Source organism: Streptomyces sp. FXJ1.172 (assembly GCF_001636945.3).
Lineage (GTDB): Bacteria > Actinomycetota > Actinomycetes > Streptomycetales > Streptomycetaceae > Streptomyces.
In genome coordinates, this window is record NZ_CP119133.2 from 6,241,608 (window position 1) to 6,700,495 (window position 458,888).

At 71.3% G+C, this 458,888-nt stretch carries 393 protein-coding genes, 5 tRNA genes, 1 other RNA gene, 16 pseudogenes and 2 riboswitches (2 of these 417 cut by a window edge); of the genes and pseudogenes, 199 read left to right on the plus strand and 216 right to left on the minus strand.

Going from position 1 to position 458,888, the window contains the following annotated elements:
• On the minus strand, window positions 1-129 hold the 5' portion of the coding sequence (locus tag A6P39_RS27985; protein ID WP_234378703.1) for a hypothetical protein. It extends 1,005 nt beyond the left edge of the window; only the first 129 of its 1,134 coding nucleotides appear in the window; its start codon is at window positions 127-129; its stop codon lies off the left edge, out of view.
• A gap of 171 nt (window positions 130-300) precedes the next feature.
• On the opposite strand from A6P39_RS27985, the gene A6P39_RS27990 reads away from it, so the two are divergent.
• Together A6P39_RS27990 and A6P39_RS27995 are read left to right on the plus strand one after the other, a co-directional pair.
• Window positions 301-1,311: an aldo/keto reductase gene (locus A6P39_RS27990; protein WP_067039337.1), complete on the plus strand. Its 1,011-nt coding sequence runs from the start codon at window positions 301-303 to the stop codon at window positions 1,309-1,311.
• 26 nt (window positions 1,312-1,337) lie between these two features.
• Window positions 1,338-1,934, plus strand: coding sequence for a TetR family transcriptional regulator (locus A6P39_RS27995; RefSeq protein ID WP_067039338.1), 597 nt, complete (start codon window positions 1,338-1,340; stop codon window positions 1,932-1,934).
• Here the strand turns inward: A6P39_RS27995 and A6P39_RS28000 are convergent.
• From A6P39_RS28000 to A6P39_RS28010, 3 genes are all read right to left on the minus strand, one after another.
• On the minus strand, window positions 1,915-2,361 hold the full coding sequence (locus A6P39_RS28000) for a hypothetical protein (protein ID WP_067039339.1): 447 nt from the start codon (window positions 2,359-2,361) through the stop codon (window positions 1,915-1,917). The genes A6P39_RS27995 and A6P39_RS28000 overlap by 20 nt on opposite strands.
• Before the next feature lie 199 nt (window positions 2,362-2,560).
• Complete coding sequence (locus tag A6P39_RS28005) at window positions 2,561-2,785, minus strand: hypothetical protein (RefSeq protein WP_067039340.1); 225 nt, start codon at window positions 2,783-2,785, stop codon at window positions 2,561-2,563.
• Window positions 2,786-2,890: 105 nt separating this feature from the next.
• Window positions 2,891-4,321 carry an MFS transporter gene (locus A6P39_RS28010; protein WP_067039341.1) on the minus strand — a complete coding sequence of 477 codons (1,431 nt, stop codon included), beginning with the start codon at window positions 4,319-4,321 and terminating at the stop codon, window positions 2,891-2,893.
• 101 nt (window positions 4,322-4,422) lie between these two features.
• On the opposite strand from A6P39_RS28010, the gene A6P39_RS28015 reads away from it, so the two are divergent.
• A complete protein-coding gene (locus A6P39_RS28015; protein ID WP_079133105.1) occupies window positions 4,423-5,307 on the plus strand; it encodes a helix-turn-helix transcriptional regulator in 885 nt (294 codons plus the stop codon).
• A gap of 58 nt (window positions 5,308-5,365) precedes the next feature.
• Here A6P39_RS28015 and A6P39_RS28020 read toward each other — a convergent pair whose 3' ends face one another.
• Together A6P39_RS28020 and A6P39_RS28025 are read right to left on the minus strand one after the other, a co-directional pair.
• A complete protein-coding gene (locus A6P39_RS28020; RefSeq protein ID WP_067039342.1) occupies window positions 5,366-6,817 on the minus strand; it encodes an MFS transporter in 1,452 nt (483 codons plus the stop codon).
• Between the two features lie 83 nt (window positions 6,818-6,900).
• Window positions 6,901-8,325: an MFS transporter gene (locus tag A6P39_RS28025; RefSeq protein ID WP_067039343.1), complete on the minus strand. Its 1,425-nt coding sequence runs from the start codon at window positions 8,323-8,325 to the stop codon at window positions 6,901-6,903.
• A gap of 103 nt (window positions 8,326-8,428) precedes the next feature.
• Here A6P39_RS28025 and A6P39_RS28030 point away from each other — a divergent pair, with 103 nt between their 5' ends.
• On the plus strand, window positions 8,429-9,328 hold the full coding sequence (locus tag A6P39_RS28030) for a helix-turn-helix transcriptional regulator (protein WP_067039344.1): 900 nt from the start codon (window positions 8,429-8,431) through the stop codon (window positions 9,326-9,328).
• Window positions 9,329-9,378: 50 nt separating this feature from the next.
• Window positions 9,379-10,509, plus strand: coding sequence for a tRNA dihydrouridine synthase DusB (gene dusB / locus A6P39_RS28035; protein WP_067039345.1), 1,131 nt, complete (start codon window positions 9,379-9,381; stop codon window positions 10,507-10,509).
• On the opposite strand, the gene A6P39_RS28040 is transcribed toward dusB, so the two are convergent.
• The 3 genes from A6P39_RS28040 to A6P39_RS28050 form a co-directional block, all read right to left on the minus strand.
• Complete coding sequence (locus A6P39_RS28040; RefSeq protein ID WP_443052989.1) at window positions 10,510-12,315, minus strand: CDP-alcohol phosphatidyltransferase; 1,806 nt, start codon at window positions 12,313-12,315, stop codon at window positions 10,510-10,512. It abuts the gene before it with no gap.
• 123 nt (window positions 12,316-12,438) lie between these two features.
• On the minus strand, window positions 12,439-14,376 hold the full coding sequence (locus tag A6P39_RS28045; RefSeq protein WP_067039346.1) for an amylo-alpha-1,6-glucosidase: 1,938 nt from the start codon (window positions 14,374-14,376) through the stop codon (window positions 12,439-12,441).
• Window positions 14,373-15,923 (minus strand): MGH1-like glycoside hydrolase domain-containing protein, encoded by a 1,551-nt coding sequence (locus tag A6P39_RS28050; protein ID WP_234378704.1) that lies wholly within the window; start codon window positions 15,921-15,923, stop codon window positions 14,373-14,375. The genes A6P39_RS28045 and A6P39_RS28050 overlap by 4 nt, the downstream gene beginning before the upstream one ends.
• Before the next feature lie 131 nt (window positions 15,924-16,054).
• Between A6P39_RS28050 and A6P39_RS28055 the strand changes: the two genes are divergently transcribed.
• Window positions 16,055-17,275, plus strand: a complete 1,221-nt coding sequence (locus tag A6P39_RS28055) for an ROK family protein (protein WP_199840661.1) — start codon at window positions 16,055-16,057, stop codon at window positions 17,273-17,275.
• A 409-nt stretch (window positions 17,276-17,684) separates the two neighbouring features.
• Window positions 17,685-20,405, plus strand: coding sequence for a pyruvate, phosphate dikinase (gene ppdK / locus A6P39_RS28060; RefSeq protein WP_067039348.1), 2,721 nt, complete (start codon window positions 17,685-17,687; stop codon window positions 20,403-20,405).
• Window positions 20,406-20,564: 159 nt separating this feature from the next.
• Here ppdK and A6P39_RS28065 read toward each other — a convergent pair whose 3' ends face one another.
• Window positions 20,565-21,116 (minus strand): DUF4232 domain-containing protein, encoded by a 552-nt coding sequence (locus tag A6P39_RS28065; protein WP_067039349.1) that lies wholly within the window; start codon window positions 21,114-21,116, stop codon window positions 20,565-20,567.
• 189 nt (window positions 21,117-21,305) lie between these two features.
• Between A6P39_RS28065 and A6P39_RS28070 the strand changes: the two genes are divergently transcribed.
• From A6P39_RS28070 to A6P39_RS28080, 3 genes are read left to right on the plus strand one after another with little or no spacing between them, the layout of a single operon-like run.
• Window positions 21,306-22,559 carry an ABC transporter substrate-binding protein gene (locus tag A6P39_RS28070; protein WP_199840662.1) on the plus strand — a complete coding sequence of 418 codons (1,254 nt, stop codon included), beginning with the start codon at window positions 21,306-21,308 and terminating at the stop codon, window positions 22,557-22,559.
• Window positions 22,556-23,458: a carbohydrate ABC transporter permease gene (locus A6P39_RS28075; protein ID WP_067039350.1), complete on the plus strand. Its 903-nt coding sequence runs from the start codon at window positions 22,556-22,558 to the stop codon at window positions 23,456-23,458. The genes A6P39_RS28070 and A6P39_RS28075 overlap by 4 nt, the downstream gene beginning before the upstream one ends.
• The gene (locus tag A6P39_RS28080; RefSeq protein ID WP_067039351.1) at window positions 23,451-24,284 is read left to right on the plus strand and encodes a carbohydrate ABC transporter permease; all 834 of its coding nucleotides are present in this window, start codon (window positions 23,451-23,453) and stop codon (window positions 24,282-24,284) included. The genes A6P39_RS28075 and A6P39_RS28080 overlap by 8 nt, the downstream gene beginning before the upstream one ends.
• Window positions 24,285-24,332: 48 nt before the next feature.
• On the opposite strand, the gene nirD is transcribed toward A6P39_RS28080, so the two are convergent.
• The 8 genes and pseudogenes from nirD to A6P39_RS28120 form a co-directional block, all read right to left on the minus strand.
• Complete coding sequence (gene nirD / locus A6P39_RS28085) at window positions 24,333-24,698, minus strand: nitrite reductase small subunit NirD (protein WP_067039352.1); 366 nt, start codon at window positions 24,696-24,698, stop codon at window positions 24,333-24,335.
• The gene (gene nirB / locus A6P39_RS28090; RefSeq protein WP_067039353.1) at window positions 24,695-27,313 is read right to left on the minus strand and encodes a nitrite reductase large subunit NirB; all 2,619 of its coding nucleotides are present in this window, start codon (window positions 27,311-27,313) and stop codon (window positions 24,695-24,697) included. Before nirB ends, nirD begins: the two co-directional genes overlap by 4 nt.
• Window positions 27,313-28,524 carry an NAD(P)/FAD-dependent oxidoreductase gene (locus tag A6P39_RS28095; protein ID WP_067039354.1) on the minus strand — a complete coding sequence of 404 codons (1,212 nt, stop codon included), beginning with the start codon at window positions 28,522-28,524 and terminating at the stop codon, window positions 27,313-27,315. Before A6P39_RS28095 ends, nirB begins: the two co-directional genes overlap by 1 nt.
• 627 nt (window positions 28,525-29,151) lie before the next feature.
• A complete protein-coding gene (locus A6P39_RS28100) occupies window positions 29,152-30,879 on the minus strand; it encodes a hypothetical protein (RefSeq protein ID WP_067039355.1) in 1,728 nt (575 codons plus the stop codon).
• Window positions 30,880-30,890: 11 nt separating this feature from the next.
• A complete protein-coding gene (locus tag A6P39_RS28105; RefSeq protein ID WP_159395924.1) occupies window positions 30,891-31,040 on the minus strand; it encodes a hypothetical protein in 150 nt (49 codons plus the stop codon).
• Between the two features lie 136 nt (window positions 31,041-31,176).
• Window positions 31,177-31,827 carry a class F sortase gene (locus A6P39_RS28110; protein ID WP_067039386.1) on the minus strand — a complete coding sequence of 217 codons (651 nt, stop codon included), beginning with the start codon at window positions 31,825-31,827 and terminating at the stop codon, window positions 31,177-31,179.
• A gap of 125 nt (window positions 31,828-31,952) precedes the next feature.
• On the minus strand, window positions 31,953-32,453 hold the full coding sequence (locus A6P39_RS28115; RefSeq protein WP_067039356.1) for a hypothetical protein: 501 nt from the start codon (window positions 32,451-32,453) through the stop codon (window positions 31,953-31,955).
• 281 nt (window positions 32,454-32,734) lie between these two features.
• Window positions 32,735-32,899 (minus strand): annotated as a pseudogene (locus A6P39_RS28120) (M4 family metallopeptidase); the annotation flags it as partial.
• A gap of 116 nt (window positions 32,900-33,015) precedes the next feature.
• Here A6P39_RS28120 and A6P39_RS28125 point away from each other — a divergent pair.
• The gene (locus tag A6P39_RS28125; RefSeq protein ID WP_067039358.1) at window positions 33,016-33,447 is read left to right on the plus strand and encodes a gamma-glutamylcyclotransferase family protein; all 432 of its coding nucleotides are present in this window, start codon (window positions 33,016-33,018) and stop codon (window positions 33,445-33,447) included.
• Window positions 33,448-33,520: 73 nt separating this feature from the next.
• On the opposite strand, the gene A6P39_RS28130 is transcribed toward A6P39_RS28125, so the two are convergent.
• The 5 genes from A6P39_RS28130 to A6P39_RS28150 form a co-directional block, all read right to left on the minus strand.
• Window positions 33,521-34,468, minus strand: a complete 948-nt coding sequence (locus tag A6P39_RS28130; protein WP_067039359.1) for a hypothetical protein — start codon at window positions 34,466-34,468, stop codon at window positions 33,521-33,523.
• Complete coding sequence (locus tag A6P39_RS28135) at window positions 34,465-36,678, minus strand: DUF6571 family protein (protein ID WP_067039360.1); 2,214 nt, start codon at window positions 36,676-36,678, stop codon at window positions 34,465-34,467. The genes A6P39_RS28130 and A6P39_RS28135 overlap by 4 nt, the downstream gene beginning before the upstream one ends.
• Window positions 36,678-37,130, minus strand: coding sequence for a hypothetical protein (locus tag A6P39_RS28140; RefSeq protein WP_067039361.1), 453 nt, complete (start codon window positions 37,128-37,130; stop codon window positions 36,678-36,680). The genes A6P39_RS28135 and A6P39_RS28140 overlap by 1 nt, the downstream gene beginning before the upstream one ends.
• Before the next feature lie 188 nt (window positions 37,131-37,318).
• Entirely contained in the window at window positions 37,319-39,583 is a 2,265-nt protein-coding gene (locus A6P39_RS28145; protein ID WP_067039362.1) for a molybdopterin oxidoreductase family protein, read from the minus strand.
• Window positions 39,584-39,691: 108 nt separating this feature from the next.
• A complete protein-coding gene (locus A6P39_RS28150; RefSeq protein ID WP_079133107.1) occupies window positions 39,692-40,387 on the minus strand; it encodes a SanA/YdcF family protein in 696 nt (231 codons plus the stop codon).
• A 152-nt stretch (window positions 40,388-40,539) separates the two neighbouring features.
• Here A6P39_RS28150 and A6P39_RS28155 point away from each other — a divergent pair, with 152 nt between their 5' ends.
• The 5 genes and pseudogenes from A6P39_RS28155 to A6P39_RS28175 all read left to right on the plus strand — a co-directional run bounded on the left by A6P39_RS28155 (window position 40,540) and on the right by A6P39_RS28175 (window position 47,433).
• Window positions 40,540-41,391, plus strand: coding sequence for a sirohydrochlorin chelatase (locus tag A6P39_RS28155; protein WP_079133108.1), 852 nt, complete (start codon window positions 40,540-40,542; stop codon window positions 41,389-41,391).
• 115 nt (window positions 41,392-41,506) lie between these two features.
• A complete protein-coding gene (locus A6P39_RS28160) occupies window positions 41,507-42,778 on the plus strand; it encodes a deoxyguanosinetriphosphate triphosphohydrolase (protein ID WP_067039363.1) in 1,272 nt (423 codons plus the stop codon).
• A 104-nt stretch (window positions 42,779-42,882) separates the two neighbouring features.
• Window positions 42,883-44,148 carry an NAD(P)/FAD-dependent oxidoreductase gene (locus tag A6P39_RS28165; protein WP_067039364.1) on the plus strand — a complete coding sequence of 422 codons (1,266 nt, stop codon included), beginning with the start codon at window positions 42,883-42,885 and terminating at the stop codon, window positions 44,146-44,148.
• Between the two features lie 38 nt (window positions 44,149-44,186).
• Window positions 44,187-46,082 (plus strand): DNA primase, encoded by a 1,896-nt coding sequence (gene dnaG, locus A6P39_RS28170; RefSeq protein WP_067039365.1) that lies wholly within the window; start codon window positions 44,187-44,189, stop codon window positions 46,080-46,082.
• Between the two features lie 66 nt (window positions 46,083-46,148).
• Window positions 46,149-47,433: pseudogene (locus A6P39_RS28175) on the plus strand (RNA polymerase sigma factor).
• Between the two features lie 35 nt (window positions 47,434-47,468).
• Here A6P39_RS28175 and A6P39_RS28180 read toward each other — a convergent pair.
• The 4 genes from A6P39_RS28180 to A6P39_RS28195 form a co-directional block, all read right to left on the minus strand.
• A complete protein-coding gene (locus tag A6P39_RS28180) occupies window positions 47,469-49,394 on the minus strand; it encodes an ABC transporter ATP-binding protein (RefSeq protein WP_067039367.1) in 1,926 nt (641 codons plus the stop codon).
• On the minus strand, window positions 49,394-51,127 hold the full coding sequence (locus tag A6P39_RS28185; protein ID WP_067039368.1) for an ABC transporter ATP-binding protein: 1,734 nt from the start codon (window positions 51,125-51,127) through the stop codon (window positions 49,394-49,396). Before A6P39_RS28185 ends, A6P39_RS28180 begins: the two co-directional genes overlap by 1 nt.
• A 163-nt stretch (window positions 51,128-51,290) precedes the next feature.
• Entirely contained in the window at window positions 51,291-52,730 is a 1,440-nt protein-coding gene (locus tag A6P39_RS28190; RefSeq protein ID WP_067039369.1) for a xylulokinase, read from the minus strand.
• A gap of 73 nt (window positions 52,731-52,803) precedes the next feature.
• A complete protein-coding gene (locus A6P39_RS28195) occupies window positions 52,804-53,109 on the minus strand; it encodes a hypothetical protein (RefSeq protein WP_067039370.1) in 306 nt (101 codons plus the stop codon).
• Window positions 53,110-53,268: 159 nt separating this feature from the next.
• Between A6P39_RS28195 and A6P39_RS28200 the strand changes: the two genes are divergently transcribed.
• The 3 genes from A6P39_RS28200 (at window position 53,269) to A6P39_RS28210 (ending at window position 53,671) form a co-directional block, all read left to right on the plus strand.
• A tRNA-Asn gene (locus A6P39_RS28200) sits at window positions 53,269-53,341 on the plus strand.
• Between the two features lie 6 nt (window positions 53,342-53,347).
• Window positions 53,348-53,420, plus strand: a tRNA-Asn gene (locus A6P39_RS28205).
• A gap of 177 nt (window positions 53,421-53,597) precedes the next feature.
• Window positions 53,598-53,671 (plus strand) — tRNA-Ile (locus tag A6P39_RS28210).
• Between the two features lie 496 nt (window positions 53,672-54,167).
• On the opposite strand, the gene A6P39_RS28215 is transcribed toward A6P39_RS28210, so the two are convergent.
• On the minus strand, window positions 54,168-54,566 hold the full coding sequence (locus A6P39_RS28215; RefSeq protein WP_067039371.1) for a MerR family transcriptional regulator: 399 nt from the start codon (window positions 54,564-54,566) through the stop codon (window positions 54,168-54,170).
• Window positions 54,567-54,613: 47 nt separating this feature from the next.
• On the opposite strand from A6P39_RS28215, the gene A6P39_RS28220 reads away from it, so the two are divergent.
• From A6P39_RS28220 to A6P39_RS28230, 3 genes are all read left to right on the plus strand, one after another.
• Window positions 54,614-55,894: an MFS transporter gene (locus tag A6P39_RS28220; RefSeq protein WP_199840664.1), complete on the plus strand. Its 1,281-nt coding sequence runs from the start codon at window positions 54,614-54,616 to the stop codon at window positions 55,892-55,894.
• Between the two features lie 72 nt (window positions 55,895-55,966).
• Window positions 55,967-56,911 carry an NAD-dependent epimerase/dehydratase family protein gene (locus A6P39_RS28225; RefSeq protein ID WP_067039372.1) on the plus strand — a complete coding sequence of 315 codons (945 nt, stop codon included), beginning with the start codon at window positions 55,967-55,969 and terminating at the stop codon, window positions 56,909-56,911.
• A 6-nt stretch (window positions 56,912-56,917) separates the two neighbouring features.
• Window positions 56,918-57,841, plus strand: coding sequence for an RNA polymerase sigma-70 factor (locus A6P39_RS28230; RefSeq protein ID WP_067039373.1), 924 nt, complete (start codon window positions 56,918-56,920; stop codon window positions 57,839-57,841).
• Between the two features lie 118 nt (window positions 57,842-57,959).
• On the opposite strand, the gene A6P39_RS28235 is transcribed toward A6P39_RS28230, so the two are convergent.
• Complete coding sequence (locus A6P39_RS28235; protein WP_234378705.1) at window positions 57,960-58,715, minus strand: helix-turn-helix domain-containing protein; 756 nt, start codon at window positions 58,713-58,715, stop codon at window positions 57,960-57,962.
• 3 nt (window positions 58,716-58,718) lie between these two features.
• On the opposite strand from A6P39_RS28235, the gene A6P39_RS28240 reads away from it, so the two are divergent.
• The 3 genes and pseudogenes from A6P39_RS28240 to A6P39_RS28250 form a co-directional block, all read left to right on the plus strand.
• Window positions 58,719-59,090, plus strand: a complete 372-nt coding sequence (locus A6P39_RS28240; protein WP_067039374.1) for a MauE/DoxX family redox-associated membrane protein — start codon at window positions 58,719-58,721, stop codon at window positions 59,088-59,090.
• Window positions 59,091-59,163: 73 nt separating this feature from the next.
• Window positions 59,164-60,312 carry an NAD(P)/FAD-dependent oxidoreductase gene (locus tag A6P39_RS28245; protein WP_067039375.1) on the plus strand — a complete coding sequence of 383 codons (1,149 nt, stop codon included), beginning with the start codon at window positions 59,164-59,166 and terminating at the stop codon, window positions 60,310-60,312.
• A gap of 267 nt (window positions 60,313-60,579) precedes the next feature.
• Window positions 60,580-61,072: pseudogene (locus tag A6P39_RS28250) on the plus strand (transposase); the annotation flags it as partial.
• Between the two features lie 179 nt (window positions 61,073-61,251).
• Here the strand turns inward: A6P39_RS28250 and A6P39_RS28255 are convergent.
• Window positions 61,252-62,082, minus strand: coding sequence for a class I SAM-dependent methyltransferase (locus A6P39_RS28255; RefSeq protein WP_079133109.1), 831 nt, complete (start codon window positions 62,080-62,082; stop codon window positions 61,252-61,254).
• A gap of 73 nt (window positions 62,083-62,155) precedes the next feature.
• On the opposite strand from A6P39_RS28255, the gene A6P39_RS28260 reads away from it, so the two are divergent.
• From A6P39_RS28260 to A6P39_RS28270, 3 genes and pseudogenes are all read left to right on the plus strand, one after another.
• On the plus strand, window positions 62,156-62,764 hold the full coding sequence (locus A6P39_RS28260) for a TetR/AcrR family transcriptional regulator (RefSeq protein WP_067039376.1): 609 nt from the start codon (window positions 62,156-62,158) through the stop codon (window positions 62,762-62,764).
• A 220-nt stretch (window positions 62,765-62,984) separates the two neighbouring features.
• Window positions 62,985-63,058 (plus strand) — tRNA-Met (locus A6P39_RS28265).
• An 83-nt stretch (window positions 63,059-63,141) separates the two neighbouring features.
• Window positions 63,142-63,563 (plus strand): annotated as a pseudogene (locus A6P39_RS28270) (ISAzo13 family transposase); the annotation flags it as partial.
• A gap of 134 nt (window positions 63,564-63,697) precedes the next feature.
• Here the strand turns inward: A6P39_RS28270 and A6P39_RS45565 are convergent.
• Window positions 63,698-63,835: pseudogene (locus tag A6P39_RS45565) on the minus strand (hypothetical protein); the annotation flags it as partial.
• Window positions 63,836-64,247: 412 nt separating this feature from the next.
• On the opposite strand from A6P39_RS45565, the gene A6P39_RS28275 reads away from it, so the two are divergent.
• Together A6P39_RS28275 and A6P39_RS28280 are read left to right on the plus strand one after the other, a co-directional pair.
• Window positions 64,248-64,754, plus strand: coding sequence for a DUF3995 domain-containing protein (locus A6P39_RS28275; RefSeq protein WP_234378707.1), 507 nt, complete (start codon window positions 64,248-64,250; stop codon window positions 64,752-64,754).
• A gap of 43 nt (window positions 64,755-64,797) precedes the next feature.
• A pseudogene (locus tag A6P39_RS28280) lies at window positions 64,798-65,344 on the plus strand (helix-turn-helix domain-containing protein); the annotation flags it as partial.
• Between the two features lie 521 nt (window positions 65,345-65,865).
• Here A6P39_RS28280 and A6P39_RS28285 read toward each other — a convergent pair.
• Window positions 65,866-66,006 carry a hypothetical protein gene (locus A6P39_RS28285; RefSeq protein ID WP_159395925.1) on the minus strand — a complete coding sequence of 47 codons (141 nt, stop codon included), beginning with the start codon at window positions 66,004-66,006 and terminating at the stop codon, window positions 65,866-65,868.
• 211 nt (window positions 66,007-66,217) lie between these two features.
• On the opposite strand from A6P39_RS28285, the pseudogene A6P39_RS45570 reads away from it, so the two are divergent.
• Window positions 66,218-66,655, plus strand: a pseudogene (locus A6P39_RS45570) (hypothetical protein).
• Here the strand turns inward: A6P39_RS45570 and A6P39_RS28295 are convergent.
• The 3 genes from A6P39_RS28295 to A6P39_RS28305 all read right to left on the minus strand — a co-directional run bounded on the left by A6P39_RS28295 (window position 66,610) and on the right by A6P39_RS28305 (window position 68,044).
• Entirely contained in the window at window positions 66,610-67,044 is a 435-nt protein-coding gene (locus A6P39_RS28295; RefSeq protein ID WP_107304206.1) for a DUF2267 domain-containing protein, read from the minus strand. The pseudogene A6P39_RS45570 and the gene A6P39_RS28295 overlap by 46 nt on opposite strands.
• A gap of 70 nt (window positions 67,045-67,114) precedes the next feature.
• On the minus strand, window positions 67,115-67,510 hold the full coding sequence (locus A6P39_RS28300; protein ID WP_275883914.1) for a DUF2267 domain-containing protein: 396 nt from the start codon (window positions 67,508-67,510) through the stop codon (window positions 67,115-67,117).
• Window positions 67,511-67,612: 102 nt separating this feature from the next.
• On the minus strand, window positions 67,613-68,044 hold the full coding sequence (locus A6P39_RS28305; protein WP_067057306.1) for an Hsp20/alpha crystallin family protein: 432 nt from the start codon (window positions 68,042-68,044) through the stop codon (window positions 67,613-67,615).
• Window positions 68,045-68,170: 126 nt separating this feature from the next.
• On the opposite strand from A6P39_RS28305, the gene A6P39_RS28310 reads away from it, so the two are divergent.
• From A6P39_RS28310 to A6P39_RS28325, 4 genes are all read left to right on the plus strand, one after another.
• Window positions 68,171-68,818: a type III effector protein gene (locus tag A6P39_RS28310; RefSeq protein WP_275883915.1), complete on the plus strand. Its 648-nt coding sequence runs from the start codon at window positions 68,171-68,173 to the stop codon at window positions 68,816-68,818.
• 168 nt (window positions 68,819-68,986) lie between these two features.
• Window positions 68,987-69,565: a dihydrofolate reductase family protein gene (locus A6P39_RS28315; RefSeq protein ID WP_067052694.1), complete on the plus strand. Its 579-nt coding sequence runs from the start codon at window positions 68,987-68,989 to the stop codon at window positions 69,563-69,565.
• Window positions 69,565-70,521, plus strand: a complete 957-nt coding sequence (locus tag A6P39_RS28320) for a GNAT family N-acetyltransferase (protein ID WP_067052691.1) — start codon at window positions 69,565-69,567, stop codon at window positions 70,519-70,521. The genes A6P39_RS28315 and A6P39_RS28320 overlap by 1 nt, the downstream gene beginning before the upstream one ends.
• A 101-nt stretch (window positions 70,522-70,622) precedes the next feature.
• Entirely contained in the window at window positions 70,623-73,379 is a 2,757-nt protein-coding gene (locus tag A6P39_RS28325; RefSeq protein WP_067052703.1) for a helix-turn-helix transcriptional regulator, read from the plus strand.
• A 252-nt stretch (window positions 73,380-73,631) separates the two neighbouring features.
• On the opposite strand, the gene A6P39_RS28330 is transcribed toward A6P39_RS28325, so the two are convergent.
• The gene (locus A6P39_RS28330; protein WP_067052689.1) at window positions 73,632-74,552 is read right to left on the minus strand and encodes a LysR family transcriptional regulator; all 921 of its coding nucleotides are present in this window, start codon (window positions 74,550-74,552) and stop codon (window positions 73,632-73,634) included.
• Window positions 74,553-74,644: 92 nt separating this feature from the next.
• Between A6P39_RS28330 and A6P39_RS28335 the strand changes: the two genes are divergently transcribed.
• Complete coding sequence (locus A6P39_RS28335) at window positions 74,645-76,015, plus strand: MFS transporter (protein WP_067052687.1); 1,371 nt, start codon at window positions 74,645-74,647, stop codon at window positions 76,013-76,015.
• A gap of 111 nt (window positions 76,016-76,126) precedes the next feature.
• Here A6P39_RS28335 and A6P39_RS28340 read toward each other — a convergent pair whose 3' ends face one another.
• The 7 genes from A6P39_RS28340 to A6P39_RS28370 form a co-directional block, all read right to left on the minus strand.
• Window positions 76,127-77,164: a rod shape-determining protein gene (locus A6P39_RS28340; protein ID WP_067052686.1), complete on the minus strand. Its 1,038-nt coding sequence runs from the start codon at window positions 77,162-77,164 to the stop codon at window positions 76,127-76,129.
• 265 nt (window positions 77,165-77,429) lie between these two features.
• The gene (locus tag A6P39_RS28345; RefSeq protein WP_107304469.1) at window positions 77,430-82,022 is read right to left on the minus strand and encodes an SAV_2336 N-terminal domain-related protein; all 4,593 of its coding nucleotides are present in this window, start codon (window positions 82,020-82,022) and stop codon (window positions 77,430-77,432) included.
• Window positions 82,012-83,097, minus strand: a complete 1,086-nt coding sequence (locus A6P39_RS28350) for an AAA family ATPase (RefSeq protein WP_067052684.1) — start codon at window positions 83,095-83,097, stop codon at window positions 82,012-82,014. Before A6P39_RS28350 ends, A6P39_RS28345 begins: the two co-directional genes overlap by 11 nt.
• Before the next feature lie 55 nt (window positions 83,098-83,152).
• Entirely contained in the window at window positions 83,153-84,865 is a 1,713-nt protein-coding gene (locus tag A6P39_RS28355; RefSeq protein WP_199840947.1) for a VMAP-C domain-containing protein, read from the minus strand.
• Window positions 84,865-85,287, minus strand: a complete 423-nt coding sequence (locus tag A6P39_RS28360) for a CU044_2847 family protein (RefSeq protein ID WP_067052699.1) — start codon at window positions 85,285-85,287, stop codon at window positions 84,865-84,867. The genes A6P39_RS28355 and A6P39_RS28360 overlap by 1 nt, the downstream gene beginning before the upstream one ends.
• A gap of 178 nt (window positions 85,288-85,465) precedes the next feature.
• Entirely contained in the window at window positions 85,466-86,821 is a 1,356-nt protein-coding gene (locus A6P39_RS28365; RefSeq protein ID WP_199840946.1) for a carboxyl transferase domain-containing protein, read from the minus strand.
• Window positions 86,814-88,262 (minus strand): acyl-CoA synthetase, encoded by a 1,449-nt coding sequence (locus A6P39_RS28370; RefSeq protein ID WP_067052683.1) that lies wholly within the window; start codon window positions 88,260-88,262, stop codon window positions 86,814-86,816. The genes A6P39_RS28365 and A6P39_RS28370 overlap by 8 nt, the downstream gene beginning before the upstream one ends.
• 133 nt (window positions 88,263-88,395) lie before the next feature.
• On the opposite strand from A6P39_RS28370, the gene A6P39_RS28375 reads away from it, so the two are divergent.
• Both A6P39_RS28375 and A6P39_RS28380 read left to right on the plus strand, forming a co-directional pair.
• On the plus strand, window positions 88,396-89,271 hold the full coding sequence (locus A6P39_RS28375) for an ATP-grasp domain-containing protein (RefSeq protein ID WP_067052696.1): 876 nt from the start codon (window positions 88,396-88,398) through the stop codon (window positions 89,269-89,271).
• Between the two features lie 243 nt (window positions 89,272-89,514).
• Window positions 89,515-90,765, plus strand: a complete 1,251-nt coding sequence (locus tag A6P39_RS28380) for an IS701 family transposase (RefSeq protein WP_067051676.1) — start codon at window positions 89,515-89,517, stop codon at window positions 90,763-90,765.
• Between the two features lie 138 nt (window positions 90,766-90,903).
• On the opposite strand, the gene A6P39_RS28385 is transcribed toward A6P39_RS28380, so the two are convergent.
• A complete protein-coding gene (locus A6P39_RS28385) occupies window positions 90,904-91,809 on the minus strand; it encodes a LysR family transcriptional regulator (protein ID WP_067039233.1) in 906 nt (301 codons plus the stop codon).
• 94 nt (window positions 91,810-91,903) lie between these two features.
• On the opposite strand from A6P39_RS28385, the gene A6P39_RS28390 reads away from it, so the two are divergent.
• On the plus strand, window positions 91,904-92,734 hold the full coding sequence (locus tag A6P39_RS28390; protein ID WP_067039232.1) for an oxidoreductase: 831 nt from the start codon (window positions 91,904-91,906) through the stop codon (window positions 92,732-92,734).
• Here A6P39_RS28390 and A6P39_RS28395 read toward each other — a convergent pair.
• Entirely contained in the window at window positions 92,688-93,326 is a 639-nt protein-coding gene (locus tag A6P39_RS28395) for a hypothetical protein (protein ID WP_067039231.1), read from the minus strand. The two genes, A6P39_RS28390 and A6P39_RS28395, sit on opposite strands and share 47 nt — an antisense overlap.
• 98 nt (window positions 93,327-93,424) lie before the next feature.
• Between A6P39_RS28395 and A6P39_RS28400 the strand changes: the two genes are divergently transcribed.
• Entirely contained in the window at window positions 93,425-94,198 is a 774-nt protein-coding gene (locus tag A6P39_RS28400) for an IclR family transcriptional regulator (protein WP_067039230.1), read from the plus strand.
• Window positions 94,195-95,055, plus strand: a complete 861-nt coding sequence (locus tag A6P39_RS28405; RefSeq protein WP_067039229.1) for an SMP-30/gluconolactonase/LRE family protein — start codon at window positions 94,195-94,197, stop codon at window positions 95,053-95,055. Before A6P39_RS28400 ends, A6P39_RS28405 begins: the two co-directional genes overlap by 4 nt.
• A gap of 189 nt (window positions 95,056-95,244) precedes the next feature.
• Here the strand turns inward: A6P39_RS28405 and A6P39_RS28410 are convergent, their stop codons facing one another.
• Together A6P39_RS28410 and A6P39_RS28415 are read right to left on the minus strand one after the other, a co-directional pair.
• Complete coding sequence (locus tag A6P39_RS28410) at window positions 95,245-96,465, minus strand: MAB_1171c family putative transporter (RefSeq protein ID WP_067039228.1); 1,221 nt, start codon at window positions 96,463-96,465, stop codon at window positions 95,245-95,247.
• Window positions 96,462-97,139, minus strand: coding sequence for a toxin-antitoxin system, toxin component family protein (locus A6P39_RS28415; RefSeq protein WP_199840653.1), 678 nt, complete (start codon window positions 97,137-97,139; stop codon window positions 96,462-96,464). Before A6P39_RS28415 ends, A6P39_RS28410 begins: the two co-directional genes overlap by 4 nt.
• Before the next feature lie 323 nt (window positions 97,140-97,462).
• Here A6P39_RS28415 and A6P39_RS28420 point away from each other — a divergent pair, with 323 nt between their 5' ends.
• Window positions 97,463-97,654: a hypothetical protein gene (locus A6P39_RS28420; protein ID WP_067039227.1), complete on the plus strand. Its 192-nt coding sequence runs from the start codon at window positions 97,463-97,465 to the stop codon at window positions 97,652-97,654.
• Window positions 97,655-97,668: 14 nt separating this feature from the next.
• On the plus strand, window positions 97,669-99,189 hold the full coding sequence (gene arfA / locus A6P39_RS28425; protein WP_067039226.1) for an arabinosylfuranosidase ArfA: 1,521 nt from the start codon (window positions 97,669-97,671) through the stop codon (window positions 99,187-99,189).
• A 42-nt stretch (window positions 99,190-99,231) separates the two neighbouring features.
• Here arfA and A6P39_RS28430 read toward each other — a convergent pair whose 3' ends face one another.
• The gene (locus A6P39_RS28430; protein WP_067039225.1) at window positions 99,232-102,192 is read right to left on the minus strand and encodes a glycoside hydrolase family 35 protein; all 2,961 of its coding nucleotides are present in this window, start codon (window positions 102,190-102,192) and stop codon (window positions 99,232-99,234) included.
• Window positions 102,193-102,267: 75 nt separating this feature from the next.
• Between A6P39_RS28430 and A6P39_RS28435 the strand changes: the two genes are divergently transcribed.
• On the plus strand, window positions 102,268-102,726 hold the full coding sequence (locus tag A6P39_RS28435; protein WP_067039224.1) for an RrF2 family transcriptional regulator: 459 nt from the start codon (window positions 102,268-102,270) through the stop codon (window positions 102,724-102,726).
• Window positions 102,727-102,885: 159 nt separating this feature from the next.
• Complete coding sequence (locus A6P39_RS28440) at window positions 102,886-103,533, plus strand: DUF4360 domain-containing protein (RefSeq protein WP_067039223.1); 648 nt, start codon at window positions 102,886-102,888, stop codon at window positions 103,531-103,533.
• A gap of 280 nt (window positions 103,534-103,813) precedes the next feature.
• Here the strand turns inward: A6P39_RS28440 and A6P39_RS28445 are convergent, their stop codons facing one another.
• The 9 genes from A6P39_RS28445 to A6P39_RS28485 form a co-directional block, all read right to left on the minus strand.
• The gene (locus A6P39_RS28445) at window positions 103,814-104,080 is read right to left on the minus strand and encodes a hypothetical protein (RefSeq protein ID WP_067039222.1); all 267 of its coding nucleotides are present in this window, start codon (window positions 104,078-104,080) and stop codon (window positions 103,814-103,816) included.
• 117 nt (window positions 104,081-104,197) lie between these two features.
• Window positions 104,198-105,952 carry a pyridoxal phosphate-dependent aminotransferase gene (locus tag A6P39_RS28450; protein ID WP_067039221.1) on the minus strand — a complete coding sequence of 585 codons (1,755 nt, stop codon included), beginning with the start codon at window positions 105,950-105,952 and terminating at the stop codon, window positions 104,198-104,200.
• Window positions 105,953-106,082: 130 nt separating this feature from the next.
• Window positions 106,083-107,252, minus strand: a complete 1,170-nt coding sequence (locus A6P39_RS28455; RefSeq protein WP_067039220.1) for an aldose epimerase family protein — start codon at window positions 107,250-107,252, stop codon at window positions 106,083-106,085.
• A gap of 26 nt (window positions 107,253-107,278) precedes the next feature.
• Window positions 107,279-108,523 carry a multiple monosaccharide ABC transporter permease gene (gene mmsB, locus A6P39_RS28460; RefSeq protein WP_067039219.1) on the minus strand — a complete coding sequence of 415 codons (1,245 nt, stop codon included), beginning with the start codon at window positions 108,521-108,523 and terminating at the stop codon, window positions 107,279-107,281.
• Window positions 108,520-110,106 carry a multiple monosaccharide ABC transporter ATP-binding protein gene (gene mmsA / locus A6P39_RS28465; RefSeq protein ID WP_067039218.1) on the minus strand — a complete coding sequence of 529 codons (1,587 nt, stop codon included), beginning with the start codon at window positions 110,104-110,106 and terminating at the stop codon, window positions 108,520-108,522. The genes mmsB and mmsA overlap by 4 nt, the downstream gene beginning before the upstream one ends.
• 44 nt (window positions 110,107-110,150) lie before the next feature.
• Window positions 110,151-111,260: a multiple monosaccharide ABC transporter substrate-binding protein gene (chvE, locus tag A6P39_RS28470; RefSeq protein WP_067039217.1), complete on the minus strand. Its 1,110-nt coding sequence runs from the start codon at window positions 111,258-111,260 to the stop codon at window positions 110,151-110,153.
• Window positions 111,261-111,311: 51 nt separating this feature from the next.
• Window positions 111,312-112,280, minus strand: coding sequence for a hypothetical protein (locus A6P39_RS28475; protein WP_067039216.1), 969 nt, complete (start codon window positions 112,278-112,280; stop codon window positions 111,312-111,314).
• A 180-nt stretch (window positions 112,281-112,460) separates the two neighbouring features.
• Window positions 112,461-113,483 (minus strand): zinc-dependent alcohol dehydrogenase, encoded by a 1,023-nt coding sequence (locus A6P39_RS28480; RefSeq protein WP_067039215.1) that lies wholly within the window; start codon window positions 113,481-113,483, stop codon window positions 112,461-112,463.
• Window positions 113,480-114,637 (minus strand): mandelate racemase/muconate lactonizing enzyme family protein, encoded by a 1,158-nt coding sequence (locus A6P39_RS28485; RefSeq protein WP_067039214.1) that lies wholly within the window; start codon window positions 114,635-114,637, stop codon window positions 113,480-113,482. Before A6P39_RS28485 ends, A6P39_RS28480 begins: the two co-directional genes overlap by 4 nt.
• 652 nt (window positions 114,638-115,289) lie before the next feature.
• Here A6P39_RS28485 and A6P39_RS28490 point away from each other — a divergent pair.
• Both A6P39_RS28490 and A6P39_RS28495 read left to right on the plus strand, forming a co-directional pair.
• A complete protein-coding gene (locus A6P39_RS28490; protein ID WP_275883916.1) occupies window positions 115,290-115,745 on the plus strand; it encodes a hypothetical protein in 456 nt (151 codons plus the stop codon).
• Window positions 115,746-115,932: 187 nt separating this feature from the next.
• Window positions 115,933-117,084, plus strand: coding sequence for a serine hydrolase domain-containing protein (locus A6P39_RS28495; RefSeq protein WP_067039212.1), 1,152 nt, complete (start codon window positions 115,933-115,935; stop codon window positions 117,082-117,084).
• A 61-nt stretch (window positions 117,085-117,145) separates the two neighbouring features.
• Here A6P39_RS28495 and A6P39_RS28500 read toward each other — a convergent pair whose 3' ends face one another.
• Together A6P39_RS28500 and A6P39_RS28505 are read right to left on the minus strand one after the other, a co-directional pair.
• Complete coding sequence (locus A6P39_RS28500; protein WP_067039211.1) at window positions 117,146-117,565, minus strand: organic hydroperoxide resistance protein; 420 nt, start codon at window positions 117,563-117,565, stop codon at window positions 117,146-117,148.
• Between the two features lie 108 nt (window positions 117,566-117,673).
• A complete protein-coding gene (locus A6P39_RS28505; RefSeq protein ID WP_067039210.1) occupies window positions 117,674-118,708 on the minus strand; it encodes an NADP-dependent oxidoreductase in 1,035 nt (344 codons plus the stop codon).
• Between the two features lie 104 nt (window positions 118,709-118,812).
• On the opposite strand from A6P39_RS28505, the gene A6P39_RS28510 reads away from it, so the two are divergent.
• Together A6P39_RS28510 and A6P39_RS28515 are read left to right on the plus strand one after the other, a co-directional pair.
• Window positions 118,813-119,259 carry a MarR family winged helix-turn-helix transcriptional regulator gene (locus A6P39_RS28510; RefSeq protein ID WP_067039209.1) on the plus strand — a complete coding sequence of 149 codons (447 nt, stop codon included), beginning with the start codon at window positions 118,813-118,815 and terminating at the stop codon, window positions 119,257-119,259.
• Window positions 119,260-119,281: 22 nt separating this feature from the next.
• Entirely contained in the window at window positions 119,282-120,127 is an 846-nt protein-coding gene (locus tag A6P39_RS28515; protein ID WP_067039208.1) for an EI24 domain-containing protein, read from the plus strand.
• A gap of 39 nt (window positions 120,128-120,166) precedes the next feature.
• Here the strand turns inward: A6P39_RS28515 and A6P39_RS28520 are convergent, their stop codons facing one another.
• The gene (locus tag A6P39_RS28520) at window positions 120,167-120,748 is read right to left on the minus strand and encodes a TetR/AcrR family transcriptional regulator (RefSeq protein ID WP_067039207.1); all 582 of its coding nucleotides are present in this window, start codon (window positions 120,746-120,748) and stop codon (window positions 120,167-120,169) included.
• Window positions 120,749-120,805: 57 nt separating this feature from the next.
• Here A6P39_RS28520 and A6P39_RS28525 point away from each other — a divergent pair, with 57 nt between their 5' ends.
• Both A6P39_RS28525 and A6P39_RS28530 read left to right on the plus strand, forming a co-directional pair.
• Window positions 120,806-123,310, plus strand: a complete 2,505-nt coding sequence (locus tag A6P39_RS28525) for a beta-glucosidase (RefSeq protein ID WP_079133086.1) — start codon at window positions 120,806-120,808, stop codon at window positions 123,308-123,310.
• Window positions 123,311-123,452: 142 nt separating this feature from the next.
• Window positions 123,453-124,403: a hypothetical protein gene (locus A6P39_RS28530; RefSeq protein ID WP_067039206.1), complete on the plus strand. Its 951-nt coding sequence runs from the start codon at window positions 123,453-123,455 to the stop codon at window positions 124,401-124,403.
• A gap of 15 nt (window positions 124,404-124,418) precedes the next feature.
• On the opposite strand, the gene A6P39_RS28535 is transcribed toward A6P39_RS28530, so the two are convergent.
• Together A6P39_RS28535 and A6P39_RS28540 are read right to left on the minus strand one after the other, a co-directional pair.
• Window positions 124,419-125,408: an aldose epimerase family protein gene (locus A6P39_RS28535; RefSeq protein WP_067039205.1), complete on the minus strand. Its 990-nt coding sequence runs from the start codon at window positions 125,406-125,408 to the stop codon at window positions 124,419-124,421.
• A gap of 21 nt (window positions 125,409-125,429) precedes the next feature.
• Entirely contained in the window at window positions 125,430-126,320 is an 891-nt protein-coding gene (locus A6P39_RS28540) for an SGNH/GDSL hydrolase family protein (RefSeq protein ID WP_067039204.1), read from the minus strand.
• Window positions 126,321-126,609: 289 nt separating this feature from the next.
• On the opposite strand from A6P39_RS28540, the gene A6P39_RS28545 reads away from it, so the two are divergent.
• Window positions 126,610-127,104 carry a DUF3145 domain-containing protein gene (locus A6P39_RS28545; protein ID WP_067039203.1) on the plus strand — a complete coding sequence of 165 codons (495 nt, stop codon included), beginning with the start codon at window positions 126,610-126,612 and terminating at the stop codon, window positions 127,102-127,104.
• A 102-nt stretch (window positions 127,105-127,206) separates the two neighbouring features.
• On the opposite strand, the gene fabF is transcribed toward A6P39_RS28545, so the two are convergent.
• From fabF to fasR, 5 genes are all read right to left on the minus strand, one after another.
• Window positions 127,207-128,469 carry a beta-ketoacyl-ACP synthase II gene (gene fabF, locus A6P39_RS28550; protein ID WP_067039202.1) on the minus strand — a complete coding sequence of 421 codons (1,263 nt, stop codon included), beginning with the start codon at window positions 128,467-128,469 and terminating at the stop codon, window positions 127,207-127,209.
• A gap of 85 nt (window positions 128,470-128,554) precedes the next feature.
• Window positions 128,555-128,803 carry an acyl carrier protein gene (locus A6P39_RS28555; protein WP_067039201.1) on the minus strand — a complete coding sequence of 83 codons (249 nt, stop codon included), beginning with the start codon at window positions 128,801-128,803 and terminating at the stop codon, window positions 128,555-128,557.
• Window positions 128,804-128,883: 80 nt separating this feature from the next.
• Entirely contained in the window at window positions 128,884-129,915 is a 1,032-nt protein-coding gene (locus tag A6P39_RS28560) for a ketoacyl-ACP synthase III (RefSeq protein WP_067039200.1), read from the minus strand.
• A gap of 10 nt (window positions 129,916-129,925) precedes the next feature.
• Window positions 129,926-130,858, minus strand: coding sequence for an ACP S-malonyltransferase (locus A6P39_RS28565; RefSeq protein WP_067039199.1), 933 nt, complete (start codon window positions 130,856-130,858; stop codon window positions 129,926-129,928).
• An 89-nt stretch (window positions 130,859-130,947) separates the two neighbouring features.
• Entirely contained in the window at window positions 130,948-132,108 is a 1,161-nt protein-coding gene (fasR, locus tag A6P39_RS28570) for a fatty acid biosynthesis transcriptional regulator FasR (RefSeq protein WP_107304200.1), read from the minus strand.
• A 176-nt stretch (window positions 132,109-132,284) separates the two neighbouring features.
• Between fasR and A6P39_RS28575 the strand changes: the two genes are divergently transcribed.
• Entirely contained in the window at window positions 132,285-132,938 is a 654-nt protein-coding gene (locus A6P39_RS28575; RefSeq protein WP_067039197.1) for a pirin family protein, read from the plus strand.
• Window positions 132,939-132,943: 5 nt separating this feature from the next.
• Here the strand turns inward: A6P39_RS28575 and A6P39_RS28580 are convergent, their stop codons facing one another.
• On the minus strand, window positions 132,944-133,765 hold the full coding sequence (locus A6P39_RS28580; RefSeq protein ID WP_067039196.1) for a serine hydrolase domain-containing protein: 822 nt from the start codon (window positions 133,763-133,765) through the stop codon (window positions 132,944-132,946).
• Window positions 133,766-133,784: 19 nt separating this feature from the next.
• Window positions 133,785-134,261 carry a GNAT family N-acetyltransferase gene (locus A6P39_RS28585; protein ID WP_067039195.1) on the minus strand — a complete coding sequence of 159 codons (477 nt, stop codon included), beginning with the start codon at window positions 134,259-134,261 and terminating at the stop codon, window positions 133,785-133,787.
• A 97-nt stretch (window positions 134,262-134,358) separates the two neighbouring features.
• Here A6P39_RS28585 and A6P39_RS28590 point away from each other — a divergent pair, with 97 nt between their 5' ends.
• Entirely contained in the window at window positions 134,359-134,823 is a 465-nt protein-coding gene (locus A6P39_RS28590; RefSeq protein ID WP_067039194.1) for a MerR family transcriptional regulator, read from the plus strand.
• Here A6P39_RS28590 and A6P39_RS28595 read toward each other — a convergent pair whose 3' ends face one another.
• From A6P39_RS28595 to A6P39_RS28605, 3 genes are all read right to left on the minus strand, one after another.
• Window positions 134,824-135,681, minus strand: a complete 858-nt coding sequence (locus A6P39_RS28595) for a DUF4429 domain-containing protein (protein WP_067039193.1) — start codon at window positions 135,679-135,681, stop codon at window positions 134,824-134,826.
• Between the two features lie 66 nt (window positions 135,682-135,747).
• Window positions 135,748-136,965, minus strand: coding sequence for an alpha/beta hydrolase (locus tag A6P39_RS28600; RefSeq protein ID WP_067039192.1), 1,218 nt, complete (start codon window positions 136,963-136,965; stop codon window positions 135,748-135,750).
• Window positions 136,966-137,057: 92 nt separating this feature from the next.
• On the minus strand, window positions 137,058-137,684 hold the full coding sequence (locus A6P39_RS28605; RefSeq protein WP_067039191.1) for a TetR/AcrR family transcriptional regulator: 627 nt from the start codon (window positions 137,682-137,684) through the stop codon (window positions 137,058-137,060).
• 66 nt (window positions 137,685-137,750) lie between these two features.
• Here A6P39_RS28605 and A6P39_RS28610 point away from each other — a divergent pair, with 66 nt between their 5' ends.
• The gene (locus A6P39_RS28610) at window positions 137,751-139,370 is read left to right on the plus strand and encodes an MFS transporter (protein WP_067039190.1); all 1,620 of its coding nucleotides are present in this window, start codon (window positions 137,751-137,753) and stop codon (window positions 139,368-139,370) included.
• Between the two features lie 190 nt (window positions 139,371-139,560).
• Here A6P39_RS28610 and A6P39_RS28615 read toward each other — a convergent pair whose 3' ends face one another.
• Together A6P39_RS28615 and aceE (A6P39_RS28620) are read right to left on the minus strand one after the other, a co-directional pair.
• Entirely contained in the window at window positions 139,561-140,304 is a 744-nt protein-coding gene (locus A6P39_RS28615) for a potassium channel family protein (RefSeq protein ID WP_067039189.1), read from the minus strand.
• Between the two features lie 100 nt (window positions 140,305-140,404).
• On the minus strand, window positions 140,405-143,152 hold the full coding sequence (aceE, locus tag A6P39_RS28620; RefSeq protein ID WP_067039188.1) for a pyruvate dehydrogenase (acetyl-transferring), homodimeric type: 2,748 nt from the start codon (window positions 143,150-143,152) through the stop codon (window positions 140,405-140,407).
• Window positions 143,153-143,558: 406 nt separating this feature from the next.
• On the opposite strand from aceE (A6P39_RS28620), the gene A6P39_RS28625 reads away from it, so the two are divergent.
• From A6P39_RS28625 to A6P39_RS28650, 6 genes are all read left to right on the plus strand, one after another.
• Window positions 143,559-143,984 carry a DUF3052 domain-containing protein gene (locus tag A6P39_RS28625; RefSeq protein WP_067039187.1) on the plus strand — a complete coding sequence of 142 codons (426 nt, stop codon included), beginning with the start codon at window positions 143,559-143,561 and terminating at the stop codon, window positions 143,982-143,984.
• 112 nt (window positions 143,985-144,096) lie between these two features.
• Complete coding sequence (locus A6P39_RS28630) at window positions 144,097-144,555, plus strand: peroxiredoxin (protein WP_067039186.1); 459 nt, start codon at window positions 144,097-144,099, stop codon at window positions 144,553-144,555.
• 139 nt (window positions 144,556-144,694) lie between these two features.
• The gene (locus tag A6P39_RS28635) at window positions 144,695-145,270 is read left to right on the plus strand and encodes a TerD family protein (protein WP_067039185.1); all 576 of its coding nucleotides are present in this window, start codon (window positions 144,695-144,697) and stop codon (window positions 145,268-145,270) included.
• A 137-nt stretch (window positions 145,271-145,407) separates the two neighbouring features.
• Complete coding sequence (locus A6P39_RS28640; protein WP_067039184.1) at window positions 145,408-145,986, plus strand: TerD family protein; 579 nt, start codon at window positions 145,408-145,410, stop codon at window positions 145,984-145,986.
• A gap of 167 nt (window positions 145,987-146,153) precedes the next feature.
• Window positions 146,154-147,293: a DUF475 domain-containing protein gene (locus A6P39_RS28645; RefSeq protein WP_067039183.1), complete on the plus strand. Its 1,140-nt coding sequence runs from the start codon at window positions 146,154-146,156 to the stop codon at window positions 147,291-147,293.
• Between the two features lie 89 nt (window positions 147,294-147,382).
• A complete protein-coding gene (locus A6P39_RS28650; protein WP_067039182.1) occupies window positions 147,383-148,117 on the plus strand; it encodes a TerD family protein in 735 nt (244 codons plus the stop codon).
• A gap of 12 nt (window positions 148,118-148,129) precedes the next feature.
• On the opposite strand, the gene A6P39_RS28655 is transcribed toward A6P39_RS28650, so the two are convergent.
• On the minus strand, window positions 148,130-148,897 hold the full coding sequence (locus A6P39_RS28655; protein WP_067039181.1) for a TerD family protein: 768 nt from the start codon (window positions 148,895-148,897) through the stop codon (window positions 148,130-148,132).
• A gap of 186 nt (window positions 148,898-149,083) precedes the next feature.
• Here A6P39_RS28655 and A6P39_RS28660 point away from each other — a divergent pair, with 186 nt between their 5' ends.
• The 3 genes from A6P39_RS28660 to A6P39_RS28670 are packed head-to-tail and all read left to right on the plus strand — an operon-like array spanning window position 149,084 to window position 153,574.
• A complete protein-coding gene (locus A6P39_RS28660; RefSeq protein WP_067039180.1) occupies window positions 149,084-150,268 on the plus strand; it encodes an HpcH/HpaI aldolase/citrate lyase family protein in 1,185 nt (394 codons plus the stop codon).
• Window positions 150,269-150,275: 7 nt separating this feature from the next.
• The gene (locus A6P39_RS28665; RefSeq protein WP_067039179.1) at window positions 150,276-152,765 is read left to right on the plus strand and encodes a phosphoribosyltransferase; all 2,490 of its coding nucleotides are present in this window, start codon (window positions 150,276-150,278) and stop codon (window positions 152,763-152,765) included.
• Window positions 152,765-153,574, plus strand: a complete 810-nt coding sequence (locus A6P39_RS28670) for an HAD family hydrolase (protein ID WP_067039178.1) — start codon at window positions 152,765-152,767, stop codon at window positions 153,572-153,574. The genes A6P39_RS28665 and A6P39_RS28670 overlap by 1 nt, the downstream gene beginning before the upstream one ends.
• Before the next feature lie 160 nt (window positions 153,575-153,734).
• Here A6P39_RS28670 and A6P39_RS28675 read toward each other — a convergent pair whose 3' ends face one another.
• On the minus strand, window positions 153,735-153,950 hold the full coding sequence (locus tag A6P39_RS28675) for an FmdB family zinc ribbon protein (protein WP_067039177.1): 216 nt from the start codon (window positions 153,948-153,950) through the stop codon (window positions 153,735-153,737).
• A gap of 292 nt (window positions 153,951-154,242) precedes the next feature.
• On the opposite strand from A6P39_RS28675, the gene A6P39_RS28680 reads away from it, so the two are divergent.
• The 3 genes from A6P39_RS28680 (at window position 154,243) to A6P39_RS28690 (ending at window position 159,022) form a co-directional block, all read left to right on the plus strand.
• Entirely contained in the window at window positions 154,243-156,390 is a 2,148-nt protein-coding gene (locus A6P39_RS28680; RefSeq protein WP_079133090.1) for a transglycosylase domain-containing protein, read from the plus strand.
• Window positions 156,391-156,436: 46 nt separating this feature from the next.
• Window positions 156,437-157,732, plus strand: coding sequence for a hypothetical protein (locus tag A6P39_RS28685; protein ID WP_067039176.1), 1,296 nt, complete (start codon window positions 156,437-156,439; stop codon window positions 157,730-157,732).
• Between the two features lie 174 nt (window positions 157,733-157,906).
• A complete protein-coding gene (locus A6P39_RS28690) occupies window positions 157,907-159,022 on the plus strand; it encodes an amidase domain-containing protein (RefSeq protein WP_234378692.1) in 1,116 nt (371 codons plus the stop codon).
• Here the strand turns inward: A6P39_RS28690 and A6P39_RS28695 are convergent.
• The 3 genes from A6P39_RS28695 to A6P39_RS28705 form a co-directional block, all read right to left on the minus strand.
• On the minus strand, window positions 159,010-159,549 hold the full coding sequence (locus tag A6P39_RS28695; protein WP_067039175.1) for a DUF4383 domain-containing protein: 540 nt from the start codon (window positions 159,547-159,549) through the stop codon (window positions 159,010-159,012). The two genes, A6P39_RS28690 and A6P39_RS28695, sit on opposite strands and share 13 nt — an antisense overlap.
• A gap of 176 nt (window positions 159,550-159,725) precedes the next feature.
• A complete protein-coding gene (locus tag A6P39_RS28700) occupies window positions 159,726-161,117 on the minus strand; it encodes a hypothetical protein (protein ID WP_067039174.1) in 1,392 nt (463 codons plus the stop codon).
• Between the two features lie 74 nt (window positions 161,118-161,191).
• Window positions 161,192-161,962, minus strand: coding sequence for a DUF4097 family beta strand repeat-containing protein (locus A6P39_RS28705; protein ID WP_067039173.1), 771 nt, complete (start codon window positions 161,960-161,962; stop codon window positions 161,192-161,194).
• 236 nt (window positions 161,963-162,198) lie between these two features.
• Here A6P39_RS28705 and A6P39_RS28710 point away from each other — a divergent pair.
• A tRNA-Val gene (locus A6P39_RS28710) sits at window positions 162,199-162,273 on the plus strand.
• A gap of 109 nt (window positions 162,274-162,382) precedes the next feature.
• On the opposite strand, the gene A6P39_RS28715 is transcribed toward A6P39_RS28710, so the two are convergent.
• Window positions 162,383-162,718 carry a hypothetical protein gene (locus A6P39_RS28715; protein WP_067039172.1) on the minus strand — a complete coding sequence of 112 codons (336 nt, stop codon included), beginning with the start codon at window positions 162,716-162,718 and terminating at the stop codon, window positions 162,383-162,385.
• Window positions 162,719-162,842: 124 nt separating this feature from the next.
• Entirely contained in the window at window positions 162,843-163,760 is a 918-nt protein-coding gene (locus A6P39_RS28720) for a ketopantoate reductase family protein (RefSeq protein ID WP_067039171.1), read from the minus strand.
• 93 nt (window positions 163,761-163,853) lie between these two features.
• Here A6P39_RS28720 and A6P39_RS28725 point away from each other — a divergent pair, with 93 nt between their 5' ends.
• Window positions 163,854-164,087 carry a DUF2277 domain-containing protein gene (locus tag A6P39_RS28725; protein WP_079133089.1) on the plus strand — a complete coding sequence of 78 codons (234 nt, stop codon included), beginning with the start codon at window positions 163,854-163,856 and terminating at the stop codon, window positions 164,085-164,087.
• 145 nt (window positions 164,088-164,232) lie between these two features.
• On the plus strand, window positions 164,233-164,670 hold the full coding sequence (locus A6P39_RS28730) for a DoxX family protein (RefSeq protein ID WP_067039169.1): 438 nt from the start codon (window positions 164,233-164,235) through the stop codon (window positions 164,668-164,670).
• An 82-nt stretch (window positions 164,671-164,752) separates the two neighbouring features.
• On the opposite strand, the gene A6P39_RS28735 is transcribed toward A6P39_RS28730, so the two are convergent.
• The gene (locus tag A6P39_RS28735) at window positions 164,753-165,283 is read right to left on the minus strand and encodes a superoxide dismutase family protein (protein WP_067039242.1); all 531 of its coding nucleotides are present in this window, start codon (window positions 165,281-165,283) and stop codon (window positions 164,753-164,755) included.
• Between the two features lie 228 nt (window positions 165,284-165,511).
• Between A6P39_RS28735 and A6P39_RS28740 the strand changes: the two genes are divergently transcribed.
• The 3 genes from A6P39_RS28740 to A6P39_RS28750 all read left to right on the plus strand — a co-directional run bounded on the left by A6P39_RS28740 (window position 165,512) and on the right by A6P39_RS28750 (window position 167,888).
• Window positions 165,512-166,126, plus strand: a complete 615-nt coding sequence (locus A6P39_RS28740; protein ID WP_067039241.1) for a DedA family protein — start codon at window positions 165,512-165,514, stop codon at window positions 166,124-166,126.
• 326 nt (window positions 166,127-166,452) lie between these two features.
• Entirely contained in the window at window positions 166,453-167,034 is a 582-nt protein-coding gene (locus A6P39_RS28745) for a TMEM165/GDT1 family protein (RefSeq protein WP_067039168.1), read from the plus strand.
• A gap of 185 nt (window positions 167,035-167,219) precedes the next feature.
• The gene (locus A6P39_RS28750) at window positions 167,220-167,888 is read left to right on the plus strand and encodes an HAD family hydrolase (RefSeq protein ID WP_067039240.1); all 669 of its coding nucleotides are present in this window, start codon (window positions 167,220-167,222) and stop codon (window positions 167,886-167,888) included.
• 74 nt (window positions 167,889-167,962) lie between these two features.
• Here A6P39_RS28750 and A6P39_RS28755 read toward each other — a convergent pair whose 3' ends face one another.
• Window positions 167,963-168,955, minus strand: coding sequence for a peptidoglycan-binding domain-containing protein (locus A6P39_RS28755; RefSeq protein ID WP_067039167.1), 993 nt, complete (start codon window positions 168,953-168,955; stop codon window positions 167,963-167,965).
• A 121-nt stretch (window positions 168,956-169,076) separates the two neighbouring features.
• Between A6P39_RS28755 and A6P39_RS28760 the strand changes: the two are divergent.
• Window positions 169,077-171,137, plus strand: a pseudogene (locus A6P39_RS28760) (DHA2 family efflux MFS transporter permease subunit); the annotation flags it as partial.
• On the opposite strand, the gene A6P39_RS28765 reads toward A6P39_RS28760, so the two are convergent.
• On the minus strand, window positions 171,130-171,636 hold the full coding sequence (locus A6P39_RS28765; RefSeq protein ID WP_067039165.1) for a GNAT family N-acetyltransferase: 507 nt from the start codon (window positions 171,634-171,636) through the stop codon (window positions 171,130-171,132). The pseudogene A6P39_RS28760 and the gene A6P39_RS28765 sit on opposite strands and share 8 nt — an antisense overlap.
• A gap of 218 nt (window positions 171,637-171,854) precedes the next feature.
• On the opposite strand from A6P39_RS28765, the gene A6P39_RS28770 reads away from it, so the two are divergent.
• Entirely contained in the window at window positions 171,855-172,712 is an 858-nt protein-coding gene (locus A6P39_RS28770) for a hypothetical protein (RefSeq protein WP_234378691.1), read from the plus strand.
• Here A6P39_RS28770 and A6P39_RS28775 read toward each other — a convergent pair.
• Window positions 172,701-173,123 (minus strand): J-domain-containing protein, encoded by a 423-nt coding sequence (locus A6P39_RS28775; RefSeq protein WP_067039164.1) that lies wholly within the window; start codon window positions 173,121-173,123, stop codon window positions 172,701-172,703. The genes A6P39_RS28770 and A6P39_RS28775 overlap by 12 nt on opposite strands.
• Before the next feature lie 108 nt (window positions 173,124-173,231).
• Here A6P39_RS28775 and A6P39_RS28780 point away from each other — a divergent pair, with 108 nt between their 5' ends.
• The gene (locus tag A6P39_RS28780) at window positions 173,232-173,624 is read left to right on the plus strand and encodes an FHA domain-containing protein (protein WP_067039163.1); all 393 of its coding nucleotides are present in this window, start codon (window positions 173,232-173,234) and stop codon (window positions 173,622-173,624) included.
• A 25-nt stretch (window positions 173,625-173,649) separates the two neighbouring features.
• On the opposite strand, the gene A6P39_RS28785 is transcribed toward A6P39_RS28780, so the two are convergent.
• Both A6P39_RS28785 and proP read right to left on the minus strand, forming a co-directional pair.
• Window positions 173,650-174,321 carry an O-methyltransferase gene (locus A6P39_RS28785; RefSeq protein WP_067039162.1) on the minus strand — a complete coding sequence of 224 codons (672 nt, stop codon included), beginning with the start codon at window positions 174,319-174,321 and terminating at the stop codon, window positions 173,650-173,652.
• Window positions 174,322-174,431: 110 nt separating this feature from the next.
• Window positions 174,432-175,832 carry a glycine betaine/L-proline transporter ProP gene (gene proP, locus A6P39_RS28790; protein WP_067039161.1) on the minus strand — a complete coding sequence of 467 codons (1,401 nt, stop codon included), beginning with the start codon at window positions 175,830-175,832 and terminating at the stop codon, window positions 174,432-174,434.
• Between the two features lie 389 nt (window positions 175,833-176,221).
• On the opposite strand from proP, the gene A6P39_RS28795 reads away from it, so the two are divergent.
• Window positions 176,222-178,258, plus strand: coding sequence for a bifunctional glycosyltransferase 87/phosphatase PAP2 family protein (locus A6P39_RS28795; RefSeq protein WP_067039160.1), 2,037 nt, complete (start codon window positions 176,222-176,224; stop codon window positions 178,256-178,258).
• Here A6P39_RS28795 and A6P39_RS28800 read toward each other — a convergent pair.
• The 3 genes from A6P39_RS28800 to A6P39_RS28810 are packed head-to-tail and all read right to left on the minus strand — an operon-like array spanning window position 178,200 to window position 181,216.
• Window positions 178,200-180,329: a hypothetical protein gene (locus A6P39_RS28800; protein WP_159395917.1), complete on the minus strand. Its 2,130-nt coding sequence runs from the start codon at window positions 180,327-180,329 to the stop codon at window positions 178,200-178,202. The two genes, A6P39_RS28795 and A6P39_RS28800, sit on opposite strands and share 59 nt — an antisense overlap.
• Before the next feature lie 10 nt (window positions 180,330-180,339).
• A complete protein-coding gene (locus A6P39_RS28805) occupies window positions 180,340-180,810 on the minus strand; it encodes a hypothetical protein (protein WP_067039158.1) in 471 nt (156 codons plus the stop codon).
• Window positions 180,811-180,850: 40 nt separating this feature from the next.
• Window positions 180,851-181,216 (minus strand): ATP-binding protein, encoded by a 366-nt coding sequence (locus tag A6P39_RS28810; protein WP_067039238.1) that lies wholly within the window; start codon window positions 181,214-181,216, stop codon window positions 180,851-180,853.
• A gap of 108 nt (window positions 181,217-181,324) precedes the next feature.
• On the opposite strand from A6P39_RS28810, the gene A6P39_RS28815 reads away from it, so the two are divergent.
• Complete coding sequence (locus A6P39_RS28815; RefSeq protein ID WP_067039157.1) at window positions 181,325-182,152, plus strand: helix-turn-helix domain-containing protein; 828 nt, start codon at window positions 181,325-181,327, stop codon at window positions 182,150-182,152.
• On the plus strand, window positions 182,133-182,399 hold the full coding sequence (locus tag A6P39_RS28820) for a DUF397 domain-containing protein (RefSeq protein WP_067039156.1): 267 nt from the start codon (window positions 182,133-182,135) through the stop codon (window positions 182,397-182,399). Before A6P39_RS28815 ends, A6P39_RS28820 begins: the two co-directional genes overlap by 20 nt.
• Here the strand turns inward: A6P39_RS28820 and A6P39_RS28825 are convergent.
• Entirely contained in the window at window positions 182,383-183,552 is a 1,170-nt protein-coding gene (locus tag A6P39_RS28825; RefSeq protein WP_067039155.1) for a steroid 3-ketoacyl-CoA thiolase, read from the minus strand. The genes A6P39_RS28820 and A6P39_RS28825 overlap by 17 nt on opposite strands.
• Before the next feature lie 236 nt (window positions 183,553-183,788).
• On the opposite strand from A6P39_RS28825, the gene A6P39_RS28830 reads away from it, so the two are divergent.
• Complete coding sequence (locus A6P39_RS28830) at window positions 183,789-185,024, plus strand: cytochrome P450 (RefSeq protein WP_067039154.1); 1,236 nt, start codon at window positions 183,789-183,791, stop codon at window positions 185,022-185,024.
• A gap of 9 nt (window positions 185,025-185,033) precedes the next feature.
• On the opposite strand, the gene A6P39_RS28835 is transcribed toward A6P39_RS28830, so the two are convergent.
• From A6P39_RS28835 to A6P39_RS28870, 8 genes are all read right to left on the minus strand, one after another.
• Complete coding sequence (locus tag A6P39_RS28835) at window positions 185,034-185,732, minus strand: YoaK family protein (RefSeq protein ID WP_067039153.1); 699 nt, start codon at window positions 185,730-185,732, stop codon at window positions 185,034-185,036.
• 91 nt (window positions 185,733-185,823) lie between these two features.
• Window positions 185,824-186,240, minus strand: a complete 417-nt coding sequence (locus A6P39_RS28840; RefSeq protein ID WP_067039152.1) for a transglycosylase SLT domain-containing protein — start codon at window positions 186,238-186,240, stop codon at window positions 185,824-185,826.
• A 294-nt stretch (window positions 186,241-186,534) separates the two neighbouring features.
• Window positions 186,535-187,413, minus strand: a complete 879-nt coding sequence (locus tag A6P39_RS28845) for an ECF transporter S component (protein ID WP_067039151.1) — start codon at window positions 187,411-187,413, stop codon at window positions 186,535-186,537.
• Entirely contained in the window at window positions 187,410-189,101 is a 1,692-nt protein-coding gene (locus A6P39_RS28850) for an ABC transporter ATP-binding protein (RefSeq protein ID WP_067039150.1), read from the minus strand. The genes A6P39_RS28845 and A6P39_RS28850 overlap by 4 nt, the downstream gene beginning before the upstream one ends.
• Window positions 189,098-190,213 carry a CbiQ family ECF transporter T component gene (locus A6P39_RS28855; protein ID WP_067039149.1) on the minus strand — a complete coding sequence of 372 codons (1,116 nt, stop codon included), beginning with the start codon at window positions 190,211-190,213 and terminating at the stop codon, window positions 189,098-189,100. The genes A6P39_RS28850 and A6P39_RS28855 overlap by 4 nt, the downstream gene beginning before the upstream one ends.
• Window positions 190,206-190,874, minus strand: a complete 669-nt coding sequence (locus tag A6P39_RS28860) for an SCO2322 family protein (protein WP_067039148.1) — start codon at window positions 190,872-190,874, stop codon at window positions 190,206-190,208. Before A6P39_RS28860 ends, A6P39_RS28855 begins: the two co-directional genes overlap by 8 nt.
• Window positions 190,871-192,088 (minus strand): prenyltransferase/squalene oxidase repeat-containing protein, encoded by a 1,218-nt coding sequence (locus tag A6P39_RS28865; protein ID WP_067039237.1) that lies wholly within the window; start codon window positions 192,086-192,088, stop codon window positions 190,871-190,873. The genes A6P39_RS28860 and A6P39_RS28865 overlap by 4 nt, the downstream gene beginning before the upstream one ends.
• A gap of 132 nt (window positions 192,089-192,220) precedes the next feature.
• Window positions 192,221-192,296: riboswitch (cobalamin riboswitch) on the minus strand.
• Between the two features lie 334 nt (window positions 192,297-192,630).
• Window positions 192,631-193,506, minus strand: a complete 876-nt coding sequence (locus tag A6P39_RS28870) for a hypothetical protein (protein ID WP_067039147.1) — start codon at window positions 193,504-193,506, stop codon at window positions 192,631-192,633.
• 251 nt (window positions 193,507-193,757) lie between these two features.
• Between A6P39_RS28870 and A6P39_RS28875 the strand changes: the two genes are divergently transcribed.
• From A6P39_RS28875 to A6P39_RS28885, 3 genes are read left to right on the plus strand one after another with little or no spacing between them, the layout of a single operon-like run.
• Window positions 193,758-194,348 carry a helix-turn-helix domain-containing protein gene (locus A6P39_RS28875; protein WP_067039146.1) on the plus strand — a complete coding sequence of 197 codons (591 nt, stop codon included), beginning with the start codon at window positions 193,758-193,760 and terminating at the stop codon, window positions 194,346-194,348.
• On the plus strand, window positions 194,345-194,944 hold the full coding sequence (locus tag A6P39_RS28880; protein ID WP_234378690.1) for a hypothetical protein: 600 nt from the start codon (window positions 194,345-194,347) through the stop codon (window positions 194,942-194,944). The genes A6P39_RS28875 and A6P39_RS28880 overlap by 4 nt, the downstream gene beginning before the upstream one ends.
• Complete coding sequence (locus A6P39_RS28885) at window positions 194,944-196,185, plus strand: MAB_1171c family putative transporter (protein WP_067039145.1); 1,242 nt, start codon at window positions 194,944-194,946, stop codon at window positions 196,183-196,185. The genes A6P39_RS28880 and A6P39_RS28885 overlap by 1 nt, the downstream gene beginning before the upstream one ends.
• Before the next feature lie 5 nt (window positions 196,186-196,190).
• Here A6P39_RS28885 and A6P39_RS28890 read toward each other — a convergent pair whose 3' ends face one another.
• The 3 genes from A6P39_RS28890 to A6P39_RS28900 form a co-directional block, all read right to left on the minus strand.
• On the minus strand, window positions 196,191-197,210 hold the full coding sequence (locus A6P39_RS28890; RefSeq protein ID WP_067039144.1) for an MBL fold metallo-hydrolase: 1,020 nt from the start codon (window positions 197,208-197,210) through the stop codon (window positions 196,191-196,193).
• Window positions 197,211-197,316: 106 nt separating this feature from the next.
• A complete protein-coding gene (locus A6P39_RS28895) occupies window positions 197,317-197,871 on the minus strand; it encodes an NUDIX hydrolase (RefSeq protein WP_067039143.1) in 555 nt (184 codons plus the stop codon).
• Window positions 197,861-199,231: a hypothetical protein gene (locus A6P39_RS28900; RefSeq protein WP_159395915.1), complete on the minus strand. Its 1,371-nt coding sequence runs from the start codon at window positions 199,229-199,231 to the stop codon at window positions 197,861-197,863. The genes A6P39_RS28895 and A6P39_RS28900 overlap by 11 nt, the downstream gene beginning before the upstream one ends.
• A 202-nt stretch (window positions 199,232-199,433) precedes the next feature.
• On the opposite strand from A6P39_RS28900, the gene A6P39_RS28905 reads away from it, so the two are divergent.
• Window positions 199,434-200,885, plus strand: a complete 1,452-nt coding sequence (locus A6P39_RS28905; protein WP_067039141.1) for an aldehyde dehydrogenase — start codon at window positions 199,434-199,436, stop codon at window positions 200,883-200,885.
• Window positions 200,886-200,888: 3 nt separating this feature from the next.
• The gene (locus A6P39_RS28910) at window positions 200,889-201,122 is read left to right on the plus strand and encodes a ferredoxin (RefSeq protein ID WP_067039140.1); all 234 of its coding nucleotides are present in this window, start codon (window positions 200,889-200,891) and stop codon (window positions 201,120-201,122) included.
• Window positions 201,123-201,197: 75 nt separating this feature from the next.
• Here A6P39_RS28910 and A6P39_RS28915 read toward each other — a convergent pair whose 3' ends face one another.
• Window positions 201,198-201,866 (minus strand): TetR family transcriptional regulator, encoded by a 669-nt coding sequence (locus A6P39_RS28915; RefSeq protein ID WP_067039139.1) that lies wholly within the window; start codon window positions 201,864-201,866, stop codon window positions 201,198-201,200.
• A gap of 219 nt (window positions 201,867-202,085) precedes the next feature.
• Here A6P39_RS28915 and A6P39_RS28920 point away from each other — a divergent pair, with 219 nt between their 5' ends.
• The 4 genes from A6P39_RS28920 (at window position 202,086) to A6P39_RS28935 (ending at window position 205,979) form a co-directional block, all read left to right on the plus strand.
• Entirely contained in the window at window positions 202,086-203,477 is a 1,392-nt protein-coding gene (locus A6P39_RS28920) for a glycosyltransferase family 4 protein (RefSeq protein WP_067039138.1), read from the plus strand.
• Window positions 203,471-204,217: a class I SAM-dependent methyltransferase gene (locus A6P39_RS28925; RefSeq protein WP_067039137.1), complete on the plus strand. Its 747-nt coding sequence runs from the start codon at window positions 203,471-203,473 to the stop codon at window positions 204,215-204,217. Before A6P39_RS28920 ends, A6P39_RS28925 begins: the two co-directional genes overlap by 7 nt.
• Window positions 204,214-205,287, plus strand: coding sequence for a prenyltransferase (locus tag A6P39_RS28930; RefSeq protein WP_067039136.1), 1,074 nt, complete (start codon window positions 204,214-204,216; stop codon window positions 205,285-205,287). The genes A6P39_RS28925 and A6P39_RS28930 overlap by 4 nt, the downstream gene beginning before the upstream one ends.
• 119 nt (window positions 205,288-205,406) lie before the next feature.
• The gene (locus A6P39_RS28935) at window positions 205,407-205,979 is read left to right on the plus strand and encodes a hypothetical protein (RefSeq protein ID WP_067039135.1); all 573 of its coding nucleotides are present in this window, start codon (window positions 205,407-205,409) and stop codon (window positions 205,977-205,979) included.
• Between the two features lie 4 nt (window positions 205,980-205,983).
• On the opposite strand, the gene A6P39_RS28940 is transcribed toward A6P39_RS28935, so the two are convergent.
• The 5 genes from A6P39_RS28940 to A6P39_RS28960 form a co-directional block, all read right to left on the minus strand.
• A complete protein-coding gene (locus tag A6P39_RS28940) occupies window positions 205,984-206,994 on the minus strand; it encodes an LLM class F420-dependent oxidoreductase (RefSeq protein ID WP_067039134.1) in 1,011 nt (336 codons plus the stop codon).
• 127 nt (window positions 206,995-207,121) lie between these two features.
• Window positions 207,122-207,955, minus strand: coding sequence for a hypothetical protein (locus A6P39_RS28945; protein ID WP_067039133.1), 834 nt, complete (start codon window positions 207,953-207,955; stop codon window positions 207,122-207,124).
• A gap of 85 nt (window positions 207,956-208,040) precedes the next feature.
• Window positions 208,041-209,000, minus strand: coding sequence for an N-acetylmuramoyl-L-alanine amidase (locus tag A6P39_RS28950; RefSeq protein WP_199840652.1), 960 nt, complete (start codon window positions 208,998-209,000; stop codon window positions 208,041-208,043).
• Between the two features lie 22 nt (window positions 209,001-209,022).
• Window positions 209,023-209,691, minus strand: a complete 669-nt coding sequence (locus A6P39_RS28955; protein WP_107304198.1) for a class I SAM-dependent methyltransferase — start codon at window positions 209,689-209,691, stop codon at window positions 209,023-209,025.
• 116 nt (window positions 209,692-209,807) lie between these two features.
• On the minus strand, window positions 209,808-211,556 hold the full coding sequence (locus A6P39_RS28960) for an MFS transporter (RefSeq protein ID WP_067039132.1): 1,749 nt from the start codon (window positions 211,554-211,556) through the stop codon (window positions 209,808-209,810).
• A 196-nt stretch (window positions 211,557-211,752) separates the two neighbouring features.
• Here A6P39_RS28960 and A6P39_RS28965 point away from each other — a divergent pair, with 196 nt between their 5' ends.
• A complete protein-coding gene (locus A6P39_RS28965; protein ID WP_067039131.1) occupies window positions 211,753-212,949 on the plus strand; it encodes a lipid-transfer protein in 1,197 nt (398 codons plus the stop codon).
• Window positions 212,950-212,996: 47 nt separating this feature from the next.
• Here A6P39_RS28965 and A6P39_RS28970 read toward each other — a convergent pair whose 3' ends face one another.
• Window positions 212,997-213,638 (minus strand): response regulator transcription factor, encoded by a 642-nt coding sequence (locus tag A6P39_RS28970; protein ID WP_067039130.1) that lies wholly within the window; start codon window positions 213,636-213,638, stop codon window positions 212,997-212,999.
• 102 nt (window positions 213,639-213,740) lie between these two features.
• On the opposite strand from A6P39_RS28970, the gene A6P39_RS28975 reads away from it, so the two are divergent.
• Both A6P39_RS28975 and A6P39_RS28980 read left to right on the plus strand, forming a co-directional pair.
• Window positions 213,741-214,583 (plus strand): class I SAM-dependent methyltransferase, encoded by an 843-nt coding sequence (locus tag A6P39_RS28975; protein ID WP_067039129.1) that lies wholly within the window; start codon window positions 213,741-213,743, stop codon window positions 214,581-214,583.
• A gap of 159 nt (window positions 214,584-214,742) precedes the next feature.
• Window positions 214,743-216,314 (plus strand): alpha-L-arabinofuranosidase B, encoded by a 1,572-nt coding sequence (locus tag A6P39_RS28980; protein ID WP_067039128.1) that lies wholly within the window; start codon window positions 214,743-214,745, stop codon window positions 216,312-216,314.
• Here A6P39_RS28980 and A6P39_RS28985 read toward each other — a convergent pair.
• On the minus strand, window positions 216,292-217,593 hold the full coding sequence (locus A6P39_RS28985) for a sensor histidine kinase (protein ID WP_067039127.1): 1,302 nt from the start codon (window positions 217,591-217,593) through the stop codon (window positions 216,292-216,294). The two genes, A6P39_RS28980 and A6P39_RS28985, sit on opposite strands and share 23 nt — an antisense overlap.
• 443 nt (window positions 217,594-218,036) lie before the next feature.
• Here A6P39_RS28985 and A6P39_RS28990 point away from each other — a divergent pair, with 443 nt between their 5' ends.
• The 3 genes from A6P39_RS28990 to A6P39_RS29000 are packed head-to-tail and all read left to right on the plus strand — an operon-like array spanning window position 218,037 to window position 220,972.
• A complete protein-coding gene (locus A6P39_RS28990) occupies window positions 218,037-218,912 on the plus strand; it encodes a MaoC/PaaZ C-terminal domain-containing protein (protein WP_067039126.1) in 876 nt (291 codons plus the stop codon).
• A gap of 30 nt (window positions 218,913-218,942) precedes the next feature.
• Window positions 218,943-220,019: a Zn-dependent alcohol dehydrogenase gene (locus tag A6P39_RS28995; RefSeq protein ID WP_067039125.1), complete on the plus strand. Its 1,077-nt coding sequence runs from the start codon at window positions 218,943-218,945 to the stop codon at window positions 220,017-220,019.
• An 11-nt stretch (window positions 220,020-220,030) separates the two neighbouring features.
• Window positions 220,031-220,972 carry a 3-oxoacyl-ACP reductase gene (locus tag A6P39_RS29000; protein ID WP_067039124.1) on the plus strand — a complete coding sequence of 314 codons (942 nt, stop codon included), beginning with the start codon at window positions 220,031-220,033 and terminating at the stop codon, window positions 220,970-220,972.
• Window positions 220,973-221,063: 91 nt separating this feature from the next.
• Here the strand turns inward: A6P39_RS29000 and A6P39_RS29005 are convergent, their stop codons facing one another.
• Window positions 221,064-221,222, minus strand: coding sequence for a hypothetical protein (locus tag A6P39_RS29005; RefSeq protein ID WP_199840651.1), 159 nt, complete (start codon window positions 221,220-221,222; stop codon window positions 221,064-221,066).
• A 96-nt stretch (window positions 221,223-221,318) separates the two neighbouring features.
• Entirely contained in the window at window positions 221,319-222,689 is a 1,371-nt protein-coding gene (locus tag A6P39_RS29010) for a hypothetical protein (protein ID WP_067039123.1), read from the minus strand.
• 187 nt (window positions 222,690-222,876) lie between these two features.
• On the opposite strand from A6P39_RS29010, the gene A6P39_RS29015 reads away from it, so the two are divergent.
• From A6P39_RS29015 to A6P39_RS29025, 3 genes are read left to right on the plus strand one after another with little or no spacing between them, the layout of a single operon-like run.
• Window positions 222,877-223,716: a Nif3-like dinuclear metal center hexameric protein gene (locus tag A6P39_RS29015; protein WP_067039122.1), complete on the plus strand. Its 840-nt coding sequence runs from the start codon at window positions 222,877-222,879 to the stop codon at window positions 223,714-223,716.
• Window positions 223,717-223,729: 13 nt separating this feature from the next.
• Window positions 223,730-224,473, plus strand: coding sequence for a zinc ribbon domain-containing protein (locus A6P39_RS29020; RefSeq protein WP_079133088.1), 744 nt, complete (start codon window positions 223,730-223,732; stop codon window positions 224,471-224,473).
• Window positions 224,474-224,489: 16 nt separating this feature from the next.
• The gene (locus A6P39_RS29025) at window positions 224,490-225,860 is read left to right on the plus strand and encodes a bifunctional RNase H/acid phosphatase (protein WP_067039120.1); all 1,371 of its coding nucleotides are present in this window, start codon (window positions 224,490-224,492) and stop codon (window positions 225,858-225,860) included.
• On the opposite strand, the gene eda is transcribed toward A6P39_RS29025, so the two are convergent.
• On the minus strand, window positions 225,832-226,512 hold the full coding sequence (gene eda, locus A6P39_RS29030; protein ID WP_067039119.1) for a bifunctional 4-hydroxy-2-oxoglutarate aldolase/2-dehydro-3-deoxy-phosphogluconate aldolase: 681 nt from the start codon (window positions 226,510-226,512) through the stop codon (window positions 225,832-225,834). The genes A6P39_RS29025 and eda overlap by 29 nt on opposite strands.
• 81 nt (window positions 226,513-226,593) lie before the next feature.
• The gene (yaaA, locus tag A6P39_RS29035; RefSeq protein ID WP_067039118.1) at window positions 226,594-227,385 is read right to left on the minus strand and encodes a peroxide stress protein YaaA; all 792 of its coding nucleotides are present in this window, start codon (window positions 227,383-227,385) and stop codon (window positions 226,594-226,596) included.
• Window positions 227,386-227,459: 74 nt separating this feature from the next.
• On the opposite strand from yaaA, the gene A6P39_RS29040 reads away from it, so the two are divergent.
• Entirely contained in the window at window positions 227,460-228,893 is a 1,434-nt protein-coding gene (locus A6P39_RS29040; protein WP_067039117.1) for an RNB domain-containing ribonuclease, read from the plus strand.
• Window positions 228,894-228,897: 4 nt separating this feature from the next.
• Here A6P39_RS29040 and A6P39_RS29045 read toward each other — a convergent pair whose 3' ends face one another.
• Genes A6P39_RS29045 through A6P39_RS29055 form a run of 3 tightly spaced genes read right to left on the minus strand, consistent with a single transcriptional unit; the run spans window position 228,898 to window position 231,818 of the window.
• On the minus strand, window positions 228,898-229,467 hold the full coding sequence (locus A6P39_RS29045) for a hypothetical protein (RefSeq protein WP_067039116.1): 570 nt from the start codon (window positions 229,465-229,467) through the stop codon (window positions 228,898-228,900).
• A gap of 2 nt (window positions 229,468-229,469) precedes the next feature.
• Window positions 229,470-230,216, minus strand: a complete 747-nt coding sequence (locus tag A6P39_RS29050; RefSeq protein WP_067039115.1) for a MerR family transcriptional regulator — start codon at window positions 230,214-230,216, stop codon at window positions 229,470-229,472.
• Window positions 230,217-230,249: 33 nt separating this feature from the next.
• On the minus strand, window positions 230,250-231,818 hold the full coding sequence (locus A6P39_RS29055; protein WP_067039114.1) for an FAD-dependent monooxygenase: 1,569 nt from the start codon (window positions 231,816-231,818) through the stop codon (window positions 230,250-230,252).
• Between the two features lie 47 nt (window positions 231,819-231,865).
• Here A6P39_RS29055 and A6P39_RS29060 point away from each other — a divergent pair, with 47 nt between their 5' ends.
• From A6P39_RS29060 to rnpB, 4 genes and pseudogenes are all read left to right on the plus strand, one after another.
• Window positions 231,866-232,510 (plus strand): TetR/AcrR family transcriptional regulator, encoded by a 645-nt coding sequence (locus tag A6P39_RS29060; protein ID WP_067039113.1) that lies wholly within the window; start codon window positions 231,866-231,868, stop codon window positions 232,508-232,510.
• A 153-nt stretch (window positions 232,511-232,663) separates the two neighbouring features.
• Complete coding sequence (locus A6P39_RS29065) at window positions 232,664-233,503, plus strand: AraC family transcriptional regulator (RefSeq protein ID WP_067039112.1); 840 nt, start codon at window positions 232,664-232,666, stop codon at window positions 233,501-233,503.
• Window positions 233,504-233,570: 67 nt separating this feature from the next.
• Window positions 233,571-234,287: pseudogene (locus A6P39_RS45575) on the plus strand (DMT family transporter); the annotation flags it as partial.
• A gap of 118 nt (window positions 234,288-234,405) precedes the next feature.
• An RNA gene (gene rnpB, locus A6P39_RS29075) (RNase P RNA component class A) lies at window positions 234,406-234,808 on the plus strand.
• A 479-nt stretch (window positions 234,809-235,287) separates the two neighbouring features.
• Here the strand turns inward: rnpB and A6P39_RS29080 are convergent.
• Window positions 235,288-235,485, minus strand: a complete 198-nt coding sequence (locus tag A6P39_RS29080) for a hypothetical protein (RefSeq protein WP_275883918.1) — start codon at window positions 235,483-235,485, stop codon at window positions 235,288-235,290.
• Between the two features lie 536 nt (window positions 235,486-236,021).
• Between A6P39_RS29080 and A6P39_RS29085 the strand changes: the two genes are divergently transcribed.
• The 3 genes and pseudogenes from A6P39_RS29085 to A6P39_RS45580 all read left to right on the plus strand — a co-directional run bounded on the left by A6P39_RS29085 (window position 236,022) and on the right by A6P39_RS45580 (window position 247,464).
• Window positions 236,022-242,780, plus strand: coding sequence for a DUF3320 domain-containing protein (locus A6P39_RS29085; RefSeq protein WP_067040813.1), 6,759 nt, complete (start codon window positions 236,022-236,024; stop codon window positions 242,778-242,780).
• A gap of 477 nt (window positions 242,781-243,257) precedes the next feature.
• A complete protein-coding gene (locus tag A6P39_RS29090; protein WP_234378760.1) occupies window positions 243,258-245,183 on the plus strand; it encodes a DUF2075 domain-containing protein in 1,926 nt (641 codons plus the stop codon).
• A gap of 866 nt (window positions 245,184-246,049) precedes the next feature.
• A pseudogene (locus A6P39_RS45580) lies at window positions 246,050-247,464 on the plus strand (DUF2075 domain-containing protein).
• A gap of 53 nt (window positions 247,465-247,517) precedes the next feature.
• On the opposite strand, the gene A6P39_RS29105 reads toward A6P39_RS45580, so the two are convergent.
• Both A6P39_RS29105 and A6P39_RS29110 read right to left on the minus strand, forming a co-directional pair.
• Window positions 247,518-247,646, minus strand: a complete 129-nt coding sequence (locus tag A6P39_RS29105) for a DUF6408 family protein (protein WP_234378759.1) — start codon at window positions 247,644-247,646, stop codon at window positions 247,518-247,520.
• Window positions 247,647-247,876: 230 nt separating this feature from the next.
• Window positions 247,877-250,909 (minus strand): AAA domain-containing protein, encoded by a 3,033-nt coding sequence (locus tag A6P39_RS29110; RefSeq protein WP_079133180.1) that lies wholly within the window; start codon window positions 250,907-250,909, stop codon window positions 247,877-247,879.
• Between the two features lie 758 nt (window positions 250,910-251,667).
• Between A6P39_RS29110 and pglW the strand changes: the two genes are divergently transcribed.
• Complete coding sequence (gene pglW / locus A6P39_RS29115; protein ID WP_067040811.1) at window positions 251,668-256,365, plus strand: BREX system serine/threonine kinase PglW; 4,698 nt, start codon at window positions 251,668-251,670, stop codon at window positions 256,363-256,365.
• Window positions 256,362-259,988: a BREX-2 system adenine-specific DNA-methyltransferase PglX gene (pglX, locus tag A6P39_RS29120; protein ID WP_067040809.1), complete on the plus strand. Its 3,627-nt coding sequence runs from the start codon at window positions 256,362-256,364 to the stop codon at window positions 259,986-259,988. Before pglW ends, pglX begins: the two co-directional genes overlap by 4 nt.
• On the opposite strand, the gene A6P39_RS29125 is transcribed toward pglX, so the two are convergent.
• The gene (locus A6P39_RS29125) at window positions 259,915-260,529 is read right to left on the minus strand and encodes an ATP-binding protein (protein ID WP_107304252.1); all 615 of its coding nucleotides are present in this window, start codon (window positions 260,527-260,529) and stop codon (window positions 259,915-259,917) included. The two genes, pglX and A6P39_RS29125, sit on opposite strands and share 74 nt — an antisense overlap.
• A 177-nt stretch (window positions 260,530-260,706) precedes the next feature.
• Here A6P39_RS29125 and A6P39_RS29130 point away from each other — a divergent pair, with 177 nt between their 5' ends.
• Together A6P39_RS29130 and A6P39_RS29135 are read left to right on the plus strand one after the other, a co-directional pair.
• Window positions 260,707-261,537, plus strand: a complete 831-nt coding sequence (locus A6P39_RS29130) for a helix-turn-helix domain-containing protein (protein ID WP_067040807.1) — start codon at window positions 260,707-260,709, stop codon at window positions 261,535-261,537.
• The gene (locus tag A6P39_RS29135) at window positions 261,534-261,737 is read left to right on the plus strand and encodes a DUF397 domain-containing protein (RefSeq protein ID WP_067040805.1); all 204 of its coding nucleotides are present in this window, start codon (window positions 261,534-261,536) and stop codon (window positions 261,735-261,737) included. Before A6P39_RS29130 ends, A6P39_RS29135 begins: the two co-directional genes overlap by 4 nt.
• A gap of 270 nt (window positions 261,738-262,007) precedes the next feature.
• Here the strand turns inward: A6P39_RS29135 and A6P39_RS29140 are convergent, their stop codons facing one another.
• From A6P39_RS29140 to A6P39_RS29160, 5 genes are all read right to left on the minus strand, one after another.
• Complete coding sequence (locus tag A6P39_RS29140; RefSeq protein WP_067040803.1) at window positions 262,008-262,739, minus strand: hypothetical protein; 732 nt, start codon at window positions 262,737-262,739, stop codon at window positions 262,008-262,010.
• Window positions 262,740-263,048: 309 nt separating this feature from the next.
• Window positions 263,049-263,306, minus strand: a complete 258-nt coding sequence (locus A6P39_RS29145; RefSeq protein ID WP_067040802.1) for a Txe/YoeB family addiction module toxin — start codon at window positions 263,304-263,306, stop codon at window positions 263,049-263,051.
• Window positions 263,303-263,575, minus strand: coding sequence for a type II toxin-antitoxin system Phd/YefM family antitoxin (locus tag A6P39_RS29150; RefSeq protein WP_067040800.1), 273 nt, complete (start codon window positions 263,573-263,575; stop codon window positions 263,303-263,305). The genes A6P39_RS29145 and A6P39_RS29150 overlap by 4 nt, the downstream gene beginning before the upstream one ends.
• A gap of 156 nt (window positions 263,576-263,731) precedes the next feature.
• A complete protein-coding gene (locus tag A6P39_RS29155) occupies window positions 263,732-264,370 on the minus strand; it encodes a DUF6879 family protein (RefSeq protein WP_067040797.1) in 639 nt (212 codons plus the stop codon).
• A complete protein-coding gene (locus A6P39_RS29160; protein WP_067040794.1) occupies window positions 264,363-264,632 on the minus strand; it encodes a hypothetical protein in 270 nt (89 codons plus the stop codon). Before A6P39_RS29160 ends, A6P39_RS29155 begins: the two co-directional genes overlap by 8 nt.
• A 227-nt stretch (window positions 264,633-264,859) precedes the next feature.
• Between A6P39_RS29160 and A6P39_RS29165 the strand changes: the two genes are divergently transcribed.
• The 5 genes from A6P39_RS29165 (at window position 264,860) to pglZ (ending at window position 274,581) form a co-directional block, all read left to right on the plus strand.
• Entirely contained in the window at window positions 264,860-265,270 is a 411-nt protein-coding gene (locus A6P39_RS29165; RefSeq protein WP_067040791.1) for a hypothetical protein, read from the plus strand.
• Complete coding sequence (locus A6P39_RS29170; RefSeq protein ID WP_067040788.1) at window positions 265,267-267,420, plus strand: tetratricopeptide repeat protein; 2,154 nt, start codon at window positions 265,267-265,269, stop codon at window positions 267,418-267,420. Before A6P39_RS29165 ends, A6P39_RS29170 begins: the two co-directional genes overlap by 4 nt.
• Window positions 267,421-267,510: 90 nt before the next feature.
• Complete coding sequence (locus A6P39_RS29175) at window positions 267,511-267,708, plus strand: hypothetical protein (protein ID WP_159395970.1); 198 nt, start codon at window positions 267,511-267,513, stop codon at window positions 267,706-267,708.
• 85 nt (window positions 267,709-267,793) lie between these two features.
• A complete protein-coding gene (gene pglY, locus A6P39_RS29180; RefSeq protein ID WP_067040782.1) occupies window positions 267,794-271,681 on the plus strand; it encodes a BREX-2 system ATPase PglY in 3,888 nt (1,295 codons plus the stop codon).
• A complete protein-coding gene (gene pglZ, locus A6P39_RS29185; protein ID WP_067040779.1) occupies window positions 271,678-274,581 on the plus strand; it encodes a BREX-2 system phosphatase PglZ in 2,904 nt (967 codons plus the stop codon). Before pglY ends, pglZ begins: the two co-directional genes overlap by 4 nt.
• A 46-nt stretch (window positions 274,582-274,627) precedes the next feature.
• Here the strand turns inward: pglZ and A6P39_RS29190 are convergent, their stop codons facing one another.
• The 3 genes from A6P39_RS29190 to A6P39_RS29200 form a co-directional block, all read right to left on the minus strand.
• Window positions 274,628-274,843 carry a hypothetical protein gene (locus A6P39_RS29190; RefSeq protein ID WP_067040776.1) on the minus strand — a complete coding sequence of 72 codons (216 nt, stop codon included), beginning with the start codon at window positions 274,841-274,843 and terminating at the stop codon, window positions 274,628-274,630.
• A 265-nt stretch (window positions 274,844-275,108) separates the two neighbouring features.
• Window positions 275,109-276,155: a CBS domain-containing protein gene (locus A6P39_RS29195; RefSeq protein WP_067040773.1), complete on the minus strand. Its 1,047-nt coding sequence runs from the start codon at window positions 276,153-276,155 to the stop codon at window positions 275,109-275,111.
• Window positions 276,152-277,969: a DUF262 domain-containing protein gene (locus tag A6P39_RS29200; protein WP_067040770.1), complete on the minus strand. Its 1,818-nt coding sequence runs from the start codon at window positions 277,967-277,969 to the stop codon at window positions 276,152-276,154. Before A6P39_RS29200 ends, A6P39_RS29195 begins: the two co-directional genes overlap by 4 nt.
• 183 nt (window positions 277,970-278,152) lie before the next feature.
• Here A6P39_RS29200 and brxD point away from each other — a divergent pair, with 183 nt between their 5' ends.
• Window positions 278,153-279,502, plus strand: coding sequence for a BREX system ATP-binding protein BrxD (gene brxD, locus A6P39_RS29205; protein WP_067040766.1), 1,350 nt, complete (start codon window positions 278,153-278,155; stop codon window positions 279,500-279,502).
• Window positions 279,502-281,700, plus strand: coding sequence for a DEAD/DEAH box helicase (locus A6P39_RS29210; RefSeq protein WP_067040763.1), 2,199 nt, complete (start codon window positions 279,502-279,504; stop codon window positions 281,698-281,700). Before brxD ends, A6P39_RS29210 begins: the two co-directional genes overlap by 1 nt.
• A gap of 251 nt (window positions 281,701-281,951) precedes the next feature.
• On the opposite strand, the gene A6P39_RS29215 is transcribed toward A6P39_RS29210, so the two are convergent.
• From A6P39_RS29215 to A6P39_RS29230, 4 genes are all read right to left on the minus strand, one after another.
• On the minus strand, window positions 281,952-282,197 hold the full coding sequence (locus A6P39_RS29215; RefSeq protein ID WP_067040759.1) for a hypothetical protein: 246 nt from the start codon (window positions 282,195-282,197) through the stop codon (window positions 281,952-281,954).
• A gap of 7 nt (window positions 282,198-282,204) precedes the next feature.
• Complete coding sequence (locus A6P39_RS29220; RefSeq protein WP_234378757.1) at window positions 282,205-282,669, minus strand: hypothetical protein; 465 nt, start codon at window positions 282,667-282,669, stop codon at window positions 282,205-282,207.
• A 175-nt stretch (window positions 282,670-282,844) separates the two neighbouring features.
• A complete protein-coding gene (locus A6P39_RS29225) occupies window positions 282,845-283,183 on the minus strand; it encodes a MazG-like family protein (protein WP_067040757.1) in 339 nt (112 codons plus the stop codon).
• Between the two features lie 39 nt (window positions 283,184-283,222).
• Entirely contained in the window at window positions 283,223-283,768 is a 546-nt protein-coding gene (locus tag A6P39_RS29230) for a DoxX family membrane protein (protein WP_067040754.1), read from the minus strand.
• A 135-nt stretch (window positions 283,769-283,903) separates the two neighbouring features.
• Between A6P39_RS29230 and A6P39_RS29235 the strand changes: the two genes are divergently transcribed.
• The 3 genes from A6P39_RS29235 (at window position 283,904) to A6P39_RS29245 (ending at window position 286,834) form a co-directional block, all read left to right on the plus strand.
• A complete protein-coding gene (locus tag A6P39_RS29235; RefSeq protein WP_067040752.1) occupies window positions 283,904-284,230 on the plus strand; it encodes a nuclear transport factor 2 family protein in 327 nt (108 codons plus the stop codon).
• Between the two features lie 158 nt (window positions 284,231-284,388).
• Window positions 284,389-285,378 carry an aldo/keto reductase gene (locus A6P39_RS29240; RefSeq protein WP_199840703.1) on the plus strand — a complete coding sequence of 330 codons (990 nt, stop codon included), beginning with the start codon at window positions 284,389-284,391 and terminating at the stop codon, window positions 285,376-285,378.
• 235 nt (window positions 285,379-285,613) lie between these two features.
• Window positions 285,614-286,834 carry a D-alanyl-D-alanine carboxypeptidase family protein gene (locus A6P39_RS29245; RefSeq protein ID WP_199840702.1) on the plus strand — a complete coding sequence of 407 codons (1,221 nt, stop codon included), beginning with the start codon at window positions 285,614-285,616 and terminating at the stop codon, window positions 286,832-286,834.
• Window positions 286,835-287,161: 327 nt separating this feature from the next.
• Here A6P39_RS29245 and A6P39_RS29250 read toward each other — a convergent pair whose 3' ends face one another.
• Window positions 287,162-287,920 (minus strand): SDR family oxidoreductase, encoded by a 759-nt coding sequence (locus A6P39_RS29250; protein WP_067040745.1) that lies wholly within the window; start codon window positions 287,918-287,920, stop codon window positions 287,162-287,164.
• A gap of 168 nt (window positions 287,921-288,088) precedes the next feature.
• Here A6P39_RS29250 and A6P39_RS29255 point away from each other — a divergent pair, with 168 nt between their 5' ends.
• The 5 genes from A6P39_RS29255 to A6P39_RS29275 all read left to right on the plus strand — a co-directional run bounded on the left by A6P39_RS29255 (window position 288,089) and on the right by A6P39_RS29275 (window position 293,009).
• Window positions 288,089-289,384, plus strand: coding sequence for a multidrug effflux MFS transporter (locus A6P39_RS29255; protein ID WP_067040744.1), 1,296 nt, complete (start codon window positions 288,089-288,091; stop codon window positions 289,382-289,384).
• Window positions 289,324-290,505, plus strand: a complete 1,182-nt coding sequence (locus A6P39_RS29260) for a serine hydrolase domain-containing protein (RefSeq protein WP_199840701.1) — start codon at window positions 289,324-289,326, stop codon at window positions 290,503-290,505. The genes A6P39_RS29255 and A6P39_RS29260 overlap by 61 nt, the downstream gene beginning before the upstream one ends.
• 23 nt (window positions 290,506-290,528) lie before the next feature.
• A complete protein-coding gene (locus tag A6P39_RS29265; RefSeq protein WP_067040742.1) occupies window positions 290,529-291,524 on the plus strand; it encodes a small ribosomal subunit Rsm22 family protein in 996 nt (331 codons plus the stop codon).
• 60 nt (window positions 291,525-291,584) lie between these two features.
• On the plus strand, window positions 291,585-292,214 hold the full coding sequence (locus A6P39_RS29270; protein WP_067040740.1) for a TetR/AcrR family transcriptional regulator: 630 nt from the start codon (window positions 291,585-291,587) through the stop codon (window positions 292,212-292,214).
• Between the two features lie 63 nt (window positions 292,215-292,277).
• Window positions 292,278-293,009, plus strand: coding sequence for a bifunctional DNA primase/polymerase (locus A6P39_RS29275; protein WP_067040737.1), 732 nt, complete (start codon window positions 292,278-292,280; stop codon window positions 293,007-293,009).
• 34 nt (window positions 293,010-293,043) lie between these two features.
• Here A6P39_RS29275 and A6P39_RS29280 read toward each other — a convergent pair whose 3' ends face one another.
• A complete protein-coding gene (locus tag A6P39_RS29280; RefSeq protein ID WP_234378761.1) occupies window positions 293,044-293,970 on the minus strand; it encodes a hypothetical protein in 927 nt (308 codons plus the stop codon).
• Window positions 293,921-294,130: pseudogene (locus tag A6P39_RS29285) on the minus strand (hypothetical protein); the annotation flags it as partial. The pseudogene A6P39_RS29285 and the gene A6P39_RS29280, both read right to left, overlap by 50 nt.
• An 18-nt stretch (window positions 294,131-294,148) precedes the next feature.
• On the opposite strand from A6P39_RS29285, the gene A6P39_RS29290 reads away from it, so the two are divergent.
• A complete protein-coding gene (locus A6P39_RS29290; protein WP_067040732.1) occupies window positions 294,149-294,793 on the plus strand; it encodes a PhzF family phenazine biosynthesis protein in 645 nt (214 codons plus the stop codon).
• Window positions 294,794-294,807: 14 nt separating this feature from the next.
• Here the strand turns inward: A6P39_RS29290 and A6P39_RS29295 are convergent, their stop codons facing one another.
• Together A6P39_RS29295 and map are read right to left on the minus strand one after the other, a co-directional pair.
• Window positions 294,808-295,455, minus strand: coding sequence for a biliverdin-producing heme oxygenase (locus A6P39_RS29295; RefSeq protein WP_067040729.1), 648 nt, complete (start codon window positions 295,453-295,455; stop codon window positions 294,808-294,810).
• A gap of 112 nt (window positions 295,456-295,567) precedes the next feature.
• Window positions 295,568-296,425 (minus strand): type I methionyl aminopeptidase, encoded by an 858-nt coding sequence (map, locus tag A6P39_RS29300; RefSeq protein ID WP_067040726.1) that lies wholly within the window; start codon window positions 296,423-296,425, stop codon window positions 295,568-295,570.
• A 58-nt stretch (window positions 296,426-296,483) separates the two neighbouring features.
• On the opposite strand from map, the gene A6P39_RS29305 reads away from it, so the two are divergent.
• Window positions 296,484-296,717 carry a hypothetical protein gene (locus A6P39_RS29305; RefSeq protein WP_067040723.1) on the plus strand — a complete coding sequence of 78 codons (234 nt, stop codon included), beginning with the start codon at window positions 296,484-296,486 and terminating at the stop codon, window positions 296,715-296,717.
• Here the strand turns inward: A6P39_RS29305 and A6P39_RS29310 are convergent, their stop codons facing one another.
• Window positions 296,718-298,034, minus strand: coding sequence for an MFS transporter (locus tag A6P39_RS29310; protein WP_079133177.1), 1,317 nt, complete (start codon window positions 298,032-298,034; stop codon window positions 296,718-296,720). It lies immediately after the preceding gene.
• Window positions 298,035-298,142: 108 nt separating this feature from the next.
• Window positions 298,143-298,739 (minus strand): hypothetical protein, encoded by a 597-nt coding sequence (locus A6P39_RS29315; RefSeq protein WP_067040720.1) that lies wholly within the window; start codon window positions 298,737-298,739, stop codon window positions 298,143-298,145.
• Between the two features lie 105 nt (window positions 298,740-298,844).
• On the opposite strand from A6P39_RS29315, the pseudogene A6P39_RS29320 reads away from it, so the two are divergent.
• The 4 genes and pseudogenes from A6P39_RS29320 to A6P39_RS29335 form a co-directional block, all read left to right on the plus strand.
• Window positions 298,845-299,069 (plus strand): annotated as a pseudogene (locus tag A6P39_RS29320) (sialidase family protein); the annotation flags it as partial.
• A gap of 190 nt (window positions 299,070-299,259) precedes the next feature.
• Window positions 299,260-300,107: pseudogene (locus A6P39_RS29325) on the plus strand (sialidase family protein); the annotation flags it as partial.
• 38 nt (window positions 300,108-300,145) lie between these two features.
• Window positions 300,146-300,859, plus strand: coding sequence for an NADPH-dependent F420 reductase (npdG, locus tag A6P39_RS29330; protein WP_067040714.1), 714 nt, complete (start codon window positions 300,146-300,148; stop codon window positions 300,857-300,859).
• Between the two features lie 62 nt (window positions 300,860-300,921).
• On the plus strand, window positions 300,922-301,140 hold the full coding sequence (locus tag A6P39_RS29335; protein WP_067040710.1) for a hypothetical protein: 219 nt from the start codon (window positions 300,922-300,924) through the stop codon (window positions 301,138-301,140).
• On the opposite strand, the gene A6P39_RS29340 is transcribed toward A6P39_RS29335, so the two are convergent.
• Complete coding sequence (locus A6P39_RS29340; RefSeq protein ID WP_067040707.1) at window positions 301,130-301,930, minus strand: site-2 protease family protein; 801 nt, start codon at window positions 301,928-301,930, stop codon at window positions 301,130-301,132. The two genes, A6P39_RS29335 and A6P39_RS29340, sit on opposite strands and share 11 nt — an antisense overlap.
• A 107-nt stretch (window positions 301,931-302,037) precedes the next feature.
• Between A6P39_RS29340 and A6P39_RS29345 the strand changes: the two genes are divergently transcribed.
• Entirely contained in the window at window positions 302,038-305,304 is a 3,267-nt protein-coding gene (locus tag A6P39_RS29345; protein WP_067040704.1) for an AfsR/SARP family transcriptional regulator, read from the plus strand.
• A gap of 17 nt (window positions 305,305-305,321) precedes the next feature.
• On the opposite strand, the gene A6P39_RS29350 is transcribed toward A6P39_RS29345, so the two are convergent.
• The 3 genes from A6P39_RS29350 to panB all read right to left on the minus strand — a co-directional run bounded on the left by A6P39_RS29350 (window position 305,322) and on the right by panB (window position 308,238).
• Entirely contained in the window at window positions 305,322-306,137 is an 816-nt protein-coding gene (locus A6P39_RS29350; RefSeq protein WP_275883919.1) for an ABC transporter permease, read from the minus strand.
• The gene (locus A6P39_RS29355) at window positions 306,134-307,159 is read right to left on the minus strand and encodes an ATP-binding cassette domain-containing protein (RefSeq protein ID WP_067052946.1); all 1,026 of its coding nucleotides are present in this window, start codon (window positions 307,157-307,159) and stop codon (window positions 306,134-306,136) included. The genes A6P39_RS29350 and A6P39_RS29355 overlap by 4 nt, the downstream gene beginning before the upstream one ends.
• Window positions 307,160-307,371: 212 nt before the next feature.
• Window positions 307,372-308,238 (minus strand): 3-methyl-2-oxobutanoate hydroxymethyltransferase, encoded by an 867-nt coding sequence (gene panB / locus A6P39_RS29360; protein ID WP_067052949.1) that lies wholly within the window; start codon window positions 308,236-308,238, stop codon window positions 307,372-307,374.
• Between the two features lie 210 nt (window positions 308,239-308,448).
• Here panB and A6P39_RS29365 point away from each other — a divergent pair, with 210 nt between their 5' ends.
• The 4 genes from A6P39_RS29365 (at window position 308,449) to A6P39_RS29380 (ending at window position 313,312) form a co-directional block, all read left to right on the plus strand.
• Complete coding sequence (locus A6P39_RS29365; protein WP_199840957.1) at window positions 308,449-310,035, plus strand: MFS transporter; 1,587 nt, start codon at window positions 308,449-308,451, stop codon at window positions 310,033-310,035.
• An 85-nt stretch (window positions 310,036-310,120) separates the two neighbouring features.
• On the plus strand, window positions 310,121-310,768 hold the full coding sequence (locus tag A6P39_RS29370; protein ID WP_275883920.1) for a TetR/AcrR family transcriptional regulator: 648 nt from the start codon (window positions 310,121-310,123) through the stop codon (window positions 310,766-310,768).
• A gap of 187 nt (window positions 310,769-310,955) precedes the next feature.
• Complete coding sequence (locus A6P39_RS29375) at window positions 310,956-312,005, plus strand: endonuclease/exonuclease/phosphatase family protein (RefSeq protein ID WP_079133696.1); 1,050 nt, start codon at window positions 310,956-310,958, stop codon at window positions 312,003-312,005.
• A 92-nt stretch (window positions 312,006-312,097) separates the two neighbouring features.
• Window positions 312,098-313,312 carry an MFS transporter gene (locus A6P39_RS29380; protein ID WP_067052954.1) on the plus strand — a complete coding sequence of 405 codons (1,215 nt, stop codon included), beginning with the start codon at window positions 312,098-312,100 and terminating at the stop codon, window positions 313,310-313,312.
• A gap of 138 nt (window positions 313,313-313,450) precedes the next feature.
• On the opposite strand, the gene A6P39_RS29385 is transcribed toward A6P39_RS29380, so the two are convergent.
• On the minus strand, window positions 313,451-313,927 hold the full coding sequence (locus A6P39_RS29385; protein WP_067052957.1) for a hypothetical protein: 477 nt from the start codon (window positions 313,925-313,927) through the stop codon (window positions 313,451-313,453).
• Between the two features lie 101 nt (window positions 313,928-314,028).
• Window positions 314,029-314,601: a hypothetical protein gene (locus tag A6P39_RS29390; protein WP_067052960.1), complete on the minus strand. Its 573-nt coding sequence runs from the start codon at window positions 314,599-314,601 to the stop codon at window positions 314,029-314,031.
• Window positions 314,602-314,985: 384 nt separating this feature from the next.
• Between A6P39_RS29390 and A6P39_RS29395 the strand changes: the two genes are divergently transcribed.
• Window positions 314,986-315,360 (plus strand): hypothetical protein, encoded by a 375-nt coding sequence (locus A6P39_RS29395; RefSeq protein ID WP_234379155.1) that lies wholly within the window; start codon window positions 314,986-314,988, stop codon window positions 315,358-315,360.
• Window positions 315,361-315,444: 84 nt separating this feature from the next.
• On the opposite strand, the gene A6P39_RS29400 is transcribed toward A6P39_RS29395, so the two are convergent.
• From A6P39_RS29400 to A6P39_RS29420, 5 genes are all read right to left on the minus strand, one after another.
• The gene (locus tag A6P39_RS29400; protein ID WP_159396164.1) at window positions 315,445-316,092 is read right to left on the minus strand and encodes a hypothetical protein; all 648 of its coding nucleotides are present in this window, start codon (window positions 316,090-316,092) and stop codon (window positions 315,445-315,447) included.
• A gap of 2 nt (window positions 316,093-316,094) precedes the next feature.
• Complete coding sequence (locus A6P39_RS29405; RefSeq protein WP_159396165.1) at window positions 316,095-317,141, minus strand: hypothetical protein; 1,047 nt, start codon at window positions 317,139-317,141, stop codon at window positions 316,095-316,097.
• A gap of 332 nt (window positions 317,142-317,473) precedes the next feature.
• Window positions 317,474-319,411 (minus strand): S53 family peptidase, encoded by a 1,938-nt coding sequence (locus A6P39_RS29410; RefSeq protein ID WP_067052968.1) that lies wholly within the window; start codon window positions 319,409-319,411, stop codon window positions 317,474-317,476.
• 235 nt (window positions 319,412-319,646) lie between these two features.
• Complete coding sequence (locus tag A6P39_RS29415) at window positions 319,647-320,282, minus strand: DUF305 domain-containing protein (protein ID WP_067052971.1); 636 nt, start codon at window positions 320,280-320,282, stop codon at window positions 319,647-319,649.
• Window positions 320,279-320,950 carry a DUF3105 domain-containing protein gene (locus A6P39_RS29420; RefSeq protein WP_067052974.1) on the minus strand — a complete coding sequence of 224 codons (672 nt, stop codon included), beginning with the start codon at window positions 320,948-320,950 and terminating at the stop codon, window positions 320,279-320,281. Before A6P39_RS29420 ends, A6P39_RS29415 begins: the two co-directional genes overlap by 4 nt.
• A gap of 150 nt (window positions 320,951-321,100) precedes the next feature.
• On the opposite strand from A6P39_RS29420, the gene A6P39_RS29425 reads away from it, so the two are divergent.
• A complete protein-coding gene (locus tag A6P39_RS29425; RefSeq protein ID WP_067052977.1) occupies window positions 321,101-321,544 on the plus strand; it encodes an RrF2 family transcriptional regulator in 444 nt (147 codons plus the stop codon).
• Between the two features lie 213 nt (window positions 321,545-321,757).
• On the opposite strand, the gene A6P39_RS29430 is transcribed toward A6P39_RS29425, so the two are convergent.
• Window positions 321,758-322,945 (minus strand): globin domain-containing protein, encoded by a 1,188-nt coding sequence (locus A6P39_RS29430; RefSeq protein WP_067052980.1) that lies wholly within the window; start codon window positions 322,943-322,945, stop codon window positions 321,758-321,760.
• A 328-nt stretch (window positions 322,946-323,273) separates the two neighbouring features.
• On the opposite strand from A6P39_RS29430, the gene glnA (A6P39_RS29435) reads away from it, so the two are divergent.
• Both glnA (A6P39_RS29435) and A6P39_RS29440 read left to right on the plus strand, forming a co-directional pair.
• Window positions 323,274-324,635 (plus strand): type I glutamate--ammonia ligase, encoded by a 1,362-nt coding sequence (glnA, locus tag A6P39_RS29435; protein ID WP_067052983.1) that lies wholly within the window; start codon window positions 323,274-323,276, stop codon window positions 324,633-324,635.
• Between the two features lie 229 nt (window positions 324,636-324,864).
• Window positions 324,865-325,635 (plus strand): hypothetical protein, encoded by a 771-nt coding sequence (locus tag A6P39_RS29440; RefSeq protein ID WP_159396166.1) that lies wholly within the window; start codon window positions 324,865-324,867, stop codon window positions 325,633-325,635.
• A 29-nt stretch (window positions 325,636-325,664) separates the two neighbouring features.
• Here the strand turns inward: A6P39_RS29440 and A6P39_RS29445 are convergent, their stop codons facing one another.
• The 3 genes from A6P39_RS29445 to A6P39_RS29455 are packed head-to-tail and all read right to left on the minus strand — an operon-like array spanning window position 325,665 to window position 328,853.
• Window positions 325,665-326,684 (minus strand): TolB family protein, encoded by a 1,020-nt coding sequence (locus A6P39_RS29445; RefSeq protein WP_067052989.1) that lies wholly within the window; start codon window positions 326,682-326,684, stop codon window positions 325,665-325,667.
• Window positions 326,681-327,964, minus strand: a complete 1,284-nt coding sequence (locus tag A6P39_RS29450; RefSeq protein ID WP_079133697.1) for an MFS transporter — start codon at window positions 327,962-327,964, stop codon at window positions 326,681-326,683. Before A6P39_RS29450 ends, A6P39_RS29445 begins: the two co-directional genes overlap by 4 nt.
• Before the next feature lies 1 nt (window position 327,965).
• Window positions 327,966-328,853, minus strand: coding sequence for an alkaline phosphatase family protein (locus A6P39_RS29455; RefSeq protein ID WP_067052992.1), 888 nt, complete (start codon window positions 328,851-328,853; stop codon window positions 327,966-327,968).
• 902 nt (window positions 328,854-329,755) lie between these two features.
• Between A6P39_RS29455 and A6P39_RS29460 the strand changes: the two genes are divergently transcribed.
• Window positions 329,756-332,767: a bifunctional [glutamine synthetase] adenylyltransferase/[glutamine synthetase]-adenylyl-L-tyrosine phosphorylase gene (locus A6P39_RS29460; RefSeq protein ID WP_067052995.1), complete on the plus strand. Its 3,012-nt coding sequence runs from the start codon at window positions 329,756-329,758 to the stop codon at window positions 332,765-332,767.
• A gap of 63 nt (window positions 332,768-332,830) precedes the next feature.
• On the opposite strand, the gene A6P39_RS29465 is transcribed toward A6P39_RS29460, so the two are convergent.
• Window positions 332,831-333,694, minus strand: a complete 864-nt coding sequence (locus tag A6P39_RS29465; RefSeq protein WP_199840959.1) for a phosphatase PAP2 family protein — start codon at window positions 333,692-333,694, stop codon at window positions 332,831-332,833.
• 68 nt (window positions 333,695-333,762) lie between these two features.
• The gene (locus A6P39_RS29470; RefSeq protein WP_067052998.1) at window positions 333,763-334,797 is read right to left on the minus strand and encodes a LacI family DNA-binding transcriptional regulator; all 1,035 of its coding nucleotides are present in this window, start codon (window positions 334,795-334,797) and stop codon (window positions 333,763-333,765) included.
• Window positions 334,798-335,178: 381 nt separating this feature from the next.
• Here A6P39_RS29470 and A6P39_RS29475 point away from each other — a divergent pair, with 381 nt between their 5' ends.
• From A6P39_RS29475 to A6P39_RS29495, 5 genes are all read left to right on the plus strand, one after another.
• The gene (locus A6P39_RS29475) at window positions 335,179-336,453 is read left to right on the plus strand and encodes an extracellular solute-binding protein (protein ID WP_067053001.1); all 1,275 of its coding nucleotides are present in this window, start codon (window positions 335,179-335,181) and stop codon (window positions 336,451-336,453) included.
• Between the two features lie 106 nt (window positions 336,454-336,559).
• The gene (locus A6P39_RS29480; protein ID WP_067053004.1) at window positions 336,560-337,564 is read left to right on the plus strand and encodes a carbohydrate ABC transporter permease; all 1,005 of its coding nucleotides are present in this window, start codon (window positions 336,560-336,562) and stop codon (window positions 337,562-337,564) included.
• A 19-nt stretch (window positions 337,565-337,583) separates the two neighbouring features.
• Window positions 337,584-338,489 carry a sugar ABC transporter permease gene (locus A6P39_RS29485; RefSeq protein WP_067053007.1) on the plus strand — a complete coding sequence of 302 codons (906 nt, stop codon included), beginning with the start codon at window positions 337,584-337,586 and terminating at the stop codon, window positions 338,487-338,489.
• Window positions 338,490-338,659: 170 nt separating this feature from the next.
• Entirely contained in the window at window positions 338,660-340,342 is a 1,683-nt protein-coding gene (locus A6P39_RS29490; RefSeq protein ID WP_067053010.1) for a glycoside hydrolase family 13 protein, read from the plus strand.
• A gap of 135 nt (window positions 340,343-340,477) precedes the next feature.
• Entirely contained in the window at window positions 340,478-341,854 is a 1,377-nt protein-coding gene (locus tag A6P39_RS29495; protein ID WP_199840960.1) for an alpha-amylase, read from the plus strand.
• A gap of 1 nt (window position 341,855) precedes the next feature.
• Here the strand turns inward: A6P39_RS29495 and A6P39_RS29500 are convergent, their stop codons facing one another.
• Entirely contained in the window at window positions 341,856-343,925 is a 2,070-nt protein-coding gene (locus A6P39_RS29500) for a carbohydrate-binding module family 20 domain-containing protein (protein ID WP_067053016.1), read from the minus strand.
• Window positions 343,926-344,122: 197 nt separating this feature from the next.
• Here A6P39_RS29500 and pulA point away from each other — a divergent pair, with 197 nt between their 5' ends.
• Together pulA and A6P39_RS29510 are read left to right on the plus strand one after the other, a co-directional pair.
• On the plus strand, window positions 344,123-349,501 hold the full coding sequence (gene pulA / locus A6P39_RS29505; protein ID WP_067053019.1) for a pullulanase-type alpha-1,6-glucosidase: 5,379 nt from the start codon (window positions 344,123-344,125) through the stop codon (window positions 349,499-349,501).
• 32 nt (window positions 349,502-349,533) lie between these two features.
• On the plus strand, window positions 349,534-349,896 hold the full coding sequence (locus A6P39_RS29510; RefSeq protein ID WP_067053022.1) for a 5-carboxymethyl-2-hydroxymuconate Delta-isomerase: 363 nt from the start codon (window positions 349,534-349,536) through the stop codon (window positions 349,894-349,896).
• 8 nt (window positions 349,897-349,904) lie between these two features.
• Here A6P39_RS29510 and A6P39_RS29515 read toward each other — a convergent pair whose 3' ends face one another.
• From A6P39_RS29515 to A6P39_RS29535, 5 genes are all read right to left on the minus strand, one after another.
• Window positions 349,905-350,621, minus strand: a complete 717-nt coding sequence (locus A6P39_RS29515; protein ID WP_079133700.1) for a TetR/AcrR family transcriptional regulator — start codon at window positions 350,619-350,621, stop codon at window positions 349,905-349,907.
• Window positions 350,622-350,657: 36 nt separating this feature from the next.
• Entirely contained in the window at window positions 350,658-351,680 is a 1,023-nt protein-coding gene (locus A6P39_RS29520) for a PDR/VanB family oxidoreductase (RefSeq protein WP_067053028.1), read from the minus strand.
• Window positions 351,680-352,558, minus strand: coding sequence for a metal-dependent hydrolase (locus A6P39_RS29525; RefSeq protein ID WP_067053031.1), 879 nt, complete (start codon window positions 352,556-352,558; stop codon window positions 351,680-351,682). Before A6P39_RS29525 ends, A6P39_RS29520 begins: the two co-directional genes overlap by 1 nt.
• Before the next feature lie 97 nt (window positions 352,559-352,655).
• Entirely contained in the window at window positions 352,656-354,575 is a 1,920-nt protein-coding gene (locus A6P39_RS29530; protein WP_067053034.1) for a hypothetical protein, read from the minus strand.
• 71 nt (window positions 354,576-354,646) lie between these two features.
• Window positions 354,647-355,174, minus strand: coding sequence for a tetratricopeptide repeat protein (locus A6P39_RS29535; protein WP_067053037.1), 528 nt, complete (start codon window positions 355,172-355,174; stop codon window positions 354,647-354,649).
• 96 nt (window positions 355,175-355,270) lie between these two features.
• Between A6P39_RS29535 and A6P39_RS29540 the strand changes: the two genes are divergently transcribed.
• Window positions 355,271-355,672 (plus strand): hypothetical protein, encoded by a 402-nt coding sequence (locus A6P39_RS29540; RefSeq protein WP_199840961.1) that lies wholly within the window; start codon window positions 355,271-355,273, stop codon window positions 355,670-355,672.
• A 120-nt stretch (window positions 355,673-355,792) separates the two neighbouring features.
• On the opposite strand, the gene A6P39_RS29545 is transcribed toward A6P39_RS29540, so the two are convergent.
• The 9 genes from A6P39_RS29545 to A6P39_RS29585 all read right to left on the minus strand — a co-directional run bounded on the left by A6P39_RS29545 (window position 355,793) and on the right by A6P39_RS29585 (window position 364,653).
• Entirely contained in the window at window positions 355,793-357,346 is a 1,554-nt protein-coding gene (locus A6P39_RS29545) for a DUF1996 domain-containing protein (RefSeq protein ID WP_067053040.1), read from the minus strand.
• A 177-nt stretch (window positions 357,347-357,523) separates the two neighbouring features.
• A complete protein-coding gene (locus tag A6P39_RS29550) occupies window positions 357,524-358,177 on the minus strand; it encodes a LuxR C-terminal-related transcriptional regulator (protein ID WP_067053043.1) in 654 nt (217 codons plus the stop codon).
• Complete coding sequence (locus A6P39_RS29555) at window positions 358,162-359,436, minus strand: sensor histidine kinase (RefSeq protein ID WP_067053046.1); 1,275 nt, start codon at window positions 359,434-359,436, stop codon at window positions 358,162-358,164. Before A6P39_RS29555 ends, A6P39_RS29550 begins: the two co-directional genes overlap by 16 nt.
• A 31-nt stretch (window positions 359,437-359,467) precedes the next feature.
• Entirely contained in the window at window positions 359,468-360,514 is a 1,047-nt protein-coding gene (locus A6P39_RS29560; protein ID WP_199840962.1) for an NAD-dependent epimerase/dehydratase family protein, read from the minus strand.
• Window positions 360,515-360,590: 76 nt separating this feature from the next.
• Complete coding sequence (locus tag A6P39_RS29565; RefSeq protein WP_067053049.1) at window positions 360,591-361,166, minus strand: winged helix-turn-helix domain-containing protein; 576 nt, start codon at window positions 361,164-361,166, stop codon at window positions 360,591-360,593.
• A 119-nt stretch (window positions 361,167-361,285) separates the two neighbouring features.
• On the minus strand, window positions 361,286-361,408 hold the full coding sequence (locus A6P39_RS29570) for a hypothetical protein (RefSeq protein WP_331454164.1): 123 nt from the start codon (window positions 361,406-361,408) through the stop codon (window positions 361,286-361,288).
• A 287-nt stretch (window positions 361,409-361,695) separates the two neighbouring features.
• Window positions 361,696-362,727 (minus strand): glutamine synthetase, encoded by a 1,032-nt coding sequence (gene glnII / locus A6P39_RS29575; protein WP_067053052.1) that lies wholly within the window; start codon window positions 362,725-362,727, stop codon window positions 361,696-361,698.
• A gap of 664 nt (window positions 362,728-363,391) precedes the next feature.
• On the minus strand, window positions 363,392-364,165 hold the full coding sequence (locus tag A6P39_RS29580; protein ID WP_067053055.1) for a hypothetical protein: 774 nt from the start codon (window positions 364,163-364,165) through the stop codon (window positions 363,392-363,394).
• Window positions 364,166-364,284: 119 nt separating this feature from the next.
• Window positions 364,285-364,653, minus strand: coding sequence for an arsenate reductase family protein (locus A6P39_RS29585; protein WP_067053058.1), 369 nt, complete (start codon window positions 364,651-364,653; stop codon window positions 364,285-364,287).
• Between the two features lie 295 nt (window positions 364,654-364,948).
• Here A6P39_RS29585 and A6P39_RS29590 point away from each other — a divergent pair, with 295 nt between their 5' ends.
• Complete coding sequence (locus A6P39_RS29590) at window positions 364,949-365,263, plus strand: hypothetical protein (RefSeq protein WP_067053061.1); 315 nt, start codon at window positions 364,949-364,951, stop codon at window positions 365,261-365,263.
• 70 nt (window positions 365,264-365,333) lie between these two features.
• Here the strand turns inward: A6P39_RS29590 and A6P39_RS29595 are convergent, their stop codons facing one another.
• Window positions 365,334-366,983 (minus strand): alpha/beta fold hydrolase, encoded by a 1,650-nt coding sequence (locus tag A6P39_RS29595; RefSeq protein WP_067053064.1) that lies wholly within the window; start codon window positions 366,981-366,983, stop codon window positions 365,334-365,336.
• A gap of 137 nt (window positions 366,984-367,120) precedes the next feature.
• Here A6P39_RS29595 and A6P39_RS29600 point away from each other — a divergent pair, with 137 nt between their 5' ends.
• Window positions 367,121-367,396 (plus strand): hypothetical protein, encoded by a 276-nt coding sequence (locus A6P39_RS29600; protein ID WP_067053067.1) that lies wholly within the window; start codon window positions 367,121-367,123, stop codon window positions 367,394-367,396.
• A gap of 28 nt (window positions 367,397-367,424) precedes the next feature.
• On the opposite strand, the gene pspAB is transcribed toward A6P39_RS29600, so the two are convergent.
• The 5 genes from pspAB to A6P39_RS29625 all read right to left on the minus strand — a co-directional run bounded on the left by pspAB (window position 367,425) and on the right by A6P39_RS29625 (window position 370,973).
• Complete coding sequence (gene pspAB, locus A6P39_RS29605; protein ID WP_067053070.1) at window positions 367,425-368,009, minus strand: PspA-associated protein PspAB; 585 nt, start codon at window positions 368,007-368,009, stop codon at window positions 367,425-367,427.
• Between the two features lie 3 nt (window positions 368,010-368,012).
• Window positions 368,013-368,930, minus strand: coding sequence for a zinc metalloprotease HtpX (gene htpX, locus A6P39_RS29610; protein ID WP_079133701.1), 918 nt, complete (start codon window positions 368,928-368,930; stop codon window positions 368,013-368,015).
• A gap of 116 nt (window positions 368,931-369,046) precedes the next feature.
• Entirely contained in the window at window positions 369,047-369,301 is a 255-nt protein-coding gene (locus A6P39_RS29615; RefSeq protein ID WP_067053073.1) for an SCO2583/SCO2584 N-terminal domain-containing protein, read from the minus strand.
• Between the two features lie 84 nt (window positions 369,302-369,385).
• Window positions 369,386-369,565, minus strand: coding sequence for a hypothetical protein (locus tag A6P39_RS29620; protein WP_067053076.1), 180 nt, complete (start codon window positions 369,563-369,565; stop codon window positions 369,386-369,388).
• 16 nt (window positions 369,566-369,581) lie between these two features.
• The gene (locus A6P39_RS29625) at window positions 369,582-370,973 is read right to left on the minus strand and encodes a hypothetical protein (RefSeq protein ID WP_067053079.1); all 1,392 of its coding nucleotides are present in this window, start codon (window positions 370,971-370,973) and stop codon (window positions 369,582-369,584) included.
• Between the two features lie 177 nt (window positions 370,974-371,150).
• On the opposite strand from A6P39_RS29625, the gene A6P39_RS29630 reads away from it, so the two are divergent.
• Window positions 371,151-372,113, plus strand: coding sequence for a hypothetical protein (locus A6P39_RS29630; protein WP_107304476.1), 963 nt, complete (start codon window positions 371,151-371,153; stop codon window positions 372,111-372,113).
• A gap of 4 nt (window positions 372,114-372,117) precedes the next feature.
• Here the strand turns inward: A6P39_RS29630 and A6P39_RS29635 are convergent.
• From A6P39_RS29635 to A6P39_RS29650, 4 genes and pseudogenes are all read right to left on the minus strand, one after another.
• Window positions 372,118-372,297, minus strand: a pseudogene (locus A6P39_RS29635) (cysteine hydrolase); the annotation flags it as partial.
• A gap of 364 nt (window positions 372,298-372,661) precedes the next feature.
• Window positions 372,662-373,210 carry a hypothetical protein gene (locus A6P39_RS29640; RefSeq protein ID WP_159396167.1) on the minus strand — a complete coding sequence of 183 codons (549 nt, stop codon included), beginning with the start codon at window positions 373,208-373,210 and terminating at the stop codon, window positions 372,662-372,664.
• Window positions 373,211-373,571: 361 nt separating this feature from the next.
• Window positions 373,572-374,237, minus strand: coding sequence for a GNAT family N-acetyltransferase (locus A6P39_RS29645; RefSeq protein WP_079133702.1), 666 nt, complete (start codon window positions 374,235-374,237; stop codon window positions 373,572-373,574).
• On the minus strand, window positions 374,218-374,976 hold the full coding sequence (locus A6P39_RS29650) for a GntR family transcriptional regulator (RefSeq protein ID WP_067053085.1): 759 nt from the start codon (window positions 374,974-374,976) through the stop codon (window positions 374,218-374,220). The genes A6P39_RS29645 and A6P39_RS29650 overlap by 20 nt, the downstream gene beginning before the upstream one ends.
• Window positions 374,977-375,550: 574 nt before the next feature.
• On the opposite strand from A6P39_RS29650, the gene A6P39_RS29655 reads away from it, so the two are divergent.
• The 12 genes and pseudogenes from A6P39_RS29655 (at window position 375,551) to A6P39_RS29710 (ending at window position 385,708) form a co-directional block, all read left to right on the plus strand.
• Window positions 375,551-375,814, plus strand: a complete 264-nt coding sequence (locus A6P39_RS29655) for a DUF6284 family protein (RefSeq protein WP_067053088.1) — start codon at window positions 375,551-375,553, stop codon at window positions 375,812-375,814.
• Window positions 375,811-376,860, plus strand: a complete 1,050-nt coding sequence (locus A6P39_RS29660) for a DUF2637 domain-containing protein (protein ID WP_067053091.1) — start codon at window positions 375,811-375,813, stop codon at window positions 376,858-376,860. The genes A6P39_RS29655 and A6P39_RS29660 overlap by 4 nt, the downstream gene beginning before the upstream one ends.
• Entirely contained in the window at window positions 376,860-377,243 is a 384-nt protein-coding gene (locus A6P39_RS29665; RefSeq protein WP_067053095.1) for an RRQRL motif-containing zinc-binding protein, read from the plus strand. The genes A6P39_RS29660 and A6P39_RS29665 overlap by 1 nt, the downstream gene beginning before the upstream one ends.
• Before the next feature lie 27 nt (window positions 377,244-377,270).
• Entirely contained in the window at window positions 377,271-377,771 is a 501-nt protein-coding gene (locus A6P39_RS29670; RefSeq protein ID WP_067053098.1) for a hypothetical protein, read from the plus strand.
• Between the two features lie 17 nt (window positions 377,772-377,788).
• Complete coding sequence (gene traA / locus A6P39_RS29675) at window positions 377,789-378,367, plus strand: plasmid transfer protein TraA (protein ID WP_107304477.1); 579 nt, start codon at window positions 377,789-377,791, stop codon at window positions 378,365-378,367.
• A gap of 13 nt (window positions 378,368-378,380) precedes the next feature.
• Window positions 378,381-380,426 carry a plasmid transfer protein TraB gene (gene traB / locus A6P39_RS29680; RefSeq protein ID WP_199840963.1) on the plus strand — a complete coding sequence of 682 codons (2,046 nt, stop codon included), beginning with the start codon at window positions 378,381-378,383 and terminating at the stop codon, window positions 380,424-380,426.
• Window positions 380,427-380,566: 140 nt separating this feature from the next.
• Window positions 380,567-381,025, plus strand: a complete 459-nt coding sequence (locus A6P39_RS29685) for a hypothetical protein (protein WP_067053101.1) — start codon at window positions 380,567-380,569, stop codon at window positions 381,023-381,025.
• Window positions 381,026-381,176: 151 nt separating this feature from the next.
• Window positions 381,177-381,329 (plus strand): annotated as a pseudogene (locus tag A6P39_RS29690) (DNA methylase); the annotation flags it as partial.
• A complete protein-coding gene (locus A6P39_RS29695; RefSeq protein WP_067053107.1) occupies window positions 381,326-382,165 on the plus strand; it encodes a bifunctional DNA primase/polymerase in 840 nt (279 codons plus the stop codon). The pseudogene A6P39_RS29690 and the gene A6P39_RS29695, both read left to right, overlap by 4 nt.
• A gap of 2 nt (window positions 382,166-382,167) precedes the next feature.
• On the plus strand, window positions 382,168-383,646 hold the full coding sequence (locus tag A6P39_RS29700; protein WP_067053203.1) for an ATP-binding protein: 1,479 nt from the start codon (window positions 382,168-382,170) through the stop codon (window positions 383,644-383,646).
• A 464-nt stretch (window positions 383,647-384,110) separates the two neighbouring features.
• Window positions 384,111-384,350 (plus strand): helix-turn-helix domain-containing protein, encoded by a 240-nt coding sequence (locus A6P39_RS29705; protein ID WP_067053110.1) that lies wholly within the window; start codon window positions 384,111-384,113, stop codon window positions 384,348-384,350.
• Between the two features lie 74 nt (window positions 384,351-384,424).
• Window positions 384,425-385,708: a tyrosine-type recombinase/integrase gene (locus A6P39_RS29710; RefSeq protein ID WP_067053113.1), complete on the plus strand. Its 1,284-nt coding sequence runs from the start codon at window positions 384,425-384,427 to the stop codon at window positions 385,706-385,708.
• A gap of 130 nt (window positions 385,709-385,838) precedes the next feature.
• Here A6P39_RS29710 and glnA (A6P39_RS29715) read toward each other — a convergent pair whose 3' ends face one another.
• Window positions 385,839-387,248, minus strand: coding sequence for a type I glutamate--ammonia ligase (gene glnA, locus A6P39_RS29715; protein ID WP_067053116.1), 1,410 nt, complete (start codon window positions 387,246-387,248; stop codon window positions 385,839-385,841).
• A 210-nt stretch (window positions 387,249-387,458) separates the two neighbouring features.
• Here glnA (A6P39_RS29715) and A6P39_RS29720 point away from each other — a divergent pair, with 210 nt between their 5' ends.
• Window positions 387,459-387,926: an RDD family protein gene (locus A6P39_RS29720; RefSeq protein WP_067053118.1), complete on the plus strand. Its 468-nt coding sequence runs from the start codon at window positions 387,459-387,461 to the stop codon at window positions 387,924-387,926.
• 118 nt (window positions 387,927-388,044) lie between these two features.
• Window positions 388,045-388,545: a flavin reductase family protein gene (locus A6P39_RS29725; RefSeq protein WP_079133705.1), complete on the plus strand. Its 501-nt coding sequence runs from the start codon at window positions 388,045-388,047 to the stop codon at window positions 388,543-388,545.
• Window positions 388,546-388,567: 22 nt separating this feature from the next.
• Here the strand turns inward: A6P39_RS29725 and A6P39_RS29730 are convergent, their stop codons facing one another.
• The 4 genes from A6P39_RS29730 to lipB all read right to left on the minus strand — a co-directional run bounded on the left by A6P39_RS29730 (window position 388,568) and on the right by lipB (window position 391,662).
• Window positions 388,568-389,257, minus strand: coding sequence for a DUF4191 domain-containing protein (locus A6P39_RS29730; protein WP_067053121.1), 690 nt, complete (start codon window positions 389,255-389,257; stop codon window positions 388,568-388,570).
• Window positions 389,258-389,317: 60 nt separating this feature from the next.
• The gene (locus A6P39_RS29735; RefSeq protein WP_067053124.1) at window positions 389,318-389,515 is read right to left on the minus strand and encodes an SCO2195 family GlnR-regulated protein; all 198 of its coding nucleotides are present in this window, start codon (window positions 389,513-389,515) and stop codon (window positions 389,318-389,320) included.
• A gap of 260 nt (window positions 389,516-389,775) precedes the next feature.
• Entirely contained in the window at window positions 389,776-390,741 is a 966-nt protein-coding gene (gene lipA, locus A6P39_RS29740; protein WP_067053127.1) for a lipoyl synthase, read from the minus strand.
• A gap of 123 nt (window positions 390,742-390,864) precedes the next feature.
• Window positions 390,865-391,662 (minus strand): lipoyl(octanoyl) transferase LipB, encoded by a 798-nt coding sequence (gene lipB, locus A6P39_RS29745; protein ID WP_067053130.1) that lies wholly within the window; start codon window positions 391,660-391,662, stop codon window positions 390,865-390,867.
• A 247-nt stretch (window positions 391,663-391,909) separates the two neighbouring features.
• Here lipB and A6P39_RS29750 point away from each other — a divergent pair, with 247 nt between their 5' ends.
• Entirely contained in the window at window positions 391,910-393,367 is a 1,458-nt protein-coding gene (locus A6P39_RS29750) for a regulator (protein WP_067053133.1), read from the plus strand.
• Window positions 393,368-393,406: 39 nt separating this feature from the next.
• Here the strand turns inward: A6P39_RS29750 and A6P39_RS29755 are convergent, their stop codons facing one another.
• Both A6P39_RS29755 and A6P39_RS29760 read right to left on the minus strand, forming a co-directional pair.
• Window positions 393,407-394,771 (minus strand): NAD(P)/FAD-dependent oxidoreductase, encoded by a 1,365-nt coding sequence (locus A6P39_RS29755; protein WP_067053136.1) that lies wholly within the window; start codon window positions 394,769-394,771, stop codon window positions 393,407-393,409.
• A gap of 205 nt (window positions 394,772-394,976) precedes the next feature.
• Window positions 394,977-395,870, minus strand: a complete 894-nt coding sequence (locus tag A6P39_RS29760; RefSeq protein WP_067053139.1) for a TIGR01777 family oxidoreductase — start codon at window positions 395,868-395,870, stop codon at window positions 394,977-394,979.
• A 71-nt stretch (window positions 395,871-395,941) separates the two neighbouring features.
• Here A6P39_RS29760 and A6P39_RS29765 point away from each other — a divergent pair, with 71 nt between their 5' ends.
• Entirely contained in the window at window positions 395,942-396,421 is a 480-nt protein-coding gene (locus A6P39_RS29765; protein ID WP_199840964.1) for a GNAT family N-acetyltransferase, read from the plus strand.
• A gap of 61 nt (window positions 396,422-396,482) precedes the next feature.
• Here the strand turns inward: A6P39_RS29765 and A6P39_RS29770 are convergent, their stop codons facing one another.
• Entirely contained in the window at window positions 396,483-397,667 is a 1,185-nt protein-coding gene (locus A6P39_RS29770) for a MarP family serine protease (protein WP_067053147.1), read from the minus strand.
• Window positions 397,668-398,242: 575 nt separating this feature from the next.
• On the opposite strand from A6P39_RS29770, the pseudogene A6P39_RS29775 reads away from it, so the two are divergent.
• The 4 genes and pseudogenes from A6P39_RS29775 to A6P39_RS29790 all read left to right on the plus strand — a co-directional run.
• Window positions 398,243-398,977, plus strand: a pseudogene (locus A6P39_RS29775) (peptidoglycan recognition protein family protein); the annotation flags it as partial.
• Between the two features lie 261 nt (window positions 398,978-399,238).
• Complete coding sequence (locus A6P39_RS29780) at window positions 399,239-399,469, plus strand: hypothetical protein (protein ID WP_067053149.1); 231 nt, start codon at window positions 399,239-399,241, stop codon at window positions 399,467-399,469.
• Window positions 399,470-399,732: 263 nt separating this feature from the next.
• A complete protein-coding gene (locus A6P39_RS29785) occupies window positions 399,733-399,957 on the plus strand; it encodes a DUF397 domain-containing protein (RefSeq protein ID WP_079133704.1) in 225 nt (74 codons plus the stop codon).
• A gap of 139 nt (window positions 399,958-400,096) precedes the next feature.
• Complete coding sequence (locus A6P39_RS29790) at window positions 400,097-400,390, plus strand: hypothetical protein (RefSeq protein WP_159396168.1); 294 nt, start codon at window positions 400,097-400,099, stop codon at window positions 400,388-400,390.
• On the opposite strand, the gene A6P39_RS29795 is transcribed toward A6P39_RS29790, so the two are convergent.
• The 9 genes from A6P39_RS29795 to A6P39_RS29835 all read right to left on the minus strand — a co-directional run bounded on the left by A6P39_RS29795 (window position 400,332) and on the right by A6P39_RS29835 (window position 413,088).
• Entirely contained in the window at window positions 400,332-401,246 is a 915-nt protein-coding gene (locus A6P39_RS29795) for a hypothetical protein (RefSeq protein ID WP_275883921.1), read from the minus strand. The genes A6P39_RS29790 and A6P39_RS29795 overlap by 59 nt on opposite strands.
• Before the next feature lie 48 nt (window positions 401,247-401,294).
• Entirely contained in the window at window positions 401,295-402,143 is an 849-nt protein-coding gene (locus A6P39_RS29800) for a helix-turn-helix domain-containing protein (RefSeq protein WP_067053157.1), read from the minus strand.
• A 303-nt stretch (window positions 402,144-402,446) separates the two neighbouring features.
• Window positions 402,447-402,965: a DUF4240 domain-containing protein gene (locus tag A6P39_RS29805; protein ID WP_067053159.1), complete on the minus strand. Its 519-nt coding sequence runs from the start codon at window positions 402,963-402,965 to the stop codon at window positions 402,447-402,449.
• Between the two features lie 152 nt (window positions 402,966-403,117).
• Window positions 403,118-404,104: a helix-turn-helix transcriptional regulator gene (locus A6P39_RS29810; protein ID WP_067053162.1), complete on the minus strand. Its 987-nt coding sequence runs from the start codon at window positions 404,102-404,104 to the stop codon at window positions 403,118-403,120.
• 120 nt (window positions 404,105-404,224) lie between these two features.
• Window positions 404,225-406,927 (minus strand): pyruvate dehydrogenase (acetyl-transferring), homodimeric type, encoded by a 2,703-nt coding sequence (gene aceE / locus A6P39_RS29815; RefSeq protein ID WP_067053165.1) that lies wholly within the window; start codon window positions 406,925-406,927, stop codon window positions 404,225-404,227.
• Between the two features lie 280 nt (window positions 406,928-407,207).
• The gene (locus tag A6P39_RS29820; protein WP_067053168.1) at window positions 407,208-407,831 is read right to left on the minus strand and encodes a GntR family transcriptional regulator; all 624 of its coding nucleotides are present in this window, start codon (window positions 407,829-407,831) and stop codon (window positions 407,208-407,210) included.
• 182 nt (window positions 407,832-408,013) lie between these two features.
• Complete coding sequence (gene sucB / locus A6P39_RS29825; protein WP_275883922.1) at window positions 408,014-409,771, minus strand: 2-oxoglutarate dehydrogenase, E2 component, dihydrolipoamide succinyltransferase; 1,758 nt, start codon at window positions 409,769-409,771, stop codon at window positions 408,014-408,016.
• 61 nt (window positions 409,772-409,832) lie between these two features.
• The gene (lpdA, locus tag A6P39_RS29830; RefSeq protein WP_067038961.1) at window positions 409,833-411,221 is read right to left on the minus strand and encodes a dihydrolipoyl dehydrogenase; all 1,389 of its coding nucleotides are present in this window, start codon (window positions 411,219-411,221) and stop codon (window positions 409,833-409,835) included.
• 313 nt (window positions 411,222-411,534) lie between these two features.
• On the minus strand, window positions 411,535-413,088 hold the full coding sequence (locus A6P39_RS29835; RefSeq protein WP_067038960.1) for a leucyl aminopeptidase: 1,554 nt from the start codon (window positions 413,086-413,088) through the stop codon (window positions 411,535-411,537).
• Window positions 413,089-413,393: 305 nt separating this feature from the next.
• On the opposite strand from A6P39_RS29835, the gene A6P39_RS29840 reads away from it, so the two are divergent.
• A complete protein-coding gene (locus tag A6P39_RS29840) occupies window positions 413,394-413,693 on the plus strand; it encodes a hypothetical protein (protein WP_067038959.1) in 300 nt (99 codons plus the stop codon).
• Window positions 413,690-414,340 carry a spherulation-specific family 4 protein gene (locus tag A6P39_RS29845; RefSeq protein ID WP_067038958.1) on the plus strand — a complete coding sequence of 217 codons (651 nt, stop codon included), beginning with the start codon at window positions 413,690-413,692 and terminating at the stop codon, window positions 414,338-414,340. The genes A6P39_RS29840 and A6P39_RS29845 overlap by 4 nt, the downstream gene beginning before the upstream one ends.
• On the opposite strand, the gene A6P39_RS29850 is transcribed toward A6P39_RS29845, so the two are convergent.
• Complete coding sequence (locus tag A6P39_RS29850; RefSeq protein WP_107304190.1) at window positions 414,295-414,903, minus strand: RDD family protein; 609 nt, start codon at window positions 414,901-414,903, stop codon at window positions 414,295-414,297. The two genes, A6P39_RS29845 and A6P39_RS29850, sit on opposite strands and share 46 nt — an antisense overlap.
• Before the next feature lie 48 nt (window positions 414,904-414,951).
• Window positions 414,952-415,746, minus strand: coding sequence for an adenosylcobinamide-GDP ribazoletransferase (locus tag A6P39_RS29855; protein ID WP_067038957.1), 795 nt, complete (start codon window positions 415,744-415,746; stop codon window positions 414,952-414,954).
• A gap of 60 nt (window positions 415,747-415,806) precedes the next feature.
• Between A6P39_RS29855 and A6P39_RS29860 the strand changes: the two genes are divergently transcribed.
• Entirely contained in the window at window positions 415,807-416,571 is a 765-nt protein-coding gene (locus A6P39_RS29860; RefSeq protein ID WP_067038956.1) for a hypothetical protein, read from the plus strand.
• On the opposite strand, the gene A6P39_RS29865 is transcribed toward A6P39_RS29860, so the two are convergent.
• The 3 genes from A6P39_RS29865 to cobT all read right to left on the minus strand — a co-directional run bounded on the left by A6P39_RS29865 (window position 416,511) and on the right by cobT (window position 420,322).
• Window positions 416,511-417,275 carry a hypothetical protein gene (locus A6P39_RS29865; RefSeq protein WP_067038955.1) on the minus strand — a complete coding sequence of 255 codons (765 nt, stop codon included), beginning with the start codon at window positions 417,273-417,275 and terminating at the stop codon, window positions 416,511-416,513. The genes A6P39_RS29860 and A6P39_RS29865 overlap by 61 nt on opposite strands.
• A gap of 24 nt (window positions 417,276-417,299) precedes the next feature.
• Window positions 417,300-419,096 (minus strand): phosphatidylglycerol lysyltransferase domain-containing protein, encoded by a 1,797-nt coding sequence (locus A6P39_RS29870; protein ID WP_067038954.1) that lies wholly within the window; start codon window positions 419,094-419,096, stop codon window positions 417,300-417,302.
• Between the two features lie 149 nt (window positions 419,097-419,245).
• The gene (gene cobT / locus A6P39_RS29875) at window positions 419,246-420,322 is read right to left on the minus strand and encodes a nicotinate-nucleotide--dimethylbenzimidazole phosphoribosyltransferase (protein WP_067038953.1); all 1,077 of its coding nucleotides are present in this window, start codon (window positions 420,320-420,322) and stop codon (window positions 419,246-419,248) included.
• A 133-nt stretch (window positions 420,323-420,455) separates the two neighbouring features.
• On the opposite strand from cobT, the gene A6P39_RS29880 reads away from it, so the two are divergent.
• Complete coding sequence (locus A6P39_RS29880) at window positions 420,456-421,433, plus strand: methyltransferase domain-containing protein (RefSeq protein ID WP_067038952.1); 978 nt, start codon at window positions 420,456-420,458, stop codon at window positions 421,431-421,433.
• Window positions 421,434-421,455: 22 nt separating this feature from the next.
• Here the strand turns inward: A6P39_RS29880 and A6P39_RS29885 are convergent, their stop codons facing one another.
• A complete protein-coding gene (locus tag A6P39_RS29885) occupies window positions 421,456-422,658 on the minus strand; it encodes a bifunctional adenosylcobinamide kinase/adenosylcobinamide-phosphate guanylyltransferase (protein WP_067038951.1) in 1,203 nt (400 codons plus the stop codon).
• An 80-nt stretch (window positions 422,659-422,738) separates the two neighbouring features.
• On the opposite strand from A6P39_RS29885, the gene A6P39_RS29890 reads away from it, so the two are divergent.
• Complete coding sequence (locus A6P39_RS29890; protein ID WP_067038950.1) at window positions 422,739-422,951, plus strand: hypothetical protein; 213 nt, start codon at window positions 422,739-422,741, stop codon at window positions 422,949-422,951.
• A gap of 67 nt (window positions 422,952-423,018) precedes the next feature.
• Here the strand turns inward: A6P39_RS29890 and A6P39_RS29895 are convergent, their stop codons facing one another.
• From A6P39_RS29895 to A6P39_RS29905, 3 genes are all read right to left on the minus strand, one after another.
• Window positions 423,019-424,092: a S1C family serine protease gene (locus tag A6P39_RS29895; protein WP_067038949.1), complete on the minus strand. Its 1,074-nt coding sequence runs from the start codon at window positions 424,090-424,092 to the stop codon at window positions 423,019-423,021.
• Window positions 424,093-424,174: 82 nt separating this feature from the next.
• Window positions 424,175-424,876 carry a class I SAM-dependent methyltransferase gene (locus A6P39_RS29900; protein WP_067038948.1) on the minus strand — a complete coding sequence of 234 codons (702 nt, stop codon included), beginning with the start codon at window positions 424,874-424,876 and terminating at the stop codon, window positions 424,175-424,177.
• 83 nt (window positions 424,877-424,959) lie between these two features.
• Complete coding sequence (locus A6P39_RS29905) at window positions 424,960-425,586, minus strand: DUF3043 domain-containing protein (RefSeq protein ID WP_199840643.1); 627 nt, start codon at window positions 425,584-425,586, stop codon at window positions 424,960-424,962.
• Window positions 425,587-425,822: 236 nt separating this feature from the next.
• Between A6P39_RS29905 and A6P39_RS29910 the strand changes: the two genes are divergently transcribed.
• The 5 genes from A6P39_RS29910 (at window position 425,823) to A6P39_RS29930 (ending at window position 432,188) form a co-directional block, all read left to right on the plus strand.
• A complete protein-coding gene (locus A6P39_RS29910; protein ID WP_079133060.1) occupies window positions 425,823-426,614 on the plus strand; it encodes a PspA/IM30 family protein in 792 nt (263 codons plus the stop codon).
• A gap of 33 nt (window positions 426,615-426,647) precedes the next feature.
• Window positions 426,648-426,926, plus strand: a complete 279-nt coding sequence (pspAA, locus tag A6P39_RS29915) for a PspA-associated protein PspAA (RefSeq protein WP_067038945.1) — start codon at window positions 426,648-426,650, stop codon at window positions 426,924-426,926.
• 87 nt (window positions 426,927-427,013) lie between these two features.
• Window positions 427,014-428,246 carry a sensor histidine kinase gene (locus A6P39_RS29920; protein WP_067038965.1) on the plus strand — a complete coding sequence of 411 codons (1,233 nt, stop codon included), beginning with the start codon at window positions 427,014-427,016 and terminating at the stop codon, window positions 428,244-428,246.
• Window positions 428,243-428,923: a response regulator gene (locus A6P39_RS29925; RefSeq protein ID WP_067038944.1), complete on the plus strand. Its 681-nt coding sequence runs from the start codon at window positions 428,243-428,245 to the stop codon at window positions 428,921-428,923. Before A6P39_RS29920 ends, A6P39_RS29925 begins: the two co-directional genes overlap by 4 nt.
• Before the next feature lie 163 nt (window positions 428,924-429,086).
• Entirely contained in the window at window positions 429,087-432,188 is a 3,102-nt protein-coding gene (locus tag A6P39_RS29930) for an efflux RND transporter permease subunit (RefSeq protein WP_067038943.1), read from the plus strand.
• A 73-nt stretch (window positions 432,189-432,261) separates the two neighbouring features.
• Here A6P39_RS29930 and nadA read toward each other — a convergent pair whose 3' ends face one another.
• Window positions 432,262-433,446 carry a quinolinate synthase NadA gene (nadA, locus tag A6P39_RS29935; protein WP_067038964.1) on the minus strand — a complete coding sequence of 395 codons (1,185 nt, stop codon included), beginning with the start codon at window positions 433,444-433,446 and terminating at the stop codon, window positions 432,262-432,264.
• A 284-nt stretch (window positions 433,447-433,730) separates the two neighbouring features.
• Here nadA and A6P39_RS29940 point away from each other — a divergent pair, with 284 nt between their 5' ends.
• Window positions 433,731-434,087 (plus strand): iron-sulfur cluster assembly accessory protein, encoded by a 357-nt coding sequence (locus A6P39_RS29940; RefSeq protein ID WP_030340884.1) that lies wholly within the window; start codon window positions 433,731-433,733, stop codon window positions 434,085-434,087.
• Window positions 434,088-434,401: 314 nt separating this feature from the next.
• Here the strand turns inward: A6P39_RS29940 and A6P39_RS29945 are convergent, their stop codons facing one another.
• Both A6P39_RS29945 and A6P39_RS29950 read right to left on the minus strand, forming a co-directional pair.
• A complete protein-coding gene (locus A6P39_RS29945) occupies window positions 434,402-435,937 on the minus strand; it encodes a hypothetical protein (RefSeq protein ID WP_234378678.1) in 1,536 nt (511 codons plus the stop codon).
• A gap of 114 nt (window positions 435,938-436,051) precedes the next feature.
• Window positions 436,052-436,261 carry a hypothetical protein gene (locus tag A6P39_RS29950; protein ID WP_067038942.1) on the minus strand — a complete coding sequence of 70 codons (210 nt, stop codon included), beginning with the start codon at window positions 436,259-436,261 and terminating at the stop codon, window positions 436,052-436,054.
• Between the two features lie 130 nt (window positions 436,262-436,391).
• On the opposite strand from A6P39_RS29950, the gene A6P39_RS29955 reads away from it, so the two are divergent.
• The gene (locus tag A6P39_RS29955; RefSeq protein WP_067038941.1) at window positions 436,392-437,366 is read left to right on the plus strand and encodes a carbohydrate kinase family protein; all 975 of its coding nucleotides are present in this window, start codon (window positions 436,392-436,394) and stop codon (window positions 437,364-437,366) included.
• 39 nt (window positions 437,367-437,405) lie between these two features.
• On the opposite strand, the gene A6P39_RS29960 is transcribed toward A6P39_RS29955, so the two are convergent.
• Window positions 437,406-438,782 carry a cysteine desulfurase/sulfurtransferase TusA family protein gene (locus A6P39_RS29960; protein ID WP_067038940.1) on the minus strand — a complete coding sequence of 459 codons (1,377 nt, stop codon included), beginning with the start codon at window positions 438,780-438,782 and terminating at the stop codon, window positions 437,406-437,408.
• Window positions 438,783-439,063: 281 nt separating this feature from the next.
• Between A6P39_RS29960 and ctaC the strand changes: the two genes are divergently transcribed.
• From ctaC to A6P39_RS29980, 4 genes are all read left to right on the plus strand, one after another.
• Window positions 439,064-440,023 (plus strand): aa3-type cytochrome oxidase subunit II, encoded by a 960-nt coding sequence (gene ctaC / locus A6P39_RS29965; RefSeq protein WP_067038939.1) that lies wholly within the window; start codon window positions 439,064-439,066, stop codon window positions 440,021-440,023.
• On the plus strand, window positions 440,020-441,750 hold the full coding sequence (gene ctaD, locus A6P39_RS29970; protein WP_067038938.1) for an aa3-type cytochrome oxidase subunit I: 1,731 nt from the start codon (window positions 440,020-440,022) through the stop codon (window positions 441,748-441,750). Before ctaC ends, ctaD begins: the two co-directional genes overlap by 4 nt.
• The gene (locus A6P39_RS29975; RefSeq protein WP_067038937.1) at window positions 441,747-442,145 is read left to right on the plus strand and encodes a cytochrome c oxidase subunit 4; all 399 of its coding nucleotides are present in this window, start codon (window positions 441,747-441,749) and stop codon (window positions 442,143-442,145) included. The genes ctaD and A6P39_RS29975 overlap by 4 nt, the downstream gene beginning before the upstream one ends.
• 156 nt (window positions 442,146-442,301) lie before the next feature.
• Window positions 442,302-443,564, plus strand: coding sequence for a L,D-transpeptidase (locus A6P39_RS29980; protein ID WP_067038936.1), 1,263 nt, complete (start codon window positions 442,302-442,304; stop codon window positions 443,562-443,564).
• A 53-nt stretch (window positions 443,565-443,617) separates the two neighbouring features.
• On the opposite strand, the gene A6P39_RS29985 is transcribed toward A6P39_RS29980, so the two are convergent.
• Entirely contained in the window at window positions 443,618-444,019 is a 402-nt protein-coding gene (locus A6P39_RS29985; RefSeq protein ID WP_067038935.1) for a response regulator transcription factor, read from the minus strand.
• Between the two features lie 166 nt (window positions 444,020-444,185).
• On the opposite strand from A6P39_RS29985, the gene ctaE reads away from it, so the two are divergent.
• From ctaE to A6P39_RS30015, 6 genes are all read left to right on the plus strand, one after another.
• Window positions 444,186-444,806, plus strand: coding sequence for an aa3-type cytochrome oxidase subunit III (gene ctaE / locus A6P39_RS29990; RefSeq protein WP_067038934.1), 621 nt, complete (start codon window positions 444,186-444,188; stop codon window positions 444,804-444,806).
• Window positions 444,807-444,868: 62 nt separating this feature from the next.
• A complete protein-coding gene (gene qcrC / locus A6P39_RS29995; protein ID WP_067038933.1) occupies window positions 444,869-445,681 on the plus strand; it encodes a cytochrome bc1 complex diheme cytochrome c subunit in 813 nt (270 codons plus the stop codon).
• Window positions 445,678-446,736: a cytochrome bc1 complex Rieske iron-sulfur subunit gene (gene qcrA / locus A6P39_RS30000; protein WP_067038932.1), complete on the plus strand. Its 1,059-nt coding sequence runs from the start codon at window positions 445,678-445,680 to the stop codon at window positions 446,734-446,736. Before qcrC ends, qcrA begins: the two co-directional genes overlap by 4 nt.
• The gene (gene qcrB, locus A6P39_RS30005) at window positions 446,733-448,370 is read left to right on the plus strand and encodes a cytochrome bc1 complex cytochrome b subunit (protein ID WP_067038931.1); all 1,638 of its coding nucleotides are present in this window, start codon (window positions 446,733-446,735) and stop codon (window positions 448,368-448,370) included. The genes qcrA and qcrB overlap by 4 nt, the downstream gene beginning before the upstream one ends.
• A 139-nt stretch (window positions 448,371-448,509) precedes the next feature.
• Complete coding sequence (gene trpD, locus A6P39_RS30010) at window positions 448,510-449,574, plus strand: anthranilate phosphoribosyltransferase (RefSeq protein ID WP_067038930.1); 1,065 nt, start codon at window positions 448,510-448,512, stop codon at window positions 449,572-449,574.
• Between the two features lie 84 nt (window positions 449,575-449,658).
• A riboswitch (SAM riboswitch) is annotated at window positions 449,659-449,775 on the plus strand.
• A 144-nt stretch (window positions 449,776-449,919) separates the two neighbouring features.
• On the plus strand, window positions 449,920-451,281 hold the full coding sequence (locus A6P39_RS30015) for an aminotransferase class V-fold PLP-dependent enzyme (RefSeq protein WP_067038929.1): 1,362 nt from the start codon (window positions 449,920-449,922) through the stop codon (window positions 451,279-451,281).
• A 44-nt stretch (window positions 451,282-451,325) separates the two neighbouring features.
• On the opposite strand, the gene A6P39_RS30020 is transcribed toward A6P39_RS30015, so the two are convergent.
• Window positions 451,326-451,607 carry an Lrp/AsnC family transcriptional regulator gene (locus A6P39_RS30020; protein WP_067038928.1) on the minus strand — a complete coding sequence of 94 codons (282 nt, stop codon included), beginning with the start codon at window positions 451,605-451,607 and terminating at the stop codon, window positions 451,326-451,328.
• Window positions 451,604-452,347, minus strand: a complete 744-nt coding sequence (locus A6P39_RS30025) for a rhomboid family intramembrane serine protease (protein WP_079133062.1) — start codon at window positions 452,345-452,347, stop codon at window positions 451,604-451,606. Before A6P39_RS30025 ends, A6P39_RS30020 begins: the two co-directional genes overlap by 4 nt.
• Window positions 452,348-452,501: 154 nt before the next feature.
• Here A6P39_RS30025 and A6P39_RS30030 point away from each other — a divergent pair, with 154 nt between their 5' ends.
• From A6P39_RS30030 to A6P39_RS30050, 5 genes are all read left to right on the plus strand, one after another.
• Window positions 452,502-452,741 (plus strand): hypothetical protein, encoded by a 240-nt coding sequence (locus A6P39_RS30030; RefSeq protein WP_067038927.1) that lies wholly within the window; start codon window positions 452,502-452,504, stop codon window positions 452,739-452,741.
• Between the two features lie 35 nt (window positions 452,742-452,776).
• Window positions 452,777-454,120: an NYN domain-containing protein gene (locus A6P39_RS30035; RefSeq protein WP_067038926.1), complete on the plus strand. Its 1,344-nt coding sequence runs from the start codon at window positions 452,777-452,779 to the stop codon at window positions 454,118-454,120.
• 220 nt (window positions 454,121-454,340) lie between these two features.
• Entirely contained in the window at window positions 454,341-455,375 is a 1,035-nt protein-coding gene (locus A6P39_RS30040) for a C40 family peptidase (RefSeq protein ID WP_067038925.1), read from the plus strand.
• A gap of 261 nt (window positions 455,376-455,636) precedes the next feature.
• The gene (locus tag A6P39_RS30045; RefSeq protein ID WP_199840642.1) at window positions 455,637-456,647 is read left to right on the plus strand and encodes a C40 family peptidase; all 1,011 of its coding nucleotides are present in this window, start codon (window positions 455,637-455,639) and stop codon (window positions 456,645-456,647) included.
• A gap of 28 nt (window positions 456,648-456,675) precedes the next feature.
• Window positions 456,676-457,863, plus strand: coding sequence for a hypothetical protein (locus A6P39_RS30050; RefSeq protein WP_199840641.1), 1,188 nt, complete (start codon window positions 456,676-456,678; stop codon window positions 457,861-457,863).
• Between the two features lie 28 nt (window positions 457,864-457,891).
• On the opposite strand, the gene A6P39_RS30055 is transcribed toward A6P39_RS30050, so the two are convergent.
• Window positions 457,892-458,888: the 3' portion of a glycosyltransferase 87 family protein gene (locus A6P39_RS30055; RefSeq protein ID WP_067038922.1), read on the minus strand. The gene runs 242 nt beyond the window's last position; only the last 997 of its 1,239 coding nucleotides appear in the window; the start codon falls outside the window, past its right edge; the stop codon is at window positions 457,892-457,894.

Consider the following 458,888-nt stretch of genomic DNA (forward strand, 5'->3'; position numbering starts at 1 on the left):
GGTCACGGCCGAATTCGGCTCGGCCCCGGCCTTGCCGGCCGAGGGGACGCATCCGCACAGCACCAGACCGGCCGCTGCGACGCCCAGGGGTTTGTACCAGTTCATCGTGTTCCCCCACTTGTCGGTCACACGGGGAGATGCCGGAATTGCGCTGCGGGTTGTCCATGGGAGGGCAAGGTTTTCTGTTCCCGCGTCCTGGGGCGCCTTGACGTTGTCGGGAAATGATCGCCCCGAAGGGTGTGTGACAAAGTTGGACTGACAGATATTGAAATCTGTCAGCCGTCATGGCAGGCTGGGGCCATGACGATGCACACCCGAAACCTCGGAACCACCGGTCCTGCCGTCTCCGCCGTCGGCCTCGGCTGCATGGGCATGTCCGCGCTCTACGGCGAAGCCGACCGCGCGGAGTCCATCGCGACCGTCCACGCCGCCCTCGAGGCGGGCGTCACGCTCCTCGACACCGGCGACTTCTACGCCATGGGGCACAACGAGATGCTCATCGGCGAGGCCCTGCGCACCGCCCCGGCCGCCCTGCGTGAGAAGGCCCTGACCAGCGTGAAGTTCGGTGCGCTGCGCGACCCGGAGGGCAACTGGACCGGCTACGACGGCCGCCCGGCCGCCGTGAAGAACTTCGCCGCCTACTCCCTGCAGCGCCTCGGCGTCGACCACATCGACGTCTACCGGATCGCCCGCCTCGACCCGGACGTGCCGATCGAGGAGACCGTCGGCGCGATCGCCGAACTGATCGAGAAGGGGTACGTCCGGCACGTCGGCCTCAGCGAGGTCGGCGCCGAGACCATCCGCCGGGCCGCCGCCACCGCCCCGATCGCCGACCTCCAGATCGAGTACTCGCTGATCAGCCGGGGCATCGAGCGGGAGATCCTGCCGGCCACCCGCGAGCTGGGCATCGCGATCACGGCGTACGGCGTGCTCTCCCGCGGCCTGATCTCCGGCCACTACACCCGGGACCGGCAGCTGGCCCCGACCGACTTCCGCTCCGTCTCGCCCCGCTTCCAGGGCGAGAACCTCCAGCACAACCTGAACCTGGTCGACGCCCTGCGCAAGATCGCCGAGCAGAAGGGCGCCACGGTCGCCCAGATCGCCATCGCCTGGGTGCTCGCGCAGGGTGAGCAGATCGTGCCGCTGATCGGCGCCCGCACCCGCGAGCGGCTCACCGAGTCGCTCGGCGCGCTGGACGTCACCCTGGAGGCGGCCGACCTGGCGGCGATCGAGGAGGCCGTCCCGGCGGACGCGGCGGCCGGCGAGCGCTACCCGTCGGCGCAGATGGCACACCTCGACAGCGAGCGCTGAACCGGGCGCCGGGTACGGTCTATGACATGGCACCGACCAGCGAGATCCTGACCGCCGAGCGCATCCTCGAAGCCACCGAGGAGGTGCTGCGCCGGCACGGCCCGGCCAAGGCCACCGTGGTCGACGTGGCCCGCGCGCTCGGCGTCAGCCACGGCAGTGTCTACCGGCACTTCCGCACCAAGGCGGCGCTGCGCGAGGCGGTCACCAAGCGCTGGCTGGACCGGACCTCGCGGCGGCTCGCCGGGATCGTGGACTTGGGCGGGAGCCCCGAGGAGCAACTGCGGGCGTGGCTCGCGGCGCTGTTCGAGGCCAAGCGGCACAAGGCGGGCGACGATCCCGAGCTGTTCGCGACGTACACGGTGCTGGCCGAGGAGAGCGTCGAGGTGGTCGCCGAGCACATCGCCGACCTGACCGGGCAGCTGACCGCGATCATCACGACGGGAGCCGGGTCGGGTACCTTCCCGGTACCCGACCCGGCCGCCGCGGCCCTTGCTGTGTTCCAGGCCACCGGCCGTTTCCACGACCCCTGTCATGCCCGGGAGTGGACCCGTCCCGGCATCGACGAGGAGTTCACGGCTGTGGTGGACCTACTGGTGAGGGGGCTCAGGTCACCGTCACCGTGACGGTGGGTGAGTACACCTTGCCCGACTTGCTCGCGCTCGCGACCCGCAGTTTCTCGGTGCCCTTGGTGCTGAGCTTCGCGGAGATCGCGTACGAACTGCCCGTCTTCACCTTGCCGGTGGCCATGAGCGGGACCCACTTGCCGTTCTTCTCGTGCTGGAGCACCAGCGGGGAGCCAACCTTGAGGCCCGTGGTGCGTCCGCTGAAGAGTACGGTATTTCCGGCCTTCACCGAAGTCGGCTTGGCCGTGAGGGTGATCGAGGCCATCGGAGCCGTCGGGCTGGCCGTGGCCTTGGTCATGGGCGGCTTGGTCGGGGAGGGAGTGCTACTGGCGGCGAAGGCTCCGGCCGTCCCGCCGGACAGCAGTGCCACGGTCAGTACGCCGGTGCCCAGTGCACGGCCGTAGCGATGGCGGAATACCGAGGTCATGTTCGTCTCCTGTCGCTCGATTGGACCCATCCCAGGCTGAACCCACGGCTGGGACGCGGCCACTCGAGACAGGTCCGGGCAACCCGGCCATCACGCAAGGCCGCAGGTCAACGGCGCGCGGGCGACAGGCTTCTCACCCGGATGGCGGACAACGGGACCCGGCGGGACCCAGGACGGCGCACCCGCCGCGGGGATCGCCTCAGCGGGACGGCTGCCCGCTCCCCGCCGGGTCGACCGTCGCCTGGTGTGCCTCGGCCAGATGCTCCTGCGCCTTCAGCCACGGCAGGAACTGGGCGTTTCTGCGCCAGCCGCAGGTGTCGCACCGGATCATCCGCTGCACCCCCGTGCGCTCCACCCGGACGACGTGCTCCCGGCCGTGCCGGTCCCAGCGGCTGACCTTGCTCGTACTGCTGCCCCGCACCATCACGCCTCCCGCGCGCCACGCACACCTCGACCGGAGGGAGTGTGCAGCAAGACCAACATCAACAGGGAGAGAATCACGGGCAGTTGGCGAAGCCGTGGCCGGGGCTCAGCCGACCTCGCGGGGCAGCCGCAGGCTGAGCAGGCCCGTCACGAGGACCCCGGCCAACTGCACCAGCAGTGCCACGACCAGCGCTTCCCGCATGCCCACGCGCGGGACGAGGGTGAGGAACAGGGTGCCCAGCGTGGCCACGCCCAGAGCCATCGCGGACTGCTGGGTGGTGACCATCACACCGCTGCCGACCCCGGCCCGGGCCGACGGCACCTCGGAGAGCACGATCCGCATCACATTGGGCAGTTGGAGCGCCTGCCCGGCACCGGCGACGGCCGCCCCCGGCAGCAGGGCGGTGAAGCCGAGGTGCGGCCAGTCCCGCCAGGCGGCCAGCACGAACAGCAGGACGCCCACGGCCTGGACGACCGATCCGGCGGTGACCACCCGGGTGCCGTGACGGGCGATCAGCCGGGGTCCGGCGAGGGAGGCGAGGAGGAACGTCACGGCCAGCGGCGCGAGCGCGAGCCCCGCCGACACCGGACCGAGCCGCGCGCCCTGTTGCAGTGCGAGCGCGATGACGAACATGAACCCGCTGAAGCCGAGCACGAACGGCACCAGCAGCACCAGACCGCGCCGCAGCGAGGCCAGCGCCAGCAGGCTCGGCGGCACCAGCGGGGTCCGCCCGGCCCGGTCGGCCCGGCGCTCCACGGCCCAGAACGCGGCGGCGGCGAACGGGAACGCGGCCAGCGACAGCCACGTCCACAGCGGCCAGCCGGCCGCCCGGCCCTCGGTGAGCGGGGCGAGCAGCGTCAGCAGGGACACCGCGAGCAGCACGGTGCCGGGGCCGTCGACCGGTTCGGGGTGCTGCGAGCGCGTCTCGGGCACGACCCGCACGGCGAGCACCAACCCCACCACGACGACAGGCACGTTGACGAGGAACACGGCCCGCCAGCCGGTCCCGGCGACGTCGGCGGCGACGAGCACCCCGCCGAGTATCTGCCCGGCCACCATGGCCAGTCCGCCGGTGGCGCCGTACAGGCTCATGGCCTTCGCCCGGCGCGCCCCGCGCGTGGCGGACTGGATGGTGGCGAGGACCTGCGGCAGCATCGCGGCGGCCGAGGCGCCCTGCGCGATCCGCGCCGCGACCAGACTCCAGGCGCCCGGCGCCAGCCCGCAGGCCAGCGAGGTCAGCCCGAACGCGGCCATCCCGCCGAGGAACAGCCGGCGCCGGCCGAACAGGTCCCCGAGCCGCCCGCCGAGCACGAGCAGTACGGCGTAGGCGACGCCGTACCCGGCGACGACCAGCTCCAGCACGGCCTCGCTCGCGGCGAGATCGTGCTCGATCGTCGGCAGGGCGACGTTGACGATGAAGAAGTCGATCAGCGGGAGTGCCGCGCCCAGCAGCACGGTGAACAGCCCGAGCCCGCCGAGCACGGGCGGCGCGGCCGTCGCGGGGACGGCCCGGGTGGTGACGACGGTTTCACTCATGCCCCCGACTCTGCGCGCCGGCCCAGGGGGGTACCAGAGTGTCTTGATCCTGGTACAAGAACCACCTGGAAACAGGCTGGGCCGGGCGGCACCCTTGAGGCATGACGACCATGGCCGAGCAGACCGCGGCGCAGCCCGTGCGGGGCGCGGAGATCCGGCGGCACGAGCTGGCCGCGTTCCTGCGCAGCCGCCGTGAGCGCATCACCCCCGAGCAGGTGGGCCTGCCGCGCGGGACCCGGCGCCGTACGCCGGGACTGCGCCGGGAGGAGGTCGCCCAGCTCTCCGCGGTCGGCGTCACCTGGTACACCTGGCTCGAGCAGGCCCGCAACATCCAGGTCTCCGTCCAGGTCCTGGACGCCCTGGCCCGCACCCTGCTGCTGGACGCCAGCGAGCGCGCCCACCTGTTCCAGCTGGCCGGTGCCACGGACCCGACCCCCGCCGCGAGCTGCCCGAGCGTCACCGGCGCGCTGCGCGAGATGCTGCGCCGGCTGGAGCCGATGCCGGCCTGCATCCAGAACAGCCGCTACGACATCCTCGCCTACAACCGCCCCTACGGCCGCCTCTTCGGCGACCTGGACGCGATCCCGCCCGAGGACCGCAACTGCATCCTCCTCGTGTACACGAACGAGGAGTGGCAGTCGGCGCTCGTCCACCTGGAGGAGACCCAGCGCATGATGGCGGCCCGGCTGCGCGCCGCCCTCGCCGGCCACCTGGGCGAACCGGCCTGGAAGATGCTCCTCAAACGCCTGAAGTCCGCCTCCCCCGCGTTCCGCGCACACTGGCAGCGCTACGAGGTCGTCGGCCCCCGCACCAAGACCAAGGAGTACGTCAATCCCTACGTCGGCTTCCTCAAACTGGAACACACCGACCTGTGGCTGAGCCCTGAGCTGGGTGCCCGCGTGGTGATGTACACCGCCAAGGACGAACAGTCTCAGGAACGGCTGGAGAAGCTGTACGAGATGGCGCGGACGGGCAGTCCGGCCTGAAGGGGAGCGGCCCGGCCTGAGGGGGAGCGGCCCGGCCCGAAGGGGAAGCGGGCCGCGCTCAGGACCCGGCCGAAACCCCGATGGCGCTCTTGATCTCGGCCGACTCCAGCTGCTCGGCGGTCCGCTCGGCCGTCCCCCGTGCCCACCGCCCGCTGCTGACCAGCCCGAGGACGAGCACGGCCAGTCCGCACGCCGTGAGGATCCACCAGCCGGGGCGGGCCGCCGAGACGAAGGCCTGGTGGTACGAGGACGCGCCGATGCCGGAGGCCAGGACGGCGCCGAGCACCGCGACGCCGAGGGTCTGGCCCAGCTGCCGGCTCGTGGAGGCGACCGCGGCGGCGACGCCGGCCTGGGCGCGGGGCATGCCCGACACCGCCGTGTTGGTGATCGGCGCGTTGACGAAGCCGAAGCCGATGCCGAACAGGGCGTAGCCGAGCAGCAGGGTGACGTTCGACGTCTCCGCCTCGAAGGCCGCGAAGAGGACTCCGCTCGCCGTCATCGCCGTACCGGCGATCAGGAGCGGGAGGCGGGGGCCGCGGGTGCCGACCAGGCGGCCGGAGACGGGCGCGCACAGGAAGGTCGGCACGGCCATCGGGAGCATCCACAGGCCGGCGTGCAGGGCGTTCAGGCCGCGCACGTTCTGCAGGTACAGCGTCGACAGGAACAGGAAACCGCCCAGCGCGGCGAACGCGCTGATCGCGATCACCGTGGCCCCGCTGAACGGCGCCGAGCGGAAGAAACGCAGGTCGATGAGGGGTTCGGCGCGCCGGGGTTCGTACCGCAGGAGGGCCAGCAGGGCGGCCAGGGCGAGCGCCATGAAGGGGGCCACCACGGCCGCGCTCGAGTCCGGTGCCTCGATGATCGCGTACGTCAGCGAGCCGAACAGGGCGATGACCAGGAGCTGGCCGACCGGGTCCGGCCTGCGGGCCTTGGGCGCCCGGGACTCCGGGACGAAGCGGAGGGTGAGCAGGAGGGCCGCGAGGCCGACCGGGAGGTTGATCCAGAAGATCGCGCGCCAGCTCACCGACTGCACCAGCAGGCCGCCGACCAGCGGGCCCGCCGCCATGGATATGCCGACCACCGCGCCCCACGCCCCGATCGCCCGGGCGCGCTCACGGGCGTCGGTGAAGGTGTTGGTGATGATCGACATGGCGACCGGGTTGAGCATCGAGCCGCCGACCGCCTGCACCATCCGGAACACGACCAGCAGGGTCAGGTTCGGCGCCACCGAGCAGAGCACGGAGCCGATGGTGAACACCGTCAGGCCCAGCATGAACACCCGCTTGCGGCCGATCCGGTCGGCCGTCGAGCCGGCCAGCATCAGCAGCGAGGCGAGCACCAGCGTGTAGGCGTCGATCGTCCACTGCAGGCCGGAGGTGGTGGCGTGCAGATCGCGCTGCAGGGAGGGCAGCGCCACGTTCAGCACCGTGTTGTCGAGGCTCACGATCAGCAGGCTCATGCAGCAGATCGCGAGTACGAGCAGACGGCGGCGGTGGCTCAACTCGGGCATGGTCTCATCGTACCCGATTTCAATAGTGCGTCTAACTAATGAATGATACATGATCTCTCGCGCTGCGGGGCCGGGGTCCCGTCTCACCCCAGTACCCGGGGCAGCCTGAGCCCAAGCCGGCCCAGCCCCAGCAGTCCCGCCGCCTGCACAGCCAGCACCGCCGCCAGCGCCTGCCGCATGCCGAGTCCCGCGGTGAGCGACAGGAACAGCGAGCCGAGCGTCGCGACCCCCACGGCCAGGCACGACTGCTGCAGCGTGGCCGCCAGCCCGCTGCCCGCACCCGCCAGCCGTGCCGGGATCGCGGCCAGCAGGATCCGGTAGTAGAGGGGGAGCTGGAGGCCCTGGCCGATGCCGCACAGGACCAGGCCGGGGGAGAGCAGGAGCGGGCTCAGGTGCGGCCAGGGGCCCAGCAGCACCGTCGTCACCACCGTCGTCAGGCCCGCGATGTGCACCGCCGCCGCCAGTGCCACCGCCCGTCCGCCGAACCGCCGTACGGCACGCGGTGCCAGCATCGACGCGGCGAACTGCGCCACCCCCATCGGCACCAGTGTCAGCCCCGCCCGCAACGGCCCGTATCCCAGGCCCTGTTGCAGGGTCACCGCGCTCACGAACATCCAGCCCGCGAAGCCGACGAACACCGGCAGCCCCAGCAGCAGACCCCGGCGGACCTCCGGCGAGGCCAGCAGGGACGGCGGCAGCAGCGGGCTCCCGCCGTCCCGCTCGGCCCGGCGCTCCACCAGGTAGAACGCGACCGCGGGCAGCGGCGCCGCGCACAGCAGCAGCACCGACCACAGCGGCCAGCCCGCCGCCCGGCCCTCGGTCAGCGGCAGCAGCAGCGCGATCAGCGTCGCCGCCAGCAGCGCCGTACCGGCGAGATCCGTGTGCGCCGGGCGCTCCGCCCGGCTGTCCGGCACCGTCCGCAGCGCGCAGACCAGCGCCGCGACGGCCACCGGCACGTTCACGAGGAACACCGCGCGCCAGCCGGTGCCCGCCCAGTCGGCCGCCACCAGTACCCCGCCCAGCACCTGCCCGAGGACGACGGACACCCCGCCGACCGAGCCGTACAGGGCGACCGCGCGGGCCCGCCGCTCGCCGGACGTCGTCGCGTGCAGCGTGGCCAGCACCTGCGGCAGCAGCGCCGCCGACGCGGCCCCCTGCGCCACCCGCGCCGCCACCAGCCACCAGGCGCCCGGCGCCAGCCCGCAGGCCAGTGAGGTCAGCCCGAAGCCGGTCACCCCCCACAGGAACATCCGCCGCCGGCCGAAGCTGTCCCCGAGCCGGCCGCCGAGGACCAGCAGCACCGCGTACGCCACCGCGTACCCGGCCACCACCATCTCCAGCGTGGCCGCGGGAGCGTGCAGATCGTGCTCGATCGTCGGCAGGGCGACATTGACGATGAAGAAGTCGATCATCGGCAGGGCGCACCCGAGCAGCAGGGTGAACAGGCCGAGGGGGGTCAGTGCCCGGGGCGCGGCTTTCACGGTGGGAGAGGTCGTCGTCGTGGTCACGCCCTCGACTCTCGGGCAGCGCCCACCGGGGTACCAGGCGGTATTTATCCGGGTACCGGCACCAACTGGAACCGCGGTACGCGGACACGGCACCCTTGATCCCATGACCGTCGCAGCGCCGGAACACCTCGCGGAGCAGAACCGGGTGCAGGACCGGGAGCAGCCCAGGGAACAGCACGTACGGCGCCGGGAACTGGCCGCCTTCCTGCGCAGCCGGCGCGAGCGCGTCACCCCGGAGCAGGTGGGCCTGCCGCGCGGGACCCGGCGCCGTACGCCGGGACTGCGCCGGGAGGAGGTCGCCCAGCTCTCCGCGGTCGGGGTCACCTGGTACACCTGGATCGAGCAGGCCCGCGCCACCCATGTCTCCGCCCAGGTGCTGGACGCCGTCGCCCGCGCGCTGCTGATGGATCCCGCCGAGCGCGCCCACCTCTTCGCCCTCGCCGGGACCGTCGACCCGCGCACCGAGGCCGAGTGCCCGGTCGTGTCCACGTCCGCACGGAAGATCGTCGAGCGGCTCGCGCCCTACCCCGCCTCCCTGCAGAACGCCCGCTACGACGTCCTCGCCGCCAACCGCCCCTACGCCCAGCTCTTCGGTGACCTCGCCGACCTGCCTCCGGCCGACCGCAACTGTCTGTGGCTGCTGGCCACCAGCGAGCGCTGGAAGCGGGACTTCCTCGACCGGGACGAGATGCTGCGCGACCTGATCGCCAAGTACCGGGCGGCCATGGCCGAGCATGTGGCCGAGCCCGTGTGGAAGCAGCACCGGGACCGGTTGCTGGCGGCCTCCGAGGAGTTCCGCGAGCTGTGGGAACGGCACGAGGTCGCGCCGATGTCCCCGCACGTCAAGCGGTACCGGCACCCGGTGGTCGGCCTGGTGCGCCTCGAACACCGCACCATGTGGCTGGCCCCGCAGTCACCCGCCCACCGGGTGGTCGCGTACGTCCCCGCCGACGAGGAGACCGAGGAGCGGCTGGAGCGGCTGGCGGAGCTGCCGGACGAGTGAGGGACAATGGGTGCTTGCCCTGTGCTGTACGTCCGCCCCGGAGTCGTCTGATGACCTACCCGCTCTCCATCGGCCCGCACGCCGTGACACCGCCCGTCGTGCTCGCACCCATGGCGGGGATCACCAACGCGCCCTTCCGCACCCTGTGCAGGGAGTTCTCCGGCGGCAAGGGCCTGTTCGTCAGCGAGATGATCACGACCCGGGCGCTGGTCGAGCGCAACGCGAAGACCATGCAGCTGATCAGGTTCGACGCGAGCGAGCAGCCGCGCTCGATCCAGCTGTACGGCGTCGACCCGGCGACCGTCGGCAAGGCCGTCCGCATGATCGCGGAGGAGGACCTGGCCGACCACATCGACCTGAACTTCGGCTGCCCGGTGCCCAAGGTCACCAGGAAGGGCGGCGGCTCGGCCCTGCCCTACAAGCGGAACCTGCTGCGCGCGATCCTGCGCGAGGCGGTCAGCGGGGCCGGTGACCTGCCGGTGACGATGAAGATGCGCAAGGGCATCGACGACGACCACATCACCTACCTCGACGCCGGCCGCATCGCCGTCGAGGAGGGTGTGACGGCCATCGCCCTGCACGGCCGTACGGCAGCCCAGCACTACGGCGGCACCGCCGACTGGGAGGCCGTCGCGCGCCTCAAGGAGCACGTCCCGGAGATCCCGGTGCTCGGCAACGGCGACATCTGGTCGGCCGAGGACGCGCTGCGCATGGTCCGGGAGACCGGCTGCGACGGAGTCGTGGTCGGGCGCGGGTGCCTGGGCCGGCCCTGGCTGTTCGCCGACCTGGTCGCGGCCTTCGAGGGGCGGAGCGATTTCCGGCGGCCGACGCTGCGGGAGGTGGCCGACGTCATGGTCCGGCACGCGACCCTGCTGGGCGAGTGGCTCGGCGACGAGTCCAAGGGCGTGATCGACTTCCGCAAGCACGTCGCCTGGTACCTGAAGGGCTTCGCGGTCGGCTCCGAGATGCGCGGGCGCCTCGCGATCACCTCCTCGCTGGCTGAACTTCGCGCCGGACTGGCCGAGCTGGACCTCGACCAGGCCTGGCCGCTCGGTGCCGACGGCCCGCGCGGCCGTACGTCCGGCAACAACCGGGTGGTCCTGCCGGACGGCTGGCTGAAGGACCCGTACGACTGCGCGGGGATCAGCGAGGACGCCGAACTCGACACGTCCGGCGGCTGATCAGTTCCGCTTCGGGTGCGGCGTCGAGCCGAACGCCCTCAGGAAGCGGTCGCGGAAGTCGCTCATCTTCCAGACGGGGGCGGTGTGGGCGGGGCGCAGGCCCTCGGTCCAGTTCCAGCTCGCGAGCTTGTCGAGGACCTTGGGGTCCTTGGCGACGATCGAGACCGGGACGTCACGGCTGGCGTGGTTGCCGCTGACGTGGGCGTTCGGCTGGTGGTCGCCGAGGAAGACCAGCACGGTGTTCTCGTTGCCGTAGCGCTCCAGCCACTGGGTCAGGGCCGTCACCGTGTACTGGACGGACTTGCCGTACTCCTGCTTGGAGTGGGTGTCGTCGGTCAGGGTGTAGGAGGACGGGTGGCCCGCCTTCTCGACGGAGTCGAAGACGGAGCCGTTGCCCAGCTGGTCCCAGGGGACCATCTTGGGGATCGGCGCCCAGGGGGTGTGGCTGGAGGTCAGGATGAGCAGCGACATCCGTGACTTGCCGTCGGCCGGCCGCTTGCTGTGCACCCGGTCCTGGTACTGCTGGAGCGTGTACTGGTCCGGCATCGTCGACCAGCTGAACTTCGGCCCCTCGTAGCCGAGTTGGAAGGCGTTGTAGACCTTGTCCAGGCCGTACCACTTCTGCTCCGGCCACGCCTTCTGCACGCCCGGCATCACCCCGACCGTGTCGAAGGCGCCGGTCTTCTTGAACGCGTCGGTCAGGCTCATGTGGTCGCTCGCCATGACCGTGCGGTAGCGCTGCTGGTTGCTGATCCACAGGCCCGACATGGTGGTGGAGTGGCCGAGCCAGCTGCTGCCGCCGTAGGTCGCCGAGGTCAGCCAGCCGCTCTTGGCGTGGAAGCCCGCCTTGGCCAGCGCCTCGGTACGGGCGTCGAGGGTCGCGTCGACGCCGGGCGCCATGACCGGGTCCTCGACGGCGCTACGGCCGTAGCTCTCGATGAACGTGAAGATCATGTCCTTGCCGCGCAGATCCGGGACCAGCTGGCTGCCCGGCGTGTTCCCGAAGGCGTCGACCTTGGCCACCTTCTGGAACTCGGCCTCGTCCCTGAGCGTGTCCGAGATCCGGTGGGCCTGGTCCTTCAGCGCGGTGGCGGTGGTGTCGGCGGCCAGCGGCACGCCGGACATCTGCAGCCCGAGCGAGGAGCAGGTGATCCACGCGACCCCGGCGACCAGTGTGCCGCGGGTTGCGAGGGCGGTGTGCCGGGCGAGCAGATTGCTCAGCCGGACCATGGACAGCGCCAGCAGCACGAACAGCAGCAGCACGACCGTGATCACACCGGCCACGAGGACCAGGGTCTCCGTACGGCCGACGGAGTCCTCCAGGTACGACTCCGCGTCACCGAACAGGCTCCAGTCGAGCACGACGTTGAACCCGCGGCCGAGGTACTGGTTGAACCCCATGTCCAGCAGGTTCAGCACGGTCATCGCCGCCAGCGCCACACCGGAGACGGCCGCCAGCACGATCCGCGGCCGGCGCGGCAGCGCGATCATCACGGCCGCCCCGATCACCGCCTCCGCCGGTATCCGCAGGAACTGCGAAGGATCCAGCCGGGCCATGGAGTTGGGCATCACGAGCGCGACGACGACAAGGGCCGCGGCCAGCACGGTGACCGTGACGGACAGCACCTGGACGGCGGCCGGATGTCCGGCCCGCCACCGCCGTGTCCACGCGGACACCACGGCCCAGGGCCGGGGGAAGGTCCTCGGCAAGGGCCGGGCAGCGGGAGCGGGCGCGGGAGCTTCATCGGGGATGCCGTCCGGCGCCTCGGTCTCCCCCGCCGTACCCGGTTCCTGGCGCGTACTCATGTCCTGGGACAACCCGAAGGTCCTTCCGTGCGAGACCCGTATCGCCGTCTCGTACGGCCGCTCCCCGCCCCCTGTTCAGGGCGGTGGGCAAACACCGGGCAAATACGGGCCCCGCCCCGTCCGCTACGCCCCGCCCACGGCCGTGAGCAGGGCGAGCGGCGCCGCGGCCGACCGGGACTCCCGCACACAGGCGTGCGGATACGGCACCGGCTCCGGATGCGTGTCCCTCCCGTAGCCCGCCAGGACCTCCGGGAGCCGGTACCCCGCCGCCGTCGCCGCGTCGACCAGCGCGTGCGCCACGGTCCGCGCCTCGTCGTGCAGCCCGTAGCGGGCCAGCCCCAGCGTGATCAGCGCGTTGTCATGGGGCCACACCGAGCCCCGGTGATACGACAGTGGGTGGTACGCGGGCTGACCGGCGGCCACCGTGCGCACACCCCAGCCGGAGAAGAAGTCCGGCTCCAGCAGCCGCCGGCCCACCTGCTCGCCGTACTCCTTGTCCAGCAGCCCCGACCACAGCAGGTGCCCGGCGTCGGAGGCGAGCGCGTCGATCCGGCTGCCCCGGCCGTCGAGCGCGAGGGCCGGGAAGGACCGCTCCGGCATCCAGAAGTCCCGCTGGAAACGGTCCCGGAGATCGGCCGCCGCCTGCTCGAGCAGCGCCGCGTACGTCTCGTCGGCCCACATCGTCCGCGCCACCCAGGCCGTGCGGCGCAGCGCGTCGTACGCATACCCCTGCGCGCCCGCCGCCATCACCGCGCCGCTCGGCCGGGTGCCGTCGGCGCAGCAGATCGCGCCGGGGGAGTCCTTCCAGTTCTGGTTGGCGAGACCGCCCTCGTCGGCGCGGTAGACGAGATAGCCGCGCGAGGTCAGCCCGCCGTGGTCCAGCATCCAGCCGACGGCGGCACGCGCGTGCGGTTCCAGCCGGCGGGCCAGGTCCGCGTCCCCGGTCCGCTCGGCGTACGCGCCGAGCAGGATCAGGAACAGCGGGGTCGCGTCGACCGAGCCGTAGTACCGCCCGAACGGCACCTGCCCGAAGTGCGCCAGTTCGCCGTGCCGTACCTCGTGCACGATCTTGCCGGGCTGGGCGACCGGGGACGGGCCGGAGCCGGTCGCCTGGGCGGCGGCCAGGGCGAGGAGGGTGGCGGCGGCCGGCTGCGGCCGGTACGGCAGCGCGAACAGGGAGGTCAGCAGCGCGTCCCGGCCGAGCAGGGTGAGGTACCAGGGGGCGCCGGCGGCCGGCACGCGCAGCTCCTCGCCGTCCGGTCCGGTGGCCGGCACCTGGAGCACGGCCAGGTCGGCGAGGCCGCGCGCACACGCCTCCGCCAGCTCCGGCCAGCCGGTCGGGAAGGCCACGCCCTCCACGAACTGCCCTTCCAAGGCGAGCCGTTGTTCCTGCACGGCGGCGGGGTCGCGCGGCACCCGCAGGGCCCGCCGCTCGCCGTGCGGGCGGGCGATCACGCGCAGCACCAGCTCGGTCGTGCCGTGCGCCGGGAGGTCGAGGCTCCACACCAGGCGTCGGGCGCCGGTGCCGGTCTCCTCCACGGCGTCGGGCGCCGGGTCGGCCGTGATCGCCGTACGGGACCGCCATTCGGCGCGCCGGTAGGTGAACTCGATGCCGTCGTCCGTGACTTCGCGGGAGCGTACGGCGCCGGGCTTGACGTAGGTGCGGTGGTCGGAGCGCAGTTCGAACTGGTCGGTGAAGTCGGCGTCGGCGGTGATGGCGAGCCGGACCGTGGTGGGCACCGGGCGGTTGCTGGTCACCCGCAGCGACTCCACGAACGAGCTGTCGCCGACGGCCTGGTGACGGAAGACGGTGTGGGCCGGGGGTTCCTGCCGGCCGCCGCGCGGGACGAGCACACAGCGGGCCGCGTCACCGTCGGCGACCGGGGTGAGCACCTCGGGCACGGCGCCGTCGAGGGTGAGCTGCCAGCGGCTGAGGTGCCGGGCGTCCCGGACGAACAGCCCGTCCGGGGAGCCGCTGCCCCGTACCCCGCTGATGTCGCCCCGGTCGCCCACGGCGGCGAACGTCGCCCCGTGCACGAGCAGATGATGCCGGTCCGTCATCGCCGGTCTCCTCCTTTGTCACTCGTGTCGAACGTGCCGGTGGCCGCACTGGACACGCCCTCGCGGGCGCCCTTGAGAAGCTCTTGGTACGGACTTTGTCGGGGCTCTTGGCGCAGGTCGTGATGGAGGCCGTGGTGCAGGTCGAGGGGCAGATCGTGGTGCGGATCGTGGTGCAGGTCGTGGTGCAGGTCGAGGGCGAGCGCGGCGGTCCAGCCGAAGCCGGTCGCGCCGCAGGCCTCGCCGGTGTAAGGGTCGACGTACTCCGCGAAGCCGGTGGCGTCCGCCAGGTGCAGTACGGCCGTGCGCAGGGCGTCGGCCAGCGGCAGCTCCCCGTGCGCGCGCAGCCCGCGCTCCACCAGCCAGCTCGTGTTGAACCAGGCGGGCCCGCGCCAGTAGCGGTGCGGGTCGAAGGCCTCGCCCAGCAGGTCGTAGCTGGGCACCAGCCGGGTGCGGTCGCCGAGCCCGAAGTGCGGCCCGCACAGGGTGCGCACGAGCGCCGCGGCGATGTCCCGGGGCAGCCCGGGAAGCATGAGGGGGATCAGCCCGCTGACGCCCCGCTCGCGGACGAGCCCCCCGTCCCCGCGCAGGTCCCGGCACAGGAACAGGCCGGCCGCCGGGTCCCACAGCCGCTCCACCAGCGCCGCCGTCAGCCGCTCCGCGCGCGTGCGGCGGGCGGTGCCGTCCGCGCCCAGCTCCGCGGCGATCCGGGCGAGCGCGTGCTCGGAGGCGATGAGCAGGGCGTTGAAGGCGGGGTCCTCGACGGCGAACTCGTGGCCCTTATCGGCGTATTCACCATCGCGGTAGTCGGCGGCCAGCCGCACGTACCGCCCGTAGTCCAGGTCCGTCGGCCGGTCCTCGGGCGCCGTGTGGTCGAGGTCGGCGCGGCGGAAGGAACGGGCCGGGGCCGGGGTGATCCGGGCCAGCGGGGCGTCCCAGCAGGGGCTGTTGTCCATGCCCTGCTCCCAGGGGTGGACCACCGACACCAGCCCCGCGCCGCCCAGGTCCCGGCGGTGCAGCAGATAGCGGTGCCAGGCGGCCAGGCGCGGGTGGACCCGGGCCAGGAAGCCGCGGGAGCGCGAGAGCACCGGGTCGGCGCGGTGCACCAGCCAGGCCGCGAGCGCGTGCACCGGTGGCTGCACGATGCCCGACGTCTGTACGGTGCGCGGGGCGCCCGCGGTGCGTCCGGCGGTGGAGGAGCGCCAGAAGTCGGGGCTCGGGAAGTAGGCGTCGAGCGGTACGGAGGGGTTGAAGACGATGTGCGGGACGCGCCCGTCGGCCCACTGCGCGGCCAGCAGCGTCTCCAGCTCGGTCTGCGCCCGCAGCGGCGAGACGTGCCTGAGGCCGATGGCGATGAACGCCGAGTCCCAGGACCACTGGTGCGGGTACAGGCTCCGGGAGGGGACCGTCGAGGCGCCCGTCCAGTTCGCCTCCAGCACCCGGGCCGCCCTGACGTGCAACGACGTCTCGGAGGCCGTCCCTGAGCCGGGGAGATCGTATGCGATCGCGTCCTGTGCGGAACGGGCGGTGAACTGGGCAGAGCGATCCACTCGGGGCTCCCCGAAGACGAAGACGCCCGGCCGGGCCGACCGGGTTTGGTTGTGGCTACCGTGGGGTTACGTCTATTTAACACGCAAAACCCACTATGTAATGCAGGGTTGAGGAACACAAGGGGGTGCGCATGACCGGACGTCCGGGAAGGGCCGTCAGGAGCGGCGGCGGCCAGGCCGGCGCCGGAGAGCTGCTCGAACTGGTGCGCAGCGGCCGGGCGGTGACGCGCGGCGCGCTGCAGCAGGTCACCGGGCTGTCCCGGGCCACCGTCGGCCAGCGCCTGGACCGGCTGTTCAGAGCCGGCTGGCTGCGCGAGGGCGCCGGCGGCCCGGTCGGCTCACCGCTCGGCGGACGGCCCTCCATCACCCTGGAGTTCGACGGCTCCCACGCCGTCGTCCTCGCCGCCGACCTGGACACCCGGCACGCCCGCGCGGCCGTGCTCTCCCTGACCGGCGAGATACTCGCCGAGCACTCGGGCACCCTGGTGGTCGAGGACGGCCCGGAGATCGTCCTCGGTGAACTCGGCGGCTGGTTCGCCGAATTGCTGGAGAAGGCCGGACATCCGGCTCGGGTGTGCGGCATCGGGCTCGCGGTGACCGGGCCGGTGGACAGCGAGAACGGCCGGGTGGTGCAGCCGCCGATGATGCCGGGCTGGGACGGCTACGACATAACGGGCCGCCTCTCGCGGGCCTACACCGAGCACACCGGGGCCCCGGCCGTCCCGGTCCTGGTCGACAACGACGCCAACCTCATGGCGTACGGCGAACAGCGCGCGGCACACCCCGACTGCCGGGCGTTCGTACTGGTCAAGGTGTCCACCGGCATCGGCGCCGGGGTCGTGGTCGACGGCTCGATCTACCGGGGCGTCGACGGCGGCGCCGGGGACATCGGGCACATCCGGGTCGGCGCGGACGCGCTGTGCCGGTGCGGCTCGTACGGCTGCCTCGCCGCCGTCGCGAGCGGGGGCGCGGTGGCCCGGCGCCTCGCGGAGTCCGGGGTGCCGGCCGCCTCCGGCTCGGACGTACGGGACCTGCTGGCGGCCGGGCATCCGCAGGCGGCGGCGCTGGCCCGGGAGGCGGGGCGCCGGGTCGGGGACGTACTGGCGACGGTGGTGACCCTGCTCAACCCCGGCGTGCTGATGATCGCGGGCGATCTGGCCGGCACCCCCTTCCTCACCGGCGTGCGCGAACTGCTCTACCAGCGGGCGCTGCCCCGCTCGACGGCCCACCTGGACGTCGTCACCTCCCGGCTCGGCGAGCGGGCCGCGCTCATCGGAGCGGGGGCGCTGGTCGTGGAACACCTCTACGCGCCGGAGCGGGTGGAGGAGCGACTGCTCGCACTGGGCGTGTGACGAGGGCGTTTCCGGGTACCGGGAAGCGGTCCGCATGGTGAAATCCGGCGGGCTGTGGCAGCGTGATTCTCGCCACCCTTGATAAGGGTTGCGCTCAGATGAGCGGATCATGGGCGACTGCACTTCTCCAAGGGGTGGCACTGGGTGCCACCCCTTGATCGTTCATCGATCGAAATCAGACGTGCAGGATGGGCGCTCATCTGAGCAATAAACCCCAGTTTAAGGAGTGCTTGCGTTCAAGAAGTGAATACATATGGCCGCGTCGGCTTGCCAAGCTTTGACTTTCGATCCGGTGGCGGACGGGTGGTTACAGGCGCATGACGCGCAAGTGGACATACCCATGGACCTTCGATCTGGGTATGTTCCTCGCCGTCAGGGCAGCCACCGCGGCCTCAAGGAGTCGAGACCCGTGTCGGAAAACAAAGAACCCCACGTAGCGAAGTTCGTTTACGACTTCACCGAGGGCAACAAGGACCTCAAGGACCTCCTCGGCGGCAAGGGTGCCAACCTCGCCGAGATGACCAACCTCGGTCTGCCGGTCCCTCCCGGCTTCACCATCACGACGGAGGCCTGCAAGGTCTACCTGGAGAGCGGTGAGGAGCCCGCGGCACTGCGTGACGAGGTGAGTGCGCACCTCGACGCCCTCGAGACCGGCATGGGCAAGAAGCTCGGCCAGGCCGACAACCCGCTCCTCGTGTCGGTCCGCTCGGGCGCCAAGTTCTCCATGCCCGGCATGATGGACACGGTCCTGAACATCGGCCTGTCCGACAAGTCGGTGCAGGGCCTGGCCAAGCAGGCCGGCGACGACCGGTTCGCCTGGGACTCCTACCGCCGCCTCATCCAGATGTTCGGCAAGACCGTCCTCGGTGTCGACGGCGAACTCTTCGAGGAGGCCCTCGAGGCGGCCAAGCGGGCCAAGAAGGTCACGGTCGACACCGACCTGGAGGCCGCCGACCTGAAGAAGCTGGTCACCACCTTCAAGAAGATCGTCAAGAAGGAGGCCGGCCGGGACTTCCCGCAGGACCCGCGCGAGCAGATGGACCTCGCCGTCAAGGCGGTCTTCGACTCGTGGAACGGCGACCGCGCGAAGCTGTACCGCCGCCAGGAGCGCATCCCCGGCGACCTGGGCACGGCCGTGAACATCTGCTCCATGGTCTTCGGCAACCTGGGCCCGGACTCCGGCACGGGCGTGGCGTTCACCCGCGACCCCGCCTCGGGACACCAGGGCGTCTACGGCGACTACCTCCAGAACGCCCAGGGCGAGGACGTGGTCGCGGGCATCCGCAACACGGTCCCGCTCGCGGAGCTGGAGTCGATCGACAAGAAGTCGTACGACCAGCTCATGCAGATCATGGAGACCCTGGAGAACCACTACAAGGACCTCTGCGACATCGAGTTCACCATCGAGCGCGGTCAGCTGTGGATGCTCCAGACCCGGGTCGGCAAGCGCACGGCGGGCGCCGCCTTCCGTATCGCCACCCAGCTGGTCGACCAGGGCCTGATCGACGAGACCGAGGCGCTCCAGCGCGTCACCGGCGCGCAGCTGGCCCAGTTGATGTTCCCGCGCTTCGACGAGCAGGCGAAGGTCGAGCAGGTGGGCCGTGGCATCGCCGCGTCCCCCGGCGCCGCGGTGGGCAAGGCGGTCTTCGACTCGTACACCGCCGTGAAGTGGTCGCGGTCGGGCGAGAAGGTCATCCTGGTCCGCCGTGAGACCAACCCCGACGACCTCGACGGCATGATCGCGGCCGAGGGCATCCTCACCTCGCGCGGCGGCAAGACCTCCCACGCGGCCGTGGTCGCCCGGGGCATGGGCAAGACCTGTGTCTGCGGCGCGGAGGAGCTGGAGGTCGACACCAAGCGCCGCCGGATGACGGTGCCGGGCGGTCACGTCGTGGAAGAGGGCGACCTGATCTCCATCGACGGCTCGAGCGGCAAGGTGTACCTGGGCGAGGTCCCGGTGGTCCCGTCGCCGGTCGTGGAGTACTTCGAGGGCCGCATGCACGCGGGCGCCCACGACGCCGACGAGCTGGTCGAGGCCGTGCACCGCATCATGGCCTTCGCCGACCGCAAGCGCCGGCTGCGGGTGCGCGCCAACGCGGACAACGCCGAGGACGCCCTGCGGGCACGCCGCTTCGGCGCCCAGGGCATCGGCCTGTGCCGCACGGAGCACATGTTCCTCGGCGACCGCCGCGAGCTGGTCGAGCGCCTCATCCTGGCCGACACGGAGGACGAGCGCCAGGAGAGCCTCAAGGCCCTGCTCCCGCTGCAGAAGCAGGACTTCGTGGAGCTGTTCTCGGCGATGGACGGCCTGCCCGTGACCGTCCGGCTGCTGGACCCGCCGTTGCACGAGTTCCTGCCGGACATCACGGAGCTGTCGGTCCGGGTGGCCCTGGCCGAGTCCCGCCAGGAGCCCCACGAGAACGAACTGCGCCTGCTCCAGGCCGTCCACCGCCTGCACGAGCAGAACCCGATGCTCGGCCTGCGCGGCGTACGCCTCGGCCTGGTCATCCCCGGCCTGTTCACGATGCAGGTCCGCGCGATCGCGGAGGCGGCGGCCGAACGCAAGAACGCCAAGGGCGACCCGCGTGCCGAGATCATGATCCCGCTGGTCGGCACGGTCCAGGAGCTGGAGATCGTCCGCGAGGAGGCCGACCAGGTCATCGCGGAGGTCGAGGCGGCGACGGGCACGGAGCTGAAGCTCGCGATCGGCACGATGATCGAGCTGCCGCGGGCCGCGCTGACGGCCGGCCAGATCGCCGAGGCGGCGGAGTTCTTCTCCTTCGGTACGAACGACCTCACCCAGACGGTGTGGGGCTTCAGCCGGGACGACGTGGAGGCCTCGTTCTTCACGGCGTACCTGGAGAAGGGCATCTTCGGCGTCTCCCCCTTCGAGACGATCGACAAGGACGGCGTGGGCTCCCTGGTGAAGGCGGCGGCCGAAGCGGGCCGTCGCACCCGCCCCGACCTCAAGCTCGGCGTCTGCGGCGAGCACGGCGGCGACCCGGAGTCGGTCCACTTCTTCCACGAGGCCGGTCTGGACTACGTCTCCTGCTCCCCGTTCCGCATCCCGGTCGCCCGCCTCGAGGCGGGCCGCGCGGCGACGCAGTCGGCGGGCAGCGACCACCGCTGATCCTCCCCTGACGCCGGAGCCGCCGCCTGTCCCCGACCCTCAACCGATGGGCGGCGGCTCCGGACCACGAGAAGAGAGGCGGCACCCTGTGCGGGGGTGCCGCCTCTCCGGCGTGTTCCGCTCCTTTGCCCTTCCTCTGCCTTCCCTCTGCCTTCTCTCTCAGATGACGCCGTCCACGTTCACCGGACCCACCTGGAAGATCCCGGAGCAGGTCGTCCAGGGGGCCGGTATCAGGACCGCGGCGCGGGACGCCGGCGGGTAGACGCGCAGGTAGGCGCCGGTGCGCAGGCAGGGGCCGCCCACCGGGCCGTTGGCGGTGCGGATGACCGACGCGGCCCAGTGGCCCGGGGCGAGGGTGACCGTGCCGTAGGAACGGCCGCTGCGGGTGGCCGCCGGGCCCAGCCGGCGGTGGGCGGTGTCCAGGACGCTGACGCCCGGGTAGCCGCGCAGGGCGCAGTCGGTGGTGCCGGTGTTGGTGAACCGGATCGGCTGGTACAGCGAGCCGGCCGCGCCCTCCTTGCGGCCCATGGACAGGTGCAGGTCGCTCACCGTGCAGGTACGCACGGAGGCCGGGGTGCGGCCTGCCGCCGACGGTGCGCCCCATGCCGCTCCCGCGGCCGTCAGGCCCAGCAGGGCCGCGGTCAGTACGGTGGCCGCGCCGCGCCTGGGCAGCGGACGGACGGGTTTCAGTGCGTTCGCGTGACGAAGCATGGCGTATTCGCCTCCATCGGGCGAATCGGTGGATGAAGGTCACTGTGTTGGATGCGCCCCGGGCCAAAAAAGTTGTGCGCCGCCGCCCGCCGGCGGCGTGACACATCGCCGAAACAGCCCTTTCGTAATCATCGCGCAAGGTTGATCGTTGGGCCGTGCATCGATGACCGACGTCAGGGGGCACAGACGATGACCATGAGCCGCAGGGCACTGCTGGCCGCGGGAGCCGGGGTCGGGGCCGGACTGCTCACCGCGTGCGGATCCAACACCGGGCGCGGGGGCGGGGGTTCGGGTACGGCGCTGTCGCAGTGGTATCACCAGTACGGCGAGATGGGCACCCAGCAGGCGGTGCAGCGGTACGCCGCCGCCTATCACAAGGCCCGCGTCACGGTGCAGTGGCGGCCGGGGAACTACGACCAGCAGACGGCCGCCGCCCTCCTCACCGGCTCCGGCCCGGATGTGTTCGAGGTCAACGGGCCCACCCTCGACCAGATCCAGGGCGGCCAGGTCGTCGATCTCACCGATCTGGTGGCGGGCGTCAAGGACGACTTCAATCCGGCCGTGCTCACGCCGAAGACGTACGACGGCCGGGTCTGGGGCATCCCGCAGACCATCGACATGCAGATGCTCTACTACCGCAAGAGCCTGCTGAAGGACGCCGGTGTCGCGCCGCCCACCACCCTGGACGCCCTCGTGGACGCGGCCCGAAAGCTGAGCACCAGCAAGGTCAAGGGGCTGTTCCTCGGCAACGACGGGGGAGCCGGCGTCCTCGGCGGAACTCCCCTCTACGCCGCCGGACTCCAGCTCGTCACCCTGGACGGAAAGGTCGGTTTCGACGATCCCGCAGCCGCCCGCACCCTCGGCAAGCTGCACCAGCTGTACGCCGGGAATTCCCTCCTCCTCGGTGCGCCCGCCGACTGGTCCGACCCGTCCGCCTTCCTCCAGGGGCTGACCGCGATGCAGTGGACCGGGCTGTGGGCGCTGCCGCAGATCGAGAAGGAACTCGGCGACGACTTCGGGGTGCTGCCGTTCCCGAAGGACGGCGACCAGGGCAGGCCCAGCGTGCCCGTCGGGGCCTACGGCGCCGCCGTCAGCGCGCGCAGCAGGCACCAGGACGCCGCCAAGGCCTTCGTGAAGTGGCTGTGGGTCGAACGGACCGACTACCAGGAGGACTTCGCGCTGTCGTACGGCTTCCACATCCCGGCCCGTCTCTCCCTGGCCAGGAAGGCCGCCAAACTGAAGTCCGGTGCGGCCGCCGATGCCGTGCGCTTCACCACCGACCACGGCTGTGCCCAGCCCCTGCTGTGGACACCGGCCGCCCAGGTCGCCTACCAGGACGCGCTCAGCCGGATCATCAGGAGCGGGGCGAGTCCGGAGAGCGAACTGCGGGCCGTCGTACGGAAGGTGGCCGCCGAACTCGAGCGTGTGAAGAAGAAGCCGTGAGGCGCCGCCGGGCGCTGTGGTTCTGGGTGTTCGTCGGGCCGTTCGCCGCCGGGCTGGCGCTGTTCACCTACGTTCCGCTGCTGTGGAGCGTGGGACTGAGCTTCTTCGACGCGCACAACACCGTCACGCCCACGCACTTCGCCGGGCTCGGCAACTACCGGGCGATGCTCGAGGACGACGCGTTCACCGGCAGTCTGCGGACCTTTGCCGTCTTCACCGCCTTCATCGTCCCCGTCACGTACCTCCTCTCCCTCTCGCTCGCTCTGATGGTCAACCGGGTCCGGCGGGCGCGCGCCTTCTTCCGGTCCGTCTTCTTCCTGCCGGCCGCGTGCAGCTATGTCGTCGCCGCCCTGGTCTGGAAGATGTCGATCTTCAACGGGGTGCGGTTCGGGCTGGCGAACACCGTGCTGGGCTGGTTCGGGGGCGATCCCGTGGCCTGGCTGTCCACCACGGATCCGCCCTGGTACTGGCTGGTCATCGTCACCGTACGGCTGTGGCTGCAGGCCGGCTTCTACATGGTCCTCTTCCTCGCCGGGCTCCAGCGGATCGACCCGGTGCTCTACGAGGCCGCCGCCGTGGACGGGGCCCGGCCCGGCTGGACGGTGCTGCGGCACATCACCCTGCCGCAGCTGCGGGCCACCTCGGTCGCGGTGGTGCTGCTGCTCGTGATCAACGCCTTCCAGGCCTTCGACGAGTTCTACAACCTGCTGTCCGACGCCCGGGGCTACCCGCCCTACGCCCGGCCACCGCTCGTCTACCTCTACTACACCGCGCTCGGACAGGGGCAGAACCTCGGGCTGGGCAGCGCGGGCGCGGTGATCCTCGCGCTGATCATCGCCGTCGTCACGGTGGGACAGGCGCGCTGGCTGCGGCTGGGAAGGACGGACGCCGATGGATGACGCCCTGGTACGGGCCGGGCGGGCGCTGCGGCTGGTGCTGCTGATCGTGCTCGCCCTGCTCTTCCTCATCCCCTTCTACCTGCTGGTGCGCAACGGGCTGTCCAGCGAGCAGGACATCACCTCGCCCCAATGGACGTTCTTCCCGCGGGAGTTGAGATGGGGGAACGTCCGGGAGCTGTTCGATGATCCGTCCGTGCCCTTCGCGCGGTCCCTGCTCAACTCCGCGCTGATCGCCGTCGCCACCACCCTGGGGACCCTCGTCCTGGCCTCCCTCGCCGGCTACGGCCTCGCGCGCATCCCGTACCGGCACGCGAACAAGGTCTTCTACGGCATCCTCGGCACCCTGCTGGTCCCGGCCGCCGTCACCTTCGTGCCGAGCTTTGTGCTGGTGTCGTCGCTCGGCTGGGTCTCGACCCTGCGCGGACTGATCGTCCCGACGCTGTTCTCGGCGTTCGCCTGTTTCGTCTTCCGGCAGTACTTCCTCGGGTTCCCGCGGGAGCTGGAGGACGCGGCGCAGGTCGACGGGCTCGGGTACTGGCGTACGTACTGGCTGGTGGTCGTGCCGGGCGCGCGGCCGGTGTTCGCCGCCGTCGGGACGATCGTGTTCCTCGGCGCGTGGAACTCCTTCCTGTGGCCGCTGGTGATCGGACAGGACCAGAGCGCCTGGACCGTGCAGGTCGCGCTGTCGTCCTTCACCACGTCCCAGGTGGTCCGGCTGCATGAGCTGTTCGTCGCCGCCGTCGTGTCCGTCCTGCCGCTGCTGCTGGTCTTCCTGTGCTTCCAGCGGTGGATCGTGGCGGGGGCGGAGCGTTCGGGGATCGACTGACCCCCGAACGGTTCACCGGCGGCCGGGACGACCGGTCGAGCCGGGTGGTCAGGCCGGCTCGGGCTGGGCCACGCGCACCGCGTACGCGGCCACCCGTACCGTCTCGTCGTCCAGGCACTGGCCGCTCGCCAGGTCGAAGCGCTGCTTCAGCAGGGGCGAGGCCACGAACGGGCGGCCCTCGTGGGTGCCGGTCAGGCCGCGGGACAGGACGGCCGCGCCGGTGAACGGGTCGCGGTTGTCGATGGCGTAGAGCCGGTCGGCGCGGTCGCGGAACAGGGCCACCTGGCGGCCGTCCGGCAGCAGGGCGGCCGCCCCGCGCCCGGGGAGCAGCGCGTCCAAGTCACAGGCCGTGAACCAGCCGTCGGCCAGCTCGAGTTGGACCTTCAGGGTGGTGGTCTCGACAGCCAGGGTCATCGCTGGGTGCTTCCTTCCAGGACGTCGTCGGCGGGCCGCATGCCGATGGCGAGCAGCGGCAGGTCGGGCTTCATCTGATCGCGCTCGGGCACGAAGGAGACGATCGGGTCGGGGGTGTCCGGGGCGTTCACGAAGGACACGAACCGGGCGAGCTTCTCGGGGTCGTTGATGGTCTCGGCCCACTCGTCGCGGTAGCCCGCGACGTGCGCGCGCATCAGTGCCTCCAGCTCGTCGCAGATGCCGAGCGAGTCGTGCACCACCACGTCGCGTACGTGGTCCAGGCCGCCCGGGATCCGTTCCAGCCACACGCTCGTGCGCTCCAGGCGGTCGGCCGTGCGGATGTAGAACATCAGGAACCGGTCGATCAGGCGGACCAGTTCGGCGTCGGACAGGTCCTGCGCCAGCAGGTCCGCATGGCGCGGGGTCGCGCCGCCGTTGCCGCCGACGTACAGGTTCCAGCCGTTCGCGGTGGCGATCACACCGAAGTCCTTCGACTGGGCCTCGGCGCACTCGCGGGCGCAGCCCGAGACCGCCGACTTCAGCTTGTGCGGGGAACGCAGGCCCCGGTAACGCAGCTCCAGGTCGATCGCCATGCGGACGGAGTCCTGGACGCCGTAGCGGCACCAGGTGGAGCCCACACAGGACTTCACCGTGCGCAGCGCCTTGCCGTAGGCGTGCCCGGACTCGAAGCCGGCGTCCACCAGCCGCGCCCAGATCATGGGGAGTTGTTCGGCGCGGGCGCCGAACATGTCGATCCGCTGGCCACCGGTGATCTTCGTGTAGAGGCCGAAGTCCCGGGCGATCTCACCGATCACGATCAGCTTCTCGGGCGCGATCTCGCCGCCGGGGATCCGCGGCACGACCGAGTACGAGCCGTTCTTCTGGAGGTTGGCGAGGTGGTGGTCGTTGGTGTCCTGCAGGGCGGCCTGCTCGCCGTCGAGGATGTAGCCGCTCGCGCCGATCGACGGGGCGAGGGAGGCGATGATCGAGCCGACGGCCGGCTTGCAGATCTCGCAGCCGTCGCCGCCCCGGGCGCCGTCGCGGCCGTAGCGGTCCAGCAGCTCCCGGTAGGACGTGAGCCGCAGGGTGCGGATGATCTCGTACAGCTCCTCGCGGGTCTGGGCGAAGCAGCCGCACAGACCCTTGTCGATCTCGACGCCGGAGGCCTCCAGCTCGGCGTCGACCAGCTGGCCGAGCACCTTGACACAACTTCCGCAGCCGGTACCGGCCTTGGTGCACTTCTTCACCTCGGGCAGGGTGGTGCACCGGTGCTCCGACACCGCCCCGCGGATGGTGCCCTTGCTGACGTTGTGGCAGGAGCAGATGACCGCGTCGTCCGGCAGTGCGGACGGGCCGAGCTGGGCCCCCGAGTCCGCTCCGGCGGGCAGGACGAGGAACTCGGGGGAGACCGGCGGCACCGAGCCGGTGAGGGCGCGCAGGGTGCCGTACGCGTCCGCGTCGCCGACCAGGATGCCGCCGAGCAGCGTGCCGTCCCGGCCGATGACCAGCTTCTTGTACAGGCCCGCGCGGGAGTCGGAGTAGACGACGTCCAGGCAGTCCTCGGTGGTGCCGTGCGCGTCACCGAAGGACGCCACGTCCACGCCGAGCAGCTTGAGCTTGGTGGACAGGTCGGCGCCGGTGAACGTCAGCTCCTCGGTCTCGTCGGCGGCGATGGCGGCGGCCGCGGTCTGAGCCTGCTCGTAGCCCGGTGCGACCAGGCCGTACACCCGGCCGTCCGCCGCCAGCGCGCACTCGCCGATCGCGAAGACGTGCGGGTCGGTGACCGTGCGGCACCACTCGTCCACGGTGATGCCGCCGCGCTCGCCGACCGCGAGGCCGCAGTCCCGGGCCAGCTGGTCGCGCGGGCGCACCCCGGCGCTGAACACCACCATGTCGACGGGGAGTTCGGAGCCGTCGGACAGCTTCATGCCGGCGACCGAGCCGTCCTCACCGGTGACGATCTCCTGGGTGCCCACGCCCGTGTGCACGCTCAGGCCCATGCCCTCGATGGTCCGCAGCAGCGCCGCGCCACCGCCGTCGTCGACCTGCACAGGCATCAGGCGCGGCGCGAACTCCACGATGTGCGCGTCGAGGCCGAGGCCCTTGAGCGCGCCGGCCGCCTCCAGGCCCAGCAGCCCGCCGCCGACCACGGCACCCACCCGGGCCGTCGACCGTGCGTACGCCTCGATGGCGAGCAGGTCCTCGATCGTGCGGTAGACGAAGCAGCCGGCCGCGTCCTTGCCCGGGACCGGGGGGACGAAGGGGTAGGAGCCGGTGGCCAGGACGAGGGTGTCGTACGCGAAGACCCGGCCGGAGCGGGCCGTGACCTCCCGTGCCGCGCGGTCGATCGTCTCGGCCGGGTCGCCGATGTGCAGCTCGATGCCGTGGCCGTCGATGAACTCCATGTCGGTCATGGAGAGGTCCTCGGCGGTCCTGCCCGAGAAGTACGAGGTGAGCGCGACGCGGTCGTACGCCGGGCGCGGCTCCTCGCAGAGCACGACCACACGGTGCGTGGCGGTCAGGCCGCGCTCGGCGAGCGCTTCGAGGAAGCGCTGGCCGACCATGCCGTGGCCGACGAGCACGATCGTGGGGGTGGCCCCCGGGGCGGTGGTCATCAGGAGCCTCCATCGTTGGTGAGCAGGTGGAGAAGGGGCCCTTCGTCGGGGAGCGGCTCTGCTCCCTCCCAGGCACGGGCGAGCGCGCCGACGGTGCCGAGTTCGCCGACGAGGACCCCGCCGACCAGGCGGTCGTCGCGCACGACGACCTTGCGGTAGGTGCCGCGGGTCGCGTCGGCGAGCCGTATGACGTCGTCGCCCGGCAGCGCCTCGGTCTCGCCGAACGCGGCCAGGTCGAAGGGGGAGTCCGGGCCGGTCAGGGTCAGCCGGGTCAGCGAACGGGTGCCGGTGTAGCGGGCGGTGCCGTTCCCGGCGAGCAACTCGGCGAGCGTGTCGGCCTGTTCGAGGGCCGGTGCGGCCAGGCCGTACACCGTGCCGTCGTGCTGGGCGCAGTCGCCGATGGCGTGGATGTGCGGGTCGCTGGTGCGCAGTTCGTCGTCGACGAGGATGCCCTGGTGGACGGCGAGCCCGGCCTCCGTGGCCAGGCGGGTGCGCGGCCGTACCCCGCACGCGACGACCACGAGGTCGGCGTCCAGGGCGTAGCCGTCGGCCAGTTCCACCGAGCGGACCGCACCGGCCACGCAGCGCACGTCCCGCACCCGGCACTCGGTGTGCACCTCGACGCCCAGGTCCGTCAGGTGCCGCAGCACCAGCCGGGAGGCGTCCGGGTCGAGCTGGCGCTCCATGAGCCGCTCGGCCTGCTGGGCGAGGACCACCTGCGCACCGCGCTCGGCGAGCGCGCGGGCGGCGGAGACGCCGAGCAGCCCGCCCCCGACGACGACCGCGCGCACCCCGGGCCGGACCGCCGCGGCCAGCCCCAGGCAGTCGTCCATCGTGCGGAACGCGTGGACGCCGTCGGGGAGCCGGCCGGTCAGGAACAGGCCGCGCAGCGGGGGCAGGACGGGGTTGGAGCCGGTGGCGAGGACCAGGCTGTCGTAGCCGATCGGCGGGCCGTCGACGCGGCTGACGGTCCGGGCGGCCCGGTCGATGCCGGTGACCCGGGTGCGCAGCAGGTCGCCGGGCGCCGGGAGGGCGATCACTTCCGGGGCGTACCGGCCGGCCAGCACCTCGGCGAGCAGGACCCGGTTGTACGGCGGGTGCTCCTCCTCGCCGATGAGCAGCGCGGGGGTGCCCAGCCGGTCGAGCCGGCGGGCGAGCCGTACGCCCGCGAGGCCGGCGCCGATCACCACCACACGCTTCTTCGAGGTCATGCCCCTGAGCGTGCGGTGCCGACGTTACCCGGCAGCATCACCTCTGTTTCCCTCGCGGAACGCTGCCCTCAGCGGGCCCGGGCCGGGGGTGTGAGGGTCCCGTGCGCGCGCCGCGGCGGCTTGTGAGGCCGGGGCCGCGATGAGCCCCGGCGTATCGCTGACGACGGTAGCCCCGCCGCCTGCAGCCTCACTCGCGGCCGGCTGGACCGGCGCCGCATGGGCCACTGCGTGGGCCGGCGCCGCGTGGGCCGGCGCGCGGTGCCCGCTTGGCTCCGCCCGGCTCTGGCCGCCCTCGCCCGGCTCCGCCCGCCCTCGCCCGGCTCCGCCCGCCCTCGCCCGGCTCCGCCCGCCCTCGCCCGGCTCCGCCCGCCCTCGCCCGCCCTCGCCTGGTCCCGCCCAGCTCCGCCCGGCCCCATCCTTGCCCGGCCCCGCCCGCCCTCGCCCCGCCTCGCCCGGCCCTGCTCGGCCCCGCCCAGCTCCGCCCGGCCCCATCCTTGCCCGGCCCCGCCCGCCCTCGCCCCGCCTCGCCCGCCCTCGCCCCGCCTCGCCCGGCCCCGTCCGGCCCCGTCCGGCTCCGGTCGGGTCCGGTCGGGTCCGCTCGGCTTCGGTCGGTCGGTGGGGCGGGGGTCAGGCTGGGGAGTGGGCGGGGGTGGTGGTGTGGGCGAGTCCGGTGGTGGTGTGGGCGAGTCCGGTGGTGGTGAGGGTGTCCACCAGCTCGGTGGCGCGGCCGGCCGCTTCGGCCGGGGTCGTCCCCGTGGTGGCGATCATGCCCCAGCGGTCCGGTACGCAGGCGACCGCCTGTGCCAGGCCCCCCGCGGGCAGCCGGGCGGCGGCGACGGCTTCGAGCCGGCGCAGGGTGGCCCATGGCGTGGGCCGGAACACCCGGGTGGCGGCGTAACCCTCGGCGACACCCCGGCGCCGGGCCTCGTCCAGAAACGCCCGCAGGCACTCCGCGCCGTTCGAGGAGAGGTTGAAGTCGATGGCGCCGACGGCCGGCCGCTCGCCGAACCGGCCGCCGAGCCGGCCGACCGCGAAGTCGATCCCGCCCGTGACCAGCGCCTGATGGCTGCCGTCCAGCCGGCTCGGCTCGCCGAGGAAGGCCGCGCGGATGGACTCCAGTGCCCCGCGGATCGTCCGGTAGACGGGCTCCGGCAGACCGAGTCCGGTCCAGCCAGCCTCGTCGACGTAGGTGTTTCCCGCCCACGCGTAGCCGTTGAGCGCCTGCAGCGTGATGCCCTCGGCGACCTGTCCGTGGCGGAAGTGGCCGGAGGGCGCCACCGGAACGCTCCTGCCGCCCAGCTCCACCGGCAGGAACTCGACCCAGGCCTCGAGCAGGTAGTCGTCGCCCAGCAGGTGGGCCTCCCGGGCCACCCGCGCCAGGCGGCCGGTGTCGGTGAGGTCGAGGTGGCCGGTGATCCGCGCTCCGTCACCCGCCTCACTCGGCTTCAGCGCGGCGGTGGTCGTTCCGTAGCGGCCGCGCAGCAGCTCGGCGGCCCGCAGGACCCCGGCGGTGAAGGCGTCCCGGTCGGCATGCTCTCGTGCCACCAGGTATCCGGGCAGCACCGGAATGCGCAGGCCGAGGTGTCCGTGTGCCTCGCTGAGCCGCTGTTCGGCGGCCAGCAGCTCCTCGGGGGACAGCCCCGCCGGGTCCAGCCGCTCGGCGGCGTCGACGCAGGGGTGCAGGTGCCGCTTGCGGTTCCACCGGGTGGCGATGACAGGGCCGTTGGCGTCCGTGACCAGCCGGGGCAGGTCGGCCGCACGGCGCAGCCACAGCAGGAAGATCTGCATTTCCAGGTCGAGGGCGTAGACCCGGATCACGGCGTCGCGGTGAGCGCGCAGCCAGCCGATGATCCGGCGCAGCGGGGTGTCCGCGCCCCGGTCGTGCTCGGCGGCCATGACCAGCAGGGCGTGGCTGAGGTAGTAGTGCTCCCGGTCGCCGAGGTCGACGGCGGGAACCCCCCTGATCCCGACGGCCTCGGCCCAGGGGGCGGTGCGGCCGACGGCGAGGTCGTCCGCGGTGGCGAGGAGGACCGAGCGCGCCTCGGTGTAGGTGGTCACGTCGTGGGGGCTGCGCCCCGCCGCCAGGTCGGCCACCTCGCCCTCGAACGCGCGCAGGGTCCCGGTGGTCGAGTGCAGCAGCAGCGCGGGCGGCCGGTGACCGGGCAGCATGTGGAACGGGACCAGTTCCTTCGCGGCCGCCGCGGGCACGGACGAGCAGTCCATCCCGATCAGCCGGTCCGCGAGGGCGGCCACCTCCCGGGCGCCGAGCACCCGGGGCCCGGTGTACAAGCCCTGCCAGGGGACCGTCCGGCCGTCCGGCAGCCGGTGGTCGGAGGGGGGATGCGGGGGGAGCACGGCCCGGCTCGTCACTGGGCCCGGGCGGCCCGGAACGCCACGGCGAGGCCGGGCTCGGGGCCGAGCCGGTGGTGGGCCCGGCCCGTCAGGACCGCGTCCTGGCACGCGGCGGGCTGCGGGACCGGCATTCCACGCTGCCGCCAGGTCTGCGTCTGCGTCATGAGGGAGAACCTCGGCATTCGTGCGGGACAGAGCGTGTCCCGGCGCACACTGATCCATCCTCGAAGAGGCCGCGGGGACGCGCAACCCGGCGAGCGGCCCTTCCCCGGCCGGGGACACCGAGCCGCCCCGGCGCGGTCATCGGGCGGCGCTCCCCGTCAGATGCGCGAACACCACCACGTTGCCCTGGTAGCCCGTCGCCCTGGAGTAGCCGCCGCCGCAGGTGATCACACGGAGTTCGGGGCGGGGGGCGGCGCCGTAGACCTTCTGGTCGGGAAAGTCACGGGCCGCGTACACCTCCACCGCGTCCACCGTGAAGACGGCGACCGTGCCGTCCCGGCGGTCCACCTCGATGCGGGCGCCGCGTTTGAGTGCGCCGAGGTCGTAGAAGACGGCGGGGCCCTCGGTGTTGTCGACGTGGCCGGCGACGATCGCGGTGCCCGTCTCGCCGGGCATGGTGCCGGCCTCGTACCAGCCGGCCAGGTTCTTGTTCTGCGCGGGCGGCACGTCCAGGCTGCCGGAGCGGGTGAGGGACAGGCCCATCAGCGGGGCGTTCACGCGTATCGCGGGTATGCGGATCCGGGTCGGCGGCGAGGGGGCCAGGGCGGGGGCCGCAGGACGCCCGCCGCCCGGATCGAGGCGGCCCTCCCCGACGGTGGGCTGCGGCGGCGTCCGTGTCCCGGTGTCGCCGAGCAGCCACACCCCGGAACCCAGGGCGGCGGCGGTGACCGCGGCTATCGCGGTGTCGCCGAGCCTGGCGCCGCGACCGCGCCTGGCACTCCTGCGCATGGCGATCAATCCCTCTCCCGGGGGCGGACCCCCGAAGATCCCCTCCCCCTCCGGGCCGCGAGGGGCGTCGGACCCGGAGGGGGCGGGATGTGCGGTACCGGCGGACGGACAGCGGAGGGTGTCCGTCAGATCCCGTCGCCTCTCGCCCGGCGATGCAGGAGCCAGGTACCGCCCGCGGCGGCGACGGCCAGCGCCGCCACACCCGCCGCGGTGTGCACGGGGTCGGAGCCGAGTGCGCCGCCGACCCCCGTCTTCAGACTTCCCCGCGGCTGCTGTGCCGCGTTCAGAGCCACCACCAGGTCGCCCTTCACCTGCCGGTTGCCCTCGGCGCACTTCGCGAGGATCTCGTACGTGCCCGGCTGCGCGCTCTCCGGCACGTGGAACTGGCCGACCGCCTCGCCCTCGTGCGCGCTGGGCGCCAGCGCGAAGACGCCGGCGCCGACCGCGCCCGCGTCCCCGGTCGCCGCCCCCGCGTTCCCGCACGCGGAGGTGTTCACGGTGACCTGGCTGCCGGGCACCACGGTGGAGGGAAACACGTCCAGGCTGCCGGTGCTGCCGGCCCAGGCGGGGGCCGCGGCCGCGCCGGCGAGCGCGATACCGGTCAGCAGACGGGCGGTGCGGCGCATGGTGCTCCCCAGAGCTTCGCGATTCGGTTCGCAGGGGGTGGCCCCTGCCCTTCCGAGGTAAGTCGCAGTCCGGGACTTCCGCCTTCTGACGCTGTGTCAGGAATGCGGTGAACGGGTGATGCCGCAAGCCCCCGTACGGCCCAGCCGGCGCGGTGTTCCGGCAGGTCACGGTCGTACGGGAGGCCTAAAGGAGAGACCGGTATGAAAAGAACACGAATGGAGCCCTCTCCTGTTGCCCCTGACCTCAGTTGACGTTGACCGCGCTCCAGGCCGCGGCCACCGTGGTTGGCGACGCCGGAGGAGTAGTGGACGTCGAGGTTTCCGACCGAACTGCTCCAGTAGTCCGCCGAGTTGCCGTCCTTGGACGGCTGGTCCATGTAGCGCAGGACGGTCTTGCCGAAGCCGGAGCGGACGATCTTCTCGCCGATGAGGTAGTCACCGGGGTCAGGCCCAGGCTCGCGGCGTGGGCCAGGAGTGCGGAGGCCGCGCTGTCGACCGAGTCCGCGCGGGTCGGCCTCGGGTCGGCGTGGGCGGCGGGGGAGAGGGGTACAGAATCGCTTCCGTGATCACGTCGGACCCCGGGACCCCGCTGCCCTTCTTCGTCTACGGCACCCTGCGCCTCGGCGAGGCCAACCACGACCTGCTCCTGCGGGGCCGCACCGCGTCCGAGGAACCGGCCCGCCTCCCGGACGCGGTGCTCTACGACGGCCCCGGCTACCCCTACGCCGTGGAGCGGCAAGGCGCCGAAGTGCGCGGCGAGTTGGTCACCGCCCGCCCGGAGTCGTACGACGACCTGCTCGCCGCCCTGGACCGGCTGGAGGAGTACGTCCCGGGCTGCCCCCGCAACCTCTACGAACGCGTCGCCCGGTCCGTCGTACGCGCCGACGGCACCACCGCCGCGGCCTGGGTCTATCTCGCCGCCCCGCGCGTCGCCGCCCGGCTGCGCGCCACCGGCACCCGCATCGAGGGCGGCGACTGGCTGTCCCGCCGCTGAGCCGGCCCGGCAGGGCCGGCCCCCCCCGGGCACGCCGGTCCCGATACCGGCAACCTGCGTCAGCCGGGCGCCCTCACGAGCAGCCGGCCGCACGGGCCAGTGCCGCCCGCAGGCCGCGGGCTAGTTCCCTGTCGTCCGTGCCGGTCTGCACGAGGGTCTGCCTGCCGCCGCACTTCAGGGTGACCGACCCGGCCGCGGGGTCGGTGGCGTTCAGCGCCACCAGGTACGGGTCCTGGGTGACGGTGAGGTGCGCCTGGTCGCCCTCGGCGCCGCCGCCGGTGCCGAGGGTGCAGCTCCAGAGCCGGAAGCCGCCGCCGGTCACATACTGCTCGGTGTACTTCGCGGGCGCGCCGAAGCCGGGCAGGGCGCAGGCCTTCCCGGCGGCCGGGGCCTGCTTCGTGAGCAGCCGCGGAGCCGTGCCCGGAGCCCTGAACGCGGCGTCCGCGCAGCCCAGTTGCCGCGCCAGCCCGGTCGCGGCCGTCATCAGCACGTCGGCCATCCGCCGCTGCAGCGTGCCGTCCTGCCAGGCCTGGTCCTGACCGCCCTCCGCCTCCAGCCGGACGTACGGCGCGCTGCCGGAGCCCAGCTCGCCGGAGCACCGCGCGGGCAGCAGCACCCCCGCCATGGTCCGGTTCACCCAGCCGGGCACCCCCGCGATCGGCGCCCGGACGGCGGAGACGCCGGCCACGGCATCCGCCATGGTCCACACACTCGTCACCGGCGTACCGCCGACGCTCAGCCGGAACTGCGGCTCCTGCATCGCTCCGTGGGAGTCCAGCCCGGCACCCACCTCGCAGTCGGCGCGCCGGCTCCCCTTGAGGTCCCCCTCGTCGGACGCGTACCGCCGCAGCGGGCGCACGCTGAGCGCGGCCACGTCGGTGTGCTTGAGCGTGCCCCAGCAGAAGCTGCTCCGTTGCGCAGCCGTACCGCTGTCCTTGCCGCCGCGCAGGACGGCGACGGTGACGCCGACGGCGGCCACCAGCACCGCCGCCACGATCGCCGTGATGGTGCGTTTCGTCATCCCGCGGGCTTTCCCATGGATCCGACGCCGGTCGTCAGACCGTCGTTGTAGCGCGTCTGGCCGTACTGCTGGAGGTTGGTCTCGAACTGCCCCGGATCCTGGTCCATCTTGGGCCACTGGCTCTGCGGCAGCTTGCTCTGCACGGCCTGTTTGAGCATCGCGTCGACCTGCTGGTGACCGGCGGAGAAGTGGTCGGCGAGATGCTGCCGGGTCTCCTGGTCCACCTGGGAGTTGAGGTTGTTCTGGTACTCGGAGGTGCCCACGTCGACCAGGCGCTGGATCGTGTCGCCGGCCAGCGGGATGCCGGTGATCGGGGCGCCGATGATGTGGTACTGCATCATCTTGTTCCAGGCGTTGATGCTCTTCTGGTCGTCGCCCATCTGGTAGATGACGTCCGCGCGCACGGAGTCCATCTGTCCGAGCGCCGCGTTGGACTGTCCCACGAACGCCTGGAGTTTGTCGGCGCCGGGCGCGTTCTTGTCGATGAAGGCCTGACCGTCGTACTTGTTCAGCTCCTGGGCGACGTACGACGTCTCGGCGTCGTGCACCTGCGCGAACGCGTGCCCGTCCTCGGCCATCGCCCGCATCACCGGGATCAGGTCCTTGTGGTTGATGGTCAGCCCGCTGTAGTCCGTGGGCGTGTCGCGTTCCTGGCCGAGGATCTGGTGCACATCGCCGATGTAGTCGGACATCATGCCGCCCATCGAGTGCCTGAGCCCCGCCGGCATGCCGCCCACCGGGTCGCCGGCGACGTTGTGGCCGTAGCCGTTGATCACGTCCGAGAAGATCGCCGCCTGCGCCGGGTCGTGATGGGCGGGGATCACCGGAGTCCTGACACCGGGCAGGTGGCCGGTGCTGGCCGCCTCCAGGGCGTCACCGAAGGCGTGGCGCGCGGAGGAGTCGATGAGGTCCTGCGGCATCTGGTTCTCGACACCGGCGCCGGGCCAGTGCCGGTCCTTGAGGAAGTAGTGCAGGTTGTCGTTCTGGTGCGGGTCGAAGTAGGACTCGGCCGCCTGCGGGTTGCGGCTCATGGCCTGCATCAGACCCTTCATGGGGTCTTCCTGGGTGCCCTGCCAGTTGTCGGAGATCCCGTCGTACGGGTTCTTGGTGTGCGTCTCGTAGTCGCGGATCTCGTCGCCGGTGGCCGACAGCAGGCTGCCGTCGTAGACCGCGTTCCCCGAGCCCATGAGCTTGGTGAGGATGCCCAGGCCGTCGGCGCCGCCCTTGAGCTGGCCGGGGGCCTGCGGGGGCAGGTCGTTGCCGTTGCGGGCCGCCTTGAGGAGCTGCTTCGCCCAGTCCGAGGGCTCGCCGCCGTTCGGGCCGAGCGGGGAGTCGGGGCGGGTGGCGGTGGCGAGGTTGGCCGACAGGGCCTCGCGCAGCCGTCGGTCGGTGTCCGACGTCGGGTTCGTGCCGTCGCCCTCCAGGTTCTGGGCGAGCAGCAGCAGGCCCTCCTGGCCGTCCCGGCCGTGGTAGTTCATGTCCTTCATCAGCTCGCTCGCGAAGACCGGGGAGTTCTCCCCGTTCTCGGTGAGCTGCAGGAGCCGCTTCTTCTCGGCGCCGGTGAGCCCGTCGAGCCGCGAGTACAGCCCGGCGGCCTCCTTGGCGTCCTTGGCGTCCTGCGCGGCCTTCTTCTCCGCGGCGACGGCCTGGTCGCGGTCCCCGTAGGCGGAGTCCGCGAAGCCCTCCTTGACGCTGTCCACCAGCGACTTGAGCACGCGGGCGGCCGAACTGTCGCTCTCCGTCGCCTTGCTGAGGATCCGCTGCACCTCGTCGCGGAACAGCTCCTCGTCGACGTCGGTGTGCTCGGGCACCGTCGTGCCCTTCGCGGCCCGGTCCGGGTGCACGATCATCTGGACGTGGAACATCCCGCAGCCGTCGTCCACGACCGTCAGGTTCTTCTTCTTGTAGGTGTCGATGGTGTCCTGGAGGTTCTGGCGGTAGCTGACGAGTTCGTCGTGGGTGTCGCGCAGGATGTTGGCGATGCTCTGCGCCTGCGTGTGCGCGTCGGTGAACTCGTCGGCCGTCTTCGTCACGAACTCCCGGGTGACCGTCGCGTTGATCCCCGCCCAGTTCGCCTTCATGGCCTTGGCCTTGAGGTTGTCCCGGGCGTCGCGCTCCAGGGTCTCCAGGCGCTTCGTCATGGTGTCCCAGTCGGTGATCGCCTTGCCGAGGTCACCGAAGTCGCCGTGCAGCAGCACATGCAGGTCCATCAGTACCCCCGGTGTTCGTCGAAGCCCTTGTCCAGGGTGGAGATGCTGCTGAGGGTGGCGTAGACGCGCTCCTCGTCCCCCTTGTGGACGGCCTGGGTGTAGTCGAGGTGCGTGTAGATGTGCACGCACGCGTCGAGCAGGTTCTGCACCTGGTCCACCCACCGGGTCGCCACGTGGTCGAGGGCCTCGCCGAGGACGAACCCCTGGTCCGTCAGCCCGCCGGCGGCCTTGAACGACGAGATGCGCGCGAGATCGCTGTCCTTGTCGAAGTCCGTGTACAGCGCGTAGGCGGCATCGCCCACGGCCTTCAGGTCCTTCTCGCACACCGTCAGGTCGCCGTGGGGCGCGTCCCCGCCGCCCCCTCCCGGATCGGCCAGGTGGTCGATCTGCATCTTCGCCGAACCGCGCTGCCGCGCCTCGGACTTGAGCTGTTCCCACTCGTCCCACGCCATGCGGATCTCCCCCGTGCGAATGCCGTCGCGGCCTGTACCGCGTCGACCTTAGCGATCGTACGGCCCGCGCCGGCGCGAAAGTACCTGTCCCGAACCCATCTCATGACGGAATCCGTACGAACGCACCGTTGCGCCGGCGGGTGCCCGGGACGCACCTCGTACGAACGCACCGTCGCGGGTGTCGGCGCTCATGACGAGGCCGGTACGACCGTCTCCACCCGTACCGCGCACGACTTGAACTCCGGCATCCGGGACGTGGGGTCGAGCGCCGGGTTGGTCAGGGTGTTGGCGCGGCCCTCGCCGGGCCAGTGGAAGGGCATGAACACGGTGTCCGGGCGGATGGCGGAGGTGATCCGGGCGGGGGCGGTGGCCCGGCCCCGGCGCGATATCACGGTCACCGGGTCACCCTCGGCCGCGCCGATCCGGGCCGCGAGCCGGGGGTGCAGCTCCACGAACGGGCCCCGCGCGGCGGCGTTCAGCTCGGCGACCCGCCGGGTCTGGGCGCCCGACTGGTACTGCGCCACCACGCGGCCGGTGGTCAGCAGCAGCGGATACTCGGCGTCCGGCTCCTCCGCCGTGGGCCGGTAGGTCACGGCCGCGAACCGGGCCCGCCCGTCCTCGGTGGCGAACCGGTCCAGGAAGAGGCGGGGGGTGCCGGGGTGGACGGGGCCGGTCTTCGGGGTGGCGCCGGTCGCGTCGCGGTCGGTCTCCGGGGAAGGGGCGGTCGCCTCGCGGCCGGTCTCCGGGGCAGGGGCGGGTGCGGCGGCGCCGGCTTCGGTGGGCGTGCCGGGTGTCTCTACGTCGGTTTCGGTGGGCGTGCCGCGTGTCTCGGTGCCGGCTTCGGTGGGCTCCGGGCACGGCCAGAACACCCCGTCCTCCGCCGCGAGACGCCGGTAGGTGATGCCCGAGTAGTCCGCCGGGCCGCCCGCGCTGGCGCGGCGCAGCTCGGTGAAGACCTCCTCGGGGTCGGTCGGGAAGCCCTTCTCCACGCCGAGCCGTGCGGCCAGCTCGTGCAGGACGTACAGATCGCTGCGGACGCCGGGCGGCGGGGCGAGCGCCCGCCGGCGCAGCAGCACCCGGCCCTCCAGGCTCGTCGTCGTCCCCGTCTCCTCGGCCCACTGCGTCACCGGCAGGACGACATCCGCCAGCGCCGCCGTCTCCGACAGCACCACATCACACACCGCGAGGAAGTCGAGGGACTTGATCCGCTCCTCGACATGGGCGGCGCGCGGTGCCGACACCACCGGGTTGGAGCCCATCAGCAGCAGCGCCCGCACGTCCGTGCCGAGAGCGTCGAGGAGTTCGTACGCGCTGCGTCCGGGCCCGGGCAGGCTGTCCGGGTCCACGCCCCACACCTCGGCGACATGCCGCCGGGCCGGCGGGTCGTCCAGCTTGCGGTAGCCGGGCAACTGGTCGGCCTTCTGGCCGTGTTCCCGCCCGCCCTGCCCGTTGCCCTGCCCGGTCAGACAGCCGTACCCGGACAGTGGACGGCCCGCCCGCCCGGTCGCCAGGCACAGGTCGATCCACGCGCCCACGGTGTCGGTGCCCTTGGACTGCTGCTCCGGCCCGCGCGCGGTGAGCACCATCGCTGCCTTCGGCGCGCAGAACATCCGTACCGCCTCCCGCAGTTGCGGAACGGGGACCCCGGTGATGCGCTCCACGTACTCCGGCCAGTGCGCCATCGCCGCGGCCCGCGCCTCGGCCCAGCCGGTGGTCCGCTCCCGGATGTACGCCTCGTCCGTCCGGCCCTCGGCCACCACCAGGTGCAGCAGGCCGAGGGCCAGGGCGAGATCGGTGCCCGGGCGGGGCGCGAGATGCAGATCGGCCTGCTCCGCGGTGCGCGTCCGGCGCGGGTCCACGACGATCAACGTCCCGCCGTTCTCGCGCAGTTCACGGAAGAAGCGCAGCGACGGCGGCATGGTCTCGGCGAGATTGGAGCCGACCAGGATCACGCACCCGGTCCTCGGGATGTCCTCGAGCGGGAACGGCAGCCCCCGGTCGAGCCCGAACGCCTTCGTGCCCGCCGCCGCGGCCGAGGACATGCAGAAGCGGCCGTTGTAGTCGATCTGCGAGGTGCCGAGCACCACCCGGGCGAACTTGCCGAGCGCGTACGCCTTCTCGTTCGTCAGCCCGCCCCCGCCGAACACCCCCAGCGCGTCGGCGCCGTACCGCGCCCGTGTCCGTCCGAGCCGCTCGGCGATCAGATCCAGTGCCGCGCCCCAGCCCGCCGTCACCAGCCGGCCGCCGGACCGCACGAGCGGCGAGGTCAGCCGCACGCCCGGCGCCAGCACCTCGGCCGCCGTACGCCCCTTGCCGCACAGCGCGCCCCGGTTGACGGGGAAGTCCGCCCGCTCGGACACCTCGACGCCCCCCTCTGCCAGGGGCGTGAGGTTCATTCCGCACTGCAGGGCGCAGTACGGGCAGTGGGTGGGCGTCGAGGCGAGCATCTCCATGGGGCCAGCGTGCTTCGGGCGTGTTACGGCACCGGGCCGCTCCCGGTTACGCACCCGGGAAGCCCGCCTCCCCGCCGGGACCGAGGCGGCGTGAGGTGCCGCTAGTGCTCAGCCCCGCGCCCTCGCCAGCGCGTCCGCGACCCCGTGCTCCCGCGGCCCCAGGAAGGTCGGATCCGGGTGGAACAGCGTGTCCAGCACCGCCTTGCCCGCCGCGAACACCTCGCGGGTGCCGCCGTAGTACCAGGTGATGTCGTGCGTCTCGTCGACCCCGACGCCGTACGAGTCGACCCCCGCCGCCTCGCACAGCGCCACCGCGCGCCGGATGTGGAAGCCCTGGCTGACCAGCACGGCCCGGTTCACCCCGAAGATCTTCCTGGCCCTGACACAGGAGTCCCAGGTGTCGAAGCCGGCGTAGTCGCTCACGATCCGCCGGCCCGGCACCCCGTGCTGCGTCAGATAGGTCCGCATGGCGTCCGGCTCGTCGTAGTCCTTGCGGCTGTTGTCCCCGGTGACGAGCACGACCTCGATCCGCCCCTCCCGGTAGAGCCGCGCCGCCGCGTCCAGCCGGTGCGCCAGGTACGGCGACGGCTCCCCGTTCCACAGCCCCGCCCCGAAGACGACCGCCACGGGCGCCCGCGGCGCGTCCGCCGTCGTGCGCAGCCGGCCCGCCGTGGACAGGAACAGCCAGGCCGCGGGCAGCAGTGCCAGCACGCACCCGGCCACCACGGCCTGTACCAGCCGCCGCCGCCCGGCACGGGTGCGCGGCAGGTGCGGCCGACGGAACTGCGGTCGACGGATCTTCATGCGTCCCCCAGTGATCGATCCCGACCTTGGAGGACGCCGCCGGCGCCGATCCGGTTCGCCTCACATCGCGCAGGTGTACGACGTGAAGCAGCGGAAAACGCTCGTGACGGCCAGGCAACGACAACGCAACGTGGCCCCGTCAGGATCGTGCCATGACGGCGTCGACCCCTCCCCGCTCCGAGTCCCGTATCCACCTCGACAGCACGGCGCACCTCATGAACAGCATCGGCAGCGCGCTCGCCGACCGGCTCCGGCTCGTCCCGCCGCCCGCCCGCCGCCCGGCCCCGCCCGCGCTCGTGCTGGTCGCCCACGGCAGCCGGGACCCGCGCGCGCTCACCACCGTGACGGCGCTCATGGACCGCATCCGCGAGCTGCGTCCCGGTCTGCCGGTCCGCCTCGGCCACATCGAGCTGAACGAGCCGCTCCTGACGGACACCGTCGCGGCCCTCGGCGACACCTCCGCCGTCCTCGTCCCGCTCCTGCTCAGCCGGGGCTACCACGTCAAGCACGACATCCCCGAGATGGCGGCCGAGGCGGGGCTGCGGGCCCGCGTGGCACCCCCGCTGGGCCCGCACCCCCTCCTCGTGGAGGCCCTGTACGACCGCCTGCTGGAGGCCGGCTGGCCCACGGCCCCGGACGCCGCGACGCTCCGCTCGAGCGCTGTGGTCCTCGCGGCGGCGGGCTCCCGCGACCCCGACTCGGCCAAGGACACCCGCCGCACCGCCCGCCTGCTCGCCGCCCGCCTGGGCGTCCCCGTGGTCCCCGCCTACGCCTCGGCGGCCGCCCCTGCGGTCCCGACGGCCCTGCGCGCCCTGGAGGCGAGGGGCCGCCACCGCGTCGCCGTCGCCTCCTGCTTCACGGCGCCGGGCCGCTTCGCGACCCAGTGCGCGGGGGCGGCGCCGTGGCTCGCGTCGGCTCCGCTGGGTGACCATCCGGCGCTGGCCCGCCTGGTCGTGAACCGTTACGAGCAGTGCCTCGCGGCGCCGGCGGCGCGGGCCGCCTGAGGGACGCGGGGCCGCATCCGGCGTGCGGCTCGGCCGCGCGGGCGCGGACAGCCACGTACCTCCCGCGGCCGCGCGACGACGGAGCCCGGCGGACGAGTGGGCTTACTGTCGAGGAATGGAAGGCACCGCATTCAGCTACGACCCGGCTGCGATCGAGCGCTACGCCCCAGAACCCGACAAACGCCCGGGCCGCACCGCCTTCCAGCGCGACCGTGCCCGCATCCTCCACTCGGCCGCCCTCAGACGCCTCGCCGGCAAGACCCAGGTCGTCACGCCGGGCCAGCGCAGCGCCCGGGCCTGGGACGCCAGCCCCCGCACACGGCTCACCCACTCCCTGGAGTGCGCCCAGGTCGGCCGGGAACTGGGCGCGGCCCTCGGCTGTGACCCCGACCTCGTGGAGGCCGCCTGCCTGGCCCACGACCTCGGCCACCCGCCCTTCGGCCACAACGGCGAACAGGCGCTGAACGACTTCGCGGACGACTGCGGCGGCTTCGAGGGCAACGCCCAGTCCCTCAGGCTCCTCACCCGCATCGAGCCCAAACGGTTCACCCCGGAGGGTTCCGTCGGCCTCAACCTCACCCGCGCCACCCTCGACGCCGCCACCAAGTACCCCTGGCCGCGCGGCGCCCACCCCACCGACCCGGCGTCACGGAAGTTCGGCGTCTACGAGGACGACCGCCCGGTGTTCGACTGGGTCAGAGCGCACGCCCCCGGCACCCGCACCTGCTTCGAGGCCCAGGTCATGGACTGGTCGGACGACGTGGCGTACTCGGTGCACGACGTCGAGGACGGCCTGCACGCCGGGCACATCGACCCCAACTGCCTGTACGCCGAGCCCGAGCGGCGGGCGGTCTTCGAGGTCGCCGTCGGCCGCTACGTCCCCGCCCGCACCGACCCGGGCGAACTCGCCGCCGCCCTCGACCGGCTCCAGGACGAGGAGTGGTGGCCGCACGGCTACGACGGCACGGCCGTGGCCCAGGCCCGCCTGAAGGACGCCACGAGCCAGCTGATCGGCCGGTTCTGCCTGGCCGCCGAGGGTGCCACGCGCGCCGCGTACGGCACCGGCCGGCTCACCCGCTACGGCGCCGAACTCGTCGTACCCCGCGAGGCCCGCATGGAGTGCGCGGTGCTCAAGGCGGTCGCGGACCGGTATGTGATGCAGCGGGCCGAGCAGGAGCGGCTGCGCGCGGACCAGCGGGTGATCGTCGCGGAACTGGCGCAGGCACTCACCGCCCGCGCGCCGGACGGGCTTGATCCGCAGTTTCGGGCGCTGTTCGACGGGGCAGGCGACGACCACGCGCGCAAGCGGGTGATCGTCGACCAGATCGCCTCCCTCACCGACGCCTCCGCGCTGTCCCTGCACGCGAGACTGACGGGGCATATGTGAGCGGAACGTGACCGGTCGTGGCCTGATCGGGTCACTCCCTCTTCCCGCAGCCCGCCGGGTGCGGGAGGCTCGCATATGGCGGCACCCTTACGAGGAGGCATCAAGTGGTCGACGCGGATCAGACATTCGTCATCGTCGGGGGCGGTCTCGCCGGCGCGAAGGCGGCCGAGACGCTCCGGGCGGAGGGCTTCACCGGCCGGGTGATACTGATCAGTGACGAGCGCGACCACCCCTATGAGCGGCCTCCGCTGTCCAAGGGCTACCTGCTCGGCAAGGAGGAGCGCGACAGCGTCTTCGTGCACGAGCCCGCCTGGTACGCGCAGAACGACATCGAGCTGCACCTCGGCCAGTTCGTCGACCGCATCGACCGTGCGGCGAAGACGGTCCGCTACGGCGACGACGGCACCCTCGTCCGCTACGACAAGCTGCTGCTGGTCACCGGTGCCGAGCCGCGCCGCCTCGACATCCCCGGCACCGGCCTGGCGGGCGTGCACCACCTGCGCCGGCTCGCGCACGCCGAGCGCCTCAAGGGTGTCCTCGCCGCCCTCGGCCGGGACAACGGGCACCTGGTGATCGCGGGCGCCGGCTGGATCGGCCTGGAGGTCGCGGCGGCGGCCCGCGAGTACGGCGCCGAGGTCACGGTCATCGACCCGGAGCCCACCCCGCTGCACCACGTGCTCGGCCCCGAGCTGGGCGGCGTCTTCGCCGAGCTGCACCGCGAGCACGGCGTCCGCTTCCACTTCGGGCGGCGGCTCACCGAGATCGTCGGCCAGGACGGCATGGTCCTCGCGGCCCGTACCGACGACGGCGAGGAACACCCGGCGCACGACGTCCTCGCGGCGATCGGCGCCGCGCCCCGCACCGGCCTCGCGGAGGCGGCGGGCCTGGAGATCGCCGACCGGGCGCACGGCGGCGGCATCGTCGTGGACGAGCGGCTGCGCACCTCCGACCCCGACATCTACGCCGCCGGCGACGTGGCGAACTTCCCGCTCGCCCTCTTCGGCACCCCGCTGCGCGTGGAGCACTGGGCCAACGCGCTGAACGCCGGCCCGGCGGCGGCGCGGTCGATGCTCGGCCAGGACGTGACCTACGACCGGATCCCGTACTTCTTCACCGACCAGTACGACCTGGGGATGGAGTACAGCGGCTGGGCGCCGCCGGGGTCGTACGACCAGGTGGTGATCCGGGGCGACGCCGGCAAGCGGGAGTTCATCGCGTTCTGGCTGGCGGAGGGACGCGTGCTGGCCGGGATGAACGTGAATGTGTGGGACGTCACAGAGGGGATCCAGAAGCTGATCCGCTCCCGGCAACAGGTGGACCCCGACGCCCTCGCCGACCCGCACGTACCGCTGGACGGCCTCACCTCCTGACCATCAAGGCCGCCGGCCGCCCCACGTAGAATTCACGCGTGGCAGGACGGATCAACGACGAGGACGTGAAGGCGGTACGGGACGCGGTCCCGATCGACGCCGTGGTCTCCGAGTACCTCCAGCTGCGCAACGCGGGCGGCGGCAACCTCAAGGGCCTGTGCCCGTTCCACGACGAGAAGTCGCCGTCCTTCCAGGTCAGTCCGAGCAAGGGACTCTTCCACTGCTTCGGCTGCCAGGAGGGCGGCGACACCATCACCTTCGTGATGAAGGTGGACCACCTCTCCTTCTCGGAGGCGGTGGAGCGCCTCGCCGCCCAGGCGGGCATCACGCTGCGCTACGAGGAGGGCGGGTACAACCCGGCCCACCAGCGTGGCGAGCGGATCCGCCTGGTCGAGGCGCACAAGATCGCCGCGCAGTGGTACGCCGAGCAGCTCGCCACCGGCCCCGAGGCCGAGACCGGCCGGGTCTTCCTCGCCGAGCGCGGCTTCGACCAGTCCGCCGCCGTCCACTTCGGCGTCGGCTACAGCCCCCAGGGCTGGGACCACCTCACCCGCTATCTGCGCGGCAAGGGCTTCACCGACAAGGAGCTGATCCTCTCCGGCCTCTCCCAGGAGGGCCGGCGCGGCCCCATCGACCGCTTCCGGGGCCGCCTGATGTGGCCCATCCGGGACATCGGCGGCGAGGTCGTCGGCTTCGGCGCCCGCAAGCTGTACGAGTCGGACAACGGCCCGAAGTACCTGAACACGCCCGAGACGGCGATCTACCGGAAGTCGCAGGTCCTGTACGGCATCGACCTGGCGAAGAAGGACATCGCCAAGGCCAGCCGGGCGGTCGTGGTCGAGGGCTACACGGACGTCATGGCGTGCCACCTGGCCGGTGTGACGACCGCGATCGCGACCTGCGGTACGGCCTTCGGCAGCGAGCACATCAAGATCCTGCGCCGCCTGCTGATGGACAACGGCTCGGCCCGGGTGATCTTCACCTTCGACGGCGACGCGGCCGGTCAGAAGGCCGCCCTGCGCGCCTTCGAGGACGACCAGAAGTTCGCCGCCGAGACGTACATCGCGATCGCGCCGGACGGCATGGACCCCTGTGAGCTGCGCCTGGCGAAGGGCGACGAGGCGGTGGCGGACCTGACCGAGCCGCGCACCCCGCTCTTCGAGTTCGCCCTGCGCCAGATCGTGAGCCGCTACGACCTGGACACCCCGGCGGGCCGCGCCGCCGCGCTGGACGAGGCGGCGCCCGTCGTCGCCCGGATCAAGAACAGCGGCGCCCAGCACGAGGTCGCCGTCGAACTGGCCGGTCTGCTCGGCATCCTCGACACCCAGTTCGTGGTCAAACGCGTCGCGCAGCTGGCCCGCTGGGCCCGTGAGCGCGGCGGCAGGGCCCCGGCCCCGGCGGGCCCGCAGTCGTACGAGGCCGCCGCCCGGCCCGCCACCGCGGGCCCCGCGCTCCAGCTGCGCAACCCCATCTACGCCACCGAACGCGAACTGCTCAAGCTCGCCCTCCAGCGTCCCGAGCTGGTCTCCCCGGCCTTCGACGCCTACGGCGTGGACGAGTTCACCGCCGCCCCCTACGCCGCCGTGCGCCAGGCCATCCTGGACGCGGGCGGCGCCGAGCTGGGCGTGAAGGACAGCCAGGAGTATCTGGTGCGGGTCCGTGAGGCCGCGCCCGACGACACGGTCCGCGCCATGGTCACGGAGCTGGCCGTGGAGGCGATCATGCGCCGCACCGTGGACGAGAACTACGCGGGCGAGCAGCTCGTGACCGTCCGCCGCCGTGCCGTGGAGCGCCGCGTCCAGGAGATCCAGATCACCGCCCGCCGCCTGGAAGCGGGCGGCGACCCGGCCCAACTGGCCGCCGTGCACAACGAGTTGTGGGTCCTGCAGCAGTACGACCAGTCCCTGAAGACCCGGGGCGCGGAGGCGCTGTAGCGGGCTGAGTATCCGTCCGGTCACGAAGCGAACGCAAAAAGTCACCGCACGCCCCTCGTGGCAGGGATGTGTCGTACCCCACACTGGGGACGGTGCCCGAGTCCTCGGAGCGCAGGCCGTCGACTCTCCGCCCCCGAAGTACCGCTGCCGCACACGTCCGGCAGCGATCATCCTGGAGGTCGCCCCCGTGCAGACCCAGACCCTCACGCAGACCGACAGCGCCACCCGTGCCACCAGCACCACCAGCACCACCGCGGACGAGCCGGACGCCGAGCCGGACGTCCTCGTGGCCGCCGTACCCCCGCAGAGCCGCGGCGCCCTGCACCCGCAGACCGCGGCCGCCGAGCCGGCCGAACCGCCGGCCGAAGCGCTCACGGACGAGTCCGAGGAACCCGACGAACCAGCCGACGCGCCCGCCGCCGCCCGCGCCGACACCAGCGGTCCCTCCGCCGATCTGTTCCGCCAGTACCTGCGCGAGATCGGCCGCATCCCGCTGCTCACCGCCGCCGAGGAGGTCGAACTCGCCCGCCGCGTCGAGGCCGGCCTGTTCGCCGAGGAGAAGCTCGGCAACACCCCGGACCTGGACAGCCAGTTGGCGCTCGACCTGGACCGGCTCGTCGTCATGGGCCGGATGGCCAAGCGGCGGCTGATCGAGGCCAACCTGAGGCTCGTCGTCTCGGTCGCCAAGCGGTACGTCGGGCGCGGGCTGACCATGCTCGACCTCGTCCAGGAGGGCAACCTCGGCCTGATCCGGGCGGTGGAGAAGTTCGACTACGCCCGCGGCTACAAGTTCTCGACGTACGCCACCTGGTGGATCCGCCAGGCCATGTCCCGGGCGCTGGCCGACCAGGCCCGCACCATCCGCGTCCCGGTGCATGTGGTCGAGCTGATCAACCGGGTCGTGCGCGTGCAGCGCCGCATGCTCCAGGAGCGGGGCTACGAGCCCACGTCCGACGAGGTCGCCGCGCACCTCGACCTGCCGCCCGAACGGGTCAGCGAGGTGCTGCGGCTCGCCCAGGAGCCGGTCTCCCTGCACGCCCCGGTCGGCGAGGAGGAGGACGTCGCCCTCGGCGACCTCATCGAGGACGGCGACGCCGCGAGCCCGGTGGAGTCGGCCGCCTTCCTGCTGCTGCGGGAGCACCTGGAGGCCGTCCTGTCCACCCTGGGGGAGCGGGAGCGCAAGGTCGTCCAGCTCCGCTACGGCCTCGCCGACGGCCGCCCCCGCACGCTGGAGGAGATAGGGCGCATCTTCGGCGTGACGAGGGAGCGGATACGGCAGATCGAGTCCAAGACCCTCAACAAGCTGCGCGACCACGCGTTCGCGGACCAGCTGCGGGGATACCTGGACTGAGCGGGGGCCGCCCGGGAGGGGCGGCCCCCGCCCGGTCAGTCCACCTCGGCGACCGCCTGCGCGAACTGCGCCTTGTACAGCCGGGCGTACGCCCCGTCGGCCGCCAGCAGCTCGGCGTGCGCGCCCTGTTCCACGATCGAGCCGTTCTCCATCACCAGGATCGTGTCGGCGTCCCGGATCGTGGAGAGCCGGTGCGCGATGACGAACGAGGTACGGCCGTGGGCCAGTTTGGCCATGGCCTTCTGGATCAGGACCTCCGTGCGGGTGTCCACCGAACTCGTCGCCTCGTCCAGCACCAGGATCACCGGGTCGGACAGGAACGCCCGCGCGATGGTGATGAGCTGCTTCTCGCCCGCGCTGACCCCCGTGCCCTCGTCGTCGATCACGGTGTCGTAGCCGTCGGGGAGGGTGCGGATGAACCGGTCGGCGTGCGCCGCCCGTGCCGCCTCCTCGATCTCGCCACGCGTGACCTCGCGCGGGGCGCCGTACGCGATGTTCTCCGCGATCGTGCCGCCGAACAGCCAGGTGTCCTGCAGCACCATGCCGATCCCGGACCGCAGTTCGTCGCGGGTCATCCTCCGGATGTCGACGCCGTCCAGGGTGATCCGGCCGCCCGAGACGTCGTAGAACCGCATCAGGAGGTTGACCAGCGTGGTCTTGCCCGCGCCGGTCGGGCCGACGATCGCGACCGTGTGACCGGGCTCCACCGTGAGCGAGAGGTCCTCGATCAGCGGCTTCTCCGGGTCGTACCGGAAGGACACGTGCTCCAGGCGCACCCGGCCGCGCAGCTCGGCCGGACGCTCGCCCGGCACCGGGTCGGCCTCCTGCTCCCCGGCGTCGAGGAGTTCGAAGACCCGCTCGGCGGAGGCGACACCGGACTGCACCAGGTTCGCCATCGACGCGACCTGCGTCAGCGGCATCGAGAACTGCCGCGAGTACTGGATGAAGGCCTGGACGTCACCGATGGAGAGCGAGCCGGAGGCGACGCGCAGACCGCCGACCACGGCGACCAGCACGTAGTTCAGGTTGGACACGAACATCATCAGCGGCTGCATCACACCGCTGTTGAACTGCGCCTTGAACCCGGCCTCGTAGAGCGCCTCGTTCTGCTCGGCGAACTGCTGCGCCGACTCCTGCTGCCGGCCGAACACCTTCACCAGGGTGTGCCCGGTGTACATCTCCTCGATGTGGGCGTTCAGCTTGCCGGTGGTGCGCCACTGCTGCACGAAGTGCGGCTGGGAGCGCTTGCCGACCCTCGTCGCCACCAGCGCCGACAGCGGCACGGTGACGAGCGCGACCAGCGCCAGGATCCAGGAGACCCAGAACATCATCGCCAGCACACCGATGATGGTGAGCAGCGAGTTGATCAGCTGGCCCATCGACTGCTGGAGCGTCTGGCCGATGTTGTCGATGTCGTTGGTCGCGCGGGAGAGCACCTCACCGCGCTGGCGCTTGTCGAAGTACGACAGCGGCAGCCGGGACAGCTTGCTCTGCACCTGCTCGCGCAGCCGGAACATCGTGCGGTTCACGGCCCGGTTGACCAGCCGGGTCGCCACCGCGCTCAGCAGACCGGCGACCGTGAAGATGGCGAGCGCGAGCAGCAGGACGTTTCCGACGGCGCCGAAGTCGATGCCCTTGCCGGGCGTGAAGTCGGTGCTCTTGAGCATGTCCGCGACCGAGCCCTGGCCATGGGCGCGCATCCGGTCGAGGACCTGCTGCTTGGTGGCGCCGCCCGGCATCTGCCGGCCGATGATGCCGGAGAAGACCAGGTCGGTGGCCTTACCGAGGATCTTCGGGCCGATCACGTTCAGCCCCACGCTGACGACCACGCACAGCAGCAGGCCGTAGATCGTGAGCCGTTCGGGCCGGAACTGGCCGATGAGCCGTTTGCCCGACCCCTTGAAGTCCATCGAGCGCTGGTCGGGACCCTGCCCGGCCATCATCCGCATGGGCCCGGCCATCAGGCAGCCTCCGCTTCCGTCAGCTGGGAGAGCACGATCTCCCGGTACGTCTCGTTGGTCGCCATCAGCTCGTGGTGCCGGCCGGAGCCGACGACCCGGCCCTCGTCCAGCACGATGATCCGGTCCGCCTCCCGGATGGTCGCCACGCGCTGGGCGACGATGACGACGGTCGCCTCGGCGGTCTCCCGGCCGAGGGCCGCGCGCAGCGCCGCGTCGGTGGCGTAGTCGAGCGCGGAGAAGGAGTCGTCGAAGAGGTAGATCTCCGGGCGCTGCACGAGGGTGCGGGCGATCGCGAGGCGCTGGCGCTGACCGCCGGAGACGTTGGTGCCTCCTTGCGCGATCGGCGCGTCGAGGCCCCCCTCGAGCTTGCTCACGAAGTCCTTGGCCTGCGCCACCTCCAGCGCGTGCCACAGCTCCTCGTCGGTCGCGTCGGGGTTGCCGTAGCGCAGGTTGGTGGCGACGGTGCCGGCGAACAGGTACGGCTTCTGCGGCACCAGCCCGACCGTTCTCGCCAGCAGCTTCGGGTCGATCTGCTGGACGTCCACGCCGTTGACGAGGACCTCGCCCTCGGTGGCGTCGAACAGCCGCGGGACCAGCCCGAGCAGGGTCGACTTGCCGCTGCCGGTGGAGCCGATCACGGCCGTCGTCTCACCCGGCCGGGCCACCAGGCCGACGGACTTCAGCACCGGCTCCTCGGCCCCCGGATAGCGGAAGCCGGCGGCCCGGATCTCCAGGTGGCCGTGTGCGCGCAGCTCGCTGACGGGCGCCCCGGGCGGCACCACGCTCGAGTCGGTCCCGAGTACCTCCTGGACGCGCTCGGCGCACACCTCCGCGCGCGGCACCATCATGAACATGAAGGTGGCCATCATCACGGACATGACGATCTGCATGAGGTAGGCGAGGAACGCCGTCAGGTCGCCGATCCGCATCCCGCCGCTGTCGATGCGGTGCGCGCCGAACCACACGACCGCGATCGACGACAGGTTCACCACGGTCATGACGATCGGGAACATCAGCGCGAGCATGCGGCCGGTGGCCAGCTGCATCTCGGTGAGATCGGTGTTCGCCTTCCCGAACCGGCCGTGCTCATACTCGTCGCGCACGAAGGCGCGGATCACCCGGTTGCCGCTGATCTGCTCGCGCAGCACCCGGTTCACCGTGTCCAGGCGTTCCTGCATCGACCGGAACAGCGGGCGCAGCCGGCGCACGATGAGCGTGACGCAGATCGCGAGCACCGGGACCACGGCCACCAGCACCCCGGACAGCGGTACGTCCAGGCCGAGGGCCATCACGATGCCGCCGACGCACATGATGGGCGCCGACACCATCAGCGTGAACGTCATCAGGACCAGCATCTGGACCTGCTGTACGTCGTTCGTCGTACGGGTGATGAGAGAAGGAGCGCCGAAGTGACCCACCTCACGCGCCGAGAAGGACTGCACCCGGTCGAAGACGGCACCACGCACGTCCCGCCCGAGCGCGGCGGCCGTGCGCGCACCGAAGTACACGGCGCCGATGTTGCACACGACCTGGGCCAGCGAGATGCCGATCATCAGGGCGCCGAAGGACAGGATGTAGTCCGTGTCACCCTTCACGACACCGTTGTCGATGATGTGCGCGTTCAGAGTGGGCAGGTAGAGGGTGGCGCAGGTCTGCAGGAACTGCAGCAGCACCAGCAGGGCGATGGGTTTCTTGTAGGGCCTGAGATAGGCCCGTAGGAGTCGTATGAGCACGCTGCGTCTCTCGGGGTCGGCGACAGGGGCGGTTCGGTTGCCCTTGGCCCCTATCGTCCGACACTCCACCCGCGTTACCTCAACTGATTAACCGGCGGAAGAGCGCGTACGGCCATGCGTGCGGAAGCTCGTACGACCATATGGTTTCGCAGTGTTACGCCCCTTATGAGTGGAATGCACCCGGATGGGTCTGCTCCCGCACGGCCGTGAACTGCTGCCGTACCGCCTGACCCACCGCCAGCTCGTCGCCCGGCTCCAGCACCTGCGCCGCCGCGCCCTGCCAGGCCGGCGGGGTGCGCGGATCGAGTGTGCCCTGCGACACACCGAGCGCCCAGGCGGCCTGCCGGGCCGCGCCGATCGCCGCGTAGTCCGCCGGCTGCGGCACGACGACCTGCGCGCCGAACAGCGAGGGCGCCGAGGCCTGTACGGCGGGCAGCTCGGCGGCCGGGCCCAGCAGGAAGACCCGCCGCACCTCCACGCCCCGCCCGCGCAGCACGTCCAGCGCGTCGCCGAGCCCGCACAGCATGCCCTCGAACGCGGCCCGCGCCAGATGCTCGGGCTTCATCGACTCCCGCCGCAGCCCGGCGAGCGTGCCCGCGGTGTGCGGCAGGTGCGGCGTCCGCTCCCCCTCCAGGTAGGGCAGGAGCACCAGCCCGTGGGCCCCCGGCGTCGACTTCATCGCCAGCTCGGACAGGCCCTCCAGATCCGGCAGCCCGAGCAGCTCGGCGGTGCCGCGCAGGGTCCGTACGGCGTTCAGGGTGGTGACGACCGGCAGGTGCATACCGGTGGCGTCGGCCAGGGAGGTGATCATCCCGGACTGGTCGGCGAGCGCCTCCGGGTGCACGGCCATCACGGACCCGGAGGCCCCGAGCGATACGACGGCGTCCCCGAGCCCGATCCCGAGCCCGAACGCGGCGGCCATGGTCTCGCCGGTCCCGGCCGAGATCAGCAGCCCCTCCGGGGTCGTGCCGGCCGCGTCCGACGGGCCGATCACCTCCGGCAGCATCGCCTGGTGCCCGAGGGCCAGCTCGACCAGGTCGGGCCGGTAGCCGCCGGTGGCGGCCGACCAGTACCCGGTCGAGGACGCCCCGCCGCGATCGGTGGTCCGGCGCACGGGCCGCCCGAGCAGCTGCCACACCAGCCAGTCGTGCGCCTGGAGCAGTACGGCGGTGCGCCGGGCGTTCTCGGGCTCGTTCTTCGCGAGCCAGCGCAGCTTGGTGACGGGCTGGGCGGCCTGCGGCACGCACCCCACGGCCTGCGCCCAGGCCCCGCGCCCGCCGAGCGCGTCGACGAGATCGGCCGCCGCGACCTGCGCCCGCTTGTCGCCGCCGACCAGCGCCGGGCGGACGGTGTTGCCCTGGGCGTCCAGCGGGACGAGGGCGTTCTGCTGCGCGGACACGCCGATGGCCTGCACGCCCTCCAGCAGGCCGCCCCCCGCGGCCTCGCCGAGGGAGAGCAGCCAGGCCTGCGGATCTATGTCGCTGGGGCGACCCTCCGCCGGATGCGGGGCGTACCCCTGCCTGAGCACGGCTCCGGTGTCCGTGTCGCAGACCACGATGCGTGTGAAGTCCGGTGAGCTGTCCAACCCGGCGACTATCCCCATGCCGAGAATTTTGCAGCATTCCTGCGGTTGTTTTGGACCATGGACGCTCAAGGAAGCAGGGGTCTGTGCCCGCCTACGTGTTGCTGGTGCCCCAGTCGTCCTCGGGCGTGCCGTCCAGGTTGCGCTCCCGCAGGGAGCGGACCCGCTGGGTCACCTTCTCCGGGACCCGGTCGCCGACCTTGCCGCTGAACGTGTGGAAGGCCCAGCCCGCGTACTGGCGGCCCTGCTGGGCGGCCGTCTCGGCGGTGTTGCGGACGGCCGGGTTCTGCGAGATCCGCTGAGCGGCCTTCTTCAGCTGCTCGTACCGCTCGCGTCCGGCCCTCGTGCCGAGCACGTAACCGAGGGCCAGTCCGGCGACGAACGTGAGCCGGTAGCGCATGGCTGCCACCCTTCCCTTGTCTGGGTCTGCGGTGCGACGTGGGACGCCGGGGGAACCGATTGGCGGAGCACCCCCCTGCTTGCGCTAATGTATGTGTCGCAGCGAGCGCCCGCCCCCTGGCGAATACCCAGGTAGGTACGTTCGATGCAATCGAGGCGATCCTCCGTAGCTCAATTGGCAGAGCAGCCGGCTGTTAACCGGCAGGTTACTGGTTCGAGTCCAGTCGGGGGAGCTTCGGTCCTCCGTAGCTCAATTGGCAGAGCAGCCGGCTGTTAACCGGCAGGTTACTGGTTCGAGTCCAGTCGGGGGAGCGCGCTGAACGAGGACCCCTCAGGGGTCCTTTTTCATGTCCGCGGGAACCGCCACGGCCCAGGTCGCTGTCCTGAGGGTCGTGGGCAGCGCGGAAGCCGACCATCCGAGGCAGGAGATCGTATGAGCGGCTATGCTGCGGCAGACGGCGCGCACACATGTACGCGACACGCCGCTATGGGGCGGTAGCTCAGCCGGTTAGAGCAGCGGACTCATAATCCGTCGGCCGTGGGTTCGAGTCCCACCCGCCCCACTGCGCAGGTCTCTGACCTGCAGAAACGTCTCTGCGGGCGTGCGGATTCAGGACTTTGGCTCAACGGACTGAATCCGCTGCTCGCGAGTTCGACGATGGTTCCCTGCGCGAGCGTTGACGCTCGCCTGACATGCAGCGATGGAAGGGTCCAGGGGTCCGGGCACACCCTGGCGGGCTGTTGGTCCGGCTGGTGAGTTCCCGAGTTGGGACGCTGATGGGACGCAGGGATCAGGCACAGACAGTGCAAGGGTGATCACTCCGGGGCTGCCACCCTCGGAATCCCCTGACCAACCGGACGAATCGACTACACGCAAAGACCCTGGGTCCCGAACCCGACCGGAACTCCTCACCGTGCACCACGTGCCGGAACTGACGCGGGCGGCTGAAGAAGGACCGTTCGTCCAACGGCTTCACACCCCATCCGACACGACCAGCCTCTCGGCATGGCCCAATCCGTAGATCATCCGACCCCGTCATGGCAACGTGGCAGGGCCTTTCAAGCGTCGTCTTCGGGCGTGCCGGAGGACAGTAGCTGGCAGCTGTCGAAGTTCATGCACCCACAGGCGAGGCAGCCGGCGACAGCGTTCCGCAGGGCTTGCGTCTCCTGGATGAACTGGTCCAGTTCGGGGATCTTGCGCTGTGCGAGAGTGCGCCATTGCTTGGTGGCGCCTCGGTCGGCGTCGGTGTCCAGTAGTTGGCGGATCTCGGCCAGGGCGAATCCGGCCCGCTGCGCCATTTTGATCAAGGCGATCCGTCGCAGGGTGCTGGCCGGATAGACGCGTCGGCCTGTGACTCGCCGGGCGGTCGGCAGCAAGCCGATGCTCTCGTAGTAGCGCAACGCCGAGGGCCGCATCTTGACCTGCCGTGCAAGGTCACGGATGCCCAGCTCTCGCACTGATCCCCCCTTGACTTCAAGCGCGCTTGAACCACAAGTCTGACTCGGTGCCCCTTTCATCGACAACCCGCTTGTTACCGCCGACGTATCGGCCGTTGTTCGCTCATGTTGAGTTCCGTCGGCTCTTGCCGGCCCTGGCGGCCTCCGACGTCGGTGATGGGATGAGTGTGGTCGCCGTGGCGTGGTTAGCCGTTCTGATTGCGCCTCCGGGCCAGTCGGGGCTCGTCGTCGGTGGCGCGGTTGCCGCCTATGCCCTTCCCGGGGCCGCTGGGGTGCTTGTCTGCGGCCGGTGGCTGCGCCGACTGACTCCTCGGCGGTTGCTGGCCGCAGACAGTTGGCTTCGCGCGTTGCTTCTGGGCTGTGTGCCGTTGGCCTGGGCAGCGGGAGTGCTGCACCCGGTTGTTTATGTCGTCCTGCTTGCCGGGTCGTCGGTGCTGCATGCCTGGGGTGGTGCGGGGAAGTACTCCCTGGTTTCCCAGCTGCTTCCCCCGGATCAGCGTTTTGCCGCGAATGCGCTGGTCAGTTCGAGCGCCTCGGCGTCTGTCGTCGTCGGTCCTGCACTTGCCGGAGTCCTGGCGGCAGTCGTCAGCCCGGCCTGGATCATTGGCCTCGACGCCGTGTCCTTCGCCATTCTTGCCGTCCGGGTCGGTCGGCTGGACGGTGTGGCCAAGGCAGGCAAGGTGGCTGAGACGGCTGCGTCGATCGGTACCAGCCGATCGGCCGCCGGTCTGCGTTTGTTGCGCAGGCAGCCTGAGCTTGTCGGGGTTCTCGCGTTGACGTGGTTCTTCAACTTCCTCTATGGACCGGTGGAGGTCGCGCTTCCGCTGCATGTCACCGACGACCTTCACTCGGGTGCGAGCCTGCTCGGGTTGTACTGGACTTTGTTCGGGGCAGGTGCCGTCCTTGGCGGCCTGACGGCTGGCGCGTTGAGCAAGCTTCCGCTGTGGCCGGTCACTCTGGGCATCGTCGCCGGTTGGGGCCTGATGCTTGTGCCCTTCGGCCTGGGCGTGTCAGCCGGTATCTCTCTTGTGTGCTTTGCGCTCGGCGGCATGATCTACGGACCCTTCACGGCGCTGTCCTTCACCTTGTTCCAGAACCGCACCCCGGCAGCCTGGCTGACCACGGTCCTGGCCGCCCGGGGCGCCGCCCTTCTCACCTCCTCCCCGGTGGGCACCGCGCTCGGCGGTCCTCTCAGCACCGCCATGGGGCCTCAGCAGGTGCTGGCTGCTTCGGGGATCGCGACCATCACCCTTGCCGTCGTTGCCACCGCGGTGTGGACCTGGGGGGAAGCATCGAGCGCATTCGCACACCGCCGCACCTCCTTGTGAACTGGATCACAACAGGTCATGAGATGCAGGGGCGCCCCGTCTCCTGTGTGTCAGCACGACGAACGGAGAGCCATGAAGATCCTGATCGCCGGCGCGACCGGCGCCATCGGCAGCCGACTTGTGACCCAACTCGTGGCGCGCGGCCATGAGGTCGTCGGCACCACCCGCTCGGCTGCCAAGACCGATGCCCTGCGGGCGCTCGGCGCCGAGCCGGCCGTCGTTGATGCGCTCGACCCCGACTCGGTGGCCGACACAGTGGCCAAGGCCGAGCCCGAAGTGATCGTCCATCAACTCACCGCGCTGAGCGGACCGGCCGACTTGAAGAGCGTGAAGCAGATGGCGGCCGCCACCAACCGGCTGCGCACCGAAGGTACCGACCATCTGCTCGCCGCCGCACGCGCCGTCGGCGCCCGCAGATTCGTGGCCCAGAGCAACGCCCTGTGGATGGAACGCACCGGCGGCCCGGTCACCGACGAGCGCGGCCGGCTCGAGCCGAACCCGCCGGCCGACGGCGCGGAGGCGGTGAGCGCGCTGCGCCACCTGGAGGACTCGGTGACCGGCATCAACTGGGCCGAGGGCATCGCGCTGCGCTACGGCGGCCTCTACGGCCCGGGGACTGCTATGAGCGCCGCGCCGGACGCCGTCATGGCCGAGCAGATCCGCAAGCGGAAGTTCCCGATCGTCGGCGGCGGTAGCGGAGTGTGGTCGCTGGTGCACATTGACGATGCCGCGTCGGCCACGGTCGCAGCGATCGAACGGGGCAAGCCCGGGATCTACGACGTCGCCGACGACCAGCCGGCACCGGTACACGTGTGGCTGCCGGAACTGGCCCGCGCACTCGGCGCCAGACCACCGCGCCGCATTCCCGCGTGGCTCGTCCGTCCACTGGCCGGCAAGGCCGCAGTGGACACCATGACGCGGGCCCGCGGGATCTCCAGCGAGAAGGCCAAGCGTGAGCTGAACTGGACGCTTCGGTACCCGAGTTGGCGCATTGGCTTCACGCAGGGATTGGGATAGCCCGGTATGCCTGCCTCGGATCTGTACAGCGAGCTGCGCCCTCGCGCCTTCGCCGTCGCCTACCGCATGCTCGGCAGCGTGAGCGAAGCCGAGGACCTCGTGCAGGAGGCGTTCCTGCGGATGCACCAGACGCTGCAGCGGGATGAGCCCATCACCTCGCCGCGGGCGTACATCGCCACGCTGGCCACCCGGCTGGCCATCGACCAGCTCCGCTCGGCACGCGTACGGCGGGAGAGTTATGTCGGCGAGTGGCTCCCGGAACCGCTGGTCACCGGTCCGGCACCGGGCGACCTCGCCGAGATGGCCGACACTCTGTCGCTGGCGTTCTTGGTGCTGCTGGAGAGTCTGACGCCGCGCCAACGGGCCGCGTTCTTGCTGCGCGAGGTGTTCGACTACCCGTACGGGGAGATCGCCGACATCCTGGGGACCGACGTGGACAGCACGCGGCACCTGGTCGCTCGGGCCCGCAACCACCTCGACAAGCGCCGACCGCGCTACCACGTCTCGCAGCGGCAACGAGAAGAACTGGCCCAGAGTTTCTTCGCCGCCGCCCAGAAGGGCGACCTGCGGGCACTGGAGTCGCTCTTGGCTCAAGACGTGGCGCTGCACGGCGACGGCGGCGGCAAGGTGCCGGCACTCGGCCGACCGGTGGGCGGCCGGCAACGTGTGGCCCAAACCGTCCTGCGAGGATTCTCCGTGTACGCACACCACGGCGTACGCATCCGCGTCACCGAAGTCAACGGCCAGGCCGGTGCCTTGGCGTACGACGCGCAGGAGCGGCTGGTAGGCGTCATGGGACTCGGCATCGCCGAAGGCCGGATCCAGACGATCCACTCCATCAACAACCCCGACAAGCTGAACCACCTGGACCAGGTCAGCGACCTCGGCATCCGCGTGCGCGCCAGCCACCGGACCGGTGGTAGCGGCTGAACGGCCGGGCACACTCATTCGACAGGTGTCATGGCTCCTCCGGCACCGGTCGGGGAAGGACGGAGACCCGCACAAGGTAGGTGAATGCCGCGCTCGCATGGCAAGACATGGACCCCCGTCAGGCGGACCTGCTGGGTCGCAGGGAGGCGGGCGTACGGCCGATGAAGTCCCGTGCCGTACGGGTGAGGTGGGCCTGGTCGGCGAAGCCCGCGGTGGCCGCAGCCAGGGCCGCAGCCCCGTCCGGCAGGCTGGCGATCGCGGTACGGAGCCGGCCCCATCGCCGCAAGTGAGCGAGCGCGATGCCCAAGTCCTGCCGGACCAAGGCCCGCAGCCGTGGTGCCGACAGGCCGACCTCGTCGGCGATGGAAGCGAGGGGCATGTCCGGATCGCACATCGTGCACATGTGAACGGCGTGGGCGACTCTCGGATCGAGCGGTGCCGGGTGCCCTACGACTGCGCGCAGCTCGGCGTATACGGCGGCCAGATCCACGTGGGTGCCGGGCCCCTCGGAGCCGGCCACGTCGAGCGCGTCGAGCAGCCGGCGGACCTCGCCTGCCTCGAGTCGTATCGGTCCCGGGCCGGAGGGCAGCAGCCAGGAGTCGATGAACAAGGCGACGTAGGGCGATGTGGCCGCACAGACGTGGGACAGCTGAGGTGGAACGATCAGCCCGGGCGCGGCCACCATGCGCTGTCCCGGCTGCAGGAGTTCGGCGTGGCCGCCGATCGGCAGCACGGTCTTCCACACGGGCATCCGATGTTCGGAGACGCGGAAGGGGCGGGACTCGGCGAACATCGTCGCCTCGGTGCCTGCGGCGAAGACGATGCGGCGATCGTTTTGTTCAAGCTCCCAGGCCCGGGGCGAACGGATCATCATGCCATGCACGCTATCGCTGCCATCGGGTTGGCCGTGTTCATGGCGGTAACGGGCGTCATGCACTTTCTGGCTCCCGAATACTTCCGCACGCTGGTACCCGCATGGCTTGGCAGGGAGCGGCTCCTCGTGGCCGTCACCGGGGCCGCGGAGGTCGTCGTGGGTGTGCTGGTGCTGGTTGCGCGCAGCAGACCGGTCGGAGGCTGGATTGCCGCCTTCCTGATCACCTGCTACCAGGTGTCCCACGTTGACGCGGTGCGACATGCGCGGCCCGACCGGCCCCGGTTGCTGGAGCGGCCGGCCGGCGCCGCGGCTCGACTGGCGGTGAACGTCCTGTACATCGTCTGGGCCGTCGTCGTGGCCAGATCCGCGGCCTGACCCCGATGCCTGGCGCCCCGAATGCCCCGGACGGCGCCGAGACCACCCGTAGTCACAGAGGAAGCTACATTCTATGAGTCACCGCATCGTCGTCCTGGGCGCCGGTTACGCCGGTCTGTCGGCAGCCAAGCGCCTCGCCCGCAACCTGCGCCGCAACGACGTCACCGTCACGCTGGTCAATGCCTCGGACCGGTTCGTGGAACGCGTCCGGCTCCATCAACTCGCCGCAGGGCAGCGACTGGCGGTACTGCCGTTGCGTCAACAGCTCAGCGGCACACCGGTCCGACTGGTCGTCGGTCGTGTGACCGCGATCGATACCACCGCCCGGACCGTGTGCATGGGCGACGAGCAACGAGTGATGGTCTACGACACTCTGGTGTACGCGGCGGGCAGCCAGGCACGGCTCGACGAGGTGCCGGGAGCAGCCGAACACGCCCACGCCGTCGCCAGCCCCGAGCAGGCGACCCGGTTGCGGCACCGGATTGCCGAGATCGAGTCCGGCGGCACGGTCGCCGTGGTCGGCGCAGGACTTACCGGGCTGGAAACCGCCTCGGAACTGGCCGAGAGTCATCCCGGGCTGCACGTCCGGCTGTTCACCGATGCCGATGACGTCGGATCCCGGCTGGCCCCGCGAGGCCGGACCCATCTGCGGCGCGCTCTCGACCGGCTGGGCGTCTCGATTCATCCCAAGACCGTCGTCATGTCCGTACGGGACAACGGCGTGGACACCCTCGATGGCAGGGCGTTCGCCGCCGACGCCGTCGTATGGAGCACCGGGTTCCGTGTGCCGGACCTGGCTCGCGAAGCAGGGTTCGCCACGGATGACGGTGGCCGGATACTCGTTGACGCCACCCTGCGCTCGGTCTCGCATCCCGAGGTGTACGCCGTCGGCGACGCCGCCGCAGGAGCATCGGTGAGCGGAGAACCAAGTCGAATGTCCTGCCAGGCAGCACTGCCCATGGGCCGTGGCGTGGCCGATGTCGTCGCGGCTCGGTTGACGGGCCGGGAATCGGGGCCGGTCCGGATCGGCTACGTCTTCACCAACATCAGCCTGGGCCGGCGCGACGGTGTCGTGCAGTTCACCCGTGCCGACGACCGCCCGCGCAGGTTCGTCCTGACAGGCCGCGCTGCGGCAGCGTTCAAGGAGGCGGTTGTGCGCAGCACGGTACGTTCCGGGCTGCGCGGCGAGAAGCACCGGTCAACACGTGGGGGTCAGCCCTGACGGGAAGAGACGTACCTTCCTGGTGGATCGATCGACAGGTCGTTGAGTAAGACGGAGGTTGCGGTGTCGGTGGCGAAGGCAAACCCGTGCTTGCGGTATGCGACGAGGACGCCGGCACGCCAAGCGGCATCTGACTGCCGGATGAGATCGCCCGAGGGAGCGGGCGGCGGATGTTCGAGTCGTGGGCCGACCCGCTGCGCGACTGTGACCGCCGGGGCATGGAGCCCGCACCCTCGCGGTCTACAACGGAGTCCCGGGCTTCCGAGGGTTCCAGGCCGAGGTCGTGTCCGCCACTCGCGGACAAAGGTGCTGGTTCGCAAAACGGCGCGGCCTGGCTCACGCACCCGGCTGCGCCACCGGCTGCGCACCCATCCCGCGGACAAGGGCATGCGCCGCAGCATGGGCGAGCGAGATTTCATCGCGCTGATCGACGGCGCCCACCAACTCGTCAAGGCGCCGATCGTGCTGGTGTGGGACCGGCTGAACGCCCATGTCTTCCGCGCGATGCGGGACTTGATCGCTGGGCGTGAGTGGCTGACAGTGTTCCTGCTGCCCCCCCTACTCGCCCGACCTCAACCCGGTCGAGGGCGTGTGGGCGCACGTCAAACAGAGTCTGGCCAACCTCGCCGCCGTCGCCCTCGACTGCCTGGAGACGCTCGTCCGCAACCGGCTCAAACGTCTCCAGTACCGGCCCGGCACCCTCGATGGCTTCATCGCTGGAACCGGCCTCGACCTCGGTGAACGGACGGCATCACCTTGATCAGCCGAAGTCAGTAGCAGCGGGCCGATGGGTGATCTTTAGCAATCGCGTGGCTCGCCGGGACGGACCGATGGACTGAGGTCCGGTGTAAGGAGCCGGAGAACCTGCCCCGCCTCTTTGGGGGCGTCGCCGAGCGCATGAGTCTGCTCGTGCCCGGCGACGCCCGACGTTTGCGGCGATCAGGCCGGTTCGGAGCGGGTCGAGGTGATCACGACGGATGTGTAGGGCATGGTGGCGTGGCCGCCGAGCTTGTCGATCGCGGTCCCGGCGCTGTCCAGGACCTCGGCCATTTTGTCTGCGGGGAGTTGGGTGAGGCCGCCGAAGGTGGGGAGCTGGTCGAGCCACTCTTCTCGAGAGTAGGTGCGTTCCCAGGCGAAGCGCCATTGTTCGGGCTCGCTGAAGCTGCCGGCCTGCCGGATCCCGTCGGCGATCTTCGCGAACAGCGGCTGGTATGCGTCCACGGCCGATCCTCTCAGCAGGCCGGGGTTGAACGGGGAGTCGGGGGCGACCCGTTGGAGTGCTTCGGCGAGGGCGTCGATCACCTCGGCCGGGAGCTGGGGGACGTGGTGGAAGGGGGCGAGTCGGCCGCCGGGCCGGAGCACCTGGGCCGCCTTGGCCGCGCCGGCGACGGGGTCCACCCAGTGCCAGGCGGTGCCGGCGATGACCGCGTCGAACTGCCGCCCGGCCGGCTGCCAGTCCTCGAACCTGGCGACCTCGACCTTGACACGGCTGCGTCGCGCGAAGGCGGCCATCCGCTCGTCGGGTTCGACACCGAGCACCGTGCAGCCGGCTGCCTGGAATTGCCGGGCCTCGATGCCGGTCCCGGCTCCGACGTCGAGGACGTGCCGACCGGGGCTTGCCGCGACGATCCTGTCCACCAGGGCCTTAGGGTACGGCGGTCGGGCGCGGTCGTAGCGTTCGGCGTCCGCGCCGAACGACTCGGCCGTCTGCCGGTGGCGGTGGGGCTCGGGCCCGGACTTGTCCGGCTGTCCCTGCGATAAAGTGGGCATGCGCCCACACTAATGGGCGGTTGCCCACTTGTTAAGGCGGGGCAGCGCGGAAAGGGAGACAATGCCGTCAGGGGTGCACATCCACAATGTGCGCGGCCAGTTGTTCGAAGCCGCCGAGCGCGTCCTGCTTCGGGACGGGCCCGACGCGTTGACCAGCCGGGCGGTCACGGAGGAGGCGAGCTGCGCCAAGGGGGTGCTCCACCGGCACTTCACCGACTTCGACGCTTTCCTGGCGGAACTGATCCTCGACCGCGTCCGCGGCATCGAGGACCGGACCACGACTCTGCGCGCGGCCGCCGGCACCGGGAGCGTGGTGGACAACCTCGCTGACGCGCTGCAGGACCTGTTCGGGCCGGTCACGGTGGCAATCGTCGCGCTCATCACCTTCCGCGACGGCCTCCGCGCCCGGCTGCGCGAGGCCGGTCTGACCGGTATCCCCCTGGCCATGCAGGGCACCGCCATGGTCGCCGCATATCTCACTGCCGAGCGGGAGTCGGGGCGCCTGGCCGGTGATGCCGACATCGACACACTCGCCCCCACCCTCGTCGGGGCCGGGCACCTGCTGTTCGCCGACCGGACAAGTGCCCCGCCGCAGACCGCCGCCGTCCGCAAGATGGTGACCACCGTCATCGCCGGCGCCTTGCCACCACCCCAGTCGCAGGTCGGGCCACCGGTCGGGTGACCGGAGGATCGCGCTGCGTCCAAGAGGCGAAGAGGCCGGATGGCGGAGAAGCTCCCGGGACTCACCGCCACCGACCACAGGTGCTGCTAACGCCACCCGGGAGATTGCTAGCCGACTGCTGGAGATCGACCGACGCTGCTAACGCGGACCCGGAACCTACATTGTGAACGGCCCGGAGCGGAAGCGTGCCGGACAGGTGCTGTAGAGTCCACCGTGCCGACGCGGGGTGGAGCAGCTCGGTAGCTCGCTGGGCTCATAACCCAGAGGTCGCAGGTTCAAATCCTGTCCCCGCTACGAGAGCGAAGGCCCGGATCGACTGTCGATTCGGGCCTTCGCTGTTTCCCGAGGTGGTCGGCGGGGGGTGCGTGTAGCGGCTTCCGTACCCTGCCGTCCCAGCACCCCGGACTCCGCAAAAGCCGGCCCCGGAGTGGGACCAGGCTCTGCTGTCCGATCCCTCCCTGACCGGCATAACTCGGCAGCAACTGAGCGAACTCACCGACATCTTGGCCGTCGATGGCGACGTCAAGCGCGCACGCCCGCCCCGACTCGCCTTCCCCGACCAGGTCCTGGTGGCCGTCCTTCACCTGCGGGTCGCCCTGGCCGCGGAACCCCTCGGCGTGCTGTTCGACAGCAGTCGCACCGCCACGCACCGCACCCTGCTCAAGATCAGGACACTGCTGAAGGTGCACAGCATCGTCATCTCACCGGCAGCCACCCCGCCCTCCGCCCTCACAGCCCTTCAGGCTCGGGTTCAAGCCCTGAGTGGGACCCCAGCAGCGTGATCAAAACAACGTGTTAATGATCTGTGTCCGATGCGGCTGGAGCTCGCGCCGCTGGGGCTCGGTGACCAGCGAGACGAAGAGTGTGTCTTCACAGCGCGCGCCGAGGCTGCGAAGACCTACCTTGTGCTTTACCGTCGCCTGTCCTCGCCCCTCAGCGCCTCTGGCGCCGGAAGTCCCACCACTTGTTTCCGCAGTCCTTGCACTGCCAGTAGTCGCCGCGGGCTCCATGCGAACCCGACGTATTCGAACTCCCACACTTAGGACACCTCATCGGCCCTCCCGGATGCCGTGTCCAGCCAAGGTACGCACCTTGCCCTGGAGTTCACGATCCCGCGCAGCCCACCGACATCAAGCCTGCGCCCGACATCAACCCGCAGAAGATTCCGCAAGATACGTCTTCAATCCGCAAGGTTCACCTTCGCAGGACAATCTGGAAGCCCTTTAAGGGCTGTCCCGTAACTGATCTTTGGTGTTGCTAGTTCCGAGTCAGTCGGACCGCTTGCAGCTCGGGTAGCGACAGGTAGCTCTCGTGGGGGAGGCGGGTCCTCCGCGCGGATGACGCACGTCGTCACGGTTCGGACCATGATCGAACCATGCCAACAATGCGTTCCTCGGACGACGCAGTGCGCCCTGTCCCGCGCCAGGCAGTCCGCCTCCACCTGAGCAAATGGCCTGGATGCGCTGCTGCAGCGTGGGGGTTCTTGTTCGCGGTACCCAGTTTCGTCTGGGCGACGGGCGATACCTTCGGCGCGCAGTCGACGGTATCGCCGTCGTTGGTGAAGCTTGCTCGCGATGGAGTGCCATGGTTCCTGACCGTCCTGGTGGTAACTGGCTTCCTGAAGCTCTTCGGGGCACTGGTCGGCATCGGCCTGACGCGACTGCGAGGCTCGCGGATCAGCCGGCTCATGGTGTTCTGCGGCGGTGGTGCGGCGACCCTGCTCACCTGGCATGGCGGCCTCTTCGTCGTCCACGGCGTGCTGGTCGAGGCGGGGGCCGTCTCTGTTGAGCCAGATCTGGCTGGACTGACCGGTTGGTACCTCTACTTGTGGGGGCCGTGGTTCATCGTCGGTGGTCTGGCCTTCGCGGGGGCCACCGCGCAGTACGTCCGCCAACACGATGATCGGCGCAAGATGCGCCTCTACGGCGCCGTGGGCGTACTCGGTGCACTGGTCCTGTCCCTGGCCTCGACGGCTACCGGGATCGGGTGAGAGCTGGAACGTATCTGCTGGTCACGGGTGAGATGATCTCGCAGTGGCTGGTGTGATCACGGCGTCGGAGCCGTCCTGGATAACCCCGTTCACAGGGCTCAGCCCGCGCCAGTTTCGCAAGCTGGTGACCGTGCTGCGGCACGGGGAAGCCGGCAAGGTGCGCCCGGGGCGGCCCTGGGGTCTCTCCGTGGAGGACCGGCTGCTGCTCTTCGCGGCCTACTGGCGGACGAACTTGACGCTGCGCCAGATCGCTCCATTGTTCGGTGTCTCCAAGTCGGCTGCGGACCGCGTCATCAACCACCTCGGCCCACGGCTCGCGCTCCACCCCCGCCGACGGTTCCGGAAGGAACACTGTGCTCATCGTGGAGGGCACCCTGGTGCCCACCCGTGATCACACGGTTGCCGAGCAGTCGAAGAACTACCGCTACTCCACCAACCACCAGGTCGTCAGCGACGCCGACAGCCGTCTCGTCGTCGCCGTCGGCGAGCCAGTCCCTGGCAACCGTAACGACTGTAAGGCGTGGGAGGAATCCGGTGCGAAGGCTGCCGTCGGAAAGACCATGACGATCGCCGACGGCGGTTGTCCGGGTCTTCGAAGTTGAGCGGTGTGCTGGTTCGGGCTTGTTGACATGGCGTCACGCTTCGTGTTGGGTCGGGCGGCTTGGCCCTGGACGCAAGGTGCCCGTGGCCCGCGCCCACCTTGTAGCGCCCTTTCCGAGCAGGGGAGACGGCTGCTGAGCCGGCCGGGCGTGTCCATCCGGGACGGTGTCGGGACGCGGTTGGGACGCAAGGATAGGAACAGACTGACAAGGCTCGGGAAGCCCCGGCACTGCTCACCGGCTCTGAACTGCGAAACGCCCAGGATGAGCGTTGATCGACAAGGGCCGCCAAGATCCCCGAAGGACTCATAATCCGTCGGCCGTGGGTTCGAGTCCCACCCGCCCCACCAGCGCAGGTCTGTGCAGAATCGATATGACCTGCGAGTACACGAGTACGGTGGCCGCCACACCGCAGCGGTGGCCACCGCTCACCCGCTCAGCTCAAGATCCGGCCCCCGGCGAGGCCGGCGGCCCGCACGGTGGCGTCGGGCGAGGCCCTGTCCGACGGGGCGTCAGGCCGCTGACCCCGTGTCGGACTTCTGTCCGGGCAGGGCCGCGCGGATCCCGGACAGGAGCCGCGCCACACCCTCCCGCTCGTTCTCCGGCAGGACGAGACCGGCGACGGCCGGCACCTCGGGGTGGGCGTTCGCCATCGGCCGTGGCAGGCCCCGCGGCCGGCCCCGCGACCCGCAGCATCGGCAGGTCGTCGGGCATATCGCCGGGCATGTCGCCCACGGCGGCGGTGGCCGCGAGCGGTATCCCGTAGCGGCCGGCCAGGCGGCGCAGCGAGGCCTCGCCGGGCCGTACGAGCGCCTCCTCGGGCCGTGCGGCCCGGCAGGCGGGCGTGCACGGCCGGCACCTCGACTGGCGGGTGCTCGGCCAGTACCTCGGCCGGCGGGTCCTCGGGCGGCACCGGCAGCGCGGCGTCCGGCACCGCCCCGTGCGGCCGGCGGCCGGGCGCCGGCTCGGCGAAACCCGGCTCCGGATGCAGGCCCCGCACACAGTCCACGCCGAGCGCCACACCGGGCACCCGCTCTGGCGCGCGCCGCAGCAGCGTCGCGGCCTCGCCGGCACCCGTCCCGTCGGCAATCTCGATGACGACGACTACCCCGCGAACTCGTCGACCAGGGCACTCCCGTCGAGGCCGCCTGCCGCATCGTCATCCTCGAAGACCAGCTCGAAGATGCCCGGGGCATCAACGAGCAACTGCGCGCTCAGAGCGGCGAGTCACGGCATCAAGGCTTCGAGGCGCGTGTTCAGGCTGCCTGGGTGAGTTCGGCGCGGCCGAACAACAGCGCGTAGCCGGTGGGGAGTTGGCGCAGGATGCGGGTGAGTAGTTCGGGGCCGGCCGAGGCGGCGACGGCGGCGAGGACGGAGCCGGTGTCCCAGCGGGTGGTGGCCAGGCTGGCGCCGCTGCGGGCGGCGAGGTCCTTGACGAAGGCCCAGCCGGTCAGCGGCTGGGTGTCGGGGATCTGTTCGGCGAGGATGCGTGCGGCCTCCCGGGGCAGGCGTGCGGCCAGTTCGACGCGTTCCTCGCCGGTCAGCTGGCGTCCGAGTCCGGAAACGACGAGACGTACGGCTTCCTCGGCCTGTTCCCGGGTGGGGTAGGCGCCTTCGTGGCGGACCTTGTCCAGCATCTGCTCGAATGTCATCACGGGCAGGTGCTCAAGCGATGCACGCCGGTCGGACATCACTTCGGTGGTTCCCTTTCTCTTGCCGGGGTGCCGGCCGCATGGGTGTGCGGCCGGCGGGTTGGGGTGGTCAGGTGGGCTGGGGGTGGCCGAAGAGCAGGTCGTAGCCTGCGGGGAGCTGGAGCAGGATGCGCCCCAGGAGGTCGTCACCGGCGGCGTCGGCGACGGTGCTGAGGACGGCGCTGACGTCCCAGGCCGCGGTCTGCTCGGTGGCGCCCTCGATCCAGGCTGCCGTCGCCCGCACGAACCGCTCCGGTGGCAGCGGTTCGGCGCTTTGCAGCGGATTGAGCAGGATCTGGGCGAGGCCCTCCGGCAGGCGTGCCGCCAGCTGGGCGCGTACCTCGCCGACCAGGTGCGCGCCGAGCAGGGCGAGGACCACGCGAGCCGCGCGTTCTGCTTCCTGCTCACTGTTGTACTCGCCGCGTTCCTTGACCTGGTCGAGGAACGTTTCGATGTGCAGGGTCACGTCGGCCGCCGCCCTTCTTCGGCTTTTGTGCTGCGGTGTGTGCGGAGGGCGGGAGTGGGGGATGCCCGCCCTCCGCTGCTGATCGGCCTCTGTCGCCTGCGGTCAGCCGGAGATCTCCTTGCGGCCGGATCCGAGGCCGATGGAGATCTTGCGGGGCTTGGCGCGCTCGGCGATCGGGATGCGCAGGGTGAGCACTCCGGCGTCGTAGTCGGCCGTGATGTGCTCGGTGTCGAGGGTGTCGGCGAGCACGATCTGGCGGGAGAAGACGCCCAGGGGCCGCTCGGAGAGTTCCATCTGCACGTCGTCGCCCTTGGCGACGGGGCGGCGCTCGGCCTTGACGGTCAGCATGTTCCGCTCGACGTCGATGTCGATCGCCTCGGGGCTGACGCCCGGCAGGTCGAAGGCCACCACGTACTGGTCACCTTCGCGGTAGGCGTCCATCGCCATCGCGGACGGCCGTGACCAGGTGCCCGGACCCATCATCTGCTGAGCCAGCCGGTCGAGTTCACGGAAGGGATCGGTGCGCATCAACATCGTGAAACACCTCCAGAAGGTTCGGGCAGTTGCTGCCAATGCGCCTCACTGAACCGTTGTAACATGTCATCCAATGGATGACAAACATGATGTCATCGAACGGACGACACGCTGAAGGGGGTGCCCATGGCAGCAGCCGACCACCCGGCCTCTTCCAGCACCGGCGGCCGCAGCCCGGCCTCGTTCCTCGCCGCCGCCGCGGCCCTGCACGCCATAGACGACGCTCTGCACGCTGCCCGGCAAGAGACCCGCGACGCCCCGGACGCCGGCCCCGACCCGGAGCAGGCCCTGGCCTCACTGCTGCTGCTGCGGCAGATTCGCGAGCAGCTCGCCGGCTGGGAGACCGGCCTGATCGAAACCGCCCGCGACGCGGGAGCCAGCTGGGCCGACCTCGCCCACCCGCTCGGCGTCGCCAGCCGCCAGGCCGCCGAACGCCGCTACCTGCGAGGCCGGCCCGGCCCCATCGGCGCCACCGGCGAACAACGCGTCCAGGCCACCCGCGAACGCCGCGCCGCCGACCGCGCCCTCACCGCCTGGGCCCGGAACAACGCCGCCGACCTGCGCCGCATCGCCGGCCAGATCACCGCCCTCACCCAGCTCCCCGCCGCCGCCCGCGGCCCCGTCAGCCAGCTCGACGCGGCCCTCGCCCAGGACGACCCCGCCGCCCTCGTCCGCCCGCTGAACGCCACTCGCCCCTACCTGACCCACCTCCACCCCGACCTCGCCGCCCGACTCGACGCCCTCACCGAGACCGCCTCCGCCGCCTCCGACTGACCCGGTGCTTCCTCGGCCGGCCGGCTGCGGCACGCCGGCTCCGCACTTCGGGCCGGCACATTGGGTCGCTGTGACCGATGCCCGGGAAGGCGGCCGCGGCCTAGGTTCGGGTCGTCCTCGTCGGTCGTCCAGGGCCCGACGGTCACCCACCGAAACGAAAGGCCGCCCATGCGCCGGCTCACCTACTACATCGGCTGCAGCCTCGACGGTTTCATCGCCGGACCGGACGGGGAGACCGATTCGTCCGGATTCGACGGCGATCTCAAGGACGCGATCCTCAGCGAGTACCCCGAGACGATCCCCACCCACGCCCGCGAGGCCCTCGGGCTCACCGGCGTGCCCAACAAGGTCTTCGACACCATCCTCATGGGCCGCGCCACCTACGAACCCGCCTTGCGGATCGGGGTCACCAGTCCCTATGCGCACCTGCGGCAGTACGTCTTCTCCTCCACACTGTCCCCGACCGATCCCGAGGTGGAGGTGGTGTCGGGGGACCCGGTGGAGTTCGTCCGCGGCCTCAAGCGGCAGCCGGGCGCGGGCATCTGGCTGTGCGGCGGGGCCGGCCTCGCCGGGCAGTTGCTGGGCGAGATCGACGAACTGGTGGTGAAGCGCTACCCGGTGGTGCACGGCAGCGGCATCCCGCTGTTCCGCGCCCCGTTCGCCCCCGCCGACTGGCAGCTCTGCGACTCCAGGGTCTTCCTCACCGGCACCACCTTGACCAGCTACGTCCGGCACCAGGCGCACTGATGCTGTTTCGACCCACGACCGGGGCCGAGGTCGACCGCGTCGCCGCGGTGACAGTCCCCGAGCCCGTCGGCTGGATCGGCGCCGACCGCTACCGGGACGAGTTCGGGAAGGGGATGTACCGGCCGGAGTGGACCTGGATCGCCGAGGACGACGACGGACGGCTGCAGGCCCGTGCCCTGTGGTGGGGCCGGGCGGACAGCGCCCACCCGGTCGCCTTGGACTGCCTGCACGTCGACCCGGCGGCGGGGGACCGGGCCCAGGTGGCGACCGGGCTGCTCACCGCCGGGCTGCGGGCGTTCGCCGCCGCGGGCGCGCCGAAGCCGCCGCTGTACAACCTGACGCTGCCGGTCGGCTGGCGCGACGACCCGGTGGCGGCGGCATCAGTGGCCTGGCGCCGGTCCGCCGCACGGGCCGCCGGCCTCAGTCACGAGGTGGAGCGGCTGCGGCTGGAGTGGGCGGTCGGCGATGTGCCGCCGAGGGGCGGGAACCGGCTCACCTTCGCCCCCGCGTCGGACGAGGAGTTCCTCGCGGTGTTCCGCCGGATCGCGGTCGGCAGCCTGGACGACGAGACCCGCCGGAACGTCGCCGCGCTGGGCGTCGAGGCGGCCGCCCGAGAGGAGCTGAAGTTCTATCTCGGCTGCCCGGGCGAGCGGGAGTGGTGGCGGCTTGCGTACGGTCCCGACGGGCGGCTCGCCGGCCTGGCGATCCCCTCCGCAACGCCGTACGCCCGGAACGTCGGATTCCTCGGCGTACTGCCCGAGTTCCGCGGCCGCGGCTATGTGGACGACCTGCTGGCCGAGGTCACCCGGAGCCACGCGCAGGCGGGCGCCGAACTGATCACCGCCACCACCGACACCGGGAACGCCCCGATGGCGGCCGCATTCGCCCGGGCCGGCTACCGGACCACGGAGATCCGGATGATCTGGTCGGCGCCGGTGGCCGAGCGGGAGCCGTAGACGCAGCGCCGCCGCCCCCGGCTCCGTCCCGCCCGGTCCGCGTACAGTGATGATCAACGAGGCCCGTGGGCGGCCGGGCCGGCGGATCCGGGGGCGCACGGATGCAGGGACGCGACGAGGAGCTGCGGCGGATCGAGCTGCTGCTCGCCGGCGCCCGGTGCGGTGAGAGCGGCGCCTTACTGCTGCACGGCGAGGCCGGCATAGGCAAGACCGCGCTCCTCGAGCACGCCGCCGCCCGTGCGGACGGCCTGCGGGTGCTGCGTGTCGAGGGCATCGAGTCCGAGATGGAGCTGGGCTTCAGCGGGCTGCACCAGTTCTTCCTGCCGGTCCTGCACATGCTCGACCGGCTGCCCGGCCCACAGGCCCAGGCGCTGCGTTCCGTCTTCGGCCTCGTCGACGCGCCGGTGCAGGACCGGCTGACCGTCGCCCTCGCCGCGCTGTCCGTCCTCGCCGAGGCCGCCGCCGACACGCCCCTGCTCTGCCTGGTCGACGACCTGCAGTGGCTCGACCAGCCGTCCGCCGACGTGCTGACGTTCGCCGCGCGCAGGCTGCGCGCCGAGGGCGTCGTGATGCTCTTCGCCGCCCGCGGCGACTCGCCCGGAAGCACGGCGCGGGCGCTACCCCGGCTCCACGTCACCGGCATCGACCGGACGGCGGCCGCGGCGCTGCTGCCCGGGCTCGCGCCCCACGTCGCCGAACGGGTCATCGACCAGGCGCGAGGCAACCCGCTGGCGCTGCGGGAGCTGTCCGCAGCGCTCACCCCGGCACAGCGGTCCGGTCAACTGGGGCCGCTGGCCATGCCGGACGGCCCTCCGGCACTGCCGAGCCGGCTGCAGGAGGCGCTCGCTGAGCAGATCCACCACCTGCCCCACGCCACCCGTCGGATCCTTGCGGTGGCCGCCGCGGACGACACCGGCGACCTGAACACGGTCCTGGCGGCGGCCGCCCGGCTCGGGGGAGCGGTCGAGGATCTGGCGCCCGCCGAGCGGGCCGGGCTGCTGGCCGTGTCCCGCGCGGGGCTGCGCTTCCGGCATCCTCTGGTCCGGTTCGCCGCCTACCGGGGGGCGCCGCTCGCGGAGCGGATCGCGGCGCACCGGGCGTTGGCCAAGACGCTGGACGGCGCCGGGCAGGCGCACCGCCGGGCCTGGCACCTGGCCGCGGCGGCGACCGGGCCGGACGAGCGGGTGGCTGCGGAGCTGGAGCGGGTCGCCGAATGGGCGGGCAGCCGGCAGGCGATGGCGTCGGCCTCCGCCGCCTACGAGCGGGCCGCACAGCTCACCTCGGACCCGGCGCTGCGGGCGAGGCGCCTGATCGGCGCGGCGCAGCGGGCCAGCGAGGCCGGACAGGACGAGCGTTGCGCCGCCCTCGCCGGCCAAGTGCCACAGCCGCTGCGGGATGTCGGCATGGCGGCGGACTTCGCCCGCCTGCGGGCCGTGGTCGAACTCGGCTTCGGCAGCCCGGCGCAGGCCGCCCGGTTACTCGCCGAGAGCGCGGACGCGACCGCGGCGCAGCGCCCCGACAAGATCCCCGTGCTGCTGACAGACGCGCTGCACGCGGCGTTCGCCGCAGGGGACGCGACACTGATCACCCAGATCGCGGCCCGCTCGCCGGACCTGCCGGTCCTCGCGGTGCCGGCGTACCTCTTCGCCGACGCCGCGGCGGCGGGCCCGCGCAAGGACGGCCGGGCGGCCACCGATGGCGTACCCACGGTCCCCGACGTCGGCGCAGTACGCGGCGCGCAGCGGCCGCTGCGCGAGCTGGTGGCCGCCTGCGGCCGCGCCCGAGCCGACCTGATGGACCAGCTGATGACCGGGCACTACTGCCACCTGCTCGCCGACCACGGGGCTGCGCACCAGGTCGCCACCGCCGCCGTGGTGCACTGCCGCGACCGCGGCGTCGGCGGCTGGCTGCCCACCACTTTGCACCTGCTCGCCCAGGTGGAACTCGCGCTCGGCCGGCGCGGCGACGCCCTGGCGCATGCCACCGAGGCGCTCCGGCTCGCCGACTACTACGACCTCGACCACCGGGTCGCCCATCTGCGCGCCCTGCTCGCCGTACTGGCCGCGGCCCGTGGTGAGCAGGACCACACGCGCGAACTCGCCGACCGCGCCCTGGAGTACACCCGCCCGCGCGGCGTCGGCCGGGGCACCTCCGACGCGCTCTGGGCGCTGGGCCTGCTCGACCTCGGTTCTGGGCAGGCCCAGCGGGCGCTGGACCGGCTGGAGGCCGCACGGGAGGCGGCCGGTCACCCGCTGCTGGCCCGTCACCTGCTGCCCGACCTGGTCGAGGCCGCCGTGCGGGCCGGCCACCCGGAGCGGGCGAAGGCGCCCGCGGAGGCTCTCGCGGCCTGCGCGGACGCCCTCGGGCAAGCCGCGGTCAGCGCGCAGTCCCGCCGCTGCACGGCCCTGACCGCACCGACTCCCCGGGCCGAGGAACACTACCTCGCCGCCCTCGGCCTGCATCCGGCCGACGACAGCTTCGAGCGAGCCCGCACCGAACTGCTCTACGGCGAGTGGCTGCGCCGACAGCGCCGCAAACTCGACGCGCGCGACCGGCTGCACGCCGCGCTCGAGCACTTCGACCGGGTGGGCGCGCAGCCATGGTCGCGGCGTGCCCGGACCGAGCTGCGTGCGGCGGGCGAGCACCACGACCCGGCGCTCGCCGCGGACTCGCCGCTCGCACGGCTGAGTCCGCAGGAGCGCGAGGTCGTGCGACTCGCCGCGACCGGTGCGACCAACCGGGAGATCGCCACCCAACTGCTGCTGAGCCCGCGCACGGTGGGGCACCACCTCTACCGGGCCTTCCCCAAGCTCGGCATCGGCTCCCGCACCCAACTCGCCGACCTGCTCGGCGGGTAGTCCGCCCGTCTCTTCCCTGAACCCGCCGACGAGTTGGCCGGATCATGCTTGAAGTACGCGTGTCATGGGCACGCACCTGCTACCGGCATCCACGGCCGGTCGTACGGACACAGCCGTACGGACAGAAGGAGGGCGTCATGGACCGTCGGATCCGGGTACGTGTCAGCCGGCGTCCCGCCGCTCCCCGCCGCGAGCAGGAGATCGACCGCAGGACCCCGTCGGGGCGCATCCTGCCGTACTGATCACCGGGGCTCAGGACGCGCGGGCCGCCCGGGTCACCTCGGGCAGCGGGTCCGCGCGGCGGGCCAGCTCGAGCAGCGCGTGCACGGCGCGTTCGGCGGGGCCCAGGCGCGGGTGCCACTGGGCGATGATGCTGACCGGGCGGATCGCTTCGGCCAGCCGCAGCTCGACCAGGCCGCCCTCCTCCAGCTCCCGTGCGACCGTCAGATGCGGCAGCAGGGTGACGCCGTGCCCGTGGCCGAGCAGGCGCAGAAGAGCCGCCATCGAGCCCTGGAGCAGGGTCTGCTGAGCACCCGCCAGCAGATCCCGGCCGAAGCGGTCCACCAGCATCTGTGAGGTGCAGCCGAGTTCGGCCACCAGGAAGTCGTGGCGCAGCAGGCTTTCGGGCGTCACCGTCGGCTGCCGGGCCAGCGGATGGCTCGGCGCCGCCACCAGCACCGTACGGTCGTGCCCCACGACCGCGTGCGGGCGGACCGAGCGGACGCCGTTGTCGTACTGGAAGACCAGGTCCAACTCGCCCGCCCCGAAAGCCCGGTCCAGCACCGCGCGCGTCGCCACCGTGAGGACGACGTCCGCGCCGGTGTCCGGGCCGCTCGCCCCGTACTCCAGGGCGGCCAGCACCTCGGGCAACCACGCGTGGGCCAGCGACTCCTGCGCGCCGATCCTGAGCCGGGTCCGCTCACCGCGGGCCGCCCGCCGCATCCGCTCCTCCAGCTCCAGTGCCTCGCGCGCGTACGGCAACAGCCGGGTACCGGCCTCGGTGAGCACGGCCCCGGTGCCCGCCCGCACCAGTAGGTTCACGCCCAAGTCGGCTTCCAGGCGCTTGAGTTGGGCGCTCACACTGGACTGGGCGTAGCCGAGGGCCTGGGCCGCGGCGGAGATGCCGCCGTGTTCGACGACGGCGACGAAGGCGCGCAGATAGCGGGAGTCCACGAGGGGCAGGGTATCTCCCCATCGGACTCTCCGATGGGGGCATCGGACTTACGGCGTCGCGGGCCCGCCCGGCTCCGGGACACGCTGCACGCATGACCACAGCCCCTGCCAAGTCCAGACCGTCCGCGCCCCCGGCCGGCCCCGGCCCCCGCGCCGCCGCCCGGCTCGCCTTCGCCGGGATCGCCACCGGGAACCTCCTCGTCCTGATGGACACCTCGATCCTCAACGTCGCCGTACCCGACATCCGGACCTCGCTGCGGCCGGGCGCCGCCGCGCTGCCCTGGACCGTGGACGCCTACACCGTCGTCTTCGCCGGGCTGCTGCTGGCCGGCGGTGTCATCGCCGACCGCTGGGGCGCCCGCCGCGTCTACACCGTGGCCCTCGCACTGTTCGCCGTGCTGTCCGTCGCGTGTGCCCTCGCCCCCGGCGCGGGGGCCCTGATCGCCGGGCGGGCGCTGCTCGGTGCAGCCGGTGCCGGTCTGGTCCCCGCCTCCCTGGCGCTCCTCATCCACCTGCACCCCGACCCCGCCCGCCGTACCCGCGCCATCGGCGCCTGGGCCGCGCTCAGCGGCCTGGGTGCCGCCGCCGGCCCCGTGCTGGGCGGTGCGCTGGTCGAACTCGGCGGCTGGCGGCTGGTGTTCCTCGTCAACCCGCCCCTCGCCCTGGCCGCGCTGCTCCTCGCCGGCCGGCTGCCCGCGCCGCCCGTACGGGCCGTACGGGCCCTGGACCGGCCGGGCCTGGTGCTGTCCACCGCTGGTCTGGGCCTGCTCACCTTCGGGCTGGTCGAGGCCGGCATCGAGGGCTGGAGCGCGCCGCGCGCCCTGCTTCCGCTCGCCGCCGCGCTCGGCTCCTTCGTCGCGCTCGCCGTCGTGGAGCGCCGGGTGGCCGCCCCGGTGCTGCCGCCGACGCTGCTCGCCCTGCCGCGGGTGCGGGCCGCGATGGCCGCCGCCGCTGTGTCCTGCTTCGCCTACTTCGGCGGCATGTACCTGCTCGCCGTATGGCTCCAGCGCACCTACGACCTGACCCCGCTCAAGGCCGGACTGGCCGCGCTGCCGATGGCGTTCCCCGTGTGCGTGATGCCGGTCTTCACCGGCCGGCTCGTGGCCCGCTACGGCCCCCGTCCCGTGCTGCTGACCGGCATGGCCGCCGCGGTCGTCGCGGGCATGCTGCTGGCCTGCGCGGCGGGCCACCACCCGCCGCTGCCGCTGATCGTCGCCGCCGAACTGGCACTCGCCGCGACCGGCACGCTGTCCATCCCGGGCGCCGCCGCCGCGGTCGCCGTCGCCGCGCCGCCGGAGTACGCCGCCACCAGCCAGGGCGCCCTCAACGGCATCCGGCAGGGCGGCTCGGCGCTGGGGGTCGCCGTCCTGGGCACGCTGGGATCCCTGACCGCTTCCGGGTACCTGCTCATGGGCGTGGGGGCGATCGCCGTGCTGCTGGTGGCCGGAACCCGTGACCGGTGACCGGTGACCTGTGGCCGGGCCTCACGGCGGCGGCAGGTGCGGGACGGGATCGCAGCCCGCACGGCCCGCACGGCCCGCACGGGCCACAGGGCCGTACGGGAGCCGCGCGGCTCAGGCGGCCAGGGGGTTGAGGACCAGCGGTTCGATACGGCCCTCCAGCATGTCGCCGATGCCCTGGGCCGCGCAGATGTCGGGCCGCTCGGCGATGTGCACCGGCATCCCGGTGGCCTCCCGCAGCATCTCGTCGAAGCCGGGCAGCAGCGCCGAACCGCCGACCATCATGATCCCGCGGTCGGCGAGGTCGGCCACCAGGTCGGGCGGGCAGCCGCGCAGCACCTTGCCGATGCCGTCCAGGACGGCGGTCAGCGGGGTCTGGATCGCCTCCCGCACGGCGGCGGTGTCGACACGTACGCTGCGCGCCAGCCCGGTCGCCACGTCCCGCCCGTGGATCTCGGTCTGCGCCGGACCGTGCGGGGTCAACCCGTTGCCCGACAGGGCCAGTTGCAGCGGCCGTACCGACTGGCTGGGCAGCATCAGCTCGTGCTCGTGCCGCAGATGCTGCACGATCGCGTGGTCCACGGCCTCACCGCCGACCGGGATCCGCTCGGCGGTGACGATGGAGCCGAGGGAGAGGACGGCCACCTGCGTGGCGGCGGCCCCGCACACCATGATCATGGTGGCCTCCGGGCGCTCGACCGGCAGCCCGCACCCCACGGCGGCGGCGATCAGCGTGTCCACCAGCTCGACCTTGCGCGCCCCCAGCCCGACCAGCGTCTCGATCGTCGCCCGCTGGGCCAGCGGATCGGCGTCGTGCGGGGTGCAGGCCGCCGCGCGCAGCCGCAGATTGCGGCGCAGGGCCCGGCGCATCTTGTCACCGAGCAACTGGCGCAGCATGCGCTGGGCCATCTCGATGTCGACCACCGTGCCGCCGGCGATGGGCCGCGCCACCCGGATGTAGTCCGGCGTCCGCCCCGTCATCTTCTCCGCGAACTCGCCCACGGCGATCAGCGCGCCGGTACGGCTGTTCACGGCGGCGGCCGAGGGCTGGTCCACGACGAGACCGGCGCCCTTCACATAGATCCGGGTGCGGGCCGCGCCCAGGTCGACGGCGAAGTGGCAGCGTCGCAACTGCTCCAGACTGACGGTCACGGCGGGTCCTCCCGAGTGCTCGGGCCATGGCGCCCGCCCGGTCGGCGGGTGTCTTCCTCTGACTGCATCCTGCGCGGGGACGGGAACCGGCGCCCTTTGTGGGCGGCCGGGCGGGGTGCCGCTGAACGGGGGTATTTTCCGGCCGCCCCGGTGTGTCGGCCGGACTTCGGGCGTCCCGGCATGATCGGCCGCGCCGGCCGGACCCCGGGACACCGTCCGGATCGCAGGGAGCGGGATCGGGGGGAGGGAGCGGAGGGGAGCGGGATCAGAGTGAGCGGGCGGCCTCGAGGAGTGGTTCCAGGGACGAGACGGTGATGTCGCTGCCGCCCTCCGCCAGGTGCCGGCGCCCGGCGGAGGTGGGGGCGAAGCCGATGACGGGGAGGCCGAGCTGCTGGGCGGCGGTGAGTTCGGCGACGGACGAGCTGATCAGGACGCCGCCGCGGACCGGGGCGCCGGGGGCGCCGGGGGAGCCGAGGGCGCCGGGGGAGCCGAGGGCGCCGGGGGAGCCGAGGGCGCGGAGCAGGCAGTCGGGATGGGGCATCAGCAGGCCGAGGTCGTCGGGGCGGCCATGCACCCCCACGAGGGGCAGGCGGTAGGGCGACAGGTAGCGGTGGACCGCCTGTGTGCTCACGTCCGTCACCACACTGACGCGACGACCGGACCTGTGCAGGGCGCGGACGAGCGCGAGGGACTGGTGGGTCGTGGGCGCGTCGGGAACGGCGTGCAGCTCCAGGTCGTCCAGGCGGGCCCGCAGCAGGGGACCGAACCGGTCGTGGGCGAAGGCGCGCAGCAGGTCCAGCGGATGCACGAACGCCTCCCGGCCGGCGTCGCCCGCGACGGCCAGGGGCCGGCCCGCCAGCGCGTCCTGCGGATCGCGGTGCTCGGCCAGGACGGACAGCAGCTCGAGAACGGCCGCACGCGCCGTCTGCGCCGAGAACAACCGGGCGAGCGGGCCGTCGAAGCCGACCAGCACGCTCTCGGCGCCGGAGAGCAGGGCCGACAGGCGGCCACGTGACGGAACCGGCGGCTCCGCCACCGGCACGGGTGTTCCTTCCGGGACCAGGTGCACGGTGTACGACACCGCCAGCCCCGGCACCGGCCAGTCGTCCACCTCCGCGTTCACCGCCCGCTGGGCCGCGCCCGCCCGGCGCAGCGGATGCCGGCGGGTGACACGGACCGCCGCGCCGCGCAGGTGCTCCAGCAGGAGCCCGGCGACGTGGCCGGTCTCACCGCGGACGAAGGCGACGGGATCGTCGACGTGCCAGGACAGCTCCACCGCGGCGGCGAACGCGCCCTTGCCGGAGCTGGGCAGGGGCACGGTGTACCGGGCATGGTGCGCGGTGAGGTCGACCGAGTAGTACGTCTCGGGCCGGGGCGCGAGCGTGCCGTACGGCTGGATCGGGTCGAGCAGGGTGAGCGGGCCGTCGGCCCGGGTGTGGACGATCGCCGAGCGGCCCGGCGCGGGGATGCCCAGCTCGCGCAGGTCGCGGGTGATGAAGGGGCCCTGGACCAGGTCGCGTTCGCCGGGTTCGGGGGAGCCCGGCGGCCCGAGGGGGCAGTACCAGGCGGCCGGTGGGGTGTCCGGGGCGCTGTCGGGGTAGAGCGGCCAAAAGCGCCGGGTGCCCTGGGCGGCGGAGCTGGTGGTGAAGTCGTCGTACAGCGCGGGCGGTACGACGACCATGACGTCCGCGGGGGTCTGCGGCGGCCGCACGGGCGGCTGTCCGAAGGTGACCCGCAGGCGCGGGGGATCGGCCAGCCGGCCAAGCGCCAGGGGGAGTTCACGCAGCACGGCGACCAGGACGGGCAGGAGGAAGACGCCGGGTTCGGTGCGCACGAGGTAGCCGTCCGCGCGGACCTCCACCTCGTACTGGCGGGGGGTGAGCGAGCCGCGCTCGAGGATCTCGTGCACGGCGGCTTCCAGGGTGATCCGGGCTTCGGGGTGGCCGGTGAGGGCGTCGGCGGTGAAGAGGATCTCGGGGCGGCCGGAGGCACCCCGGTGCTTTGCCAGGATCGTGTCGAGTGTGCTGCGGAAGGCGTAGAGACTGGTCCGGGTATGCCGAGCGGCTGGTCCCGGAACACCGTACAGAGGTTCTCCTCGCCACAACTCCAGTGCTGCGCCCGCCAGTTCACCCGCGCGTGCCCGGTCGCCGGCGGCATCGGCCTGTTCGGCCTCGGCGCCCAGCCGCCTGAAGCGGTGGACGTCGATGTCGTCGGGGGCGCAGACGTGGTCGAGGTGGAGGGCGTAGCCGTTGTCGGCCGTCAGGACGTCCGGCCCGAGCAGGTGGCGCAGATGGGTGAGATACGTGTCCACAAGCTCGGGTGAGCCGTGGCGGTCCCGGGGACCCCAGAGCCCGTCCGCGAGATCCTCGCGCGTGGCGGGCTCGCCCCGGCGGAGCAGCAGCTGGCACAGGACCCCCTGCTCCTCGGGGCGGTCGATGGCGAGCGGGTCACCGTCCCGCGTGACGCGGAGCGGACCGAGGAGGGAGATTCCGAGGGTTCGCTCCCGGTGCGGCGGGAGGCGGCGGAGCCGGTCGGCGCCGCGCAGTTGTGCCTCCAGGCGGCCGGAGAGGAGGTCGGCCACGGCCGCGTCCAGTTCTTCGCCGAGCGCGTCCGGTCCGTCGCGGTACCGGGCGCGCAGCGCGCGCACCATGCGCCCGAGCGCCGGGAGATCGTCCGGCGGCGGCCGCCCGTCGGCCGCCGGTGCGGCGGCCAGGCAGGTCAGGACCGGTCCGTCCGGGGTGAGGACGACGGAGTCCGCCGTCAGCGGCCCGTGCGGTCCGTACTGCGTGTGCAGGGCGACGACTGCCTCGGCGAGCGGCGGGAGCAGGGCGGTGATCTCGTCGGCCGACAGGCCGCCCGCGGGGTCTTCGAGACGTTGCCGCAGCGTCGGGCCGGCGACGAACTCACCGACCAGGTACGGGGTTCCGTCGCCGAAGCCGTACGGCGTACCGTCGGCGAAGCCGTAGTCCCGGATCCGGGAGATCCTCGGGTGGCGGACCGCGCCGAGGCGTCGGCACAGTTCCGTGAAGCCGGCCGAGGACCATCCCCGCGGATAGCTGTGCACCACGACGAGGGCGTTCCCGTCCTGCGTGTCCTCGGCGAGCCGGCCGGTCCCCCCCGGTTCCGGCTGCCGCAGCAGCGCATACCGACCCGCGAACAGCACCCCGGCCGGCTCGGCGGTACCCGCCTGCGCCGCAAGCCGCCGCACGCTGTCCTCGCTGACCATGGCGAAGGGATCGCTCTCCACGGCCGCGTCCGTCCCGCGCGCGGCCGGGACCGACGCCCGGAACTCGCCCGGTGCCCGGGCGGCCCGGCGGTCGATGAACTCTCCTACCCTGCCGAGGAGTTCGGCGGTGTTCTTGCGGGCGGTGCGCGGCAGGCCGAGCAGGAGCAGCTCGCGCACCCCCTCCCGGAAGGCGTAGGAGCCCGGCGGGCCGCTCGTGACGCTGGTGAGCATGCCGCTGAGGACGACCTCCGCCAGGTGCTGGGGCCGTGGGTCCGGCTCGACGGCGGCCTGGACCAGCCGCATCACCGGCAGATCGGGGCGCCCCACCGCGAGATGGCCGGCCAGCCGGAACGCTTCGGGGGAGGCCTTCGCCCGGAACCGCAGGACCAGTTCCTCGGCGGACAACAGGCCGACGTCCGTGCGGTCTTCGGCGTCGGCGGCCAGCGGACGGCCCAACTCGGCGACCGCGGCGGGGAATTCCACGCCTCCCGGCGTCGTGAGCAGCCCGGCCCAATGCCCCAGCCACCGCGGCTCCGGTTCCAGCACGGGCAACGGGACGGCCCCGTGGGCCCCGTCGGTCACGGAGAACTCGAGCCGCGCGTGCTGCTCGTGCTGCTCGTGCTGCTCGTACGAGGTGAACGTCAGCGTCGCGTTGGGCGCCACCGGGTGCGGGGCCGAGAGGCGGCCGGGGGTGGCGGGCAGAGCCGTGTCCCGCCACAGGTGCTCCGGGAGCGGCTGTACGACGGCCAGGGGCGTCCGGCGTGCCCAGCGGCGCAGTGTGTCGTACCAGAGGGTGCCGGCGCGCCCCTCCCGCCACTGCGGGCCCATGCAGTCGCTGACCAGGAGGGTGACGGTACGGCCGTCGGCGGGGGCGGGCAGGCCGGGGCCGCGTACGGTGCCGTCGGCGGCGGCGCGGTACAGGGCGACCGTGCGGAAGATGCCCGACTGGGCCAGGGCCGTGTGCAGTTCACGGATCAGAGGGCGCCAGACCGGCATGGTGGGGCCGGCGTCGTACACCAGGTTCAGGCGCAGCCAGCGCTCCTGGGCGGGGCGCAGGACCGGCAGCCACCACTGGGGGCCGGCGCCCAGGCGGGCGATGCGGTCGGCGGTCGCCCGCTCCTCCAGCTCGTGGCCCACGGGCGCGTCGACCCGGCGTCCCAGCGGGCGCAGCGCGCGTTGCAGCGCGAGCGGGTGGCGCAGCATCGGGGGCGCCGGGGCCAGGAGCGTGGTGTGGGGCCGGTCGGCCGCGGTGGCAGCGCGGTGGGAGGGCAGGTGCAGAGGGACGCGGGAGGGCGGTTCGCAGGCCCGGCCGGGTCCGGGCACCGCCGGGGCGGGCCCGCGCGCCCGGTCCGCCCGCTCCGCCCGGTCCTCTCGCGGGGAGGGCCGGCGAGGCTCGGCCGACGGCTGCTGCGCCGGTGCGGGCGGGGGCGGCGCTTGCCGCTCCTGGGCCGCGGACCCGGTGGCTCCGGCGTCGGCGACGCTGCGCCCGGTGGCACCGGGTTCCGTGGTGGCGGGCCTCATGTGCCGGGCCAGCCAGAGCAGTTCCGCCAGTTCGAGCGGGGTCGGGCGCACCCCGTGGGCCGCCCCGGCGAGCACGTCGGCCAGGCGGGCCAGGGAGCGCTCAGAAGACATCGGGCTGCGCGGTCCGGCCCAGGTACGGCATCAGCTGTTCGGCCAGCCGGTCGAGGGACTCGGCGTCCAGATCGGCGGAGCGGGCCAGATAGATCGCGTTGAGGAGCTGGTCGGTGGCCAGGTCGCCGACGCCCGCCCGGGACAGGAAGCGGTCGATCAGGGTCTGCGCGTACGCGTCGGGTTCGCCCAGGTGGGCGCGGACGATCTCGGCGAGGTGCCGGTCGTCCGGCTGCCGCAGATGCAGCGTGACACAGCGCCGCAGGAAGGCGGGCGGGAACTCGCGCTCGCCGTTGCTGGTGAGGACGACGAAGGGAAAGGCCCGGCAGCGGACCCGGCCGCGCGCCACCGGGGCCCGCTCGCCGGTGCCGTCGGTCATCACCTCGGCGATGTCGTCCGCGCCGGGCCGGGAGGCGCGCACCAGCTCGGGGATCTCGTACTGGCCTTCCTCCAGCACGTTCAGCAGGTCGTTGGGCAGGTCGAGGTCGCTCTTGTCGATCTCGTCGACGAGCAGGGCGCGGGGGCGGGCGTACGGCAGGAGGGCGGTGCCGAGAGGGCCGAGCCGCAGATGGTGTTCGATACCGGACCCGTCGGCCGTGCCCCGCGTTCCTTCGGCCCGTGTCCCTTCGGCCCATGTCCCTGCGGCCGTGCCCGCCGCGTGGTCCTGCCGGGCGGCCGCCTGCCGGGCCGCGTAGAGCCGGGAGAGCGGGTCGTACTGGTAGAGGCCGTCGTGGAGCGTGCTGCGGCTGGTGATGTTCCAGCGCAGTACCGGGCCGAGCCGCAGCTCCCGGGCGACCGCGTACACGAGCGAGGACTTGCCCGTGCCCGGCGGGCCGGTGACCAGCAGCGGACGGCGCAGATACAGGGCCGCGTTGACCAGCTGGACCGTCTGCTGCGTGGCCTGGTACGTCTCGGCACGGTGCATACGGTCCGGCGATACGGCGGAGGCGTCGGCGGCCGCGTCCGGGGCGTCGAGCACCGGCCCGCCGTCGAAGGCCCGCCAGGGCGGCGGCGGGGGCAGCTTCGTGATGCCGTCGTGCGGCTCGTTCGTACCGGTGTAGACGGGCCACAGGGGCATGGGCTCTTCTTCTCCGTGGGGGCGCGGTCGGTTCAGTGGTCGGTCGTGTGCCGGTTCAGCCGACGGGTGAGTGCAGGCTCGCGGTGGTCTCGGCGAAGCAGCGCGGGTCGTCCCAGAGCAGCTGGAGGTCTCTCGCCCAGTGCGCGTCCGGTTCGTCGGCGGCGTCGGCGGTCAGCCGCAACGACAGGACGTGGCGCGGGAGTTCGGCGGGCGGTACGCCGACGAGCGAGGCGGCGAGCTGGTCGAGGAACGCGCTGCCCGGGCAGGTCGGGTCCCCGTGCGGGCCGCCCTGGCAGTCCGTGTCCCCGTGCGCGGTGCCGGGACAGCCGGTCCGGGGCCACAGCAGGACCGGAACGGGGACCGTGAGGCCGACCTCGAAGTGCTGCCGCGCCTGTGCGGGCGGGGCCGCGAAGGCCGCCAGTCCGGCGTCGCCGTCCCACAGCCGCTTGCGCAGGCTCGGCGGCCGCTCCCGGGTGCCGCACTCCACACGGTGGACCTCGGCTCCGCCTCCCGAGTCAAGCTTCTGCCACTTCTTGCCCAACTGGTGGCGCAGCCTGCCGCTGCGGTGGCGCGCGCGGTCGGTCACCACGAGGGGGTAGGCGCAGCCGAGCGGCGTGCTGTCCTCCGCACTGCACTCCCAGTGCGCCACCGCCTCGTTGAGCCACTCCCGCGACAGGACGAACGTCACCAGCTCGTCGGCGTCCGGGGAGAGGTGGGCGACGGCCTCGTCGATGCGGTTCTGCACATAGGCCCGTACACCGGTGCGCGGCAGCCGGCACGCGCCCACCGGCCGGCGCAGGCCGTCGCGGTACGCGGACACCTCGACGGTGACCTGGTCGGGACCGGCGCCACTGTGATCGATCTCGACGACGACCGGAGACCACGCCGATGCGGCCGGCGGGGGAGGGGACTGCGGGGGACGTGCCGCGGCGCCGTCCAGCAGTTCCCGCAGCCGGTCGGCGAACCGGCTCACCGCGTCCGGGTCCGGGACCTCCCACTGGACATACGCGGCGGCCGCCCACAGGGAGGTGAAACCGCCCGGCGGCAGGGCCGGCCCGAAGGGCCCCACCGCGTCCACGTACAGCCGGTCCGGATCGCACACGGGGTCGGCCGCCGCCCGCCGCAGCAGGGCGTACAGCCGTCGGCGGGCATCGTTCCCGTGACCGGGCGTGGGCACCAGCTCGCCCAGCTCGGGCCAGTAGCGGGCCATGACGTCCAGCGGCAGCATGCGGCCCTTGCGGACCTCCGGCGTGCCCGAGGCCGCGGAGACCATGCCCACCACCCTGCCGTCCGGCAGGGTCGCCGCGGACCCGCTGAATCCGGCCACGAGCGGCTGCCCGTACCCGTTCCACGCGACCAGTTCCAGCCACTCATCGGCAATCAACTGGCCCGAAACGGCCTGGTATTCGGCAAGCGTGCCCTCGTCGTAGCCCTCGGGGAAGCCGTAGGCGATCAGTTTGGGGTACGGCTCGGTGTACGCGGTGTCGGGCGGAGCGAAGCCGGCCGGGGTGAGCGGGACGTCACGGTCCAGTTCGAGTACGGCGACGTCGCCGGGGTCGGTGACCTCCCCGGCCCAGCCGCCGTGGGCGACGACCGACGCGGACAGCTCGCCCAGCTCCCTGGCGTGCGGGAAGGAGACGGTGACCGTCGCCAGGTCGCTCCACCTGACGACATGGGCGCAGGTGAGCACCCGGCGGCCGGCGACCAGGAAGCCGGCACCCACCTCGTCGCCGCACACGATCCGGGCCTGCCAGGCAGCGCGGCTCATCAGCGGTCGGTGGACTCGGGTTCCGCCGCGGCCGGTTCCGCCGTGGCCTGGCCCGGCACGGTCGCTGCCGGCACCGTCGCTCCCGGTGCGGGCTGCTCCAGGGCTCCCTGCCCCGGCGACCAGCTGAGCTTGACGACCAGGTGGCCCTCCGTCGATCCCTTCGCGATGACCGCACCGGCCTCCGCGGACAGCTTGACGCCGAACTCGATCTCCACCGCGTCGGGGCGCAGGCTGCCGTCCCGGAAGACCCGCAGCGCGGACGCGGCCGCCGCCCGGACTCCCTCCAGCGCTCCCTCGAACGTGCGCGCCGCCTGCGCCGGTCCGTCGCCGCGGGAGACGAGGCGGGTGCCCGGCCTGGTGCTGACGCCCTCCACCACCACGAGCGCGCCGTCCTCGGTGCTGAACTCCACCAACCCGTCCATGGCGACGCTCGCTCCCCCGTCGTACTCGTCCGTGACTCGATGCCAACTCCTATGTTACGGACGGTGCGTCACATGTCGCGCCATGGCGGACGGGTGACGGGACATTCTCCGTTGTTGGCGAGAACCCGCCGCACAAGAGGCGTGGATGACCACGCCCCGGGCAGCCCCGCCGGCACCGTCACCTTCGTGGCCAGGACGGGGGGTGGTCCACGATTCCTCGGACCACCCCCAGCTCCACCAGGTCCTGCGGCCGGATCCGCAGCTGCTCGGCGGTCGTCTCCACCTCCTGCTGCGGGCGTTTGAGGATGGCCGCCGCGAGCTCCGGGGCGATCACCGAGAAGTAGCTGTCCGGGGTGGCCCAGGTGTTGCCGGGTGCGGCCAGGGCGAGGGCGCCGCCGGAGCCGCCCTCGCCGATGACCAGCGTGGTGAGGGGGACACGGGCGGCGGCCACCGCCCCGAAGACCTCCGCGATCGCCGGGCCCGCCCCCTGCCGCTCGGCCTCCGCGTCGTTCGCGGCGCCCGGGGTGTCCACCAGTGTCAGTACGGGGATCCCCAGCCGGTCCGCGAGCCGGATCAGCCGGGCGGCGGTGCGGTACCCGGCGGGCCGGGTCGCCGTCCCAGTCTGCGCCGCGTAGGCCACGCTGCGGCCGTCCCGCTCACCGAACCCGCAGAGCATGCCCTCGGGGTCGGTGCCGCCGCACCGGTCACCGCTGATACCGAGGCGGTGGGTGAACCAGGCGTCCAAGTAGGCCTGGGCCCGGGGGCGTTCGGGGGAGCGGGCGCGCTGGACGGCTTCCCAGCCGGTGCAGGGGAGGCCCGCCAGGCCCAGTGCCGGGGGCGGGAGCGCCTCGGCCGCCGGGACGGTGAGCAGCCGCAGCCACAGCCCCAGCGTCCGCTTCAGCCGCTCCGGTGGTACGACCGCGTCCGCCGCCCCCGCCGCCACCTGTGCCTGTGCCGTGTACGCGGCCGGGTCGGCGTCCGGCGGGCGGACCCGGGAGCCGGCGAAGCCCACCTGTGCGCCGGGCAGGGCGAGGACGACGTCCGCGCCCGCGCCGAGGGTGGCCCAGCCGCCGCCGGTCGTCGGGTCCCGCAGGACCGCGATCTGCGGCAGCCCGGCCTCGCGGGTGAGCACCGACTGCCGGGCCACGCGCTGCAGTTGGGTGAGGGCGAGCATGCCCTCCTGCATCCGGCTGCCCCCGGTCGCGACCAACGGCACGACCGGCAGCCGGTGGGCACGGGCGTGCTCGTACGCCGCCTCCAGCCGGTCCCCGGTCCGCTCGCCCAGCGAGCCGCCCAGGAAGCCGAACTCGAAGGCGATCAGCACGGCCGGGGTGCCCTCGACGCGCGCGGTGCCGCAGACGGCCGACTCCTCCTCACCGGTGCGGGCGGCGGCGCGGGCGCGCGAGGCGTCGTAGCCCCGCCAGGCGAGGGGGCCGTCGGGCCGCGACGCCCTTGCCGGATGCGGTAGTTCGCGGAAGGATCCGTCGTCCGCCACCAGCGACAGGATCGCGCGCGCCGAGTGCCGCTCAGGCACCGGCCACCAGGGCCCGCTTCATGATCTTGCCCATGTCGTTGCGGGGGAGCGCCCGCAGGTGGTGGACGACGCGGGGGCGCTTGTGCGGGGCGAGGCGACGGGCCACGTGGTCCGCCAGCTCCTCGGCGGCGGGCGGTGCCTGGGGGTCGGCCGGGACGATCCAGGCCACGATCCGCTCGCCCAGGTCCGGATCCGGCTCCCCGGTGACCGCCGCCTCCCGCACCCCCGGATGCTCCAGCAGCGCGTTCTCGATCTCGCCCGCGCCGATCTTGTAACCGCCGCTCTTGATCAGATCGGTGGCCTTGCGTCCGACGATCCGCACGTACCCGTCCGGCTCGCGCACCGCCATGTCCCCGGTGCGGAACCAGCCGTCGGCGGTGAACGCGGCGGCCGTGGCGTCGGGCCGGTTCAGGTACTCGGTGAACAGGTTCGGCCCGCGCACCTGGATCTCGCCGACGCTCTCCCCGTCGTACGCGGCGATCGGCGTGCCGTCCTCCTCCACCAGCCGCAGGTCCACGCCGGGCAGCGGCACCCCGACGGTCCCGGCCCGGGCCTCGCCGTCCGCCCGCACACTGGTGTTCATCAGGGTCTCGGTCATGCCGTACCGTTCGATCACCCGCCGCCCGGTCGCAGCCGCGATCCGTTCGTGGTCGTGCACGGGCAGCGCGGCCGAGCCCGACACCAGCAGCCGGGCCCGGCCCAGCGCCTCGGCCAGAGCGGGGTCGTCCGGCAGGGCCTCGGCGATGCGGTGGTACATCGTCGGCACGCCGAACAGCATGCTCGCGCCGTCGTTCAGCTCCCGGGCCACGCCCTCGGTGCTGAACCGGCCCAGGTGCCGGACGCCGCCGCCGCGCCGCAGCGGGCCGAGGACGCCCAGCACGAGCCCGTGCACATGGAACAGCGGCAGCCCGTGCACCAGGACGTCCGCCTCCGTCCACTGCCAGGCGTCGGCGAGCGCGTCCAGGGTGGTGGCGAGGGCCCGGCGGGACAGGACGGCGCCCTTGGGCGGGCCGGTGGTGCCGGAGGTGTAGACGATCAGGGCGGGGTCCCCGTCGGCGACGTCCGCCTCGGGGGCGGGCCCCGCGGCGGTCGCGTCGACGTCCAGCCGCGGCAAGTCGCCGAGCCCGGCGGGCAGTTCGGCGCCGGGTGCGGCCAGGACGAGGGTGGGGGCGCTGTCGGCGACGATGTGCGCGAGTTCCTTCTCGCCCGACTTCGGGTTCAGCGGCACGGCGGCCGCCCCGGCGAGCAGGACGCCCGTCACGGCGACGGCGGTCTCCAGCTCCGGGGTGGCCCACACGGCGACCCGGCCGGCGCCGCTCAGCCGCCCGGCGACCGCCCCGGCGGCCCCCGCCAGGGCGCCGTACGTCAGGGACCGCTCACCGAACCGCAGGGCGATCCGGCCGGCCGGGCCGTCCGCCAGGGCGGGGAAGAGGGAGGACACGCGGCGCACTCCTAACTGTCGGCACAATCGACAGACCCTTCCTACACCAGGACCCCTGTCCCGACGAGCGGGCCGTGCGCCGGCGCTTGTTAGCCTCGCCGTGATCGAACCGCCGTACGACAGGGAGTCCGCCGTGCCCCGCATCGCACTCGTGACCTACGACCCCGGCGCCGAGCCGCACCGGGACGCCGATCTGCCGGTGCTGGTGCGCGCGCTCACGGCCGGCGGGGCCGAGGCCGAGGCCCGGCACTGGGACGACCCGGCGGCCGACTGGGCCGGGTACGACCTGGTCGTCATACGCTCCACCTGGGACTACAGCTGGCGGGCCGCGGAGTTCGGGGCCTGGGTGGAGCGGGTCGCCGCGGTGACCCGGCTGGCCAATCCGGCGTCCGTGGTGCGCTGGAACACCGACAAGCGCTACCTCGGTCAGCTGGCGGCGGCCGGAGTGCCCACCGTCCCCACGCGCTACATAGCCCCGGGCGAGCCGGCCGAGCTGCCCGACGGGCACGAGTACGTGATCAAACCGACCTCGGGCGCGGGCGCCCGGTTCGCCGCCCGGTACACGCCCGCCGAGCACGGCACGGCCGTACGGCAACTCGCGCGGATGCACGCCGAGGGGTTCACGGCGATGGTGCAGCCGTACGTCCGGGGCATCGACGTCAGCGGGGAGCGGGCGCTGCAGTACTTCGGCGGCCGGCTGCTGCACGCCAGCCGCAAGGGTGCCGTCCTCGCACCGGGCACGCCGTACGACGCCGACAAGGTGGCCCATCCCGACCTGGTGCGCTGGCAGCCGACCGAGGCCGAACTGGCCGTGGCCGAGCGGGCGTTGGCGGCAGTACCGGACGCGCCCGAGCTGCTGTACGCGCGCGTGGACCTCGTGGACGGCGAGGACGGCGCGCCCCGGCTGATGGAGCTGGAACTGGTGGAGCCGAACCTGTTCCTGTCGCTGCACCCCGGGTCGCTGGAGCGGGTGACGAAGTCGATCCTGACCGCGGCCGAGGCCGGCTAGTGCTGTGGCCGGAAAGGTTTGCCGGAAAGCTCGCGGCGTCCGGTGCGGTGCATCGCAAGGCGGAGCATCGCCCGTGTACTGGATGTACTCGGGTGATGCGACAACGCGGCGAGGTGCCGTGCCGGGCGTCGCGAGCCGGTGAACCTTTCCGGTCGCAGCACTAGTAGGGCTTGGTCAGCTTCATTCGTGAGTGGCGTGTCTGTTGGGCTCGGGTGTCGTTGTGGTGGTGTGACACTTGGGGAGATGGCCGAGGTCCGGGAGGACCTGGAGGCGTTCACGGCGGAGTTGTTCGACGGGTTCTTCCGTGCTGACCAGCGGCGGTGGGGGCAGGTGTATGTGCGCGGGCTGCTGCTGGACGGGCGGCGCAAGTCGGTGGAGCCGATGGCGGCCCGGCTGGGCGAGGACGGCAACCGGCAGGCACTGGCCCACTTCGTGACAACGAGCCCATGGAATCCGGCGCACGTGCGGGCCCGCCTGGCCTGGAAGATGCAGGACGCGATCAGGCCGGAAGCGCTGATCGTCGACGACACCGGTTTCCTCAAGGACGGGGACGCCTCGGCGTGTGTGTCGCGGCAGTACACCGGGACCGCGGGCAAGGTCACCAACTGCCAGGTGGGAGTGTCGCTGCATCTGGCTACCGACCGTGCCTCGGCCGCGATCGACTGGCGGCTGTTTGTGCCCGCTTCCTGGGATCCGGCCTCGCCGGAGGCGGATGCGGCCAAGGTCGCCCGCCGTAAACGGTGCCAGATCCCCGCCGAGGCCGGTCATGTGGAGAAGTGGCAGCTGGCCCTGGACATGATCGACGAGGCCCGCAGCTGGGGCGTCGACGTCCCCTTGGTCGTCGCGGACGCCGGATACGGCGACGCCACCGCCTTCCGCCTGGGGTTGGAGGAACGGAAGCTGGCCTACGCCGTCGGTATCTCCTCCCGGCTCACCGCTCATCCCGGACATGCGCGGCCGATCACCCCCGCCTACCAGGGCATTGGCCGCCCGCCGGTGGCGACGTATCCGGACAAGCCGATGACGGTGAAGGAACTGGTCATCCAGGCCGGCCAGCAGGCGGCCCGGCCGGTGTCCTGGCGCGAGGGCTCCCGGCCGGGAACGGGCCGCAGCGGCTTCAAGCGCATGTACTCGCGTTTCGTCGCCCTGCGCATCCGGCCCGCCGGACGCGAGATCCGCCAGGCCACCAAGGGTGCGGAACTGTCCGAGCGCTGGCTGCTGGCCGAATGGCCCGCCACCGAGCCGGAGCCGGTGCAGTTCTGGCTGTCCAGCCTGCCTTCCGGCATGCCCCTGGCCACACTGGTGCGGCTGGCCAAGCTCCGCTGGCGCATCGAACACGACTACCGCGAGATGAAACAGGCCCTGGGACTTGCCCACTTCGAGGGCCGCACCTGGAACGGCTGGCACCACCATGTCACCCTCGTCTCCGCCGCCCACGCCTTCTGCACCCTCCGACGCCTGGCAGGCGCCCCAAAAGACACGGCGCAGGACTGAGCCTCTACCAAGCAGTCCGCGAGCTGCAGACACTCCTCGCCCTCTGGGCCGGCACCTGCCCCACCTGCCACCGAGACATACCCACCCCAATACGAACCTGACCAAGCCCTACTAGGGCCGGTCCTCCGGCGGCAGGACCTAGCGGACCCCGGCCGTGTCCCTGCACGCCCGCGCGTACGCCCGTACCAGCGGGCGGCTTGCGTCCTGTCTGCGCCAGGCCAGCGCATAGCGGCTCGGGCCGATGCCGCGGACGGGGCGGACGACGACGCCGCCCAGGGTGATCAGCGGGGTGTTGCCCTCGGCCACCAGGCACAGGCCGAGGCCCGCGACGAGTGCCTCGTACGTCTCCTCGGCCCCGGAGATCTCCGCACCGATCCGGGGCGGGCGGCCGGCGCGGGCGTCCAGGGCGAGCCAGTGGTCGCGCAGCCGGCCCGCGCTCTTCGGCAGGGCCAGGAACGGCTCGTCCAGCAGGTCCGCGAAATCCAGCTCGGCGCGCCGGGCCAGCGGGTGCCCCTCGGGCAGGGCGAGCAGCCGGGGCTCCTCGGCGACCACCGTCCAGTCGTAGCGCTCCTCGTCGGGCAGCGGCAGCCAGACGAAGGCGACGTCCGTCTCCCCGTCCGCGAGGCCCGCCGTCGGATCGTCCCAGCTCAGCTGGCGCAGCCGGATCACGGTCTCGGGGTGGGCGGCGGTGAACCGGGAGCGGATGGCCGGCAGCAGTCCGCCCCGGCCGGGGCTGGTGCTCATGCCCACCACCAGCGTGCTGCGCTGGGCCGCCTTGGCCGCCTCCACCGCCGCCGCGCCCGCCTCCCACGCGGCCAGCACGCCGCGCGCGTGCGGCAGCAGCGCCTCGCCCGCCGCCGTCAGCGCCACCCCGTGCTGGTCGCGCCGGAGCAGTTCGGCCCCCAACTGCCGCTCCAGCGCCCGGATCTGCTTGCTCAGTGCGGGCTGTGAGACGAACAGCCGCTCGGCGGCGCGCGTGAAGTGCAGTTCCTCGGCGACCGCGACGAAGTAGCGCAGATCGCGGGCGTGGACGTCGATCGTCATAGCCGTTGGTTATCACCACGGATCTTGGACGGGCAACGGCATCCGGCGGCAGTCTGGTTCGTGTCGAACACGGTGAGAGCGGGCGGGAGTTGTGATGAACAAGGTCTGGCTGGTGACCGGGGCGAGCAGCGGGTTCGGGCGGGCGATCACGGAGGCGGCCGTCGCCGCCGGTGATGTGGTGGTCGGCGCGGCCCGGCGTCCCGAGGCCCTGGGCGACCTGGTGGCCGCCCGTCCCGACCAGGTGGAGGCGCTGCGGCTGGACGTGACCGACACCGCCGCGGCCGAGGCGGCGGTCCGGGACGTCGTGGCCCGGCACGGGCGGATCGACGTGCTGGTCAACAACGCGGGCCGCACGCATGTCGGCGCCGTCGAGGAGACGACGGAGGCGGAGCTGCGGGACCTGTTCGACCTGCATGTCTTCGGTCCCACGGCGCTCGTGCGGGCGGTGCTGCCGCACATGCGGGAGCGCCGCTCGGGGGCGGTCGTGCAGATGAGCAGCGTGGGCGGGCAGATGTCCTTCGCGGGCTTCGGCGCGTACAGCGGGACGAAGTTCGCGCTGGAGGGCATCTCCGAGGCGCTCGCGGACGAGGTCGCCGAGTACGGGATCAAGGTGCTGATCGTGGAGCCGGGCGCGTTCCGGACCTCGCTGTTCGAGGCCGACCGGGCCGGGGCCAGCTCCGACACCGGGACGTACGCCAAGGCGGGCGAGACCCGCGGCCTCGTCACCGGCGGCCACGGCAGCCAGCCCGGCGACCCGGCCAAGGCGGCGGCCCTGATCCTGGCCGCGCTGGAGGCCGAGCACACCCCGCTGCGGCTGCCGCTCGGCGACGACGGGGTGAGCGCCGTCCTCACCCACCTCGACCAGGTCCGCGAGGACGTCACGGCCTGGGAGAAGCGGACCCGGGCGACGGGCTTCGACCACTGACCCACGGGCGTACGGCCGTCCGCTGCAGCAGCCCCCAGGTGAACTCGGCGACCACCTCGTGCCGCACGCCGTCCCGGTCCGGCGCGGTGAACGCCAGACCCCAGCGGGTGGGGGCCGTGCCCTCCAGGGGGCGGGCCGGGGCGAAGGCGCGGGCGGCCTCGTCCACCGTGCACGACCAGGGGGTGAGGTCGTCCAGGGTCTCCAGCTTCGGCGCCGGGGCGCCGGGTGCGCGCACCAGCCACTCGTTCCACACCGCCCCCTGCGGCCCGACCAGCGCTTCGAAGCGCAGGTCGGGCCAGAGGGGCAGGGCCCAGCGCCGGGCCTCGCAGATGGCGTCCCCGAGGCGGCGCGCGAGGACGGACTCCGGCTCGCCGAGGACCGAGTGGTAGCGGGCGGCGGCACTTCGCGACCTGGGCGAGCGGACCATGGCCTGCCAGCGCTTGTTGGCCTCCCGCAGGTCCGCGACCGACGCGCCCAGCGAGCGGCGGGCGTCCTCGGCCAGGTCCGGATTGTGGTCGGCCATACGGCGCAGCAGCACCAGCTGGAAGTCGACGTACATGCCCTTCATGGTGCCCGGCGTGCTCCGGGCCATTGCCCGTACACCTCCCCGTGATTAGCCTGTGTTCGTCATGCCGATCGCCTGTTGAAATATCGAACGCGGGCGCTTAGACCCAAGGGAGGGGGCCGGACGTGGGACGCCTCGTGCCTGCCGTGACCCGGGCTCTCGACATTCTTGAGCTGTTCCTCGACGGGGACGGGACACTCTCCGCCCCCGACATCGTGCGCAAGCTGCAGCTGCCGCGCACCACCGTGCACGAGCTGGTCACCACGCTCGCCGCCCGGTCGTACATCGTGCCCGTGCCCGGTCAGCCCGGACGGTACCGGCTCGGGGTGCGCCCGTACCAGCTCGGCAGCCGGTACGCCGAGCAGCTCGACCTCGCCGCCGAGGGCCAGCAGGTGGCCCGCTCGGTCGCCGAGACCTGCGACGAGACGGTGCACGTGGCGATCCTCGAGGGTACCGACGTCATCTACATCGCCAAGGTCGACTCCACGCACGCGGTGCGCATGGTCTCGGCCGCGGGCCGCCGCCTGCCCGCGCACTGCACCTCCGTCGGCAAGATGCTGCTGGCCTCGCTGCCGCAGCAGGAGCTGACGGCGCGCATCCCCGACGACGCCGAGCTGGCCGCGATGACCCCCAACAGCATCACCGACCCGGCCGCGCTGCGCGAGGCCCTGGCCGGGATCCGGCAGCGGGGCATCGCGGTGGAGAGCCGCGAGTCCAACCCGGACGTCAGCTGTGTGGCGGCCCCGGTGCGCGACCGCGCGGGTCAGGTGGTCGCGGCCCTGTCGATCTCGGTGCCGATGATCCGCTGGAGCGAGGAGCGCCGGGCGGAGCTGGAGCAGCTGGCGGTCAAGGGCGCGGCGGACCTGTCCGAGCGGCTGGGCCACCGGGGCGCGGAATGAGCGCCGGGGCGAGCGGCGCGTACGAGGTCGCGGTCCGGGCGCAGGCGACGCTCGGCGAGGGCCCGACGTGGGACGCGGCCACCGGGCGCCTGATCTGGCTGGACATCCTGGGCATGCGCCTGCACACGTACGACCCGGCGACGGGCCGGCGCACGGCGCGCACGACGGAGCAGCACGTGGGCGCGGCCAAGCCGCGGGCGGGCGGCGGCCTGGTGCTCAACCTGCGGGACGGCGTGGGCCTGCTGGACCCCGCGGGCGGCTTTCGCTGGCTGCACCACGAGCCGGTCCCGGGCCGCCGTGCGAACGACGCCGCGGTGGCGCCCGACGGATCGCTGTGGGCGGGCACGATGCGCTACGACGAGGCGGCGGGCGGCGGCACCCTGTCCCGTCTGACCGGGCAGGGCAGCGCCGAGACGGTGCTGTCCGACGTCACGGTCAGCAACGGCACGGGCTGGAGCCCGGACGGCCGCCTGATGTACTACGTGGACACCCCGACCCGCCGCGTGGACGTGTTCGACCACGACGCCGGGCGGGTGGGCAACCGCCGCCCGCTGGTGGAGATCGAGGAGGGCGCGGGTTTCCCGGACGGCCTGACGGTCGACGCCGAGGGCTGTGTGTGGGTGGCCCTGTGGGACGGCGCAGCGGTACGCCGCTACACGCCTGCCGGCGAGCTGGACCGGGTGATCACGCTGCCGACCCCGCGCACCACGGCGTGCGCGTTCGGCGGCGCGGGACTGACCGACCTATACATCACCACGGCCAGGGTCGGCCTGCCGTCCCCGCACCCCCTGTCGGGTTCGCTGCTGGTGATTCCCGGAGCGGGACAGGGCCTGCCCCAGCCGGCGTTCCAGGGCTAGTGCTGCGACCGGAAAGGTTCACCGGCTCGCGACGCCCGGCACGGCACCTCGCCGCGTTGTCGCATCACCCGAGTACATCCAGTACACGGGCGATGCTCCGCCTTGCGATGCACCGCACCGGACGCCGCGAGCTTTCCGGCAAACCTTTCCGGCCACAGCACTAGCAAGGGGCGGGCGGCGTGCCGTCGCTCACTCCGGTACCGCCACACTCGCCGCCGCCCGCCCCCGTACCGCCTCGATCTCTTCCCGGCTGCGCAGGGCGCGGGAGATCGGGGCGATGTCGCGCAGCAGGTCCGTGGGGTCGGGGCCCGCGGCGGGCTCGGCCGGCTCCGGGTCGTGGCGCTTGCGCTCGATCGCGTCCAGGATGGCGATGGCCGCCGCCAGCGCGCGGGCGTGGTCCGCGGGATGGCCCGCGGCGAGCGCGGCGTCGTACGAGCGGCGCGCCAGGCCGGTGTCGATGTACCGGGCCAGCGGGAGCAGGACGTCGCGGACGAAGGTCTCGCGGCGGGTCAGGCGCAGTTCCGGGGCGGCCCGGAGCGTGAACGGCACGCCGTCGCCGCTCGCGGTGCGCATCAGCAGGTACAGCGGGCGCAGTTCACGGTGGGCGCGGCGGAGCCGCCAGCGCTCGTGCAGGTACTGCCCGGCGTGCGGCAGGATGAAGCCGGCCGCGACCAGGATCGCGGAGAGCGAGGCGGCCGGCGGGGCCAGGTCCGTGCTCAGCCAGTCCAGCTCGTGTCCGGACCACCGCGCGCCGACGGCGGTCAGCTTGGCCGCGTCGAAGACCAGGTTGAACGCGTATCCGGCGCCCAGCAGCCGCAGTCCCCAGCGCAGCCAGGCGTCCAGCTCCTCGGTGTGCGCCCAGTTCCAGATGAGCTGGGAGGCGATCGTGCAGGCCAAGGTGTGCGCGCAGAGGTAGAGCAGGATCTCCTCGCGCATGAACGGCGTACCGGCGTAGTACGTGTCCAGGTCCCGCACCCGCTCCACCGGCGCGTGGGCGAACAGGAACAGCACCCACAGCGCGACGATCACCCCGGAGTACACCAGGACCACCCAGCGAATCGCGCACCGCCGCACGACCGAGTGGTCGGACAGGCCGTTGCGCCAGGTCACGATGAGCAGCAGCCCGGACGCCGATAACGCGGTGATGAGCGAATAGCACAAGGGCGCCGACAGGTTGGGCACCCCGGTCAGCCGGTTGACCCGGTGGATCGTGGACGGCGAGCAGAACACGAACACCGCGCACGCGAGCAGCAGCAGTCCGCCGACCGCGCGCAGCAGCGGGTCCCGCCACAGCCGGATGATCGTGGGCAGCTTGATCACCAGCGCGGCGGTGAGCAGGGCGGTGGGGATCCAGAAGGAGATGTAGAACTCGCTGAGGAATCCCGAGGGATCGAGCGCCAGCAGAGTCACCGGGTGCTTCCTCCTCCCCTTTTCCCGGACGCTCGGTTCGTCTCCCGCTCGCGCCCGCGGTAGCCGAGGGCCCGCTGGACGGGGTCCGCCGGGGCGGCGCGGGCCCCGGCGAGACGGCCGCGGAACAGCGTGGCCAGCCGGTGGCCGAAGTCGTCGGCCTCGGCCTCGTCGGCCTCCCGGGATCCGTTGCGGGCGGCCACCGTGAGCGCGGCCTCCCGCCAGCCGGGCGCGCCGGCGAGCGCGCGGGCCGCCGCGTCACCGGCCAGGGCGTCTCCGGCCAGGGCGTCTTTGGCCAGGTCGTGATGCCGGTGCCCGGCGTGCAGGTGCCACAACTCATGGCCGAGTATGACCAGTTGCTGCACCGACTCGGCCCGTTCCTCGACGATCACCAGGTCGAAGTCGGCGAACTCCACCCACAGCCCGGTGACTTCCAGCTCGTCCGGGAAGCGTTCGAAGCGCAGCTCGAGCGGCCGGCCGCCGCGCAGCGCGCTCATCTCCTCGCACAGCGCCCGGCACAGCTCCCGTACCCCGTGGGGCGCGTCGGGCCGGGCGCGGACGGCGGTGGCGAGGTCGCGGGCCAGGGAGCGCATCGTCGACCCGGGCCGGGAGGGCAGCAGCCGAGCGGTCAGGGGGGCCAGGCGTGCCAGCCGCTCACTCGCGCCCGCGATGCCCATCGCCTCCCCCTTCTCACCGTGCGGCCGGTCATGAGCGTACGCGCTGGATGTGTCCGCGTCATGGGATCCGGCGACCGTGGTTCAAGCCGGAACGGCCCATGAGCTTGTGTCCAACCCATTGACGCGGAAGCGCTTCGAATCTACGGTCCCGTTCGAAGTTGCGAGCGATTGTCGAAATCTCGGACACACTTCTCGGCAAGCCTCTATCACGTCAATGTCGGTCGGGCGCTTGAAAAGTTAGGGCGGGGAATGGGACGACCTGGCCTGAATCAGAGGCGCCCGCCGCGGTCACGGGCCCGTACACGGACAGCACCGGCAAGCCGATGCTCGACGGTGGCGGCGACCTGTTCCTGGCCTCCCACGGCCGGTACATCGGCCCCGGCGGCGAGTCGGCCTTCCGCAGCCACGGCAAGACCTGGCTGGCGTACCACTACTACGGCGCCAACGACAACGGCACCCCGAAGCTGGGGCCGAACCAGCTGGGCTGGCGTGCCGGCCGGCCGGTTCTGAAGTGATTCGAAAGGACCTCATGAGCAAGAGCACCGCCCGCTTCACCCTCGACCCCGCCTTCACCGTCGGCCAGGTCAACCCCCGCATTTTCGGCTCCTTCGTGGAGCACCTGGGCCGCTGCGTCTACACCGGCATCCACGAGCCGGACCACCCGATGGCGGACGAAGCGGGCCTTCGCACCGACGTCCTCGACCTCGTCCGGGAACTCGGCGTCACCGCCGTCCGCTACCCCGGCGGCAACTTCGTCTCGGGCTACAGGTGGGAGGATTCCGTCGGTCCGGTGGCGGACCGCCCCCGCCGCCTCGACCTGGCCTGGCACTCGACGGAGCCGAACCGCTTCGGCCTGTCCGAGTACATCGCGTTCCTGAAGAAGCTCGGCCCGCAGGCCGAACCCATGATGGCCGTGAACCTCGGCACCCGGGGCGTCGCCGAGGCGCTCCAACTCCAGGAGTACGCCAACCACCCCGCCGGCACCGCCCTGTCCGACCTGCGCGCGGCCCACGGCGACAAGGAGCCCTTCGGGATCAGGCTGTGGTGCCTCGGCAACGAGATGGACGGCCCCTGGCAGACCGGGCACAAGACCGCCCACGAGTACGGCCGGCTCGCCGCCGAGACCGCCCGCGCCATGCGCCAGGCGGACCCCGGCGTGGAACTGGTCGCCTGCGGCTCCTCCAGCCAGGCCATGCCCACCTTCGCCGAGTGGGAGGCGACGGTGCTCCAGGAGACGTACGACCTGGTCGACCACATCTCCCTGCACGCCTACTACGAGCCCACCGACGGCGACCTCGACTCCTTCCTCGCCTCGGCCGTCGACATGGAGTCCTTCATCGAGAACGTGGTGGCCACGGCGGACCACGTCGGTGCGCGGCTCAAGTCCAAGAAGAAGATCAACCTCTCCTTCGACGAGTGGAACGTCTGGTACCTGTCCCGCTGGGAGGAGCACGCCAGGACCTTCGGCCAGTCCGACTGGCCCGAGGCCCCCCGCCTGCTGGAGGACAACTACAGCGTCACCGACGCCGTCGTCTTCGGCTCGCTGCTCATCGCGCTGCTGCGGCACGCCGACCGGGTCACCGTCGCCTGTCTCGCCCAGCTGGTCAACGTGATCGCCCCGATCATGACCGAGCCGGGCGGTCCGGCCTGGCGGCAGACGACGTTCTTCCCGTTCGCGCAGGCGTCGAGGTACGGCCGCGGCGAGGTGCTCGACGTGCGCGTGGACTCGCCGACGTACGAGACGAGGAAGTACGGCGAGACGGACCTGCTGCACGCCACGGCCGTCCGCGCGGCCGACGGCACGGTCACCGTGTTCGCCGTCAACCGCGGCCGTACGAATGCCCTGCCCCTCGAAGTCGCCTTGAGCGGGCTGGAGTTGACGACAGTCACCGAGCACAGCGCGCTCGCGGACGCCGACCCCGACGCCCGCAACACCCTGGAGGACCCCGAGCGGGTCGCCCCGCACCGGGTCGAGGGCACCGCCCTCACGGACGGCACCCTCACCGCCGTACTGGAGCCGCTGTCCTGGAACGTGATCCGGCTGGCGTGATCACACGGGCGTGATCACACGGGCGTGATCACACGGGCGTGATCACACGGGTGTGACCGGCAGCCCGCCGGCCGCCCGGCCGAGCAGCGTCAGGCGCACCGCCCCCGGGCCCGACAGCGTGGTGAACTCCGAGAGGGCCGCCAGCGCGAGGGTGTTGGTGCCCCGGGTGCGCAGGATGCCGTTCGGCAGGACGAAGGTGTGCTGGGGGCCGACGTTGTTGATGTACTGGCCCAGGTTCCAGCCGTTGAGGAAGATCTGCGTCCGGTACGCCCGGTACTGGTCGTCCTCGAGGGTCAGGCCGATCGAGGCGTCGATGTCGGCCGGGACCGACAGCCGGAAGGCGGTCCGGTACCAGGTGACGCCCTGGTACCGGGCCGCCCGGGGGAAGGCCACCGGTTCCCAGTCGTGGTCCCGGAAGTCCGGCAGGTGCCAGCCCTTGCGCTCGCCGTACAGGCCGCCGTTGTTCATCGCCCCGCGCACCGGATCGGCGGCGGCCTCGCCCTGGATGCGCCATGTCACCTTCGGGGAGGCCCCCTTGAAGGTGGCCGCCGTCAGGCCGCGCGCGGCCTTGTGCGTGTCGAGGCCCTTGCCGTCCTGGTCGTGCTGCATCCGCCGGACGAGGACCGACAGCACGTGCGGACCCGGCGAGCGCAGCTCCGCGCGCACCGGGAAGGCGGCCGTCGCCGCCCAACTCCCTTGCCGTGCGGTCGTGTTCTTGTCCGGGACGGGCATCCGGTGGGTGCCCAGGGGGTCGCCGTCCAGCCAGGCCATCAGCAGGCCCTGGGTGCCGGCGCCGTAGGCGAGGGAGATCTCCTCCAGGGCGCTCGAGTCGGTGAAGGAGCCCCGGTACCAGACGTCCCCGTAGTGGAAGCCGTAGTCGTCGGCGAACAGGACCGGCTGGCCGCCTGGGACCGGTGTGGTCGAGAAGGACGTCGTACGGTCCGCGACCTTCCAGTCCGAGTCGTCGAAGCCGGGCCCGGCCTCCGGGTTCTCCCTGCGCATCCGCCAGCCGCCCAGCGCGGGCAGCCGCACCTCGGGCACGGCGGGCAGCAGACCGGTGGTCATCAGGCTGCCGGACAGGGTCACCCGGGTGGGCAGGGTGCGCCCGTTCCACACCAGGGTGTCGATGCCGCGCGGCCCCCACACCTCGACGGTCGTCGGGTCGGTGACATCGCCGGTCAAGTGGACCTCGGAGCCGCGGAGTTCGGCGTGGCGCAGCAGCGCCGGGCCGTAGACCAGGAGGGTCCCGGTCGGGGTGTCGTACGGGAAGAGGCGTGCGGAGGTGGCGTCGTCGCCGAAGAGGAGCACCAGCGGGGTGTCGCTGCCGCCCTTCTGCACCAGGACGCGGGTCAGCCCGCCCTCGCCGAGCGGGGAGGTCACCGCCAGCTCGTCGATGTCGTCGTAGACCCAGGCGGCCTCCGGGTCCAGCCGCATGACGGCCGGCTCCTCGGGGCTCTTCAGCACCAGTTCGGCCATGTCGTCGCTGCGCCCCGTGAACAGCGCGATGTCCTGCTGCCCGGCCGTCAGACAGAAGACGGGCTGGGCGGTGGAGTACTTCAGCGTGCGCTCGCCGAGCTTCAGCCCGGTCGCCAGCAGCCGGGCGTCCTTGCCGGGCACCGTGATCCGCAGCCGGCCGGCCTCGGTGGGCAGCTCGCTGGTGACCGGGTCGGCGCCGTCGTTGCGGGCGACGTAGACATGGGCGTCGGTGTCCGGGTTGGCCAGGTGGTAGACCTTCAGGCCCCGGGCGCTCACCTCGGCCGCCCGGTCCAGCTTGGCGAAGTCGGGCACGCGCTGGAAGAGATGGCCGAGCTGGTGCATCGGCGCGATCTTCGCGGTGACGTTGCGGGCCTCGTCGATGGCGGCCCCGTAGTCGTACGACGTGTAGACGACGGGCGCGGGCAGCCAGCCCCACGAGGTGCCGCCGAAGGTCATGTACACGTTGTGGAGGGTGATCCCGTTGGCGAGGTTCGTCAGATGGAAGCGGCGCTCGTAGGCCGCGTCACGGGTGCGCCGCGACTCGGCGTACCCCTTGCCGTCGAACCAGGCCCCGCCCCAGGGGTCGAACCAGCCACCGCCGAACTCGGGCAGGAACCCGGGCGTCGACGGAGAGGCACTGGCCCCGCCCTTCGCGCCGCCCGGCCCGAAGGTCCCCCAGTCCGGCGGGGTGCTGGACGGCGACGGATACCCGTCGAACCCGTACAGCCAGCCGCCCTGCTCGCCACCGGTGTCGAAGGAGCCCGGCACCCAGTAGCCGTTGCGCCCCTTGTCATTGTGGAAGAGCGGTACGTCGATCCCGTCGGCCCGGACCTTCTTGTACAGATGGGACATGTACCGCCGGCCGGTGGCGTCCCCGGCGTGGGCGTCGTACTCGTTCTCGATCTGGTAGAGCAGGACCGTGCCGGTGCCCTGTGTGAAGAGGTGCCGGCGGGCGATCCGGTTGACCTGGGTCAGCCATGCGTCGACGTGCGACAGGTAGGCCGGGTCGTCGGTCCGCGCGGTGCCCCCGGTCGCCGTCAGCCAGCCCGGGAAGCCGCCGCCGTCGACCTCGGCGTTGATGTACGGCCCCGGCCGCAGGATGACGTACAGCCCGGTCTCGGCGGCCGTCCGCAGGAAGAGGCCGAGATCCCGGACACCGGAGAAGTCGTAGGTCCCCGGCGCGGGGGAGTGGTAGTTCCACGCGACGTAGATGCTGACGGCGTTGAACCCGTGCGCCCGCATCTTCTGCAGGACGTCCCGCCACAGCGACGGGCTCGGCAGCCGGAAGGGGTGCATCTCCCCGGACCACACGACCAGCCGTCTGCCGTCCACGATCAGCGAGTACCGGTCGTAGCCGATGGTGTGCGGCTCGTGGTCGACCCGGGGCGGCACGGGCGCGGGACCGGTCGGCACACTGGCCCGGGCCGCGAACGCCGAGGGCGCACCGGGGCCGCCGCTGCCGCCCAGGCCGAGCCCGAGCGCGGCAGAGCCGGCCAGGGCACTGAAAGTACGTCTGCTGAGCGCCAAGGTGGATCCTCCCGGGCGATCTTACGGGGCGCGGGTGCGGCCATTGTCCACGGACCGGCGCCCCACAATGGACCCATGAGGATCTCGGCGCGGGCGGACTACGCGGTACGGGCGGTACTGGAACTGGCCGCACGGCAGGGTAACGGCCCCGTGAAAGCAGAGGAAATCGCCGCCGTGCAGGACATCCCGCACAAGTTCCTGGAGGGCATCCTCGGCGATCTGCGCCGCGCCGGACTCGTGGAGAGCAGGCGCGGCGGTGGCGGCGGCTACCGCCTGGAGAAGGACGCGGCCACGATCACCGTGGCGGACGTCATCCGGGCCGTGGACGGCCCGATCGTCTCGGTGCGTGGCGAACGCCCGACGGGCCTGTCCTACACGGGCACGGCCCAGCCCCTCCTGCCGCTCTGGATCGCCCTGCGCGCGAACGTCCGCCGCATCCTGGAGGGCGTCACGGTGGCCGACCTGGCGGCGGGCGCACTGCCGGAATCCGTCCGGGCGCTGGCAGCGGAACCGGCCGCCTGGGAGAACCCGTGAAAAGCCGGATGTGAATGGCTGGAGTTCGCTCTCCCGGGCCGTGGCGTGGCTTCCTACGATGCTCACGCCTCCCGCCCTTCACAGGTTCCGCACAGTTTCTTCAAGGGTGATCGGGCGGTTCTCAGGCGCAACCCCCCACTCGACTACTCGGGAGAAACCATGGCTGGTGGACTGCTCCTGAGCGGCGCCGTAGCCGCTCTGCTCACCACCGCGCTGCCCGCCCGGACACCCGCCTCGGGTGTCTTCGACAACCCGCCCCCGGACAAGATCGTCATCGACGTGGCGACCGTCAACGGCTCCGGCTGCCCGGAGGGTACGACCGCCGTCGCCGTGTCCCCGGACAACACCGCCTTCACGGTGACCTACAGCTCCTACCTGGCCCAGGCCGGCGGCAACTCCGACCCCACGGCCTTCCGCAAGAACTGCCAGCTCAACCTGGTCGTCCACGTCCCGCAGGGCTTCACCTACGCCATCGCCAGCGCGGACTACCGGGGCTTCCTGGCCCTGCAGCCCGGCGCGAGCGCGACCCAGAAGGCCTCGTACTACTTCCAGGGCTCCCCGCAGACGGTGCCCAAGAGCCACCCCTTCAGTGCTCCCTTCAACGACAACTGGGAGGCCACCGACAGCACGGACTGGGCCCAGCTGGTCTGGGCGCCCTGCGGGGTGCTGCGCAACTTCAACATCAACACCGAGCTGAGAGTGAACGCCGGCAGCCAGTCCCCGGACAAGGTCAGCTTCATGACCATGGACTCGACCGACGGCGACATCAGCACCGTGTACCACATGGCGTGGAAGCAGTGCCCGTAGCGGCACAGCCGGCGAAGTCGCTCCAGGCGGCGGGGGAGGGGCCCGGCACCGGGCCCTCCTTCGCCCCGGGGCGGTTGTTGTGACAACCGTTGACTACAAGAGCGGTGTCGCGATGACGAACAGCGGCCGCACCCCGAAGCTGGGCATCAACCTGCTGAACTGGAGCACGGGTTGGCCGGTGGCTCACTGAACCCGCGCGTACGGGCCGGGCGGAGGAGAGAGTCGCGCCGGCGCGGGCCGGCCCTCTCCTCCGCCCGGCCTCACCGGTGCGGGCTGTCGGTCAGACGCAGAGCAGGACGATCAGGCCGTTGCAGTCCGCCTCATCCCCTTCCTCGTCGTGGTCGCCGCGGCCGTGCTCGTGGTCGTCGCCGTGTTCGTGTCCGTGTTCGTGTCCGTGGTCGGCGGGACTGGACCGGACCGCGGTGGCCTTCATGGCCACGGCGGACGAGGGCGTGGCCGCGGTGGTCGCGAGCGCGACGCCGAGAGCGCCGACCGCGAGTACTCGGGCAATGATCCTGTGCCGGCGGAAAGCCGATATACCGTTCATGACATTCACCTTGGCCGCCTTTGGGGCAAGTTTCACCTTGTGTGGGCCAATCGTGTGAGTCGTCCTTAACCCAAGGCCCCGATCGTCAACTTCCCTTTGGGGCACGGGACTTCGCGCTCAGCCTGCCTGGCCCATGCCCGCCGCGTTCGGCCAGCTCTGGGCGTTCGGCCAGCCCGTCGCCGGGGCCGGCGTCAGTCCGGTGGCCGGGGCCGGGGCGGGCGCCGGGGTGGCCGGGGCCGTCATGCCGCGCACCTGGGCCGCCGTCAGCCCGCCGCGGGCCGGGACGCCGGGCGGGGTGGGGGCCATGGCGGCTGCGGGGACCGGCACCGGCACCGGAGCCGGGAACGGGGTGGGCGGCGGCAGGGGAGCGGGTGCCGGTACCGGAGCCGGCTGGGGGACCGGCACCGGGGCCGCCGGCTGCAGCAGGGGCGCCATCGGCGGCTGGGCCGGCGCCAGGGGCTGCGGTACGGCCACCGGCTGGGGCGCCGCGGGCAACGGCTGAGGTGCCGCCGGCAGCGGAGCGGGGGCCGGCTGGGGCGCCGCCGACATCGGCATCCCGGCGCCGGGTGGGGGTACGGCGGCGGGGAGCGGCATGCCGGTGCCGGCGGCCGGGGCGGGAGCGGCGGTCATGGCCTGGGCCTGGGCGGCCAGGCCCGGTACGCCGCCTCCGTTGGTCTCGCTGACCAGCCGGTCCACGGCCGCCGTACCCGAGCTGTAGCTGGTCCCGGTGCCCAGCTCGGGTACGGCGGCTCCCCTCCTGGTCCCGTAGAGCACCTGTTCCAGGCCGGACACCAGGCGACGCACGTCGACCTGGGGGCGCACCACGAGTCTCAGGAAGCGGCTGGAGGAACCGATCTTGTTTCCGCACTCGCGGACCAGGATCCGGTGCTCGGTGAGCATCCGGTCCCGGACCACCGTGCCCTCGGCTCCCACGGGCAGTCGTACGAAGATGAAGTTCCCCTGGGAGGGGTACACCGTCAGCCCCGGCAGCGCGGAGAGGTGGCTGGCCATCTCCAGGCGGTCCCGGCGCACCTGCTGGAGGCTCTGCGCGTACTCGGCGCCGTGCTCCTTCAGCATGAACACCACGTACTCGGCGAAGGAGTTGAGGTTCCACTTCGGCAGCATCGAGCGGATCCTGCCCGCGAGGGCCGGGTTCGCCACCAGATAGCCGAAGCGGATGCCGTGCAGGCCGAAGTTCTTGCCGAGGCTGCGCAGGACGATGACGTTCGGGCGCAGCATGGCCTCCTGGACGACGCTCGGGTCGGCCTCGGCGTCGGCGAACTCCAGGAAGGACTCGTCCACGACGATCAGGTCCAGGTCCGCCATCGCGTCCATGAACTGCACCACCTGCTGCTTGCGCAGATAGCCGCCGTCGGGGTTGTTCGGGTTGCAGAGCACCGCCACCCGGGTGCGCCGGGCGCGGATGAAGTCCGCGTACTGGGCCAGGTCCAGCGCGAAGTTGCTCGCCTCCTGGAGCGGGAACATGTCGACCCGCTTGCCGGTCTCCATCGGCTGGTCGGTCCAGCGGCCGAAGGTGGGGACCGGGATCGCCAGGGACTCGCGGACCAGGAGGTGGTCGATCCAGGTGATCAGTTCCGTGGAGCCGTTGCCCATCGCCACGCACTGCGGCGGCAGCTGGAGCAGTCCGCACAGCTCACCGGTGATGGTGTCGGCGGTGCTCGGGTAGTACGTGGCGATCTCGGGCAGCCGGGCCGCCAGTTCGTCGAACATGGCCGGAGTGGGAAAGTACGGATTGCACGGGACGCAGAAGTCCACCGGACCCGTCCCGTCGCCGCCCTCCCGTGTCAGCGCCGCCATCGAAGGGCTGTGCGCGGCGGTGCCGCGGAACAGCGAGGTGACGTTGCCGGCCAAAGGAACCTCCGTTCAAGGTGGCCCGTGCGGGGGAGCACGGGCCACCCATGGATACGGAGGGGACGGCAGTGGCGTTCAACTCACCGGTCGTGTGAGCCAGTTCTCACGCGCTCGGTTCACGCGGCCCGGTTCATGCCGAGAACCTGTGGACCGTGGTCGTCCGGTAGGTCCGGCCGGGGCGCAGCACCGTGGAGGGGAACTTCGGCTCGTTCGGGGAGTCCGGGAAGTGCTGCGTCTCCAGGGCCAGTCCGTCGCCCTGCCGGTAGGTGTGGCCGGAGGGGCCGACGAGGGTGCCGTCGAGGAAGTTGCCCGAGTAGAACTGCACACCGGGCTGGTCGGTGAAGATCTTCAGGGTGCGCCCCGAGCCGGGGTCGCGCAGGGTCACCACGTGCTCGGGCTGGGCCGTGACGCCCTTGTCGAGCACGAAGTTGTGGTCGTAGCCCTTGGCCGTGACCAGCTGCGGGTGGCCGGTGCGGATGTCCCGGCCGATCGGCTTGGGGCGCGTGAAGTCGAAGGGGGTGCCCTTGACCTTCGCCAGCTCACCCGTGGGGATCAGACCCGAGTCGGTGGGGGTGAACCGGCCCGCGGCGAGCCAGAGTTCGTGGTCGTAGATGCTGCCGCTGCCCTCGCCCGCGAGGTTGTAGTACGTGTGGTTGGTGAGGTTGACGACCGTCGGCTTGTCGGTGGTGGCCTCGTAGTCGATCCGCCAGTCGCCGTGCCGGGTGAGGGTGAAGGTGACCTTGGTCTTCAGCGTGCCGGGGTAGCCCATCTCGCCGTCGACGCTCGTGTAGTGCAGGTGCAGGCCGACGTCCGGGCCGTCGGTGAACGGCTCGATGTCCCACACCTTGGTGTTGAAGCCCTGCTTGCCGCCGTGCAGGCTGTTCACGCCGTCGTTGACGGACAGCTGGTACTTCTTGCCGTCGAGCGTGAACTGCCCCTTGGCGATGCGGTTTCCGTAGCGGCCGATGGTGGCGCCGAAGAAGGTGGTCCCGGCGACGTACGCGGCGAGGTTGTCGTAGCCGAGCGAGACGTTCGCGTACCGGCCGTGGCGGTCGGGGATCTCCAGGGACTGGATGATGCCGCCGTAGGACAGGACCTTCAGCCGCGTGCCGCCGTTCTCCAGCGACCAGCGGTACACCTTCGTGCCGTCGGCGAGCGTGCCGAAGTACTCCTTCACCGGCTTCCTGCCTCCCGACGAGCCCGCCGCGGCAGCGGCTGATGTCGCCGTGGTGCCGAGGGCGGTGGCCGCGAGGCCCGCCGCGGCGGCGCCGGCGATGACCGTGCGTCTGTTCAGTTCCATGTGGTGCGGCTCCCTTTGAGCGACGCTTACGAACCGGACTTGCGCTTGTTCCACACGTCGAACCCGACCGCCGCCAACAGGGCCAGGCCCTTGATGACCTGCTGCCAGTCGGTGCCGACGCTGAGGAGGTTCATGCCGTTGTTCAGCACACCGAGGACGAGACCGCCGATGATGGCGCCGAGTACGGTGCCGACACCGCCGCTCATGGAGGCGCCGCCGATGAACGAGGAGGCGATGGCCTCCAGTTCGAAGCCGTCGCCCGCCTTCGGCGAGGCCGCGTTCAGGCGGGCGGCGACCACCAGACCCGCCAGGGCCGCGAGCACGCCCATGTTCAGGAACACCTGGAAGGTGATGCGCTTGTCCTTCACGCCGGACAGCTTGGCCGCCGGCAGGTTGCCGCCGATGGCGTAGATGTGGCGGCCGAAGACCGAGTTGCGCATGACGTAGCCGTAGCCGCCCACCAGGGCGCCGAGGATGATCAGGACGATCGGCGCGCCGTCGTAGCTGGCCAGCAGCATCGTGAGGGTGACGATCGCGGCGACCAGGGCGACGAGCTTGAGCAGGAACAGGTTCCTCGGCACGACGTCGAGGGAGAACTCCTGCTGGCGGCGCCGGTCGCGCACCTCCTGCCACACCACGGCGGTGATCAGGACGATGCCGAGGAGCAGGGTGAGGTTGTGGTAGTTGGTGTTCGGGCCGACCTCGGGCAGGAAGCCGTTGCCGATCTTCTGCAGGCCGTTCGGGAACGGGCCGAGGGTCTGGCCCTTGAGCAGGATCTCGGTGAGACCGCGGAAGAGCAGCATGCCCGCCAGGGTGACGATGAATGACGGTATGCCCAGATAGGCGATCAGGAATCCCTGCACGGAGCCGGCCGCCGCGCCCACCAGCAGGCACAGCACCAGGGCGAGGGGCCAGGCCACGCCGTGCTGCACCGTGAGCACGGCCGCGAAGGCGCCCACGAACGCCGTGATGGAGCCGACCGACAGGTCGATGTGCCCGGCGATGATCACCAGCATCATGCCGATCGCGAGGATCAGGATGTAGCTGTTCTGCAGCACCAGGTTGGAGACGTTGCGCGGCAGCAGCAGGTCACCGCCGGTCCAGAACTGGAAGAGGACGACGATCAGACCGAGCGCGATCAGCATGCCGTACTGGCGCATGTTGCGACGCAGGCCGCCGAGCACCAGCTGCAACAGGCTCTCGCCGGCGGCCGATCCGCCCTTGCCCGGCGGCGCGGCGGCCGGGCTCTTGTCGGTGACGTCCGTGCTCATCGCGTTACCTCTTCGTCCTTTGCGTTGTCCGTCGCGTCCGTCGGCGCCTTGTCTTTCGTCATATGGCGCATCAGCTCTTCCTGCGTGGCCTCGGCCCGCGGCACCTCACCGGTCAGCCGCCCGGCGGCCATCGTGTAGATGCGGTCGCACATGCCCAGCAGTTCCGGCAGCTCGGAGGAGATGAAGACGACCGCCTTGCCCTGGGCTGCCAGTTGGTCGATGACCGTGTAGATCTCGTACTTGGCGCCCACGTCGATGCCGCGGGTGGGCTCGTCCAGGATCAGCACGTCCGGGCCCGCGAAGATCCACTTGCTGAGGACGACCTTCTGCTGGTTGCCGCCGGACAGCTTGCCCACCGGCTCGAAGACCGTCGGCGCCTTGATGTTCATCGACTTGCGGAAGCCCTCGGAGACCTGCCGCTCCGCCTGCTCGTCCACCACGCCCCGCCGCGCGACCTTCTTCAGCGCGGTCAGCGAGATGTTCCGGTTGATGGTGTCGATGAGGTTGAGGCCGTAGTGCTTGCGGTCCTCGGTGACGTACGCGATGCCGTGCTCCACCGCCTCGGCGACGGACTTCGTACGGATCTCCGTGCCGTCCTTGAGGACCGTGCCGCCCGCGTACCGGCCGTAGGTACGGCCGAAGACGCTCATCGCGAGCTCGGTGCGGCCGGCGCCCATCAGGCCCGCGATGCCGACGATCTCGCCCCGGCGGACGTTGATCGACACATCGTCCACGACCTTGCGCTGCTGGTCGATCGGGTGCAGCACGGTCCAGTTGCGGATCTCCAGCGCGGGCGCCGCGCCCTCCTCGGCCTCGTGCGGGGTGCGCTCGGGGAAGCGGTGGTCGAGGTCGCGGCCCACCATGCCGCTGATGATCCGGTCCTCGGTCGTCTCCCGCGCCTTCACGTCGAGCGTCTCGATGGACCGCCCGTCGCGGATGATCGTCACCGAGTCGGCGACCTTGCGGATCTCGTTGAGCTTGTGGGAGATGATGATCGAGGTGATGCCCTGGTTCTTCAGCTCCAGGATGAGGTTGAGGAGTTTGTCGCTGTCCTCGTCGTTCAGCGCCGCGGTCGGCTCGTCCAGGATGAGGAGCTTCACCTTCTTCGAGAGCGCCTTCGCGATCTCCACCAGCTGCTGCTTGCCCACGCCGATGTCGGCGACGCGGGTCTCCGGGTGGTCCTTGAGACCGACCCGGCGCAGCAGCTCGGTGGCGTGCCGCAGGGTCTCCCGCCAGTCGATGAACCCGCCCCTGGCGTGCTCGTTGCCGAGGAAGATGTTCTCCGCCAGGGAGAGGTACGGGGAGAGCGCCAGCTCCTGGTGGATGATGACGATGCCGCGCTGCTCGCTCGCCCGGATGTCCTTGAAGGTGCAGACCTCCCCCTCGAAGAGGATCTCGCCTTCGTAGGTGCCGTGCGGATGGACGCCGGAGAGCACCTTCATCAGGGTGGACTTGCCGGCGCCGTTCTCCCCGCAGATGGCGTGGACCTCGCCCTGGCGGACGGTCAGCGTGACGTCCGACAGCGCTTTGACACCGGGAAAGGTCTTGACGATCGAGCGCATTTCCAGGACGGGTCCCGCCATGGTCGTGCCTTCCAATCAGTGTGGGGTCGGGCAGTTGGGCGGGATCACTTGAGCTGGGAGTCGGTGTAGTAGCCGCCCTTGACCAGGACGTCCTCGTAGTTGGTCTTGTCCACGCTCACCGGCTGGAGCAGGAAGGAGGGGACGACCTTGGCGCCGTTGGTGTAGGTCGTGGTGTCGTTGACCTGCGGCTTCTTGCCGTGCAGGACGTCGTCGACCATGGTCACCGCGACCGCCGTCTCCTTGCGGCTGTCCTTGAAGACGGTCTGGGTCTGCTGGCCCGCGATGATCGACTTCACCGAGGCCAGCTCGGCGTCCTGGCCGGTGATGACGGGCAGCGGCTTGCTCGCGGAGCCGTAACCGTCCGACTTCAGGGCGGCGATGATGCCGATGGAGATGCCGTCGTACGGCGAGAGCACCGCGTCGACCTTGCCGCTCGTGTACGTGGAGGTGAGGATGTCCTCCATGCGCTTCTGCGCGGTGGCACCGTCCCAGCGCAGGGTGGTGACCTGGTTGAGCTTGGTCTGCCCGGACTTGACCACCAGCTGCTTCTTGTCGATGTACGGCTTGAACACCTTCATCGCGCCGTCGAAGAAGTACTGGGTGTTGTTGTCGTCGTTCGACCCGGCGAACAGCTCGATGTTGAACGGGCCCGTCTTGCCGCTGTCCAGGCCGAGCTTGTGCACGATGTAGGTGCCCTGGAGGGTGCCGACCTTCTCGTTGTCGAACGAGGCGTAGTAGTCGACGTTCTTGGTGCCGAGGATGAGCCGGTCGTAGGCGATCACCGGGATGTTGGCCTGCTTGGCCTCCTGGAGCACGTTGTTCAGGGACTTGTTGTCGATGGCCGCGATGATCAGGCCCTTGACGCCCTGCGTGATCAGGTTCTCGATCTGCGAGACCTGGGTGCTCGGGTCGTCCTCGCCGTAGACCAGCTTGGTCTTGTAGCCCTTGGCCTGGAGGTTCTTGACCATGTCGTTGCCGTCGTTGATCCACCGCTCGGAGGACTTCGTCGGCATCGCGATGCCGATCGTGGCGCCCTTGACGTCGCCCGTCTTCTCCTTGCTGCCGCCCGAGCCGCTCTGCCCGCAGGCGGTCAGCGTGAGGGCGAGCGAGGCTGCTCCGGCTATCGCGGCGAGTGCCGTTCTGCGGTTGCGCATGATGATCTGTCCTTGGTCGTCTCGTCGTTGAGAGTGGTCGGCGTTGAGGGATCAGGCGTCGACGGGGAAGCGGTTGAGCGGGCCGGGCAGCCGGGAGCCGAGCGGCGCCATGCCGCCGTCCGCGCCGTGCCGGGCGAGCAGGTCCAGGGCGAGCCGGCCACGCCGCACCCGCTCCCGGGCGGTGTCCAGGGTCACGTCCCGCAGGTGGGTGCCCCACGGGTAGATGCCGGGAGCCTTGGACAGACCGAACTTCAGATACAGCGGTGCGCCGCGCCGGATCAGCTCGGCGACCTCGTACATCCGCACATAGCCGCCGAGATCGTCGGGGGCCTCGATGTACATGTCCATGGGAGCGCCGGAGATCCGGCGGATCTCGGTGAGGTGGTCCAGCGTCAGATCGCTGGGCACGTTGACGGAGTCGGCGCCGAGGTGCTCGAAGACGGCGTACGACGCCGGGTTCACGGGGCCGATGAGCGCCGAGACCTTCAGGGTGGTGTCGGCCGGGATGATGCCGTTCACGCGGGCCCGGTGCAGGGTCCACAGCACGCCCTCGTCGGCGACCAGCAGGCACTTGACGCCCAGCTCGGTCGCGCGGACGGCGTCTTCGACACAGCCGGCCACGGCGTCGTGGCCCCGGGCGCGCAGTCCGGCCCCCCGCGAGTCGGAGCGCACCGAGCCGCCGGTGTCCCAGGTGCCGCGCGGGCCGGTGAACAGGCAGAGTTCGATGTCGCGTTCGGCGGTCGCCTCGACCATCTCGGTGATCTCGGCGTCGGTGAGCATCCACACACCGCTGCCCTGGCTGATCCGGTGGATCGGCACGTCGAGGCGCGCGGCCTCCTTCAGTACGACCGCCAGCGCCTCGGGCCCCTCGCACGAGGGGACCTCGGTGCGCCAGCGGCCACCGCCCGGGAAGCTGTGGGCGGAGGCGTCGGCGGGATCGAGCGCGGGCGCGCCGAGGCCGAGAGCGGCGAGCACCTGCTCGCCGGGCCTGCGGGCTGCCGGGGCGGAAGCGTGGGTCACAAGCTGTCCTTCGTGTTCGGTATTTCGGACAAGGTTCGCGGCTCTGGGTGTGGCTGGGCCACGGCGTGGGGCCTTGGTGGTACGCCGGTCAGGGCGCCGTCAGGTCACGCCCTGACCGGCGTACGTCTTAGCGCCTGTCTGACGATTCCCGCCCGCCCTTCGGGCGGACGACGGGAATCGTCAGGCAGGCACTGGGCGGAGCAGCACCTTGCCCACCTTCGGGTCGCCCGCCCCGACCAGCTCGATGGCCTGCGGGAACTCGGTCAGCGGCAGCTCGTGCGTCACCAGCGGCAGCGGGTCGAGCAGCCCGGCACCGAACACCCGCACCGTGTGCGCCCAGGCATCCGGCGGCGCCCCGAAGACGGTGTGCACCTCCAGCTGCCGTACGACGAGGTCGGTCGGGTCGAGCCCGTCCGCGCCCGGCGCCGGGATCCCGGTCAGGACCAGGCGTCCGCCGCGCCGCAGCAGGGAGGCGGCGGTGCGCGCGGCGGACGCGGATCCGGCGGTCTCGACGACGACGTCGAAGTCGTCGGGGAGCGGCTGGTCCTTGGTGCGGAAGCCGGTGGCGCCGAACTGCCGGGACAGGGCCTCGCGGTCGTTCCGGGTCCCGACCACCAGCAGCTCGCTCGGCGAGACCGCCTTCAGGAACTGCACGGCGAACATCCCGAGCGTCCCGGTGCCGACCACCGCGACCCGCTCGCCCGGCCGCGCGTTGCCCTTCAGGGCCGCCGCCGCGATACAGGCGGCGGGCTCCAGCAGGGCGGCGGCCGTGAGGTCGGCGTCGTCCGGCAGGGCGTGCAGCAGCCGGGCCGGCAGGGTGAGCGTGGCGGCCATGGCGCCCGGCTGGGTGAAGCCGGTCTCCTCGTAGCCGTCGGTGCACAGCGTGGTCTCGCCCGCGTGACAGCGGTCGCACACCTGGCAGTTGCGGAAGCCCTCGCCGACGACCTTGCGCCCGACGAGGGACACGGGGACACCGGCGCCCACCGCCGACACCGTTCCCGACCACTCGTGGCCCGGCGTCAGCGGATAACGGACGTACCCTTCGGGCCGGTTGCCCTGGTACACCTCGCGGTCGCTGCCGCAGATGCCGACCGCGTGCACGGCGACCAGCGCCTCGCCGGGACCGGGGGCGCGGGGCGTGTGCTCCTCGACCCGGTGGCTGCCCGGCGCCTCGACGACGACCTGGGAACCGCGGGGGCTCACTTCGTCCCCTTCGGCTTGCGCTGCTCCCAGCCCTCGGCCCACAGGTCGAACCGGGCCTGCTGCTGCGGGAACTCGGCGGCGGCGTCGACGTCCAGCTCGACACCGAGACCGGGTGCGTCGGAGAGGTGGAAGTACCCGTCCACGACCTGCGGTGCCCCCTTGACCACCTTCTTGATCTCCGCGTCCGCGAAGTCGTTGAAGTGCTCCAGGATCTTGAAGTTCGGTGAGGTGAAGCCGACTTGGAGAGAGGCGGCGGTCAGTACCGGCCCGCCCACGTTGTGCGGCGCGACCAGCATGTAGTGCGTCTCGGCGGTGGCGGCGAGCTTGCGCGTCTCCCAGATGCCGCCGATGTGGCCGACGTCCGGCTGGATAATGTCCACCGCCTGGCTGTCGAACAGCTCACGGAACTCGATGCGGTCGTGGATCCGCTCGCCCGTGGCGACGGGGATGTCCACCTTGGCGGCCACCTTCTCCAGCGCCTTGAGGTTCTCCGGCGGCACCGGCTCCTCCAGCCAGGCCGGTTTGAACGGCGCCAGTTCCCGCGCCAGCCGGACGGCGGTGGCGGGGGAGAAGCGGCCGTGCATCTCCAGCATCAGCTCGGCGTCCGGGCCGATCGCGTCGCGCACGGCCTCGATGAGCGAGACGGCGTAGAGGGTCTGCGCGTGGTCCAGCTCGAAGTGCCCGGTGCCGAACGGATCGATTTTCAGCGCCCGGTACCCGCGCTCCATCACCCCCTGGGCGGCCTTGTGATACGCCTCGGGCGTTCGCTCGGTCGTGTACCACCCGTTGGCGTACGCCTTGACCTTGTCGGTCACCTTGCCGCCGAGCAGCTGCCACACCGGCACGCCCAGCGCCTTGCCCTTGATGTCCCAGCACGCCATCTCCACGACCGCGATGCCCGACATGACGATCTCACCGGCGCGCCCGTAGTCGCCGTACTTCATCCGGCGTACGAGATCCTCGACAGCGAACGGGTCCGATCCGAGAATGTGGTTGGCCTCGGCCTCCCGCAGGTAGCCGATCAGCGCGTCGGTGTGACCGAGCATCCGGGTCTCGCCGACACCCGTGATGCCCTCGTCGGTGTGCACCTGGACGTAGGTCAGGTTGCGCCACGGCGTGCCGACCACGTGTGTGCTGATTCCGGTGATGCGCACGGCAGTTGCCCTTCAGCTGTTCGAGATTTCGTCACACGTTCGAAATGCTGGCGTGACAGTAAGGACGGGGCGGTGGGAGTGTCAATGGGTCGAACAGATAACGGTTTCGGCAAGTCTTTCGAGAATTCTTTCGCTGATCTACGAAACCTTCACAGACGCCCCTAGGAACGTTACCGGCGGGGAATCTAGTCTTCCGGCGTCATGGACTACTGCCACCCGTGCCAACGGCACCTCAACGGCGCCCTGGCTTGTCCCGGGTGCGGAGCGCCGGCGCACGCCGCTCCCGCGGAAGCGACGGTCACCTATGCCTACGCGCGCGCGGAGGAGGCGCCGGGGTACGGCGGTCATGTCCCGGCGCAGGGTGGTCACGTCCCCTCCGAGCAGTACGGCCCTCGCGTTCCCGCCCAAGGTGGGCGTGTGCCGCAGGAGGCCGGGGAGCCCGGGCCGCACGCCGAGTTCGGCCCCGAACCGGAATCCGGATCCGCGCCCGGACGGGAACCGGAAGCCGAGCCGGATTCCGCCCCCGAGTCCGGGCCGGGCGGCCGGGCCGCCCGGCGCAAGGGGGGCGGCACCGCGAGGGTGAGCCCGGCCGGGGCGGACGCCAGCCGCCGGGACCGCAAGGCCGCGGCCCACCGGCGCGCGCCGCCGCACCGTGCTGATCGCGGCCGGACTCGTGCTGGCCGCGGGCGGGCTCACCATCGCCGAACTGGGCACGGACGCCCCCTTCTCGCCCTTCACCGGCGGCCCGGCCGCGGGCGGGGGGACCGCGGCGGACGGCGGCGCGGCCTCCGCGACGCCGGGCGGCACGGCCCAGCCGGTGAACGACGCCTCCGGCGCCACCGCGGGAGCCTCCGCCTCCCCGGACGCGTCGGCCTCCGCGTCCGCCGCCAAGTCCCCCAAGGGCAAGGCCGCCAAGCCGAAGCCCACGAGCACGGGCGGCACGGGCCATGCGGCCCCGGCGGGGTCCGGCGCGACCCCGACGGCCCCGGCCGGCACGGCCACCTCCCGTCCCACGACCGCCCCGACCAGCGCCCCTCCGGCCTCCGGCCCGAGCCCCGCGCCGTCGCCGAGCAGCACCTGCAAGCGCTTCCTGTGGTGGTGCACCTGAGCCCTGCCGCGCAACCGCGCACCACTCCGCGCCCTCCGCCGTCCGGGGCATCGACGACACCGACCGGTCACCGCGGCGGTTGAGTCGAACAGGCACATCCCGCCGTACCGGTCTGGGGAACGTCCACAGCGGGAACGGGCGTTGTGCGAGGGGGAGCAGCGAGAGCGGCTCAGGTTGAGGAGAGCGGATGAGTCAGGAGATCACCGTCCACGGCACGGTCGCCGAGGGCTTCGAGGCGGTGCGCGAGGAGTTCTCCGCGTTCGTCGCCGGGGAACGGGACGACTACGAGGGTCAGTTGTGCGCGTATGTGCACGGGCGGCGGGTCGCCGACCTGTGGGCGGGCGGCGAGGCCGACTCCCTGTACGGCGTGTTCTCGTCCACCAAGGGCGCGGCCCACCTGGTGGTCGCGCTCCTCGTGCAGGACGGCACGCTGGAGCTGGACCGCAAAGTGACCTACTACTGGCCGGAGTTCGGCGCCGAGGGCAAGGGCTCGGTGACCCTCAGGGAACTGCTCGCGCACCGGGCGGGCCTGGTCGGGATCGACGCCGGGTTCTCGCCCGAGGAGATGGCCGACGACCGGGCGATGGCCGAACGGCTCGCGGACCAGAAGCCGTTCTGGCGCCCGGGCACGGCCTTCGGCTACCACGCGCTGGTGATCGGCGCGCTCACCGGCGAGGTGGTCCGCAGGGCCACGGGGCGCACGCTCCAGGAGGTCTTCGAGGAGCGGGTGCGGGCGCCGTACGGCACGGACTTCCACCTCGGGCTGCCCGAGGCCGAGGAGCCCCGCTTCCGCACCGTGCAGCCGATGCTGCCGACCCCGGAGCAGCAGGCGCTGATCGCCGCCGAGCCGGCCGGTCCGCACACGCTCCCCGCGATCGCCTTCAACAGGCATGTGCCGGAGCCCGGGACACTGGACGGCTACGTCAACTCCCGCCTCGTACGCGCCAAGGGGCCGGCGTCGGCGGGCGGCGTCGCCTCGGCGCGCGGGCTCGCGAAGATGTACGCGTCGGCGATCAGCGAGGTGGGCGACCGCCCGCCGCTGCTGAAGCCGGACACGGTCGCCGAGGTGGGCCAGATCCACTCGGTCGGGTACGACCTGGTGGCCCGCGCGCACAAGTCCTACGGCCTCGGCTTCCAGGCGACGGCCGACATGTGGCACCCGGTCCTGGGCGCGGGCACCTTCGGCCACAGCGGCGCGGGCGGCTCCCAGGCCTTCGCCGACCCCCGCAGCGGCCTGGCGTACGGCTACACCCGCCGGCGCATGGTGTTCCCGGCCGGGGCGGCGCCGGAGAACGAGGGCTTCGTCAGAGCGGTGCACACGGCGGCGCTGGCGGCCTGAGAACGGCGGCAGCCGCACCCCACGTCCAAGGATGCGGCTGCCGGTAACGCAACGACGACGGTCAGACCAGCGTCACGGTGATGTTGCCGCGGATCGCCTTCGAGTAGGGGCACACCTGGTGCGCCTTCTCGACCAGGTCCCGGGCGGCCTCGGCGGGCACGTTCGGGATGTTCGCGGAGATCTCCACGATGATCCCGAACCCGTCGTCGTTCTTGCCGATGCCGACCTTCGCGGTGACCGTCGAGCCGGAGACGTCGGCGCCCGCCTGCCGGGCGACGACGCCGAGCGCCCCCTGGAAGCAGGCGCTGTAGCCCGCGGCGAACAGCTGCTCCGGGTTGGTGCCGGCGCCGCTGCCGCCCATCTCCTCGGGCGGGTTCACGACGACGTCGAGCTTGCCGTCGTCGGTGGCGACCCGGCCGTCGCGGCCGTTCTCGGCGGTGGCGACGGCGGTGTACAGGACGTCTGACTGCGTGATGGGCATGCGGTTGTCTTCCTCCTCGGTCCGCCGCGACTCGCGCCCACGATCGACGGCAGATTTCGGAAAGAAGTTACCGCATGCCGGAAACGGCAGGGAAGGTCTGCCGGCGTCTCAGAGCTTGACGATCATCTTGCCGATGTTGTCGCCGCGCAGGACCCCGAGGAACGCCTCCAGGTTGTTCTCGATGCCCTCGACCACGGTCTCGCGGTACTTCAGCTCGCCCGAGGCGACCCACGGCCCGACCTTCTGGACGAACTCCGGCTGCAGGTCGTAGTGGTCGCCGACGAGGAAGCCCTCGATCCGGCCCCGGGTCTGGATCAGCCGCGCGAGGTTCTTCGGGCCGGGGGCGGGCTCGGTGTTGTTGTAGACCGAGATCATGCCGCAGATGGCGATCCGGCCGCCCTGGTTGAGCGAGCCGATGGCCGCCTCCAGGTGGTCGCCGCCGACGTTGTCGAAGTAGACGTCGATGCCGTCGGGCGCGGCCTCGCGCAGCTGCTCGGCGACCGGGCCGTTCTTGTAGTTGAAGGCCGCGTCGAAGCCGTACTCCTCGACCAGCAGCTTGACCTTCTCGTCGGAGCCGGCCGAGCCGATCACCCGCGAGGCGCCCAGCAGTTTGGCGAGCTGGCCGACCTCGCTGCCCACGGCACCCGCGGCGCCGGAGACGAAGACGATGTCGCCCTCCTTGAAGGACGCGGTGCGCAGCAGGCCCGCGTAGGCGGTCAGGCCGGTCATGCCGAGGACGCCGAGGTACGCCGACAGCGGCACCTCGTGGGCCTTGTCGTCGACCTTGACGGCCGGGACGGCCGCCGGGCCTACCTTGACGGCGTGCTTCGCGTCCATGACCGCGTACTCGCGCCAGCCGAAGAAGTGCAGGATGTGGTCGCCGGCCGCGATGCCCTCGGCGTTGGACTCGATCACCTCGCCGACTGCGCCGCCCTGCATGACCTTGCCCAGCTCGAAGGGCGCGGCGTAGGACTTCGCGGCACTCATCCGGCCGCGCATGTACGGGTCGACCGAGAGGTACTTGTTCTTCACCAGCACCTGGCCCGGCCCGGGGGCCGGGACCTCGGTCTCCACCAGGGCGAAGTCCTCGGGCTTCGGCCAGCCGACGGGACGGCTGAGCAGGTGCCACTCGCGGTTGATCATGACGGGGCCTTTCTCAGTGCTACCAGTTGCAAATACTTCAGAACCTGAAACAACCATGCTCCTGAATATTTCATGATGTCAAGTAACCGGGTATCCTGGAGCCCATGTCCACTCCGTCCAGTCCATCGAACAACCGCCGGCCCGACGCCCTGACCCTGGAGGTCGTCGAGCTGATCGGCGACGTCGTGGCCCGCTTCTACGCGGACTACGAGAAGGCGGCGGGCGAGCACACCCTGACCGGCCCGCAGGCCAGGCTGCTCAGCCTGCTCTCGCTGGAGCCGCTGCCGATGCGCAAGCTCGCGCAGAAGCTGAAGTGCGAGCCGTCCAACGTGACCGGGATCGTGGACCGCCTGGAGTCCCGGGGACTGGTCGAGCGCCGCCCCGACCCCGCCGACCGCCGCGTGAAGCTGGCCGCCGCCACGGACGAGGGCCGGCGCATGGCCAAGGACCTGCGCGAGGGCCTGCGTTTCGCCCGCGAACCCCTCGCCGGCCTGTCGGAGGAGGAGCGCCGCTCGCTGCGCGATCTGCTGCGGCGGATGCTGGGCGACTGAGCCCGGCGGTAAAGTTTTCGCCATGCGCGATCTCGGGGTGGGGTTCGGATATCTGCTGAGAGGTCAGCGCTGGGTCGGCCGGCACGGCAGGCAGTACGGCTTCGGGCTGCTGCCCGGCCTGATCACCCTGGTCCTGTACGCGGCCGCGCTGGTCGCGCTCGCCGTGTGGGGCGAGGACGCGGTCAGCTGGGCGACGCCGTTCGCGGACCACTGGGCCAGTCCCTGGCAGGGCCTGTTCCGCGGCTTTTTGACCGCTGTCCTGTTCGCCCTCGGCCTGCTGCTGGCCGTGCTCACCTTCACGGCCGTGACCCTGCTCGTCGGCCAGCCCTTCTACGAGAGCCTGTCGGAGCGGGCCGACGCCGACGCCTCGCCGGACGGCACCGCCCCGCGCTCGCAGCTGCCGCTCCGGCGCGAGCTGTGGATCTCGGCCCGCGACAGCCTGCGCGTCCTGGTGCGGGCCGGCCTGTGGGGCGTACTGCTCTTCGCGCTCGGCTTCCTGCCGTTCGTCGGCCAGAGCGTGGTCCCCGTGATCGGCCTCTTCGTCACCGGGTTCTTCCTCACCGAGGAACTGACCGCCGTGGCCCTCCAGCGCCGGGGCGTCGAACTGCGCGCCCGGCTCACCCTGCTCCGCTCCCGCAAGACCCTGGTCTGGGGCTTCGGCACCCCACTCGGCCTCGCCTTCCTGGTCCCGTTCGCCGCGGTGTTCCTGATGCCGGGCGCCGTCGTGGGGGCGACGCTGCTGGCCCGGGAGCTGGTGGGGGAGGACGGCGGGGACGATCTCCCGCCGGCGGCGGTGAGCGAGCCGGACCCCGCCAGGCGGCGCCCGAGCAGACCCGGGGCCTCTTCGTGGCGATCGCCGCCCTGCTGAGGATCGTGGCGGCCGCAGCGCCCGTGTGACCCGGGCCGTTCAGTCGCCCCGCTCGCCCAGCAGCCGCAGGAAGTCCCGGAACGCCGCCGGCATGTCCACCGATTCCGGGTCCAGCAGCCACTGGTACTGCAGGCCGTCCATCACCGCGACCAGCAGCGGGGCGGCCCGTTCGGGGGTGAGGCCGCCCGGCAGGCGGTCGCCGTACTCGGTGCGCAGTACCGCCGCCATGGACTCCCGCACCCGCGCGTAGCGCCGCGTGAAGTACTCCCGTGCCGGATGATCCTCCGTCACGCTCTCGCCGAGCAGCGCCGAGAAGGTCTGGATGATCGCCGGGCGCATCGCGTTGTACTCGACCAGCGAGGCCAGCAGATCCGTCCGCCACTGCGAGTCCGGCACCGCGTCCCACCGGTCCCGCTCCTGGAGCACGGCCACCAACAGGGCGTCCTTGGTGGGGAAGTGGTGCAGCAGACCCTGCTGGGTCAGCCCCACCCGCTCGGCCACCGCGGCCAGGCTCGCCCCCCGGTAACCGCGCTCGGCGATCACCTCCAGCGCCGCCCCGACGATCTCCGCGCGCCGCTCCTCGCTCCTGACCCTCGCGCTCATGACGTCACCGTACGGCATACGGAGGAGCCAAATGTAACGGCAGTATCACGAAACCTACCGGTCAACAGGTAGCGGATGCAGGATGAGGAGGACACCGACGGACGTCAGCGAGGAGGTACCGCCGTGGCGGAGACAGGTGCGCAGCGGGCGGACGCGGCACGCGAGGCGGTCGTGGAAGAGGCGCTGACGCGGCTCAGCCTCGACGCCAAGACCCGGCTGCTGGCCGGCCAGGACATGTGGACCCTGCCCGCCCTGCCCGAGATCGGCCTGGAGCGGCTCGTCATGTCCGACGGACCGGTCGGCGTCCGCGGTGTGCGCTGGAGCGCCGACGACCCCTCCGTCGCCCTGCCCTCGCCGACCGCGCTCGCCGCCGCCTGGGACCCCGCGCTCGCCCACCGCGCGGGCGTGCTGCTCGCCCAGGAGGCCCGCCGCAAGGGCGTCCACGTGCTGCTCGCCCCCACCGTCAACCTGCACCGCTCCCCGCTCGGCGGCCGCCACTTCGAGGCCTACAGCGAGGACCCGTACCTGACCGGCGCGATCGGCACCGGATACGTCACCGGCGTCCAGTCCGGCGGCGTCGGCACCACCGTCAAGCACTTCGTCGCCAACGACGCCGAGACCGACCGCTTCACCGTGGACAACCTGGTCTCCGCACGCGCCCTGCGCGAGCTGTACCTGGCCCCCTTCGAGGCGATCGTCGAGAACGCCCGCCCGTGGGGCATCATGACCGCCTACAACACGGTCAACGGCACCACCATGACCGAGCACCACCACCTGGTCGGCGAAGTCCTGCGCGGCGAATGGGGCTTCGACGGCTTCAACGTCTCCGACTGGACGGCCGCCCGTGACACGGTCGCCTGCATCGAGGGCGGGCTCGACGTGGCGATGCCGGGGCCGCGCACCGTCTACGGCCCCGCCCTCGCCCGGGCCGTCCGGGACGGCGAGGTCGCCGAGGCCACGGTCGACGCGGCCGTACGGCGCGTGCTGCGGCTCGCCGCCCGCGTGGGGATCCTCGAGGGCGCCGAACCCGTCGTACCCGAACCGCCCGCGCCCGTCGACGGCGAGGCCCTCGCCCGCGAGATCGCCCGCCGCTCCTTCGTCCTCGTCCGCAACGAGCGCGCGGCGCTGCCGCTCGAGCCGAACGGCACCGTGGCCCTCATCGGCGCCGCCGCCCGCGACGCCCGCGTCCTCGGCGGCGGCTCCGCCACCGTCTTCCCGGCCCGGACCGTCTCCCCGCTCGACGGCCTCACCGCCGCACTCCCCGAGGGCACCCTCACCTATGCGGTCGGTGCCGACCCCGCCACCGAACTCGCCGTCGCCGGGCAGGGGTTCACCCTGCGAGCCGTCTGCCGGGACTCCGGCGGCACCGTCATCGGCACCCGCTCCGCACCGGGCGGGCTGATCCAGTGGATGGGCTCGGACCTGCCCGAGGGCGTCACGCACGACACACTCCACACCGTCGAGCTGACCGGCACCTTCACCCCGCGCGAGAGCGGCCCGCACACCTTCGGCATCAAGGGCGCGGGCGCCTTCACGCTCACCGTCGACGGCACGACGTACTACGACGACGTCCAGCGCCCCGCCGAGGACGACCCCTTCGAGGCCTTCTTCGGCGCCCCCGTGCCCCGCGCCCGGCCCGAACTCACCGCCGGCGAACCGGTCGACGTCTCCCTCACCCACGTCGTCCGGCTCCCGGACGACATCCCCATGAAGACGGTCACCTTCGCCCTCGCCCACTCCGCCCCGCAGCGCGACGCCGACGAACTGATCGCCGAGGCGGCCCGGGCGGCGCGCGGCGCCGGCACGGCCGTCGTCGTGGTCGCCACCACCGACCGCGTCGAGTCCGAGGGCTTCGACCGCACGGACCTGCGCCTGCCCGGCCGCCAGGACGACCTGGTCCGCGCGGTGGCCGCCGCCAACCCGAACACGGTCGTGGTCGTCAACTCCGGCTCTCCGGTGGAACTGCCCTGGCGCGAGGACGTGGCCGCCGTCCTGCTGACCTGGTTCCCCGGCCAGGAGGGCGGCGCCGCCCTCGCCGACGTCCTCACCGGCGCCCACGAGCCCGGCGGCCGGCTCCCCACCACCTGGGGCTCCCTCGCCGACGCACCGGTCACCCAGGTCGTCCCGGCCGACGGCCGACTCCCCTACGACGAGGGCGTGTTCATCGGCTACCGTGCCTGGGAGAAGGCCGGCTGCACCCCGGCGTACCCCTTCGGACACGGCCTCGGCTACACCGACTGGAGCTACGAGTGCCTGGAGGCCCGCCCGCAGGCCGACGGCACCGCCACGGCCCGCGTCCGGGTGCGCAACACCGGCGAGCGGTCCGGCCGTGAGGTCGTCCAGGTCTATCTCGCCCCGGCCGACCCCGACGCCGGTCGCCCGGCCCGCCGGCTCGCCGGTTTCGCCTCCGTCGAGGCCGGTCCCGGCGAGAGCGCCGAGGTGACCGTCGTACTCCCGCGCCGGGCCTTCGAGGTCTGGGACGAGAAGGCGAACGCGTGGGTGTTTGTGAAGGGTTCGTACGAGATCGCCGCCGGACGCTCGATCGCGGACCGCAGGCTCACCGCGCCGATTAACGTCTGATCCGGGACAAGTCCCCCATCAGCAGCCCCGGTCCGGGACCTGACCCCTGGACCGGGGCTCGCCGTCCGCGGGTACGTATAGACTCCCGGGCCGCGGGAACAGCGGACACACCGGGTACGACCCGGTACGGGGGAGAGACATCGTGTATCCAGGCCAGCAGCAGCCGACGGGTCCGTACGGGCAGCAGCCGCCCCCGGGACCGTACGGGCAGCAGCCGCAGTACCAGCAGCCGTATCAGCAACCCCAGTACCAGCAACCCCAGTATCAACAGCCGCAGTATCAGCAGCCGTACGCACCCCAGCAGCCGTACCCGCCGCACCAGCCGTATCCGCAGCAGGGCTACCCGCCCCAGCAGCACGCCCACCCGGCCGCCCCGTCGCACGACCAGGAGGCCGGCGAGGGCGGGATGCGGCTGGATCCCAGCCTCACGCCCGAACAGTGCGAGCTGGCGCTGAAGATCCAGGCGACGGCCAAGCCCATGGCCTACGGCATGGTGCTCGGCCTGCCGCTCACCTTCGGCGGCGTCCACTACGGCATCACGCAAAATCCCCTCGGTTTCGCCGCCGCGCTCGTCGGCCTCGGCCTGCTGGCCTTCGGTGTCTACTCGCTGCTGCAGATGCAGGGCCTCAAGCGGCAGCTGCGGCTCATCACGGCCGACGCCTGGCGCTCCCCGGCCGCGCACCTGCCCGGCGCCCGCAAGGCCGCCACACAGGCCGCCTATCTCAACGGCGTGCTGGTCCTGCTCTCCCTCGCCGCGACCGGCTACCTGCTCTACAAGGGCGCCGGCTGGGGCGCGTACGGCAACTCCTTCGGCTTCGGCGCGCTGATGACCGCCGCCGCGCTGCCCTTCGGGATGGCGCTGGCCGCCGCGAGCACCATCCCGCAATTGCTCCAGGTGATCCCGGCCGGCGCCAAGGTCGGGCGGAGCCTTTACTCGATCATCTTCGTGCTGGCGACGACCGTGACCGGCGAGGGCATCAAGGGCCACGCCGTCGGGCCCGTCGTGGGCGGCGGCGCGACCCTGCTGATCTGCTGGGGCGCGATGACCCTGCTGGGCAAGGCGGCGAAGCGGATGCGGGGCGAGCGCGACTAGTGCCCTGCCGGGGCACTAGCGGACGGAGAAGGCGTACACCGTCTGCGAGCGGAAGACCTCGCCCGGCCGCACCACCGTGCTCGGGAAGTGCGGCTGGTTCGGGGAGTCCGGGAAGTGCTGGGTCTCCAGGGCGATGCCGTCGGTGGGGGAGAAGGGGGCCGGGAGGTGGTCCGCGGTGTAGAGCTGGAGGCCCGGCTCGGTCGTCGAGATCGTCAGGGTGCGGCCACAGGCCGGGTCGTGCAGCTCGGCGGCCTCCTGCGCAACCGCGGTCACGCCCTTGTCCAGGACGAAGTTGTGGTCGTAGCCCGAGCCGGTCTTGCGGGTCTCGCGGAAGTCGAAACGGGTGCCGCGCACGTCCTGAAGGGCGCCGGTCGGGATCAGGTCCGCGTCGACCGGGGTGAAGCGGGAGGCGGCGATGCGCAGTTCATGGCCGCCCGCGTGGCCCGCGTCCTGGCCGGCCAGGTTGAAGTAGCCGTGGTGGGTGAGGTTGACGACCGTGGGCGCGTCCGTCGTCGCCTCGTACGCGATGCGCAGTGCGCCGGACGCGTCCAGCGTGTACGTGGCCGACACCGCGAGGCGGCCCGGGAAGCCCTCCTCGCCGTGCGGGCTGACCCGGCTCAGCCGCACGCCGTGGCCGGCCGGCTCGGCGTCCCACACCCGCTTGTCGAAGCCGCGGGCGCCACCGTGCAGGGAGTTCGGGCCGCTGTTCGGCTCCAGGGCGTGGACCGCGCCGTCCAGCGGGAAGCGGGCGCCCGCGATCCGGTTGGCGTACCGGCCGACCAGGGCGCCCAAGTACGGCTCCGGATGCGTGAGATAGCCGTCCAGGGAGGGGAAGCCCAGCACCACGTTCGCCGTGCGGCCCTCCCGGTCCGGGACCTGGAGCGAGCGCACGATCCCGCCGTACGTCAGGATCTCCACGCGCGTCCCGGCGCGCTCCAGCGTCCAGCGGTGGACCTCGGAGCCATCGGGAAGTGTGCCGATAAGTTCAGGCGTGTGTTCACTCATGTGGGAAACCATGGGAAAACCCTAGGCGGCCGGATCCGGTGCCGTGATCGTCTTGTACGCGATCGCCGCCAGCCGCGCCTGGCCGTCCCTGCTGGGGTGGAACCAGTCCCAGCGGCTGAGCTGGTCGGTGTCGAACGCGTAGTCGTAGACCGCGCCCCCGTCGAAGCGGCAGCGGCGGTCCTTGGCGCAGACCTCCTTCAGCGCCGCGTTGTACTCCACCACGCGCCGCTGCACCTGGTCCCGGCGCTGGGTGGCCGCGTTCGTCAGGTCGTCCGCGCCGGACAGCATCGACGGGCAGATGCCGAGCTTCCACACCTCCTTGCCCAGCGGGCTGCTCCGGCCCGCGGACCACAGCCGCTTCAGGTTCGGCACACTCGCCACGTACACCTGCGTCTTCGGCGACGCCTTGCGCAGGGTGCGCAGCGCCTCCTCGAAGTCCGCGCGGAAGTCGGCCACCGGGGTCATCGCCGACGCCGAGGCGCGGCAGGCGTCGTTCGCGCCCACCATCACCGTCACCAACTGCGGGCCGTGCGCCGCCGCCTGGCTCATCTGGTCCGGCAGGTCCGCCATCCGGGCCCCGGTCACCGCGTAGTTCCAGCTGCGCCGAGCCGCGCCCGTCACGCCCAGCAGCCGCACCGCCAGGCTGTCCACCTGGGCGTCGCTGCCCGTCGCCCACGACACCTCGGGGCAGTCCGACAGCACCATGCACGCGTCGAAGCCGCGCGTGATGGAATCGCCGACCGCGGCGATCGAGTCCGGGCTGCGGTTCCACACCGGGGCGGGTCTGGGGGTGTGCGCCTTGGTGCCCCCCGACGCGGACGTGCCGCCGCCGGCGTCGCATCCGGCGACCCCCAGCACGCCGGCCGCCACGACGGCGAGGGCGGCTCGCCTACGGCTGCCTGGCTTGCGCATCCTGTGCTGATCCCCTCGTCCGAACCGGCGCTTCCCGGTGGCTGTCGCAACCGGGTCCTCCCGGTGCTCCCTCCCATAACAACGTGCGAGGGTTCCCGGCCGGGCCGCCTGGAACGGACCACCCCCGTACAAGCGTCCCCCTGGGTGAATGGCAGAGGTTTCCTGGCACCGGGACCGACGGTACGTCACACTCCTTGCGCCCCCGCAGGGTAGCCTCGCCATCAACGCGGCCGTCGCGCCACTGCCGCCAGCCAGACCGCAAGATGTCCCGCTCTGTCCGGAGGTTCCGGTGACGACACGTGGAGTTCTGTACGTGCACTCCGCGCCGCGCGCGCTGTGCCCGCACGTCGAGTGGGCCGTCGCCGGGGTGCTCGGCACACGCGTCAGCCTCGACTGGATCCGGCAGCCCGCGGCCCCCGGCACCTGGCGCTCGGAGTTCTCCTGGCAGGGCCAGGCCGGCACGGCCTCCAAGCTCGCCTCCGCGCTGCGCGGCTGGCACCTGCTGCGCTTCGAGGTCACCGCCGAGCCCTGCCCCACCGCCGAGGGCGAGCGCTACAGCTGCACCCCCGACCTCGGCATCTTCCACGCCGTCACCGGCATCCACGGTGACATCCTCATCCCCGAGGACCGGCTGCGCGCGGCCCTGCAGCGCAGCCAGCGGGGCGAGAGCGACCTCGAGGCCGAACTGACCAAGCTGCTCGGCAAGCCGTGGGACGACGAACTGGAGCCGTTCCGCTACGCGGGAGAGGGAGCGCCGGTGCGCTGGCTGCACCAGGTGGTGTGAGCATCGGGGCCTCACCGGCAGGGAGACATGAGGGCATGAGGAAGCGCATGAGGAAGGGCCCCCACCGGCCGGTGGGGGCCCTTCCTCATGCACTCATGCTTTTCAGACGGTGCGGAACGCCAGCACCACGTTGTGGCCGCCGAAGCCGAACGAGTCGTTCAGCACGGCGATACGGCCCTCGGGGAGGGCCTTCGCCTCGCCGCCCACGATGTCCGCGTTGACCTCGGGGTCGAGGTTGTCGAGGTTGATCGTCGGCGGGGCCGTACGGTTCACGAGCGCCAGGATCGACGCGACGGTCTCGATGCCGCCCGCGCCACCGAGCAGGTGCCCGGTCATCGACTTCGTCGCGGAGATCGCCATGTGGTCGACGTCGTCGCCGAACACCTTGCGCAGCGCCTTGATCTCGGCCACGTCGCCCTGCGGCGTCGACGTCGCGTGCGCGTTGACGTGCACGATCTCGGCCGGCTTCAGGTCCGTGCCGTCCAGCAGGTTCTGCAGGGCGTGCGCGATGCCGTCGCCGGAGGGCTCGGGCTGCGTGATGTGGTGGGCGTCGGCGGAGACGCCCTGGCCGACCGCCTCGACGTAGATCCGGGCGCCGCGGGCCTTCGCGTGCTCCTCGGACTCCAGGACGATCACACCGGCGCCCTCGCCGAGCACGAAGCCGTCGCGGCCGGCGTCGTAGGGCCGCGAGGCGCCCTGCGGGTCGTCGTTGTTCTTGGACATCGCCATCATGTTGCCGAACGCGGCGATGGGCAGCGGGTGGATCGCCGCCTCCGTACCGCCCGCGACGACCACGTCGGCGCGGCCCGTGCGGATCATCTCGATCGCGTACCCGATGGCCTCCGCGCCCGAGGCGCAGGCCGAGACCGGGGTGTGCACACCCGCGCGGGCACCCAGCTCGATACCGACGTTGGCCGCCGGGGAGTTGGGCATCAGCATCGGCACCGTGTGCGGGGAGACGCGGCGTACGCCCTTCTCCTTGAGGATGTCGTACTGGTCCAGGAGCGTGGTCACACCGCCGATGCCGGAGGCGATGACCGCACCCAGACGGTCGGGGTTCACGGACGCGTCCTCACCGGCCCTGGCGGTGAAACCGGCGTCCTTCCAGGCCTCCTGAGCGGCGATCAGCGCGAACTGCGCCGACCGGTCCAGCTTGCGGGCCTGCGGCCGGGGAATGATCTCGCCCGGCTCGACGGCGATCTGCGCGGCGATACGGACCGGCAGCTCGGCCGCCCACTCCTGCTCCAGGACACGGACGCCGGACGTGCCGGCGACCAGTGCCTCCCAGAACGATGCTGCGTCGCCACCCAGCGGTGTGGTTGCGCCGATACCGGTGACGACCACGGTGCGATTGGTCGGGCTCACGGGAATTCTTTCTCCAAGCGGATGCGGGAATCTACGGCGAAACACCGCCGGGTGGCGGGGCCTAGCAGCGGGACTGAGGGGTGGCTCAGGCCTGGTGCTTGAGGATGTAGTCGGTCGCGTCACCGACGGTCTTGAGGTTCTTGACGTCCTCGTCCGGGATCTTCACGTCGAAGCGCTCTTCGGCGGCGACGACGACCTCGACCATGGACAGCGAGTCGACGTCCAGGTCGTCGGTGAAGGACTTGTCCAGCTGGACGTCCTCAACCGGGATGCCGGCGATCTCGTTCACGATCTCGGCGAGACCTTCGACGATCTCTGCCTGAGTGGCGGCCATGTTGGCGCTCCTTCTTCAATGTTCCAGACGGTTTGTGGCAGTTGTCCCCCTGCCGGATCACTCGATCCGGCACGGAGTGCCTAGGGGAGGGTAACGACCGTGGCGGCGTAGACGAGACCCGCCCCGAATCCGATGACGAGCGCGGTGTCGCCGCTCTTCGCCTCCCCGGTCGCCAGGAGCCGCTCCATGGCGAGCGGGATCGAGGCGGCCGAGGTGTTGCCGGTGGTGCGGATGTCACGGGCGACCGTGACGTGCTCCGGCAGTTTGAGAGTCTTCACCATCGAGTCGATGATCCGCACATTGGCCTGGTGCGGGATGAAGACGTCCAGGTCGTCCGGGCTGATCCCGGCCGCGTCCAGCGCCTGCTGGGCGACCTTCGCCATCTCGAACACGGCCCAGCGGAACACCGCCTGGCCCTCCTGCGTGATCGCGGGGAACTTGACGTTGCCCTCGCTGTCCAGCGGAAGCTCGGCGACGTCACCGATGCGGAAGCGGTTCCACGGGATGGTCTGCTTGATGGTCTCCGACTTGTCGCCCTCGGAGCCCCACACGGTCGGGCCGATCGCCGGCTCCTGCGAGGGGCCGACCACGACCGCGCCGGCGCCGTCGCCGAACAGGAAGGCCGTGGCCCGGTCCTCCAGGTCGGTCAGGTCGCTCAGCCGCTCCACGCCGATGACGAGCACGTACTCGGCGGAACCTTCCACCACCATGCCCTTGGCGAGCGTGAGGCCGTAGCCGAAGCCCGCGCAGCCGGCCGAGATGTCGAAGGCGGCGGCCTTGGCGGTGCCCAGCTTGTCGGCGATCTCGGTGGCGACGGCCGGGGTCTGGCTGAAGTGCGACACGGTCGAGACGACCACGGCACCGATCTGCTCGGCGGCGATACCGGCGTCCGCGATCGCCTTGCCGGAGGCCTCGATGGACATCGCGGCCACGGTCTCCTCGGGACCGGCCCAGTGCCGGGTCTCGATGCCGGAGCGCGAGCGGATCCACTCGTCGGACGAGTCGATCTTCTCGAGGATCACCTCGTTGGGCACCACCCGGGTCGGCCGGTAGCCGCCGACACCGAGGATGCGCGCATACGGGGCGCCCTTGCTGGGCTTGATCTTCGCCATCTACGGCTCCTTAGGCGCCGGCGCCGGCGTGCTCGGAGATGAGCGCGCGGGCCGCGTCGAGATCGTCGGGGGTCTTCAGGGCCAGCGTCTTGACTCCGGGCAGGGCGCGCTTGGCCAGGCCGGTCAGCGTGCCGCCCGGACATACCTCGACGAGCGCGGTGACGCCCAGTTCCCCGAACGTCTCCATGCACAGGTCCCAGCGCACCGGGTTGGCGACCTGGCCGACCAGCCGCTCGAGCACCTCGGCGCCGGTCGCGACGGCCTTGCCGTCCCGGTTGGAGACGTAGGTGAGCTTCGGGTCGGCCGGCGCCAGGTCCGCGGCGGCCTTCTCCAGCGTCGCGACGGCCGGGGCCATGTGGCTGGTGTGGAAGGCGCCGGCGACCTTCAGCGGCACGACCTTGCGGACGCCCTCGGGCTTGTCCTCGGCCAGCGCGGCCAGCTGCTCCAGCGTGCCGGCGGCGACGATCTGGCCCGCGCCGTTGATGTTCGCCGGGGTCAGGCCCAGCTTCTCCAGGTGCGCGACCGACGTCTCGGGGTCGCCGCCGAGCAGCGCCGACATCCCGGTCTCGGTGATCGCGGCGGCGTCGGCCATCGCCAGACCCCGCTCACGGACCAGGCGCAGGGCGGCGGTGGCGTCCAGCACCCCGGCGAAGGCGGCGGCGGTGAACTCGCCGACGCTGTGGCCCGCGACCGCGCCCGGGGCGATCTCCGCGATGTCACCGAGTGCCGCGGCGGACAGGATCCCGGCGGCGACCAGCAGCGGCTGGGCCACGGCGGTGTCCCGGATGGCGTCGGCGTCGGCCTCGGTGCCGTAGTGGACCAGGTCCAGTCCGATGGCGTCCGACCACGCGGACACGCGGTCCTTGGCACCGGGGAGTTCGAGCCAGGGAGTCAGGAAGCCAGGCGTCTGGGCGCCCTGGCCGGGAGCGACGAGTACGAGCACTCTCACACTCTCTCTTGGGGACGGCCGGGGCCGCCCGTGGGGACAGGGACGAAGAACAAGGAGGGCTTTTGTGGGCCCCCGACAAAACCCTATGTCTGAGGTTCGCCATCGGCCAGACGCCCCAGGATGAGCGCGATCCGCAGCGTAAACGCGGATCGTACATCCGAAGGCGACCAGCCGGTGACGTCAGTCACACGTCGGAGCCGGTAGCGCACGGTGTTCGGGTGAACGAAGAGCATCCGGGCGGCGCCTTCCAGGCTGCTCGCCTGCTCCAGGTAGACACTCAGGGTTTCCAGGAGCGCCGAGCCCGCCTCCTCCAGTGGTCTGTAGATCTCCTCCACCAGTTGCTCGCGGGCGCTCGGATCGCCCGCGATCGCGCGCTCCGGCAGCAGATCGTCCGCCAGCACCGGCCGTGGCGCGTCCTGCCAGGCGGAACACGCCTTCAGCCCGGCCGCGGCGGCCTGCGCGGACCGCGTGGCGGCCAGCAGATCCGGTACGACGGGCCCCGCGACGACCGGCCCGGCGGCGAACGGCCCGATCAGCGACTTGGCGACGGCGAGCGGATTGGCGCTGCCACCGGCGATGACGACGAGCCGGTCCCCGAGCACCCCGGTGAGCACCTGGAGCTTGGCGTGCCGCGCGGCCCGCCGGATCGCCTCGACCGTCAGCTCGCTGTCCCCGTCCGGCGCGGTCCCGAGCACCACGCACACGTGCTCGGGCGAGTTCCAGCCGAGCGCGGCGGCCCGGCTGACGGCCCCCTCGTCGGCCTCCCCGCTGAGCACGGCGTTGACGACCAGCGACTCCAGCCGCGCGTCCCAGGCACCGCGTGCCTCGGCCGCCTGGGCGTACACCTGGGCGGTGGCGAAGGCGATCTCCCGGGCGTACACGAGCAGCGCCTCGCGCAGCACGCTCTCGTCCCCCGGAGCCGCCACCTCGTCGATGGCGGACTCCATGACCTCGATGGTGGTCCGCACCATCTCCACCGTCTGCCGCAGCGTGATGGCCCGCGTCAGCTCGCGCGGCGCGGTGCCGAACACATCGGTCGAGATCGCCTGGGGCGCGTCCGGGTGCCGGAACCACTCGGTGAAGGCGGCGATGCCCGCCTGGGCCACGAGCCCGATCCAGGAACGGTTCTCCGGGGGCATGGCCCGGTACCACGGCAGGCTCTCGTCCATCCGCGCGATGGCCTGCGCGGCGAGGGACCCGGAGGACTTCTCCAGCCGCTTCAGGGTCGCGGCGTGCGGGTGGATGCCGCGCGCGCGGTGATCGGCGTGGAGGTCTGCGTGGGGATCGCTGCTGCGGGATTCGGGTTCGGACACGGGGACAAGACTGCCTTATCCGGACGTGCCCATGCGTCGCCGGGTGGGAGGTGGGGGCGGGGGGCGGGCTCCGCGCGACCGGTGGCGGGGCTACCGTGGAGCCCGTGATGGAGGTACGGCGCGCCGCTGAGCGCTATCGCGGAGGGGAGCCGGAGGCCGGGATCGACTCCTGGCACGCCTTCTCCTTCGGCCCGCACTACGACCCCGGCAACCTGCGCTTCGGCGCGGTGATCGCCTGCAACGAGGAACGGCTCGCCCCCGGCGCCGGCTTCGGCGAACACCCGCACAGCCACACCGAGATCGTCACATGGGTGGTCGAGGGCGAACTGACCCACCGCGACTCCACCGGCCACGAGACACGGGTGCGCCCGGGGGACGTCCAGCGCCTGAGCGCGGCGGCCGGCGTCCGCCACGTGGAACGCAACGACGGCCCCCGCCCGCTGACCTTCATCCAGATGTGGCTGGCACCGCTGACCCCGGGCGGCGACCCGTCGTACGAGATCGTCCCGGGCATCGCCGACTCCACGCCCTACGCCGTCCCGGAGGCCGGCGCGATGCTCCACGTGCGCCGCCTGGCCTCCGGCGAACGCACCGCCGTGCCGGACGCGGCGCATGTGTACGTGCACGTGGTGCACGGGGAGGTCACGCTGGGGGGGACGGCCCTGGGCCCGGGCGACGCGGCACGGATCACCGGGGCGCGGGGCCTGGAGGCGACGGGGACGATGCCGGCGGAACTGCTGATGTGGGAGATGGGGGTGTAGGGGGCTCAGCCGCGCAGCTCCGCCAGCACCGCGTCCGTGAACACCGGCCACGCCTCGGTCGCCCAGGGGCCGAACGCCCGGTCCGTCAGGGCGGCGCACGCCACCCCCGCGTCCGGGTCGATCCACAGGAACGTACCGGACTGGCCGAAGTGCCCGAAGGTCCGCGGGGAGGACGAACTGCCCGTCCAGTGCGGGGACTTGGCGTCCCGGATCTCGAAGCCCAGCCCCCAGTCGTTCGGGTTCTGGTGCCCGTACCCCGGCAGGACGCCCTTCGTCCCGGGGTACTGCACGGTCATCGCGGCGGCCACCGTCCGCGGGTCCAGCAGCCGCGGCGCCTGCACCTCAGCGGCGAACCGCAGCAGGTCCGCGACCGTCGACACCCCGTCCTTCGCGGGCGAGCCCTCGAGCGACGTCGACGTCATCCCCAGCGGCTCCAGCACCGCCTGGCGCAGGTACTCGGCGAACGGGATGTCCGTCGCCTTGGCGATGTGGTCCCCCAGCTGCTCGAACCCCGCGTTGGAGTACAGCCGCCGCTCTCCGGCCGGCGCCGTCACCCGGTGCTCGTCGAAGGCCAGCCCGGAGGTGTGGGCGAGAAGGTGGCGGACGGTCGCACCGGGCGGCCCGGCGGGCTCGTCCAGCTCGATCGCGCCCTCCTCGTAGGCGACGAGCGCCGCGTACGCCGCCAGCGGCTTGGTGACCGAGGCGAGCGCGAAGCGGTGGGCGAGGGGGCCGTGCGTCCCGAGGACGGTCCCGTCCGCTCGTACGACACCCGCCGCGACGGTGGGGACGGGCCAGTTCTCGATCGACGCCAAGCTGTTCAACGACATGGTGCCGAGCCTATGCGGCTCACAGCAGCAGTCGCATCGACGGGTCCGGATCCCGTGTGAAGCCGAGGGAGGCGTACAGCGGCTGGGCCGCGGGGGAGGCGTTGAGCAGCACGTGCCCGGCGCCGCGCGCGCGGAACCAGTGCAGCAGTTCCTCCATGCACGCGCGCGCGTACCCGCGCCGGCGGGCGTCCGGGTCGGTCGCGACGCTGAAGACGTGCCCGACCCGCCCCTGCGGGTTCCCGGCCGCCCCGATGCGGTACTCCAGCGTGCCGACCGCCAGCGCAGCCAGTGTCCCCTGCCGCTCGGGACGGTCCACGACGAAGGCCGCGAAGTTCCCGTCGGCCTCGGTGAGCCGCGCGTGCAGCGTCGGCAGGGACTCGGCGTGCCAGTCGGTCGACGTGTCGTGTCCCAGGACCGGCACCGCGTCGATCATGACCTGGCGCAGCCGCAGCACTTCGGCGGCGTCCTCGGGCAGGGCCCGGCGTGCAAGACTCATGCGACGCACGCTAACCAGCGGTCCCGGCGTGCGTCCCGCGTATTTCTTACCGGGTTCGGCTTGCTTCGAGTGCACTCCAAGGCCATAGCGTGGGTCCATGACGGTGATGCAGACCACGCCGGCGGACACCGCACGCACGGCTCCCGCAGACATCTGCTCCGCCCCGGCCAGACGCCATCCGCGCCCCGACGGCCAGGACCGCTACACGATCAGCGAGGTCGTCGCGTTCACCGGTCTGACCGCGCACACCCTGCGCTGGTACGAGCGCATCGGCCTGATGCCGCACGTCGACCGTTCCCACACCGGCCAGCGCCGCTACAGCAACCGCGACCTGGACTGGCTGGACTTCGTGACCAAACTGCGGCTGACGGGCATGCCGGTGGCGGACATGGTCCGCTACGCGGAGCTGGTGCGGGAGGGCGAGAGCACCTACCTGGAACGCCAGGCCCTGCTGGAGTCGACCCGCCGGGACGTCCTGAACCGCATCGCCGAACTCCAGGACACCCTTTCCGTACTGGACCTCAAGATCGGCTTCTACGCGCGCGAGCAGGCGGCGCGCTGACTACAGCTCCGCCAGCAACTCGGCCTTCTTGGAGGAGAATTCCTCGTCGGTGACCAGGCCGGCCTGGTGCAGTTCGCCGAGGTGCCGGATCCGTTCGGCGATGTCCGCGGGATCCCGCCGGGCCCGGGCGGCCGGCACCGCGGGCACCGGCCCGCGCGTGCGCACGGCGGCCAGGACCGCGGCGGCGAACGGCAGCGACTCGTGCACCGGGCCGTACCCCAGCCCGAAGACGACGGCCGCCGGGTCCTGGTCGGGCTGCGCGGCCGCTCCCGCGCCGGCCGAGCGCCGGATCAGCCGCAGGTGCCCCTCGAACACCTCCGGCGAGCGCCACTCCACCCCGCTGAGGTCGGCGACCGGAAAGCTCTGGTCGCCCGCCTTCCACTTCGCCGAGGACGCACCCGTCCACGACCAGCGGAACTGCACGGACGCCCCGTCGAACGACACCTTCGCGTCGTACGCCTTGAAATGCAGCGGCGCCTCGGGCGCCGGCACCAGGTAGCGCTCGGCCGGCCCGGAGCCGGACTCGGTCAGCAGGCTCCGCAGCTGGTCGGCGTAGTACTCGGCGAGCGTCTCCCGCTCGGCCGGCAGCACCAGCCGGTAGGGATCGGAGCCCTCCCTGAGCTGCCCGTCGGCCGCATCCATCAGCGGATCGGCGCCGGCGCGCGGCAGCAGGCGCAGGACGACGGTGCCGCGCTTGCCCGGCGTGAGGCTCACGTCCTCGACCGCGGACAGCGGGATACGCCGTTCCCCGAGCGCCTGGAGCAGCTTCGGTGTTCGAATCCCCCGTTCGTGACGGATGAGCACGGAGTCGGACTCGAACTCCCAGACGGCATGAAAACCCGCCAGTACGTCACCCATGCGGCTCATCGTATGCGGCACGTGCTCCTCCGTCGCCACCCGCGCAGACCGCACTTCCTGCTGTTTCTACGCGCGTCCGGCCGTCGTCGTGCCGGGCGCATCGGCCTGGCACAGGTCGTTGTCGCGTGCGCACGTCACCGCGTCGTACGCACCGACGCCCACGTCGGCGAGATTGCGCAGGCTGTCCGTGCCCGGCTGGAAGTAGCCGGCGTGGCCCTGCGCGTCCCGCGCGGACAGCACGCGCGCGCCGAACGCCGAGGACACCGGGTCGGCGCCGTGCCCGAGCCCGCCCAGCTCCAGATACGGCACGTCCTGGATCCAGTCGGTGGCGTCCCGCATGGCCCACACCCGGGCGCCGGTGCGCAGGTGGGAGGCCTCGGAGACCCGCATGCCGGGGCTCGCGGCCACGGCTATGTCGGACACCCGGCGGGGCATGCCGTGCGCGGCGACACCGCAGACCACCGAGCCGTAGCTGTGGCAGATCGCCGCCACCGGCGCCTTGCCGGGCAGGGCGTCCAGCAGGGCGTTCAGCCGCAGGGCGCCCTCCGCGGCGCGCAGTCCGGTGGCCGCGTCCATGCCGAGCCCGTCGGGCGAGGTGTAGTCGGCCCAGGCGATCACGGCCGTACGGGTGCCGGGGCTCGCGGCGCGCTCGGCCGCGTACAGGGCCTTGGCCATGCCGACCGGGGCGGTGTACGGCCGGCCGGTCTTCTGGAAGGTGAGCACGTCGGTGTCGACGCCGGGGACGACGACCGAGATCCGCTGGGCCCCGTCCAGGTCCCCGAACACCTCGGCGATCCGGCCCGAGCCCTCGGGGTCGAAGGCCAGGATCTGCCGGCCGGGGGTCAGCAGGGACTCGTAGCGGTGCATACGACGGCCCGCGTCCCGGTGTCCGGCCGCGCTGAGCCGGCTGTCGTGCATGCGCTTCTTCTCGACCTTGCGGGCCTGGTCCAGCGCGATGTGGTTGGCGCGGTAGCGCAACGTGACGGGGGCGCCGTTCATGTTGCCGACCGCGAGGGGGTAGCGGTGGGCGAGGAGGGCGCGGTCCTCGGGGGTGAGCGACGCGAAGAAACGCGTGAGCCGCACCGGGCCGGCCTCGGGGTCCGGCAGACGGTGGCCGTGGAGCAGGCCGTGCGCCCACTTGGTGCGCGAGGCCTGCAGCGCCGTCGACTCCGGGTGGGTCCGCAGGGCGGTCCAGCCGGTGGTCGCGAGCATCACGAACACCACGGCCAGCGCCAGCAGTGCGCGCCAGACGTTCAGTTGCGGGGAGGAGTCGAAGGAAGTCACTGGGAGGACACACTAGGAGAACGGGACGGTCTCGCGGTAACCGAGTGACAGGTATCACGTTTCGCCGAAGATCGAACGACCCGTCAACGATCTCATTTCACACGCCAGTTCCCGGTGAGCGCCGGACCCACCTGATCCAGGTAGGACGCGGTGAGTTGACGGATCGACTCCAGGCTGAAGTCCTCGCCCGTGCACCACTGCCGTTCGGTGACCCTTATCACCCCGCCGAAGACGGCCACCGCCAGCCGCGGCCGCGGGTCGGTCTCCACGTCGACGCCCTCGCGCTCGGCCAGCACGCGCGCGATCGTCTCCTCCACGGCGGCCGAGCGGCGCAGATGGGCGGCGAGCAGCGCGGGCGTCGACTCGATCGTGCGGTACATCCGCAGATACAGCTCGACCGGGACCGCCGACTCCACGGTCTCGCGGATCGCGTCCCAGCCCTCCAGCACCGCCTGGCGCAGCGCCTCCATCGGCGCCTCGTGCGCCGGCCGCGCCCGTACGGCCGCGAGGAAGTGCCGTTCGGTCATGTCCTGCACCGCGAAGGCCACGTCCTCCTTGCCGGCGAAGTGACGGAAGAACGTGCGCTGCGAGACGTCCACGGCCGCGGCGATCTCGTCGACCGTCGTGTGCTCGTACCCGTGGGTCGTGAACAGCTCGAGAGCGGCTCGGAGCAGGGACTCCCGGGTGTGCTGTTTCTTGCGTTCGCGCAGCGTTTCCATAGGTGTCAGTTACTGACTTGTGAAATCGTTTGTCAATTGTCAGCGACTGTCACTAGCCTCGAACGTATGACTAGTCAGACCACCGTCAGCGCCTCGGGGCCGGGGGACAAGGCACCGGCAGCCCCGCTGGAGGCGCCCCCGGCCGCGGGGCTGCGCGGCCATCCGTGGCTCACCCTCATCACCGTCGCCGTCGGCGTCATGATGGCGGCCCTCGACGGCACCATCGTGGCCATCGCCAACCCGGCCATCCAGAAGGACCTCAAGGCGAGCTTCGCCGACGTCCAGTGGATCACCAACGGGTACTTCCTGGCCCTCGCGGTCTCGCTGATCACCGCGGGCAAGCTCGGTGACCGCTTCGGCCACCGCCAGACCTTCCTGATAGGCGTGACCGGCTTCGCCGCCGCCTCGGGCGCCATCGGCCTGTCGAACAGCATCGCCGCGGTCGTCACCTTCCGCGTCTTCCAGGGCGTGTTCGGCGCGCTGCTGATGCCGGCCGCGCTCGGTCTGCTGCGGGCCACCTTCCCGGCCGAGAAGCTCAACATGGCGATCGGCATCTGGGGCATGGTGATCGGCGCGTCCACCGCGGGCGGCCCGATCCTCGGCGGGGTCCTCGTCGAGCGCGTCAGCTGGCAGTCGGTGTTCTTCATCAACGTGCCGGTCGGGGCGCTCGCTCTGGTCCTCGGCCTGCTGATCCTGCGCGACCACCGCGCCGAGAACGCCCCGCGCTCCTTCGACATCCTCGGCATCGCGCTGCTCTCCGGCGCGATGTTCTGCCTGGTCTGGGCGCTCATCAAGGCCCCGACGTGGGGCTGGGGCGACGGGCGGACCTGGTCGTTCATCGCCGCCTCGGTGGTGCTCTTCGCGCTCTTCTCCGTCTGGGAGACCCGGGTCGCCGAGCCGCTGATCCCGCTGAGCCTGTTCCGCTCGGTGCCGCTGTCGGCGGGTGTGGTGCTGATGGTCCTGATGGCGATCGCCTTCATGGGCGGCCTGTTCTTCGTGACCTTCTACCTGCAGAACGTGCACGGCCAGAGCCCGATCAAGGCCGGTCTGCACCTGCTGCCCCTCACCGGCATGATGATCGTCGGCTCGCCGCTGGCCGGCGCCGCGATCACCAAGCTCGGCCCGCGCATCCCGCTGGCCGGCGGCATGGCCGCGACCGCGATCGCCATGTACGGCATGTCGACGCTCAAGGCCGACACCAGCAGCGGTGTGATGTCGATCTGGTTCGCGCTGCTCGGCCTCGGCCTCGCACCGGTCATGGTCGGCGCCACCGAGGTCATCGTCGGCAACGCCCCCATGGAGCTGTCCGGTGTCGCGGGCGGCCTCCAGCAGGCGGCCATGCAGATCGGCGGCAGCCTCGGTACGGCCGTGCTCGGTGCCGTGATGGCCTCCAAGGTCGACAGCGACCTGGCGGGCAACTGGACGGGGGCCGGACTGCCGAAGCTGACCCCGGGCCAGCTGGACCAGGCCTCCGAGGCGGTTCAGGTCGGTGTGGCGCCGGTGGCCAAGGGCACCCCGGAGCCGGTCGCCGCGAAGATCACCGAGGTCGCGCACCACACGTTCATCTCCGGCATGAGCCTCGCCTCCCTGGTCGCGGCGGGCGTGGCGGCGGTCGCCGTCCTGGTCGCGCTGCTCACCAAGCGGGGCGCGAACGCGGAGTCGGGCGCGGGCGTGGGCCACATCTGAGTGTCTCGACCCGGCGGATTTCGCCTATCAGGGTGACTCCGCTAAAGATCCCTCGCCCCGGGCGCGCGCCGCGGGTCACAGTGGGTCAACTCCTCCGCAGGACAGGGGAGGACGGCCCGGCCACGGCGCGCGCTGCGGAGGGGGCAGTGCGCGCCTGCCTGCGGCGCTCCGGCCGAGGGGGGCAGCCCCGTCAACTCCTCAGTTCCTCGCGCTCGGTGGCCAGCCGCGCCACCTCCGCCCGCAACAGCCGTACCTCCTCGGCCAGTGCGGCGATCGCCTCCGTCTGCCGGCGTTCCTCCACGTCGTCCTTCTCGAACCGCGCGATGAACCACGCGGCGATGTTCGCGGTGACCACACCCAGCAGCGCGATCCCGGACAGCATCAGCCCGACCGCGATCATCCGCCCAAGGCCCGTCGTCGGCGCGTGATCCCCGTACCCGACGGTCGTCATCGTCGTGAAGGACCACCACACCGCGTCACCGAGGGTCCGGATGTTCCCGCCCGGCGAGTCCCGCTCCACGGACAGCACCGCCAGCGAACCGAACATCAGCAGCCCGATCACCGACCCGCCGACGTACGTCGTCAGCCGGATCTGCGAGGCCATCCGCGCCCGCCGCCCCACGAGCAGCAGCGTCGCGACCATCCGCAGCAACCGCAGCGGCTGCAACAGCGGCAGCACCACCGCGCACAGGTCCACCCAGTGCACGCGGACGAACCGCCGCCGCTGCCGGCTGAGCGCCAGCCGTATCAGGTAGTCCCCGGCGAACACCGCCCACACCACCCACTCCGTGACGGTGCAGGCCAGGATCAGCGGCCGGCTCGCGGAGCCGGCCACGATCGGCACGGCGTAGGCGACGGCGAACACCACCGCCAGCGCCAGCAGCGGCCGCTGGGTGCGCCGCTCCCAACTCGCCTGCGCGGACTGATCGTTCATGCCTGCATCGTAAAGAAGGCCCGCGCCCCGAAGAGGCGCGGGCAGCTGCGCGACCAGCCCCCACACCCCCGCGGACGACCACGGGCCTTCGCGTGAAGCGCTACGCGTCGCCGCCCGCGGCCCCCGGGTGCGCCGCCGAGACGTCCAGCAACTGGTACCGGTCGATGGCCTGCTTGAGCACCGAGCGGTCCACCTTGCCCTCCCTCGCCAGCTCGGTCAGGACCGCCACGACGATCGACTGGGCGTCGATGTGGAAGAAGCGCCGGGCCGCGCCCCGGGTGTCGGCGAAGCCGAAGCCGTCCGCGCCCAGCGACTGGTACGTGCCCGGCACCCACCGGGCGATCTGGTCCGGAACCGATCGCATCCAGTCGGACACGGCCACGAACGGACCCTCGGCGCCGCTGAGTTTCCGCGTCACGTACGGCACCCGCTGCTCCTCCTCGGGATGCAGCAGGTTGTGCTCCTCGCACGCCACCGCCTCGCGGCGCAGCTCGTTCCAGGAGGTGGCCGACCACACGTCGGCCTTCACGTTCCAGTCCTGGGCGAGGAGCCGCTGTGCCTCCAGCGCCCACGGCACCGCCACGCCCGACGCCATGATCTGCGCCGGGATCGATCCGTTCGTCCCCTCGCTGAGCCTGTGGATGCCCTTGAGGATGCCCTCGACGTCCACGTTCGCCGGCTCGGCCGGGTGCTGGATGGGCTCGTTGTAGACGGTCAGGTAGTAGAAGACGTCCTCGCCGTGCGGGTGCTCGGCGTCGCCGCCGTACATCCGGCGCAGGCCGTCCTGCACGATGTGCGCGATCTCGTACGCGTACGCCGGGTCGTAGGCCACGCACGCCGGGTTGGTCGAGGCGAGCAACTGCGAGTGGCCGTCGGCGTGTTGCAGACCCTCGCCGGTCAGGGTCGTACGGCCCGCGGTCGCGCCCAGGACGAATCCGCGCGCCAGCTGGTCGGCCATCTGCCAGAACTGGTCGCCGGTGCGCTGGAAACCGAACATCGAGTAGAAGACGTAGACCGGGATCAGCGGCTCGCCGTGGGTGGCGTAGGCCGAGCCCGCCGCGATCAGCGACGCCGTGCAGCCCGCCTCGGAGATGCCGTCGTGCAGCATCTGGCCGGTCGGCGACTCTTTGTAGGCGAGCAGCAGTTCGCGGTCCACCGACTCGTACTGCTGGCCCAGCGGGTTGTAGATCTTCGCGCTCGGGAAGAAGGAGTCCATGCCGAACGTGCGGTACTCGTCCGGCGCGATCAGCACGAAGCGCCGGCCGATCTCCTTGTCCCGCATGAGGTCCTTCAGGAGGCGCACAAAGGCCATCGTCGTCGCGATGGACTGCTGGCCCGAGCCCTTCTTCACGCTCGCGTACGCCTTGTCGTCCGGCAGTGCGAGCGGCTCGGAGCGCACGACGCGCGTCGGGACGTACCCGCCGCACTGCTTGCGCATGTCGTGCATGTACTGGATCTCGTCGGTGTCCCGGCCCGGGTGGTAGTACGGCGGCGCGCCGGACTCCAGCTCCTTGTCGGAGATCGGCAGGTGCAGGCGGTCCCGGAAGCGCTTGAGGTCGTCGACCGTCAGCTTCTTCATCTGGTGCGTGGCGTTGCGGCCCTCGAAGTTGGGGCCCAGGGTCCAGCCCTTGATCGTCTTGGCCAGGATGACCGTCGGCTGGCCCTTGTGCTCCTTGGCCGTCTTGAACGCCGCGTAGATCTTGCGGTGGTCGTGACCGCCGCGGCCCAGGTGCAGGATCTGGTCGTCGGTCATGTTCTCGACCATCGCGCGCAGCCGGTGGTCGTCGCCGAAGAAGTGCTCGCGGATGTAGGCGCCCGACTCCGTGGCGTACGTCTGGAACTGCCCGTCCGGGGTCGTGTTCATCTTGTTGACGAGGATGCCGTCCCGGTCCTGCGCGAGCAGCGGGTCCCAGGTGCGGTCCCAGATCAGCTTGATCACGTTCCAGCCGGCACCCCGGAAGATCGATTCCAGCTCCTGGATGATCTTGCCGTTGCCGCGCACCGGGCCGTCGAGCCGCTGCAGGTTGCAGTTGACCACGAAGGTCAGGTTGTCCAGGCCCTCACGGGCGGCGATGGACAGCTGGCCGAGCGACTCCGGCTCGTCCATCTCGCCGTCGCCGAGGAAGGCCCACACGTGCGACCGGGAGGTGTCCGCGATGCCGCGCGCCTCCATGTAGCGGTTCATCCGCGCCTGGAAGATCGCGCCGAGCGGGCCGAGGCCCATGGAGACCGTCGGGAACTCCCAGAAGTCCGGCATCGAGCGCGGGTGCGGGTAGCTGGACAGGCCGTTCGGGTACTTCGACTTCTCCTGGCGGAAGCCGTCGAGCTGCTCCTCGGTGAGCCGGTCGAGCAGGTACGCGCGCGCGTAGATGCCCGGGGAGGCGTGGCCCTGGAAGAAGACCTGGTCGCCGCCGTCGCCCTCGTCCTTGCCGCGGAAGAAGTGGTTGAAGCCGACGTCGTAGAGCGAGGCGGAGGAGGCGAAGGTGGCGATGTGGCCGCCGACGCCGATGCCGGGGCGCTGGGCGCGCGAGACCATCACGGCCGCGTTCCAGCGGGTCGCGTTGAGGATCTTGCGCTCGATCTCCTCGTTGCCCGGGAAGAACGGCTCGCTCTTGGTCGGAATCGTGTTGACGTAGTCCGTGCTGCGCATCTCGGGCACGGCCACGCGCTTCTCGCGGGCCCGCTCGATCAGGCGCAGCATGAGATAGCGGGCCCGCTCCCGGCCGCGCTCGTAGACGGCGGCGTCGAGGGAGTCGAGCCACTCCTGGGTCTCTTCGGGATCGAAGTCAGGAACCTGACTCGGAAGGCCGCCAATGATGATCGGGTTGCGATCGGATCCGGAAGCCACGCTGTTCCTTACCTGTCAGAGGGCCAGTTTTTTACCTGCCTGCACCGTTCCCCATCGTGTACCTCGGGGCGGTGTACGTCATCTCCATCAGTAGCTTCATCGGTCAAAACGCAACGATACGCCCGGGGTGTGACGCGCTTGGCAAAGGTGTTCGAGTCGCCTGGCCGCCGGATGACCAAGGGATGATTCCGGACGACACAAACAGGGCAAACTGGTGTGATGTGGGTCACGCTGGACTGGGAGACGGTGCCGGGAGTTGCGGTGACAAGGCCGGGATCGTCACCGTTTCGGCGGTCCGGAGGGCCGGGTACTTGCGCGATCCGCCCCGCACGTGTGGACTACGGCCAAGCGCCACGCGCACGCGCGTGGCTGAGTTGTTCCCAAAGACATGATCAGGAGGCAGACCGTGAGCGCGACCGCGGACCACGCGGAGACGAGCCTGGCCGTCAGGCTGGGGTTCCAGCCCGACCAGGTGGTCCAGGAGATCGGCTACGACGACGACGTGGACCATGACCTCCGCGAGTCCATCGAGGAAACCACCAGCACCGAGCTGGTGGACGAGGACTACGACGACGTGGCCGACGTCGTGTTGCTGTGGTTCCGTGACGACGACGGCGACCTGACCGATGCGCTGGTCGACGCCATCGGTCTCCTCGAGGAGGAGGGTCACATCCTCCTCCTCACGCCCAAGACCGGCCGGGACGGCTACGTCGAGCCCAGTGACATCCAGGACGCCGCGCAGACGGCCGGCCTGTCGCAGACCAAGAGCGTCAGCGTGGGCAAGGACTGGAACGGCAGCAGGCTGCTGACGCCGAAGGCCGGCAAGCGCTGACGGTCTCCCCTCGGTGAGCGAAGGCGGGGGTGGTGGTCCCTCCGGGCGGCCGCCGCCCCCGTCGCCGTAGGCTGTTCTCCTCCGAACAGCCCACCGAAAGGGAAACATCCCGATGGCGATCCAGGTCGGCGACAAGGCCCCCGACTTCGAGCTCAAGGACAACCACGGCGCCACCGTGAAGCTCTCGGACTTCCGTGGCGAGAAGAACGTGGTCCTGCTCTTCTACCCCTTCGCCTTCACCGGTGTGTGCACCGGCGAGCTGTGCGAGCTGCGCGACAACCTGCCGAAGTTCTCGGACCGCGGCACCCAGGTGCTCGCCGTCTCCAACGACTCCATCCACACCCTGCGCGTCTTCGCCGAGCAGGAGGGCCTGGAGTACCCGCTGCTCAGCGACTTCTGGCCGCACGGCAACGTCTCGCGCGCGTACGGCGTCTTCGACGAGGACAAGGGATGCGCCGTCCGGGGCACCTTCATCATCGACAAGGAGGGCGTCGTGCGCTGGACCGTGGTCAACGGCCTGCCGGACGCCCGTGACCTGAACGAGTACGTGAAGGCGCTCGACACCCTGTAGGCCGACCGTGGGCCGACACCTGTGAGTCTTCGGGTCCAGGGTCTGCGGGGGGCGGGAACCCGTCACTAGGATCGGCACGTTGATCCCATATCCGAAGCACGACGGGGCTCCCCGCCCCTGGACACCACATGGAGGACTCGTGGGAGTCAGCCTCAGCAAGGGCGGCAACGTATCGCTGACGAAGGAGGCCCCGGGCCTGACCGCGGTCCTCGTCGGTCTGGGCTGGGACGCCCGCACCACGACGGGCAGTGACTTCGACCTCGACGCCAGCGCGCTGCTGCTGAACAACTCCGGCAAGGTCGCGAGCGACCAGCACTTCGTCTTCTTCAACAACCTCAAGAGCCCCGACGGCTCCGTCGAGCACACCGGTGACAACCTCACCGGTGAGGGCGAGGGCGACGACGAGGCCATCAAGGTCAACCTGGCCGGCGTCCCGGCCGACATCGAGAAGATCGTCTTCCCGGTGTCGATCTACGACGCCGAGAACCGCCAGCAGTCCTTCGGCCAGGTCCGCAACGCCTACATCCGCGTGCTGAACCAGGCCGGCGGCCAGGAGATCGCCCGCTACGACCTGAGCGAGGACGCCTCCACCGAGACCGCCATGGTCTTCGGCGAGCTGTACCGGCACGGGACGGAGTGGAAGTTCCGCGCCATCGGCCAGGGCTACGCCTCCGGTCTGCGCGGCATCGCCCAGGACTTCGGCGTCAACGTCTGACGCACGACCGCCGGCGTACGGCGACCGACGTCCGGCAGTCCCGCATCCGTCCGGCGCCGCACCGTTCACGTGCGGCGCCGGACGCGCAGGACGAGCCAGGACAAGCAGAGAAGCACCACTAGGGGAGGACCAGCATCATGGGCGTCACACTCGCCAAGGGGGGCAATGTCTCCCTGTCCAAGGCCGCACCGAACCTCACCAACGTCATGATCGGGCTCGGCTGGGACGCGCGGTCCACCACCGGCGCCCCCTTCGACCTCGACGCCAGCGCCCTGCTGTGCGGCGCCACCAACCGGGTGCTGGGCGACGAGTGGTTCGTCTTCTACAACCAGCTGGTGAGCCCCGACGGCTCCGTCGAGCACACCGGTGACAACCTCACCGGTGAGGGCGAGGGCGACGACGAGACGGTCCTGGTGGACCTCACCAGGGTGCCGCCGCAGTGCGAGAAGATCGTCTTCCCGGTCTCGATCCACCTGGCCGACGAGCGCGGCCAGACCTTCGGGCAGGTCTCCAACGCCTTCATCCGCGTGGTCAACCAGGCCGACGGCCAGGAACTCGCGCGCTACGACCTGAGCGAGGACGCCTCCACCGAGACCGCCATGATCTTCGGCGAGCTGTACCGCTACCAGGGCGAGTGGAAGTTCCGCGCGGTGGGCCAGGGCTACGCCTCCGGCCTGCGCGGCATCGCCCTCGACTTCGGCGTGAACGTCTCGTAGCCGAACGTCTCCCACCGGCCTGAGCTGTGGGTTTTGCATGAGGATTGCCCTGGGCGGTACCGCGGGCAGGGCCCCCCTCTACACTCGGGGTCAATGTTTCGCAAAGCCGGGTACGGCACGGGGGAGACCTTCCTCTGGGAGGCCCCCAGAACACGATTGGGTAGCCAGTGCTTCTGAAAACCTTCGGCTGGTCGTTCGCGGTCACCGCGCTCGGTCTCGTCGCCGCCGTCTTCTACGGAGGGTGGGAAGGCTTCGGGGTCGTGGCCATCCTCGCCGTCCTCGAGATCTCCCTGTCGTTCGACAACGCCGTGGTCAACGCCGGGATCCTGAAGAAGATGAACGCCTTCTGGCAGAAGATCTTCCTCACGGTCGGCGTGCTCATCGCCGTCTTCGGCATGCGGCTGGTCTTCCCCGTCGTCATCGTGGCCATCACCGCCAAGCTCAATCCGTACGACGCGGTCCACCTGGCCCTCACCGACAAGGACCGCTACCAGCAGCTGGTCACGGACGCCCACCCGGCGATCGCCGCCTTCGGCGGAATGTTCCTGCTGATGATCTTCCTGGACTTCATCTTCGAGGACCGGGACATCCAGTGGCTGCAGTGGCTCGAGCGGCCGCTGGCCAAGCTCGGCAAGATCGACATGCTGTCGGTCTGCGTCTCGCTGATCGTCCTGCTGATCACGTCCTTCACCTTCGCCACCCAGGCCCACCAGCACGGCGGCGCCCACGCCGACAAGGCGCAGACGGTCCTGATCGCCGGTATCGCCGGGCTGGTCACCTACATGATCGTCGGTGGTCTGTCCGGCTACTTCGAGGACCGGCTCGAGGAAGAGGAGGAGCGCGAGCACGAGGAGGAGGAAGAGGCCGCCCGCACCGGCAAGCAGAAGTCGGCGGTGCTGCTGGCCGGCCAGGCCGCGTTCTTCATGTTCCTCTACCTGGAGGTCCTGGACGCGTCCTTCTCCTTCGACGGCGTGATCGGGGCCTTCGCCATCACCAACGACATCGTGATGATGGCCCTCGGCCTCGGCATCGGCGCGATGTACGTCCGCTCCCTCACGGTCTACCTGGTCCGCCAGGGCACCCTCGACGACTACGTCTTCCTGGAGCACGGCGCCCACTACGCCATCGGAGCCCTGGCCGTGATCCTCATGGTCACCATCCAGTACGAGATCAACGAGGTCATCACCGGCCTGGTCGGTGTCGTCCTGATCGGCCTGTCCTTCTGGTCCTCCGTCCGCCGCAACCGCGCGCTCGCGGCCGAGGGCGAGGACACCGGCGAGAAGGCACAGGTGTCCTCCGGGGTGTGACACCCTGGCGGGTGAGGAACGCTCTCGTCGGGGCGGGCCGGCAGGTCGGCCGCCCCGACGGTGTTCACGACGGTCACCAGGGGGCGGGAATGGGGTTCTTCGACGGGCTGCTGGGTGCGCGGCTCACCGAATTCGACTCGGGCGAGGCCGCGACCGGCTCCATCCAGCTCACCGGGCGGCACCACACCGTGTCGCTCACCAAACAGGGCGCGGCCACGGGCAACCTGCGCGTCAACCTGACCTGGCGGATGCGCACCTCCGACTTCGACGTCAACCAGCGCGCCAGCCTCTTCCGGCACCCCTTCAGGGCCCTCAAGCCGCCGGAGGTGCTCGGACACGGCCAGAGCATGGTCAACGTCGACCTCGACCTCGGCTGCCTGTACGAGCTGACCGACGGCACCAAGGGGGTCGTCCAGCCGCTGGGGAACCTGCTCGGAGACGTCAACGCCCCGCCGTACATCAAGCTCAGCGGCGACGACCGGTTCGGCTCGGCGTCCGGCGAGACCATGTACGTCAACCTCGACCACCGCGACGACATCAAACGTCTGCTGGTCTTCGTCTACATCTACGACCAGACCCCGGCCTTCGACCGGACCCACGCCATCGTCACGCTGTACCCCAGCAACGGCCCCCGCATCGAGATAGGCCTCGACGAACGCCACCCCCAGGCCCGCTCCTGCGCGGTCGTCATGATCGAGAACGTGAAGGGCGAGCTGGTCGTCCGCCGCGAGGTGAAGTTCGTGTACGGCTTCCAGGGGGAGCTGGACCGGCTGTACGGGTGGGGGCTGCAGTGGGGGCGGGGCTACAAGACCATCGACCGCTGAAGCCGGAGGGGTTCAGCGCCCGACGAACTGAGGCCCCTGCGGCGGCAGCCGGAAGTTCGGGTCCGCCGGTCCCACCGGCACCGGCACGGGCTGCGGCGGGGTCTGGGGGTACCCGTAGGCCGACGGAGCCGACGCCGGCTGCGGATAGCCGTACGCGGGCGGCTGCTGAGGTACAGCGGCCGTCGGCTGCTCGGGAGGCAGCGGCTGGGACACCGCGGGCTCCGGCTCCGCCCCCTCCGCCGACTCGTCCACCGAGATGCCGAAGTCGGTCGCGAGCCCCTTCAGCCCGTCCTGGTACCCCTCGCCCAGCGCGCGGAACTTCCAGCCCTCCCCGCGCCGGTACAGCTCACCGCAGATCAGCGCCGTCTCCGCGCCGGTCTCCGGCTTGATCTCGAAATGGGCCAGCGGCTCCCCGTCGGCGAGCGCGTCGTACAGCAGGATGCACAGCGCCGGCACCTGGTCGAAGGTGACGCCGTCGGCGGAGGCGACCAGCAGGATCCGCCCGACGTCCGGCTCGACGCCCGCGAGGTCTGACTGGATCGTGTCGGTCAGCCCCTCGGCGACCCGCTTCTTGCCCAGGCGCCACACCTTTCCCGACGGATGCCGGGGCTGGTTGTAGAAGACGAAGTCCTCGTCGGAGCGCACACGGCCGTCGGGGCCCAGCAGCAGCGCCGAGGCGTCCACGTCCGGAACCCCCTGCCCGGGAGTCCAGCGCAGCACGGCGCGGACCGTGGTGGCTTCCAGCGGGACGTTCGACCCCTTCAGCATGGCGTGCGTCATGCGGTCATCCTGCCTTCTCGGTCCTGGTCACGACAATGCGGGGGTACTGCCGCCGAAGGCCGCCGGCACAAGCGAGTTACCGGAAATTCATGCCCGCCGGGAACTCCGGACATGGATCCCTACGTACTATTACCGGCCACCCTTTACTGAACACAGAGATTCGGGCAAGCGCCCTGGGGGAGTCCTATGCGTCATTTCGGGCACATCGCCCCCGAGGTGCGGCAGCGCCTCTTCCACCGGGAGCCGTGCGTGTTCACCGCCGACTCTCCGGCCCGGCTGCTCGCCGCCGCTCTCGGCGCCACCCTGTACAGTCCGGCCACCCGGCCGCGGCTCGCCGACGACATCGTCAAACAGGCCGGGAACGGCGTGATCTCGATGGTGCTGTGCCTGGAGGACTCGATCGACGACGCGGACGTCGTCGCCGGCGAGGAGAACCTCGTCGGGCAGTTCGCCGACCTCGCCGACCTCGCCGCCCGGCCCGGCACCGAGCCGCCGCTGCTGTTCATCCGGGTCCGCGCCCCCGAGCAGATCCCCGACCTCGTCCGGCGCCTCGGCCCGTCCGCGCGGCTGCTGTCGGGATTCGTGCTGCCCAAGTTCACCGAGGAACGCGGCATCCCGTTCCTGGAGGCCCTGACCGCCGCCGAGGCCGAGAGCGGGCGCCGGCTGTTCGCCATGCCCGTCCTGGAGTCCCCCGAGCTGCTCTACCGCGAGTCCCGCGTGGACACCCTCGAGGGCATCTTCCGCGCGGTCGACAAATACCGCGACCGGGTGCTGGCGCTGCGTCTCGGCGTCACCGACTTCTGCTCCTCCTACGGCCTGCGCCGCGCCCCCGACATGACTGCCTACGACGTCCAGGTCGTCGCCTCCGTGATCGCCGACGTCGTGAACATGCTGGGCCGGGCCGACGGCACCGGATTCACCGTGACCGGGCCCGTGTGGGAGTACTTCCGGGTCTCCGAGCGCATGTTCAAGCCACAGCTGCGGCAGAGCCCCTTCCTGGAGGTGCAGGCCGTCGGGCTGCGCGAGAAGCTGATCGAGCACGCCATGGACGGACTGCTGCGGGAGATCTCCCTCGACCACGCCAACGGCCTGCTCGGCAAGACCTGCATCCACCCCTCCCATGTGCTGCCCGTCCACGCGCTGTCCGTGGTCAGCCACGAGGAGTACAGCGACGCCCAGGACATCCTGCGGCCGGAGCGCGGCGGCGGGGGCGTGCTCAGGTCGGCCTACACGAACAAGATGAACGAGGTGAAGCCCCATCGCGCCTGGGCCGAGCGGACCCTGCAGCGCGCCGAGGCGTTCGGTGTGGCCCACGAGGACGTCGGCTTCGTGGAGCTGCTCGCCGCCGGAATACCGGGAATACCGGAATAAGGGACGCATGAAGAACGCAGTGAACGACGGGGTCTGGTCCGGCAGTTGGGTCGCGCAGCGGCTCGGGGTCGAACTTGCGGGAGACGACGGCCTGCGGGCCATGCTCGGGCTCGCGCTGCGGCGCAACCCCAAGCGGGCCCATCTGCTGGTGTCGAACGTCCTCGGCAAGCATGTGCCGCAGTCGCCGGCGGTGGTGTACGACTACGGCCACCGTCTGGGCCGGCGGGTCTTCGCGCTGCTCGGCGAGGCGCAGGCCGTCGGCGCCGTGGTCCTGGGCTATGCCGAGACCGCGACCGGGCTGGGCCACGCGGTGGCCGACGGTCTCGGTACGGCGCCGTATCTGCACTCCACACGGCGGCCGGTGGCCGGGGTCGCCCGGGCGGGCGGCTTCGAGGAGTCGCATTCGCATGCCACGTCCCACCTGCTGCTGCCGGAGGATCCCGCGCTGCTGGCCGGTGCCGGTCCGCTCGTCCTGGTCGACGACGAGTTCTCCACCGGCAACACCGTGCTGAACACCATCCGTGATCTGCACGAGCGGTATCCGCGGGAGCGGTATGTGGTGGTCGCCCTGGTCGACATGCGGTCGGCCGGGGACGTCGGCCGGATGGAACGGTTCGCCACGGAGATCGGCGCGCGGGTGGACCTGATCGCCGCCGCGTCCGGGGTCGTACGGCTGCCGTCGGACGTGCTGGAGAAGGGGCGGCAACTGGTGGCTCAGCACGAGTCCGCCGGATGCGGGTCCGACGCGGCTGCCCGCGCCCACACGGCGCGGCCGCATGACGTCCCGCCCCGCGCCCCCGAGGTGCTGTCGCTCGACTTGCGCTGGCCGGGGGGCCTTCCCGACGGCGGGCGTCATGGCTTCACGCCCGCCCACCGGGCCCGCCTGGAAGCCGCGCTGCCCGCCATGGCCGCCCGCCTGCGCGATGCCCTGCCCCCCGGTGCCCGGCGCGTCCTCGTCCTCGGCTCCGAGGAGCTGATGTACGCCCCGCTGCGCCTCGCCCGGCAGCTGGAGCAGGAGACCGGCGCGGAGGTGTGTTTCTCGACCACCACCCGCTCTCCCGTCCTCGCGGTGGACGACCCCGGGTACGCGATCCGTACCCGCCTGGTCTTCCCCGCCCACGACGACCCGGCCGACGGCCCCGGCGAGCGCTACGCCTACAACGTCGCGGGCGGCGGCTTCGACTGCGTCGTAGCAGTGGTCGACTCGGCCGGCGACACCCCGGCCCTGCACGCCCCCGGCGGTCTGCTCGCCCGACTCGCCGCCCACACCCCGCACGTCCTGCTCGCGGTCGTCCCGTCCTACGTCCCCGAGCCCCAGCACGCTCCCGAAAGGCCGGCCATGCTGCCCGAGCCCCTCCGCGGCCCCGCATTCTCCTCGTACGCGCCCGAGGAGGTCGGCTGGCTGCTCCAGGACCTCTCCGAGGTGACCCTGGAGGCGCCGACCGAGGAGCGGGAGGAGGCCATCCAGAGCGGCGGGGCGCACTACGCCGAGTCGCTGCCCGTGGAGTACCAGCCCAGCGAGCAGTACCAGCAGCTGTTCCACGCGGCCCTCGACACCTCCGCCGCCCGGATCGCGCAGGCCGTCGGGGTCGTGACGGAGACGGTGCTCGCCGAGCGGTCGCCGCGTCCGGTGCTGGTGTCGCTGGCCCGGGCGGGCACGCCGGTCGGCATCCTGATGCGCCGCTGGGCGCAGTTCCGGCACGGCCTCGACCTGCCGCACTACGCCGTGTCGATCGTGCGCGGCCGGGGCATCGACGCGAACGCGCTGCGCTGGCTGGCCGCCCACCACGACCCCCACGACGTCGTGTTCGTCGACGGCTGGACGGGCAAGGGGGCCATCACTCGCGAACTCGCCCAGGCCGTCGAGGAGTTCGAGAAGGCGGAGGGGGTCAGCGGCTTCGATCCGGAGATCGCCGTCCTCGCCGACCCGGGCTCCTGCGTGCGCACCTACGGCACCCGCGAGGACTTCCTCATCCCCTCCGCCTGCCTCAACTCCACGGTCTCCGGCCTGATCTCACGTACGGTGCTGCGTGCCGACCTGGTCGGACCGGACGACTTCCACGGCGCCAAGTTCTACCGCGACCTGGCCGGCTCCGACGTCTCCGTGGCTTTCCTCGACGCCGTCTGTGCCCGCTTCCCCGAGGTCGCCGACACCGTGGACACGGCGGTCAAGGAGCTGATGGCCGAGGACCGCACCCCCACCTGGGCGGGCTGGCAGGCGGTGGAGCGGATCAGCGAGGAGCACGGCATCCACGACGTGAACCTCGTCAAGCCCGGCGTCGGCGAGACCACCCGGGTGCTGCTGCGCCGGGTGCCCTGGAAGATCCTGGCCCGGAAGGGGGCCGGGGCCGACCTGGACCACGTCCGCCTGCTCGCCGGGCAGCGCGGGGTGCCGGTCGAGGAGGTGGGCGAACTGCCGTACACCTGCGTCGGGTTGATCCACCCCCAGTACACTCGCGGTGCCACGGGTGCCGACGGCAGGGCGGTGAACGTCTGATGCCGGTGCTGGTGGCGAGCGACCTCGACCGTACGCTGATCTACTCCTCGGCGGCCCTCGCGCTGACCATGCCGGATCCCCGGGCGCCCCGGCTGCTGTGCGTGGAGGTGCACGAGGCCAGGCCGCTGTCGTACATGACCGAGACGGCCGCCCGGCTGCTGACCGACCTCGGGGACACGGCCGTCTTCGTGCCGACGACCACCCGGACTCGCAAGCAGTACCAGCGGATCAACCTGCCCGGCCCGCCCCCGAAGTACGCGATCTGCGCCAACGGCGGCCATCTGCTGGTCGACGGGGTCACCGACGCCGGCTGGCACGCGGGCGTGCAGGCGCGGCTGGCCGACGAGTGCGCGCCGCTGGCTCAGGTGCGCGAGCATCTGATGCGGACCGCCGACCCGGCGTGGGTGCGCAAGCACCGGGTCGCCGAGGACCTGTTCGCCTACCTCGTCGTCGAGCGCGACCTGCTGCCCGACGGCTGGGTGAAGGAGCTGGCGGTGTGGGCGGAGCCGCGGGGCTGGACGGTCTCGCTCCAGGGCCGCAAGATCTACGCCGTGCCGAAGCCGCTCACCAAGAGCGCGGCCGTCCACGAGGTCGCCCGCCGCACCGGCGCGGACCTCACCCTGGCGGCCGGCGACTCCCTCCTGGACGCCGACCTCCTCCTGGCCGCCGACAGGGGCTGGCGGCCGGGGCACGGCGAACTGGCGGACACCGGCTGGACGGCCCCGGAGATCAGCGCGCTGCCGGAGCGGGGGGTCCTGGCGGGCGAGCGGATCGTGCGGGAGTTCCTGAGGGCTGCCAGGCAGGCCTAGTGCTGCGACCGGAAAGGTTCACCGGCTCGCGACGCCCGGCACGGCACCTCGTCGCGTTGTCGCATCACCCGAGTACATCCAGTACACGGGCGATGCTCCGCCTTGCGATGCACCGCACCGGACGCCGCGAGCTTTCCGGCAAACCTTTCCGGCCACAGCACTAGCCGCAGCACCCTCCGCCGCAGCAGCCGCCCCCGCCGCCACCGCCGGCCGCGGGGGCCTGTGCGGCCGTGCCTCCCACCGCCACGGCGGACAGCAGCTTCACCGTGTCGTCATGGCCCGCGGGGCACGTCGCGGGGGCGGCGGACTCCGCCATGGGCCGGTTCAGTTCGAACGTGTCGCCGCAGGTCCGGCAGCGGTACTCGTAGCGAGGCATGGGCTCAGGTTAGTCGTCCGAACGAGGTTGCGGACCCTTGGGCCGTGTCGAACGGTCTTCTTCACAGACACATGTGTGAGGGTTTCGAAAATACGCTGATAGCTTGTTTCAGCCCGTTGCGAGAACGTTCGGTTCACCGCGCGAGCATGAGCGAGTGCGGAGGGGAGACGCCGTCGTGGCTGACGCGTCGCGGGGACAGGAACGTCCCCCGGGGGGAGAGCAGGGCGGGGAGCCGTCCGACGTCGAGGCGACCCTGCACCTGAGAGTCGGTGCGACCAGGCCCGACGAGACGATGCAACTGCGCGTGCCCGCCCCGCCGGAACCGCCCGTGCGCAGCAGCCGGTCGGAGCGCCGGCGCAGTGCGCGTACCCCCGCGTGGCGGCGCGCCACGGCCACGGCCGCCGCCACGGCCCGCCGTCTGCTCGCGCCCCTGGCGCCGTACGCTCGCCGCCTCGCGCCCTACGCGCGCCGTCTGAAACCCGTCTATCCCCGACCCGGCCGGACCGGCTGGCGTCGCTGGATACCCTCCTGGCGCCAGTGGATCGGCGCCCTCTTCGCCTCCTTCGGGCTGCTCGGCGCCTTCCTCGTCACGGCGTACGCGATGACGGACATACCCGGCAACCTCAACACGTACGCCACCCAGCAGGACAACGTGTACTTCTGGTCCGACGGGACCCCGATGGCCCGTACGGGCTGGGTGCAGCGGCAGGCGATGCCGCTGAAGGACATACCCCAGGACGTCCGCTGGGCGGTGCTGGCGGCGGAGAACGAGACCTTCTACACGGACCCGGGCGTGTCCCTGCGCGGCCTCACGCGCGCCCTGTGGCAGACCGTGGGCGAGGGGTACACCGCCGGTGGCTCCACCATCACCCAGCAGTACGTCAAGAACGTCTACCTCAACCAGAACCAGACGGTCACCCGCAAGTTCACCGAGGCGATGATCGCCCTCAAGCTCGACAACAAGATGAGCAAGGACCAGATCCTCGAGGGCTATCTCAACACCAGCTGGTTCGGCCGGGGCACGTACGGCATCCAGCGCGCCGCGCAGGCCTACTACGGCAAGGACGTCAGCAAGCTCAACGTGTCCGAGGCGGCCATGCTCGCGGGCCTGCTCAAGGGCGCCGGGCTGTACGACCCCACGCTCGGCCAGGCCAACCACCAACGGGCCGTGGAGCGCTGGAAGTGGATCCTCGACCGCATGGTCAAGATCCACAAGCTGACCCCGCAGGAGCGGGCGAAGTACACGACGTTCCCCGAGCCGCTGAAGAACAACCCGCTGTACAACACCGGTGCGCAGAGCGACTACCTGGTGGAACTGGCCTCGCAGTACGCCAAGAAGGCCGGACACCTGACGGACCAGCAGTTCGACCTGGGCGGCTACCAGATCTACACGACGTTCGACCGCAGGCGCGAGCAGGCCCTCACCGACGCCGTCACCAAGGCCCGCAAGCAGGCGAAGCGGGACCACCCGGCCGTGGCGAAGGACGCCCACTACGGGGCCGCCTCGGTGGCCGCCGACGGCCGGATCCTCGCGGTCTACGGCGGCCCGGACCACCGTACGCAGGGCTACAACGAGTCCAACGCGGCCACCGTCCCGGCCGGCACCGCCTTCCTGCCCTTCGTCTACGCCGCCGGACTGGAGCACGGCGTCCACAAGACGCGCGGCGGGCCCGCCACCCCCGTCACCCCCGAGAGCGTCTACGACGGCGACGACAACATTCCCGTCGTGACCCCCGAGGGGCCGTACTGGGACCGCAGCGGCAAGAAGGTCGCCGCGCACAACGACGGCGGCAGGTCGTACGGGAAGATCACCCTGCGCCAGGCCCTCGCCCAGTCGGTGAACACCCCGTTCATGCAGCTCGGCATGGACACCGGCCTGGACAAGGTGCGCCAGACCGCCGAGGCCTCAGGACTGCTGTCCGACAGCATCGGCCCCCAGGTGCCCGCCCTGTCGCTGGGCAGCTCGACGCCGAGCGCGATCCGGATGGCGAGCGGATACGCCACGTTCGCCGCCGACGGCACCCACACGGAGCCGTACTCGGTGCGCCGGATCACTCGCAACGGCGCCCTGGTCGACCTCAACACCCCGGACGCGACGCGCGCGATCGGCGTGCAGGTGGCCCGGGACATCACCGACGCCCTCGCCGACTCCTACCGGCTCGCCCACCCGGCAACGGCCGCCGCCCGGCCAGGGACGGCCGCAAAGGCCGGCACCGCGACCGCGGGCACCACCGCCGGTACCGCCGCCGGCAAGGACACCGCCGGCAAGGACATCGCCGCCTGGTACGCCGGCACCGCCGACTCCGTCTCCACGGCGGTCGTCGTCTACCGGATGGACCTGGCGAAGTCCCTCGCGCCCCTGCCCCTGGAGGGACTGGCGGGAACCTCCACCGACAACGTGCCGTACAACCTCTGGGCGGCCGCGCTGGGTCTTGGCTGACGACCGGACCCGCACCGCCCGCACCCTCTCGGAGAATGAGCCGCGCATGACCCGCAAGAAGTCACCGACGGGCCGCCGTCGAGCCACCGTCGGCCGCCGTGTGCCCGCCGCCACCCGCCCGCAGGTCCTGACACTGGCCGCCTTCCTCGTCGTGGCCTCACTGGTGGCCGGCTATCTGGCCCTCAACCGCCAGGACCAGACCGCGCCGACCGCCGCCGCCGGCAAGACCCCCCAGTCGGCCGCCCCCAAGGCCGGCCCGACCCCCAAGTGGGACGGCAAGACCCACATCCTCGGTGACGGCTCCACCTCCTACACCGGCCCGCAGAAGGGCACGCTCAAGCCGGTGCCGCTCAAACCCGGCGAGAAGCCGCCGCAGTTCGTGGTCTTCTCCTGGGACGGCGCCCTGGAGGGCGACGACCGTCTCTTCTCGCACTACCGGGAGATGGCCAAGGAGTACGACGCCCACATGACCTTCTTCCTCACCGGCATCTACCTGCTGCCCAAGAGCAAGAAGGACCTGTACCACGGCCCGATGCACAACCCCGGCGACGCCGCCATCGACTACCCCACCGACGACCACATCCGCACCACCCTGGAGCAGCTCCGCCTCGCCTACGAGCAGGGCAACGACATCGGCACCCATTTCAACGGCCACTTCTGCGGCGCCAAGGGCGGCGGCGACTGGAGCGTCGCGCAGTGGAAGAGCGAGATCGACCAGTTCTACTCCTTCGCGGAGAACTGGAAGACCAACACCGGCTACAAGGACATCCCCGCCCTGCCCTTCGACTTCAAGCAGGAGGTCACCGGTGGCCGCGCGCCCTGCCTGGAGGGCCAGCCCAACCTGCTGAAGGCCCTCAAGAGCTACGGCTGGCGCTACGACGCCAGCTCCCCGGGTGACTTCCAGATATGGCCCACCAAGAAGAACGGCGTCTGGGACTTCCCGCTGCAGATGCTGCCGTACGCGGGCAAGGACTTCCAGGGCCTGTCGATGGACTTCAACTTCCTCTACAACCAGTCGGGCGGCAAGACCGACGGCGACCCGGCCAAGTACACCGAGTGGGAACAGCAGACCGTCGGGTCCTACATGGACGGCTTCAACCGGGTCTACTACGGCAGCCGCGCACCGCTGTTCATCGGCAACCACTTCGAGCACTGGAACGGCAGCATCTACATGAAGGCCATCGACAAGGTCATCCCGCAGATCTGCACCAAGAAGGGCGTCAAGTGCGTGTCCTTCAAGGAGCTTTCCGACTGGCTCGACGTGCAGAAGCCCTCGACCCTCGCCGCGCTGCGCAGCCTCGACCCCGCCCAGTCGCCGGACTGGTCGACGGCCGTCAAGTGACCGCCGCAAAGGGCTGGTTCCACTTGTGCAACCCCCTTCACATCTGCCGCACGGGGCATGCAAAGATGCCCCATCCCGGTAGGCGTACCGGCATAGAGGGGAACATCATTGAAATCCAGAAGACTGAGCCGTAAGCGGAGTCGTACGGCCATAGTCACGACCTCGGCCGCCGCCGTGGTCGCCGCGGTGGCCCTGGTGCCCGACTGGAGCGCGGGCGCGGCGGTCACCAACGACCCGACGGTGGACGCGGCCACCAAGGCGACCTTCCAGCGGCTGGCCGACGCGGTCTTCACCGACCGCACCCAGGCCCTCGTGGACGGCGCCGGCAGCGCGGGCACGCGGCACACGTCCGGCTTCCGCGGGTCCGTGCGGCTGTCCGGGGGGCAGACCCACGAACAGAGCACCGCCCTGGGCCGGCTGCGCGCCCGCAAGAGCCTGCTCGCCAAGCTCGGCGAGAAGTACAGCGCGGGCAGCACGAAGGTCACGCTCGACGCGACCGAGGTGCACGGCCGGCGCGCCAAGGTCGCGGTCACCGAGACCACGACCCTGACCTACGAGAAGCCGGCGGCCAAGGGACCGAAGACCACCGGCTTCCAGGCCCACCACGAACTGTCCTTCAAGGCCGGCAGCAGCGGGGACTGGCAGCTGACCGGCATCAAGGACACCGACGACGGCTATCTCGCCGTCAACCAGGTCGCCACGCCGTCGGTCGCCAAGGCGAAGACCACCCCCGCCGACGACAGCCCGCCGGACGCGCCCCGCGCGGCCACCAGCTGGCCCGCACCGGCCAGCCCGAAGAACCTCACCGGTGGCGCCTACGACTACAAGGCCATGGTGGCGTACGCGCAGAAGTACTGGAGCCACTACAACCCGGACTACCCGGACTACAACGGCGAGGCCGACGGCGGTGACTGCACCAACTTCGTCAGCCAGTCACTGAAGGCGGGCGGCTGGAAGCACGTCCCGGGCTACACGAACGACTTCCACAAGTGGTTCGGCACCGCCGACATCCAGTCCGACTCGTTCGTCGGCGTCAACGAGTTCTCCTGGTTCGCCCTGTCCTCCAAGCGCGTCACGCCGCTGGCCGACGTCTACCAGGCGGACCTCGGCGACGTGATCCAGATGGACTTCAACCGGGACGGGTCCAAGGACCACTCGATGATCGTCACCTACCGCGACCGTTACGGCGTGCCGTACGTGACGTACCACTCCACCAACACCTACAACCGGTCGGTGGCGAGCCTCGTCGCGTCCTACCCGAACGCGTACTTCTACGCCTACCGCACCTGATCCGGTGCGTGCCCCTCAGGCCGGCTCCCCTCGGGATGGCGGGCCCGCCAGTAGGGGTTGTCGTGCGGCAGGGTCGAGCCGACCCTGCCGTACATGCCGAAGGTCATCAGCAGCAGGCCCACGATGAAGCTGAAGAACACGTTCTGGATCTTGAACGCCAGGAAGTTGGACGTCGTGTCCAGCAGGCCCAGGAACAGGAAGCCGTTCAGCAGGAACAGCACCCCGAACACCATGTTCAGCGTGGAGGCGACGTTGCCGCCGAGCACCATGCCGACGAGCAGGATCGCCCCGACGACGATCGACAGCACGCTCAGCGTGCCGTTGGTGTTCAGCCCCGCGACCGTCGCGCCGCCGGTGTTGAAGAAGCCGATGTGGTTGATCAGACCCAGGACGCCGAAGACGACGAGGAACGCGCCGATCAGGCCCGCGCCGATCCGGTAGACCGTGTTGAGCCGGTGGTCGACGGGCAGATGCTGATCGAACTGAATCCGCCGACGCGGCTTCGTGTGCACTGCGTGTGTGGCCATGTCCGCCTCCCTCGGGCGTATAGCGGAGGCCATCCGTCCACCCAATATCCGCCCGGCGCCGGGAACCATGCAACCGACGGCATCGGCAGCGCCCCGTCAGGGGCACGGGGAACTGCGCGAGAAACCACGGCGAACCGGTGCCCGGCACATCAAGGCACCCCCACGGCGAGTCCCGCTCAGTGCCCGCCCCCGCGCTCCTCACGAATCCGCGAGACCACCCCCGCCGCAGCCCGCCGCACGGCATCCGTCTCGGTCAGGAAATGCCAGTAGTCAGGGTGCCGCCCCTCCAGCGTGGCAACGGCCCGCTCCAGCCGCGCCACCGCCTCGTCCAGCGGAGCGGCATGCCGGGGATCGGGGGTCGTACGGCCGCTCATGGCGAGCCGCTGGGCGTCCCGGACCGCGAACCGGGTCCGCTCGATCTCCGCCTGCGGATCCTTCTGCACGGCGTTCAGCCTGGTCAGCCGGTCCCCGGCGGCCGACACGGCCTCGTCGGTGGTGTTCAGCAGGGCCCGTACGACCGACAGCAGCGACGTGGCGTCCGGCCAGCGCTGGGCCTCCCGCGCGGACTGCGCCTCGCGGAGCTTGTGCTCGGCCTGCCGTACGTTCTCCACGGCCTGTTCGGGCACATGCTGGAGGTCCTGCCAGCAGGCCGCGGCGAACCGGCGCCGCAGCTCGCTCAGCACCGGGTCCACCTGCCCGGCCCGGGTGGTCAGCGCCTGTGCTCTGGTGCGCAGCGAGACCAGCCGGTGGTCGATCTCGGCCGCCAGCTCCGGCAGCCGCTCGGCCTCGGCCCGGATCGCCCCGGCCTCCCGCTGCACCCGCTCGGCCCGCTCCACCGTCTGCTGCACGCCGTGCTGGCCGGCGCCCTGGTTCAGCTTCGTCAGGTCCGGGGACAGCGCGGCGAGCCGGCCCGCGAGGTCGTCGGCCCGCAGGCCCTTCTCCCGCGCGGCGTCCAGGGCGTTGCTCGCGGCCAGCAGCGCCTGCCGGGCCCGCTCCACGGCGGGCGCCACCCGGGCCAGCTGGGTCTCCGCGTTGCCCAGCAGCGGTGCGAGTGAGCCGCCGAACCGGTCCAGCTCCTGCTGGGCGCGCAGCAGCTCGTCCTTGGCGGCGGTCAGCTCCGAGCGCGCTCGGGACGCGGCCGAGGCCTCCAGGTCGTCCCGGTCGAGATCATGGGCGTCGACCGCCTGGATGTAGCGCTGGCTGACCTCGTCGATCCGCAGGCCCAGTGCCTCGAAGTCGCTCGCGACACGCCGCGCGGCGGGGGAGTCGTCCACGGCCGTGATGGTCTCGACGGAGATCCTCAACTCCCGCTGGGCGGTGTCGAGTTCGTAGAACGCGGCCGCCGCGGCGTCCTTCGCGGCCTGCGCCTCGGCCCGCTGGCTCTCCGCCCGCCCGCCGAACCAGCGCCGGGTGCCGCCGCCGGCGAACGCTGCGGGCAGCGCGAGCGCGGCCAGCAACGGCAGGCTGATCAGGGTGAGGGTGTCGCGCAGAGCCGCGGACCCGCCCCGGGCCCGTGCGGTCGACGGCGGGTACGTCCGCCTCGCTGGCGTGCCCGGTGTCGCCGTCACATCCCTCTCCCGTGCTGTGGTCCGCCCTGGGTGGAGTCATTCTCCCACCCGTAGGAGACGAACACACGGGCCGGTCAGTTCGCCGTACGGACCGTGATCCTGCCGTTGGACGAGCCGGCCGTCACCGTGTGCGGGCTGGTGTCGGACCGCGGCACGGACACCGTGACCTTGCCGTTGGTCGAGTCGGCCCGGACGCGGTAGTCGGCGTGCGGCACGGTGATCGTCACGGCGCCGTTGCTGCTGTGGGCGTCCACCAGGTCGGGTATGCCGCTCAGGTCGAGGTCCACCGCGCCGTTGCTCGTCTCGGCCCGGACCTGGCGGGAGGCGGCCTGTGCGCGCACCGCGCCGTTGCTGGAGTGCAGCTGGAGCGGGCCGGTGGAGTCGGTGACGTGCACGGAGCCGTTGCTGCTGCGGATGCTGACCGGGTCCGCGAATCCCTGTGCCTGCACGCTTCCGTTGCTGTCGGTCACCTTCAGGCCGATGCCGCGCGGCACCTCGATGCGGTACTTGGCCGAGCAGTCGGCGATGAACCCGGAGCACTGCATGCGCAGCTTCAGCCGGTCGTCCTGGAAGGACCAGCTCACCTTGGGGCCGCCGCCGACGACGACCTTCCCCTTGAACCACCGGGTGACCTGGACCGTGCCCGCCTTGTTGCCCTGCGCGGCGACTATCTCCAGGGCCGCGTCGTCCGAGTCGACGGTGAGGGTGCGGCCGCCCAGCGCGAAGGAGCGGTGGTCGGGGTGCTTGTCGTCACTGGCCGAGGCGCCGCAGGCGCTCACTGTCGCGACGAGCGCCGCGGTGACGACGGCCATGGCGGCAGTGCGGACGGCGATGGAACGGGCCATGCGATATCTCCCCCTGAACCGGCCCGCCGGGTGCGGCGGCCGGAGTGTGTCGGTCTGTGACGACCGTAAATGATCAGGACCTGGCCGGGAATCAGGGAGACTCCCGGAGCCGGGGTGGGGATAACCCCCGGAACACCCTGATCACCGCACCTGATTGCCGCCGGAACGGGTTTGCGGCGCACCGGTCCCGGCAAGGTAGGCTGTCGACTCGACCTGGGCGCGAGCCCGGGCGTTCAGGGTGCGTAGCTCAGGGGTAGAGCGCCTGCCTTACAAGCAGGATGTCGGCGGTTCGAAACCGTCCGCGCCCACCAGTGGAAAGCCTCCGGTCGCAGCAGGGCCGGGGGCTTTCCCCTTTCGCACCGCTCCCCTCTTACTGCTCTTACTGCTCTTGCTGCGCGTCCCTGCCTGCTCGTCCTGCGCTCACGGCTCCGCCTGCTCGTGGGCGTGCTTGAGCCGGGTGCGTATCTCCACCCGGTCCGCCGCCGCGACCTCGGCCCAGAAGCGGTGCGTGCTGACGAACACCGCCAGCTCGTGCTCGCGCCGGCGCAGCTTCTCCACCTCGGCCTGCTCGTCCGCCGTCCAGCCCGGTGACGCGGGCCGCTCCACCTTGCGCCAGCCGGTGTCGTCGCTGAACCCGTCCATCGGCTCGACCGACCACGGCAGCCGCTTGAGCAGGGCCGACAGCTCGGCCCGGACCTGATGCAGCTCCTCCTGACCGGCGAGGAGGTCACTGGGGAATTCATAGGTCGTAGCCACGCGGCAATGCTACGCCTGTTCGATTTTGAGAGGCGAGCACGTTCGTGAGGTACGGGGGAGGTTCAGCCGAACGGGTGGCGAGGGGGCGGCGGGGTGACGAGCCGCCCCGCCGCCCCCTCGCAGGTCAGTGGCCGGCGGCCTGGATCTCCCGCACCAGGCGGGCCGTCACCGGCGCCGGTACGCCATGCCGGCCGGCCGCGCGCAGCAGTGCCCCGCCGATGGCGTCCAGCTCCAGCGGGCGGCCCGCCTCGGCGTCGCGCTGCATGGACGACTTGGCCGCGGGCGGGAAGGCGTCGTAGCGGGCCAGGGCCTCGTCCGGATCGGCGCCGGCGCCACAGGCGCGGCTGACCGCGGCGGTCTCGGCGACCAGGGCCTGCAGCTCCTCGCGATGCCGGGTGCGCACCTCGCCGAGCGGGAGGCCGTACCGGGTGGTGAGCAGCGCGAACGGGGCCAGGAACGCCATCTTGGCCCACAGCGCCGCCGTCTCGTCCCCGGCCACACGAGCGGTCGGACCAGCCGCGGTGAGGGCGGCGGCCAGGGCCTCCAGGCGGGCGCGGGGCACACCGTCCCCGGCGAGGTCGATCTCGGTGAACGGGCTGCCGTGCTCGATCACACCGGGAGCGGTGCGGGTGGACTCCACTCGGATCACCGCCGGGGCGACCCGGTCGGGGCGGTAGCGGGCGCGGAGCGCGGCGGGGTGTTCGACACCGTTCAGCAGCGGCACGAGGAGTGCGTCGCCGAGCGCGGCCGGCGGGACGCGGGTGAGGGCGGCCTCGAGCGCGGTGTGCTTGACGGCGACCAGGCAGGCGGCCACCGGTTCGCGCAGCTCGGTGTCCGCCTCGACGGACGCGGTGAACTCGCCGAACTGCGGGCTGCGGACGGTGATTCCCCTGCGCCGCAGGGCGTCGGCCGTGCTGTCCTGTGCCAGGCAGAGGACACGGTGCCCGGCGCGGGCGAGGAGGGCGGCGAGGAGGCCGCCCGTGCCGCCGGGCCCGAGGACGGCCACGGTGTTCCCGGCGCTTGTGCTGTTCTCGGTAGCCATGAGGCTGTTCCTTTCGACGGTCGGCCCCGTAGTTCGGTGGCCGCCTTCGTGGTGATCATCGCAGGGGCGTGCGCCGAGCGCGAGACTGAGGGCATGTGCCGGAGTATCAAGACGCTGCGCCCGCCCGTCCTGCCTGACGAGGCCACGGACGAGGACATCCACGCCGCCGCGCTGCAGTACGTACGCAAGGTCTCGGGCTTCCGTGCCCCCGCCGCCCACAACCGCGAGGTCTTCGACCGGGCGGTGGCGGCCGTGGCCGAGGCGACGGCGGAACTGCTCGGGGGGCTGGAGGTGAGGGGCTCCTCGGCGCGGAGCAGCGCGCCGTAGGGGTGCGGGAGCGGAAGCGGAAGCGGGACCCAGGGCTAATGTTGAACTTGCAAGTAATGGTTAGGTCCGCCTAACCTTGATCTTCCGTTCGGTCCGACCCCCACAGCCGGCCCGTCCCCGGCCGGCGCCGAAGAGGAGACCCCCCATGTCCGCTCGCCTCAATTCCGCTCAGCCATATGTGATCGCGCTGTTCCGCGTCGTCGTCGGCCTGCTCTTCGCCGTGCACGGCGCCGCTTCCCTGTTCGGGGTGCTCGGCGGCGCCGCGGGCAGCAACGGCGGCACGATCCCGGCCGGCACCTGGCCGGGCTGGTACGCGGCCGTGATCCAGCTGGTCGCCGGCGCCCTGGTGGTCCTCGGCCTCGGCACCCGCGCGGCCGCGCTGATCGCCTCGGGCTCGATGGCCTACGCCTACTTCGACGTCCACCAGCGGATCGCGCTGTGGCCCATCCAGAACGGCGGCGAGCTGTCGGTCCTGTTCTGCTGGGCGTTCCTCCTGCTGGTCTTCACCGGCTCCGGCGCCTTCGGGCTCGACCGGCTCTTCGGTGGCCGTACGGCCACCGAGCAGAGGCCGGCGGCGGCCTGAACGGCGGCCCGGCACGAGCGGCGGCCTTCCCCGTCACGTGGGGGGAAGGGCGCCGCTGTGTGTGCGTCCCGCCGGCCGCCGCTTACGACGCGCCGCCGAACGGCACGGTGAAGCAGGCCGCCCGGCTGCCCTTGGTGCCCGGTTCGCTGTGGATCACCACCGAGGCGGCCTGGCCCTTGCGGAAGGCCCAGGCGTGCTGCGCGGTCGCCTGGCCGATGCCGGTCGCGTCGGTCTTGAAGTCCAGCCAGACCTCGTTCTTGTTGTTGACGTGGGCGGGGTCCGTGCCGGCCTTGTCCTGGTAGTGCTTGCCGGCGGCGTCGGGCTTGGCGCCGCACGCCTTCTGGTGGATGTGGGCCCCGTACTGACGGCCGGGCCTGAGGCCCGCCACTCGCAGTTCGACCGTCGTGGCGCCGTTCGGCTTGGTCTGCTGCCGGACGCTGATCATCGCGCCCGTCGGGACGAGCTTCTGGTCGTACGTCACGGCCTTCGACGCGACGATTGTGGCCGGCGGGGTGAACACGCCGGTCGTGTTCAGCGAGAAGCCGGGTGCGCTTCCGCTTCCGGTCGCGAACAGGGCTGCGGCGAGGGCGCCCGTGTATACGGCTGCCACCATGATCTGCACCTTTTCCTGCGCTTACGCGCCGTTTCGTTCCGATACATGCCTTCTGTCCGAAGACACACCTCTCTACGTTGCTAAGGGATGCCGGACTGCCCCGCCGCACGGGGTGCGCCGGAAGGGTGAAAAGACGTCCGGAATCGCCCCATCGGCCCCCCTGAGACCTTCTGTCACAGCCCCGGCGTACGCTGTAGGGCTGTCATCGGGGGAGCAACGGGAGTCGTGGTGTTCGAGAGTGTGGGGTCGCTGGCCGACGGACCTTGGATCTACGCGGTGGTGACCCTGTCCGTGCTGCTCGACGTGTTCGTACCGGTCCTGCCGAGCGGTGTGCTCGTCATCACGGCGGGTACGGCCGCGGCGGCGGGCTCGGGTGCGGCGGCCGCCCCGGTCCCGCACGGCGTGCCGGACACCCTGGCCCTGACCCTCTGCGCGGCCACCGCCTCGGTCCTGGGCGATCTGGTGGCCTATCGCCTCGCCTGGCGGGGCGGGGAGCGGCTGGACCGGGCGATAGCCCGCTCCCGGCGGCTGACCAGCGCGCAGGAACGTCTCGGCGACGCCCTGTCCCGGGGCGGCGGCGCGCTCGTCGTGCTCGCCCGCTTCGCCCCCGCCGGCCGTTCCGTCGTCTCCTTCTGCGCTGGTGCCGCCCATCGCCGCGCCCGCGACTTCGTCCCCTGGTCCGCGCTGGCCGGCCTGTCCTGGGCCGCCTACAGCGTCGCCCTCGGCTACTACGGCGCCCAGTGGCTCGGCGCGACCTGGCTCGCCACGGGAGTCTCCCTGGCCGCCCTCTTCGGCGCGGGCGCGGCGGCGGGCTATCTGATGCGCCGCCGCCCGGCCTCCTGACGCTTCGACGACTCCGGGCCCGCCGGGACCGGCCCCTTTTGTGAGGTGGGGATATCGGGACCGCGGCGGAATTTTCGTGTCCCGTACTATGGGGAGCGCAGAAGGGGAGTAGCTCTTCGCCGGACCGTCGACATACTGCTCAGCGAGCCTGAGCCGGCGCCCGGAGGCGGACCGCCGAGTCTCATCGAGGTCCGCCAGCGAGACCTTCGGCAAGCAGTGCACGCCCGTGCCCCCCGGTGCGGGTGCCGAGTGTGCTGCCGTGCCGAGGTGTCATCGCGTGACGTACCACACACTCTCGGCGGGGCGGCCCGACCGATTGAGGAACCTTGATCAGCATCACCGTGACGGCGCTCGTCTTCGGCGTCATCTTCCTCGCCGAACTGCCGGACAAGACCGCGCTCGCCGGTCTCGTCCTCGGCACCCGCTACCGGGCGAGCCACGTCTTCGTGGGCGTCGCCGCCGCCTTCCTGCTGCACGTCGTGCTGGCCGTCGCGGCCGGCAGTGCGCTGACCCTGCTGCCGCAGCAGATCGTGCACGCGCTCACCGGTGTCCTCTTCCTCGGCGGCGCGGCCATGCTGCTGCTGCAGAAGGCCGAGGACGAGGAGGAGATCAAGAAGCCCGCCGACCAGTCCTTCTGGAAGGTCGCGGGCACGGGCTTCATGCTCATCCTCGTCGCCGAGTTCGGCGACCTGACCCAGATCATGACCGCCAACCTCGCCGCCCGCTACGACGACCCGCTCTCCGTCGGTCTCGGTGCCGTCCTCGGTCTGTGGGCCGTGGCCGGTCTGGGCATCGTCGGCGGAAAGGCCCTGATGAAGAGGGTGCCGCTGCGGCTGATCACGCAGGTCGCGGCGTTGCTGATGCTCGGTCTCGGGGTGTGGAGCCTGTACGAAGCGGTGGCGGCCTGAGCTGAACGGCGGGTGAACCCTCGCCGGAGGTGGTGGCGGGATCCGCCCCGGGTTTTGTACCGTAGAGAAACAAAGTGGCCTCCGCCCGTTTTCCCTGACCGGCGGGCGGGGCTCCTTTGTCCCTGCAGGGCCCGTCCCTCCCGAACCGGGGGGCCTCCCCGTTCCTCTCGTTCCTGGAGCTGCCGATGACGGCCACCGCCGCGCCCACCGTCCTGACCGCCCGCGCCCTCCTGCTCGACATGGACGGCACCCTCGTCAACTCGGACGCCGTGGTCGAGCGCGTCTGGCGGCGCTGGGCCGAGCAGCACGCACTGGACGGGGACGAGGTGATGAAGGTCGTCCACGGCCGCCAGGGGCACGCCTCCATGGCCGTCCTGCTGCCCGGCCGGCCCGTCGAGCAGAACCTCGCCGACAACGCCCGCATGCTCGCCGAGGAGACCGCCGACACCGACGGAGTGGTGGAGATCCCCGGCGCGAGCGCCTTCCTGGCCTCTCTGCGCGCGCTTCCGCACGCCCTGGTGACCTCCGCCGACGTCGCGCTGTCCACCGCCCGCATGAACGCCGCCGGGCTGCCGCTGCCAAAGGTCCGGATCACCGCCGAGTCTGTGGGCGCGAGCAAGCCCGACCCCGAGGGGTTCCTGAAGGGCGCCGCGGAGCTGGGTGTGGACCCGGCCGACTGTGTGGTCTTCGAGGACTCGGGGGCCGGGATCGCCGCCGGGCGCTCGGCGGGTATGACCGTGGTGGGGGTCGGGCCTCGCGCCGGGCTGTACGACCCTGACGTGGTCGTGCCCGATCTGACGCGGGTGCGGGTCGCGGCGGACGCGGACGGGACCGTCCGGCTGCACATCGGCTGACGTGCCCCCAAGGGGCTCCGCCCCGGCCCCGTCCCGTGCCGCTCCCCTGCCGCTCCTTTGGCCGTAGGGCGGACCTACGGCTGCGTCGTCTCCGCTTCCAGGCTCTTCCGGGTCGCCGGGCCGTACTCCCCGTACGGGTCGGCCGTGATGCCCCGGGCCAGTTGGTAGTTGCGTACCGCGTCCTCCACGGGGCGGGTGAAGACGCCGCTGATCTCGTCGCCGTAGAGGTTCAACTGCTGCAGCCGCTGCTGGAGTTCGGTGACCTGGGGGCCGCTGTCGCCGCGTCGCAGGACCGGTTCGGTGCCGGCGGGGGTGGCCCGCGCGGTGGCGGAGGAGGCCGTCGCGGAGGGTGTGGCCGGGGCCGGGCCGGACGCGGTGGGGGCCGGTGTCGTGGGGGCCGGAGACGCGGACGGCGTGGCCGACCGGCTCGGGCTCGGGCTCGCCGGGGCCGTGGGCGGGCGCACGAGGGACCGGGACACGGCGCCGGAGGAGTCCGGTGCCGTCGCGGACGCCGGTGCCGACGGGGTCACGTCCGGGACGCTCGCCCTGACCTCCTGGGCGGCTCCGTCCCTGGTCGGTGCGTCGTACGAGAACAGTCCGCTCGCGAACCCGGCCGCCGCCACGACCGCCGCGCCCGCACCCGCGACGGACAGCAACGCCCCGCGACGGGACCGCCGGCGGGGCGGCCGGGCGCCGCCTGCCGCGTCCGTCCCGCCGTCCTCGGACATCCGCGGGCCGCCCGTGCGAGGCCCCGGCACCGGACGCAGGGGCATCGTGGCCTCGACGGGGCGTACCACCCCGTCCTCCTGGCGCTCGTCGGCCACGGCGTCCCAGGCACCCACGGCACCCACGGCGTTCACGGCATCGACGGCGTCGACGGCACCTTCGACGTACGGCCGTATCCGCAGCGGATCGAAGTCCTCCGCCGCTGCCGCCTCGGCCGTACGCGTCTCGCGCAGGGCCGCGGCCGCCCGCTCGGTGCAGTCGCAGGACGGGCTCCGGTCCGGGCCCCTCGGTGCCCCGCACGCGGGGCAGGTACGGCCCTCGGTACCCTCGGATTCACTCACGTGTTCGCTCCTCCCCTCACGAACTCCAGAGACTATGCGCACCTTCTCCGCATCCGAAGCCGGAAACGCGGGACTCGACAGGCCATATCCGGTCACACCGACGACGATGTAAGAGGCGCAACCCGAGCCCCGGGAGGTCTCCATGACCCTGGACACACACGGTGCGGCGAAGGACGTGGGGGACGGCGAACACGTCGCCGGCAACGTGTTCGTCTCGATCGGCGCCCTGCTCCTCGGGCTGCTGCTCGCCGCCCTCGACCAGACCATCGTGTCGACCGCGCTGCCCACGATCGTCAGCGACCTCGGCGGGCTCGAGCATCTGTCCTGGGTGGTCACCGCCTATCTGCTGGCCTCGACCGCGGCGACCCCGCTGTGGGGCAAGCTCGGCGACCAGTACGGCCGGAAACGGCTGTTCCAGACGGCCATCGTGATCTTTCTCATCGGCTCGGCGCTGTGCGGCATGGCGCAGAACATGGGCGAGCTGATCGGGTTCCGCGCGCTGCAGGGCCTGGGCGGCGGCGGGCTGATGGTGCTCTCGATGGCGATCGTCGGCGACATCGTGCCGCCCCGTGAACGCGGGCGCTACCAGGGGCTGTTCGGGGCCGTCTTCGGCGCCACCAGTGTGCTGGGGCCGCTGCTGGGCGGGGTGTTCACCGAACACCTCAGCTGGCGCTGGGTGTTCTACGTCAACCTGCCCGTCGGGATCGTCGCGCTCGCCGTGATCGCCACCGCCCTGCACATCCCGCGCCGCGCCGCCCGCCACGTCATCGACTACCTCGGCACCTTCCTGATCGCCGCCGTCGCCACCTGCCTGGTCCTCGTCGCCTCCCTCGGCGGTACGACCTGGGCCTGGGGCTCGGCGCAGATCATCGGGCTGGGCGTGCTGGGCGTGCTGCTCGCCGTCGCGTTCGTCGCCGTCGAGCGGCGGGCCGCCGAACCCGTCCTGCCGCTGGAGCTGTTCGGCATCCGCACGTTCACCCTCGCCGCCGTCATCAGCTTCATCGTCGGCTTCGCCATGTTCGGCGCGATGACCTATCTGCCGACCTTCCTCCAGGTGGTGCACGGCGTCTCGCCGACCATGTCCGGGGTGCACATGCTGCCGATGGTGTTCGGCCTGCTGCTGTCGTCCACGGTCTCCGGGCAGATCGTCAGCCGCACCGGCCGCTGGAAGGTGTTCCCCGTCGTCGGCACCGCCGTCACCGCCATCGGCCTGCTCCTGCTGCACCGGCTCACCGAGTACAGCTCGACCGCCCGGATGAGCAGCTGCTTCTTCGTCTTCGGCCTCGGACTCGGCCTGGTCATGCAGGTGCTGATCCTCATCGTGCAGAATGCGGTCTCCTACGAGGACCTGGGCGTGGCCACCTCCGGCGTGACGTTCTTCCGCTCCATCGGCGCCTCCTTCGGCGTGGCCATCTTCGGCACGGTCTTCGCCGGCCGCCTCGGCGACAAACTCGCCGCCGCCTTCCGGGGAGTGAGCCTGCCGCCGGGGGTCAGTGCGACCGCCCTGAAGTCCGACCCCCGGGGCATCGCCGCCCTGCCGCCCGCGCTGCGCCCCGCGGCCCTGCACGCGTACGCCTCTGCCATCACCGACGTCTTCCTCTACGCCGCCCCGGTCGCCGCCCTCGGCTTCCTGCTGGCCTGGTTCCTGAAGGAGGACCGGCTGCGCGGCTCGGTCACCGCGCCGGACGCCTCCGAGACCATCCCGCCCAACCCGGTCCAGCGCTCCTCCTACGACGAGTGCTGCCGGGCCCTGTCCGTGCTCGGCACCCGCGAGGGCCGCCGGGAGATCTACCGGAAGATCACCGAACGGGCCGGCTACGACCTGCTGCCCGCCGCCGGCTGGCTGCTGCTGCGCATCCGCAAGTACGGCTCGGTCGAGCCCGGCGTCCTCGCCGAGCGCGGCCCCGTCCCGCTGGAGGTCGTCCTCGCCGCCGGGCGCCAGATCGAGGAGCGGCGCCTCGCCCGGCGCGAGGGCCTGGACCTGTACTTGACCGACTCCGGCCGCGAGGTCGCCGAACGGCTCGCGACGGCCCGCGAGGAGTCCCTGGCCGAACTCCTCGGCGACTGGTGGCAGCCGGGCCGCTCGACCGACCTGACGCAGCTGGTGCAGGAACTCACCGGGGAGATGTGCGGCTCCGAGCGCGAGCAGCCGCGCGGCGGGGCGGCGGCCAGGGTCAGGTGACCGCCAGCTCCTTGCGGAACCAGTGCCCGGCGTAGGGGGCGTCGTTGTGCGGGCCGGTCTCGGTGTAGCCGAGGCGGGCGTACAGGGCGCGGGCCTCGACCAGGTCGCTGCGGGTGTCCAGGACGATCCGCCGGGCGCCGAGCCCGCGGGCGGCGTCCTCGGCGGCCGCGACGAGGAGCGGGGCACCGCCCCGGCCACGCAGGTGCTCGTGCACGAACACCCGGGTCAGCTCGGCGGTCCGCGGGTCCAGCAGCCGTACGCCCGCCGTACCGCCCGGCTCGCCCGCGTACCACCCGACCAGCAACTGCCCGCCCGGCGGGGTGAGTTCGGACCCCGTGCCGGCCGCGATCTCCCGCTCCAGCTCACCGGGGTCGGTGCGGTGGCCCTCGTGCAGCAGGTACCAGCGGTCGCTGACCTCGGTGTAGTACGCCCGCCACAGGGCCGCGGCGACCGGGGAGTCGTAGGGTTCCGGGGTGATGGTCCATGTCACGCCGGTCATTGTGAGCCGTCGTGGGGGCGCCTGGCCCGTGAATATCGCGCAGACCGTCTGCCGTGCACCGCACCGCCCTGTGGAACGGCGGCTTCAGCGACCCGGAGGCCTTCCTCGCGCCCGGCTTCCGCATCCGCTTCGCCCGCTGACCGCCGTTTGCGGCTCCCCTCGCGGGTCACCCGGCAGGGGAGCCGGCCGGTCGGCCGGTCCGGGTGGAAGGCAAGCTCATGACGGACACGACGAGCGGCTCCGGCGGCGAGCGTCCCGGCGGACGTGTCCCGCCGCCCGACGAGGACTGGACCCCCGCGGACGCCCCTGCGCGCCGCCGCGCACCGGGCCACCACACACCGGGAGACCCCCTGCCGGGGGAGCGGCTTCCCGGCGAACCTCCGCCGTCACCGACGGGGCCGGCCCGCCTGCCCGGCTCGACCGGTCCCGGCAGAGAGGGCCTGACGGCCGACGACCGCGTCCCGGAGGATCTCCGGCACCCTCCCGGCCCGGCGGGCACCGGCCCCCCGCGCGGCGGGCCGGCCACTGAGGGGCCGCACCGGACCGAGGGGCCACGGCCCGCGGCGGAGAACCTGGCGTACGCGAGGGGCGGGCACCCGGTGCCGGGCGGGCGCGGGACGCCGTACGAGAGCCCGATGCCGGACGACGGGCTGGGGACTCCGTCCCCCGGCGAGGAGACCACACGCGAGGCACACGGCAGCGACTCCCCGGGCCCGGACGCCTGGCCGGCGGCACCGGGCCGCGCGACGCCGTCCCCCGGCGACACCGCCCCCGCTCCCTCCGGCGCCGGTGCCCCCCTCCTGCCCCACGAGGACACCGACCGCTGGGAGCGGCGGATGCGGGAGCTGGCCGCCGGATTCGCGGCGGAGCCCCGCCGGGTCGTCGAGGAGGCCGATCACCTGGTGGAGGAGATCGCGGGACGGTTCGATGCGGCGCTGCAGCGGCGGCGCCGTACGCTGCGGCGGTCCTGGGAGGCCTCCGAGGACCGTGGGCCCGGCTCGGACGCCGACACCGAGCAGCTCAGGCTGGTCCTGCGGGACTACCAGGAGCTGGCCGGGCGGCTGCTACACCTGTGACTCCCTCGCGGCGGCCCTGCGCTGCCGCCACTCCCGTACGACCTCTTCGACGTCGTACGGCTTCCTGCCCAGCGGGGGACCGGGCGGGGGCTTGAACATCATGTCCTTGATCTTGACGTTGACGTCCTCGATGATCTTCCGGGCGATGCGCTCCGAAGGGGCCGCGTACGCCGCCGCGAGCGCGTCCTCGGCCTCCTTGCGCAGAGCGAGCGCGGGCGGCAGGACGGACAGGCCCTCGCGCGCCATCTTCCGCTTGACCCACCACAGTTCGTCGTACGTGGAGTCGACCTCGGCGGGCAGCGGCTCGCCCGCCCCCGGCAGCTGCTCGAACTCACCGCGCCCCTGCGCGTCACGGATCTGCTTGTCGACCCACGAGTCGAACGGCACACCCGGTGGCTTTCGCTCGGTCATGACTCCATTGTGCCGGACGGCGCCCGGGCGGGCGTTTTATCATGCGGCGCGGCAGGCCAATCCGGCCGCCGTGCAAGGACGTGCAGGGACGTCACAGGGGGAACGCGCGTGCTCGAACTCACCATGGCCACCGTCTCCGGGGCCGACTCCGCCGCCACGGCCGGCATGACGATGGCCGAGGCGCCGAGCGAGCCGGGCGCCGTGCTCCGGGTCGGCCGGGACGCCGCTTCGTGCCGGCTGGTCACCCCGGAGGACTGGCTGTTCGTCTCCCGCGTCCACCTGGAGTTCCAGTGCGGACCGGACGGCGCCTGGCAGTTGACCTGGCTGCGCGGTTCGCAGGCCGAGCCGTCCTCCGAAGTGCGCCTGACCGCTGGGCAGTTCAGCCAGCCGCTCGGCTACGGCGCGACGGTACGGCTGCCGCACGGCGGGTCCGGCGAGATCGTCGTCCAGGACCGCACCGCGCCGCGCAGCGTCAACGTCGGCTTCTACCACGAGGTGTGAGCCCGCGTCAGGTACCGGATCCGGCTCAGGCCAGCACCCGGGCCAGGGCGAACCCGTCGTAGCCCTTGCTGCCGACCGTCTGCAGCGCCGTACCGTCGAGCCTCGGATGGGCGGCGATCAGCTCGATCGCGGCGCGGGTGCCCACGATGTCCGCCTCGGTGCTGTCGGCGTCCACGACCCGGCCGCCGCGCACCACGTTGTCCAGGACGATCACGCTGCCCGCACGGGTGAGCTTCAGCGCCCACTCCACGTAGTGGGCGTTGTTGGCCTTGTCGGCGTCGATGAAGACCAGGTCGAAGGGGGCCGGGTTCTCGTCGGCGAGCTTGGGCAGCGACTCCAGGGCCGGGCCGACCCGCACCTCGGCGATCCGGTCCAGGCCCGCCCGGGCGATGTTGCGTACGGCCACCTCGGCGTGCCGTGCGCTGTACTCCAGCGAGATCAGCCGGCCGTCCTCGGGCAGCGCCCGGGCCAGCCAGATGGTGCTGTATCCGCCGAGGGTGCCGATCTCGAGGACGGTGCGCGCACCCTGCACCCGCGCGAGCAGCTGAAGGAACTTGCCCTGCGCGGCCGTTACGGCGATGTTCGGCAGCCCTGCGGCCTCGTTCTCCCGCAGGGCTGCCTGCAGCGCCTCGTCGTCGGGCGCGAGATGGTGGATGAAGTAGTCGTCGACGTCGTCCCAGACCTGCGAGCCGGTCATGCCCGTACTGCCTTTCCCGAGTGCCTGCGCTACCCGTGCATGATCTCAGCCGACGGGCGCCGAGGGGGAGAGCGGGGACGGGGACTTCACGGGTGGCGTGGCCGTGGTGCCTACCGCTTCTCCACCGCCGGCGCCGAACCGGGCAACGGCAGCCCGGCCGACTCCGACATCCGCCACACGGCGAACCCGCCCACGACGGCCGCGGCCATCATGTAGTACGCGGGCATCATCATGTTTTCGGTGGCCCCGATCAGCGCGGTCACGACCAGCGGGGTCGTGCCGCCGAACAGGGACACCGACACGTTGAAGCCGATGGACAGGGAGCCGTAGCGGACCCGGGTCGGGAAGAGGGCGGGCAGCGCGGCCGGCATGGCCGCCGTGAAGCAGACCAGGAGCAGACCCAGCGCGCCCATGCCCAGCGCGACGGCGAGCAGGCTCCCCTGGCGGATCAGCAGCACGGCGGGGACGGACAGGAGCAGGAAGCCCGCGCAGCCCGCCGCGATCACCGGACGCCGGCCGACCCGGTCGCTCAGCGCGCCCGCGAACGGCTGGACGATCATCATCAGGACCATCACGCCCAGCACGACCAGCAGGCCGTGCGTCTCGTCGTACTTCAGCTCACTGGTCAGGTAGCTCGGCATGTACGACAGCAGCATGTAGTCGGTGACGTTGAAGACCAGCACCAGGCCCATGCAGATCAGCAGCGCCTTCCACTGGCCCGCCACCATCTCGCGCAGCGGCACCTTCGGGCGCTGCGCCTCGGCCTTGTCCATCTCGGCCGCGAACGCCGGGGTCTCCTCCAGGCGCATCCGCAGGTACAGGCCGATGATGCCCATCGGACCGGCGATCAGGAACGGCACGCGCCAGCCCCAGGTCAGCAGGTCGTGCGACGACAGCAGGGCCGTCATCAGCGTCACCAGGCCCGCGCCGCCGATGTACCCCGCCAGCGTGCCGAACTCCAGCCAGCTGCCGAAGAAGCCGCGCTTCTTGTCGGGCGCGTACTCGGCGATGAAGGTGGACGCGCCCGCGTACTCACCGCCCGTCGAGAAGCCCTGCACCAGGCGGGCGGCGAGCAGCAGCAGCGGGGCGCCCACGCCGATCGAGGCGTACGACGGGATCAGGCCGATGGCGAACGTGCCCGCCGCCATCATGATCATCGTCAGGGCAAGCACCTTCTGGCGGCCCACGCGGTCGCCCAGCGGACCGAAGACCATGCCGCCCAGCGGGCGGACCAGGAAGGCCGCCGCGAACGCCCCGAACGTCGACAGCAGCTGCGCGGTCGGGTTGCCGGACGGGAAGAAGACCTTGCCCAGGGTGACCGCGATGTAGCTGTAGACGCCGAAGTCGAACCATTCCATCGCGTTGCCGAGCGCCGCCGCCTTGACGGCACGCCTGACGAGCGCGGGATCGGTGACGGTGACCTCAGGGGCCTGGGCGGCTTTCGCGGCCCGGCCCGACTGCGGGGTCTTCTGCGGGGCCGGGTACGGGGTGACGGCTGTGGCGGCTGCCAAAACGGGGCTCGCCTACCTTTCGACGGGGACAGGGACGCGGTCCGCGGGCGACGCTGCCGGGTAACGGGCCGAAAAACGACCATAGGGGGGTTTCGACCCCTTACGTCACGTAGGCAACTGGCTGCATAGTGCAGCTAAACGGCGCGTATGCAGGTACGTCTGCCCGTTTCACGCGCGCCACCGCGGCCCCGCACTGTGATCCTTCTCGCGCCCCGCAACCGCAACCGCACAGGCCGCTGGCCATCGTCATCCGGACAAAAGGCGAACGGACGTCAGGTGAAGCGGGGGTTGCCTGCGTCTAGGTCCGGGGGGTCTGCGAGCCTCATAGGGTTCGCAGAGGTACGTGGCGTATACGGCGCCGGACGAACGGGGCGGGAGGCCGACCAGGCGTGGCGAACGTGGAGCACAGCGGGCGACCAGCGGATGCCTTCGGGCAGGCCATCACCGGAACACGACTGCGCGCGGCCCGGCTGGCGCTGTGGGCGGTGGCGGCGATCCTCGCCGTACGGCAGATGACCGTCGTCCTCAGCACCCCGAGCGGCGAGCGGCTGACCGACCTGGAGACCTGGGTCGGCCCGCACGGCGTCCTTCATGTGAACGGCTCGATCTACGACTCGACCCGCTTCACCGGCACTCCCTTCGGCGGCCTGGTCCTCAAACCGCTGACCCGCTCCGCCCAGGCCGCCCTCGGCTGGAGCTGGACCTTCGGCACCCTGCTGCTGGTCGTCGCGCTCGGCCTGGTCGCCGCCCGCGCGCTGCCCCAGCCGGTCGGCCGGCGCACCTCGCTGCTGGCCGCGCCGGTCGCGATCAGCCTGCTGATGCTGTCCCTGCCGGTCCGCAACGCCCTGTGGCTCGGCCAGACCAGCATCATCCCGGTGCTGCTCGTCCTGCTCGGCTGCTTCGCCGTCCGCGGGCAGCGGGCGAGCGGGCTGTGCATAGGCCTGGCCGCCGCGCTCCAGCCGACCCTGCTGCTCTTCGCCCCGCTGCTGTGGTTCACCGGCCGCCGCCGGGCCGCGCTCACCACGGCCGGTGCCTTCGCCGCCTGCACCGCGCTCGCCTGGGCCGCGCTGCCGCACGACTCGTACGCGTACTGGGTGCACCACATGGCCGGGGTCGGCCTCGGCGGCAAGGCGGACGCCCTCGGCAACCAGTCGCTGCACGGCGGCCTGCTCCGGCTCGGCCTGACCGGCCCGCTGGAGATCGCCGTCTTCCTGGTGCTCAGCGCCGCCGTCGCGGCCCTCGCCATGCGGCGCGCGGTGCACTACGCGGCCGACGGCCAGCTCCTGCTCGCCGTCGCCGTCACCGGCTGCGCCATCGTCGCCGTCTCGCCCACCGCCTGGCAGTACCAGCTGCTGTGGGTGCTGCTCGCGGTGGTCGGCCGGGTCGGCAAGCGGGCCTCCGACCGCTGTGTCTGGCCGGTGGCCGTGGTCCTCGTCACCACGCTCCCGGCGAAGATGATGCTGCCGAACATGCCGGCGCTGTACCCGCTGCGCGACAACCTCGTGCTGCTCGCGGCCCTGGCCGCGGCCACCGCCGTGCCGTTCCTGTCCCGGACGTCCCCCTACTACCAGACCCCGGTGCCCACGGAGTACGCCCCGCAGGTCCCGGCCCGCTTCCGGCGCGTCCCCCTCGTCCCGTTCCTGCGCCGGGTGCTGACCCGCCCGAACCTCCTGCTGGAACTGCTGCTCATCCGGGTCGTCTACGCCGCCTACTCACAGGTCCGCCTCGCCGCGACCGGCGGCACCATCTCCGGCGGCCGGGCGCGCGCCGAGCACCACGGGCACATCGTGCTCGACATCGAGCGCTTCCTGCACATCGACATCGAGCACTGGGTCAACCACACCGTGGTGAAGATCGACTGGCTGCGGGAGTTCTTCGGCTTCTACTACGAGTCCTTCCACTTCGTGGTCCCGCTGAGCGTGCTCGGCGTCCTGTACTGGCGCCGCCCCGTCGACTACCGCTGGGCCCGCGCCTCCCTCGGCTTCGCCACCTTCCTCGCCCTGATCGGTTTCTGGCTCTTCCCGCTGGCCCCGCCGCGCCTGATGCCGGGGCTCGGCATGATCGACACCGTCCACGGCGTCCAGGACTTCTCCAAGCCGAACTACGGCACGCTGACGGCGCTGACCAACCAGTACGCGGCCATGCCGTCCCTGCACTTCGGCTGGGCCCTGTGGTGCGGTGTCATCATCGCGGTCATCGCCCCGAAGTGGTGGATGAAGGCCCTCGGCCTGCTGCACCCCTTCTTCACCGTCTCGGCCATCATCGCCACCGGCAACCACTGGGTGCTCGACGCGGTCGGCGGCGCGGCGGTGGTGACGGCTGGTTTCGGGCTGTCGTATCTGTTCCAGGGGCCGCGGGCGCGGGTGGTCAGTACGGCGGTGGCCCGGGAGGAATCCGTCTCCGTCCGGACCCCGGCCCGGAGCTGACCGCCAGCCGCTCCTGGAGCCGGGCGTGCCGGAACTGGTACACGGGGCCCGTCGCCCGCAGCAGATTGCGGCGGCGGGCGTCCTCCAGGAAGGACATCAGGCGCACGGGGGTGCCCAGGCGCACACGCAGTTCCACGGCGGTGAGGGCGGTGGCGACGGCCAGGTTGCCGAGGGGCCCGGACAACAGGGCGGGCAACAAGCCCGCGCACAGCCCGGTCACGACACCGCTGCGCCGGTCGTAGTGCGAGCCGACCGAGACCCCCACGAACAGGCCCACGGACAGGCCGGTCAGCAGTCCAAGGGCGAGCCGCAGCCTGATGTGGTGCCGCCAGACCTCGCGGGGGCCGACCGACCGGCTCTGCGTGACGGGCCGCCACCACCACCGTCGCCGCACCCGGTACCGCTCGTACCCGGCCTCCGGCCCGAGGACGATACCGACCACCAGATCGTGCCCCCGGCCGGCGGCCAGCGCCAGATGGAACGCGGCCGGCACCGCACCCACGGCACACAGCCACAGGGGGAGCGCGGAGCCTCCCCACAGCAGGCTCAGGAGCCGGAAGACAACCCAGCCGGCCGACGTCACGGCGAACCAGTTCCAGGCGGCGTTGAGAAGCGAGCCCCGGGGGAAGATGTCCCGCCATCCGGCGCTCGGCAGCCGCTGCGGAGCGCTGAGGTCCCGGACCCGCATTCCGGCCAGGCCCGCGCACGTGAACGCCGCCCAGACGGACAGCCACGGGCTCCAGCCGGGAAGCGACCGCAGGACGCGGAACCCGAGGGCCAGATACAGCGTGCCGACGAGCAGGCGCGCGCCCACCGCCCTCGTCCGCGGGTCCACCCACGCCGGGAGGTGCCACCAGCGCAGGTCCCGGGTGCCTTCCCGGTCGAGTCGCCGGGCGATGAACCGCAGGGTGCGTTCCGCCGTCTCCGGTGTGTACCGGGGCCGTGGGTAACCGGGTCGCGCCGTGTACGCGGTGGTGACCGCACGGTCGAGCAGATGGTCCTCGACGGCGCGCGGTCCGGGGAAACGGGTGGTGTCCAGCAGCTCGTCGACGGGGCCGTCGTCGGCGTAGGCGTCCCGCAGCAGGGCGACGGCCAGCGGACCGGCGAGTGCGCGGGCGACCGGCTGGTCCGCCGCCCCCTCGTCCAGCAGATGGTCGCTGATCGCGCGCCAGGCCCGCGGCGGCGGATCGGGCAGCGGCCGCAGCAGATAGCCGGCGGCGTCGGCGGGCCGCACCGGCTCCAGTTCCAGCGCGACCGCGCCCCCGAGCCGGGCCTCGCGGGCGGTGGCGACGGCTTCCGCGGTGCGGGAGACCAGCACCAGCCGGGACGGCGCCGACTCCAGGCCGCCGACGATGTCCGCCCGCGCCCGCTCGTCGGCCTCGTCCAGCCCGTCCAGGAACAGCGCGATCCGGCCCGTCGTCACCAGCGCCCTGGCCAGCTCGCGCCCGCCGCGCCCCCGGAACTGGGTGTAGGCGCGGGCCAGTTGCCCCACCACCCAGTCCACGGGTGTCTGCCCGGCAGGGTCCCAGCCCTCCAGGGACAGCAGCACCGGCACCGGCGTGCGCGCCCGGTCCTCCTGCCCGGCCTGCGCCCGGTGGGCGAGCGCCTCCAGCACGAGCAGCACGGCGGCGGCCGTCTTGCCCGCGGCGGGCGGCCCGATCAGCAGCAGCCGGCCGGACGCCAGTCCGCCGTACACCTCGTGCAGTTCGCGCAGCCCGCCGCCCGCGCGCAGCCGTTCGCCGGTGGCCGGCGTCAGTCCGGGCACCGGGGCGAACCGGGACCGGCTGCCCTCGCCGGTCGCCGCGCCCACCGGCCCGGTGACCCCGTGCCCGCCCAGGCGCCACCGCACCGGCAGCGGGGCCGGGTCGAGCAGCCGCCGCAGCCCGGCCTCCTCCTGCCACTGCGCGGCGACCGCACGGGCCAGCTCGTCGGCCGCCAGATCGAGCGGCGCGCCGGCGGTCAGATAAGTCTGGACGAGCATGGTGTTGTGCTCGCCGACCTGGAAGGCGGCGGCGCCGTTGAAGGTGTTGCCCGACACCCCGCCGGGTCTGTCTTCGCCGGAACGAGTCATGCGGAGCGGGTCAGTCGTGCGAGCCGAAGCGGGGGTTCATGCGGTTGTTGTCGCCGATCTGGAAGGCGGTACCCCCGTTGAAGGTGTTGCCGTACACCCCCGGCTGACCGGTTGCGCTGTTCCCCCCGAAGTCGCCGGCCAGAGACCGCAGTTCGGAGACCGCCCGCTCCTGCTCGGCCGCGCTCAGCACCCGGAGCAGGGAGAGGAACTCACCCTGCCACAGCTGCGCGTGCGCGGCCCGCACCCGCTCCCGCTCGTCATCGTCCGCGGCGGCCGCCAGCGCGTCGCGGGTACGGTCCAGTCGGTCCAGCGCCCCCTCCTCCTGGCCCCGGTCGCCCCGGCCCACCACCCGCGCGACACGTGTCCGGAGGAAGTCCCACACGGCCGTTCCGGCCGCCTGCCCGGCCGCCTGCCCGGCGGCCTGTGCGATGACCAGGCCACCGCCCGCCGCCACCGCCGTCATCTCCGCCATGTCCGTCACCGCTCACGCCTCCCGGCTCGTCTGCCGTGTGCGTCCGCCGTCAGGTGATCCCGCACTCGAACCACACCGTCTTGCGGCCCCCCGCCCACGGCGTCACACCCCACTTGTCGACCACGGCGTCCAGCAGCGCGAGCCCGCGACCGCCTTCCCGCTCCAGGTCCATCTCGCATACTAGCGACGGGAGTTGACGGAAACCGTCCGCCACTTCGACCCGTACGCCCGCCGTCCGCCGCGCGAGCAGCACGGTGCAGCGGCGGTCCGGAACATGCCGTACGACATTGGTGACCAGCTCGCTCACGCCCAGCTCCACCGCGGACGTCAGCTCCGTCAGCGTCCATTCGCGGAGCAGCGAGCGGACGATGCGGCGGATGTGGCGTACCGAGTGCTCGCCGACGGTGAGGTTCATGCGGTACTGGGGAGTGTGGGGAATGTTGAGGTTCACAGGGCGAGGCTGACCTGCGGTCACTACGCTGGGCAACTGGACGAACACAACAGGTCCGGGAGGGGACTTGGCATGGTGAACATCAACACCCTCGACCCCAGCGCCTCACCACTCGATTACTACGGCTTCGAGCTGCGCCGGTACCGGGAAGCGGCGGATCTCACGCAGCGGCAGCTCGGGGACGTCATCAACTACACGGGGTCGATGGTTGGCCAGGTGGAGACGGCCCGGAAGCTGCCGACGCTGGACTTCAGCCAGCGGTCGGACGCGGCGCTGTGCACGGGCGGGTTACTGACACGGTTGCATCCGCTGGTGATGCGGAGCCAGCTTCCGGCCTGGTTCCAGCAGGTGGCTGAGCTGGAGGTGCGGGCGGCGGAGATCTGTACGTTCCAGACCCACCTGATCCACGGCCTGCTTCAGTCTCCGTCCTATGTACGGGCGGTGCTCGGAGTGCTGGATCGGGACAAACTAGGGGATCGGGCGGCCGTTCGGCTCGCTCGCCAGCGCATCTTCGAGAAGGAGGAGCCACCGGTCTTCTGGATGGTCCTCAGTGAGGCCGCGCTGCATCAGGAAATCGGCGGCCATGAGGTCATGCGCGAGCAACTGGCCCACCTGCTGACTTTCGAGGACGACCCCCGGATCAACGTGCAGATCCTGCCGTATTCGGTCGGCGAACACCCGGGACTGCAAGGCTCGTTCACCGTCTTTCGCTTTGTCGGTGACCCAAGCATCGTCTACACCGAGGGGTACGGCAGCGGGCATACAACCGCGAACCCGGACACCGTCAGGGACTGCTCGCTCCGTTACGATCATCTTCGAGCCGCCGCGCTCTCTATCAAGGACTCGGCGGGGCTGATCCGACGGGTGATGGAGGACCGCTATGGAGAGCAAGTGGCGTAAGTCCAGCTACAGCGGCGACCAGGGCGGCGAATGCGTCGAGTGCGCGCCCCTCGGCCCGCTCGCCTGGCGCAAGTCGTCGTACAGCAGCGACCAGGGCGGCCAGTGCGTTGAGGTCGCTGAACTGCCGGAGGCAACTGTCGCCGTCCGCGACTCCAAGACCCCGGCGGGGCCGATCCTCACCCTCGACCCCGCCACCTTCACCACCTTCGTGAACTGGGCGTCTGTGTCGGCTACAGCCGCTGAATGATCGTCCCGGTAGCCAGCCCACCGCCCGCACACATCGTGATGAGGGCGAACTCCTTGTCCACGCGCTCCAGTTCGTGCAGGGCGGTGGTGATCAGGCGGGCGCCGGTCGCCCCCACCGGGTGACCGAGGGCGATCGCACCGCCGTTGACGTTGACCTTGTCCAGGTCCTGTTCGAAGACCTGGGCCCAGCTCAACACCACGGATGCGAAAGCCTCGTTGATCTCGACGAGGTCGATGTCCTTCAGGGACATCCCCGCCTTGCCCAGCACCGCGCGCGTGGCGTCGATCGGACCGTCGAGGTGGAAGTGCGGGTCGGCGCCGACCAGCGCCTGGGCGACGATCCGTGCCCGGGGCTTCAGTTTCAGCGCCCGGGCCATCCGCTTGGACGCCCACATGATCGCCGCGGCCCCGTCCGAGATCTGTGACGAGTTGCCCGCCGTGTGGACGGCCGTCGGCATCACCGGCTTCAGCCGGGCCAGCGCCTCCAGGGACGTGTCGCGCAGGCCCTCGTCCTTGTCGACCAGCCGCCACATGCCCTGACCGGCGTACTGCTCCTCCTCGGTCGTCGGCACCTGCACGGCGAAGGTCTCCCGTTTGAAGCGTTCCTCCGCCCAGGCGAGGGCGGCCCGCTCCTGGGAGAGGACGCCCAGCTCGTCCACGTCCTTCCTGCTCAACCCCCGGTGCCGTGCGATCCGTTCGGCCGCCTCGAACTGGTTCGGCAGGTCGACGTTCCACTCGTCCGGGAACGGCTTGCCGGGACCGTGCTTGGAGCCCGACCCGAGCGGGACCCGGCTCATCGCCTCGACGCCGCAGCTGATGCCGACGTCGATGACGCCGCCCGCGACCATGTTGGCCACCATGTGCGAGGCCTGCTGGGAGGAGCCGCACTGGCAGTCGACCGTCGTGGCCGCCGTCTCGTAGGGGAGACCCATGGTCAGCCAGGCGGTGCGCGCGGGGTTCATGGACTGTTCGCCGGCGTGGGTGACGGTGCCGCCGACGATCTGCTCGACCGCGTCGGCGGGGATCCCGGTGCGGCCGAGGAGTTCACGGTAGGTCTCGCCCAGGAGATAGGCGGGGTGCAGGTTGGCGAGCGCGCCGCCGCGCTTGCCGATCGGGGTGCGGACGGCTTCGACGATCACGGGTTCGGCGGCCATGGGTGCGGGTCCTCTCCGAGAGGGCTCTCCTCCAGAACTAGTACGCGTTCTAGTTCTGCCCAGCAGTCTGCTGACGTGATGTCCATCACCGCAAGGGTCTTGCAGGTGCCGGAGTTGCGATCTGCACGAATTCCGCACGGATTGGGGGCGCCGTACCCCTTGCTACTTGTAGAACCCGTTACTACCTTCACGGCACCCGCTGATGGACCGTCAGGACTTAACGACGGGAGCCGCCGATGCACTGCCCCGCGCTGCCCGACGGGTTCGACCTCACCGATCCCGACCTGCTCCACCACCGCGTGCCCCTCCCGGAGTTCGCCGAGCTGCGCCGCGCCGAGCCGGTCCGCTGGATCCCCCAGCCGCACGGCGTCGCGGGCTTCGCCGACGACGGCTACTGGGCCGTCACCCGGCACGCGGACGTCAAGTACGTCTCCACGCACCCGGAGCTGTTCTCCTCCACCCTCAACACCGCGATCATCCGCTTCAACGAGCACATCCAGCGCGACGCGATCGACGCGCAGCGCCTCATCCTGCTCAACATGGATCCCCCGGAACATACGCGCGTCCGGCAGATCGTGCAGCGAGGCTTCACGCCACGTTCCATCCGCGCCCTCGAGGACCGCCTCCGGGCACGGGCCGGGGCCATCGTCACGGCCGCCCGCGCCCGCTCCGGGCCCTTCGACTTCGTCACCGAGGTCGCCTGCGAACTGCCCCTGCAGGCCATCGCCGAGCTGATCGGCGTGCCCCAGGAGGACCGGTCCAAGATCTTCGACTGGTCCAACAAGATGATCGCCTACGACGATCCCGAGTACGCCATCACGGAGGAGGTCGGCGCCGAGTCGGCCGCCGAGATCATCGCCTACGCCATGAACATGGCCGCCGAGCGCAAGCAGTGCCCGGCCCACGACATCGTGACGACCCTGGTGGCGGCGGAGGACGAAGGCAACCTGAACTCCGACGAGTTCGGCTTCTTCGTGCTGATGCTCGCGGTGGCCGGGAACGAGACCACCCGCAATGCCATCACCCACGGGATGCACGCCTTCCTCACCCATCCCGGGCAGTGGGACCTCTTCAAGCGGGAGCGGCCGGGGACGACGGCCGAGGAGATCGTCCGCTGGGCCACCCCGGTCAACGCCTTCCAGCGGACGGCCACCCAGGACACGGAGCTGGGCGGGGTACGGATCGGGAAGGGGGACCGGGTCGGCCTCTTCTACGCCTCCGCCAACCACGACCCCGAGGTCTTCACCGACCCCGACGCCTTCGACATCACCCGCGACCCCAACCCCCACCTGGGCTTCGGCGGTGGCGGCCCGCACTTCTGCCTCGGCAAGTCCCTCGCGGTGCTGGAGATCGAGCTGATCTTCAACGCGATCGCCGACGCCATGCCCGGGCTGCGACTGGCCGACGAGCCCCGGCGGCTGCGCTCAGCCTGGATCAACGGGGTCAAGGAACTGAAGGTCGCGGCCTCCTGAGCGGGCCGGTCACTCCCGGCCCGACGCCACCGCCGCCAGCACGGCCGAGGCCGCCGCCGCGATCGCGAGCGGGATGCCGAGGCCGTGGTGGAGGACCAGCCAGGCGCCCAGGCAGGCGCCGGCGACCATGGCGATCACCGAGGCGGTGCGGCGCGGCGAGCGGTGGCCGGTGGCGTCGCCGAGGCGGGACTCGGAGGCCAGGCCGGTCAGGGTCATCGTCAGGACGGTGGTCGTCAGATCGGCGACGCCCAGCTTGCGGACCGTGGCGTTGCGCAGGCCCATCGCGTATCCGGTGAGGGCGATCAGGGCGTAGACCGTGCCCGTGGCGTGCGGCCAGGCGAAGGCGACCGCCGCCGACACGGCCACCAGGAGCGCCTCACCGGTGAGGGTCAGCCGGGTCCAGCGGCGGCGCGAGTCCTTGCCGGCGCGGGCCGCCAGCCGGCCGCCGGTCACCGCGCCCAGCAGGAAGCAGCCCAGCGAGGTGGCCGTGTGCGGGACGGAGAAGCCGGGCGCGCCGGCCGCCGCGAAGCCCAGGACGACGACATTGCCGGTCATGTTGGCGGTGAAGACCCGGCCGAGGCCCAGGTAACTGACGGCGTCGATCAGCCCGCTGACCACCGTCAGGACCAGCAGCACCACTACGAGCCGCAGCCCGCGCGCCTCGGGGTCGTGGGGCTGCCGGGCCGGTGCTTCCTGCGCTGCGCTCATCGCCTCAGTTGACCACGGGCGGGTGGCAGAACGCCGAAGGCGGCGGCCCGGGGATCGGGGCCGCCGCCTTCAGCGGTCGGTGGGAAACGGCTCAGTACCAGCCGTTGGCCTGCCAGAAGCTCCAGGCCTTGACCGGGCTGCCGTAGCGGGACTTCATGTAGTCCAGGCCCCACTTGATCTGGGTGGCCGGGTTGGTCTTCCAGTCGGCACCGGCGGAGGCCATCTTCGAGCCCGGCAGGGCCTGCACCAGGCCGTAGGCGCCGGAGGAGGAGTTGGTGGCGGACGGGTTCCAGCCACTCTCATGCGAAACGATCTTGCTGAACGCGTTGAACTGCGCGGCGTCCGGGATCATCTTGTGCGCGATCGACTGGGCGGAGGAGGCCGACGCGGGCGTGGCGGCCTGGGCGGGCGCCGCGGTCAGAGCCAGGCCGGCGGTGGCGGCGGCCACGGCGGCGGTCGTGAGGGCCTTCTTCGGGGCGGCGATGCGGCGGATGAAGGAGACGGACACGGAGAACCTCTTGCGTCGGGGACAGGGGGCCGCCCGTATGCCGTGGTCACCGTTCGCGCGATGGCCGGCCGTATACGTCGGCGCCGCGGCCCGGGTGGGCTCGTGGCGCCTGGCGACGTCGTCCAGAGAAGCAGGCCCGCAGACCGTCCGCAATGACCCCTTTTACTAGTTGTGGCCGGAACGGAGGCAAACGTCGGCTCTGTGGCGTGGGTCTCAATGCGCAGGTCGGAGAGGGTGCCCGAAGGGATGTTTCGGACATTTGGTGCTACTGCCCCGGATCGTAGGTGATCTGGGTCATGTGGGGTGCTTCACCGCCGCGGTGCCGCTGGGTGAGGTGCCGTCCGCGTCGGGTGACGGCTTCGGGGCGTCGAATGTGACCGCGGTCTCGAAGGCGGCCCGCCGCGTGGCCCGGCGCAGCGCGCGCAGCACCGCCGGGCCGAGGAACAGGGTCAGCACCACCGTGCACAGGGCCCGGCCCAGGTCCCAGCCGAGCGAGGTGGCCAGGCAGTAGGCGACGAAGCGGGCCAGGTTGGCGGGGACGGAGGCATGGGCGTGGAAGGAGATGTCCGAGGCGGCGGCGCCCATGAACGGCCAGCCCGCCAGATTCATGACCGTGCCGTAGGCGAGGGAGGCGAGGAAGCCGTAGGCGGCGAGGAGCAGCAGCTCCGCCCTCCCGCGCAGGCGCACCGCCCCCGGCAGCAGCCCGGCGCCCGTCGTGAACCAGCCCATCGACAGCATCTGGAACGGCAGCCACGGCCCGACCCCGCCGGTGAGCAGCGCGGACGCGAACATCGTCACCGAGCCCAGCGTGAAGCCGAAGCCGGGGCCGAGGACCCGCCCGCTGAGCACCATCAGGAAGAACATCGGCTCGATCCCGGCCGTCCCGGCGCCGATCGGCCTGAGCGCCGCTCCCGTCGCGGCCAGCACGCCCAGCATCGCCACGGCCTTCGGCCCGAGGTCCGACTCCGCGATCGTCGCCGCCACGACCGCGACCAGCAGCACCAGCAGACCCGCGAAGAGCCAGGGCGCGTCCTGGGCGTGGGCGCTCAGCTGCGAGGCGGGCGGGGCGAGGAAGGGCCAGCCGAAGGCGACCACACCGACCGCGCTGACCAGGCTGAGCGCGGCGAGCGAGCGCGGGCCCAGGCGGACGGCGTGCAACCGGGCGGCCCTCATGACAGGGCCTCGCGCACCTCGGCCACGGTGAGCCACTGCTGCGGGGCGAGGACCTTCGTCACCTGCGGGGCGAAGGACGGCGAGGACACCACGATGTGCGCGGTCGGCCCGTCGGCTATGACCTCCCCCTCGGCGAGCAGCACCACGCGGTGCGCGATCTCGGCCGCGAGTTCCACGTCGTGCGTGGCCAGCACGATCGCGTGACCCTCGGCGGCGAGGCCGCGCAGCACGGTCGCGAGGCGGGCCTTGGCCGCGTAGTCCAGGCCGCGCGTGGGCTCGTCGAGGAGCAGCAGGGGCGGCCGGGCGGTCAGCACGACCGCCAGGGCGAGCGCCAGGCACTGGCCCTCGGACAGGTCCCGCGGGTGCGTGCCGTCCGTGATCCCCGGCAGCAGTTCCGACACCAGCGCCCGGCAGGTCCCGGGCTCGGCCCCGGCGTCCCGGTCGGCCGCCGCGCACTCGTCGGCGACCGTGTCGGCGTACAGCAGGTCGCGCGGCTCCTGGGGGACGAGGCCCACGCGGCGTACGAGGTCGGGGGGCGCGGCGCGATGGGGGACGGCATCGCCGACGCGCACGCTGCCCGTGGTGGGTGCGAGGAGGCCCACGAGGGAGCCGAGCAGGGTGGACTTTCCGGCGCCGTTGCGGCCCATCAGGGCGATGGTCTCGCCGGGGGTGACGGTGAGGTCCACGTTGCGCAGGGCCGTGATGCCGTCCCGGCGCACGCACAGGGACCGGATCTCGGCGACCACGGGGGGCAGGGGCGCCGGGTCGGGACGCCGGAAGAAGCGCCGGCGGGCGGGGCGCGTGGGCCGCCCGGTGCCGGTGCCGGTGCCGGTGCCGGGCGGGGGCGGGGGCGACGGCCGGTGTCTGCCGGGTTCCGACAACTGGTCGCGCAGGCCGGCGGCCCGGCGGCGGGCGTCCCTGACGGTCAGGGGGAGGGGTGACCAGCCGGCCAGGCGGCCCAGTCCGACCACCGGGGGGTACACCGGGGAGACGGCCATCACCTCGGCCGGGGTGCCGACGACCGGCACCCCGCCGGGGGACGGCAGCAGGATGGCGCGGTCGGCATAGTGGATCACCCGCTCCAGGCGGTGTTCGGCCATCAGGATCGTCGTACCGAGGTCGTGCACCAGGCGCTGGAGGACGGCGAGCACCTCCTCCGCCGCGGCCGGGTCCAGCGCCGAGGTCGGTTCGTCCAGGACCAGGACCCGGGGGTGCGGGGTGAGGACCGAGCCGATCGCGACCCGCTGGCGCTGGCCGCCGGAGAGGGTGGCGATCGGGCGGTCGCGCAGGGCCGCGAGGCCGAGCAGGTCGAGGGTCTCCTCGACCCGGCGTCGCATCACCTCCGGGGCGAGGCCCAACGACTCCATGCCGTAGGCGAGTTCGTCCTCCACCGTGTCCGTGACGAAGTGGGCGAGCGGGTCCTGGCCCACCGTGCCGACCACGTCCGCCAGTTCGCGCGGCTTGTGGGTCCGGGTGTCGCGGCCGGCCACCGTGACACGGCCGCTCAGCGTGCCGCCGGTGAAGTGCGGCACCAGTGCGCTGACCGCGCCGAGCACGGTCGACTTGCCGACCCCGGACGGGCCGACGAGCAGCACCAGTTCGCCCTCCGGCACCTCGAAACCGACGCCCCGCACACAGGGTCCGGCCGCGCCCTCGTACGTCACGCTGACATCCTCGAAGCGGATCACGACGGCTCCCTGGGGACGACGAAGGCGGGCAGGAGACAGAGCAGGATCGCCGCCGCGGGCCAGAGCGGGAGCGTGGGCGCGACCAGGGGTACGACACCGGGGTGCAGGGCCTGAGGGTCACGGGTGGCGGCGAGCGTGAGCAGCGCGGCGACGGCGGCGCCGGAACCGGCCACCAGCCAGGCCCGCGCGTCCCACGGGTCCGGGCGGTACCGGGTGCGCAGCGAGCGCCGCCCGCCCAGCCGCAGGCCCGCGAGGGCGGCGGCCACTCCGGCGAGCAGCACCGGCAGCCCGTAACCGGCGCCCTCCGCGGTCAGCAGCCCGTACGTTCCCGCGCACACGCCCAGCAGGCCGCCGAGGGTGAGCACGGCCGTCGTACGGCGGACCCGGACGGGGACCTCGGCGCTGCGGCCGTAGCCGCGGGCCTCCATCGCCGCCGCGAGCGCGACCGAGTGCTCCAACGCGCCCTCCAGAACGGGCAGTCCGACCTGGAGCAGGCCGCGCAGGCCCCGGTCCGGGCGGCCGCGCAGCCGGCGGGCGGCGCGCAGGCGCTGGACGTCGGCGACGAGGTGGGGCGCGAAGGTGAGGGCGACGACCACGGCGACGCCGGTCTCGTACAGCGCCCCCGGCAGCGACTTGAGCAGGCGGCCCGGACTCGCGAGGGCGTTCGCCGCGCCGACGCAGATCAGGAGGGTCGCCAGCTTCAGACCGTCGTACGCCGCGAAGACCAGCGCCTCGGCGGTGACCCTGCCGCCCAGCCGGATGCCCTCGGCCCAGTGCGGGAGCGGGACTTCGGGGAGGGCGAGGAGCGTGTGGGTGCCGGGGATGGGGGAGCCGAGCGCCACCGCGAAGACAAGACGGATGAGGAGGACGGCGACGCCGAGCCTGGCGAAGGCGGTGTAGGAGCGGGCGGCGGGGGCGGGGGTGCGGTGCGTCGCCACGACGTAGGCGGACGCGGATATGAGGAGGGCGAGGAGGAGGGGGTTGGTGGTGCGGGTGGCGGCAGTGCCGAGCGAGAGCGCCCAGAGCCACCAGGCGCCGGGGTGGAGCGCGGTCCGGCGCCCGGCGGGGGCGGGTTCGCCCACGCGCGCTTGCGGGGTGCCGCTGCTACGCATCGCGCCGCCGTCGCGACTGCCACACCGCCGCGCCCGCCAGCAGGGCGACCACGCCCGCGCCGATCGGCAACCCGAGGGAAGGTCCGCCGCCCGAGCCGCCGTTCCCCTCCTTCGCGTCCTTGGCGTCCTTCCCTGCGGCGGACGCCCGCTTCCCCGCCGGCACCTGCTCCCCGCACCCCGTCCGCGGATAACCGGCGATCGCGCACAGCAGGGCGTTGGTGTCGTAGCGCAAGGGCCTCGCGACGGCGGCCAGCGCCTCGGCCGTCGTCGCGTCGCCGGACACACGCGCGCAGGCCGTCCGCCGGGCCGGCGGCGTCTCGCCGGACGGCGCGTCCGCCGGGGTGCCGAAGTCGAGGACGAACGCCACCCGCTTCGTGCCGGACCTGGCCGGGGTGGACGCACAGATCGTGCCGAAGTCCGCCGCGCCGCGCGGCCTGCTGGCGTCCGCCGAGTCCGCGCTGACCGCGAAGCGGAAGCCCTCCACCGCGCCGTCGTCGGGCTGGACACCCGACGGGCCCGTCGTGGCGTAGGTCCACTGCCCGCCCGTGCGCTCCCAGAAGGACCAGTAGCGGTACCCGGTGGCATGCGCCTGTGTCGCCGCGGCCGTGAGCAGGACGAACGCGGTCAGCACCAGGCTCGCGGCGCGGCGGGCCGCGGTCACGGCTGCCGCTTCTTGCGGCCGCTCAGCAGGAAGCCGATGCCGATGCCCGCGACGAGGCAGACGCCGACGAACCACCAGGCACCGAACGACGAGTTGTCGTCGGACTTCTTCTTGGTCCCGGGCGTGGCCGAGGCCATGTGCGGGGCCGGGCCCAGCTCGTTGAGGGACCGGACGAGGCTGGTGCCGCCGAAGTCGCCCGGCTGCGCGCCGACCGCGTGCGCGGCGAGGATCAGCTGGGCGTAGGCCGCCGGGCCGCTCTGCTCGGCCCAGTGAGCGGCGTTGTTCTCCAGCCAGGTGTACGACCGCAGCGCCTGCGCGAGCCGGCCGTCGGCGGCGAGCGCGACGACCGCGTCCGCTGTGTTGCCGAAGTCCGGCTGGTCCGTGGCGCCGGGCAGCGTGGACGTCAGGTGGCCGCTCTTCGCGAGGACCGACGCGAGGTTCGCGCCCGCGTTGTCCGCGACCTGTGCCGGGGTGAGGTGCTTGCTGTCGGCGCACTCGTGGGTGCCGGGGGCCTTGCCGGCCCCGGTGACGAACCCCTTGCCGAGCGCACCGAGCACGCCCGCCGCCGTCGCGTCCGCGTTGGCCAGCAGCTTGCCCTTCTTGTCCGGCTGGTAGGCGAGGCCACCGCCGCCGGGCTGGCCGCAGGGGATGGACCGGGCGGCCAGCAGGTCGTAGGGCGACTCGCCCGCCTTGCGGACGTCCGCCGGGTTGGTGCCGACGGCGGCCAGCGCGCCGATGACGACGGACGTGGAGTTGGTGTCGCTGGCGGCGGCCGGGGAGTAGCCCCAGCCGCCGTCCTCGTTCTGCACGGACTTCAGCCAGGCCATGGCCTTGTCGACCGCGGCCTCGTGCCCGCCGGCCGCCTTCAGGGCCTGGACGGCGGCGGCCGTGCTGTTGGTGTCCACCATGACCTTGCCGTCGCAGGGCTTGGCCGGGGCGGCGCGGAACGCGGCGAAGGCGCCGTTCGCGCACTGCTGGCCGGCGAGCCAGTCCACGGCCTGCGCGGCCGGCTCGTAGCCGAGCGTGTGCTGTGCGACCAGCGTCAGCGACTGGCGCCACACGCCGTCGTACGTGGGGTCCGTCGTGCCGTACAGCCCGGCGGGGAGCACGGCCTTCGGGGACGGGGACGGGGACGGCCCGGCGGCCATGGCGGGCGCGGCGGCGGCCAGCACGCCTGCGACGGCGAGAGCCGCTGCGCTGCGGCGGACGTTCATGGGCGGCGACTGCCTCTCCTGCGGGGAGCCGGGCAGCGCGCGGGACACCCCGGGCGGCTCGGCTCCGTAGACCTCGACGGTGCCGTGCGCGGCGGGCCGCCGACGCACGTGAGCCGGTCAACGTCCCGTCCGGGGCAGTCCGGCTCGCCGTCCGGTGACGAACGGCTCACGGTTGCGGGGTCAGCGCCGGAATTGCACCGGCTTCCCCCTGTACGGGTGTGATGACGACCCCGCCACTTTACCGGCAGCCCCGCGCGACCTGAGGAGTGGCCGTGGGCACAGGGTGGCGGTGACCGGGGTCACTTGTCACGAGCGGCGGGGCGACGCCCTCAAGGGGCGCGGGCCGGGCGGGAGTTCGGCGCCGTGGCCCGGGCGTGCCTAGTGCTGCGACCGGAAAGGTTCACCGGCTCGCGACGCCCGGCACGGCACCTCGCCGCGTTGTCGCATCACCCGAGTACATCCAGTACACGGGCGATGCTCCGCCTTGCGATGCACCGCACCGGACGCCGCGAGCTTTCCGGCAAACCTTTCCGGCCACAGCACTAGGCGGCGTCCAGTGCCCGGTCGCACTCCGCCACGTCCTCCCCCTCCGCCACCCAGTACATCCGCCGCCGGCGCTGCCTGGAATCCGTCGACTCATCGAAGCGGACCGCCGCGGCGCGCTGCCGGCTGGGCGAGACGTCCACCCGCGTCCCGCACGCCAGCGCCAGCGCCACCTCCGCCAGGTCGACCCCGGTCGCCCGCTCCACCAGCGAAGGGATCAGGTCACCCGGCAGATACGGCGCGACCCCTGTCACCCGGGGCCCGCGTTCCGTCACCCGGAGCCCCACATGGGCGACGGCGTGGGTGAGCCCCAGTGCCCGTACCGCCCGCTCGACGGTCTGCCGCAGGAAGCGGTTGTGCAGCAGGCCGTCGTGCGCGTGGACGCAGTGCCGCAGTGGCAGGCGCCCCGGCCCACCCGGCGTCGTACGGGTGAGCGCGGCGATGCGGACCTCGTCGTCCAGGACGACGGTCTCGGCGGACACCAGCGGGCCGTCGGCGTCGCCGGGCCCGTCGGGCGGCACCCGGTGCCGGGCCAGCAGGGCGCGTACCACCACCGGGTCGGCGCAGGCCCTCGCCGTCTCGTGCGACAGGCCCGGCAGTCCCAGGTGCCCGGTGATCCGCGCGGCGGTGACCAGGTGCTCCCGGGTCCAGGTGAGCACCCCCGCGATCCGCTGCCCGTCCGCGTACCGGGCGATCGTCCCGGCCGTCTCCGCCTCCCGCGCCGGGTCGGCGGCGAGGTGGCCGGACAGGAAGGGCCGCGCCCAGCCGGGCGCGGCGGTGTCGACCAGGATCACCGGCCGGATCCCGGCGATCCGCGCCAGCGGGAATCCGTACGCGGCCGGGCCGGCCCCGAGCAGAAGGACGGGCTGAGGCATCGGCGCGTCACCTTCGCGGGGAGGCGGGGCAGAGATGCACCCCGGATGCCGCTCCCCCATAGGCGGCACCCGGGGTGGGTCTGTTGCTTGCTCTCTGTGCCGTGATCCTCACCCGTCGCACCCTCAACTGTCAACTATTACTGCCACATTGGGCAGTGACCGTTGTCGCGTCTGGTCGGCGACCGGACGACCGGGTAGCCTCGCGTCTCGTCCGGCCATCGCACGGACCACACACACTCAGGGGGGCCTCGGTGAGTGACGCCTATACCTCGCTGGCCGAAGTCCTGGCCAGGCTCGGGGAGTTGACCGGCCGGCCGGGCCGGCTGCCGGAGGCACTCGACGTGGCCGACCTGTCCTATCGCACCGGCATACCCGTCGCGGTCGTCGTCGAACTGCTCGGCGGCGGGCGGGCGCCCGAGGCCGATCTGGCCGGACGCGTGCGCCAGCGGCTGGACTTCATCCGCGAGACCCGGCGCCGGCCCGACGGCAAGCGGTACTCGCTCGACGAGCTGGCCAGGATCGCCGGAACCAGCCGGCAGTGGCTGAGCGAGTGGCGCAAGAGCGGGATGCCGAGCCTGGAGCACACCGACCGGCTGCGCCGCTTCTTCGGCCTGCCCGCCGGTTTCTTCACCGCCGACGAGCCGGAGGCGCTGCACGAGGCCCTGCAGCCGGTGCTCCAGGGACTGGAGGCCGAGGCGGATCCGCTGCTCAGACTGCGCGAGAGCGGCCTGGTCCGGCTCGCCGCGCGCGCCCCGCAGATGAACGCCCGCCAGCTCGCCACGCTCGCCGACCTGGCGGAGATGATCATCTCCTCGGAACGGGCGGAGGACACCCGGCGGTGAAGCCCGTCAAGCCCCCGGGCTCCGCCGGCTCCCCCCGGTCGCCCAAGCGCTTCCTCGACCGGCTGGTGCGCGACACGGCCCGCACCCTCACCGCACCGACCGGCGCCGAGGCCTTCCTGCACGCCCTGTGCGCCACGCTCAGCCCGCGGCTGGACCGCCCGGTCCGGCTGAAGTTCGTCACCTTCCCGCCCGGGCTCGACGTCTCCGGGGTCACGCTCGCGCTGGACGAGAAGTACATCGTCGTGGTCGAGGACCGCGCCCCCGACCCGCACAAGTTCGTCATCGCCGGGCACGAGATCGGCCACATCCACTACGGCACCCTGGACGTGCACCATCCGTCCGGGCCGCCCGCCGCCGCGCGCCGCCTGCTGTCCCAGGCCGAGGAGGACATCCCCTGGGACCGCGTCGTCGCCATGGCCGCCCGCTCCCCGGTCGGCGCCGCCGCCGCGGCCGAGTGGGAGGCCGAGGAGTGCGGGCTGCGGCTCGCCGCGAAGTTCTCCAAGGTCGTCGGGCCGGGGGTGGCGGCCGGCCGGCTGACCCAGGACACCCTCACCGACCGCCTGTCGTCCTCGCTGGGCAACATCGGCGGGCCCTGATGCGCTGGGACATCGCCGGATCCTTCGCGGCCTACGCCGTGCCGGCCGCGCTGTTCGCCGTGGCCTTCGTGATCAAACTTCCGCTGCTGCGCCGCGCCTGGCAGGACCCCATCCTGCGGGCCACCGCGCTGCTGCTCGGCATCGGCGCGATCGCCTGCGCCTCGCTGCCGCCCGCCAACCTGCACCGCATCAACGAGATCACCGGGGTCCCCAACTTCGCGGGCGTGTGGGTCTATTCGCTGGTCACCCTCTACAGCGGCGCCTGCGTGTGGCTCATCATCACCTGGCGCGAACCCCCGTCCGCCGTCCGCCGCCGGCGCACCCGTCTGGTGTGGCTGGGGTACTCGGCCATCGTCGCGGGCCTGTGGACGACGTTCTCGCTCGGCGACCACCACGTGGAGCGGCTGCGCGACCTCGACACCTACTACGCCGACACGCCCTGGATGCGCGAGTTCGGGCTGCTGTACCTGGCCGCGCACCTGGCGTCGGCGCTGGTCGCGACCGGTATGCTGTGGGCCTGGTCCAAGGAGGTCAAGGACACCTGGCTGCGCCGCGCCGTGACCTTCCTCCAGGTCGCCTACGCCCTCGGGCTCGTCTTCGACGCCGCCAAACTCGCCGCGATCGGCGCCCGCTGGAGCGGCCGGGACTGGGACTGGCTGTCGACGTACGTCGCCCCGCCGTTCGCCATCGTCGAGGCGCTCCTGGTCGCCGTCGGCTTCATCGCCGGGCAGGCCGGCCCGGTGGTCGACGAGCGCCGGCGGCTGGTGCGCACCCACCGGAGGCTACGGCCGCTGTGGCAGACCATGCTGACGGTCAGCGCCCCGGCGGCCCCCGCGACCGGCCGGGTCAGCGGCGCCGCCCTGCGCCTCGAACTGCGCCGGGCCGCCATCAACGACGGCCTGCTCAAACTGGCCCCGCACCTCAGGCCGGACCGGCGCGAGCGGGTCCGTACCGCGGCCGTGGCGGCGGGCCACCCCGACGCCGAGGCGTGGGGCATCGCCGGGGCGGTGGACATCCTGATCGCGGCCGACGTGCTGCACGGCCCGGCCGGCGGGGACGACCCGCCCGCCACGGGCCGGACGGACGAGGCGGGACGGCCCGTCGCCGCGGCCTGCCTCCCCGACAGCGAGCTGGAGTCCATCGCGCACGCGCTGCGGTTCCACACGCCGGCCATCGACCGGTTCCGCAGGCAGGAGGCCACCGCGGAAGGCCTCACCGCACAGCCCCGCCGCAGCCGCTGACCGGATCACACGGCGACGTACGCCACCGGCTCACGTCCCGCCACCGGCTCCGCCCGCCCCTGTTTCACCAGCCGCCGCAGATGGGCCTCGGCCTCCGAGACGGCGATGTTCCGTGATCCGTAGGGGATGTGGTCCCACGGACGGTTCCACTCCATGCGCTCCGCCAGCTGCCAGGGAGTGCGCGGCTCGGCGAGCAGGGCCAGCAGACCGAGGAGCCGCTCCTCGTGATGGGCGAGCAACTCCCGTACCCGCCCCGGCGCGTCGGTGAAGGCGTGCTGATGGGCGGGGAGGACCTCGGCGGGCGCGAGCCGCCCGATCCGCTCCAGGGAGTCGAGGTAGTCGCCGAGCGGGTCGGTGACCGTCGCGTCGTCGGGATCCTCGTACAGGCCGATGTGCGGGGTGATCCGGGGCAGCAGATGATCTCCGCTGAACAGGCGGCCGCTGCCCGGGAGTTGTGCGGGGTGCCGCTCCTCCAGGTGCAGGCAGACGTGGCCGGGCGTGTGGCCCGGGGTCCAGATCGCGCGCAGCCGGCGGCCGGGCAGGTCGAGGAGTTCACCGGGGACGATCTCCCGGTCCGGGAGAGCGGGGGAGAGTCCGGGCAGGGTGCGGGGGGTGCGCAGCGGGGCGAGGTGTTCCGCCGGGGCGCCGGCGGCCGCGAGCTTGGCGCTCATGTACGTGAACCAGCGCTCCGGCCGGGCCTCCCGGGTGCGCCGTACGACCGCGGTGTCGGCCGCGTGCATCGCCACCCACGCGCCCGAGGCCTCGCGCACCCGCGCCGACAGGCCGTGGTGGTCCGGGTGATGGTGGGTGACGACGACGCCGTACACCTCCGCCACCGCCGTACCGCACACGGCCAGGCCCGCCGTGAGCGTGTCCCAGGACGCGGGGTCGTCCCAGCCGGTGTCGACCAGCACCGGGCCGCGGCCGGTCTCGACCACGTACACCAGCGTGTGGCCGAGGGGGTTGTCAGGGATGGGGACCGCCACGGACCGCACGCCCCCGCCGTGATCGAACGTCGTCGTCATCAGACCCTCCGCCCCGTCGGCCACTCCGCCGCGCGGCCATTGCCCACTATAACCAGAACTGACGGAACGTCAGATCGATGGGTCGCAACGATCCGCAGCGCCTGCTCTAGCCACGGGCCGCGCTGGATGCCGCGAGCGCGGCGAGCGTGAAGCCGTCCCGCAGTTCTCCCGCACGGATCGCCTTTGCGATGTCGTCCGGACTCCACCAGCGCGCCGCGGCGATCTCGCCGTCGCCGGCCGAGTCGGGGCGCAGTGGTGCGTCACTTCGAACCGAGACCTCGACGACGGCGACCTCGTTCTCCAGCATGCCGGAGTCGACGTCCAGGTACGCCACCGCAGCCGCCGCGGAGCCGACCAGCCCCGCCTCCTCGACGAGTTCGCGCAGCGCGTCCGAGACAGGATCGGTCTCGCCGAATCCGCGCGGAAGTTCCCAGGCCCACCGGCCGATCGTCGCTCGCCACTGGCGGACCAGCAGAATGTCGTCACCTCGCCTGGCCAGCACCACGACTCCTGTGCGGCCACCGCCGACACGGACGCGGTGCCGGACGGTCTCGGCGCCGGAGGGCAGGCGGTAGGTGTCGACGTAGACCTCGCACCATCGGCCGCCGTCGGCATCGGCGTACGCCTTGTGGGTGTGCGTGCGTGGCGCCTCAGTGTCCATGAGCTTCTCCTCCCGGCAGCCCTGGAAGCTCTATCACGTCGTACCGCCCCCGGAAGTCGGTCAGGCGGGTCACCCCGGCCGCTACGGCCGCAACGGCGACCGGCGCGAGCGCCCCGCCCGCGCCGGCGGCGAACACTCCGGGCGTCCCCTGGCCGAGCAGGCTGGTCGCCAGGCTCATTCCGCCGCCCGCGACCATCTGGGCGGTAGCGCCCCGTGCGCTGCGCGCGAACCGCTGGAGCCGGGTCACCGGGACCTCGTCCACGCCACGTGCCGGTGGCTCCTTCGTACGGCCCGCGAGCAGGTCCCCCACCTCCTGCAGTGCGGCCAGGTCCTGCTGGTGCCACCAACGGGAGAGGGCGTCGGCCGCGTCATCCGTGTATCGCTGCCACTGCTCACCGCTCATCAGGCCGAGCCGCAGCTCGAACCGGGTCGGATACGTCACGACCGGTGTCCGCTCCACGAGCGTCGCTGCCTCGCGGCGCCGGATGCCGCGTCTCGGCGAGGCCAGCCCGAGCATGCATCCCTCGCTCGCCGCGATGGCTCGGTAGTACGTCTCGTCGAAGGACTCGCGCAGTGTCTGCGCATCCGCCTCGGCCGCGGGGTCACCGGAGTGCAGCAGGCGGTCAAGGCTCTCGTACAGGCGGCTGCGGCTGGGCAGGCCGTTCACATCGAACTCTCCGCCGGTCCAGGCGGCGAGCACCGCCCGGCCCTCGGCACCGGCTATTTCCTCCGGGCGCGGCGGGGGGCGCAGCGCGTACGCGGTCGCGTAGTCGGCGGGCGCCAGGGGGCTGACCTCCAGCAGGCCGCGCTCGGCGGCCTCCAGCCAGTCCCTCCACCGGGTGATCGTGCGCCGCCGCAGCGGGGTGTCGAGGACACCCGTCGCCGCCAGCAACCGGTCTGCCGCGCCGACCGGCCCCTCGGCGCCGACGGCCGCGGCGGCAGCCTCGGCGTCCGCGCGCTCGGCCAGCTCCCGCTGGAGCCGCAGGCACTGTTCGTCGGGGACCGGGAGGGAGGAGAAGAGGAAACCGGTCGAGAGCATCGCGATCAGCTGTCCGGCCAGGTCCGCGTTCCGGGAGTTCACCCGGATCGGCAGTACCGCGCCACCGCCGATCGCGCGGATCGCCAGCTCGTCCAGGAGCGCGGCGGGCCGCAGCACGGCGAAGACGGCACCATCGAGCAGTTGGGGATAGGTCAGGAACAGGGAGCCTCCCTGGATGACCTCCCAGCGCAGCCGCCCGAGCAGCTCCGCCCGCCCGAGCGGGGACAGCCGCTCCAACGGGGCGGTGGCCCCGGGCACTTGGGGGCTGAGCCTGGCCCGCTGCCGTACGCTGTCCCACCCTGTGCTGAGGACCGCGGTCATGTGCCTGCCTTTCTGCGGCGTCCCTACGCGAGCCAGTTCAGCATGTGCGGACGAGCGGAACAACGCAGGGGTCGGCCGCACATGTGGCGGCGCCGGCGCAGTGGGTGAACCCGCTGGTGGGGGCCTATCCGGCCCTGGGTCTGGCCTAGTTCAACTAGAACTGGTATCAGTTCTGAAACAGCGTCAGAAAGGGTGGCGGGGCATGACCGGACTCGTGGAACACGGACAGCTGTTCATCGGCGGCGAGTTGACCGACCCCGTGGGCAAGGACGTCATCGAGGTGATCTCACCGCACACCGAGGAGGTCATCGGCCGGGTGCCGCACGCCTGCCGGGAGGACGTCGATGGGGCCGTGGCCGTCGCGCGCCGCGCCTTCGACGAGGGGCCGTGGCCGCGGGCGACGCTCGAGGAGCGGATCGAGGTCGTCAACCGGATCAAGGACGGCATCGCCGCCCGGCACGAGGAGATCGCCCGGGTGATCTCGTCGGAGAACGGCTCCCCGTACTCCTGGAGCGTCCTCGCCCAGGCGCTCGGCGCGATGATGGTGTGGGACGCGGCGATCAAGGTCGCGCAGGGGTACCCGCACGAGGAACGCCGGGACGGTGTGCTCGGCCCGATCCTCGTCCGGCGCGAGCCGGTCGGTGTCGTCGCGGCCGTGGTCCCGTGGAACGTCCCGCAGTTCGTGGCCGCCGCCAAGCTCGCGCCCGCGCTGCTGGCCGGCTGCACGGTCGTACTGAAGCCGTCCCCGGAGTCACCGCTGGACGCGTACCTGCTCGGTGAGATCGCGCGGGACGCCGGCCTCCCCGAGGGCGTGCTGTCCATCCTCCCCGCCGGCCGGGAGGTCAGTGAGTACCTGGTCGGGCATCCCGGCGTCGACAAGGTCTCCTTCACCGGCTCGGTCGCGGCCGGCAAGCGTGTGATGGAGGTGGCGGCCCGCCACCTGACCCGCGTGACACTGGAGTTGGGCGGGAAGTCGGCGGCCGTCGTCCTGCCGGACGCGGACGTGCAGGCGGCGGTGTCCGGGATCGTCCCGGCGGCCTGGATGAACAACGGGCAGGCGTGCGTGGCCCAGACCCGCATCCTCGTCCCGCGCACCCGTTACGACGAGTACGCCGACGCCTTCGCGGCGGCGGCGAGCGCGCTGAAGGTCGGCGACCCGCTGGACCCGGCGACCCAGGTCGGCCCGCTGGTCGCCCGCCGCCAGCAGCAGCGCAACCTCGACTACATCCGCATCGGCCAGGAGGAGGGCGCCAAGGTCCTCACCGGCGGCGGCCGTCCCGCGGGCCTGGAGCGCGGCTGGTACGTCGAGCCGACCCTCTTCGGCGACGTCCACAACTCCATGCGGATCGCCCGCGAGGAGATCTTCGGCCCGGTGATCTGCCTGCTCCCGTACGGCGACGAGCAGGAGGCGCTGAAGATCGCCAACGACTCCGACTACGGCCTGTCCGGCAGCGTGTGGACCGCCGACGTCGAGCACGGCATCGAGGTGGCCCGGCAGGTCCGCACCGGCACCTACTCGGTCAACACCTTCAGCCTCGACATGCTCGGCCCGTTCGGCGGCTACAAGAACTCCGGTCTGGGCCGGGAGTTCGGCCCCGAGGGCTACGGCGAGTACCTCGAGCACAAGATGATCCACCTGCCGGCGGGGGCGTGAGACATGGGCGACCGCTGGCACGTCGAGGTCGACCGGTCGGTGTGCATCGGCTCGGCCCAGTGCCTCCACCACGCACCCGACGCCTTCCGCCTCGACTCCGCCCGCCAGTCCCACCCGGTGGCCCCGGACACCGATGCCACCGAGTCCGTCCTGGAGGCGGCCGAGAGCTGCCCCGTGGAGGCGATTCTGATCACGCTGGCGGGGAGCGGGGAAGGGGTGTTTCCGCCGGAGGAGTAGCGAACCGGCCGGACCGCCAGGTAGCGACCGCCGCCCCGGTGAATCCCGGGGCGGCGGTCGCGCCGCCCGGCTCGACTACCCCCGGGGCGAGCGGCGGTGGGGCCGTTCGTCCTCCGCGGGCTCCGTCAGATCGATCAGCCGGCACACCGTCTCGATGTCGATCTTGACCTGGGCGATGGAGGCGCGGCCCGAGAGCCAGGTGATGAGCGCCGAGTGCCAGGTGTGTTCGATGACGCGGACCGCCGAGAGCTGCTCGGGGGTGGGGTGCTCCAGGCCCATCGCGTCCAGGATGATCACGGTCGTCTGGCGGGAGACCTGGTCGACCTCGGGGGAGACGCTGCGGTCGGCGAAGGTCAGGGCGCGGACCATCGCGTCCGCCAGGTGCGGCTCGCGCTGCAGGGCGCGGAAGGCGCGCATCAGGGTCTCCGCCACCCGCTCGGCCGCCGTGTCACCCGCCGGGGGCTTCTTGCGCAGGGTGCCGTGCATGTGCTCCAGCTGGTCCTGCATGGTGGCGACCAGCAGGTGGACCTTGGAGGGGAAATAGCGGTAGAGGGTGCCGAGGGCGACCTGGGAGGACTCGGCCACCTCGCGCATCTGTACCGCGTCGAAACCGCCCCGGCTGGCCAGCTGGGCGCTCGCGTGCAGGATCCTGCGGCGGCGGGCCTCCTGCCGCTCGGTGAGCGGAGACGACGGAGACGACGAAGGCCGGACCGTACTCACTTCCACCTTGGATTCCGCAGGCATGGGTCCCGTTCCGTGACAGTCGGTGAGGGCGTCTGTAGGGCACGTGATCAGACAGCAGGCAGGGCGGTCCGCCGTGGCGTGAATCACCTGATCCACTGCTCACAGTGCCCCTACCTGCCGGTAGATTCAGAGCCTCTTGAACGATCAAGTCTGAAACTTGTTCTAGATTAGCGTCCCGTCGTAGTCTCGCGGGACATCGCAGGCAGAAGGGGGCACAGAGTGACCGCTGAGGCCCGGGAAGCGGGCGTCCGGACGGACTCCGCTGCCGACGGCGGGCGACCGCTCGACATCGCGCTCCTCACCTATAAAGGGAACCCGTTCTGCGGCGGCCAGGGCGTCTACGTACGGCACCTCTCGCGCGAGCTGGCCCGGCTCGGGCACCGCGTCGAGGTCATCGGCTCCCAGCCGTACCCCGTGCTTGACGAGGGCTACCCCCGGCTCACCCTCACCGAGCTGCCCAGCCTGGACCTGTACCGCCAGCCCGACCCCTTCCGCACCCCCGGCCTGGGCGAGTACCGGGACTGGGTCGACGGCCTCGAAGTCGCCACGATGTGGACCGGCGGGTTTCCCGAGCCGCTGACCTTCTCGCTGCGCGCCCGCCGTCATCTGCGCGCCCGGCGCGGCGAGTTCGACATCGTCCACGACAACCAGACCCTGGGATACGGGCTGTTGGGGGACATCGGTGCTCCGCTCGTGACCACCGTCCACCATCCCATCACCGTCGACCGGCAGTTGGAGCTGGACGCGGCCGAGGGCTGGAAGCGGCGGTACTCGGTCCGGCGCTGGTACGCCTTCACCCGGATGCAGAAGCGCGTCGCCCGCAGGCTGCCCTCGGTCCTCACCGTCTCCGGCACCTCCCGGCAGGAGATCGTGGACCACCTCGGCGTCCGCGACGACCGCGTCCACGTCGTCCACATCGGCGCCGACACCGACCTTTTCTCGCCTGATCCGGCGGTCCCCGAGGTGCCGGGCCGGATCGTCACCACCTCCAGCGCCGATGTGCCGCTCAAGGGCCTGGTCTTCCTCGTGGAGGCGCTGGCCAAGGTGCGCACCGAGCACTCGGCCGCCCACCTCGTCGTCGTCGGCAAGCGCCCCGAGGAGGGGCCGGTCGCCGCCGCGATCGAGCGCTACGGTCTCGCCGGCGCCGTCGAGTTCGTCAAGGGCATCTCCGACGCCGAACTCGTCGACCTGATCCGCTCCGCCGAGGTCGCCTGCGTGCCCTCGTTGTACGAGGGCTTCTCGCTGCCCGCCGCGGAGGCCATGGCCACCGGCACCCCGCTGATCGCCACGACCGGCGGCGCGATCCCCGAGGTGGCGGGCCGCGACGGCGAGACCTGTCTGGCCGTGACCCCGGCGGACGCGGGCGCGCTGGCGGCCGGGCTGGTACGGCTGCTCGGCGATGCGGAGCTGCGCGCCCGGCTCGGCCGGGCCGGCCGGGAGCGGGTGCTCGCGCACTTCACCTGGGCCCGGGCCGCCGAGGGCACCGTGGCCCACTACCGCGAGGCCATCGCCCGCAGCGGTGGTCCGCGCCCCGCGCTGCCCACCGCGCAGACCGAGGGCCGCCCCGCGGCCGCAACAGGCGTCTACACCGAAAGCAGGGCCACGTGCTGACCGTCGACTTCTCCCGGTTCCCGCTCGCCCCCGGCGACCGTGTCCTGGACCTCGGCTGCGGGGCCGGCCGGCACGCCTTCGAGTGCTACCGGCGCGGCGCCCAGGTCGTGGCCCTGGACCAGAACGGCGAGGAGATCCGCGAGGTCGCCAAGTGGTTCGCGGCGATGAAGGAGGCCGGGGAGGCACCGGCCGGCGCCACCGCCACCGCCATGGAGGGCGACGCGCTGGCCCTGCCTTTCCCGGACGAGTCCTTCGACGTCGTCATCATCTCCGAGGTGATGGAGCACATCCCCGACGACAAGGGGGTGCTGGCGGAGATGGTGCGGGTGCTCAAGCCGGGCGGACGGATCGCGATCACCGTGCCCCGCTACGGCCCCGAGAAGGTCTGCTGGGCGCTGTCCGACGCCTACCACGAGGTCGAGGGCGGCCACATCCGCATCTACAAGGCCCACGAACTGACGGCGAAGGTCCGCGAGGCCGGCCTGAGGCCGTACGGCAGCCACCACGCGCACGCCCTGCACTCGCCGTACTGGTGGCTGAAGTGCGCGTTCGGCGTCGACAACGACAAGGCGCTGCCGGTGCGGGCGTACCACAAGCTCCTGGTCTGGGACATCATGAAGAAGCCGCTGGCCACGCGGGTCGCCGAGCAGGCGCTCAACCCGCTGATCGGCAAGAGTTTCGTGGTCTACGCGACCAAGCCCCACCTGCCTCGCCTGTCCGAAGGGGCGGCCGCCAAGTGACCACCCCCCGGACAGAACACCTCGTCCTGCCCGGGGTCCTCACCGCCGAGCAGGCCGCCGCGACCGTCCGCGGCATCCTCGCCGTGCAGCGGGAGGACGGCGCCATCGCGTGGTTCCGCGGGCACCACCTGGACCCCTGGGACCACACCGAGGCCGCGATGGCCCTGGACGCGGCGGGCGAGCACACGGCCGCCGAGCGGGCGTACACCTGGCTCGCCCGGCACCAGAACGAGGACGGCTCCTGGTACGCCGCCTACGCCGACGGCGCCCACGACGACGTCACCGACCGCGGCCGCGAGTCGAACTTCGTCGCCTACATAGCCGTCGGCGTCTGGCACCACTACCTGTCCACCGGCGACGACACGTTCCTGGACCGCATGTGGCCGACCGTCTACGCGGCCGTGGAATGGGTGCTCACGCTCCAGCAGCCCGGTGGCCAGATCGGCTGGCGGCAGGGCGACGACGGTACGCCCGTCGCGGACGCCCTGCTCACCGGCAGTTCCTCCATCCACCACGCGCTGCGCTGTGCCCTCGCGATCGCCGAACAGCGTGAAGAGGCCCAGCCGGACTGGGAGTTGGCGCTCGGCGCGCTGCGCCACGCGATCCGCCGCCATCCGGAGCGCTTCCTCGACAAGGACCGCTACTCGATGGACTGGTACTACCCGGTCCTCGGCGGCGCCCTGACCGGTGGGGAGGCCAAGGCCCGCATCGCCGAGTCCTGGGACCGGTTCGTCGTACCGGGCGTCGGCGTGCGCTGCGTGGACCCCAACCCGTGGGTGACCGGCGGCGAGTCCAGCGAACTCGCCCTCGCCCTGTGGGCGGTGGGGGAGTCGGACCGCGCGCTGGAGGTCCTCCAGTCCATCCAGCACCTGCGCGATGCGGAGTCCGGTCTGTACTGGACCGGCTACGTCTTCGAGGACGACGCGATCTGGCCGCGCGAGCTGACGTCGTGGACGGCGGGGTCCCTGCTGCTCGCGGTGGCGGCCCTCGGCGGCCATGAGGCGACGTGCGCGGTCTTCGGCGGCGAACACCTGCCGGCGGGCCTGGACCCGGACTGCTGCGGCCGGTAGCGCCCCGGAACACACCCGCGGACGGAACTCGACCGGACTACCCCAAGTGGCGCACCCGAGCGGATCAGGAGAGGCTGCCGTAGGAAACAGCCGCTCGGGGACAACGTCCGGAGGACCCCGTGCCCGTACCGATACGGCGCCTCTTCGTGGCGCTCACGCTCAGTACCGCCCTGCTGGCCGGGACCACGGCCTGCGGCACAGGCGAGAAGACCAGCACGGAGGACACCGCGGCGGTGCGGACCGCCCCCGCCGCCGCCACTCCCAGCCCGACCGCCTCGGCGCAGCGGCAGAAGCTCGCCAAGACCCGGTTCGTGGCCAACGCCGGTCTCGCGGCCGGCGCGACCTACCAGTGGATCGTGAAGCCCTGGAAGGCGGGCGAGTTCAAGAAGGGCGCCCACGGCCGCAAGTCGGCCCTGGTGAAGGCCGCCCTGGCCGGTACCTTCACCTACAACCGGCTCAAGGCCGCCGAGCGCAACGCCCAGGGCGACCCCAAGCTGGCCAAGGCACTCGCACCGCTCAGCTCGGGCATCGAGGCGCTGAAGAACCTGCCGGCCAAGCTCAAGAACGGTGACGACAGCGCCGCCGGCTCCTTCAACGACACCGTCAACAAGGTCAAGAGCGCGGGCGCCGGCGCCGGTGCCCCGGTCCAGAACAAAGTGCCCTCGGCCGCCCAGCTCACCAAGGGCAGCTAGCGGGCTAGGAGTTCAGCTCGGCCAGCACCCTGAGGGTGTGCGGGTCCGGTGACACGGCCAGCAGGTCGGTCACCGGCCCCGCACGCCACGCCACGAGCCGCTCGGCGATGCGCTCACGCGGCCCGACCAGCGAGATCTCGTCGGCGAAGTCGTCCGGCACGGCCAGTACGGCCTCCTCGCGCCGCCCGGCCCGGAACAGCTCCTGGATCCGCCGGGCCTGCTCCTCGTAGCCCATGCGGGCCATCAGGTCGGCGTGGAAGTTGCGGGCCGCGTGCCCCATTCCGCCGATGTAGAAGCCGAGCATGGCCTTGACCGGCAGCAGTCCCTCGGCCACGTCGTCGCACACCCGCACCTGGGCCAGTGGAGCCACCATGAACCCCTCGGGCAGTTTCCGCACGGCCTCCCCGTACACCTCGGGCCGGCTGGGCGCCCAGTACAGCGGCAGCCAGCCGTCGGCGATCCGGACCGTCTGCGCCACGTTCTTCGGGCCCTCGGCGCCGAGCAGCACGGGCAGGTCGGGCCGCAGCGGGTGGGTGATGGACTTCAGCGGCCGGCCGAGCCCGGTGCCCTCCGGCCCCCGGTAGGGCAGCGGATGGAAGCGTCCGGCCGCCTCGACGGGCCCTTCCCGGCGCAGCACCTGCCGTACGACGTCCACGTACTCGCGGGTCGCGGTCAGCGGCGACTTGGGGAACGGGCGGCCGTACCAGCCCTCCACCACCTGCGGTCCGGACAGGCCCAGGCCGAGCAGCACCCGCCCGCCGGAGAGGTGGTCCAGGGTGAGCGCGTGCATCGCGGTGGCGGCCGGTGTGCGGGCGGCCATCTGGGCGACGCCCGTGCCCAGCCTGATCGTTGACGTGCGCGCCGCGATCCAGGTGAGCGGGGTGAAGGCGTCCGAGCCCCAGGACTCCGCCGTCCACACCGAGTCGTAGCCGAGCCGCTCCGCGGCGACGGCCAGCGGCACATGACCGGCGTCCGGACCGCGTCCCCAGTACCCGAGTGCGAGACCGAGCCGCATGCCCCTGCCCTCCCTGTCTCCCGGCGCGTCTGCTGACGAGTCGTCAGATCGCTGCCGGGAGGCGAGAGTACGGCAACGGCCCCCCGCCCGGAAGGGCGGGGGGCCGTTGCCGTGGCGGTGTGCGGGATCAGCCGCGCTGGATGCCGGAGGTGTCCTGCAGGACACCGCGGCGGCCGTCCTGGGTCTGCGCGACCAGCGTGGCACCGCGCTGCTCGACGGCCAAGTACCAGGTCCCCGGCGCCAGTTCGGCGATCGGGGTCGGCGCGCCGTCCTCGCCGAACAGCGGACGGGCCACCGGCACGGCGAACCAGAACGGCGAGAAGTCCGCGGCGGCGGGCTGCGGCGCAGCCGGCGGGGCACCCTGCGCGGCCGGCTGCTGCTGCCCGAACGGCTGCCCCGGCTGCGGCTGGGCACCGTACGGCTGCTGCGGGGCCGGGGCACCCGGGTAGCCGTAACCACCGGGCGGCTGCGCGCCGTAGGGCTGCGGGGCAGCCGGCTTGGCGGCCGGGAGCAGCGTGCCCTGCAGGGCCGGGACCAGCGGGGTGGCGACGGCCGCGCCGGCCAGGACCAGCGTGGCGACGAGGGCCAGGATCAGGCCGCTGCCGGCGCTGAAGCCGCCGTTCGAGCCGCCGCCCATGTTGTCGAAGGCGCCCGCCGGGTCGAAGATGTTGCCGAGCGCGCTCCACGCGGCGAAGACGGTGAACGCGATGCCGAACGTGCCGAGGTCGAGACCGGCGACCTTGGGCGCCTGCGGCAGCCCGCGAGCGACGACGATCAGTGCGGCGCCGATGACACCCGCCAGGACGACACCCATCAGCACCGGGCCGCTGCTCCAGGCGTTGGGGATCTCCGAGCTGCTGACTCCGTCGATCGAGTAGAGGCTGAGGAACGACGCGATCAACAGCACCACCGCTGCTCCGATCACCACGCCGTCGCCTCTAGTGAGGGAGCGGATATTCACTTCAGGTCCTTCGTAGGTCGTCTCTCGTCGTCGGTAGACACTACCGTCCGCAAGATCCGGCCGTCCGGCCGTATCCACCCGCCGGTCACGACTCGCGCAGGAAACTCACGATTCCGTCAGACATCCCTTGCGCCGCCTTCTGCCGCCAGGCTCCGCTGGTCAGCAGTGCCGCGTCCTTGCTATCGCGCATGTTGCCGCACTCGATGAACACCTTCGGAACTGTTGACAGATTGAGACCACCGAGGTCCGTACGCGTAACGAGACCGGTACCTTTGCCGACGTAGTTGGACGGCGGCTCACCGGTGTCACGGAGGAAGTTCCCCGCGATGCGCTTGCCCAGGTCGGTCGAGGGTCCGACGATCTTCCGGGTGTCCGCCGCACCCGCGTGCACGGACCCCGGCAGGATCACGTGGAAGCCGCGGTCGCCCTCCGCGGAGCCGTCGGCGTGGATGGAGATCGCGGCGTCGGCACGGGCGTTGTTCCCGAACCGGGCCCGCTCGTCCACGCACGGCCCCCACGCCGGAGTGTTCCCGTCACGGGTCAGCTTCACCGTGGCGCCCTGCTTCTCCAGCAGCGTGCGCAGCCGGTGGGCGACGTCGAGGGTGAACCGGGCCTCGGTGTAACCGTCGTTGGTGGACGTACCAGTGGTGTCGCACTCCTTCTTGTTCGTCCCGATGTCGACCTGGCGGTTGATCTCGGCCGTGTGCTGGAAGTTGCCCTGGTTGTGGCCCGGGTCGATGACCACGACCTTGCCCGCGAGCGACCCGGGGGCGCCGTCCCCCTTGGCGTCCTGGGCGGACGACGAAGCGGCGGAGGATCCGGTGGGCGAGGCGGAGCTGCCCGAGGCGCCGAAGGGCGCGGCGGACGTACGGGAGGCCGGTGCGGCGGAAGCCGCGCGGTCCGCGCCGCCGCCACCCCCCACGGCCTCGTACACCACCCAGCCGAGCAGTGCGCCGGGAACCAGCGCGGCCAGCGCCACGGTCAGGGGGCCGCGCCGGGGCCGGCGCGGCTGCGGGGGTTCGAATTCCGGGCCTGTGTACGACACGTCTGCGACTCTAACCGGGGTCTCAGATCCCCGCGCGCGTTCGCCGCAGGACTCGGAGCGAACCGGTGACGGAGGCCTCCTCGAACGCGCCGGACGCAAGGGCCCGCAGGTACACGCGGTACGGCGCCTGCCCGGTGAACTCGTCCTCCGGATGGGGGAAGACGTCGTGGATCACCAGCAGACCGCCCTCGGCCACATGCGGCGCCCAGCCCTCGTAGTCGGCGCCGGCGTGCTCGTCGGTGTGGCCGCCGTCGACGAAGACGAGGCCGAGCGGGGAGTTCCAGAGCGCGGCGATCCGCGGGGAGCGGCCGACCAGCGCGATCACGTGCTCCTCGAGCCCGGCCCTGAACAGCGTGCGGCGGAACGCCGGCAGCGTGTCCATCAGCCCGACCTCGGGGTCCACGGTCTCGGGGTCGTGGTACTCCCAGCCGGGCTGCTGCTCCTCGCTGCCCCGGTGGTGGTCGACGGTCACCGCGCTGACCCCGGCCGCGCGGGCCGCGTCGGCGAGCAGCACGGTGGAGCGCCCGCAGTACGTCCCGACCTCCAGCAACGGCAGCCCCAGCCGCCCGGCCTCCACCGCGGCCGCGTACAGCGCCAGCCCCTCGTCCACGGGCATGAACCCCTTGGCCGCCTCGAACGCGGCCAGGATCTCGGGCTTGGGGGCGGGCACAGCGGCGGAGGCGGCGGACATGGGGGGCCTTCCGGTTCGTACGACGTTTCCGGCCGCCCATGCTGCCGTACCCCCTGTCACGTGCGGACAGGGGGTACGGAGGGAAAGCCGCGAACCTGGAGGAAACCGCCCGGATTCTAGGCGCTCACGGCCTCCCCGGGCAGGGAGAGGTCCAGATCGACAGCCCGCTCCTCACCGGAATGCGTGGCGGAAGAGGCGAGCGGCCCATGGCCGGAGGCCATCGCGGCCAGCACGTACGCCCCCTGGGCCGGCACGGCCAGCGCATACGTGCCGTCCTCGCCGGAGACGGTCGCCCCGGCCTGCCGCCCGCGCCGGTCGATCAGCGTGACCTTGGCCCGGGCGACGGGGACACCGGTGGCGTCCAGGACCCGGCCGCGAAAGCCCCGCAGCGCCTCCTCGGCCAGCTCCAGGACGGCGTCCTCCTCGCTGCTGGCCCGCAGTTGAGTGTGCTGCTGCTGAGCCGGGCGGCCGGCCTTCGGCAGGAACAGCGCGAGCAGCAGACCCAGCGCGACGGCCGCCGTGGCGATCAGGAAGGAGACCCGGAAGCCGTGCATGGTCGGGATGGCGACGCCGCCCGCCTTGTTCGCGGTGTTGGCCAGCACCATGCCGATGACGGCGCTCGACACCGACGTGCCGATGGAACGCATCAGCGTGTTCAGGCCGTTGGCCGCGCCGGTCTCCGAGGCGGGGACCGCGCCGACGATCAGCGCGGGCAGCGAGGAGTAGGCGAGGCCGATGCCGGCGCCGAGGATCACGGACGTGACGATCGTCTGCCAGGCCGCGTCCATCAGGCCGAGGCCGCCGCCGTAGCCGATCGCGATGATCAGCAGACCCATGATCAGGGTGACCTTGGGGCCGAAGCGGGCGGACAGGCGGGCGTAGACCGGGGCGGTGAACATCATGGTCAGGCCCAGCGGAGCCACGCACAGGCCCGCGACGACCATGGACTGGCCGAGGCCGTAGCCGGTGGCCTTCGGCAGCTGGAGCAGCTGGGGCAGGACCAGCGAGACGACGTAGAACGCGACGCCGACCATGATCGACGCGAGGTTGGTGAAGAGCACGGCGGGGCGTGCGGTGGTGCGCAGGTCGACCAGGGGCGCCTTGATCCGCAGTTCGAACAGGCCCCACAGGACGAGGACGACGACGGAAGCGGCGAACAGGCCGAGCGTGGTGCCGGAGGACCAGCCCCAGTCGCTGCCCTTGGTGATCGGCAGCAGGAGCAGCACCAGGCCGGTGGACAGGCCGAGCGCGCCCGCGAGGTCGAAGGAGCCCTCCGCGCGCATCGGGGACTCGGGCACGGCGAGCAGGGTGAGGGCGATGGCGAGCGCGCCGAGGCCGGCGGCGCCGTAGAACAGGACGTGCCAGTTGGTGTGCTCCGCGACCAGGGCGGCGGCGGGCAGGGCGAGGCCGCCGCCGACGCCTATGGAGGAACTCATCAGGGCCATGGCCGAGCCGAGCTTCTCGCGGGGGAGCATGTCGCGCATGAGGCCGATGCCGAGCGGGATCGCGCCCATGGCGAAGCCCTGCAGAGTACGGCCGACGATCATGGTGAGCAGCTGGCTGGTGAGCGCGCTGACCAGGGCGCCGACCACCATGACGGCGAGGCTGACGATCAGCATCCGCCGCTTGCCGTACAGGTCGCCGAGGCGGCCCATGATCGGGGTGGCGACGGCGCCGGAGAGCAGGGTCGAGGTCAGTACCCAGGTGGCGTTGCTGGGGGCGGTGCTCAGCAGCTGCGGCAGGTCCTTGATGACCGGCACGAGCAGGGTCTGCATCACCGCGACCACGATGCCCGCGAAGGCGAGCACCGGGACCACGGCCCCGCTTGCCTGCCGCGCCGGCTGGTCGGTCGTCGTGTGGGTCATTGAGTGAGGCCTCCCGTGAACATAAGTGCTCGGTAAACCTCGTATGCACAGGCAACTATTCCGTTGCTTCGGGCCCCTAATCAAACCTGGCCAATCCTTGACCTGTTCATGGGTTCCTGGCGCACTGTCAGGAAACCGGCGCGCTTGCCGCCAGGGGGCTGGCATGTTGATGGAACACGTTCTACTCTGACGCGCCATGAAGGCCTATGTCGCCGGGGTCGGGATGACCAGGTTCGAGAAGCCCGAGACCCGTTCATGGCAGTACTGGGACATGGTGCGGGAAGCGGGCGAGGCGGCCCTGGCGGATGCCGGGATCGCCTACGAGGATGTGGAACAGGTTCCCATCGGCTACTGCTTCCAGCCCTCCACCGCCGGCCAGCGGGCCGTGTACGAGCTGGGGCTCACCGGTGTCCCCGTCTACAACGTCAACAACAACTGCGCGACCGGCTCGACCGCGCTGATGCTGGCCCGGCAGCTCGTCGAGGGCGGCGCGGCCGACTGCGTGCTCGCGCTCGGCTTCGAGAAGATGAAGAAGGGCGCGCTGGGCGGCGGGGCCGACGGCGCGGCCGCCGATGGATGGGGGACGTCCCCCGTGGCCCGGCACTACGGCGTCATGGCCGCCCGGCACGGCTTCGAGCCGGCCCCGCCGACCGCGCAGATCTTCGGCGACGCGGCCCGCGAGCACATGGAGCGGTACGGCACCACCGAGGCCCAGCTCGCCGCCGTCGCCGCCAAGAACCACCGGCACTCCGCACACAATCCGTACGCGCAGTTCCGGGACGTGTACGAGGTGGCCGACATCCTGTCCGCGCGGATGGTGCACCGGCCGCTGACCAAGCTCCAGTGCTCGCCGACGTCGGACGGGGCGGCGGCGGCCGTGGTCGTGTCGCAGCGGTTCGCCTCGCGGCGCGGGCTCGGCGGGCTGGTGGAGATCGCCGGGCAGGCCATGGCCACGGACACCGAGGAGTCCTTCGCCTCCGGCTCCTGCATCGACGTCGTCGGACAGCCCATGTCCCGCGAGGCGGCCCGCCAGGCGTACGAGCGCTCCGGGCTCGGCATCGAGGACGTCGACGTGATCGAGCTGCACGACTGCTTCTCGGTCAACGAACTGCTCACGTACGAGGCGCTCGGCATGTGCGCACCGGGGGAGTCCGGGAAGCTGGTCGAGTCGGGCGCGACGACGTATGGCGGCCGATGGGTGGTGAACCCGTCCGGCGGGCTGATCTCCAAGGGCCACCCGCTGGGCGCGACCGGCCTCGCCCAGGCCGCCGAACTGGTCTGGCAGTTGCGCGGTGCGGCGGGGGAGCGCCAGGTGCCCGGGGCGCGGGTGGGACTCGCGCACAACATCGGGCTGGGCGGGGCGGCGGTGGTGACGGTGCTGCGGGGGGCGTAGGAAAGGGTCAGCCGCGGCCGGCCGCCGGGCCACGGCTGATGCGGGGTTCACAGCCACCCCTGCTGCCGGGCCTCCCGTACCGCCTCGGTCCGGTTCCGGGTGCCCGTCTTGCCGATGGCGGAGGACAGGTAGTTCCGGACGGTGGACTCGGACAGATGCAGCCGGCCGGCGATGTCGGCGACCGTCGCCCCGTCCACCGACGCCTTCAGCACGTCGCACTCGCGGGCCGTCAGCGGATTCGGCCCGGCGCTGAGCGCGGCGGCGGCCAGCGCCGGATCGACCACGGTCTCACCGGTGAGCACGCGCCGGATCGCCACGGCCAGTTCCTCCACGGGCCCGTCCTTGACGAGGAACCCGGCCGCCCCGGCCTCCATGGCCCGGCGCAGATAGCCGGGCCTGCCGAAGGTGGTGAGGATCAGCACCCGGCAGCCCGGCGCCTGCTCGCGCAGCTCGGCCGCCGCGTCCAGCCCGCTGGCGCCCGGCAGTTCGATGTCCAGCAGGGCCACGTCCGGCCGGTGCAGCAGCGCCGCCTCGACGATCGCGTCACCTCGGGAGACCTGGGCGACGACCTCGATGTCGTCCTCCATGCCGAGCAGCAGCGCGAGGGCCCCCCGCATCATCCCCTGGTCCTCTGCGAGCAGAACCCGGATGCACGTGGCGGGCCTGCCGTCCCGGGGCATCTCGTTCATGGGCTCAGCCTACGGCCGTGGAGCCCGGCCGCATCCGCTCACCGTGACCGGGGGATTCCCCCGCGCCGGACCCGGGGCCCGGGCCCGCACTAGGCTTCCGGCATGCCTGACGCTGCGTCGACGTCCCGTTTCTACGACGAACTGGCCGAGGACTACCACCTGATCTACCCGGACTGGGAGGCGTCCGTGCGCCGGCAGGGCGCCGCCCTGGACGCCCTGATCGGGCGGGCGGGTGCGGCCGTGCTGGACTGTGCCTGCGGGATCGGGACGCAGGCGCTCGGGCTCGCCCTGCGCGGTCATCGGGTCGTCGGGACCGATCTCAGCGCCGGGGCCGTGGCGCGAGCCCGGCGGGAGGCCGGCCGGCTCGGGGCGGGGCTGGTCACCGCGGTGGCGGACATGCGGCAACTGCCGTTGGCCGACGGCCGGTTCGACGCCGTCGTCTGCGCCGACAACGGGCTGCCCCACCTCCTCACGGAGGGGGACGTGCGGGCCGCGCTGGCCGAGATGCGCCGGGTGCTGCGGCCCGGCGGGCGGCTGCTCGTCAGCACCCGCCGCTACGACGACCTGCTGCGCGACCGTCCGGCCTCGACGCCCCCGCAGGTGCACGAGCCCGCCGACGGCACCGGACGCACCGTCACCTTCCAGCTCTGGCACTGGCACGAGGACGGCGAGCACTACGACCTGGAGCACTTCCAACTGCTCCCGGGGCAAGGGGAGCAGGGGGAGCAAGGGGAACAGCAGGAGTGGCGCGTCCGGGTCCGGCGGTGCGTCTACTGGGCGCTCGGGCGGGACCGGCTCGCCGGATTCGCCGCCGCCGAGGGATTCGCGGACATCGTCTGGCTGATGCCTGAAGAGACGGGTTTCTTCCAGCCGCTGCTCATGGCGCGGCGGCCGGCGATTAAAGAATCACCATTTTCCGGTGCAGCGGGTCTTGACGCCGTCTGAGTCCGCCCAAACAATCGCCCCTGCATTTCAAGAAATCCCCGCTAATTCAACAGTCGAATAGGTTCGGTATTTCGATCGAACGTCGTTCGGGATATCGGACAGGCGCTGTCAGGCGTCACCCCCAACCCGCACCGCCCTACGACGAACCCGAGGTGCACCGTGCTCCTGAGTTCCCCCCACGTCCGTCCCCGGCGCCTGAGAAGCGCCGTCCTGTCCGTGCTCGCCGTCTGTGCCACCCTCGTCGCGCTGCTGCTCGGCACCGGTGCGCCGCAGGCGGCCGCGGCGAGTTCGCTGCCCTGCGACATCTACGCCGCGGCGGGCACTCCCTGTGTCGCCGCGCACAGCCTGGTCCGGGCGCTGTACTCCTCGTACAACGGCTCGCTGTACCAGGTGCGGCGAGCCTCGGACAGCGCCACGAAGGACATCGGGCTGCTGTCCGCCGGCGGGTACGCCGACGCGGCCGCCCAGGACTCCTTCTGCTCCGGCACGACCTGCATCATCACCAAGATCTACGACCAGTCCTCCCGCCACAACAACCTCACGGTCGAGGGCGCGGGCGGGGCCGGTGCCGCCGATGTGGGGGCGCCCGCGGACGCGCTGCCGGTGACCGTCGGCGGCCACCAGGTCTACGGCCTGGAGATCTCCGCCGGCATGGGCTACCGCAACGACTCCACCTCGGGCGTCGCCACCAACGGTGCCGCCGAGGGGATGTACATGGTGACCTCAGGCACCCACGTCAACGGCTCCTGCTGCTTCGACTACGGCAACGCCGAGACGAACAACAAGGACACCGGCAACGGGCACATGGACGCCATCAACTTCGGCACCGAGTGCTGGTTCTCGCCCTGCTACGGCTCCGGCCCCTGGGTGCAGGCCGACCTGGAGAACGGGCTGTTCCAGTCCAACCTCGGCTACAGCACGAACTCGTCCAACACCGGCACGGGCGCGATGCCGTTCGTGACCGCGCTGCTCAAGAACAACGGGCAGAACCATTTCGCGCTGAAATACGGAAATGCGCAATCGGGTGGGCTCACCACCACCTATTCCGGCAGTGAACCCACCACCAGCAGTGGCTACTCGCCCATGCACCAGGAGGGCGCCATCGTCCTCGGCACCGGCGGTGACAACAGCAACGGCTCCATCGGCTCCTTCTTCGAGGGCGTGATGACCTCGGGCATCCCGACCGACGCCGCCGACGCCGCCGTCCAGTCCGACATCGTCTCCGTCGGCTACGGCGGCTCGACCGGCAGCACCGGCACGCTGAGCGCGGGCTCGGAGATCTCGCTGCGCGCGACCACGTCCTGCTGCACCGGCGACTACGTCCGGCACCAGAACAACGCGGGCGTGCTGTCCTCCGTCACCTCGAGCAGCTCGGCCCTCGACAAGAACGACGCCACCTGGATCGTCCGCAAGGGCCTCGCCGACAGCTCCTGCGTCTCCTTCGAGTCGCGCAACTACCCCGGTGACTACCTGCGGCACTTCAACTTCAAGCTCTACCGGCAGCCCATGGACGGCACCGCCCAGTTCCGGGCCGACGCCACCTTCTGCCCGCAGACCGGCAAGAGCGGCACCGGCACCTCGTTCGCGTCGTACAACTACCCGACGAGATACCTGCGCCACTACGACTACAACCTCTACATAGCGAGCGACGGCGGGTCCAACGACTTCGACAGCAGTACGTCGTGGACCGACGACGTCAGCTGGGCGGTCAGCTCGCCCTGGGCGCCGTAGTCACCGCCTCCTTCGTCAACCGATCCGACTCCACCGGGAGTTCGGCGGTGACCGTGAAGCCGCCGCGCAGCGACGGGCCGGCCGTGAGCGAGCCGCCCGCCGCCGCGAGGCGCTCGGTCAGCCCCTTCAGCCCCGTACCGCCGATGCCCTGCTGGGGCCGGCCGGCCGGCTTGCCGGTGCCGGTGCCGTTGTCGGTGACGGTGAGCCGCGCCTGCTCGGCGCCGCTCTCGACCGTGATCTCGCAGCGGCTCGCGTCACTGTGCCGGACCACGTTGGTGACCGCCTCGCGCACCACCCAGCCGAGCAGCGCCTCGGTCTGCGGGTCGAGCGGCTCGCCGGACTGGCGTACCACCGGCTTCACGCTCGCGGCGGACAGTGCCGAGCGGGCCCGGGTCAGCTCGGTGGCGAGGCTGCCCTCCCGGTAGCCGGTCACGGCCTCGCGGATCTCGGTGAGCGCCTGCCGGCCCACCGACTCGATGTCCGCGATCTGGCCCAGCGCCGCGTCCATGTTCCGCGGGGCCAGCCGCCGGGCCGCCTCCGACTTCACCACGATCACGGACAGCGTGTGCCCGAGCAGGTCGTGCAGATCGCGCGAGAAGCGCAGCCGCTCCTTCTCCACCGCGCGCCGGGCCAGCTCCTCGCGCGCGGTCCGCAGCTCCCGTACCGCCTCGGACAGGCCGAGGATCGCGGCGGTCACCATGCTGGACAGGAAGGTGCCGTAGGCGATGTTCACCGCGTCCGAGCCGTCGCGGACGCCCGAGATCGCACCGGCGTACGCGGCCAGCAGCACCCCCGTCCGGCCCAGCCACGGCCCGCGCAGCGCGGCGCCCGTCGCGAGCCCCAGCAGTGGGAAGAAGAACAGCCAGCTGCCGCCGTAACCGAGGGCCAGGCCCGTGGTCACCAGGCCCATCAGCAGCAGTGCCACCCGGGTGGAGACGGCCTCGCGCTTCTCCCGCTCGAAGGAGCGGAACGTGACGTAGATGTACAGGGAGTTGAAGGCCAGCAGGCCCAGACCGCCGATCAGCGGGTTCGGGGTCTTGCCCTGGAGCAGGTTGGAGAAGGCCCCCATCCCCATCAGCAGCCAGGGCAGCAGCGCGAAGCCGGTGGGCGGCGGGCCCGGACGGTCGACGTCCGGGACCCCGCCCTTCTTGCCGGCGGCCCGCTGCGCGGCCTTGAAACGCTCGTGCTCCGCCTTCCAGCGCTCGTGCTCCGCCTTCCACTCGATCCGAGCCGTCCGCCACTCCCGCGCCCGGCTCCGGACTCTCCGCGTCCACGTCATATCCGTGTTTCCCCCGATCACATGGTCTCCGCCCCACGGCGGTGCGACAGCACAGCGTACGAACCGAACAGTCTCAGCCACACCGTCAGCACGATGATGGCACCGGCACCGGGGGCGCGCCCGTCCACCGCGGCCGCGCCCGGCCGTGCCCGGCCGTGCCCCGCAGGGCGGACCGGTGCGGGGACGTCATACCTACGACGCTACGGCGCCGGGCCCGCCCCGGGCAGATGCGCATGTACGGACTCGGGCAGTACAAATGTCACCGACCGCGAACCTGACACTGACCTGACACTGCGTCAGGAGCCTTCACAACTGCGGAGCGCTCGGCTATACAGAGGGCGCCGGATTGGAACGCGTTCTAGATCCGCCCGTGGACGACCTCGGTGCGGCCGACGGTGCGGACGACCGCGCCGGGGTCTTGAACCGCCAGTGTCAGGAGCCGTATGCCCATCGACGCAGCAAAGGCCCTCGCGGCCGAACCCCGTACCGGTGAGATCTCCTGGACCGCCAAGGACGTCCAGCTCTACCACCTCGGCATCGGCGCGGGCACGAATCCCGACCGACACAGCCCCGCCACCGACCCCGACGAGCTGCGCTACACCCTGGAGTCACGGCTGCACGTCCTGCCGAGCTTCGCCACCGTCGCGGGCTCCGGCGCGCCCGGAGTGATCAGCGGGCTGTCCATGCCCGGTGTCGAGGTCGAACTCGCCAAGGTCCTGCACGGCGGGCAGACGCTGGAGATCCACCGTCCCCTCCCGGCCGAGGGCACCGCGACCGCGACCAACCGGCTCGCCGCCGTGTACGACAAGGGCAAGGCCGCCATCCTGGTCCTGCGCACCGAGGTCGCCGACGCCGACGGCCCGCTGTGGACGAACGACGCCGAGATCTTCGTACGCGGGGAAGGCGGCTGGGGCGGCGACCGCGGCCCGTCCGTCCGGCTGGACCCGCCGGCCGGCGAGCCCGACCGGATCGTCGAGCGGCCGATCCGCCCGGAGCAGGCCCTCCTCTACCGCCTCAGCGGTGACTGGAATCCGCTGCATGCCGACCCCGAGTTCGCGGGGCGGGCCGGCTTCGACAGGCCGATCCTGCACGGACTGTGCACCTACGGCATCACGCTCAAGGCGGTCGTGGACACGCTGCTCGGCGGGGACGTGAGCCGGGTGCGGTCGTACACCACCCGGTTCGCCGGGGTCGTGTTCCCCGGGGAGACCCTGCGCATCCGGATGTGGCAGGGGGAGGGGAGCGTGCGGGTGGCCGTGAGCGCGGTCGAACGGGACGACGCGCCGGTCCTCTCCGACACCATCGTCCGACACTCCTGAGCAGTCCACTCTCGAGGGGAGAGCCGCACCATGCGCGCAGCCGTACTGCACGAGACCGGCCAGGAAAAGCTCGAGGTCCACGACGACGTCGAGGCCGTGGGCGCCGGGCCCGGGAAGGTCAGGGTCCGGGTGCGCGCCACCGGGCTGTGCCACTCCGACCTGTCCGCGATGAGCGGGGTGCTGCCGCAGCCCGCGCCGTTCGTGCCGGGTCACGAAGGGGCCGGGGAGATCCTCGAAGTCGGCGAGAACGTCCGGCACTTGAAGCCGGGCGACCGGGTCGTGATCTGCTGGCTGCCCGCCTGCGGCGCCTGCCCGGCCTGCAAACGCGGCCAGACCCAGCTGTGCCTGGCCGGGTTCATGAACGCCGGCACCCCGAACTTCAAGCGCGCCGGCGGTGACGTCTTCGGCTTCGCGGGCACCGGCACCTTCGCCGAGGAGGTCGTGGTCGACGCGGGCTGCGCCGTGCCCATCCCCGAGGACGTGCCCTTCGACGTCGCCGCGCTGATCGGCTGCGGGGTGACCACCGGACTCGGTGCCGCCCTCAACACCGCCGACGTGGCGGCCGGTTCGTCGGTCGCCGTCATCGGCTGCGGAGGCGTCGGCATCTCGGCGATCCAGGGCGCACGGCTGAAGGGCGCCGCGGAGATCGTCGCCGTGGACCCGGTGGCCTCCCGCCGCGAGTCCGCGCTGAAGTTCGGCGCCACGAAGGCCGTCCCGCCCGACGAACTGGCCGGCGCCAAGGCGCAGGTCACCGGCGGCGAGGGCTTCGACTACGTCTTCGAGGTCGTCGGCAGGTCCGCCACCGCCCGCACCGCCTACGAGAACACCCGGCGCGGCGGCACCCTCGTGGTGGTCGGCGCGGGCGCCATGGACGACTTCCTCCAGCTGAACATGTTCGAGCTGTTCTTCGACGAGAAGCGCATCCTGCCGTCCATGTACGGCGGCGGGGACGTGCTGCGCTCCTACGAACGGGCGATCGCCCTGTGGCGGGCCGGCCGTATCGACCTGGCGGGCCTGATCACCCACCGGGTGCCGCTGGCGGAGATCAACGAGGCACTGGACCAGATGCGTACCGGGACCGCCCTGCGTACGTGCATCGAGATCTGAGGACGCGGCGCATGTCACTGCCACTGCAGGGGATGGCGGCGGTCGTCACCGGCGCCGGGCGCGGGCTCGGCCGGGCCGAGGCGCTGGAACTCGCCCGGCTCGGCGCGGCCGTCGTCGTCAACGACCACGGCCGCTCGGGCCGGGACGGCTCGGGCGCGGCCTCGGCGGGTCCCGCGGAAGAGGTCGTCGCCGAAATACGCGCACAAGGCGGCGAAGCGGTCGCCCACTGCGGAGACGTCGCCGACTTCGCACAGGCCCGCGAGCTGGTCGAGCTGGCGGTCGCCGAATTCGGCAAGCTCGACATCCTCGTCAACAACGCGGGCATCCTGCGCGACCGCATGGTCTTCTCCATGACCGAGGACGAGTGGGACTCGGTGATCCGGGTCCACCTCAAGGGCCACTTCAACACCACCCACTTCGCCGCCGCGCACTGGCGGCAGCGGTCCAAGGCGGCCGGGGGGGAGAAGGTCTACGGGCGGATCGTGAACACCTCCTCGGAGGCGTTCCTCGCCGGTTCCGCGGGCCAGCCCAACTACGCCGCCGCGAAGGGCGGAATCGTCGGCCTGACCACCTCCACCGCCCTCGCCCTCGCCCGCTACGGCGTCACGGTCAACGCGATCTGCCCGCGCGCCCGGACCCGGATGACCGAGGACGTCTTCGCGGGCTTCGCCGCACCGGACGAGGGCCTGGACCCGCTGGCCCCCGAGCATGTCGCCCCGCTCGTCGGCTACTTGGCGGCACCGGCCGCCGCCCGGATCACGGGCCAGCTCCTCGTCGTCCACGGCGGCATGGTCGCGATCGTCGAACGGCCGCGGGTGCAGGCGAAGTTCGACAGCAAGCAGGAGACGTTCACCCACGAGGAACTCGACGCGCTGCTCACCCCGCACTACGCGGACCGGCCGCCGGGGGAGACCTTCGCGGCGGCGGAGGTGCTCGGCCTCAAACGCGGGTGAGCAAAAGGCGACGCGGGTGAGCAAGAAGCGACGCGGGTGAGCAAAGGGAGGAGGGGGTGCCCATGCGGGCACCCCCTCTGTCCTACGACCGTCAGGCAGCTGCCTCGGTGGTCTCCGCGGCCGGCTTGCGGTGCCGCCCGTGCGGAGCCGTCTCATTGTCCTGGGCCGCGATCGGGCCCCGGTGCCGGCCGTGGCCGGACGCGTCCTGAGAGTCGGCAGACAGCTTCTCGGTGGTGCTGGTGTCGCTCATCGGAAGAATTCACCCCGTCAACATGATCTTTCGTACAGCCCGGCGAGTTTAACCGGCGCACCACGGGCCGAATCCAGGCGCACACGCCAACCGGCACTAGTTCGTTACAAGACGCCCCAGGGGTGCTTGCTGCAACGGCACAGGACGTGCCACCACAGGTTCCGGAGGGTCCGGTTCCGTCGGCTGCCGTGACGCCTCGGGCGCCCCGGCTGCCGTGCCGTCCCGGACCGTTCCCTCCGGACCCGCGTCCCCCCGCACCGCGGCGGTACAGCTCACCGCGGTCGCTTCCTCCGGCGCTACGACGGTTCTGCCCGCCGCGGCCGTCTCCCCCTGCACCGTGGCGGTTCTGCTCGCCGCAGCTGTTTCCTGCGGCCCTGCGGCTGTGCCGCCTGCCGCAGCCGTCTCCCCCCGTGCTGCGGCCATGCCGCCCGCCCCGGCCGCCTCCCCCCTGGGTGCCGTCAGGTCCGCCACCCCGCAGGGGGTCTCCTGTGTGGTGTACGGCAGCCGCAGTACCCCGTCTTGTGTCCACCACCCGGTGCCGGTCAGCCACCCCCCGGGCGCCGGAAGGTGGCTCATCCGCCGCCCGTTCGGCCGCCAGGTGCCCACCCAGCTGGTGAGCGGCCCGTCGACGCGCAGCGCCACCGCGCAGCTCTCCGGCGTCAGCACCTGCCCCGGCTGGATCGCGAACGGTGTCACCACGCAGCCGGGCACCCGCAGGGACTCCGGGAAGCGCACCGGCAGCGTGCTGCCGAGCACCCCCCAGCCCAATCGTTCCTGCCCGGGTGAGGGCGCGTCGGAGGAGATGAGCAGCAACCCGCTGTCGGGGTCCGCGAGCAGCAGCCGGTCCTCGCTGTCGGCCGTGATCTGCAGCAGGGGCGAGACCTCGGCGCGTTCCAGGTCCACCACGACCGCCTTGACCGGCCCGCCCAGCTCCCGGTCCAGTGCCAGCATCCGCCCGGCGCGGTCCAGCCACACCCCGCCCGAGCAGCTCCCCGGCACCTCGGCGAGCCGCTCCGGACCGAAGGCGCCGCCCGCCACCAGCCAGACCGTGCTGGAGCGCGGCCCGACGGCGAGGGCGTACGCCCGCGTGCCCCCCGGTGCGGGCGGCAGCAGCGTCAGCCGGCTGCCGGGCTCGGGGCACTCCACCGCGCCCAGCGGCAGCTCACCGGTGCCGGGCCCGGTCGGATACAGCAGCGAGAAGGCGTGCCGGCGCTCGATCAGCCGGTGGATCAGCACCCGGCCGTCGGCCAGGGGCTGCACCTCGGTGCCGGGCTCCTCCGGCTGGTTGCCGGGCAGCGGCACCGCGTACGGCTCCGGGCCGTCCAGCGTCCAGCGCTCCGGGAACCAGCAGTCGCCGTCCAGCGCGAGCCGGGCGGCGTACGCCCCGTCCGCCGTGAGGGCGCAGACCGTCCCCGCCTTCTCGTCCGCACCGTCCGTGGACGGGGGCACGATCGCACAGACCGTCATCGTTCGGTCACCTCCAGCGACGAAGCTAGTTTTCGTACGCGCGGGCGTGGGACCGGCCGAAGCCTGCTTCACACATACGGGTGGCGCAGAAGCGATTCACCTGAGGAAACCGGGGCGTTTGTGCTGAGCGGGACAAGACCATGCGGATGCGGTACGGCCGCGCCGAACAGCCAGGTAGCCTTTTCCCGTGCCCCGTCTGTCTGAAGTCATCGCCGCGCTGGAGAGCCTGTGGCCCGCCGAGCGGGCCGAGTCCTGGGACGCGGTCGGCACGGTGGCGGGCGACCCCGGCCAGGAGGTCGCCCGCGTCCTGTTCGCCGTCGACCCCGTGCAGGAGATCGTCGACGAGGCGGTCGAGCTGGGTGCCGATCTGCTGGTCACCCACCACCCGCTCTACCTGCGCGGTACGACGACGGTGGCGGCGACCCACTTCAAGGGCCGCGTCGTGCACACGCTGATCAAGAACGACATCGCCCTGCACGTCGCCCACACCAACGCCGACACGGCGGACCCGGGTGTCTCGGACGCACTGGCGGGCGCGCTGGACCTGCGCGTCGTCGGCCCCCTGGTCCCGGACCCCACCGACCCGGCGGGCCGCCGGGGCCTCGGCCGGATCTGCGAGCTGGACCACCCGCTGACCGTGCGCGAGCTGGCCGCCCGGGCCGCCGAGCGGCTGCCCGCCACCGTGCAGGGCATCCGGGTGGCGGGCGACCCCGAGGCCGTCGTCCGCACGGTCGCCGTCAGCGGCGGCTCCGGTGACAGCCTCTTCGACCAGGTCCGCGCGGCGGGCGTCGACGCCTTCCTCACCGCCGACCTGCGCCACCACCCGGCCTCCGAGGCTGTCGCGCACAGCCCGCTCGCGCTGCTGGACGCGGCGCACTGGGCCACCGAGTGGCCCTGGTGCGAGCTGGCCGCGAGCCAGCTCGACGAGATCTCCGACCGCCACGGCTGGGACCTGCGCGTCCATGTCTCCAAGACGGTCACCGACCCCTGGACCGCCCACGCGGCGTCCACCCCTTCGAGTAGCTAACAGGAGCCCCCAACTGAACGCCGCGCCCGCCGACCAGATCCGACTCCTCGACGTCCAGGCCCTCGACGTCCGCCTCCAGCAGCTCGCGCACAAGCGCAGGTCGCTGCCGGAGCACGCCGAGATCGACACGCTGAACAAGGACCTCACGCAGCTGCGCGACCTGCTGGTGGCCGCGCAGACCGAGGAGAGCGACACCGCCCGCGAGCAGACCAAGGCCGAGCAGGACGTGGACCAGGTGCGCCAGCGCGCCGCCCGCGACCAGCAGCGCCTGGACTCCGGCGCGGTCACCTCGCCGAAGGACCTGTCCAACCTGCAGCACGAGATCGCCTCCCTCGCCAAGCGCCAGGGCGACCTGGAGGACGTGGTCCTCGAGGTCATGGAGCGCCGTGAGGCCGCGCAGGAGCGGGTGGGCGAGCTGACCGAGCGGGTCGCCTCCGTGCAGTCGAGGATCGACGACGCGACCGCGCGCCGGGACGCGGCCTTCGAGGAGATCGACGGCGAGGCCGGCACGGTGACGAAGGAGCGCGAGGTCGTGGCCGCGTCCGTCCCGGCGGACCTCCTCAAGCTCTACGACAAGCTGCGCGAGCAGCAGGGCGGCATCGGCGCTGCCAAGCTGTACGCCCGTACCTGCCAGGGCTGCCGCCAGGAGCTGGCGATCACCGAGCTGAGCGAGATCCGCGCGGCGGCACCGGACACCGTCGTGCGCTGTGAGAACTGCCGCCGCATCCTGGTGCGTACGGCCGAGTCGGGTCTGTAGACAAGGGGCTTGTCGGGTGCGGGAGTTCATCGTCGAGGCGGACGGCGGCTCGCGGGGCAACCCCGGGCCGGCCGGATACGGCGCCGTGGTCACCGACGCGGCGACGGGCGAGATCCTCGCGGAGGAGGCCGAGTACCTCGGGGTCGTCACCAACAACGTGGCCGAGTACCGGGGGCTGGTGGCGGGCCTGCGCGCCGCCCACGCCCTCGACCCGGCCGCCGTGGTGCACGTCCGCATGGACTCCAAGCTGGTCATCGAGCAGATGTCGGGCCGGTGGAAGATCAAGCACCCCGACATGAAGCCCCTGGCCGCACAGGCCCGTTCGGTCTTCCCGCCGGACCAGGTCACGTACGAGTGGATCCCGAGGGAGCGGAACAAGCACGCGGACCGCTTGGCGAACGAGGCGATGGACGCGGGGGCGAAGGGCGAGGCCTGGTCGCCGGCGACGTCCCGGGCCGCGCTGGACGCCCCGCCGGCCGTTCCGGAACCGTCGGGCCCGCCCGGGGACGCGGCCGCGGGCGCGGCGAAGGCGCGGGCGGCGCTGGCGGGTGCGGCCGCCACGGCCGCGGTCGGCGGCGAGTCCGCCGCGGCCGCGGGCAGCCGTGCCGCCGGGGCGGCGCCCGTCCCGCAGGAAGCCGCGCCTCAGGGCGAGCAGAGCCGGTCCGCCCTCGACGACCGGCACCCGGCCGGCACCGGCGGGCAGGCCGCTCCCGGCGAGCCGCGGGTCTCGGCGCCGGGCTGGAGCAGCGCCCCCGACCTCGGCGCCCCCGCAACGTTCGTGCTGCTGCGCCACGGCGAAACCCACCTGACCCCGCAGAAGCGCTTCTCCGGCAGCGGCGGGACCGACCCCGCCCTCTCCGAAGCCGGCCGCGAACAGGCCCGCCGGGTCGGCGAGGCACTCGCCCGGCGCGGCACGGTCCAGGCCGTCGTCGCCTCCCCCCTCGCCCGCACCCGCGAGACCGCCGGCATCGTCGCCGCCCGCCTCGGCCTGGAGGTGACGGTCGAGGACGGCCTGCGCGAGACGGACTTCGGCGCCTGGGAGGGCCTCACCTTCGGCGAGGTCCGCGAGCGCCATCCGGATGACCTGAACGCCTGGCTCGCCGACCCGGAGGCCCACCCCACCGGCGGCGGCGAGAGCTTCGCCGAGACGGCCACCCGGGTCGCCGCCACCCGGGACAAGCTGGTCGCCGCCTACGCGGGCCGTACGGTCCTGCTGGTCAGCCATGTGACCCCGATCAAGACGTTCGTCCGCCTCGCCCTTGGTGCCCCGCCCGAGTCCCTGTTCCGCATGGAACTCTCGGCGGCCTCGCTGTCGGCGGTGGCGTACTACGCCGACGGCAACGCCAGCGTCCGGCTCTTCAACGACACGTCCCACCTGCGTCCCTGAGCCGGGCGGGCCGGGCGAGCCGCGCCGCGTCCCGCGCCAGCTCCTCGATCCGCGCCCAGTCCCCGGCGGCCACCGCGTCCGCCGGGACCATCCAACTCCCGCCCACACAGCCGACGTTGGGCAGGGCGAGGTACTCGGGCGCGGTCGCCGGGCCGATCCCGCCGGTCGGGCAGAACCGGGCCTGCGGCAACGGCCCGGCCAGCGACCTCAGATACGCCGTGCCGCCCGCCGCCTGCGCCGGGAAGAACTTCATCTCCCGCACCCCGCGCTCCAGCAGCGCGACGACCTCCGAGGTGGTCGACACCCCGGGCAGGAACGGCACTCCCGACCCGTGCATCGCCGCCAGCAGCGTGTCCGTCCACCCGGGGCTGACCAGGAACCGCGCCCCCGCCGCCCCGCACTCGCGCACCTGCTCCGGCGTGAGCACCGTGCCCGCGCCGACCACCGCCGACGGCACCTCGGCGGCGATCGCACGGATCGCGTCCAGCGCCGCCGGCGTCCGCAGCGTCACCTCGATCGCGGGCAGCCCGCCCGCCACCAGCGCCCGCGCCATCGGTACGGCGTCGGCGGCGGCGGAGACGACCACGACGGGGACCACGGGAGCGAGATCCAGCACGGAGGCAGCCGAGGACGGGGGCAGCGGAGAGGTCATGCCCTCATCGTGCCCAGCGGCTGCATCACACGCAATGAGCGTTGCACATGTTGCAATGCATTCAGTTCATTCGTTCGAAGATCAGTGGATCTCCTCCACCAGCACGTCCAGCGACCACGCCTTGCCCGCCTTCCCCGGCGCCTGCGCCTCCACGACGTACCCCAGCTCCCGCAGCGCCTCCACCAGCCCGGCGGGGTCCTTCGGGGCCGCGCCGGCCGTCAGCAGGCTGCGCACCATCCGGCCCTTGGTCGCCTTGTTGAAGTGGCTGACCACCTTCCGCGTCGGCGCGTGCAGCACCCGTACGGTCGCCGTCCGCCCGGCGACCTCGCCCTTCGGCTTCCAGGCCGCCGCGTACGCCGAGGAGCGCAGGTCCAGGACCAGGCCGTCCCCGGCCGCCGCCGGCAGCACCTCGGCCATCGGCGTCCGCCAGTACGCGCCCAGCGCGCCGAGCCCCGGCAGCCGCACGCCCATCGAGCAGCGGTAGGAGGGAATGCGGTCCGTGACCCGTACCGCGCCCCACAGGCCCGAGAAGACCAGCAGCGAGCCCGCCGCGCGCCGCTTGGCCGCCGCGTCCAGCGTGGCCAGCCCGAGGGCGTCGTAGAGGACGCCGGTGTAGATCTCCCCGGCGGGGCGGGCGGCGGCCGTGTGGAGCCCGGCGTTCTTCGCGACCTCGCCGCGCAGCCCCTCGCTCAGCCCGAGCACCTCGCGGGCCTTGTCGTTCTGCCCGGGGTCCCCGGCGCACAGCTCGACCAGCTCGGCGAGCACGGCCCGGCGGGCGGCGGTCAGCCCCGGCAGGGACAGCGACTCCAGCTCCAGCGGGGCGCCCTCGCCCGGGCTCGCCTTGCCTTCGGAGGGCGGCAGCAGGACCAGCAACACGTACTCCTTACGTAGACCTCCGCGCCAGAGTACGGCGTGCCACCCACCCGGCCTCGACCTACGCTCGCTGTATGCCCCGCCGCAGGATCCGCGTGACCGGTGCCCCCGAGGCCCCCCTCAGGGCCGCCCTCGCCGCGCTGCGCAGCGAACTCGGCATCCCCGGGGACTTCCCGCCCGAGGTCCGCGAGGAGGCCGAGCGCGCGGCGAAGGCGCCCGCCCTGCCGTCGTACGACGCCACGGACATCCCCTTCTTCACCCTCGACCCGCCCGCCTCCATGGACCTCGACCAGGCCGCCCATCTGTCCCGGCGGCGCACCGGCTACCGGGTCCGGTACGCCATCGCCGACGTCGCCTCCTTCGTCGCGCCCGGCGGCCCGCTGGACGTGGAGGCCCACCGGCGGGTCAACACCCTGTACTTCCCGGACGGGAAGGTCCCGCTGCACCCCGTCGTGCTCAGCGAGGGCGCCGCCAGCCTGCTGCCGGGCCAGGTGCGCCTGGCCGCGCTGTGGACGCTCGACCTCGACACGGACGGCCGGACCATCGCCGTCGATGTGCGCCGCGCCCTGGTCCGCAGCCGCGCCAGGCTCGACTACGCCGGGGTGCAGAAGCAGATCGACACCAAGGCCGCCGAGGAACCCGTCGCGCTGCTCAAAGAGATCGGCGAGCTTCGCGAGCGGCTGGAGGTGGCGCGCGGCGGTATCTCCCTCAACGTGCCCGAGCAGGAGATCACCGCACAGGACCACACCTACGTCCTGCGCTACCGCGCCCCGCTGCCCGCCGACAGCTGGAACGCCCAGCTCTCGCTGCTCACCGGCATGGCCGCCGCCGAGGTGATGACCGCCCAGGGCACCGGCATCCTGCGCACCCTGCCGGCCGCCCCCGACGGTGCCGTGGCCCGGCTGCGCCGTACCGCGACCGCGCTGCGCATCGACTGGCCGCACCATGTGTCCTACGCCGCGCTGATCCGCTCCCTCGATCCCGGCGACCCGCGCCACGCGGCCTTCCTCCAGGAGTGCACGACCTTGCTGCGCGGCGCCGGTTACACCGTCTTCCGGGACGGCGTCCTGCCCGCGATCACCACGCACGCCGCCGTCGCCGCCCCCTACACCCACTGCACCGCCCCGCTGCGCCGCCTCGCCGACCGCTACGCCGCCGAGATCTGCCTCGCGGCCGTCGCCGGCCAGGCCCCGCCCGACTGGGTGCTCGCCGCTCTCGCCGCGCTGCCCCGGCGGATGGCCGACGGCGCCCGCGTCGCCGGGACGGCGGAGCGGGAGTGCATCGACCTGGTGGAGGCGGCGCTGCTCAAGGACCGGATCGGCGACGTCTTCGAGGCCTGCGTGGTGGACGTCGAGGAGCACCAACCGACCCTCGGTACAGTGCAGTTGACGTCCCCGGCGGTCATCGGCCGGATCGAGGGCGACCACCTCCCGCTCGGCGAACGGGTGCGGGTACGCCTCGTCCGGGCCGCCCCGGGCGCCTCGAAGATCCTGTTCACGGCCGCGTGAGCGGTCACGGCCGGGTGAGCGCCCGGACCAGGCCGCCGGGGTCGTCGGCGTGCAGCCGTACGACGCTGACGTCCCTGCGCCGGCCGAGCAGCGTCACGTGGGTGACGGGCTCGGTGAGTTCGAGCGTGACGGAGGTCTGGGAACCGACGGCGAGATCGAGCGCGTCCTCGGCCGGCGTGTGCGTCATCCGCGTCTCGCGGCGTACGGCACCGATCGCGGACAGCGGGATCCGCAGGTCCACATGCGCCCCGTACCGCACCCGCACCGCGTCCGGCGTCAGCACGTGCGGGCGGACCACGCAGGCCGCGTGCAGGCCGACGACGAACAGCACGGTGTAGACGTCCAGCACCAGCAGGACGTCGTGCGCGGTCGGCATGTCGCGCAGCATCACCGAGACGCCGACCGTCTCGACCACGCACACGAACGCCAGCCCCAGATGCGTCGCACCCTGCCCGCGCGCGTACCCGAACACCCGCCCGCCGGCCGTCCCCTGGGTGCGCCGGGCCAGCCACAGGGCCACGCCGGCGTAGAGCCGCACCTCGTGCCGGGCCAGCCGCCGCAGTGTCTCCAGCATGCTCAACTCCCCTCCCCGTAAAGCATGTTCAAGGTACGTCGGATCGCCTCGGCCTGGGCGGGGGTGAAGTCGGCGTACAGGGCCTGCAGGAACGCGTGGCCGGTGCCGGGCAGTTCGGCGGGCAGCAGCTCGCGGGGCACGCACGCGGCGATGGTCCGCGCGGCCTCGGCCACGCGCGGGTCGTCCGGCGCGGCGTCCGCGAGCGCGTCGAGCAGCGCGTACGCCTCCCGGGTGCGGGCCAGGGTTTCCGGGTCGTCCAGGACGCCGCGCAGCGCGGACATCATCCGCTCCCGGTCCTCGGGCGCCGCCCCGGTGTCGATGAGCGCGAGCACCTCGCGGTCCTTGGCGGCGGCGGGGGAGTCACCGAGGGGCAACGAGCCGAACAGGTCCGCCAGTTGGGGCGAGACCGGCCCCTCGGCGGGCAGCTCGCCGGCGTCCAGCAGCGTCCGCAGCCGCTGCCGCCGCTCCCGGATCTCCGCCTCCTGCCGGGCCAGGTCCTCGTCGAGTTCGCCGAGCACCTCGACCAGGTCCTTCCCGGCGTCGTCCGCGAGGACGTCCCGGACCTCGGCGAGCCCCAGCCCCAGCTCGGTCAGCCGCCGGATCCGGGCGAGGACGACGGCATGCCGGAGCGTGTACCGCCGGTAGCCGTTCGACAGGCGCTCGGGCTCGGGCAGCAGGCCCAGGTGGTGGTAGTGCCGCACCGTGCGCGTCGTGACGCCGACGGTGGCGGCGAGTTCTCCGATCCGCATGGGACCAGTACAGACGTTGACGCCACGGCAAGGTCAAGCGGCGCCGGCCGGGCTGCCGAGCCAGCGCTCCAGGACCTCCGGCAGCCCCTTGGCGTCCGCGGCGTCCTGCGTGTCGGCGGCCCAGGCCACGAAGCCGTCCGGGCGCACGAACAGCGCCTTCAGACCGGGCCGGCCCGGACAGGCGAGGGTGCGGACCGCCAGCCGGTCCACGTAGCCCTCGGCGGTGGCGCGCACCTCGGGGTCGTCGGCGAGGTCGAGCAGCAGGGCGCGGCCGGTGTGCAGGTGGTCGCCGAGCCGGGTGCCGTCGGACAGCTCCAGGTCGGGCGCGCTCGCGCCGGTCAGCGGGTGCTCGCCGGGCAGGTCGTAGCGCTGCCAGACGCCGGAGATCTTCGTGACGAGGTACGTCGTGCCGGTGGTGGTCAGCGCCAGGTCGGTGACCACCCGGCGCAGGGCGCGGGCATGCCGGTCCGGACGCATCACCGCGATCTGGGCCCGGGTCCAGTCGAGCACCCAGGCGCCGAGCGGATGCCGTTCGGCGGTGTAGGTGTCCAGCAGGGACTCGTGCGCCCGGCCGCGTACGACGGCGGCGAGCTTCCACCCCAGGTTCATCGCGTCCCCGAGGCCGAGGTTCAGCCCCTGCCCGCCGAACGGCGAGTGCACGTGTGCCGCGTCGCCCGCGAGCAGCACCCGGCCCTTGCGGTAGTCGGTGGCCTGGCGGGCGTTGTCCGTGAACCGGGTGACGCTGTGCACCTCGGTGATGGTGACCTCGGGCACCTGCGCCACCCGGCGCAGGCTGGCCTGCAGTTCCTCCGCGGTGATGGGCGCCGAGCGGTCGGCCGGGGGGCCGTCGAACTCCACGGTGAGGATGCGGCCCGGGAACGGCCCGTGGACGTACGTCCCCGTGTCCGTCGTGTTCCACCCTTCGCGCAGCCGCTCGCCGCCGGTCAGCTCCACGATCGCCTGATAGCCGGTGATCTCCGGGTCCGTGCCCGGGAAGTCGAACCCGGCGGTCTTGCGGACCGTGCTGCGGCCGCCGTCGCAGCCGACCAGCCAGCCGGCCCGGATGCTCGGCGAGCCGCTCACGTGCACGGTCACGCCGTCCGCGGCCGGGTCCGCGTCGAAGCCGGTCAGCTCCACGCCCCGGCGCACCTCCACCCCGAGCCGCTCGGCATGCCGGGCCAGGATCCGCTCCAGCGCGGCCTGCGGCACACCGAGCCCGGTGTCGCCGGCCGGGCCGACCTCGGCCCAGGCGGGGTCGGAGCCGTCGAACAGCTCCTTGGTCATCGTGATCCCGGCGAAGTGCCCGGCGAACTTGGGCGGGAGCTTCGACTCGGCGTCCTCGCCCCGGAAGGCGCGGATCCGCTCCCGCGCCGCCTCCCACACCGCCGCCAGCTCGGGCAGCAGTCCGCGCCGGTAGAGGGCGACCGCGCTCGGGATGTTGATCGCGCCCGCCTTGATCGTCTCGTCCACCTCGGTCAGCCGCTCCAGGACCAGTACCCGCGTCCCGCCGAGCCGCAGCTCGCAGGCGAGGAGCAGACCCAGGGGCCCGGCGCCCGCCACCACCACGTCGTAGTCCGCCACATTGCGCTCCAGCGTCGTCATGCTGCTGACTATAGTCACTAAAAGTTTTGAGCAGCTATAGTTTTGATATGAACGACGAGCGTGCGAATGCCGAGCGTGCGAACGACGAGCTGTCGCTGCGGGAGCGCAAGAAGCGGGAGACCCGACAGCGGATCTCGGACATCGCGACCGGGCTCTTCGCCGAGCGCGGCTTCGACGCGGTGACGGTCGCCGAGGTCGCGCGGGCGGCGGGCGTCTCCGCGATGACGGTCTTCAACTACTTCCCGCGCAAGGAGGACCTGTTCCTCGACCGCATCCCGCAGGCCGCCGAACTCTTCGCCGGGGCGGTGCACGACCGTGCCCCCGACGAGTCCCCGCTCGCCGCCCTGCGCCGCCTCGCGCTCCGCCTGCTCGACGAGAGGCACCCGCTGAGCGGCGTGGGGGAGCGCTACCCGCGCTTCTACCGGATCGTCCTCGCCTCCCCGGCCCTGCGCTCCCGCGCCCGCGAGGGCGTGGAGGAGGTGGAGCGGACGCTCGCCGCCGCCCTCGCCGAGGCGGGCGCGGCCGACCCGCAGCTCCTCGCGGCCCTGACCGTGGCCGCCTACCGCACGGTCTACCTCACCTCCGCGCGCCGCCTGCTGGCCGGCGACCCGGTGGCCGAGGTGGCCCGAGACCACCGGGCACGGCTGGAGTCCGCGTTCGCGTCCCTGGAGCGGGCGAGCATCGAGGGCTGAGCCCGCAAATCTGAGACTGTCCGCGACGATCTTGGCTCGTCGGCCCCGGCATGAAGCGCGCCCCGCGGGCGTTGCACCCATGCGCGGTCGGATGCGTCGGACGAGTCGGACGAGTCGGACGGGTGGGCGGGCGAGTGGACGTGGGGGCGGCGGATGGCGGAACAGGCGCTGTGGACCAGGGCACGGCTGGGCCGGTGCGGGCCCCCGCTCGACCTCCTGACCGCGAACTTCCGGCAGCACGTCTACGCCCCGCACGCCCACGAGGAGTACACCGTCGGTGTCTGCGTCGGCGGCTCCGAGGTGATCGACTACCGGGGCGGTCACATCCGCACCGGACCGGGCACGATCGTCGTCCTCGATCCCGGCGAGATGCACACCGGCGGGCCCGGCAACGCCACCGACGGCTATGCCTACCGCGCCCTGTACGCCGAGCCGGCACTGCTGACCGACGGCATCATCGGCGGCCTGCCGTACTTCCGCGAACCGATCCTGCAGGACCCCGAACTCGCCGCCGCGCTCCGCCTCGCCCACACCGAACTCAGCCGCTGCCCCGACCCGCTGGAGGCGGAGTCCCGCGTGCCCTGGCTGCTGACGGCCCTGGCCCGCCGCCACTCCACGGCCCGGCCCGCGCCGGACCTGGTCCCGGGCGCGGCCATGATCGCCCTGACGGTCCGCGACCGCCTGGCCGACGAGCTGACCGCCCCGCCGCCCCTCGCCACCCTCGCCGCCGACCTGGGCCTGTCCCGCTACCAGCTCCTGCGGGCCTTCCGTACGACGATGGGCATACCCCCGTACGCCTGGCTCGCCCAGTACCGGGTGACCCGGGCCCGCGCCCTGCTCAGCGCCGGACTGCGCCCGGCTCAAGTGGCGGGGCTGGTGGGCTTCGCCGACCAGGCGCATCTGACCCGCTGGTTCCGCCGGGTGCTGGGGGTGACCCCCGCGGCCTACCGCAACAGCGTTCAAGACGCGCCCTGGGACAGTGGCCGAAACTGACCGCATGACTGCACGCGGCTGGTTCCTGTTCTCCCTGATGGGAGTGGTCTGGGGCATCCCCTATCTGATGATCAAGGTGGCGGTGGACGAGGTGGCCCCGCCGGTGGTGGTGTTCACGCGCTGCGCGCTGGGCGCGCTCCTGCTCCTGCCGGCCGCCCTGCGCCAGGGCGGCCTGCCCGGGACCGTACGGGCCCACTGGCGCCCCATGCTGGCCTTCGCGTGCCTGGAGATCATCGTCCCGTGGTTCACGCTCACCGACGCCGAGCGGCACCTGTCCAGCTCGACGGCCGGTCTGCTGATCGCGGGCGTGCCGATCGTGGGTGTCGTCGTGGCCCGTGTGCTGGGCAGCGCCGAACACCTGGGAGTCCGGCGACTCGCGGGACTCGCCCTGGGCCTGGCCGGCGTGACGGTCCTGACCCTGCCCCACCTGACCGGCGGCGACGGACGCTCCCTGGCCGAGGTGCTGGTGACGGTCATCGGCTACTCGACCGCCCCGGTGATAGCCGCACGCCGCCTGAAGGACGTCCCCTCCCTGCACCTGACAGCGGCCTGCCTCTCGCTGGCGGCCGTGGTCTACGCCCCGGTGGCGGCCACGACCCGCCCGTCCTCCGTCCCCTCCGCCTCCGTCCTGGCCGCGCTGGCGGGCCTCGGCGTGATCTGCACGGCCGTGGCCTTCGTGGCGTTCCTCGAGCTGATCAAGGAGGCGGGCCCGACCCGGGCGACGGTGATCACGTACGTCAACCCGGCGGTCGCGGTGGCGGCGGGAGCGGTCTTCCTGAGCGAGCCGCTGACCGCGACGGTCGGGGCGGCCTTCGCCCTGATCCTGACGGGTTCGGTCCTGGCGACGGCGACCGCCGGTCCGCGCCGCTCCCGGCTCCCGGTACCATGGTCGACACGGCAGACGAGCCGGGCGGACGGCCGCGTGGAGTCCCCCTAGGGGGCTTCCCGAGGAACGTCCGGGCTCCACAGGGCAGGGTGATGGCTAACGGCCACCCGGGGTGACCCGCGGGACAGTGCCACAGAAAGCAGACCGCCCGGCGCTCAGGCGCCGGGTAAGGGTGAAACGGTGGTGTAAGAGACCACCAGTGCCCAGGGCGACCTGGGCAGCTAGGTAAACCCCACCCGGAGCAAGGTCAAAAGGAAACACCCCGGTGTTTCTGCGCGGACGACCGAGGGCTGCCCGCCCGAGTCCGCGGGTAGACCGCACGAGGCCGGCGGCAACGCCGGCCCTAGATGGATGGCCGTCGCCCCGGCGCCCGCGAGGACACCGGGGAACAGAACCCGGCGTACAGCCCGACTCGTCTGCCGCTCAGGGCTTCTGGCCAGCTAAATCGCAGGTCAGGGGCCTTTTTGGAAGGATCGGGAGCATGGCCGAACCCCGGTTCGTACCGGTTTGAACCGGACCTCACGGCTACCAACGTAGCCACGAAGGTAGCCACGCATGCGGCCACTGCGGGCGCTCGTCTGATTATTGGGCTGCAGTGATTCTCCGCGTATGACAGTCCGGCTTGCCCGAACGCAAGACGCCCTCCACCAGTGGAAGGCTGGTGAAGGGTGTCAGGGATTCAATATGGGAAGCCTGGGAGGCATCATGCGGCGATGAGGGCGGTGGCTGGCTTCGGCCGCGCTGTCAGGCTGGCGGCAGCTCCATGAGTCTCGCCGTGGTTCTTGAGGAGGCGGCTGTTACGTACGCCGGATCTCCTCAATGGTGTCACCCGCTCACGCGGCCACTGCGTGCTCCGGGATTCCGTTCTGGAGGCAGGTGGAGATGAAGGTGTTGCGGTTCAGCAGGTTGTGCGCGGAGTCGAGAAGCAGGCGCGTGCTCTCACAGCGCGGGAGTCGAGCCGGACGGTGCGCCCGGTGCTCCACCACTTCAGCTCCACAATCCGGGCGGCGTCACCGCTGGTGATCCTGGGCGCGATGCCCTCGTCCGCCTCGGCCCGCTTGACCCACCCCCGCAGGGCCTCAGGGTGCACGTCCAACTGGTCGGCGATGCGGTTGATCGCCCCGGCCCGGCCCGGCCAACCCGGATCCTTGCGGGCCGTAGCCGTTGCAGGCGTAGCGCGTTCACGCAGTTCGGGGGGTACGTATGGGGAGCAGCCAAGCACTCGGCTCCACCCAACTCGGGACAGTCCGATATCTCCATCAAACCGGGGCGGTTCATCCTGTAGTGACTGTGCCTGATGGAGGACACGAAGCAGACGCACGCCGCTGGACGGGCGGAGCGTCGGAGTCGTGGACAGGGCAACGGGGTGGGTGGTACTTCCTCCGCTGTTTCTGAAGCAGATGCGGGCCGGGCGCACCGGGGTTTCGTTAGCGCCGGGAAAACCGTTCGTAGTTGGCGCTTCACGCATTGGTGCGCTGACCGTAGAATCCGCGTCCAGGGGGGATCAGCGGGACTTGTGCGGCCACCAGGACAGTACGGACGTCTGTGGCCGCGCTTTGCGTTGGTAGCAGTGGGGACTGCCGCCGACGCCGGTGCTCCGTTGGCCCGGAAGCGACAACCTCAGGGACCAGCGTGACGAACTCGGGTGACTTCGGGGACAGCCAGGGACTCGACCGCCTCAGGGCGATGCTTGAGAGCTGGCGCACGTCTCTGGTGGACCTGAGCGGCCGCAACCGGCTGCTCAATTTCCGCCACACCAAGTCGGCGACGCTGGAGATCACGGCCCCATCCGCGCAGGAACTCGTCGAAGGCCTGGCCCGCGGCTGGGACTTCGCGCCGCTCCCGGACGAGGAGCCGGAGTCCGGCGAGGGTATGCAACCTGGCGATGTGGTCCTCGCGAAGAAGGGCGATCGCATTGACGGAATCGTCACCCAGAAGACCACCGGGCCTTCCCTTTTGCGCGCGTTGAACAGCCTGCGCGCCAAAGCTACTCAGGTCTTCAACGACTACGGCCTATGGACCCTCAATCTTGGCGTCGGCATGCTCCGCTGGCGAGAGGACGGAGCTGAGACGGCCAGCGACGCCCCCATGATCCTGATGCCGGTGGTCATCGAGCGCGCGCGCAACGGCCGGATCCGCCTCAGGGCGAGCGACGACGAGGAACCTCGTCTCAACCCGGCCCTCAAAGTGAAGTTGCAGCAATTCCATATCGACTGGACGTCGGTTGCCGAACAGGACCCTTCGGACCTGCAGGCGGTTCTCTCCGCCGCGGCTCGCGCGGTGGCGGGCAAGGCCGGATGGCAGATCTCCGACCGCGTGGTGCTCGCACTCTTCGCCTCCCACAAGGAGTCGATGTACCAGGACCTGCTGGACAACGAGGACCATGTCCTCAGCAGTGACCTCGTACGGGCGATGGCGCTCGGCCCGAATTCCGGACTTGTCTCCGACCGTTTCGACTTCGCGGAGATCGAACTCGACCGGATCGACGAACTGAGCCCGCCCGAGGACAACCCGCTGGTGCTTGACGCCGACGCCTCGCAGCGGCAGGCCGTCGCCGCGGCCGTGGCCGGACAGTCGTTCGTCCTGGACGGCCCGCCCGGCACCGGCAAGAGCCAGACGATCACGAACATGATCGCCGGTCTCATGCACGCGGGCCGGAGTGTGCTGTTCGTCAGTGAGAAAGCGGCGGCCCTTGACGTCGTCCTCGACCGGCTGAAGTCGGTCGGGCTCGACTCGTATGCCCTGGCGCTCCACAGCCACAACACCAGCCGTAAAGCGGTGGCCCACGAGCTGGGCCGGGCTCTCGTCGAGGAGCCGCGCGCACCGCAACTGTCACAGCAGACCCTGGCTCAGGCCAGGGAACTGCGCCTCGCGCTCAGCGCCTACGCCGAAGCGATGAACGAGGTCCGCGACCCGCTGGGACGGACCCTGCACGACGTGCTCGGTCGAGTCGGCCAGCTGTCCGAGGCGCCGGTGGCCTATCTGAGCCATGGTGACGACACCCCCACGGGGGCAGGGTCCACATTTCGCGCTGAGACGCTCAGTGAGGAGGACCTGCGCCTGATCGTCGAGGCGACGAGAGCCATCTCCGAGTCCTGGGAGGCGGTCGCGGATCCGTCGTTCCCCTGGCGTGACCTGCGAGCGGGCCTGCCGCACCCACGTCCTGTGCTGGAGCAGGCGCAGGCGGCGTGGGACGCACTCACGACGTCGGTCGACCGGTACCAAGATCTCGCGCCCGGGGGAGTGCCCATCACGGACCAGGGCGGAATCGACCGTTTGATCGCGCTCCTGCGGCTGCTCGACGTGCGGAGCCCTGTGCCGGAAGGGTGGCTGACCACGGATGCCTTCGCCGATGAGGTGGACGACCGGGCCGACGCCTTCCTGGCGGAACTGCGCAAGGTGCAGCGTACGAGCAATACCGTCCGCGCGGCGGTGGGCGAGCGTTGGCAGGAACTGTCCACCAGGCTGACAGCTGAGCGGGGGGAAGCCGAGGAGGAACTCTCGGCGTTGGTGCCGCGCGGCCTCGACCCCGCCGGACTCACGGAGGAGCGAGCGCGTCAGCTCGCCAGGGAGTTCGACGCGACCGCTGATGTCCTGGAGCGGACGCTGCACAGCCTCACCGGTGTCAGCAACCTCACCGGGCTCACGAAGCCCGGTAGCCCCGGAGAAGCACGCCATCTGTGTGACGTGATCGCCGTCGCCGGCACCGAGCACCGGCCTCTCGAGCAGTGGTTGGTCCCTGACGGCCCCGCGCGGGCGGAGGAGGCGGCGGTCGGGGCCGCCGCCGACGCCCTGAGGGACTTCTTCACACGGCGGGACCAGGTACTTTCCGCCCAGGCCCTCGCGACGGACCACGCGGGCCCGGGGTGGGCCGAACTGCATCGGGAACTGAGCGCCGAGCGACCAGCCAACGAGCTCGCCCTCGCCGCACTCGAACCACCTGGCGCCGACATCGCGTCGTTGACCGGCCGCCAGGCCGCGGAGCTGGCGAAGCGGTTCGACATGCTTGCCGACGCCCTCGAGGCGGCCGCCGGGCACGCAGACTCGGTGGCCGAGAGCCTCGGGTGTGACCGGCCGAAGGCGACGTCCGAGGCGGAGGATCTGGCGACGCTCGTGGAGCTGGCCACAGCCTCGGACCGCACGCTCGAAGCATGGCTCGATCCCCGGGCACTTTCCGATGTCCAGGCAGCCGTCGCGGAGATCTTCTCGGCCGCCGAAGACCTGGCTGCCGCGGAGGAGGCGGCGCGCGACACCTTCCTGCCCGAAGTCGTCTCCACGCCCGAACTGCCTGAAGCGGTCCACCGGCTCATGGAGGGCCGTCAGGGACTTGTCGGCATGATGTCCAGCGGTATCCGGGCCGACCGGAAGCTCGTGGCCCGGTTGACGCACGGCGGTTCGTGGCGCGGCGAGCTGTACGACAAGCTGCCACTCGCCGACGCCTGGTGCGCCGCTCATCGGAAGCTGTGGTCACTAGCCACGACCCACGCCGAGCTGATCGGCCGCTATCGGGGCACGGCGTTGCCCGACGTCATGGCACTGCGCAAGGCACTCGCGCATGCTGAGGCGGTCCACGCACTCGCGCCGGAAACCGTCGCCGACCCGTACCGCCGGAATCGGCTCGCCACTCACCTGGCCGACGGTCGAGAGCCGCAACCCGCGCTCGTCGAGCAGGGCACGGCGCTGCGCAGCGATCTCGCCACGTGGCGAAGGGCTTTGGATGGCCCGTCGCTGGCACCACATGCGGCCGACCTCATCAAGCAGCCGCTCGACGACGCCGCCCGCTGGCTGAGCGCCCATCTCGTCCCCTTGCGACAAGCCGTCGCCCTGCTGGACACCGTGGCCTCGGTCGGTCGCCGGGACAGTGGCCACGTTTCCGAGCACACGCTCGCCTCCGCGCGCACAGCGGTCACGGTCGCGCACGCGGCACAGAAGGAGGCCGCCGCGTTCGCCGCTCAGGCCGTAACGGACCGCACCCTTCTCGGCCCCTGGTACCGCGGCCTCGACACACAGGCGGACGCTCTGCGCGACGCCGCGCCCAACGGCGTGACGGGCTACGAGCCCATGGGGCAGCTCCTGCGCCGCGGCCTTGAACTGACGCGACAGCAACCGGGCCCGTATGCCACAGAGCAACAGCGAAAGTTCCTCGGCCGGTACGCCCCGGAAGGGCACCTCCGCAGCGAGGCTCTGCGGGCTGCTCTGGACTCCGCCCAGCTGATCGCCCGTCTCGCACTCGACGCACTCACGGAACCGGCGCGCCGGACCACCCTCGTCGAGGTGCTGGCCGACGGCCGGCCCGAACCGCGTGAACTCCTCGCGCAGACGGACCAGATTCGTCGTGACCTGGATCTTTGGCAGGGGTTCACGGGGCAGCCGCACGTCGCGACGGTAGGCACAGCGCTTGCCGTCCGCCCCCTCGAACTGGCGGCGAGCTGGCTCCGCGCGCACGTGGAGCCCTTCGAGGACGCGGCCGACCTCATCCGCTCAACCACCCGCGTCATGGACAAGGAGCCGGGCCTCACCCTGTCGCGGGCCAGGGAAGCGGTGGCCGCCGTCGTCTCCGCCCGTACCGCCGAGTCCTCCTTCGCGGAGAACGACGGCGCGTACCGAAGCCTTCTCGGTTCCCTCTACCAGGGCACCGAGACGGACCGTGACGCGATCTTGAATGCCCTGGACTGGGCCCAGAAGGTCCGTCGTACCGCACATGGCGGCCACTCCGCGCCCCTGTCGCAAACGGCGGCCCGGCTGATGCTGGCCGCGTCAGCGGATCCGTCCGTCGCGGCCTGCGCCGACGACTGGAGAGGACAGCGCGACGCACTTGCCGGGTTCTTCGAGCCTGAGCGGGCCGAGGAGCTGCGCCGCGAACTCGCCGAATCGCTCACCTCGGCCCAGTCCGTCCTGTGCCGCCTCGACCGGGACCCCTTCGGCCCGGAAGCGTGGTCCAGCTGCGCCGACGCACTGACCCTGCTGCGCCGCTACCACCTTGACGGGCTGCCCGGCCAGCTCGCACGCCGCGAGGTTCTCGCCGAGGACTTCCCCGCCTCCATGGAACGTGCGGTGCTCACCGCGTGGGTCGAGCACCAGCTCGCCACAGACCAGAGGCTGAAGCCGATGCGGGCCGGGGAACGCGACCAGCTCGTGGAGCGCTTCAAGAGAGCGGACCAGGATCTGGTGGCGGCGGCACACGCCGAGGTCATCGCCGCGTGCAACTCCCGCCGTCCTCGCCGGACATCGGTGGGGCAGGCCGCCGTGCTCCGCCGCGAAGCCGAGAAGCAACGTCGCCACATGCCTGTACGGCACCTGCTGAAGCAGACACGCGACGTTGCACGGCTCGTCAAGCCCTGCTTCATGATGAGCCCGCTGACTGTCAGTCAGTTCCTGCCGCCGGACTTCGAGTTCGACGTCGTCATCTTCGACGAGGCGTCGCAGGTGCTGCCCCAGGACGCGGTGAACTCCGTCTACCGGGGCAAGGCCCTTATCGTGGCGGGTGACCAGAAGCAGCTGCCGCCGACCTCGTTCTTCAGTGCGGCCGGGGACGGCGACGACGGCGACGAGTGGGACGAGGACGCCACCGACGGCTTCGAGTCCATTCTCGACATGTGCAAGGCCAGTGGAGTCCTGCGCGGGCTGCCCCTGCGCTGGCACTACCGCAGTCGGCACGAGAACCTGATCGCCTTCAGTAACCACGAGTTCTACGACAACTCCATGGTTACGTTCCCGGGCGCGCTGGAACAGGGACCGGACATCGGCGTGGAGTTCATCAAGGCGGACGGTGTGTACGACCGTGGCGGGAGCAGCGCCAACCCCCGTGAGGCCGCGAGGGTTGCCCAGCGCGTCATCCACCACTTCGACACTCGCCCCGAGCACACCCTCGGGGTGGTCGCGCTGTCGAAGGCGCAGGCGGACGCGATCGAGGAGGCGGTGCAGAAGGCCAGGGTGGCCCGTCCTGACCTCGACCACCACTTCACGGAGGGCCGACTCGACGGTTTCTTCATCAAGAACCTCGAAACCGTCCAGGGCGACGAGCGCGATGCCATCATCCTCTCCATCGGCTACGGTCCCGACCACCGGGGCAAGCTGCTGTCGACATTCGGGCCCATCAACAGGGAGGGCGGCTGGCGACGCCTCAACGTGGCAGTGACCCGCGCCCGGCGCCGCATGGAGGTTGTCGCCTCCTTCCACGGAGGCGATCTACCGGACAGCGCCAACAAGAGTGTCCAGCACCTCAAGCGGTACCTGCAGTACGCCCAGCACGGTCCTGCGATCCTCCGGACGGAGGCCGCCGATCCGGACGCTGCTCCGGAGAGCCCCTTCGAGGAAGAGGTCATCGGAGTCCTGCGCGGCTGGGGATATGAGGTCCAGCCGCAGGTGGGGGTCGCCGGTTTCCGCATCGACATGGCGGTACGGCACCCGGGCGCGCCTGGCACGTACGCGCTGGGCATCGAGTGCGACGGCGCCATGTATCACTCTTCGCGGGCGGCTCGGGACCGCGACCGGCTCAGGGAAGCGGTTTTGCGCGACCTGGGCTGGAGGCTGCACCGAATCTGGGGTACGGACTGGTATCGGAACCGGCGGGATGCGATGGCGCGGCTGCGGGCCGCGGTGGAGGCGGCGTGTGCGGAGGATCCGCATGCAGTGCGAGTAGCGCCCCCCGTGGGGGTGGCAGGCAGCGGCGGCAACGATGACGGTACCGCCGAGGTCGTGGACGGCCCCATGAGCGCAGGGGGTGGAGAGCCTGTAGCAGCGGTGGGTGGCCCGGCAGGCCCGCGCGTGGAGTTCGTGACGGTGGACTCCGGCCCTGCGCTTTGGAGCCGTCCTTACCAGGAGGTCGACGTTCACCGGTTGGCGGAGGTACGTGACCGATCGAGCAGCCAGCGAGGCACGTGGGGCCTGGAGTTGCAGGACCCCGATGCCCTCGATGTGGTGGCGGACGTGGCGCTGTGTGTGGTCGAGGTGGAAGGACCCGTCGAGAAGGAGGTGATCTACACCCGGGTCCGTCTCGCGTGGGGCCTTGGACGAGCCGGCCAGGTGGTTCGCGACCGCATCGATCGAGCTCTTCACCGCCTGCTCAGGCAGGGCAAGGTTGTCAACGTCGGCACGGCCTACGACAGGCCCGGCCGCGAGACGGAATTCGCCCGCACGCCGACGGAGCGGTGCGCCCGACGAGTGGCGGAGGTTCCCGCGGTGGAGCGGCAGCTCGTGCTCGGAAACGTGGTCGGCGAAGGACCGGGCGTGCACCGCGAGGACCTGCTGCGGGAAGCCGCTCGCTTCTTCGGGTGGGCGCGGCTCGGAGCTGATATCCGGGACGCGCTGACCGGCGACATCGACGCGTTGATCTCCGCCGGGGGCTTGATCGAGTCGGAGGGCGGCCTGATGCCCGCGGAGGGATCTTGAAGCACTCGTGGACAAGGCCGTTGCTGGAGGATCTGTGCGGTCCCCGGGCCCGGACCTGCCGCCCGCCGGCGCCGTCCTTGCCGTCAGCCACGTAGAGCAGCCGGTCCGATGTCCAGGTCGGCCGCTGCAGGGAGACGGCGGAGTCGTGGTCGCGCTGTTACGTGGGCCAGGTTCCCTTGCGGCTCGTAAGCCCCCACACCGGCCGCTTCCGCTGGGCTGACATGGACGTCATCGAGGTCGACCGCGCCGACTCCGGAGGGCAGAGGCCCTGCACTCCGGTGTCCGGACGTCGGTAGGGGAGACCGGGCACGACATCCGCTGCCGCGATTGGCGACCACCGGTACGACTGCGAGTACCGCCAGGTACCCTCAAACACATCGTCAACGCGGCCCGACGGGCTTCCGCTCCACCACGGTGGAGTCTTGAAGGACATGCCCCCACCCGCACGAGTCTTTTCGTGCTGCCTGGGGGAAGTCCTTGCTGTTCCGCGCGTCCGCGAAAACGGTCGCCGTCATGGCACTCGACGGTTCGCTGTTCCTGCACCTCACCGACCAGTTCGTCCACATGCACGGCTATCGACCCGGCGCCTCGGAGGCGCGCTCCTGGGAGCGCAGCATCCCCGTCCTGGCCGCCGCACTCAACGACGCCGGCCTGGGCGGCGTGGAGGTCATGCTGGAGTATTCGCTGCCGCTGAACAGCAAGCGGGCTGACGTCGTCCTCGCCGGAGTGCACCCGGTCACGGGAGAGCCGTCCTACGTCGTGGTGGAACTGAAGCAGTGGAGCCAGGCACTGCCACACGAGGACGACCCCACCCTGTGCCATGTCGACGCCTATGCCCATCCGGTCCTCAACCCCATCGAGCAGGTCCGCCGTTACTGCGATTACCTCGTCAATTTCAACGGCGCGGTGGCCGAGCACAGGCACCGGGTGGCCGGAGTGGCATACCTGCACAACGCCACCGAGTTCGGCGTGACCGGGCTTCGGGAGATCGAGCGTGACGGCCACGGACTGCTCTTCACCGCGGAACGCCGCGGCGGCTTCATCGACCACCTTCGCACGAGGCTGAGCGACGAGCACCCAGGGGCCCAGGCAGCGGACGAACTTCACGCGGGCGCCACGGTGCCGTCGAAGCAGCTCATGGCCGTGGCCGCTGAGGAGGTGCGCGAGCGCACCCAGTTCGTTCTCCTCGACGAGCAGCAGGTCGCGTACCGCATGGTGCTCAACGCGGTGGAGAAGGCGAAACATGCCGATCGCAAGGAGGTCGTCATCGTCACGGGCGGCCCCGGCACCGGCAAGAGCGTGATCGCTCTCCAACTGCTCGGCGAGCTGTACCGGCGCGGCGTTCCGGCACTGCACGCCACCGGCTCGCAGTCGTTCACGAAGACGATGAGGAAGGTCGCCGGAGCCCGCAAGCGGGAAGTCCAGGACCTGTTCAAGTACTTCAACAGCTTCATGACGGCCGAGAAGAACAGCCTGGGTGCCCTGATCTGCGACGAGGCACACCGCATCCGGGAGACCTCGGCCAACCGCTACACGCGCGCCGAGAACCGTACCGGCAGGGCGCAGATCGACGAACTCATCGACGTCGCCTACGTGCCCGTCTTCTTCCTTGACGAGCACCAGGTCGTCCGCCCCGGTGAGATGGGCACCGTGGCCGAGATCAAGGCGGCAGCGGCGAAGCGGGGCATCCCCTGCAGTGTCGTCCCGCTGGACAGCCAGTTCCGCTGCGGCGGCAGCGACGCCTACCTGCGCTGGGTGGTCCGCCTCCTCGGCCTGGAGCCGGGCGGGCCGGTCGCCTGGGAGCCCGACGGCCGCATGCAGTTGCTGGTGGCCGACAGTCCGCAGGAGATGGAGTCCTTCCTCGAAGCTCGTCGTTCCCACGGCTACGGCGCCCGTATGTCCGCGGGCTACTGCTGGCGCTGGTCCCCGGAACCCAAGCCCGGCGAGCCGCTCGCAGCCGACGTCGCCATCGGCGGCTGGGCCCGCCCGTGGAACCTGCGCGGCGACCGCTCAGTCTCCGGCGCACCCCCGGCCGCCCTGTGGGCCACCGACCCGGCGGGTTTCGGACAGGTCGGCTGCGTCTACACCGCCCAGGGCTTCGAGTACGACTGGTCCGGCGTGATCATCGGCCCCGATCTGGTCTGGCGCGGCGACCGCTGGATCACGGACCGCACGGCGTCGAAGGACCCGGTCTTCAAGAAGTCCACCCCCGACACCGACGTGGACCGCCTGATCCGGAATACCTACAAGGTCCTGCTGACTCGGGGCATGGTCGGCACCATCGTGTACTCGACGGACCCGGAGACACGGGAGAAGCTGCGGGAACTCGGGGGGACAGCCGACGCGGAAACTGGCCGCGACATGGAATCGGCACCCACGGCCAGACAACGGAGCCTGCCGTGAATCGGCCAGCCACCCGGTCAAGCAGGCCGAAAGAGGTTCGTCGTTCCCTGAGCGAGCCGCTTTCTGACTAAGATCACCGAACCGGTCGCGGCCCGACGGGCTTCCTACGTGGACACGCCCCCACCCGCACGAGTCACTCGTGCCCTTGGGGGAATCTCCTCGTGTCCATGCTCCTGCTGCGGTTGGCGGCGCGGGACCTGCTGGCCCTGCATGCACGGCGTCGCCTGGTCCCGCATCTGGCTGCCCGCTGGGTGCACTTCGGGCGAGGTGAGTCCTCTGACGGCGAGCGCTCCGCCTGGGCCAGAAGCCTTGTCTCCCTCGCCGAGGACCTGGTGGCCGCCGAGCGGGGCAACGTCGAGATGATCGTCGAATGCTCGCCGACCGTGGAGGAATCCGAAGGCCCTGGTGCGGACGGGCAGATCGACGTGGTTCTCGTTGGCAGGCATCCCGCGGAAGGCACCCTTTCCGTCCAGCTCGTCGAGTTGAAACAGTGGTCGGCGGTGACGAGGGTGGAGGCTGCTACAGCTGATCTCGTGTACGTCGACGGGATCGACGACCCCGTCAAACACCCCGCCCTCCAGCTCAGTGAATACCACGCGTTGTTCACCGGCCCCGCAGGTCCGCTGAACGGGCTGCAGTTCGAGTGCGGTGGTTTCGCCTATCTGCACAACGCCACGAATGAATCCGTCCGGCCATTGCTCGGCGTCGACGCGCCTACAGGCCCCTACGCACACACGTACACGAGTGATACCCGGGCCAGGCTTCTCAGCGACTTGCAGCGCCATTTCACAGCCGAGGACGACTACTCCGCGGCCGAGTACATACTGCACCGGATGAATCTCCGGAACACGCCGTTGCTCGACGCCATGGTCAACTCGTGCGGAGAGGACACTGTCTTCACCTTGCGGGGACGTCAGAGGAAGGTCGCCGATGACGTACTCGAGGCTTCGGAGCTGATTCTGGACAGTCCGGACCGAGCGGCAATCGTGCCCCGTCCGCAGCATGCCGTCTTCCTGGTCAGCGGAGGGCCGGGCACCGGGAAAAGCGCCGTCGGGCTGCAACTACGAGCCGATCTGGAAGCCGCAGGTCGAACGGTGAAGTACGCGAGTGGTTCGCGGGCCTTCAACGCTGCGATCAAGGAGAACGTCGGATACACCGCGGCCGAGTTCCGGGAGCGCTTCGCGTACTTCAGCAGTTTCGTGCAAGCGCCGAGTCCGCCGCTGGATGTGTTGATCTGCGACGAGGCGCACCGGCTGAGGGACAAGACCACCAACTACCGCCTCCCTGCGGAGAAGCAGGGCACGAAGCCGCAGGTGGACGAACTGCTCGACGCGTCTCGTATGACGGTCTTCTTTCTCGACGCCGGCCAGACCGTGCGCCCGCATGACGTCGGCACCGTGGAACACATCGAGGACGCTGCACGACGCCGTGATGCGGTTGTCCGTCGCTATCATCTGACGGAGCAGTACCGATGCGGAGGCAGTGACGCCTACCTCCGCTGGGTTCGGGCATTGCTCGGCGTTTCGACGCAGAAGCCGCACGATTGGGTCCCGGATGGACTCATGCACATCGAAGTCGTCGATACACCCGACGAGATGGAGCACATCGTCCGCACCGAGTTCGAGGCAGGAGCGACCGCCCGGATGGTGGCCGGCTACTGCTGGCCTTGGAGCAAGCCGGACGAGAACAAGAACCTCGAGAAGGACGTACGCATCGGTGTGGCTGGCACCGTCCGTGGAACGCGTCCAGTGAGTCCTTCTGTGCCAACGGCGAGCCACCGTCGAGAATCTGGCCGGTACACGACGCCGGAATCGGGCAGATCGGCTGTGTCTACACCGCGCAAGGTCTCGAGTGGGACTGGTGCGGGGTGATCATGGGCGAGGACATGGTCTGGCGCACCGACCGCTGGGTTTTTCGGCGAGGAAAGCAGCGAAAGGACTCGAAGGCCGGTGTCATGCGGGTCGCGAAGCCGGGCTCGCTCGATCCGAAGGTTCGGACCAGCACCCTCGGCGACGACGAATTCGCGCGCTGCGTCCGCCATGCCTACCACGTGCTTCTGACCAGAGCGAGCCGGGCGACCGTCCTCTACTCCACCGACGAGGAGACTCGGATGCACCTCAGGAGACTGGTCGGGGAGACCGACGTGCAGGGGCTCCGGCCGACTCAGGCGACCATCCCGCCCGAGCTGAGGATCGCGCCGCGTAGCGGGGCTGCGCGGAGCCGCAGGGCCCGACGGGCACAGAGCAAGGCCAAGCGGAAGAACGAAATGATGCTGTTCTGAGCCCTGCGCTCGAGGTGGAGTGGCGGGCTCCCGGTGCCCGCCACTTGCCTGCTTCAGAAAAGCAGGTGCGCTGCCGACGTCAGCGCCGCCACCAACACGTTGGCGACGACACTGATGGCGACGTCCACCAGGACCTTACGGAGCCGGGTGAAACGCGCAGGCTTGTACTCGGCAGGGTTCACAGATGACCACTCCTTGGCGGTGAGCAGGAATGGTGGGGGGACGGCCCACCGGGCATCCGCTCACACACCGCGTGAGTCCGCGCGGCGATTCACCACCACTGCTCACATGCCGCCGACTGGCACATGAACTCCGCGCTCGTACCCCTCCGGGAGGATGCGCAGCATAAGCAACCCTACTGCAAACGGAGTTGTGCAGGAGTGTGAGCGAGGCGCCGTGTCCGGCGCGGACGTCATGATGAAGGCGGCAGCCAGCGGGCCGCCTCCTCCCGGCTCACCTTGGCGGCGTCCACGTACCACTTCCGGCGGCCGGGATCCCACCGCGCGCCGAGCCGCTTCTTCGCCTCGTCCTTGTCCGCGTAGGGGACTTCCAGATAGAGGCGCTCTCCTTCGGCACGGCCCGCTCCGCCCGCCTTGCCCGCGTTCGTCGTCCGCGGGTTCCACGCGGCCCGCTCCTTGCGGGCCCGCTCGATGACCCGTCCCACCCGCTCGCACGCCACCGGGTCCGTGAGCCGCATCATCAGGTCGGTGGGACCCTTGTTGGCCAGCAGATTGAGCGAGCCGTGCCACAGCACACTCCCGTCCAGGATCAGCACCTTCTCGTGCATCCGCTCGCGGAACTCGACCCGGCAGCCCACCGAACGCAGTTCGTCGACCAGTTCCTGGACGCGTTCAGCCGCCGCATCGGTCGTCTGCTCCTGCGGGTCCCGGGTCCTGACCGTCACCTGAACACCGTCCACCACCCGCTTCGCAAGATGGGCCGACCAGGTGCGGACCGGCTGGCGGTCGAGGAACGGTGAGTACAACTCGATCGTGCGGGTGGCCCTCGCGATGTCCCACTGAACGGCCGCAGGCACCTCGTCCGCGGGGAAGAACGCGGGCCGGGCAAGCTCCTCGTCGGACAGGGCCGACAACTGGGCGGCGTCACGGACCGGGATGAGCTGGTCCACGGACATGCACTGCGCGTTCGCCTCCAGGTGATCGAGCATGCGTAGCGCCTCGCTCCCGACGGGCAGGTGCTCACGCAGATGCTCGACGTCCGCAAGGACGACGAGGTGGTCCTGAGCGCGGCTCAGCGCGACGTTGAGGAGCCGGCAGGTGTGCGAGGACAGGCCGCTGCCGTTGAAGAAGTACCCTGGCGACCTGCCTGATCCGGCCGTGGTGTCGAGGACGACGATTGGCCGCTGGCTCCCTTGGAACCGGTGGACAGTGTCCACTAGACCCTCGTACGAAGTTCCGAAACGGTACGTCAGGCTGTTCTTGAGGGCCTGTACCTGAGCGCGGTACGGGGCGATCACCGCCAGCCGGTCCGTGGCCTGCTCCCCGGCGGGTACGTCCTCCGCCTTGCGGCCGGGCAGGACGCCCTCGTACTGCAGGCCGCGCACGAGTTCGTGGATAGCCGCCTCGTGCACCGTGTTGGTGAGGTGGTCGCGCCCGGCGATCCGCTGCTTCGACGTGTCGATGAGGATCACCGGCGCGTCGACCAGCGGGTTGAACGGAATGCGAGAGCCGTCTGCCCGTCCTGTGGACAAGGGCGCGTCCGGATAGGCGACGGTGTTGACCACGTCGCAGATCGGACCGCGCATCCGGTACTGGGTGTTCAGCGCCACGAGCCGATTGTCCGGCCGGACGGATCCGGACTCCCCGACCAGGCCCGCCGCGTGGAAGACGTCCCGTGCGCACCACTGCAGGGCGTGGTCGCGTTCCTCCGGCGTCGCCTTGCGGTCACCGCTGCCCTTGGTCACCGCCGGAAGCTGGCGGAAGTCGCCCGCCACGACGACCCGCTTCCCGGCGAGACCTGCTGCGTACCAGGCGGAGGGAAGATCGACCATCCCCGCCTCGTCGATGACGACCACGTCGACCCGGTCGAGCAGCTTGTGTGACTGGACGGCCTTGGCGACGGTCGCACCGAGGACCCGACACTTCGAACGGACCGTGTCCTTGATTGCCCGTCGCTGCTCTTCCAGCGTGTTGATCTCCTGCTGCAACTTGTCGGCCTGCGACACCAGCGATGCCCGGCTCGGTAGCCCGGATATCCTTGCCTCCTCGGCCGACAGGACGGACCGCAGCCGGGTCACTTCCGCCATGGCATGCCGCCCGGCACGTTCGGCAGCGGCGAGGTTCGACGCGATCGACTCCAGGCGGGTACGGGCTCCGGTGACGGCCACCCGTGCGTCGTCCAACTGCTTCTGCTTCCGGTCGGCGAACAGGCCGCGTGGAGCGCCGATCTTCTCTATCCGGGCGGTCTGCTCGGCGATCTCCCTGCGGGCGCCGGCCTGGGCTGAGTTCGCCGCGTCGCGGCTCTGCGTGGACTGCGTGTATTGCTGCTGGGCCGTCGCGAGGTCGGCACGGACGACGCCCACCTTGTCGTGCGCGGCGATGCCCGCCTGCGCGGTGCGCAGGTCGGCGGCGCGTTCGGTGAGTGCGGCGTCCAGCGTCGCGGAGAGCCGCGCGGCGATCCGGTCGGGATCCACCTGCTCGCCGTACCTGTCCCGCAGCGACGGGACCGTGATGTCTCCGGCGCGCTGCACGAGCCCGTCGGGGAAGCCGGTCTCCGCGGCGAGTAGGTCGCAGACCCGTTCCAGAGCCTGGTCGACGGCGACCTTGGTGGGCGCCAGGAAGAGAACCGTGAGGTCCTGTCGGTAACTTCCCTCGATGATGTGTCCGACGACATCGGTCTTGCCGGTGCCGGGCGGCCCCCACAGGAAGGTGACCTCGCTGGCGAGAGCCTGGGAGACCGCCTGACGTTGTCCGGAATTCAGCTGCAAGGAAGCCCAGTTGGCCACCCACCGGGCCATCGAGCGGTCACTGCCGAGCCGCGGGCTGCCCCGGCCGACCATCCACCCGGCGCTCTCCACACGCACGGGGTGTTCCGGCTGCCCCACTGTTTCCAGGCGTTCGGCGAGCGTGCGCCAACCGGCCGCATCGTCCTCGCGGATCTGCACGTTCGCAGGCGAGTCGCCCAGATCCACGGCGGTAGTCAGGCGCACACCGCCGTCCGGAAGCCGCTTGGCCTCGGCCGGCGCCCAGTCACCGGTAGAGCGGGACGGCCGGACCAGCACGGGCTTGCCGTCGAGGCCGTCCTGCCACTTGCGGCACTGGAACAGGTACTCGTGCCGCGCCTCGGAGTGCGAAGTACGGCGGCCCTTCGACAGGGGCACCTTCTGCTCGTCCTTGCCGTCGCTCCGCAGCTCGGCGGCGACCTCCAGCTGGACCGCGGCCAGCAGCTCGCCCACCGGATACGGACGGGTCGACTCCTGTGCCATCTCCACCCCCGAGGTGATCGGCTCATCGTCATGGCATGTGCCGAACCGAGGCACATGCGGAAGAGCGAGCCTATGTACGCCGAGGCGGAGCGAAAGTGTTTCCGGTCAGTGCTGCTTCGGCGGGAAGAATTGCCTCTTCACCAGGCGCACTCGACCCATACCGTCTGGAACACGAGCGTGGGCGACCACTGCGGAACTGCCGTGGATCAGGAGTCCGGAGCATCGGAACTCGGCTGCGGCGAGGCGGGCGGGGAGTAGGAGTTCGACCCCGACAACGTGGCGGGAGGGCGATCCGCTCGACTACACGGGCTACCTCCGGCTCCGCCGCAACGGCAGCCAGTACGGCGGCTTCGCCTATGCCTTCGCGTCGACGGGCGTGATCAACCTTCGTCTGCGGCACAGCGACGAGACTGCGGAACTCGCACCGGACGCCTAGCCGCTCACCAAGGGGAGCGACCGATATCTGGTGAACATCCAGATTTAGGAAGAAAGTACCCTGAAGCAGGCGCTCGCCCTGACGAAGTGCGCTTACGCCGCCACATGGCAGGTCATTTATCCCGGTATGCCTATTTCTTAATAGTTCATGCTGTCGGACGAATGTGCTGCAGAAAAGGCCATTCTTCTTGTGCGGGCTGAATGCGCTTCAGTCCGTGCTACATGGCCTCCTCTCATGTCGTAGCCAGCCATTAGGATCTGCACCCTGGGCCTGACCATGGGGCACGGCGGCCCTAGTGGGTCACGAGAAGCGGGGAACAGGCATGCGGAAAGGCCGGTGGGTCACGGTCACCGAGTCCGAGTTCGATCACGAACGCCGTGGCCTGGAGGCGATCCGGGAGAAGCTGCCGGACTCCGACCCCTGGCGCGCCTGGTCGAACTTCACCTTCACCGCGAACACCGGCCACGTCCGTGAGGTGGACCTGCTGGTCGTCGCCCCCGGCGGCGTCTGCATGATCGAGCTGAAGGACTGGCACGGCTCGGTCGCCTCCGAGAACGGCACCTGGGTGCAGACCACACCCGGCGGCCACCGCCGTACGCACGGCAACCCGCTGCACCTGGTCAACCGCAAGGCCAAGGAACTGGCCGGCCTGCTCGCGCTGCCCGGCGGCAGGAGGGTCTGGGTCGCCGAGGCCGTCTGCTTCACGGACAACAGCCTCCGCGTACGGCTGCCCGCCCACGACCAGAACGGCGTCTACACCGTCCACCAGCTGGTCGAGATGCTCAAGCAGCCCCCGCGCGACGAGCGGCGCCGCATCACGGCGATCGGCTCGCGCGAGATCGAGACGGCCCTCAAGAACGTCGGCATCCGCAAGAGCGACGCGCAGTACAAGGTCGGCCCGTACGAGCTGGAGCGGAAGTCCTTCGACTCCGGGCCCACCTGGGCGGACTACCTCGCCCGCCACAGCGACCTGCCCGAAGCCGCCCGCGTCCGCATCTACCTCAGCGAGCGCGGCTCGGACGCTTCCCTGAGACAGTCCGTCGAGAACGCCGCCCGGCGCGAGGCCGCGGTGCTGGGCCGCTTCAAGCACCCGGGCGTGGTCGAGCTCAAGCAGTACTTCCCCTCCGGGCACGCGGCCGGCCCCGCGCTGATCTTCGACTATCACCCGGCCACGCTGAAGCTGGACGAGTACCTGGTCCAGTACGGCGAGAAGCTGGACATCCTCGGCCGGATGGCACTCGTCCGCCAGCTCGCCGAGACCATGCGCTCCGCGCACTCCAGCCGCATCCACCACCGGGCGCTCGCCGCCCGCTCCGTGCACGTCGTCCCCCGGCCGCGCGGCGGGAAGGGCCGGGCCGTGGGGGAGGAGGCCGCCTGGCTCACCCCGCAGCTCCAGATCTCCGACTGGCAGATCGCCACCCAGCGCAGCGGCGACTCCTCCCAGGGCCAGGGCATGACCCGCTTCGCGCCGACCGCCCTGTCCGTGACGCACCTGGCCGACGACGCCGACGCCTACCTCGCGCCGGAACTCACCGCCCTCAACCCCGACCCCGTCTACCTCGACGTGTACGGCCTCGGCGTCCTCACCTACCTGCTGGTCACCGGCAAGGCCCCGGCCGCCAGCCAGGCCGAGCTGCTGGCCCGCCTGGAGGCGGGGGAGGGCCTGCGCCCCAGCTCTCTGGTGGACGGGCTGTCGGAAGACGTGGACGACCTGGTTCAGGCCGCCACCGCCTACCGTCCGGGCCAGCGCCTCTCCAGCGTGGACGAGTTCCTGGAGCTGCTGGAGGTCGTCGAGGACTCCCTGACCGCCCCGGCCCCGGCAGCCACCGGCACAGAAGGGCCGGGCGAGGAGGACGGGACCGCCGCCGACAAGGACCCGCTGGAGGCCGTCGCCGGTGACGTGCTGGCCGGCCGCTGGGAGATCCGCCGCCGCCTCGGAACCGGCTCCACCAGCCGCGCCTTCCTCGTCCGCGACCTCCAGGCCGAGGCCCGCAAGACCCGCCCGCTGGCCGTGCTGAAGGTCGCCCTCTCCGACAACCGGGGCGAGATCCTGGCCCGCGAGGCCGAGGCCATGGGCCGCCTGCGCCCCCACTCCGGCATCATCCGCCTCGCCGAACCCGAGCCGCTGCACATCGGCGGCCGTACGGTCCTGGCCCTGGAGTACGTCGGCGACGAGCGCGACGACACCGGGCAGGGCACCGAGGCCGGGACACGCCCGCGCCGCCGTGAGGAGACCGTCGCTCGCCAGCTCCGCGAGAACGGCCGCCTCCAGGTGGACCAGCTGGAGGCGTACGGCGACTACCTCTTCGGAGCCGTCGACTTCCTGGAGGGCGAGGGCGTCTGGCACCGCGACATCAAGCCGGACAACATCGCCATCCGCATCCGCCCCAACCGCACCCGCGAACTCGTCCTCATCGACTTCTCCCTCGCCGGCTACCCGGCGAAGAACACCGACGCGGGCACCGACGGCTACCTCGACCCCTTCGTCGACGTCATCACCCGCGGCTCGTACGACTCGCACGCCGAGCGGTACGCCGTCGCCGTCACCCTGCACCAGATGGCCTCCGGCGAGCTGCCCAAGTGGGGCGACGGCAGCGTCCTGCCCCGCATGACCGACGCGAAGGAGTGGCCGTACCCGACCATCGCGGCCGAGGCCTTCGACCCGGCCGTACGGGACGGTCTCGTCGCCTTCTTCCAGAAGGCCCTGCACCGCGACGCGGGCAAGCGGTTCCCCGAGCTGAAGCCGATGCGGGACGCCTGGCGCAAGGTCTTCCTCGACGCCTCCCAGACCGTCCCCTCCAGCCACCGCACACGCTCCCCGGCCCCGGCGGCTACGACCACGGGGGAGGGGCAGCCCGCCGAGGGCGCCGCCGCCGGGGCGATCGCGGACGCCGAGCCGGAGAGCGCCGAGCAGCAGCGCGACCGGCTCGCCGCCGAGGTCACGCGGGATACTCCGCTGACTGTCTCCGGGCTTACGCCCGCCGCCCAGTCGTTCCTGTACGGCCTGGGCATCACGACGGTCGGCGAGCTGCTCGACTACAGCCGCCGCAAGCTCGTCAACGCCCCCGGCCTCGGCGCCAAGACCCGCAACGAGGTTCAGCAGCGGCAGCGCGAGTGGGGTGAGCGGCTGCGCGAGATCCCCGTCTCGCCGCTCACGCCGAAGGGCCGGGCCGAGGCCAAGGAGGAGCTGGAGCAGCTCACGGCCGCCGAGTCGGCCTTGGTGGGCCAGCTCGCGACGGGCGAGTCGGCGGGCACGCTGCCTGCCCGCACGCTGCGCTCGGTCAGCCTCGACACCCTCGCCACCGTCTTCGTACCCGCCGTCAACAACAACGGCTCCAACCGCAACAAGGCGGAGATGGTACGGCTGTTGCTGCGCCTGCCCGACGAACACGGGGTCCTGCCGGACATCGGTGTCTGGCCGAAGCAGAAGGATGTCGCGGAGGGCCTTGGGCTGAGCCACGGCCGTATCCCGCAGATGCTCAAGGAGGAGCGCAAGCGCTGGAAGGCCGAGCCCGCCGTCCAGGCACTGCGCGAGGAGATCATCGACCTGCTGGAGAGCATGGGGCGGGTCGCCTCGGCGGTGGAGATCGCGGACGCCTTGGCGGTCCGGCGCGGCACGCATCTCGCGGGGCGTGAGCAGCGGCGCGCGATGGCGCTGGCGGCCGTGCGGGCTGTGGTCGAGGTAGAGCAACTTGTGCCACAGGAGGCCGAGTTCCAGCACCAGCCGAACCGCAAGGCGACGGACGAGTCCCTGGGCGCCGGCCTGCTGGCCCTGGACGTGCGGGAGGACGACGGTCCGGACACCCCGACTGCGCCTGGTCTGCTGGAGTACGCGACTCGTCTTGGCCGTACGGCGGACCGGCTGGCCAAGCTGGACACCCTGCCGACGGCCGCGACCGTGCTGGCCGAGCTGGGTGCGCTGACGGTGCCGCCGGGTGCGGTGGAGTGGGACGAGCGGCGGATGGTGGAGCTGGCGGCTGCGGCGTCGGTGAATGCTGCGGCTACTCCGCGTCTGGAGATTTATCCGCGTGACTTGTCGCTGGTCCGGGCGTTGCGGCTCACGCAGGCGGGGCTCGTCCGCTGGATTCCGGGCGTACCGGAGGGCCGGCAGCCCGGTCTGACGGGCGAGGACGTGCACGAACGGGTCCGCGCTCGCTTCCCTGAGCTGGTCGTGGTGGACGGGCGGGGTGGCGCCTCCCACGAACTGCCGACGGACGGTCCGCTGACCAAGGCCCTGCGCGACGCGGGCTTCGAGCTGTCGCTGAGTATGCGCGAGGACACAGGCACGCTGCGGTACCTGCCGACGCGGGTGGACGACGCGTCCAGCTACCTCACGACGGGCGCGTGGCGGCAGTCGACGCGTACGGGTGCGGTGACGCGGTACGCGGACGATCCGCAGCTCGCGGGTGCGGTACGCGCGGAGGAACGGCTGCTCGCGTCGGCGCGCCGGGACGGGTACCGGGTGCTGACGGTGAGGCAGCAGCTGGTGCGGGACGCAGTGAGGGAGCTGAGCGCCGAGCGGCTGGGCGCGGATGCGGTGTCGGTGACGGAGCTGTTCCTGGAGGCCCTGCACGCTCAGGTGACGCCGGGCACCAAGCCGACCTGGGAGACCCTGCTCAAGGCGGACGCTGCCGAGCCGGGCTCGAAGGGTGCGGTGCGGTTCGCGGAGTACGTGCGGACGGCGTGGGGTTCGGTGGAGCCCCGGGTTGCGGAGCTGCTGGGCGGCGGTGGCGGGGCTGGTCCTGTGCTGCTGACGGAGGCCGGGGTGTTCGCGCGGTACGACGCGATGGGCGTCCTTGACCGGCTGGCGTCGGCGGCCCGGCAGGGCGGGCGGGGCCTGTGGCTCCTGGTCCCGCAGAGCGACCCTTCGCGTGAGCCTCGGCTCGGGCAGGTGGCCGTGCCGTACCAGGCCGGCCTGGGGGAGTGGATTCAGCTTCCGGACACGTGGGTGGGCAACGCCCATCGTGGGTCCGGCGAGGTTGTGGCTAGTGCCAGTGGTGTCGAGGGAGACGCGAAGTGATCGACCGCAAGGCTCTATTGGACGACCTGAAGCAGCAGGTCAAGGCGGTCGAGACCGACCTCGGGCGTCAGGTGAAGGCGCTGGGGGATGTCGGTGCGCGGCTGAGGGCCGAGTACGACCAGGCGCGCAAGCTGGGGCGTACGGCGGCGACGTGGAACTCGTGGCTGGATGAGCGGGTCACGCAGGTCGCGGTGGCGTGGGTGCTGGGGACTGTGTTTGTGCGGTTCTGCGAGGACAACCGGCTGATTCCGGAGCCGTACCTGACGGGGCCGGACGGGGACCGGCGGGAGCTGGCGGAGTCTCGGTACGACGCGTATGTGGAAGAAGACGAGGATCCGACGTACCGCGGGTGGTTGCGGCGAGCGTTTGCTGAGATGGGTGACGAGCAGGCGGGTGACTTGCTGTTCGACAGCAACCACAACCCGCTGTATCAGATCCCACTTTCGCACGACGGTGCACGGGAACTGGTCGACTTCTGGCGGCAGCGAGACGAGGCAGGAGTCCTTATCCACGACTTCACCGACCCATTGAACGAGGATGGTACGGAGGGCTGGGACACGCGGTTCCTGGGGGATCTTTACCAGGACCTGAGCGAGGCTGCCCGGAAGACGTATGCGTTGCTGCAGACGCCGGAGTTCGTGGAGGAGTTCATTCTCGACCGGACGATGAACCCGGCTGTGCGGGAGTTCGGGTACGAGGAACTGAAGATGATCGACCCCACGTGCGGGTCGGGGCACTTTGTGCTGGGGGCGTTTCGGCGGTTGGTGCGTCTGTGGGCTGAGGGGCAGCCTGGCAAGGACGTGCACGAGCGCGTGTCGGCCGCGCTGAAGTCGGTGCACGGTGTGGACGTCAATCCATTCGCGGTGGCCATTGCGCGATTCAGGTTGCTGGTTGCGGCGATGGCGGCGGGCGGAGTGCGGACACTGGCGAACGCTGCGAAGTTCGAGTGGCCGATCAACCTGGCAGTGGGCGACTCACTCATCAAGGCGCGGCAGTTGGAGCTGACGTTGGGAGGTGAAGAGGATGATCTGGACGATTCGCTGGCCTCGTTTGCCTACGCCACGGAGGACGTTCACGAGTACCCGGAGATTTTGCAGCAGGGGCGCTATCACGTGGTGGTCGGCAACCCCCCGTACATCACAGTGAAAGACAAGAAGCTGAACGCGCTTTACCGAGAGCTGTACGACGCGTGTGGTGGATCATATGCGCTCTCAGTGCCATTTGCGCAAAGGTTCTTCGAACTCGCTAAGCGCGGTGATTCCGAGGGCCGAGGGTACGGCACGGTCGGGCAGATCACCGCGAACTCGTTCATGAAGCGTGAGTTTGGAACGAAGCTCATCGAGAGCTATTTCCGTGACCGGGTTGAACTGACGGAGGTCATCGATACGTCGGGTGCCTATGTCCCAGGTCATGGAACCCCCACTGTCATCCTCGTCGGTAAGTGCCGCGACGGCATGGGACGCTCACAGACCATTCGCACCGTGCGGAGTATCCAGGGCGAGCCTACCGTGCCGGAGAAGGGTGAGGACGGCTTGGTCTGGAACGCGATCGTTGAGCAGATCGACAAGCCTGGTTCCGTCAGTCGGTGGGTATCAGTTGATGACCTAGCGCGTGAGCGGTACTTCGGGAAGCAGCCCTGGGTTCTGGCTGATGGTGGTCTGGAGATGCTTGAGCAGATCACCGAAGCGCGACAGGGAATTGTGAAGCATGAGATTTCGCGTGTGGGGTTCTATGGCATTACAGGTGCTGCTGACGCAATGACGGCACCGCCAGGCGCATTCCAGCGGGCCGGCGCAGAAAGCCATTTCGTGAAGCGGTTCGTAGTGGGTGACGAGGTCCGTGACTTTAGATTCCTGGATGGTGAGAACGTTTTCCATCCATACGACGGTAAGCGTAGCCTGCAAGAATTGAAGACCTTTCCCAACTTGAGCCGATGGCTCTGGCCTTGCCGGACGGAACTTGGCAATCGGGCAACGTTCTCCGGTGGAACCTACTTCGGCGATGGACGGCCTTGGTGGGAGTGGCACCAAATCCCCAAGGACTTTGGCGCCCATCCTTGGGCGATCTCATTTGCGTTTGTAGCTACGCACAACCACTTTGTGCTGGACCGAGGTGAGAATGCATTTAAGCAGACAGCGCCCTTGATTAAAATGAAGGAAGGCGCGACCGAGGAAGAACATCTGCGGCTAGTCGGGTTGCTTAACAGTTCCACTGCCTGTTTCTGGTTTAAGCAGGTGAGTCACAATAAAGGAAGCACAGTTGACGCCAAGGGGGCTCGCCAGTCTACGATCCCATTCGAGGACTTCTATGAGTTCACCAGCACTAAGCTCCTGGATTTCCCTCTCCCTGTCGATTATCCTACTGCCCTTGCCGCTGGCTTGGACGCGCTCACCCGGCGCGTGTCTGTGGCCACCCCCTCTGTTCTTGTGACGGAGGCAGCCCCAACCGGCGCGATCCTTCGGGATGCCAGAGCCCGCTGGCACGCGACTCGCTGTCGAATGATCGCTCTCCAGGAAGAGCTGGACTGGCAGGTCTATTCCCTATATAACCTCCACTCCGAAGACCTCCGCGTCTCTGAGGCTCCCGACGACCCCAACATCCCCGAAATCGCCCTCGGTGAGCGCGCCTTCGAGATCGTCCTCGCTCGGCGCGTAGCCGCAGGCGAGGCTAGCGACGAGTGGTTCAAGCGGCACAACTCCACCCCCGTCACGGAGATCCCCGCTCACTGGCCTGCCCCCTACCAGGAGATCGTTCAGAAGCGGATCGATGCCATCGAGTCGAACCGTGCTATTGGCATGGTCGAGCGCCCTGAGTACAAGCGTCGTTGGGCCACCGAAGGCTGGGACGCTCTTCAGGAGAAGGCGCTCCGCTCGTGGCTGGTCGACCGTATGGAGAACCGCGAGCACTGGTTCGATGAGAACGGTCAGCCCACCATCCTCACCCTGGCGCGACTCACCGACGCCCTCTCCCGCGACGAGGACTTCGTCTCCGTCGTCAAGCTCTACGCGCCACGCAAGGATCTTGCAAAGGTCGTCGCCGAGCTGATCACCGACGAGCACCTTCCGTTCCTCTCCTCGCTGCGCTACAAGCCCTCTGGCCTGAAGAAGCGCGCCGACTGGGAAGAGGTGTGGGACCTCCAGCGCAAGGAGGATGCCGCTCCCGACGAGCACTCCAAGCGGAAGATCCGGGACTCCATCCCCGTGCCGCCGAAGTACACCTCGGCCGACTTCCTCCGCCCCTCCTACTGGAAGGCTCGCGGCAAACTCGACGTGCCCAAGGAGCGGTTCATCTCGTACGGGCAGACCAACGCCGCCACCCCCGAGCTGTACGGGTGGGCCGGCTGGGACCACCGGGAGCAGGCGCAGGCCCTCGCCACATACTTCACCAACACCGCGTTGTCCACAGAGGAGATCACGCCGTTCCTCGCCGGCCTGCTGGAACTCCAGCCGTGGCTGTACCAGTGGCACAACGAGTTCGACATGCTCTACAGCGGTTCCCCGGCGGACTTCTTCGCCGGATACCGCCAGCAGAAGCAGGGCGAGCACGGACTCACCGACGACGACCTCCGTAACTGGCGTCCCCAGGCTGCAACCCGAGGCCGTCGCGCTGCCGTGAAGAAGTAGCCGCAAGTGACTCGGTGTTGTGCCCGTACGCCGATGCCGAGTCTGCCGGACAAGGGGCTGCCAGGTGCGTGTGCTGGTGGCCTCCGGTCGGTACGCGCAGTTCGGCCCATACTGTCTTGCCAGGGGCTGCCGGGCGAGGAATGACGCCCCAGTCGTCCGCGAGGGCGGCGACAAGGTGGAGGCCGCGGCCGGACTCAGACAGGGAGCCGGGAGCCCAGGGAACGGGCGAGGGCTGTTTCTCGGCGCGGGTGTCGGTCACCTCGATGCGGAAGGCGTCCTCGTCCAGGGTGAGTTTGAGGCGGAAGTCCCTGCCCGGGACGTGGCCGTGGCATACGGCGTTGGCGGTGAGTTCAGCCGTGATGAGGGTGAGCGTCTCGTTGGCGGGGGTCGCGTAGGGGTGGCCCCAGTCGTTCAAGCGGTGCGAGACGAGTCGGCGGGCCAGGCGTGCACCGCGTGGGGTTGAGGTGAACCGCATGGTGAACTCGCGTGCGGGTGCGGGGTGCTGTGGCATATGCCCGTTCGGGGGAGTTGCTGACTTCATGCGGTCAACGGTTGCGGACTGTGCGTAGCGTTGAACAGGAGCAACGTGCTGACGGGTGCGGGCTGTACGCGTGAGCAATGCGCTTGTACGTGGTGTTGGGCGTCACCGGTCCCCGGGGCCTTGCGTTGGGCGGGCGGAGTCCGGTGGCCGGGATGGTCGTACGGGAGGAGCTGCGGCGTGGACGACGAGGTTCAGCAGCCGGAGTACGAGTTCGGGGCGGGCATTCTGTGTGTGTTCGGGCGGCAGCTGAAGCTGTTCCGGGAACGGGCGGGGATGGACCGCGCGAAACTCGGGTCGCTGACCGGGTACTCGGCCTCGACGATGGCGTCGTTCGAGCAGGGGAGACGTATTCCGCCGCCGAAGTTCATCGACCAGGCGGATGAAGTGCTGGGGGCGGGTGGGGTGTTGAGCGCGAGCAAGGAGGAGGTGGCTCGGGCTCAGTATCCGGCGTTCTTTCGAGATGCAGCCAAGTTGGAAGCCGAGGCGGTTGAACTTCATGTGTATGACACTCAGTTGGTCAACGGCCTATTGCAGACTGAGGACTACGCGCGAGCGGTGTTTGCCATGTGGCAGCCACTGCTGGACGAAGCGCTCATCGAGCAGCGAGTGGCCGCACGACTGGCACGGCAGGAGATCTTCTCCCGACGCCCCGCGCCGCATCTGAGCTTCGTGATCGAGGAGGCTGTCCTGCTCCGGCCGCTCGGCGGGGAGGCCGTCTGGCGAGGCCAGTTGGAGCACCTCATGCTGATCGCGGAGAAGCGCAACGTGGTGATCCAGGTGATGCCGTTGTCCCGCCAGGAACATGCGGGGCTCGCTGGCCCGTTCACCTTGATGGAGACCAAGGATGGGCGCAGGATCGCGTACACGGAGGTACAAGGCGACAGCCGTGTGCACACGGAGCGTGTGAAGGTGCGAGCACTTGAGCGTACGTACGGGATCCTTCGCGCGCAGGCCCACACTCCGACAGAATCGCTGGCGTTGATCGAGAAGTTGCTGGGAGAGAGATGAGCGGGGAAAAGGGCGGGCCGGACTCCGATGGCCTGGCGTGGTTCAAGAGCAGTTACAGCGCTGGTGACGGGGGCCAGTGCGTTGAGGTTGCGGCTGGGATAGGCACCGTTCACGTCCGCGACTCGAAGGACACGACCCGCGCCGCACTGGCCGTAGCCCCCACGGCGTGGACCGCGTTCGTCGAGTTCGCGGCACTCTGACAGGGGCAGGGCCCTCGGCGGGCGAGACGGGCCTGTCTCTGTATTGGAGTCGGACGGGTAGGCCGGCTTCAACCGTGGCGTGATCGAGTGGTGGCTCCGCGCAGTCCATCACGCGTCGGCGCCCCGCTCCAACCTCGGAACGGGGCACCGAACGCGGTAAAGGCCTCGGGCTCCTTAGCGCGCGCATCGAATCGCGCTCATACGGCGCAGGTGCCGTAGCCGACTCTGGGGCGGAGGCGGGGTGCTCAATGCCTTTTAGCGCACCAAGGGTCAGCCCTGCGAGCCCTCGGGCGTCGGCGGTGTACCGCACATCAGCCCTGGCCACGACGTCGGGGCCGGGCCAAACGCGCGACGAGCGGCCCTCACCGCCAGAGTGGCGACGGCGGCGTTGGCGCCACAACCGATCACAGCGCCGATACCGAACGGTGCCACTCGGCCGAGAACGATGATTCCCTGCTTGGTCCCGTACTTCGTGACGAAGTTCTTCCCCAGGATCTTGTTGATCTGGCGCAACGTCTCGACCGGTACCTTGGCGACCACCTGGCGTCCCCAGTGTTGGCCCGTGCGCTCGGCGACCTTGGTAATCGTGGTGGAGCCGCTGCCGCCGAGCATGATTCCCATCACGATCGTTCGGCGGCGCTCGACCTCCTCGATGGGGACTCCGTGGACTTCGGCGATCGACAGCGCGAAGAGGGCGCTCAGCTCAAGAGACGAGAGAGTCTCGCCTGCCGACAGTGCAAGGGCGAGGCCCGTGCCGACGCCGGGCGCTGCTGCGGTTCCTCCCACCGCGGCACCCGTTCCGGTCAAGGCGCTGACGTACATCCGCTCCAGGCTGCGGATCACCTGTGCCGGTGTTGCCTCTGCGTTCCGCTGGCGGGCACGGGCGATGTTCTTGCGCACCAGCGGGGTCTGGAGGTCGATCGCCTTGTCCAGGAGGTCGAGGACTCGCTGCCCACGTACGGCTGCTTCCGGATCCGGTGCGTCGTGGGTATCTGTTGCCATGCCTTGGCCCCCCAGGTCGTCACCTGCCAACTGAAGCTGTCACTCAATCAGCCGAACAGACCTTGCGTCAGCCTTGCCCCGGAAGGGCCGGGCCATCTCGAAGGGGAGGCCGGCGGGCGCCGATGGTCTCCGCGATGCGGCAAGCGCAGGCTTCGACGTCTCGCTCGACCTGCGTCCCTGGTATCCCTTCACGGCGCGAGCCTCGGCTGCCGGAGAAACACCCGTCGGGTCGACGGCGTGACGGCGTGCGCCGCAACCCGCCTGGCCGATGACACGGCAGGGTGTTCGGTGAAAGGGCGAGCGGTGGCCTCAGTAGTGGTAGCGGGCCTTGAGGATCTTGACTTCCTTCTCGTTCACCCGGTACACGAGCCGGTGCTCGTCGTCGATCCGGCGTGACCAGTAGCCGGACAGGTCGCTCTTCAGGGGTTCCGGCTTGCCGATGCCGGTGAAGGGGGTGCGCTGGACCTCAGCGATCAGCCGTGTGATCCTGCGGGCCATGCCGCGGTCCGAGCCGAGCCGGAACAGGAAGTCCTCCCATGCGGCCGGGTCGAAGTGGACGCTCCTCACCCGTCACCCGCCAGCTCTTCCAGCTCTGCCATGGTCCTGGTGACCACGGCCTCGCCGGCCCTGTCCCGTGCGACGGCTTCCATGAGGCTGCGCGCGTTGGCGGGAGAGCGCAGCAGGTAGACGGTCTCCTGCCAGGAGTCGTAGTCCTCGGCGGACATCAGTACCGCGTCGCCGCTCTTGGAGCTGATACGCACGGGAGTGTGGTCGTCGTTGACGCGCTTGATGAGCGGGAAGAGGTCCTTGCGGGCCTCGCTGGCGCTTATGGTCATCTGGCGGCACCTCTTTCCTGGTGGTACTGGAAAGCGGTACCGCACTGGTACGTGATTCTGGTACGAGTGGATACCGCGAACCTCGCCTCCGGACGGTTCGAGCGTGAGGCGCGGACCGAGCCCCCTACCTCGCTTCAGGCTCTCCCGTCCTGCCGATCACCACGAACCGGGAGAACCCGTCCGAGTGCCGGACCCATGGGGCGGGGCAAGCGGAACGATCTCCCGCTCGAAGAAGTCGTAGAAACCCTCACCCCGCTCGTAGAGCGTGTCGAATCCGAGCGACGTTTCCCGGATCAGCGCTCGCTCGGTGAAGCGGTTGGCGCCGGCCGCGTTCCCGTCGTCGTCGTACACCACCTCATACATCGCCACGTCCCCGAGAATCACCACCTCCGGTACCGGACGGTCCTTCTCGATGTCCGAGATCTTGCGAGCATCGAGCACTTTGATGTCGTCGCCCAGGTCCACGCGCACCCGCAGCACGAAAAACTCCCACTGCACGTACGGTGTGATCGGGAACTCCACGACGCGAAGGCGGCGATGCCGGATGCCCAGTTGCGCCGCCTTCTGGAGTTCCCGCGCGTAGTCGTCGCGCCTCTCGTCGGCTAGGGACAGTGCCCTCGTCCAGTCACCGGCGGCGAAAGCCTCCCAGCTGGCGAAGCCCCGCTCCTTGAAATGCTGCCCGCGTTCGAGCTTGTTCAGGAAACCGATACCGGTTTTGTAGACCCGGCCGAAGTCCGCGTGGTACGTGGGGCGATCCATACGCTCGGAAACACCGCTGGGGAAAGAATCAAACACTGGGGATATCCGGTTTCGCCGCGACGAGCATGTTCCTCGGGATGACCACGAGTCGTTCGTCGGCCCCGATCGAGACTCCGTCGGGCAGGTTCTTGCCGAGCGACTGGGTGAGGTCCCGGCCGATGACGGCGATGTCTCCGTTGGCGAGTTCCCAGATGTCGGGGCAGTCGGGGGTACCGGTCGTGTTCCCCAGCTCTTGGGGTGATTTTCCCAGACGCCGTTTGAAAGTCGTGGCCGGATCCGCTTCCCATGGCCTGCTCACTGCCGTCGCCCCCTCGATCCGTTGGGTGGCGCCACTGTAGCGCTCGCCCTGCTCGCCTGACCATGTGTTAAGGCCGGCCCGCGGTCAAAATGCTGCCGGGGGATGCCTCCTTGTCTCATCTCGCTCAAGAGTGGAACGATATTGACCGGGAGAGGGAATCGCGCCAGCGCCTGAGAGGCGCCATTTTTCCGCCATGCTGTCGGAAAACGAGTGAATGGAGGGGCGCTGTGGATCCGGAGGTGACCTCGCTCGCACAAAGCGCAGGAGCCACCTTGGTCACGCTGATGGCGACCGATGCCTGGCACCGCACTCGCGAGGGGCTCACACAGCTCTGGCGCCGTATGCAACCCGAGCGTGCAGAGATCGTGGCAGCCGAGTTGGAGGCCGGCCGTGAGGACGTTCTGGCCGCCATGGCGGCGAATGACCAGGAGACGTTGAACGAGCTGCGTCTTCAGTGGCAGGGGCTGGTGCGACGCCTGATCGGCGCCCGACCTGCCGCCGCGGCGGAGCTGCGCGCGCTGCTGGCCGAACTCGATCCCGACGGCACGGCTGCCCGGCCGGTCACGCAGCGCGCCACAGCATCCGGTCATGCCCGGGTCTACCAGGCGGGACGAGACCAGCACATCACCGAGCGATGAGGGGCGGGATGGACGGTCACGCCGAGGACCGGGGGCGTGTCTATCAGGCGTCGGGCGACCAGCACATCAACGAACACCACCATTACGGCGGCGACACGTCCGGGCCGCTCGGCCCGGACTCGGTCCGCCGCCCGGCGGTCGGGCGGCCTCCGGTCGTACTGCGCGACCGCACCGAGGTGATGGAACGCCTGCGGGCAAGCGTCGATGCAGGGCGCGGCGGCGAGGTCTACGTGCTCTACGGCATGGGCGGCTCCGGCAAGACAGCGGTCGCCTGTGCCTTCTTCCAGGTGGCCACCGGCGAATACGGCCGGGCGGGCCTGTGGGTCAACGCCTCCGATCGTGCGAGCCTGCGCGCCGGCATGCTGGCTGTCGCCGCGGACCGGGGGGCGGGCGACGGCGAACTGCTGGCTGCCCGCAACGGCCTCCGTCCTGCAGCCGATCTCGTCTGGCAGCATCTCGACCACTCCGCCGAGCCCTGGCTGCTGGTCCTCGACAACGCCGACGAGCCGGAGATCCTGCGGGACGGCAGCTGGCTGCGCACCAGCCCACGCGGCACCGTCGTGGTGACCACCCGCCGGGCAGCCGCTCGCTGGTGGCCAGGGGCCGAACTGCAGCACATCGGCGTACTGCCGCGGGAGGACGCCGCACTCGTCCTGTGCGACCTCGCCCCGGACAGCGGTACGGCGGAGCAGGCGGCGCAGATCGCGGACCGCCTCGGGCGGCTGCCCCTCGCCCTCACCCTGGCCGGCGGCTTCCTCTCCCATCAGGTGCTCGACCCGTGGACGATGGATGCCTACGGGCACCATCTCGACGAAGACGAACGGGTCCAGCTCATCGACCAAGGTGCTGACGCGTTGTCCGAGGCGGACCCGCGGCACCTGGTCGGCATGACCTGGCAGCTGACACTCGACACGTTCGAGGCGCGCGGGCTGCCCGAAGCGGCGGCACTGCTCAGACTGCTGGCCCGGTTCGCTCCGGAGCCACTGCCGCTGTCCCTGCTCAACCGCGCCGACATCAGCGGCGTCCTCCCCCGCGCCCGTACCGAAACAGCGCTGAGGGCCCTGCTCGACCAGTCGCTGACCGAACTGGTCGACGTCGGCGTGCGCTGCGTACAGAGCCATGGAGTGCTGCTCGACAGCGTCTCGGCGGCGACACCCGCGGAACGGCTACCCGCTCTCGACACGACGGCCGTCCGGCTGCTCGACGCGGCCATTCCCGCCGTACCCGACGCGGGCCCCCATGATCCGCGGCTGCGGCTGCTGGTCCCTCATGCGCTCGCCCTGCTGCGACGCATCGGCGAACCGTCGACGCTGGCCGCTGCCCTGGCCGTCGCGACCCGGCTGTCGGTCGCCCTGCACCGCACCGGGGACTACCTCTCGGCCTGGGACACCTCCCGTACCGCGGCGGACCTCGCACAGCCGCTGCTCGGCGAGGATCACCGTCTGGTCCTGGCCACCCGTTCCCGGGCCGGCCGGGCGCTGTTCCGACTGGGCAGGTACGCCGAAGCCGAGTCGTCGCTCCGCAGTGTCCGTGCCGCCCAGGAGAGACTGTTCGGGGCCGACGACCCCGACACCCTGGACAGCGGCTACGGCCTCCAGCTCGTGCTGGCGAACCTGGGCAGACGCGAGGAATCGCTCGCCCTTCTGCAGGCCGTCGTCACCGGTCGGCGCACGACACTGGGCCGTGCGCACCCACTGACCCTGCGCGCCCGCGCCAGTCTGCTGGAGATGCTGCCCGCCTCCGAGGTGGTCACCGAAGAAGGCGGCGCACTGCTTTCGCTGCCGTCGGAATGCGCCCGGCTCCTCGGCCCCGATCACACGGTGACGCTGGGCGCCGGACACAACCACGCCTGGGCGCTGTACCTCCTGGGCCGTTTCGAGGAGGCCGACGAGGAGATCCGGCCGGTCGCCGAAGCGTATGTGCGGCGCTTCGGGCCCGAGTACCCGATCGTGCTCGCGGCCCGGCAGCTCTTCTCCCGGACCCGGTCCGCGCTCGGTCACGTGGATGCGGGGATCGAGCTGATGACCGATGTCGTCGCGCGGCGCGAACGCGGCCTGGGCCCCGAGCACCCCTTCACGGTCGCGAGCCGTCGGCTGCTGGACGAATACCGATCGGGTCGCTGGCGCCCGCCGCAGCCGCCTGGCGCATGAGAGGGGGATATGCGGACGGTGCACGGGGGTATACGGCGCGGGGTCGGCTGGAGTACCGATGTAGGGTGCTATGCGCAGGCCGTACGGGTGATGGTTCAGTACGAGGGGGACAAAGAGTGCAAGCGCCGCGAGCCCGCCTCCCTTGACCTGGCCGATGCCGTGAACGCCGTTCTCGCCCGGCGGCACGTGACCGGTCTTCTCCCCGCCACCGGCCAGGACCACCGGCACGTCGCACCGCCCACCGGTCACCCGTACTTCCGGGTCCTCCCCTGCGACCTGGACCGGTAGCCGGCTTCGGGGCGAGGCGGCACACCCGCACCACATCGAGTACGAGCAGCAGCACCGAACACTGTCAGGGAGAGCGAGACCCGCAATGGCCCAGCCGCCCCTCCTCCGCGATGTCATCGACATCAAGGAGTCCATCTCCACCTCGGACTTCGTGCTGTCCCTCGCCGAGGCGACGACACCCGAGGGCGCCGAGCACGCGCTCAAGGACTACGTCGTCACCGAGCGGCTGCTGGAGAACTTCGACGAGGCGCTGAAGCTCATCAAGTCCTCGCTCGACGGGCACCGCTCCAAGGCGGCCTACCTGCACGGCTCGTTCGGTTCCGGTAAGTCGCACTTCATGGCCGTGCTGTACGCGCTGCTCAGCGGCGACCCGGCTGCCCGAGCTCGTACCGAGTTCGACCCGGTGCTGACCAAACACGAGTGGCTGACCACGGACGGCAAGAAGTTCCTGCTCGTGCCGTACCACATGCTCGGTGCGAAGGCCCTCGAACAGCGGGTGCTCGGCGGGTACGTCACGCACGTCAAGAAGCTGCACCCGGAGGCCCCGACCCCGCAGGTGTACCGGACGGACTCCCTCTTCGCCGACATCCGTGCCATGCGCGCCAACATGGGCGACGAGGCCGTCATCCGCGGTCTGGGAACCAGCGACGCGGACGACGGGGAAGAGGACGAGTGGGGCGAAGGCTTCGCCTGGACCCCGCAGCTCCTCGACACCGCGCTCGCGGCCGAGGAGAACCACGAGGCCGGCACCCCGCTCAACCTCCGCAACCCCTCCACCCCGGCCGAACTCCGCGCCAAGCTGGTCAACGACGCCAGCACCAACCTCCTCCCCGGCTTCGCCAAGAACGCCGTCGAGGACGAGCACGGCTTCATCTCCCTGGACGCCGGTCTGTCCGTCATCGCCGAGCACGCCAAGTCGATCGGCTACGACGGACTCATCCTGTTCATGGACGAACTGATCCTCTGGCTCGCCACCCTCATCCACGACCAGAAGTTCGTGGCGCGCGAGGCCAGCAAGATCACGAATTTCGTCGAGGGTGGGGATGCCCGCCGTGCCATTCCCGTCGTGTCGTTCATCGCCCGCCAGCGCGACCTGCGCGAACTCGTCGGTGAAGAGGTCTCCGGTGCTGCCGAGTCCTCCATCCAGGACACCTTGAACCTTGCCTCCGGTCGCTTCGACAAGATCACTCTGGAGGACCGCAACCTCCCGCAGATCGCCCACGCCCGCCTCCTCAAGCCCAAGGACGCCGAGGCGGAACGGCTCGTCGACGCGGCCTTCGAGCAGACCAAGCGGGTCGGGTCGCAGGTCTGGGACACCCTCCTCGGCTCGGAGAAGGGCACGACCGGCGCGGACGCCGAGTCGTTCCGGCTGACGTACCCCTTCTCGCCGGCCTTCATGGACACCCTCGTCCACATCTCGTCCGCGCTGCAGCGCTCCCGCACCGGTCTGAAGCTGATGGGCCAGCTCCTCGCCGACCATCGCAACGAGATCCGGCTCGGGCAGCTCGTCCCCGTCGGTGACCTCTACCCGGTGATCGCGGAGGGCGGTGACAAGCCGTTCACCGACAGCCTGAAGGTCGTCTTCGAGGCGGCCGACAAGCTGTACAAGACCAAGCTGCGGCCGTACCTGCTCAGCTCGTACGACATCACCGAGGACGACGTCGAGCAGTACGTCAACCGGCCCGAGACCGTCTCCGACCCGCAGCGCGCCAACCGCTGCCGGATGTTCGTCGGTGACAACCGCCTCGTCTGCACGCTCCTGCTGTCCGCGCTCGCGCCCAGCGTGCCCGCCCTGGCCGAGCTGACCATCCGGCGGCTCGGCGCGCTCAACCACGGGTCGGTCCTCGCGCCGATCCCGGGCGCCGAGGTCGGCATCATCAAGAACAAGGTCGCGGAGTGGGCGGCCAGGTTCCCCGAGATCAAGGAGACCGGCACCGACGCCAACCCGGGCGTACGGCTGGAGCTGTCCGGCGTCGACGTGGACTCCGTCATCGCCAACGCCCAGGTCAACGACAACCCCGGCAACCGGGTCGCGCTCGCCCGCCGCCTGCTGTCGGAGGAACTGGGCGTCGAGCACGGTCAGTTGAGCGATCAGTTGAGCTTCACCTGGCGCGGCACCGCCCGCACCGCCGAGATCGTCTTCGGCAACGTCGCCGACGAGGACGAGCTGCCCGACCACGACCTGATGCCGCAGGAGGAGGGCCACTGGCGCCTCGCCATAGACCTCCCCTTCGACGAGGGGGAGTGGGGTCCGGTCGAGGACGTCAACCGGATCCGGCGGCTGCGTGAGCGCCAGCAGGGCGAGCGGTCCCGTATCGTCGCCTGGCTGCCCGCCCACCTGTCCGCGCAGCGCTTCGCCGACTTCCGGCGTCTCGTCGTCATCGACAAGGCCCTGGCCGACGAGCACCGCTTCGACACCCAGTACGCCGGCCACCTCAACGCCGACAACCGCAGCCGCGCCAAGGGGCTCCTCGAAACCCAGCGCGAGGCCCTGCTCAAGCAGGTCAAGGGCGCCTTCAAGCAGGCGTACGGGCTCGCCCAGAAGCAGGCCGCCGACGTCGTACCCGACTTCGACGACCACCTCGTCGCGCTCCCGGACGTGGACGGCCTCACCCTGTCCTTCGGGCAGAGCCTGCACGACGGCATCCGGCATGTCGCGGGCAAGCTGCTCGCCCATCAGTATCCGGCGCACCCCGACCTCGACCCCGATGCCACCGGCATCGCAGTCAAGTCCATCGACACGAAAAAGGTGTTCACGCACGTCCGGGCCGCCGCAGAAGCGCGCGATGGGCGGGTGGAGGTCCCCGCCGCGGACCGCAAGCTCATGCAGCGGATCGCCGGGCCCCTGCGCCTCGGGCAGCAGAAGGAGGCGTACTTCGAGCTGTCCCGCTATTGGGCCGACCACTTCCGCCAGCTCGCCAGCGCCCAGGGCGTCACCGGGGACCTGTCTCTGATCACCCTGACCGACTGGACCGACAAGCCCGACCCGCGCGGCCTGCCCGACTTCCTCGCCCGGCTCGTCGTCGCCGCCTTCGCCGAGATGGACGACCGGGTGTGGGTGCGCGGCGGTACCGTACTCGATCCCGCACCCGAACTGTCCGCGATCAAGGACCATGACGCGCTGCGCAGCCAGCCGCTGCCCGCCGAGTCCGACTGGGACACGGCACGGCAACGCTTCGAGACGGTCTTCGGGCAGAAGGCGCCCGCCCTCCGGCGCGGCCGGATGGTCAACCAGTTCGCCCGCCAGATCATCGAGGCCGCCCGCGCCCACCGGGACCACGCGGCCGACCTGGTACACCAGTTGGAGGCCCATGCCTCCTTCCTCGGCCTCGACCAGACCGCCGACACGGGTCGGCTCGCCCTCGCCCGCCGCTCCCTGCAACTGCTGGACGCGCTCACGGCGGAGGCGGGCAAGGGTGCCGCCGGGGCGAAGAGGACCGTGGAGGCCCTCGCCTCCTTCGACCTGGGCGAGACCAGCGCCGACCGGTACGGCACCTCCATCAAGCAGGCTCGCAGCGTCGCGGAGGCAGTCGCCTCCGCGCCCTGGAGCACCCTCGAACTCGCCGCCGGACTCGGCCCCGAGGGCGCGGCACTGCTCGACTCCCTGCGCAACGTGGCCCGCGACGACCAGCGCACCGCGGACCTGCGCGACGCCCTGACCCGCACCCAGCGCGAGGTCGTCGCCCTGGTCAAGCGCAGCCAGGCCGCCGCCACCCCGCCGCCCCCTCCCATCGCGCCCCAGCCCACGGCCGACGACCTGTCCCTGAACACGCCGACCAGCGACCCACGCATCCCCTACACCCCGCAGGAGGCACCCACACCGGCCTCCTCGGGCAGCGGCACCGCGCGGACGTCCGGTGGACGCCGTACGACCGTGTCACGCGCCGCCGCCGACCTCCAGGCGGAACTGTCCGAACTGGCCGCCCGCCACCCCGACGCGACCATCGAGATCAGCTGGAAGGTCGTGGAATGACGGACACCGTCGCTGCCGCCCCCGGCGCCGTCCGGCTGAACACCGCGACCGTCACCCAGTACCTGTCCTCGCAGTCCTCCCTCGCCGCCTCCCTGACGGGGGACGGCCGGGGCAGGCGCCGAGTCGTGCTGCTGCGGTCCGCGCCCCAGTGGGAAGGTCCCGCCGAACCCGTCTGGGGCGAGGGCCGGACGGCCGGCGTCGTGGCGGCGCCCTCGCCGCTCGCCGTCCACGAACTCGTCCTCGACCACCTCACGGGCCGACGCCCCGGCCCCGCCGTCCTGGTCGTCCTCACGGACCGCGAGCAGAACGAACTCGACCCGGCGATCCTCGCCCGCGTCCACAAGCTGCGCATCGACACGGTCGACAGCTGGGACGTCGTGCGGGAGGCGTTCGGCGCCCGGCAGATCGACCCGCGCCTCAAGGACGTCAACTGGGCGGCCGAAGCCCTGCTCGACGCCACTCCGCCCGGCGGCTGGCCGCCCGTGCCCGGCGGTTGGCTGTCCCGGCAGTACGCCCTCACCGCGCTCGCCCAGCGCCGCCTGCGCCTCGGCCGCTACGACACCGAGGGCGGCACACGGCGCCCGGGTGACGACCGGCTCGACGCGCAGACCCTGCTGCACTGGTCGACCCGGCCCGGCGCCCCCGAGCGGCTGCTGGGGCTGCGCGGACCCGAGCGCGCAGGGCTGACCGCCTTCCTCGGCGAGGAGGATCAGGCCGGTCTGGCCGGACGTGCCCTGCTCGCCCTCGTCGACGCCGAGCGCGGCGCGGACGCCACCGCCTTCGGCCTTGTGTGCGCGGCGCTGTGGCAGCACGCCGAGCCTGCCCCGGAGACGTACCAGGCGCGGGGCCGTGCTGAACGTTACTTCGGTGACCAACCGCCTGCGGTCGCTGAACAACTCGACGCCCTGGTGACCGTCTTCGGCCGGTCCGCCGAGGAGTACGTGACCACGCTGCTGACAGCCGGACACCGGGGTGGCGGCGCCGACGCCGACCAGGCCCGCGAGGCGCGCCGCACCACGGGCACTGTGCTCGACCGGGCGGCCGTGCTGGCGCGCCAGTTCGGCGCGGAGGCAGCCGTCGCGGCGAGCCCCGTCCTGCGCGGCGGACTGAACGCCCGGTTCGCTGCCGTCGGGCAGGCCCTCGCAGCGGGTGACACGGCCGCGGTGGCCCAGGCCGTCCACCGCCTGGCGGACCACCGGCTTGCCACCGATCCGGAGGAGTCCGCCCGCATCGAGCGTGCCCGCATGGCACAGCGACTCGCCCGCTGGCTGGCCACCGACCCGCCCGCCGACGCCCCCACCGTCGCCGACGCCATACAGCGGCACATCGCCGAGACCGGCTGGGCCGACCTCGCCCTGGAGCACATCGAGGCCGGCGGCGATCCGGACCCGGTCCTCAAGGCCGCCTACGACACCCTCGGCACGCGCGTCAGGGATCGTCGACGGCAGATCGACGCGTCCTTCGCGCGCTTGCTGGCTGACTGGACGGTGGACGGCAAGCCCGGCGGCATGCTCACCGTCGAGACCTTCCTCGACCGCGTGGTCGGACCGGTCGTCCGGCGCAGGGAGGAACGGCGGGTGCTGCTGCTCGTGCTCGACGGCATGAGCGCGGCCATAGCGAACGAACTCGGCGAGGAACTGCGCCGCTCCTGGGCGGAGTTCGACCCGCTGGCCGAGGGCGAGCCGCTCCGGCGGGCGATGGCTGCCGCCCTGCCCACCGTGACAGCAGTGTCCCGAACATCGCTCTTCGCAGGCACCTTGATGAAGGGCACCCAGGCCGACGAGAAGCGGCTCTTCCCCTTGCTGAAGCTGTGGGGCGGGGCCCCGGCCGCCGTCTTCCACAAGGACGACCTGCGCACCGAGACCGCGGGCGACACCTTCGGTCCGGCGCTCACGGAAGCGCTCGCCGACGGCAGAACCCACGTCGCCGTGGTCCTCAACGCCATCGACGACCGCCTTGCCAAGGAACAGAAGCTGGGCGACGGAGCCTGGCAGGTCGACGACGTACCCGGTCTGCGCGAGCTGCTCCGGGTGGCGGCGGCCCAGGGCATGGCCGTCGTCGTCACCAGCGACCACGGCCACGTCGTCGACCGGCACGGCACGAAGGCCGACGCAGCCACCGAGCCCGCGTCCGCCCGGCACCGCCTGCCCGGCAGCGGCCCGCTCGGCGAACGGGAGATCGCCCTTTCCGGGCCGCGTGTGGTGTGGCCCGAACCTGGCGCGTCCATCGTCGCGCTCTGGGACGCGGACTCCCGCTACACCGCGCTCAAGGCCGGCTACCACGGCGGGGCTTCCCTTGCCGAGTTCACCATTCCGGTGCTCGCCTTTCTGCCGTTCGGGGCGGAACCGCCCAAGGACTGGCGGGAGTTGGGTGACCAGCGGCCGGCCTGGTGGGCTCCGGAGGAGGCGGGGAGGCCGGTCCCGGACGAGCGTGCGGCTCAGACGGTCGGCGCGGCTCCGAAGAAGGGGACTGCGAAGCCCCGGAAGAAACAACCCGAACCCGGGACGCTGCCCGACGCCCTCTTCGATGTGGCGCTGACAGCCGGGGGAGACGACGCCCTCCTCACACCTACCGTGGTCTCGCGGACCGAGGCGCTCGTGACGGCGCTGCTCGGCTCGGAGACGTATCAAGGGCAGCTCGACGGTCTGGCCCGCAAGCCGCAACAGGAGCAGGTCCACAAGGCTCTCGCCGCCCTGCTCGACGCGGGAGGCACCCTGCCGGTCACGGCGCTCGCCCAGCGTGCGGGCATGGCCACAAACCGCGGCGACGGCTTCGCGGCGGTCCTGCGGCAGCTCCTCAACTACGACGGCGTGCAGGTGCTGGAGACTCTGCCGGACGGACGCACCCTACGGCTCCACGAGGGCTTGCTGCGCGAACAGTTCGCCCTCGGAAGCGGCTGACATCCGGGGCGGCCCCTTGTTTCGAAGTGGGGCCGCCCTGAGATCCCTACGAGTCGCGCTTGACGTGCTTGAGCACGTTCATGCCCGCCGTGAGGACGGCCATGAAAGCGGCGCCGCTGGTCGTGAGAGTCGCGAAGGGGCTCGCGTGAAGCGACATTGCCACGACTGCAGTGCCGAGGGAAGCCACACCGGACACAAGCGTGACGATGGTGATGTCACGCGCCGGGTGGTGACAGGTCTGCTGGGTCGAGTGGATCGACACCGTTCCTCCTGGAGATACTCGCTCGTTGGAAACGGGCATGGCTGACTGGGGTCAGTCATGCCTCCAACGCTGCGCCCTGCGGGTCCTACGGAGCCCGCAACCAGCTGGTTGCTGATAGGAGCGCGTGCAGCGAGTCGGTCAAGGAGGCCTCCGGGAGCCCAGAAACACAGGGGGCGAAAGAATATCCTTCAACTCGCTTCCCCGGCAACACAGTTCTGCGCTCCTCCGTCGAAGCGCCAGCCCGGTGACGGCACCTCACGTACTCCTACGACACGAACGCCCGCAGCAGCTTCGCGAAGGTCGTCAGTTCGTCGATCATCTCCTGCGGCAGCGGCTTCTCGTCGAAGTGGGCGATCCGGTTACGGATGTCCTTCACTCTCTTCAGGCGGCCAATGAACTGCTCCCTGGGCATGTTGGGCCACTTCAGGGCTTCCCAGTTGGCGTCGGCGGCTTCGGCCAGCGAGGTCTTCGTCTGGTCGCCGTCCAGGAGTCTCAGATAGTCGCCGAACATGAGGTCGGAGACCTGGCCGGTGCGGTGCTCGGGCTTCTTGTTCGTCTGGACAGCCTTGATGGTCTCCTCGTCCAGTGCCGCGCCCAGGCAGCGGCGCAGCAGGGACTCGATCTCCCCGACGATGAAGAAGGGCCGAGCCGCGCCCTCGAAGCGGTCCGTGACGTCCGCGGCGGTGACGATGCCCGAGAGGCAGCCGTCGTCGCCGCGGACCAGCAGGTAGCCGTGTTCGCGGATGACCGGCAGGGCGGAGAAGAACTCCTGGCGGGTGTCGGCGACCGGGAGGGAGTCCTTCTCCATCGCGTTGTCCAGTGTCGGCTGCCTGCCCGCCTCGTACATCTTGGCGACCGAGCCCCAGGTGACCACCCCATGGATCTGTGCCATGCCGGTGGTCACCGGGACCTGCGCGATGCCCTTCGTGCGCATCAGGAACGTGGTCTGCGCCAGGGGCGTACCGGGACCGACGGACACCAGGCCGCGCCGCGCCGACGGGATGTCCCCGAGCAGCAGACGCTGCGGGAGGGCGGCCGACGGCAGTGCCTCGTCCGTCTCGTCCTCCTCCGTGTCGGCGGGGGCGGCCTGTGCGGGGACGGACGCGAGCGGCACCACGTCGACATTGCTGCGCAGGCCGCAGACGGCGAAGTCCGGCAGCGTCGTCAGCCCGGCGTCCGTGAGCGCCTGCGAGATGCGGTGCACCGTCCGGTGGTCCCGGACCCTGACCTGAAACAGGTCGAGGATGTCCTGGACGGGCACGGTCCTGCCCTTGAGCGCGGTCAGGTCCTGCCCGCCCGGTGTGGTCGTCATCGGGCGTCGCCCTCCGTGAGGTCACGGAGCATGGTCCTCTTGCCCATGGCGGCGTGCACGAGGTCCTGCAACTGCTTGGAACGGTCGTTGTAGAACCGTTCGTAGTCGTTGTCGCGGAGCGCTTCCGGATCGATGAGGTGAGTGGCGAGGACGTCGTCGAACCACTCGGGACGCATGTCGGAGGCGGCGACCATCGTGGACAGATAGGACGCCGGGGCCCCGGTCATGTCCATCGCCGCGCGGTAGGACAGAGGGGTCTTGTTCACGATGGAGTTCGTCGGCAGTCCCTGGCTGTTGCCCCGCCGGAACCAGGTCTTGGGGAAGATCTGCCGGACGTCCACGCCGTACTCATCCAGCCTGCCGGGGCTGAGCGGGCTGTCCGTGTAGTGCCAGTCCACCGCGCCCTGCTTGATCAGCAGGGCGTAAATGCCCTTGTAGGCGGCGCTGTTGCGGGTGGTGAGGCTGTCGAGGCGGTCGGCGAAGAAGAACGCGTCCGTGACGGTGTCGGGCGCACGGTCGTCCTGTGAGATCCAGGGGACGAGCTGCTCGACGTCACGGGTGAAGCGGGTCTCCGTGGAGCCGCCGTACATCTCGCCGAGGACCCCGCACCAGTACCACTGCTCGGCCTTCTCCTCCGCTCCCAGGCCGTCCATCGCCGTGTCGAGGATGGCGCGGACGGCCGCGAGCGGGACGAGTTGCGTCTTGTACGGCAGGTCGTTCGGACGGACGATGCACTGCCGCTCCAGGAAGTCGCCCACCCAAGCGAAGGCGTCGGCGAGTCTCGGCGCCAGGCGGACGAAGTCGGACAGCGGGAGGTCCAGCAGATCCCGGCGCTTGCACGACACCGTCGCCCCGGTGCCCGCCTGCTTCCGTTCCCAGGTCCGTACCAGGGCGATGGCCTGCAGGAAGTCGATACTGCTCAGCCCGTTCTCGATGCCGCTGTCCAGACGGCCGAAGACCGGGTACTTGGCCGCCAGCCCCTGCTTGATCTCCCGCCACACCTCGGGGAGTTGGTAGTAGTCCCCGGTCAGTTCCACGTACTCGCGGTCCCCGGCGTAGGTCGCGGTGAGCAGTTCGAAGACGTTCAGCGGCACCCCACCCGTGTTGACCCGCTCGAACACCGCGCAGACGGCGTCCATGGAGGTGGAGGCGGCCAGGCGGATCATCGGCACCTGAAAGGCGCGGATCTGTTGGAGGACGGACTCGTCGAACCGGCCCCACAGGTCCCAGTTCCGGTCCTCGTCCGCCTTGATGTACGACATCATCCACTGGTTCACACGCTGGGCGTCGAAGACGAGATGCAGCGGGAAGAGACCGGCCGCGCACTCGTTCTCCGTGCTGCTCAGATCCAGCACCACCGTGCGGTTGAAGTCGGTGCGGAGCACCTTGTCCGCCGGAACGGACAGGATGGCCTCGTCACGGTCCGCGGCCGGGCCGACGGCCTTCGCGATGTCGACGTAGTACCACCGCTCGATGGGCTTGCCACGGGCGTCCGCGGTCTCCACGGGGGCGTCCAGCCAGAGGGCCTGGAAGAGGGAGGTGAGGCGCTGCTGTCCGTCCAGCAGGAGGAGGTCCGCGGCCGGATCCCCGTCCGGGCGTGCCCCGGTGAGCGTCCGGGAGCGGAACCGGGTGGCGCCGCCGGTCTGCAGCGTCATCACCACGCCGAGCGGATAGTCCAGCGTCACCGTGGCGATGATCGCGCGGATCCGGTCGTCGTCCCACTTCCAGTTCCGCTGGAAGTCGGGCAACTGTAAGGAGCCCGAGGCCACGTCCGCGAGTACGTCCCTCAGCTTCACATTGTCGAGTGCCGCCACGTTCGTCCCACTCCCCACCCTGGCGTATGTACGGAGAGTGATTCCAGCAGCGTCTCCAGGTGACCGTCAACCGATTCAACGAAGTGGGCGGCTCGCCGCCTTGCCGTGTGAAGCGCGGGTCGGCCGGCGGTCCGCTTCCGGCCCCCGTACGGGGGTGCCCGTAGGAATGGAAGACTGGTTCCTGTGAGCACCACCGGATCCCAGCGCCCCGCCCAGGTGAGCGCCGCCCGCCGCCGTACCGTCATTGACGCACTGCGGCGCGGTGCCGTGCCCGAGAGCGGGCTCGACCTGCTGGCCACGGGACTCGACCGGTTCGAAGCGGCCCTGGACGCGGAACTGGACGCCGTGGCGTCCGGCGGCTCCGTGTTCAAGGCCGTGCGGGGCGAGTACGGGTCCGGCAAGACGTTCTTCACCCGCTGGCTGGGGGAGCGGGCCAAGCGCCGCAACTTCGCCGTGGCCGAGATCCAGGTCTCGGAGAACGAGACCCCGCTGCACCGGCTGGAGACGGTCTACCGGCGGCTCACCGAACGGCTCACCACCTCCAGTTTCCCGCCCAGCGCGCTGCGGCCTGTGGCCGACGCCTGGTTCTACGCCCTGGAGGAGGACGCCCTCGCGGCCGGCGCGACCGAGGACGAGCTTCCGGGTGAGGTGGAGAAGCTGCTTGTCGCCCGGCTCGCCGAGGTCTCCCGGCACGCCCCGTCCTTTGCCACCGCTCTGCGCGGCTACCGGGCCGCCCTTGCGGACGGCGACGAGGCGACCGCCGCAGCCGTCCTGGCGTGGCTCGGTGGCCAGCCGCATGTCGCTGCCTCCGCCCGCCGGGCCGCCGGGGTGCGCGGCGACCTCGACCACTTCGGTGCGCTCGGGTTCCTGCAGGGGCTCCTCACCGTGCTGCGCGACTCCGGGCACACCGGGCTGTTCGTCGTCCTCGACGAGGTGGAGACGCTGCAGCGGGTCCGGTCGGACGCCCGTGACAAGGCACTCAACGCGCTGCGGCAGCTCATCGACGAGGTGCACTCCGGCCGCTTCCCCGGTCTCTATCTGGTCATCACGGGCACCCCGGCCTTCTACGACGGACAGCAGGGCGTGCAGCGCCTGGCCCCGCTCGCTCAGCGGCTGGCCACCGACTTCACCACCGACCCGCGCTTCGACAATCCTCGCGCCGTGCAGATCAGGCTTCCCGGCTTCAACCAGGAGTCTCTGGTCGGACTCGGTCTCACCATCCGTGACCTGTACGCCGATGCCGCAGAATCGCCCGAGCGTGTGCGGAAGGTCGTCGACGACGCGTATGTCGCGGACCTCGCGCAGGCCGTCGGCGGAGCGCTGGGCGGGAAGGCCGGGGTGGCTCCCCGGCTGTTCCTGAAGAAACTCGTCGGGGACGTGCTCGACCGCGTGGACCAGTTCGATGACTTCGACCCCCGGCAGCACTACCGGCTCACCGTCGCCGGCAGCGAACTCACCGACGTCGAGCGGAACCTGGCCGCCACGGTCTCCGGGGGCTCCGCGTCGGCTGACGACATCGACCTGGAGCTGTGATGCCGGACGCGGGACTCCCGGCCGGGAAAGACCCTGGTGACGAAGGCGTTGACGTGCTCGACCGGCTCGATCCCGTCATCCTGCATCACATCGTCAACACCCTCGGCTGGCCCGACCTGCGACCCCTGCAGCGTGCGGCGATCACCCCACTCATGGAGGGACAGGACGCCGTACTGCTGGCTCCGACGGCGGGAGGCAAGACCGAGGCGGCCTGCTTCCCCCTGCTGTCGGCGATGACCGAGCAGAAATGGACCGGCACATCCGTGCTGTACCTGTGCCCGCTCAAGGCACTCCTCAACAACCTGGTCGGCCGTGTCGACGCCTACGCTCAGTGGCTGGGACGGCGTGCCGCGCTCTGGCACGGCGACACCAAGGAATCACAACGGCAGCGCATCCGGGCCGAGGCGCCGGACATCCTGCTGACTACACCCGAGTCGCTCGAAGCGATGCTGATCGGCGTCAAGACCGACCACGCCCGCCTGCTGGGAAGCGTGCGGGCCGTCGTCGTCGACGAAGTGCACGCGTTCGCAGGGGACGACCGGGGATGGCACCTGCTCGCCGTGCTCGAACGGTTGGAACGGGTCACAGGACGGCCCATCCAGCGCGTCGGGCTCTCGGCGACGGTCGGCAACCCCGCCGAGTTGATGCGCTGGCTGCAAGGCGCGGGCGCCGGCAGCCGCACCGGTCAGGTCGTCGCCCCTGGAGTGCACCTGCTGGCTACCGACGGCAGCGGACACGGTGACAAGGCGGTCACCGAACCGTCTCGCAGGCCGGCGGGCGAAGTGGAACTCGACTACGTTGGCTCCCTGGACAACGCGGCCAAACTCATCGCGGCGCTGCACAGGGGGGAGAAGCGGCTCGTCTTCTGCGACTCGCGCCGCCAGGTCGAGGAACTGGGCGCCGCGCTCCGGGCGCGCGAGGTGACCGTCTTTCTGTCCCACGCCTCCCTCTCGGTCGACGAACGGACCCGTTCAGAGCAGGCGTTCGCCGAGGCACGCGACTGCGTGATCGTCTCCACGTCCACCCTCGAACTCGGCATTGACGTCGGTGACCTGGACCGGGTCATCCAGATCGATTCACCGACCACCGTCGCCTCGTTCCTGCAGCGCATCGGACGCACCGGTCGGCGCTCGGGCACGGTACGCAACTGCCTGTTCCTCACCACGCGGAAGGACACGTTGCTGCAGGCGGCGGGTCTGCTGCTGCTGTGGTCGCGAGGCTGGGTGGAGCCGGTCGTCGCGCCGCCCGAGCCGCGCCACCTGGTGGCCCAGCAACTGCTCGCCGTCACCCTGCAACAGCACAAGCTCGGCGACCAGTTGTGGGACCGGGAATGGAACGGGCTCGCCCCCTTCGACAGGTCGGCCGCCCCGATCCTGCGCTTCCTCACAGAGGAGGGCTTCCTCGACACCGACGGCGGCATGCTGTTCGTCGGACCCGAGGCAGAACGCCGTTTCGGCAAGCGACACTTCATCGAACTCACCGCGTCCTTCACCGCACCACCGCAGTTCACCGTCCTATCCGGGCGCACGGAGATCGGACGCACCGACCCGAGTGTGCTCACTGAGGAGCGTCCCGGCCCACGGCGCCTGCTGCTCGGCGGACGCAGTTGGCAGGTCACCTACATCGACTGGCTGCGCAAACGCGTCTTCGTCGAACCCGCCGACGGCGGGGGAATCGCCAAGTGGATGAACGGGGGCATTGCGGGACTCTCCTATGCATTGACACGCGCCATGCGCGAGGTGCTGCTGGGCTCGGACCCACCGGTCTCACTCACCCGGCGGGCGGACGCCTGCCTGGTGGAACAACGTGAGGCCGACGCCCCGGACACCGTCCACCAGGGCGGGACGCTTGTGACACGCTCCGGCCGCGATGTGCGCTGGTGGACGTGGGCCGGCTACCGAGCGAACGCCACGCTCGCCGCCACGTTGCGGTCGGTCACCGATCCGCTGCAGCGGCCTACCGACAGCTGGCTGCGCCTGCGAGAGGATCTCACCGCGGCCGACTGGCGCACGGCCCGCGAGGACATCGGCGAGAACCTCGTTCTGCCCGACGTGGACCGCCGCGCCGTACGTGGCCTGAAGTTCTCCGCCGCCCTCCCGGAACGTCTGGCGGTCGCCACGGTCGCGGCCCGTCTGGCCGACTTCGAGAGTGCCCGCGCGGTAATTGGCGAGCCGGTGCGCTTTCAGTACGGCAACTGAATCGGAATCGAAGGAGCCGCTGCGGCGGTCGCTCTCAGCCGGGCCCCGCTGTGTCGTCGCCTTACGACTTGCTCTGCGGGTCATCTCTCTCTGCTGAAATTCGCGTAGCGGGCTTCGGCGCCTGCTGGGACTGGCACCCGCGCCCCGGCGGTCAGGGCAAGACGGTATGGGACAGAACCCGGCGTACAGCCCGACTCGTCTGCCGCCTAGGTGCTTTGGCCTGTTCAAGAGGCCGGGCCCCATCAAGGTGATCACAGACGGCCAGCCTTCCTGCCCGCCGTCCTCGTCATCCAGGACTGCCAGGACCATCGGGCAAGACCGCCCACGGCAATGGCGGCGAGCACGGCTCCTCCGTCGATGACGTGCGGTAGTCCGGGGCCGAAGGCGAAGAAGGCCAGCGTGGCGACGAGCCCCACGAAGAACGCGACGATACCGGCCCGGCGTCGCCGCACTTCCCAGCCCTTGTCCCCGTCGTTCCGCTGTTGCTGCTCGACCATGAAGGACTCACTTCGTGACGTGGTGACACTGGCTCACGCGGCGCACTCCGTTGACGTAGAGGTGGGCACACGCCTTTCCATAACGAGGCAGAGTCTGGGGAGAGTTGTTCCGCATCGGGTCGATCTTGCACTCGGTGTGCGTCCTCCCGCGGGATGTGCGGTATGTCCGGTTGTTTGTGTCGGCGTAGGTGAAGTCGATGCGCCAGTTGCAGAATCCGCTGCTGAGAGCCGCGACGAAGGCGCAGTCGACGCCCGCGTTCTGGTAGGTGATGCTCCTGCCCTCGCCGCGGACGATGTGGGTGAACATGCATCCTGTCGGGATCTTCATGTTCACACCGCCGACGCTGTACTCGAAGGTGCGCACGGGAGTTGTCCCGATCGCGGTGGCATGCGCGCCGGTGGGCGCGGCGAGGACAAGGGCTCCCGTGGCGGCCAGAGTCGTGGTGAGGCGCGTGAAGTACTGCAGGCGCAAGGCGGTCCCTCCCGGTGATCTCCTGATGAGCACCTGGGACAACCGGATCTTGTGACCGGCGGTTGCAGGGTTCTGCCTGATTCACCGCGATTGAGTGATCAAGAAACAAGCGGACTGACATGCAGAAACGTTCATAGGTGTGCGGGCGATCAAGGGCCGGCGCGATCGGTGCCCGTCATGCCGACGGTGCGAGTGGGCGCTCTTGCACCCTCTTCAGGTGCCGCTCGAACACCTCACGCGCGTCCGGGGTCAGTGAGCGCAGGGCCACCAGGGCCGAGATGGTCACGTCGCACAACTCCCGCTGCACGTCCTCCCAGGTGTGGGAGAAGCCCTTGCGGGGGTTGTCGCCGGTCGCGCCGATGACGGCCTCGGCCACCTCGCCGACCTCCTCCGACAGCTTGAGGACGCGCAGCAGTGCGCCCTCCGTGCCGGCGCGGTCGCGGCCCGACTCCAGCCGGGTGAACAGTTCGTCGATGGTCGGCCAGAGCGCGGGGGTGGTGTTCTGATCGGTCATGCCCCGCAGCCTGCCACGCGGGGGAAGAGGAATCCTCGGCTACTCCTCGAACAACGTCTCCTGCTCGCCCTGCGCCTTCGCCCGGACCCGGCAGCTGCGTGCCCCCACCACCAGGGCCGTGGCCGCTGCCGTGACGCCGAGGGCCGTCGGTACCATCCAGCCGCGGTCGAGGACATGGCCGAAGGCGTGGTCGAGGGAGAGGCGGCCGGGACCCGTGATCGCGAGGCCGGCTGCCGCCAGGCCCAGGCTCGCCGCGTACTCGTAGCCACCCGACTGGGCGAAGAAGCCGTTGGGCAGGTGCACGGTCGCCGCCCCCGCCATCGCGCCGGCCGCCGCCGCGCCCGCCGCCGGGGTCGCGAGGCCCAGGGCGAGGAGGGTGCCGCCGCCCGCTTCCGCGAGGCCCGCCGCCGTCGCGCTCATCTTGCCCGGCGCGTAGCCGACGGACTCCATGAACTGACCGGTGCCCTCCAGGCCGTGCCCGCCGAACCAGCCGAACAGCTTCTGCGCGCCGTGCGCGGCGAGCACCCCGCCGGTCCCCAGCCGGAGCAGCAGCAGGCCCAGATCACGTCGGTCGAAACAGCTCACGGTGACTCCCCTGCAGATATGTGGACACGCGGACGGGTCCTCCCGCCTGCCCACCGTCGCAGGTTTCACCCTCACGGGCGCGCCGAGGGGTGCGTTCGGGTGGCGGGCCCGGGGGAGCGGTGTGAGCCTGGCGCCATGACGATCAAACCGGCCAACCTCAGCGACCCGGCCGTCCGGGCGTTCGTCAACGCTGTCAACTCCCATGACCGCGAGGGCTTCATGCGGCTCCTCGCGCCCGGTGCGACCATGGCCGACGACGGCCGCGACCGCGACCTCGCCGACTGGATCGACCGGGAGATCTTCTCCTCCAACGGCCACCTGGAGGTCGACAAGGAGTCCGACGGCGGCCGGGCCCTGCGCGCCCACTACCGCAACGACACCTACGGCGAGATGGAGACCCTGTGGCGCTTCACCGTCGAGGACGACGGGCGGATCTCCCGGTTCGAGACCGGACAGGCGTAGTCGGGCCTACGTGAACCGGTCCCGCGTGAACCGGTCCCGCGTCAACCGAGCCCGCGTGAACCGGGCTTGCGTGAACCGGGCCCGCGAGGGCTCATTCGCAACCGGGGGTGTGACAGCCCTTGTCCTCGTGTGCGCTTCAACTCCTAGCGTTCCCCGGCATGGAGACCATGACGACCAGGACACTGGGACGCAGCGGGATCGACGTGAGTGCGCTCGGCTTCGGGTGCTGGGCCATCGGCGGTGAATGGCAGGCCGCCGACGGGCAGCCGCTCGGCTGGGGGAAGGTCGACGACGAGGAGTCCGTACGGGCGATCCACCGCGCCCTCGACCTCGGCGTCACCTTCTTCGACACCGCCGACTGCTACGGCACCGGGCACAGCGAGGAGATCCTCGGCCGGGCCCTGGGCGGGCGACGGGACGACGTCGTGCTCGCCACCAAGTGGGGCAACGTCGTCGACCGGGACACCCGCACCCTCACCGGCAGCGACGACACCCCCGAATACGCCCGTCGAGCCCTGACCGCCTCCCTGCGCCGGCTCGGCACGGACCACATCGACCTGTACCAGTTCCACCTCTCCGACGCCGACCCCGGCCGGGCCGCCGAACTCCGCGACGTCTGCGAGGAGTTCGTGCAGGAGGGCCTCATCCGGGCCTACGGCTGGAGCACCGACGACCCCGGGCGTGCCGCCGTCTTCGCCGAGGGCGCGCACTGCACGGCCGTACAGCACGCGCTGAACGTCCTCGACGACGCGCCCCGGCTCATCGCACTGTGCGAGCAGTCGGAGCTGGCCAGCGTCAACCGCAGTCCGCTGGCCATGGGGCTGCTGGCCGGGCGGCGCAAGGAGACGCTGCAGGCCGGGGACATCCGCAGCAGGCCGCCGGCCTGGCTCCAGGGGTACGACGCCGACGGGTCCGGCGCCGACACCGCGTGGCTGGACCGGATCGACGCGCTGCGGTCCATCCTCACCAGCGACGGCCGCACCCTCGCCCAGGGCGCCCTGGCCTGGTTGTGGGCGCGCAGCCCGCGCACCGTGCCGATCCCCGGCTTCCGGACCGTCGCCCAGGCCGAGGAGAACGCCGGCGCCATGCAGAAGGGGCCGCTCACCGCCGGGCAGTTGACCGAGGTCGAGCGCCTGCTGGGGCGGTGAGCGGCCCCTGCGGGCCGCACCGCGGGTGCAGCGGCCGTAGCCGCCGTACTGCTACGGCTGCGCGTACTGGGCGCGGCCACAAGCTAGGGAGGAACCTTTGAGCCGCCCTGAGTAAAGGATGTGTAAGGCCTAGGAAACGCGAGTAACTCATCGGATTTTCATAACGCGGCAAATTCCGGGCCGCGGCGTGCCTGCGTCACCGAATCCGCTGCTGGGCGCGGTGTACGGTCCCGGAGTGCGTGAATGTTCCCGGATCAGCCGGCGTGCCGCTCTCGGTCTGACGGCCGCCGCCCTTTCTCTGTCCACGGCCACCGAGGCCGCCGCAGCCGAGCCCGCCGTCATCGGGGGCGAGCAACTGGCCCGCGCCGGCGTCCAGGTGAGCGGTGCCTCCGGACTGCCCGCGAAGCTCACCGCCCGCTCGTGGCTGATCGCCGACTGCGACAGCGGGGAGGTGCTCGCCTCCTTCAACGCCCACCAGCGTCTCGCGCCCGCGTCGACGCTGAAGATGCTGTTCGCGGACACCGTGCTGAAGAAGTTCGACCGCACCGAGCGGTACACGGTCAAGGACAGCGACATCTCCGACGTGCCGGCCGGCTCCAGCCTGGTCGGGATCAAGGCCGGTATCACCTACACCGTCGAGCAGTTGTGGCAGGGCGTGTTCCTGCGCTCCGGCAACGACGCCGTGCACGTGCTGGCCCACATGAACGGCGGCGTCGCCAAGACGGTCGCCGAGATGCAGGCCAAGGCCGAGGACCTGCAGGCCATGGACACGCATGTGGTCAGCCCCGACGGCTTCGACCACCCGGGCCAGATCTCCTCGGCGTACGACCTCACGCTCTTCGCCCGCCACGGCCTGAAGAACGCGGACTTCCGCGGCTACTGCGGCACGCGCACCGCGAACTTCCCCGCGGGCGGCAAGAAGACCTTCCAGATCCAGAACACCGACCGCCTGCTGACCGGGGCATGGGGTCTGAAGACATACGACGGCCTGATCGGTGTCAAGAACGGCTACACCAGCAACGCCGGCAACACCTTCACCGGCGCCGCCACCCGCGGCGGGCGCACCCTGCTGGTGACGGTCATGCACCCGGCCGAGGGCAGCAACGCCGTCTACGAGCAGACGGCCGCGCTGCTCGACTGGGGCTTCGGACAGGGGCGTGCGGCGCAGGCCGTGGGCACGCTGGTCGAACCACTCAGCGAGGGCGGTGCGAAGGCGGGTCCGGCATCGGGCGGCAAGGGGGCCCAGGCGGCGGCCGGCGGCCCCGGCTCGTCGTCCGGCGGCCCGTCCACCGGCCGGCTGGTCGAGGGCGCCGGAGGCACGGTGCTGCTGCTGGCGGCGGCGGGTGCCTGGGTGGTCAAGCGGCGGCGCAGGGCGACCGCCGCGGCGACGGTGGCGACGGCCGAGGCCGAGACGGCCGGGGGACCGGCGGAGTCCGGCGGACGCCACCGCCGCTGAAGCGCTGCGCGGGCGTGAACGGCGATCCTGCGGGCGCCGCCGCGCTGAACGGCGGGCCGGTGAACTCCACCATGTCGCCGACGCCGTGATGGCGTGAATGGTGCGGCGGCCGTTCCAGCGGCCGGAGTGTGCCTCGCGTCCCGCGCGAGGTCCCCCCCAACTCCGGTCCGGTGGAACGGCCGCCGCCTCCCCCCTCGGTATGGCTTGTGGAGTCCACGGTCTCCAAGTGTGAAGCTCTCGTGGAGGAGAGTTGAACACAGGTGCTCGACCGGCCGCAATACCGCGGATGTTCGAACTCCGTTTGTGGAACCGGGTCCAGAAGCGGGCTCAGCCCCGCCCGATGTACGGCATCGCCGTCGCCAGTACTGTCGCGAACTGCACGTTCGCCTCCAGCGGCAGCTCGGCCATGTGCCGCACGGTCCGCGCCACGTCGGCCACGTCCATCACCGGCTCCGGCGCCACCTCGCCGTTCGCCTGGAGCGCGCCGGCCTGCATCCGGGCCGTCATGTCGGTCGCCGCGTTGCCGATGTCGATCTGCCCGACCGCGATGCGGTGCGGCCGCCCGTCCAGCGACAGCGACTTGGTCAGGCCGGTCAGCGCGTGCTTGGTCGTGGTGTAGGCCACCGAGAGCGGGCGGGGCGTGTGGGCCGAGACGGAGCCGTTGTTGATGATCCGGCCGCCTTGCGGATCCTGTTCCTTCATCCGCCGGTACGCCGCCCGCGCGCACAGGAACGCCCCGTTGAGGTTGACGTCCACCACCTGCCGCCAGTCGTCGTACGACAACTCCTCGACCGGGACCTCGCGGGGCCCGTTGATCCCCGCGTTGTTGAACAGCAGGTCCACCCGCCCGAACCTGTCCACCGTGGCCGCGAACAGCGCGTCCACGTCCTCGGGGCGGGAGACGTCGGTGCGTACGGCGAGGGTGGCGCCCCCGGGGACCAGTGCCGCCGTCGCCTCCAGCGTCCCGGTGCGCCGGCCGGCCAGCGCGACCGACCAGCCGGCCCGCAGCAGCTCCACGGCGACGGCCCGCCCGATGCCGGAGCCGGCCCCCGTCACCACCGCGATCTTCGATTCCCTGTCAGTCATGGCTCCGCAGCGTAGGCGGGAAGTCCGCCATGCGGAATGGCATGTCCGCCATACGGTTATCCGCCGATGCGCCCCCCCGCGCCTCGTTCATCCGTGCATCGGCAGTGTGTGCGAGCTGAGAGCATGGGTGCCGGTTCTGTACGAGAGGGATACGAGAGGGAGGGACACATGCCCGAGCACGCGGCGCCGGCCACGGCGCGGACCGGGCACACCGCACCGCCCCCGGCCGCCGCCCGCCGCGCCGGACTGCTCGTCACCCTCGTCCTCGGCGGCCTCACCGCCACGCCCCCGCTCGCGATGGACATGTACCTGCCGTCGCTGCCCGAGGTCACCCGCGCCCTGCACGCCCCCGCCGCCACCGTCCAGCTCACCCTCACCGCCTGCCTGGCCGGCATGGCACTCGGTCAGCTGGTCGTCGGCCCGCTGAGCGACCGCTGGGGACGGCGCCGGCCGCTGCTCGCCGGCCTCGCCGTCTACGTCCTCGCGACCGCCCTGTGCGCGTTCGCGCCGAACGTCGAGACCCTGGTCGCCTTCCGTCTGGCCCAGGGCCTCGCGGGCGCGGCCGGCATCGTCATCGCCCGGGCCGTCGTACGCGACCTGTACGACGGCGTCGCCATGGCCCGCTTCTTCTCCACCCTGATGCTGATCTCCGGGGCCGCGCCCATCGTGGCCCCGCTGATCGGCGGACAGATCCTGCGGGTGACCGACTGGCGCGGCGTGTTCGTCGTCCTCACGGCGGTCGGCGCCCTGCTGGCCGTGCTCGTCCGGCTGCGCCTGCCGGAGACCCTGCCGCCCGCCGAGCGGCACCGCGGGGGAGCGGCCGAGGCCCTGCGCACCATGCGCACCCTGCTGGCCGACCTGCCCTTCACCGGCTACATGCTGGCCGGCGGCTTCGCCTTCGCCGCGCTGTTCGCCTACATATCCGCCTCCCCCTTCGTCGTCCAGGAGATCTACGGCGCCTCCCCGCAGACCTTCAGCCTGCTGTTCGGCCTCAACTCGGTCGGTCTGGTGATCGCCGGACAGGTCAACGGCAAGGTGCTGGCCGGCCGGGTGAGCCTCGTGAAGGTGCTGGCCTGCGGCCTCGCGGTGATCGTGCTCGCGGCCACGGCGCTGCTGCTGACGGCCACCGGGGCCCTCGGAGAGGTGGGCCTGACCCCGATCGCGGCCGCGCTCTTCGTCCTGATGTCGGCGATGGGCATCACACTCCCCAACGCCCAGTCCCTCGCCCTGCTGCGCACCCGGCACGCCGCCGGCTCCGCCTCCGCGCTGCTCGGCACCACCTCCTTCCTCGTCGGCGCGGTCGCCTCGCCGCTCGTCGGCATCGCCGGCGAGCGGACCGCCGTACCCATGGCGCTCGTCCAACTGGCGGGAGCACTGGTCGCGGCGGCCTGCTTCGTGGGAATGTGCCGTCCCTGGAACACACGGGGGAACACCCGTGCGGGGCCGGAGGGAGACGAGAACTGAGCGCACCGAGACTGCGCGCCGACACACCGGAGCGGGCCGGGCTCGACCCGGTGGCCATCGAGCACCTGGTCGGCGACGTGCACGCCCTCACCGCCGGAGACCACCCCTGGGCGGCCGGCGCCGTCGTCCTGGCCGGCCGGGGACCCGTGATCGCCGTGGCCGAGGCCGCGGGCTGGGCGGTGCGCTACGCCGCCTGCGACCCCGAGACCGGCACCGGCGTCGAACTGCCGCCCGAGGCCCGGGTCCCGGTCACCGTCGGCACACCCTTCGACCTGGCCTCCCTCACCAAACTGTTCACGTCCGTCGCCGCCGTGCAGCAGATCGAGCGCGGCACCCTCGGCATGGACGCCCGGGTCGGCGACTACCTGCCCGACTTCCACGCGGCGGCCGCCCACGGCATCACCGTCCGCCAGCTGCTCACCCACACCTCCGGGCTGCGCCCCGAACTCCCGCTGTACGACTGCCCCGACGACGCCACGAGGCTGTCCCTGCTCAGAGCGGAGACCCCGGCGATGGGGCCGGGCACCTACGTCTACTCCGACCTGAACATGCTCCTGCTCCAGTTCGTGCTGGAACGCATCACCGGGCGGGCCCTCGACGTCCTGATCGAGGACGGCATCACCCGCCCGCTCGCCATGACGGCGACCCGCTTCGGCCCCTGCCCCGGCGCGGCGGCCACCGAGGACCAGCGGCGGCCGTGGGCCAAAGCGGACCGGGGGATGCTGCGGGGTGTGGTCCACGACGAGAACGCCTGGGCGCTCGGCGGGGTGGCCGGACACGCGGGCCTCTTCTCGACCGCCCCCGACCTGGCGGTCTTCTGCCGCACCCTGCTCGCCGGCGGCTCCTACGGCCCCGCCCGCATCCTCGGCCCCGACTTCGTCGAACTGCTCCTGACGCCACCGGGCCTGGGCTTCACCGTCGACCAGCCCTGGTTCATGGGCGCCCTGTCGGGAGGCGGCGCGGCGGGCCACACCGGATTCACCGGCACCTCCCTCGTCCTCGACCCGGCGACGGACACCTTCCTGGTCCTGCTGGCGAACAGGGTCCACCCGAGAAGACGCCCGCCGGACAGCGGTCCACGGGCGGCGCTGGCGACGCTGCTGGCAAGGGCGGTGGTCTGAAAACAGCACCGTAGAATCACCGGGTGGACGACCCCGTGACCCCGGCCCAGGCCCTGCGTGCCGCTCTGGACGACATCCTCGACGGACTCCCGCCCAGGCAAGCCGCCGCAGCCGTGGAACGGCTGATCGCCAACTACCGCGGGGACACCCCGACGCACGCGCCGATCCTCCGCGACCGCGCGGACGTCGCCGCCTACGCCGCCTACCGCATGCCCGCCACCTTCGAGGCCGTCCGCTCGGCGCTGGAGGCGTTCGCGGCGGCCGTGCCCGGCTGGACGCCCGGCAGCCATGCCGACGTCGGCGGCGGCACCGGCGCCGCGACCTGGGCCGTCACGGCGACCTGGCCCGGCGAGCGCGGCGTCACCGTGCTGGACTGGGCCGAGCCCGCCCTCGCCCTCGGCCGGGAGATCGCCGCCGCCAACCCGGCCCTCACCGGCGCCCGCTGGCAGCGCGCCCGGATCGGCGCCGACCTCGCCCTGGAGGACACCGACCTCGTCACGGTGTCGTACGTCCTCAACGAACTCGCCGAACCCGACCGCGCCGCCCTCGTCGACGCCGCGGCCGCCGCCGCGCAGGCAGTGGTGATCGTGGAGGCCGGCACCCCGGCCGGCTACGCCCGCGTCATCGAGGCCCGCGACCGCCTGATCCGCGCCGGACTGCACGTCGTCGCCCCCTGCCCGCACAGCGCCGCCTGCCCCATCGAGCCCGGCCGGGACTGGTGTCACTTCTCCGCCCGGGTGAGCCGCTCCTCCCTGCACCGCCAGGTCAAGGGCGGCACCCTGGCCTACGAGGACGAGAAGTTCTCCTACGTCGCCGCGAGCCGCCTGCCGGCGGAGCCTGCCGCTTCCCGGATCGTCCGGCGCCCCCAGATCCGCAAGGGCCAGGTGCTGCTCGATCTCTGCGAGGCCGAGGGGCGGTTGGGTCGCACGACGGTGACCAAGCGCCACGGTGACGTGTACAGGGCGGCGAGGGACGCGGAGTGGGGGGACGCCTGGCCGCCCGGGGACCCGGACGCGTAGCGGCGCCGCATGCCGAGCACGTCACCGCCCCCTCACGGGGCTCTTGTTAGCGTCGGTCCCATGGTCAAGAACCCCGCCCCCGATGCCAGGCGCCGCAGCGAGAAGTCCCGCCGGGCGATCTACGACGCCGCCCTCGCCCTGGTCGGCGAGGTCGGGTACCCGAAGACCACCGTCGAGGGGATCGCGGCCCGCGCCGGGGTCGGCAAGCAGACGATCTACCGCTGGTGGCCGTCCAAGGCGGCCGTCCTGCTGGAGGCGTTCTTCGACCTCTCCACGCAGGCCGCGCAGGAGGCGGGTCAGGAGCCGTACGCCATCCCGGACACCGGCGATCTGGCCGCCGATCTCAAGACGGTGCTGCGGATCACCGTGGACCAGCTCCTCGACCCGCGCTTCGAGGTCCCCTCCCGGGCGCTGGCCGCCGAGGGCGTGGTCAACGAACCGGTCGGCCGCGAGTTCGTCACCAAGCTCCTCGAACCCCAGCTCCAGCTGTACGTCGACCGGCTGCGCTCCGCCCAGGACGCCGGGGACGTACGGCCCGGCATCGATCCGCGCATCGCCCTGGAGCTGTTCGTCTCCCCCCTCGCGCAGCGCTGGCTGCAACGGACGGGACCGATCACATACGACTACACGGACACTCTGGTCGACTACGCCCTGCACGGAATCGGACCCCAGACACCCCGAAGCACATGAAGATGGGACGATAAGGCATGCTGTCCGCACACCAGCGCGGCGACCTGCGAGGCGAGGGGATAGATGAGCGCGACGTTCGGCGGCCGGTCCGGCCGGCGGGGCAAACTCTCCCAGTGGCTGCTCGGACGCCGCCCGAAGGAGGCCGCCGCCGACACCGGCGGCCGCGAGGCCCTGCTGCTCGGCGCCGCCGCGGCGGGCCTGCCACTCGCCCCCGCGGCGCACCCCGCCCCCGGCTACCGCTGCTCCTGCGACCGGGTCGGCTGTCCCACCCCGGCCCGGCACCCGGTGTCGTTCGCCTGGCAGACGCAGTCCACCACCGACCGCGCCCAGATCGAGCACTGGGCCCGGCACCAGCCGCAGGCCAACTTCATCACCGCCACCGGCATGGTGCACGACGTCCTCGACGTGCCCTTGGCGGCCGGGCGTGAGGCCCTGGACCGGCTGCTCGGCGAGGGCGTCGAGATCGGTCCGGTCGCCGAGAGCGACGACGGCCGCATGCTGTTCTTCACCCTCACCCGCGGCACCCCCGAGGACGAGGACGAGTGGTGGCCCTGCGAGCTGGACTGCCACCCCGAGACCATGGACGAGCACCCCGGCCTGCGCTGGCACTGCCGGGGCTCCTACGTCCTCGTACCGCCCGCCCGGCTCCCGGGCGACGACCAGCAGGTGCGCTGGGTACGCGGCCCGGAGCACGCCCTGCCGGACCCGCTGACCCTGCTGGAGACCCTCACCGACGCCTGCGCCCGCCACGCCGGCACCGGACAGCAGGGCGCCGCCTGGCCGCTGCGGCACTAGACACCAGGCACTGCCCGCGCCCCTTCGGGGCGCACTACGCGCCCTGCGCCGACGTCAGCCCCGGCACCCGGCCCAGCATGGACACCGCGCCGCTGCCCGCCGGGTCCAGGACGACCTCGTTGGACATCAGCTCCAGCGTCAGGGACTGCTTCACCTCGCCCTCCGTCAGGGCCTGCACGTCCTTGTTCTGGGCCGGCATCGTGGTGCCCGCGGCGACGGTCCGCTTCTCGTAGTGGTGCGTGGTGAAGAACACCAGCGCCCCGCCGTCCGCCGTGCGCAGCGCCAGCGGCCGGTAGTCGCCGCTGGTCAGCGGCTTGTCGATGAACTGGGTGACCAGACCGGGCTTGTTGGCCCGCTTGGCGCGGTCCGCGCGCTCCGCGCTGGTGTACGCGCCGTCGGCGAAGGTCCCGCCGCCCTTTTGCAGGTACGTCGCGTAGGCCTGGCTCAGCCGGCCGGGCGCGACGGCGAGCTGCGCCGAGCGGGCCGGTACGGCCTCCGCCCAGCCGTCCTCGTCGGTCTTGAACTGCGGTACGGCGCCGGGCGCGACGAGCGTCAGATACGCCACCTGCCAGCGCTCGCCGAGGCCATTGCGGGTGAACACCAGCAGCCAGCGCGCGCCCGATGCCTTGTTGCCCTTGGCGTCGGCGACGAACCAGCGCGGCCAGCCGGCCTTCTTGGGGATCGTGATCTTCACGTCCGTGAGCTTCAGCGGCACGTGGTCCGCGTTGCCCGACGGGCTGTTGGCGTGCCCGGCCTTCAGACGCGCGGCGTCGATGTCACCGAACGGGCCGGTGACGTAGGGCGCGTCGAGGGAGCTGTCGAAGGCCTTGTCGGCCTTGTTGTACGCGGTCGTGAACGCGGTGAGCGCCTTGGCGGCCTCGGCGCGCGTGGCGGTGGGGAGCACCTCCCGCTCACCGTGCACCACCACGCATCCGCTCGCCGTCAGCGACAAAGCGGTCAACGAGGCCGCTATGAGTGCGTTCCGGGCACGCCTGCGGAGCCTGCGCGGGCTGTGATCCCTGCTCATCGGGTCCTTTCACCTTCCCCTTCCCGGAGGCGAACCCTACCGGGGCGAGGAACGCCGCGAGTGCCGGGACCAGGTACAGCGGCCAGACCGTGACCGATGTTTCAATTCCCGGGTGACTGACTACGACGTACTCCGCGTCTTCTGCGGACCGGACGGCGGCTACGGCAACGAACTCGGTGTCGTCCGCGAGGGCTCGGTCCTGCCCGAGCGGAGCGACCGGCAGGCGCTGGCGGCCAAACTCGGCTTCAGCGAGACCGTGTTCGTGGACGACCCCGAGCGCGGCGTGATCGACATCTACACCCCCACCCTGCGGCTGCCCTTCGCCGGTCATCCCTGCGTCGGCACCGCCTGGCTGCTCGACGTGCCCGAACTCGTCACGCCCGCGGGAGTCGTCGGGGCCCGGCTGGACGGCGAGTTCAGCTGGATCGAGGCCCGCGCCGAGTGGGCCCCGCCCCGCACCCTGCGCCAGTACGCCACCCCCGCCGAGGTCGACGCCCTCGATGAACCCCCTCCCGGGGAGTGGATCTACGCCTGGGCCTGGGAGGACGAGGCGGCCGGCCGGGTCCGCGCCCGCGCGTTCCCCGGCCGTGACGACGGCATCGACGAGGACGAGGCCACCGGCGCGGCGGCGATCCTCCTCACCGACCGGCTGGGCCGCGCCCTGAACATCACCCAGGGCAAGGGCTCCCAGATCCTCACGGCCCCGCAGCCGCACGGCTGGGTGGAGGTAGGGGGACGGGTGTTCCTCGAGCGTTGACCAGTGCCGGGGCACTAGGCGCTCAGCGGGAACTCCTCACCCAGCGCCCTGAACACGGCCGTGTTCAGGGCGAACGCCTGCTTGCACTCGGACACGATCCGCTGCTTCTCGAGGTCGTCCACGGCCATCCCGTCCAGCAGCTCCCGGTAACTCCGCTTGAACGCGGCCGGGTTGGCGACGTCCTCGAAGACGTAGAAGCGGACCCCGTCGCCCTTCTTCGTGAAGCCCCAGGTCTTCTCGGCCCTGTCGCGGATGATCTGGCCGCCGGACAGGTCGCCCAGATAGCGGGTGTAGTGGTGGGCGACATAGCCGCCGGGCCAGTGCTCGGCACACGCGCGGACCCGGTCCGCGTACGCCCGCGTTTCGGGCAGCGCCGACAGGGTCGTCCGCCACCCGGCGCCCCGCAGATGCGCCAGGTCCCGCTCCAGCGCCGGCAGCCGCAGCAGCTCCGGCCGGACGAACGGCCCCGCCACCGGGTCCGCGGCCAGCCGCCCGGCATCGCTCTCCAGTGCCTCGTACACGAACCACAGCTGTTCGGTGTAGCGACCGTACGCGGCCACGCCCAGCCTGCCGCCGAGCAGGTCGCTCATGAAGGTCGAGGTCTCCGCCTCCATGTGCTGCTCGTGGGAGGCGGTGCGGATGAGTGCCGAGAAGGAGTCCATGAACCCGTCCCTGGATGGTCTGCGGAGCTTTGCCGACACCTTGTCGGTAAAAGTCTACAAGACAAAGCCCACCCCGGCACGGAGTGGGCCCGTCGTCGCTGGAAGACGCCGGTCAGGGAAGAGTCAGGATCTCCGCCCCCGTCTCCGTCACCACCAGCGTGTGCTCGAACTGCGCCGTCCGCTTGCGGTCCTTCGTCACGACCGTCCAGCCGTCGTCCCACATGTCGTACTCGTGGGTGCCCAGCGTCAGCATCGGCTCGATCGTGAACGTCATGCCCGGCTGCATGACCGTCGTCGCGTGCGGGCTGTCGTAGTGCGGGATGATCAGGCCGGAGTGGAACGAGGAGCTGATCCCGTGGCCGGTGAAGTCACGGACGACGCCGTAGCCGAAGCGCTTGGCGTACGACTCGATGACCCGGCCGATGATGTTGATCTGCCGGCCCGGCTTGACCGCCTTGATCGCGCGGTTCAGGGACTCCCGGGTCCGCTCCACCAGCAGCCGCGACTCCTCGTCCACGTCCCCGACCAGGTAGGTGGCGTTGTTGTCGCCGTGCACCCCGCCGATGTACGCCGTCACGTCCAGGTTGACGATGTCGCCGTCCTTCAGGACCGTCGAGTCCGGGATGCCGTGGCAGATGACCTCGTTGACCGACGTGCACAGTGACTTGGGGAAGCCGCGGTAGCCCAGCGTGGAGGGGTAGGCGCCATGGTCGCACATGTACGTGTGGGCGACCTTGTCCAAATGGTCCGTGGTGACCCCGGGCGCGATGGCCTTCGCGGCCTCCGCCATCGCCTGCGCGGCGATACGGCCGGCGATCCGCATCGCCTCGATGGTCTCCGGGGTCTGCACCTCGGGCCCGGTGTACGGCGCCGGCGCGGGTTTGCCGACGTACTCGGGGCGGCGGATGTTTCCGGGGACCGAACGGGTGGGGGACAGCTCCCCTGGTACGAGCAGCGACTGGCCAGACATGCCAGCGAGTCTATCCAGCGGAGATGGGGGAACATGTCCGTGGCGAGAGGAGCTGTTCATGGCCCTGTTCAAGAAGCGCACCGTCGGCAAGCCGGGCGAGTGGTTCTACTGCCTGGAGCACAAGAAGGTCGAGGAGGGCCCGGAGTGCCCGGGCAAGGACCGCTTCGGGCCGTACGCCTCGCCCGAGGAGGCCCGGCGCGCGATGGAGACAGCCGCCGAGCGCAACCTCGAGTGGGAGAACGACCCGCGCTGGCACGACGCGTCGGCCCGCCCGGACGCCGACGGCGAGTGATCAGTCCACGGCCGGCCCGCTCGCAGCCGGTTCGGCGGCGGCGCGCCGCTCGCGCATCCGTACCGCGTGCTCGTTGGTCCGGGCGTCGTACGTCATGAGCCCCGGCAGCCACAGCGCGAGCAGGCCCATCGCGCCCGCGCACGCCAGGCCGCCGAGGGCGACGGAGGTCCGTACGCCCGCCCAGGCGGCCAGACCGCCCGCCCGGACCTGGCCGAGCTGCGGGCCGACCGAATAGGACAGCAGCTCGATCCCGGCGAGCCGGCCGCGCAGCTCGTCCGGGATCGTCTGGTTCCACATCGCGGCCCGGAAGATCCCGGAGACCATGTCGAAGCCGCCGCCGACGGTCAGGAACACAAGGACCAGCCACACGTTCCCGCACCCGCCGGCCGCCGCGACCGCCAGGCCCCAGCCGGTGGCCGACAGCACCACCAGCAGCCCGTGCCGGTGCACCCGGGAGGCCCAGCCGCCGGTCAGGCTCACCAGCATCGCCCCGGCCGGGACGGAGGCGTACATCAGGCCGAGCGCCCAGCGGGCGTGCAACTCGTCGGCGAGGAACGGCAGGACGGCCAGCGGCATGGCCAGGAACATCGCCGCGAGGTCGACGACGTAGGTGCCGAGGAGTTCCTTACGGCTCCACGCGTACCGGGCGCCTTCCAGGACGGCGTGCAGCGAGGGCTTCGACGCCTCGTGGGCGGCGGGGGAGGGGGCGATCCGCACGATGTAGGCCACCGACACGGCGAAGGTCAGCAGGTCGGCGGCGTAGGCCCAGCCAAGGCCCGCGTAGGCGACGACCACGCCCGCGACCGCCGGGCCGGCCACTCCGCCGACGGTCCAGCGCAGCGAGTTCAGCGAGGCCGCCGCGGGCATGTCGTCGTGGGCGACGATCCGGGGCCACAGCGAGTCCAGCGCCGGGCGCTGGACGGAGCCCAGGGCCGAGGAGAGCGCGGCGATGGCGTACAGCGGCCAGACCGCGGGGCGCGGGAGCAGGGCGTTGAGCAGCAGGACCGCGCTGAGCAGGCCCTGACCGGCCTCCGTCCGCACGATGAGCTTCCGCTTGTCGAGGGCGTCGGCGAGGGCGCCGCCGTACAGGCCGCAGACGATGAGCGGCAGCAGCTCCACGGCACCGATCGCGCCGACCGCCGCCGCGGAGCCGGTGAGGTCCTTCAACTGGACGGGGAGCGCGACGAAGGTCAGAAAGCTGCCGAAGTTGCTGATCAGCCCTGACGTCCAGAGCCGCCGGAAGTCCTGGGAGGCCCGCCAGGGGGAGAGGTCGGGGAGGAAACCGCGGAGGAAACCGCGCAGGAGGTCGCGGGGCACAAGGGATCATGCTCGGCCGGGCGGGATCGGCGGGCAACCGGATTTCGCGGCAGGCAACCGGATTTCAGCGGGCCGTCCCGGGCGCTCCACCCCGGGCGGGCGGGCGAGTCACCACGGGGCGGGCGGCGGTGCCGTCACGATCTCCGCCAGCCTCGACAGCCGGTCCCGGAAGCCCCGGCGCCCCGTCAAAGGCCCCCCGTTCTCGCCCGCCGCCGCGCTGACCAGGTGCTGGACCGTGTCCAGGTCCAGCTCCGCCCCTTTCGGAACCGCCAGCGACTCGTGCGCCATCGCGTCGAGGCCGCCCCCGTCGGCACCGAGTGCCAGCACGGTCACCCCGGCCCGCCGGGCCGCATGCACCCGCTCCAGCAGCGGCGCCGGCTCCTCGGGCGCCACGACCAGCAGGGTCTCACCCCGCCGCGCCGCCTCGATCCGGCCCGGTCCGACGGTCAGGTGGGGCGGGTCACCGGGGCGCGCCCGGTGCCGTACGAGTGTCGGCGCCAGCTCCGGCGTACCCGACCACGCGGCCTCGTCCACCAGATGCGCCGCCAGGTGCCACGGCTCGTACTCCGGCGTGCCGACCAGCAGCAGCCCGCCCCCGTGCGCCACCACCGACCCGCGCAGCACCCCCGCGAACCTCCGGGTGGCCCCGAGCCACTCCGTCCCGGCGAGCACTTCGCGCAGCAACGCGACCCGTACGGCGTCCATGCGACCGCATCCTGCCGCAACCGGCCACTCGTGACGCGCAGTTCACCCGGAATTCGCCCGTCCCGGGGACATACACCCCTCCCACTCCAGCCGAGGAGCCGCCCCATGACCGAGGTCACCGTCCCCTTCCACGCCGGACACCAGGGCTACGCCGCCTTCCGGATCCCCGCGATCGTGGTCACCGGCGCCGGCACGCTGCTCGCCTTCTGCGAGGGCCGCCACGACTCCGCCGCCGACCACGGTCACATCGACATCGTGCTCAGGCGGTCCACCGACGGCGGACGCACCTGGGGCCCGCTCACGGTCGCCGCGAGCAACGGCACCGGCCTAGTGCCCCAACAGGCAACGTTCGCCCCGTCGCGACGCCCGGCACGCTCCCCCAGCCTTCGGCCGGGAGGTGCCCCCACTCGCCGCACCGCCCGGAAGCCCAAGTACGTCCAGTACGAGGGCATCCGGCCGGCACACCGAGAGCACGCACCGGACGCCGCTCCTTGACGGGCAGACGTTGCCTGCCGGGGCACTGGCCGGCAACCCCGCCCCCGTCGTCCTCGACACCGGCCGCGTCCTGCTCGTGCATGTCCGGGCCGCGGCCGGGGCCACCGAGGACGCCGTCCGGCGCGGCCGGGTCGAGGACGCCGACGGGCGCCGGGTGTGGGTGCAGCACAGCGACGACGACGGCCTGACCTGGTCCGCGTCGCGGGAGATCACCGCTCAGGTGAAGCGGCCCGGCCGGCGCTGGTACGCCACCACCCCCGGGCACGCCCTCCAGCTCGCCTCGGGACGTGTGCTCGTCCCCACACCCTCCCGCCCGCCGGCACCGACACCGGCGCCGAGGCGAAGTACCACAGCGGCCACTGCCTGCTCAGCGACGACCGCGGCGAGAACTGGTACCTCGGGTACGCCGACGAGAACACCGACGGCTCCGTCCAGGTGAACGAGACCACCGCGGCCCAGCTCCCCGACGGGCGCGTCTACTTCAACACCCGCAACGAGTCGGGCAGTTCCCCCGCCAACCGCGCCGACGCCCACTCCGCCGACGGCGGCCGCACCCTCGTCACCCCCTTCCGCCCGCAGGCCTCACTCGTCGCCCCCGTCTGCGAGGCCTCCGTCCTCCAGCTCCGCGACCCCGACCTGCTCCTGTGCTCCGGCCCGGCCGACCCCGCCCGCCGCGCGCTGATGACCCTCCGCGCCTCCGCCGACGGCGGCACCACCTGGCGCCCGGTGTTCACGGCCGACGCGCTGCCCGCCGCCTACTCCGACCTGGTCCGCGTCGACCCCCGCACCGTCGGACTCCTCTACGAGAGGGGCGACTTCGGCGCCTACGAGACGATCACCTTCCGCCGGGTCCCGCTGCACCGGCTCACCTGACCCGCTGCCGCCCCCGGCACGGACGTAGAGTCGGGCCCATGACCTCTACCGACAGCGCACAGACCCCTGCGAAGGCCCCCGCCAAGGACCCCTGGGACCTGCCCGATGTGTCCGGGTACGTCGTCGGCGTCCTCGGCGGTACCGGCCCGCAGGGCAAGGGCCTCGCCTACCGGCTCGCCCGGGCCGGCCAGAAGGTGATCATCGGCTCCCGCGCCGCCGAGCGTGCCCAGGCCGCCGCCCGGGAACTCGGCCACGGCGTCGAGGGCGCCGACAACGCCGAGACCGCGCGCCGCAGCGACATCGTGATCGTCGCCGTACCGTGGGAGGGGCACGGCGACACCCTGGCCGCCCTGCGCGAGGAGCTGTCCGGCAAGCTCGTCGTGGACTGCGTCAACCCGCTCGGCTTCGACAAGAAGGGCGCCTACGCCCTCAAGCCGGAGGAGGGCAGCGCCGCCGAGCAGGCCGCCGCCCTGCTGCCGGACTCCCGGGTCACCGCCGCCTTCCACCACCTGTCGGCCGTCCTGCTGCAGGACCCGCAGATCGAGCAGATCGACACCGATGTGATGGTGCTCGGCGAGGAGCGGGCCGACGTGGAGGCCGTGCAGGCCCTCGCCGGGCGCATCCCCGGCATGCGGGGCGTCTTCGCCGGGCGGCTGCGCAACGCCCACCAGGTGGAGTCGCTGGTCGCGAACCTGATCTCCGTCAACCGCCGCTACAAGGCCCACGCCGGGCTCCGCGTCACGGACGTGTGAGCGGATGGGGGACACTGGTGGGCGCCAGCAGTGTCCCCCACAGCACCCGAAAGCGGACTCCCATGCCCCCCGTGCCCCCGCCCGCCCAGACCCGGCGACTCGCCCTCTACGCCCTGGCCGTGTGCGTCCTCGCCGTGGCCGCCGCCGTCGTCTCCTTCGTCCAGGGCAGCTGGCTGGGGATCGTCTGGGTGCTGCTGGCGGGTCTGTCGTCCAACATGGCCTGGTACTACCTCAGGCGCGGCCGGCAGGCGGCGGGGCAGGGCAAGTCCGTCACGAGCTGACCGTGCAGATCTCCGGGGTGCCGCGCCAGAAGCGGTACATCTCCTGGCCGCAGTAGCGGGAGTAGTCGTCGACGCCGAGGCCCCGCAGGATCGCGTCGATCGCGTCGAAGAACATGGTGTTGACCGATGGCACCCACAGCAGCGCGAACACGAACAGCAGCCCGTACGGTGCGTACGGCGCCAGCTGGCGCTTGACCTGGTGCGACAGCCACGGCTCGAGGACGCCGTAGCCGTCCAGGCCGGGCACCGGCAGGGAGTTCAGGACCGCCGCCGTCACCTGGAGCAGGACCAGGAACGCCAGCGCGAAGCGGAAGCCGGCGGGCACCCCGTCCAGCGCGTGCAGCCAGAACGGCGCGCTGCACACGGCCGCGAACAGCACGTTCGTCAGCGGGCCCGCCGCCGAGACCAGGCTGTGCCGCCAGCGGCCCCGGATCCGGCCCCGCTCGATGAACACCGCACCGCCGGGCAGGCCGATCCCGCCCATGATCAGGAAGAACACCGGCAGCGCGATGCTCAGCAGGGCGTGCGTGTACTTCAAGGGGTTCAGCGTGAGGTAGCCCTTGGCGCCGACCGTGATGTCCCCGCCGTGCAGGGCCGTGCGGGCGTGCGCGTACTCGTGCAGGCACAGCGAGACGATCCAGGCCGCCGTCACGAACAGGAACACCGCGACGCCCGGCCGTGCCGCGTACCCCGTCCAGGTGGCCCAGCCCGTCACCGCCGTCACGGCCAGGATCCCGAGGAACACGGGAGAGACCCGGCGCTCGCCGCGGCGCGTGGTGGCGGTGGTCATCAGCGGGCTCCTGTGTGGTGGGGGCCGTCGGGAATGCGACCGTACCGGCAGCGCGGCCGTGGGGGAAACGTCTGGGCCTCGCAGACGACGTCCGGGCCTCGGAGACAATGGACCCCGTGCGCTATCGGCTTCTCGGCACCACCCAGGTACTCCGCCCCGACGGCACGCCCGTCCCGGTCGGCGGGGCGCGGCTGCGCACCCTGCTGAGTGTGCTCGCGCTCAGGGCCGGGCGGACCGTGCCCGTGGGCGTGCTCGTGGACGAGGTGTGGGGCGCCGACCCGCCCGCCGACGCGGCAGGCGCACTGCAGGCGCTCGTGGGACGGCTGCGCCGGACCCTCGGCGCGGACGCCGTCGCCTCCGCCGACGGCGGCTACCGGCTCACCACCGCCTCCGACGACCTCGACCTCACCCGCTTCGAGCGGCTGACCGGCGACGGCCTCGCCGCGCTCGCCGACGGCGACGCGGCCAGGGCCGCCGCCGTCCTGGACGACGCGCTCGCCCTGTGGCGCGGCCCCGCCCTCGCCGACCTGCCCGGCCACACCGCCGAGGCGGCCCGCTGGGAGACGCGCCGGCTGGACGCGCTGCGCGCCCGGCACACCGCCGCCCTCGCCCTCGGCCACGCCGAGCAGGTGCTCCCCGAGCTGACCGCGCTGTGCGACGGCCATCCGCTGGACGAGCCGCTGCAGGCACTGCGGCTGCGCGCCCTGCGCGACGCCGGCCGCCCCGCCCAGGCGCTCGCCGCCTACGAGGACGTACGGCAGCTGCTCATGGAGCGGCTCGGTGCCGACCCGGGGCCCGAACTGCGCGCCCTGCACGCCGAGTTGCTGACAGCCGAGGCGCGGGAACCCGCGAAGCCGCGGCAGGCCCGGACCGCCGTGGGCAACCTGCCCGCCCGGCTCACCTCGTTCGTGGGCCGGGAAGCCGACATCGACGCCATCGGCGCCGATCTGGCACGGGCCCGGCTGGTCACCCTGCTCGGGCCCGGCGGCGCAGGCAAGACCCGGCTGTCCCAGGAGGCCGCGGAGGCGGTACGGCACACCGTCCCGGACGGCGTGTGGCTGGCCGAGCTGGCTCCCGTGGACGACCCCGAGGCCGTACCGCAGGCCGTGCTCACCGCGATCGGCGCCCGCGAGACCGTGCTGCACGGCGCCGGTGTCGAGAACATGCGCGCGGTCACCGACCGGCACGACGCACCCCTCGAACGGCTCCTGGAGCACTGCGCCCGGCGCCGGATGCTGATCGTCCTCGACAACTGCGAGCACGTCGTGGAGGCCGCGGCCGAGCTGGTCGCCCGGCTGCTGGCCCGCTGCCCGCACCTGGTCGTCCTCGCCACCAGCCGCGAACCCCTCGGTGTGCCGGGGGAGTTGGTGCGGCCGGTGGAGCCGCTGCCGGAACCGGTCGCGCTCAGGCTGCTCGCCGAGCGGGGTGCGGCAGCCCGGCCCGGGTTCTGCACCGAGGACGATCCGCAGGCCTGCGCCGAGATCTGCCGGCGGCTCGACGGGCTGCCCCTCGCGATCGAGCTGGCCGCGGCCCGGCTGCGCATGCTCACCCCCCGGCAGATAGCCGCCCGGCTGGACGACCGCTTCCGGCTGCTCACCTCGGGCAGCCGCACCGTGCTGCCGCGCCAGCAGACCCTGCGGGCCGTGGTGGACTGGTCCTGGGAACTGCTGGACGCGGACGAACGCGACGTCCTCGCCCGGCTGTCGGTCTTCGCCGGCGGCTGCGACCTGGCCGCCGCCGAGGCCGTGTGCGGCCCGGTCGCGCTCGACGCGCTCGGCTCGCTGGTGGACAAGTCCCTGGTGGTCGCGGCCCCTTCGAGCGACGGCGGGATGCGCTACCGCCTCCTGGAGACCGTCGCCGAGTACGCCGCCGAACGGCTGGACGAGAGGGGCGGCCGCGGCGACGCCGAACGCGCGCACCTGACGTACTACCGCGAACTCGCCCGCACCACCGACCCGTTGCTGCGCGGCCCCGAGCAGCGCACCGCCATCGACCGGTTCCAGCTGGAGTACGAGAACCTGCGCACCGCCCTGCGGCACGCCGTCACCCTCGGCGACGAGCAGGAGGCGCTGTGCCTGGTGCTGTCCCTGCTGTGGTTCTGGCAGATGCGCGACCAGCGCCTGGAGACCCGCACCTGGTGCCGGGAGGTCATGGCGCTCGGCCCCGACCCGTTCGCCGCACCCCTGCGCCCGGCCCGCCCGGTCCGGCAGCGCTGCACCGATGCCCCGCCGCCGTACACCGGCGAACTCCTCGCCGAGGCCCGGCGCGGTGTCCATCTGGCCCATCTCGCCTGCATGGAGACCGAGTTGGACGCCTGGCAGACCCCCGAGGCGCGGGCCAAGCTGCGGGCCGTCACCGAGGTGTACGAGCCCGGCCTGCCGCAGACCTGCCGGGCCCCGGGCATGCTGTGGATCTTCGCCGAGATGCTGACCGGCGGCATGGACCGGCTGCGCAGGATCATGGACGCCACCGTGGAGACCTGCCGGAACATCCCCGGCTACGACTGGGAGCTGGCCGGCGCCCTCCAGCTGCGCGCAGGCCTGCTCGCCAACCGCACCGCCTGGGCGGGCGACGCCTCCCGCGACGCCGACGAGGCGCTGGAGATCTACCGCCGCCTCGGCGACGCGTGGGGCACGGCCGAGGCGCTGTCCGCGCGCGGCGAGGCCCATGAGCGCAAGGGCGCCTACGAGGCCGCCGCCGTCGACTACCAGGCCGCCATCGAGTACGCCGAACGCCTCGGCGCCCGCGCCCAGATGGCCATCCTGGGCGCCCGGTTCGGCAGCGTGCTCATGGAGCAGGGCGAGCTGGAGCGCGGCGAGCGGATACTCCGCGATGTCATCGCCAGCCAGGACGGCTCCTTCAACGAGGCGATGCCCGCCGCCCGGCTCTTCCTCGCCTGCTGGCTCGGTGTGTACGGCCGCACGGGCGAGGCGCGCCAGCAACTCCGGCTGCTGCGCGAGGAGTTCAAGATCGCGCACTTTGTCGTCTTCGATGCGATGATCCTCCTCCAGGAGGCCTGGCTGGACGCCATCGACCGGCTGCCGGAGCAGGCCCTGGGCCGGGTCCGCGAGGCGCTGCGGCTGGCCGGTGACCCGCTGTCCGAGGCCATCAGCCCGCAGCTGCCCTCCGTCTGCCTCGCCGTCGCCGCGATGGCCCTGGCCGAGCGGGGCGAGGCGGGTGCCATGGCCGGTGCCCGCTGTCTGGGCGCCGCCGAGGCCCTGCTGCCGCCCGGCCATGTCGCCTCCGGCATGGAGCGCAGGGCGCACGACATGACCGAGGCCCGGCTCAGGGAGAAGCTGGACGCGGCCGTGTACGCGGCCGCGTACGCCGAGGGCGGTGGCCTCTCCCTCGCGGAGGCCACCGCCCTGCTGTGACGTCCGGCGTGCGAACGTCAGGTCTTCGTACGGAACTTGTGCATCGCGATCGGGCCCATGACCGCCGTGATCGCGACCGACCAGATCACGGTCACCCACAGATCGTGGGCCACCGGGCCGCCGTTCATCAGTCCGCGGGCCGCGTCGGCGAGCGCGGACAGCGGGTTGTAGTCGGTGAAGTGCCGCAGCCAGCCGGGCATCGATTTGGTGGGCGCGAAGATCGAGGAGCCGAACTGCAGCGGGAAGAGCACCAGGAAGCCGACCCCCTGCACCGACTGCGCGTTCTTCAGCATCACGCCGAGGGTGAGGAACACCCACATGATCGAGGAGGCGAACAGCGCGGACAGTCCCACGGCGGCGAACAGGCCCGCCCAGTGGTGGATGTGGAAGCCGACCAGGACGGCGACGACCATCAGGATGGCGGTGGCGAACAGCATCCGCCCCAGCTCGACGGCGATCTTCGCGAAGAGCACGGACCCGCGCCCGATCGGCAGCGACCGGAAGCGGTCCATGACCCCGCTGTTGAAGTCCTGGCTGAACCCGGTGCCGACGCCCTGCGAGAGGGTCATGCTCATCATCGCCAGCATGCCGGGGATGACGTACTGCACGTACCTGTCCTGGCCGCCGCCCAGCGCCTGGCCGATCGAGCCGCCGAAGACGTACACGAACAGCAGGGTGAAGACGATCGGCATGAACAGCGCGTCGAACATCGACTCCGGGTCCTGGCGGATCCAGAGCAGATTGCGCCGGACGAGCGCGCCGGTGTGCCGCAGGTGCCCGCGCAGCGGGATCCGGACGTCGCCGTCGGTGGTGGTCATGGTCGTGGCGCTCATACGGCGACCTCCTCGCGGGTCTCGGCGGGCGCGGCGTCCTGCGGGGCACCGGCGCGGTGGCCGGTGAGGGACAGGAACACCTCGTCCAGGCTGGGCAGTTCGGTGGTGATGGCGGAGATGGTGATGCCGCGCGCGGTGACCGCGCCGACCGCCGCCGTCAGCTGCTCGTCGCTGAGGACGGGCACCAGCAGCGTCCCGCTCTCGGGGTCCACGGTGGTGGTCGCGAGCCCGGTGATGCCCAGCTCGTCCAGCATGCCCGCGAGCGGGCGCAGCTGCGCCGGGTCCACGGGCCGTACGCGCAGGGTACGGCCGCCGACCTTGGCCTTCAGCTCCTCGATCCCGCCGGTGGCGATGACCTTGCCCCGGTCCACCACGGTCAGCTCGGAGGCGAGCTGCTCGGCCTCCTCCATGTACTGGGTGGTGAGCAGCACGGTGACGCCGTCCCCGACCATGGCCTTCACCTCGTCCCACACCTCGTTGCGGGTCCGGGGGTCGAGGCCGGTGGTCGGCTCGTCCAGGTACAGCACGTGCGGCCGCCCGATCATGGAGGCGGCGAGGTCCAGCCGCCGGCGCATACCGCCGGAGTACGTGCTCGCCGGCCGCTTGGCCGCCTCCGTCAGGGAGAACCGCTCCAGCAGCTCGTCGGCGCGGGCGCGGGCGTCCTTGCGGGACAGGTCCAGCAGCCGGCCGATCATGTACAGGTTCTCCCAGCCGGGCAGCTTCTCGTCGACGGAGGCGTACTGCCCGGTGAGTCCTATGACCCGGCGCAGCTGCCGGGGCTGTCGCACGACGTCGTAGCCGGCCACGGTGGCCTGTCCGGCGTCGGGGGTGATCAGGGTCGACAGGATCCGTACGAGGGTGGTCTTGCCGGCGCCGTTCGGCCCGAGCACGCCCATCACGGTGCCCTCGCGCACGTCCAGGTCGACGCCGTCCAGCGCCTTGGTCTCGCCGTAGTGCTTGACCAGTCCCCGCACCGTCACTGCGTGGCTCGCGCCGACGGGGTCGTCATCGATTCGCGTCATGCAGAAGACGGTGCCAGCGCCTGCCGACAAACCACCGACATCCCACCGACAGCCACCGACAACGTGCCGACGACTACCGCAACCATCAATTGAGGAACCACGACGGCGAGCAACCACCTCCGCGAGAGCGGCGCCGGTTTAGGCGCAAAAAAGGGGGGCAGCCCCGCTGACGGGGGAAGATCAGCGGGGCTGCCGGGGTGTTGCCGCAGTGGCTAGTGGACGGAGTGCTCCTCCAGCGGGAACGCACCGCCGACGACGTCCTCGGCGAATTCCTTGACCGCGTCGCCCATGACCTCACGCAGGTTCGCGTACTTCTTGACGAACTTCGGGACCCGGCCGGAGGTCAGGCCCAGCATGTCCGTCCAGACCAGGACCTGCGCGTCGCACTCCGGTCCCGCGCCGATACCGACCGTCGGGATGTGCAGCACCCGCGTGACCTCGGCCGCCAGCTCCGCCGGAACCAGCTCGAGCACGACGGCGAAGGCGCCCGCGTCCTGCACGGCCTTGGCGTCGCGCAGCAGCTGCTGGGCGGCCTCCTCGCCGCGCCCCTGCACGCGGTAGCCCATGGCGTTCACGGACTGCGGGGTCAGTCCGATGTGGGCCATCACCGGGATGCCGGACTCCACCAGCAGCCGGATCTGCTCGTGCGAGCGCTCGCCGCCCTCCAGCTTGACCGCGCCGGCCCCGGCCTCCTTCACCAGCCGGGTCGCCGAGCGCAGCGCCTGCACCGGGCCCTCCTGGTAGGAGCCGAAGGGCAGGTCGGCGACGATCAGGGCGCGCTGCGTGCCGCGCACCACGGCGGCCGACAGCATGGTCATCTCGTCCAGCGTGACGGGCACGGTCGTGTCGTACCCGAGGTGGCAGTTGCCCGCCGAGTCGCCGACCAGGATCACCGGGATCCCGGACTCGTCGAAGACGGAGGCGGTCATCGCGTCGTAGGCGGTGAGCATGGGCCACTTCTCGCCGCGTTCCTTGGCGAGGGCGATGTCGCGAACAGTGATACGGCGTGTGCCCTTCCCCCCGTACAGCGCCTTGCTGCCGTCGGCGGGCTTCGTCTGGGCAGCCGAAAGCTGCGTCATTGCAACGGCTCCTTCAGTCATCTCGAGGCGCCCTGACGGCGTCCCCGGATCGTCTCCATGGTGGCACTTCGTGCCGACCAGGGCCAGGGGGACCCCCTGTGATCCCGTCGAGTGCGCCTGCACGCCCGCTCGACGCCCGCTATGTAAGGTCTCGGTAAAGGCCTTAGATACGAGACCGTTCCGTATCGAAATGGTCGTAGGCTCGAACACATGACAAGTCCCGTCCCTGCCTCCCGGATACCGGAAGCGGTGCACCGGCGCCGATGGGCCATCCTCGGTGTGCTGATGCTGAGCCTGCTCATCGTGGTGCTCGACAACTCGATCCTGAACGTCGCCATCAAGACCATCTCCACCCCGGCGCCCACCGGCCTCGGTGCCAGCCAGGGGCAGATCGAGTGGGCGATCAACGCCTACACCCTCGTCTTCGCCGGCCTGCTGTTCACCGCGGGCCTCGTCGGCGACCGCCTCGGCCGCAAGAAGGTGCTGATCGGCGGCATCGCCGTGTTCGGCATCGGCTCGATGCTGGCCGCCGAGTCCGGCTCGCCGGACCAGCTGATCGCCTACCGCGCCCTGATGGCCCTCGGTGCCGCCTTCGTCATGCCCGCCACCCTGGCCGTGCTGATGAACGTCTTCGAGCGCGAGGAACAGCCCAAGGCCATCGGCATCTGGGCCGGCGGCGTCGGCCTCGCCATCGCCATCGGCCCGATCACCGGCGGCGCTCTCCTCGACCACTTCTGGTGGGGCTCGGTCTTCTTCGTCAACGTGCCGATCGTGATCGTCGCGCTGATCCTGATGACCTGGCTGGTGCCCGACTCCCGCGACCCGCTGCCCGGCCGCCTCGACCCGATCGGCGTCGTCCTGTCCGTCGTTGGCCTGGTCCTGCTCGTCTACGGCATCATCAAGGGCGGCGAACTGGCCGACTTCACCGACACGAGGGTGCTGGCCACCAGCATCGCCGGGCTCGTCGTGCTCGCCGCCTTCGTCGTCTTCGAGAAGCGCAGCGACCACCCGTCCCTCGACGTCACCTACTTCAAGAACAAGGTCTTCTCGGCCGCCATGAGTGCCATCGCGCTCGTGTTCTTCGCGCTCATGGGCGTCACGTTCTTCGGCGTCTTCTACACCCAGAGCGTGCGCGGCTACTCGCCGCTGGAGGCCGGCGTGCTGATGCTGCCGCTCGCCGCCGCGCAGATGATCTTCGCACCGCGTGCCCGGCTGCTCGTCGACCGGTTCGGCAACAAGGCCACCACCACCGCGGGCCTGCTGCTGATCGCCGCGACGCTGGCCGCCTTCGCCACCTTCGAGGCCGACACCCCGATCTGGCTGCTCGAGGTCGTGTTCTTCCTCATGGGCACCGGCATGGCCCACATCATGACGCCGACCTCGGTCGTCATCATGCAGGCCCTGCCGCGCGAGAAGGCCGGCTCCGCCTCCGCGCTCAGCAACACCTTCCGCCAGGTCGGCGGCGCCCTCGGCATCGCCGTACTCGGCTCGGTGCTCGCCACCTCCTACCGCAACGGCATCGAGGGCAAGCTCGGCCCGCTGCCGCCCGCCCTGCGCGAGAAGGCCGGCGAGTCCATCGAGGCCACCCTCGGCATCGCCGGCCGGCTCGGCCCGCAGGGCAAGGCCCTCATCACCCCCGCCAACGACGCGTTCCTGCACGCCATGCACGTCACCGCCCTGTGCGGTACGGGCGTCGCGCTCATCGGCGCGGTGGTGACCGGCCTGTTCCTGCCGGGCAGGCCGACGTCGGGTCACAAGGGCGAGAAGGAGACGGAATTGGTCGCGGCCGCGGACTGACGCGCATCACGGGGCAGTGGTTCGTACGGGGGAGGGAGGCCGCTGCGGGACAATTCCCGCAGCCCAGTGAGAGGACGGAAACGACGTGAGCGTTGCCGACACCGGCCCCGGCACCGAAGGCCGGACGCGACCCTGCGGTCCCGTGCGGGGCAGGCCCCGCAGCGAGGCCGTGGAACGCGCCATCATCGAGGGCGTGATGAAGCTCCTGGAGGACGGCGTGCCCCTCGCCGAACTCTCCATCGAGCGCGTCGCCCGCACGGCCGGGGTCGGCAAGGCCACGATCTACCGCCGCTGGAGCGGCAAGGACGAGCTGTTCATCGACGTCGTCCGCGCCGCCGAACCCCCCGACCCCGAACTGCCCGGCACCAGCCTGCGCGACGACCTCGTCGTCCTGCTGGAGTCCCTGCGCCGACGCGGTCTGGCCACCCGCTCCTCGGCGATCCTGCACAACGTCTACGCCCAGATGAAGTCCAGCCCCAAGGTCTGGTCGGCGTACCACGCCGGCGTCATCGCCCCCCGCCGCCACCTCGTCATGCAGGTGCTGCGCCGGGGGCGGGACAACGGCGAACTCAGGCCGGACATCGACCTGGAACTGGCCAACGACCTGTTCGTCGGCCCCATGCTCCTGCGCAGCACCCTGCGTCCCGACGGCGACCTGCCCGAGGGCCTCGCGGAGGAGATCGTCGACACGGTCCTCGCAGGCCTACGGCCCGTCAGCTCGACAGCCTCGTAGCATCCATGTGCGCGTTTCGTCACAGACCCCAGGCGTGCGGGGGTGAACGGAACTCGCGGCCCCGCACCGTTCGTCCTCGACTTCCGTAGGGCCGTCACAGGACGGCGGGAACGGAGTCGGTCATCCCCTAGGGTCGGAACGGCACGGGGGGACGACGGTGTGCACGGCAGGCAGTGAGGCAGACGGTATGGCGCAGCAGGCGTACGTTTCGGAGACGATGGGCGGCGGCTCGGGGCCGAAGCGACCTGGATCCCGGCTCCGACGCCTGGCGCACCGCCTGTTCGCCGGCTGGCGCGGCGACCCGCGCATCTGGCGCCGCGGCATCGTCCTCGCGGTCCTCGCCCTCCTCCTGGCCCTGGTGATGCTGCTGCACTCGCGCATCCCGAACCAGGTGGGCAACCTCGGCAGCCTCACGGAGACCTTCCTGCCCTGGCTGGGCCTGGCCGTCCCGCTGCTCGCGCTGTGCGCCCTGCTCCGCAAGTCGGCCACCGCCCTGCTCGCGATCCTCCTCCCGGTGATCGTGTGGCTGAACCTCTTCGGCGGGCTGCTCATCGACCGCACGGGCGCGGGCGGCGACCTGATGGTGGCGACCCACAACGTCAACGCCGAGAACCCCGACCCCGCCGGGACCGCCCGCGCCGTCGCCTCCTCCGGCGCCGACCTGCTCGCCCTGGAGGAGATCCCGGGCACCTCCGTCTCCGTCTACGAGACGGCGCTCGCGCCGACGTACAAGTACCACGCGGTCGTCGGCACGGTCGGACTGTGGAGCAAGTACCCGATGAGCGACGTCCAGGCCGTCGACATCAGGCTCGGCTGGGAGAGGGCGATGCGTGCCACCGTCACGACCCCCAAGGGCCCGGTCGCGGTCTACGTCGCGCACCTGCCCTCGGTCCGGGTGAAGATGGCGGCCGGGTTCACCGCACGGCAGCGCGACAAGAGCGCCGACGCGCTCGGCGAGGCCATCGCCGACGAGACCCTGAAGCGCGTCGTCCTGCTCGGCGACCTGAACGGTACGATGAACGACCGCTCGCTCAACGCCGTCACCTCCCAGATGCGTTCCACACAGGGTGCGGCGGGCAGCGGCTTCGGGTTCAGCTGGCCGGCGTCGTTCCCGATGGCGCGGATCGACCAGATCATGGTCAAGGGCGTCGAGCCCGAGAGTTCCTGGACACTGCCGCGCACGGGCAGCGATCACCTTCCGGTGGCCGCTCGTGTGAAGCTGGACACGTCGTCGTAACCCCTTGGAATACCGGGCCTGAGAGACTTTGTTCCGTTGCTGAACTTAGACTGGACGGAACTCCCCTCTCCCCTGAAAGGCAAAGGCCCTTCATGCCCCTGGCCCTGCTCGCTCTGGCCGTCGGCGCTTTCGGTATCGGTACGACCGAGTTCGTGATGATGGGCCTGCTGCCCGACGTCGCGGACGACCTGCACATCTCCATCCCCACCGCCGGGCACCTGGTCTCGGCGTACGCGCTGGGCGTCGTCATCGGCGCCCCGCTGCTGGCCGCCGTGACGGCGCGCATGTCGCGCCGCACGGTCCTGATCGCCCTGATGGCACTGTTCGTCGTCGGCAACGCGCTGTCGGCGTTCGCCCCCGGCAACGACTCCCTGCTGGCCGCCCGATTCCTCAGCGGCCTGCCGCACGGCGCCTTCTTCGGCGTGGGCGCCGTCGTCGCGACGTCGATGGTCGCGCCCGAGCGCAAGGCCCGCTCGGTGTCGCTGATGTTCCTCGGCCTGACCGTCGCCAACATCGCGGGCGTCCCCGCGGCCACGCTGATGGGCCAGCACCTCGGCTGGCGGGCGACCTTCCTCGGCGTGAGCGTGATCGGCCTCGCGGCGATCGCCTCGCTGGCGCTGCTGATCCCGCACGACCACGCACACGCGCCGTCCACGGGCCTGCGCGGCGAGCTGGCCGCGCTGAAGTCGCTGCCGGTCTGGCTGGCCCTCGGTACGACGGTGGCGGGCTTCGGCGCGCTCTTCGCGGCCTACAGCTACGTCACCCCGATGCTGACCGGCCCGGCCGGTTTCGCCGAGGGGAGCGTGACCCTGCTCCTGGCCCTCTTCGGTGTGGGCGCGACCGCGGGCAACCTGCTGGGCGGCCGGCTCGCGGACCACTCCCTGCGCGGCACACTCTTCGGCGGCCTGGCCTTCCTCTGCGCCGTGCTGCTGCTGTTCCCCGCCTTGATGCGGGCGCAGTGGAGCGCGGCGGTGGCCGTGACCCTGCTGGGCATGGCCGCGTTCATCACCGGCTCCCCGCTCCAGCTGATGGTCATGGAGAAGGCCTCGGCGGCCCCCTCGCTCGCCTCCTCGGCCAACCAGGCGGCCTTCAACCTGGCCAACGCCGGCGGCGCCTGGATCGGCGGACTGGCGCTCGCGGCCGGTTTCGGGGCCACGTCCCCCGCGCTGGCCGGCGCGGTTCTGGCGGTCCTCGGCCTGGGCGTGGCGAGCGTGGCGTACGCGGTGGACCGGCGCCGGTCGGTCGCCCACCTGGGCCGGGTGGTCGCCTCCCACGTGCCCGAGCAGCAGGGCGCGCTGCACCACTGATCCCCCCGGTGCGCCCGCCCGTCCCGGACCGCCGGCAGGCGAGCGGGACGGGTCGCCGTGCCCCGATCCGCTCGGGGACGGGTCGCCGTGCTCCGCTCCTCTCCCGGCGGACGGCCGGTGGACCCACCGGTGTCGCGGTCAGCCGCAGCGCGTCGTGTACAGCACGCCGGGGCCCGGGACGCCGCTCGGCATGGCCGGACGGAATGTGCGGCTGAAGTTCAGGGGGATGTCGAGCGCGAAGAAGTTCTTCCCGCCCGCCGTCCGTGCGCGCAGGCGGATCCGGTGCTGTGCCGCCACCGGTACCGTCTCGGGAAGCTGGAGGTTCCACGACTGCTTCCACGGTCCGGCGGGCGGCCTCGGGTCACCCGACAGTCTCGCGCCGACGCGCGCCAGCAGGTCGGGCAGCCGGTAGCTCCTGTCGAACATCTTCAGCACACCGAACTTCATGGTCACGTTGCAGATGACCTGGGTCAGATCGACGGACTCCTTGAGGTAGCCGTTCATCTCCCAGCGGACCTGGTGCCCCAGCCACGGCAGTGCGGGGGTCAACGTGATGTCGAGGATGTCCAGGACATAGGTGTCGTCGCTGGTGTCCTCCACCAGACGCATACTCATCTCGCTCACCCCGCAGTGTCACGGATCGGACAATGGCCGGGAATGGGGTCCCCGGCCCGATTCCGGTGGGCCGGGGACCCCTGTCATCGGTCGGTTTCGGGTCAGTCCTCGTCGTTGTCGTGGTGGTGGCGGTGGACCACGCGGAAGCTGGCCAGCACGCCGTGCTTGACGTGGATGCCCTCGGGCGGGCACGCGTGCACGCCGAAGGTGGAGCTGTGGGGGCCGACGGTGGCGATGGGGGCGCCGTTGTCGCAGACCGCTCCGCGGAAGACCTCGACGGTCTTGTGGCTGTCGTTGCGGACGTTGATGCTGTTGGCGCCGAGGCCGCTGACCACGGTGATGCAGTCACCCGGGTGAGTCGAGTACGACCGCTCGTTGATCAGGATCCGGCCCTCCTCGTGGCCTCTGCCCTCGTTGCCCCTGCCTTCGTTGCCCCTGCCTTCGTTGCCCTTGCCCTCGTTGCCCTTGCCCTGTCCGGAGTTGTTGCCCTGCCCGGAGTCGCCGCCGAAGGGGGCGGCGGCGGGGGCCGGGGCGGCAGCGATCGGGGCGGCGGCGGCCGGGGCCGCCTGGGGAGCCGGAGCGGAGGCGGCCGAGGCGTAGGTGATGCCGGTCGCGGCCAGGGCTGCGGCGGCCGAAACAGCGGCGGTGACCATGGTGGAACGTGCGACCTTCATGTCGCTTCTCCTGTCTTGATGTCTCGGAGATGCCGACCCGTCGGCCGGCCTCGAGATCAAAAGTAACGAGATCTGACATGTCGGCAATTTCAGATGATCAGCCGTATAGCGCCATTCAGGGTATTTCTGGCCTCGGATGCCGTGTCCTCAGGCGACTGACGAGACGTCAAATAAACGAAGAAACTGTCGTATTGACATATTATTAGGCCTTTAGGGTGATCTTCTGACGCCTTCTCACCCTCCGGTGGGGCGTGTCGCTGCGGAGGTGGTGAGGTGAGCCGTGTTAAAAGGCTCCTGAAACCTCGGCGAGCGCACCGCAGGTCGTACGATCGGCTCGGGGGCGTCGCGCTGTCTCCGAAGGCGTCCCCGACCCGGGGAGGCGCCGTGCAACGCAGTTCACAGTGGGGTTGGTTCCTGGCGTGGCTCGCTGTCGGGGGGTGTGCCGGCCTCGGTCTGGTCGCGCTGTTGACGGTCGGGGCGGCGCTGATCGCCGTGGGCGGGGCGGCCGCCGTGCTGCTGCTGCGCAAGGGGCACCAGGACACCGTCGTCGGGGGCCTGTCCGGGCTGGGGCTGCCCCTCTTCTATCTCGCCTATCTCAACCGGGGCGGCCCCGGGAACGTGTGCCAGGCGACGGCGAGCGGGAGCACCTGCACCGACGAGTACGCGCCGGTGCCGTTCCTGATCGCCGGTGCGGTGCTGGTCGCGGCCGGGTTCGTCATCTTCCTCATGCGCGAGCACCGGCACCGCGGGACCAGCTGACCCGAGGCCCGCCCTTTCCGGCTTTCCGTCCGCTTTACCGCTCTTTACGGGACGGAAAACCGGAAAAGGGCGGAATCACATCTGTCACTTCTTGCCGCTCGGGGACGCCGAAACAGAAGCCGCAGAACCGGCAGTGTCCTGAGATCCCGCAGAGCCTTCCGCGGATCCTTGCGAACCCTGGGAACCCCGCTGTATCGCCTCCTCGAACATCGGGAAGCATACGTACCATTTCCCGGAATTATTGCAGACCGCCACCTTGAAGGCGGGGTCATCGGAATCGCGCCGGCGGTTCTCGACACACTTCTCGTGCTTTCGCGGATCGACGGTGGCCCCCTTCGGGACCACGGGGGCGCTGCACATCCTGCCGGTCAGGACCACGGTCGCGGAGTCGGCCTTCGTGGCGACGGAGCCGACGCCCAGGTTCTCGGCCCGGACCGAGGAACCGGTCATGCCGGTGAACAGCACCTTCAGCACGCCGCGCTCCCGGGGCAGGACATAGGCGGAGGCGCGGTCGAACTGCGCGGAGAACAGCGCCGTCGAGTACCGCACGGCCACCGTGCCCGGATCCGTCAGCTTCACGTCGGCCGCCGCGGCGGGCGTACCGGGGGTGGCGGTGGTGCCGGACGAGCAGCCGGTGGCCGTCAGGGCCAGGGCAGCGAGGAGCAGGGCGGCGCCCCACGCGCCCGTCCGCCGAGGACGGGGCGCGTGGGACGGCCCGTTGAGCGGGCTCATCGTCAGGAGGTCCATCCCCAGCCGTTCGAGGTCCGGTGGTGCACCAGGTTCGAGCAGCCACCCGCCTTGCTGTCGCTCCAGGTGTGGGACCGGGAGCCGTCGCGGTGGCCGTAGACGTGCACGTTGTGCTTGAAGACGGCCGTTGCCGTGCTGAAGCCGCAGGCGGCCCAGCCGGACGGGCCGAGCAGCAGGAGCACGATGTTCTCGAAGTCGTTGTTCTTGAAGGTCTCGGCGCCGCCGGTGCCCCAGCCGTCGCTGATGGTGCTGAACGACGGCTTCGGGGTGCCGGACGTCGACCAGCCGTCGTACTTGAACTTGTACGCGTTGTTGCGGGCGTTCAGCGTGCCCCCGGCGCCGTACAGAGGCCAGCGCAGGTTGGTGGTGAGCGACGTGATGGTGATGTTCACCGGGTCGATCCACGCCGTCTTCGTGTGGGCGTTGCTGTACGAGGTGCTTGCGGCGGCCGTCTCGGCCGCGCCGGTCTCGCTGTAGGGGCTGTTGGCGGCGTTGACGGTGGCGGCGGTGTCACCGGTGCTGTCGGTGCTCTGCGGCGTCTCCGGCACGGCGTTGGTGTCCGCCGGCGAGGCCAGGGAGGCCTCCTGGGCCGTCGTGATGGTCCCGGTCAGGACCCGCTCCTGGCAGGTGGTCGGGTTGTACCCGACCTCCTGCTCGTAGGTCGTGGCCGACGACGAGTCGCTGCTGGAGTCGTCGAACTGGCAGGTGCCGTCGCTCTGGACCGTGCCGTTGATGGTCTTGGTGGTGCCCGTGACGCCGAACTGGGTGGTGGCGTCGTCGGAGTAGGTGATCCAGCCGTCGGTGCCGATGGCCACACCGGGGATGCCGGTGGAGGAGGGGCTCGGCGAGTCGGTCGCGGTCGGCGTGGGCGTCGGGGAGCCGCAGCCGGGGCTCACCGTCTCCGCGGAAAACGTTCCGACCGCGTCCGTGCACGCGTCGGGCGCCGCCTGTGCGATACCCGCGGGAAGTCCGACGGAGAACAGGGCGGCGGACAGGACGAGCGTGACCACGGGGCGTGGTCTGAATCGGGACATGAGGTTCCTTTGGTCGTGGATGAAAAGAACAATCCGGAACCGTGCGAATGATTCAGAGCGGAAATCGGCGCCCCGCTGTGCGGCGTAGACCCCCCCTGAGCCGGATTAACCGTAGGGCGCGATAAATATGAAGATCAAGTGCGGATTCCTTCATTCCTGCAAAGGAAACTTTTACATTCAACGAGGGAGTCTTTTGCTTTCTTGGGTTGCTGTTGGTGTGACCTGCAGCGTTGCTTTGCATCCCCATCAGGGCCGCAATAGGTGCCGTAAACGGAAAAAGGGGGCGTGGGGTCCAGGACCCCACGCCCCCTCAGCCGGAGCGGATCGGCGTGTCAGTGCTTGCGGTACGACTGCACGTAGCCGTCCGCGGGAGAGCCCACGCCCGTCACGTCGTCGTAGCCCTTCACCGCGGACAGCGAGCTGTCCTTGCCGAGGCTGCGGACCGAGTACAGCAGGCCGCCGGCCTTGTCGTAGCCGTTGGCGAAGTCCACGCGAGCGACGGCCAGGTCGGTGCCGGTCGGGTGGTCCGTGACGTCGTGGAAGACGCCCTTCTTGCCGTAGTCGGCGTAGATCAGCGGGTTGGCGAAGCCGATCGCCTTGCCGCGGGCCTCCTCGGCCAGCGCCTGGATGGCGGCGATGGTCGGCGCGGCCAGCGAGGTGCCGCCGATGCGGTACTCGCTGTACTGCTCGGTGCCGTCCGGGAAGGTCTGGGTCTGGCCGACCAGGAAGCCGGTGTTCGGGTCGGCGATCGCCGCGATGTCCGGGACGACGCGGTTGCCGTCGGCGTTGTTGGCCGTGGCCAGCGCCTTCGGCACGATGCCCTTCTGGTAGTACGGCTGCGGCACGGTCTTGCTGGTGCCGCCGCCCGCACCGCCGGTGTAGGCGCCGGGGAAGTTCGTCCAGCTCTTGCCGTCCGCCGCCAGGACCGCCTTCTCGGTGCCCCAGCCGGTCTCCCACTCGTAGGAGTTGTCCTTGCCGACGGCCAGCGACGTACCGCCTACCGCGGTCACCCAGGCCGAGTTGGCCGGCGAGTCGACCTGCTTGGTACCGGTGTTGGCGACCTCGTCGCCGTTGTCACCGGAGGAGAAGTAGAAGCCGATGCCCTGGACCGCGCCCAGCTGGAAGACCTGGTCGTAGGCGGCGGCGAGGTCCGGCGTCTGGCTGGCCTCGGTGTCGCCCCAGGAGTTGGAGACGATGTCGGCCAGGTGGTTGTCGACGACCTTGGCGAGCGAGTCGAGCAGGTCGTCGTCGTAGCAGGAGGCCGAACCGACGTACGTGACATCGGCGTTGGGCGCGACCGCGTGCACGGCCTCGACGTCGAGGGTCTCCTCGCCGTACCAGCCGGCCGCCTTGCACTCCTTGATCCTGGAGTACTTGTCCGGCAGCACCTGGTGCAGCTGGCCGGTCGTCCAGGCCTGGTCGCCGTTCGTCACCGCGTACTTGCCCGCGTCGAAGGCGATGGTCGGCGAGGCATAGGCGTCCGTGATGGCGACGCGGACACCCTTGCCGGTGTAGCTGCCGGCGCCGTAGGCGGCACGCAGCTGCTTGCCGGTGTAGCCCTTGATCGCGTACGGGATCTTCTGGCCGTACGCGTCCGGCAGCGTGCTCGCGATGTTCGAGCCGAAGTACGAGGAGAACGGCCCGGAGTTCTTGAACACGGCGTCCGGCGGCGGCAGTTGGTCGTCGTGGTTCGCCTTGTGCGGCGCGTTGTCCAGGCCGGTGACGGTCAGGACGGCGCTCTGCAGCGCGGCCGGCACGGAGGCGGCCTGCGCCGGGGCGCGGTAAGTGGCCGAGCCCTTGGCGTAGTTGTGCAGCTTGGTGCCGAACGCCTTCTCGGCGGCGGCCGCGTCACCGGAGACGGCGACGTAGTGCTGGGTGACCGAGGTGACCGTCAGGCCGGCCGACGTCAGCCAGGACTTGACGGCCGCCACCTGGGCCTTGGTGGCCCCGAAGCGGGCCTGCGCCTTCTTGGCGCTGAGGTACTTGCCGTACGACGGCGAGGCGGGGTCGGACACCGCCTTGGCGTACGCGGCGAGTCCGGCCGCGTCCCGGCCGGCCAGGTACACCCTGGCGTTCACCTGGGCGCTGTTCGCTGTTGCGCCCTTGTCCGCCTTGGCCGTGGCCCATGCGGGCTTGGTGCCCTTCAGTGCTTGACGAGCGGGGCTGTCCGCAGCGTGTGCCGCGGGTATGCCCAGCGCCAGCGCGCCGGCGACCATGGGCAGTGTCGCTGCCATGCTCATGGCGCGCAGCTTGGCGCGGTTGGATCTCATAGAACCCCCTGCGATGCGGTTCGCATGCATGTAGTGGTCGGTACTTCATGCGTCCGCGCGCCGGCCCGCGGCGGTGTCGGCCGGCGGCGCTGGATCACACGATGGGGGCCACTCTTTCGATGAACCGTTCATGCCAGGGGAACGCAAAGGTCAAGAGAAGACCAAGTAACCGTTAAGTGAGGCGATTTGCGACGTTCGTCCTTACGGCGGTGTTACGAAACCGCTTGCCCGTTGTTCACGAACGCGGCTTCGCGCCCCGCTCCTTGAGCATCCCCGCCATCACCTGAAGCTCCGACTGCTGGGCGTCGACCATGCCCTGCGCGAGCCGCTTCTCCACGTCGACGGTGCATTTGGCCACACACCCCTCGGCCATGTGGATACCGCCCTTGTGATGGTCCGTCATCAGCTGGAGGTAGAGGATCTCGGCCTGCTTGCCGTTCAGCGACTGGAGCTTCCTCAGCTCCGTGTCGGTCGCCATGCCGGGCATCAGCGAGCCGTCCCCGCGTTCGGGCATGTCGCCCATGCCCATCCAGGACATCGGCGGCTTCGCCGACACCTTCGGCAGTCCCCACAGGTCCAGCCAGCCGAGCAGCATGCCGCGCTGGTTGGCCTGCGTCTGCGCGATGTCGTAGGCGAGCCGGCGCACCTCTTGGTCGCTCGTCCGGTCGCGCACGATGTACGACATCTCGACGGCCTGCTGGTGGTGCACGGCCATGTCCCGCGCGAACCCGGCGTCCGCCGACTCCGCGCCCGGCACCGTCGCCCGCGTGGAGCCGCCGGAGTCCTCCGCGACCGCGTAGGTGACGGCGCCGGCCGCGACGAGCACCGCCGCCGCGGCCCCGGCGACCCAGCCGACGCGCTGCCGGGTCACTTCATGACTCCGCCGGTGCACGAGGCGCCCGGCTCGGGCGTCTGCTGGCCCTGGACGTAGGTCGCGAAGAACTTCTCCACTTCCGGATCGCCCGCGCTCTTCACGGTCACCTGGTGGCCCCAGGCCGACAGGATCAGCGGCGCGGCCTGGTTCTCGTACGGGCTCATCAGCGAGTACGGCGTCTTCTTCACCTTTGCCGCGAGCGCGTCGACGTCCGCCTTGTTCGCCTTGCTGGTGTACGTCACCCAGACGGCGCCGTGCTCCAGCGCGTGCACGGCGTTCTCGTCCTGCACCGGCTTGGTGTAGACGTCACCGTTGCAGTCCAGCCAGACCGGGTTGTGGTTGCCGCCGACCGGCGGGTGCATCGGGTACGCCACCTTGGTCGTCACGTGCGTGCGCGACAGCTTGCCGGTCCAGGCCATCACCCCGTCCTTGCCCTTGACGAAGTGCCCGGAGTCCCCCGAGCCTTTGCCGTCGCTCGCGCTGTCCGACTTCTTGTCCGACCGGGAGTTGACGAGGACCACACCGCCGGCCACGAGACCGGCGACGACCACCACGCTGGCGGCGATGGTGAGCACCCGGTTGCGGCGCTCGCGTGCGCGCTCGGCGCGTCGCATCTCCTCTATGCGCGCCTTGCGCGCCGCGCTGCTGTTCTTGGCGGAACCCATGAGGTGTCCTTCTGGGGAAAGGGACGGCTGCGGGAAGGGTGGGGCCCGCTGATCGTAGTGGGGAAGGAGCCGTCTTCCGTAGACAGGGCGCGGCAATGGAGTGGCAACGGATAATTTGAATCGCGGATGCGTATTACCTACCCTCGCTGTATGCGGCTCCTGCGCTCCACCGACCTGGCCCTGCGGGTCCTGATGCGACTCGCCGTCCCGTCCGACGCCACGCCCACCACGCGTCAGGTCGCGGCGGACATGGACGTGCCCTACACGCACGCGGCCAAGGTCGTCGCCGAGCTGCAGCACCTGGGCCTGGTGGACGCCCGGCGCGGCCGGGGCGGGGGCCTGAGCCTCACCGAGAAGGGCCGTGCGGCCTCCGTAGGCGCGGTGGTGCGTGTCTTCGAGGGGGGCGGCGACGTGGTCGAGTGCGAGGGGGCCACGCCGTGTCCGCTGCGGTCCGGCTGCCGCCTGCGGGGTGCCCTGCGGCGGGCCCAGGAGGCGTTCTTCGCCGCGCTGGACCCGATCACGGTGGCCGAGATCGTCGCCGAGCCGACCGGCCCCTTGCTCCTGGGCATCTCGCGAGGGCCGGAGCCGGCTTAGGGCCTGTCCGGCGGGTCCTGTCACGGACGCGGGGGCCGGCGCGCCCGTCTGTGGCGTTGTTGTCGGTCGCCGACGCTCCCCGTCGACGCCCTCCTCCGCCTTCCAACTGGACGCACCAGCCCCCGCTCACCTGCGCTGATGAGGCTTCGTCGCTCGCGCTCACCCGGCGGCAGTCGCGTGCCGGGCGCGGCCCCGCGTGGGCATCTTGCCCTTTCAGGACGCTGTCAGCCACAGGTCCGGACCGAACACCTCGTAGTGGATGTCGGCCGGGGCCACGCCCTTGTCGATCAGCTGGGTGCGGACCGCGCGCATGAAGGGCAGCGGGCCGCACAGGTACGCGCGCGTGCCGGGGGCCACGGGGACGTCGGCGAGATCGACCAGGCCGGTGCGGGTGCGGGGCTCGGCGTCGCGCTCGTAGAAGAGGTGGACCGAGGCGTCCGGGAGCTTCGCGGCGTAGGCCTCGTGGTCGTTGCGCAGCGCGTGGTCGGCGGGGGAGCGGTCGCCGTGCACGACCGTGACCGGGGCGCGGTGGGCGTCGTCGGCCAGCGCGGCGAGCATCGCGACCATCGGAGTCACCCCGATGCCCGCGGAGGCGAGCAGCAGGGGGCGGTCCTCGGTGTCGCCGAGGACGAGGTCGCCGTAGGGCTCGGACAGGTGCACGACGTCACCGGCCCGCACGCGCGCGTGGAGGTGGTTCGAGACCTCGCCTTCGGGTGCCGTGTCGTCGCCCGGTACGCGCTTGACGCTGAACTGGCGCAGGTTCTCGCCGGGCGCCCCGGACAGGCTGTACTGGCGTATCTGCCGGGCGCCGTCGGGCAGTTCGACCTGGACGGAGACGTACTGGCCGGCCCGGAAGTCGCGCACCGGGCCGCCGTCGGCCGGGCGCAGCCGGAAGGTGACGACGTCCGCCGTCTCCTCGACGCGCTCCACGACCTCCCACGGCCGCCGCTCGGTGCTCCCGCTCTCCTCGTACAGCCGCTTCTCGATGGCGATGAGCGCGTTGGCCATCAGCCAGTAGACCTCGTCCCAGGCGGCGGCCACCTCGGGCGTGACGGCGTCGCCGAGGACCTCGGCGATCGCGGCGAAGAGGTGCTCGTGGACGATCGGGTAGTGCTCGGGGGCGACACCCAGGGAGGCGTGCTTGTGCGCGATCCGGCTGAGCATGGCGTCGGGCCGCTGGTCCGGGTTCCGGACGAGATGCGTGGCGAACGCGGCGATGGAACCGGCGAGGGCCTGCTTCTGGGCGCCGGAGGCCTGGTTGCCCCGGTTGAACAGGTCGCGCAGCAGCTCGGGGTGGGCGGCGAAGAGGCGGGCGTAGAAGCGCTCGGTGATCTCGCCGATGGCCGCACCGACGGCGGGAAGCGTGGCGCGGACGGTGCTCGCGGACTGCTCGGACAGCATCGGATCTCCTCGGATCTCGTCGGATCTCTTCACATCTCGACTGATCACCACGCTATGAAAACTTGCATTTGAGATGCAAATTATGTGGGCGTGGTCTGCCTCACGTCCGGCGTGGATCCGGCCATGACGGATGCCGGTCCGAGCAGGCAAGATGGGCAGGAGACGGCAGTACACCTGTCGTACGAGAGCCGTTCAGGCCGAGGACGCTCGGGCGATCAAGGTCCGCAACGCGCTTGAAATGCTGTTGTGGTGGGATGCTCAGGTGCCCGACCGCCTCCCACGCGCGCGTGGGAAGGCGGCCTGACCAGCAAGGATGGGGAAGCGGAAGATGGACAAGCAGCAGGAGTTCGTGCTCCGGACCTTGGAGGAGCGCGACATCCGGTTCGTACGCCTGTGGTTCACGGACGTGCTGGGCTTCCTCAAGTCCGTCGCCGTGGCCCCCGCCGAGCTGGAGCAGGCCTTCGACGAGGGCATCGGCTTCGACGGCTCCGCCATCGAGGGCTTCGCCCGGGTCTACGAGTCCGACATGATCGCCAAGCCGGACCCGTCCACCTTCCAGGTCCTGCCGTGGCGCGCCGAGGCCCCCGGCACCGCCCGCATGTTCTGCGACATCCTGATGCCGGACGGCTCCCCGTCCTTCGCCGACCCCCGGTACGTGCTCAAGCGCGCCCTGGCCCGCACCTCCGACCTGGGCTTCACCTTCTACACCCACCCGGAGATCGAGTTCTTCCTGCTGAAGGACCGCCCGATGGACGGCACGCGCCCCACCCCGGCCGACAACTCGGGCTACTTCGACCACACCCCGACCAACGTCGGCATGGACTTCCGCCGCCAGGCGATCACCATGCTGGAGTCGATGGGCATCTCGGTGGAGTTCTCGCACCACGAGGGCGCGCCGGGCCAGCAGGAGATCGACCTGCGCTACGCCGACGCGCTCTCCACGGCCGACAACATCATGACGTTCCGCCTGGTCATGAAGCAGGTGGCCCTGGAGCAGGGCGTGCAGGCGACGTTCATGCCGAAGCCTTTCTCCGAGCACCCGGGCTCCGGCATGCACACCCACCTGTCCCTCTTCGAGGGCGACCGCAACGCCTTCTACGAGTCAGGCGCCGAGTACCAGCTCTCCAAGGTCGGCCGCTCCTTCATCGCGGGCCTGCTCAGGCACGCGGCGGAGACCTCCGCGGTCACGAACCAGTGGGTGAACTCCTACAAGCGCATCTGGGGCGGCTCCGAACGCACGGCGGGCGCCGGCGGCGAGGCCCCGTCGTACATCTGCTGGGGCCACAACAACCGCAGCGCCCTGGTTCGCGTGCCCATGTACAAGCCCGGCAAGACCGGCTCCGCGCGCGTGGAGGTCCGCTCCCTGGACTCCGGCGCGAACCCGTACCTGGCCTACGCCGTGCTGCTGGCCGCCGGCCTGAAGGGCATCGAGGAGGGCTACGAGCTTCCCCCCGGCGCCGAGGACGACGTCTGGGCCCTGTCCGACGCCGAGCGCCGCGCGATGGGCATCGAGCCCCTGCCCCAGAACCTGGGCGAGGCCCTGACCCTCATGGAACGCAGCGACCTGGTCGCCGAGACCCTCGGCGAGCACGTCTTCGACTTCTTCCTGCGCAACAAGCGCGCCGAGTGGCACGAGTACCGCAGCGAGGTCACGGCGTTCGAGCTGAAGAAGAACCTGCCGGTGCTGTAGGCGCAGGTCGGCGCGGGTTTCCGCGGAGACGATCCCTCGGGGCCGACGGTCGTGGACCGTCGGCCCCGGTGCGTCTCGCGGGCGCGGGGCCGTGTCCGGTCCGTCGGCTTCGGCCACCTTCTCGGCCCGGGTCCCGCCGATCCGCCGAATTCCGCGATCCTCGTGTGCCCCGTCCCGGTTCATGGTAAATATCATCCATATCTACGGCGGCCATGGGTGAAGGAAGCACGTGCGAACCGAGATCAGGCACAAGAGAATCCCCTTCAGAGCGTGCAAATACAGCACGGTAGACAAGGCAATACAAACATTGTGTGCCGCTTTTCCCGGTATGGCGGTGAACGTCACTGGAATGGGGAAGACCAGGGAAGGGAACGTGCGGCTGACCGGATCCAGCGTTGAGGACCTCAGGAACCAGGCGCCTGATGTGAAGGAGCTTCACTACCTGCTCATAGAAGCGACGGCGGGTTCACACCCCCAGCCTGACCTGATTACGCTCGAATTCGGGAACCCTGAAGAACCGTCGCGCTCTCGAGCCTTCCGAGGGTGGTTCCGGCGGGTGCGGGAATGGGATGTGAGGATCAGAGCAGAGAGCTTGGACGCTCAAAAGGCCGAGAGTGTTCTTGCTGCGGCGGTCTCCGCCCTGCGCGGCGAACGGATAACCATGCTCCATGTGGGTGCCATTTCCCTGGCCCCGGCGATCGCGGAAATTCTTGGGCTTGCCCTGTTTGTGACCGCGATGATTCTCAATGGGCGCCACAGTGGCAGCGGCGCCATGTACGCCCTCGGGCTCGTGCTCATCTTCTACTGGAGACTGGCGACCGTCGCCTATCCGGGCGGGGCAGGGGCAGCTGTGTACCTGCAGGACCGCCCTGCATGGCTGGGCATTCCCAACTGGAGTCCTTCACCGCGGGCGCAGGCGCTGTGGACCGTTATCGGGGGGCTCGCCGGCCTGGCGGCGCTGATAGTCGCGATCCTCGCGTGGCTCGCGCCGCAGGCGTGAATTCCGCACGGCTGCTGCCCCGATGCCCCTCAGCCCACGTACGCGGGCGACACCGCGGCCGTACTGATCCGCTGGGCCGCCCCCGACCCGTCGGCCGGAACCTGATACAGATCGGCGCCGTAGTCACCGGGCAGCGCGTACACGATCGTACGGGCGTCACGCCACACCACCTGGTCGTCCACGCTCCTCCGCTCGGCCAGCGGTGTCTCCCTCATCGTCCGCAGATCGAGGACGTAGAGATGCCAAGGAGCGTCCTTGGGCAGCCCGTTGACCCGCTTCTTGTAGGCGATGCGGGTGCCGTCGGGCGAGAGCGAGGGGCACTCGACGTTCGCGTGCAGAGTCGTCACCGTACGGGCCCGCAGGTCGCCCCGGACCAGATAGGTGCTCCCGCCCGTGGCGAGCGTGGCGTAGAACGTACGGTCGTCCGCCGCGAAGGTGACTCCCCAGAAGTTGACGTCCGAGGCCCGGTACGGATGCCCGTCCTTGACGATCCGGAAGGTCTCCAACGACGGGATCAGGCCGCCGCTCCTCGTGTCCACGATCTCCGCGCGCGTGGAGAAGCTGGTCCCGGCATACGAGTCACCGCCCACGAACGCCGTCCAGGCCGCGTAGTGCCCGGTGGGGGAGACCCGGGCCCTCGACGGGATGCCCGGGACGTCGTACCGCCGCAGGATCCGCAGCCGGGCATCCAGAACGAGCGCGCGATACGTGTCCGAAACCGGCCCGTGCACCGCCTGAAGACACACCCCCACCCCTGAAGCGGCGTAGAACCGGAGGCACTTGACACCGGACGCGGTACGGTCCCCGCCCGGATCGCCCGCCGGAACGGACGTCAGCTCGTCCCGGTGCGGCCCCCACGCCATGTTCCGGAAGACCATCCGCCCGTGCCCGGCCAGGGTCACGGTGCCCGGCGTGACGCGCGGACCGCCCGCCTGCACCTGATTACGGCGGTCGGCCCGGGCCGAGGCGTGCAGGACGGACGCCAGCCCGATCGCGGCCAGCACGGCGACGGCCGAGACCAGGATCAGAACGCGACGACGGCTGGTCATACGACGACAGAACCTTTCGTACCGTTGACACTCTTCGCACTCTTCGGGCGGACGACGAGCGAGAAGACCGCACAGGCGACCAGCGCCCCCGCCGCCCCGGCCAGCGCCGCCCGGTCGCCCCACACGGTCCAGGCCGCGCCGAACAGCAGCGAGCAGGCGAACCGGGCCAGCGCCTGCCCGGTCTGCACGAGAGCCAGCCCGGAGGAGCGCAGCGCCTCCGGCACCCCCTCCGAGGCCGCCGCCATCAGCACCCCGTCCGTGGCCGCGTAGAAGGCACCGTGCAGGGCGAGGACGACGTACGGCAGACCGCCTCCGTGCCACGAGGTCAGCAGCAGCCCGTACGCGACGAACAACGCCCCGTGACCGGCCAGGAAGACGGCCCACCGGCCCACCCGGTCCGCGAGCCGGCCGAGCGGGATCGCCAGCAGCAGGAACGAGGCGGCCGTACCGAGCGGGAGCAGCGCGAACCAGCGGTCCGGGACCCCCAGACGCCGCTGGAGCAGCAGATACACGAACGAGTCACTGACCGTGGCGAGACCGAGCAGCAGAGCGCACACCGTGATCCGGCGCAGATCACGGCGCCCCAGCAGCCGTACGGCGGCCAGCAGGGTGGGCCGCTCGGCCGAAACCGCCTCGCCGCGCCCACCCGGCACGAACAGGACCAGCACCAGCACGCCCAGCACGGCGACGCAGAAGCTGACCGTGAACACGGCGTCGTACCCGTCGACCGTCGCCCGCAGAATCAGGAACGCCGCCAGCGGCCCGAGCAGGGCACCGGCCGTGTCCATGGCCCGGTGCACCCCGAAGGCCCGCCCGCGCGCCTCCGGCGCACTGGACAGTGAGATGAGGGCGTCGCGCGGAGCCGTCCGCAGTCCTTTGCCCGTCCGGTCGGCGGCGAGAACCAGCCCGATCGGGGTCAGCGAATGGGCGACCAGCAGCAGCGGCTTGCACACGGCCGACACGGCGTACCCGAACCCGGCGACCCACTTGTGCCGCCCGCCGCCCCGGTCCGCCAGATGCCCGCCCACGAGCCGCACGAGCGCCGAGAACCCGTTGTAGATGCCGTCGAGCAGCCCGAACCCCAGCGGGGACAGGCCGAGCCCCGTCACGAGGTACAACGGCAGCACGGCCGTGACCATCTCGGACGACACGTCCGTCACCAGACTGACCGTCCCGAGGGCGAGGACGGCGGGCGCGACCGCGGCACGGCGCCGCCCGGCCGGAGGCCGGACGGCACCGTCAGCGGACGACTGCGTCGCGCGGCTGTCCGCTACGTACACGTCAGGACGCCCAGACGCCGGTGATGTCCTGCGCGGAGGCCGCGTTGCCCGCGTGCGTGGTCAGACCCTGCATGTCCTCCAGGGTGCGCAGCAGGTCGTAGTGGTTGTACGTGGTCGAGCTGCTGGACCCGGCCGCAACCGGCTGCCCGTACAGAACAGTCGGAATCCGGTTGCCGCTCAGCCGGTTGTCCTCGTCGAAGGTGACGACGAGCAGGCTGTTGTGGGTCTTGGCCCACGTGGCGTAGGCGCCCAGGTTGTTCTTCAGCCAGGTGTCACCGGTGGACACCGAACAGTCGTGCATGTCGCTGCACAGGTTGGGGACCACGTACGACATCTGGGGCAGCGTCGAGTAGTCCGTCGGGAACTGGTCGAACGTCATGGCGCTCGACGCCGGCACGTTGCTGAACCCGAACCACGGGTTGTGCTTCTGGGCGTAGTCGCCGCTGCTGCACGTGGTGTCGCCCTGGCTGGGCAGATCCTCGTTGTAGCTGGCCCACGTCCTGCCCGCGGCGATCACCTCGGACGCGAGGTTCGCGGCCGACGAGAACCCCGGCGTGACACAGCTGTCGTCGGTGATCCCCTGCGTCGAGCCGGAGAACATGGCGTAGTAGTTCGGCTGGCTCGGGTGGGTCTCGGCGTGGGACTGCGTCAGGTTGGCACCACCGGACTTCAGCGAGTTGATGTACGGCGCGCTGGAGGAGCCGATGACCTGGCTGTACGCATGGTTCTCGAAGACCACGACGACCACGTGGTCCGGGCTGGGCACGGCGCTCGCGGCGTGCGCGGACTCGCCGCCGAGTCCGGTCCACAGCCCTACCGCTGCCGCGGCGAAGGCGGTTGCCGACGCCACGGCGGTACGGGCACGGCGATACGCGGAACTGCCGGACACATCAACCTCCGGGTGTGGGGGGGGAGTACGGGGTTGGCGGTGCGGACAGAGCATGCACACGCCAATATGCCCGTGCCCCACGGAAGCGAACCCCGCGGGTGAAGACCGGATGAACGGCGGGTGCCCGCGCGTCCCGCGGCCGCGTACGGCGGGAAGGGGACGTGCCGGGTGGTGTCCGCCCGCAGCGGCCGGCGCAAACGCGTCGAAGCCTTGGAAGAAACAGCCCGCCGGACCGAGGACGGACACCACCCGGCGCGGCCCCGAGAAACCACCCCCGCAGGCGCAACACAAGCCCCGAAGCACAGCAACGGGCCGCCGCAGGCCTTCACCACGCACCGCAGGCGCGCACCACTACCCACGACGCACCCGCACGGGCGCCGCAGGCGGTCACCACGTACCGGCACGGGCGCCGCAGGCGCGCACCGGCCGGCCCGTACCTACGACGCACCCGCACGGGCACCGCAGGCGCGCACCACTACCCACGACGCACCCGCACGGCCGCCGCAGGCGGTCACCACGTACTGGCACGGGCGCCGCAGGCGCGCACCGGCCGGCCCGTACCTACGACGCACCCGCACGGGCACCGCAGGCGCTCACCACGTACCGGCACAGGCGCCGCAGGCACCCGGCACCGCAAAGCCGACCGCAGGCACTCACCACGTAACCAGCGCAGGCAGCCGCAGGCACCCAGCACCGCATAGCCCGGCTGCAGGCACCCGGCACCGCATAGCCCGGCTGCAGGCACCCGGCGCCGTAAAGCCCGCCGCAGGCATCCGGCGCCGTAAAGCCCGCCGCAGGCATCCGGCGCCGTAAGCCCGCCGCAGGCATCCGGCGCCGCAAAGCCCGCCGCAGGCGGATACGCTCGGGCCAGGACGACCTTGATCCGAGGGGAGGCCACGGAGATGACGCCGGGGCGCAGAAGCAGCACCTTCACCCGCCTGCTCCGACACGGCTTCACCGACCCCTCCGCAGCCGAGCGCCTCCTCGACGGCCCCGAGCTGACCCCCGTCCGCAACGACCCCTTCCTCCTGGAAGCCCTGGGCGCCACGGCCGACCCCGACCTGGCCCTGCACGGCCTGGTCCGCCTCCTGGAGGCCCAGCCCACCCCCACCGACCACCGCGAACTGCTCGACACCCTCATCGCGGCCAAACCCCTGCGCGACCGCCTCCTGGGCGTCCTGGGCGCCTCCGCCGCCCTGGCCGACCACCTGGCCCGCCACCCGGCCGACTGGCAGGCCCTGGTCACGTACGAGCCCCAGGACCTGCACCCGGGCCTGGCGGAGTTCGAGCACGGCCTGGCCGGGGCCGCCGACCCCGTCGCGCTCCGCGTGGCCTACCGCCGCTGCCTGCTCTCGATCGCCGCCCGCGACGTCTGCGGCACCACGGACCTGGCCGAGACCGCCGCCGAACTGGCGGACCTGGCCACCGCCACCCTCCGCACGGCCCTGGCCATAGCCCAGGCGCACGCTCCGGAGGACACCGCGGCCTGCCGCCTGGCGGTGATCGCGATGGGAAAGTGCGGCGGCCACGAACTGAACTACGTCTCCGACGTGGACGTGATCTTCGTGGCGGAAGCCGCCGAGGGCACCACGGAGGCCAGAGCCCTCACCGCGGCCACCCGCCTCGCCTCGCACCTCATGCGGATCTGCTCGGAGACCACCGTGGAGGGCTCCATCTGGCCGGTGGACGCCAACCTCCGCCCCGAGGGCCGCAACGGCCCCCTGGTCCGCACCCTCTCCTCCCACCTCGCCTACTACCAACGCTGGGCGAAGACCTGGGAGTTCCAGGCCCTGCTCAAGGCCCGCCCGGTGGCGGGCGACGCGGACCTCGGCCAGGCGTACATCGACGCACTGGAACCCCTGGTCTGGAAGGCGGCCGACCGCGAGAACTTCGTGGCGGACGTCCAGAAGATGCGCCGCCGCGTGGTGGAGAACATCCCGGCATCCGAGATCGAACGGGAACTCAAGCTGGGCCCCGGCGGCCTCAGGGACGTCGAATTCGCGGTCCAGCTCCTGCAGTTGGTCCACGGCCGCACCGACCAGACCCTGCGCAGCGGCACCACCCTGGACGCCCTCCAGGCCCTGGCCGCCGGCGGCTACGTGGGCCGCGAGGACGCCGCCCGCCTGGACGAGGCGTACCGCTTCCTGCGCATGTTGGAGCACCGCATCCAGCTCTACCGCCTGCGCCGCACCCACCTGGTCCCGGTGGCCGAGGAGGACCAGCGCCGCCTCGGCCGCTCGCTGGGCCTGCGCACGGACCCCGCGGCGGAGCTGATCCGCGAATGGAAGCGCCACACCGGCGTCGTACGACGCCTCCACGAGAAGCTCTTCTACCGCCCGCTCCTCGACGCGGTGGCCCAACTCGCCCCGGGCGAGGCCCGCCTGAGCCCCGAGGCGGCCCGCGAACGCCTGGTCGCCCTCGGCTACGCCGACCCCGCGGCCGCGCTGCGCCACCTCGAGGCCCTGGCCTCCGGCGTCACCCGCAAGGCAGCCATCCAGCGCACCCTCCTGCCCGTCCTCCTCGGCTGGTTCGCCGACTCGGCGGACCCGGACGCGGGCCTGCTGAACTTCCGCAAGGTCTCGGACGCGCTGGGCAAGACCCCCTGGTACCTGCGCCTGCTGCGCGACGAGGGCGCGGCGGCGGAGAACCTGGCCCGGGTCCTCTCCGCGGGCCGCCTCGCTCCCGATCTCCTCATGCGCGCCCCCGAAGCGGTGGCTCTGCTGGGCGACGGCGACGGCACCGGCACGCGCGGCGGCGGCCTCGAGTCCCGCGAGCGCGCACCGCTGGAACAGGAGATCCTGGCCGCCGTGGGCCGCGCGGAGAACGCCGAGCAGGGTGTCACGGCGGCCCGTGGCGTACGCCGCCGCGAGCTGTTCCGCACGGCGGCGGCCGACATCGTCGGCTCGTACGGCACCGAGACCAGCCCCGCCGAGGCCGACCAGGGCGCCCTGGTGGACCGGGTCGGCGCGGCGGTCTCCGACCTCACCGCCGCCACCCTCGCCGGCACCCTGCGCGCGGTGGTCCGCGACGGCTGGGGCGACATGCTCCCCACCCGGTTCGCGATCATAGGGATGGGCCGCTTCGGCGGTCACGAACTGGGCTACGGCTCCGACGCGGACGTCCTGTTCGTGCACGAACCGCAGGACGGCGTGGACGAGCACGAGGCGGCAGCGGCGGCGAACAAGGTGGTCGCCGAGATGCGCCGGCTGCTCCAGCTGCCCAGCTCGGACCCGCCGCTGCTCATCGACGCCGACCTGCGCCCGGAGGGCAAGTCGGGCCCGCTGGTGCGCACCCTGAAGGCGTACGGGGCCTACTACCGCCGCTGGTCCCTGATCTGGGAGTCCCAGGCGCTGCTGCGGGCGGAGCCGGTGGCGGGCGACGAGGACCTGGGCCGCCGCTTCAGGGACCTGATCGACCCACTGCGCTACCCGGCCCACGGCCTGACCGAGGACGCGGTGCGCGAGATCCGCCGCCTGAAGGCCCGCATGGAGTCCGAACGCCTCCCGCGCGGCGCCGACCCCAAGCTGCACACCAAGCTGGGCCCGGGCGGCCTGTCGGACGTCGAGTGGACGGTCCAGCTGCTCCAGCTCCGGCACGGCTGGGAGCTGCCCGGCCTGCGCACCACCCGCACGCGGGAGGCCCTGTCCGCCGCCCGCGAGGCCGGGCTGCTGTCCGCCGAGGACGCGGAGACCCTGGACGAGGCCTGGGTGCTGGCCACGCGGGTGCGCAACGCGGTGATGCTGGTACGCGGCCGGGCCGGGGACACCTTCCCGACCGAGCCGAGGGAGCTGGCCGCGGTGGGCCGCTACCTGGGCTACGGCGCAGGTCACGCGGGAGACATGCTGGACGCGTACCGCCGTACGACCCGCAGGGCGCGCACGACGGTGGAGGAACTGTTCTACGCCGACACGTGACCCGGCGACGCAACGCAAGCCCTCCACGACGGGCCCGCCCCACAACGCGCCCCCCAGCACCCCCTACGGCGCCGAAGCCGAAGCTGATGCCGAAGCCGGAGCAGGCCGCGTCGCCCGGGGCAACCGGTAGGGCAGCGCCCTGTACCACGCCCGGGCCACCGTGAACCCGAAGCTCAGGCACAGCACACCCCCCACCGCGTCCAGCCAGAAATGGTTGGCGGTGGAGACGATGACCAGGAGCGTGGCCGCCGGGTAGAGCAGCCCCAGCACCCGCACCCAGGACACCGAGGCCAGCGCGAAGATCGTCAGCCCGCACCACAGGGACCACCCGATGTGCATGGAGGGCATCGCCGCGTACTGGTTCGACATGTGCTTCAGGTCGCCGGAGGCCATCGAGCCCCAGGTGTGGTGCACCATCACGGTGTCCACGAAGTGCCCGCCGCGCATCAACCGAGGCGGTGCGAGCGGAAACAGGTAGTAACCGACCAGCGCCACACCGGTGGTCGCGAACAGCACCATCCGGGCCGCCGCGTACCGCCCCGGATGCCATCGGTACAGCCACACCAGGACGCCCAGCGTCATGATGAAGTGCAGTGTGGCGTAGTAGTAGTTCATGCCGATGATCAGCCAATTCACCGAGTTCACGGCGTGATTGACCGACTGTTCGGCGGCGATGCCCAGATAGTGCTCGGTGCGCCAGATCCAGTCCGCGTTGCGCAGCGCCTCGGCCTTCTGCTCCGGTACGGCGTTGCGGATCAGTGAGTACGTCCAGTAACTCACCGCGATCAGAAGGATCTCGAACCACAGCCGGGGCCGCCGGGGCCTGCGCAGCCGGCCGGGCAGACCCGGTGTGTCCTCGCCCGTGACCGCCCCCGGAACGGCCACGTCCTCGCGACCTTCCGACTGCGTCACGGTCGAGTCACTCATAGGCATCAAGTCTGCCAGAAAAGGCTTCTCCGACAGATCATCCCAAGGTCGGGTCCGCGGCGCACCTTCTACGACGTACGGACGACATGGGGCGCCGAAGCCGTCGAACCACGCACCACCAGCTCCGGCATGAACACGAACTCACTGTGGGGCGCGGGCGTTCCGCCGATCTCCTCCAGCAGCGTGCGTACCGCGGCCTGCCCCATCGCCGGCACCGGCTTGCGCACGGTGGTCAGCGGTGGATCGGTGAACGCGATGAGCGGGGAGTCGTCGAAGCCGACCACCGAGACGTCCCGGGGCACTTCCAGATCCCGTTGCCGCGCTGCCCGTATCGCGCCGAGCGCCATCATGTCGCTCGCGCACACCACCGCCGTGCAGTTGCGGTCGATGAGCGCGCTCGCCGCCGCCTGGCCGCCCTCCAGCGTGTACAGCGAGTGCTGGATCAGCTCTGTCTCGACGACTGAGGCATCCAGCCCCAGCTGGTCCTGCACGGCGCGCACGAAACCCTCGATCTTGCGCTGCACCGGCACGAACCGTTTCGGCCCGAGGGCGAGCCCGATCCGGGTGTGGCCCAGCGACACCAGGTGCGTCACCGCGAGCGTCATCGCGGCCCGGTCGTCGGGGGAGATGAACGGCGCCTGCACCTTCGGCGAGAACCCGTCCACGAGCACGAACGGCACGCCCTGCGCCCGCAGCCGCTCGTAGCGCTGCATGTCGGCGGTGGTGTCCGCGTGCAGCCCGGAGACGTAGATGATCCCGGCGACCCCGCGGTCCACGAGCATCTCGGTCAGCTCGTCCTCGGTCGACCCGCCCGGGGTCTGGGTGGCGAGCACCGGCGTATAGCCCTGGCGGGTCAGCGCCTGGCCGATGACCTGGGCCAGGGCCGGGAATATCGGATTCTCCAGCTCGGGCGTGATCAGGCCGACCAGACCCTCGCTGCGCTGCCGCAGCCGTACCGGGCGCTCGTAGCCGAGGACGTCCAGCGCGGCGAGCACGGACTGGCGGGTGGTGGCGGCGACGCCCGGCTTCCCGTTGAGGACCCTGCTGACGGTCGCTTCGCTCACCCCCGCCTGCGCAGCGATGTCGGCAAGCCGTGTGGTCACGGCACTGGACTGTACCGGTCGCATGTCGCCTTGCCCACCGGCCGGACGCCGGGCACGGTGCGCCGGACGGCCCGCCCTGGGTTGCTGCCTCATCGCGCTCCCTCGAAGTCATGGTGGCAAGAGCTTGCAGAGTCTTGCACAAGTACCGCCGAAACCGCCCCACAGGCCCCAATGCGCGGTTGCGCCGGGGTCGAGGACCGGTCACGAGCAGGTAACCATCGTGTTCCCTTGCACTTTTTTTCTGCAAGGTCTTTCGCAACGCTTACATCGCTGTTACGTTCCGTGTCGCCCGGCGGCCGCAACGGCGCAGTCGGCAAGACGGCGGGACAGCGGACGGGGCTGCTCCCGCATCACACGGGCTTGAACCTTCAAGGAGAACTCATGCGGCGTGGCATAGCGGCCTCCGCGCTGGTGGCGTCCTTCGCCCTCGCGGCGACGGCCTGCGGCGGCGGGAGCAGCGACAGCGGCAAGTCGAGCGGTCCGGTGACCATCACCTGGTGGGACACCTCCAACGCCACCAATGAGGCACCGACGTATCAGGCCCTGATCAAGCAGTTCGAGGCCGCCAACAAAAACATCAAGGTCAAGTACGTCAACGTGCCCTTCGACCAGGCGCAGAACAAGTTCGACACCGCGGCCGGCTCCAAGGGCGCCCCGGACATCCTGCGCTCCGAGGTCGGCTGGACCCCCGCCTTCGCGAAGAAGGGCTACTTCCTGCCGCTGGACGGCACCGAGGCACTCGCCGACCAGGCCAAGTTCCAGCCCAACCTGATCAAGCAGGCCCAGTACCAGGGCAAGACCTACGGCGTGCCGCTGGTCACCGACACGCTGGCGCTGGTCTACAACAAGGCGCTGTTCAAGAAGGCCGGCATCACCGAGGCCCCCAAGACCTGGGACGAGCTGAAGGCCGACGCAGCCAAGATCGACACCAAGGACAAGGTGTACGGCTACTGGGGCTCCACCCAGGCCTACTACGCCCAGACCTTCCTCTACGGCGAGGGCACCGACACCGTCGACGCCGCGGCCAAGAAGATCACCGTCGACTCGGCCGCCGCCAAGAAGGCCTACGGCACCTGGCTGAGCCTCTTCTCCGGGCAGGGCCTGCACAAGGCCGACGCCACCGCCGACGCCTACGCCCACATCCAGGACGCGTTCGTCAACGGCCAGGTCGCCGCGATCATCCAGGGCCCCTGGGAGATCACGAACATCTACAAGGGCAGCGCCTTCAAGGACAAGTCCAACCTCGGCATCGCCACCGTCCCGGCCGGCTCCACCGGCAAGGCGGGCGCCCCGACCGGCGGCCACAACCTCGCGGTCTACGCCGGCTCGGACAAGGCCCACCAGGAAGCGGCCCTGAAGTTCGTGAACTTCATGACCTCGGCCTCCTCCCAGGAGACCATCGCCCTGAAGAACTCCACCCTGCCCACCCGCTCCGACGCCTTCACCGCCCAGGTCAAGGCCGACCCCGGCATCGCCGGCTTCCAGAGCGTCCTGTCCGCCTCCCAGCCCCGCCCTGAGCTGCCCGAGTACAGCTCCCTGTGGGGTCCGCTCGACACCGAGCTGCCCAAGGTCGCCGGCGGCAAGGAGTCGCTGGACACGGGCCTGAGCAACGCCGAGGTGGCCATCGCCAAGCTGGTGCCCGACTTCAGCAAGTGAGTCCGTGTGGCCGTCGGATCCTCCGTGACGAGAAGCGGGGGGAAGGATCCGGCGGCCACCGCCCTGTGCCCGGCCCAACTCCTGATCGTTTTGAAGGTGTCGAACCATGACAGTCGCCATCGACCGCGCGACCGGCAAGCGCCGCGGTGACCGCGCGCCTCGGCCCGGGCTGGGCCAGCGCATCAAGAACGGCTACCAGAGGTACTGGTACGCCTACGCGATGATCGCCCCGGTGGTCGTCGTACTCGCCGTCATCGTGGGCTATCCGCTGATCCGCGGTGTCTACCTGACCCTCACCGACGCCAACAGCCTCAACTCGGCCCGCACCATCGGCGTCAACCACATCGCGGCCACCTACAAGTTCATCGGGTTCGGCAACTACAAGGACATCCTGTTCGGCCCGCTGTCGTACGACCGGTTCTGGTCCCACTTCCTGTGGACCGTCGTCTGGACGGTCGCCTGCGTGGCCCTGCACTACACCTTCGGCCTGGGTCTCGCGCTCATGCTCAACGAGAAGCTGCGCGGACGCACCCTCTACCGGCTGCTGCTGGTCGTGCCCTGGGCCGTGCCGACCTTCGTCACCGTCTTCTCCTGGCGGATCATGCTCTCCGACTCGGGAGTGATGAACCAGGTCCTGCACGCGCTGCACCTGCCCCAGCCGCAGTGGCTGGAGGACACCTTCTGGCAGCGGTTCGCCGCGATCATGGTCAACACCTGGTGCGGTGTGCCGTTCATGATGCTCTCGCTGCTCGGCGGCCTGCAGTCCATCGACTCCTCGCTCTACGAGGCGGCCGAGATGGACGGTGCGAGCGCCTGGCAGCGCTTCAGGCACGTCACCCTGCCGGGCCTGAGGTCCGTCAGCTCCACCGTCGTGCTCCTCGGCATCATCTGGACCTTCAACCAGTTCGCCATCATCTTCCTGCTGTTCGGCCCGACCAGCGCCCCGGACGCCCAGATCCTCGTGACCTGGGCCTACTTCCTGGGCTTCGGCCAGCAACCGCGCGACTTCGCCCAGTCCGCCGCGTACGGCGTACTGCTGCTGTCGATCATCACCGTCTTCACGTCCTTCTACTTCCGCTGGCTGAAGCGCAATGACCAGCTCGCCGTCTGACGCCGCAGGAGCCGCCGCCATGAGCACCACGACCCTTGAGCCGACCGGGACCGCACCCGTGCCTCCCCTCGAGTCCCCGCGCCCTGCGAGGCGGCGCGGCAAGCGCGGCCCGCTCGGCACCGCCCTGCTGCACGGCGGCCTCGCCGTCGCGAGCCTGATCGCGCTCGCCCCGGTGGCCTGGCTGGTCTTCCTCTCGCTCGGTCCCGAGAAGGACGACTATCTGCACCCGGGCAAGATCCTGGGCAAGATGACCTTCTCCAACTACAGCTTCGTGCTGCAGCACACCGGATTCTTCGACTGGTTCAAGTCGACGATGATCGTGGCCGGCGGCACCACCCTGATCGGTGTCTTCGTCGCCGCCACCACCGGCTACGCGGTCTCCCGGATGCGCTTTCCCGGCTACAAGCAGCTCATGTGGGTCCTGCTGCTCACCCAGGCCTTCCCGATCGCCATCCTGATCGTGCCGATGTACGAGATCTTCAGCCAGCTCGATCTCATCGACACCTACTGGGCGCTGATCATCATCAACTGCACCACGGCCGTGCCGTACAGCGCCTGGCTGCTCAAGGGGTACTTCGACACCATCCCCTTCGAGATAGACGAGGCCGGACGCGTCGACGGGCTCAGCCCGTTCGGCACCTTCTTCCGGCTGATCCTGCCGCTGGCCCGCCCGGGCCTGGCCGTGGCCGCCTTCTACAACTTCATCACCGCCGTCGGCGAGGTCGCCTTCGCGACGACCTTCATGCTGGACGACTCGAAGTACACCTTCGCCGTGGGCCTGCAGACCTTCGTCAGCGAGCACGACGCCCAGTGGAACTACATGGCCGCCACCGCGGTGCTGATCGCGATACCCGTGTCGGTGTTCTTCTACCTCGTGCAGAAGAACCTCGTCACCGGCCTGACCGCGGGCGGCACGAAGGGCTGACGGCCCCTGAAAAGAGGCTCCCGCGCCCGCAGCGGGCGCGGGTAGGCGGCCGCGATCTCCATCCGACCCCGCTGTGATCGCGGCCGCCTCGCACCCCCGGTCCCGGCATCCGCCGCCGTACCAACGCCCACGCGCCCATGACCCGAACTCTCTTACCGATCAAGGACGCCATGAGCCAGCAGCACCCTGCCGCACCGGCCCCCCATTCCGCAGCCGCCGTCGCCGACCGCCGTGACTGGTGGCGGGACGCGGTCATCTACCAGGTCTATCCGCGCAGCTTCGCCGACAGCAACGGCGACGGCATGGGCGACCTGGCAGGCATCCGCGCCCGCCTGCCGTACCTGCGCGACCTCGGCGTCGACGCCGTGTGGCTCAGCCCCTTCTACGCCTCCCCGCAGGCCGACGCCGGCTACGACGTCGCCGACTACCGTGCCGTCGACCCGATGTTCGGCAACCTGCTCGACGCCGACGCGCTGATCCGCGACGCCCACGAGCTGGGGCTCAGGATCATCGTCGACCTCGTCCCGAACCACTCCTCCGACCAGCACGAGTGGTTCAAGCGGGCCCTCGCCGAGGGCCCGGGCTCCCCGCTCCGCGACCGCTACCACTTCCGCCCCGGCAAGGGGGAGAACGGCGAACTCCCGCCCAACGACTGGGAGTCCATCTTCGGCGGCCCGGCCTGGACCCGGGTCACCGAACCCGACGGCTCGGCCGGGCGAGAGTGGTACCTGCACCTCTTCGCCCCCGAGCAGCCCGACTTCAACTGGGAACACCCGGCCGTCGGCGACGAGTTCCGCTCCATCCTGCGCTTCTGGCTGGACATGGGCGTCGACGGCTTCCGCATCGACGTGGCCCACGGCCTGGTGAAGGCCGACGGCCTGCCGGACCTCGGCTCGCACGACCAGCTCAAGCTGCTGGGCAACGATGTCATGCCGTTCTTCGACCAGGACGGCGTGCACGCGATCTACCGGCAGTGGCGGCGGATCCTGGACGAGTACTCCGGCGAGCGCATCTTCGTGGCCGAGGCCTGGACGCCGACGGTCGAGCGCACCGCCAACTACGTCCGCCCCGACGAGCTGCACCAGGCGTTCAACTTCCAGTACCTGAGCACGGCCTGGGACGCGGCGGAGCTGCGCGAGGTCATCGACCGCACGCTGGAGGCGATGCGCCCGGTGGGTGCCCCCGCCACCTGGGTCCTGTCCAACCACGACGTCACCCGGCACGCCACCCGCTTCGCCAACCCGCCCGGTCTCGGCACCCAGATCCGCACGGCGGGCGACCGGGAGCTGGGCCTGCGCCGGGCCCGGGCCGCCACCCTCCTCATGCTGGCGCTCCCCGGCTCGGCGTACGTCTACCAGGGCGAGGAGCTGGGTCTGCCGGACGTCGTGGACCTGCCCGACGAGGTGCGCCAGGACCCGGCGTACTTCCGGGGCGCCGGCCAGGACGGCTTCCGCGACGGCTGCCGGGTGCCGATCCCGTGGACCCGCAAGGGCTCGTCGTACGGCTTCGGCAGTGGCGGCAGCTGGCTCCCGCAGCCGGAGAGCTGGGCCGAGCTGAGCGTGGAGGCGCAGACGGGCGTCCCCGGCTCGACGCTGGAGCTGTACCGCGCCGCCCTGTCCGTCCGCCGCACGCACCCCGACCTCGGCGCGGGCGACGCGGTGGAGTGGCTCGGCGCACCCGAGGGCGTCCTGGTCCTGCGGCGCGGGGAGTTCGTGTGCGTCGCGAACACCACGGGGGAGCCGGTGACGACCCCGGCGTACGGGCGTGTGCTGCTGGCCAGCGGTGAGGTGGCCGAGGCGGCCGGCGAGACGAAGGTGCCCGCCGACACGACCGTGTGGTTCACCACGGCCTGACGGCCCGTCGACAAGTTCTTGCATCAACTTCACAACGGCCCGCTGCCTTTCAGGCAGCGGGCCTTTAACATCTGCGTCACCGCAAGTTTGCTGAAACATTGCAGCAAGCGCCTTCAAGGACGAAGGAACCCCCACATGGCACGCAGAACCCTCCCCACGGTGTGCGCCCTCGCAGCCGCCGTTACGGTTGGCATGTACCCGACTACAGTGCAGGCCTCCCCGCCCGGCACCAAGGACGTCACCGCCGTCCTCTTCGAGTGGAACTACGCCTCGGTGGCCCGCGAGTGCACCACCACCCTCGGCCCGGCCGGCTACGGATACGTCCAGGTCTCCCCGCCCGCCGAGCACATACAGGGCTCGCAGTGGTGGACGTCGTACCAGCCGGTGTCGTACAAGATCGCGGGCCGGCTCGGCGACCGCGCCACCTTCAAGAACATGATCGGCACCTGTCATGCGGCCGGCCTGAAGGTCGTCGTCGACACCGTCGTCAACCACATGTCGGCGGGCAGCGGCACCGGCACGGGCGGTTCGGCGTACACGAAGTACGACTACCCGGGCCTGTACTCGTACCCCGACTTCGACGACTGCACCTCGCCGGTCACCAACTACCAGGACCGCTGGAACGTCCAGCACTGCGAACTCGTCGGCCTGGCCGACCTGGACACCGGCGAGGAGTACGTCCGCAAGACCATCGCCGGCTACATGAACGACCTGCTCTCGCTGGGCGCCGACGGCTTCCGCATCGACGCGGCCAAGCACATCCCGGCGGAGGACCTGGCGAACATCAAGTCCCGCCTGACGAACCCGTCCGTGTACTGGAAGCAGGAGGTCATCTACGGCGCGAACGAGGCCGTCCAGCCCTCCGAGTACACCGGCAACGGGGACGTCCAGGAGTTCCGCTACGCCTACGACCTCAAGCGCGTCTTCAACTCCGAGAAGCTGGCGTACCTGAACAACTTCGGCGAGGGCTGGGGCTACCTCGGCAGCTCGGTGGCCGGCGTCTTCGTCGACAACCACGACACGGAGCGCAACGGCTCGACCCTGAACTACAAGGACGGCGCCGACTACACCCTGGCCAACGTCTTCATGCTCGCCTGGCCGTACGGGGCCCCCGACATCAACTCCGGCTACGAGTGGTCCGACGCGGACGCGGGCCCGCCCAACGGCGGCCAGGTGAACGCCTGCTGGCAGGACGGCTGGAAGTGCCAGCACGCCTGGCCGGAGATCAAGTCGATGGTGGCCTTCCGCAACGCGACCCACGGCCAGGCCGTCTCGAACTGGTGGGACGACGGCAACAACGCGATCGCCTTCGGGCGGGGCGACAAGGGCTATGTGGCGATCAACCACGAGTCCTCGGCACTGACCCGTACCTACCAGACGTCCCTGCCCGCCGGGACGTACTGCGACGTGCAGAACAGCACGACGGTGGCGGTGAACTCCAGCGGACAGTTCACCGCCACCCTGGGTGCCAACACGGCACTGGCGATCTACGCGGGCAAGAGCACCTGCTGAGCTACTTCCAGGTGTCGCTCGTCGTGTAGCCGGACGACGTACCCGTCGTGTACGACCGGTTCGCCCCGGACTCCCAGGTCACGTTCCCGGAGCCGTCCTTCTTCAGGTACTTGTACGTGAAGGACGTGCTCCTGGGGACGATGACCAGCTTGCTCCAGTCCGGGTACGACGCCGAGGACAGCGGGATGGCGTCGGACGTGTTCCAGGAGCCGAGCGAGGGGACCGAGCCGACGACGTAGACGTTGGTGCCCCAGTCGGTCGTCGCGTTCTCGTGGAAGGTGACGTCGGTGGCGTCCGTGTCCGCCACGTTCCAGGAGTTGTTCAGGGACAGGGCCGATGTGGTCGTCGCCGTCGACCTGTTGGCGTTGGACTCCCAGGTCACGTTGCCCGAACTGTCCTTCTTCACATACTTGTAGGTGAAGGACGTGTTCACCGGCACGCTCACCTCGCCCGACCAGACGGGGTAGCCGGTGGACGACAGCTGGATCGCCTTGGAGGTGTCCCAGCTGCCGAGGGCCGGTATGGAGCCGACCACGTACACGTGGGTGCCGGACGTGGTCGACGCGTACTCGTTGAAGGTCGCGTCGACCGTGTCGCCGGAGCTGCCGCCCGCGTCGCCGCATCCCACCGTGCAGGTGTAGGACGAGTTGTAGAAGGCGACCGCGCCCTTCGCCGGGACGGTGATCGACGCGCTGCCGCCGGAGACGGTCACGGTCGTCTTGCCGCCGTCGATCACGTTGGTGTACGTGCCGTCCGCCATGCCCGTGGTGAAGGTGTAGGTCACCGCCGACGTCCCGTTGTTGAGGGCGAAGAAGCCCTTGCCGCTGCGGCCGAAGCCGATCACGTTGGACGACATGGTCTGCCCGTTGGAGACCGCGGCGGTGTCGGTCGCGTTGTGCCAGGCCACCATGCCGACCACCGCGGTGTCCCGGTCCAGGCAGTACCAGGCGCCGCTGGAGCAGTCGGTGTCCGTCACGAACCCCGCGGAGTTCGGCGGGGCCTGGTCGCTCTGGGTCCACTCCCAGCTGGCGTACACCGTCGGCGTCGACCACTTGTAGGCGAGCTGGAAGAGGTTGGCGAGCTTGTAGGTGTCGCCGTCCTTGTACGACATGTGCAGGCCGTTGCGCTCGGTGTCGTGGTTCGTCACGAACGACACCGAGTTCGCGGCTGGCAGGATGCCGCTGCTCTCGATCGAGGACAGGTCGGAGACGTTGCCCTGGAAGGCCGACTTCATCTTGCTCGCGTAGGTGAAGTCCAGGACGTCACCGGTGCCGTAGTAGTCGCTCGGCTGCGGGGTCGCACCCGGGTAGATCTCCTGGAAGACGTACGGCGCCGAGCCCGACGTGGTGTTCGTCAGCTTGCCCTCGATCGCCGCGATGTCGGCCTCGGGGATGTGCTTGGCCGCGTCGATCCGGAAGCCGTCCACACCCAGCGCGAGCTGGGAGTTGAGATAGTTCGCGAGACCCGCCCGGACCGTGTCCGAGCCGGTCTTCAGGTCGGGCAGGCCCAGCAGCTCGCAGTTCTGGACCTGGGTCAGGTTCGAGTAGTCCTGGATGGTCAGGTCCGAGGTCGGGCACTCGCTGGAGTCGTGGTAGTCGGTGCGGGACCAGTTGGGTGTGGCGTACTTGTTCGTGATGGTCGTGCCGTCGTAGCCGGTGCCGGTCTGGGCGGCGGTGTGGTTGATCACCGCGTCCGTGTAGACCTTCACGCCCGCCTTGTGGCAGGCCGTGATCATGGCGGCGAACTTCGCCTGCGAGCCGAAGCGGCTGTTCAGGGAGTAGGAGTAGGGCTGGTAGACGTCCCACCAGTAGTAGTTCGTCTGCTTCAGGGACTCCTCGGGGGGCGCGACCTGGACCGCGCCGTAGCCCGCCGGGCCCAGCACATTGGTGCACTCCGAGGAGATCGAGTCCCAGTTCCACTCCCACAGGTTGGCGATCACATCGCCCTTGGCGGTGGTGTGCGCCTGTGCGGCCGGCGCGGGAAGTGCGATGGCTCCGGCCAGTGCGAGGGCGCCTGCGGCAGCGGCGGTCACGCTGCGGCGGAGGACACCCGGGGGTCGGTGTCTGCTCATGTGCGGCTCCGAACGGAAGGTTGCAGAGGGATCGGGTTTCAACAACCGGTGAGCGTGCGGCAGTTGAGAGGGGCACGTCAAGGTTGACGTTGAAACTTCTTGCTATGAGTTTCAAGACTCTTGCTGTAAAGCTTTCGTTGGGGATACGGTCACGCGGGGTCGGACCCAAGAGAGCCGCATTCGCTAGGAGTTACCGCGTGATACGCAGAGCGAGACGGGTTGCGGCCGTCACCGCCGCAGCCCTCGCAGCCGCCCTGATCCAGCCACTGGCGGCACACGCCGCCCCCGCGCCGCCCGCACCCCCGTCGGACGCGGCCCTCGCCGCCCAGCCGGCCCGGCACGGCGACACCCGCGAGCAGTTCTACTTCGTCATGCCGGACCGTTTCGCCAACGGGGACACCGGCAACGACAAGGGCGGCCTCACCGGCTCCCGCCTCTCCACCGGCTACGACCCCACCGACAAGGGCTTCTACCAGGGCGGCGACCTCAAGGGCCTGACGAAGCGGCTCGAGTACATCAAGGGGCTCGGGACCACCGCCATCTGGATGGCCCCGATCTTCAAGAACAAGCCCGTGCAGGGCACGGGTGCGGGTGCCTCCGCCGGCTATCACGGCTACTGGATCACCGACTTCACCCAGGTCGACCCGCACTTCGGCACGAACCAGGACCTCAAGACCCTCATCTCCAAGGCCCACGCCAAGGGCATGAAGGTCTTCTTCGACGTCATCACCAACCACACCGCCGACGTCGTCGCCTACAAGGAGAAGTCCTCCGACTACCTCTCCAAGGGCGCCTTCCCGTACCTGACGAAGGACGGCCGGCCGTTCGACGACGCCGACTACGCCGACGGCACCAAGAAGTTCCCGGCCCTCGACACCGGCTCCTTCCCGTACACCCCGCAGGTCACGAGCCGCAGCAAGGTGCCGGCCTGGCTCAACGACCCGACGATGTACCACAACCGGGGCGACTCGACGTTCGCCGGCGAGTCCGCCACGTACGGCGACTTCTCCGGCCTGGACGACCTGTGGACCGAACGTCCCGAGGTCGTCCACGGCATGGAGAAGATCTACGAGCGGTGGGTGAAGGACTTCGCCGTCGACGGCTTCCGGATCGACACCGTCAAGAACGTCAACATGGAGTTCTGGACCCAGTGGGCCACCGCGCTCGGCCAGTACGCGGCCGCGCACGGGCGGAAGAACTTCTTCATGTTCGGCGAGACCTACGACGCCAACACCTCGGTCACCTCCCCGTACGTCACCCAGGGCCGCCTCGACGCCACCCTCGACTTCCCCTTCCAGGACGCGGCCCGCGCCTACGCCTCCCAGGGCGGCAGCGCGCAGAAGCTCGCGAACGTCTTCGGTGACGACTGGAAGTACACGACCGACAAGGCCAACGCCTACGAGCAGGTCACCTTCCTCGGCAACCACGACATGGGCCGCATCGGCCACTTCCTCGAGCAGGACAACCCGAAGGCGACGGATGCCGAGATCCTGCGCAAGGACAAGCTCGCCAACGAGGTGATGTTCCTCAGCCGGGGCAACCCGGTCGTCTACTACGGCGACGAGCAGGGCTTCACCGGCTCCGGCGGCGACAAGGACGCCCGCCAGACCATGTTCGCCTCCAAGGTCCCCGACTATCTCGCCGACGACGAGATCGGCACCACCCGCACCCACGCCAGCGACTCCTACGACACCGGCGCCCCCCTCTACCGGGACATCGCCGCCCTCTCGAAGCTCCGCACGGCGAACCCGGCCCTGACCGACGGCGTCCAGACCGAGCGGTACGCGGCCGACGGCGCCGGGATCTACGCCTTCACCCGCACGGACGTGAAGAGTGGCCAGGAGTACGTCGTCGCCCTCAACAACGCGGACACGGCGAGGACGGCCACGTTCGCGACCGGGTCCGCGGGCATGGCGTACCGGGGGATCTACGGCGCCACGGACTCCGTGACCACCGGCGCCGACGCCAAGGTCACGGTCACCGTCCCGGCCGAGTCCGCCGTCGTCTACAAGGCCGCCGGCCGTCTCGCCCAGCCCGCCGCCAAGCCGGTGATCACTCTCGAGGCCCCGGCCGCCGGAGCCACCGGCACGGTCACGCTCAGCGCCGGCGTCGACGGCGGTCAGCTCGACCGGGTCGTGTTCGCCGCCCAGGTCGGCAACGCCAAGTGGCAGGTGCTCGGCTCCGCCGACCACGCCCCGTACAAGATCACCCAGACCCTCGGCAAGGCCGTACCCGCCGGAACCCCGCTGCGCTACAAGGCCGTCGTGATCGACTCGGCCGGGCACACCGCGAGCGCCACGGCGAGCAGCACCTCCGGCACCCCGCCCGCGCCCGAGGTCCCCACGGCCTCCGCCCGGGGCTACGCGATCGTCCACTACAAGCGCACCGACGGCGACTACGGCAACTGGGGCCTGTACGCCTGGGGCGACATCGCCGACGGCGAGGCCACCACCTGGCCGGCCGGGCACCCCTTCACCGGCCGGGACGCCTGGGGCGCCTTCGCGTACGTCAAGCTCAGGCCCGGCGCCTCGAACGTCGGCTTCCTGGTCGTCGACAAGAACGGCGACAAGGACGTCTCCACCGACCGGAGCATCGACGTCACCAAGACGGGTGAGGTCTGGGTCGAGCAGGGCAAGGCGGACGTCCTCACCCAGCGGCCCGCCGGATATCCCGCCCAGGACACCACCAAGGCGGTCATCCACTACCACCGCGCCGACGGGAACTACGACGGCTGGGGCCTGCACGTCTGGACGGGCGCCGCGAACCCCACCGACTGGTCGAAGCCGCTCGAGCCGGTCAAGACTGATGCCTATGGCGCTGTCTTCGAGGTGCCCCTCACCGCGGGTGCCACCAGCCTCAGCTACATCATCCACAAGGGTGACGAGAAGGACCTCGCCGCCGACCAGTCGCTCGACCTCAAGGCCGGCGGCTACGAGGTGTGGCTGTTGAACGGCCAGGAGAAGCACCTGCTCCCGCAGCCGGCCGGCAGCGCGGCCGCGCTCGACCTGACCACGTCCAAGGCGGTCTGGATCGACCGGGACACCGTCGCCTGGGACGGCGTCGACGGCGCCGCCTCCACCCAGCTGCTCTCCTCCCCGAACGGCTCGATCACCGTCAAGGACGGGACGCTGACCAGCGACGACGAGCGCTGGATCCGGCTGGAGAAGACCACCCTGACCGACGCCCAGAAGGCGAAGTTCCCCTACCTGAAGGACTACACCGCCTGGTCGGTCGACCCACGTGACCGAGGCCGCGTGCGCACGGCGCTCACCGGCCAGCTCGTCGCCTCGCAGCGCGCCGCGAACGGCGCCGTCCTCGCCGCGACCGGCGTGCAGATCGCGGGCGTGCTGGACGACCTCTACCCGGCTGCCACCAAGGCCGCGCTCGGGCCGGTCTTCCACGGCGGCAGGCCCACCCTGTCCGTGTGGGCGCCGACGGCACAGAGCGTCTCACTGGAACTGGACGGCTCGGTCAAGGCCATGCACCGCGACGACACGACCGGCGTCTGGTCCGTCACCGGGCCCGTGTCCTGGAAGGGCAAGCCCTACCGGTACGTCGTGAAGGTCTGGGCGCCCAGCGTCCGGGCGCTGGTCGTCAACAAGGTCACCGACCCCTACTCGGTGGCCCTCACCGCGAACTCCGAGCGCAGCCTCGTCGTCGACCTGAACGACAGGTCCCTCGCCCCGAGCGGCTGGGCGGGCCTGCACAAGCCCAGGGCCGTCCCGATGAAGGACGCGCAGATCCAGGAGCTGCACATCCGGGACTTCTCGGTCGCCGACAAGACCGTCCCGGCCGAGGACCAGGGCACCTACCTGGCCTTCACCGACAAGAACAGCGACGGCTCGAAGCATCTGCGGGCCCTGGCCAGGGCGGGCACGTCGTACGTGCACCTGCTGCCCGCCTTCGACTTCGCCACCGTTCCCGAGAAGAAGTCCGACCAGGCGAGCCCCGCCTGTGACCTCGCCTCCTACCCGGCCGACTCCGACCAGCAGCAGGCGTGCGTGGCGAAGACCGCCGCGAAGGACGCCTACAACTGGGGCTACGACCCGTACCACTTCACGGTCCCCGAGGGCTCGTACGCCACCGACCCCGACGGCACCGCGCGCACGGTCCAGTTCCGCAAGATGGTCCAGGCCCTGAACGGGGACGGCCTCAGGGTCGTCATGGACGTCGTCTACAACCACACCGCCGCGAGCGGCCAGGCGGACACGTCCGTGCTCGACAAGGTCGTGCCCGGCTACTACCAGCGGCTGCTCGCCGACGGCTCCGTGGCCAACAGCACCTGCTGTGCGAACACCGCGCCCGAGAACGCCATGATGGGCAAGCTGGTGGTGGACTCGATCGTCACCTGGGCCAAGGAGTACAAGGTCGACGGATTCCGCTTCGACCTCATGGGCCACCACCCGAAGGCCAACATCCTCGCGGTCAGGAAGGCCCTGGACGCGCTGACCCCGGAGAAGGACGGCGTCGACGGCAAGAAGATCATCCTGTACGGCGAGGGCTGGAACTTCGGCGAGGTCGCGAACGACGCCCGGTTCGTGCAGGCCACCCAGGCGAACATGGCCGGCACCGGCATCGCCACCTTCTCCGACCGGGCCCGGGACGCGGTGCGCGGCGGCAGCCCCTTCGACTCCGACCCCGGCGTCCAGGGCTTCGCGTCCGGTCTGTACACCGACCCCAACTCGTCCTCCGCCAACGGCACTGCGGCCGAACAGAAGGCCCGCCTGCTGCACTACCAGGATCTGATCAAGGTCGGCCTCACCGGCAACCTCGCGAAGTACCGCTTCACGGACACCGGCGGCAAGGACGTCACCGGCGCCGAGATCGACTACAACGGCTCGCCCGCCGGCTACGCCGACGCACCCGGCGACGCCCTCGCCTATGTGGACGCGCACGACAACGAGTCGCTGTTCGACGCGCTGACCTACAAGCTGCCCGCGAAGACCGGCGCCGCCGACCGGGCCCGGACGCAGGTCCTCGCCATGGCCACGGCCGCCCTCTCCCAGGGCCCGTCGCTCTCCCAGGCGGGCACCGACCTGCTGCGCTCGAAGTCGCTGGACCGCAACTCCTTCGACAGCGGCGACTGGTTCAACGCCGTCCACTGGAACTGCGCCGACGGCAACGGCTTCGGCCGCGGGCTGCCGATGGCGGCCGACAACGCGTCCAAGTGGCCGTACGCCAAGCCGCTGCTGAGCACCGTCGAGGTCGGCTGCTCCGACATCACCGGCGCCTCGGCCGCCTACCAGGACCTGCTGAAGATCCGTACGACGGAGAAGGCGTTCTCCCTCGGTACGACCGCCCAGGTGCAGGGCGAGCTGTCCTTCCCGCTGTCCGGCAAGGACGAGACGCCCGGCGTGATCACCATGCGCCTCGGCGACCTGGTCGTCGTCTTCAACGCCACCCCGCAGCGGCAGGAGCAGACGATCGGCGCCCTGGCCGGGACGCCGTACCGGCTGCACCCGGTACAGGCCCATGGCGCCGACCCGGTGGTGCGGACCTCCTCCTACGCGGCCGGCTCGGGCACCTTCGGCGTCCCGGCGCGGACGGTGGCGGTGTTCACCCGGGCGGAGAAGTAGGGTCGAGGGATCGTCGTAGAACAGGAGTGCTGATGCCGCAGATCACCATCGACTACTCGAACCTCGTCGCGGACGCCTTCGACCGCGAGGGCTTCGCCCGGGAACTGCACGAGGCGACCGTGGCGATCGCGGCGGCGAAGCCGGAGGCCTGCAAGACGCAGTTCCGGCCGAGCGCCTGCACGGTGTTCGGGTACGAGGACCCCGGGGCGCACGGGCACGCCATCGTGCACGTGACGATCGGGCTCCTCGCCGGACGCAGTGACGAGACGAAGGCGAAGCTCACGGAGACGACCCTGGAGCTGCTGCGCAGGCATGTGGCGGACGAGGGCATCACCCTGCACGCCTCCGCCGAGGTCCGTGACCTGGACGCGTCCTACCGGAAGTTCGACCGGTAGGACCGTCCTCAGGGCGCGAGGGAGACGATCCGGCCGACCAGCTCCGCGAAGGGGCCGTCGGCCGGCTCGTCCTTCACCATCTGCTTCAGCAGGGTCGCCATCTCCTCGTCGTGGGCGGCGCTCACCGCCGCCAGCGCGGCGAAGTCGTGCACGAGCTGAAGCTCCAGTTCGGCGCGCGGGACGCGGCGGCCGTCGAGCCAGAGCAGTGCCGTCGACTCGGCGAGCGAGATCCACGAGCGCACGACCAGCTCCAGACGCGGGGAGGCCTCGGCGACGCCGAGGTGCGCGAGCATCTGCTCGTACGCGGCCTGGCGCACGGAGTCGATGAGCGCGTTGGTCGTGGAGACGTGCTCCTTCGAGCCGATCCCGTCCGCGGACACGGCCGGGCCGCCGCGCATCAACGCCGAGAAGCCCGGACCGTGTTCGTCCACGAAGTCGAAGTAGCGGCGCATCACGCGCAGCAGCCGGGCGCCGAGCGAGCCCTCGTGCGGCTCGCCGAAGCGGGCCGCGAGATCCTCCGAGGCGCGCTTCAGCGCGGCCTCGTACAGGCTGAGTTTGCCGGGGAAGTAGTGGTACACGAGCGGGCGCGAGATGCCCGCGGCCGCCGCTATCTCGTCGATGGAGACCTCGTCGGGCGAGCGTCGGCTGAACAGGTCGAGGGCCACGCCGATCAGCTGCTGCCGCCGCTCCTCGACGCCCATCCTGCGGCGAACCCCGGTACTCATGCGCACACCTTACCGATCGGTTCCGGCCGCATGCGTTCACATGTCGAGCACCAAACGATCGCCACGGGCCCGGGATACGCAGATCAGCATCGAGTCGGCACGCTCCGTGTCCGTCAGCAACTCGTCCCGGTGGTCGATCTCCCCCTCCAGTACCCGCTGTTGGCACGTCCCGCAGAATCCCTGCTCGCAGGAGTAGGCCGTGTCGGGCAGCTCCCGGCGCACGGCGGCGAGGACGGTGGAGCCGGCCGGGACGGTCAACGTGCGCCCGCTGCGCCGCAGTTCCACCTCGAACTCGGCGTTGCCGTCGGACGACGTCCGGGGCGCGAACCGCTCGAGCCGGACGTCCGGGAAGCGTGCCTCGACGGCCGCCATGAGCCCCTCGGGGCCGCAGCAGTAGACGGCCGTCCCCTCGCTCACCTCCAGCGCGTCGAGGTCGGGCCGCCCCTCCACGACGGTCACCCGGTCCCGGCCGAGCTTCTCGATCTCCACCAGGAACGGCATCGAGGCCCTCTCGCGCCCGGCGTACAGCAGCCGCCACTCGGCGCTGTCCGGGAGCGCCCGCAGCATCGGCAGCAGCGGGGTGATCCCGATCCCGCCGGCGACGAAGACGTACGACTCCGCCTCGACCAGCGGAAACCGGTTCCGCGGCCCCCGCACCTCCAGTTCGATGCCCTCCGTCACCTGCTCGTGCACCTCCCGCGAGCCGCCCCGCCCGCCGGCGACCAGCCGGGTCGCGACGGTGTACGAGGAGGTGTCCTCGGGGTCGCCGCACAGCGAGTACTGCCGGACGAGCCCTGACGGCAGGACCAGGTCGACATGTGCGCCGGGCTCCCAGCGCGGCAGGTCCGGCCCCTCGAGGCGGAGCTGGACGACCCCGTCGGCCACCCTCTCGCGCGAGGCCACCAGCAGCCTGAGGGCCCGCGAACGCGGCCGGCCCGAGATGGGCTCCTCCAGCGCGGGCAGCGGCCACAGCGGCGAGACCTGGATCCGGCGGCGCAGGGCACCCCGGGTGAGCAGGGCGGCGCCCGCGACGAGCGCGACGGTACGCAGCTTCGGCATCAGGCCGCCCTCTTCTGCGCCGCCACGGCCGCCGGGGAGGACGCCAGGTAGGCGATGGCCTGCTCGGTGTCGCCCTCCTGCGAGGGGTGGTAGTCACGGCTCAGATAGCGGGGGATGGACCTGAGCATGTCCGGGGTCGAGGGGAGCAGGCCGCGCCTGCCGCGGACGTAGAAGTCCTTGAAGCCGGCCTTGCCGTCGATGAGGGTCGGGTCGTTCTCCATGAAGAAGCGCGTCCCGCGCTGCCACAGGAACACCAGCGCCGAGAAGGCCGTCGCCCAGGTCCGTACGCGCCGGCCGTAGCTGCCGTCGACGTGCATGAACAGGTCGAAGGCGACGGAGCGGTGCTCGACCTCCTCGGCGCCGTGCCAGCGCAGCAGGTCCAGCATGGTCGGGTCGGCGCCGCGCCGGTCGAGTTCCCCGGCGCCCAGCACCCAGTTGCCGAGGAACGCGGTGTAGTGCTCGATCGCCGCGATGAGTGCGACCCGCTCCATCAGCCACCACCTGCGCGGCCTGCCCGGCGGCAGCGTCCGGTCGCCGAGCAGCTTCTCGAAGAACCAGTCGACCTGCGCGGTGTACGGCGTCGGGTCGAGGCCCTGCTCACGCAGGTGCGGCAGCACCTCGTCATGGGCCTGGGAGTGCATGGCCTCCTGTCCGATGAACCCGATCACGTCCTCGCGCAGCCGCTCGTCGCGGATGTACGGCAGCACCTGCTTGTACACGTGCACGAACCACCGCTCACCCGCGGGAAGCAACAGGTGCAGCACGTTGATGGTGTGGGTGGTGAAGGGGTCCCCCGGCACCCAGTGCAACGGCGTGCCGTCCCAGGAGAAGGACACTTTGCGTGCCTTGAGCGGCACCCGAGCCTGCGTGTTAGACATGGCGTCAATGTACTGATGGGTAGGCTCGCTGAGAACCCCTGCGACGCACCTTGTTTACGTCGGTGTCAACAACGTTTCCGGCCGTGCCCCGCCGGGGCTACCGCAGTCCGCTGATCGGCCGCCCGTCGTCCAGCGTGCCCTTCAAGGTGGCCCGTGCCCCCTGCTTGGCCCGGGCCATGAGCAGTGGCCCCTGCCCGGCCGCGGTGATCCCGCCGCCCGCCTGGATCGTCGCCGTGTCCTGGCTGCCGGCCGCCAGCAGGTACCAGTGCCCGGCCGCCGACTTCCACAGCACCCCGGCCAGCGCATGAGGATCACGCGGCCCGCAGGCCCGCACGTTCGTGCCCTTCGCGACGATCGCGCCGACCGGGCTGCCCGGCGTGCGGAACCCGGCCAGCGCGGCCGTGCCGTCACCGCGCCAGGTCTCGGCCCGGGTGCACACCCACTGCCCGGACCCGCTGCCGTCGGGCAGCGGCTGCTCGGCGTAGGCCCAGGCGTTGACGCTGCGGACGCCCGCCGAGCGCTCGGCCGCCAGCGAGCAGGCGAACGGCGCCCAGGCGTGCAGCCCGGCACTGCCGGACGCCTCGCCGGGCGCGCCGGGCTCGCCCGCGGTCAGGTGGGCCGGGACCAACTCGCCGAGGTCGGTGGCGAGTTCGGTACCGGAGGCACCGGTCAGCTGCAGCACGGTCCACGAGGTGCAGCTGCCGGACTGGAACGCGGGGCTGGTCAGCGGGGCGGTGACACCGTCGGCGAGGGTCAGCAGGGTCGTGGGCGAGGCCGGCTTCATCAGGTCCCGGGCCACCGCCTTCTTCACCCAGGGTGCGGTCAGGTACTGCACGTTGTCGTCGGAGCGGCCCAGCACCAGTGCGCTCGCCTCGGCGCCGGTCGCGCCGTCGACGCGGGCGAGGTCGAGGGCCGCGCCCGCGGTGCCGCTCACCGGCTCGGCGTAGCGGGCGACGCGCAGGCCGTCGTAGAGGATCACCACCCGGGCGTTGTCCACCTGGCCCGCGTACAGCAGCTGGGGCGGGCCGGCCGGGCCGCCGGTCTGGGTGCCGGGCGTCGCCGAGACGCGGACGGTGTCGCCGGGGCGGGCCCACACGGCGAGGGCGCGGCGCAGCAGGTCCTGGTCGCCGGTGAGCGGGCCGCGCGCGGGCCACACGGAGAAGTCGGTGCGCGCGGAGGTCTTCCAGGCGATGGGGGAGACGCGGGTGAGGCGGGCCGGGTCGAGGGCGGCCTGGCTGGCCGGGTTCCCGGCGTAGACGGGCGCGGCGGCGCCGTCCGGGCCCCAGCCGCCGCCCGGCATCAGCACCAGCGCCCCGCACACGGCGAGCGCGGCCGCCGCGGCGAGGGCGGCCTTGGTGTGCTGGCGGCGGCGCATCAGGTCGGTGGGGCGGGCCTGCAGCGAGCACGGGTCGAACTCGGGCGAGGAGAGCAGCCCGGGCTGGCTGGGCACGCCGTTCGCCGAGGCCAGCGCGCCGCCCGGGTCGGCCACCCCGGCGGAGCCGAGGATCCTGCGGATGTCGGCGTCGGACAGCTTCTCCAGGCCGCGCAGGACATAGGCGGCGCGGGCCGGGCCGGACAGGGCGGCGAGCCGCTGGTCCAGGGCGAGTTCGTCGGCGCCGCCCGAGCGCGGGAACAGCCGCAGGCCCCAGACCTGGGGGAGCAGCGGCGGCAGCTGGGAGAGCCGGGGCAGGCCCTTGCGGGGGAGGGCCGCCTCCAGGGCCGTACGCAGGACGCGCTCGCGCAGGAACGCGTACCCGGGGTCGCCCTCCCGGCCCGAGGCCTGGGCCGGGAGCGCGGACGGCTGCCTGCGGCCCCGGGGCAGGGCGCGCTGGACCAGGGCGTGTGCGGTCAGCACCCGGCGGCCCCGGCCGAGGCCGGGCGGCAGCACCAGATAGGCGATCCGGACCAGCCGTGGATAGTGCTCGACGAGCGCGGCCTCGGCCTGCTCGACGTCGACCGGGCCGGGATCCCCGGCGGAGGCGGCTGCGTGACGCTGGGCTACATCCTGTGACTGCACGTCATGGAGAACGAACGAGCCGGGGGTTGGTCACCGCCGGATGGGTGATTCGTCCCGGCCTCGTCCCGGCCTCATTCCTCCGGCTCGACCAGCAGGCGGGCGTAGTTGGCCATCGACCGCTGGTAGCGCGGCAGGTGGGGGGCGAGTGCGCCGAGGACCAGGGAGAGGCCCTCGCGGTCCCGGCCGAGGCTGGACAGGCACAGCGCCAGACAGGCCCGTACCGCGTCGTCCAGCTCGTCGGAGGGCGCGTCCAGTTCGGGCGTGAGCAGCTTGACGCCCTCCTCCGGCTCGCCCAAGTTCCGGAGCGAGCTGGACAGCTGGATCTTGGCCCGGCGGCCCTTGTACCGGCTCGCCCCGCTCAGCCCGCGCGCCAGCGCCTCCCGGTACAGCGGCACCGCCTTGTCCGGGTGCCCGGTCGAGTCCCAGGCACTGGCCTGCTCGAACAGGCCCAGCGGGCTGCCGTCCGGCAGTTCGGCGACCAGCGTGTCGATCAGCGCGCGGAACTCGTGCGCGCGCTCTTGCGGACAGTCGTCGAGAGTGGCCCAGGCGGCAGCCACGCGCGTTTCCCAGTTCTCGTTCACCGGGGCACTTTCGCACACCCGTGCCCGTCCGGCACCGGATTTGAGCGTACGGCGGCCCGGGTCCGTATCCGAAGGAGCCGAGGCATGCTCGGGCCGCGAGGACCGGAGGAACAGATGAGGGTGACACGACTGCTGCTGGGCGCCGCCGCCGCACTGGCGCTGGCGGGCTGCGGCGCGGGCACGGAGACCAAGGCGGTACCACCCGCCGCGACCGGCAGCCTGGAGAGCCTGGCCGCCGAGGTGAAGTGCAAGCCGGACATGCAGACCGACGCCGACACGATCCGCCAGGCCATCTGCACGAACACCGACGGGAAGTTCATTCTCGCCACCTTCTCCACCGACCGCGGCCAGCGCGAGTGGATCAACGACGCGAAGGACTACGGCGGTTACTACCTCGTCGGCCGCAAGTGGGTCGCCGTCGGCGGCGACGGCACCGTCAAGGCGCTGCGCGGCACGCTCGGCGGGGACGTGGAGATCGGCACGAACCACTCCGCCCACTCCGGACACGGCGGCTGAGCCGGCCGTATCGGCACGGCTGCCGGGGCGGCCGTGCCGCAGCGGGCGCGGACACGGAGAAGGCCGGTGACGGGAGGGGGGCTCCGTCACCGGCCTCGTCCATCGGCCCGGATCAGATGATCAGGCGCAGTTCCGTCCGCTGTTGATGCAGTTGGCGATCCTGTTGGCCAGACCGCCGGTCGTGACGCTGATGAAGTCGTCGTGGTCGGTGATCGGCTTGTGCAGCTCCTCCGGGAAGCCGTCGACCGCGTAGGCGTTCTTCACCGTGCCGTCCGCCTGGACGACGGGCTGCGGCACGTTGTACACCAGGCGCATCGTCAGCTGTGGGATCGCCTTGAAGCCGTTCGGGCAGACACCGCTCGCGGGGTCGGCGAAGGCCACGTGCGTGCGGTGGTTGGCACTGTCGATGTTCTGGCCGTCCCAGCAGCTCTGGAAGGCGAACGAGCGCACCACGTTGCTGCCCTGCGGGCAGATCGGGTACTTGTCGGTCAGCTGCACCTTGTTCTCGAAGCCGGTGCAGCTCCAGTGCGCGTTGGCGTTGGCCGGGCCGTTGACGAAGGCCTTGGCGTCACCGGTGATGATCCGCAGGAACTGCGGCATCGCCACGACCTTGCTCGCCGGGCTGCCCACGTACTTGATCTGGGCCTGCTGGGCGACCAGGATCTTGCCGACGTTGAGGTCCTTGCCACCGCCGTCCGCGTTCGCGTCCTTCTCCTGGGTGCCGTCCTGCTCGCGGATGACCGGCCAGTAGTACGCCGACAGGTCGTTGCGGTTCTGGCAGCTGGTGCCGCCCTGCAGGAAGGTCTGGTTGCTGGAGAAGGCGTTGACCTTCTGGTTGCCGACGTAGTCGTGCACGTGGTGGGCGCCGTTGGTCACGCCGGGCGCGACGATCACGTTGTCGCTGTTGTGGTTCTGGTTCGCGTTCACACCGCAGCGCGTGACGAACGTGCCCGTCGAGGCGTTCTGCTGCTTGGCCGGCTTGCCCTGGACGTTGGGCGCGACCTTCGTGATGTCGACGAAGTCCGCCGCGGCCGGGCCGTCACCGCCCTGACCGCCGTTGTTGCCCTGCTGCTGGCCGCCCTGCTGCTGCCCGCCGTTGTTGCCCTGCTGCTGGCCACCGTTGTTCTGCTGCTGGCCGCCGTTGTTCTGCTGGCCCCCGGCCTGGCCGTTGTTCTGGCCGCCCGCGGTGGTCTGGTTGGCGCTCTGCGTCGTACAGGCGGCGAGCTGGGACAGCGAGCTGTCGAAGGTGCCGCCGACGCGCTGGACGTCGATCCTGATCCGGTCGATCGTCGCCGCGCGCTTGTCCTTGAGCGGACCGACGATCGCGTTCTGCACGAAGCTCGGGTCGCCTGCCTGCGCGCTGCGGGTGGAGGCGAGCCGGTTGTAGGCCTCGGTGATCTGCTTGTCGAGGTTCGACAGCTCCATCGCCACGCCCTGACGGGCCCGCGAGGGCACGTTCGTCAGCTTCTGGCCGACGTCCGGGCAGGAGATCGTCGCGACCTGCGCCGACGCGGCCTTGGTGGTGTTGCCTCCCCACGCCTGGTTGTGGGACTCGTGCGCCGAGGCGTAGTAGTTCGCCCAGAGCAGCCCGCCCCCACCGAGCGCTAGGGCCGCCGATGCGGCTATGGCCTTGGTGGCCAGCGGCGTACGGCGTTTGCGTGTGTTGCGTCCCATGGAACTCCTCTGACTTCCTTGCGAGCGGGGCAGCATCGGGGCGCCCGACAGGAGTGAAGCGGCGTCCTTCCATACGGACGCCGCCTCGGAGGTGTTCAGGGGTCTCACGAATTAGTCAGAGGTTTCCCGCGCCACAGGCACCTCAACCACCGCCTGAGCAGCGGAACTTCACAGAAATCAGCGGTCGCGGTCGAGGTGCGCGAGGACGGCCAGTACGCGCCGGTTGTCGTCGTCCGACACCTCGAGTCCCAGTTTGGCGAAGATGCTGGAGGTGTGTTTGGCGATGGCCCGTTCCGTCACCACGAGCTGGGCCGCGATGCCCGCGTTGGACCGGCCCTGCGCCATCAGCTCCAGCACCTCCCGCTCGCGCGGGGTGAGCCGGCCGAGCGGCCGGTCGTCGGCGGTCCGCCGGGACAGCAGCTGCTGGATCACCTGCGGGTCCATCGCCGTACCGCCCGCGGCGACCCGGCGTACGGCGTCCACGAACTGCTCGGCGTCGAACACCCGGTCCTTCAGCAGATAGCCGACCCCGCCGCTGCCGTCGGCGAGCAGTTCGCGCGCGTACAGCTGCTCCACGTGCTGGGACAGGACCAGCACCGGCAGTCCGGGCCGCTCCCGGCGGGCCGCGAGCGCGCACTGCAGCCCCTCGTCGGTGTGCGTGGGCGGCAGCCGGACGTCGACCACGGCGACGTCCGGCCGCAACTCGGCCAGCGCACGGGTGAGTTCGGGGCCGGACTCGACGGCTGCCGCGATCTCGAAGCCGAAGGCCTGGAACATCCGGACCAGCCCGTCACGCAGCAGGAAGAGGTCTTCGGCTAGGACAACGCGCACGGGATCTCCATGGTCACCATGGTGGGGCCGCCGTCGGGACTGCTGACGGCCAGGACGCCGTCGAATGTACCGAGCCGGCGCTCGACCCCGGTCAGACCCGAACCGGCGCCGACCGCCGCGCCGCCCCTGCCGTTGTCGGTCACCGTGATCCGCAGCCGGCCGTCGGTGTGGTGGACGTCGGCCCAGATCCGGTCGGCGCCGGAGTGCTTGACGGCGTTGGTGAGCACCTCGCTGACCGCGAAGTAGGCCGCCGACTCGACCGGGGCGTCCGCGCGGCCCGGCAGCTCCACGCTCACCTCCGTGGGCAGCGGCAGCCGCAGCGCCAACGCCCGTACCGCATCGCCGAGTCCGCGTTCGGCGAGGACCGGCGGGTGGATGCCGCGCACCAGGTCGCGCAGTTCCTCCAGGGCCTCGGCGGAGTTCTTGCGGGCCTGGGCGAGCAGTCGCTTGGCCTGCTGCGGGTCCCGCTCCACCAGCATCTCGATGGTGCCGAGGTCCATGCCCATGGCGACCAGCCGGGCCTGCGCCCCGTCGTGCAGGTCCCGCTCGATGCGGCGCAGCTCGGCGGCGGAGGTGTCCACGGCGTCCTGCCGGGTCTCGGTCAGCACCCGCACCCGCTCGGCGAGTTCGGCGTCACCGCCGAGCACGGCCCGGGTCAGCCGGAAGTGCGCGGTCAGTGCCCGCGGGACGAGACGGTGGGTGACGAGGAGGAGCACCGCGGCGAGCCCGGCCGCGCCGAAGGCGGTCGTCTGGTCGGAGACCGGCACGAAGGCGTACCAGTAGGTGTCACCGCCGCCCGACACGTAGGGCCGCCACAGCCCGGCCCCCAGCAGGAACCCCTCGACGGGGTAGCACACCAGCAGGGCCGGCAGCAGCGCGGTGACGAAGCCCGCCGTGAAGTCCACGGGCAGCCACAGCACGTCACGCCGGACCTGCGGGTCCCGGAGCAGCGCGAAGGTGCGCGTCCAGGGGTTGGCGGTCCCGGGCGGCGGCTGGTACACCGCCGGGATCCGCACCCCGCACCACTCGGCCGCGAGCCTCCTGCGCACGTCCGCGAGGGCCCGTACCCCGGTCAGGATCGCCGGAGTCGTGAACAGCCCGACGCCGAGCGGGATGAGCGCGACGGAGACCAGGGTCAGGCAGAAGAACGCCACACCGCAGGGCAGTACGGCCACGGCCAGCGTCAGGCCCTGTACGGCGGCCAGCAGGACCTTGCGCGCGCGGGTCCGGAAGGCGCCGCGCTCGATGTCGGTGGTCATGGCACAAGTCTCGCCGCCCGGCACCGGCGCGTCAGTCGCCCGAGGCCCCCTTCCGGGGGGTGGTGCCAGGTACACCCCCCGTACCGGCCAGGACCCGCGCCTCCACCTCGGGGTCGAGCCCCACGGGCGCCCGGTCGCCGCGCTGCGGTGCCGTGCCCCCGATCGCGGTCAGCCACCGCCAGGTGTCCGCCACGGTCTCGCCGGCCGGCCGGCACACCAGGCCGGCGGCCACCGCCCGCGACACGTCCGCGCCGTGCAGGGCGCGGTACACCGGATCGCCCGGCGGCACCCACACCGGCAGCTGGGTCCAGGGCTCGATGCCGGCGGCGAGGATCGTCTCCGGGTCGGTCCAGCGCAGCTCGGCGTCCGAGCCGGTGACGTCGGCGCAGTGCCCGAGCAGCTCGCCCATGGTGGTGTGCCCGGGCGGGCTCACCAGGTTGTACGGCCCGCTCAGGCCCTGTTCCACGGCGCCCAGGAGCCAGTCGGCGAGGTCGCGTACGTCGACGTACTGCAGCGGCAGACCGGCCGGCCCCGGGGCCAGCACCGGGCCGCCGCGGGCGATCCGGGTCAGCCACCAGGGCAGCCGGCCCACGTTCTCGTACGGGCCGAGGATCAACCCGGCCCGGACCAGCAGCGAGCCCTCGGTGCCGAAGGACTCGAGGGCGGCCAGTTCACCGCCCCGCTTGTCTCGGCCGTAGTCGGCCGGTTCGGCGCCGGCGGCGGCGCCCTCGACCAGCGGGGCGTCCTCCGCGCCCCCGGCGGGCGCGGGCCAGGCGTACACCGACCGGCTGGAGACGTAGACGTACCGCCCGGCACGGCCCCGCAGCAGCCGTGCCGACCCCCGTACGGCACGGGGCCCGAAGGACCAGGTGTCCACCACGGCGTCCCAGCCGCCGCCGTCCCCGTCGAGGGCGGCGAGGCCGCCCGGGGCGGTTCGGTCCCCGAGCAACGACCGTGCCCCGGGCGGGGGTTCGTGCCGTCCCCGGTGGAAGACGGTCACCTCCCAGCCCCGCGCGAGCGCGGCCTCGGCGACCGCCCGGCCCACGAACTGCGTTCCGCCCAGCAGAAGGAGTCTCATGCCGCCGATCATGCCGGGGGCGGGCGCGGGGCGGCACGGCGCTCTGCCGAGGGCAGAGCGCCGCCCGCCGTACCGCTCAACGGCCCGTCGGCGGAGTGTACTTGTAGCCGACCCGGCGCACCGTCTGGATCGTGTGGCGGTGCTGCGCGCCCAGCTTGCGGCGCAGCCGGGCGATGTGCACGTCGACGGTGCGGCCGTCGCCGACGTGGCCGTAGCCCCAGACCGTGGTGACCAGCTGGTCGCGGGTGTGCACCCGGTGCGGGTGCGCCACCAGGTGGGCGAGCAGCTCGAACTCCAGGTAGGTCAGGTCGAGTTCGCGGCCGTCGATGCCGGCGGTGCGCCGCACGGGGTCGATCCGCAGCAGCGGGTCGGTGTCCGCCGCGGGCTCGGTCGCGGTCGTCCCGGCCGGGTCCGGCACCGCGACCGGCAGGAACGGCGGCCGCTGGTCGGCCGGGACCAGCACCAGGTAGCCGACCATCGGTGGCTGGCCGGGCAGGCTGGGCAGGGTGTGCTGCGGCGCGGGCAGCCAGGTGGCGCCGGGCGGCAGGAAGTCCGTGACGTCGATCACCTCGTCCCGGTCGACGGCGCGCAGCCGGTGCCGGGCGGGTGCGGCGAGGGTGGAGGCGGGAGAGAGGGAACGAGTGGTCGCCATGAGAGGTCAGCTCTTTCGCGCGAGAGGTTCGTCGGGAGGTGCGACGGCCGCGATTCGTGGTCGGGGGCGCCGGAGGGACGTACGTCGTTTCGCGCTGGCCGGAGGCCGGGGGTTACGGCTTACTGGGCCCGCGCGTCGGTCGCGCGACAACACACCCGGTCGAAGTCGTGGTGCTGACGGGAAGGCCAGAAGGGCTCGAGGTCATGGCGACCCGTCGCGGTGTACTTCTGGAAGCTGGCCATGCGCCCATTGAAGCAGACGGTGGCGGCGGACAGGACCCTTCTCTCACTGCTTGGACGCCTGTCTGACGGGAAGTTGACCGCGCATGCCGTCCGCGGCCGGGCTTCCGCCCCTGATCAGCGGCTTTCCATCGGCCTGCAGGGGCGGGCCGATCGTCTCACCATCCGGACCAGGGTGGCGAGCCGAGCACCGTGGCCGAGGCCGGCCGGGCGCCGTCCGCGTCCAGCGCACCGCACACAAAAGGGGCGCCCGCCAAGACGGCGGGCGCCCCTTGCGGGAAACGGGGGGATCAGACCTGGCCGGCCTTCTCCAGCGCGGCGCAGCAGGTGTCCACCAGCAGGCGGGTCACCACGTACGGGTCGACGTTGGCGTTCGGGCGGCGGTCCTCGATGTAGCCCTTGCCGTCCTTCTCGACCTGCCACGGGATACGGACCGAGGCACCGCGGTCGGAGACGCCGTAGGAGTACTTGTCCCACGGGGCGGTCTCGTGCAGGCCGGTCAGGCGCTCGTCGATGCCGGCGCCGTAGTTCTTGACGTGGTCCAGCGGCTTGGAGCCCTCGCCGAGCGACTCGCACGCGGTGATGATCGCGTCGTAGCCCTCACGCATCGCCTTGGTGGAGAAGTTGGTGTGCGCGCCCGCGCCGTTCCAGTCGCCCTTGACCGGCTTCGGGTCGAGGGTCGCGGAGACGCCGAAGTCCTCGGCGGTGCGGTAGAGCAGCCAACGGGCCACCCACAGCTGGTCGGAGACCTCCAGCGGGGCGAGCGGGCCGACCTGGAACTCCCACTGGCCCGGCATGACCTCGGCGTTGATGCCGGAGATGCCGAGACCGGCCTTCAGGCAGTTCTCCAGGTGGGCCTCGACGATGTCACGGCCGAAGATCTCGTCGGCGCCGACACCGCAGTAGTAGCCGCCCTGCGGGGCGGGGAAGCCGCCCTCGGGGAAGCCGAGCGGGCGGGAGCCGTCGAAGAAGGTGTATTCCTGCTCGATGCCGAAGATCGGCTCCTGCGCGGCGAACCGCTCGGCGACCTCGGCCAGCGCGGCACGGGTGTTGGAGGTGTGCGGGGTCATGTCCGTGTTGAGGACCTCGCACAGCACCAGGATGTCGTCGCCGCCGCGGATCGGGTCCGGGCAGCTGAAGACCGGCTTGAGCACGCGGTCCGAGGCGTGGCCCTCGGCCTGGTTGGTGGAGGAGCCGTCGAAGCCCCAGATCGGCAGCGCGTCGAGACCGGCCGGGGCACCCGTGATGATCTTCGTCTTGGAACGGAGCTTGGCCGTCGGAGCGGTGCCGTCGATCCAGATGTACTCGGCCTTGAAGGTCACGGGGCCACTTCCTTCGGGGTGTGTCGGGCGCACGTCGGTGCGGGTGCTGCGGCGCTACGGCACCGGGGCGCCGCGTCGATCTGCCCGGCAGCCTGTCAACAGGCGATTTCCCGGCCGTTGCCCGTATGTGAACCCCGTGTTTCCTGGTGTTTCTGTGGCGCCTCTCACGTGGCGAGGGGACGGCCGCCAGCCGTCGCGGCCTCGCGGACGCCGTTCAGGGAAGCCCCGGACCGCGACCGGTTCCCGCTCGCCGCGCACCCGCCGCCCCCGGCCCGCCCCCGTGAAGCGCCCCGGCTGCTCCTGCTCCCGGCCGCCGACCGCCACCCCCGTGCGGTCGCCGGCCCGGGCGGGCGCTCGTACGGCGGCCGGGTCGCCCCGCACCGCACCCCGTGGGCGTCCGCCCAGGTGCGCCGCCTGTTCCTCCTGGACCCGGCACGGTGTTTCGCCGGGTTCAAGGCGGCGTACCTGCTGCACGCCCTGCCGGTGTCCCGGCACCGGACGCGCTGGGGGCGCCGGAGAGGAGGGTCCTGCCGCTCGTGGCCGCGAGCGGCAGGACCCATGACTGCGGGGAGGCGGCAGCCGGGGCGGGCGCCCCGATGCCGCGCGCGGGGACGGCGCTCCTGCCGTCACCGGGCTCCTGTCCGCAGTGCGGACCTGTTGCGCCTCACCCCACCTTCTCGATCCGAGCGTGCCGGATGAGGAACTTGCCCGGTTCCCGGACCTGTTCGAAGGCCGCGTTGTTGAGCAGGACGCAGCTGCCGGAGACCGAGGTGACCTTCACCGTCGTGGACTTGTTGTTGTCCAGGTTGGTGACCTTCAGGGTCGTCCCCGCCGGGAACTGGTTGCTGGACGCCGCCGGGGCACCGGCCTCGCCGGAGAGCGTGACGGTCGAGCCGTTGCACACCTGCTGGCCGGAGGCCGCGGCGGCGCCTGCGCCGTTGTTCCCCGCGGCGCCGCCCTGCGCGCCCTGCTGGCCCGCCTGCTGGTTGTTGCCCTGCTGACCTGCCTGCTGGTTGTTGCCCTGCTGACCTGCCTGCTGCCCGTTGCCCTGCTGGCCCGCCTGCTGCCCGTTGCCCTGCTGGCCGTTGCCGTTCTGCGCCGCCTGGGAGCCCTGAGCCGACTCCCCAACCGTGCAGCCGGCCGCCTTCTGCTGGACCTCGATCTGCTTGATGACCGCCTCGCGGTTGGCGATCCGGGCCGCCGACTGCGCGTCCGGGTGCGCCTTCTGGTCCGCGATGAACTTGTCGTTGTTGCCGTGGGCCGTGGCCAGCCCCTGGCAGACGTTCGAGTTCCCGGCGGACAGCGTCTTGGCGTTCTGCGGGCTCTGTGCGGCGTTCGAGGTCGACGCCAGCGCGAAGGCCCCGCCGCCCGCCACCGCCGCGGCACTGACGAGCAGCGCGATCTTCTTCTTCGTGCCGAGAGTTCTCCTGCGCGACATGCGCGCCTCCTGAAGAGGTAGGGGAGCGTACGCCGCTATGTACGAGATACCGAACGGGCTGACTCAGCGGTCACGGGAGTCACTGAAGTGACCTGCACCACAGGAGAGTTGGGCCGGGCTCAGCCCTTGCCGTGGGAGAGGGCCTCCCGGACGGCCTCCTCGGTGCGGGCCACCAGGGCCGTTCCGTCGTCGGCCGTGATGATCGGGCGCTGGATGAGCCTCGGGTGCTCGGCGAGCGCGGTGATCCACCGCTCGCGCGTACCCGCGTCCCGCGCCCAGTCCTTGAGCCCGAGTTCCTTGGCGTCGGCCTCCTGGGTGCGGGTGATGTCCCACGGCTCGAGGCTCAGCCGCTCGAGGACCGCCCTGATCTCGTCCGCGCTCGGCACGTCCTCCAGGTAGCGGCGGACGGTGTACTCGGCCCCCTCGGCATCGAGCAGGCTGATGGCGCTGCGGCACTTGGAGCAGGCCGGATTGATCCAGATTTCCATGCCGGACACGGTACGCCAAGGCCTGCCGGCGCCAGGTGATGCCGGTCCCTGCCGTGCGGGGGCTCATCGGCTGCCGCGCTGCGGTGTGTTCGAGCTGCGGTGTGTTCGAATTGGTGCCGGCTCATCCGCCACTTCGGAAACTGGCGTGACGCGACGGCAGTTTCCTTGCTGAGCTGGGGATTTGCCAGACCTTGCGGCCCTGCCGTTGTCAGTGCCCGGCAGTAGACTGGAAGCAGTGTTCGAGGGCGTCGCCGGGCTGTCCGGCCGGTGCCCTGACCGCGACAGGAGGATGCCCGTGCCCGCTGCCGCCCTGAAGCCGAAGCCGTTGCCCACCCAGTCCACCGCCCGGCACCCCGTGCTGTTCGACTCGCCCTACGAGCCCGTGGCGAAGCGGCCCCTGCCGGCCGGCCGGCCGCGCGAGTGGTACGTCACCCACAACCGCCGCCTGAAGGCCATGCGCCTCGCCATAGCCCTGCTCGACTCGGGCATCTATCTCCCGGCCCAGGCCCGCGACGACAAGATCCGCAGCACGGCGGCGGAGATCGGCATGCGCCCGCCGTCCGACACCACCTGCCACATGGTCCGGGCGTTCATGCGCTACAGCCGCTGACACCCGGGACCGGCGCCGGGTGCCCCGCCCCGCACGGGGGCGCCCGGCGCCGCAGGGCCTGCGGGATCGCTCAGCCGTAGCGCTCCAGCAGTGCGCGCACATACGCCTCCATGCGCGCGCCCAGCACCTCGGGGGTCAGGTCAGTACGGCCGAGACCGCGCCACGGTCCGGCCAGTTTCTCCGCGCCGCAGGCGTAGTGGAGGGCGTCCAGCAGTCGCCAGTACAGATGGTCCCGGCCGTCGGCGAGGCCGTGGCCACCCCGCCGCTGGTACCGGTCCCGGAAGGCCAGCCCGTGCTCCGGGCCGTGCAGCAGGGCCAGCGCGGTCGAGCAGTGTGCCACGTCCAGGTCCGCCGGACCCCAGGAGGTCTCCACCCAGTCCACGACCCCGCTGATCCGCACGTCCTCGCCCGTGCCCGTGAAGAGCACGTTCCCGGGGTGGTAGTCCCGGTGCAGAAAGCACCCCCGGTACGGCGGCGGGTCCCGGCGGATCACGTCCACGGCGCGCTCCCACAACGCCCCCGCAGGAGTGCGCACGCTCTCGGGTGAGGTCCACGCCTGGTAGGTGCGGGGTCGCTCCGGCGGAACCACCGCGTGGATCGCGGCCAGTTGGGCCGCGAGCAGATCGAGCCGACGGTCCAGTGCCACACCGCCCTGCCCGTCCTCCTCGTCCACCCGGATCCGGCCCGGCAGCCCGGTCATCAGCAGGGACGGGTGGCCGCAGTGCTCGGCCGTGGCGTCCACGGCGACCAGGGCCGGGGCCGGGACGCCCTCCTCGGCGGCGAGCAGCCCGAGGACCGCGGCTTCCCGGGACAGCAGCCCGGGCGCGTGCCGGCGGAAGAAGGGCTTCACGAAGGTGCGCAGCACCAGCTCCTCGCCGTTGTCGAGGGTGAGCCCGCGCATCTGCGACGACCAGCCGCCCTGGAGCATCCGGGCGTCCGTGACGGTACGGCCGGCGGGCAGCTGCTTGGCCACCCAGGCCCGGGTCGCCGCCCAGCCCTGCTCTCCGTCGAGCCCGCTCACCAGCTCCGCCACCAACTCGCGCCGGTCCTCGGCGTGGTCGCGGAACCACAGCCCCAACCGGTGCTCCGCCTCGGGGAGTTCGAGCCGGGTGTACTGGGCCCGCTGGGACAGGGCGTCCTGTACGGCCTCGGTCACGGCCGGCGGAATGACCGCGTCGGTGCCCGGGACCGCCAGCACCGCCCGGCCCTCGTACGTCCGGAACGCCTCCAGCGCGGGCGAGGTCCGCCAGCGGTCCGGTGTGCGGATGATCTCGCTGAAGCGGCCCTGGCCGTTCCCGAACGGCACCTCCCAGGCCTCGGCGGCGTAGACGGCGGGCGCGCACAGCCCGACGGCCGCCACCCGCGGACCGTAGTGCCGCACGAGATCGGCGACCGTCTGGCCGCTCATGCTGAAGCCGACCAGGACCAGCGGATCGTCCGCCGGTACGTGTGCGTCGAGCACCGCCACCGCCTGCTCGAACCGCCGGCGCAGGTTCAGCTCGGCGAGGCGGCCCGTGCTCTCACCATGGCCCGAGAAGTCGAACGCCAGGGCGTGGCAGCCGTGTCCGGCGAACTCCGTGAGCAGGGGCAGGAGGCGCTGCTTGCTGCCGTTGCCCGCCCCGTGCAGCAGTACCGCCGTGGCCCGGCCCGGTGGCCCGGCGCTCACCCCGCTCAGCCGTTCGCCCTCGAAGTCGTAAGTGAAACCGGCCAGTTCGCTCATGGGGCCATTCACTCACGGCGGGCCCACGCCGGAGCGGAAAACGGGATGCGGCCGATGTCCCGGCCTCCCTACGCTGAACAAACGGCACGAAGCCGACACACTCCACCCCCGCCCCACTCACCCCACGGAGGTCCGTCATGCGTGGCATCGTCGCGTCCGGGACCGTCGTCCTGGTGATCCTCGGAATCGGAAACCACCTGTGGTGGCTCGCCGCCGTCGCGCTGCTGTACGTGTACGCGACGCACGGACGTGGTTCCCCCGGCACGCCACCCCCCGGCCCGGGCACCCCGCCCTCGCCGGACACCTACCGTGCCTACCGTGAGCGCCGCGACCGGCAGGCGAAGTGGGAGCGCCGCTACCGCCGGGAACGGCCCTTCGAGACCCGCCGGCAGGAGCGGCAGAAGAGCAGGTGAAGGACGTGGTGCGGTGGAGCGTCCCCGGTCAGAGTCCGGGGGCGCCCCACACCGGGAACCAGCGGCTCAGGTCCTGCTCGATCCGCAGGTCGTTCGCCAGCGTCACCTTCACCTGGAGTTCCAGCGCGCTGTCCCGCCGCTCCCCGGCACCGGGCAGGGGAGCGAAGGGGTAGAAGGTGCCCCTCTTGTAGAGGTAGACCAGGGCCAGCTTGCGGCCGCCGTCGTCCTGGAAGGCCGCCAGCGAGCACAGCAGCTGGGGGCCGAAGCCGTTGACCTCCATCGCGCTGTTCACCGCGTGCAGATCGTTGACCAGCTGCACCAGCTGGTCCGGCGTCCGCTCGGAGACCAGCCACGAGTACCCGTAGTCGTCCCGCCGCAGCTCCACCGGCGGACCGGTCCGGTCGGTGTCCGCGTCCAGCAGCGCCTGCACCTCCCGGTGCGTCTGCTCGAACGCGGCCCCCTCGACCGTGGCGAAGCACACCGCCCCGCCCCCGGTGGGCGCGAAACCGGCCGCGGCCTGAAGGGTCACGGCCGCCGAGGGCAGCGCGAAGAGCTGGTCGAGATCGGGTGCGACCGGTTTCGTACGGCCCAGCAGGATATCCAGCAGCCCCAATGCTCAGCCCGCCTTCCCCGGGGTGGCCGCCTCGCCCAGCTCCGCCGAGATCCGGCCCAGCTGCTCCAGGCGCTGCTCCAGGGTCGGGTGGGTGGAGAAGAACCGCTCCAGGCCCGGCTCCTTGCCCTCCGCCGGGGTGAAGAAGAAGGCGTTGAAGGCCTGGGCCGTGCGCAGGTCCTTGGTCGGGATCCGGGCGATGTCCCCGGAGACCTTGGTGAGCGCCGAGGCGAGGGCCGACGGGCGGCCGGTGAGATGCGCGGCCGCGCGGTCCGCCGCCAGCTCCCGGTACCGGGACAGCGCCCGGATCAGCATGAAGCTGATCGCGTACACGGCCACCGAGACGGCCAGTACGGCGGCCATGACGGCGGCCGTGTTCTGGTCCCTGCGGCCCCCGAAGACCTGGGAGTAGAAGGCGAACCGGACGATCAGGCCCGCCAGCACCCCGAGGAAGGACGCGATCGTGATCACGGCGACGTCCTTGTGCGCTACGTGCGACAGCTCGTGCGCCAGCACGCCCTCCAGCTCGGCGGGCTCCAGCCGCCGTAGCAGCCCCGTGGTCACACAGACCACGGCGTGGTCGGGGTTGCGCCCGGTCGCGAACGCGTTCGGCATGTCCAGCTCGGACACGGCGACGACCGGCTTGGGCATGTCCGCGATCGCGCACAGCCGGTCGACCACCGCGTGCAGCTCGGGATACTCCTCGCGTTCCACGACCCGACCGCGCATCGCGAACATGGCGATCTTGTCGGAGAACCAGAACTGGGCCACGAACATCGCCCCGACCACGACGACGACCAGCACCCAGGACCTCAGCAGCACGATCAACGCCCCGACGAAGCCCACGTAGAGCAGACCGAGCAGGAACATCGTGAGTCCCATGCGCATGGTCAGCCGTCGATCGCTCCGGAACCGGCTCTGCATCTTGCATCACCCCGCAGTCAGGCACTCGTCCCGCTGTCCAGTGTGCACCTGCCGATGGCCATGGAGTGGTTCCGAATGGCCCTAGGAGCAGCAAAAGCTACCTGTGAGCGCCGTGGCTAGTACGAAGAGTGAAACTGTACGAACCCGATCAGCACCATCACCGCCAGCACGCAGCCGACCACCACGGCCGTCGACGCCCATGACGCCCGGCGCGGCACCGGACCGGCGTCGGCGCGGAAGGGCGCCGGGTCCGGCGGGCTCTCCTTCCAGCGGGCGGCGAGCATCCGGGCCCGGGCGGAGGGCTCCTTGTGCTCGGCCGATTCCGCCCAGCGATGATCGAACTCCCGCTCCCAGTCGTCCTGTTCCGTCATCCCCGTTCAACCTCTCTCGTCCGGCAGGGTCAGATGGGATGATCTCCCGAAGATAGGAAGTCTGGGAAGCGCAAAAGGTTGCCCTCACCCCGCGTCAGGACCGCCCGGAGGCCCCTCACCGGTGTCGTCCAGCTCCCGTCGTACCCGGCGCCAGGCCCGGATGATTCGCGGCAGCCTGCCGAGTACGTCGTCGATCTGCGCGAGCAGCAGCGTGACGCACCCGAACGTGGCGAGGACCGTCAGCGTGATGTCGTCCCAGCTCACCGTCGCGCCCCCGCGGTCACACGCCGAGCAGGCCGCGGCCGGCCAGCCAGTCGAGGGCGGCCACGCCCAGCCGGTCCGGCGCCGCGAGCAGCGCGGCCTCGACGGCGGGGAGGTCGGCGAGGGCGGCGGGCGCGTCCGAGCGGTCCAGGGCGGCGAGCCGCTCCATGACAGAGGCCACCACGGCGGCCCAGCCCGGCATGCCGAAGCAGGCGGCACCCAGGGGCGCCGCTGAGGCGGCCGAGAGCAGCACGCCCGCCCGCCAGCCCTGCTCGCGCATCACCTTCGCCATGTACCGGACCCAGTCGCCGGTCTTCCGCACGAACTCCTCGGTCTGGGCGCCACTGCCCCGCAGCGTGAAGCGCGAACCCCCGGCCCACGGCAGATCCACGTCCGAGGCGACGGCCTGGAAGGCGAGCAGTGCCTCGGGCCCCTCCTCCCGGGCGGCGAGCAGGGCGGCCCGGGCCCGGCGGTGCAGGTCGGCGCCCTGCGCGAGGATCTCGCCGTCACTCGGCCCGCCGTCCGCCTCGCGGATCTCCTCCAGCGGCCCGTACCGCCAGGCCATGTCGACGAGCCCGGCCGCCCCCGCACCGACCAGAACTTCCGGGTCGTCCGCGGCGACACCGGCTCCCGTCAGTACGGTGATCAGACCCTCGCTGTCCACCGTGCGCACCGGCCGGTCCGGCACCGACACCGGCACGGGGCCGTGCTGCGGGCGCTCGATCCGGACCCCGTGCTCCGCGAGGTCCTCGAAGATCGCGTCGGGTCCGCAGTCGAGGTGTTCGGTGTCGTGCCGTCCGGAGCAGTCCTCGGGGCATTCCAGCTCCGCGCAGGATTCCGGATCGGCGGGCGCGCCCTCGTTGATCACGTGGTAGGCGAGCCGGTGCGCGACCGACTCGCGTGCGCAGATCATCTCCAGACCCAGGCGGAAGTCCTCGTCCTTCAGAGCCGGGTCGTCCGGGCCGACGGACTCCGGCGGCTCGGGGGTGTCCTCGGCGGCCCAGGCGTACGCCGACTCCAGGGACACGTAGAGCCAGGCGATCCGCAGCGGCTCCACGGTCCCCTCGTCCGCGAGCCGGGCGACGGCCTCGGCGGCCTCGCGCACCCTCGTGAGACCGGTCAGATACCGCTCGCGCCTCGCCTCCCACAGGGCCGCCTCGGTCCTCACCCGTTCGGCGTCCCGGACCAGCCGGGCATCGCGTGACCGACGTGCCCGTGCCACCAGCCGGGGCAGACAGGGACGGCATCCGAACAGCCCGGACGTCGGTGTCGGGCCGAGCGGTATCGGTGCCAGGTCCTCGTGGAACGGCTCGTCGCACAGACAGCAGTGGAGGCCGCCGGCCTGGCGGGAGGTGGGCCGGCCTGGCAGCGCGGCACGGATCGTGGCATGGGCGTACGCAGGGATGTGCATGCGCGCAACTCCTCGGCGAAGGCGCTCCGTCGGCGCCCTGTTCATGCTCACCTCGCCGCTGGGCCGCGAGTCACGGTTTGGCGGGCGGGACGGCGAACTTGACGAAAGTTGACTCCGTCCTGGCCTGCGGCTTCTACGGTGTTGGCGAACATGACACCCCCAAGGGGAGGAGTTCAGGTGTCTGCCTCCACCGACTCGCCCCAACCGGCGGGCCCGCACCAGGAGTTGGTCGAAGCGCTGCAGGAACTGCACCGCGCTGCGGGCTGGCTGGGCTTCCGGAAGGTGAGCACGCTCATCCGGGGCCGCGAGGACCGGTTGTCGAACGCCAGCCATGAGAGCGTGCGGTCCGCCGTCAACGGGATACGCGTGCCGCGCTGGGAAACCGTCCACGACATCGTCATGGTCCTGGCCGGGCGGTGCAGCCCGTCCCGGGACGAGCGCTCCGAGACCGCCCGGTTCCTGCCGCTGTGGCGCGCGATCCACGAAGGGGAGTCGGGCGCGCTGAAGTCGTTCCAGGAGCTGCTCAACGGCGGCTGGGGCGGCGAGGACGGCAGGTGGACCCCGGAGCTGGTCATGGGAGCGTTGATCAATCCCTTCAGCGCCATCGAGATCCATCCCTCGCTCGCCGCTCCGCACGAGCCGCTCGTGTCGGAGGACCAGTGGGTCCGCGCGATGGCGAGGTTCATCGAGGAGCAGGGAGCCGAACACGCGCTGCGGGTGCTGCTGCACACGCTCAAGGGCGACTATGTGGGGGCCGAGGAGGGCGCGCCCTACGGCTACCGGAATCCTGACCGGGAGGCCATGGAGGCGTACGCGGCGTTCCGGTACGGCTGCCGGGAGATCCTCCGGCGCCTCGGCCGCGAGCCCAACCTCCTCGCGGAGTCGATCCTCGCCATGCGTGCCGACGAGACGATGGACCGGGACGACCGGGCGGAGATGCTGGAGAACGAGTCGGACCTGAGCCTCATGCGCGAGGTGATGATCGTGACTCCGGACACCTGGGACGAGGTCTCGGAGGACGCGCATCACATGGTCTTCGGCTATCTGATCAAGCAGATCAGCCCGGTGGGCCCGTTCGGCCTGCCCGAGGCCGAGCGGTTCCGGATCGTCTGGCGCGTGCCGGAGACGCCGGACGAGTGAGCGGTCAGCCGAGCGACTCGACCGACGGGACGACGATGCTGTAGAGGTCCGCGATCGTCGCGAGCGCGCTGTGGTGGAGGTGCTCGGCGGACACCTCGGCGACGGCGGTGTGCAGTGGCCGGGTCGCGCAGGCGTTGGCGACGACGGTCGGCCGGTTGCCGCGCAGGAAGGCGCCCTGGGCGGTGGTCGATGAGGATCAGGGTCGAATCGGCGAGCGAGGCCGGGGTCTGATCGAAGCCGTTGAGGCCACGCAGAGTCGTCGTAGCCATGGACGACGCAAGCCCCCCGGCACGAGCCGAGGGGCCTGCTGATCCCAGGGGATCCGTCTGTCACACGTCGAAGAAGTGATGTTGTGGCGCCGCTACCTCGGAGCCTTGCTCGCGGAGCCGTTCTGACCAGCGCTAACACTGTCGTTGTCTGTCGTTGTTGGCAGTCGTTGGCCGTCCCCGGACGGCCCAGAGACGGCCCAGAAGGTGCGCCCGTGGGCTACACCGCGGCCGAGTCGTGTACGGCTTGGCGGTCGAGCATTGTGCCGCCCCCCTAGTGGCTTACCTCAGCGCCAAAGTGTCGTGGACGCTTCCAAGGGCCGTTTCGCACCTCAGGATCGAGAAATAGTTCGTGTCTGGCACCCTGAGTGCATCCGTGAGGGCTGCGACATCTGTGTTGTCGGCTCCAAGGATGACTTCGGCTGATTTGTGAGCGGAAGCAATAAGGGGTAGGACCTCCGATCTAAACGCCGCCCGCATCTGCCACATGTGCTTCACGGTCCTTTGTGTAAATGCTTCGAATGCTGCTTCGAGGGCAGGTTTATCTGATTTATCGACGCCTTGCCAGTGCGGCACGTTGACAGGATCGCTGGTCTGCCAGATCTCTACGAATCGAATGATCTCCAGCCGTACAGCCTTGATGTAGACGAGAAGGGCACCGATGTGATCGCCTGTGACCTTGGAATCTCGGGTCGCGGCTATCTCTGCGTGCCGTTTCCAGGCGAGAAGTCCATCCACAGTAAATGCGTCGGGCGATGAGTCGATTACTTTAGAGCAGCTCAGGCAGAGCCAGATGGCGTTCTCTGCAGACTTCCGCTCCGCTGTCGACATGCTGCCGTCATAGCGGGGACCTCCGGGGCTGGCTGCGCGGATGTGGGAAGCCACGCCGAGGTTGAGTGACTTGTCGACGTTAGAAGGGTCGGGGCGATTCGTGAGCAGTCTGCACGTAGGATTACTGCATCTGTTTCCTGCTCGCGCTGCGGTTTCTCTCTTGACTGGCGCTGAGAAGTCATCTCGATTAGATCCTGCCATTCGATGCTCCTATCCAAATCTCCTGCCAGACGCGCCGCCTGGACGCTCAACGGATGGCCGGTGGTCGGTCACCACTGGCAGAACGCCACCGTTGCGTCGTCGCCGGATTTGTACCGGGGCCTGCGACGGCCGGTTGGGTCCGTCGCCTCGACCTGGCGGATCAGGGCGTCGTCCCATTTCCGCTGGTCACGTCGTCATTTGCCCCTGCGTCTGCCCTCTGGTGCGGCACGTCGGGGAGGATTGTCCCGTCCCCGTGGCATCCCTCGCCGGGCCCAACAGGCAACAGGTCATGCGGCAGGGCTACCTCTCCGGCCCGACGCTGAGCGAGCCACCCGGAGCGCCTGTGGGACGGTGCCTCGGTGCGTACGTACTGGAACCCCAACCGTTCGTAGTAGGCATGCAGCCCGGTGTTCGTACGCCACGTGTCGATGCGAACCCAGGCTCGTCCTTCCAGGGCGGCAAGGCGCGACATCCAGTCGATGACCCGTGTTCCGAGCTGCCGGCCGGACGCCTCTCGGGCAACGATCAGCTTGTAGAGGTACAGCGCCGTTTCGGGACGGTCGGCATCGGTCCAGAAGTCACGGTCGACAGGGCCACGGCTGACGGTGGCAAGCACCTCGTCATGCTCGCCGACGACGACCCATGCGCGCCCCTCATCTATGCTCGCGCGCCACTTCGAGATAGCGCGCTCGCCGGTCTCTGGGTCGCTCCATTGATCGGTTCCCTTGGTACGCAGCCACCCTTCGGCCTCTGCACGTAGAGCCAAGAGGGCGGGTACGTCCTCCGCCGCTGCAGGGCGAAGGTACTCAGTCCGTGCTGACTTCATAGAGGATCTTGTGCCTGTCTCCGGGGAGGATGGTGACCATGCAGCGGAGGGGGCGATCGTCCGCGTCATAGCCCGTTCGGGTGTGCTCTGCGACTGGAGTAGCTGCGGGAAGACCAAGTTGCTCTGCTTCCTGGTGAGTCGGCATACGGACTGAGATTTCGTCCACGTACTTGGCTTGCACGAGTCCTACGGACGCGAGGATGCCGCCGGGCGCGGAGACGTCTCGGGGCTCCATCAGGGGCGTGCCGGACACGAGTTCCTGAGGGAAGTACGAGTCGGCGAGTGCATACGGCCGGTTGTCTATGAACCGGACGCGCTTCCGCGCCACAGCCAATCCGTCTTCGGGGAGCCCAAGACGCTCTCGGACGTGGGGCGGTGGCACAACGATCGACACCGTGATCTCTTGGCGGGGCGCGTTCCCGTTCTCCGCGATCACGCTCGCCCACTGGTCGCCGGCGGTACGCCCTTCGACCGCGTTGGCATGGCGAGACCGACTCTCCAGAGTCGTCCAGTTCCAAACGACAGGGGGGTAGTCCTCCCGGACGTATTTCCCCTGTCCCTGTCCCGCGACGACCAAGCCCTCTTCAATCAAGAGGCGTACGCCGGCGCGGATGGTCTCGCGGCTGTAGCCGTAGTGGCTCATCATCTTGGATTCGCTGGGCAGGGCCTCACCTGGCGCCAATCTGCCGGACTGGATCTGTTCGCGCAGCTCATAGGCGATTTCCTGAGCCTTCGTCATGCCTCGTCGTACGGCCACGGCGTCCCCTCTGCTCCGACTCCTCCGTACAAGTTAGACCAGGGGGCTTGACTCTCCAAGCACCGCTCGTGCAATCTCTTGCCCAGGGCACTCCTCCAGACAAGTCGGATGAGGTGTCACGTACGGTTCTGCCATACAGGTACGCCCGGAGGAAAGCCCAGCTCAGGCGGGGTGAGTACGAAGGAAGCGCAGTTGGTTGAGAACTCAACAGAGGGCGCACCGCAACCTGCACACGGGAAGAGCGGCCGTCAGAAGCATCAGGCAACAGCGACAAGCCGCAGGCCCTGCCGCACGAGCAGCAAGCACCTTCTCCCATGCCGCCCCTACAGGGCGGACAAGTGACCCATGCGTGCGGTGAGACAAGGGCAAAGATCGCGGGCCCCGTAGGCAGCCTGACCGGTTCGAGTCCGGTCCGGGGCACTCTGGCCGCCGCTTGAGCGGCCGTGCCGCGCATGGTGCGCGGCTAATCACCACACCAACGGCACGCACCCCCCGGAGGGCCAACTCCGAGGGGTGCTGTTCGGGCCGTTCCACCTGCAAGGGAGACCACGACCCAATGGAGCACATCGTCACTGTTCAGGACGCTGTTACCGCCTTCGCCGACTGGATGGAGCCGACGGACGCGGAGCTGGATGCGATCGACACGGAGATGCCGGTCATCCTCGCGGACATCGAGCTGCTGGACGCGCACATCACCACCCTCGACCGCACGCCGACCGAGCTGGACGAGCGCCGGCTGCGCCGGGCCCGCCGTCGGGCGCTGGCCGCGCGGCTTGAACTCACCAACCGGGGCATCGCCGTAACGGGGGTCGGCGCGTGAAGGAGGCGCTGACCCCGGCGCAGGTCCAGTCCGCAGAGAAGACGCTCGCTGCCGGAACCTGGGCCATCACCGCCGGCGCCGTGCTGTTCTCCGTCCTCACCGTCACGCCGCTGGTGGAACGGGTCACCCCGGCCGACTGGGCCTGGACGGCCCCAATCCTGCCGTTGGTCGTGGACGCGGCCGTGGTGATCGTGGTCCGCCTGGATGCGACCGTGGCCCGCCTGGGCGGACAGTCGGGGGCGTGGCCGGCGGTGCTGCGGTGGATGACCGGGCTGATGACCCTGCTACTCAACACCGGCGACAGTGTCCTCAAGCGCGATCTGGTCGGCGGGGCCGTTCATTCGGTGGCGCCGCTGCTGCTGATCGTCACCGCCGAGGCTGGGCTTGCTTACCGGCGGGCCATCGGGCGGGCGCTGGAGCGGATCGAGCGTTCACGGGCCGCCGAGCAGGAGGCGCGTGAACAGTGTGAGCGTGAGGAGCGTGAACGCGAGCGCCGTGAGCGTGAACGCCGTGAACAGTCGGTGCGTGAGCACGCCGAGCGGCTGGAGCGGGAGCGGGCCGAGCGGGAGGCCGCCGAGCGGGCCGCGCAGCGCGAGCATGAGGCGCGTCTGGAGCGTGAACGCCTTGACCGTGAGGCGGAGATGCGGCGTGAGCAGCGCGAATACGAAGAGCGTGTGCGCCGCGAGGAGCAGCAAGGGGCTGAGGCGCTGCACGGTGAACGGCAGGAGCAGCAGGAGCGTTCACCGCGCGCACAGCGGGCCGTTACGCAGGCCACGCCGAAGCCTGAGACCGCCGACGGGCGACCGAGCGTGGCGTCGGTCGAGCGGGCCGTGAACGCGAGCGTGAACAGTCCGGCGCACTCGTTCACGGGCAAGATGCCCGAGGAGCAGGCGCGGGCGTACATCGCGCTGCGGTTCGGGCAGTTCTCGGTGCGGCAGCTCGCCGAGGACACCGGCTGGTCCGTCGGCTGGGTGGCCGAGCGGATCAAGGAAGCCCGCGCCCAGAGTGCGGCCCGCGAGGGTGAACCGGCCGGGGCGGTGGTCTGATGCCGACCGCCTACGCCCGCTGTTTCGACCCGACCGGGGCCCGTTATGGGGTGCCTACCTACCCGTGGCGGATGGCCCCGGACGGCTACGCCACCCGCCGGCAACTGCGGGCCCGTGGCTTACGGCCGGGCGGTCAGCCGGTCGCCGCACAGCTCATGCGCGTCAACCGGCGCTGCGGCACGGTCCGGGTCGCCTACCTCTACCGGGAGGAGCTGGCCAAGCCGGTCCGGCCGATGACGTCGCGCAAGTGGGGTGCGCTGGCGCTGGCGATGCTCGCCCGCCGCACCTGCCCGCGCTGCCGCATCACCTACAGCTACTGCCTGTCGACCCGACACGGCATCTGCGGCCTTTGCATGGCCGCCGAAGAACAGCGCGCCGCCTGATCCCTTCACCTTCCTGGGAGTACTGCTGTGTCCAGTCGTACCCGAACTCGCGGCGCGAAGACGGCCGCGGGCATCCACACCGTCCGTATCCCGCGCCAGCGCGGTCGCCGCGCCACGCAGCCGTTCGTGGTCGTCGTCCCCGAAAGCCCGTCCCTTACCCGCGAGGCACTCGGCTTCGCCGGGCGGATGCTGTGGCGCTTCCGCGTCGCTCTCGCCCCCACCGCTCTGGGTCTGCTGGCCCTCGTCGTGACCGCGATCCTGCACTCGATCGCCTGGTGGTCCGGCCTGCTGCTCGCCCCGCTGGCCGCTCTGCCGGTGCTGTGGCTGCTCGTCATGCAGCGCCGCCGCCCCGCCCGCACCTCGGTGCTCGCCTGGCGCGCCGGGCTGACTGTCCTGGCCACCGTCGCCCTCGCCTGGGCGGCGCTCGCCGCAGGGTTCGGCCCGCTGGCCGGCCCGCTGGAGCTGATCTGGCTCCTGATCTGGCTGACCGCGCAGACCGCCTGGCTCATCGTCCGCCGCTCACACTGACCTGAGGAGATCGCCAGATGGCAGACAACGGATCCGCCAATCGGGCCGCGAACCGGCGCTACCGGGAGGCTCAGCACGCGGGCCGGCCGCTCATCGACGGAGCCAACGGCTCGTTCGCCAAGGGCTCGGTGAACAGCAAGCACTTCGGCGCATCGTTCGCGCCGGGCTTCACCGTCAACATCAACGCCAACAAGACCAGCAACGGCGTCCCCGCCGCCACGAGCGGCGCAGGTGGCGGCGGGCAGGTGCTGCTGCCGGCCCCGGAGTTCACCTCTCCGGCCCAGGTCCGGGAGTACTGCAACAGCCTGCGCGCCTCGGCGGTGACGCTGTCCATTGAGGTGGCCATGGCTTCCGAGATCCTCAAGGGCGTCCTGGCGGCCGTGCCGGACCCGGAGGGGCGGCCGTTCGGCTCGCGGGCCCGTGCGTCGAAGGTGGCCCGCAAGATGCAGAAGTCCGCCGACGCCCTGCGGGACGCCGCGAAGAACGCCGCCGCCTGCTACTCGACCTTCCAGCAGGAATACGAGGAAGAGATCAACCGCGTCCGTCACCGTGCCCGCCGGCCGCAGCAGCCGGTCATCAACTGGGCCCAGCAGTAAAGGGAGGTTCGTGATGGTCGAGCGCAGCGCACAGCGGCAGGTGGCCGAGCTGCTCGAACTCCAGCTGCAGGGCGGCTCGGACGCGGGCGGGGTCGGCAGGTACCTGCTGCACCGTGCCAAGCCCCACCTGCCCCCGTGGCTGGGCTGGGTCGGCACTGGTGTGGCCGGGGCTCTTGGCAACTGGCGGTGGGCCGACAGTGCCGCCGCCGGCGTCGGCCTCACCCTCGCCTCCGTGGCTCTCACGGGGGCGACGTGGTGGGCGGGGAAGTCGACCAGCCAGCAGCGGCGCCTGCACTCGGCCATCACCGTGGCCGCAGGCTCCGCCTGGCTGACCGCCGCCTGCCTCGCCGGACCCACGGCCAGTCCGGTCGGTGACCTGTACCTGATGGGCGGGCCCGCACTCGCCCTGTCGTGGAACATCCGCATGGTCCTGCGGCACACCCCCGACAACACCAGTGGGGAAGGCTCCGACAAGGGCCTGCTGGAGAAGGTCGGTCTGGCCCGCGCGCAGCTCGGTGCGGCGAAGGTCGAGCCGAACCGGGTTACCGCCCCGCTCGCGGTGGAGGCCGGGGAGCAGACCAACGACGATGTGGCCAAGAGCCTGGGCCGGATCGCGTCCGCCCTGGACCTGCCCACGTCCGCCGTCCGCTACAACCCCGACCCCGGCTCTTCGCGTCGTGGAGAGCTGGTCATCGTCCCTGAGGACATGCTCGCTGAGGTGGTGGAGTGGCAGGGGCCGTCGAACCTGGGCGGCTCGATCGCCGAACCGCTGGTCATCGGCCGCTACGACGACGGCTCCCCGCTCGTGATGTGGTTGCCCGGTGACCCGGAGACGGGGCGCAACTCCACCCACGGCCTGATCGCGGGTGGTACCGGGTCCGGCAAGGGCGAGACCGCCCTGAACCTGCTCACGGAGATCCTGTCCCGGCGGGACGTGATCGTGTGGTTCTCCGACCCCAAGGCCTTCCAGGACTTCGCCCCGCTGCGGCCGGGCCTGGACTGGGCCGCCGAGGGTGGGACCCCGACAGAGGTCATGGTGGCCGCCGTCGAGGCGGTCATCCCCGCCCGGACGCGGTGGCTGGGCGCCCACGGCTATCGGCAGTGGGTACCCCAGGCCGCCGAGCAGCAGACCAGCAGCCAGCACACCTGCCGCCCCGACGGCCGGTCGTGCGGATGCGCGGGGATGCCGTTCCTGGTCACCTGGTTCGAGGAAGCCGCCAACACGCTGCGCAAGATGGGCGACGACGCGTTCACTGGCATCGCCCAGGAAGCCCGGTCGGCGGGCGTCTCCCTGGTCGTCTCGCTCCAGCGGCCCTCCTACGACCAGATGTCCACCTCCACCCGCGCCTCCCTCCCCTCCGTGATCGCACTCGGCTGCGACCCACGCGACGAGGGATTCGTCCTGCCGGACGAGGTACTGGCTGCTGGCGCACATCCGGGGGCGTGGGGCAACCGGCGGCCCGGCTACTGCTACGTCGTCTCACCCGGCATCCCCGAGGACCGCTACGCCTCCCCGGCCCGCACTTTCCGCTTCAGCCACCGGGCCACGAACGTCATGGAGCTGCTGGCCCAGTGGGCCCAGCGCAACGGCGCCAGCGCCGACCCGATCACCTCCGGCTCTGCCTCCAGCGTGGCCGGCCGCGCCTACACCGGTCGGGCCGTGCCCGGCGTCGAGCAGCCCGCGCCGCTGCGCGCGGTCAGGGAGGACGACATGGACGACACCGGGCGGCTGGTGGACCCCGAGGACACCGACATCGACCCCGAAGCCGACCTCCCCGGCTCCGAGCAGGGCGACGACACCCCGATCTTCGGACAGGACACCGGCCACAAGCCCTCCCCCGAGGAAGCCCGACGCCTGTTCGCACAAGCGCTGGAGGAGTTCGAGTCCAACGGGCAGATGATCGTGGGCCCGAAGGACTTCATGGACTGGTGCGACCGGCACAACCTCTCCCGCCCGTGGGTCTCCGCCCGGCTGAAGGAAGCCGCGCAGGACGGCCGTCTGGAGCCGACGAACACCACCGGCCGGTGGCGCATCGTCCCCGCCCTGACGGCCGCCTGACACCTAACACCGTCACACCCCGCCTGACACCCAAACCCCTAGGCAAACCCGCTGTCAGAACCGCGTGACGCCCCCGCCTGACACCCCTAACACCCGCCTGACACTCGCGCGGGCCCGCGCCTCACCCGGAGGAACGTGTCATGTCCCACCCCGAGCAGCCCACCGCCCTCACAACCCACCACCCCGCAGCCCTCACCCCGTACGAGCCGACCATGACCGCGATCGAGCTGTCCCAAGACCGCGGGCCGGTGGTGTGGGTGCCCGACGCCTACGGCCGCATGGTCCCCATGCCCAAGCACCTCGCCCCGCCCCCGATGCCCATGCCGGAACCGCGCGACCTGACCCCGCTGCCCCTGCTGGACCCCATCGCGCAGCGCCTCCTCGCCGCAGGCATCGGCGGCGGTGCCCTCGCGGCCGGCGTCGGCTACGGCGCTGCCGAAGTCATCGATGCCGCGACCGGTTTCGGCTCCGGCGTCGTGTTCTGGCTCGCCGTGATCCTCCTCGCCCTCCGTGCCCCCAGCCGCGCCGTCACTCAGGGGGCCGGGACCACGGTCAACATCCGTAAGGCCGTGATCAAGCGCAGCCACTTCTACGGCTAACTACGCCAAGGGCGGCCCCCGTCTCGCCAAAGTCCGGGGCCGCCCCTGTCTCCAGTCCTCAACAGACCATTGGAGGTCTCCCAGCATGACGCAACCGACCGACATTCGGCGAGACAGCGACCGGCTGTTACTGCTGGATCTGTTCTCGTGCGGAGGCAAGCCCACCGTGCCCGAGCTGCAAGCGGCTCTCGGCATCGACTGGACCGACGTGCGCGAGGAACTGACCGAGGCCATCCCGCCCACCTACACCGAGCACATCGGCCGCGCCTTCCTCACACAGGCCGCGCTGGAGGTGGCGGCATGAACGAGCGCCTGCGCACCGCGCTCGAACTGGCCGCCTCGCGGATTCCCGTTCTGCCGCTGCGGGCGGGCAAGGTCCCATTCGGCAACTGCCGCCGCTGCGCGGACAACGCCTGCGGCGGCCGGCCCAACATGAAGAACCCCGGACCGTGCAACTGCCCCGGCCCCTGCCACGCGTGGGCCGCCGCGACCACCGCCCCGCACGTCATCAGCTCCGGGCTCTGGCGCCGTGCATGGCTGCAAGCCGAAGCGGTCGCCTACCACCCCGGCGGGGCCGGGCTGACGGTCGTCGACCTGGACAACGCCGACGCGATCGCGTGGGCCCGCGAGAATCTACCGACCACACAAGTCGTGCCCACCAGCCGGGGTGAGCACTGGCTCTACCTCGGTGCGATGCAGTCCGCGAACGCCGTACGCCCCGGCGTGGACATCAAATCCACCATGGCCTACGCCCGCTGGCTCGGGTTCGGCACCGGCACCATGGCCTACCTGCCGGATGCCGTGCGCACGCTGGTCGTCAGCAGGCCCGCCACGGTTCGGCCCGCATCGCCAACCATCACCGCGACCGCACCGGCCGGAAGCGCGGAGTGCCCTCACCGCACGCCCACCTACCTCGAACGCGGCATCGCCATGGCGGAGCAGGGCATCACCGAGGCCACCAGCGGCGTGCACAACACGGTCTACCGCACCTTCCTGGCCGTGCTGTCCACGCACGGCCGGTGCGGCTGCCTCACCGACGCCCACGTCGCCCGGCTGTTCGCAGCCGCGCAGGCCAAAGGCGAGTCGCCCCGGCACTGCACCGACGCATGGACCAACGCCCGTACAAGTTTGGGACTGTGACCGTGGCTGACGACGACAAGACCCCGGCCCGCGAGATCATCACCGACTACGCGCAAGCGCACTTCCGGTACTTCCGCACCGCCGACGGCACCGTGTACGCGCAGAAGAACGGCCACCCCGTGGCCCGTCCGATGCGCTCGCAGGGCACCACGGGCAGCCACCGACAGGAACTCATGGTCGGCCTGTTCAAGGACGGGCTCGGCGTGTTCACCGGCACCGCGCTGAAGGAGGCCTTGGACTTGATCGAAGCGCTCGCGCTGACCGAGGACGTTCAGCCCGTGCACATCCGGGTCGCTCCCGGATTCGACGGGGCGACCTGGCTGGACCTTGGGCGTAGCGACGGGCAGTCCGTCCGCATCCACCCCGCCGGCTGGGACATCGCCGTCCCCGACCCGCGCGAGGTGTGCTGGCGGCGCACCCAGCTCACCGGAGAGCTGCCCCTGCCAGCCAAGGAAACCGACGGCAAGGGCATCGACCTCCTGCTGAGGCTGTGCAACTTCGCCAACGCGGAGACCGAGTGCCTGGCCATCGCGTGGCTCATCGGCTGCCTCGGTCCCTCCGTCCCTGTGCCTGCACCGTTCCTCACCGGGCCGCAGGGCGCGGGCAAGTCCACTGGCGGGCGGATGCTCGTTCGGGTGATTGAGGGCATGAGCGGGGACCTGCGCCGCGCCCCGAAGGACGAAGAGAACCTGACCACGACCGTAGCGGCTGGATGGGTCACTGCCCTGGACAACCTCTCCCACATGCCCCCGGACCTGTCCGACGCCATGTGCCGCATCGTCACCGGAGCGGAGGACGTCAAACGCGCCCTGTTCACCGACGGGGACGTTTTCCGCGTGTGCTACCGCCGCCCCCTGCTCCTGACCGGCATCGACGTGGGTGTCATCAAGCCCGACCTCGCGGAGCGGCTCCTGCCGCTCCGGTTGGAGCGGCCCAAGGTCCGGCGCACGGAAGCGGAACTGTGGGCCGAGTACGCCGAGGCGCTGCCGGTCATCCTCGGGTCCCTGCTCGACCTCACGGTCAAGGTTCGCGCAGCCGAGGCAGACATCCCGACCGACCTGCGCATGGCCGACTTCGCCCACCTGTGCGCCCAGCTCGACGCTGCCACCGGGTTCGGCGCGCTCGCCGCCTACCGGGCCAGCCTGGACGACCTCAACGACGACGTGATCGAGGGCGACCTGTTGGCGCAGACGGTGCTCAAGCACGCCGCCGGCCTGGAGCCGGGGGCAGAGCAGCGGATGACCTCTTCCGAGTGGCTGCACGGCCTCTCCGGGCTCTACAGCGGCGAGGAGTGCCGCCCCCTACCCAAAGGGTGGCCGACCACCGGAAAGGTGCTCTCTGACCGTCTCAAGCGTCTCCAACCCACCCTCGCCGCCCGAGGCGTCCTGATCGACTGGGGCCGCACCCGAGAAGCCCGGTACATCCAAATGACCCGGTCCTCGGCCACGCTGTCCCCGCACGAGCAGCAACCGGCGTTCTGACCAGCCGCCGGACGCCGCACAAGCAAGAAGAGCACCCGGCGCCGCGTGCTCTTCTTGCTATTCGGCGGCAACGCCGCCGCCAATAGGCGTGCCGCAACGCGGCTCCTCTTCACGCTCTGAGCCGCACCGCACCACAACAGACACCACCCTCTCTTGTCCGAAGTAGAGAGACGCTGCGTCACCTGCGTCACGCAAGGACGGCAAACGGCCCGTGACCAGCCGATAGAGCGGTGACGCAACCAGGCGTCACCTGCGTCACCCCGCGTCACACGCGTCACCGGGGACGAAAGCCTGCGTCACCGGATGACGCGCCCCCGCCCCTTGCGTCACGGATATTGGCAGGTCAGAGCCGCGTACGACGCAGATGACGCGGTGACGCAGAAATCGCCACTTCGGACAGAAGCGGGCGGCTGAGCACCGAAGCCAAGTCAATTCGCAGGCTCCGCCTCTCAGGAGGTCTCAACGTGCCAACCGTTGCCGCGAGCGACCCCCGCGCGACCCTTCGCGGCGGTCTCCCAGACCGGTACCTCACCCCGGACGACATCGCCGACATGTTCGGCGTGCCGCTCGAAACCGTCTACCAGTGGCGCAGGAAGCGCACAGGTCCGCCCGGCTTCCGTATCGGCAAGCACCTCCGTTACGACCCGGCTGACGTGCGCGCCTACGTCATACAGCGCAAGAGCGTCGGCCAGGGCGCCGCTTAGCCAATCCATCCCACAGAGCAGGGAGAGCCGCCGCGGGCGGCTCTCCCTGCTGCATGTCGAGAGGACGTCGCCATATGGCTGGCCACATCCAGGATCGTTGGTACAAGACCGAGACGGCATCCAACGGCAGGACGATCAGGGTAAAGACCGACCGATACGGGACGGGCTTGCGCTACCGGGCCCGCTACGTCGCCCCGGACGGGAGCGAACGCAGCAAGTCCTTCCCCGACAAACAGAAGCGACTTGCAGAGGCGTGGCTGACGCAGATCGCGGCCGACATGAACCGTGGCCAGTACGTAGATCCGTCGGCCGGCAGGGTGACGTTCAAGGACTTTGCCACTCAGTGGCTGGCATCCCAGACCACGGACCCCTCCACCATCGTGAACATGGAGCTGAGGTTCCGGCTGCACGCCTTCCCCTACATCGGCTCTCGCTCGCTCAGCGCGTTCCAGCCCGCCCATATCCGTACCTGGGCACGGGCCCTAGCAGACTCCGGGATGGCAGCTTCGTATCAGCGGACGGTCTTCGCGAACGTCTCCGCCGTGTTCGGCGCCGCCGTGGACGACGGCATCCTGGCCCGGAACCCCTGCCGAGCAGGCTCCGTGCGGGCACCCAAGCTGGATCGGCGGAAGATCAAGCCGTGGACACGTGACCGGGTGATCGTTGTTCGGGATGGGCTGCCGAGCCAGTACGCCACGGTCGTCGACGTCGGTGCCGGGTGCGGTCTACGACAGGGCGAGATCTTTGGGCTTGCCCTCGACGAAGTCGACTTCGTGGAGGGAGTTGTGCACGTCGTGCGCCAGGTCAAGCTGGTTGGCCGGCACATGGTTTTCGCCCCGCCCAAGGGCGGCAAGCTTCGAGACGTGCCGCTGCCCGGCGTGGTCTCGGATGCCCTTGCGGCCCACATCACCCGCCGGCCACCTATCGACGTCACGTTGCCGTGGAAGACCCCGGACGGCCCGCCCGTCACAGCAAAATTGCTGTTCTATTCGCGGGAGCGTAAGGCGCTGAACAGGAACTACTTCAACATGTATCTGTGGAAGCCCGCCCTGATTGCTGCCGGCGTCATCCCGGAGCGGGCACCGGGGGAGCGGTTCAAGCCGTCACGTGAGCATGGCATGCACGCATTGCGGCACTACTACGCGTCGGTGCTGCTGGACTCGGGGGAGAACATCAAGGCCCTGGCCGAGTACCTCGGTCACTCCGATCCGGGTTTCACCCTCCGGACGTACACGCATCTGATGCCGAACAGCCAGGACCGTGCCCGTAGGGCCATCGATGCCGCGTTCGGAGCATCGGACGCGGACACCGACCTCGGCGAAGCCGATGCATTGACGGGAGCGGCGGCGGGGTCGTAGTCCTCGACAGCCGTTCGCGGCGCAGGGTCTGAAACGGGCCGTCGGCCGTGTCCTTCCAGCGAGGAAGGACACGGCCGACGGCCCACAGACGGCCCAGGGGAGCGGTTACCCGCTCTCACCTGGGGCGATATCACACGTCGAAGTACAGCTCGAACTCGTGCGGGTGCGGACGCAGCTGGAGCGGCGCGATCTCGTTGGTGCGCTTGAAGTCGATCCACGTCTCGATCAGGTCCGGGGTGAACACGTCGCCCTGGAGCAGGAACTCGTGGTCGGCCTCGAGCGAGTCGAGGACGGCCGGGAGCGAGGTCGGGACCTGGGCGACGTTCGCGTGCTCCTCGGGAGCCAGCTCGTACAGGTCCTTGTCGATCGGCTCGGCCGGCTCGATCTTGTTCTTGATGCCGTCCAGACCCGCGAGGAGCAGGGCCGAGAAGGCCAGGTACGGGTTGCCGGAGGAGTCCGGGGCGCGGAACTCGACGCGCTTGGCCTTCGGGTTGGAGCCCGTGATCGGGATACGCATGGCCGCGGAGCGGTTGCGCTGCGAGTACACCAGGTTGATCGGCGCCTCGAAGCCCGGCACCAGACGGTGGTACGAGTTCACCGTCGGGTTGGTGAAGGCCAGCAGCGACGGGGCGTGCTTGAGGATGCCGCCGATGTAGTAGCGGGCGGTGTCCGACAGGCCCGCGTAACCGGCCTCGTCGTAGAACAGCGGGTCGCCGTTGCTCCACAGCGACTGGTGCACGTGCATGCCCGAGCCGTTGTCGCCGAAGATCGGCTTCGGCATGAAGGTCGCGGTCTTGCCGTTGCGCCAGGCCACGTTCTTCACGATGTACTTGAAGAGCTGCAGGTCGTCGGCGGCCGCGAGCAGCGTGTTGAACTTGTAGTTGATCTCGGCCTGGCCGGCGGTGCCCACCTCGTGGTGCTGGCGCTCGACCTTCAGGCCGTTCTTCTCCAGCTCCAGGGAGATCTCGGCGCGCAGGTCGGCGAAGTGGTCGACCGGCGGGACCGGGAAGTAGCCGCCCTTGTAGCGGACCTTGTAACCACGGTTGTCCTCGAGGGCGCCGGTGTTCCAGGCACCCGCCTCGGAGTCGATGTGGTAGAAGGACTCGTTCGCCGAGGTGGCGAAACGCACGCTGTCGAAGACGTAGAACTCGGCCTCGGGACCGAAGTACGCGGTGTCCGCGATACCGGTCGACGCGAGGTAGGCCTCGGCCTTCTTCGCCACGTTGCGGGGGTCACGGGAGTACTGCTCGCCCGTGATCGGGTCGTGGATGAAGAAGTTGATGTTGAGGGTCTTGTCCCGGCGGAACGGGTCCACACGGGCGGTGGACAGGTCGGCACGCAGAGCCATGTCGGACTCGTGGATGGCCTGGAAACCACGGATCGACGATCCGTCGAAGGCCAGCTCCTCGTCCGGGTCGAACGCCTCAACGGGCACCGTGAAGTGCTGCATGACGCCCGGCAGGTCGCAGAAGCGGACGTCGACGAACTTGACGTCCTCGTCCGCGATGAACTTCTTGGCCTCGTCGGCGTTCTGGAACATCCAGCTCCTCCTACTCCCGACCGTCCTCGCCGGGGTGGTAGATCGTTCGTGCGGCCAGTGCGGTGGCACACGCTGGTCTCGACCCTAGGGACGGGTGATTTCTCGGGCGTGACCCGTTTGTTTCGCAGAAGTTAACCGGCCACGTGTCCACCGTAGCCCCGACACACCCCTCCGCGAAGAGGCCACGGCCGGGCACAGTACCTTTGACGGGTGGACAACAGGCGTGTAATCGGATCATGGCTCTCCGGGCCCCGCGAGGCTCTGGAAGAGGCCGGTGCCGACTTCGGTTACCGGGGCCAGCAGCTCGGTCTGCCGGAGCAGGGGCCGAATTCGATCGCACGGCCCGGCCGGCGGCTCGGCGCACTCGCCGTGGACTGGGCCCTGTGCGTCTTGATCGCATACGGCCTGATCACCCACGGCTACAGCCAGGCGACGAGCAACTGGGCCCTCGGTGTCTTCTTCGCCCTGAGCGCCCTGACCGTCGGCACGATCGGCTTCACCCCGGGCAAGCGACTGTTCGGTATCCGGGTCGTGGCCCTGCGGACCGGCATGGTCCACCCGGTGCGCGCCCTGGTGCGCACGGTCCTGCTGTGCCTCGCCATCCCGGCGCTGGTCTGGGACCGGGACGGCCGTGGCCTGCACGACCGGCTGGCGCAGACCGTCGAAGTACGGATCTGAACGGCGCCGGTCCGGTTGCCCGGCACCGCCACCGGCGGCATAGTCATGATCGGTGGCCGTGACCGTCCGGACACGGACGGTCGTCGGGCCCGACGTCGCGGGACAGGTGGTGCGCGCTATGACCGATGCTCAGGACGTGATGGCGGCCGAGGTGTCTCCTGAGGAGTTCCGGGACGCCATGGCGCGCTTTCCGTCGGGCGTGGTGGTGGTGACCGCCCACTGTGAGGACGGCACCCCGCGCGGCTTCACGGCCAGCTCCTTCTGCTCGGTCTCGCTGGAACCGCCGCTGGTCCTCGTGTGCCTGTCGGACCTGGCCGACTCGGCGCTGGTCTTCGCGCGCTGCGACCACTTCGCGGTGAGCGTGCTGGCCCCGGAGCACCAGCACCTGGCGCTGCGGTTCGCCACCAAGGGCGCGGACAAGTTCGCCGACGGCCTGCTGCAGCCGAGCCCGGCCGGGCTGCCGACGGTGGTGCAGGCGCCGGTGCAGCTGGACTGTGCCGCATACGCGCGTTACCCGGCCGGGGATCACACGATCCTGATCGGCCGGGTAACGGGAGTGCGGCTGGGCGAGGGGTCGCCGATGGTCTACTGCGAGCGGGAGTTCCGGTCGCTGAACTGACCGGCGGCCGCCGGCACGGGGCTCAGCGGCCCTTCGGCATGCGCATGCCCTTGGGCATGGGGCCCTTCGGCAGCGGCATGTTGCTCATCAGGTCGCCCATGGCCCGCAGCCGGTCGTTGGTGGCCGTGACCTGGGGGCCGGTGAGCACGCGCGGGAACTTCAGCATGGTCGTACGCAGCTTCTTCAGCTCGACCAGGCCCTCGCCGTTGCCCACGATGACGTCGTGCACCGGGACGTCGGCCACGATGCGGTTCATCTTCTTCTTCTCGGCGGCCAGCAGGCCCTTGACCCGGTTCGGGTTGCCCTCGGCGACCAGCACGATGCCGGCCTTGCCGACCGCCCGGTGCACCACGTCCTGGCTGCGGTTCATGGCCACCGCCGGCGTGGTCGTCCAGCCCCGGCCGACGTTGTCCAGCACTGCGGCCGCGGCGCCCGGCTGACCCTCCATCTGGCCGAAGGCGGCGCGCTCGGCCCGGCGGCCGAACACGATCGCGGTCGCCAGCAGGGCGATCAGCAGGCCGAAGATGCCCAGGTAGACCGGGTGGCCGATCAGGAAGCCGATCGCGAGGAAGACAGCGAGGGTGCCGATGCCGACGGCTCCGAGTACAAGACCGATCTTCTTGTCGGCCTTACGGGTCATCTTGTACGTGAGAGCGATCTGCTTCAGTCGCCCTGCGTTCGCGGCGTCCGCCGCGGTTTCCTTCCTCGCCATGGCACGAAGTCTACGTGGCCCCGGGAGTGCCGACGACGGCAGTGCCCGCGGCGGAATGCGTCAGGAGCGGTGCGCGGCCTGCTCCAGCACGCGCTGCGCCTCGACCCGGTCCTTGGCCCGGCGGCGGTCCTCCAGCACGGAGGTCCAGGCGTTGCGGCGGGCGGTGCGCTGACCGCTGCTCATGAGCAGCGACTCGACGGCGCGCAGAGCGTCGGTGAAGGACGGAATGGCGGTGGCGCGTACGGGCGCGGCCTGCATGTTCGAGGTCCCCCCTCGGGGCGGCGGCGGGTGGTGTACGAGGCGTGATACCAGAGTCACTGTTTGGTGTTACCAGGGCGTGACCGACCGGTCAAACACCGATGAAACCTTGACGGGGAGCGCCCAAACACTGACGCGGCCCTGATGGGCGCCCTCATCAGCGAGGACGGTCAGGACCGCGTCGTACCGGCCATTACTGGCCGGTAACAGCTTGTGCGCGAATTCACACACGCCCTGTCACGGGCGCCGCCGGCCGGCTGTCACACCGCCTGCGAGGCGATGTACGCGCCACGCTTCTCGACGGCCATCCGGTACAGCCGCCCGGCCCGGTACGAGGATCGCACGAGCGGGCCGGACATCACGCCGGAGAAGCCGATCTGCTCGGCCTCCTCCTTCAGCTCCACGAACTCCTGCGGCTTGACCCAGCGCTCGACGGGGTGGTGCCGGACGGAGGGGCGCAGGTACTGGGTGATGGTGACCAGCTCGCAGCCCGCGTCGTGCAGCTGCTTCAGTGCCTCGCTGACCTCCTCGCGGGTCTCGCCCATGCCGAGGATCAGGTTCGACTTGGTCACGAGGCCGAAGTCGCGGGCCTCGGTGATGACCTTCAGGGAACGCTCGTAGCGGAAGCCGGGGCGGATGCGCTTGAAGATCCGCGGGACCGTCTCGACGTTGTGCGCGAAGACCTCGGGGCGGGCGGCGAAGACCTCGGCCAGCTGCTCCGGGACGGCGTTGAAGTCGGGAGCCAGCAGCTCGACCTTCGTGCGGCCGCCCTCGCGCTGCGCCGTCTGCTGGTGGATCTGGCGCACCGTCTCGGCGTACAGCCAGGCGCCGCCGTCCTCCAGGTCGTCGCGGGCGACGCCGGTGATGGTGGCGTAGTTCAGGTCCATCGTGACCACGGACTCACCGACGCGGCGCGGCTCGTCGCGGTCCAGGGCCTCGGGCTTGCCGGTGTCGATCTGGCAGAAGTCGCAGCGCCGGGTGCACTGGTCGCCGCCGATGAGGAAGGTCGCCTCGCGGTCCTCCCAGCACTCGTAGATGTTCGGGCAGCCGGCTTCCTGGCAGACCGTGTGCAGGCCCTCGCCCTTCACCAGGTTCTGCATCTTCGTGTACTCGGGACCCATTTTCGCCCGGGTCTTGATCCACTCGGGCTTGCGCTCGATGGGGGTCTGGCTGTTGCGGACCTCCAGGCGCAGCATCTTGCGTCCGTCGGGTGCGACTGCGGACACGACCGGCTCCCTGCTGTTCGACTTCGCGTAATCTTCGATTCTTCGGCGCACACCAGCCTACGCCCGTGCTAAATGCGCCCTCCCGCTGAGGCCAACCTCGCGGATGCAGGCCTCATTCCCGATTCAGGCGGGGGCCTTCTCGATCAGCCGCGGCTTCGGCTCCGCGTTCCCGAGGACGTCTTGCAGGTGTTTCTCGGCGATCGGCAGCACCTCGTCGATGGTCACCTCGCGGCCGAGTTCGTACGAGAGGGAGGTGACGCCCGCGTCGCGGATGCCACACGGGATGATCTTGTCGAAGTTCGAGGTGTCCGGATTCACGTTCAGGGCGAAGCCGTGCATCGTGACGCCCTTGGCGACGCGGATGCCCATGGCGCAGATCTTGCGGTCCTCGCGACGCTGGCCCGCGTTCGAGGGCGCGTACTCGGGGCCGTTGAGCCGGGGGTCGAACTCGGGGTCGTTGGCGCGCGGGTCGAAGTCGAGCGTGAGTCCTCCGAATGCCGGGCGCTGCTCGACCGGGTCGCCGAGCACCCAGACGCCGGCGCGGCCCTCGACCCGGGAGGTCTCGATGCCGAACTCGGCGCACACCCGGATCATCGCGTCCTCGAGGCGGCGCAGGTGCGCGACCACGTCCACCGGGCGGGGCAGCTTCTGGATCGGGTAGCCCACCAGCTGGCCCGGGCCGTGCCAGGTGATCTTGCCGCCGCGGTCCACGTCGATCACGGGGGTGCCGTCCAGCGGGCGCTCTTCGGGCGCGGTACGCCGGCCCGCCGTGTACACGGGAGGGTGCTCGAGGAACAGCACGGTGTCCGGGACCTCGTCGGTGAACCGGGCCGCGTGCACCCGGCGCTGCTCGTCCCAGGCCTCCTGGTAATCGACGGCATCCGCACCGAACCCCATGCGGACGAACCGCAACTCACTCACGGCAAGCGCCTCCCTCAGCGACCGAGCCATCGGTGTGTCAGGCACGTAACGCGCCCACGCCACTGTACGTCCGACCGGAGTACGTCAGCCCTACGGGCGTTTCTCACACGATCGGATGAATACACGGCGGAATGTGTGATCGTGCACTCACTCTCCGCTACATTCGCGCCGTTCGTGAGGCCATAAGGGCTGCTCAAAGGCAAACCGGGCACTTCAGAGGCCCGGAAGGCAGGAGACCGCACCGCAGATGACGGACCGACCCGCGCAGCGCACCCCCAACCGCCAGCTCGCCGCGCTCATCGCAGAGGCGGGGTTCTCCAACGCGGGTCTGGCCCGTCGCGTCGACCAGCTCGGCCTGGAGCACGGACTGGACCTCAGATACGACAAGACCTCGGTCACCCGCTGGCTGCGCGGCCAGCAGCCCCGGGGTACCACACCCGCCCTGATCGCCGAGGTGTTCACGCGCCGCCTCGGGCGCCGGCTCACCGCCCAGGACCTCGGCCTGGACGCGTGCGCGCCGGTCTATGCCGGGCTGGAGTTCGCGGCCACCCCGGAGGAGGCCGTCGACATCGTCAGCGGGCTGTGGCGCAAGGACTCCGGCAGCCACGCCGAGCTGCGCAAGATCGCCTTCACCCCGGCGGGGCTGGTCGTGCCCAGCCGGGACTGGCTGATCGGCAAGCCAGACGACAAGGTGGCCCGGGACCCGGTGCCCCGGGTGCCCACGCAGGGCCGCCCGGGCCCGGTGAAGCCCCTGCCGCTCGCCCCGCCCCGGGCGCGCGGGAACGGCGAGCGCGCCCCCGGGCACAAGGTCTCCAGCGGTGACATCGCGGCGCTCCGCTCGGTGGGCGAGCTGTTCCGCACCCTCGACGACCGCTTCGGCGGCGGCCACGCCCGCCAGGCCCTCGTGCGCTACCTGGAGCACGAGTGCGAGCCGATGCTGCGCGGCAGCTACGACGAGCAGACCGGCCGCCGCCTGTTCGGCGCCGCCGCCGACCTGACCCGGCTGGCCGGCTGGACGTCGTACGACATCGCCGCGCACGGGCTCGCCCAGCGCTACTTCGTGCAGGCCCTGCGGCTCGCCCAGGCGGCCGGCGACCGGGCGTACGGCTCCTACGTCCTGGTCACCATGAGCCGCCAGGCCGTCTACCTCGGGCACGGCAGGGAGGCCGTGCAGCTGGCCCGGGTGGCCCAGCAGGGGGTGGGCACCGGTGCCACGCCGGTCGTCCAGGCGCTGCTGCACGCGTCCGAGGCGCGGGCGCACGGGGTGCTGGGCGAGGTGCGGGCGTGCACCGCGGCGCTGGTCCGGGCCGAGCGCGCCCTGGAGGCGGCCCGGCCCGGGGACGACGTGCCGTACTGGGCCAAGTTCTTCGACGAGGCGCAGCTCGCCGACGAGTTCGGGCACTGCCACCGGGATCTGCAGCAGTTCCGGGCCGCCGCCCAGCACGCCGAGCGCTCCCTCCAGCTCCGCGCGCCCTCCTTCGCCCGCAGCCGTCTCTTCTGCCGGGTCGTCCTCGCCACGGCCCGCCTCGGCCTCGGCGAACTCGACCAGGCCTGCACGCTGGCCGCGGAGGCCGCCGGCCAGGCCGCGGAGATGCGCAGCGCCCGCGCGATCGAGTACGTGAAGGACTTCGAGCGCCGCCTGGAGCCGTACAAGGACGCGGCGCCGGCCAGGGGTTACCGGGAGAAGGTGGCGGCGTTGGGTTAGCTCACCGTGCCCACCTCTCCCGCGCCTTCCCGGGGCGCCTCACGCCGCCCTCGGCAGCGTCGGTGCCGGATCCGCGCCGTGCATCGACCCCGCCGCGCCCAGGTCCGCCAGGATCGCGGCCGCGGCCCTGTGGGCCGAGTGCAGCGCGCCCTGGACCGTGCTGGTGTCGCGGTGGTCGCCGCAGACGTACAGGCCCGCCAGGAGGCGCACCGGGCGGCGCAGGTCGTGCGGTGGGCGCATGGCCGGCACCGCCTCCGGCGTGTGGTGCACGGCCAGCGTCTCCCAGCGGCGCGTCGAGGTGCCGTACAGCCGGGAGAGGTGGATGCGGACGGCGGTGTCCACGCCCTGCGGCGGCGGCCCCAGCACCGTCGAGGAGATCAGCACCCGGCCGACCGGCGCCCGGCTCGGGTCCACGTTGCTGAGCACCGCCGTGTGCGCCACCGGTCCGCCCCGGTCGGCGTCCAGCAGCAGCGAGGTGCCCGTGGCGAACGTGGCCGAGGCGTCGTCGGTGGTGTGGTGGACCACGGTCACCGGATGGAAGTCCGGGACCCTGAGGCCCGGCAGCAGTTCCGCCGCGGCCCGCGCGTCCGTCGCCAGCAGCACCGCCCGGCAGCGGATCTCCCCGTGCTCGGCGGTGTTCACCGAGGTGGTGCACACCGACGTCACGCGCACCCCGGTGTGCACGGTGCCGGGCGGCAGCGCCCGCGCCAGCAGCTCCGGCAGCACGTCCGCGCCGCCCTCCGGCACGCACAGCCGGCCGCTCGCGAAGGCGCGCAGCGCGAGGTCGGCGCACCGGCTGGAGGTGGTCAGCTCCGGGTCGCACAGCAGCGTGGCGAGCAGCGGGCGCAGAAAGCCCTCGACGGTGCGGGCCGGCACCCCGCGCTGGGTGAGGGCCTGGGCGGCGGGCATCTCCGGGCGGGACAGGAGGCGCTCGAGCGGGGTGGCGGCGATCCGGCCGAGCGCGGCGCCCAGCCGGGCCTGGTCCATCGCGCCGCCCACCGGCGTGCCGACCCGGCCGGGAGCCGCCGCCGCGCCCCTGGGGGCGCTTGCAAGGGCGCGCACCGCATGGAGTGCGCCCCGTGCGCTCCCTCCGGCTGCCGGCGCGCCCGCGCGCTGGGTCCGTCCGTCGCGGTGCAGCAGGACGCCCGGCGCGAAGCGGCGCAGGGCCAGCGAGTCCAGGCCCGGGGTGAGCCGGAGTTCGGGGTAGGACGAGGACAGCAGTTGTCCGATGCGGTCGAGCCGGAAGCCGTCGACCTTCTCGGTCGACATACGGCCGCCCACGTAGGGGGCGGCCTCCAGGACTGCGGTCGTTACTCCTGCGCTGGTGAGCCGATGAGCCGCCGAGAGTCCGGCGATTCCGGCTCCCACGATGACGACGTCCACCTGGTACGCGGGCTCAAGCACGAGGCCCCTCCTGTGGTTGCGCGGCCGGTGGAGACGTCATGCCCCCAACAGGCTCCAGGGATACCCGAGTTCGGCTCGAGGTTAGGGCCGTGATCGGTCATGAACAGTCGCGCATGAACAGGGCACGGTCGCATGGAGGTCGCATACGGTCACAAGAGGTCGCAGAACATTCCTCGCGTACGGCAGTTCGCCGGGACGGCGTGCGTCAGGCCGCCCGGATCGCCTCGTCGATGCCGGGGAACGCGAACCGGAACCCCGACTCCAACAGCCGTGTGGGCAGCACCCGTTGACTGCCCAGCACATCCCCGGCCATCTCGCCCAGCACCGCCCGCAGCACCGGCGCCGGTACCGCGAACGGTGTCGGCCGGTGCAGCACGCGGGCCATCGCCGCGGTGATCTCACGGTTCGTCAGCGGCTGCGGAGCCGTCAGGTTGAACGGCCCGGACAGGGTCTCGGTGTCGATGAGGTGCCGGATCGCGGCGACCTCGTCGTGCAGCGCGATGTACGACCAGTACTGCCGCCCGTCGCCGAGCCGGCCGCCGAGTCCCGCCCGGAACAGCGGGAACAACCGCCCCCAGGCCCCGCCGCCCCGCGCCACCACCAGCCCCGTCCGCGCGAACACCGTGCGTACGCCCGCCTCCTGCGCGGGCGCCGCCGCCTCCTCCCACTCCACGCACAGCCCCGGCAGGAACCCGTCGCCCGGTGGCGCCTCCTCGTCCACCGCACGGTCGCCGGTGTCGCCGTAGAAGCCGATCGCGCTGCCGCAGACGAAGACCCGCGGCGGCTCGGGCAGCGCGGCCACCGTCTCCGCCAGCGCGGCCGTGCCCAGCACCCGGCTGTCCCGGAGCAGCCGCTTGTACTGCGGTGTCCAGCGCCGGTCGCCGATCCCGGCACCGGCCAGGTTGACCACGGCCGTGACTCCGGTCAGCCCTGCCCCGTCCACGTACTGCCCCTCGGGATCCCAGCAGACCTCGCCCGGCCCCGCCGCCGCCCGGCGCACCAGCCGTACGACCTCGTGGCCGTCCGCCGTCAGGGACCGCACCAGGGCGCTGCCGATGAGCCCGGACGCACCCGCCACCGCGATTCGCATACGTTCCATGGCCCCAGCATGCCCGTACCCGCGCCAAAACCCCTTCGAGCGGTGCGACCGCCCGCCATAGGGTGATCGTCATGCCGGAGCCGTACATACGCATCGCCGTGGCCGACGACGAGGCGGACCTCGCCCTCCTCGACCGCGCCACCTGGTCCACCCTGCACGCCGTCTCGCCCGCGCCCGAGGCGCCGTTCTTCGACGAGCGCCACCTCCCGGAGGACTACCTGGTCGCCGAGGCCGACGGCCGGGTCGTCGGTTACATCCGGCTCGCCCGCCCGACCCCGCTCGCCTCCAACGCACACGTCCTGCAGATCCAGGGCCTCGCCGTCGCCGACGAGGCGCGCGGGCGGGGCGTGGGGCGCGCCCTCGTCCGGGCCGCCGTCGAGGAGGCGCGCGGACGCGGAGCGCGGCGGCTGAGCCTGCGCGTGCTCGGACACAACGCCCCGGCCCGCGCGCTGTACGAGTCCGAGGGGTTCGCCGTCGAGGGCGTACAGCCCGAGGAGTTCCTCCTCGACGGCGCCTACGTCGACGACGTGCTCATGGGCCGCAAGCTCTGAGGCCTGTGACAGCGGCAGTGGCTGGAGCAACAGGGAGTGACAGCAGCGGCATCGGTGACGTCTAGGAACTGACGAGCTGGCCCGTGTCAACCGGTGTCGTCGCCGTGGCCGCGCGCTGTGCGTCGCCCGCCACCTCGGCCGCCGTCAGCGCGTACCCCGTCTCGGCATCCGAGGTGGAGCGGGCGAAGACCACGCCGAACACCCTGCCTTGCGTGGTCAGCAGCGGGCCGCCGGAGTTGCCCGGGCGGACCGTGGAGCGGATCGAGTAGATGTCCCGGGTGACCGAGCGGTCGTTGTAGATGTTCTGCCCGGTCGCCAGCACCCGGCTCGCCACCGTCGCCGCCTGCAGGTTCAGGCCGCCGTCCTGCGGATAGCCCGCGACCACCGCCGCGTCGCCGCGCGCCGCGCTCGTGTCGAAGCGCAGCACCGGGGCGCTCAGGCCCGGCACATACAGCACGGCCACGTCCCGGTCGGGGTCGAAGAGCACCACCCGGGCGTCGTACGACCGCCCGACCCCGCCGATCCGTACGCTCGGGTGGGCGATGCCCGCCACCACGTGCGCGTTGGTCATCACACGCTGCGAGGTGTACACGAAGCCGCTGCCCTCGCGGCCCTCGTTGCCCGAGATGCCCTCGATCTTCACCGTGCTCAGCTTCGCCGCGCTGGTCGCGGCCGGGGTCACGCTGTCGCCGGAGGGACGGGCCACCCGGGCCGTCGACTCGTTCTCGAACGGGTTGAAGACCTGCGGGAAACCCGCCTCGGTCAGCGCCGACGTGGCCCGCGAGAACCACGCCGGCGTCGTGTCCGGCATCGCCTGCTGCACCGCGCCCAGCAGCGTCGAGTTCCGTATCGCGGTCGTCAGCGCCTGCGACGGGGCCGCGCCCAGCACGCTCGCCGCGACCCAGGCCACGATCAGCACCGCGACCGAGTTGGCCGCGGCGCCGCCTATCCCGTCCACGACCCGCAGCGGGCCCCGGTCCAGCTCCCCGCGCAGCCGCAGCGCCAGCCGGCCCGCCAGCTCGTGCCCCACCACCGCGGGCACCAGCACCGTCAGCACGGCGAGCACCGTCGCCGTCGCCGTGCCGCGCGCCACCAGGCCGGTCACCCACGGCAGCACCCACACGCCGATGACGGCGCCGCCGACGAACCCCGCCAGCGAGACACAGCCGGCCACCAGTCCGCGTCGGTAACCGGACGCCGCATAGACGAGGATCACCAGCACAAGCACCAGGTCGAGCAGGTCCACGGAGCCGCCTTTCTCTCGGACCCCTCAGTACGGACGGGACGGGCCCGGTGATCAGTCACCCACACCTGAGCGGCCACCGCGCGGCGAGCCGGCCACGTGTGCGTGTACCCCCAGAAACGTCCCGGACCAGGACGATGGTTCCACCGGGTGGCACAGCGCACATCGCGGGCACGGCGTGTCGGCTTGAGAGTAGGACCATGCGTGCTGTCCGAAGATCGATGAGAAGACCGAGCAGAGCGAGCGGGCCGAAGAGGCCCAGCGGACTGCGCGGACCGGGCGTACCGGGGGCGCAGGAACCACTGCTCGAGGTACAGGGGGCGCAGGGGGCGCAGGGGACCGCCGTGGCGTCCGCGGTGTCCGAGCCGGCGTCCGCACCCTCAAAGGCGCCAGAGGCGCCAGAGGCTCCCGGGGTTCCCTCCGCTCCGATTGGTCCGACTGGTCCGACTGGGCCATTCGGGTCATGGCTGCGGCGGTGGAGCGTCCCCTGGCTGCGGCGGTGGGGCGTCCCGTGGCGGCGGCGGTGGAGCGTCCCCTCGCGGCGGCGGTGGGGCGTCCGGGTCCCCGGTCCGCTGCTGGTGCTGATCGGGTGCGTGCCCGGGGTCTGCGCCCTGCTCGCGCTGGTGCTGTTCGCCCGGGGGGCCGACGGGACCGCCGCGGCGCGGCTCAACCGGCACGGTGAGGGCCCGGCCACCACGGCCTACCGTGCCGTCCGCCCGCACATCGTGCCAAGGTCCGTCTGGCTGGACGGCACCACCGGGCGCAATCAGCCGCCCCCGCGCTACGACGACAAGGTGGTCGCCATCTTCATCCACCACACCGACTCGCCGGGCGGCTACGACTGTGCCGAGGCGCCCGCCATCATCCGCCGCCTGTACGCCGGCCAGAGGGGCGACCGCCGCTGGGACGACATCGGCTACAACTTCATCGTCGACCGCTGCGGCACCATCTACGAGGGCCGCGCCGGAGGCGTCGACAGGCCCGTCATCGGCGCCCACACCCTCGGCTTCAACCACCGCACCGCCGGGATCGCCGCTCTCGGCACCTTCACCGCCGGCGCCGAGGTGCCCAAGGCCATGACCGACGCGATCGCCGCCCTGGCCGCCTGGAAGCTGGGCCTCGCCGGTGTCGACCCGCGCGGCAGGGTCCGCCTGCTCTCCAGCAGCAGCCACAGCCGCTACAAGGCCGGCACCACCGCCACGCTGCCCACGCTGGCCGGCCATGACGCCGGCTACATGACCAGCTGCCCCGGCGCCGCCCTCACCGCCCGCCTGCCCGAGATCCGCCAGGCGGCCGCCCGCCTCCAGGGCCGCATTCCGCGTACGCCCTCCCCGGCCCCGACGCCGTCCGCACCCCGCAAGTCGGCCATGACCCCCAAGCCGACCATGACCCCCAAGCCGTTCACGGCTCCCAAGCCGTCCACGGCTCCCAAGCCGTCCACGGCTCCCAAGCCGTCCACGGCTCCCAAGCCGTCCACGTCGTCCACAGGGACCTCATAGCCGTCCCGCAGCCTTCTCCGAGCCGCGCGTCCTACCGTCGGGCACGACAGCGAGCCGACCGGAGGCGGGGCGACGATGAGCGGTCGTACACAGCGACAGGAACACCACACCGAGCACTCCCAGCAGTCCGGGTCCGCGCCCGTCTCCCTGTGGGGACGGGCGGCGCGCAGCCCTTGGACCGTGGTCTGCGTCATCGCCGCGGTCGTGGTGGGCCCGGCCGCCGGTACGGCGTCCGCGCTCGACCGGGCCAACGCGGCGCCGCCGCTGCACATCCCGGCCCACGAAGGCCCCAAGTCCCTTGTGTGACAAGGCGATCGGGCTTGTTTGCAACTTGGCGCGGCGGGTTCGGAGAGCCTACCCTTTCAGGGCAAAAGTGGGGCAGGAGTGTGTGACCGGCGGTCGGATTGGTGCCGCGCACTGGCCACTCCCGCCGTCCTCCTGCGGGCGTTCGCGCGCGTGCGGTACGGTGCGTGCGGACCGGCGAAAGCGGGAAATACGGGGGTTTCCAGGCGCGCGCGTCTCTCGCACCGATCGGTCTTACCCGACCGCATGGTGAGAGGTAGTCAGGGGTGGGCGAGGGGGATCTGCTCGGGCTCGACTGGCATCGGAGCAGTGCGTGCGACCCGTATCAGTGCGTGGAGGTCGCCATGACGGGCGGGGGAGTCCGAGTGCGGGAGTCCCATCGTCCGCACACGCATGTCGTCGCCGTCGGGGGGCCGGCCTGGCGGGCATTCCTGGGGGCGTTATGCGGAAGAACCCCGATGGGGTCGATGCAGCCGAAGGAGCCCGGATGACAAGCGACTTCCGGCCACGGGGCGGGGCCAAGATCAGGGACGGGGGGCGGCTGTGGTTCGATTGGGCCCAGCAGTGAGACGGTATCCGCATCACGGCCAGAGTCCATTTCAGCTACGTGTTCGGTTACGTGGGGGCGAGATGGGGGAATCCGCTGAGACGCCGCTCGCGGTCGTGCACGCGGCACGGCCACGCGGCAGAGCGCTCCTGCCACTGGCACCGCTGGTCGTCGTGGTCTTCGTCGTCTCCGGCGGCGCGGCCACGCTGGTCGGCGTCCTCCTCTCGCTGGCGGTGACGGCGGCGCTGCGGCCCTGGGTGTGGGCGCTGTCCGGCACGGTGACGGCGGTCGTCGCGGGCGTGCTGCTCGACCGCGGGACTACGGCCGCGGCTCGCCGCTTTCCGCAGCTGACGGAGTGGTTCCGGCCGGGGGAGTGACGGGGGCCTGCCGACGGTTCCTGAGCCGGCGGCGTATCTGCAGACCACCGAACGCGGCCGTGCCGGTGCCGCCGAGGATCCACCCGCTGCGCTCCATGGTGGCCAGCGACGGGGTGGAGTGCGGGGCGAACGAGTGCACCAGGGCGTGCACTGCGATGGCCACGAGTGTCGCGCCCCCGTACACCAGCAGGAACACCACCGCGATGCCCACCAGGGCGGCGAGGAACCTGAGCAGCGCGGCCGTGGAGCCGAGGACCGCGGTCTGCAGGAACATCACCAGGTCGCCGGCCGTGGGCGGCCGGTCCGTCAGGACCTCCCGGGGCGTGGGGATGTCGATGCCGCGCCGGGGGCCGGCCGGGAAGCCGCCGCCGGTCGCGCCGCCGGTCCCGCTCCCGGTGATGACCACCGTCGGCTGAATCGGCTCCAACGCCCCGCCCGGCCCCCCTGTCTCGGCAAGGGTCCGCGATCCATCGACCGCAGGGGAACCGCTCGCCGCGTCCGTCCCGCCGGTTGCGCCGGTCGCGGCCTGCCCGGCCGAGCCGCTCGGGCCGGCTGATCCGTTGGTTCCGTTGGCGCTGTTGGTCCCGCTCGGTCCGTTCGATGCGCCCGATGCGTCCGAACTCGCCGTGCCGGAGGGGCTGTTCGTGCCCGCGCCGGCGGCATCGGCCGGATCGGGCTCCCGCCCCGGATTCCGGGGCCCGGCCGGGTCCTCGGGGTCGTCCTCGGGTGCCGGCTGTCCGGTTGTCCCCGGCTGTTGTCCGGCCGGGGGCGAAGTGGGATCCGGCACAGGGGTGCCGGGGCGGGGGGCGCCGTTGCCTGCCCGCCACTGCCGTATCCAGGTGAGCACACCCGCCACGGGCCCTCTCCGATCTCTGCCCGACTGTCTCCAGTCCGGTGGGAACTGCTAGGACGGGTACTGGCCCAGCACCTCGTCGATGAACGCGACCGCGTCGGCCCCGGAGACCGCTTCCTTGCGGGACTCCTCGAACCTCGCCAGGTACTCGTCGACCGCCTGCTGGTCGTCACGCGTGGTCAGCGCGCCGTTCGGGCCCTCCACGAACAGGACGTCGTCGCCGTCCCGGAAGGTCAGCGCGATCGAGCCGGTGCGCAGCACCGGGTGCGCGCCCCGGGTGAAGGGGACGACGCTCAGCTCCACGTGCGCAAGGGCGGCGTCGGACTTCAGCCGGGCGAGCTGCTCCCGCATCGCGGCCGCCCCGCCGACCCAGCGGCGCAGCGCCCCCTCGTCGAGCAGGAACCGCAGGCGCGGCCCGCCCGCCTGCCGCAGCAGCCGCCGCTGCCGCTCGGCCCGCAGCCGTACGATCGCGTCGGTCTGCTCGTCCGGCAGGTCGCACAACAGCGCGCGGGCGTATCCCTCGGTCTGGAGCAGGCCGGGGACGAGCGTCGGGTCGTAGGCGGACAGTTCGCTCGCCGCGCCCTCGAGCCCCAAGTACACCGCGAACTGAGGGCTCACCACGTCCCGGAAGGGATGCCACCACGGCGGCCGCCGGCTCTCCCGGGTGGCCTGCTCCAGGTCCCGGCGGACGGTCTCGTCCGTGACGCCGTAGAGATCGAGAAGGGCGCGCAGGTCGGTCACGGACACCCCGACGGAGCCGCCCTCGATCCGGATCACCTTGGAGGGCGACCAGGAGAGCCGTTCGGCCACCTCGGGCTGACTGAAGCGCGCGTCATTGCGGAAGGTGCGCAGCGCCAGACGCACCCTGCGCCGCTCCAGAGCCGGATCTTTCGATGTCATCTCCTCGCGGTCCCGATTCTTTGTCGAGGGTGACTTCGAGCCGCCACCTGGCAGATGGCCCGGTGGCAGTCTGCCAGGTGGCAACCTGCTCCGGGCGGCCTGCTACCTGGCTGCCCTGTGGAATGCGCTCAGCCTACCTCCGGCGCACACCGGACGTGGAACGCGCCCCGTGCGCGCGCTTTCTGACGGTGTGTCCCCTGGGGCGCGAGATACCGGGGTGACCGTTGAATCCCCAGCTCAGCGGGGATCGAGGAGCCTCGGCGGACCTCGAGCGAATGTTTTCGGTCGAATTCCGAGGAGGAATCAGCCCTTGAAACGATCCCAGAGTTTGGGATAAAGCTCCGCGAGGACAGCTTCGTTCTCGAAGTCGATCGAGGTGCCCTCCGGCTCGGCGGGCGCCGGGGCGATGCCGAGGTCGGGTGCGACGGTGCCGGTCAGCTGTTCGTAGGCCTCGTCGGCCGCGTAGCCCAGCTCCTCGCCGTCGCCGTCGATCTCCTCGTCGAACTCGCCCAGCAGCTCGGCCAGCGAGTCCGGGTCGTGCAGGGCGCCCTCGAAGACCTCCCGGCCCTGGCCGATCAGCCAGCACCGGAAGAAGTCGAACGCGTCGTCGCTGGCCCCGTCCAGCAGCACCCAGGCGGCGCCCCACAGGTCCCAGCGGTAGGCGCGGTTGTAGCGGGCCTCGAAGTGACGGGCGAAGTCCAGCACCAGGTCCGGGTCCCGCTGCAGCAGCCGGTCCACGAGCAGGTCGGCCTGCTCCTCGGGATCGCCCTCGGCGGCCTCGCGGCTGGTGTCGATCAGCTCCCAGAACTCCGTCTCGTCCATCACGCCACCAGCATCGGGCCTCGGCCGGTGCGACGCACGCGGACTGCGCCGGAGTACGGCGGATCGTTATCCGGCGGACCGCGTGCGGTGCCGGGGCGCACCGCGGGGTGCCGCCGCGGTCCACGGCGGCCCGTACGACCGCCGGGCCCGCGTCATCCGGCGCTCCCGCGGCCGTAGCGCGCGGCGAGCCGGGCCGCGTCCGCCGCGAACCGCTCCCGCAGGCCCTGCGGCGCCAGCACCTCGGCCTCCGCGCCGAGAGCCGTCAGCTGTGCGTACGCGACCTCCTCGGACTCGACCGGCAGCGTCACCGTCACCCAGCCCTCGCCGTCCGGCTCACCCGCGTCGCCGAGCGCCGCACGCGCGGCCGTCGGATCGACGGCGTACCGCAGCCGGCGTACACCCTCCGGGGACAGCCGTACGACGGCCTCGGCGCGCAGGATCGAGCGCGCGAACCGCTCGGCCTGCCCGGCCCAGTGGCCCGGCAGGTCGAAGTCCGCATCGCGGGTGAAGCGCTCCGCCTGCGGGTCCACGGCGTCGAACCGGTCGATCCGGTACGTCCGGAAGGCACCCCCATCGGCCACCCGCGCGCACAGGTACCAGACCCCCGCCTTCAGCACGAGCCCGTACGGCTCCAGCTCCCGCTCGACCGTGCCCTCCCCGCGCCGGTAGACCGCGCGGATCCGCCGGTCGTCCCACACCGCCTCGGCCACCGCCGGCAGCAGCGCGGGCGTCTCCGGCTCCCGGAACCAGGCCGGCGCGTCCAGGTGGAACCGCTGGGCCGCGCTGTCCGGGGCGTCCCGCAGCGAGGGCAGCAGCGCGGCCGACACCTTCAGCCGGGCGGCGTCGGCGGCGTCCTCCAGGCCCATCTCCCTGAGCGCCTCCGGTACCCCGCTCAGGAACAGCGCCTCCGCCTCGCTCCGGGCCAGCCCCGTCAGCCGCGTGCGGTACCCGCCGACCAGGCGGTACCCGCCGGCCCGCCCGCGGTTCGCGTACACCGGCACCCCCGCCTCCGACAGCGCCTGTGCGTCCCGCGTGACCGTCCGCTCCGAGACCTCCAGCTCCCGGGCCAGCTCGGCCGCGGTCATGGCGGGCCGGGACTGGAGGAGGAGCACCATCTTGATGAGACGAGCGGCGCGCATCTCTTCATCATGCCGGGGGCCACCGACAAAGCCGGGACGACGAAGAAGACGACGAAGACGACGAAGACGACGAAGAAGGGGTACGGCGAGTCGCCGTACCCCTTCCTGGCACCTCAGTGCTTACAGCCCGTACTTCTCCCGGGCCTCCTTGACCGCGGTGGCCTTGACGTCGCCGCGCCTGGCGAGCTGGGCCAGGGCCGCGACGACGATCGACTCGGCGTCGACGCCGAAGTGGCGGCGGGCGGCGTCGCGGGTGTCCGACAGGCCGAAGCCGTCGGCGCCCAGCGAGGACCAGTCCTGCTCGACCCACTGCGCGATCTGGTCCGGGACCTGGCGCATGTAGTCGGAGACCGCGAGCACCGGGCCCTCGGCACCCTGCAGCGCCTGGCGGACGAACGGCACGCGCTCCTCGCCGCGCAGCAGGGCCGCGTCGGCGTCCATCGCGTCGCGGCGCAGCTCGGTCCAGGAGGTCGCGGACCACACGTCGGCGGCCACGCCCCACTCCTCGGCGAGCAGCTTCTGCGCCTCGAGGGCCCAGTGGATCGCCGTACCGGAGCCCAGCAGCTGGATGCGCGCGGCGTTGGCGGCCGGGGACAGGCCCGCGGACTCGGCGGTGTTGAAGCGGTACAGACCCTTGACGATGCCCTCGTCGATGCCGAGGCCCTGCGGCTTCGCGGGCTGCGGCAGCGGCTCGTTGTAGACCGTCAGGTAGTAGAAGACGTTCTGGTCCTCGCCCGGCTTGGCCTCGCCGTACATCCGGCGCAGACCCTCACGGACGATCACCGCGATCTCGTAGGCGAACGCCGGGTCGTACGTCAGCGACGCCGGGTTGGTGGCCGCGATCACCGGGGAGTGGCCGTCGGCGTGCTGGAGGCCCTCACCGGTGAGGGTCGTACGGCCCGCCGTCGCGCCGACGAGGAAGCCGCGGCCGAGCTGGTCGCCGAGCTGCCACATCTGGTCGGCGGTGCGCTGCCAGCCGAACATCGAATAGAAGATGTAGAAGGGGATCATCGCCTCGCCGTGCGTCGCGTACGACGACGAAGCGGCGATGAAGTCGGCCATCGAACCGGCCTCGGTGATCCCCTCGTTGAGGATCTGGCCGTTCTTGGCCTCCTTGTAGTACATCAGCTGGTCGCGGTCGACCGGCTCGTACGTCTGGCCCTTGGGCGAGTAGATGCCGAGGGACGGGAAGAGGCTCTCCATACCGAAGGTGCGCGCCTCGTCCGGGACGATCGGCACCCAGCGCTTGCCCGTCTCCTTGTCGCGGACCAGGTCCTTGACCAGGCGGACGAAGGCCATCGTCGTCGCCACGTTCTGCGAGCCGGAGCCCTTGTCGAAGGAGGCGAAGGCCTTCTCGGCGGGAGCGGGGAGCGGGGCGAGGGCGTGCGTACGGCGGGCGGGGGCCGGGCCGCCGAGGGCCGCGCGGCGCTCCTGGAGGTAGCGGACCTCGGGGGAGTCGGCGCCCGGGTGGCCGTAGGGGACCACGCCGTCGGTGAAGTCGCTGTCCTTGATCGGCAGCTCGAGCAGGTCGCGCATCGTCTTGAACTCGTCCACCGAGAGCTTCTTCATCTGGTGGTTGGCGTTCTTCGACGCGAAGCCGTCGCCGAGGGTGTGGCCCTTGACCGTCTGGGCCAGGATCACGGTCGGCGCGCCCTTGTGCTCGACGGCGGCCTTGTACGCGGCGTAGACCTTGCGGGCCTCGTGACCGCCGCGCGAGAGGTGGAAGCACTCGAGGATCTTGTCGTCGCTCAGCAGCTTCGCCATCTCGGCGAGCGCCGGGTCCTTGCCGAAGAAGTCGGCGCGGATGTAGGCGGCGTCGCGGGTCTGGTACGTCTGGACCTGCGCGTCCGGTACCTCGCGCAGCCGGCGTACCAGCGCGCCCGTGGTGTCGAGGGCGAACAGCTCGTCCCAGGCCGAGCCCCACAGCGTCTTGACGACGTTCCAGCCGGCGCCGCGGAACTGGGCCTCCAGCTCCTGCACGATCTTGAAGTTGGCGCGGACCGGGCCGTCGAGGCGCTGCAGGTTGCAGTTGATGACGAAGGTCAGGTTGTCGAGGCCCTCGCGGGAGGCGAGCGCGAGTGCGGCCGTCGACTCCGGCTCGTCCATCTCGCCGTCGCCGAGGAACGCCCACACGTGTGAGGCGGAGACGTCCTTGATGCCGCGGTTGGTCAGGTAGCGGTTGAAGCGCGCCTGGTAGATCGCGGAGAGCGGGCCGAGGCCCATCGACACCGTCGGGAACTCCCACAGCCAGGGCAGCCGGCGTGGGTGCGGGTACGACGGCAGACCGTTGCCGCCGGCCTCCTGGCGGAAGTTGTCGAGGTGCGCCTCGGTCAGGCGGCCGTCGAGGAAGGCACGGGCGTAGATACCGGGGGAGGCGTGGCCCTGGATGTACAGCTGGTCGCCGGAACCGTCGCCCTCCTTGCCCTTGAAGAAGTGGTTGAAGCCGGTCTCGTACAGCCAGGCCGCCGACGCGAAGGTGGCGATGTGGCCGCCGACGCCGTGCTTGGCGCCACGGGTCACCATCGCGGCCGCGTTCCAGCGGTTCCAGGCCGTGATCCGGGCCTCCATCTCCGGGTCACCGGGCAGGGCCGGCTCGGCGGAGGTGGGGATGGAGTTGACGTAGTCCGTCTCGAGGAGCTTCGGCAGCGCGATGCCGCCCGCCTCGGCGCGCTCCAGCGTGCGACGCATCAGGTACGCGGCGCGGTGCGGCCCGGCCTCCCTGGTGACGGCGTCGAGGGAGGCCTGCCATTCGGCGGTCTCCTCCGGGTCACGGTCGGGGAGCTGGTCGAGCGCGCTCGGCTGGATGGCGTTGGGGTCGGTCATGTCGCCGCCTTCCTCAGTCGAAGGGGGTTCCCTCATCGGTAAGGGTTCGGGGGTGCCCTAGGTCTTTGGCAGGACAGGGCTGGAACTTCGGTGGAAGTCCGTCGGCGACTGTAACTCCCTGATCGATGATCGATCAAAGGGTTGACGGGCAAAACCTCTCGATTACGAGAAAGTCGGCACGCGGTGCCTCCGATTGGGGCACCGAGTGTCGGTTCTGAGGCACGTTTTCGCAGGTCGAGCCACGTTTGAGCGTGACTCTACTCACCGGTGCCACAGTCGGCTAAGGACGCGGCGCGCAGCCGAGGACGTGGGCCTTCACCAGCTCCGCGATCCGCGGATCCCGGCGCTTGAAGGCCTGCACCAGCTCCTCGTGCTCCTCGGCGTACGACTGCTGGACCGTGCCCAGCCAGCGGATGGACAGCGCCGTGAAGACCTCGATGCCGAGCCCTTCCCAGGTGTGCAGGAGCACAGAGTTGTGCGCGGCGCGCACGAGTTCGCGGTGGAAGCCGACCGTGTGGCGGACCTGGGCCGTGCCGTCGGCCTCGCGGTCGGCCTCGTACAGGGCCAGGACGTGCGGCTCCAGGGCCGAGCAGTCCTCGGCGAGGCGGTCGGCCGCCAGCTCCGCCGCGATGGCCTCGAGACCGGCCCGGACCGGGTAGCTCTCCTCCAGGTCGGCCGCGGTCAGGCTGCGCACCCTGACGCCCTTGTTCGGCGCGGACTCGATCAGGCGCAGCGACTCCAGCTCGCGCAGGGCCTCACGGACCGGGGTCTGGCTGACCTCCAGCTCGGTGGCGATCCGCCGCTCCACGATCCGCTCACCCGGCTGCCAGCGCCCGCTGACGATTCCCTCCACGATGTGCTCGCGGATCTGTTCGCGCAGCGAGTGGACGACGGGCGCGGTCATTTGGGCTCCTTAGGGAGGGCTGACGTTTAGACAATACGGCGGGTTCGCTCCGCGGGTAGGGCGTGCGGGGGTGCTTTTGCGCAGGTGAGACGAGGCTTACACGCAACGTGTGCCCACAAACACGAACACCCCGCCCGGAAGACTCCGGACGGGGTGCCGTACTGGCAGACGGCTCAGCGGGCTCAGAGGCCCAGCTCGACCTCGAACTCGCCCGCCTCCAGGATCGCCTTGACCGCCGTCAGGTAACGGGCCGCGTCGGCGCCGTCGACCAGGCGGTGGTCGTAGGAGAGGGTCAGGTAGGTCATGTCGCGGACGCCGATGACCGTGCCCTCCTCGGTCTCGATGACGGCCGGACGCTTGACCGTGGCACCGATGCCGAGGATCGCGACCTGGCCCGGCGGCACGATGATCGTGTCGAACAGGGCGCCGCGCGAACCGGTGTTGGAGATGGTGAAGGTCGCGCCGGACAGCTCGTCCGGGGTGATCTTGTTGGCGCGGACCTTGCCGGCCAGCTCCGCCGTGGCCTTGGCGATGCCCGCGATGTTGAGGTCGCCGGCGTGCTTGATGACCGGGGTCATCAGGCCCTTCTCGGAGTCCACCGCGATACCGATGCTCTCGGTGTCGAAGTAGGTGATCGTGCCCTCGGCCTCGTTGATCTTGGCGTTGATGACCGGGTGGGCCTTCAGCGCCTGGGCCGCCGCCTTGACGAAGAACGGCATCGGGGAGAGCTTGACGCCCTCGCGTGCGGCGAAGGAGTCCTTGGCCTGGGCGCGCAGCCGCATCAGGCGCGTGACGTCGACCTCGACGACCGACGACAGCTGGGCCTGCTCGTGCAGCGCCTTGACCATGTTGTCGCCGATGACCTTGCGGATGCGGGGCATCTTGACGGTCTGGCCGCGCAGCGGGGAGACCTCCAGCGCCGGGGCCTTCTTGGCGGCGGCGGCAGCCGGGGCGGCGGCCGGGGCCGGAGCGGCGGCGGCGGCCTTCGCGGCCTCGGCGGCGGCGATGACGTCCTGCTTGCGGATGCGGCCGCCGACGCCGGTGCCCTTGACGGTGGCCAGGTCGACGCCGTTCTCGGCGGCGAGCTTGCGCACCAGCGGGGTGACGTACGCGCCCTCGTCCGTCGCCTGGGCGGCGGACGGAGCGGCGGCGGGGGCCGGGGTGACCGGGGCCGGGGCGGCGCGCCGGGGCGGCGGCGACCGGAGCGGGCGCCGGAGCCGGAGCGGCGGGCGCCGGGGCCGGAGCCGGAGCCGGGGCGGCAGGTGCGGCCGGGGCAGCGGCGGCGGGGCGGGGGCCGGAGCGGCCGGGGCCGGCGCGGCACCCGGGGCGCCGATGACGGCGAGCTTGGCGCCGACCTCGGCGGTCTCGTCCTCGTTCACCACGATCTCGAGCAGCACGCCGGAGGCGGGCGCCGGGATCTCGGTGTCGACCTTGTCGGTGGAGACCTCGAGCAGCGGCTCGTCGGCCTCGACGGAGTCACCGACCGACTTCAGCCAGCGGGTGACGGTGCCCTCGGTGACGGACTCACCGAGCGCGGGCAGGACCACGTCCGTGCCCGTCGCGCCACCGGCCGGGGCGGCCGGAGCAGCGGCGGCAGCGGGGGCCGGAGCCGCGGGGGCCTCGGCGACCGCGGTAAGGCGGGCTCGGCGGCGCGCCGGGGCCTCGGCAGCGGCGGGGGCCGGAGCGGCCGCGGGGGCGCCGGAGCCGTCGTCGATGACGGCCAGCTCGGCGCCGACCTCGACGGTCTCGTCCTCGGCGACCTTGATGGAGGCCAGCACGCCGGAGGCGGGCGAGGGGATCTCGGTGTCGACCTTGTCGGTCGAGACCTCGAGCAGCGGCTCGTCGGCCTCGACGCGCTCGCCCTCGGCCTTCAGCCAGCGGGTGACAGTGCCCTCGGTGACGCTCTCACCGAGCGCCGGAAGGGTTACGGAAACCGCCATGGTTTCGGTTGCTCCTTACGAATTGCGGAAGTCTGTGTCGTCGCGCCCGTTGACCGAAGGCTCAGTCGTGGGAGTGCAGCGGCTTGCCGGCCAGCGCCAGGTGGGCCTCGCCGAGCGCCTCGTTCTGCGTCGGGTGGGCGTGGATGAGCTGGGCCACCTCGGCCGGCAGCGCCTCCCAGTTGTAGATCAGCTGGGCCTCGCCGACCTGCTCGCCCATGCGGTCGCCGACCATGTGGACGCCGACCACGGCACCGTCCTTGACCTGGACGAGCTTGATCTCGCCCGCGGTCTTCAGGATCTTGCTCTTGCCGTTGCCCGCCAGGTTGTACTTGAGAGCGACGACCTTGTCCGCGCCGTAGATCTCCTTGGCCTTGGCCTCGGAGATACCGACGGAGGCGACCTCCGGGTGGCAGTACGTCACCCGCGGGACACCGTCGTAGTCGATCGGAACGACCTTCAGACCGGCCAGACGCTCCGCCACCAGGATGCCCTCGGCGAAGCCGACGTGCGCGAGCTGGAGCGTCGGGACGAGGTCACCGACCGCGGAGATGGTCGGGACGTTGGTCCGCATGTACTCGTCGACGAGGACGTAGCCGCGGTCCATGGCGACCCCGGCCTCCTCGTAGCCCAGGCCCTGCGAGACCGGGCCGCGGCCGACGGCGACGAGGAGGACCTCGGCCTCGAACTCCTTGCCGTCCGCCAGGGTGACCTTCACGCCGTCCTGGGTGTACTCGGCCTTCTGGAAGAAGGTGCCGAGGTTGAACTTGATGCCGCGCTTGCGGAACGCGCGCTCAAGAAGCTTCGAAGAGTTCTCGTCCTCGACCGGGACGAGGTGCTTGAGGCCCTCGATGACCGTGACGTCCGAGCCGAAGGACTTCCACGCCGAGGCGAACTCGACGCCGATGACACCGCCGCCCAGGATGATCGCGGACTTCGGCACGCGGTCCAGGACGAGGGCGTGGTCGGAGGAGATGATCCGGTTGCCGTCGATCTCCAGGCCCGGCAGCGACTTCGGCACGGAGCCGGTCGCCAGCAGGACGTGGCGGCCCTGGATCCGCTGCCCGTTCACGTCGACGGAGGTGGGGGAGGACAGCCGGCCCTCACCCTCGATGTACGTCACCTTCCGGGACGCGATGAGACCCTGCAGACCCTTGTACAGGCCCGAGATCACGTCGTCCTTGTACTTGTGGACGGCCGGGACGTCGATGCCCTCGAAGGTGGCCTTGACGCCGAACTGCTCGCTCTCGCGGGCCTGGTCGGCGATCTCGCCCGCGTGGAGCAGGGCCTTGGTGGGGATGCAACCCCGGTGCAGGCAGGTGCCGCCGACCTTGTCCTTCTCGATCAGGGCGACGTCCAGACCCAGCTGCGCCCCGCGCAGGGCCGCGGCGTAACCACCGCTACCACCGCCGAGGATCACTAGGTCGAAAACGGTGCTGGCGTCGTTCGCCACGTCACGTCCTCCATGCATGTGCGCCGTACGCCGGTCTCCGATGACCGGCAGGCGGCTGGTGTCCGGCCGCTTGATGCTTCGGCCCTTCGGTGGGGGCCCTGTCCTGCCGGGCTCCATCTTTGCACTTGTCGGACGGGACCGAGACGCCGGGCCGGTGTGTGAGACGTCCCACGTTCACCGGAAACGAACGGGGCGTGAGCGCCGGCACAGGGGCGCGGGGGTGTTTGACGGGCGGCTCCGCGACGCGGGCGCGACCGGCCCCCGCGCCGCGAAGCCGCCGTACGACGGCGTCAACTGTGCCGGTGGGTGAACGTCAGCCCAGGTCGCCGGAGGCGGTCAGCTCCGCCAGCCGGACCAGCGTCCGTACAGCGGAACCCGTGCCTCCCTTGGGCGTGTAACCGAACGGGCCGCCCTCGTTGAAGGCCGGGCCGGCGATGTCCAGGTGCCCCCAGGTGATCCCCTCGCCCACGAACTCGCGCAGGAAGAGACCGGCGACGAGTCCGCCACCCATCCGCTCGCCCATGTTCGCGATGTCGGCCACGGTCGAGTCCATGCCCTTGCGCAGGTGCTCGGGCAGCGGCATCGGCCAGGCCGGCTCGCCGACCTCCTCCGCCGCCTCGTGCAGCGTGGAGCGGAACGCGTCGTCGTTGGCCATGACACCGAAGGTCCGGCTGCCGAGCGCCAGCATCATCGCGCCGGTGAGCGTCGCGACGTCCACGATCGCGTCCGGGCTCTCCTGCGAGGCCGCCCACAGCGCGTCGGCGAGCACCAGCCGGCCCTCGGCGTCGGTGTTGAGCACCTCCACGGTCTTGCCGCTGTACATGCGCAGCACGTCACCCGGGCGCACGGCGGAGCCGGAGGGCATGTTTTCGGCCAGCGCCAGCCAGCCGGTGACGTTGACCTCGAGGCCGAGGCGCGCGGCGGAGACGACGGCGGCGAACACCGCGGCGGCACCGCTCATGTCGCACTTCATCGTCTCGTTGTGACCGGCCGGCTTCAGCGAGATGCCGCCCGAGTCGTAGGTGATGCCCTTGCCGACGAAGGCCAGGTGCTTGTCCGCCTTCGGGTGCTTGTACGACAGCTTCACCAGGCGCGGGGTCGCGGCCGAGCCGCCGCCGACCGCGAGGATGCCGCCGTAGCCGCCCTTGACCAGGGCCTTGTCGTCGAGCACCTGCACCTTGATGCCGTGCTCCTTGGCCGCGGCCTGCGCGATGCCCGCGAAGGCGGCCGGGGTCAGGTCGTTCGGCGGGGTGTTGACCAGGTCACGGGCGCGGTTCAGCTCCTCGCAGACCGCGACGGCACGGGCGACGGCACCCTTGTGGGCGGCGTCGCGCGGCTTGCCGCCGAGCAGCGCGGCCTCGGCCAGCGGCGCCTTGCCGTTCCTGGCCTTGGCGAGGCCGTTCGCGGCCTCCTTGTAGACGTCGAAGGCGTACGCGCCGAGCAGCACGCCCTCGGCGATCGCGCCGACGGCGCCCGGGCCGTCCACGGGCAGCGCGAACGCGGCCTTCTTGCACCCGGCGAGCGCCCGGGCGGCCACACCGGCCGCCCTGCGCAGCGCCTCGGCGTCGAAGCCGCCGTCGCCGTCCTCGGCGTTCTTCGTGCCCTTGGCGGGCTCCGCGCCCAGGCCCACCGCCACCACGAGCGGGGCCTTGAAGCCCGCCGGAGCGGGCAGCTTCGTCAGCTCGCCCTCGGCACCCGAGGCGCCGAGGGTCTCCAGGACGCCGGCCAGCTTGCCGTCGTACGCCTTGTCCACGGCCTCGGCGCCAGGCGCTACTACGGGGCCCTTGGTGCCCTTGGCGACACCGATCACGATCGCGTCGGCCCGGAGGCCGGGCGCCGCGGCGGTGCTGAGAGTCAGAGCAGTCACGGTGGTGAGATCTCGCTTCCGATGTGAAATTGCTGTGGCCGATACGGGGTGGGTCGACCGGGCCCGAGAGCCGACCCTAGGCCCAGGTCTTCGGACCGGTGGCAACCGGGGCCTTCACCCTGTCGGCGAACACCCGGGACGAGACTACGCGCGTGCGGGCGTTCGCTCATTCCTGCGGGTGTTCACCTGTCCGTGGCGTCATGGTCACTTCCCACCCCCGGGTGCGGGCGGGCTGAGCCACACTCGTCGGGTTCCGGCGGGCCGTGGGGCCCGCCGACGGAGGACCTCTGGGGGAGGAACCCGTCATGGCGCACCGCGCGCACCGCTGGAGAACGGCCGACGACGGCGTGGCGCCGGTCGCCGCGATCACCGCCCAGGTGAAGAGCGAGGGCGTCCCGTACACCACCGTGAAACCGGCCGACTCCGCGCGCCCCGCCATCACCCCCGCCTTCCTCGCCGGCACGGCCGAGCAGACGGCCCTGGAGATGTACGAGAGGACGTACGGGATCCCCCAACCGGACGCGTACACCTGGGCGCATCCCGGCCTGCCCGCACATCCCCGGCTGGTGTGGGCCCTGTTGGGAAAGGCGACCGTCCACCGATGAACACGCTGCTGGTCCCGTACTACGAGCACCCGTCCGTCCGCCCCGCCGAGTGGGCGGCGATCCTCGCGGCGGCGCCCCGCGTGTACGGCGTCGTCCTCAACCCCGCGAGCGGCCCCGGCGAGCGCCCCGACGCGGTCTTCGCCGGGACCGCCGGCCGGCTGCGCGCGGCGGGCGTGACCCTCCTCGGCTACGTCGACACCGGCTATGCCCGCAGGCCGTACGGGAATGTCGTGAGCGACCTGACCCGGCACCGCGCCTGGTACGGCACACAGGGCGTTTTCCTGGACCAAGTGAGCGCCGGAATCGAGGAGTTGGGGTGGTACGAACGGCTGGCGACCGTCGCCCGCGCGCTCGGCTGCGGCCCGCTCGTGCTGAACCACGGCACGGCCCCGCATCCCGCGTACGCGGCGCTCGCCGACGTCCTCGTCACCTTCGAGGGCCCCTGGACGGCGTACCGCCGCACCCCGCCGCACCCCCGTGCCTACCCGTCAGGTGTGCTCCAGGCCCACCTGGTGTACGGCGTTCCGCCCGGCGCGGACGTGGCCGGTGCGGCCCGGGAGCGGGGCGCCGCCGTGCACTGCGCGGTGCCCGGCGCGGGCGCTCACCCCTGGGGCACGCTGCCCGTCGGCGTGGCCCCGGCCCGCTGAAGCGCGCCCTCGACACAGGTGCCGGCCAGCCGGTCGGCGAGGGAGCGGCGGCCGGGGAAGAACACCGGCAGTGCGTTGACCAGGAACAGCATCATCGCGACCGCCCACACCAGCAGCGACGCGAGGAAGTGCCCCTCGACCAGCAGCACACAGGCCAGCGCGTACACCGCGACGTCGGCGGCGGTCGTGACGGCGGCCCGGCGCAGGGTGTGCCGGGACAGCCGGGGCGTGACCCGCAGGCCGAGCAGGCCCTTGCCGAGGGTGCGGCCTAGCAGCGCCAGACACGCCCACTGGTAGAGGAACGTGGCGATCACGAGCGCCCCGAAGGCCTCTTCCACGTCCAGCACCACCGAGTTCCACAGGGACAGCCCGAGGTGCTCGGAGGCGTCCACGACGTCACCGCGCGAGGTCAGCAGGTCGAGACCGCCCTTCGTGGCCAGCGACGGTATGTCGGTGACGAGGGCGGTGATGCGGTGGAAGGTCAGCACCGCCAGCAGTGCGGCCGCGCCGATGACCAGCGCGAAGTCTATGAACCAGGCCGTGATCCGGCGCAGCGTCAACACGGAGTCCCCCGATCACTCTTGTCCGTGTACGGGCGCAGAGCTTAGCGGTCAGTGACCGAAAGCCAGAACCACCAGCGCCGCCGTGGCCGCCGTCTCCTCCAGGGCCCCGAACACATCCCCCGTCACCCCGCCGAACCGCCGCAGGCAGTGCCGCAGCAGCAGCTCGGCCGCCGCCACGGCCAGCGGCATCGCGAGCGCCGCGCGCACGGCGCCGTAGAGCCCGAAGAACGCGCCCCCGGCCGCCGCCGCGAGCGTGCACACCGCCGCGGCCGCCAGCGCGCCCCGCACCGGGACCACCCCGGCCACCGCCGCCCCGAGCCCCTCCGGGCGGGCGGCCGGTACTCCGGTGCGGGCGGCGAGGGTGAGGGCGAGCCGGGCCGCCACAGCCGAGGTCACGGCCGCCGCGGCGCCCCGCGCCCAGGAGTCGCCGTACAGCTGGGCCAGCACGGCGACCTGGGCCAGCAGGGTCAGGACGAGGGTGATGACCCCGAACGGCCCGATGTCCGACTGCTTCATGATCCTGAGCGCGTCCTCGGCGGGCTTGCCGCTGCCCAGCCCGTCCGCCGTGTCCGCGAGGCCGTCGAGGTGCAGGCCGCGGGTCAGGGCCGCGGGCACGGCGGCCGAGGCGACGGCGGCGAGCAGCGGGCCGGCGCCGAGGGCGAGCAGCAGCAGGCCGAGGCAGGCCGCCGCCGCGCCGACGACCAGTCCGGCCGCCGGGGCGGCCAGCATCCCGCCGTGCGCGGCTCCGCGGTCCCAGCGGCGCACCCGGACGGGCAGCACGGTGAGGGTGCCGAAGGCGAAACGGAGGCCGTCGAGCGGAGAGGGCGACGAGGACGTGAGCACCGGCGCAGGGTACCGGGCGGCCGCCGGGCTCCCCCACGGCGCCGGGGATAAAGTGCGCACATGGGGCACTGGTGGGATCGGAACATCGTCGAACCGGGCAAACTCCCGCTGCTGCTCGCCCTCGCGGCCTTCGTGCTGGCCTTCCTGGTGACCCGGGTGATCACCCGCCTGATCCGGGCCGGCAAGGGCCCGTTCGGCAACGTCAGGGCGGGCGGGCTGCACATCCACCATGTCGTCCCCGGAGTCGTCCTCACCGTCATCGGCGGCTTCGGTGCCGTCGCCAGCGACCGGCACGGCGTCGGGGGAGCGGTCTCCGCGGTGCTGTTCGGCTTGGGCGCCGGGCTGGTCCTGGACGAGTTCGCGCTGATCCTGCACCTGGACGACGTCTACTGGAGCGAGGAGGGCCGCAAGAGCGTCGAGGTCGTCGTCCTCACCGCGGCCCTGGTCGGGCTGTTGCTCGCCGGGTTCGCGCCGTTCGGCGTCAACGACCTGTCCCAGCAGGAACTCCAGGACCGGGGCACGGTCATTGCCAGCATCGCCGGGAACTTCCTCCTGTCGCTCATCGCCCTGAGCAAGGGCAAGGGCCGTACCGCGGTCTTCGGGGTCATCGTGCCCCTCGTCGCGCTGGTCGGCGCCGTGCGGCTGGCCCGGCCCGGCTCCCCGTGGGCCCGCCGCTTCTACGGCCGCCGTCCCCGCGCCCGCGCCAAGGCCGCCCTGCGCGCCTACCGCCACGACCGCCGCTGGGCCGGGCCGCGGCGCGCCCTTCAGGACTGGATCGGGGGCAGGCCCGACCCGCGCCCGGTGCGGCTGCCCGGCCGCCGCTGACCGCGCCGCGGCCGCCCGCCGTACGCGCACCGCAGCCGCAGGCGCAGCTCGTGCCCGAACCGGTGCCGCACCGCCACCACCAGGCACAGCAGTCCCACGGCCATCAGCGCGGCCAGGTGCTCCTTGCCCGCCAGGTTCTGCTTGAGCAGCACCTCGCCCACCATGGCCACGGTCACCGCACCCGCCGTCGCGTAGGCGCCGTACCGCCAGGCCACGTACACGGCGAGCCCCACCACGGCCGCCGACGGACCGGTGTCCACCACCTGCGCGTCCGTCCAGGGCAGCCCGAACGGGGCGTGGGCGCCGAGCGAGATGCCCACGCGCGCGTACAGGGTGCCGGCGAGCGTGGCCACGTACGCGATCGTCAGCGTCCGCCACCAGCCGATGCACACCTCGGAGATCCCGAACACCAGCAGGATCTGCACCAGGGCGCCCCACACCGGCAGGTCCAGCGCCGGCACGAAGAGCGAGAGAGGGGTGCGCAGCAGGCCCAGCCAGAGCGGGTCCTCGGCCCGTACGGCGCCCACGTTCTGCACGAACTGGTAGCCCCACTGCTGGTTCTGCACCCACTGCAGCAGGGCCGTCAGGCACACCGTCATGAGCGTCATCGGGATCGCCCGCAGGTGCCGCTTGCGCAGGGTCTCGCGTACGGTGACGCACAGCAGCCCCCACTCCTCACGGGCCCAGCGGGCGAGCGTTCTCATCGGACGTTCCTCTTCAGGTGTTCTTCAACGGTGGCTGCCCAGATGCCTGCGGTGCAGCCACTTCGGCAGTCCCGGCGCCTCCAGGAAGCCCTCCGCGCGGGCCGAGGCGAGGCCGATGCGCAGCAGGTCCGCGCTCTTCTCGAAGAGCAGGAACCGCGGCTCCCAGATGGGCCGGTACTTGGCGTTGGCGCGGTACAGCGACTCGATCTGCCACCAGCGCGAGAAGAAGCTGAGCAGGGACCGCCACAGCCTCAGCACCGGACCGGCACCGAGGCGTGCGCCACGTTCGAAGACCGATCGGAACATCGCGAAGTTGAGTGAGACCTGGGTGATCTCGATCTCGCCGGCCCGCCGCAGCAGTTCGATCACCATGAACTCCATCAGCCCGTTGTCGGAGTCCCGGTCCCGGCGCATGAGGTCGAGGGACAGTCCGTGCGGTCCCCATGGCACGAAGGACAGCAGCGCGCGCAGCCGGCCTTCGGCGTCGGTGCACTCCAGCATCACGCACCGCCCGTCCTCAAGGTCCCCGAGCCGGCCGAGCGCCATGCTGAACCCGCGCTCGGTCGCCCCGTCCCGCCAGTCGTCCGCCCGCTTCACCAGCCGCGCCATCTCGTCCGCCGGGACATCCGCGTGCCGCCGGATGCGCACCTCGTACCCGGCCCGCCGCACCCGGTTGTGCGCCTGCCGGACGGTGCGCATGGCCCGCCCCTCCAGGGTGAACTCGGCGACCTCCACGATCGCCTCGTCGCCGAGTTCCAGCGCGTCAAGGCCGTGCCGGGCGTAGACCGTCCCGGCCTCCTCGCTCGCCCCCATCACCGCCGGGATCCAGCCGTGCGCCCGCGCCTCGGCCAGCCACGGCGCGATCGCCCCCGGCCAGGCCTCGAGGTCCCCGATCGGATCCCCGGAGGCGAGCGAGACGCCGCCGACGACGCGGTAGGCGACGGCCGCCTTCCCGGTCGGCGACCACACCACGCTCTTCTCCCTGCGCAGCGCGAAGTAGCCCAGCGAGTCCCGCTCGCCGTGCCGGTCCAGCAGGGCCCGCAGCCGCTTCTCGTCGTCCTCGGTCAGCGGGTCGACGGCGCGCCGGGAGCGGAAGGCGGCGTAGAACACGGCGAGGACGAGGGCCGTGCTGAGCACGTTGACGGCGACGTTGGCCCAGTTCGGCGGGTCGATGCCGGGGAAGCGGGCCTCGTCGGCGGCCACCGACACCAGGCGCAGGGCGCCGTAGTGCCAGCGTTCCAGGAAGGTCGAACGGGCCGCGTCCGGCGCCTGGTTGGTGACCGTCACCAGCAGCGCCGCCAGCAGCGAGGCGAGCAGGCCGCCGCCGACGGCGACACTCGCCGCGAGCCGGGGGTTGGAGCGGTCGCCCTTGGCGTAGAACTCCCGCCGGCCCACGAGCAGCGAGCCGACGAACGCGGCCGTGAGGCCGAGCGAGATCCAGTTCTGCGCGTACCGGTGGATCTCCGGGAACGCCATCGCGAACGCGAACAGGGCCAGGAAGACCCCGCTCATCACCAGGTTGAGGATCCACGCGGCCCGCTTGCGCCGCCGCATGGTGACCGCCAGGAACGCGGTGAAGACACCCGAGGCGAAACCGGCCGTCAGCAGGTACGGCGTGAAGTAGTCGTCCTGGTTGTGCCGGCGAACGTCCTGCCCGAGCGAGACCCAGACCGCGCTGAGGAAGTTGATGAAGGCGACGGTCCGCAAATACCAGACGGCGAAGGCGGCGGCCCGCCGGGAGGCTCCGGTGGACCGCCGCCCCTCCTCACCCGGTCGATCCGGTTCGACTTGCGGCGGCACGGCAATTCGGGCATCTCCCATGGGGCAGGATCATATGGGCGTCGCCCTGACGAACCGCACTTTTCCGCCGGGACGCCCCCCTTGTCCTGGGGCTCCGCCCCTTTTCCCCGCCGCGACGGCGCTCGGGCCGGACAGCGGATTCCGGCACTGCCGAACCGGCCGAAACCCGACTACGCGCTCTCGCCGGACTCCTTCTCGGGCTCCGGCTTCTCGGGAAGCTCCGCGGCCAGCGCGGCGGCGCTGCGCACCAACGGCAGAGCGAGCAGCGCCCCCGCCCCCTCGCCGACCATCACGCCCTGTTCCAGCAGCGGTTCGAGCGCCATCCGGTCCAGCGCCTTCGCCTGCCCCGGCTCCCCGCTGTCGTGCCCGGCCAGCCACCAGTCCGGCGCCCGGAAGGCGACCCGCTGGCCGACCAGCGCACAGGCCGCGGCCACCACGCCGTCAAGGATCACTGGCAGCTTCCGTACCGCGCACTGCAGCAGGAACCCGGTCATCGCGGCCAGGTCAGCCCCGCCCACGGTCGCCAGCAGCTGCAACTGGTCGCCGAGCACCGGCCGGGCCCGCCGCAACGCGTCCCGGATCGCCGCGCACTTGCGCATCCACGCCAGGTCGTCGATCGCGAGCCCGCCCCGCCCGGTCACCACCGACGCGTCGGTCCCGCACAGCGCGGCGATCAGCACCGCCGCGGCCGTGGTTCCGCCCACGCTGATGTCACCGAGCACCACCAGGTCCGTACCCGAGTCGGCCTCCTCGTCGGCGACGGCGATGCCCGCCCGCAGGGCCGCCTCGGCCTCCTCCAGGGTGAGCGCGTCCTCGACGTCGATACGGCCGCTGCCGCGCCGCACCCGGTGCCGCCCGATGTCCTCGGGGAAGGCGTCCGGCTCGCAGTCCAGGGCCATGTCCACGACCCGCACCGGAACCCCGAAGCGCCGCGCGAGCACGGACACCGGGCTCGCCCCCTCCAGCACCGCCCGCACCAGCTGCTCCGCACTGCCCGCGGGCCGCGCCGAGACGCCCAGTCCGGCGATGCCGTGGTCACCGGCGAAGAGAACCACCCGCGGCCGTTCGACGGGCCGCACCGGTGCGGCACCCTGCGCGGCGGCCAGCCACTTGCCCAGCTCGTCAAGGCGCCCCAGTGCCCCGGGCGGCACGATCTGGCGCTCCCGCCGGGCCTCGGCGTCACGGCGCACGCCCCCGTCCGGGCGCTCGATCAGATCAGTGAAGTCGTCCAGATTAAGCCTGCTCATTCGCCGAACAGTACCGCCAGCGCATGCCCGCTTCCGCGCCACATCGCCACCACACCCCGGTGACGTCATTGCACCCAAGATCGGGATCCCATACGTTCCAATTTGTCGTGGAATGTCGCTCAGGGAGCCGCCCATGCCGACCTCGCCCCCCACCCCGCACACCGAGCCGCCCGCCGACCCGTACCACGAGCCGCGCCGCGAGAACTGCCCCTGGTGCGGCGGCCGGCGCCTGCGCACCCGGGTGCGGGCCGCCCGGGGACGGCGGTCCGCACCCGGCGCGTACGGCGTGGACCGGTGCCGCGACTGCGGTCACGCCTTCCAGAACCCGCGGCTCACCGCGGAGGGCCTCGCCTTCCACCACATGCACTTCTACGCGGCCCGCCTGGAGGACTTCGCGGACCGGGTCCTCTCCGCCCGGGCGGTCCGCCGCCGGCACCGGGCCGTGGCCCACGCGGTGCTGCCGCTGGCCGAGCCGGAGAGCTGGCTGGACGTGGGCACGGGCCACGCCCAGTTCCCGAAGACGGCGAGGGAGGTGTTCCCGTACACGTGCTTCGACGGCCTGGACGCGACCGCCAGGGTCAAGCAGGCCGCCCAGGCGGGCCGTGTCGAGGAGGCGCACATCGGCGACCTCACCAACCCCTGGGTCCTGTCCTGCCTGCACGCGCGCTACGACGTGGTCAGCATGCTCCGCCACCTGGAGCACGCCCCCGACCCGCGCGCCGAACTCCGCGCGGCCCTGGACACGCTGCGCCCCGGCGGCCTCCTGCTCCTCGAACTCCCGGACCCGAGAAGCGTGTTCGCCGCCTTGCTGGGCCGCTGGTGGCTTCCGCACAGCCAGCCCCGCCAGCTGCACCTGCTGCCCCTGCGCAACCTGTGCCAGGAACTGGAGGCCCAGGGCTGCACGATCCTCACCAAGGACCGCCGGGCCGCCCACCTCCCCTACGACCTGTCGGCGGCGCTGACCCTGTTCCTGGCCCGGGCGCCCCGGCCCCTGCGCTGGGCGCTGGGCCCCCTGGTCACCGCGGCCTCGGCCCTGGACCACGCCCTGGCCCCGGTGCTGCGCCGCAGCCCCTTCTCGAACGCGTACCGCATCATCGCCCGCCGTACGTGAACACCCGCCCGGCGGCGGGCGTTCACCCCCGCAGCACCAGCGCCTGCCCCGCCACCACCAGCAGCACCTGTTCGCACTCGCCCGCGAACGCCGCGTTCAGCCGGCCGAGTTCGTCCCGGTAGCGGCGCCCGGAGGCGGTGGCCGGGACGATGCCCGAGCCGACCTCGTTCGACACCGCCACCACCGTCCGCCGCGTGGCGCGCACGGCGTCCGTCAGCTCCCGCACCCGCTCCCGCAGCAACTTCTCGCCGCCGCCCGCCCATTCCGCGTCGTCCCACGCCCCCACGGCGTCCATGGCGTCCGTGAGCCACAGCGACAGGCAGTCGACCAGCAGCGGCGGACCCTCCACGGCCAGCAGCGGCACCAGGTCCGTCGTCTCCGCCGTGCGCCACGACCCCGGCCGCCGCTCCCGGTGCAGGGCCACCCGCTGCGCCCACTCGGTGTCGCCGCCGCGCGTCCCGCCGGTCGCCACGTACAGCACGTCCGGGAAGGATTCCAGGCGCCGCTCGGCCTCCACGGACTTGCCCGAGCGCGCGCCGCCCAGCACCAGCGTCCGGCGCGGCACGTCCGGCACGTCCTCGTACACCCCCACCACCAGCGTCGTACCGTCCGGCACCGCCCGGGCCCCGGCCGCCGCCAGCCGCCGGCGCAGTTCCGCACCGGGCGGCACGTCGTGGCCGAGGTGGACGGCGATCACGTCCGTCGTGGGACCGGCGGAACCGACCGCCCGGAGCCGGGCCAGCGCGTCCGGGCGGGCCACGACGTCCGCGAGGACCATGTGGAACGACTCCGCCGCCGTCTCCTCCAGGCCCGCCGGGGCACCGCCCGGCGGCAGGTACAGCAGCCGCTGCCCGTCGGGCCCGGTCACCGCGTACCCGGTGCCGCCCGCGTCCATCGCCACCGCACGCACCCGGTGCCCCGTCAGCAGCGCCAACTCCCGCCCGTCCGGCACCCGGCCGGGCTGCGGCAGCCCGGCCGGCACCTCCACCGCCGGACCGTCGTGCGGATGCGACAGCAGCACCTGCCGCACCCCGCCCAGCGAATGCCCGGACCGCGCCGCCGCGAACGCCGCGCCCGGGGTCAGATCGAGCAGCAGCGCCCCGTCCACCAGCACGGCCGTCGCCGCCCGGGCGTCCGGCCCGAGCGCGCTCGCGCAGGCGGCACAGGGGCAGTCGGGGCGGGGCAGTCCGGCCGGGGCGCCGGTACCGAGCAGAGTCACTTCCACGGAATCGATTTTCGCCCGTCTGATCAGGTCTCGCGCTTCCGGCTAGTCTGCCAGCAGGTGTTGGATCAAAGGAGGCCCACATGACGGCATGGACGTGGCGGTTCGAGAAGGCCGACGGGACGGAGGTCCAGCCCGCCGTGCAGCCGGAGGAGTTCACCACGCAGGGTGACGCCGAATCCTGGATCGGCGAGCACTGGAAGGACCTGCTGGAGGGCGGTGCCGACCAGGTGCGGCTGTTCGAGGAGGGCACCGAGATCTACGGGCCGATGAGCCTGCACGCCGACGCGGCCTAGGATTTGACGACGCGGCCTAGCTGCCTTTGGGGGTACGGCCCGCGGGGCCGTACCCCTGCTCGCGTCCTCACTGCTCGCCCAGCTTCACCTGCACCGTCTTCTCGACGCCGCCCCGCTGGTACGTCACCGGCGTCTTCTGGCCCGGCTTGTCCGCCGCCAGCGCCACTGAGAGGGAGGTGATGGTGGTGATGGGCTCGTCGCCCAGCTTGGTGATGATGTCGCCCGGCCTGAGGCCCGCCCGGGCCGCCGCGCCGCCGGCCTGGACGCTGACCACGGCCACCCCGGCCGGCTGGTAGTCGTCGTTCACGACCGTCCGCCCGACGATGTTGAGTGCCGCCCGCCCCGATTCGACGACCCTGCCCTTCTTCACGATCTGGTCGGCGATCGTCTTCACCATCGACGCCGGGATGGCGAAGCCGATGCCGGGCGCCGCGCTGCCCCCGAGCTGGGGGTCGGCGGCGGCGAGCGTCGGAATGCCGATGACCTGCCCGTCCAGGTTGACCAGGGCGCCGCCGCTGTTGCCGGGGTTGATGGCGGCCGAGGTCTGCACCATGTTCGCGATCGTCGCCCCCGTACCCCCCGCGGAGCGGCTCTCGCTGACGGTCCGTCCGACCGCCGAGACGATGCCCTGCGTCACGCTGGAGGACAGCCCGAGCGGCGAGCCCATGGCCAGCAGGATCTGCCCGACCTCCACCTTCTCGGAGTTGCCGAACGTCGCCGCCTTCAGCCCGGACGGAATCCGGTCCAGCTTGATCACGGCCAGGTCCTGCTGGGGGTAGGAGTACACCAGGCTCGCGGTGAGCGGCTCCCGGCTGTTGGCCGCGGTCACCCTGAAGGTCTTCTCCGTCCCCACCACGTGCGCGTTGGTGACGATGTGACCGTTGTCGTCGTACACCACGCCCGAGCCCAGTTCCTGCCTCGCCTGGATCTGCACGACCGACGGCAGGACTTCCTTGATCACCCTCTGGTACTGGCTCTGCAGATCGCCCGCCGCCATCGGTGCGGCCGCCCGCCCGCTCGTCGCGGGGTCATCGGCATGCGGAGCGGCGGTCGGCGAGCAGCCGGCGGCGAGGAGCGCCCAGCACACCAGCACGGCGGCGGGCACGACCGTACGAAGGGCACGGGTACGGGAAGCGTCCATGCCCCGAGTCTCACCGGCCGGTGATCGCCCGGCCCGTGGTGTTCCCCCGAACGGGGCCGGCCCCGCACCGCGGGAAGGGGGATCAGCCCCGGACACCGCACAGGTGGAGCAGCGCCGCGACCGCGCGGTAGGGGTCCGTGCGCCCGGCGCGCTCCTCGGCCGCGAGCAGCGTCTCCAGGGCGCCCGGGACCGGCGCGTCGTCCGCGGCCGTGTCCGTGAAGACCCGTACGCCGTACCAGGCGTGCAGCGGGGCTCCGAGGCCGGCGAGCGTCGCGGTGAGCGTGGCCAGCCGGTCGGCCCGTACGTCCAGGCCCAGGCGATTGGTGTAGGCGGCGGTGTCGAACGCGGCCAGCGCGGCGGCCCAGTCACCGGACAGGCCCGGGCGCATGGCGAGCGCGTCGCCGTTGCGGACCAGCAGGGAGAGCAGGCCGCCCGGCGCCAGCATCCGGGCCAGGCCCGCCACCAGCGGGTCGGGCTCCTCGACGTACATCAGCACTCCGTGGCACAGCACCACGTCGAAACTGCCCGGCAGGAAGTGCACACCGGTGTCCCGCCCGTCGCCCTGCACCAGCCGGACCCGCTCGCGGATGCCCTCGGGCTGCGCGGCCAGCGCCGCACGCGCGGCGTCGACCATCGTCGCGTCCTGCTCGACGCCGGTCACCTGGTGGCCGAGCCGGGCCAGCCGCAGCGCCTGCGTGCCCTGGCCCATCCCGACGTCGAGCACCCGCAGCCGCTGCCCGACCGGGAACCGCGCGGCGATCTGCTCGTCCAGCTGCCGGGCCACCAGCTCCTGCCGTACGACGTCGCGCAGCCCGCCCAGCCTGCGCAGCCAGGCGTGTGCCGCATCCCCGGTGAAGGCGTCTGCGCTCAGGGCCGCTCTCCGCGCTTGACCTGCGGCTTCGGCAGCCGGAGCCGGCGCATCTGGAGGGAACGCATCAGGGCGTAGGCGACCGCGCCATGGGTGTTCTGGTCGGGGAACTTCTCCTTGAGGCGCTTCTTGAGCCGGAAGCCGCTGAAGGCCGCGTCCAGCACGATCAGCACGATCACGACCAGCCACAGCAGCAGCGCGATGCTCTGGATCGCGCCCACCCGCACCACGCTCAGCACGAGGATGACCACGGCCATCGGCAGGAAGAACTCCGCCACGTTGAACCGCGAGTCCACCCAGTCACGGGCGAAGCGGCGCACGGGCCCCTTGTCCCGGGCCGGGAGATAGCGCTCGTCACCGGAGGCCAGGGCCTGGCGCTGGCGCTCCAGGGCCTGGCGCCGCTCCTCGCGCTGGCGCTTCGCGGCGTCCTTGCGGGTCGTCGGCGTGTTGGCGACACTGCGGCGCTGGGACTGGGCCTCACTGCGCTTGGGCGTGGGCCTGCCCTTGGGGGCCTGCGGGTCACGGGGCTGCTTGGAGTCGGCTGCCTGCGCCTTGTCGGCGGGGGCCTTCTCTTCCTTGGCACGGCTACGGAACACAAAACCCAAGGGTAAGCGCTGCACCGGCATGGACGTCAGCCCTGCGGGGAACGATCCGGCAACACCGTTCGTCTGTAGGGGGACAGAGGGGGCGTTCCGGCAGGGGGTCACCTACTCCTTGCGCCGGAGCGGTAGCGTCCGCAGTCGTTCTTGGGGATGAGCGCATCCGTCCCCGAACAGTGCGGTAATGGAGTCAGGGCCCGTACTGTGGGTCCTGTCGCAGGATCTGTGAGCTGGAGTCCGTCAGAAGGGGGCGCGCGAAGCCCATGAGCGGTGTCATGAAGCGTATGGGGATGATCTTCCGCGCGAAGGCGAACAAGGCCCTTGACCGGGCCGAGGACCCGCGCGAGACCCTCGATTACTCGTACCAGAAGCAGCTGGAGCTGCTGCAGAAGGTGCGCCGCGGGGTCGCCGACGTGGCGACCAGCCGCAAGCGCCTGGAACTCCAGCTCAACCAGCTGCAGCAGCAGTCCACCAAGCTGGAGGACCAGGGCCGCAAGGCGCTCGCGCTCGGCCGCGAGGACCTGGCCCGCGAGGCGCTGTCCCGGCGCGCGGCCCTCCAGCAGCAGGTGACGGACCTCGAGACGCAGCACGCGACCCTCCAGGGCGAGGAGGAGAAGCTCACCCTCGCGGCCCAGCGCCTCCAGGCCAAGGTCGACGCCTTCCGTACGAAGAAGGAGACCATCAAGGCCACCTACACCGCGGCCCAGGCCCAGACCCGCATCGGCGAGGCGTTCACCGGTATCTCCGAGGAGATGGGCGACGTCGGCCTCGCCATCCAGCGTGCCGAGGACAAGACGCAGCAGCTCCAGGCCCGTGCCGGCGCCATCGACGAGCTGCTCGCCTCCGGCGCCCTGGACGACCCGACCGGCACGGCGAAGGACGACATCGCCGCCGAGCTGGACCGCCTCTCCGGTGGTACGGATGTGGAGCTGGAACTGCAGCGCATGAAGGCCGAGCTGGCCGGTGGCTCCCCGCAGCAGGCCATCGAGGGCGGCACCGGCCAGGCGCAGTCCCAGCAGCAGCCGCAGGACACCCCGCGCTTCGACAAGCAGTAGTCCGGCGCTGGGGCCCGAGCCGAGGAGGCCGACGTGATCGTACGGATCATGGGAGAAGGCCAGTGGAAGCTGGCCGGCTCCCAGTTCGACGAGCTGAACAAGCTGGACGACGAGCTGCTGGAGGAGATGGAGAGCGGCGACGAGGAAGGCTTCCGCCGGACGCTCGGCGCCCTCCTCGACTCCGTCCGCCGGCTCGGCACCCCGCTTCCGGCCGACGCCCTGGAGCCCTCGGAGCTGATCCTTCCGGCACCGGACGCCTCGCTGCAGGAGGTCCGGGAGATGCTCAGCGACGACGGGCTGATCCCGGGCTGAGGCACCCGGCCGGCGGCGGTGCGCGCGCCCACCGCCGACCAGCGCCCCCGGCGGGGCACCGGCAATTCCCCCGTACTGTTCATACTCGTGAGCACTCTCGAACGCGCCCGCTGCAGCCTCAAGGCCCACCCCTGGGCCCTGGACGCGGCCCTCGCGGCAGGCGTACTGGTGTGCATGATCGCGGGATCCTTCGTGACCCCCCGCGGGAACAACGGCGTCACCTGGGGCATCCGCACCCCCGCGCCCCTCAGCCTGCTCCTCATGCTGCTCGCCGCGGCCGCGCTCGTCTTCAGGCGCCGCGCCTCCAGGACGGTGCTCGCCGTCACGGGCACGTTCTCCGTGGTCGAGTCCGTCACCGGCGACCCGCGCGCCCCGGTCGCGATGTCCGCCGTCGTCGCCCTGTACACCGTCGCCTCGACCACCGACCGCACCACCACCCTGCGGATCGGCCTGCTCACCATGACCGTGCTGACGGCCGCCGCCATGCTCGGCGGCCCCCTGCCCTGGTACGCGCAGGAGAACCTGGGCGTCCTCGCCTGGACCGGCATCGGAGCCACCGCCGGGGACGCCGTACGCAGCCGGCGCGCGGTCGTCCAGGCCATCCGGGAGCGGGCCGAACGCGCCGAACGCACCCGCGAGGAGGAGGCCCGCCGCCGGGTCGCCGAGGAGCGGCTGCGCATCGCCCGCGATCTGCACGACGTCGTCGCCCATCACATCGCCCTCGTGAACGTGCAGGCCGGGGTGGCCGCGCACGTCATGGACAAGCGACCCGACCAGGCCAAAGAGGCCCTCGCCCACGTCCGCGAGGCCAGTCGCTCCGCGCTCGACGAACTGCGGGCCACCGTCGGCCTGCTCCGCCAGTCCGGCGACCCCGAGGCCCCGACCGAGCCCGCGCCCGGCCTGAGCCGCCTCGAGGACCTCGCGGGCACCTTCCGCAGCGCCGGGCTCCCGGTGGAGGTGGCCCGCGCCGGCCAGGACGCCGATCTGCCCGCCGCCGTCGATCTGGCCGCCTACCGGATCGTCCAGGAGGCCCTGACCAATGTGCAAAAGCACGCGGGGCCGGGCGCAAAGGCCGAGGTCAGCGTCGTACGCGTGGGGCCGAACATCGAGGTCACCGTGCTGGACGACGGCCCGGGCGGGCAGAGCGCGCCCGGCACCGGCGGCGGGCACGGGCTGCTCGGCATGCGCGAGCGGGTCAGCGCCTTCGGCGGCACCCTCACCACCGGACCCCGCTACGGCGGCGGCTTCCGCGTCCATGCGATCCTGCCCGTCAAGACCCGTACCGAGACCCGTACGACGGCCCAGGGGGAGCCCGCATGACGATCCGTGTCCTGCTCGCCGACGACCAGGCCCTGCTGCGCAGCGCCTTCCGGGTCCTGGTCGACTCCGAGTCCGACATGGAGGTGGTCGGGGAGGCCTCCGACGGTACTCAGGCGGTGCGGCTGGCCAAGGAGCAGGCCGCCGACGTCGTCCTCATGGACATCCGGATGCCGGGCACGGACGGGCTCGCCGCCACCCGGATGATCAGCGCCGATCCCTCTCTCGCGCAGGTCCGCGTGGTCATCCTGACGACGTTCGAGGTCGACGACTACGTCGTCGAGGCCCTGCGCGCGGGTGCCTCCGGCTTCCTCGGCAAGGGCAGCGAGCCGGAGGAACTGCTGAACGCCATCCGGGTGGCGGCGGGCGGTGAGGCGCTGCTGTCACCGGCCGCCACCAAGGGGCTGATCGCCCGCTTCCTCGCCCAGGGCGACGGCGACGACGGCCGCGACCCCGCCCGCTCCGAGCGGCTCGGCGCGCTCACCGGGCGGGAGCGGGAGGTGCTCGTCCAGGTCGCCGGCGGCCACTCCAACGACGAGATCGCCGAGCGCCTCGAGGTCAGCCCGCTCACGGTGAAGACGCACGTCAACCGGGCCATGGCCAAGCTGGGCGCCCGCGACCGGGCCCAGCTCGTGGTGATCGCGTACGAGTCGGGACTGGTCCGGCCGAGGACGGACTGATCTCCACCCGGAGCCCACCCACGGCGTACTGCGCTCTCCACCCGGGCGTACTGCGGGCGGAGTAGGGCCGGGATAAGGAAATGGACTCTGGGCCTACGCTTCGGCCCTCCGTGACGGGTGAGGGTGGTGGGGTCTGCCGCTCACGGAAGAGAGACCCTGATCCATGTCCTGGCTGTCGAGATTCAGCCTCCGGCAACGGGCCCTGATCGGCCTGATGTCGCTCGTCGCGCTCGTCTTCGGGCTCATCGCGATACCCCAGATCAAGCAGCAGCTGCTGCCCACCATCAACCTGCCCATGGTGTCGGTGATCGCGCCGTACCAGGGTGCCTCGCCCGACGTGGTCGAGAAGCAGGTCGTCGAGCCGCTCGAGAACAACCTCCAGGGCGTGGACGGCGTCAAGTCGGTCACCTCCACCGCCAGTGAGGGCAACGCCGTGATCATGGCGTCCTTCGACTACGGCAACGACACCAAGCAGCTCGTCTCCGACGTCCAGCAGGCCGTCAACCGGGCCCGCAACCAGCTCCCGGCCGATGTCGACCCGCAGGTCGTCTCCGGCTCGACCGACGACATGCCCACCGTTGTCCTCGCCGCCACCTCCGGCAAGGACCAGCAGGCCCTCGCCGACCAGCTGGACAAGACCGTCGTACCGGCCCTGAAGGACATCTCCGGTGTCGGCCGCGTCCAGGTCACCGGCGTACGCGACCTGCAGGTCGCGGTCACCCCGGACGACGCGAAGCTCGCCCGGGCCGGCCTCACCTCCGCCGCCCTCGGCCAGGCCCTGCAGGCCGGTGGCGCGACCGTCCCGGCGGGCTCCTTCGAGGAGGACGGCGTGAGCCGCACCGTCCAGGTCGGCGGCGGCTTCACCTCGCTCACGCAGATCCAGGACCTGATGGTCACCAGCGGGAGCGGCGGCAGGCCCGTACGCCTCGCAGACGTGGCCACCGTCAAGGAGCAGCCGGCCCCGGCCGACTCCATCACCCGCACCGACGGCCGTCCCAGCCTCGCCGTCACCGTGACCATGGACCACGACGGCAGCGCGGTCACCATCTCCGGCGCGGTCAAGGACAAGCTGCCCGGCCTGCGCGAGCAGCTCGGCTCCGACGCGAAGCTCACGGTCGTCAGCGACCAGGGCCCGGCCGTGTCCAAGTCCATCAAGGGCCTGACCACCGAGGGCGCGCTCGGCCTGCTCTTCGCGGTCCTGGTCATCCTGGTCTTCCTCGCGTCGATCCGCTCGACGCTGGTGACGGCGGTGTCCATCCCGCTGTCCGTCGTCCTCGCGCTGATCGTGCTGTGGACGCGCGGCCTGTCGCTGAACATGCTGACGCTGGGCGCGCTGACCATCGCCATCGGCCGGGTCGTGGACGACTCGATCGTGGTCCTGGAGAACATCAAGCGCCACCTCGGCTACGGCGAGGAGCGGCAGGCGGCGATCCTGAACGCCGTGCGCGAAGTGGCCGGCGCGGTCACCTCCTCCACCCTCACCACGGTCGCCGTGTTCCTGCCGATCGGCCTGGTCGGCGGCATGGTGGGCGCCCTGTTCGGCTCGTTCAGCATCACGGTGACGGCGGCCCTGCTGGCATCGCTGCTCGTCTCGCTGACGGTCGTACCGGTGCTGTCGTACTGGTTCCTGCGCGCCCCCAAGGGCACCCCGGACGACGCGGCCGAGGCCCGCCGCCGGGCCGAGAAGAAGGAGGCGAACAGCCGCCTCCAGCGCGCCTACGTCCCCGTCCTGCGCTTCGCCACGCGCCGCCGCCTGACCAGCGTCCTGATCGCGATCGTGGTGCTCGTCGTCACGTTCGGCATGGGCGGCCTGCTGAAGACCGACTTCTTCGACCAGGGCGCGCAGGAAGTCATCACCGTCAAGCAGGAGCTGAAGCCCGGCACCGGCCTCGCGGCCACGGACGCGCAGGCGAAGCGGGTCGAGCGGCTGATCGCCTCCACCAAGGGCGTGAAGGACTACCAGGTCACCGTCGGCTCCTCCGGCTTCATGGCGGCCTTCGGCGGCGGCACCGACACCAACCAGGCGTCCTACCAGGTCATGCTGAAGGACTCGAAGTCCTACGACGACGTCCAAAAGCGCCTCGAGGACGGGCTGAAGAAGCTCAAGGGCATCGGTACGACCACCGTGTCGGCCGGTGACGGCTTCGGCAACCAGAACCTGAGCGTCGTGGTGAAGGCCGCCGACCCGCAGGTGCTGCGCACGGCGGCGGAGCAGGTCCGCTCCACGGTCGCGGGCCTCGACGGCGTCACGGACGTCACCAGCGACCTCGCGACGAGCGTGCCGCGGATCTCGGTGAGGGCGAACGCCAGGGCGGCGGCGGCTGGTCTCGACGACCAGAAGCTCGGCGCGCTGGTCGCCGAGGCCGTGCGCGGTACGACGGCGGCGAAGGCGGTCCTCGACGACACCGAGCGCGATGTCGTGGTGCGGTCGGCCGAGCCCGCGACCACGCTGGCCCAGCTGGAGAACCTGCGGGTGGGCCCGGCCAGGCTGGGTGACATCGCCACGGTGCGGGTGGTGGACGGGCCGGTGTCGCTGACCCGGATCGACGGCCGGCGCGCCGCGACGGTCACGGCCAGGCCGACCGGTGACAACACGGGTGCGATCAGCACCAAGCTCCAGTCGAAGATCAAGGCGCTGAAGCTGCCGGCGGGGGCCACGGCCCAGATCGGCGGCGTCACCTCCGACCAGAACGACGCGTTCAAGAACCTGGGCCTGGCCATGCTGGCGGCGATCGCGATCGTCTTCATGCTCCTGGTGGCCACGTTCCGCTCGCTGGCCCAGCCGCTGATCCTCCTGGTCTCGATCCCGTTCGCGGCCACGGGTGCGATCGGTCTGCTGGTCGCCACCGGCACCCCGATGGGCGTTCCGGCGATGATCGGCATGCTGATGCTGATCGGCATCGTGGTGACCAACGCGATCGTGCTGATCGACCTGATCAACCAGTACAGGGGACGGGGCTACGGCGTGGTGGAAGCCGTCGTCGAGGGCGGCCGCCACCGGCTCCGCCCGATCCTGATGACGGCCCTGGCGACGATCTTCGCCCTCCTGCCCATGGCCCTGGGCGTCACGGGCGAGGGCGGCTTCATCGCCCAGCCCCTCGCGGTGGTCGTCATCGGCGGCCTGATCACGTCGACCCTGCTGACGCTGCTGCTGGTGCCGACGCTCTACGCGATGCTGGAACTGCGCAAGGAGCGCAGGGCGAAGAAGCGGGCGGCGAAGCGGGAGGCCGGGCAGGAGACGGTCCTGGAGCCGGCCGGCGTCTGACCGCTCCGCACACACGTCGAGGCCCGGCCCGCGGGATGCGGGCCGGGCCTCGGCGTGGGTACGGGCCGAAGCCCTACGGCAGGGCGAGCATCCGCTCCAGGGCCAGCTTGGCGAAGGCCTCCGTCTCCTCGTCGACCTCGATGCGGTTGACCAGGGTGCCCTCGGCCAGGGACTCCAGGGCCCAGACCAGGTGGGGCAGGTCGATGCGGTTCATGGTCGAGCAGAAGCAGACCGTCTTGTCGAGGAAGACGATCTCCTTGCCCTCCGGAGCGAAACGGTTCGCCAGGCGGCGGACCAGGTTCAGCTCCGTGCCGATGGCCCACTTGGAGCCGGCCGGCGCGGCCTCGAGGGCCTTGATGATGTACTCGGTCGAGCCGACGTAGTCCGCCGCGGCCACGACCTCGTGCTTGCACTCGGGGTGGACCAGGACGTTCACGCCGGGGATGCGCTCGCGGACGTCGTTCACCGAGTCCAGGCTGAAGCGGCCGTGCACCGAGCAGTGGCCGCGCCACAGGATCATCTTCGCCGCGCGCAGCTCGTCCGCCGTCAGGCCGCCGTTCGGCTTGTGCGGGTTGTAGACCACGCAGTCGTCCAGGGACATGCCCATGTCGCGGACGGCGGTGTTGCGGCCGAGGTGCTGGTCGGGCAGGAACAGCACCTTCTCACCCTGCTCGAAGGCCCAGTCGAGGGCCCGCTTGGCGTTGGAGGAGGTGCAGATCGTGCCGCCGTGCTTGCCGGTGAACGCCTTGATGTCGGCGGAGGAGTTCATGTACGAGACCGGCACCACCTGCTCGGCCACGCCCGCCTCCGTCAGCACGTCCCAGCACTCCGCGACCTGCTCGGCCGTCGCCATGTCGGCCATGGAGCAGCCGGCGGCGAGGTCGGGCAGGACGACCTTCTGGTCGGCGGAGGTGAGGATGTCCGCCGACTCGGCCATGAAGTGCACACCGCAGAAGACGATGTACTCGGCCTCCGGGCGCGCGGCCGCGTCCCGGGCCAGCTTGAAGGAGTCACCCGTGACGTCGGCGAACTGGATGACCTCGTCGCGCTGGTAGTGATGGCCGAGCACGAAGACCTTGTCGCCGAGCTTCGCCTTGGCCGCGCGGGCGCGCTCGACCAGGTCGGGGTCGGACGGCGACGGCAGGTCACCGGGGCACTCGACGCCCCGCTCGCTCTTCGGGTCGGCCTCACGGCCGAGCAGCAGCAGGGCGAGCGGAGTCGGCTGTACGTCGAGTTCCGGGGTCTGGGCGGTGGTCACGACACGCACCCTTTCTACTTTTCGTCTAACTGACGCTATCTATCATAACCGCTTCACGTCACTTTGACGATGGCCATAACGTCGATGTGACGTGAATCCCGCCCGGCTCGCGCAGAGGTCCCCCGGAGGCTCCCGGAGGCCGCTTTTGGCGTCCACGGGCATGTGCGAGCATGAGGAGGAGAACGACAACGCGACAACGCGACTGCCCGGCCCGGAATGAATCCGCGGAAGCGACGGTTGCACTCGTCGGCAAGCAGTCTCCGTACAACCCGGGAGAGATGTAGATGTCCGTATCGGACGAGACCACCACCGTCACCGACGGCATCATCCTGACCGACGCCGCCGCGGCCAAGGTCAAGGCCCTGCTCGACCAGGAAGGCCGCGACGACCTCGCGCTGCGCGTCGCCGTTCAGCCCGGCGGCTGCTCCGGCCTGCGCTACCAGCTCTTCTTCGACGAGCGCTCGCTCGACGGCGACGTGGTGAAGGACTTCGGCGGGGTCAAGGTCGTCACGGACCGCATGAGCGCTCCGTACCTGGGCGGCGCCACCGTCGACTTCGTGGACACCATCGAGAAGCAGGGCTTCACGATCGACAACCCGAACGCGACCGGCTCCTGCGCCTGCGGCGACTCCTTCAGCTGAGCCGACGACAGCTGAGCCGGCGGCCCACGGCCCGACGGCCTGACGGACCGGGAAAGGCGGCGGCCCCTCTTGCGGGGGCCGCCGCCTTCGTCGTGCGCCGTGACACTGCCGTACGCCGTCGTGGGGCAGACGGGAATGTGACGACAGGGTCTAGTGCTGTGGCCGGAAAGGTTTGCCGGAAGGCTCGCGGCGTCCGGTGCGGTGCATCGCAAGGCGGAGCATCGCCCGTGTACTGGATGTACTCGGGTGATGCGACAACGCGGCGAGGTGCCGTGCCGGGCGTCGCGAGCCGGTGAACCTTTCCGGTCGCAGCACTAGCGTGTCCGCATCTGCGCGTCCGGCCGCAGCGCCCCCGGCTTCGTCTGCGGGACCGGCCTGCCGTCCGCACCCACCACCGTCCGTCCGTCCAGCGGCGCGGCCAGCCGTACGGTCTTCGCGTACTCCTTGGCGATCAGTACGCACACCTTGTCCGGCCAGGGGTGCTCGGTGACGGTGACGGTCACCTTGTCGCCGCTCTCCTTCGCCGCCGCCGAGTAGTCGGCGCACACCCCGCCGAAGAAGCTCACCGTCAGCTCCCGGCCGTCGGCCATATAGCCCTCGACCTTCACCGTGTGCGCGCCGGGCGCCGTCCCGGTCCCCGCGCCCGGCCTCGTCGGCGCGGTCGCCGTCGGCGTCAGATATGCGGGATCGACCGCCGGATACGTCACCGTGTACGCGCCGCCCGCCGCGCTGTCGCGCACCTCGAACAGCCAGGACGGCACCAGCGTCTGCCGCCCGGCCACGGAGTGCGCGGCCAGCCCGAACACCGCCTTGCCCACGGTGACCGCCCCGCTGTCCGTGCCCGCGTCCGCCCCCTTGGGCACGGACGTGGCCGAGCCGCACAGCCGCTCCCCCCGGTGGTCCTTCGGCGGCAGCTGACTGGCGCAGCCGCCGATCCCCATCCGGTGGTCGCTCTTCGGCGCCGCGTTCATCAGCTTCAGCGTCTTCGCCGCGCTCAGCACGGGGTACGTGGCACCCTTCACCGGCGTCCCCAGCAGCCCGTGGCCGCCCACGACCTCGCCCTGCCGGTCCACGGTCAGCCCGGTCGTCCAGCCGTACGTCGGCAGCCCGCCGACCACCGGATCGGCGTTGACCACCCGCTGCAGGCCCATGACCTGGCTCGCGTCGGTCTTCGCGCCGTCCAGCCCGGCCGCCTTCAGCACCGGCGCCGCGGCCGAGGCCGCCTTGGACACGCTCACCGCGGAGCCCGCCGGGCCCATCGGGTCGTGCGTGCACAGGACGCCCTTCCTGCAGTCGTCGGTGCCCGGCGCGTACCGGCTGAAGGTCCAGCTGCCCGGCGCGACCCGGTTCACGGTCAGGGTCGCTCCGGTGCCGTCCTTGCCGCCGACCCGCCAGACCGGGCCCTCGGCCACCGGCGCCGCGTCGACGCCGAGCGCCCGGGCCAGCCGCGTCACCGCGTCCTTGCCGACCCCGCCCGCCGGCGCGTACACCGGCGCGGAGCCGGGGCCGGCCGGCAGCTCGCCGTGGGCCACGTACGTCGCGCCGTAGGGGTCCGGCTCGCCCGCGGCGATGCCGTTCGCGCTCCAGCCGTCCAGGGCGAGCGGCGGGGGAGTACCGCCCCCGCCGGCCGCGCCGGGCCCGCTCGTACGGCCGCCGGCGCCGCTGCTCGCCGCGAGCAGGGCGCCACCGCCGCCGACCAGCAGCACGGCGGCGGCCACGGAGACGACGGCGAACCGGGACCGGCGCCGCCCGCCGCGCTCGCCGTCGGCGTCCCGCACGCCGTCCGCGCCCTGTGCGCCGTCCGTCGTCCCGGTCGTCGGCGCGCGGTCCTCGGGTCGCTCGGTGTCCACCGCATCGCTCCTCGCTGGTCGTGTCCCGCGGTCGTATCCCGCCTCCCCCGCGTGGGGGACGGCGATGGGACGCGGGAGGGGAGCGCGCGGTTCCCGGGGAACGCGCCCGGCGCGTCAGTCGCCGTAGTCGGACATCGCGTCCAGCAGCCGCGCGGAGCGCGCCGGCACACTCACCCCGTGGATCAGGGACGGCGGCACCGGCCGTGAGTCGGCGTGCGGTGGAACCGCCCAGTGCGGCGCCATCCGCGCGCAGTCGACACGCAGCGCGGCGAGGTCGCCCTCGAGGTCGGCCGGGGCGGGGGAGTGGACCTTGAGGTTCGTCATGACCGCACCGTACGCAAGGTCGGCGGTGCGAAGAAAGGGCTACTATCGGGTAGTTTTGCCAGCTACAGCGGTGTCGTCCGAGCGGGTAGCGTGAACTGTCAATCCAGCCTCCCGCAGGAGAATTCGCGTCGTGCGCATCGCAGTCACCGGCTCCATCGCCACCGACCACCTCATGACCTTTCCCGGCCGCTTCGCCGACCAGTTCGTCGCGGACCGGCTGCACACGGTTTCGCTCTCCTTCCTGGTCGACAACCTCGACGTGCGCCGCGGTGGCGTCGCCGCCAACATCGCCTTCGGCATGGGCCAGCTCGGCACGAAGCCGATCCTGGTCGGCGCCGCCGGCTTCGACTTCGACGAGTACCGGGCCTGGCTCGACCGGCACGGTGTGGACACCGAGTCGGTCCGGATCTCCGAGACCCTGCACACGGCCCGCTTCGTGTGCACCACCGACGCCGACCACAACCAGATCGGCTCGTTCTACACCGGGGCGATGAGCGAGGCCCGCCTCATCGAGCTGAAGACCGTCGCGGACCGCGTCGGCGGCCTCGACCTCGTCCTCATCGGCGCCGACGACCCGGAGGGCATGCTCCGCCACACGGAGGAGTGCCGCTCCCGGAACATTCCGTTCGCCGCCGACTTCTCCCAGCAGATCGCCCGGATGGAGGGCGACGAGATCCGTGTGCTGATGGAGGGCGCGACGTACCTGTTCTCGAACGAGTACGAGAAGGGCCTCATCGAGACCAAGACCGGCTGGAACGACGCCGAGATCCTGGCCAGGGTCGGCCACCGCGTCACCACGCTCGGCTCGCGGGGCGTGCGCATCGAGCGCGTCGGCGCGGACCCGATCGAGGTCGGCTGCCCCGAGGAGTTCCGCAAGGCCGACCCCACGGGCGTCGGTGACGCCTTCCGCGCGGGATTCCTGTCGGGGCTGGCGTGGGGTGTCCCGCTGGAGCGGGCGGCGCAGGTCGGGTGCATGCTCGCCACGCTGGTCATCGAGACGGTCGGCACGCAGGAGTACCAGCTGAGCCGGGGGCACTTCATGGAGCGGTTCACCAAGGCGTACGGGCAGACGGCCGCGGAGGAGGTCCAGGCGCACCTGGGCTGAGGCGGCGCCGGCGTCCGGGGGCCCCGCCCCCGGACCCCCTCAGCTCACCCTTCGCACCACATAGGCGGAGCCCCTCTTCGCCGGCTCCTCGCCCACGTACTCCTGCCCCCGCATCTCGCACCAGGCCGGGATGTCCAGCCGCGCGGCCTCGTCGTCCGACAGGACGCGGACGGTGCCGCCCACCGGTACGTCCGCGAACACCTTGGCCAGTTCGATGACCGGGATGGGGCAGCGCTTGCCGAGGGAGTCGACGACGAGTTCCTCCGCTCGCAGGGCCGTCCGGGGGGCCGGGGCGCCCAGCTTCTCCCTGACGCCCGCCACGGCGCCCGGCAGCACCTCCAGGAAGCGCTCCACGTCCGCCTCGGCCGTACCGGACGGCAGGGACACCCGGACGTTGCCCTCGCTCAGCACCCCCATCGCCTTCAGCACATGGCTGGGCGTCAGCGTGCTGCTCGTGCAGGACGAGCCGGACGACACGGCGAAACCCTCGCGGTCCAGCTCATGGAGCAGAGCCTCTCCGTCGGCATAGAGACAGGAGAACGTGACGATCCCGGGCAGCCGGCGCTCCGGGTCGCCCACCACCTCCACGTCCGGCACCAGCTCCGGCACCCGTGTCCGGATCCGTGCCGTCAGCTCCCGCAGCCGTACCGCCTCCTGGGCGGCCTCGGCCCGTACCGCGCGCAGCGAGGCCACGGCCGCCACGATCGCCGGGAGGTTCTCGAACCCGGGCGCCCGCCCCGACTCCCGCTCGTCGGCCGGGCCTTGGGCGGCGAACCGCACCCCCTTGCGCACGACGAGCAGTCCGACTCCCGACGGCCCGCCCCACTTGTGCGCACTGGCCGTGAGCAGCGACCAGTCACCCTCGAGGGGCCCCCACCCCAGCGACTGTGCCGCGTCCACCAGCAGGGGCACCCCGGCCGCCCGGCACACGCCGGCCACCTCGGCCACCGGCTGCACGGTGCCCACCTCGTGGTTGGCCGACTGGAGACACGCCAGCGCGGTGTCCGGACGCAGGGCGGCGGCGTAGAGCGAGGGGTCGACGGCTCCGGCCCGGTCGACCGCCACGTGGGTGACTGCTCCCCCCTCCGCCTCGAACAGCTCCGCCGAATGGAGCACGCAGGAGTGTTCGACGGCGGACACGATCAGGTGGCGTCCGACCCGGCGCCTCCCGGCCAATACCCCCGCGACGCCCGTGTGTACGGCCCGCGTACCGGACGACGTGAACACCACCTCGTCCGCCCGGCACCCCACGGCCTCGGCAGCCGCCTCCCGCGACGCGTCCAGCAGCATCCGGGCTTTGCGCCCCTCCCGGTACAGCCGTGCAGGATCGGCCCACCCCTCATCCAAAGAGGCCAACAACGCCTGACGGGCCACAGGATGGAGGGGAGTGGCGGAAGCAGCATCGAAGTAGGCCATACGGCAACGCTAAACCGCCGGTCGGGGCAGTGTCCCGAAGGGGCGCGGGGCGGTGACATCAGCGGCTCCGCCGCGGGGCGCGACCAGCCATGATGGGCCCGCAGCCGCCAATCAAGCGAACCACCCGAGTCAGTAGGCACCCCTCCCCGCGAACCCCCGGAGGGCGTCGGCTAGGGTTTGGTCCGCATAAACATCCAAACCCCTGCCCGCCGCAGGGCGGCGACCGACCAGCGAGAAGGCCGCAGCCGACCGCGCGGGCGAGACTCTCGGGAAGGCGCTACGTGAGTCCCAACGGCTCCGACCGCTCGCCGCGGCGCCCGATGCGGCGGAAGCTGCTGCAGGCACTGACCGCGGGCCTGGTCCTGGCGACCGCAACCGGTTGCACATCTAAGGACTTCCCCCGCCTTGGTATGCCCACCCCGACCACGGAAGAGGCTCCGCGGATCCTCTCCCTGTGGCAGGGCTCCTGGGCTGCCGCACTGGCCACCGGCGTGCTGGTGTGGGGCCTGATCCTGTGGAGTGCTTTCTTCCACCGGCGCAGCCGCACCAAGGTCGAGGTACCTCCGCAGACCCGGTACAACATGCCGATCGAGGCCCTGTACACGGTGGTCCCGATCATCATCATCTCGGTGCTCTTCTACTTCACGGCCCGGGACGAGTCGAAGCTCCTCGACCTCTCCAAGAAGCCGGACGTCACGGTCAACGTGGTCGGCTACCAGTGGAGCTGGGGCTTCAACTACGTCGAGAACGTTCCCGGTGTGCCTGGTGACGCCAAGACCGACAAGAACCTGGACGCCATTCCGGACCGGTTCAAGAAGGACTTCCCGGCGAACGCCGGCGGTGTCTACGACGCCGGCACGCCCGCCACGAAGAACCCGCAGACGGGCAACCCCGGTCCGACCCTCTGGCTCCCCAAGGGCGAGACGGTCCGCTTCGTCCTCACCTCTCGTGACGTCATCCACTCCTTCTGGGTGGTGCCGTTCCTGATGAAGATGGACGTCATCCCGGGTCACACCAACTCGTTCCAGGTGACCCCGAACCATGAGGGCACCTTCCTCGGCAAGTGCGCCGAACTCTGCGGTGTCGACCACTCCCGGATGCTGTTCAACGTGAAGGTCGTGTCCCCGGCGGCGTACCAGAAGCACCTCCAGGACCTCGCGAAGAAGGGGCAGACCGGTTACATTCCCGCCGGCATCGCGCAGACGAGCCACGAGAAGAACCGGGAGACGAACAACCTGTGAGCATCCTCAACGAACCCCAGGGTGCCGCGGCAGCTGAAGGCTCGTACGCGGACGAGTTGCCGGTCAGGCGCAAGCAGCCCGGTAATCAGGTGGTGAAGTGGCTGACGACCACTGACCACAAGACGATCGGAACGATGTACCTGGCTACGTCGTTCGCGTTCTTCCTGATCGGCGGCGTGATGGCGCTGCTCATGCGCGCCGAGCTGGCCCGTCCGGGCCTGCAGATCATGTCGAACGAGCAGTTCAACCAGGCGTTCACGATGCACGGCACCGTGATGCTCCTGATGTTCGCGACGCCGCTGTTCGCCGGTTTCGCGAACTGGATCATGCCGCTGCAGATCGGCGCGCCCGACGTGGCGTTCCCGCGGCTGAACATGTTCGCCTACTGGCTCTACCTGTTCGGCTCGCTCATCGCGGTGGGCGGCTTCCTCACCCCGCAGGGTGCGGCCGACTTCGGCTGGTTCGCCTACTCCCCGCTGTCGGACGCGGTCCGCTCGCCCGGCGTCGGCGCCGACATGTGGATCATGGGTCTGGCCTTCTCCGGCTTCGGCACCATCCTCGGCTCGGTCAACTTCATCACCACCATCATCTGCATGCGTGCCCCGGGCATGACCATGTTCCGCATGCCGATCTTCGTGTGGAACGTGCTGCTGACCGGTGTCCTGGTCCTGCTCGCCTTCCCGGTGCTGGCCGCCGCGCTGTTCGCCCTGGAGGCGGACCGCAAGTTCGGTGCCCATGTCTTCGACGCCGCAAATGGCGGAGCCTTGCTATGGCAACACCTCTTCTGGTTCTTCGGACATCCAGAGGTGTACATCATCGCGTTGCCATTCTTCGGAATCATTTCCGAAGTGATCCCGGTGTTCTCCCGTAAGCCGATGTTCGGCTACATGGGTCTGATCGCCGCGACCATCGCGATCGCCGGTCTGTCCGTGACGGTGTGGGCGCACCACATGTACGTCACCGGTGGTGTGCTGCTGCCGTTCTTCTCCTTCATGACCTTCCTGATCGCCGTACCGACCGGTGTGAAGTTCTTCAACTGGATCGGCACGATGTGGAAGGGCTCGCTGTCCTTCGAGACACCGATGCTCTGGGCGACCGGCTTCCTGATCACCTTCACGTTCGGTGGTCTGACCGGTGTCATCCTGGCCTCGCCGCCGATGGACTTCCACGTCTCCGACTCGTACTTCGTGGTGGCCCACTTCCACTACGTGGTCTTCGGAACGGTCGTCTTCGCCATGTTCTCCGGCTTCCACTTCTGGTGGCCGAAGATGACGGGCAAGATGCTGGACGAGCGCCTCGGCAAGATCACGTTCTGGACGCTGTTCATCGGCTTCCACGGCACCTTCCTGGTCCAGCACTGGCTGGGCGCCGAGGGCATGCCGCGCCGGTACGCCGACTACCTCGCGGCCGACGGCTTCACCGCCCTGAACACGGTCTCGACCATCAGCTCCTTCCTGCTCGGCCTGTCGATCCTGCCGTTCCTCTACAACGTGTGGAAGACCGCCAAGTACGGCAAGCCGGTCGGCGTCGACGACCCGTGGGGCTACGGCCGTTCGCTGGAGTGGGCGACCTCCTGCCCGCCGCCGCGGCACAACTTCCTCACCCTGCCGCGGATCCGCAGCGAATCCCCGGCGTTCGACCTGCACCACCCCGAGATCGCCGCGCTCGAGCAGCTTGAGCACGCCGGTCACGGTGCCATCGCGGGCAGCAAGGAGGCCGGCAAGTGAGGATCCAGGGCCGGATGTTCATCTGGCTGAGCGTCTTCATCCTCGTCATGGCGATCGTCTATGGCGTGTGGTCGAAGGAGCCGGCCGGTACCACCGCACTCTTCCTGGCCTTCGGCCTGAGCGTCATGATCGGCTTCTACCTGGGCTTCACCGCCCGGCGGGTCGACGCGGGCGCCCAGGACAACAAGGAGGCCGACGTCGCGGACGACGCGGGCGAGCTGGGCTTCTTCAGCCCGCACAGCTGGCAGCCGCTCCTGCTGGGCTTCGGCGGTGCGATCGCCTTCCTCAGCATCGCGGTCGGCTGGTGGCTGATCTACTTCGCCGCCCCGTTCATCGCGGTCGGCCTGTTCGGCTGGGTGTTCGAGTACTACCACGGTGAGAACCGCACCCAGTAGCACGCACGAGCACGTCCCGGGAGCCCGGACCCCTCATCAGGGGGGGTCCGGGCTCCCGGCTTTTCCACAGGCGGTGTCGTTCGTGTGGCGCAGTGTCGATCCCTCGTACGGGTTACGTAACGCGCAAATGGGGTGAGCACCTCATAGCGTGATCGTATGAACCACACTCCGCGGACCCGCACCGTCGTCAGCTGCACCCTGCTGGTGACCGCCCTCGGCGCGAGCGTCACCGCCTGCGGTTCGGACGGCAATCCCGTGTCGGCCAGGCCGTACGACGCAGCGGGCGTGATCTCCTTCAGCGGCCCCACCGATGCGGGGAAGCGGGCCGACCCGGACAAGCCCCTGGAGGTCGCCGTCGACGGCGACGACGGCCGGATCACCGACGTGACCGCCCAGGACGCCACAGGGCGCTATGTGGCGGGCGAACTCACCGCCGACGGAAGCCGGTGGCACAACACCTCCCCGCTGGCCGCCAACGCCCACTACACGGTCACGGTGAGCACCGAGGACGAGGACGGCGCGCCCGGTCTCAAGGTCTACACGTTCGACACCAGCAGGCCCGCCAACCAGAAGCGGCTGACCGTCACGTTCGGCCCGCAGGCGGGCGAATACGGGGTCGGCCAGCCCATCACGGCCCAACTCGACCAGGAAGTCAAGGACAAGACACAGCGCGCCGTCGTCGAGCGCGCCCTCAAGGTGGACTCCACACCGGCCGTGCAGGGCTCCTGGTACTGGGTCAGCAGCAAGGAACTGCACTACCGGCCCAAGGAGTACTGGCCGGTCCACGCCACCGTCTCGGTGCACAGCAACCTGGACGGCGTCAAGATCAGCGACCGGCTGTGGGGCGGCCCGGCCAAGCCGCTGACCATCACCACCGGCGACCGGGTCGAGGCCGTCACGGACGCCGCCGCGCACCGGCTGACGCTCTACAAGGACGGCCTGGCGGTCAAACAGATCCCCGTCACCACGGGCAGGCCCGGCTTCGAGACCCGCAACGGCGTCAAGGTCGTCCTGGACAAGCAGTACCTCGTACGCATGCGCGGCACCACGATCGGCATCGCCGCGGGCACCTCCGACTCCTACGATCTGAACGTCTACTGGGCCACCCGGGTGACCTGGTCCGGCGAGTACGTGCACGCCGCGCCCTGGTCGGTGGGCTCACAGGGCTCCGCGAACGTCAGCCACGGCTGCACGGGCATGAGTACCGCCAACGCCCGGTGGTTCTTCGACAACATCCGCGACGGCGACATCGTCAAGGTCGTCAACTCCAACGGCCGGGCGATGGAGCCCTTCGGCAACGGCTTCGGCGACTGGAACGTCGACTGGAAGAAGTGGGGCCAGGGCAGCGCCCTGGCGAACGCCCAGGCGACCGGCCGGACCGCCCAGGACACCACGCGCCTGCGGCCGACGGCGCTCTGAACGCGCACCGAAGGGGCGCAGGGCTCGCGCACGGACCCCCGCGCCCCGGTCCCCTAGACGCTCAACAACCGCTCGCGGCGCAGCAGAGACGCCAGCGAGGAGGCGAACTCCACGGGATCCACCGGCAGCGTCACCGCGGCGTCGGCGCGGCTCCACGTGGCCAGCCACGCGTCCTGCGGCCGGCCCATGAGGAGCAGCACCGGCGGGCAGTTGAACACCTCGTCCTTGATCTGCCGGCACACCCCCATGCCCCCCATCGGCACGGCCTCGCCGTCCAGCACGCACACGTCGATGCCGCCCCGGTTCAGCTCGTGCAGCACCGCCTCGGGCGTCGCACACTCCACGAACTCGACAAAGGGGACGTCGGGAGCGGGCCTGCGCCCGGCTGCCAGCCGTACCTGCTCGCGGGTGTTGGAGTCGTCGCTGTAGACCAGCACGGTGGCGGTCGGCTGCATTGTTCCTCCGGGACGTCAGCGTCGTACGGACGGGACGGACAGGGCCGTTCGGGCGGATGCTACTCCCCTCGAAGTGTCCATGAACACCACGTCAGCACCGGTTCGGCGGGCAGCAACACTCCGAACGGCACCCCCCGGAGTGAGGGCGGGATAAGCGACCGACATAATGTCGGTCGTGGCGACAGCAACGACAGTAGAAACCGGGCACGCGCACCCGTCGGTCAACCGGCCGAACCTCACCAGCGTCGGAACCATCATCTGGCTGAGTTCCGAGCTGATGTTCTTCGCGGCCCTCTTCGCGATGTACTTCACCCTCCGATCGGTGACCGGACCGGATCACTGGAAGCACATGGCGCACGCGCTCAATGTGCCTTTCTCCGCGACGAACACCACGATCCTGGTGCTCTCCTCGCTCACCTGCCAGCTCGGCGTGTTCGCCGCCGAGCGCGGGGACGTGAAGAAGCTCCGTGGATGGTTCATCGTCACCTTCATCATGGGTGCGATCTTCATCGGCGGTCAGATCTACGAGTACACGGAGCTGGTGAAGAAGGACGGCATCTCGCTGTCCTCCGACCCGTACGGCTCGGTGTTCTACCTGACCACCGGCTTCCACGGCATGCACGTGACGGGCGGCCTCATCGCCTTCCTGTTCGTCCTCGGCCGTACCTACGCGGCGAAGAGGTTCACCCATGAGCAGGCGACCGCCGCCATCGTCGTGTCCTACTACTGGCACTTCGTCGACGTGGTCTGGATCGGCCTCTTCGCCACGATCTACCTGATCAAGTAGCGGGACCGGCTCCCGCACATCCAGAAGCATCGACGCAGAAGATCCTGACACCGGGGTAATCCGTGAAAAAGCTCTCCGTACGACGACGCCATCCGCTGGCGGCGGTCGTCGTCCTACTCCTCGCGCTGGCGGCCACTGGGGGGCTGTACGCCGCGTTCGCACCCGCGAGCAAGGCGCAGGCCGATGAAACCTCCCAGTCCCTGACCATCAAGGAGGGCAAGAAGCTCTACGAGGTCGGCTGCGCCAGCTGCCACGGCACCGGTGGCCAGGGCTCCTCCGACGGCCCCAGCCTGGTCGGCGTGGGTTCCGCGGCGGTCGACTTCCAGGTCGGCACCGGCCGTATGCCGGCCGCCACCTCGCAGGGCGCCCAGGTCCCGCGCAAGAAGGTCATCTACAACCAGACGCAGATCGACCAGCTCGCCGCGTACGTCGCCTCGCTGGGCGCCGGCCCGAACGTGCCCACCAGCGAGCAGTACGGCCCGGCCGGCGCGGACATCGCCAAGGGTGGCGAGCTGTTCCGCACCAACTGCGCGCAGTGCCACAACTTCACCGGCAAGGGCGGCGCCCTGACCAAGGGCAAGTTCGCGCCGAGCCTGGAGGGTGTCGCTCCGAAGCACATCTACGAGGCCATGCAGACGGGCCCGCAGAACATGCCGTCCTTCCCGGACACCACGCTGTCCTCGAAGAACAAGAAGGACATCATCGCGTACCTGAACGCGGTCAACGGCGACAAGACGGAGAACCCGGGCGGTCTGGAGCTGGGCGGCATCGGGCCGGTCAGTGAGGGTCTGTTCGCCTGGATCTTCGGCCTCGGCGCGCTGATCGCGGTCGCCGTCTGGGTCGCCGCTCGGACCGCAAAGGCCAAGAAGTCATGAGTAGCCAAGACATTCCAGAAGAGAACCTGCCCGCTGAGCAGGAGCACGCGCATGGCGCCGTAAGCGTCGCGGACGAGGAGAACCCGTTCGCCGACCCGGGTCTGCCGCCGCACGAGCACCGGATCCAGGACATCGACGAGCGCGCCGCCAAGCGGTCCGAGCGTTTCGTCGCCCTGCTGTTCACGATCTCGATGCTCGCCACCATCGGCTTCATCGTCGCGTACGTGGCGGTCCCGCACGACAAGTCGATCTTCGTCTTCCCGATCGGGCACATCAGCGCGCTGAACTTCACGCTGGGCCTGACGCTCGGTACGGCGCTGTTCTGCATCGGCGCGGGCGCGGTCCACTGGGCCCGCACCCTGATGTCCGACGTGGAGATGGCCGACGAGCGGCACGCGATCGAGGCCTCGCCCGAGCTGCGGGCGAAGGTCATGGACGACTTCCAGCAGGGTGCCGAGGAGTCCGGCTTCGGCCGGCGCAAGCTGATCCGCAACACGATGTTCGGCGCGCTGGCCCTGGTGCCGCTCTCCGGCGTCATGCTGCTCGGCGGTCTCGGCCCGGCGCCCGGCACCAAGCTGCGGCACACCATGTGGGCCAAGGGCAAGCGCCTGGTCAACATGAACACGAACCAGCCGCTGCGTCCCGAGGACGTCATGGTCGGCTCGCTCACCTTCGCCAAGCCCGACGGCCTGGAGGAGACGAACGAGGACTTCCAGAACGAGATCGCCAAGGCCGCCCTGATGATCGTCCGGCTCCAGCCGGGCAACATCAAGGACAAGCGCGAACTCGACTGGTCGCACGAGGGCATCGTCGCCTTCTCCAAGATCTGCACCCACGTCGGCTGCCCGATCTCGCTGTACGAGCAGCAGACGCACCACGTGCTGTGCCCGTGCCACCAGTCCACCTTCGACCTCTCCGACGGGGCCCGAGTGATCTTCGGTCCCGCCGGCCACGCCCTGCCGCAGCTGCGCATCGGCGTGGACAGTGAGGGTTACCTCCAGGCGCTGGGCGACTTCGAGGAGCCCGTCGGTCCTGCATTCTGGGAGCGCGGATGAGCACTACAGCGAACGAGAACTCCCGCGGGCGCGGGAAGGCCCCGGCCGGCGAGCGCGTCGCCGACTGGGTCGACGGCCGACTGGGGATCTACTCCCTGGCCAAGAGCAACATGCGCAAGATCTTCCCCGACCACTGGTCGTTCATGTTGGGCGAAGTGTGCATGTACAGCTTCATCATCATCATCCTGACGGGTGTCTATCTGACACTGTTCTTCCACCCGTCGATGAACGAGGTCGTCTACCACGGCTCGTACGTCCCGCTGCAGGGACAGCTGATGTCCGAGGCGTTCAACTCGACCGTGCACATCTCCTTCGATGTGCGTGGTGGTCTGCTGATCCGGCAGATCCACCACTGGGCCGCGCTGATCTTCCTCGCCGGCATGTTCGTGCACATGATGCGCGTGTTCTTCACCGGCGCGTTCCGCAAGCCGCGTGAGATCAACTGGCTGTTCGGCTTCCTGCTGTTCGTCCTCGGCATGTTCACCGGCTTCACCGGTTACTCGCTGCCGGACGACCTGCTCTCCGGCACCGGTGTCCGTTTCATGGAGGGCGCGATCCTGTCCGTGCCGATCATCGGCACGTACCTGTCGTTCTTCCTCTTCGGCGGTCAGTTCCCCGGCCACGACTTCGTCGCCCGGTTCTACTCGATCCACATCCTGCTGCTGCCCGGCATCATGCTCGGCCTGATGGTCGCGCACCTGATCCTGGTCTTCTTCCACAAGCACACGCAGTTCGCGGGTCCGGGCAAGTCCGAGAAGAACGTCGTCGGCATGCCGCTGCTGCCGGTCTACATGGCCAAGGCCGGAGGCTTCTTCTTCCTGGTCTTCGGCGTCATCGCGGCCATCGCGGCGGTCGCCCAGATCAACCCGATCTGGGCCATGGGCCCCTACCGTCCGGACCAGGTGTCCACCGGCGCCCAGCCCGACTGGTACATGGGCTTCGCCGAGGGTCTGATCCGCTTCATGCCGGGCTGGGAGGTCAACATCTGGGGTCACACGCTCGTCCTGGGCGTGTTCATCCCGCTGGTCCTCTTCCCGCTGGTCCTGGCGGCGATCGCGGTCTACCCGTTCATCGAGTCGTGGGTCACCGGCGACAAGAGCGAGCACCACATCCTGGACCGCCCGCGCAACGCCCCGACCCGTACCGCGTTCGGTGTCGCCTGGGTGACGATCTACATGATCACCCTGGTCGGCGGCGGCAACGACCTGTGGGCCACGCACTTCCACCTGTCGATCAACGCCGTGACCTGGTTCGTCCGGATCTTCTTCTTCGCCGGCCCGGTCATCGCGTTCATCGTCACCAAGCGGATCTGCCTCGGCCTGCAGCGCCGCGACCGCGACAAGGTGCTGCACGGTCGCGAGACCGGCATCATCAAGCGGCTGCCGCACGGTGAGTTCATCGAGGTGCACGAGCCGCTCAGCCAGGAGCAGCTGCACACGCTCACCGCGCACAAGCAGTACGAGCCGGCCCAGATCGGCCCGGCGGTCGACGAGAACGGTGTCCAGCGCAAGGTGCCGACCTCGGAGAAGCTGCGGGTGAAGATGTCCAACGCCTACTACGGCGAGGACAGCCAGATCCCGAAGCCGACCGTCGACGAATACAAGGAGATCACGAGCGGCCACGGCCACCACTGATCCCCGCGTCGCCACGCCACGCTGAAGGGCCCCGTCCGGCTTACGGACGGGGCCCTTCGCCCTGTCCTGGGGCCGATAAGGTGGCATCACCACTGGTTTCGACCCAGTGGTCTCGCAGGTACGACACCCAGGAGCGGCTATGAGCGCTGTGACCCCCGCTGGAGGCGACACCACGGCGGGCCGCTCCTGGCCCGCCCTGCTGAACGGCCTGCTCAGCGGCCATGACCTGTCCGCCGACGACACCGCGTGGGCGATGGACCGGATCATGCGCGGCGAGGCGACCGACGCGCAGATCGCCGGCTTCGCGGTGGCGCTGCGGGCCAAGGGGCAGACGGTGGAAGAGATCACCGGTCTGGTCCGCACGATGTACGAGCACGCGAACGTGATCGAGGTGCCCGGCCGGACCGTCGACATCGTCGGCACCGGCGGCGACGGGGCGCGGACGGTGAACATCTCCACGATGTCGTCGCTGGTCGTCGCCGGCACGGGCGCCAAGGTGGTCAAGCACGGCAACCGCGCCGCCTCCTCCGCCTCCGGATCCTCCGACGTCCTCGAGAAGCTCGGCGTCAACCTCGACCTCACGCCCCGGCGGGTGGCCGAGGTCGCCGAGGAGGCCGGCATCACCTTCTGCTTCGCGGTGAAGTTCCACCCCGCGCTGCGCCATGTGGGCGCCGCCCGCGGCCAGTTGGGCATCCGCACGGTGTTCAACCTGCTCGGTCCGCTGACCAACCCGGCGAAGGTACGGGCCCAGGCGGTCGGCGTGGCCGTGGCGCAGGAGGCGCCGATCGTCGCGGGCGTGCTCGCCGGGCGCGGCAACTCCGCGCTGGTCTTCCGGGGCGACGACGGCCTGGACGAGCTGACGACGACGTCCACCTCCCGGGTCTGGGTCGTCCGGGACGGCAAGGTCACCGAGGAGGTCTTCGACCCGCGCGAGGTCGGCCTCGGCCTCGTCCCCGTGGAGGCCCTGCGCGGCGGCGACCCGGCCCACAACGCGGACGTGGCCCGCCGGCTGCTCGAGGGCGAGCCGGGTCCGGTCCGCGACGCCGTCCTGCTCAATTCCGCGGCGGCCCTGGTCGCGCTGCACCCGGCGGACGCCCCGCTCGCCGAGCAGCTGCGCGCCGGCATGGTCCGGGCCGCCGAGTCGATCGACTCGGGCGCGGCGAAGCGGGCGCTGGAGCGCTGGGTGGCGGCGACCAACGCATAGCGGTCACCGGCGTCACCGACGGGCGTCCCGCGATCCGGACTCGGGTTGCGGGACGCCGATCATCTGACGTAGTTTCCTGGACCAGGTCATGAGTGACAGTCATGAGGCCCCGGCCGACTGTCCGGCAACCCTCCGTCCGTGGCGGGGTGCCCCGGGTGAAGACCAGGCCGTGGGCAGCGAGGTCCACGGCAAGCGCGGACCCCTCGAGAGCCAGGGGTCCTGGTCGTCGAGGAGCCTTCCGTGAGCAAGCGAATGCGATAGGGCCGCCGAGCCCCGCCTCCGCACACCCTTCTTCTCTTCTTTCCGTACGCCTTCTGTGCCGTACGTTCTCACGGGAGTTCACCCATGTCTGTCTTCACCGCTGCCGCCGACCAGTCCGTATGTGCCCCGCTGGCCGTTCTGGGCCGGGATGTCACCGTTCCGCTCGTCACCGGCGGCGAGGTCACCTACGCCGCCCTCGACTACGCGGCCAGCGCCCCCGCCCTGCAGCGCGTCTGGGACGACGTGGCCGCCTACGCGCCGTACTACGGCAGCGTCCACCGCGGCGCCGGCTACCTCTCCCAGCTCTCCACCGACCTGTTCGAGAACGCCCGCGCGACGGTCGCCCGCTTCCTCGGCTGCCGCGCCGACGACCAGGTGGTCTTCACCCGCTCGACGACGGACTCCCTCAACCTGCTCGCCCGCGCCCTCCCCGCCGGCTGCCAGGTCTTCGTCTTCGAGACCGAGCACCACGCCTCGCTGCTGCCCTGGCAGGACGCGAAGGTCACCTACCTGAACGCCCCGCGCACCCCGCGCCAGGCCGTCGAGACCCTGGAGCGGGCCCTCGCCGACCGCGACCCGCACGGCCCGGCGCTGGTCTGCGTCACCGGTGCCTCCAACGTCACCGGCGAGCTGTGGCCGGTGCGCGAGCTGGCCGCCGCCGCGCACGCCCATGGCGCCCGGATCGTCCTGGACGCCGCCCAGCTGGCCCCGCACCACCCGGTGGACGTCCGGGACCTGGACGTCGACTGGGTCGCCTTCTCCGGGCACAAGCTGTACGCCCCCTTCGGCTCCGGTGTCCTCGCGGGCCGCGCCGACTGGCTGCGCGCGGCCGAGCCGTACCTCGCGGGCGGCGGTGCCAGCCGCAAGGTCACCCGGCGTCCGGACGGGGGAGTGGCCGTGGAGTGGCACGAGAGCGCCGCCCGGCACGAGGCGGGTTCCCCGAACGTCATCGGCGCCTATTCCATCGCCTCGGCGTGCAAGGCGCTCACCGAGGCCGGCTGGGACGGCCTGGTCGCCCGCGAGCGGCAGCTGATCGCCCGGGTCCGCGCGGGCCTGGCCGAGGTCCCGCAGGTGAAGGTGCTGTCCCTGTTCGGCGACGACGCCCCGCGGGTCGGCGTGATCTCCTTCGTGGTGGAGGGCTGGAACAGCTCCCACTTCGCCGCCGCGCTCTCCGCCGAGTACGGCATCGGCGTCCGCGACGGCCTCTTCTGCGCCCACCCCCTGGTCCGCACCCTGCTGGGCAGCGACCCGCAGACCCAGGGCGAGTGCGGCGCCCCGGAGGCGGCCCCGGGCGAGAAGTCCCTCAACGCCATCCGCGTGAGCTTCGGCGCGGGCACCCCCGACGAGCACGTCGAGCGCTTCGTGAACGCCGTGCGGGAACTGGTGACCGAGGGTGCGAAGTGGACGTACCGCACGGAGGACGGCCGCTGCGTGCCTGCCGTGTGAGCCGGCCCCCCGTCGAGGAGCGGGTCGAGGCGGTTTTCAGCCGGTCAGGAGTCCAGCCCGATCGCGAAGGCCGCCTCGAGGTCGTGCTGGGAGTAGGTACGGAACGCCACGTGCGTGTCCGTGCCCTCCACACCGGGGATCTTGCTGATCCGCCCCGGGATGACCTCGGCGAGATCCTCGTGCCGGCCCACCCGGACCATCGCGATCAAGTCGTACGTACCGGTGACGGAGAAAACCTCGCTCACCGAGTCCAGCGAAGCGATCTGCTCCGCGATCTCGGGGATCCGGTCCACGCTGGTCTTGATGAGGACGATCGCGGTGATCACGGCTGGTTCTCTCCCTCGGGTGCCGGAGCTGCGGTGCACTTCACTCTAGTCCCACGCCCGTAACGCACCCACGCGTAGACGAAGCCCAGCCCGAACCCCACCAGGTGCGCCAGATACGCCACCCCGGGCCCGTCGGAGGCCTGCTCCGCCGCCGCCCACTGCACCGCCGCCCAGAACGGCAGCACGACCCAGGCGGGGAACCGCAGCGGCAGGAAGAGCAGGAACGGCAGCAGGCTGGTCACGCGGGCCCGGGGGAACAGGAAGAGGAACGCGCCGAGGACCGCCGAGATCGCCCCGGACGCGCCCACCAGCGACTCCTCGGACGAGGTGTTGGCGGCCGCGTAGCCCAGCAGGGCCAGGTAGCCGCAGCCGGTGTAGAAGAGGGTGAACTCGACCCGGCCCATCCGCTCCTCGGTCATCGCCCCGAAGACGAAGAGGAAGAGCATGTTGCCGAGCAGGTGCACCCAGCTGCCGTGCACGAACAGCGCCGTGGCGGGCGTGAGGACCTCGCGGGCCGGTCCGTCGAACAGCTCGGCCGGCACCACGCCCCAGTGCCGGAAGTAGGCCCGCTGGGCGGTGGCGAGCGCCTCCCCGGTGCCGTAGCCGGGGGTGAGCCCGGAGGCCGGGCCGAGGACGAAGAGCAGGCAGCACAGGGCGATGAGGCCATGGGTGATGGGTGCCGATGTGCTCCGGACCGCTCTGAGGGTCCTGCCGGTCGCCGTGCTCAGCTGGCTGATCATGAACACAGAGCATGACGTAACGGGACGCATGCCGACAGACCGCCTCGCCGTCGTGGACGGACGGGCGGTGAGTCCCCGGCAGGCCGTAGGGTTACGGCCACACGCGTCGGCCGGCGACGTGGAGGAGCGAACGAGAAGGAAGCGGACTGCCACGATGACGGTTCCCCTGCCGACCGCGACCACCCGGTGGCGCTGCACCCTGTGCGGCAACCTGACCCGGTTCGACGTGACCCGTTCGTCGAAGGTCGTCGAGTACGTCCATCTCGATCTGGCCGGTGAGCCGAAGGTGGAGGAGCGCGAGGTGGTCAGTGAGACCATCGAATCGGTGCGCTGCCGCTGGTGCAACGCGGTGGACCAGGTGGAACTCGTGGACAGGCCGGGCATCGACTCCTGAGCGGAGCGGCTCGCAGAGACATTGGGGTGTGACGGATGGTGGAGACCGCAGGCGGGGGGCCGGGCGACGGCACCGCTGAGGTGCTTGACCGTCCGCTGCCCGACGGCGTGCGCCGGCGGGTCGTGCAGATCGTCTCGGACGGCTTCGGCGGACTGACCCTGACCGAACTGCCCGCCCAGCTCAGGCAGTACGCCCGGTTCGCCCCCAACCGCCGGGCAAAGTTCGCCGGGAACGCGATGGCGGCGGCGCTGGAGACCGATGCGCTGTTCCGGCAGCGGATCGGGGAGAAGCTCAGAGAGGCGCAGCCGGAACTCACCGGCGCCCTCGACTCAGGCTCCCCGCCCCCGGCCGCGGACCCGCTCGACGTGGCGGCCGCGGCCTACGTACTGCGCCCGGCGGGCTGGGTGAAGCTGGTCGCCGCGGCCGGCGAGGAGGCCCAGCGCGCGGACGCCGAGCGGGCGGACGAGGAGAGCCGGGCCGAGCTGGAGCGGCTGCGCGCGGAGCTGGCGCAGTCCCGCGAGCACACCCGCGCCGAGGCCGAACGGCTGCGCGCGGAGCTGGAGTCGGCGAAGAAGGAAGCGGAATCGCTTCACCGCAAGCTCCGTGCCGCCCTCAGCGACGTCAAGCGCGGCGAGGCGGCGCTGCGCAAGGCGCAGGGCGAGATGGACGCCGTACGGGCCGAGGCGCAGACGCAGGTGTCGGCTGCCGAGAGCGAGTCCCGGCGGCTCAAGGCCCGTCTCGGCGAGGCCGAGGCGGCGCTGGAGGCCACCCGCCGGGCCGCCCGCGAGGGCCGCAGCGTGGAGGACATGCGGGTACGGCTGCTGCTGGACACCCTGCTGGACGCCGCGCAGGGCCTGCGCCGCGAACTCGCCCTGCCGCCGGTCTCGGTGCGTCCCGCCGAGACCGTGGACGCGGTCGAACCGGGCCGTATGACCCCGAAGGACATCGCGGCACGCGCCCTGTCCGAGAACGATCCGGCCATCCTCGACCAGCTGCTCGCGCTGCCGCAGGCGCATCTGGTGGTCGACGGCTACAACGTCACCAAGACCGGCTATCCGCAGATGCCGCTGGAGAAGCAGCGCCTGAGGCTGCTGGGCCAGCTCTCGGCGCTCGCCGCACAGACCGGCGCCGAGGTGACATGCGTCTTCGACGGCGCCGAGCTGGCCGCGCCCGTGCTGCTCGCGCCGCCGCGCGGGGTGCGGGTGCTGTTCTCCAAGCCGGGTGTCACGGCCGACGAGCTGATCCGCCAGCTGGTGCGCGCGGAGCCGCCGGGCCGCCCGGTCATCGTCGCCTCCACCGACCGGGAGGTGGCCGACGGTGTCGCCAAGGCGGGTGCCCGTCCGGTGGCGTCTGCGGTGCTTCTCAAGCGACTGTCCTGAAGGTCCAACGGGCATATGCAATGCCCGAATTGGCCGTATCGTGACGCAACGTAGTGTCAATCGCGCATCACTCCATGTGAGTCGAGTGCAAAGAATGCATTGCGTGATGGGATTTTCTGCTGTGAGGATTTGAACTGATCACAAGAGGGTCACTAGGGTCAGGCCTCGAACCTCCGAACGGGTGATCACTCACTCACTCACAAGAAGGAGTTCGTCCCCCGTGGCGTCCCACCGTCGACCCAAGCAGCAGAGTCGCGCCCGCGTGACCGTGCTGACCACCGCAGCCGCGGCTGCCGTCGTGCTGAGCGCGAACGCCGCCAACGCCGCGCCGAGCCAGAAGCTCAGCAAGGACCAGGTCAAGGCCAAGGTCGACGATCTCTACCAGCAGGCGGAGCAGGCCACCGAGAAGTTCGACGGTGCCCAGGCCAAGCAGCAGAAGCTGCAGAAGGAAATATCCACCATCCAGGACAATGTCGCCCGGGGTCAGCAGGACCTCAACAAGCTGCGCGACAGCCTGGGTTCGCTGGCCACCTCGCAGTACCGCTCCGGCGGTATCGACCCCTCGGTCCAGCTCTTCCTGTCCTCCAACCCGGACGACTTCCTCGACAAGGCCTCCACGCTCGACCAGTTGAGCGCCCAGCAGGTCGACGCACTGAAGAAGATTCAGGACAAACAGCGCGAACTGGCCCAGGAGCGCGCCGAGGCCACGGAGAAGCTCAAGGACCTCTCCGCCACGCGTACCCAGCTGGAGCAGAACAAAAAGGACGTCCAGGGCAAGCTCGCCGACGCGCAGAAGCTGCTCAACACCCTGACGGCCAAGGAGAAGGCGGACCTGGCCGCCGAGCAGCAGCGGGCCGACCGCTCCTCCAGCCAGCGCGTCGATCTCGGCAACAGCACGCCCGCCTCCGGCCGGGCCGCCGCGGCCTTCGCCGCCGCCCAGAGCCAGATCGGCAAGCCGTACGTCTACGGCGCCACCGGCACCGCCTCCTACGACTGCTCGGGCCTGACCTCCTGGGCCTATGCCCAGGCCGGCGTCTCCATCCCGCGCACCTCCCAGGAGCAGGCCACCATCGGCACCCGGATCAGCTCCGTCAACGACCTGCAGGTCGGCGACCTGGTCTTCTTCTACGGCGACATCCACCACGTGGGCCTGTACGCCGGCAACGGCCAGGTGCTGCACGCCCCGCACACCGGTGCCGTGGTCCGCTACGAGTCCATGTCCGACATGCCGTTCCAGTTCGGCGTCCGGGTCTGACCGCACCTTCCAGGCCCCCGCGGACCCGCGCGAAACGCGGACGCGGGGCGCCCGAACGGGCGAATCCCCGGAACCGGAACTGACCCCTCGCCCCGCCGATGACCTGCGTCAGCGGCGGGGCGTCACTGTGTGTTGCCCTCACGGCCTTTGGTCCGGGCCCTCGGCTGCGGCTACTGTCTGCCCGCGCTCCTCCGGAGCCGGGGCCTCCCCGTCCCCGGGCGCCGGGGGAGCGGTCTGACGTCCGCCTGCTGAAGGACTGCCGTGGGCTCTCATCGCCGCCTTGCCTCCTCCGGATCCGACCGGGGTGCCACCGTGCTGTGCATGCTGTCGGCCGCCGCCGCCGCGCTCGGCGCCGTACCCGCGCACGCGGCGCCGCACACCGATGCCCGTGCCGAGGTGGACCGCCTCTACCAGGAGGCCGAGCAGGCGACCCAGGCGTTCGACAAGGCCCAGGAGCAGGCCGACACGCTGCGCCGCGAGGTGCGTGACGCCCAGGACCACATCGCCCGGCAGCAGCAGCGCATCAACACCCTGCGCGAGCAGCTCGGTTCGCTGGCCGGCGCCCAGTACCGGGCCGGCGGCATCGACCCGGCCGTCGCGCTGCTCTTCTCCGACAACCCCGACGACTACCTCGACAAGGCCACCATCCTCGACCGCATCGGCACCCAACAGGAGGGCCGGCTACGGGAGTTGACGGTGGCGCTGCGGCAGCTGGCCCAGGAGCGGTCCGAGGCGGCCGGGAAGCTCGCCGCGCTGGACAAGAGCCGCAGGGCCGTGGCCGCGCACAAGAAGACCGTGGAGAAGAAGCTCGCCAGGGCCCGGCAGCTGCTCGACGCCCTGCCGGCCACCGCCCGCGCCGCCTACGACCGCGCCTCCCGGGACGGCCGCGTCGACCTGCCGGACCTGACCGGCGTCGTCGCCCCCGACGCCCGCGCCGCGGCCGCCGTGGCCGCCGCCCAGTCGGCCCTCGGCCGCCCCTACGTCTGGGGCGCCAACGGGCCCTCCGGTTTCGACTGCTCGGGCCTGATGCAGTGGTCGTACGCGCACGCCGGGATGCAGCTGCCGCGCACCTCGCAGGAGCAGCGCTTCGCCGGCCGGCAGATCCCGCTCTCCGAGGCCCGCCCCGGCGACCTGGTGATCTACCGCTCCGACGCCAGCCATGTGGGGATGTACGTCGGCAACGGGCAGGTCATCCACGCGCCCTATCCCGGCGCCGCGGTGCGCTACGACCCGGTCGGGATGATGCCGGTCTCCTCGGTCACCCGCCCCTGACCGCGCCGCGCGCCGTTACGATCGGGCAATGGCTGGTCGCAGGCGGGCGTGGTGGATCGGGGCCGTGGGCCTCGCTCTGCTGCTGCCCCTGACCGGATGCGGCGGCGGGACGAGGTCCGATGCCGCCCGGACCGAGGTGCAGCACCTGCTCGACCGGCGCTCCGCGGCCCTGCTCGGCCACGACGAGGCGGCGTACGCGGCGACGGGCACCCGCACCGAGTACGCCCGCCTGCGCGCCCTTCCCCTGGCCTCCTGGCGCTACCAGGTCACCGCCGTGCGCCCCACCGGCTCCGGCGCCACCGCCGACGCCGAGCTGAGCTACCGCGTCGCCGGCTACGACACGGCGCCGGTCGACGCCCGCCGCACCCTCACCCTCGGCCGCACCGCCGACGGCACGTGGTACGTCACCGCCGACGAGCCCGCCGAGCAGGCCGGGCAGCAGCTGTGGGACCAGGGGCAGGTGACCGTCGTCCAGGGCGCGCACAGCCTGGTGCTGGGCGCCGGCCGGCCCGCCGCCGACCTGCGCGCCTACGCCGGGCTCGCCGACCGCGCCGTCCCGGCCGTCTCCCGGGCGTGGGGCACGGACTGGGCCCGCCGGGTCGTCGTACTCGTCCCGCGCTCCCTGGCCGGCATGGGCGGGCTGCTCGGTTCGCCCGCGGCCAACTACCGGGGCATCGCCGCCGTCACGACCGGGGAGGCGGGCGGCTCCGGGCAGGCGCCCGCGGACCGGGTGGTGGTCAACCCGGAGGCGTACGCCGAACTCGGCGACCTCGGCAAGCAGGTCGTCCTCACCCACGAGACCACCCATGTGGCCACCCGCGCGCACACCACCGCCGCGACCCCGCTGTGGCTCTCCGAGGGCTACGCGGACTGGATCGGCTACCTCGGCACCGGCCGCACCCCCACCGAGGCCGCCCCGGAGCTGACCGGCGAGGTCCAGGCCGGGCACGTCCCGGCCGCGCTGCCCGGCGACAAGGACTTCGGCTTCACCAGCGACCCGGCCAAGCTGGCCGAGGCCTACGAGAGCGGCTGGCTGGCCTGCCGGATGATCGCCGGCCACTGGGGCACGGCCCGGCTCGACGCCTTCTACCGCGCCGTGGGCGCCCACCCGCGGCGGGCGGGCGCGGTCGAGTCCTCCCTGGAGAAGGTGCTCGGCACCACACCGGAGGCGTTCACCGCGCAGTGGCGGGCGTACATCAGGGCTCAGCTCGGCTGAGCTTCTCCAGCGCCTCACGCAGCCAGGCTCAGGAGGAGACCGGGGCCTGCCGGGAACGGGACGGCTGGGGCGGCAGCGGGGCGGCGGGGGAGGGCGTGACGGTCGCGCGCCACAGCCGGCGGCCCGCCGTGAGGGAGGCCGCGACCAGCAGGCCGTTGCGGACCAGCATCAGCAGCACGCCGTACCGGTCGCTCATCACCACGTGCCCGAAGCCGAGCGGGAACTCCAGCACCGTCACGAAGGAGGCGACCACCACCATCAGCGCGGGCGCCCCCATCCGGCTCGCCCGGTACGACAGACAGACCGCGGCGAGACCCACCAGCCACACCAGGTACTGCGGGCTGATCACCCGGCTGGTGACCGTGAACAGCAGCACCGCCGTGAACGCCGCGTCCGCGAGGGTGTCCGGCGTCCGGCGCACCGCCCGCAGCCGCCACAGCAGCAGCCAGCCGAACGCGGCCCCGGTCAGCGCCAGCGCCGCCGTGCTGACCTGGTCCACATGCGGGCCGAGGAACTCGATCGAGCCGTAGTTCAGCAGCACCTGGCCGCTCCAGCCGAAGTGCCGGGCCACGTGGAAGACCAGCGCGCCCAGCGACTCCACCTCGGTGCCCCGGTCCCGCTGGAAGGTCAGGAAGGCGAAGGCGCCCGGCATGGACACCGCGAACACCGCCGCGAGCCCGGCCGCCGTCACGGCCGCGGCCGCCCATGCCCGCCGGCGCACGACACCGACCAGCAGCAGCGCCGGCCACACCTTCAGCAGCGCCCCGAACGCGGTCAGCGCGCCCATCACCCGCGGATGCCGGACCCCGGCGAGCAGCGCCGCCACGGCCACCGCGGTCACCATCACGTCGTAGCGGGCGTACACCGTCGGGCCGAGCAGCGGCACGCCCGCCACCCACACCCAGGCCCCGCGCGGCGACCGGCCGGGGCGCCCCGCCGGATACAGCAGCAGCTGCAGCACGACCGCGTCGGCGAGGAAGGCGAGCATGAAGAAGGCGTGCGCGTACGACAGGAAGGGCAGGAGG

Bases quoted from the DNA above. Each gene is read 5' to 3' on its own strand.
- mmsB (WP_067039219.1), bottom strand. From the start codon at position 108,523: ATGAGCACGGACGTCACCGACAAGAGCCCGGCCGCCGCGCCGCCGGGC.
- A6P39_RS28505 (WP_067039210.1), bottom strand. From the start codon at position 118,708: ATGATCAACCGCGAGTGGCACCTGCTCAGCCGTCCCGTCGGCTGGCCG.
- A6P39_RS28965 (WP_067039131.1), top strand. From the start codon at position 211,753: ATGAAGGCCTATGTCGCCGGGGTCGGGATGACCAGGTTCGAGAAGCCC.
- pglW (WP_067040811.1), top strand. From the start codon at position 251,668: ATGCGGAAAGGCCGGTGGGTCACGGTCACCGAGTCCGAGTTCGATCAC.
- A6P39_RS29475 (WP_067053001.1), top strand. From the start codon at position 335,179: ATGCGGCGTGGCATAGCGGCCTCCGCGCTGGTGGCGTCCTTCGCCCTC.
- A6P39_RS28585 (WP_067039195.1), bottom strand. From the start codon at position 134,261: ATGAGTCTTGCACGCCGGGCCCTGCCCGAGGACGCCGCCGAAGTGCTG.
- A6P39_RS29110 (WP_079133180.1), bottom strand. From the start codon at position 250,909: ATGGCACAGGAGTCGACCCGTCCGTATCCGGTGGGCGAGCTGCTGGCC.
- A6P39_RS28520 (WP_067039207.1), bottom strand. From the start codon at position 120,748: ATGCCGTACGGTGACGTCATGAGCGCGAGGGTCAGGAGCGAGGAGCGG.
- A6P39_RS29365 (WP_199840957.1), top strand. From the start codon at position 308,449: ATGACAAGTCCCGTCCCTGCCTCCCGGATACCGGAAGCGGTGCACCGG.
- A6P39_RS29780 (WP_067053149.1), top strand. From the start codon at position 399,239: ATGAGCGGTCGTACACAGCGACAGGAACACCACACCGAGCACTCCCAG.
- traB (WP_199840963.1), top strand. From the start codon at position 378,381: ATGGTCGAGCGCAGCGCACAGCGGCAGGTGGCCGAGCTGCTCGAACTC.
- A6P39_RS29420 (WP_067052974.1), bottom strand. From the start codon at position 320,950: ATGGGTTCCGCCAAGAACAGCAGCGCGGCGCGCAAGGCGCGCATAGAG.
- A6P39_RS28610 (WP_067039190.1), top strand. From the start codon at position 137,751: ATGACTAGTCAGACCACCGTCAGCGCCTCGGGGCCGGGGGACAAGGCA.
- A6P39_RS29500 (WP_067053016.1), bottom strand. From the start codon at position 343,925: ATGAGCAGACACCGACCCCCGGGTGTCCTCCGCCGCAGCGTGACCGCC.
- A6P39_RS28225 (WP_067039372.1), top strand. From the start codon at position 55,967: ATGAAGATCCTGATCGCCGGCGCGACCGGCGCCATCGGCAGCCGACTT.
- A6P39_RS28355 (WP_199840947.1), bottom strand. From the start codon at position 84,865: ATGAGCCGCGCTGCCTGGCAGGCCCGGATCGTGTGCGGCGACGAGGTG.
- A6P39_RS29650 (WP_067053085.1), bottom strand. From the start codon at position 374,976: ATGACGAAGGCTCAGGAAATCGCCTATGAGCTGCGCGAACAGATCCAG.
- A6P39_RS30030 (WP_067038927.1), top strand. From the start codon at position 452,502: ATGACGGTTCCCCTGCCGACCGCGACCACCCGGTGGCGCTGCACCCTG.
- trpD (WP_067038930.1), top strand. From the start codon at position 448,510: ATGAGCGCTGTGACCCCCGCTGGAGGCGACACCACGGCGGGCCGCTCC.
- A6P39_RS28555 (WP_067039201.1), bottom strand. From the start codon at position 128,803: ATGGCCGCCACTCAGGCAGAGATCGTCGAAGGTCTCGCCGAGATCGTG.
- A6P39_RS28810 (WP_067039238.1), bottom strand. From the start codon at position 181,216: ATGAACCTCACCGTCGGCGAGCACTCGGTACGCCACATCCGCCGCATC.
- A6P39_RS28000 (WP_067039339.1), bottom strand. From the start codon at position 2,361: ATGACCTCGGTATTCCGCCATCGCTACGGCCGTGCACTGGGCACCGGC.
- qcrA (WP_067038932.1), top strand. From the start codon at position 445,678: ATGAGTAGCCAAGACATTCCAGAAGAGAACCTGCCCGCTGAGCAGGAG.
- chvE (WP_067039217.1), bottom strand. From the start codon at position 111,260: ATGCGCAACCGCAGAACGGCACTCGCCGCGATAGCCGGAGCAGCCTCG.
- A6P39_RS29355 (WP_067052946.1), bottom strand. From the start codon at position 307,159: ATGACGCGAATCGATGACGACCCCGTCGGCGCGAGCCACGCAGTGACG.
- eda (WP_067039119.1), bottom strand. From the start codon at position 226,512: ATGACCTCTCCGCTGCCCCCGTCCTCGGCTGCCTCCGTGCTGGATCTC.
- A6P39_RS30025 (WP_079133062.1), bottom strand. From the start codon at position 452,347: ATGATCAGCCAGCTGAGCACGGCGACCGGCAGGACCCTCAGAGCGGTC.
- glnA (WP_067052983.1), top strand. From the start codon at position 323,274: ATGGACAAGCAGCAGGAGTTCGTGCTCCGGACCTTGGAGGAGCGCGAC.
- A6P39_RS28855 (WP_067039149.1), bottom strand. From the start codon at position 190,213: ATGCGTAGCAGCGGCACCCCGCAAGCGCGCGTGGGCGAACCCGCCCCC.
- A6P39_RS28770 (WP_234378691.1), top strand. From the start codon at position 171,855: ATGACGGACACGACGAGCGGCTCCGGCGGCGAGCGTCCCGGCGGACGT.
- glnA (WP_067053116.1), bottom strand. From the start codon at position 387,248: ATGTTCCAGAACGCCGACGAGGCCAAGAAGTTCATCGCGGACGAGGAC.
- A6P39_RS28360 (WP_067052699.1), bottom strand. From the start codon at position 85,287: ATGGACGGGTTGGTGGAGTTCAGCACCGAGGACGGCGCGCTCGTGGTG.
- A6P39_RS29515 (WP_079133700.1), bottom strand. From the start codon at position 350,621: ATGAGTACCGGGGTTCGCCGCAGGATGGGCGTCGAGGAGCGGCGGCAG.
- A6P39_RS29140 (WP_067040803.1), bottom strand. From the start codon at position 262,739: ATGGCAACAGATACCCACGACGCACCGGATCCGGAAGCAGCCGTACGT.
- A6P39_RS29485 (WP_067053007.1), top strand. From the start codon at position 337,584: ATGAGCACCACGACCCTTGAGCCGACCGGGACCGCACCCGTGCCTCCC.
- A6P39_RS28405 (WP_067039229.1), top strand. From the start codon at position 94,195: ATGAGCGCCGGGGCGAGCGGCGCGTACGAGGTCGCGGTCCGGGCGCAG.
- A6P39_RS29350 (WP_275883919.1), bottom strand. From the start codon at position 306,137: ATGAGCGCCACGACCATGACCACCACCGACGGCGACGTCCGGATCCCG.
- A6P39_RS28500 (WP_067039211.1), bottom strand. From the start codon at position 117,565: ATGCCCATCACGCAGTCAGACGTCCTGTACACCGCCGTCGCCACCGCC.
- A6P39_RS28975 (WP_067039129.1), top strand. From the start codon at position 213,741: ATGCCTGACGCTGCGTCGACGTCCCGTTTCTACGACGAACTGGCCGAG.
- A6P39_RS30015 (WP_067038929.1), top strand. From the start codon at position 449,920: ATGTCTGTCTTCACCGCTGCCGCCGACCAGTCCGTATGTGCCCCGCTG.
- A6P39_RS28915 (WP_067039139.1), bottom strand. From the start codon at position 201,866: ATGCCTGCGGAATCCAAGGTGGAAGTGAGTACGGTCCGGCCTTCGTCG.
- A6P39_RS28440 (WP_067039223.1), top strand. From the start codon at position 102,886: ATGGCTGGTGGACTGCTCCTGAGCGGCGCCGTAGCCGCTCTGCTCACC.
- A6P39_RS28055 (WP_199840661.1), top strand. From the start codon at position 16,055: ATGACCGGACGTCCGGGAAGGGCCGTCAGGAGCGGCGGCGGCCAGGCC.
- A6P39_RS28040 (WP_443052989.1), bottom strand. From the start codon at position 12,315: ATGAGTACGCGCCAGGAACCGGGTACGGCGGGGGAGACCGAGGCGCCG.
- A6P39_RS29960 (WP_067038940.1), bottom strand. From the start codon at position 438,782: ATGGCCTACTTCGATGCTGCTTCCGCCACTCCCCTCCATCCTGTGGCC.
- A6P39_RS29665 (WP_067053095.1), top strand. From the start codon at position 376,860: ATGCCGACCGCCTACGCCCGCTGTTTCGACCCGACCGGGGCCCGTTAT.
- A6P39_RS29980 (WP_067038936.1), top strand. From the start codon at position 442,302: ATGAACCACACTCCGCGGACCCGCACCGTCGTCAGCTGCACCCTGCTG.
- A6P39_RS28985 (WP_067039127.1), bottom strand. From the start codon at position 217,593: ATGACGTGGACGCGGAGAGTCCGGAGCCGGGCGCGGGAGTGGCGGACG.
- A6P39_RS29340 (WP_067040707.1), bottom strand. From the start codon at position 301,930: ATGACCACCGCCACCACGCGCCGCGGCGAGCGCCGGGTCTCTCCCGTG.
- A6P39_RS28180 (WP_067039367.1), bottom strand. From the start codon at position 49,394: ATGGCCGGGCCCATGCGGATGATGGCCGGGCAGGGTCCCGACCAGCGC.
- A6P39_RS29805 (WP_067053159.1), bottom strand. From the start codon at position 402,965: ATGGACGAGACGGAGTTCTGGGAGCTGATCGACACCAGCCGCGAGGCC.
- A6P39_RS29235 (WP_067040752.1), top strand. From the start codon at position 283,904: ATGACGATCAAACCGGCCAACCTCAGCGACCCGGCCGTCCGGGCGTTC.
- A6P39_RS29870 (WP_067038954.1), bottom strand. From the start codon at position 419,096: ATGGGAGATGCCCGAATTGCCGTGCCGCCGCAAGTCGAACCGGATCGA.
- A6P39_RS28995 (WP_067039125.1), top strand. From the start codon at position 218,943: ATGCGCGCAGCCGTACTGCACGAGACCGGCCAGGAAAAGCTCGAGGTC.
- A6P39_RS28575 (WP_067039197.1), top strand. From the start codon at position 132,285: ATGGAGGTACGGCGCGCCGCTGAGCGCTATCGCGGAGGGGAGCCGGAG.
- A6P39_RS28655 (WP_067039181.1), bottom strand. From the start codon at position 148,897: ATGACGCACGCCATGCTGAAGGGGTCGAACGTCCCGCTGGAAGCCACC.
- A6P39_RS29760 (WP_067053139.1), bottom strand. From the start codon at position 395,870: ATGGAACGTATGCGAATCGCGGTGGCGGGTGCGTCCGGGCTCATCGGC.
- A6P39_RS28455 (WP_067039220.1), bottom strand. From the start codon at position 107,252: ATGGAACTGAACAGACGCACGGTCATCGCCGGCGCCGCCGCGGCGGGC.
- A6P39_RS28820 (WP_067039156.1), top strand. From the start codon at position 182,133: ATGGAGAGCAAGTGGCGTAAGTCCAGCTACAGCGGCGACCAGGGCGGC.
- A6P39_RS29150 (WP_067040800.1), bottom strand. From the start codon at position 263,575: ATGACCATAAGCGCCAGCGAGGCCCGCAAGGACCTCTTCCCGCTCATC.
- A6P39_RS29710 (WP_067053113.1), top strand. From the start codon at position 384,425: ATGGCTGGCCACATCCAGGATCGTTGGTACAAGACCGAGACGGCATCC.
- A6P39_RS28800 (WP_159395917.1), bottom strand. From the start codon at position 180,329: ATGACTCGTTCCGGCGAAGACAGACCCGGCGGGGTGTCGGGCAACACC.
- A6P39_RS30050 (WP_199840641.1), top strand. From the start codon at position 456,676: ATGGCTGGTCGCAGGCGGGCGTGGTGGATCGGGGCCGTGGGCCTCGCT.
- A6P39_RS29595 (WP_067053064.1), bottom strand. From the start codon at position 366,983: ATGAGCGAACTGGCCGGTTTCACTTACGACTTCGAGGGCGAACGGCTG.
- A6P39_RS28155 (WP_079133108.1), top strand. From the start codon at position 40,540: ATGACGGCGTCGACCCCTCCCCGCTCCGAGTCCCGTATCCACCTCGAC.
- A6P39_RS28870 (WP_067039147.1), bottom strand. From the start codon at position 193,506: ATGCCTCAGCCCGTCCTTCTGCTCGGGGCCGGCCCGGCCGCGTACGGA.
- A6P39_RS29195 (WP_067040773.1), bottom strand. From the start codon at position 276,155: ATGACGACCACACCGGGCGGGCAGGACCTGACCGCGCTCAAGGGCAGG.
- A6P39_RS29765 (WP_199840964.1), top strand. From the start codon at position 395,942: ATGCCGGAGCCGTACATACGCATCGCCGTGGCCGACGACGAGGCGGAC.
- A6P39_RS28020 (WP_067039342.1), bottom strand. From the start codon at position 6,817: ATGCCCGAGTTGAGCCACCGCCGCCGTCTGCTCGTACTCGCGATCTGC.
- A6P39_RS29055 (WP_067039114.1), bottom strand. From the start codon at position 231,818: ATGACGACGCTGGAGCGCAATGTGGCGGACTACGACGTGGTGGTGGCG.
- A6P39_RS29295 (WP_067040729.1), bottom strand. From the start codon at position 295,455: ATGGACTCCTTCTCGGCACTCATCCGCACCGCCTCCCACGAGCAGCAC.
- A6P39_RS29890 (WP_067038950.1), top strand. From the start codon at position 422,739: ATGACGGCATGGACGTGGCGGTTCGAGAAGGCCGACGGGACGGAGGTC.
- A6P39_RS29480 (WP_067053004.1), top strand. From the start codon at position 336,560: ATGACAGTCGCCATCGACCGCGCGACCGGCAAGCGCCGCGGTGACCGC.
- A6P39_RS29800 (WP_067053157.1), bottom strand. From the start codon at position 402,143: ATGACATCGAAAGATCCGGCTCTGGAGCGGCGCAGGGTGCGTCTGGCG.
- A6P39_RS29695 (WP_067053107.1), top strand. From the start codon at position 381,326: ATGAACGAGCGCCTGCGCACCGCGCTCGAACTGGCCGCCTCGCGGATT.
- map (WP_067040726.1), bottom strand. From the start codon at position 296,425: ATGTCTGGCCAGTCGCTGCTCGTACCAGGGGAGCTGTCCCCCACCCGT.
- A6P39_RS29005 (WP_199840651.1), bottom strand. From the start codon at position 221,222: ATGAGCGACACCAGCACCACCGAGAAGCTGTCTGCCGACTCTCAGGAC.
- A6P39_RS29925 (WP_067038944.1), top strand. From the start codon at position 428,243: ATGACGATCCGTGTCCTGCTCGCCGACGACCAGGCCCTGCTGCGCAGC.
- A6P39_RS29315 (WP_067040720.1), bottom strand. From the start codon at position 298,739: ATGGACGCCGTACGGGTCGCGTTGCTGCGCGAAGTGCTCGCCGGGACG.
- A6P39_RS28885 (WP_067039145.1), top strand. From the start codon at position 194,944: ATGCGCTGGGACATCGCCGGATCCTTCGCGGCCTACGCCGTGCCGGCC.
- A6P39_RS28230 (WP_067039373.1), top strand. From the start codon at position 56,918: ATGCCTGCCTCGGATCTGTACAGCGAGCTGCGCCCTCGCGCCTTCGCC.
- A6P39_RS28510 (WP_067039209.1), top strand. From the start codon at position 118,813: ATGTCCACTCCGTCCAGTCCATCGAACAACCGCCGGCCCGACGCCCTG.
- A6P39_RS28395 (WP_067039231.1), bottom strand. From the start codon at position 93,326: ATGGCCCGGAGCACGCCGGGCACCATGAAGGGCATGTACGTCGACTTC.
- A6P39_RS29345 (WP_067040704.1), top strand. From the start codon at position 302,038: ATGGACCCCGTGCGCTATCGGCTTCTCGGCACCACCCAGGTACTCCGC.
- panB (WP_067052949.1), bottom strand. From the start codon at position 308,238: ATGACGCAGCTTTCGGCTGCCCAGACGAAGCCCGCCGACGGCAGCAAG.
- A6P39_RS29950 (WP_067038942.1), bottom strand. From the start codon at position 436,261: ATGACGAACCTCAAGGTCCACTCCCCCGCCCCGGCCGACCTCGAGGGC.
- A6P39_RS28515 (WP_067039208.1), top strand. From the start codon at position 119,282: ATGCGCGATCTCGGGGTGGGGTTCGGATATCTGCTGAGAGGTCAGCGC.
- A6P39_RS28535 (WP_067039205.1), bottom strand. From the start codon at position 125,408: ATGAGTGAACACACGCCTGAACTTATCGGCACACTTCCCGATGGCTCC.
- A6P39_RS28010 (WP_067039341.1), bottom strand. From the start codon at position 4,321: ATGAGTGAAACCGTCGTCACCACCCGGGCCGTCCCCGCGACGGCCGCG.
- A6P39_RS29810 (WP_067053162.1), bottom strand. From the start codon at position 404,104: ATGCGCGCCGCTCGTCTCATCAAGATGGTGCTCCTCCTCCAGTCCCGG.
- A6P39_RS28705 (WP_067039173.1), bottom strand. From the start codon at position 161,962: ATGGCCCGTTCCATCGCCGTCCGCACTGCCGCCATGGCCGTCGTCACC.
- A6P39_RS29215 (WP_067040759.1), bottom strand. From the start codon at position 282,197: ATGGTCGAGCAGCAACAGCGGAACGACGGGGACAAGGGCTGGGAAGTG.
- A6P39_RS29255 (WP_067040744.1), top strand. From the start codon at position 288,089: ATGCCCGAGCACGCGGCGCCGGCCACGGCGCGGACCGGGCACACCGCA.
- A6P39_RS29580 (WP_067053055.1), bottom strand. From the start codon at position 364,165: ATGTCGCGCAGGAGAACTCTCGGCACGAAGAAGAAGATCGCGCTGCTC.
- traA (WP_107304477.1), top strand. From the start codon at position 377,789: ATGGCAGACAACGGATCCGCCAATCGGGCCGCGAACCGGCGCTACCGG.
- A6P39_RS29135 (WP_067040805.1), top strand. From the start codon at position 261,534: ATGAGCGGGGAAAAGGGCGGGCCGGACTCCGATGGCCTGGCGTGGTTC.
- A6P39_RS28970 (WP_067039130.1), bottom strand. From the start codon at position 213,638: ATGAACGAGATGCCCCGGGACGGCAGGCCCGCCACGTGCATCCGGGTT.
- dusB (WP_067039345.1), top strand. From the start codon at position 9,379: ATGACCTACCCGCTCTCCATCGGCCCGCACGCCGTGACACCGCCCGTC.
- A6P39_RS28560 (WP_067039200.1), bottom strand. From the start codon at position 129,915: ATGGCGAAGATCAAGCCCAGCAAGGGCGCCCCGTATGCGCGCATCCTC.
- A6P39_RS29510 (WP_067053022.1), top strand. From the start codon at position 349,534: ATGCCGCAGATCACCATCGACTACTCGAACCTCGTCGCGGACGCCTTC.
- A6P39_RS28145 (WP_067039362.1), bottom strand. From the start codon at position 39,583: ATGGAGATGCTCGCCTCGACGCCCACCCACTGCCCGTACTGCGCCCTG.
- A6P39_RS28685 (WP_067039176.1), top strand. From the start codon at position 156,437: ATGACCCGCAAGAAGTCACCGACGGGCCGCCGTCGAGCCACCGTCGGC.
- A6P39_RS29000 (WP_067039124.1), top strand. From the start codon at position 220,031: ATGTCACTGCCACTGCAGGGGATGGCGGCGGTCGTCACCGGCGCCGGG.
- A6P39_RS29040 (WP_067039117.1), top strand. From the start codon at position 227,460: ATGCCCCGCCGCAGGATCCGCGTGACCGGTGCCCCCGAGGCCCCCCTC.
- A6P39_RS29820 (WP_067053168.1), bottom strand. From the start codon at position 407,831: ATGACCGCGCCCGTCGTCCACTCGCTGCGCGAACAGATCCGCGAGCAC.
- A6P39_RS29045 (WP_067039116.1), bottom strand. From the start codon at position 229,467: ATGCTGGAGACACTGCGGCGGCTGGCCCGGCACGAGGTGCGGCTCTAC.
- A6P39_RS29380 (WP_067052954.1), top strand. From the start codon at position 312,098: ATGCCCCTGGCCCTGCTCGCTCTGGCCGTCGGCGCTTTCGGTATCGGT.
- A6P39_RS29845 (WP_067038958.1), top strand. From the start codon at position 413,690: ATGAACACGCTGCTGGTCCCGTACTACGAGCACCCGTCCGTCCGCCCC.
- A6P39_RS29240 (WP_199840703.1), top strand. From the start codon at position 284,389: ATGGAGACCATGACGACCAGGACACTGGGACGCAGCGGGATCGACGTG.
- A6P39_RS29490 (WP_067053010.1), top strand. From the start codon at position 338,660: ATGAGCCAGCAGCACCCTGCCGCACCGGCCCCCCATTCCGCAGCCGCC.
- A6P39_RS29640 (WP_159396167.1), bottom strand. From the start codon at position 373,210: ATGTCGACAGCGGAGCGGAAGTCTGCAGAGAACGCCATCTGGCTCTGC.
- A6P39_RS29010 (WP_067039123.1), bottom strand. From the start codon at position 222,689: ATGACGGTCTGTGCGATCGTGCCCCCGTCCACGGACGGTGCGGACGAG.
- A6P39_RS29545 (WP_067053040.1), bottom strand. From the start codon at position 357,346: ATGGGACGCAACACACGCAAACGCCGTACGCCGCTGGCCACCAAGGCC.
- A6P39_RS28725 (WP_079133089.1), top strand. From the start codon at position 163,854: ATGTGCCGGAGTATCAAGACGCTGCGCCCGCCCGTCCTGCCTGACGAG.
- A6P39_RS28110 (WP_067039386.1), bottom strand. From the start codon at position 31,827: ATGCGCAGGAGTGCCAGGCGCGGTCGCGGCGCCAGGCTCGGCGACACC.
- A6P39_RS28325 (WP_067052703.1), top strand. From the start codon at position 70,623: ATGCAGGGACGCGACGAGGAGCTGCGGCGGATCGAGCTGCTGCTCGCC.
- A6P39_RS28380 (WP_067051676.1), top strand. From the start codon at position 89,515: ATGGCCGAGGTCCGGGAGGACCTGGAGGCGTTCACGGCGGAGTTGTTC.
- A6P39_RS29390 (WP_067052960.1), bottom strand. From the start codon at position 314,601: ATGAAGGTCGCACGTTCCACCATGGTCACCGCCGCTGTTTCGGCCGCC.
- A6P39_RS28845 (WP_067039151.1), bottom strand. From the start codon at position 187,413: ATGAGGGCCGCCCGGTTGCACGCCGTCCGCCTGGGCCCGCGCTCGCTC.
- A6P39_RS29175 (WP_159395970.1), top strand. From the start codon at position 267,511: ATGGTTCAGTACGAGGGGGACAAAGAGTGCAAGCGCCGCGAGCCCGCC.
- A6P39_RS28135 (WP_067039360.1), bottom strand. From the start codon at position 36,678: ATGGACCTGCATGTGCTGCTGCACGGCGACTTCGGTGACCTCGGCAAG.
- A6P39_RS29520 (WP_067053028.1), bottom strand. From the start codon at position 351,680: ATGCCGAAGCTGCGTACCGTCGCGCTCGTCGCGGGCGCCGCCCTGCTC.
- npdG (WP_067040714.1), top strand. From the start codon at position 300,146: ATGACCTCTACCGACAGCGCACAGACCCCTGCGAAGGCCCCCGCCAAG.
- A6P39_RS27990 (WP_067039337.1), top strand. From the start codon at position 301: ATGACGATGCACACCCGAAACCTCGGAACCACCGGTCCTGCCGTCTCC.
- mmsA (WP_067039218.1), bottom strand. From the start codon at position 110,106: ATGGCGGGACCCGTCCTGGAAATGCGCTCGATCGTCAAGACCTTTCCC.
- A6P39_RS29375 (WP_079133696.1), top strand. From the start codon at position 310,956: ATGGCGCAGCAGGCGTACGTTTCGGAGACGATGGGCGGCGGCTCGGGG.
- A6P39_RS29625 (WP_067053079.1), bottom strand. From the start codon at position 370,973: ATGCACATCCCTGCGTACGCCCATGCCACGATCCGTGCCGCGCTGCCA.
- A6P39_RS28115 (WP_067039356.1), bottom strand. From the start codon at position 32,453: ATGCGCCGCACCGCCCGTCTGCTGACCGGTATCGCGCTCGCCGGCGCG.
- A6P39_RS28640 (WP_067039184.1), top strand. From the start codon at position 145,408: ATGGGCGTCACACTCGCCAAGGGGGGCAATGTCTCCCTGTCCAAGGCC.
- A6P39_RS29735 (WP_067053124.1), bottom strand. From the start codon at position 389,515: ATGCAGGCCGCGCCCGTACGCGCCACCGCCATTCCGTCCTTCACCGAC.
- A6P39_RS29790 (WP_159396168.1), top strand. From the start codon at position 400,097: ATGGGGGAATCCGCTGAGACGCCGCTCGCGGTCGTGCACGCGGCACGG.
- A6P39_RS28080 (WP_067039351.1), top strand. From the start codon at position 23,451: ATGGATGACGCCCTGGTACGGGCCGGGCGGGCGCTGCGGCTGGTGCTG.
- A6P39_RS28295 (WP_107304206.1), bottom strand. From the start codon at position 67,044: ATGTCCGACCGGCGTGCATCGCTTGAGCACCTGCCCGTGATGACATTC.
- pglY (WP_067040782.1), top strand. From the start codon at position 267,794: ATGGCCCAGCCGCCCCTCCTCCGCGATGTCATCGACATCAAGGAGTCC.
- A6P39_RS29065 (WP_067039112.1), top strand. From the start codon at position 232,664: ATGGCGGAACAGGCGCTGTGGACCAGGGCACGGCTGGGCCGGTGCGGG.
- A6P39_RS28420 (WP_067039227.1), top strand. From the start codon at position 97,463: ATGCTCGACGGTGGCGGCGACCTGTTCCTGGCCTCCCACGGCCGGTAC.
- A6P39_RS28675 (WP_067039177.1), bottom strand. From the start codon at position 153,950: ATGCCTCGCTACGAGTACCGCTGCCGGACCTGCGGCGACACGTTCGAA.
- A6P39_RS29655 (WP_067053088.1), top strand. From the start codon at position 375,551: ATGGAGCACATCGTCACTGTTCAGGACGCTGTTACCGCCTTCGCCGAC.
- A6P39_RS29400 (WP_159396164.1), bottom strand. From the start codon at position 316,092: ATGAGCCCGCTCAACGGGCCGTCCCACGCGCCCCGTCCTCGGCGGACG.
- A6P39_RS29730 (WP_067053121.1), bottom strand. From the start codon at position 389,257: ATGGCGAGGAAGGAAACCGCGGCGGACGCCGCGAACGCAGGGCGACTG.
- A6P39_RS29425 (WP_067052977.1), top strand. From the start codon at position 321,101: ATGCGGCTCCTGCGCTCCACCGACCTGGCCCTGCGGGTCCTGATGCGA.
- A6P39_RS29615 (WP_067053073.1), bottom strand. From the start codon at position 369,301: ATGACGGAACAGGACGACTGGGAGCGGGAGTTCGATCATCGCTGGGCG.
- A6P39_RS28900 (WP_159395915.1), bottom strand. From the start codon at position 199,231: ATGACCGCGGTCCTCAGCACAGGGTGGGACAGCGTACGGCAGCGGGCC.
- A6P39_RS29125 (WP_107304252.1), bottom strand. From the start codon at position 260,529: ATGAAGTCAGCAACTCCCCCGAACGGGCATATGCCACAGCACCCCGCA.
- A6P39_RS28310 (WP_275883915.1), top strand. From the start codon at position 68,171: ATGGCAGCAGCCGACCACCCGGCCTCTTCCAGCACCGGCGGCCGCAGC.
- A6P39_RS28890 (WP_067039144.1), bottom strand. From the start codon at position 197,210: ATGACGACGACGTTCGATCACGGCGGGGGCGTGCGGTCCGTGGCGGTC.
- arfA (WP_067039226.1), top strand. From the start codon at position 97,669: ATGAGCAAGAGCACCGCCCGCTTCACCCTCGACCCCGCCTTCACCGTC.
- A6P39_RS29750 (WP_067053133.1), top strand. From the start codon at position 391,910: ATGACGGACCGACCCGCGCAGCGCACCCCCAACCGCCAGCTCGCCGCG.
- A6P39_RS28065 (WP_067039349.1), bottom strand. From the start codon at position 21,116: ATGCTTCGTCACGCGAACGCACTGAAACCCGTCCGTCCGCTGCCCAGG.
- A6P39_RS28815 (WP_067039157.1), top strand. From the start codon at position 181,325: ATGGTGAACATCAACACCCTCGACCCCAGCGCCTCACCACTCGATTAC.
- A6P39_RS28670 (WP_067039178.1), top strand. From the start codon at position 152,765: ATGCCGGTGCTGGTGGCGAGCGACCTCGACCGTACGCTGATCTACTCC.
- A6P39_RS29865 (WP_067038955.1), bottom strand. From the start codon at position 417,275: ATGAGAACGCTCGCCCGCTGGGCCCGTGAGGAGTGGGGGCTGCTGTGC.
- A6P39_RS28415 (WP_199840653.1), bottom strand. From the start codon at position 97,139: ATGGGCATCGCGGGCGCGAGTGAGCGGCTGGCACGCCTGGCCCCCCTG.
- pglZ (WP_067040779.1), top strand. From the start codon at position 271,678: ATGACGGACACCGTCGCTGCCGCCCCCGGCGCCGTCCGGCTGAACACC.
- A6P39_RS28320 (WP_067052691.1), top strand. From the start codon at position 69,565: ATGCTGTTTCGACCCACGACCGGGGCCGAGGTCGACCGCGTCGCCGCG.
- A6P39_RS29860 (WP_067038956.1), top strand. From the start codon at position 415,807: ATGGGGCACTGGTGGGATCGGAACATCGTCGAACCGGGCAAACTCCCG.
- A6P39_RS28255 (WP_079133109.1), bottom strand. From the start codon at position 62,082: ATGCCCACTTTATCGCAGGGACAGCCGGACAAGTCCGGGCCCGAGCCC.
- A6P39_RS28720 (WP_067039171.1), bottom strand. From the start codon at position 163,760: ATGGCTACCGAGAACAGCACAAGCGCCGGGAACACCGTGGCCGTCCTC.
- A6P39_RS28150 (WP_079133107.1), bottom strand. From the start codon at position 40,387: ATGAAGATCCGTCGACCGCAGTTCCGTCGGCCGCACCTGCCGCGCACC.
- A6P39_RS29225 (WP_067040757.1), bottom strand. From the start codon at position 283,183: ATGACCGATCAGAACACCACCCCCGCGCTCTGGCCGACCATCGACGAA.
- A6P39_RS30035 (WP_067038926.1), top strand. From the start codon at position 452,777: ATGGTGGAGACCGCAGGCGGGGGGCCGGGCGACGGCACCGCTGAGGTG.
- cobT (WP_067038953.1), bottom strand. From the start codon at position 420,322: ATGAGCAGGCTTAATCTGGACGACTTCACTGATCTGATCGAGCGCCCG.
- A6P39_RS28785 (WP_067039162.1), bottom strand. From the start codon at position 174,321: ATGACCGGCTCGCAGGTCTGGGACGACGTCGACGACTACTTCATCCAC.
- A6P39_RS28390 (WP_067039232.1), top strand. From the start codon at position 91,904: ATGAACAAGGTCTGGCTGGTGACCGGGGCGAGCAGCGGGTTCGGGCGG.
- A6P39_RS28345 (WP_107304469.1), bottom strand. From the start codon at position 82,022: ATGTCTTCTGAGCGCTCCCTGGCCCGCCTGGCCGACGTGCTCGCCGGG.
- A6P39_RS29985 (WP_067038935.1), bottom strand. From the start codon at position 444,019: ATGCAGCCGACCGCCACCGTGCTGGTCTACAGCGACGACTCCAACACC.
- A6P39_RS28015 (WP_079133105.1), top strand. From the start codon at position 4,423: ATGACGACCATGGCCGAGCAGACCGCGGCGCAGCCCGTGCGGGGCGCG.
- A6P39_RS29565 (WP_067053049.1), bottom strand. From the start codon at position 361,166: ATGGCGACCACTCGTTCCCTCTCTCCCGCCTCCACCCTCGCCGCACCC.
- A6P39_RS28895 (WP_067039143.1), bottom strand. From the start codon at position 197,871: ATGGACACTGAGGCGCCACGCACGCACACCCACAAGGCGTACGCCGAT.
- A6P39_RS29880 (WP_067038952.1), top strand. From the start codon at position 420,456: ATGCCGACCTCGCCCCCCACCCCGCACACCGAGCCGCCCGCCGACCCG.
- A6P39_RS29905 (WP_199840643.1), bottom strand. From the start codon at position 425,586: ATGCCGGTGCAGCGCTTACCCTTGGGTTTTGTGTTCCGTAGCCGTGCC.
- A6P39_RS28070 (WP_199840662.1), top strand. From the start codon at position 21,306: ATGACCATGAGCCGCAGGGCACTGCTGGCCGCGGGAGCCGGGGTCGGG.
- A6P39_RS29410 (WP_067052968.1), bottom strand. From the start codon at position 319,411: ATGAGATCCAACCGCGCCAAGCTGCGCGCCATGAGCATGGCAGCGACA.
- A6P39_RS29525 (WP_067053031.1), bottom strand. From the start codon at position 352,558: ATGTCTAACACGCAGGCTCGGGTGCCGCTCAAGGCACGCAAAGTGTCC.
- A6P39_RS29940 (WP_030340884.1), top strand. From the start codon at position 433,731: ATGTCCGTATCGGACGAGACCACCACCGTCACCGACGGCATCATCCTG.
- A6P39_RS28590 (WP_067039194.1), top strand. From the start codon at position 134,359: ATGACGGTGATGCAGACCACGCCGGCGGACACCGCACGCACGGCTCCC.
- A6P39_RS29600 (WP_067053067.1), top strand. From the start codon at position 367,121: ATGCGTGGCATCGTCGCGTCCGGGACCGTCGTCCTGGTGATCCTCGGA.
- A6P39_RS29725 (WP_079133705.1), top strand. From the start codon at position 388,045: ATGACCGATGCTCAGGACGTGATGGCGGCCGAGGTGTCTCCTGAGGAG.
- A6P39_RS28775 (WP_067039164.1), bottom strand. From the start codon at position 173,123: ATGACCGAGCGAAAGCCACCGGGTGTGCCGTTCGACTCGTGGGTCGAC.
- qcrB (WP_067038931.1), top strand. From the start codon at position 446,733: ATGAGCACTACAGCGAACGAGAACTCCCGCGGGCGCGGGAAGGCCCCG.
- A6P39_RS28765 (WP_067039165.1), bottom strand. From the start codon at position 171,636: ATGACCGGCGTGACATGGACCATCACCCCGGAACCCTACGACTCCCCG.
- A6P39_RS29060 (WP_067039113.1), top strand. From the start codon at position 231,866: ATGAACGACGAGCGTGCGAATGCCGAGCGTGCGAACGACGAGCTGTCG.
- A6P39_RS28865 (WP_067039237.1), bottom strand. From the start codon at position 192,088: ATGAACGTCCGCCGCAGCGCAGCGGCTCTCGCCGTCGCAGGCGTGCTG.
- A6P39_RS28680 (WP_079133090.1), top strand. From the start codon at position 154,243: ATGCAACTGCGCGTGCCCGCCCCGCCGGAACCGCCCGTGCGCAGCAGC.
- A6P39_RS28990 (WP_067039126.1), top strand. From the start codon at position 218,037: ATGCCCATCGACGCAGCAAAGGCCCTCGCGGCCGAACCCCGTACCGGT.
- A6P39_RS29385 (WP_067052957.1), bottom strand. From the start codon at position 313,927: ATGAGTATGCGTCTGGTGGAGGACACCAGCGACGACACCTATGTCCTG.
- A6P39_RS29570 (WP_331454164.1), bottom strand. From the start codon at position 361,408: ATGGCCAGCTTCCAGAAGTACACCGCGACGGGTCGCCATGACCTCGAG.
- A6P39_RS28940 (WP_067039134.1), bottom strand. From the start codon at position 206,994: ATGCGGCTCGGTCTCGCACTCGGGTACTGGGGACGCGGTCCGGACGCC.
- A6P39_RS29910 (WP_079133060.1), top strand. From the start codon at position 425,823: ATGAGCGGTGTCATGAAGCGTATGGGGATGATCTTCCGCGCGAAGGCG.
- A6P39_RS28130 (WP_067039359.1), bottom strand. From the start codon at position 34,468: ATGACGAAACGCACCATCACGGCGATCGTGGCGGCGGTGCTGGTGGCC.
- A6P39_RS29305 (WP_067040723.1), top strand. From the start codon at position 296,484: ATGGCCCTGTTCAAGAAGCGCACCGTCGGCAAGCCGGGCGAGTGGTTC.
- A6P39_RS29050 (WP_067039115.1), bottom strand. From the start codon at position 230,216: ATGCGGATCGGAGAACTCGCCGCCACCGTCGGCGTCACGACGCGCACG.
- A6P39_RS28095 (WP_067039354.1), bottom strand. From the start codon at position 28,524: ATGACCTCGAAGAAGCGTGTGGTGGTGATCGGCGCCGGCCTCGCGGGC.
- A6P39_RS28730 (WP_067039169.1), top strand. From the start codon at position 164,233: ATGTCCGCTCGCCTCAATTCCGCTCAGCCATATGTGATCGCGCTGTTC.
- A6P39_RS29685 (WP_067053101.1), top strand. From the start codon at position 380,567: ATGTCCCACCCCGAGCAGCCCACCGCCCTCACAACCCACCACCCCGCA.
- A6P39_RS28960 (WP_067039132.1), bottom strand. From the start codon at position 211,556: ATGACCCACACGACGACCGACCAGCCGGCGCGGCAGGCAAGCGGGGCC.
- A6P39_RS28005 (WP_067039340.1), bottom strand. From the start codon at position 2,785: ATGGTGCGGGGCAGCAGTACGAGCAAGGTCAGCCGCTGGGACCGGCAC.
- A6P39_RS29460 (WP_067052995.1), top strand. From the start codon at position 329,756: ATGACGCCGGGGCGCAGAAGCAGCACCTTCACCCGCCTGCTCCGACAC.
- A6P39_RS29250 (WP_067040745.1), bottom strand. From the start codon at position 287,920: ATGACTGACAGGGAATCGAAGATCGCGGTGGTGACGGGGGCCGGCTCC.
- A6P39_RS29555 (WP_067053046.1), bottom strand. From the start codon at position 359,436: ATGACCACCGACATCGAGCGCGGCGCCTTCCGGACCCGCGCGCGCAAG.
- A6P39_RS28695 (WP_067039175.1), bottom strand. From the start codon at position 159,549: ATGGCCACACACGCAGTGCACACGAAGCCGCGTCGGCGGATTCAGTTC.
- A6P39_RS29560 (WP_199840962.1), bottom strand. From the start codon at position 360,514: ATGAGACTCCTTCTGCTGGGCGGAACGCAGTTCGTGGGCCGGGCGGTC.
- A6P39_RS28825 (WP_067039155.1), bottom strand. From the start codon at position 183,552: ATGGCCGCCGAACCCGTGATCGTCGAAGCCGTCCGCACCCCGATCGGC.
- A6P39_RS28140 (WP_067039361.1), bottom strand. From the start codon at position 37,130: ATGGCGTGGGACGAGTGGGAACAGCTCAAGTCCGAGGCGCGGCAGCGC.
- A6P39_RS28045 (WP_067039346.1), bottom strand. From the start codon at position 14,376: ATGACGGACCGGCATCATCTGCTCGTGCACGGGGCGACGTTCGCCGCC.
- A6P39_RS28105 (WP_159395924.1), bottom strand. From the start codon at position 31,040: ATGACGCAGACGCAGACCTGGCGGCAGCGTGGAATGCCGGTCCCGCAG.
- A6P39_RS28335 (WP_067052687.1), top strand. From the start codon at position 74,645: ATGACCACAGCCCCTGCCAAGTCCAGACCGTCCGCGCCCCCGGCCGGC.
- A6P39_RS28305 (WP_067057306.1), bottom strand. From the start codon at position 68,044: ATGTTGATGCGCACCGATCCCTTCCGTGAACTCGACCGGCTGGCTCAG.
- A6P39_RS29540 (WP_199840961.1), top strand. From the start codon at position 355,271: ATGAGGGTGACACGACTGCTGCTGGGCGCCGCCGCCGCACTGGCGCTG.
- A6P39_RS28160 (WP_067039363.1), top strand. From the start codon at position 41,507: ATGGAAGGCACCGCATTCAGCTACGACCCGGCTGCGATCGAGCGCTAC.
- A6P39_RS28605 (WP_067039191.1), bottom strand. From the start codon at position 137,684: ATGGAAACGCTGCGCGAACGCAAGAAACAGCACACCCGGGAGTCCCTG.
- A6P39_RS28615 (WP_067039189.1), bottom strand. From the start codon at position 140,304: ATGAACGATCAGTCCGCGCAGGCGAGTTGGGAGCGGCGCACCCAGCGG.
- A6P39_RS29405 (WP_159396165.1), bottom strand. From the start codon at position 317,141: ATGTCCCGATTCAGACCACGCCCCGTGGTCACGCTCGTCCTGTCCGCC.
- A6P39_RS28285 (WP_159395925.1), bottom strand. From the start codon at position 66,006: ATGGCGAACGCCCACCCCGAGGTGCCGGCCGTCGCCGGTCTCGTCCTG.
- A6P39_RS28315 (WP_067052694.1), top strand. From the start codon at position 68,987: ATGCGCCGGCTCACCTACTACATCGGCTGCAGCCTCGACGGTTTCATC.
- A6P39_RS29275 (WP_067040737.1), top strand. From the start codon at position 292,278: ATGAGCGCGACGTTCGGCGGCCGGTCCGGCCGGCGGGGCAAACTCTCC.
- A6P39_RS29270 (WP_067040740.1), top strand. From the start codon at position 291,585: ATGGTCAAGAACCCCGCCCCCGATGCCAGGCGCCGCAGCGAGAAGTCC.
- A6P39_RS29335 (WP_067040710.1), top strand. From the start codon at position 300,922: ATGCCCCCCGTGCCCCCGCCCGCCCAGACCCGGCGACTCGCCCTCTAC.
- nirB (WP_067039353.1), bottom strand. From the start codon at position 27,313: ATGACCACCGCCCCGGGGGCCACCCCCACGATCGTGCTCGTCGGCCAC.
- A6P39_RS28350 (WP_067052684.1), bottom strand. From the start codon at position 83,097: ATGCCCCTGTGGCCCGTCTACACCGGTACGAACGAGCCGCACGACGGC.
- A6P39_RS29895 (WP_067038949.1), bottom strand. From the start codon at position 424,092: ATGGACGCTTCCCGTACCCGTGCCCTTCGTACGGTCGTGCCCGCCGCC.
- A6P39_RS28435 (WP_067039224.1), top strand. From the start codon at position 102,268: ATGAGGATCTCGGCGCGGGCGGACTACGCGGTACGGGCGGTACTGGAA.
- A6P39_RS28525 (WP_079133086.1), top strand. From the start codon at position 120,806: ATGCAGGATGAGGAGGACACCGACGGACGTCAGCGAGGAGGTACCGCC.
- A6P39_RS28910 (WP_067039140.1), top strand. From the start codon at position 200,889: ATGGGCGACCGCTGGCACGTCGAGGTCGACCGGTCGGTGTGCATCGGC.
- A6P39_RS28495 (WP_067039212.1), top strand. From the start codon at position 115,933: ATGAGTCAGGAGATCACCGTCCACGGCACGGTCGCCGAGGGCTTCGAG.
- A6P39_RS28580 (WP_067039196.1), bottom strand. From the start codon at position 133,765: ATGTCGTTGAACAGCTTGGCGTCGATCGAGAACTGGCCCGTCCCCACC.
- A6P39_RS29930 (WP_067038943.1), top strand. From the start codon at position 429,087: ATGTCCTGGCTGTCGAGATTCAGCCTCCGGCAACGGGCCCTGATCGGC.
- A6P39_RS29210 (WP_067040763.1), top strand. From the start codon at position 279,502: ATGCCGGACGCGGGACTCCCGGCCGGGAAAGACCCTGGTGACGAAGGC.
- A6P39_RS28245 (WP_067039375.1), top strand. From the start codon at position 59,164: ATGAGTCACCGCATCGTCGTCCTGGGCGCCGGTTACGCCGGTCTGTCG.
- A6P39_RS28660 (WP_067039180.1), top strand. From the start codon at position 149,084: ATGCGTCATTTCGGGCACATCGCCCCCGAGGTGCGGCAGCGCCTCTTC.
- A6P39_RS29495 (WP_199840960.1), top strand. From the start codon at position 340,478: ATGGCACGCAGAACCCTCCCCACGGTGTGCGCCCTCGCAGCCGCCGTT.
- A6P39_RS28190 (WP_067039369.1), bottom strand. From the start codon at position 52,730: ATGGGGATAGTCGCCGGGTTGGACAGCTCACCGGACTTCACACGCATC.
- A6P39_RS28235 (WP_234378705.1), bottom strand. From the start codon at position 58,715: ATGATGATCCGTTCGCCCCGGGCCTGGGAGCTTGAACAAAACGATCGC.
- A6P39_RS28835 (WP_067039153.1), bottom strand. From the start codon at position 185,732: ATGAGCGCAGCGCAGGAAGCACCGGCCCGGCAGCCCCACGACCCCGAG.
- A6P39_RS28830 (WP_067039154.1), top strand. From the start codon at position 183,789: ATGCACTGCCCCGCGCTGCCCGACGGGTTCGACCTCACCGATCCCGAC.
- A6P39_RS28665 (WP_067039179.1), top strand. From the start codon at position 150,276: ATGAAGAACGCAGTGAACGACGGGGTCTGGTCCGGCAGTTGGGTCGCG.
- A6P39_RS29645 (WP_079133702.1), bottom strand. From the start codon at position 374,237: ATGAAGTCAGCACGGACTGAGTACCTTCGCCCTGCAGCGGCGGAGGAC.
- A6P39_RS28735 (WP_067039242.1), bottom strand. From the start codon at position 165,283: ATGGTGGCAGCCGTATACACGGGCGCCCTCGCCGCAGCCCTGTTCGCG.
- A6P39_RS28030 (WP_067039344.1), top strand. From the start codon at position 8,429: ATGACCGTCGCAGCGCCGGAACACCTCGCGGAGCAGAACCGGGTGCAG.
- A6P39_RS28385 (WP_067039233.1), bottom strand. From the start codon at position 91,809: ATGACGATCGACGTCCACGCCCGCGATCTGCGCTACTTCGTCGCGGTC.
- A6P39_RS28905 (WP_067039141.1), top strand. From the start codon at position 199,434: ATGACCGGACTCGTGGAACACGGACAGCTGTTCATCGGCGGCGAGTTG.
- htpX (WP_079133701.1), bottom strand. From the start codon at position 368,930: ATGCAGAGCCGGTTCCGGAGCGATCGACGGCTGACCATGCGCATGGGA.
- nirD (WP_067039352.1), bottom strand. From the start codon at position 24,698: ATGACCCTGGCTGTCGAGACCACCACCCTGAAGGTCCAACTCGAGCTG.
- A6P39_RS27995 (WP_067039338.1), top strand. From the start codon at position 1,338: ATGGCACCGACCAGCGAGATCCTGACCGCCGAGCGCATCCTCGAAGCC.
- A6P39_RS28630 (WP_067039186.1), top strand. From the start codon at position 144,097: ATGGCGATCCAGGTCGGCGACAAGGCCCCCGACTTCGAGCTCAAGGAC.
- A6P39_RS29585 (WP_067053058.1), bottom strand. From the start codon at position 364,653: ATGGAAATCTGGATCAATCCGGCCTGCTCCAAGTGCCGCAGCGCCATC.
- A6P39_RS29170 (WP_067040788.1), top strand. From the start codon at position 265,267: ATGAGGGGCGGGATGGACGGTCACGCCGAGGACCGGGGGCGTGTCTAT.
- A6P39_RS28540 (WP_067039204.1), bottom strand. From the start codon at position 126,320: ATGCGCAAGCCAGGCAGCCGTAGGCGAGCCGCCCTCGCCGTCGTGGCG.
- A6P39_RS29445 (WP_067052989.1), bottom strand. From the start codon at position 326,684: ATGACCAGCCGTCGTCGCGTTCTGATCCTGGTCTCGGCCGTCGCCGTG.
- aceE (WP_067053165.1), bottom strand. From the start codon at position 406,927: ATGACCGACCCCAACGCCATCCAGCCGAGCGCGCTCGACCAGCTCCCC.
- A6P39_RS29465 (WP_199840959.1), bottom strand. From the start codon at position 333,694: ATGAGTGACTCGACCGTGACGCAGTCGGAAGGTCGCGAGGACGTGGCC.
- A6P39_RS28750 (WP_067039240.1), top strand. From the start codon at position 167,220: ATGACGGCCACCGCCGCGCCCACCGTCCTGACCGCCCGCGCCCTCCTG.
- A6P39_RS29430 (WP_067052980.1), bottom strand. From the start codon at position 322,945: ATGCTGTCCGAGCAGTCCGCGAGCACCGTCCGCGCCACGCTTCCCGCC.
- sucB (WP_275883922.1), bottom strand. From the start codon at position 409,771: ATGGCGGTTTCCGTAACCCTTCCGGCGCTCGGTGAGAGCGTCACCGAG.
- A6P39_RS28195 (WP_067039370.1), bottom strand. From the start codon at position 53,109: ATGCGCTACCGGCTCACGTTCGTCGCCGGACTGGCCCTCGGTTACGTG.
- ctaE (WP_067038934.1), top strand. From the start codon at position 444,186: ATGTCGGTCGTGGCGACAGCAACGACAGTAGAAACCGGGCACGCGCAC.
- A6P39_RS29840 (WP_067038959.1), top strand. From the start codon at position 413,394: ATGGCGCACCGCGCGCACCGCTGGAGAACGGCCGACGACGGCGTGGCG.
- A6P39_RS28445 (WP_067039222.1), bottom strand. From the start codon at position 104,080: ATGAACGGTATATCGGCTTTCCGCCGGCACAGGATCATTGCCCGAGTA.
- A6P39_RS28240 (WP_067039374.1), top strand. From the start codon at position 58,719: ATGCACGCTATCGCTGCCATCGGGTTGGCCGTGTTCATGGCGGTAACG.
- A6P39_RS28650 (WP_067039182.1), top strand. From the start codon at position 147,383: ATGGGGTTCTTCGACGGGCTGCTGGGTGCGCGGCTCACCGAATTCGAC.
- A6P39_RS28955 (WP_107304198.1), bottom strand. From the start codon at position 209,691: ATGTCCGCCGCCTCCGCCGCTGTGCCCGCCCCCAAGCCCGAGATCCTG.
- A6P39_RS28595 (WP_067039193.1), bottom strand. From the start codon at position 135,681: ATGGGTGACGTACTGGCGGGTTTTCATGCCGTCTGGGAGTTCGAGTCC.